Genomic DNA, 461,373 nt, shown 5'->3' with positions numbered 1-461,373 from the left:
TGGTAGTTTGTAATTTTAGTATGAATCACCACCAAATCGACCTCTCTTACTGGGGGGAAATGGAACTTTTGCTAGCTAATTATGAGGATTGCCCTGAGGTGTCCCTTATTGATTTACGTCCATATGAAACGAGGGTTTATCGTTATTAATTTGTAAATCACTTCTATGGACTTGATTGGAAATTAGCTTAAAACCTATGTAGTTAGTCGTCTGACTTCTTGATCGCCAATAGACATGCCATTTTTTTAGAAGCTGATCATACATCAGCTTCTTTTTGAATTTTAAAACAGAGATGAAAAAAACGGAAAAGTGAGTATTTTCTGAAAAATTGAACAAACATAAAAAAAAGTATGGATATAACTATTGAACTGAGTGTATTATGAATACATACAAAATGTATAAATATAAAACGAATATTAAAGAAGTGTTTATTGGTATTCACCTTGCATTAAATGAAGTCAATAAAGGCTAAGAAGGGAGAGGGGAAATGCATGGCCATAACAATAAAAGATGTGGCACAGTTAGCGAATGTTGCTCCTTCAACAGTTTCTCGAGTGATTGCAAACAATCCTCGGATAAGTGAAAAAACAAAGGTACGGGTACGTAAGGCGATGAGTAAATTAGGATACCATCCAAACTTCATTGCACGTAGTCTTGCCAATCAATCGACCAGGATCATAGGCTTGGTAATGCCAAGTTCGTCAAATGATTATTATCAAAATCCGTTTTTTCCGACGATCCTTCAGGGTCTAAGTGAGGGAGCTCAGGAAAATCATTATTCCCTGTTGCTAAGCACGGGAAAAACAGAAGATGAAATCTACGAAGGAGTAGTGAATATGGTGCAGGGGGGGATGGTTGATGGAATAATCCTGATGTATTCAAGGATGAACGATCACATTCTGACCTATTTGAGAGCAAGGGCTTTTCCATTTGTGATCATTGGGAAACCCTATGATTTTATCGAGGAGATAACATATGTTGATAATGATAATGTCTTGGCTGCCGAACAGGCAACGGATTACCTCATACAGCTAGGACATGAAAGGATTGGATTCATCGGAGGTGACGTAACCCTTGTGATGACCCTTGATCGCTTGTCAGGATACGAACGGGCATTGAAGAGGGCTGGAATCGATCGAAGGGGGGAATATACCCTGCATGAAGATTTTTTGCATGAAGGGGGACAAGCAGCTGCCAAAAGGTTACTATCCATCGATGAGCCACCAACCGCTTTGGTGGTCAGTGATGATCTTATGGCACTTGGCATCGTGCATTCACTTCGCGAGATGGGCGTGCGCACTCCTGAAGAAATTTCAATCGTCAGTTTCAATAACGTTCTTTTCTCTGAACTGTCATTACCAGCCCTGACTTCCGTAGATATCAATATTTTTGATTTGGGATATCAGGCCGCTAAGGGCATCATTCAAATGCTGCAGACTGGGGATGCTCCTGCTGGGACCATCATTCCACATCATTTCGTGGAAAGGCATTCCTGCAGATCGATCAAGCAAGGTGCAATGGCCATGACTTATTGAACGAAAAGGGCATTGCATAAAAGCAATGCTTTTTTTCCTAGAAATGTACACTGAAACTTTTGAATGCATGTATACCGGTTCCATGTCTGACCAAATTATTCTCTTTAAGGTATTGAATGGCTTCAAGTACTTCCTCAAAGATCCTTGGTTCGAGGCCGAGTTGGTTGTGTCCGCCATAAATTTTGGATACTGCCTTGATTTTTGCGATTTTTTCTAACGAATTCACAAGGTCTTCAGGGCTTGTCGAGGGATAAAATGCATAAACTGGAGTATCTGAATAAAGCAGGTCGCCAGTAAATAAATAACCTTTTTCATTATCCAAAATTGAAATGTGGCCAGGTGAATGCCCAGGTGTGTGATAAATGCCTAAACTGCGGTTCCCAAGATCAATCGTGTCCCCATCCGCTAAGAGCCTATCAGGTGACCCCTGGTATGGCTTGTATGTAAAAGGATTGAATGATTCGGGTATGGGGACAGTGATATCCCGGGCCATGTTCTTTCTTATTTGTTCCAAGGACAAACCTTCAATGCCGTTGATCAACCAATTGGCATCATCACGATGAACATAAATTGTATCATAATCCCCATGACTGCCAATATGATCCGCATGAACGTGTGTCGTCAGGACGATAATCGGAAGGTCGGTAAGCTGGTCTGTAATCCGCTTAATCGAACAGATGCCTAATCCTGTATCGATTAACGCAGCTCGGGTCTCCCCAAGTAATAAAAAGGAATGAACTTTCTCCCCATGACCATATTCACTGATTGCAAACGTTTCTGAGTCCAATTCCTGAACGGTGAACCATGGATCTACAATATTTTTCAAAAATGACTCCACTCCTTCCCATTCATATATTCCGCTTTAACCGGAAATATCCTGCTTGAAAGAGTAAAAGCAGTGGATTTTTGAAATCCACTGCTTTTGAAAGGGTAAGGCTTATCCGTTTACCACGGTCCCGCCGTTTACGTGGATGACTTGTCCGCTGACATAGGATGAATCATCACTTGCCAAATATACATAAGCTGGTGCTAATTCCTCTGGCTGCCCTGCGCGGCCCATAGGAGTATCCTGTCCGAATTTGGCGACATCCTCTTCTCCGAATGAGGCAGGAATCAGCGGTGTCCAGATCGGACCTGGCGCAACGCCGTTCACTCTGATGCCATCTTTTGAAATGGAGTTCGACAGGGCCCTTGTAAATGCCAGTATTGCACCTTTTGTTGAAGAGTAATCGATTAGTTTTGGGTTGCCTTGATAGGCTGTGATAGAGGTTGTATTAATGATACTGCTACCTTTTTTTAGGTGATTCAATGCAGATTTAGTTAAGTGGAACATCGAGAAAATATTCGTGCGGAACGTTTTTTCCAATTGTTCAGCTGAAATGTCAAGGATACTTGTCTGCACATGCTGTTCACCGGCGTTGTTGACTAGAATGTCCAAACCGCCAAATTCTTCAACCGTTTTATTGACGACATCCTGGCAGAAGGCTTCATCACCGATATCTCCGGAAATGAGTAAACATTTCTGACCTTCTTTTTCGATCAATTCTTTTGTCGCTTTGGCATCCTCGTGTTCATCCAAGTATGCAACTGTCACATTCGCTCCTTCTTTGGCGTAATAAATGGCAACCGATTTACCGATTCCGCTGTCTCCTCCTGTTATGATTGCCGTTTTACCTTTTAGTTTGCCGCTTCCTTTGTAGGCAGCTTTAACTGAATCGGGGTTCGGTTCCATTTTTGTTTCCAATCCAGGTTGATGCTGTTGATGTTGAGGTGGAAATCCTTGTTTGTTCTGATTTTGGTTTTGGGTAGTCAAGATTAAAACGCCTCCTGTTTAATGATCTATGCTTTTCTATTCCTTTTTTAGAAAAAAGAAAACATGGAAAAAACAACCAAATAATTCATGGGTAATTATACTAAGCGAACATGACTAGTCTTTCCATGTTACATGAAGGAGATTCATTTGAAGAAAAAGGGGGATCACGGCTATTGAGGCAATGATGCAAATAAAAAAAGACCCACCCAAAGGTGAGGCCTTCATATTTAGCGGTAATTTAAGAATTGCACATCAATGGAAAGATCAGCGCCCCGGATTGCGGAAATGATTCCTTGCAAATCGTCACGGTTCTTACCGGTAACACGGATTTGATCATCTTGGATTTGGCTTTTCACTTTAAGACCGCTATTTTTAATGATGGTATTGATTTTTTTTGCCTGTTCCTTATCGATGCCTTGAATCAACTTAGCCCGTTGACGAACGGTTCCGCCAGAAGCTCCTTCTAATTTGCCATAGTCCAGGTTCTTGACTGGTACGTCACGTTTAATGAGTTTACTAATGAGAACATCCTTCAGCTGTTCGAGCTTATATTCATCGTCAGACACTAAAACAAGGTCTTCTTTTTCAATGGTGATGCTGCTTATACTCCCTTTAAAATCATAGCGTGTTTGTATTTCCTTCATAGCCATGGTAACTGCATTCGTTACCTCTGAAAAGTCTACTTTCGAAACAATATCAAATGAATTTTCCTTTGCCATCACTTACCTCCAGCAGGTTTTATTTCCTTTATTATAGAGAAAGTGTGATAGGAAGACAACTATCTAGACCATATTAAAAAAGCAAGGGGACAAGCCCCTCGCGTCATTTATGGTCTGTTTTCTTCGAATAGGAGTGCTTACCCGCAGCAAGGTTTTCCTGATAGGCGACATTTTTTTCAGCATTTCTCGCTTGGTTATCTTTTGGCCTTTTATTGTCATCGGTTGTTTTTGACATAGAGAAAACTCCCTTCCATTATCTGATCAATATATATTGTTCACAATTATGGAAGGGAGTATGTATGTTTATGATTTCTCAGGGGTATCGTTTAAGAAGAAGAGGGCGATTGTACCAGGACCGGCATGTGCGCCGATGACGGAGCCGATTGTATGGATCTTGAAATCGGTTGTCCCGAATTCATTCTGAATGGCTTCCTTCCATTCCAGGGCCGTCGCTTCATCATCACCATGACTGATGGCAATCGTTTGGTTTTTTAAATTTTTTCCTCTTTCGTGCATTAATTCGATTACACGTTTAATCAATTTCTTTTTGCCGCGTAACTTTTCAAGCGGAACAAGCTTCCCATCTTCTACATGCAATAACGGTTTAATGTTTAATAAACCGCCAACAAGGGCAGATGTCTTGGAGATGCGGCCGCCACGGGCCAAATACTCAAGGTTATCTACAGTGAATAGATGCTCCATATGCCGGGTTTGGAATTCTATGTCAGCTAGGATTTCTTCTTTAGTGGCACCGTTTGCTGCTAGATCGGCTGCTTTCTTTACAATTAAACCGACGCCCATCGAAGCGCATTTCGTATTGACGATTTCAATGTCAAGGTCAGGGTACTCTTCCTTCACCTGATTAAGAATCATCACTGCCGTTTGATATGTGCCTGATAACTCAGAGGAAAAGGCTATATAAATCCCTTGTTTTTTCTCTTTGGCAAACTGTGTGAAAAGTTCTATAAAGTATTCTGGGGAAGCTTGCGATGTTTTCGGGGCTTTTCCCTCAATCATCGCCTGATAGACTTCGTGAGAATTAATGGTAAGTAAATCTTCATAATTTTTCCCGTCAAGATGGACTTGTAAAGGAATTAATGAAACATTGTTTTCCTTATAGAAAGACAACGGCAAATCACATGCACTATCTGCAAGAATTGTGATAGCCATAATACACCTGCTTTCTTTTTACAATTTTTAGAAAATGAGTGATCACTCTACATTTTAGTGTAGCACGTAACGGTAAAAATTCAATCTCTACATAAATAGAATAATTAATTAAGGGTAAAAAGATAATAGAATAAGGGTGAAATGGAGGTTATTAGGATGTACAGTGGTGAAATGAAGAAAATTATCATAGTTGTGGTCGGAGCATTACTGAATGCCATCGCAATGAACTTTTTTCTAATACCGGCAAACGTATATGCAAGCGGCTTTACAGGAGTGGCCCAGCTTCTCTCGAGGATGATTGGTTCTTTTGCTCCTTTTAATGTATCGACAGGTATTCTATTGTTTTTATTGAACATCCCAGTAACGATCATTGCTTGGCGAAAGGTTGGAAAATCTTTCACTTTTTATAGTTTCCTTAGTGTTGTCTTGATGTCCTTCTTTATGGAAATCATTCCGATTACACGCTGGTCACCTGACATATTATTAAATGCGGTATTTGGCGGCGTCATAGCTGCAGTAGGTGTGGGAATCACCTTGAAATACGGTGCATCGACTGGCGGAATGGATATTATCGCCATGCTTCTGTCACGGAAGAAGGACAAGCCCGTGGGCACTTATTTATTTCTGTTGAATGGCGTGATCATTGTAACGGCAGGTGCTGTTTATGGACCGGAAAAAGCTTTGTACACACTTGTTACCCTTTATACATCGACCCGTGTCGTTGACGCGATTCATACACGTCATGAAAAGCTTACGGCCATGATCATTACAAAGAAAAGCGAAGAACTTAAACAGGCAATCCATGCTAAGTTAGTTCGCGGAATCACAAGGGTTCCTGCAAAGGGGGCATTCACCAACGAAACTAAGGAAATGTTATTGATTGTCATTACAAGGTATGAACTGTATGACCTTGAAAGGATCATCAAGGAAGTGGACCCACATGCTTTCACAAACATCATAGAAACTTCAGGCATAGTTGGAACTTTCCGCAGGGAATGATATTAACAAAAGATTAAGGCCATTACACTTCTATTACAAAAGGAAGTATTTAGGCGTTTTAAGTTTATTGCCTGTATGAAACGGCAAATTCTTATAAAGAAACGCCAATTTAAAACTTTATGAAGGAGTGATAAAAATGGCTAACGACGAAAAAATGAGCAGACAGGAAGCAGGTCGTAAAGGCGGGGAAGCCACTTCTAAAAATCACGACAAGGATTTTTACCGGGAAATTGGGCAAAAGGGCGGAGAAGCCACTGCTGATTCCCATGGTAAAGACTTTTATAAAGAAATCGGTGAAAAAGGCGGTAAGGCACGAAATGACAATTGATGAAAACAACGCGAAAGCCTCCAGGAATCCTGGAGGCTTTCACGTTATTTAGAGTGGTTTTCCAGTTCTTCCTGAAGTTCTCGCAGTTGTTCTTTTTCGGCCTCGGTCGTATTGGCAAAGGCTGAAGAAAGAGCGTTTCTAGCGATTTCCTCTGTCTTGCGCTGGTCACCGCCATGCTCAGAGTGAAGAGCATTTTTAGCGATTTCCTCTGTCTTATTCTGGTCACCGTCATGCTCAGAGTGGAGAGCTTCTTCAACAAATTCCCTTGCCTTCTGGAATAGATTGTTTCCCATTAGAAGCCACCATAGCTTTGTTCTGACATAATTCTTAACCTGTCTTTTTCAGCCTCTTCAAACGTAGTGTGATAAGGGATTTTTTCGGCATGCCTGGCAACACTTTCTTTGCCTTGCTGTACAAATCGTTTAGATTTACTGCTTTTACCCATTCTTATCTCCTCCGATTCTGAGCGTTGTCGACAACGGAGTGGATCTGTTGTCCATATTAGTTTGGCTTGAAAGAGAAATATTATGAAGGTAAAAAATGACGTATTAGGCTTTTATATTGAATTTTTCTTCGAGGAAGACCGCTATACCATCTTCTTCATTTGTCAATGTAGTCGTATTTGCTACCGTTTTCACGGGCGAAATCGCATTTCCCATGGCCACCCCGGTTCCCGCGTAATCGAGCATTTCCAAATCATTATCTTCATCACCGAAAGCGATTATCCTGTTTTGAGGAATTTCCAGATAGTTGGATACACGTTTTAAACCTACGGCTTTACTTAACCCGCTTTTTATTATTTCGATGATATGAAAAGGCTCTGCCCAGCGGCGATGATCGACCAATTCGGCATGGACATCGGATAAATGCTGGCGAATCTGTCCTACGAATTCACTATCTGTGTGAATTAGCATCGAAGTTGGGGAATCCTGAAGGTAATTGCGCAAGTCACCTGTCTTCATGATCGGATTTCCTACATTGAACATGTTCATCAGCTTTTCATCATGATAATGAACATACACTTCATCCCGGACTTCTGCGATGATGTTATGATATTTAAACTGATCACACGCTTCAACAATATCTTTCGCTACACTTATATCCAGTGGAGAGTGGTATACCCCCCAGCTTGTATGTAATGGGTGATGGACGAAAGCGCCATTGAAATTAACAATTGGTGTAGTCAACCCCAATTCCCGGTAATAAAGTTCACTTGAGCGAAAGGGACGTCCGGTAGCAATCATAACTTCGTGTCCATCTTCTTTTAGTTTTAGGAGTGTTTTTTTAGTCCTTGAAGAAATTGTTTTGTTATCTGTAAGTAAAGTACCATCAAGATCCAATACGATTAAATGTTTCTCAGCCATGTACACACCTTCTGTTCTTTTTGATTTCATTATATGCAAATATTGTTAAGCCTATTTTATAGTAAATGTAAATCTTTTTCATTCTTTATGCATTCCTGTATGATATTACTATATCCAAGATTATGATGATTAAAGCGAAGCTCAGGTTTAAAGAGTGGAATGATGAATGCCAATGCCATTTTGATAATGGTATTGACCGGAACAAATTATTCGGAGGGGTTAACTTGATAATAATTGAAAAAGAACTAATTGGACATATTCCTGTATTGCACCTAGGTGAAGAAACCACTTTCAATCAGGAATTGCCGATTATTATTTTTATACATGGTTTTCAAAGTGCAAAAGAACATAATCTTCATTATGCTTATTTATTGGCAGAAAAGGGTTTTCGTGTACTTCTTCCCGATGTGATTCATCATGGGGAAAGGGAAGCTGGTTTAAGTGATTCTCAAATGATGCCCCGTTTTTGGGAAATGGTTTTGCAGACAATCCAGGATTTATCTTTGTTGAAGGATGATTTATTATCCCGAAAATTAATTGATCCTGAAAGAATTGGCGTAGCTGGTACCTCAATGGGGGGAATAGTGACTAATGGAGCATTGGCTGCTTATGAATGGATATCCGCCGGAGTCAGTTTAATGGGAAACCCATCATATGTCGCGTATGCAGAGCTCCAAATGGCGGAGATTAAGAAAAGGAAAGTTAATTTCCCAGCTACCGATGAGGAAGTTGCCAAGATGATTGAACAGCTCAAGCCATTTGATTTGAGTCTGAATCAGGATAAGCTTACCAACCGTCCGCTTCTTTTTTGGCATGGTGCCAAAGATCCGGTTGTGCCTTATCAACATGCATATCGTTTTTATGAAGCTGTCAAAGCAGGGTATAATGAGGCAGATGAAAAAATTGATTTTATCCTTGATCCTAATGCTGGACATAAAGTGAGTAGGGAAGGCGTGCTTATGACTGCAGACTGGTTCTCGAAACATTTACTGTCAACTGTGCAAAAAGCTTAAGTACTCACTCAAAATCTGTTATGATTCTAATACGGAAGTAAAATATAGTCTAAAATGGACATAAAGATGCAACCGACAATCTAAAATGAAGAGATTTACCTTAAAGGAGTGATCGAAGTGGATCAAGATACAAAAGACATTATATTGGGAGCTTTGGAGCAGGTCATTGACCCTGAGCTTGGCATAGATATCGTTAATTTAGGCTTGGTATATGATGTGGATATGGATGAGGAAGGTTTGACTACCGTGACGATGACATTGACTTCCATGGGCTGTCCGCTAGCTGGGACGATCGTCGATCAAGTTAAATTGGTTCTGGAAGATATCCCCGAGGTAAAGGAAACGGATGTGAAGATTGTCTGGAGTCCGCCATGGACGAAAGATAAAATGTCCAGATATGCTAAAATTGCATTAGGAATCAAATAATAACTCTATATAGAAATGAAAAGCCAGTCAAAAAACAGTGAATCCATTCAATTGAATCACTTTTTATGGTCTGGTTTTTTCTAATACTTTCGGCTAGGAGTGGTTAATTGAACAGTCAAATTAAAGATTCATTGGACAGGCCACTAAGGGATTTAAGGATTTCAGTCATAGATCGCTGTAACTTTCGCTGCCAGTATTGCATGCCTGCTGAAATTTTTCATGAGAATTTTCAGTTCCTGCCTAAAAGTGAGCTATTATCTTATGAGGAAATTGTAAGGCTTTCTAAAATATTTGCAAGCTTAGGGGTAAAAAAACTAAGGTTGACAGGCGGGGAACCATTACTCCGGAGAGATCTCACCACTCTGATTTCATATCTAGTTAAAATTGAAGGTATTGAAGATATTGGACTGACTACGAATGGAGTCTTCTTGAAAAAACATGCCGTGAATTTGAGGGAAGCTGGTTTGCAGAGGGTGAATATCAGCTTAGACAGCCTCGATGATGAACTTTTCAAGAAGATGAACGGCAGGGATATCGGCATAAAGCCTGTTATGGAAGGCATCGCCGCTGCCAAAGAAGCAGGGCTTGGCGTTAAAGTGAATATGGTAGTGAAAAAAGAAACCAATGAATCTCAAATCCTGCCGATGGCCCGATTTTGTAAAGCTGAGGGCATTCAATTACGCTATATAGAATTCATGGATGTCGGACATACAAATGGCTGGCAGTTGAAGAATGTCATTACGAAAAAAGAACTGCTTGCGATGCTCCAAACCGAATTCGATCTAGAACCGGTTGAAGAAGATTATTTTGGAGAGGTGGCAAAACGCTTCCGTTATAAGGGCACTACTGCAGAAGTGGGCTTCATAACCTCCGTATCCGAGTCTTTTTGTTCAAGTTGTACACGTGCACGTCTTTCTGCTAATGGAAGTTTATATACATGCCTGTTTAATGGAAAGGGACATGACTTGAAGTCATTGCTCCGTTCCGGCATGACAGATGAAGAATTGACAGGATTCATCATTTCGCTTTGGAATCGTAGGGACGACCGCTATTCGGATGAGCGGGCAGCGGGAACGGCCAAGAAACAGGAAAAAATCGAAATGTCATTCATTGGCGGGTAATATTCAAATACTCCTTCCGAATGAATAAAAAATGAAGGGATGGCGATTATGCCGTCCCTTCATTTTTTATATAGTTATTAGGAACTTCTGATGCCAGTCAATGGACGAAATCGATTTTTATACTTTTTTTATGCATATTTATATTTTTTTATAGGAACCATGGAAAGGAAAATAATAAAATGGTCCTAGGGGAAATTCAGCCTGAAAATAAACGCCAATCATATTAAGGTCCGTAAGGCATTATGTATTTACTTATTTTTTTATGTGGGATTTAATCGATGGTACAGATTTCTATCGGACAGTTTTCACAGTCGATTTCCTGTTTCAAATAGTCAAAGTCAAGAATCGTAATGCGTCCCTTTTTAATGGTGATGACATTGTTTTTCCTTAATTGAGCGAGCATTCGATTGACTACCTCGCGGGATGTGCCGCAAAAATTGGCGAGTTCTTGGTTTGTAAAGGGAAGATTGATAACTTTACCGTCTTCTGCTTCAGTGCCATAACTGTTTGATAAACGGATAAGGGTGGAGTAAAATGCACCTTTCTTGCCGTGCAGGAGCATATCGCGGAATTTAGCCTGATTTTTACGGTTTTGAGCCGATAACCATGTCATCATCTCGACTGCAAGATGGCTATCGGAGGCGATTTTCTCTTCTAATGCTTCTTTGGAAATTATCGCAACAGTTCCATCTTCCATCATCTTTGCATTCATCATATATTTAGGATTTGGAGAAAATAAGACTGTTTCCCCAACCAAATCATTCTCCGAACTAATGCGTATAGTTAATTCCCGACCGTCAGGAACAACCTTACTCACTTCTACTTTTCCTTTTAAAATGTAATACAAATCACTTGCTGGGGTGCTCTCCTGAAAAAGGTAGCGCCCTTTTTCCATATGCTTAACTTGCTGATTATTATCTAAAATTGAATGCATCCGATTAGATAACGATAATTCACTCATGCAAATGACCACCTTTCCAAATACAGTTAAAACTCAATCACTACCTTTGATTTAAACGGAAAAAACACTAGCAGTCAACAACTTTGGATAATTCTAGGAGTTTAGGTGGATAATTTTTCATTTGAAATATTAGTTTAGAATTTTATAAAAATACATTTGATTTTATTTTTATTCAGTCTTATAATAATAGAATCAAAGAATGACAGGGACCTGAAATTATAGGAGATGGTTTTATGAACGTATCAATAGTAGGTGCAACGGGTTATGGAGGAATGGAACTAATAAGATTTTTGAATAATCATCCGCAATTTAAAATAAAATCATTGCATACTTCTTCCCAATTTGGCCGAAGTTTATCTGAAGAAAATGCACATTTCATGCATATGAAAGACAAATTAGAAGAAATTGACCCGGAAGCGATTGCAAAAAAATCCGATATTGTATTTCTTGCAACTCCTTCTGGTGTTTCCTCGCAACTGATTTCGGAATTTTCTGACCTTGACATTAAAGTGATCGACCTATCAGGAGACCTCAGGCTTCAAACTCCAGGTGAATATGAACACTGGTATAAAAAACCAGCAGCGCCTCAGCACATTATTGAGGAAGCCGTATACGGATTGACTGAATGGAATGCCGAAGCAATAAAAAAAGCAACGATTATTGCAAATCCAGGGTGCTACCCAACCGCATCACTCTTAGGTCTTGCCCCTTTATTCACTGGAGGATTGGCTGGAGCAGCTGCTGATGTGATCATCGATGCAAAATCCGGGGTTTCAGGGGCGGGTAAATCACTTTCGGCAGTCACCCATTATAGTGAAATGAATGAGAACTTTAAGATATATAAGGTAAATCAACATCAACACATACCGGAAATCGAACAACAGCTTGGGAGATGGTCATCAGGTTTAGAGCCTATTACCTTCAATACCCATCTTGTTCCAATGACACGAGGGATTATGGCAACGATGTATATAAAGGTGAATCGGGAAACCTCAAATGTCGAATTAAAGGATTTATACGAAACCGTATACGAAAACCACCCATTTGTCCGGGTACAGCCCCTTGATCGCTTTCCATCTACAAAACAAGTATATGGATCGAACTTTTGCGACATAGGCGTTGATTATGATGAAAGAACAGGTAAGGTAACGGTGGTTTCAGTTATTGATAATTTAGTGAAGGGTGCTGCAGGGCAGGCCATTCAAAATGCAAATATATTAATGGGACTAGAAGAAACGGCAGGACTATGGAACAGTCCGCTATATCCGTAAACTTTGGAGGAAAAAAATGAAAACATTACAGCCAGTTGAAGAAATCAAACAAATTCAAGAAGGAAACATTTTAATGCCCCAAGGGTTCAAAGCGTCAGGTGTACATGCAGGATTACGTTATTCCAAAAAGGACGTTGGCATCATTTTTACCGATGTCCCAGCATCAGCCGCGGCGGTTTATACACAAAATGTTGTTCAAGCCGCTCCAATCAATGTAACGAAAGACAGTATAGCCGTAAATGGAAAACTTCACGGCATTGTAGTGAATAGTGCGTGTGCGAATGCTTGTACAGGTGAACAGGGTTTAAAAGATGCAAATGAAATGAGGAAGCTTGCAGCTCAAAAGTTCGGTTTGGAGGACCATTCATTTGCAGTGGCTTCAACGGGAGTCATTGGGGAATTCATGGAAATGGAAAAAGTAAAAAAAGGCATAGAGTCATTGCAACCAGAAAATACAACTGAAGCTGCTGAAGCTTTTGGTACAGCCATTTTAACAACGGATATTGTAACGAAGAGCTGTGGTTATGAAACGATTATTGACGGAAAAACCGTGAAAATGGGCGGTGCTGCGAAAGGTTCGGGAATGATTCATCCAAACATGGCCACAATGCTTGGTTTCATTACGACGGATGCTGTAATTGAACCGGATGATTTACAGCAAGCACTTTCCTCCATTACAAATGATACATTCAATCAAATCACGGTTGATGGTGACTGTTCAACGAACGACATGGTGTTAGTGCTCGCGAATGGAGAAGCGAACAATGAACCTTTGACACCTGAGCATCCTGAATGGTCCATTTTCCTGGAATTATTAAAACAAACTTCCGAAAATCTCGCCAAACAAATTGCGAAAGACGGAGAAGGTGCCACAAAACTGATAGAAGTGAATGTTCATGGCATGCCTGCGAAGCAAGATTCACAGATGATGGCGAAGACGATCGTTGGGTCAAATCTAGTGAAAACGGCAGCTTTTGGAGCGGATGCAAACTGGGGACGAATCATTGCTGCAATGGGAAGAAGCGGAGTGGAATTCAATCCGGATCAAACAACAATCGTTTTTGGAGATATCGTCGTACTTAATGATGGTGAGCCGGTAATGTTTTCTGAGGAAGAAGCCAAAGCATACTTGGAAAATGAAAGTATCATCATTAATGTTTATTTGAAAGATGGTAATGAATCAGGAACGGCATGGGGCTGCGATTTAACCTATGATTATGTGAAAATAAACGGGAGCTATCGTTCGTAAGAGGTGAAAAGTATGGATATATTAGTCGTAAAGTGTGGCGGCAGCATCATTAATGAGTTATCGGAGTCGTTTTTCAGTAGTGTTAAAGAGTTACAAAACCGTGGGTACCATATTGTCTTTGTGCATGGAGGCGGACCTGATATAAATTCAATGCTTGAAAAATTTGAAATTGAACCAGTATTTGAAGATGGTTTAAGAAAAACGACTACAGAAGTGCTGGAAATTGTGGAACTTATGCTGGCAGGCAAATCGAACCGCAGCCTCGTTCATAAATTGGAATCACATGGCATCAAGGCAATCGGTTTAAATGGCTCTGACGGTGGAATTCTTACAGGTGATTATATCGATGAACAGAAACTTGGAGCTGTTGGTGAGATACAACAAGTCAATACGGAATTATTCGGACTTTTATTCGAAAAAGGTTATTGTCCGGTATTGACGCCCATTTCAACTACCGAAGAAGGCACTAAATTAAATGTGAATGCCGATATGGCTGCAGGGTCTGTAGCGAAGGCATTATCGGCTGCTATGTGTTTATTTGTGACCGATGTTAAAGGGGTCTTGAAAAATGGGCAGATCATTGAGAGATTGAATGAAACGGAAACGAAGAACTTAATAAATGATGGAAGCATCCATGGGGGAATGATCCCGAAAGTCACTACAGCGCTGTCGGTGCTGAATAAAGGGATTGAAGAAGTGATGATCGTTAGTGGGAAAGATCATTTTTATCAAGACGGACAATTCATCGGTACGAAATTTCTTCAGGAAGAAGGGGTATTTCAATGAGTAATTTATTTCCAACATATGCAAGGTGGAACATTGAGCCAAAAACAGCGTCAGGATTGAAGATTACGAGTACAGCAGGTAAAGAGTATCTTGATTTCACATCCGGAATCGGGGTTTTGAATCTTGGACATTGTCATGAGTTGGTAAAATCGGCCATCACGGAACAGCTTAATAAATATTGGCATGTATCGAACATGTTTCAAAGTTCCCTACAGGAACAGACGGCAAAAATGCTGGCTGATGCCTCTGGTTTAAATCAGGTGTTCTTTGCCAACAGCGGTGCCGAGGCGAATGAGGCAGCTATCAAACTAGCCCGTAAAGCTACCGGGAAAAGCAAAATTGTCACATGTCAGCAGTCTTTCCACGGCCGTACGTTTGCAACGATGGCTGCAACGGGGCAAGAAAAAATCAAGACTGGTTTCGGACCGATGCTAGCTTCGTTCGAATATGTTCCTTTTAATGATAATGATGCAATGACAGCGGCCATCGATGAAAATACGGCAGCTGTAATGATTGAAATTGTTCAAGGAGAAGGCGGTATCCATGTTGTACAGCAATCATATCTGGATACGATTCAAACTAAATGCCAAGAACAAGGAGCTCTCCTTATCATAGATGAAATTCAGACTGGAATAGGGCGTACAGGGAAACCATTTGCATTCCAACATTTCAATATCCAACCGGACATCATCACTTCAGCAAAGGGGCTGGGAAATGGCTTGCCAATCGGGGCGATGATTGGGAAGGAAGCGCTGTCTGAGTTCTTTAACCCTGGGAGTCATGGATCCACTTTTGGAGGTAATCCCGTTAGTGTCTCAGCGGCCGAAGCCGTGTTAAAGGAAATTTTCCAATCAGGGTTTTTACAAGAAACCGTTAAAAAGGCTGAATACCTTGAGAGCGAATTGGCAAAAGCATTGAAGGACATGGAAGAAGTGAAAGAGATCCGCGGTCTGGGAATGATGGTCGGAATTGAATGTAAACAAGATGTCCAGGTGTTTTTAATGGAACTGCAAGAAGAGGGCTTACTTGTATTGAGTGCCGGTCCTAAAGTGCTTCGTTTACTCCCATCCCTGACGGTCACCGAATCGGAGATCGATATGGCGATAAACAAAATTAAAAAAGTATTGGCAATAAAACAAACTATCTAAATTTATTGAATTTTTATGGAACAAAATGAATAATTATGCTATCGTATATATAAATATACATCATCTAAAGAGGTGAAGATCATGAAAAGCTATCTATATTTAGAGAATGGTTCCGTCTTTGAAGGGGAACTGCTGACTAAATCGACTGAAAAAACAATCACTGGAGAGATTGTCTTTTTCACAGGAATGACCGGATATCAAGAAGTGTTGACAGATCCTTCATATAAGGACCAGATTGTCATCTTCACATACCCGCTGATCGGAAATTATGGAATCAATGAACATGATTTTGAAAGTAAGAAGCCGCATGTTGCAGGTGTGATTGTATATGAAGGAAATATGAGCCATTCCCATTATCAAGCTAAATATTCACTTGGTGAATATTTAGACAAGTGGAACATTCCTCTTTTAAGCCATGTTGACACAAGAGCGGTCGTTAAGAATATAAGACAGGAAGGTTCCATGCAGGCAGTCATCACAGCGGAAGAAAAATACAATGTCGTACCCGGCCTGAATGGTTTATCAGCCCACGTTGCTGAGGTATCCACAAAGGTTATCGAGTGTTTTGGGGAAGGCGACAAGCACGTGGTGATGATGGATTTCGGCTATAAAAAATCCATATTGGATTCATTGGTCGAACAAGGCTGCCGAGTCTCTGTCGTACCATTCGATACTGAATTCGAACAAATCAGGGACTTGAAGCCAGATGGAATTTTGCTTTCAAATGGGCCTGGGGATCCAAAACAGCTTGAATACCTTTTAGGAAACATTAAAAAGATCATTACGAATTTTCCAACGATGGGCATTTGCCTCGGTCATCAATTAACGGCCCTTGCCTTAGGCGGAAATACCAAAAAAATGCTGTTTGGGCATCGCGGTGCGAATCAGCCCGTGGTCGATTTGAAAACGAAAAGGGTGTATATGAGTTCGCAGAACCATAGTTATGAGGTTGATGAACCGAGCTTACAAGGAACATCGCTGCAAGTGAGATTCAGAAACGTGAATGATAACACGGTTGAGGGGCTCATGCATGAAGACTTGCCAATCTTCACTACGCAGTACCACCCAGAGGCAAATCCAGGACCTATCGAGAGTTCATTACTATTCAACGACTTTTTACAAATGATAAATGATTATAGCGGGAGAGAAAAAGCTTATGCCTAAGGACGACACGATACAGACCATTTTAGTGATTGGTTCGGGGCCGATTGTCATCGGGCAGGCCGCCGAATTCGATTATGCAGGTACACAGGCCTGCCTTGCTTTAAAGGAAGAAGGATATAAAGTCATACTGGTCAACAACAATCCTGCAACGATCATGACTGATGATATGAATGCGGATGCTGTCTATTTCGAACCTCTAACAGTTGATGTACTTGAAAAAATCATTTCCAAAGAAAAGCCGGATGGCCTGCTCGCTACATTAGGCGGTCAAACAGGATTGAATCTTGCTTATCAATTGGATGATGCGGGGGTACTTGAAAAATATAAAGTCAAATTATTGGGAACTCCGATCGACTCCATCAAAAAAGGGGAGGATCGTGAACTGTTCCGTGAATTGATGTTTGAAATAGGTGAACCTGTTCCCGACAGTACAATTGTCCATACACTTGAAGAAGCGTTGGCATTTGCCGACAAAATCGGTTTCCCCATCATCGTTCGTCCCGCTTATACACTCGGCGGAACTGGCGGTGGGATTGCTGATTCACTTGACACCTTTAAGGAACTTGTACGGGGCGGACTGCAAGAAAGCCCGATAACACAATGCTTGATTGAAAGAAGCATAGCTGGTTATAAGGAAGTAGAATATGAAGTTATGCGAGATGGCAACAATACGTGCATCACCATCTGTAATATGGAAAATATCGATCCGGTTGGGATTCATACAGGTGATTCGATCGTCGTGGCACCATCACAGACTTTATCGGACGATGAGTTTCAGATGCTGCGTGCCGCTTCCATTAAAATCATTTCCGCTTTAGGTATCATTGGCGGCTGTAACATTCAATTTGCACTTGATCCGAACAGCAAGCAATATTATTTAATAGAAGTAAACCCGCGCGTCAGCCGTTCATCGGCACTAGCTTCCAAAGCAACAGGTTATCCCATAGCCCGCATAGCTGCAAAGCTCGCTGTCGGCTACAATTTATCGGAGCTCATCAATCCAGTAACGAAAAGCACATATTCAAGCTTCGAGCCTGCTCTTGACTATGTAGCTGTAAAGTTCCCGCGGTGGCCATTCGATAAATTCACGACCGCCAACCGCAAATTGGGAACACAGATGAAGGCGACTGGTGAAGTGATGGCTTTACACCGCAGCTTTGAGGGGGGAGTCCAAAAGGCCGTCGATTCTTTGGAATTGAAAACGATTGGGCTGCAGCTCTCATCTCTGAAAAATAAAACAGTTCCTGAACTTTGGGGAAAGCTTGCCGAAAAATCTGATGAACGCATCTTTGTCATTTTTGAAATGCTTAGAAAAGGTGTGACGATTGAAGAAATCCATGAAGCAACAGCCATAGATTATTTCTTCCTTAAATCCTTTGCTTCATTGATCCAAAACGAATTGGAAATTGAAGCTAAGGAAATCGATCAGGTAACAAGGGAAGATCTTCAATCTTACAAGGAAAAGGGGTTTTCAGATCGCTATCTTGCTTCCGTATGGAAAGTAAATGAAATGGAAGTGAGAGCACACAGGAAATCACTGGGCGTAACTGCTGCCTACAAAACGGTCGATACATGTGCAGCCGAGTTCGAATCACATACGAACTATCACTATTCAACATATTTTGGTGAGAACGAACAGAAAAAAACGGCCAAAAAGAAAGTGTTGATGATTGGCAGCGGTCCGATCCGCATCGGACAGGGAATAGAATTTGATTACTGTTCGGTTCACGGTGTTTATGCACTCCAGGATGAAAATGTCGAAACGATCATGATCAATAATAACCCAGAAACGGTAAGCACGGATTTTGCGACGGCAGACCGCCTATATTTCGAACCTTTAACTCTTGAATATGTTCTGAATGTAATAGAAGCGGAAGATATTGATGATGTTATCGTCCAATTCGGTGGGCAGACTGCGATAAACCTGGCAAAAGGCCTGGAAGAATACGGTGTCAATTTGTTGGGTACTTCATTCGATACACTTGATCAATTAGAAGACCGTGATCGTTTTTATCAGCTCCTTCAAAAACTGGATATCCCCCATGTACCGGGTTCAATGGCTAATGGTGAAGAACAATTAATTGCCAGTGCAGAGGCAATCGGTTTTCCAGTGCTCTTACGCCCATCCTATGTAATTGGCGGCCAGGGAATGGAAATCATCCGCTCCAAGGAAAGCTTATTGAATAGAATCGCAAATGGGGCGGCACTAGTGTATCCCGTATTGATCGATTCCTATATTCCAGGGAAGGAAGCCGAAATCGATTTGATTGCGGATGGAAACGATGTATACATTCCCATCATTGCAGAACATATAGAGAAAGCAGGCGTCCATTCCGGGGATAGCATGGCATTATTGCCAGCTCAATCCTTAACGGATGATATCAAAGATAAAATGACCCTTTATGCTAAAAAACTAGTTAGGGAACTTGGTTATAAAGGACTCATGAACATCCAATTCGTGATTGAGGGAAATAGTGTATATGTATTGGAAGTGAATCCTCGTGCCAGCCGGACAATTCCCATCATCAGTAAAGTGACCGATGTATCCTTGGTGCAAATAGCGACAAAAATATTGCTCGGGAAATATTCATTGTCGAATGTTTTCGAAAAAACTGGCTTAATGGAAGAAATTCCATATGCAGTCGTCAAATATCCGGTATTCTCTACATTTGCACTAAGCGGACTTGATTCGAAGGTAGGCCCGGAAATGAAATCAACTGGTGAAGGAATCGCCATCGGAGAAACGGTAAATGAAGCGTTGTCAAAAGTATTCCATGCTCAAAAAGCTAAACATACTTCAGGTGTTTATCAATCAGGATCAGTCCAATTAAGTGAAGATTTGTTAATGCAAATCAAAGAAGCGGGTTTGACATTGGGGAATTCGGATTTTGATAAATGGTTAAATGAAGGAAATGCGGCAGTCGTTTTGGCATATGGAACAACGGAAGAAGATAAGAAGCTAAGGTTACTTGCAGCGAAATACCGACTGCTTGCATTTACGGAAGAAGAGACTTTCAAAGCCTATTTACAATCTGTAGAAAATGTTGATCCAGGGGTTACCTCGCTTCAGGAATGGCTTGTACCATATTCGAAAGGAGTGTCACACGTATGAGTTCAATGACGGCACCGACACAAGCGAAGATTTTAAATGGAAAAGATTTTTTGACCATGAAAGAGGCTGCACCAACTGCAATTGCAGATTTGTTAAAGCTAGCGCAGACCATTAAAGGCAAATTGCAAGCTGGTGAAGAATATACGCCTTTAAAAGGGAAAACGCTGGGGATGATCTTTGAAAAATCGTCTACCCGTACCCGTGTTTCTTTTGAAGTAGGCATGATGCAGCTTGGCGGACATGCTTTGTTCCTAAGTGGCAATGACTTGCAAATTGGACGTGGTGAAACTATTTCCGATACTGCAAAAGTCCTTTCTGAATACATTGATGGCATCATGATTCGTACCTTCGAGCATGAAAAAATCCTGGAATTGTCAGAAAATGCTTCTATCCCAGTCATCAATGGGTTGACAGATCTTGCACATCCTTGTCAGGTGCTTGCTGACTTCTTGACGATCATCGAATTAAAAGGGCAGCTAAAAGGCTTGAAGATGAGTTATATCGGTGATGGCAATAATGTTGCCAATTCATTGATGGTAGGCTGTGCAAAAATGGGAATGGATTTTTCCATCGGGTGTCCTGAGGCCTATAAACCTGATGAAAAGGTCGTCGCCTATGCCCAAAAAGTGGCAGAAGAGACTGGCAGTGAAATTGTGGTGACAACCTCAGCTTCGGAAGCCATAAAAGATGCGGATATCGTCTATTCCGATGTATGGACCTCCATGGGGCAGGAAATTGAGAATAGTATCCGCTTAGAGGCTTTTAAAGATTATCAAATCAATGGTGAACTTGTGAAATTTGCCAAAGAAGATTATTTATTCATGCATTGCCTGCCTGCCCACAGGGAAGAAGAGGTAACGGCTGAAGTCATCGATGGACCTAATTCCGTCGTTTTCCACCAAGCCGGAAATCGTCTGCATGCCCAAAAGGCGGTTCTGGTGGATTTAATGTCATAACAAAAAACGTCTGCTCCCTGAGCAGGCGCTTTTTGATTCAAGCCGCTTTCATGCATGTTCTTAATTTTTCTGACATGAATGTAAGGATACTGGTAATAATAATGGGGAAAGCATGTAAAAGGGGTGAAATCTATGGGGCAAAATCGCCAATTTAAGCCAGGTCAGAAGGCACCTAATAATGGGACCTACGTAGAAATCGGTGAAACGGGCAGCACGGTAGTGAATCCGAAAATGGTAAAGCTTGATGCAGGGGATTCTTTTCCTGAAACGTCCAATCATAACCGGATTTGGACATATAAGCGGAAGCCATGAAACAACTAAAAGCAGGAAAAAGGAATGATCGCCATCCTTTTTCCTGCTTTTTTCTATTCAGCGGAATAACCGAATATTTTCGAGATTTCCAAACAGCTCTTTCTTAAATAGCCGCTTAAGGGATCTGCATAATGATCTGGAATGCTTTCGGTGAACCCAACGGCAGTGATCGCTCCCAACAATTCTGAATTATAATTAAAAACCGGAATGGACATGGAGGAAACAGAAGGTACAAGAGGCTCTTTGGCAAAAGCTATTTTGTATTTCCGAATTTCATGATATTCATCTGTGTCTTTAAGGAACGAGCCTGTAACATTACGATCTTTCTCAATCCACTCGGCTGTCAAGGAAGGATCCTGAAAAACAGTGAATACCTTACCGGACGAGGATGATGGCGGAAGCCGCGTACCTAACTGTGCCCCGATGTTTAAGTTTTGGTTGGAATTCCAAATTTTCGCCGTGATTGGTCCATCGTATGTCCAAACGGAAAAAAGGACTGTGCAAGAAGTATGGTGGCTGATTTCCTGTAAATAAGGAGTTATTCTGCTCGTGACATCCTCATTTCCTATCGCTGCCATGCCGTATTGAATCAGTTTGCTCCCAAGGTGATACATACCGGTTGTCTTATCGCGATATAGCAACTCAAGCTGAGTCAAAGTATTCAAATACTTATAGAGGTTACTTTTCGTTATTTCCGTTAATTCCTGAATATCAGAGAATCTTAAAGGAGTTCTTTGGGAAGCAAGTAAATCTATGATGCTCATCCCTATTTGTAATGATTGGATCGTCGAACCGGATTTTACGATTTCCATAAGTCAATCTCCCTAATCTGTTTTAATTTAGGTCTAGTATATCAGAATCTGTAAAATATAAATGAAATTTAGCAAAAACCGCCGGCTGCTTGAAGCAATCAATATACTTTCCTATTAAATAAATGAATTTAGCGGATTTTAAAATTGATTCCGAAGTACTCATAATGGTGTAGATGATAACATTTGCACAAAAATTTGCAATACTTTCTTGACAATATTCCGAAAATTAAGTTATTATTTATATAAATAGTGAACAACGTTAACTATAAGTAAAATCGATAAGGTGTATTGCCTTTCAAATTCTGGTTGGTGAAATGAATCCAGCAGAACTAGGATGGTGGCAATTAAAAATTGATTTTAAAAAATCGAGATTAATAAAGGAGAATGAAAATATGAAATTAGTAACTTTCAGCAGTCAAGGATTTAAACGTATTGGTGCAATTTATCCGAATGATGGAATCGTTGACTTGAACTATGCCTATCAAGCGCTTCTTGAAAGCGAAGGGAAACTTCGCAGTGAACAAATCGCTGAAGCTTATGTCCCTGCAACAATGGAGGCGTTTTTACAGGGAGGGAATGAAAGCCTTTCCATCGCGAAAAAGGCTGCGGACTACGCTATTAACAATCGTGATTCCTTCAGACATAAATTGGTGCATGAAATTGAAAATATCAAGCTTGAGGCACCTGTCCAAAAGCCAGGCAAAATTATTTGTGTAGGACATAACTACCGTGAGCACATTGCTGAAATGGGTCGTGAACTGCCGCCATTCCCTGTGGTATTCGCAAAGTTCGCCAATACAGTAATCGGTCCCCAGGATGATATACCGTTTTTCCCAATCTCTGAACAACTAGATTATGAAGCGGAATTCGCTTTTGTAGTCGGACAAAGGGCACGTAATGTATCCAAAGAAGATGCTCTTGATTATGTGGCAGGTTATACAATTGCGAATGATGTAACGTACCGTGATATCCAACGGCGTACACTTGAGTGGCTTCAAGGGAAAACGGTTGAAGGAAGTGCTCCGATGGGGCCTTGGTTAGTCACTTCCGATGAACTATCCGATCCATCTGGCTTAAATGTCCGATTATCGGTAAATGGTGAAGAACGCCAAAAAACGAATACATCCAACTTCGTATTCGATGTGAAGTATTTAGTTGAATTTTTATCGAATTTAATGACTCTTGAACCAGGTGACATCGTACTCACAGGAACACCTGGCGGGGTAGGAGTAGCCCGTGACCCACAAGTGTTCTTAAAAGATGGTGACGTTGTCAAAATCGAAATCGACAAAATAGGTTATCTTGAAAACCGTGTGCGACGTGTCGGGGAGGGAAAATAAAATGGCTTATCAGGAAATCGGGACATCAATCCAATCGGTTCAACAATCAATCGACCACATTCTTGAGACGGTGGCAAACCTATCGGAAGAAACGATCAGATTTAAGCCGTCAGATGATGAATGGTCGATCATGCAGATACTTTCCCATTTAGCTGAGGCCATTCCTTACTGGTTAGGTGAAGTGGAAACTGTAATAGCGATGCCTGGGGCCAAATGGGGGCGTGGATTGCAAGATCCAGCCCGATTGGCAGCAGTTACCGATACTGACAAAATCGCTGTTGATGATGTCATGAAGCAAGTGGAGGAGCTTAAATATAAAGTGGAGAGCAGTCTCGGGAATCTTGATGAAGAAACACTATCCAAAGAATCGCCACACCGGAATTTCGCTAAATTCGGAAACAAACCAGTTTCTTATATTGTCGATCACTTCATCGATGAGCATGTTTCAGGACACTATGATCAAATTAAGCGAAATCTTTCTAAAATCCAGTGAGGAAAGATAAAAAAGAAAGTAGGGATTAATATGGCTGAAAAATCGGAATACATGAACAGTACAATCGTAAAAGATTTTACAAAGGATATTCAGCAGTATAACCTTGGGCCACTGTGGGAAGCCATTCCCGCTTTGATGGACCATGAACCTAAACCTCATGCACATGCTTATTTATGGAAAGAAGAGCTTTTGACAAAAAAATTGATGGAAGCAGCTGAAATCTTCACACCTGACCGAGGTGGGGAGCGCAGGGCCATTTATTTTCAAAACCCTGGCCTTACTTATCGCCAGCCTTGGGGATGGGCTTCGACGACACAAACGCTTTATGCAGCAGTTCAGCTATTGTTGCCAGGTGAAGTGGCCCCTTCCCACCGTCACTCCCAAAGTGCACTTCGTTTCATTACGAATGGTGAAGGTGCCTACTCCATCGTACAGGGAGAAAGGATATTCATGGAAGAAGGAGATTTCTTGATCACGCCTAAAAACCTATGGCATGGTCATGGACATGTTGGCGAAAAACCGATGATTTGGATGGATGCCCTTGATATCCCGACCATCTATTCCATAGGTGGCACTTTCTTTGAACCATATCCAGATCGGATTGAAACGCCTAAACGTCCGGATAATTTTTCAGAGCTCCGTTATCAAGGCGGAATGGTTCGCCCAGTATCCGACCGTTATTCACAAGTGGCTCCGCTTGCCAATTACAAGTGGAAAGGCACAAAAGCAGCTATAGAAGGATTAATGAATTTCGAACCGGACCCATATGAAGGGTTCGCCGTGGAATATATCAATCCATCAAATGGCCAAACTGCCAATCCGACGATGGGGGCATGGATGCAGAAACTTCCTAAAGGTTTCCATACGAAAGCGCATCGCCATACCCATTCCACAATTTATCAAGTGCATCAAGGATCAGGCTATACGGTTATTAATGGAGTGCGTTTTGATTGGTCCAAGGGAGATTATTTCGTCGTTCCGAATTGGGCATGGCATGAGCACGTTGCAGAAGCGGATTCTTACTTATTCTCGGTAAACGACCTACCAATAATGGAGAGATTCGAGTTGGAACAGCAACAGTCATTAGACACAAACAATGGTTACCAAAAGATTGAAAGTGAATTCAAGCCTGTTTTGGTTTAAAAGTAATCTGTTAGAACTTTCAGCTTGATCCTGATGAATATATGGAATGCCAGCCGAATGAAAACGCTTACTGTGGCATTGGTCCGCATCTTTGGCTAAAAGCAACTAACTTTAGGGGGAATTGATGATGAGCACAGAAAAAAAACCATTCATAGTTATCGGTGGGGGAATTGGCGGTTTGGCAACTGCTTTAGGAATCGCAGAAACTAAACAGTATGTAAAGGTCCTAGAACAAGCTCCCGAATTTGGAGAAATTGGTGCAGGGATTCAGCTTGCAGCAAATGCCACCAATGTATTGCAGCGTTTAGGCGTCATGGATAAAATCAATGAAATTGCCGTATTTCCAAAAAGGTTGGTGCTGATGGATGCCTTTTCCGGCAAAGAGCTTTCCGCCTTGGATTTAGGTGATGTTTATAAAGAAAGATATGGAGCGCCGTATGTTGTCTTGCATCGTTCCGATTTGCATAAAGTACTGGCTGAAGCCTGTGAAAATAACCCGTATATTGAACTGGTTACGAACCAAACCATTATTGAAACAGTAGAAAATGAAGGTGAAGTTACGGTTACTGCTGCCAACGGGTCTAAACATTCAGGAACTGCTGTCATTGGAGCCGATGGATTATGGTCCAAGGCACGGAAACTTTTTGTGGAAGATCAACCGATCTGCTCTCAATATGTTGCATACAGGGGAGCGATTCCGATGGAAGAGGTTACGAGCCATGGAGATTTAGATGATGTATATATGTGGATTGGGCCAAACCTTCATCTTGTTCAATACCCGGTTAGAAGGGGGGAACTTTACAACCAAGTAGTGGTGTTCAAAAGTTCTCAATACACGGAAGAAAACGAAAAAACTGATCAATGGGGAACCCCGGAAGAAATGGACAGTGTATTTGCCGGAACATGTGAGCTTGTTCAGAATGCGATTTCATTCATTCAAAGGCAACGCCGCTGGCCGATGTATGACCGGTTACCAATTGATAATTGGACTAAAGGAAGGGTTACGCTTACGGGCGATGCGGCACATCCAATGCTTCAATACTTGGCACAAGGGGCTTGCCAGGCTTTAGAAGATGCAGCTTATTTGTCGGATATGCTTCATAAGCATGGAAATGACATTGAACAGGCATTTTTGGAATATCAAGAGGAACGCATTCCGCGTACAGCTAATGTTCAAACGAGTGCAAGAATGTGGGGGGAAATCATCCACAATACGACCGATGCAGGCATTCTGCTCAGGGATACGATCCTTGCAGGTCGCACGGATAAAGATTTCCAATTCGTCGATGAATTTCATGGTTATAATAAAACGGCCGTAAAAGCATAAGCCGTTTTGTTTCATCCAAATCAGGGATTTTATGCATTTTACAAATGGGTCTGCCTTTCTTCTTTTTGAAGAAAGGTTTTTTTCGTTTATCCTCCATACCTCCTGCATTTTTTATAACTTTCCTTTACATGGGGAAAATTAGAAGTATAATAAAAATATAAAGGTCAAAATTGGTCAAACCGAGTGGTAATTCGTTCATGATGTAGATGAATGGGAGGTTATAAGATGGATATTAATAAAATGACGGAGAGAGCCCAACAGGCGTTCATTGGCGGCCAGGAACTAGCCAAAGATAGAGGGAATCCCGAGTTGACGGAGCTGCATTTATTAAAGGTCTTAATGGAACAGGATGAAAGTTTATTAATCAGGATTTTATCGGAATCTGGTAAACCGATGAATCTATTTGATATAGAGCTAAATAAGGAACTGAATCGATTACCGGAAGTGAGCGGGAGTGTTTCCCAGGTTTACATGTCAACCTCCCTACAGCAAATTTTGTCGGCTGCCGAAAAGGAAATGCAAATGTGGGAGGATGAATATTTATCTGTCGAACATATACTGCTTGCGTCGTTGCAGGTCAATAAAACAGTTGTAAATAGGCTTTTTTCAACATATGGAATTGATTATGATAAAGCAAAACGGGTTATAAACGATATAAGGGGGAATCAGCGAGTGACTAGTCAAAATCCTGAAAGCACTTATGAAGTACTGAAAAAATACGGCAGAGATCTCGTTGCTGAGGTTAAGTCGGGGAAGGTCGATCCAGTAATCGGCCGAGATACGGAAATCCGTAACGTCATCCGAATCCTTTCACGTAAAACGAAAAATAATCCTGTATTAATTGGAGAACCTGGAGTAGGTAAAACAGCGATTGTCGAGGGGTTGGCACAAAGGATCGTCAGGAAGGATGTGCCGGAAGGTTTAAAGGATAAGACCGTATTTTCGCTAGATATGAGCGCACTTGTCGCAGGGGCCAAATTCCGCGGTGAATTTGAGGAACGCCTAAAAGCGGTGTTGAGTGAGATCAAGAAGAGTGACGGTAAAATTCTTTTATTCATTGATGAATTACACACAATAGTCGGTGCAGGAAGAACGGATGGCGCTCTTGATGCCGGAAATATGTTAAAGCCGATGCTTGCGCGCGGTGAGCTGCATTGTATCGGTGCAACGACCCTTGATGAATATCGGCAATATATTGAAAAGGATCCGGCTCTTGAACGCCGTTTCCAACAGGTTCTGGTTCCCGAACCGGATGTGGAAGATACAATTTCAATTCTGCGGGGATTAAAGGAACGGTTTGAAATTCACCATGGCGTCAGGATACATGATCGGGCGATCGTTGCGGCCTCCGTCCTTTCGAACCGATATATAACGGAGCGATTTTTACCGGATAAAGCGATAGATCTTGTGGATGAAGCATGTGCGATGATCCGAATGGAAATCGACTCAATGCCATCCGAGCTGGATGAAATCACGAGAAAAGTCATGCAACTTGAAATTGAAGAAGCGGCCTTGAAAAATGAGGAGGACCCACAAAGCAAGGCAAGGCTGGAAGTGCTTCAAAAAGAACTATCAGAACTTCAGGATCAAGCGAATAGCATGAAATCCAAGTGGCAAATGGAGAAATCAGCACTTCAAAAGGTGCAGGACAAACGTGAAGAGCTTGAGAAACTGCGTCATGAACTGGAACAGGCAGAGAATGACTATGACCTTAACCGGGCAGCCGAACTTCGGCATGGAAGGATTCCGCAGCTTCAAAAAGAATTGGAAACAATGGAAGACGAATTGGAAAAGGAAAAACAGGAATCACGATTGCTTCGCCAGGAAGTGACGGAGGAGGAAATTGCCTCGATTGTTGCAAGGTGGACCGGAATACCGATAAGCAAGCTGGTGGAAAGTGAAAGGGAGAAACTGCTTCGACTATCTGATATCCTGCATGAACGCGTAATAGGTCAAGGAGAAGCGGTGGAACTCGTATCCGATGCCGTTTTAAGAGCAAGGGCGGGAATTAAAGATCCAAATAGACCAATCGGTTCATTCATTTTTCTTGGGCCGACTGGTGTTGGTAAAACCGAATTGGTAAAAGCTTTGGCAGAAACGTTATTCGATAGCGAGGAACATATGATTCGAATCGATATGTCGGAATATATGGAGAAACATTCAGTGTCCCGCCTTGTTGGTGCACCTCCTGGATATGTTGGATTTGAGGAAGGAGGCCAACTTACGGAGGCTGTTAGGAGAAACCCATACTCAGTCATATTATTAGACGAAATTGAAAAGGCACATCCGGAAGTCTTCAATATTTTGCTGCAAATGCTAGATGATGGGAGGATAACGGACTCCCAAGGCAGAACAATCAACTGTAAAAATACGGTGATCATCATGACCTCCAATATCGGTTCCCATTTCTTATTGCAGTCGAACCGGGAGGATGGTGGCATTGAAGAAGAAATAAAAGATCAGGTCTTTAAGGAATTAAGAGGCCATTTCCGTCCCGAATTTTTAAATCGCGTTGATGACATTGTTTTATTCAAACCTCTGACGAAACAAGAAATCGTTGAAATCGTGGATAAAATGGTTCATCAATTACAGGTAAGGTTAACTGAACAAAATATAGTTTTGAACGTCACAGAAGCGGCTAAGGAATTCATTGCGGACCAGGGATATGACCCGGTATATGGAGCAAGACCGCTGAAGCGATTCATCCAAAAGCATCTGGAAACGAAAATCGCCCGTAAAATCATAGCTGGGACTGTTGAGCTTAAAGAAGAAATAACGATCGATCATATTCATGATGAATTGGTCCTCATATAAAAACGTTGAAATGTAGTTTACACGTAAGCAAAGTACGGTATAACAAAAAGGACATCCTAAAAAGGATGTCCTCTTTTGCTTCTTAATGTTGATGAGAGTCTTTAGCTGGCCCGGCAGGCAAGATAGCAGGGATGATACAAATCAGGATAGCAGCAGCTAATCCTAAAATAGTTCCCTGCGCAGCATCGTATGAAACTCCGATCATGGAAGAAACAACATATACAGTCATATGCACTAATAAGAATGTCCAAAAAATTGCCCAAGCATAACGCATCGAATTTCACCTCATTCCACTACATTCATTTTTATCTTACCATAATTAATATACAGTTAAAACGTGTTTTTAATAATAACCTTTAAATAATCTAATACATTAAATCATAAGAGAACTTTTTCTGGCAGACAAGTTGGTTCCAAACTTCAAATGGGAATTCAAAGGGGAAAATAAAAACAAAAATCGTCCATGCTTGGTTAATTTAGGATAAGAAGTTAGGCGTTTCCACTGACCCTTTCTATATTTCTTCATAAATTAATATAGTAGTAGTAATATTCCTTAAAGGAGTTTGAACGATGGAACAGCGAACTTTTCAAATTGATGACCAATGGAATATCATCTATTATCCAGAGCGGCCCAGTGGTTTTTCCGTAATGGTAATTGGAGACCGTAGTCATTTTGTCGAAAAAGACAGCAGCTTTTGGCTGCAGCATCCTGGCAGGCTGCAGATATTGGAATATTTAAAGGAATACGGATACACGCTATTTTCATCCAATTTTCACGGAGCCAACTGGGGCAGTCCTAAAGCACTGGATCTTTCCCTTAACCTATATATTCTTTTCATAAAAAAAGAAATAGTCAATCAAAGGGTTCATATATTGGCAGAGGGGACAGGCGCACTACTTGCCCTAAAGCTAATGAATGAACTTGGAAATAAAATTCGGTCTGTCGTATTGATTGATCCGGTTTTTTCATTGAAAGCACAACTGGAGAAGGAAAAGGAAAACAAGTTCTTCTATAAAAAGTGGCTGTCAGAGGTTGCTGCTGCATATGAGCTCGATCCGGCAGAATGTGAACAGCATATCCTGGGCACTGAGGATTCAGTTATCGCAGAGAATATCCCCATGAAAGTGATTCAGGTTTTTGGAAGCTTACGGAAAGAGCAAGCCTCCCTTTATCGGCAAATCCAGCTGGCTAGAAAAACAGATTTGCAACTGACGTATATATTGCCCGAAAAACGTTATAAAATCCCCTATCAAATACAAAAGTTTTTCAATGAGAATGAAGAGATTTTATGAGAAGTGATATATTTTTACAATAGTTTGCATACGATACAGCATCTAAAAAAACCAGACGTGCCGGGTGAAGTGGGCTTGATGGCATACGAGGAGGCTGTATTTATGCAAACGAACATTGTCATTGGCACTTATCGATTTGTAGGATTCTATGTGACCCAATATTTGTTGAACCAAGGTAAAGAAGTAATCGGAATCGATTGGGCCGATTCAGAAGCAAGTCAATATATTATGGAAGAAAAGGAACTTGAAATAGGCAGGAATTCAAATTATATATACTTTCCGATAAATAAACTTAAATTATTGGATATTTCACAGCAGGACACGGTGTTCATATCTCTTTACGATATTCAAAGCGGAAAATTGGACAAAATCGATTTTCTGATAGGCGAAATCGTTTCCTTCATTGAGAAATTCAAAAATGGCAAGGATGAAACACCAAATTTCGTTCTTTTCATGCCCATTGAAAAAGATGTCAGTATATTTCAGTCCATATTAAGCTCGATTCGTGAAATAGATTCTGCGAAAATCATATTTTTACCGACGATTTATGGACCTTGGCAATCGGAAGGTATGAGCTTTGAAGCTGGCATCAACCAGCTTGGACAGTCTGATATCCATGCCGCAATTACTGCCGAATATACCGGAGATGCTCTCTATATCACAGATTTTGTTAACGCTATGGAAGCAGTGCTTACCTCCTCTTCCGATAGGGACATCCAATTGTGCAGCAGTATAGAAGACCATTGGAATAAATGTGCCAAGTTAATATTTGGTGAAAGTATGGATTCATTCACTTCCCAAACAACAACTAAAATCAATAAAGGAACAATATTTGAAGTGCAATGTAAAATGGAACCAGAAGAAGGCATTGCTTTACAAAGAAAACATAATAAACGATTAAACTTACTTAAAAAGTGGAGAAAGCGAGACTAACTTGGGTGAGTAACCAAATATGAAGGCGAAGCGCATGATCGGGAAAATATGAAATTGACAGCTTTCGATATTAGGAAAGGGCAAAACTGGATATTTGCCTCTAATCTATATGTCTTGTACTATAAAATGGTCAAGGATAGGAATTAACATCAAAAGCTATTCATGATTTTATATGTGCGCCCTTTACGAAAGGGTCTTGTGGAATTATGATAATAATGATGAATATTCATTAGATAGGGGGAAACGCGAATGAGTTCAGATAAAACTCTTGAATTTATGGGAATAGCCATGAAGTACTTCCCAGAGGCTAAAGCGAAGCTTGAAGCAAGCGGGATTCCATTCACAATGGAGATGGCAGAGCCGTTCATGGAGCTTTTTAAAAGCGTAATGCAAGAAGCTTATGAGCTTGGTAAACAAGATGCTCAGCGTTAATTAAAGGCAGGCTGTCCGGTTAAAGGGCAGCCTTGATTTTTTTATTCTTTTTTCAAGAACTTGGCGATCAATGGGTCCAGGTTGATTTTATCAATGGTCGGTTTGTATTGACTGTATAAGCCCATCAAAGTTTCAACGCTCGCCATCAATTGGATGTAATCTACCTTCGCTTCCTCTTGCTCCGGTTCAGTTTTCCTGCCAAACATCAAATTCGAAAAATGATCATCCGGGTTTCTCTCCCTGTTGCGATTGAAGATGTCCACAATGAATTCCTCCTATTCTCCTTTTATTAATAATGTATGTCCCCAATTTCCCCTGGCATGGGCGCTTGTCCGATTTCTGAAAGAGATTTCTTTAGCTTTCAAACTGTTAACTCTTGCAAGGAAGTCTTTTTTTATATAAAATTAGTACCAGGTAATAATAGATGATTATAATAACTCATTAAAATATAAGGGGATGGCAAGATGAATGCTGGGATATTAGGGCTTGGCCGCTACTTACCCGACAAAATAGTTACAAATGCGGATTTAGAAAAAATTATGGACACTTCCGACGAGTGGATCCGGACTAGGACGGGTATTGAGGAAAGAAGAATTGCAAATGATGATATTGATACATCAGATATGGCTTATGAAGCCGCAAAAGCTGCATTGAAAAATGCGGAAATTTCTGCTGAAGAGATAGATTTAATTCTTGTAGCTACTGTTACACCTGATCAGTCGTTTCCTTCTGTCGCTTGCATGATTCAAGAGAAATTGGGAGCGATGAAGGCAGCTGCAATGGATGTAAGTGCTGCATGTGCCGGTTTTATGTATGCAATGATCACGGCACAGCAATTTATTAAAACAGGTGCATATAAGCATGTGTTGATTGTCGGTGTTGAAAAACTTTCGAAAGTAACCAATTGGGAAGACCGTAACACTGCTGTACTTTTTGGTGACGGAGCGGGTGCAGTTGTACTTGGACCTGTATCTGAAGGCAAAGGAGTCCTTTCCTTTGAATTAGGCGCAGATGGAACCGGTGGGAAGCACTTATTACAGGAAGGAGATTTCATTCATATGAATGGACGTGAAGTATTTAAATTTGCTGTCCGTCAGATGGGTGAATCCAGCCTGGGTGTATTGGACAAAGCTGGTTTGACGAAAGAAGATGTGGATCTGCTTGTCCCGCATCAAGCAAACATACGAATTATGGAAGCCTCAAGGGAACGCTTGGATCTCCCGCTTGAAAAAATGACAAAAACGATTCATAAATATGGAAATACTTCTTCAGCGTCCATTCCAATGGCTCTTGTGGAAGAAATGGAAGCAGGAAGAATCAAGGACAATGACTTGATTGTCATGGTCGGTTTTGGTGGTGGCCTTACATGGGGAGCGATCGCTCTTAGGTGGGGTAAATAAAAGAAGAAGTAAAACGTAACAGCTTTAAAAATAGGAAGGAGCCATTTTTAAATGACTAATCGCCGTGTAGTTGTAACAGGTATTGGAGCAATCTCTCCAGTTGGTAATGATGCAGAAACTGGATGGAAGAATATAATCGAGGGGAAATCTGGGATAGGGCCTTTAACTCGTTTGAATGCTGAAGAATATCCCGTTAAAGTGGCTGCTGAAATCAAGGATTTTGATATAGAAACATATATAAATCGTAAAGAAGCACGTAAAATGGACCGATTTACCCATTATGCAATTGCAGCTTCCGTTATGGCTTATAATGATAGCAAGCTGGAAATAACCGATGAAAATGCTGCACGTGTCGGGGTCTGGATCGGTTCGGGTATCGGCGGGCTGGAGACACTTGAGACACAGCATGAAAACTTTTTAAACAGAGGGTATAAACGGGTGAGCCCATTTTTCGTACCAATGATGATTCCGGACATGGCAGCTGGCCAGGTTTCTATCTTACTTGGTGCAAAAGGAATCAATTCATGTACGGTAACAGCCTGTGCAACAGGAACTAATTCAATTGGTGATGCGTTTAAAGCCATTCAACGGGGCGATGCCGATGTGATGATCACAGGCGGGGCCGAAGCGCCAATCACAAAAATGTCGGTTGCAGGCTTCTGTGCAAATACGGCTTTATCGACCAACCCTGATCCACAAACGGCTAGCCGTCCTTTTGATCTTAATCGTGATGGTTTCGTTATTGGAGAAGGAGCTGGAATCATCGTTCTGGAAGATCTTGAACATGCATTGAATAGGGGAGCCAAGATTTATGCTGAAATCGCTGGTTATGGCTCAACTGGAGATGCCTTCCATATTACCGCTCCGGCACCAGGTGGAGAAGGCGGGGCAAGAGCGATGAAAATTGCAATTGAGGATGCAGGTTTGAATCCGGAAGACATCCAATATGTGAATGCCCACGGAACGAGTACGCCTTACAATGATAAATACGAAACGATGGCAGTCAAAGAAGTCTTTGGCGACCATGCTAATAAACTTGCAATAAGTTCCACTAAATCGATGACAGGCCATATGTTAGGGGCAGCAGGCGGTGTGGAAGCGATATTCACGATTCAGGCAATTAGGGACAGCATTTTGCCTCCAACCATCAATATTGAAACACCAGACCCTGAGTGTGATTTGGACTATGTTCCGAATCAAGCAAGGAAGGGCGAAATCAATGCAGCCATCAGCAATTCACTTGGATTCGGTGGACATAACGCAACCATTCTTTTCAAGAAATATCAATAAGTTATAAAAAGGAAGGGCAGATCTTTTGGGATCTGCTCTTTTTTTTTGAAGGAAAAAATGCAAATGCAAGGGAGATAAAATGTGTCAACCGCCTTCTTGAAATCATACGATAGTCAATAGAAGCGGAGGTGTATGGGAGATGGGAGTCATTTCAACCGATGAATGGCTGGTGAAGGATTTTAACCGCCCGTTGCAGATGATGGAAAGACTTAAAAGTACATTCAACAATAACATTGATGTGGACATGATTTATCATCATTTATTAAAGCATGGCATGTATTCGCCGAATCAAAAAACAAAACTCACATGGGAAGACTTAAAGGATAATAATGCATGGGAAAAAACACAAAGCTTGTTTACGGCTTATAAGAAGCTTTGGGGAGGTCCTGATGTTCCCATATATATTTTTCCGCTCATGTCTTCAGGGATATGGAATAAAAAAGTTGAAACGAAGTCAGGGTTGGCATTTAAAGATAAACTATTCCTTTTTTACGGCAAGGGGATGGCCGAAAAGGAGATGGAGGCCCTGTTGATTCATGAATATCATCATGTTTGCCGCCTGCATCATTTGAAAAAGGACCAAAAAGAATACACTCTCCTGGATACGATGATCATGGAAGGACTGGCGGAACGAACGGTGGGAAAATATTTAGGAACAAAATTATTAGCGAAATGGACTAAGTTATATCAGGAAGATAAACTACGGGAATTTTGGAATAAGCATTTAGAGGATAAGCACATGATAAAACGAACAGATCCTCTTCATGATGTGCTCCTCCTTGGGGCGAAAGGATATCCATATATGCTTGGATACTGTAGTGGCTATTACCTGGTGAAAAATTTTGAAAAACTCTCTGTGAAAAAATCATTCACTATCCAATCTGAAGAATTCTTATCAAAAAAGAGTTAAGATATACGTTCTTTTTTTCTTAATCTGTTTTCTAGAATAGGAATAAATTGTATGGTTCCTGCCTATACTGATTGACAAACAGAAATTTGTTTAAGTGAGGGATGAATGATGCTATATCTTCATGATGTATGGGTTAACTGGTTTGAAGGAGAAGAAAACGGCTATAATATTTGTCATTTTCATGAATGGAGGAAGGATGACGGGATCGAACTACTAGATCAAGTTCCTTTGTTGAAAGTGTCATCAACATTGTTCCACTACATAGAGAACGACTTGTCAGAATTACCTAAGCCATTGCTCAATGATGTTTATCAAAAAGCATATGCAAGGAAAAATCATGAAAGAATTCAGCTTGACTATTGTTTTATCGTGACTGACGGAAATGGGATTTTAGCTGTTGATACGATAGGTTATCATATTCCGATTAGGAAAAGCAGAATAATTCCCCGGCAGGAACAAATTGTTTATGACATGATAGAAAATCATGATGAGATGGATTACACCTTTACTGAAAAACCTACATCTGAGAAAGAATATCATATTTTGTCGCCGTCTCCCTTATTCATGAACGGTTTGACAAGAAAAGAAAGACAGCTTAAGCAATTGCTATTCATGGCCATGGACCAACTATTCACTGCGAAAAACACAGCTGAAATCCGCTATTGGTATACAGAATGGGCCCCTGAGAAATATGAAAGCATTCAAGAAATGGATTTTCAGATAGCTTGGCTTGAGTTATATGAAGAAATGAAGGAAGGCTGGTCAGAGAAGCACCTTCAACTTTGTGAAAACCTTGTGAAGGGGCAGCCCTTTTTTGAAAAGCTTTGGCAAGTGGAGGCTGGCGATAGCCCATCGATATTATGAAAAAAAGACGATCCAATGAGGATCGTCTTTTTTCTATCTCTTTCTGCCAAGTCCCATGCCATTATACATTTTTCTGATCATTTTATTGGCTTCAACATTCGCCTTTTCTGCACCGCGGTCCAGAATCTCATCCAATTCAGGTGAATCGATCAATTCATTAAAGCGTTCCTGGATTGGTAGGATTTCTCCAAGAACCACCTCAGCCAAATCACTCTTAAAGTCACCATAACCTTTACCTTCATACATCTCTTCAATTTCTGAATAGGATTTTCCACTGAAGATGGAGTATATGGACATCAGGTTGGAAACACCCGCTTTGTTTTCCTTATCATAACGGACAATTCCTTCCGAATCGGTAACTGCGCTTTTGATGTTTTTTTCGATTTGCTTCGGATCATCCAATAAGGCAATCGTCGCCTTTTTATTAGGGTCAGATTTGCTCATTTTCTTGGTTGGTTCCTGAAGGGACATGATACGGGCCCCTTCTGTAGGGAGGCTGATTTCCGGAATTTTAAAAATGTCATTATGCCTTTTATTGAACCGTTCAGCCAAATCGCGTGTCAATTCAAGATGCTGTCTTTGATCTTCCCCGACAGGAACCACATCTGTACTATAAAGGAGAATATCGGCAGCCATCAGCGGCGGGTATGTAAGCAGTGCTGCGGATACCCCTTCTTTGCCAGCGGATTTGTCTTTAAATTGCGTCATTCTCTCAAGTTCCCCAATATAGGATATACTTTGTAAAATCCAGCCTGCCTGAGCATGCGCAGGTACTTCTGATTGAATGAAGATGGTATTCTTTTCAGGATCCAGACCAATGGCCAAATATAAAGCGGCCAATGTTTTAATGTTTTTCCTTAACTTAATGCGATCTTGTGGAACAGTAATTGCATGCTGGTCAACAATACAAAAGAAACATTCATATTCATTTTGTAAGTTAACGAATTGTTTCATGGCTCCGATGTAATTTCCTAAAGTAACGGAACCGGATGGCTGAATGCCGGAGAAAATCCTTTTCAACTTCTAGTCACTCCTCTAAATGCGTTTATTGATAAATGGATATTCGCTCTTCATTATTGTAAGGATAAATATAAAATGAATCCACTTTCTTTGAAAGAAATGTGCGTGCTCCTGTGATGGGGAAAAACGCTCATTTAAATCTTGTGGAGGGCCGTTTTGTCCTGTATCGATGCCATTCTGAGAATACGAAATGTCCACTATACTGTATTTTAGCATTTATTCATATTAAATGTATAATCGAAACGGCAATCAAGCCGATAGAACGGATTTTCCGTTTCTTTTTTTTGACATGGAAGAAATGATGGGTTCAAGGAAAATCAAACCGTTTAACATATATCACAATGAGCGGACCATTTTAGGGAAGGATACTCACAAGGGAATACAGGATTATGAACGTATTCTTAAGGTTGAAACTTTGTAAGGCATTTTTTTTAATTATTTAAAAGATATAGGAGTAAAGTTAATTGTTTGTGGTATTAAAGAAAGGGGTTTATTATATTTGTTGAATATTGATGATTGATGGCGAATGGGGTGGAGAAAATGAAACCAATGTGTAAGTGGTTGATGACAGGTATGTGCATATTCCTGATTCAACAGCCAGTTCATGCGCAAGGCATGAACGAAACCAGGCAGGTAGCATTAGAAAATAAAGAATTGCCTGCGAGCGTACCGCGTTTTGTTTTTGATTCGGGGTTGAAATTCGACTATCCGGATGCTGTGCGCGGAATATATGTGACAGCACCTGCAGCGGGTGGCAATAAATTGAATGAACTTATTAAATATGTAGATGAAACCGATTTGAATGCTATGGTCATTGACATTAAGGATGACAGGGGGAACGTTACGTATAAAACTGAAGATCCCGATTCTCCATATGCTGGGATTGGTAAAGACTACATAAAAAACCCTAGGGCAATGTTGAAAAAATTTGAGGATAAAAAGATTTATCCGATTGCAAGGGTAGTCGTCTTTAAAGACTCCCTTTTGGCTAAAGAGAAGCCTGAATGGTCTTTTTTAGATGGCGAAAAGGTATGGAAGAATGGTCGAGGGGAAGCCTTCGTTAACCCATTCTTAAAAGAGGTATGGGATTATAATGTCGGTATTGCGATTGAAGCGGCAAAAATGGGATTTAAAGAAATTCAATTTGACTATGTCCGTTTTCCCGAAGGATTCGAAAATAAAGAAGATGATTTGAAATATGATGTCGGTGAATATGATGAAGCGAAAGTTAGTCATACAGCCAAAAGGGTTCAGGCAGTGACAGATTTCGTAAGCTATGCGAGGAAACAACTGGAGCCATATGGAGTGGAAGTGTCAGTGGACATTTTTGGATATGCGGCTACATTGCCTGAAGCTCCCGGAATTGGGCAAAACTTCACAAAAATCTCTGAGAATGTTGATGTAATCTCCTCGATGATCTATCCGAGTCACTGGACATCTTATTTTGGTATCGATAAGCCTGATTTGGAGCCTTATAATCTCGTTAAGGAATATGCGAAATTGGAGAACGGGAAGCTGAAGGAATTAAAAACACCACCTACTTCAAGACCTTGGCTACAAGATTTTACTGCCTCATATTTAGGTGAGGGGAATTACCAAAGGTATAGCAAGGAAGAAGTGGAAGCCCAAATAAAAGCATTGAATGATAATGGTATTGATGAATACTTATTATGGAATGCAGCAAATCGATATACAAAAGGAGTAGACTATACCCCATGAAAAAAAGGATGACCTTGGAATATTCTTCCGGTCATCCATATTCTCTCTGAATTACCGCTTTTTATTCCCGCCAACTTGACTCCACCCTGACTGAATTCGTTTCGATTGATCGAAAATATGAGAGTGACGTTTCCCGCCAAACCATTTTTCGCCGATGCCATTCGTCACAACGCCATTCACAGCTGTAATGCCAATAACGCAAGCAGCGACTAAAAAAAAGTCCAAAAAGTAACTGATCATCAAAACCCTCCTAATATTTTCAAACTATTCAAGTTCCATTGTAGTGGATAAGAAAAAATCTGGAAAGTATAAACTAGCAAAAGAGGAGATTAAATTATGAATTGGTATGAAAAGCTAAACCAGTATTTCCCTATAGAAGAGATGAAATCCAAAGAACATATAGAAGTTCTTTTAGAAGATAAGCAGGAAATATATAAAAAGGATGAAGGTCCTGACCATGTTTTATTGTATGTGGAAGGGGAAGAGTTTATATTCGTTGATTACCTTTTTGTATCAAAGAAATCAAGAGGGCAGGGACTAGGAAGGAAATTGATTCAAAAATTGCAACAAAAGCAGAAAACGATCTTGCTGGAAGTGGAACCAGTACAAGAAAATGATGATGATACATTTAAAAGGCTGAAATTTTATAAAAGGGAAGGATTCCAGCATGCCTCTTCAATTTCCTACAGCAGAAAATCGCTTGCCACCAAGGAGAATACACCTATGGAAATCCTATATTGGCCGGCAAATCCATCTGTTGATGAAGAAGACGTTTTTGACTTCATGAAAGAGATTTATTCAGAAATCCATACTTACAAAGATGATGATCTTTATGGGAAATCCTATCAAGATGTTGAGGATGTGCTAAGCTTGAATGCAGGTCAGGAAACGGATATTTTTAAAGAGGTGCAAATTTGAGAAAAAGGGCCGGTTGTTTCACCGGCCCTTTTTAATTTGACAAAAACGTGTTCCAAGAAAACAACCGGAACATTTTTTGAAAATTGAGGAAACCTGTCTTTTCTTGGAGTTTGTCGATAAAAGGAGTCTCTGAACCCCGAACCATGATTTTAAATGAAGATTTGGTTACCCCTCATGTTTAATATAGGATGAAACCCACAATAAGTTGAAGAAATTTGCGACACTCTTGGTGCCCCACAGACGCTTGCTTTGATGAAGCTTGGCAGACAGTCGGCGGAAATAGAGCGGATTTCTGAAAGCAACTGGATTGTTTACTGTAGGCAATCTGTCTTTTCTTATTGTGCATATTTTGCGGTAAGATGAATATCTATAACTTCTTGGGTGGTAGATTGCTCCCTTATCGCTGATTCATTAGAATTATCTTTTTACTTTTGGAAATATATGTGCTAAAAGAATGGTTTTTAATGTAAAAGGAGGAATTTGCATTTGATTAAAGAAAATATATTAACATGATCTTGTTTATTGAAAAAGATTGGGGGTAAATAAAAGTAACGGGTTATTTAAAAATCATGAAAGCCGTATTGAGAGTTAAATGAGAATGGTAGGTAGGTATTTTCAATTAGAAAAAGCGGTTTTAATGTATTACATAAAAAACAGAAAAAGCTATAGTACAGGCTAAACTAGAAGTTTAAAAGGATTTTTCCAAATATCAAAAAGGGTATTCATTTTAAATAAATTAGTGTATAATAAAGAAAATGAAATACTTATTTAAAATTATTTCAAATTAGAGTGGTACTTATGAATACTAATAGTAGATTTCCCCTCATAGATCACCGATTCTATATTTAGGGAGTGTGAGTAAACATGGTAACATTATATACATCACCTAGTTGTACTTCATGCAGAAAAGCAAAAGCATGGTTAGAGGAACATGAGATTGGATATAAAGAAAGAAACATTTTTTCAGAACCGTTAACGATTGATGAGATTAAAGAAATTCTTCGAATGACAGAAGACGGAACCGATGAAATCATTTCAACACGGTCAAAAACTTTCCAAAAGTTAAACGTAAATTTAGAGAGCCTGCCTCTTCAAGAATTATATAAATTGATCAAGGAGAATCCAGGTCTGTTGAGACGTCCAATTATTCTTGACGAGAAACGGCTTCAAGTTGGTTATAATGAAGATGAGATAAGACGCTTTTTACCACGTAAAGTCCGTACCTTCCAGTTACGGGAAGCACAACGTATGGTCAACTAATAAGGTCTTTCAAGCTCTGCCAGGAAATGTGCAGGGCTTTTTCTTTATACATAACGATTTTTCACTGATTTTTTTATCTTGATGAAGGGAAACATAAAAGAATCCTTAGGCGACCGCAGACGACGTTTCCGCTTGGCAGCAGGTCCCTTGAATCGGTCATCATTTAGAGAATAAATAAAGGATGCAGCTTATCATGCTGTGTATATAATAAGGCATTAATGGCAGTAAGATTAAAATTGAATCAAGCATTATGATGGTTGCATCAGGATGAATTATTTTATAGAATGAATGGAATATTAGGCAAACAATTGTTTTTTAGATAAGTAATGTTTTTTATTTCCCTTCTTCAAGGTTTTGTCATAAAATGATGTAAAATAGTCTGTTTTATTGACTATCATGATTTACAGTATTCACTTACGGGTAAAGAGCTTTTAAGAGCAATTTTCGCTTGGGGGTTATTATCCCTTCAAAATGAGAAAGGAAGGGAGAGGGGAATCATGGAAATCGAACGCATTAATGACGATACAGTTAAATTTTATATTTCCTATATAGATATTGAGGAAAGAGGCTTTGATCGCGAGGAAATTTGGTACAGCCGCGAGCGAAGTGAGGAACTTTTTTGGGAAATGATGGATGAAGTGCATCAAGAAGAAGAATTCATGATTGAAGGACCCTTATGGATTCAAGTTCAAGCCCTTGAAAAAGGCTTGGAAGTTTTGGTCACAAAAGCCCAGCTTGCCAAAGATGGTCAGAAACTCGAGCTGCCTCTTTCAGATGAAAAGTTAAGGGATTTGAATGTATCAGACAAGATGGATACGCTTCTTGATCAACATTTTCATGGTAAAGATGAAGAAAGCGGCATGACATTTGAAGATGGTATGATTGAATTCATCACGACTTTCGAGGATTTTGAAGATGTCATTTCATTAAGCAAGCGTCATGGCTTGGATGAATGGACGACAAAACTTTATGTTTATCAGAATAAATATTATCTTTATATCGAATTTTCCGAGGCGGAGATTGATGAGGAAGAAATCGATAATGTTTTAAGTCTTTTATTGGAATATAGTCAAGAGTCTCCTATAACGGTGCACATGCTTGAAGAGTACGGGAAAATAGTCATCGAAAATGATGTATTCACAACGGTCGATAAATATTTCGCATAGACTGTTGAGGCCGATTTCAGTAGAAATCGGCCTTTTCGTCCAAGAATAAATGTTTTTTGCCTTAGTATGGAGGTTTTATAAATATGCCTGTGTTTGTTAATTGGAGGTAGTCTAGGTGAAGAATATAGTTGGCGTCGGTCTGCTTATTCTCTTGTTGGTCAGTACTTGGCATTTTCTAATAAATGGCGTCGATGGCGGGCTGTTTTTTTATTCTAGCCTTATATTGACCCTTTTCTTGGTGATAGTTGGATTCAACATTTTTATGGAAAACCGAGATCCCATCCAGACTATAACATGGCTTGTTATTTTTGGAGCTTTCCCATTCATCGGTTTCATTTTTTACTTTTTGTTTGGCCGTAATTTTCGGAAAGAGAGAATATTTCGCAAGAAGTACTTTTTGGACAAACAGAGGTTCGTGAAAATAAGCGTCGAATCGGATTATAATGAACGAATTAAGGCAATGGGCGAGAACCCTCAGCAGTTAATCACTCTTGCAAATAGGCTAGGGAATAGCCCTATTTCATTTCAGACTGAAACGCGGGTTTTAAGGAATGGTGAAGAGACATTTTCCAATATCATCGAAGAATTAAAAAAAGCCAGACATCATATTCATTTAGAATATTATATTGTTAGGGATGACCGCATTGGCGGACTGTTAAAAGACATCTTGATACAAAAAGTAAAAGAAGGGGTAGAGGTCCGATTTCTCTATGATGCGGTTGGTTCTTGGAAATTAGCGCGCTCTTATATCGATGAACTGAAGGATGCGGGAGCCGAAATGGTGGCCTTTGGTCCGTTGCATCTCCCTTTATTAAATAATAAATTCAACTTTCGTAACCATCGTAAAATAATTGTGATAGATGGCTCTGTCGGTTTCATCGGCGGTCTCAATATTGGGGATGAATATTTGGGACAAGATCGGAAGTTCGGTTCTTGGCGGGATACGCACCTTATCATAAAGGGGGAAGCGGTCAGGACTTTACAGCTCATATTTTTGCAGGATTGGTATTATAGCACCAATAATAGTTTTTTAAGTGATGAATATCTCATGGCCGGACTGCCGAATCATCACGGGCATGGCGGAATTCAATTGATTGGCGGCGGGCCTGATAGTGAGTGGGCGATCATAAAAAGCATTTTTTTTAAGATGATCACTTCAGCAGAAAAGTCCGTCTGGATAGCTTCCCCGTATTTCATTCCTGATGACGATATCTTACAAGCATTGAAGGTGGCCGCTTTAAGTGGTTTGGATGTCAGGCTGCTCGTCCCGAAGAACCCCGATAAACGTATCGTATTTCATGCTTCGAGAACTTATTTTCCCGAATTGCTTGCTTCCGGAGCTCGTATATTCCAATATAATGAAGGCTTCATGCATAGTAAAATCATCATCGTGGATGACCAACTGGCATCAATTGGGACAACCAATATGGATATGAGAAGCTTTCACCTGAATTTCGAAGTCAATGCTTTTCTCTACCGGACGGAAAGTACTCAGCAGCTGGTGAATGATTTTTTGGAAGATATAAAGGTATCCCAAGAAGTGGAGATTGATGCGTTTTCCAAACGGAATTTCGGTTTGAAAGTTTTGGAGTCCACTTGCCGATTGCTTTCGCCCCTTCTTTAGGTACTTTCTCTTATGCCGATCAGGCATTTTTTTTTTACGGATTAAAAGGAATCCTAAGCGAAGCAGGCGAATGTAGTGGATGAGGAGGAGATGTATGCTAACTGCGATAAAGAAGGATGGGACATGGATTACCCTCCCTGAAAAGATGTCGGCAAACGTGATTGATGAATGGAGAAAGTCAGCAGAATATTACTGTCCATGCTGCAAGGTGGAAATGACCATCAAAGCGGGAAAAGTCAGGATCCCGCATTTCGCCCATAAAAATAGTTCGTCATGCCGTGCTTCTTCAGAACCGGAATCCGCCTATCATTTAATGGGAAAAAGAAAATTGTTTCAGTGGTTTTTATCACATGGTTTTCAAGTGGATCTAGAAGCCTACCTTCCCGAAATTAAGAAAAGGGCTGATATTTTAGCTGTGATAGGAGGTAATCGCTACGCAATAGAATTCCAATGCTCAGTTATTACCGAGGTTGAATTCATGGAAAGGACAAAAGCCTATCAAAGCATAGGCATCAAGCCAATTTGGATACTCGCTGCAAAAAGCTTGAAAAGGAAAAGTTTGTATGAATTCAGTTTATCCCGCTTCCACTGGCTCTTCGTCACCGGCAGCTTCCATCATCCTTTCCTTTGGATGTATTGCCCGGAAACCGATCATTTATCAGTATTGAAGAACCTCACTCCTTTTACCCCCAGAACCGTCTTTGCCGAATTGACAACAGCTTCTTTAAAGCTCCTTCCCCCTAGTCGGGCATTGCCCCAAAACTGCTTTCGATTCCCTTTTCTGCCTGTATGGAGATATAAACGAAATGGCTGGTCCCTCCATCGAGTGAAAACAGCACGGAGATGCGACCCTTTTTTCGAAGGGCTATATTTACATCATATTTCACCTGCGACACTTCCAATTGAAGTGGGTGTTCCGGTCAGGGGGATGCTGTTGATCGAAACTGCCCCGATCGAATGGCAGGCATGGTTATACATGGATGTGTTTCATGAGAAAAGAACAGGGGAAAAGATTTCTATCGCTGATATTGTCCATGTTTTTAGAAAGCGTTCAAAAAAAGGGGAAATAAAGTTCAGACCGTTGCCATTGCTTCATGAAAAACCCATCGAGTATCCTGTAGGTCAATATATCATGCTTTTGGAGCAATTTGGTTATCTATCAAAGCTGAAAGAAGGGGTTTTTATAGTTGAAAGGGAATTTACCCTTCCCTTCACCAGTGATCAAGCTCAAATTTTGGAAAAAAGTTTCTATGATAAGCATAAATTGATGATGGAAAAGAGGAATATCCAGTATAATCAGTGATAACATCTCTATTTATCTTGAATTCAGATGAAAGGGCAGGATTATTTTTGTTAATGGAGAAATAGTAATAAGAACTGGGAATTAAGAAAACTTTAAGAAAGAATGAACGCCGAATGAAGTATTGCAGCGTTCGATCCGGTTTAACGAGTCAGCCCGATGGCAAGTTTCTATAAGATGGGGAGGAATTTTTTTATGGCACAGGAAACAAAAGCGAATACATTACCTTCAAGAAGTGAAATAGCTCCTGAAGATACTTGGAGACTGGAAGATATCTTCGCAACCGAGGAAGATTGGGAAGCTGCCTTCAAAGCGGTAAAAGAAGACCTCAAGAAAGCGGAGGCACATAAAGGGACGTTGGGAGAAAGCGCAGAAAGATTATTTGCGGCCCTTCAACTCCAAGATGAGGTATTCGAGAAGCTAGGGAAAGTTTATTCTTATTCACATATGCGCAATGATCAAGATACAACCAATCCTTTTTATCAAGGGATGGAGGATCGGGCAAAAGCTTTATACGCCCAGGCAGCGGCTGCGTTTTCATATATGGTTCCTGAACTATTGAGTATTGATGAAAACAAAGTGGAAGGGTTTTTGGAAGAAAAAGAAGATCTGAAATTATACAAACATTCTTTAGAGGAAATTAATCTTCAGAGACCCCATATCTTATCTGCAGAGCAGGAAGAATTATTGGCGCAAGCATCAGAGGTACTTGATGCATCGGGCAATACTTTCGGTATGCTTAACAATGCCGATTTGAAATTCCCGACAATCAAGGATGAAGAGGGAAATGAAGTGGAAATTACTCACGGAAGGTATATCAGTTTTCTTGAGAGTGAAGATCGCCGTGTACGTGAGGAGGCATTTAAAGGGGTATACAGCAAGTATGGAGAGTTCCGTAATACATTTGCTTCAACCCTGTCAGGTGAAGTGAAAAACCACAACTTCAATGCCACGGTTAGAAAATATGATTCAGCACGCCAAGCGGCGTTAAGTAATAATAACATTCCGGAGACCGTATATGATAATCTCGTTAAAACGGTCAATGACAACTTGCCATTACTGCACCGTTATCTTGATTTACGTAAAAAAGTACTGCAATTAGATGAACTTCATATGTATGATCTATTCACCCCTCTTGTTAAAGAAGTGAAGATGGAAGTGACATATGACCAGGCCAAGGATTATGTCCTTAAAGGTCTTGCTCCGCTTGGGGAGGACTATTTGAACGTTTTGAAAGAGGGATTTGAAAACCGTTGGGTCGATGTGCATGAAAACAAAGGGAAACGAAGCGGTGCCTATTCTTCTGGTACATATGGGACGAATCCTTATATTTTAATGAACTGGCAAAATAACGTCAATAACTTATTCACGCTCGTTCATGAGTTTGGGCATTCGGTCCATAGCTACTATACACGTAAATATCAGCCATATCCATACGGAAATTATTCCATATTTGTAGCGGAAGTTGCATCGACTTGTAATGAAAACCTGTTGAACGATTATTTACTGAATTCAATCAAAGATGAAAAGAAACGCATCTATTTATTGAATCATTACCTGGAAGGTTTCCGCGGCACATTGTTCCGGCAAACGATGTTTGCAGAGTTTGAACATACGATTCATTTAAAAGCTCAAAATGGGGAAGCGTTGACAGCGGATATGCTTACTAAGGAATATTATGAGCTGAACAAGAAATACTTTGGAGAGAACGTGACCATTGATGAAGAAATCGGTTTGGAATGGGCGCGTATTCCACACTTCTACTATAATTACTATGTTTATCAATATGCAACAGGAATCAGTGCAGCAACTGCATTGAGCAAGCAAATCCTTGAAGAAGGAGAGCCTGCTGTCAAAAGGTATCTGGAGTTCTTGAAGTCAGGAAGTTCCGATTATCCGATTGAAGTGCTCAAAAAGGCTGGCGTCGATATGACAAAAGCCGAACCTGTACAAGAAGCCATGAATGTATTCGAAGAAAAATTAAATGAGTTGGAAGAGCTTTTGAATAAATAGGATGTGAAAAGGACCCGAGCATTTCGGGTCCTTTTTAACTTATATGAATGTCCGTCATAATCCTTTAAAACGATTTCTCTGATTTAAGCTATGAAGAATTATGAAGAAAACAAAAAATAAAATAGGGGAGGTAAAATACAGAGGAATGAGGTTCATGATACCGAGCAGCTGGACAAATAGCGACCCTATCAAGAGTATGAGTAGAATAAAGCCTTTCAATTTGGTCACCTCCAACCTGGCAGCAGTAAAAGCTCTTCTGCGCTTTATTAGATAGTATGTTTTAAAATAAGCAGTATTCTAAGAATATGACAATAATGTGAAGTTGCGCACAAAGTTCTTGCAATTAAGGCATATAATCTGCTATAGTACAGATATAGAAGTTATCACATCCCAAACATATACCCCTTTGTTTGTTCGTCGTGAAATTTCTCCTATCCCCTTATTCGTATAAATAGATGAAAACCCCAGCAAATTTCGTGATTTGACGGGGTTTTTCATTTGCATGAAAAGTAAAAGGAACAAAATGATGCCGGTTGTAACAAAGGTTGTACGAAAGATTAGGAAATAAAAATAAATGATTTAATATTTTTTGTGATACATTTCACAATTAGATTCTTTCCCATGCTTATCAGATTTCAAAAACACTTATGGATTTAAATAAAAAGGTGCTCTTATTTAGCTATATATACCAGAAACGTAAGCGAAAAATGAAAAATATATATTGTGAACAATTTGTGAAATGTTACACATATAGTTGAAACATAACTAGGTTATCTGTTATATTATTTATTGTGAAGTGAATCACAAACAAACTTATACCCCTTTGTTTGATCGTGAAAAATTTCTCCCATCCCCTTATTTTCTTATAAAAAAAACCATGCTATCTTTTGATTTGCATGGTTTTTCCTTTTCATATATAACAAAAAAGCAGTCAAATTCATGACTGCTTCTTTGTATATCTCCAAAACGTTCCGTATTTAGCAGGAATTTTCTCTGCCAACTGTTTTAAAACAAGCTTTTTCATTTCCAACTCGACGTTATTCTTATTCATATTATAAACCGTTTCAATTTCCTTTGTGGCCACTAGTTTGAAACAGCGTAAAAATTCTTCGAGAGAGGGGGGTTTTGCAGGGGCAGGAAGACCATTGAGCATATCTTCTAAAATTTGAACATATACCTCGTAAGAATAGACACCTGAAACTTTTATTCCCTCTTCTTCAATATTTTGATTGAAAAAGACAAGGGAAGGTATTTCAGTCACTTCCATTTCGCTTGTGATTTTCATGTCACATTGAAAGCCTTTGGCTGCACTGGAAGAATTGATGTCATAAAGGAATTCCTCCACATCCAATCCAACCATTTTGGCACATTCGGTCAAGACATCGATATTGGATATATCCTTTTTTCCTATAAATACATATTCTTGAAGCTGCCTTAAAAAGCGAATGGCCAATTTACGCCCCTGCAATTCAGCTGCTTTTATTGCGATGGAAGCTGTATATGGAGAAGAGATTGGGTTTTCAGACCAAAGGCTCCCGTCGCAGGACATTCCCGAGCGGCTGGCTGTCTTTTCCCAAACTTGAGCAATGTTTTCATAATTTTTATTTTTCCCCATATTAAGAGAATCGATCTTACCGCTTAAAACATGGCGTAAACTGAACAATTGGCCATATTCCATCTGTAATTTCCTAATAATTGGTTCTAAGCCCCAACATTCGGGACAAAGCGGATCAACAAAAACATAAATTTCAATTGGCTTTTTTCCTATATCATAGCAATGCTGCGTCTTGATCCAATCGGAAATATTGAAAACTGGTTTTTGTGCGCTCAACTGTCTTCTCCTTTCCCGTCAGTTCCGGATGTATTGATCATATGCTGTGCCGTCAAATAGAGGCGGTGATAGAAAAACTCCCTAATCTCACCCTCAAGGCCAACTTCGTCCATAGCTAGATACATGCATGAGAGCCATGCTTTCGCACGTTCTGGTGTAATTTCAAAAGGTATATGTCGAGCCCGCAACATAGGATGGCCATGCTCTTCGGTATATAAAGAGGGACCGCCTAAATATTGAGTCATAAATTGTTTTTGCTTACGGACCGTTTCAGTTAAATCGTCAGGGAATATTGGCTTCAGATCCGGGTGCTGACTAACGTTGGAGTAAAACACATCAATTAATTTGTGTAATTGCCCTTCTCCAATCAATTCATATGGTGTAGGGTTCCCTTGCATCATGTTGATTACTCCTTTTAAAGAAAGATGGTTGATATTTATTCATATTTTATCAATGACGTACTGATATAACAAATATATAGCTTAAAGAAAATTTTACATCTGTAGTATGACACAGGGGAATGAGCGGAAATTACACCTTTGGGGGGGCTTTCCCATTTGTTTCTTGGGTTCGTGGAAGAAGCATATGTATACATGCAAAAAAAACTGACCCGTCACAAATAAACAGGGTCAGCTTGCATTAACTTGAAAATGTGCCATAAACTTTTTGGACATAATTCTGAGTTTCTTTAAAGGGCGGAATGCCGTTATATTTATCGACGTTTCCTGGCCCTGCATTATAAGCAGCAAGGGCAACCTGGATGTCCCCGTCATATCGTGCCATCATTTGACTTAAATATTTACTCCCGCCCATGATGTTTTGTTCTGGATCGGTTGCATCATCCACCCCAAGGCTTTTTGCAGTTGCTGGCATTAACTGCATAAGGCCAGTAGCACCCGCATAACTGGTGGTTTCAGGGTTGAAGTTCGATTCTTGTTTAATGACAGACTTAATCAGTTTTTCCGGGAGATTATATAAACTGGCCGCCTGGCTGATGATGTGATCATAGTTTTTGGCGGTTTCGCTGCTGCTTTGATTGTTAGCATGGGCAGTGGATATCGGGTTGATGTTCATGGATGTTAGGCCGCCGGGTTGAAGAAAGGATTTCGTTTCCGCTTCAACATTGGATAATAAGGAACCCAATGTCTGCGAAGTGCTTTCAAGAGCATCACCCGAAACCAGTTCCGAGAGCATGTCCTGGAAAACGGATCGAGATGAATTTGTACTTGTGATGCTGCCATTTGTGAATTGCTGGATTGCCTGCAATTCCATAAATGTTTTGAAATCTTGGATTTTCAAACTCTCCACCTCCGAATGGATTCAAACAAGATTATTCCTGGAATTTGGCGCGATAAAACCTCTTAACCTTATTTTCGGTTTCCCTTACCGGAATTTGAAGGGTTTCAAGGAGGGTCAGGAAGTTTTTTTTCCCGGCCTTTGCATCCGTCACTTCATATTCAAGCTCAAAGTCTTCCTGATTCAAATACGAACTATGATCTAAAACAAGTAACCCCTCTTTGTAAGGAAATTCAAGACGGTCTGTCTTTAGTGTCCCAAAGCAGGTAAAATCTTTTGGATCAATGCCGCATTCGAGGATAAGATGTTGGATCTCGCCATCAGGGAATGTGTTATGATTCAGAAATGCATATGCGGTTTCTTCAGGAATAGCTTGATTCGTTTCCAATAATCCTTCTGTCGCGGGCTGTTTTAAAGTCAGCTCGAAACGCCCGTTTTTCTCCCGGATCCTAAGCGCAGAATCTTGATTTTTCAAAGTGAATCCGAGTGTATCGAAGTAATGATTTTTCTGTGTTTTAAAGTTCGATGCCCCGAGATGAAAGTATTCGATCAGTTGACGAAATTCTTTTTCGCTTAAAAGGTTTTTAAATTCAATTTCAATATGCTGGTTCATGTGTTCCATCCTTTCTGGCTGATTCTTAGGTTAATCATATAAGAACCATTCCAGCTGTCAAATTGAATTCAATAATTTTTTGCTATTGTACTTGAATATTTAGGAATCAATTGCAGGATATGATAAAATATAAACGTTGAGCACGAAAATGGATTATCGTATATATAGAAATTTAATACATACTTATGCTAGAAAAAGATTTAATAGGATCCAGTGGTGAAATGGCTTAAAGTCATGTGACTGCTGGATTTAGGAGAGCGTTCTGCCCATACCAGAGTTGAACAGGCGCTTTTTAGATAGATATAGGTGGTGTGGCAATGGAGAGTTGGGACGATTTCTTGGCGCCTTATACTCAGGCTGTCGAAGAATTAAAGGTTAAGCTAAAGGGATTAAGGAAACAGTTTGAGAGAGAGAATATTCACTCGCCGATCGAATTTGTAACAGGCAGGGTAAAGCCGATTGTCAGCATTTTGGATAAGGCGAGCCTGAAGGATATCCCCATTGATAAATTGGGAACTGAAATTCAGGATATTGCAGGGCTTCGCATGATGTGCCAGTTCGTGGATGATATCGAACAGGTAGTTGAACTATTACGAGGTCGCAATGACTTCGAGATAGTCGAGGAGAGGAATTATATTTCCCATAAAAAGGCAAGCGGCTATCGTTCTTATCATGTTGTAATCCGCTATCCGGTCCAGACGATCCATGGCGAAAAGAATATTCTGGCCGAAATACAAATCAGGACTCTTGCGATGAATTTTTGGGCGACGATTGAACATTCTTTAAATTATAAATATAAAGGCATTTTCCCGGAAGATATCCAACTGCGACTCAAACGTGCAGCGGAAGCGGCCTTCCTGCTTGATGCAGAGATGTCGCAAATCCGTACGGAAATCCAGGAAGCACAGCGTCTTTTTTCCAGGAAGAAAGATTCTTGAACGCATAAATGGGCAAACGAAAAGAAATCTAATTTGTGAGGTGGGATTACATGAAATTTGCGATTACGTCAAAAGGAGATGCGAAATCGAATACTTTAATGCAAAGGATGCGAACATATCTTCAGGACTTTCATTTGGAATATGACGAAGATCAGCCGGATATTGTCATTTCTGTCGGTGGTGATGGCACTTTATTATATGCTTTTCACCGTTATAAGAATCGATTGGATAAAACCGCCTTTGTCGGTGTACATACAGGACATCTTGGTTTTTATGCAGATTGGACCCCTGATGAAATTGAAAAATTGGTGATAGCATTAGCGAAAACCCCATTTCAAATAGTGGAATATCCACTGCTCGAAACGATTGTCCGTTATCAGCATGGAGGACGGGAAGCCAGATTTTTGGCTTTGAATGAATCGACGGTCAAAAGTGTGGAAGGGACGCTCGTCATGGACGTTGAAATACGCGGCCAGCATTTCGAGACATTCCGTGGAGATGGTTTATGCATTGCGACGCCATCTGGAAGCACGGCGTATAATAAGGCGCTTGGCGGGGCCATCGTCCATCCATCAATCGATGCCATCCAGATCACCGAATTGGCATCCATTAATAACCGGGTGTTTAGGACGGTAGGATCTCCACTTTTGCTGCCGGCACATCATACGTGTATGTTCAGACCGGTCAATGCGGTCAATTTTCAAATTACGGTCGACCATTTGTCCTTGCTTCAGGAGAATGTAAAGTCGATACAGTGCCGAGTGGCAGATGAGAAGATCCGATTTGCCAGGTTCCGCCCTTTTCCTTTCTGGAAAAGAGTGCATGATTCATTTATTGCTAATTAAGGAGATAGATTCACCTCATGTCAAATCAAAACTTTTCTTTGACCTGGTCGGTTTTCGAAGAGGATTCTGGCTCTTTATTGCGAGAGTTTCTCAGCAAATGCGATATTTCAAAACGAGCATTAACGGATATTAAGTTTAAAGGTGGATATATCCAGTTGAATGGCGAAGAAGTAACAGTAAGGGAGCGGATTGAAACGGGTGACATCGTCACCGTCATATTTCCGCCGGAACAGGCAAGCGAAGGCCTTTTGCCGGAACCCATCCCCCTGAACGTCAGATATGAAGATGAGTTTGTATTGGTGGTGGCCAAGCCCCCTTCCATGAATACCATTCCGTCCCGCGAGCATCCCAACGGCAGTCTGGCGAATGGCTTGGCGGGTTATTATAGGAAGACGGGAATACAGGCGACGATCCATATAGTTACACGTCTTGACCGTGACACATCAGGTTTGGTTTTAATTGCCAAGCACCGGCATATCCATCACCTTTTAAGTGAACAGCAAAAATCAGGACAGGTTAAACGGAGATACCAAGCCGTAGCTGAAGGAATCGTTGAAGGACCTGAAGGAGAGATTGTGGCGCCAATCGGACGAAAGTCGACTAGCATCATTGAACGGGAAGTCAGGGAGGATGGCCGGTATGCCTGTACCCTATTTAAGGTATTGGCACAGACAGAGTCCCACACATTCCTTAATTTGGAACTCCGAACAGGGCGTACACATCAAATCAGGGTCCATATGGCGCATATTGGTCACCCGCTGGCTGGTGATGATTTATATGGAGGGAATAGGAGAGGTATCCCTCGCCAAGCCCTTCATTGTTTTGAATTGAAATTTTTACATCCTCTCACCAAGAAAATGATGTTGTTTCAAGAAGAGTTGCCGGAGGATATGACCCGTTTGCTCGAGGCAAGTAAAGGATGGGATTCCTGACTTTATATCCGGTCTGCATTAAAACGAATTCAAGATTATGAAAAAATCGATAGACGCAAAAAAACTCACCAAGATGGCGAGTTTTTTTGGTTAATCAAAAGATGTCCTGAACTTTTCCGCTATATAAGGCATGGAAGAAGGCACCTCTTGAAGATCCATTTCGGGATAACGGACAGCCGTCAATTTTCCACCGAAGACGCAGCCTGTATCAATATTGTATGTATGATTGACTCGTCTAGCTTCAGGGACTGGTGTATGTCCATATACGATCCATGTTTCCCCCTTGTATGATTTTGCCCAGTCTTTCCTGACCGGAGACCCATCGGGATGTTTGGAGCCATTGATATCACCATAGAGGACAAAGGTTTTTACCTTATTGCTATATTGACCAATATAGTCACTGCGAATTCCTGCATGGGCAATGATCAATCGCCCTTCATCAATGAGTTGATAAAGCGGGGAACGTTCATACAGATCCATGAATTTTTTTCGGATCTTCTTCTGCTCCCGAATGTTCAGTGATTCATATTCTGCTACAGTAGTCTCTAAACCGTGTGAAATTTGAACTTTATTGCCTGAAAAATAACGATACAATTTATTGCAGTGGTTACCTGGCGCATACCTCGCTATATTTTGGTTAATGACTAATTCATGGACAACCTCTATTACTTTAAGGGAATTTGGTCCCCGATCGGTTAAATCCCCTACAAAGCCGAGAATCCTTCCAGAGGGATGTACAGGAAACCCAGTCTCCCATGTATAGCCCATTTTTTCGGTCAGCTGCCTGAATTCAGCGAAACATCCATGAATGTCCCCTATGATATCGATGTTCATTTGACACACCCTTTGTTTGTTTTGTATATGTTTATGGTATTAGTATAGTATTATTTAAAAAAATAAAATATAAACGAGGAAATGAAAAAATATGTTTTAGGAGGTGTATGGTTATGGAGGAGATGAAGGACCGGGGGCGGGAGAGCAGTCAAATGAATAACGAGTTTTTGCTTGAAGCGCTTAAAACGGAAAGTCTAGATCAGTTTCGTACGGAGTTCCTTGAAATGCATCCATATGATCAGGCTCAATTTTATACAAGCTTGTCAGATGAATTCAGATCCGTCGTTTACACATATTTGTCACCGGAAGAAATGGCGGACCTGTTTGAAAATATAGAAATAGATGAAGAAAATTACGAAAGCCTTTTGGCTGAAATGAATCCTTCTTACGCAGCCGATATGCTTTCCCATATGTATGCGGACGATGCGGCTGACGTCCTGAATGAAATCAATGATGAGCAGGCCGTCAGCTATTTGACCATCATGGATGATGAAGCGGCAAGTGAAATCCAGGAGCTTCTGAACTATGAGGAATCTACGGCAGGAAGTATCATGACGACAGAATTCATTGCCATTGAAGCAAATGAAACCGCTCGATCAGCCATGCAGATCTTAAAAAGGGAAGCTCCGGAAGCGGAAACGATATATTATGTGTTCGTTACCGATCAGGATAAGAAGCTGCTTGGTGTTTTATCGCTCAGGACATTGATCATTGCTGATGAAGATGCTTTAATCGGTGATTTAATGGATGACAGGGTAGTTTCCGTACCTGTATCTGAAGACCAGGAAGAGGTGGCACGAAAAATCAGGGACTATAACTTCCTTGCCGTGCCCGTCGTCGATTTCCAAAACCATTTGTTAGGGATTATCACCGTTGATGATATCATTGATGTCATGGATGAAGAGGCATCAGATGATTATTCTAAATTGGCAGGTATATCTGATCTTGATCATGTTGATAAGAGTCCATTTTCCGCTGCAAAAAAACGGCTGCCTTGGTTGGTCATCCTCTTGTTCTTAGGATTGCTGACTGCAAGTTTGATCGGCCGATTCGAAGAGACACTAAGCCAAAAAGCGATTCTGGCTGTATTTATTCCATTGATTGGCGGCATGGCTGGGAATACAGGAACCCAAGCATTGGCAGTAGCGGTCAGAGGAATCGCAACAGGTGAATTAGAACAGGATAGCAAGTGGAAACTAGTCCTAAGAGAGGCTGGAACTGGGCTTATTATTGGCCTGACATGCGGAATTGCCATCACTTTTATTGTCTATTTTTGGCAAAGTGATTTAATGCTGGGATTATTAGTCGGTATTTCGATTTTCATAACTCTGATCGTTGCCACACTTGCCGGTTCAATCGTCCCGCTTCTCATGCATAAAATGAAAATCGATCCAGCAGTAGCTTCAGGTCCTTTCATTACAACTATAAATGACCTTATCAGTATTCTTATTTATTTCGGATTAGCAACATTATTAATGGGCTATTTACTATAAGCCAAAGGAGGCCCTCTTGAAGGGCTATTCCCACAGGACTTTAGAAAACGGTGTTTTTATCAAAGGAAATTTGATATACTGTCATTAGTAGCAGGTACTAATAACTTGTATTAAAAATAGGAGGTCACATACGATGACTTTTTCATTAGAAGGAAAAACGTTTGTCATAATGGGTGTTGCGAATAAAAGAAGTATTGCATGGGGAGTTGCCCGTTCCTTACATAAAGCAGGTGCAAAGCTGATCTTCACTTACGGAAAAGACCGTACGGAAAAAAGCGTTAAGGAACTATCTTCCACATTGGAAGGGGAGTCTTCCATTATTTTGCAATGTGATGTAACGAAGGATGAAAGCATTGATAAATGTTTTGCGACGATTAAAGAAGAAACAAGTATCATTCATGGCGTGGTACACAGTGTCGCATTCGCTAACAAGGAAGAGCTGGACGGTGAGTTCGTCAACACGAGCCGTGAAGGGTTCTTGCTTGCCCATAATATCAGTTCATTTTCTTTAACGGCTGTAGCTAAAGCGGCGAAGGAAATCATGCCGGAAGGTGGCAGCATCGTCACAATGACGTATCTTGGCGGTGAACGGGTCATGCCAAATTATAATGTAATGGGAGTGGCCAAGGCCTCACTTGAAGCCAATGTCCGTTACCTTTCAAGTGATCTTGGCAAAGATAACATTCGAGTGAATGCAATTTCAGCAGGACCTATCCGGACCTTATCCGCTAAAGGTGTTCGTGACTTCAATACAATTTTAAAGAAGATTGAAGAAGAAGCACCGCTTCGTCGTACAACGACTCCTGAAGAAGTAGGGGATACGGCAGTATTTTTATTAAGTGACATGTCCCGCGGAATTACCGGGGAAAATATCCATGTGGATTCCGGTTACCATGTAATCGGATGACAGTAAATGAGGGGGGCCGATATCGGTCCCCTTTTTTTGTTGATTGTCAACTATGCATGTATGAACTGATACATCCTCAATTGAAACCTTTCCACTTTTTTTCATCTCCGGAGCTCCTTTAACAGCCATTATTTATTAGTTTTCTCCACCAATCCCCAACATATCCAAGATTGGTTAATGTCCTTTTTGGGGGGAGTGGCACATCTCCAGCATAAAGAAAGGCGAATCTCATATAAATGATACATAGAGCTGATATTCATTGTTTGCGAGAGTCGGCAAAAACCTGCTTTCAACCCTATTCGTGAAAAAGAAGGAGGGGAATCATGGACGTGAAGAAAGTTGGTCTGCCTTGTGCTGCTGGAAAACAAACCATACACAATCCGCTGAAGAGACATATTAATTTGAATGAAAAAAATATCAGCACTTCATATACTGCCGAGGAATTGGTGGAGCTATTGTCCCGGCTTCCAGCCTTTGCACCTAAACCTGTTTGTAAGTTCATCATCAATGACCGTACACTGTTTGGAAAATTGGAGCAAAAAAAAGAATCCAGTTTGTTCATAAGGCATAAATTCGGGAAAAAAGTTGTCCAATACCATATGGAGCAGCTGCAGTCTGTGGATATCCTGAGATATTAAGGAGGGTTTTCATGTCAGAGAAAAATGGCGATAAGGAATCCAAACCGCTATTATATGTCGATCAAGCAAAAATATCAGATCAGCGTGGGAATATGCAAAGTGATTTTCGAACGAAAAAAGCTACACCTAAAGACAGCGTTGAGCCTGAACCCGAACTACAGGAAGCCGGACAAAAAGAAGAAAAAATCGAAGAAGTCAAACGGGAATTCGGTGTTTATGATGCTATGAAGGAAATTGAAAAAGAGATAACGGGATTAAGGAAAATCACTGAACAATATGTCCCTGAGCAATCTCCGGTTGAACAAATGGAACATCCTGAACAAATAGAACAAGAAAACGAAAAACCAGTTAAGAGAAAAAGGAAAAAGGTGGAGAAGAAAGAATCTTCCCGCGACATCATTTCCCGTCTATCCAATCATCAAGGTTTTCCAAAGCCATTATGTGAGGCTATTGTTAACGGAAAAACGATTCGGTTTCATGTGTTGGGAATGAAGGGGGAATCTGTGAAGATTAAAAGAGGAAACCATATTCGTTTCGTGGGCATGCCGGATATCATCGATGCCAAAATAATTGAAAAATCTAAGTGAAGGAGCAATATTAAATGTTTCCCCCACAAAATGAATTCACCTTATTTATAATATTAGGCTTGGCTTCCTTCAGGCTGACACGTTTGATCGTTTTCGATAAAATCATGGAGCCGCTCCGCCGCCCCTTTTTTAAAGAGATAGAGGAAAAAAATGATGAAGGGGATGTGGAGATATTTTTAATGCCCAAGGAGAAGGGCTTGCTTGGCTGGATTGGACAATTGCTAAGCTGTTATTGGTGCGTGGGTGTCTGGGTAAGCCTTTTTCTGGTTTTCCTTTATATCCAACATTGGTTTATTGGCGATGTATTGATATTAATCCTTGCCGTAGCAGCATTAGGCGCAATGATTGAGGTCATAATCAGCAAAATTATGGACATTTGATTGGAAACAACTTGTCTCTTTGTTCATATAGTATGGTATAGAAGATATTAAAGGAGGAGTCATAAATTGAATCAGAAACAGAATCCATGGGCTTATGCAAAACCGATTAAAAAAGATCAACCGGTCAAAATCAAGAAAGACTGTGGCTGTAATAATAACAATAAAAATAAAGGCTATTGAGTGAAAAAACCTTTCCATTTCGGAAGGGTTTTTTTATTTCCTAATCCTACCATTCATAAAAAAACAGTTAAACAAGAAAATAACAATAGAACAATAAATTAGGATGTGAATCTATGTTCAGACAAGGAAGATATTTTAAGGGCAGCTTGCTGGTTTTTATGGTTATTTTGTGTGTGCTTACTGGGTGCAGCAATAAGAATGATGGAAAAACGGAAAATTTAGCAATGATTAAACGTACGAATCCTGAACCGATGGATATCATTAATGGAATGGATGGGAAGGATGAAAAGGGACTGATCTCAAAGGTCAAGGAAACAGTTGCTAATGAAGACACCATCTATGACGTGATCGTCGTGAAAAACGAAAAAAAGATTATCGTCGCTTATAAAGTTAAGCACCTGCAACGTTTTCATATGAAGAAAATTGAAAAGACTGTGACTGAAAATCTGGAAGAGAAGTTTCCCGATAATGATTTTATCGTATCAAGTGATTATAAAATCTTTTTGGAATCTGTAAGATTGAACGAGTTACTCAAAGAAAAAGATGTACCCGAGAAAAAGGCAATTAAGAAGTTCAAGGAAATCGAAGAACTTCAAAAAGAATTAATTTAGAAGAGAGGTTCAGCTATGAGCGGCAAGGAGAAAACGACCCCACAGCAGAATGCGTATCAAGAGCTCCAAGGGAAGCATGAAATTAAAAGACCAATAGTGAAGAATTGTTTGAAAGCCTTTTTAGTAGGTGGCATTTTCTGCATGGTGGGACAAGCCATTTCCTACTTCTATATTTACTTTTTCAACTTTACGGAACAGACATCTGGAGGTCCTACAACTGCCACCATGGTGTTCCTGGCTCTTTTGATGACCGGTTTCGGATTTTATGACCGTATTGGCCAGTTTGCTGGGGCAGGAAGTGCCGTCCCTGTTACAGGATTCGGTAACGCAGTCATTTCGGCAGCAATCGAACATCGGACGGAAGGTTTTGTACTTGGTGTTGGATCCAATATGTTTAAATTGGCCGGATCGGTCATTTTATTTGGAGTGTTTTCAGCCTTTGTCGTGGCGTTGATAAAAACAATTTATCAAATGTTTGGGGGCTAAGCGGTGTTAAAGGGAGAACAAACATGGATGTTTACCAATAAACCGGTCATCTTGGAAACAGGGGTAACAGGCGGGCCATTTGAAGCAAATGGAGAAATCGCGGGTGATTTCGATATCCTATACGACGATTTGTGGATGGAGCAGGATTCATATGAGAAGGCACATCGACATTTGATGGAAAAAGCGGTTGAGCTTGCATTGGAAAAAGGTAAGATCAACAAGGAACAGGTGCAATTTTTTTTGGCGGGTGATTTAATCAATCAGGTTACACCTACAAGCTTTGCAGCCAGAACGAATGGGATTCCATATTTCGGCTTGTTTGGAGCCTGTTCCACTTCAATGGAAGGGCTTGCCCTAGCTGCCTTCATCACTAATTATGGCGGGGCAAACTATGTGTTGACAGGCGCCTCGAGCCACAATGCAGCTGTTGAAAAACAATTTCGCTATCCAACTGAATATGGAGGGCAAAAACCACCTACAGCTCAATGGACGATAACAGGAGCGGGGGTGGCGCTGGTTGCTCCCGATGGAAGCAAGCAAGGGGAATTTCCCCATATTGTCTCGGCCACTATCGGAAAGGTCATTGACATGGGATTGAAAGATCCTTTCAATATGGGGGGAGCGATGGCACCGGCGGCCGTCGATACGATACTTGCCCATTTCAAAGATACGGATTTGACCCCGGATGATTATGATTACATCATTACTGGTGATTTAGGTCAAATAGGGAGGAAGGCAGCCATTGACTTATTAAAGCAAAAGGGCTGTGACATCAATCAGGAAAAATTCAAGGATTGCGGGTTGATGATTTTTAAAAAGGATCAGCCTGTTTTGGCTGGTGGGAGCGGTGCGGGTTGTTCGGCAGTGGTTTTATACGGTCATATATTAAACGAGATGATTTCTGGTAAATATAAAAAAATCCTGCTTGTCGCAACAGGGGCATTATTGTCACCACTTTCCGTCCAGCAAAAAGACACGATTCCGTGCATTGCACATGCGGTGGCCATTGAATATGGGATGAATTCATGAAAAAGGAGAGATTTCGATGTTAGCAATGTTTTTTTGGGCCTTTGTCATCGGTGGCTTGATCTGTGTTGTTGGCCAGCTTCTTTTCGATGTTGCTAAGCTGACACCAGCTCATACGTTAAGCTTGTTCGTTGTAATAGGAGCTGTTCTTGGCGGATTTGATTTATATGAGCCACTTGTTGACTTTGCCGGTGCTGGAGCAACCGTACCGATCGTTTCGTTTGGGAACTCGCTGGTGAACGGTGCGATGATGGAATCGGAAAAACATGGGCTCGTTGGCGTACTGACAGGTATGTTTGAAATTACGAGTTCCGGTATCTCTGCAGCAATCGTCTTTGGGTTCATCGGAGCTTTGGTTTTCAGACCAAAAGGGTGAAATTAGCGGAAATAGGCAGCCTGGACTAGGACATGGCCTATACATATTTGTCCAGACCTACATATGTTATCAGTAAGCTTTAGCGAGAGCGAGGTGATATGTATGTTTGGTTTTGGTGGCTACGGTTGTTGTAACGTCAGCGGTTATGGATACGGCGGCGGTTATGGCGGAGGATGCGGTGGCGGTTCCACTTTTGCGATAATCGTTGTATTGTTTATCCTATTGATCATTGTAGGGGCTTCTTTCTGCTAAGGTAAATGGAATGGGCAGAAGAAGCCTATTCCTTTTTTTTTTGTTTGGGCCAAGCACCATTTTTCTGATAATGCCATAGGATAGGTACAGAAAAGGGAGGGGCTTAGGTATGGATAATAACTTTTTTAAAAACATAGAAGGTAAAACGGGCGTAAATATGAAAGATGTATTAGAATTGGCAAACTCGCTGCAAGGAGCCAATTTCAAAGATGAAACAACTGTTAGAAATGTCATTAAACGTGTTTCAAAAATAGCGAACAAACCAGTCAATAAAGAGACGGAAGATAAAATCGTCCATTCCATCGTAGCAGAAGGGAATAAACTGGATTTCGGTACTATTTCTAATATGATAAATAAAAAATGAAAAAAGGCCTGCTATCATGCAGGCCTTCAGACTGTAGACAACTCTAAGAAGATATCGAGTTTGCCTGCAGTTTTTTTAAAAAAAGTTGTAGTTGATTCCATAGATATGCCGACTGCCTGCCAATCCTACTCGCCGAAAGCATCTAACGTGTCCCGGAAAGCCAGTTTTTCGGCAGGAGTGTCGAAATTTTAAATATAAACTAGTCTTAAACATGGTTCGGGATGAGACCAGTCCGAACCCATCTTTTTTTTCTTCCATTTCCTAAAATGGATAGCATGCTTTGGTCAAAGCTTCAGAAAACGCGATGGATGGGCGGTACGTCCGCGTCTAGTTTGCAGGATGGAAAGGTAAAGGTCCTTTTTAGCCCTGGTTGCCGCTACATAGAGCAATCGTCTTTCCTCTTCAAGAGGGGAAAGTTCCCCTTTCCGGTAAGATTCAAGTGCGAAATCATGAGGAATGCTGCCATCGACAGCAGCAAGAACATATACGGTGTTATATTCAAGCCCTTTGGAACGGTGTATGGTGGTAAGCTGTATGGCATCCTTAAAATGTTTCGAGAGCTGTTTAATCTCCTGGACCATCGCTGTCATATGATCGACATGTTCAAGGAAAGCGGCGACGGTGGGAAATCGATTTGCTGCCACCTTTAAGTCACGGATGTCATCGGACCCTTTTTCCAGATTCGCATCATTTCCGCGTTTTTTTACATATTCCTGGTATCCTAAATCTTTCTCGATGATTTCTAAAGCTACGAGTGGCGACATAATTTTTAAAGAGCGGATCTGTCCTGGAATCGTTTTTAATTTTCGTTCTTGAAAAGCATGTCCTGTCTTAACAAAAGCAAATGCATCGATAAAATCACAATCCTGCAATATTGTCATTGCTTTTAACTCCTGTAATATACTTTGCTTTAAGAATAAGGAGGAAAGGACATCAGATGCTGCCTTGCTGTCATGAGGAAACAAACTCAAGCGCATAAAGGCAAGCATGCCGCGGATGACCTTGCGCTGATAAAACGAATCCGCATCCTTTTCAATGACGAAAGGCAGGTTGGAAGCTGCTAGCCGTTCAAAAATGGCCCTGGACATCGTGTGTGTCCTGTACAAAACTGCAAAGTCCCCAGGGTTTGCTCCCTTGGATATTTTCTCTTGGATATCGGATACGATCATCGTTGCTTCCAATTCCTCATCATAAGGATAAAATAAAACAGGGGGATTTCCTGAATCATGCTGTGCCCTCATCTTTTTCTCCATCCGGTTCTGGTTGCGCTTGATCAATCGGTTCGCTGTAGCGACAATTTCATGGGAAGAGCGGTAATTCTCCGTCAGCTTCACAACTTGGGATCGAGGGAAATCATGATTGAAATTCAAAATATACTTCGGATCGCTTCCCCGGAATGAATAGATGGATTGATCATCATCTCCAACTGCACATACATTTTTTGATTCAGCAGAGAGGAGTTTTATCAATTCATATTGAACTTTATTGATATCCTGAAACTCATCTACCAAAAAATAGTTAAACCTTTGTTGATATTTCTTTAAAAAATCCGGGTGATTCTTTAAAAATACATAACAGCCTACAAGCATATCATCAAAATCATACTTCCCTGTTTGCTGTTTATATTCCTCATATTTCTTATATAAAAATAAACACGATTTCTCCCAATCGTCCTTAGGGTGAATATCTTCTGGAAAGGCCAAAGAGTTTTTCCAAAGCCCGATTTGTTGAAGGGCTTGATCATATGCAAATTCCTTATCATCAAGTTCCAATTCCCTGCCAGCCTGTTTCAATATCTTTTCCTTTTCCCACTCCCATTTCAATAGGAAATCGCGCTGCCATTTGGCTGGTTCATGGAAAATCAGGATTTTATAAAAGATGCTATGGAAGGTCCCGCTAACGATTTGAGAAACAAGGGAAGGCTTCATATAAGGATAGCCGAGCAGACGCTGCTGCATTTCCTTTGCGGATTTAGCCGTAAATGTTACAAGCATGATACTTTTTGGATCAATTTTTTTCACTGTAAGCATATAGGCAGTACGTACCGTCAATACGCGGGTTTTCCCGCTTCCTGCTCCTGATAGGACGAGAATTGGACCATCGATCGTCATTACCGCCTTGAGTTGCTCTGCATCGAGTACAACCCCTGATGAGGATAATTCTTGAAAGTATGGTTCCTCTGATTGTGCCAGACCATATGGTTTATCTGAATATTTCGGATTGCCGGTTATGGGCCTGCTTTTAAGGAAAGGTTCTGTAATGGTTTTTGTTTCCGTAATGGTTCGTGATGTTGGAATCCTAAATCCATTCTGTTCCATATATTCTAGTGGCTTGTCCTCGTTCATCGGTTCTGAAATTGGCATTTCACAGGGTCCTTGCGATGGGTCACTATGATAAAAATAAGGTGTCTCATGGATGCCAATAAATAATTTCACTGGTTTATGACAAATGATACAAGAAAGCTGATCACGTTTTCCTTTTTCAAAAAGTGTCTGCAGCTCACCAGCTGAAACGGTATGTAAATGTACGATTTCATTGCCAGATTTTGCTTGATTCATATAAATGGATACCTCTAATCTATTAAAAATATCGGCAATACTCATCATACCAGAAGATTAGGAAAAAAGAATGCAGAAATCATGTTTAAATTATTGTTCCGGATGGGTAATTAAATGACAGCATAACTATTTAATTAAAAGGAGGGGTTACTATGGGATACATAGCACCTGTCACACAATTTGATTATATTCAATATGCCAACAGGACGGTCGAAGCTGCAGAGAAAGTAAGAATTGTTAAAGGAACGACACCCATTCAACCTATCCGTTTTGATCAGGTGTTGGAAAGGGAACGGGAAAGCATTGGAGGATTACTTCAAATACGAGATAATGATCGGGTAAGTACATATGGAGCAGGCACATATAAATATCAAATGGGCATGAGGGTCAGTGAAGATTTAGCGGATGGAATGACAGGAAAAGGAAGGTTTATCAACAAAATTGTCTAGTTTCTCCATGAAAGACAAAAGAGGACACGTGAAGTGTCCTTTTTGTGTTGATTTTTTTAAAGAATGTCAATTTCCACGATTAGAGCTAACAATAGTTGCAGTAATAGTTGGATGTTTAGAGCGATTTGTGCATCAGTTGTTGTAATGTCGATATCACGGCTGTTTTCAACAATTGTTTTTTGGCGCGTGATTTGTTTAATATTAGAAGATTGGATTAATTCTTGAGTGATCTTTTCAGCATTATCAGCATCTGCAATGGAAATGCTTACGATGACCGCAATAGCAGCTTGTAGGGCAGCTTGTAGAGAAAGGGCCGCTTTAACATCCGTTGAAGTGATATTTACATTACAAGAATCTTTAATGTAAATAAGTTCTTCAGAAAGCTGTACTTGATTATTATCCTGTCTTGCCTCTTGGCTAATCTTTGTGTCATCGTCGTTACAGAATCCTGACAGGGGATGTCTGGAAGCGGAATCTAGAGCCGACCATGATCTTTCAGAATCGTCATGTGTGTTACAATTGCTACGATATACATTTTGGTTCATGTTGTTTTTTCCTCCTTAGGTTTTATTCCCTATTAAAATATGCTTTGATGATTAATCGGGTTGGACGAATAAATCAGTTAATTCGTCTATTTTTTTAATACTTAGAGAAAGTATTAGTGTGCGGGGGATGAATAATAAAGAAGCTGGAGCTTTAGGAATGAAATGTAAGTGCTGCTATGTCTCGGTTTACTTATTTCTCGCCAGCAAGTAGGGTGATTAGGTGATATGGTGCGTCATTTATCTTTGGAATCCTTGAATTTGTTGTGAATGGAATTTGTAACTGGATTAACATCATGTTCCGTGATGTTCTTTTCTTGGTTTATGATTTTTTGTGATTGCTCTTGTAAATAACGAATGGTTTCTTTAAGGTTGTTTTTCTCTCTTTCAGTTAGATCGACTTTTTCCTTTTTGAAACCATGTTTTCTCATAGTCCTCGAAACCAGCAGTTCCATCAGTCTTTTTTGAGACTCCTCCAGGTTAAATTCATTGTTACCCATAAAATTTTCCCTCCTTCTTGCTTTCTATATATAGACTATGTATTTTTGGGGAGTTTGCCATTGAACGCAAATGGTTTTTTTTATAAAACGATATTTAAGTCCATGAACGAACAAAAAAGCTGTCCAATCAGAAGACTGAAAGGACAGCTTTTTATATCATAAAATGGTTTTCTTCATCGTTTTATGAGGAATGCCAGCATCCATGAATTCGTCGGAAACGATCTCATACCCTAATTTTGAATAAAAAGGGATAGCATGCACCTGGGAATCAAGCTTCAATTGAGGCACTTCCTGCTGGATTGCGAATTCCTCGATAGCATTCATGATCATGGCGCCGGCACCTTTCTTACGACCCGATGTAAGTACACAAATGCGCTGGACTTTACCGATGTTGTCAATGACTCTGAAGCGGCCGGCACCGATTGGCTGATGCTGCTCATCATATAAAACGAAATGTGTGGACTCGTTTTCATATTCATCGATCTCTTCTTCAAGAGGGACGTTTTGTTCTTGGACGAACACTTTTTTTCGAATCATATATGCATTTTCAAGCTCTTGGCTGTTCTCTGCGATTTTTACAAACACGAAATCATTCAGCTCCTAATCTAAATGTTTCATAAACGGTCCATGCCCCGTCTTCAAGTTGATACAGCAAGTGAACTCGTTTAACTTCTTCTTCATGGCTGATGTCAAGCATGCTTAATTGGCCTAAAACATCAGAATGTTCATTATCGGATAAATCTTGAGCGATGGTAATATGCGGGACAAATGCATGTTCACTTTCACTTTTCATGAAGTCCTCATTGTTAAGTGCATCATGAAGCTCTTGAAGCCCTTCGGATAATTCCACTTTGAAATAAATGGTATTGCTTACGGGTTGGAAAGACTTCGTTTTCGTTACGCTCATCGTGAAAGGCCTGCACTTTTGAGCAATGCCTTTTAATTGCTCCGCGATTGTTGAAATTTCCATATCCGTCGCTTCGAACGTTGGTTTAAGCGTCAGATGCGGTGGAATGAAAGCATATTTCGTATCATACCGTTTGCGATAGGAGTTAGCTAAATCTTGAAGTTTTTTTGAAGGGAAAATTGCAACACCATATTTCATGAATAAAACCTCCTGATAATTTTTTATTGTTGTATTATAGTTGGACATGTTTTTACTTGAAACCATAACAAAGAGATGATTTCGAGTAAATTAAAACATTTCCAATAGTGCTCGTTTTAAATCTGCCTGCCAATATTTCCAGGTATGATTACCTTCAAATTCTTCATAGAAGCAAGGAAATCCTTTTTGGTTTATTAATTTATGCAATTCCCTATTTGGTTCTATGAAATTTGCCTTGTTGCCATCCGTCGTCGGAACATCTGTTTCTCCAGTCCCGATCACATGATAAAGTTCGAGGAGATGCGGATCCTCAAAATTACGTACAGCATCCATTACTGCTTCATTGGCAAGTGGCGACTGCATGATGCATTTCCCGAATGTATGCGGGTACTGCAGAGCGGCCAATAAAGAAACTGTACCGCCAAGAGAATCACCTATCAAAGTTCGACCATGTCCCATTTGATAGGTTGGGAATTCATCATCTAAAAACGGGACAAGTTCATGGGCAAGAAAACGTATGTATGCTTTGTGCTGTTCCCCGTCCGGATGATATTTGCGCCTGCGGTCAAAGCGGTCTTTATAGGGAATGCCGACAATGATGATATTCTCGATCTCATCGTTCCCTAACAGTTCATCTGCTACCCGACCAATTCGTCCCATTTGAAAATAATCACGGCCATCCTGAGCAATCACAAGCGAATATTTATACAATGGCGAAAAATTAGCAGGCAAGTAAACAAGTAGTTCCAATTCTTCTGCTAAAGCTTCGCTTTTAAACATGTACTCTTTAATTGTGCCTTTGCGTAAACTCATTCTCCCGCACCTCAATGATAAATAATAATGAAAAACAACTTACTTGATTATTTTAGCATAGCCTTGCGACTTTTTCCCGTGACAAGAATTTGGAATATAAAATTTTCGTTATATTTTCTAAAAATTTAAATTATAAGATGCTATAATACAAGGATATAGAAAAATAATACAAAAAAGGTGGCGAATAAAATGGCAGATGTACACGTACACAGCAGGGAAGTAACAAAGGCGGCTAAACGAACATTATTAGAGCGTGGTGTCAGTGTGGAGGCTATTGCAAAAATCGTTTATGAATTGCAATTCCCGTACAAAGCTGACCTTAAGCTGGATGAATGCATCCACAGCGTTGAGCGTGTCCTGTTGAAAAGGGAAATTCAACATGCCATTTTAGTCGGTGTGGAGCTGGATAAACTGGCAGAGCAAAAAAAGCTATCAGAACCCCTGCAATCGATTGTTGAGTCTGATGAAGGGCTATTCGGAGTGGATGAAACGATTGCCTTTGGTGCAGTACTCGGTTACGGTAGCATTGCTGTAACGACCTTTGGCCATTTGGATAAAAATAAAATAGGCGTCATACACGACCTTGATAAGAAGCAAGAAGGAATCGTGCATACCTTCCTGGATGATATCGTTGCAAGCATTGCCGCGAGTGCCGCCTCAAGGTTAGCTCATCGTCTGAGGGATGAAGAAGAATCATTAACTGAACAGGAAAAGGACATCCAGGAAGAAGAAGAGTTAATAGGTTGAACCTTGATTAACAATCGTCATCCAGACCTGTCAAACCTGGCCTTAATGAGGCGGGCAGAAAGGATATTCGCCACTTTAAATGTCCGTTTTGTCTGCCTTAGAAAACAGAATGCGTGAATATGGCCTGGATAAATCTCAAGCACCTGAATTTTCCGCTGCGTAATCTTACCTTGTTCGGAGAGATAAATTATCTCCAATGGAGCATTTTCTTCCATATGTTTACGAAGTATATATTTCATTCCCTGTCACTCCTTTGCTGACTTGCTTGCTATCATTATATGCGAACGTACGTTTTATATGCAAGTGGAAAGGGAATGTTTGTTCGTTTGTTGTGGTGAGATAATCCTTTTTTAATATATTGCGTTGAATTTATAACAAAAAATATGTACTAATGTTTTGTAACATCTTCTTTAAGCTCTTCAACTTCACCTTCTGACCTTTCTTCTAACGATCCTCGCAGAAGTACAATAGCTGCTTCTTCATCAATCATAACTGAAGTGCATGATACCTCATCTCATTGTCAGATGGAGATGAGAGAATCTGTTTCCACGATTAACATCCACAAAAATCCCTTCCCTATTATTAGTTTCTTAGAATAAATTTCTGCCCATCAGGTAACGAAAGGAAGTTTAGCGTATCCATTTTTATAAATACATTGAGCGGATTTTTGAACAAATAAAAGAGAACACTTTTTGTGTTCTTCTTTAGTGTTTTTTTATGAACTAGCTTACCTGATAGTTGATGTTTGAAAAAAGTTAAGAAGTTAATTTGCTAATATAACTTCATCCCTGTTTGTTAACAATCAACCTTCTTAAGAACGGTATATAAACCAGTGGATTTTTGCTGTTTGAGTTTGATTTATTTTTACTTTTGTACCATATTGTACAAACACCTTTTCTTTTAATGAATAAAATAACCAGAAAATAAAAAAGAAAAAGGTGATTATAATTAAATATCATTTTCCTATTTCACATTGTAATTCCTTTGTAGACACCACATATCTTAATAAGAAATGTATTCTAAAGAAACCGGATGACTGTCATTCTTGTCACAAGAAACACAATGACTGTATTTGTATTCAAAAGAAACCGGATGACTGTCATTCTTGTCACAAGAAACACAATGACTGTATTTGTATTCAAAAGAAACCGGATGATTGTCATTCTTGTCATAAGAAGCACAATGACTGTATTTGCATTCAAAGGAAACCGGACGATTGTCATTCTTGTCACAAGAAACACAATGACTGTATTTGTATCCAAAAGAAACCGGATGATTGCCATTGTTGTCATAAAAAGCACAATGATTGTATTTGTATTCAAAAGAAACCGGATGATTGCCATTGTTGTCATAAGAAGCACAGTGACTGTATATGTGATCAAAAGAAACCGGATGATTGTCATTGTTGTCATAAGACACACAATGACTGTATATGCGATCCATGTCATTGCTGCCATAAGAAGCACAATGACTGTATATGTGATCAAAAGAAAACCGATGTCTGTCATTTGTGCCAGAAGAAACATAATGACTGTCACTGTGATAATAAGAAACATAATCTAGTGAGGGCATCTGCGTTTAGGGCTAATAAGAACACACCACAACTTTACAAAGCAGCGGTTACGCCCTCTGTAAAAGTTTTATACCAAACTGAACAATTTGATTTAGCGAATGAATATAATCCGCATATATCAACATTTATTCCAACTGAGAATGGAATTTATGAGATAACAGCAAAAGTCTCATTTTGTCCGTCAAAAAGAAAAAGAGATAATTCCCCAAAAACCCAAAAAGATAATTGCAAATGTGATTATTGCAAAAGAAATAGTTGCAATTGTGATTATTGCAAAAAAAGTCATTCTTCAAAAGAGAAAAAAAGGCATTCTTCAAAAGAAGGATTTGCCGCATCCATTTCAATTAACGTCAACGGAGATGATTTAGATACTGTTAATGACTTCTTTGGAAAATCAAGACCTATTGGACTATCGGTAACTACAATCCTTCAGTTAAAAGCAGGAGATCGGGTACAAGTAATATTTAGCGCAGGTGTAAATGGAGAGATTTTAGCAGATGCACCTTTAACTAACTTTCAAGCTGCTAGATTCCCCTCTCCAATGTAAAGATCTTTTTGCTTAGCTTAAGTCTTAGATTGAGCACATAGACATCATATTTTGTTAATTAAAGTTGAGAAAATCTTATGTGTAGGAGCCTAGGTTTCTCCTCATAAATGGTTAGTTGGATTCTAGTCTGAAAAATTTTGGGTGGGTCAGATCCTGCTGGCTTCTTTTGTTCTTTGACTTTATTCAAAAAAACGGTTATCGGGAAAAAAGAGTAAACTCTATTGAACAAGTTCTTAAAAACAATGACCATACTCAGTGTCAGCTACCAGTGGTATGACTAAAATAAAGACGACAACAGTATCGGACTACAAAGAAAAGATACCTTCTCAATTGGGCTGCTTTACGAAGATCTAGAGATAACGGATTTAGGGAATTCATTTAGATGTAATAGTTTAAATATTGAATGATTCTTACAAGCTTGCAACTTTCAAGGATTAATTTCCCAGGCCACTTACGATAAAAACTTTTTTAACAAAACTACTTGTTTTATTTTGAATACCACTATATAATAAATCTTGTCCAGTAAAGAAGTCATTAACTAAGCAAGGTTTAAAACCAAGCTCTAAAGAGCTTGATTTACATACGACTTGTTAGCTCAGTGGGAGAGCACTTCCTTGACAGGGAAGGGGTCGTGGGTTCGAATCCCTCACAGGTCATCAACTAACAAAGGCTCAAATCTTTGAAATAACAAGGGTTTGGGCCTTTTTTTATTTTGTCTTACTAGATGAATTTTGATCACCGATAGTGATTTGCTCACATTTTGCTAACGGGACTTCTGAAGGGTGTTGTGGAAAATATCAGCCACTTCATCATCTTGGTTCTGCTCCTTATTTTTAACTTTAAATTTTACTTGTTTATAATCTTCAAAAGCAAGTAAAGCATACTTTCTGTCCTCATCAATGTCGTTGTCTACTGAGGCAACAACTGACACTTCATTGTCGGTACTATTAAGTGAACTTCCTTCATCGATAACTTTACCTTTCAAATTTTCCAACCCATATCCAATCGAAACATAATCAGCCGCATTCGTTACTTCTCTATGTTGTTCAATATCAACCATATCAGAAGTGCGTAATTCTTTAGGTGAAGATGAAGAATAAAACCAGTAAAAAACTCCAAGCAATAACAACACTGATAACGCAACAATGTAGTATTTTTTCATATACCAATCTTCTCCTAATTAAAAGAGATATGCAATAAAACAGCCTAAAAAGCGGCTGTAAACGGTGCCTTCTAACTAAAAAAAGGTGTATTGGAATGTAGTTAATTGTCGAAATAATCTAATATCATCGGTGAGTGCTATAGGTTATTATTAAATAATATCGTAATTTATCGCATATAAAATGGGCGTCCGTTTAAACAACAAGGCTCAACTGAATGCAGCCGGTGGAGGGATTTTTGTGAGTATAGCTATCGAAGAAAAACCGTCATTCCTATGTGCTAATTTTGAAGATGGAGTATTAATAGAAAAGGTCCGGCAAGGAAATATGGAGGCACTAGAAGTTCTGATGAAGAAATATCAATCTTTTGTAAAGATTAAGGCTAACAGATACTTCTTAATTGGGGCAGATAGAGAAGATATTATCCAAGAGGGGATGATAGGATTGTTTAAAGCCATCAGGGATTTTAATGGCGAGAAACAATCTTATTTTAAAGCGTTTGCAGAACTATGTATCACCAGACAGATTATTACAGCCATCAAGGCAGCTACTCGTCAAAAACATACTCCGTTAAATTCTTCTATTTCGCTTGATATGCCTATATATGAAGAAAATCCGGATCATACTCTTATGGAAGTAATGACAGACACCGTTATTTCTGATCCCGTTGCGATATTGATAGATAAAGAATCTGCTGATGACTTGGAATTAAAATTATCTGAGGTTCTAAGTCCGTTAGAAAAGAAGGTTTTGGCTTTTTACTTAGAGGACCTTACTTATATAGAAATATCTGATAAATTAAATACTCACGCAAAGTCTATAGATAATGCGTTGCAGAGAGTGAAGAGAAAATTGGAGAGTTTATTAGAACTTAGAAATAAACACGCAATGGAAGGTCACCTTCAATAGATAAAAGAGTCGTTTACTAGTAAGTTGATCTTTTGGCCAAAGGGTTATAAAACCCTTTGGCTTTATGTGTTTGATAAACCTTAATAGTATTTATAGTGAAATTATAGCAGACCACCTGCTCACACATTTGCTAACATAATTATTTTTTTGAGCTTTATTTATTTTACTGAACTGATATCAAGACCTTATAAAACCTTGAGGAATCAACCTTCTTTACACTTATTTAATGCAGTTAAACCAGTTTGATTATAGGAAACAAAATTGACAGGGAAGGGGTCGTGGGTTCGAATCCCTTACAGGTCATTAACTAACAAAGGCTCAAATCCTTGATATCACAGGGGGTTGGGTCTTTTTTTGTTTTTAAGATATAATTCATTATGTATTATTTACTTAATTGGTGGCGGATTGAGAAGGATTTAAACACAGGTCAATTATTTGAGGAAGAAGAATTAATCTACTACTATAATGAAGTAAGTCTTTAAAGGGAAGTGATAGTTAAATGCTTTATATAAGCGATATCGAAAAGATAATTAAAAACACATTAAATGAGCATAATTTGGATATTATTCATGAATTTGACAATAATCTAAATGCACCTATGAGTTATAACGTATCGACCAATACTATAAAATTCAATTACCTTCAAGTTAACGGTTATAAAGGGAAAATTAGAATTAAAGAGACAGAGGAAGACTTTGTTAAAATTATTCTTTATCGTATGATTGGTTATTATTTAGATTTTAAGAAAAATAAACATGATTTAAGGATTTTAATGTATGGTCACGAAGAAGAAAAAGAAAAGCTAAAATCTGAAATAGAAACTAATGCTTGGGATTATGGGAGAACATTAATACCTGAACAATTATTGGAGTCATATGATAAAGTTCGTGAATTAGATAAAATGCTAATAAATTAATGTACTCTAAGAAAATGGAGACTCGACTTTAATCTAAAGGCTGTTTTCGCATACTTTGTTGCTATTTACCAAGTAGTGCGGTGTGGTTGATTTCCCCTCCAGATGCTCGCTTTCCGCGGGGCGGGCGGTGAGCCTCCTCGGCGTAAACGTCTGTGGGGCCTCACCTGTCCCGTTGCTCCCGCAGGAGTCTCGCACTTCCGCTCCAATCAACCTTAAATCGTTTCGTTTTAAAAACAACAATTTTTACCAAAGAGCCAATCTAAAACAAGAAAAAGAAGCCTCCTTGGAGAATCTCTCTGGAGCTGACTTTTGAGTGAGGAATTAAACTGGTATCCAATAAGACAAGACCTAGAGAAAAAGGAGTTGTCTTAGAAAGCTTGATGAATAAACAAAATATCTATACAAGTAAAGCCTGGTGGGTATCCTACCGGGCTTTTGTGTTTTCTTTTGAAGGAGGGGAGGACTTTATGTAAAAGGCTTATGTAAAAATCAAATACACAGTACAACAAGCACCAAATAATCATATAAACTATGAAAAATAATTTAATCACGCTTTAACCAAATTGGATAATTATGTTAATATTAACTTGGGAATTCTGAACGATCGAAACATAGTAGTAATAAATTATTGAAATTCAAGAATGTTGACAAATTTATAAAAGGGGTAAGTGATGAGAAAAAAAACTGAAGAACAAAGTAAAATACAAAAACCTTCCCTGGATAGAGCCGGTCAAAGAGCGTTTATGGGAAATCCTGAGGAATTTAAACTTTCTTTTTATGGAATCTTTATGGCCCTCATTCCCATCATCATTTTAGGAATTATCGTTTGGTTAAATTGGTAATGAACCAACACTAATTTAATATGGTATTTGAATGGACGAAAATTGGAAGCAACGTATAAAAGGCCTTTTTGTATACTCGCTAACAACGTACCTTTTTATTGAATAAGAGGAAAGTAGTGTGGTAAATCCTCGGAATTCGGTATTCTATAAACGAGTCGCCGAAGAAATTGATTTTACCCCCTACAATAAATAATTGCGTCTCCATTTTAGCAGATAGCTTTAATCAAGGGTTTCACAGTTTGTTTTGTCGACTCTCTTCTTCATCTATGGGTGCCGTAGCTGATAATTGGAGGTGTTTAAGGCAGCTCTTTCTTTATGCTACTATAAGGCAGTATAGTTGAAGAAGAAAACGAATGAATTAAATACCCTAACTTTAGTTTTTATAATGTAACTGCCGTGCAGGAACAAATATTTAGATAGTGGTCGGAATATATTGAATAAGAAAAAAGAGTCGGCAAAGCGACCCTCCTCTACGATTCTCGGTGTTTAACTTAATAAGTATTTATTCAATGCTTGTTGTAAAGTTCCTAATGTTTGGGCTTTTTCATTTAATCTCATTCCTAAGTTTATCATATTTCTAACCACTTCAGCTCTTAACCCGGTAATCACAGTGGTGCATCCCATTAATGAAGTGCCGTCAATAATCTTCATTAAATGATCAATTACTTCAGGCTCCATTTCCATAATTCCAGATAAGTCCATAATCAATGTTTGAATACGTAATTTTCCAATCTCTATTAAAACTTTTTCCTCGAGGATATTCGTTCGGTAAAGATCAACCGCACCAATTAGAGGCAAAATGCATATAGAGGGTGTTATTGGTATTATAGGCACCGAAAGATTTTCAACCAATTCTTTTTGAGCCATTATCAACGAATCTTTGTATTGAGAATATGTGATAAAAAAAACATTTAAAAATCTGTCTACTTGATTATTAACTTGTTTTTCTACCGAAAAAAATTCTTCAGTAATAACCTTATTCTTTACCTCATTAAATTCTTGTAGGAACCTCCACAAGGTTCTTCGAATGGCTTGCACCCACTCTAATTTGAAAGATAATGGTATTTCGTGTGTCGCCCAAGCTATACCTTCTTGCTTAGCGAATGATTGAAGTTCTTGTTCTCTAGCCTCAATAATGTATTGAACCAGCTTATGGGCATTATTTATCAGGTCAATATTACCGACCGTTAAAATTTCTTCAATTTTGTCTTTCACATTAAATGCTTCATTTAATAATGAATCTTCAAAATCCGCTTTATTTTCTTGGATGAATTCCAGTAATTTATATGTATCTAGTGACCCCTTCATAATTTATTCCCCCTATTTTTTATATGCCAAAACTACTATTACCCTGATATTATAATGACTAAACCAATTTACACTATAAGCTTCTAATTTAAAGGAAATGGTTGTATTTCTGTTAAGTAATATTGTAAAGATTTCCACTTAAACTAGCGGATGCTTTACTTCAATAAAAACCACAACTATGTTAATAACTTTGTTTTCTGTTCATAAGATGAATTTTGGAGGTACCGCCTTTTAGCTTAAACAAGAGAAAACCGAAATTACAGATGTTTTCGGTTCATGAACTTTATTTAAATAAGGTTGATGAAGATGACGCAGCCAAAAGATGTTTGAAAATAAGAGGATTTGGTTATTTTTAACTATTTTAATTATTAGTTTATTCTGATACTATAAAATGGATAAAGATTGGAGGAGGAAATAACATAAAAAGCTTATTTTTAATCTTAAGTACCTTTGTGTTAGTTCTGGTAGGTGGAATGGTATTAAGTACTTCTTCTGCTCAAGCAAGTGTTCCTCAGTATTCTTTTCAAACAGAAGATGGAAAATGGGATGGTGAAATTGGAAATCCTAACAAAGGTAGTGACTTAGAGGTAGAACTAGTTTCCCCAATCTATTTAAAGACCTCTTCTAAAAGTATGTTATTGACTAATTATAGTAACTTATGGGCTCGTCTCTGCAATGCAAGTACTGGAAAGTGCACAGGCTATCATAGTTTAGCAGGTGGAAATACATTATTCACAGGTATGAAAATAGGGAAATTTTATGTTGATGTGAAAGATGGATATTCCTCTGGCAAAGTATATGGAAAACTACAAATTATTTTCAAATAACTCGTATTACTTGCTACTCATTCTCAATGGGTAGCATTTTATTTGAAAAGTTTCGAAAATAAAAATATAAATATTTTTGTATAATTTACTATCATTGATTTTTACAACTGCCCTTCCAGGGAAGAAGGGAAGTATACTAACATAACTAGCACGTTCACCAACGCTACAAAGGATACGAGCCACATACTACAAGATACAGGAAATGTTGTTTGTGTGACATGAAATATTGTTTGTTACTTTGTTATTGAACTAACGGGTGCTTTACTTCAAAAAGGGAGGTTGCTGCGGCAGCCTTTTCTTATGGAACAAACGGGGCAGGTTAGTGAAAGAAGGAATTCGCTATCAAAACTAGAATTTAAATTAATAACTAAGAGTTAGGAAGGGGATTCTTATGATAATAAAGGGTTTTGGAGGAATCTTTTGGAGGACTAAAAATCTAGAGGATATAAAAAAGTGGTACAGTCAAGTCCTGAAAATTGAAATAGAAAATTGGAATGGTACCATTATTACACCACAACCAGGCAATGAAACTATCTTTTCCTTCTTTTCTGAAAATGACCGCTATTTTCCAACAGAACAACAAGTGATGTTAAACTTTCAAGTTGAAAATTTGGATGACAGTATCAAACATCTGGAAAAAATGGGTGTTCCCCTTGTTATGGAAAAGACGATTAATGAATTTGGAAAGTTTATTTGGATTGAAGATCCAGAGGGAAGACGTATAGAGCTTTGGGAGAAGTAATAGGATAATAATAAATTTTGTTGTTGAATTAATGGGTGTGTTAGTTCAGTAAGCCTACAAACTATGGCCGTTTATTTCGATCTGTTCTTAGGCACTGTTCATGATTAAGTCCTTATTTTAAACCAAAGGAAAAAGCTCTCCGGAACCGGACAGCTTTTTTGTTTTATCAAGTATCAACATATACCACAGTGACTTAAGACTAATTCGATAGAGTGACTTAGCCAACAGATAACGAATAGACTAATAAGCCTTTTTAATATGGCTCCACCCTTCTTGTAAAGACTTCCCGTCGATCCTGGATTGTTCTAATAATTCATCTGCTGAATCAAACGACTGTTGCGTATCTGTTTCGTAGTCAGCTAGATGCCATTGATTGGAATCTTCAATAACGTGATAAAGTTTTTCTTGAAAAGCAAGACTGACCCTTTCGCCGTTATAGACATCCTCTTTAAGTTGTTCGAAGGAATAGTTCACTTTTTCAAGAATAAGTTCGGCAAACATTCGAACTTCACTATCGACATCATTCTTAAAATTTTCTATCAATGAATGTAGAATTTCCTCATCTAATCTATGTGTAAGAGAATTCCAAACACTGTTAGCAACCCAACTTCTCACATTTCGGTCGTGATAATTACTTAAAGTTAAAAGTTGATTTCCAAACCACTTCAAATCCACATCGCTTTGTGCTAGGTCCGATATAGCATATATTAATTCATCTACATTATCTTCTTGTATAAACGTTTCAAATTCTTGTTTACTGTATACCTTTACCTCCATTCCCTCAAAATCAAATTCCTCATTTTCAAGGTAAAGGTTTTTTAGAAATTCTTCAAAGCTGTCTGCGATTTGTATGGTTTGTTCCAAATCAACGTCTACATAAACAATGGGTGGATCAGAGGTGGCATTGCGGTAATCAAAAGCGAGCCAAGTATGACCGTCTCCATTGAATAAAATAAGTCCTTCCGGCAGTTCCCACTCTTTTATGTAATAATCATTTCCAAGAATGCCATTGCCGGCACCAATCCCTTTAATGTGTTCCACTATAACAAAAGATTCACCCCAGACGGTAGGAACAGGAGACGGATGAGCATTACAGATGGGTTGTCCCCCATTTTGTTGCTTAAGAATAGCAATGTAGGAGTCTGGTAACTTTACATTAAATAACTCTTCTGCTTTTTTTACGATTTCGTCTGTTAATGGTTGTAACATATACTCGTCATTACTTACTTCCCATATACTTATTACCAAAAAATTCACCTCATGAATGTTTAATTATTATTTGATCTGCCGGCTTTTACATGTACAAACTTTCCTATGTAGTTGAAAAACAATTATTGCAACAATCTTATCTTTACGAAAGGCTGTTTTCGCATACTTTGTTGCTATTTACCAAGTAAAGCGGTGTGGTTGATTTCCCCTTCAGATGCTCGCTTTCCGCGGGGCGGGCGGTGAGCCTCCTCGGCGTAAACACCTGTGGGGTCTCACCTGTCCCGCTGCTCCCGCAGGAGTCTCGCACTTGCGCTCCAATCAACCTTAAATCGTTTCGTTTTAAAAACAACAATCTTTACGAAAAAAGCCTTCATTAACAAGGCTAAACTCATAACTCTCTCTTCTATACATTAGCTGTATACTGTGTGAAATTGGCGTAAGTTTATGATGAAACCAAAATAATATCCCAAATTGCCAAAAAAAACTTGTTGATGAATCTTTATAATAACACTTTAACAAAGGGTTGTTGCGGTAACCTTTTTCTTATTCAGAAAACTGGGCATGTTAGTTGAAGATTATTTTCAAGCAAATGACATATATAAGCCATTTCCATACAAAGATGTTGTAATATTAAAGGACAAGTAGGAGGTTGAGAAGATGAAAACTTTTGAATTAAAATCAGGAACAAAAGTAATAATAGATGAAAGTAGAATAGTAATAGAAAGAACAGGTGGAAATAGTGCAATGAAGGGTTTGTTTGCGGGGCGAGCAATGGGGCAAATGACCATAAAAACGTCAGCAGTGACTGGTTTAATTCACTTTGCTGACTATTTAATGATATGTGCTTCTGGACTCCCTACTCCCAATGATTTTAAATTATCCAGCGTGGCAGAGATAAAACAATACCCTAACTGTATTGTGGCAAAAGAAAGCGAATTAGAAGAGTTATATCAATTTCTCAATGGATTTATCAAGTAATGATTCCACAGAAGCCTTAACCTTTAAGGCATGCCTTTTTGTTTTGAGGTTTCGATATAGAAAATAAAATACAACTGCTTTTAGTTTTAGAAAAGGTAATTTACGTTATAGTGGTTGTCATTTGAGCAATTATTAAAATCGAAGCTACTGTTCCCTAACTGGACTGTGGAAGAAAATGAAACGATTAGTCACAATGATAATTGTAGCAGACCATCTGCTCACCATCTTGCTCACACTAACCCCTCACAGGTCATCAACTGCCAAAGGCTCAAATCCTTGATATAATCGGGGATTGGGTCTTTTTTATTGGCTGTTTTCACATACTTTGTTGCTATTTACCAAGTAAAGCGGTGTGGTTGATTTTCCCTCCAGATGCTCGCTTTCCGCGGGGCGGGCGGTGAGCCTCCTCGGCGTAAACGCCTGTGGGGTCTCACCTGTCCCGCTGCTCCCGCAGGAGTCTCGCACTTGCGCTCCAATCAACCTTAAATCGTTTAGTTTTTAAAAACAACAATCTTTACGAAAAGAGCCTTTTTATTTTTCATTTATTATTCCTGTGTGTTAATGCATTGCACAAAGTTGCACGTGACGGTGAATCGTTCGTTGCATGACATTACCCGCTTTGGTACACTATGCAGAAGTGCATTTCACTTTGATAGCTAGGATTTACTTCGAGTGGCATAGATAAGATGCATGATTATTACATAAATCATTATCATACAAAACCTTAACGACTTAACAATTTAAATGTGTTTCTAAGAAAAGGCCATCTGTTCCCTCATACAGCAGGAGTTGTATGGGGGCTTGTATTTTATCAAGAATTTTCTGTTTAGATGACTATACAGTAATAAAATAAGGAGGAAGCGATGAACAATTATAAATTGACCATTCAATATGATGGCGGGCGCTATAAAGGCTGGCAACGACTCGGTAATAGTGATGATACGATTCAAGGAAAAATAGAAAATGTATTAACGGAAATGGTGGGGGAAAAAATCGAGATCATCGGATGCAGCAGAACGGATGCCGGTGTACATGCCCTTGCTCAAATCGCCAATTTTAAGATTGGTGAAAATCTGACTGAAGCTGAAATCATGAATTATTTGAATAGGTATTTACCAAGAGATATCAGCATTGTCGAGGTTAGGCTAGTTCCTGAGCGTTTCCATGCCCGTTATAATGCTAAGGATAAAACCTATTTGTATAAGATCTGGAACGAGCCATATACAAATCCTTTCATGCGAAAATACAGTATGCATGTAGAGAAAAAGCTGGATATCACAAGAATGAAAAAGGCATGTCAACATTTTATAGGTGAACATGATTTCACGGCATATTCAAATGCAAAGTCCAAGAAAAAATCCATGGTGCGTGAAATATATTCCATTGATATTGAAGAAAATGCCGGATTCATCCAAATTACAGTACGTGGCGATGGATTTCTTTATAATATGGTTAGAAAGATTGTCGGGACGTTGATAGAAGTTGGGTTGGGGGAAATAGATGCTGAAAATATACCAAGCATTTTAGAGTCAAAAGAAAGAATCCAAACGGGCCGTATGGCGGAGGCAGCTGGGTTGTACTTGGTGAAGGTTGATTTTTAGAATATTGATGCATCGGTTAACGCATGTAAGTGTACAGGCAGTAGATAAAGGGAAGTAATAGGGAAGAATGGTAAAGGGGAATAGAACGAAAAAGGAGAGATTTTCATGAGATTAGCAGGAAAGAAAATAATCAGTCTTGTGCACCATGATTTTGAAGATTTAGAGCTCTGGTATCCGATTTTACGATTAAAAGAAGAAGGAGCGATTGTTCACCTCGCGGGAGAAAAGGCGAATGAATCATACATTGGAAAATATGGTGTACCAGCTATATCTGATTATGAGTATGGCAGTATTAAAGCTGAAGAATATGATGCCATTCTTGTACCGGGGGGATGGGCACCTGACAAAATTCGCCGGTTTCCCGAAGTGATATCACTTATCCAAAGCATGGAAGAAAATAAAAAACCCATCGGGCAAATTTGTCATGCTGGTTGGGTGTTGATCTCCGCTAAAATTTTAAAAGGGAAGAATGTGACAAGTACACCGGGCATTAAAGATGATATGGAAAATGCAGGGGCGACTTGGATAGATAAGCCCGTTGTCGTTGATGGTAACCTTGTATCAAGCAGGCGTCCGCCTGATCTGCCGGATTATTTAAGGGAATTGATAAACGTGATTGAAAAAAGTTAATTCATAATAGGCTGAAAAAGTGGTTTTTTCTTCTGGAAAAACCACTTTTATTTTTTGTTGCCATCCAATTATTCAATGCGATATTAACAAAATTGATTAGATATTTTTAAATCTTGTTTATGATTCTCGCTGAAATGCTAAGGATTATTCCCTTGAGTAATCCTTAATCAAATCAATATACAAATTTCCTTTTGTCCCTACGACAGCATACGAGATATTAAAAACAGCAAGATTTCTTTTTTTGAGTTCAGAGATTAACCACTCGTCATCGTAGGTGTGTTTGGATAAGTTTTCATATAAGATCTTCCCGTCATAGACCAGTTCAATCGGTACAGTTCCTGCTGATGGCAGTAAAGGTAAATCCTGCTTGGTCGCATTTTGGTATTGTTCTTTTTTTAATACAGAAAGGGAACCATTGATCTCTAAAATGGCACATTCCACTTCATCTATGTAGAAGATATCTTTTCCACGCAAAGCCTGTTTAAGAGAATCCAGTGAATACCCCATTCGTTCCATTGACTCTTCGAGAATTTTCCCTTTTTGAATTACGGTAACAGGTTCTCCGGCGATCCATTTCCCGAAGCGCGGATTTCGAACCGCTAGAAGATTCAGCATAAAAACGACGGTACCCATAATAATGATTGCTATGATAAAATACAGGAATTTAATTTTAATATTGAATGCTAGATTACCTGCAATTGTCCCCAACGTAATTGAAGCGATATAAAGGTGGTAAGTCCTCTGGGCAATCGTCTGTTTACCGAGGAGATGGACAAATATCCATAATAAAATAAAAGAGGTAATGGTTCGAAAGATGATTTCAACAGCTTCTGACATGACTATATCTCCCTTACAAAACTCCCTGCAGTTAGTTTGTGATAGTATGTTCTTGCACTTTGCCGTTTATTCTGTAACTAAAAATCAGTCTTTGAATTTGAATCCCATCTTGCATGAATCGATAGATTGATTCAATGGGTGCGATAGATCATGAATATTTGTTTCAATAAATCCATGGATATGTTTACTTAGTATCGATTAAGAAATTTCTTCGAATAATAGTATCAAAATACATTTGCACGGGGGTATGTTTTGAGAAATATTCGGGAAATTTTCATTGACGATTTAAAAAGCATTTATAAAAATTTCTTTGTTTGTATCGTAGTAGTTTTTCTCATGTTCATCCCTTCCATTTATGCGTGGTTTAATATTGTCGCATCTTGGGACCCGTATGCAAATACGGAGGGAATTCTTGTCGGTGTTGCCAATAATGATAAAGGTGCGGAGTTAAATGGCGAAGCCGTGAACATAGGCAAGGAAGTCATAGAGGGGTTAAAGGAGAATAAGGATTTAGGCTGGAGATTCACTTCGGAAAAAGAGGCAAAAGCTAAGGTGGAAAAGGGGGATTTTTATGCATCCATAATCATTCCGGAGAACTTTTCCGAACATATTGCGACAATCATGACCGATGACCCTAAAAAGGCGGAGATTGATTACTATGTGAATGAAAAAATAAATTCCATTGCTCCTAAAATTACGGCAGCGGGTGCAAACAGCATTGTGGACAATGTGAGCAAAACCTTTATCAAATCGGCCAGTGGGAGTATCCTTGCAATCTTTAATGAACTGGGAATCACATTGCAAAACGAGTTGCCGACAATTCAAAAAATGAAGAATATGGTGTATTTATTAGAGGGTCAACTGCCTGAGCTTGAACAAAATATCAAAACCGTTCAAACACATGTTAAAAAGGCTGAAGATATCATTAAGAAGGTCAATGATGGATTGGATTCAATAGAAGGAATAACGTTGCAGAAGGACAAATTGGTATCGGACGTTTCTAGTTATGTAGATTCAACAAGGCAGGCATTCGAAGGAATCAATTCCATCTTGAAAAATGATATCGCGAACATCAGGAGCGATAATGAATCCGTTTTAGTCCTGGCAAACAGGTTAACGGGTCAGGATTTGCCTGACAATGAGTCGAATCAGCTAGTGGAACAAGGGGTAACGAGGCTAAATAAAGAGTTGTACCTTTTGGACAGTATGTATAATTTATTGGTGAGAGTCAATCAATTTAATGAGAAAAACTTGCTTCAGCCAGAAATACAGCTGGTTGATGAATTAAGGGATAATACTTCGAACCAACTTCAAGCGCTGAATAACCGAGCCTTCGGCAATCTTATCGAACTTGGCGGGAACAATGATCAAGTTTTGGCAAGCTTCCAGGAAAGTTATTCAAAGGAAACAGGGCCAAAATTCAATGAAATCTGGAACGAAACGGAATCAATATTGAATAATGTCCAGGTCACGATGGCGGAGGGAACCAAGGTTCTTCCTGAGGTGAGGATGCTGTTGAATGAGACCAATCGAACATTGGAAACACGTACAGGGGATATCGATAAGTTAATGAATAAGTTTCCGGAAATCGAAACGAAAATAAAGGCACTAGCTTCTAAAATGAGGGAAATCGATAAGACTTATGATTTGGAAGAAGTGATCGATTTCCTAAGGAATGATATTGAACAAGAAAGTGAATTTTTTTCAGAGCCAGTGCTGCTCAATAAACACAGTCTCTTTCCGATTCCGAACTATGGATCCGCCATGTCCCCTTTCTTTACGGCACTTTCCCTTTGGGTTGGCGGTACAATATTGATTTCCATGCTTAGCGTGGGCGTTTCTCAAAAAGTCTACAGCCCGTATCAAATTTATATCGGGAGATATCTTATATTTTTCATCATTGGGGTAATGCAGGCTCTTAGTGTTTCTATTGGGAATATCATCCTTATCGGTGTTTATGTAGCGGATAAATTTGAGTACATCCTGTTTTCAGTTCTGATAAGTACAGTATTTACACTCATTGTCTACACCTTCGTTTCCGTTCTTGGAAATGTTGGAAAAGGGATAAGCGTCGTCTTGATGGTCCTTCAAATATCAAGTTCAGGCGGCACTTTCCCCATTCAAGTCACACCGCCCTTTTTTCAACATATTAACCCTTTCTTGCCATTCACCTATGCTGTGGGATTACTTCGTGAATCTGTTGGGGGAATAACATGGAGCGTAGCTGGCAAGGACATTTTTATCTTGATTCTCTTTTTAATAATCACGCTCATATTAGGTATCATTTTGAAAAAGCCACTGCATGCAAGGACACAAAAAATGAAGGATAAATTGTATGGAAGCAGGATTTTTTAAGGGTATAAAAATGGATATTAAAATTAGCCTGAACCCTTACAAGGGCTCAGGTTTTTTATTTGCTGAATGGAATTTTCCCGTATGCATTTTTATGTAAGTTTGGAATATTTATCAATACAATGACAGTTGAATGGAAAGATACCGATAAATTAGAATTTTTGCATTTTTATAGTTGACAAAAACCATTGGATTAATCATTATTAAGAAATAATGTTTAGTAAATCGATGCGATATAAAAGTGGGGTGACTTTATGTATTTAACAATAGATGGCATTGAAAAAAGTTTTAAGAATGAAAAGAAAGAAAGCATAAAGGTGCTCGATAAGATAAACATAGAGGTCGAGAAAGGAAGCTTCGTTTCGATCGTCGGCCCTTCTGGATGTGGTAAATCCACACTCCTTTATCTGATTGCCGGCCTTGATAAGGCAGATGCAGGTGAAATACGTGTAGCTGGGAAAAAAGTGATGAAGCCAGGTCCGGAACGGGTCGTAGTATTTCAAGAGGCGGGGTTATTTCCTTGGTTGACGGTACTTGAAAATGTTACATACGGATTGAAGTTAAAGAAAATTCCCAATGAAGAGGCTAAAGCCAAAGCATTGGACATTTTAAAAATGGTTCACCTCAGCCGATATGTTGACTCCTATCCACATCAACTATCAGGGGGCATGAAACAGAGGGTAGCCATCGCAAGAGCGTTGGTGATGGAACCGGATATCCTGTTGATGGATGAGCCATTCTCTGCGCTGGATGAGCAAACGAGGATGGTCTTGCATAAAGAACTGCTCGAGATCTGGAGAAAAACTAAAGTGACAATCTTTTTCGTTACCCATAACATTCGTGAGGCTGTTCAGCTTTCCGAAAAAATTATCGTCTTTGCAACCCGTCCCGGGAAAATTAAAGAGACGATTTCCGTCCCTTCCATGAAAGATGGAGTTATGCCGGATAGTGTAACTTTGCATACAGAACAAAGGGTTCTATCGATTTTACAGGAGGAAATTGAAAAAGTGCTGAAGGAGGAAATGGGGAATGATTACAGCTTTAAGACGAATCATATTCATCGCGATGATAGCGGGGATATGGGAAGTCACATCTAGACTTTCCAGTCTTCCGGAATTCATGTTCCCAAGCCTGACCCAGGTTTTGGAAACATTGTTTAATGGACTGATGAGCGGACAAATAACTGAAGCCATCGGAAAAAGCCTTGGCCGTATCCTGATCGGCTTTACGATTGCCATTATAGTAGGTCTTATATTAGGATATTTCATTTGGCGCTTTAAATTGGTTGAAGACACTTTAGGATTCGTCGTGACGGCATTACAGTCCATCCCGAGTATCGTGTGGTTCCCTTTAGCAATCATTTGGTTTGGATTGAATGATTTTTCGATTCTCTTTATTGTCACCATCGGCGCGACTTGGACGATGACGGTTAATGCAACAAGTGGTTTCCGGAATGTCCCCCAGTTGTATCAGAGGGTTGCCAAAACATATGGATCGACCGGGTTTCATTTTCTTCGCACCGTGATTTTACCAGCATCCGTCCCGCAAATAATATCCGGTCTCAGAATTGCATGGGCCTTTTCCTGGCGTGCACTGATGGCAGGTGAATTACTTGGCGGGGGAGGCGGTCTTGGACAATTGCTGGAAATGGGCAGATCACTGGGACAAATGGATTTGGTCATTTCCGTGATGATCATCATCGCCATCATCGGAACAATCGTGGATAATGTCGTCTTCTCCCGCCTTGAACGTAATGTTCAACTGAAATGGGGAGTGAAGTAACGGTAGTTTAATAAAATAATAGTCCAAAAGGAGAGAAAAATATGCTGAAAAAATCATTTTTTGCCCTTATTTTGTCTGTGTTGTTAATCGGAATAGTAAGCGGATGCACTCAATCCAGCAGCAATGATGAAGAAGGAGAAGGTTCGGGGGGGAAATCCGTGAAAATTGGATATTTTCCTAACTTAACCCACAGTGCAACGATCATTGCACTCGAAAAGGGCTTTTTCGAAGAAGAGTTCGGTAAAGATGTTAAGATTGAAACCAAGACAGTGGCCAATGGCGGATTATTCATGGAAGCAATGGCTACAAACGCCATTGATGTCGGAACGGTCGGGCCTGGTCCATTGCTTAACTTTTACGTAAAAAACCCTGAATACCACTTGATCTCCGGGGCTGTTAATGGAGGTGCCGTACTTGTGGCTAGCGAGGGCAGCAAAGTTACGGATTTAAAAGATTTGGGCGGTAAAAAGGTAGCGATTCCCGTCATTGGAAGCACACAGGATGTCATGCTTAGGAAGGCCCTTCAAGATGTTGACTTAAAACCGACTACGAATGGGGGGACAGTCGAGCTGTATGCAGCAGCACCTGCTGACACAACCGCACTTTTTGTCCAAAAATCTGTCGATGCAGCAGCAACCCAGGAACCATGGGGTTATGTATTGGAAAACCAGGCAAAAGGAAAGTTATTGCTTGACTGGGATCAATTTGCATGGGGGAAAGATTCACCTAACACGGTAGTGGCTGCAAGCCAGAAGTTCTTGGATAAAAAGGGGCTCGCTGCTTCTTATTTGAAGGCGCATGAAAAAGCGGTGAAGTTTATACAAGACAACCCTGAAGAAAGCCAAGAGCTGGTTATTAAGCATCTGAAGGAACTGACTGGAAAAGAATTAAGTAAAGAAGAAGTGGCTTCAGCATTTTCACGCCTTGAAGTGACAACTGAAGTTAATGAGCAAGTCATTCAGGAAATGGCAGACATAAGCAAAGAAGCTGGTTATATCCCTAGCAATGATATAAAAGGCATGATCGATTTATCAATTCTTGAAGAAGTGTCCAAATAAGTTGAAACAAGCAAGCGCCTCAGCCATCCTGGCTTTGGCGCTTTTTTTGTAATCAGGTCAAGGCTGAAATTCCATCGTATTGCGCCTGGGATCATAATCATACATATAACCACGGCAGGTCATGAATTCCTCGTTATGGGCAGACTTGATCCAATGCTTGGATAACATGATCAACCTCATCCCAGGAATGGATGGTAGCGCCTGAAGCCAGTGAATGTCCTCCACCATTGAATTGACGTGCGACTGAAGCGATGGGAATATTCCGTGAACGTATCCTGACACGGATTTCAGAAGGATATTCGATGAAGAAAGCCCAGATTTTATTGCTCCTGACATTCGATAGTGTATTAACTAAATTCGAGGCTTCTATTCGATCCACGCCATACATATTTAACAGATCCTCCGTAATAATGAAGTAAGCTACCCCTTTATCGGTTACATTGAAGCTCATGAGGATGTCCGTTTTTAGTCTTGACGCGTTTTTAGTCTTTATATTAAGGCTGTTATGGATTCTTTCTGGATGAATATTATAAGTTCTTAAGTGCGAAACCATTTTTAATGTCCTGGAAGTTGTATTCCCATTCATGAAATTACCTGTATCACTAAGTATTCCTGCATAAAATGATTTAGCCGCTTCTTTATTCATGATAAAGCCTTCTGGAAATTCCAAGAATAAATCAACAAGCATTTCACTGGCAGAGCTATAAGAAGGGTCGACCCAAGAAAGATCACCAAATTGCTCATAATCGGGATGGTGGTCAATTTTGATTAGCATGTCCCCGTGGTCATATCGGGTATCACTGATCCGAGAAATGTTGGCAGTATCACAAACAATCACTAAGGCACCTTTGTATTTCTTATCGGAAATGACATCCATATCACCAATGAATAGAAGCTTATCCACTTCCTCGCCTACCGCATAGACTTCTTTAGAAGGATTGGAATGCTTCAATAGCTTCTTTAAACCGATTTGTGATCCCAATGCATCCGGATCCGGATGAACATGGCGATGAATGATAATAGTGTGGTATTTCTTAATCGCTTCGATTATTTCCGCTTTTTTATTGTCCATATCGCCATCTCCTTTTAATCTTTCCTAGTCTGTCGAGCGGTAATCGATAGTATGAAAAATTCTTATATTGACAACTATGCATATTCAATCATCCCATGCCTCACGAATAAAGGCAATTTCCGATTACCCCGGATTGAGGGATGTATTTTTATATTAAACGGGAAGTATGTTAAAGCGTATTTCAGTGGAAGTAATGAAAACACCCGAACAAAATTATTGCAAAATTCAAAAAATAAGACTATACTTAATTTACCAAACCGATGACAGCAAGTTACCTTGCTGCATGGCCGGCTTGTCATAAAACTGGAATCCATAAAAATTGACTTGGTTCACTTGATCTTCCTTTGCAGGAAGACAGTTCGTGGATAAGGGTCAGTGAAACATTCAATGTAATGACATTGTTGGTTTTACTGGCTCTTTTTTGTGTATCCCGACAGTTTGAAAGGGGTGATGATATGAATGGAGCTTTGGAAGGAGTCAGGATTATCGATGTATCCCGTGTTTTGGCGGGGCCGTATTGTTCAATGATTCTCGGTGATTTGGGTGCCGATGTTATTAAAATCGAGCATCATGAGGCAGGGGATGAAACGAGAGGATGGGGTCCGCCATTCGCCCAAGGAGAAAGCGCTTACTATTTATGTGCCAATCGAAATAAGCAAAGCATGACCTTGAATTTAAAGTCGGAACAAGGGAAAGAGATCTTCCGGAAGTTGGTGTCTTCAGGGGATATCGTGATTCAAAATTTCAAGACAGGCACGTTGGATAAAATGGGGTTGGGTTATGAGGATTTAAAGGAATGCAACCCCAAACTGATCATGGCCTCGATTACGGGATTTGGTTTAACCGGACCTTATAAAGATTTGCCTGGCTATGATTATATCATTCAAGCGATGAGTGGTTTGATGAGCATCACAGGGGAAAAAGATGGAAGCCCGGTGAAGGTCGGGGTGGCCATAGCTGACATATTGACTGGCTTGTATACATGCATTGGCATTTTATCCGCATTGCATCATAGGGATAAAGCGGGGGAAGGACAGGAAATTGATATTTCGTTAATGGATTGCCAGGTTTCTTCATTGGTGAATGTCGCCAGCAACTATTTATTCAGTGGCCAGACCCCTGCACGAATGGGAAACCAACATCCCAATATCGTCCCATACCAAACGTTCCGGACAAGTGATGGGGAGCTTGTTGTGGCTGTAGGAAATGATGATCAGTTCAGGAGGTTTTCAGCTGTTATAGGCAGACCTGATTTAGCAGAGCAGGAACAGTTTAAGCATAATGAAAAACGTTTGCTGAACAAGGAAGGATTAATACCGATAATAGAGGATTTGTTGAAAGGAAAGACAAAGAAAGAATGGAAAAGGCTATTTGATGATGCAGGGATACCCAATGGCCCGATTAATGATATCGCAGAGATGTTCGATGACCCGCAAATTATCGCAAGGGGCATGTTGGTGAACATGGAACATCCCACAATCGAAGATCTTAGAGTGACGGGATCGCCACTGAACCTTTCAAGAACGCCGGTTACGATGAGAAAGCATCCGCCACTGTATGGTGAGCATACCGGTTCCATTTTGGCTGAAATTGGATATAGTCCAGACCAAATAAGCAAATTCAAGGAAAATAAAATTATTTAGGAGGAATATTAATGATGAATTTCGAATTAACAGAAGAGCAGCAAAGTGTGAAGAAAGTGGTAAGGAAATTTGTGGATAAGGAAATCATCCCATACATTCAAGAGTGGGATAGGCAAGGTCAATTCCAGCCGCATATTTTAAAAAGGTTAGCGGAATTGCAGTTGATGGGCGTTTGTATACCTGAAGAGTATGGTGGAGTCGGAATGGATTATAATACCCTTGCCATCGTTTGTGAAGAGCTGGAACGAGGCGATACGGCTTACCGAACTGCAGTTTCTGTACATACAGGGTTAAATAGCATGACCTTGCTGCAATGGGGGACGGAAGAACAAAAACAGAAATATTTAGTACCGCAGGCAAAAGGGATCAAAATTGGCGCTTTTGGGCTGACTGAACCGAATGCAGGGTCTGATGTTGCGGCAATGAAATCAACGGCAAAACGTGTTGGGGGCCATTATATCTTGAACGGTTCAAAAACATGGATTTCGCTCTGTGATTATGCAGATCATTTCCTCATTTTCGCCAAGACGGATCATGATGCCGGTTCAAGGGGAATCACTGCTTTTATTGTGGAACGGACTTTCGAGGGAGTGGAGTCGAAAGCCATCAAAGGTAAATTAGGAATTCGTGCAGGGAATACAGGCGAAATCTTTTTAACGGATGTAAAAGTTCCGGTGGAGAATAGGCTTGGTGAAGAAGGTGAGGGCTTTAAAATTTCCATGTCGGCATTGGACAGCGGCCGGTTTACAGTGGCCGCAGGTGCTGTAGGGTTAATAGAAGCAAGCCTGGAAGCAAGCTTGAAGTATTGCCATGAACGAAGTACATTCGGAAAAGAGATTGGCAGGCATCAGCTCGTTCAACAGATGATTGCCAAGATGACCGCAAATTTAGAGATTTCCAGATTGCTGGTCTTTAAAGCGGGTACCTTGAAAAATCAAGGAAAAAGGAATACGAAGGAAACATCACTTGCAAAGTGGATATCATGTAATGCTGCTAACGAAGCGGCCAATGATGCTGTTCAAATTCATGGTGCCTACGGCTACTCGGATGAATATCCAGTGGAACGTTTTCTGCGGAATTCAAAAGCCCCGGTCATTTACGAAGGAACCCGTGAGATTCATACTGTAATGCAGGGCGAATACGCACTTGGCTACAGACAAGATAAAGAGCTTCGTAAGCAATTGCCTGCATGGCCCTTCGAGCAAGTTTCCGTCCATTAACTATAGATAGAGGAGATCAGATGATGAACACATACTTCATTGCAGGGCATGCAAAACTTCCACAAGGGATGGCAGCGAGAAATATATATGATTCCATCACGATCACGGTAGAGCTTGACTTTAAATATGGTGTAATAGTCGAGGCTTCCTGTACACTTGCTACAGAACATGGCAGGGAATTCATTCGTCAACTGCTGCGCGGTTATTGCCTGAAAGATGGTCTCGAAGAATTGATTGATCGTGTACAAATGCATTATCGTGGGAAGGCTGGTCAAGCCATTCAAGCAGGGCTGAAGGATGTGTATGCACAGTTCGAATTGGTCTCCGTTAAATAAGAGAAACTGGAAGGATCCTACCGTATGTAAAAAGGGTAGGATCCTTTTTTATAGGTTCAGGTACATGGCAAATAAGTCCACTATCATTATAAATGACAGTGTTTTTTATTTTTTAGGAACTGGACATTTGAATGGATATATCGATCGTTGTTTTTAAAACGAAACGATTTAAGGTTGATTGGAGCGGAAGTGCGAGACTCCTGCGGGAGCAGCGGGACAGGTGAGACCCCACAGGCGTTTACGCCGAGGAGGCTCACCGCCCGCCCCGCGGAAAGCGAGCATCTGGAGGGGAAATCAACCACACCGCTTTACTTGGTAAATAGCAACAAAGTATGCGAAAACAGCCTTTTAAAAACACAAAACTCGCCCAATTTACGACGAGTTTGTGTTTTTTTATAGAAATTGGACTTTAAAGTGAAGCTTACTATCCAGTAAAAAATATTAGTTGTACATTAAAACGGAACCATGAAACTAGAAGCACCGTCTCCGTCTATTGCGAAAGTTATTGCCGCAAAGCCAACTGCAGTGGTTTCTGTTGGAGCGCCTTCGTCTGCTGCAAGTGGACCTCCTCCTGCTGGTGCGCCTTTGTCTACGGCAAGTGGACCTCCTCCTGCTAGTGCGCCTTTGCGTGCGGCAAGTGGACCTCCTCCTGCTAGTGCGCCTTTGCGTGCGGCAAGTGGACCTCCTCCTGCTAGTGCGCCTTTGCGTACAGAAAGTGGACCTTCTCCTGCTAGTGCGTCTTTGCGTGTTGCGAGTGGACCTCCTCCTGCTAGTGCGACGTTTAGTGCTTCTGCGGCGGGAAGTTCGCCTATTATTGTTGTTTTTACGTGAAGAACGGCCTTTTGAACATGGGTCATTATGCATAAAATCGCCTAACCCGAAGGAATTGGCTCTATCCACCGCAACTTGTATATTTCGAATGATGTCAGACATATTTATTTATCCCCCTTTCTATACGTTAAACTATGCGCTTGTACGTAATATGCCAGAGATAATAGCACAATTTTTAATAAATTTTTTTTGGGGTGACACTCCTCGCTTCTTTACATAATTTAATATGAAAGTGAACGTGAAAGGGAAGGGTTATATGAATTCTGACAAGAAGCTGCCTGTGTACCAGCTTTTTATTCCACCAGTTAATTTAATGGAACTTCGCAGAGATATATGGTGCAATGATCCTTTACCGGCAAAGTTAACACTTAACAGAAAAAAACTTGATATTGATATTGTTTACCGTGGCTCACATATCCGCGGTTTTCGCAAAAAATCCTATAATGTAGTCTTTTATAAACCTAATACTTTTAGGAATGCCAAGGAAGTTCATTTAAATGCCGAATATAAAGATAAATCTTTACTAAGAAATAAATTATCTTTAGACTTTTTTGCGGATATAGGCACCTTATCACCGAACTCCCAGTTCGTTTTCCTGAATCTGAACGGAAAGGACGAAGGGATCTACCTAGAATTGGAATCGGTGGATGAATATTATTTGAAGACAAGGGGGCTGCCCAAGGGTGCCATTTTCTATGCAGTGGATGGTGATGCCAATTTCTCATTGATGAGCGATTTGGATAAAGGAATCAAAAAATCATTGGAGATGGGCTATCAAAAAAAATGCGGGACAGAAAAGGATGAATTATATTTACAAGAGTTGATCCTCCAAATCAATACAATTTCAAGAGTGGATTTTGAAAAGGAAATCGTAAAATATGTTGATGTGGAAAAGTACCTGCGCTGGCTGGCCGGTGTCATATTCACGCAAAACTTTGATGGGTTCGTTCATAACTATGCCTTGTATCGAAATGGAGATACTGGACTCTTTGAAATGATTCCATGGGATTATGATGCGACATGGGGAAGGGATGTTAACGGGAAAGTGATGGAAGAGGATTATGTGGGAATCGAGGGATTCAATACATTGACTGCTAGAATCCTTGATGTAAGGGGATTTCGTGTCCGGTACAAAGAACTTCTAAAGGAGATTTTGATCAATCATTTTAACGTGGGCTATATGGAACCTATCATTCACGAAATGCATGATCAAATAAGACCTTATGTTTCAAAAGATCCATATATCAAGGATAATATTGTGGAATTTGATAATGAGCCCGCATTCATCCTGAAATTCATTGAGGCCCGTGCAACGTATATAAATAGCCGTCTGCATAAATTGGATTGATAATTCCTTTCCTTTAGTGATGGAACAATGAAAAATATGACAGCAGGAGTGTTGAAAGAAAAGCATTCCTGCTTTTTTCTATACGATTCCATTTGCTTTTCTATACTATTACAGCTATGTTTGATAGAAAGATATAATCTAAAGTAATGAAGGATGGGAATGGATTGACTATTCATAGCCACAAACCGGCATATATATATACGTTTACATGCAGCCCTGACGAACGCTCATTATCTAAAATGGAGATGCGCTCGTTCTTTGGCTTTGAGACTTCGGGAAATATTTTGAAAAGTGATATAGCAATTGAACCGAGCAGAAGCCCTTTTATAAAAGGGCGGGTCGACGTCATGTTTGAAGGGGAAAGCATATCCGAAATCGTTGAGCAAGTAAAAGGTATTCATTTGCCTGATTCGACTTTCAAAGTATTATTCGTAAAAATTAATGATTTGAATAAAGAAGCAAAAATAGATTATGATGGACAGCGAGAAATTGAACGGGAGATTGGCTGGCATATTCAGGGGGATGCAGATGTGCGTAATCCTGATCAGGTATTTGGAATCGTGACCCTTGGCGGACGTTGGTATTTTGGAAAATATGTCAAACCTGAAGCGGTTTGGTTAAAACATATGAAGAAGCCCCGTGAATATTCAACAGCGCTTAGCACAAGAGTGGCGAGGGCCATTGCCAACATAGCCGTTCCGCATCCGGATGGAGTGAAGGCAATTGATCCATGCTGCGGAATTGGAACGGTATTGGTAGAAGCCCTGTCGATGGGGATCAATATTGATGGCCGGGATATCAACCCGCTTGTTACCGACGGTTCCAGGGAGAACATTGCCTATTTCGGACTAGAAGGTGATGTAACTACAGGTCCAATTTCGGAGGTCACCAGTAAATATGATGTAGCGATTATCGATATGCCGTACAATTTATATACACATGCGACGCCGGAAGATCAGCTAGCTATCCTTAAACATGCCAGAGGTTTTGCTGACAAGGTCGTCGTCGTAACGATCGACACGATGGATCATATGATTGAAGAAGCAGGATTTGAAATTGCCGATCGCTGTGTAGCGAGGAAAGGCATTTTTTCCAGAGAGGTTGTAGTGTGCGTCTAGACTCCGTCTACAAGAAAAGGCTGAAATCTTTAATGATTCCAGCCTTTTTTGATGTCATTTAGCTTGATAATGTACTACATTTTCAACGAGTTGTTTCGTGATCTTCCCCTGATATTCTAAATAATCCAAATGGCCAATTATTTCTGACATGACGAGCGGGAATTCCGCTATATACTTTTGTTTGTAAAACTCCTTTGCCAGTTCATTGCCGGTAGAAATTCCGGATTCTATCAAGTTCAGGATTTTTTGTGATTTTCTCTCTATGCTGTTGAGTCTTTTTTCAATCAGATGACCAGGTTGTTCAATGATGTTACCATGACCAGGAAAGAGGAGATTCACCTGTAATGCTAAACATCGTTTTAATGAATCGATATGATCTACAAGAGTCAGCATTCTATTACCGTTTTCATCAGGTTCGATCAAGGCATTGCTTGATATATGTTCAATCAATAAATCACCGGCAAGAAGCCGTTTCCCTTCCTGGTCAAGGAAAGCAATTTGATCCGGGGCATGCCCGGGAAATTCGATCACTTCAAAATTCAGCCATTGTTTTTCCGTGATTGCGATGATGTCACCATTCAATTTTTGATCTTTATTATTATCGATCGCGTTGAATAGGTAAGCCACTTGTTTATCTCCCAGTTCACCACAGCCCATCTCAATGTAAAGCTGCTTATAGAATTCAATTCTCATACTTAAGAAGTCAGGGTCCCTTTTTAAACGGGGAATGGATTTAGAATGGGCATAAACGGGAATCGGATGGAGTTCGGTAATCCGGTTGACCAAACCAACATGGTCTCCATGGTGATGGGTTAATAAAATTTCCGTGATATCTCCAACGGTAAATCCATTTTCGTTTAATGTTTGCTGAAGGGCATTCCAGCAGACGTCATCATTCATGCCTGCATCGACTAATGTTAAAGATTCATCCTGTTTAACTAAATAAAAGTTTATACTTTTTAAAGATAAAGCGCTTGGAGCTATGATTGGATAAATTTTAAATGTTGTATTCGTTTTCATGAACGTCCCATATCCTCCTAAATCGAGATAAACTTCATCTTGAAAATTGCTGCATTACTAATGACCGAATAGATTTAAAGGGTTATTATTCTATGATTAGTTGAATGAATTGAACCTGTCAAGCTGAAGCCTCCTTGTAATCGAGAAAATTAATAGTAGAATGATTGGAAATGGATGGTCTATTTATCTAGTTTATTTTAAAATTGAATAAACAAGCTAGTAATTTAGCCAATATTCTTATAATTAATTGTTGGGTAATGAAAACTGAAGGTGAAAAATGGTGCAAGAATACGTTACATGGAATGAAATGTTATAGGAGGGTTATGGTTTGAAGCCAAAAATTTATATTACAAGGAAATTACCGGAACAAATCATCGAAGGTCTTAGTCGGAATTATGATGTCAGGATGTGGGATCAAGAGGATATACCGGTCCCTAGAGAAGTCCTTGAAAAAGAAATAAAAGAAGTCGAGGGGCTGCTTTGCTTATTGACGGAACAAATCGATGAGTCACTGATTGAACGGGCGCCTAACCTGAAAATCATCGCGAATATGGCAGTGGGCCATAATAATATTGATCTTCGAAGTGCAGCAAAACGGGGCATCATGGTCACGAACACACCGGGGGTTTTAACGGAAACGACAGCTGATTTAACCTTTGGCTTACTGCTTGCAACGGCAAGAAGGATGATGGAGGCAGAAGATTATTTAAGGAGCGGAAGGTGGGAAACATGGTCGCCGATGCAGCTGACCGGACAAGATGTACACGGCGCAACGCTTGGTATAATCGGATTAGGCAGGATTGGGGAAGCCCTTGCAAAAAGAGCTAAGGGATTTGATATGAACTTGGTTTATTTTAATCGAAGCCGTAAATATGAACAGGAAAAAGAATTAGGAATTGAATATCAGCCCCTTGAAAAATTGCTCCAAATATCCGATTTCGTTTGTGTCATGCTGCCGCTCACACCGGAAACCACTTATATGATTGGCAAGGAGCAACTGGAATCAATGAAACGGACGGCTGTGCTCATAAATACCGCAAGAGGCGGGATTATCGATGAAAAGGCGTTGTACCAGGCGCTGGAAAACGGAGAGATTTGGGCGGCTGGATTGGATGTATTCGAAGAAGAGCCCGTCCCTGTGGATCACCCGCTGCTAACATTGCCCAATGTCGTTACGCTGCCGCATATCGGGAGTGCCAGCATTGCCACAAGATTGAAGATGGCAGCTCTTGCGGTACAAAACTTGATGGATGGATTATCTGGTGATACTCCGCGTAATTTAGTATTGTTGAATAAAACAAAATGACCCTGAAATGGGGTTCGGAATGTCCTCATCCCGAATCCCCTACACGATTTTAAAACAGGACTGCCTTAATAAATTGTAGAAATTTACGACACTCCTGCCAAATAACTGGCTAGCCGATACCCCCCCATGCGCTTGCTTTGATGAGGCTTGGCAAACGGTCGGTGGAAGGGAGCGGATTTCTGAAAACAACTGGCACATTTTTTAAAGAAAAAAACTGTAGGTAAACTGGCTTTTCTTCTAGTTTGTCTACAGTCTGAAATGACTCCAAAATGGGGTCATTTTTTATGGGGAATTGTTTGGAACTTTTATAGCCTTACTTTGGTTCGCAGTATCCTCAAATATATTTCCTGATATATGATTTGTCCTTTTAAGAAGGATTCAGGGTTTTGATGCATGTGCTTAATTGAGTGCTGGAGGGAAGAATCCAATTCAAGGGAAGCAAGCAAACTTATCGTAAATTGTCCGGATCTTTTGTAAAATAAAGAGAATCGAGTTTTATTCAGGAAAAACAAATAGTTGAAAGGGATAGGGTTTACAATGATTGAAGTGAAGGAAACGATATCATCAGGCAACGAAATGACTAAATCCAAAAGGCTGTTGATGGCTCTTATGCTGGGGTCTTTTGCAGCAATTGGACCACTGTCACTTGATATGTATTTACCGGGTCTCCCTACACTGGCGGAGGATCTGGAAAGCAGTACGTCTTTAGCTCAGCTGAGTTTGACGGCCTGCTTGTTAGGGTTGGCTTTAGGGCAAATTTATTTAGGGCCGCTAAGTGATGCAAAAGGAAGGCGGACACCGTTAATCATATCTTTATCCATTTATTGCATTTCCTCTCTGTTATGCGCTTTTGCTCCCACCATTGAATTGCTTTTATTATTACGTTTTATCCAAGGTATTGCGGGAGCGGGAGGCATTGTCATTTCAAGGGCCATAGTTCGTGACCTTTTTTCAGGATCGGATTTGACCAAGTTCTTCTCCATGTTAATGCTGGTGAATGGGGCGGCGCCGATATTGGCTCCGGTTTTTGGCGGTCAACTTTTGCAGTTCACGTCTTGGCGGGGAGTCTTCGTTGTCATTTCAGTATTAAGTATCATTATGGTTGCGGCCGCATTTTTTGGGATAAAGGAAACTTTAACGCCTAATCTCAGAAGTGCAGGTGGGGTAAATGATACTATCAGGACATTTGGGAACTTATTGAGAGATCGTGTTTTTATGGGCTATGCTTTTTCACAAGGATTCATAAGTGCCGCTATGTTCGCTTATATTTCCGGATCGCCTTTTGTTCTCCAGAACATTTATGGGGTTTCCCCACAGGTCTTCAGTCTGATTTTTGCAATAAACGGAATTGGGATCATCATCGCTTCACAAGTTGCCGGAAAGCTGGCAGGGAAGGTTAAAGAAGAAAAACTGCTACAAATGGGACTATGTCTAGCTTTGTTTGGGGGAATATTACTTCTTGCCTCAGTCCTTCTCGAAATTGGGTTGGCAGGAATCCTGGTCGCTTTATTCCTCTCCGTCTCCAGCGTCGGTATAGTCGGTACAACGAGTTTTTCTTTAGCGATGCAAAATCAGAAAAAAACAGCAGGCAGTGCTTCGGCTTTAATTGGCCTGCTTCCCTTCATATTAGGATCACTAATGGCTCCCTTGGTGGGACTAGGTTCAGGTGAGTCACCCTTGCCGATGGGAATTGTGATGGTAAGTTGTCATGTCATCGCCATGTGCGCTTATTTACTCCTTGCCCGCCGCGGGTTAAGGCGAGTTGCTTAAAAAGGAAAAGCTGAGATCCTGATGTGGATTTCAGCTTTTCCTTTTTGAATCATAATAGTGATTCTGCTCCATCGATATAAACTTCCGTGCCCGTAATATGGGAAGACATGTCTGATGCTAGAAATAATACGAGATCACCAGCTTGTTCGGTAGTCCCCGCTTTCTTCGCCAGGGGCTGAGAGCCTTCCGGATATTCAATGGGAATCGTGATTTTTTTTAAGTTTTCATCTTCCGGGAATGTATTATCGTGAATATTCGTATCGATGGAGCCGGGACAAATGGTATTTACTCGGATTTTATATCTTGCCAATTCGAGTGCAGCCATTTTACCGAAAGCGACTTGACCGGCTTTGGATGAACTATAAGCGGAAAAACCAAAATTCTTGAAAAATCGGTTTCCATTGATGGAGCTGTTGATTACGATGCTGCCTCCCGTTTCCTTCATGTAGGGAATGGCGTATTTAATGGTGAGAAAGGTGCCTTTGAGGTTGATGGTATGTGTCTGATCCCAATCTTCTGGCTTTATATCTTCTATAGGGGCAATCACTCCGTTAATGCCTGCGTTTGCAAATACAAAATCAATTTTCCCAAAATGTTCATGGGCTGTCTTGTAGGCATGTTCAACTTGCTCAGCCTTGGAAACATCCGTTTTAATGATTAAAGCCTCTCGACCAAGGTTTTCCACTTCTTCCTTCACTTTTTCGGCATTTTCGACTGTACGGTCAAAAAAGATGATGTTCGCGCCGTTTTCAGCTAGTTTCAGTGCGGCACCCCGGCCAATTCCCGATCCTCCACCGGTAATGATGGCAACTTTGTTTTTCATTAATTCTGTCATACACTTCACACGCTCCTTTTAAGTTTGCTTTCCCGTTAGGGAGTATGTAGAAACATCATGGCAGTGGTATTATAGAAAAATTATAAACGAACATTGCCTAAAAAATCCAATTTAAACAGTTACGAGTGTTCATTATACTTTGTTTTTCAGTGAAATGTCTGTATATTGAGGACATGATTACGTTAGCTTGAAAGGGGATAGAATGTTGATAAGATTAGGGATAATAGGTACAAATTGGATCACGGAACGATTTTTGGAGGCTGCAAAGCATGTAGAGGATTTATCGTTAACTGCCGTGTACTCACGTACAGAAGAGAAAGCCAAGGAATTTGCCAATAAATACGAAGTACATACGACTTTTACGAATTTAGAAGCCATGGCCGCCAGTGATGAAATCGACGCAGTATACATAGCAAGCCCTAATTCTCATCATTGCAGGCAAGCCGTGTTGTTTTTACAAAATAAAAAACATGTATTATGTGAAAAACCAATGGCTTCAAATGCGGAAGAAGTAAGGGAAATGATTGAGGCTGCAAAACAAAATGATGTTCTATTGATGGAAGCGATGAAATCGACCATCATGCCGAATTTTGAAAGTATAAAGGGAAATCTGGATAAAATCGGGAAGGTACGGCGTTTCTCGGGAAGCTTTTGTCAATATTCATCTCGATATGATTCGTATAAACAAGGCACTGTGCTGAATGCATTCAATCCTGAATTCTCCAGTGGCTCTTTAATGGATCTTGGTATTTACGTACTCTATCCGCTTGTTGTTCTGTTCGGTAAACCAAATAAGGTACAGGCATCAGGAACGATGCTTGAATCAGGAGTCGATGGGCAGGGTACGATTCTGCTTTCCTATGATGAAATGGAGGCAGTCGTCATGTTCTCCAAGATTACTGAATCCAATTTGCCTTCGGAAATTCAAGGTGAAGATGGAAGCATCATCATTCAGAAAATTTCAGGACCGCAAGCGGTTGATATTCAGTATCGGGATGGAACCACTGAAAATATTTCGGTTAAACAGGATATGCCTACAATGTATTATGAAGCGAAAGAGTTTGTTGAATTGATACAGCAGGGGAAAACGGAGTCCGATATAAATTCATATTCGAATTCACTATTGACTATGGAAATCATGGATGAAGCAAGAAAGCAAATCGGCATCGTCTTTCCTTCAGACCGCTTATAAGCATTTGAGTGGACATGGCCAATAAGGAAGGGTAAAAATGGATGTTACTGATAACCCGTAATTGGGTAGAATTCAGTACAGGGATAATTTTATTGTTGGAGGAATGGACATGAAATGCAAAATTAATCGTAATGCAGCAAAGGTCTTACAAAAAATGCTGAGCACTGAAGAAGCTGAAGGGAAAATGATTCGTGTATATATCACCCATATGCATGGCGATCATGCCCATTATGACATGAAACTAGATATACCGGCAGAACATGATGAAATCGTCAAAACAGGTAAAGATATCGATATTTTACTTGATTCACGTGAAGAATTTCTGGATGGTGTCTGGATTAAATATTTTTATGTACCTGAAGAAGGCTTTGAAATCACGAACCCTTCTAAAGAACCGCACGGACATCATCACCACTAAGAGTAAAGGGGGAGGATTGGCATGAATCAAAAATACGAAAAGATCTTTCAACCATATAAATTTCCATCTGGGGTAGAAGTGAAAAATCGTATCATGATGGCTCCTATGACCACTTATTCTTCGGATGATCAAGGCGTTGTAACCGATGATGAACTGGCCTATTACGCTGAGCGCTCGGCTGGTGTAGGTGCGGTGGTCACGGCATGTGCCTATGTATCTGCTGGAGGGAAGGGATTCCCGGGCCAGCTTAGTGCAGATGACGATTCCTTTATCCCATCCTTGAGAAAACTAGCCGAAACGATCCAATCCAATGGTTCCAAAGCGATTCTGCAAATATATCATGGAGGCCGTCAAAGTCCGCCGGAATTATTGCCTGATAACCAACCTGTTTCTGCAAGTGCCATTGCATCCAACGAGGAAGCACCTGTACCGCGGGAAATGAGTGAAGACGAGATACAATACGTCATTAAGGCATTTGGCGAAGCAACAAGAAGGGCCATCGAAGCAGGGTTTGATGGTGTGGAAATCCATGGTGCCAATACGTACTTGCTTCAACAATTCTTCTCGCCACACTCGAACCGTCGTACGGATAACTGGGGTGGAACACTGGGACAACGATTGATTTTCCCGCTTACCATTGTGAATGAAGTCGAGAAAACGGTTGCCGAGCATGCGAAAAAGCCGTTTATCATCGGCTACCGCCTTTCTCCTGAAGAAGGCAGCAATCCTGGAATCACTTTAGATGATACAATCCAATTCGTTGACAGACTAGCCAATCAAAACCTGGATTATCTACATATATCTGTAGGTCACTTCTGGAATGGCTCATTCCGTGAGAGTGATAGGACAAAGTCGCGCATCGTTAAAATTTACGATAAAGTAGGTAATCGTATCCCTGTGGTCGGTGTAGGGTCACTGCATACACCTGATGAAGTTGCGGAAGCAATGGAAACGGGTGTCCCTTTTATCGCCCTTGGCCGTGAGCTTCTTATGGAACCGCATTGGATTGAAAAAATCAGGTCTGGAAAAGAAGCGGAAATACGGACTACCCTCTCAAAAAAAGATCAGGATGAACTGGTCATTCCAGATCCGCTTTGGGAAAAGTTGATCGGGATAAAAGGTTGGCTCCCGGTTGCGGAGTGATTGTTAATGTCTTTAATAATATGTTACCCGTCCTCCAAAGGAGGACGGGTTTTGTATGTGTTCATATGAAACTAACAACTGGATGTAAGCCATTCATCTTTTGCTAAAAAAGTGAGATTGGTTCTGCAGAATCGATTTCATTTATTTTCGTATGTAATTGATTCTGGATTTATTCATTCTTCATAGTAAATACTATCTTTAATGCAAAGTTAATGTAGTCAAATATGAATGAAAGTAATATAATCATATTATTATTTGTACCAATGAATAAAATATATTATTATCAATTACATAAGTAGGCATGAAAATGGAGGGTTTGCAATGAAATTTCCACACGATTTTTTATTCGGAGCAGCTTCTGCTTCTTTTCAAATAGAAGGAGCATGGGATGAAGATGGTAAAGGTATAACGAATTGGGATGTCTTTTCAAAGATTCCAGGGAAAACATATGAAGGTACAAACGGAGATGTAGCGATAGACCATTATCATCGTTACAAAGAAGATATAAAATTAATGGCGGAGATGGGACTTGAATCGTACCGGTTTTCCATTTCATGGGCACGCATTTTGCCGACAGGTGACGGGGAAGTAAACGAAAAAGGCGTGGAATTTTATAATAATGTTATTGATGAATGCTTAAAATATGGGATTGTTCCATTTGTTACGCTGTATCATTGGGATTTGCCTTTGACGCTTGAACAAGATGGGGGATGGACGAATAAGCGAACAGCTGAAGCATTCGTCAAGTATGCGGAAATTTGCTTTCGTGCATTCGGAGACCGCATCAAACATTGGATCACGTTTAATGAAACGGTTATGTTTTGCGGTCTGGGCTATTTAAAAGGAGCGCATCCGCCTGGAATCCAAAACGATGAAAATAAATATTTTCAAGCGACACATTATGTTTTTTATGCACATGCAAAAACAGTAGAGGTATACAAGTCATTGAAGCATTACGGTGAAATTGGGATTACCCATGTTTTCCTGCCTGCTTACAGTATAAATGACAAACATGAGAATGTATTGGCTGCCCGGCATGCCAATGAATATGAAACTTTTTGGTATTATGACCCTATTTTAAAAGGTGAATATCCGGCTTATGTGGTTGAGCAATTAAAGGAAAAAGGCTGGACGCCAAGTTGGAGCGAAGAAGAACTGGATACGCTAAAAAGAAATGCGGAGAAAAATGATTTTATTGGACTCAATTATTACCAGCCCATTCGCGTGGAAAAAAATCGGGAAGCCGTTTCAAACATGGAGCATTCAAGAGAAACATCTACTCTAGCTCCAGGGAGCCCGTCTTTTGATGGCTTTTATCGGACCGTAAAAATGGATGATAAAACATATACAAAATGGGGCTGGGAAATCTCACCTCAAGGGTTTTTAGATGGGCTGCATATGTTAAAAGAACGTTATGGTGATATTAAAATGTATGTTACAGAGAACGGACTTGGTGATGAGGATCCGATTATCGATGGTGAAATAGTCGATGTTCCCCGTATTAAATATATTGAGGAACATTTAAAAGTGATTAAACGTGCAATTAATGAAGGCATCCATTTAAAAGGATATTACGCATGGTCTGTCATTGATCTATTAAGTTGGTTAAATGGGTATAAGAAGCAATACGGATTTATTTACGTGGATCATCATAATCAGTTAAACCGGAAAAAGAAGCTGTCGTTTCATTGGTATAAGCATATTATCGAGACGAGAGGAGAAGAGCTGTAAACTAAAAAGAAAACCTCTTGATTTTAATCAAGAGGTTTTTGTGTATATGTAGAGCCTGAGCCGAAATATGAAATTAGGTTTATAGAGCATGGTTTCCGGTATGGGGAATTAGTCCAAAGTTCAAACCTCCTGATTCGTAGTCTGAATCTCCGGCTTCAAATTAACTAGACTGGAAGTATGGTCCCGGATTGTAATGCAAATGTAAAAAAATGCAAAAAGTTGTAAACAAATGTTAACGTTACTAACAATGTACAGTTCTACGTTTTACTGTATAATGTTGAAGCGTGGTCGAGACCATGTCAAATAACTTAACAAAGGAGATTACATATGCCGATTAATTCTTAATTATGAAAAGTCCCCCGCATGGTTTGTCCCGTTGAAAAAACTACAATAGTTAGATTAATTTCGATCAAGCAACTCCCTCAAAAATGAAAGAACGTCATTTTTCCTGATGATGGTAGATTCCAATTTTAAAAAACGACTAAGGATGTGAGTTTGAAAAGGATGATAAAAGATTCTAGATTTCAAGGATATAATATAAAGGGTTTTCAAAAGGACGTAACGGCAGGATTGGTTGTAGGTGTTGTAGCCATTCCTTTAGGATTGGCTTTTGCAATTGCTTCAGGCGTCGAACCGATATATGGGTTATATACGACCATCATCGCTGGAATCCTCATATCGATTTTGGGTGGCTCCAAGTATCAAATTGGAGGACCAACCGGGGCGTTTGTTCCTTTATTATTTGGAATCGTTATGCAATACGGGTATGAAAGTCTGCTTATTGCCGGGTTTTTAGCGGGGATGATATTGGTCTTGATGGGTCTTCTTAAGTTGGGCAATTTGATGAAGTTCATTCCCCGTCCAGTCATCATTGGATTTACAACAGGAATTGCGATAATAATCTTTTCAGGGCAAATTGCCAACTTCTTTGGCATGAAAGTGGAAAAACATGAAGCGTTCATGGATAACATGAAGGAACTGGTGATTAAAGCAGACACGATCAATATATATAGTGTGATTGTTGCAATTATATGTTTTGTCGTCATACTGCTGGCACCTAGACTTCTGCCCCGAGTGCCGGGACCGCTTCTGGGTCTGCTAATATCAACAATGGCAGCCTACTTTTTATTTCCCGATAAGGTGGCTACGATTGGTTCCACGTATGGAGCGATTCCGAAAGGATTTCCGGAATTCCAAGTGCCGGAGCTATCAGTGGAAGTCATTATCACACTCCTTCCCGTTGCATTTACAATTGCCTTGTTAGGCGGTGTCGAGTCATTGTTATCCGCTACCGTGGCCGATAACATGGGGGGAACCAAGCATGATAGCAATAAGGAATTGGTTGGGCAAGGAATCGCGAACATCGCAACCCCATTCTTCGGCGGGATACCTGCAACAGGTGCTATTGCCAGGACAGCTACCAATATAAAAAGCGGGGCAGTCTCCCCGATGTCCGGAGTCATTCATGGTATCGTCGTTTTACTAGTGTTGCTGGTGCTTTCTCCATATGCAGCACATATACCTTTGGCTAGCATGGCGCCCATATTGATGTTTGTTGCCTGGAATATGAGTGAAAGAAAGGAATTCGCTCATGTATTGAAAACGAAGACGTCGGATTCTGCGGTTTTGCTGGTCACCTTCCTCGTCACTGTCTTCACTGATTTAATCATGGGAGTAGGAATCGGCTTATTGATTGCATTCATCACCTTCATTGCAAAAATGAGCCACACGTTAAAGGTTAGGGAAAGAAGTAATGAGATTACTGAGATTGTTCCAATTGATAATTCGGATTCAAAGATCAATGTATATAACTTGGAAGGTCCCCTCTTCTTTGGGTCGATAGACGTCCTGGAGTCATCGATATTGGAGAACTTGGATAATAAGACGAAAGTGTTGGTATTAAGCATGCGCCGGGTAACATATATGGACACTTCAGCAGAGGCTGCACTATTGGCTATTGTTAATCGCATCGGTAAATATAAGGGGAAATTAATCATTTCCGGAATACAGCAGCAACCAAAGGAATTGTTACTCAGCACAGGTTTGTATCATAAGATAGAAAAACAGCACTTTTTTAAATCGAAGGAAGATGCCCTGTATTTTGCCAAGAAGCAGTTGAAGGGCAATTCGGATAAAGTAGTCTAATAGATTCATCCTCGAAGTCACCTTTTAGGCTAGTTATGTTATAGTATCGTTAACAGTAGATTTTAAAAGAAGGTGACTATCTGGGTGAATGTATATCGGATTGGCCAGCTTGCTGAACTTGCGAATGTTTCGCGAAGAACCATTGACTATTACACACAATTAGGAATGCTGAACTATGAACAAACTGGATCAAGATATCGATATTACACAGAAGATGCTTTAAATCGTCTTCAAATGATTAATCGGTATAAGGAACAGAATATGCCGTTGACTGAAATCAAGGAACGGTTACAAGTCTTGTCTGAAACCACAGTTGAGTCCGAGCAAGTACTCTTGATGGTGGACAAGTTATCTACAGATCTTAAAGGCCTGGAGAATGAATTGCTTGAATTAAAGCCGTTACTGGAACAGCTCGATGAGCAGCAATTAACATATGCTGCACAACAGCTTTCCGTTCGGGGGAGCTCTTTATTGAGCATCATTGCCATGCTCACCTAAGCTAATTGCCGAGTTCAACAAAAAGGACCTGATTGGGTCTTTTTTTGTTGAACTGGCTATTTGAAAATCTATATCCAAACTCATAACCTGAGCTTTATACGATAGCAGTACTTTTTTTTGGCTGAATTGACTCTATAGATCTTTTTTCGATAAAGATGAAGGATATAAGGGAATGGAAAAAGAAGAACTTAAATATCTACTACTATATGAAGAGGTGAAAGGGAATGATTGGATCAATAGTTACGACGGTAAAAGGACATCTTCAAGGCACCATGGAAAACGATATATGCGTATGGCGTGGAGTCAGGTATGCGAAAGCTCCGATTGATGGTCTGCGTTTCCGCTCACCGGAACCAGTTGATAAGTGGAGCGGCGTCATGGATGCAGTGGATTTTGGTCCCGTTCCCCCGCAGCCGATGGATCGGGCGGTAAGAACAGGAATGGCTGGAAATGAAAAAATGGATGAGGATTGTTTGTTCCTGAATATTTGGTCACCTAGAGCTGATGATAAAAAACGCCCGGTCATGGTCTGGATTCCTGGAGGAGCATATATAACGGGAGCTGGATCCATTGATATGTACAATGGACATTTACTGGCTAAAAATGGGGATGTAGTCGTAGTGAGCATCAACTATAGGCTGGGGGCACTGGGATATCTGGATTTTACCGAGTTGGCAGGTGATGGGGAAATATTTGAAACCAATTTAGGTTTACGTGATCAAGTTGCGTCTCTTAAATGGGTTAAAGAGAATATAGAAGCGTTTGGCGGCGATCCTGATAATGTTACAATATTTGGTGAATCAGCGGGAGGCAATGCGGTTACGACTTTACTTACTGTTCCATCAGCGAGAGGTCTTTTTAAACAGGCCATTGCAGAAAGTCCCGCTCCGACATCTGTTTATGGAAAAGGATTTGCGCGCCAATTCAGTGAAAGGTTTCTTGAGATATTGGGCATTGGAAAGAATGAAATCCATCGGTTAAAAACACTTCCAGTTCAAGAGATTGTCGCGGCCTCCTACCAACTCTTACGGGAAAACTCACAAGCCATGCCAGGCTCACTATCATTTGGACCTGTCGTAGATGGTGACTTCCTGCCCGATTATCCACTAGATTCGATTCGATCCGGAAAAGCAAAGGGAATATCCTTGCTTATAGGAACAAATAGGGACGAAGCGACATTATTCGACCAGATGGATCCCCCATTAATCCCAACTAATGCGGCAATGATTCATAAAATGTTCGAAAATACAGATCCAGAGGCGAAAGGCCGAATTACGAATGCTTATATAAACTACCCAGAAAAGAAAGCTGTGCTTGGCATTGGCCGTGATGCGACTTTCCATATTCCCTCGGTTTGGTATGCGGAGGCATACAGCCGCTTTGAAAAAACTTGGATGTACCGTTTTGATTATAAAACGGCGGCAATGCGCATAAGTAAATTAGGGGCGACGCATGGTATGGAAATCCCTTTTGCCTTCCAGACTTTCGACTCGGCATTTGGAAAACGGATTACTTCATATGGTTCAAGGTCAGCTGCACTAAAGGTTTCCCATAGAATGCAGGAACATTGGGTCAACTTTGCGAAATATGGAAACCCCAATCCTCCGGAAGGTGAAATTTGGCCGAAATATGATGAAACCAACCACTACACCATGATATTTGATAAGAAGGATTATATTGAAAAAGATCCTGACAGAATGATAAGGTTGGCATGGGAAGGGGTAGGGATTTACAAGTGAAAAAAACTGGATGGGAGGAAAGCGGGGAGAACATGGATATCAATAATTTCATGTCGACGAAAGATTATGCGAAAACTTTGGATAAGGAAGATCCATTAGTTTCTTACAGAGAGGAGTTCTATTTGAACCAAGGGATGATTTATATGGATGGCAACTCATTGGGACTTTTATCGAAGCGGGCTGAGAAAAGTTTAATGAAGTCATTGGAAGATTGGAAAAGGTATGGAATAGACGGCTGGACGGAAGGGGCCGAGCCCTGGTTTTACTTTTCTGAGAGATTGGGTGAATTGAGTGCCCCATTGGTGGGGGCTTTAGAGGATGAAGTGATAATGGGAGGATCTACTACAGCTAATCTGCACCAGCTTGCGGCCACTTTTTTTGAACCGAGAGCTGGCAGGAATAAGATCCTGGCGGATGAACTAACATTTCCGAGTGATATCTATGCACTTCAAAGCCAACTCCAATTGCATGGGCTCGATCCCTCGGAACATTTAGTTCAGGTAAAAAGCCGAGATGGTAGATTTCTCGAAGAAGATGACATCATTGCAATGATGACCGAGGAAATCGCGTTGATTGTCCTTCCGACGGTTTTATATCGCAGCGGTCAGATACTTGATATGGAGAGGTTAACGATGGAAGCGCATGCGCGTGGAATCATGATAGGTTTCGATGCCTGTCATTCCGTGGGTGCTGTTCCGCATTGGTTTGACCACTGGGAAGTGGATTTCGCGTTTTGGTGTAATTATAAGCATTTGAATGGCGGGCCAGGTTGTGTAGCGGGGTTATATGTGAACCGTAAACATTTTGCAAGGCAGCCCGGGTTGGCTGGATGGTTCGGCTCTAGGAAAGATAAGCAGTTCGATATGGAACATACCTTTACCAAGGCAAATACGGCAGGTGCCTTCCAGATTGGAACTCCCCATATATTAAGCATGGCCCCCCTTTTAGGCTCGCTTGAAATGTTTGCGGAAGCGGGGATAGAACAAGTCCGGAAGAAATCCTTGAGGCTGACCCAATATCTTATGGATTTAATACAATCGGAGTTAACGGGATATGGATTTGAAATCGGGAGCCCAATTCATGAAGCAAAAAGGGGCGGACATATCATCCTTGAACATCCAGAAGCTGCAAGAATATGTAAAGCATTGAAACAAGAGGCCATCATCCCCGATTATCGTGAACCGAATATGATTCGCTTAGCACCAGTTGCCCTTTACACCTCTTTCCAGGAAGTCTATGAAACGGTACAGGTACTTAAAAAGATCATGGACGGCAGATTATATGAAAACTATGAAAATAAAAGGGGAATCATTGCCTAGAATGGGAGCAACATATGGAGAAAAATAAGCTGCATCGTGAATTATCATCGAGTCAAATCACAATGATTGCAATGGGGTGTGCGATTGGCACCGGATTATTTTTGGGGAGCGGCCTTGCAATTTCTACGGCAGGTCCAAGTGTACTCATCAGCTATGCAATTGGTGCATTCATTGTCCTTCTGCTGATGGGCTGTTTGGCGGAAATGACTGTAGCCCATCCAACTTCGGGATCTTTTGGAACCATTGCTGAAAAATATATAAGTCCATTTGCGGGTTTTGTTGTGAGATATTCATATTGGATAGCGAATGTCCTTGCCATAGGTGTTGAAGTGAGTGCCATCGCTGTTTATATGAAATATTGGTTCCCGGATGTACCTGGGAGCGTTTGGATCTTCCTTTTTGCTGCACTGCTAATCTATGTAAATGCGACGAGTGTCAATACATTCGGGAATTTTGAATATGTATTTTCCATGATCAAAATCAGTGCCATTGTCATTTTCATACTACTGGGCGCCTACGTGGTGATTGGCGCCGAACCTTCAAGCGGGATTGGTGTAGAGAACTTTGCCAAAGATGGCGGTTTTATGCCTTTCGGTTTTTGGGGGCTCTGGGTCGCCATATTCATTTCTCTCTTCAGCTTTTTAGGAACTGAGTTAATTGCCGTGACGGCGGGGGAAGCAAAGGATCCGGATATTGCCGTCCCTAAAGCATTGAAGGCGACTGTCTTCAGGCTTGCCACTTTTTATGTACTGACAATCGGGATCATGTTAATGATTGTTCCCTGGCAATCGGCCGGTATTGATAAAAGCCCATTTGTTAGGGTAATGGAAATCCTGAATGTTCCCGGGGCATCGGGGATCATGAATTTCATTATTTTAACCGCTGCAATATCTGCAATGAACAGTCAATTATATGCCTCCACCAGAATGATATTTTCATTATCCGAGCAGAAGCAGGCTCCAGCCCTATTTCAAAAAGTGAGCAATAAAGGAGTCCCTGTAAGAGCCCTTCTCATATCCACTTTGGGCATATTTCTTGCTGCAGGAGTAAAGGTCCTGCTTCCTGATACTTCATATGCATTCATGATGGGCATATCGATGTTTGGAGCCATTTTTACCTGGTTCATGGTGTTCATTTCCCACTTGTTTTTCAGAAAAAGGTGGGAGAAATCAGGTGGGCGCAAATTACCAGTTAAAATGTATGGATTTCCATATCTAACGATTCTTGGTGCATTTCTTTTGTTTGCTTTGACGGTATCCACCTGGTTCACTGGCCCGTTTAAAATTGTACTCCAGTTCGGTGTACCATGGCTGATCTTTCTTTGCATCGTATACGTATTGATGTCGAAAATCAAAAGAATGTAAAGGGAAAGAGGGATAGTATGGATAAGGGTCCAAGAGATGAACACCGTTTGGAAGAAAGTATGGTAACTGATTTTGAAAAAGATATGTCCTATGGGGACTACCTTCATTTAAACCAAATATTATCAAGTCAGCATCGGCTTTCCGGTCATCACGATGAAATGTTGTTCATCATCATTCACCAGACAAGTGAATTATGGATGAAATTGGTCCTCCATGAATTGACTGCAGCAACAGCTCTTATTGAGGCAGGACGATTGGAGCCTTCCTTTAAGATGCTATCCCGAGTGGCCAGGATCCAGCAGCAACTTGTTCAATCCTGGAATGTGCTTTCGACCTTGACGCCATCCGATTACATGGAATTCCGGGAGAAACTAGGAAACTCTTCAGGGTTTCAATCATTTCAGAACAGGTTGATAGAATTTGCAATGGGTCAAAAGAATTCACAAATATTGGCCGTTTTCCGTCATAAAACAGAGCTTTATGAGTCGATGATGGCAGCCTTGAATAAACCTAGTATTTATGATGCGGCCATAGGGGCTTTGGCTGCAAGAGGGCTTCCCATTGATCAATCGGTACGAAACAGGGATTGGTCTGTAATTTATCAGGAAAATGCAAGTGTTGAAAACGCGTGGCTGACAGTTTACCGTGATGTGCATAAATACTGGGATTTGTATGAGTTGGCCGAAAAGCTCGTTGATATTGGAAGTCAACAACAATTCTGGAGATTCAATCATATGAGCACCGTTGAACGGATCATCGGTAATAAAAAGGGAACTGGCGGATCGTCCGGTGTAAGTTATCTGAAGAAAGTGGTCGAACAGCCATTTTTTCCTGAGCTTTGGACATTAAGGACCAAACTGTAAGCTTGGACTTGCGGGAGAAATACATGAATCAACGGTTAGATATTTTCAGTGCCGAATGAAAATACAGCATATTGGCCAGGAGATACGCAATAATCATATCGGCTGAATTCATCATTGGCTGAAGGGGCAACTGTCAATGTAGGGGAAATCCGGATGAGTGGACATTAGGAACTCAAATTGATGCCCCCTTTCATTTTGATGGAAATGGGAAGAAATCATATTTATATATTGGCACTGCTACTGTAGTAAAGGTGGATGCAGCTGAAAGTATTGGCATTAAAGATTTTGAAGGTATCGAATTGACAGGGGACCGGCGGTTGTTGCTGGCAACAGGTCAATGGAAGGACTTCAGCCGTTTGCCTGAATGGATTCACCGGTTGAACCATATTTAGCCCCTTCCTTGCAAATAAAGGAATGGTTGGGCTCGATTTGCCTTCCGTTGACTGTCTCGTCAGCAAAAAGTTGCCTGCCCGCAATAAATTGTAAGGATGTGGGATTCATATCCTCGAAGGGCTGGTCCTTGACGGTCTGGAGCCTGGACTGTACGATTTGTCTGCATTGCCGCTTGCATTAGAAGCAGGGGACGGATGTCCGGTCAGGCCGTGTGAAAAAGAAAGGCAGATGGGGGGAGATAAGGATGGGCAAAATTGGAGTTTATGGATCTTCCTTCGATCCGGTCACGAATGTGCATTTATGGACAGCATCGACCATTGCGCATCGTGCTAAGCTAGACAAGGTGATTTTTTTGCCTTGTGCAAATGGCCGTATCGATAAACAGATGAAAACGAGCAATGAACATCGTTGGGAAATGCTAAATTTGGCAATAGGGGGCAATCCGCTATTCGAAGTTAGTGATTATGAAATCAATGAACGCGCCGGAACGAGTAAACAATATACCTGGTATACGATGGAATATTTTAAATCGCGATTTCCAAAGGACGAAGTTTATTTCATAATGGGTGCAGATTTACTTGAAGATATTGATAATCAAGATTTACCGGTACACTTACGATGGAAATTCAGGGAGAAATTGATTGCCAATCATAAATTCATCGTCATGGCAAGGGATGGGATCGATATGCTGAAAATCATATCCAAAAGTCCATTGCTAAGAAATTATGATGATGGGAATACATTTCACCTTATAGATAAAGGTCTTTCCATGGAAATCAGTTCTACATATATAAGGGATGAATTCGCGATGGGCGGGGAACCAAGATATTTACTGCCTGATCAGTGTTATCAGTATATCGTGGATAATAAGCTGTATCATAAAGCATCTAATTCATAAGTGCTCGCCAGGTATTAAAGGGCTCGTTCTCAGGAACGAGTCCTTTTCGTTTGGGAAGTTCTTTAACTTTCTATACGTAAATAAATTTATATAAAAGGACATGTAATACCTAGTTGACAACTATGTAAACTTTGTTTTATGGTAAGGATATACAAAAATCAGAATATTTGCTGATCAGAGAACTGAAGGCATACTATCTCCTAAATTAATGAATGAATGGAAATAGCATGCCTTTTTTGTTGTATAAAAAGGGGGAAGCTCATGAAAAAGTTGATGTTATTGACAAGTTTGATTTTATCCTTCGGTGTACTTGCTGGATGCAACTCGGAAAAAACGGAAGGGGAAGGGACATCAAAGTCAGTCGAGCTTTTGAATGTTTCATATGATCCGACACGGGAATTGTACCAGGAATTCAATGAAGCGTTCGTGAAGCATTGGAAAGAAGAATCCGGTCAGGATGTAACGATTCAACAATCACATGGCGGATCTGGTAAACAGGGCAGGGCCGTTATTGATGGATTGGAGGCGGATGTCGTTACATTGGCATTGGCTTATGATATTGATGCCATTTATGAAGCTAGTAACCTATTAGCGAAGGATTGGCAAAAACGTTTACCGGAAAACTCGACACCATACACATCAACGATTGTGTTTTTGGTGAAAAAAGATAACCCTAAAGGCATTAAAGATTGGGATGATCTTATTAAAAAGGATGTATCCGTCATAACACCAAATCCGAAGACAAGCGGGGGGGCAAGGTGGAATTATCTGGCTGCCTGGGCTTATGCGGAGAAGAATTTCGATAATGACGAAACAAAAGTGAAGGATTTCATGAAAAAACTTTATCAGAATGTTGAAGTCCTGGATTCAGGAGCCCGCGGTGCAACCACCACTTTTGTAGAAAGGGGAATTGGTGACGTACTTATCGCTTGGGAGAATGAAGCCTATTTAACACTGGAAGAATTCGGTGATGACAAATATGAAATCGTCAATCCTTCAATCAGTATATTAGCAGAGCCACCGGTAGCTGTTGTTGATGAAGTCGTCGAGAAAAAAGGAACAAAGGAAGTGGCTGAAGCTTACTTGAAATACCTATATACGGAGACCGGTCAGGAAATTGCCGCGAAAAACTTCTATCGTCCAAGGGATGAGAAGGTTCTAGCTGAATACGAAGACCAATTTGCAAAAATCGATATGGTGACTGTTGAAGATACATTTGGCGGTTGGAAAAAGGCCCAGGAAACACATTTTAATGATGGCGGTACATTTGACGAGATTTATCAACAGTAATAAGCATGAAGGGGGAGAGGGCTTTATCACCTTCTCCTTCATAAATCGGAAAAAGAGCTGAGGCGAAGCTATGAATATAGTGACAGAAGGTAAACAGACGAAAAAGAGGACCATACCCGGTTTTGGATTAACGATGGGTTTTACGTTGCTGTATCTCTCCATCATCGTTTTGATCCCGTTGTCCATGGTTTTTCTAAACACATTTTCAATGGGGCTTCACGACTTTTGGGCGACCATCACTGAGCCGAGGGTTGTTGCTTCGTATAAATTGAGTTTCATGACAGCGCTAACTGCGGCCTTTGTGAACGCAGTTTTTGGTGTGTTAATTGCCTGGGTGCTTACTCGTTATGAGTTTCCCGGCAAACGGATCATCGATGGACTGGTGGATTTGCCTTTTGCCCTCCCGACTGCCGTGGCAGGAATTACTTTGACCACCTTGTACTCACCGAACGGATGGATCGGGCAATTTTTCGGATTTAAAATCGCTTTCACTCCTGCCGGGATCATCATCGCCCTAATATTCATCGGTCTTCCATTCGTGGTGCGGATGGTCCAACCGGTGCTTGAAAATGTCGAAAAAGGGATGGAAGAAGCTTCTGCTTCTTTAGGGGCGAACCGAATGCAGACATTCATTAAAATTATCTTCCCGGAATTGATTCCAGCGATATTGACGGGTTTTGCACTTTCGTTTGCGAGGGCACTTGGAGAGTATGGATCCGTTGTCTTCATTGCCGGAAATATGCCGTTTAAAACAGAGATTTCCCCGCTGATCATCATGACAAAGCTTGAACAATATGATTATGAAGGGGCAACAGCTGTTGCGGCCGTCATGCTCATGATTACATTTATAATTTTGTTCACCATCAATATCTTGCAATGGTGGACCGGCAAAAGATATTCAGGGAAGTAGGAGGGGATATGATGGAACATGGTAATTCAGTGGTTGCTAAAACGAAGCACCCAGTCAGCATTACGAGAAACGCAACAAAAGAGCCTAAATCGATACAATGGGTCCTTATTTCCATTGTATTGCTATTTTTGACTTTGTTTTTAGTTGTCCCATTATTCGCAATCTTTGTAAAAGCTTTTGAAAAAGGTGCAGAAGCTTATTTTGCCGCCATTGCCGATCCTGATTCCTTGGCTGCGATTAAGTTAACATTGATCGTTGTCCTCATCACCTTGCCACTTAATGCCATATTCGGGGTTGTGGCTGCGTGGACCATAACAAAATATGATTTCAAGGGAAAAAACTTCTTAATAACACTGATAGATTTGCCTTTTTCCGTATCACCCGTCATTGCCGGGCTGATATTCGTCCTTCTGTTTGGCTTACATGGAACATTTGGTCCACTGCTGCAATCCTTTGACATTAAAGTGATTTTTTCAATACCAGGGATTGTCATCGCCTCCATTTTCATCACCTTCCCATTCATTGCACGCGAATTGATCCCGCTCATGCAAAGTCAGGGGACGTCTGAAGAAGAGGCTTCGCTCACGCTGGGTGCTGGAGGGTTTAAGACATTTTGGTATGTGACGCTTCCCAATATAAAATGGGGGCTACTATATGGAGTCATCCTTTGTAATGCAAGGACAATCGGGGAGTTTGGAGCTGTATCGGTCGTATCGGGCCATATTCGGGGCATGACAAACACGATGCCGCTTCATATTGAAATCTTATACAATGAATATCAATTTTCGGCTGCTTTTGCCGTGGCATCCCTGATGTCCATCTTTGCAATCATTACCTTGATCATTAAAAGTTTCATTGAATGGAAAACGGACTTTAAATCGACCAAAGCTAGTTAGGAGGAATGAAATGAGTATCATCATTGAAAATGTTACAAAATATTACGGGTCCTATCAAGCACTTCAAAACATCAATTTGGAGATAAAGAGCGGTGAACTCGTAGCCCTCCTCGGCCCTTCCGGATCGGGAAAAACGTCATTACTGCGTATCATCGCCGGTCTTGAACAAGCAGAAAACGGGAAGATTCTCTTTAATGAAGAGAATTATACGCATAAACATGTAAAAGATCGAAATGTGGGTTTCGTCTTTCAGCATTATGCCCTTTTTCGTAATATGACGATTTTTGATAATATCGCCTATGGATTAAAGGTCCGCCCTAGAAAATTAAGGCCCAGTAAAAACGTTATTGAACAAAAGGTCACCGAATTGCTTCAGCTTGTCAAGTTGGAAGGATATAAAGATCGTTATCCATCCCAATTATCAGGCGGCCAGCGCCAGCGTGTCGCATTGGCAAGGGCACTTGCGGTTGAACCGAATATCCTTTTGCTTGATGAACCATTCGGGGCATTGGATGCCAAGGTTCGCAAAGAACTTCGGCGTTGGCTAAGAAGGCTTCACGATGAATTCAATGTTACAAGTGTGTTCGTGACGCATGATCAAGAAGAGGCGATGGATGTTGCCGATCGGGTCGTAATCATGAATGAAGGGAAAATTGAACAGATTGGAACTCCGGAAGAAGTATATGATCACCCTGAAAATCCCTTTGTTTATGATTTTCTTGGCAGTGTCAATTTATTGAAGGGCAACGTCCATAAAGGGAAATTGGTAACTGGGAATGTGGAAATGAATGCCCCGGACATTGAAGATGGAATGGGCACTGGTTATGTAAGGAATCATAACTTTATCATAGAAAGAGAACCATCGGAAAGGGACTCGATTGCATCCATCATTGACCATATCCATACAATTGGCCCCATCGTCCGGATTGAAGTCATTCGTCAGGATACAAACGAACCGCTGGAAATCGAACTGACGAAAGAACAATATTTGAATCTGGGAATAAGCAAAGGGGAAAGGGTATATGTCCGTCCAAAAGAATTGAGAGTTTTTGTCGATTTTATGGCTGGGATTTAAGAATGGGTCGAATATTGACGGAAAAACCGCTTAGAGCGGTTTTTTTGTTTTTTTAATGGTGCTGACAGCAGGATTTTCCTGTACGAAAGGTAAATATGCTTCAAATTGTTGCAAAAGGGCTTCCGTGCATTAGGGAATGGTGAGTTTTTACCCGTCAATAGTCTATGGTCACATGGAGCTAAACACTAGATAAAAAGTCTTGCATCAAAATTAGAAGAACTTTATGTAAGATATTGGATGTTTTATCACGAGAAAAAGTCGAATTTTTATGGTTAATGTTAAAATTGAAATATAATTGTAATATTGTTATTACGCATTTGACAAAATCTGATGATATACTACGACTTAGATGAAAACATAGTAGAGTTTAAGAAATGTATTTAATATAATCACAACCTTGAAGATTACATAAAGAGTAAAAAAAATAGAGAAGAGTTCCCAGCAATTTATTTTGACTAATCATTTTTCATAGAGAAAAAGAAGTGGGTCGATGGAAATGCAAGGGGAGGAAAGCAGGGGAAATGAGTTTGAAGAAAAAACTTATCGTATTGAACACGACAATTATGCTTGGCTTAGGAAGCGCTTTTGCCATACCATCTGTAAAAGCTGAATCCATCTCGGATATTCAATCACAACGCACTGGAATACAATCAGATATTTCAGAGGCAGAACAAGTTATTCAGGAATTAAAAAAAGAACAAACGAAGATGAATGCCCAAATTGCCCAGATAGAATCGGCAATGAAAGAAAATGACCAAAAAATCAAAGATACTAAACAAGAAATTAAAGACACCGAAAAAGACATAGATTCTTTAAAGAAAGAAATTAAAGCTTTGGAAGAAAGAATCGCAAAACGCGAGGAAGTCTTGAAAGAGCGCGCGCGTTCTTTCCAAGAGAGCGGCGGGGATGTTGAGTACCTCGAAGTTGTTTTAGGTTCTAAAAGCTTTGGTGAATTCGTTAATCGTGTTGGAGCGGTAGCCACTATCGTGGAAGCTGACCAACAGATTCTTAGCGAACAGGAAGCGGATAAAGCTGACTTAGAAAAAAAACAAGCGACTGTTGAGAAAAAATTGCAAAGCCTAAAGGATATGGAAGTAGAGCTTAAAGGCATGCAATCTCAAATTAAAGATCAAAAAGCTGAAACTGTCAATATGAAGGCTAAGATTGAAGAGAAAGAATCGGAAACAGAGGCCGTAAAACAAGCTTTAGAGAATAAAGATGCCGGTTTAGAAGCACAAATTGCCTCCATCCGTGAAAATATCAAAAAAGAGGAAGAGCGTAAAGCATCAGAAAAAGCAGATCTTGACCGTGCTGCTGAAGAAGTGAATTCTTCAAAGGCTTCTAGTGAAGGATCATCAAGTTCTTCTAGTAAAGAATCATCAAGTTCTTCTAAAGCTGAATCGTCAGCATCTAGTTCGTCTAAAGGTGAATCATCATCAAATTCATCTGAAAACAGTTCTGCTGATAAACCTGCAGCAGCTAGTAAGCCTGCAGCCAGTAAAACTGAAACATCAAGCAAGCCTAGCAGTGCAAATACAGGCTCTGCAATTACAGCAGGTTATAAATATATCGGTAACTCCACATATAAATTTGGTGGCGGTAGAACGGCATCCGATATCGCTAACGGTCTTTTCGATTGTTCAGGATTCGTTGCATGGGCTTATAAACAAGCTGGTGTGAACCTTCCAGCCAGTACGGATGCATTGAAAAGTGCAGGACGTCAAGTATCTAGTAGTCAAAAACAACCTGGAGATTTAGTGTTCTTCAATACCTACAAAACTGATGGTCATGTCGGTATTTATGTCGGCGGCGGCAAATTTATCGGTTCCCAAAGTTCAACAGGTGTTGCGATCGCCAATATGGCAAGCGGATATTGGGCAGATAAATTCAACGGCCGTGTCGTTCGTGTAAACTAATCGTTCTTTAAGTAAGCAGGGGGAAAAATGCCCCTGCTTATTTTTTTTTAAAAAAAATCGAAAAAAAATGAAACTTATTTTGAAATTAAACGTAAATACTATAAGATTAAACAAGGATAGGTGATGTGGACTTTCAGTAATCTGGGTATAGATATAATGAAACAACATTCCATACTATTAAACGGAGGCAAAAAACATGATGAAAAAATTAATGGCTGCATTACTTACGATTACACTAGCATTCTCGCCAGTCGGCACTTATGTATTCCAAGACCATACGGAGTCAGTCGATGCAAGGGGTTACAAGTCCGGAAAAAGAAGCTTTAACAGCAACAACAATAATAATTCGAATTTCCAAAATAAACAAACGAAGAAATCCGATGCTACTACTGCCAATAAAGCCAAGACTGGAAACACATTCGCAAAAGGCGGCTTAATGAAAGGACTTATGCTAGGTGGACTGGCAGGTTTGCTTTTTGGTAGCCTATTCGCTAATATGGGAATGCTTGGTTCTATACTTGGTCTATTAATCAACGTGTTAGCGGTCGTTGTATTGATCGTTGTAATCCGTAAAATATTCACATATTTCAAAGATAAGAAGAAGAAAGAGGATACAAACCCATGGAGAGGCTAAAGATTTCCGAACAAGATATCATTAATGCGGTTTGTGTTTACATTGCCCGTAAAAAGCAGGTACAACCCAATGAGGTAGAAGTGGAGTTAATGTATGATGATGATTATGGCTTTTCGGCGGAAGCGTTCGTCGATGGCCGGAAACAAGTGTTAATTACCATCAACTTGATAGAAGCGCTTCGCTTATGGCTGGATGAATATATGAATAAAGATCCATACTCGGGTATTGAACTTGTATTGGATGATGAAGAAGGCATAGTGGCTTTAGTAAGTGAAAGTAATAGATAAGTAAAAAAGGATGCCGTAAACGGCATCCTTTTTATATTTAATATGGCACAATTCGATTCTTTGCGGAGGAAAAGGATAAAAGAGATAGAAAAGTAGTGAAGCGAACAAAGTAAAATCCAGATTACCAACACTTATTTCAGACTCTGAAATATATATTTTCCATTTGTTGCAAAAAATGGTCCGTGGAAGTAGGATGGATATATGTTCAAGTCAAAGGAGGAGAAAAAGTGAAAGGTTATATTGAAGATATCACTTTTTTAAATGAAAAGGCCATAAAGTTCGGCAATGAAAAAGTGGAAGCGATACTTGCGCCATCTTTAGGAAGCAATCTGCTTTCGTTGAAGTACAAGCATAAGGATATTGAGCTGCTGCGCACTCCGGAAAGTGTGGAAGAGTATAATAAAGCCCCCATTTTGTATGGAATGCCAATCCTGTTTCCTCCTAATCGAATTGAAGATGGTCAATTTACATATAAGGGGACTGAGTATAAGTTTCCAATCAATGAAATGAAAAAATCCAATCATATTCATGGTTTTTTGCATGACAAGCCGTGGCAGGTCTGCAAAAAGGAGGTGAACGGGAATGCAATCATCATTAATACTGAATTTTCAAGCAGCGATTTTGATCTAAAAGGTAGCTTTCCGCAAGATATCACTGTGAATATGTCTTTCTCTTTAAAGGCAGAAATATTGGAAATACAATTGGAAATCACCAACAAGGGCATTGAACCCTTTCCGTGGGGAGCAGGTTATCACACTGTATTCAATTTTCCATTTGGACCAGGGAGTAAATTGGAGGATTGCAGAATATCTCTTCCTGTCAATAAACATTGGGAATTGAATGAAAGGTCATTGCCCACTGGTGCAATTCATGAAACGGCCAATCCATTGGAAATTCAAAACGGTATTAGCTTGGATGGCAGGCTATTTGATGACCTATTTGGCTATGATGAGGAAAGAGCGCTGGAGAACGAGTGCATACTCACTGACCAAGAAGCTGGCGTACAGGTCATCTATCATGGCGATCAACATTTTAAGTTTTGGGTATTGTTCAACCAGGAAGGGTTCGTCTGTCCTGAACCATATACATGGGTAACGAATGCCCCTAATTTGGATTTGTCTGCAAAAATGACTGGATTGAGGGAGTTATGCTCAGGGGAAACGGTTCAGCTGAAAACTACATTGATTATGAAAGATATATAAAAAAACACCTTGGCACTTATGGATGCCAAGGTGTTTAAGGTTATGCTTTTTTTCTCATCCATAGTGGGTATAGGACGATTCCGAATACATATAAGGCTATGCCAAGTATGAATGTATTCATATCAGCCGTACCGGTCTTGATGACCCAGATCGAGTAAATTAACGCCAGGATGGTGATGATGCCATCACGTACCCTTGAGCCTTTCATGATGTCATAGGTTTCCCCCGTCATGACTAATTTCAATTGATACAGAACCGAAGCAAGATACGGGATCAAGTAAGCGAGTGTAGCGACGATCATCGAGAATTTATAAGCTTCCAAGATCGTACCCGAAATAGTGGAGAATAAGAATATCTGTGTCATGATATTTGTTATTGTCATAGAACGGACGGGTGTGCCATTTTTGTTCGCTTTTGCAAAATAGGCAGGAAACAGATCCGATTTTGCTGCCTGGTATGGAACCTCTGATGCAACGACAATCCATCCGATTGTAGATCCCAATAAGGAAATGACGGCAAGAGCAGCCATTAAATACGTGCCGCTTGAACCAACTACTGCTTGAAGTGCGTCAACAAGCGGTTTTTGTGATATTTTCAAATCGTCTTGTGATATGGCACCCATCGTCAATAAAGTAATGCCGATATAAATGGCAACAGCGATAAGTAAACCAAGAATCGTCGCTTTCTTTACATCATTTTGTGACTTGGCCCGGTTTGAAAGCATGACGGCCGCTTCAATACCGATGAAGGCCCATAATGTTGATATTGCAGCAGCATTCACTTGATCACCTAAAGAGACAGCAGATCCCGCCTTATCATAAAATTCAGCTCCGTTCCCTAGATTGGAAGTATCGAAGATGAATATTGTGATAATGATGAAAAATAAGAATCCAAGCACTTTGGTCACCGTAGCAAAAAGATTCATTTTCCCAGCACTGTTAAAACTTCTTACCAAGATTGCCTGAATCCCCCACAGGGCAACGGAACATACCGCAAACGTTAATGCTTTACCTAGTTCAAGTTGAAACGAACCAGCTGTATAAATCACTTTCGCACTATGCATCACCGGGAAAAACGTTGATAGGTAACCAGCAAATGAAATGATGACAGAAGCTGTCGCAGCCCAATTCGCAGCCCAATAGCCCCAAGCCATGCTATACCCAGAAACCCTTCCTTTAGAAGGGGATTTAAATAATGATTGAGCATAACTTTGCGGTCCAGCCTTCAAATCCGGTTTCCGGACTGCCAGGTTCCCAAACACCAAAGCTATTAGAAAAACTCCCAGTCCAGTAACGATCCATGCCAATGTGGCCCCTAATGGACTGGATACCTGTGCTAATTGAGCAGGGAGCATGAAAATTCCGCCGCCGACCATATTCCCAATAACGAATGTGGTCAAAATCAATAAACCCCATTTTTTATTTACCATTTATATCGAACCTTTCTTAAATACAGTGTGTGTTTATACCGACAACTTATACTAAAATAGTATATCTCAAATAGTTTAGTTTGGTAAAGTGGTAAATAAGTAAAATGTAAAACGCAGACTAATCAGAAAATTATAATTCATATTGACAAAACAAAGAAATTGGATTATATTAGTAAATACCAAGTTAATTGGTAAGAATAATGCGGTTTTGTTTTGAATCGTATTTTTCTATAATGTATGCAACTCCCGAATATTGCCGATTAGTCAACTAAAGGCACCCTTACATCTAATTCTGTTAGATGGTGGGTGCCTTTTATTTTTTATAGTGAGGGGAGGGGAATGTGGAGTTCCTATTAACTGGTTATTCTTATATGGAAATTAATGATGAGGATATGATAGGTAAACCAAGTTCCTCAAGAAAACATGGAAAGCGGGAAGCATACGTTTGCTTTTCGTGCGAACGCTTTAAACATTTGGCATGAAACGAAGCTTTATTACCAGTAGTAAAGGGGAGATATTATGGAAAAGAAAGAAGAATTGAAAATCAGGCATATCATTTCAAGCTTGTAAGATTTGCAATATGGATCCGTGATAATAACCATACATGATGGTGAAATCACACAGGTGGATACAACCGAGAAGAAACGATTCCCATTAGTGAAGGGCAGGGCAATTAAATCTAGATGAATAATAGTTATTAACGGAGCTTTCGATATGAAGGCTCTTTTTTATGCAAAAAATTATTCAATTGGAATTTAGAAGAAGATTGTACTGCTTTTAACATGGTAGAATAAGTTAGGGAATAAGGGTGTTTTTTATAGGGGTTTAAATGATATCTAAGGAGGAACGGGGAATAGATGACCTTACAAACTATAGAACATGATATCTTGGCATTAATTGAATCATTTAAAGGGAAAATCGCATATAAAATTGAAAATGGTCATGGGGACATGATTGGATACCGCGAGAATGAATCTTTTCAATCAGCGAGTCTTATCAAAATACCGATGATCATCGAAGGTTATCGTCAAAGTGAACAAAAGAAAATCTATTTGAATCAACCAGTGACCATCCCGCCTAATGAAGTGACAGGAGGATCTGGAGTCCTGCATGTCCTATCGAATAAGGTATTTTTAACTGTAGAGGATTTATTGACATTGATGATAACTGTTTCTGACAATACATCCACAAATATGATGATGAACCTGCTGGGATTTGAGGAAATTAATCAATGCATCAAGCAACTCGGGTTGAAAAATACTATCCTTGAACGAAAAATGCAGGATTTTAAGGCATTAAAAGAAGGGCTCGACAATACCATATCGGCGGAAGATACGATTACCTGCTTGAAAGCGATACATACAGGAAACTTTTTAACGAAAGAAAGCCAGGAAAAAATATTGCGTGTATTTGACAATCAGCAACTAAGGGATAAACTTCCATCACTGATGGGCAAAGGGGTCAAAGTCGCCAGCAAAACGGGCGGAATTCGTGGAGTTTCCCATGATTGTGCAATCATTCGTTCAGAAACACAAACTGTTTATGCTGCAGTTCTTACTGAAGGTATGAAATCAGAGGAAGAAAGCCGTCAAGTAATCAGTAAAATTGGAAAATTGATATATGATGATATTGTCGCAGAATAAAATGTCGTTTGAATATTTTTGGAAGAGCGGGAAGTCTTTTATGATTTCGCGCTCTTCGATCTTGGCCAAAGAGGAGCCGGTGGGGAATAATGTTAAATGAAAGGAAAATGAAGCGGGGAAAAACCTTGAAAAGGGCGATGAAATTAGTGGTAATGAGTGTTGTTATATTACTGGGGTATTTTGGTTTTTTACACATGAAAATTCAAGAAAGCATTCACCAGCAAGTTCCGGAAAATGCCGATTACCTCATTATTCTTGGAGCAAGGGTCAAAGGTTCGGTTCCATCATTATCCTTACAATACCGGATTGATAAAGCTGCAGAATATTTAACGGCCAATAAACATACAGTGGTCATTGTATCTGGCGGCAAAGGACCGGGGGAAGACATTTCGGAAGCGAAAGCAATGCAGCAGGGGCTAATCGCCCAGGGAATTGAAGAAGCGCGCATCATGATGGAAGACAAATCTACAACAACTCACGAAAATATTGTATTCTCAAAAGAACTCATTCCTGATACAGCAGCTTCAGGGTTGATCGTAAGCAATGACTTTCATATCTACCGGGCAGTTGAAATAGCAAGAAAAGAAGGCTTGGACATGAAGGGAATGCCGGCTAAAACACCAAAAGTGTCACTGGTGAAATCATATTCCCGTGAATATCTTGCCATTACCAAATACTATTTGACAGAGTTGATTGAGAGATAACATCCAGTGGCTATAGATGGGGAGGTTGCTTTCTTTATTCAACTTCCACGACAACATTAGGAACTTCCCAAAAATCTTTCTCTTGATACAGTTCTTTAAGTGTCTTAAAAACGGGAAAACCCGTATAGGAAATCTCGACTTGTTCATCAGCATCCACTTCTACCACATCTATATCATCAACAAAACCAAGTTGATCATTGCTTTCCATTAAATAAAATCCGAGTGCCTCATACCCGCTATAGGCTACAATAACCTTACTGTCAAAACCGCTATTGGATACCTTGTAATATTTCATTGATTGACCTCCTTGTTGATCATTCTTGGTACTGTTTCTTATTACTCTGATATACCCATTAATTGATATCTGAATCATTAAATTGGATAAATAAAGGAGATGGGAAGGCAAAAGGAATGTGAAGCCTGACTTTATAAATATCACTGCATAATTTGCTATCTTCATCAATTCATGTTAATCTAATAAAGAATTGTTTTTGATTGTGGAAGAGGATAGTAATTATTTTCCAAATGATTAAAAATAGTAATACAATGTGTGTTATGCACTAGGAGGCAACAACAATGGAACAAGGTACAGTTAAATGGTTTAATGCAGAAAAAGGTTTTGGATTTATCGAACGTGAAAACGGAGACGACGTATTCGTACATTTCTCAGCTATCCAAAGCGAAGGCTTCAAATCTTTAGACGAAGGTCAAAAAGTAACTTTCGACGTTGAGCAAGGTGCTCGTGGAGCTCAAGCTGCTAACGTTCAAAAAGCTTAATTTTCAAATTAAATCGTAACCGATATGAACAGACTTCCTCGATGGGAGTCTGTTTTTTATTGTGCTAAGAAATGAAAACGAAAAAAATCCCACTCTGAAATGAGTAGGGTTTTAGTGACTTGTCATTAAGCTTTTTTTAATTCTTCTTCAAAGAAAAAAGTAGTTGGATGTTCTTTGACAGTATAAGAATATCTCTTCATATTCTTTACATATGCCCATTTATTAATGGTTACTGATTCATTAGTATCCTGAATGGTTACTGTTTCACCAGTATTATACTTATTGCTTCTCAATTTAGCCACCCTCTTTATTAATAGTATAACATATTTGCGAATGAAAGATGTGTTCAAGACATTCCAATGGTATATTAGGTTAAAAAATCAGGCTATGTATACGGAACTAGCCCAATTATTTTGGCTGTACAAGCTAAAAGCCTGATGGTGATTTTAACTGTGCATAAAAACAGCCACATGTTCCTAAGGAATCACGTGGCTATAATCAGTAAGTTTTCAAAAATGTCAGTTATTTAAAACGCCCAGTCCCCATTACGGAAGACAGGTTCCGAAGTGCCGTCCTGTTTGATGCCGTCGATGTTGAGTGAAAACGTTGATATATAAGGGTTTTGTGGATTTTGAAAGAAAGGATAAAAATGGATAATGGCTAGAAAAAACGCTTTTTTGTGACCACTGCGTGACCAGAGAAAGAATATTTAAAATTCATCCTAAACAGTAAATTTAGTTCCTTACAATAAACCTTCCTAATTACAAAGGCAGGCTTAATTGTATCCTAAAAACAATTAGGACTGGTTAAGGGTAAGAAGGATGAATTTGTGTTTTTACATGAGAATGAGGTTAATTACCATGAGGAAAGAAAAAAGGTTGAAGTAGAAAATGCAGAGAAGGAAGAAGAAAATCTCCTTAAACCAAGAGTGAATAAATTGAAATCTAAATTTGGCGGTCAAACCAAAAATACAGAACCAACTAGAAGCGATTACGTTTATGATGAAGATTATTATGCTTTGTATTTTGACAGGTTATATGCCCGACGAATCAAGGAACTTCAAGAATTTTATGGACATAACTTTCAAAAATGGTTACCTCTCATCAACAGGCAAAAAATTATGTATTGGAACTTATCAACTTTGAAGAGAAAACACTTGATGAACTTATTGATATATACCATTTTCTTTGTGATAAGGAAACAAAAGAACTTTCCAAGAAAATTAGGTGATTATGTCTACCGTCTTCATATCGCCTTAATAGGCTTATTCAGTTGGTTACAGTGTAATAAATGTCTAAGATAAACTTATTCATTTATTACACTTTAATTTTTTATGTCAAAGATAAAAGATGATTTTAGTAATATAGATAATCGTTATTTTCATATTTTTCTCAATTTTTGGTAAAAATAGATTACTTATACACTTAAAGATAGTTATAAAATTTATATGTAACCATTTTTAAAAAAAGAGGAGTGAATTTTATGAGAAGACTTATGAGGAATAGCGTATTATTAAGCACCATTCTTGTTTTTCTGATTCCAATTAGTGCAAATGCTTATAATACATTTAAAGGGCATAAAATGTCTTCAGGAATTGGAAACTATGGTAAAAGTACAAAGTTTTATTGGGTGGATTCATCTGCAAGTACTTACTCTACAAAAATAGCAAATTCATTTGACAGGTGGATATATTCTTCCAAATATGCAGGAATATTAACCCCAACATCTTATAGAAAGACAACAACAAAGAGTGCTAGTACAATTGATCTTTATCGCGTAAACTCTCTTTCAAATCTTGGAAAAGGTGTTGCAGGAGTAACTTATTTTTATGTTAACCAAACAAAGGTTCTTCCGCAAAATCAAAACTGGTACTGGTCAAAGATCCAATTAGCCAAAGATGTACTAACTAGCTATCCCAAATACCAACAAGTAACTATTAGTCATGAAATTGGGCATGCTTTTGGTTTAGCTCATACGAATAATCAGCTGATGCATCCAAACGTAAATGCTGCCTATGATTTAGGAATTCAATATCCTAGGAAAGATGAGTATAACGGCATAAACTATCTTTATTAATAGGAGTGAAGGAAAATGAAGAAGAAATTTGTATTTTTTTGTTTGTTATCATTTTTCGCTTTAACAGCGTGTAGTAGTACAAATGATGAATCTCAAAATAAGGAACAAGATGAATCTAAACTTACAGCTGAAAACGATAAACCAAGAGATTCTACTAAAGAAGAAGTTGTTACAGATAGTGAAGAAGCTTCTGTGGATATGGATAACGTAACCGTTGCAGATGCTCAACTTTCTTTTATTTACAGTTATGATGATGTAGAACATTTAATGAGAGATTCAGGACTTTCCGTTGAAGGGGAAGTTGTAGCCACTGAAAACTACGTACTTATGGATGAAGAAGTTGGATTTGGTAGTCCATTTACAAAGCTAACTTTTAAAGTTAACCAAGTTTTAAGTGGTGACTCAAGTTTAGAAGGAAAAGAAATAACAATATTAGAAGGAGGTGGGTATATTACAGCTGAGCAAGATGGTATGAAAGATAAATTTCCAGATTTAACAGAAGAGGAATTAAAGGAAACATCTTTTGTATTATATAATGGGCATAGACCGTCTAAAAAAGGTGATATATTGGTTGCCTTTCTAGCGAAAGGTAGCTCTGAAACTGGATTTAAATATTACTCATTTACGGGAGCATATCAATCTAAATTTGAATATAATGAAAATAGTAAAAAATATGTGAGACCATCTGAGAATTATGATGAATGGGTAACGGGAGTGAAAACAAGAGCGGAAAGGAGTGATATTGAAGAACTCATACAAATAGAAGAAGATATTAATGCTGAGGTGACTAAATTAGTAGAAGAAGCAGAATAAACATAATATTGCTTATAGAGAAATTTACTTGATGAACAATGGTTCCATATCAATCCCAGACTAGGTCATTTTAGAATACAAAAAATTGAACCTTTGATAGTCCAAAGATATATTTATGATTTGGTAGAAGAAACTGCTTTAAGTCCTAATACGATTAAGAAAATTATTGATATGTTGAAGGTTGTTTTTAGAAAGGCTGTTAGTTTAAAGCTAGTAAATGAAAATCCAGTTTTGAATGTGACATTGCCTAAGAGGAATAATCTTGAAATGACCGCTTGGGATACTGAACAGGTGGAATACTTCATACAGCACTCTAAAAAGCATCGGTTTTATACGGTCTTTTTAATTGCTCTATAACGGGTATGAGAAAAGGTGAAATAACTGGATTGCGTTGGAAGGATATTGATTTTGAACAAAAAATCATTTATATCAGACAAATCTATGATATAAACGCGAAGCAGTTCAAAGTTGGGGCTAAAACGAGTGCTGGTGTCCGTTCGATTCATATCCCTGACGTGTTGATAGAACAACTGAAAAAGGAGAGATTCGTTGTTGTTGGACATAAGTTGAAGCAAGGTCAAAGCTTCAATGATTATGATTTAGTGGTTTGTACACGCTACGGTAATCCGCTCGATTCTGCAACTCTTTCCAAACGACTTAAAGCCCAATCGATAAAGCTAGGGTTACCTACAATCCGCTTTCATGATTTAAGACATACACATGTAACGATGCTAATTAAACAAAATGGGAATGTAAAGGTCATTTCGGAAAGGTTGGGACATACATCCATTCAAATTACTTTAGACAAGTATAGCCACGTGCCTCCTAGTATGCAGAAACACGTGGCTGATGAACTTGATAATTTGTTTAAAGTAAAAGAAATGTGACCAATTTTGTGACCGCTCAAGGTTTTAGCCCTTCAAAACCCCTCTATATCAACACTTTAATTAAAACGCCCAATCCCCATTACGGAAGACAGGTTCCGAAGTGCCGTCCTGTTTGATGCCGTCGATGTTCATTTTCTCTGATCCAATCATGAAATCGACATGTGTAAGGCTTTCATTCAGTCCGTTTTCTGCAAGCTCTTCTGGACTCATGTTTTTTCCGCCTTCAATACAGAAAGCATAGGAGCTGCCGATAGCGAGATGGTTTGATGCATTTTCATCGAATAATGTGTTGAAGAATAAAACATTCGATTGGGAAATCGGCGAGTTGAATGGAACAAGTGCCACTTCTCCAAGATAGTGTGAACCTTCATCCGTTTCAACCAATTGTTTTAGAATTTCTTCCCCTTCTTCCGCTTTTACTTCAATGATCCGTCCTTCCTTAAAGGTCACGGAAAAATTATTAATGATGTTGCCGCCGTAACTAAGGGGTTTCGTGCTGGAAACCGTACCGTTAACACCCGTTTTCAATGGAACCGTAAACACTTCTTCGGTAGGCATGTTAGCCATGAATTCATGACCCTGTACGTTGACGCTTCCTGCTCCGACCCATAGGTGTTTGTCGGGTAACTCGATAGTCAGGTCGGTTCCAGGAGCCGTGTAATGCAATTTTTGGTAATGCTTGTCATTTAGATAATCAACCTTTTCATGCAGGGTATCATCGTGTTTTTTCCAGGCCTCCACAGGATCCTTCACATCAACACGAACTGCTTTGAAAATGGCTTCCCATAGCAGATCAATACGTTTTCCTTCTGCCTCTTCAGGGAATACTTTATCAGCCCAAGCCTTTGAAGGGACGGCAACGATGGACCAGCTTACTTTATCGGATTGCATATACTGACGCCACTTCTTCAGTGCAGTCCCGGATGCTTTTTGGAAGTTAGCAATCCTTTCTGGCTTTACACCTTTTAATAAGTCAGGGCTGGAGGAGATGACGGATAGATAGGCAGCTCCATTTTCTGCAAGTTCGATCGTTTCTTCCGCTCGCCACTTTGGATACTCGTGGAAGACCTCATCCGGAGCCAGTTCATATTTGGTACGTGAAACGATATCGTCATTCCAATTAACGATGACATTACGCGCACCGTTCTCATAAGCCTTTTTTACAATGAGACGCACAAGGTCAGCACCCTCTAATGTCGTGTTTACGACGAGGGTTTGATCTTGTTGGATGTTTACGCCGACTTTTACGGCAAGTTCTGCATATTTTTCTAAATTCGTTTGAAAATCACTCATCATTTCAAAACTCCTTTTCCATTTTCTACATTTATAATTGTACTTAATTGTCATATAAAAAAGAAACTTTTTACATCGTCTGAGAAAAATTATCGTTAAGAGGCGAAGGAGGTCATTATAACCGGCAAGGAGCTGAAATCAGTTAAGGTTCATTCACTTTAGCACAAACCCCGGCATCATTATCGGATGAACCCAGCTCGAGCAGTCTATCTTGCATTCTACCAAAATAATAGAAGGAAAGACTATTGAAAAGGTTTGAATAGTTAAATAATTTAATTATTTGGGACAGAGGACAATGGACTGAAAGAAAGAGGGCCTCTTTGAGACCCTCTTTCTTAATAGTCAAAAAATCACTTACCCAAATTGATCCAGACACTTTTCACTTCAGAATAGTTGTCGAGTGCATAAGATCCCATTTCACGTCCGATTCCGGATTGTTTGTAACCGCCGAAAGGGGAAGCTGCGTCGAACGCGTTATAACAGTTCACCCATACAGTACCGGCACGGAGTTTCCCTGCAACATAATGGGCATTGGCTATATCGCTAGTCCATAAGCCGGCAGCCAATCCATATTCACTGGCATTTGCACGGTTAATGACATCATCTAAATCCTCGAATGGCATTGCCGCTATGACTGGCCCGAAAATCTCTTCTTTGGCTATCGTCATATCCTCTTCGACACCAGCAAATATAGTAGGGGAAACAAAGTAGCCTTGTTCACCCGGTTTATTTCCGCCGACAAGAACTTCCGCACCCTCATTTTTCCCTTTTTCAATATAGCCCATTACCCGATTTTGCTGCTCCTCGGAAACAAGCGGTCCAATTTGTGTACTTGGATCTAAACCTACCCCTTGTTTGATGTTTTTTGCATGGCTTGCCATATCGGCAACAACATTATCATAATGTTTCTTTTGGATATAAACCCTGGAACCGGCACAGCATACCTGACCTTGGTTAAACATGACCCCATTCAAAGCTCCAGGGATGGCTTTTGAGAAATCCGCATCAGGTAGGATGATGTTTGGCGATTTCCCTCCAAGTTCCAATGTGACCCGTTTCAATGAATATGAAGCGGAGCGCATGATCAGTTTTCCAACTTCGGTCGAACCGGTAAATGCAATTTTATTTACTTGCGGATGGTCGACAAGTGCTTGTCCAGCGGTTTCACCAAAACCGGGAACGATATTGACGACCCCATCCGGGAATCCGGCTTCAGCCAATAATTCAGCCAGGTAAAGAGCGGAAAGCGGTGTTTGCTCAGCAGGCTTTAATACAACCGTACAGCCTGTAGCAAGTGCCGCTCCCAGTTTCCACATCGCCATAAGAAGCGGAAAGTTCCATGGGATGATTTGGCCGACAACACCAACAGCCTCGTGTTTAGTGTAGTTAAAATAATTTCCGCTTACTGGAATGGTCTGTCCGACAATCTTGGTGGACCAGCCAGCAAAATATCTCATATGTTCTATAGCTAAAGGAATGTCGGCATTGGTAGTTTCACTGATTGGTTTACCATTATCCAACGTTTCCAATTGAGCAAGTTCAGTTTTATTTTCTTCCATTAAATCAGCAAGTTTATACATTAGCCTACTGCGTGAAGCTGCGCTCATTCTTGACCAAGGCCCTTCATCGAATGCTTTGCGTGCAGCTTTGACGGCTAAGTCGATATCTTCTTTATCAGCTTCATAAACATCGGCAAGTTTTTGTCCTGTGGCAGGATTAGGTGTGGAGAAGGTTTTTTTTGAAGCACTTTCTACAAACTGACCATTAATATAGAGCTTTTTTGGTCCTGTTAAAAATTTTTGCAGCTTTCCACTTACTTCTAACGTTAGATTTGTCATAATTACCCTCCTGAATAAAATGTTTATCTTGGGCAAAACATGATGACTTATTGTTAACGCTATGATTTATGCCAATTTTTATGATAAATGAAAAAAAGGGAATATTCAATCTATATCATTCGACAGAATATTCAAGATTTCTTCATCATAAAAAAAAATGAAGTATTATTTTGTCATGACATGTGTAAATACTATAGCAAAAATGAAAGTTAATAGTTAAAATGAATAAGGATAAAATAACAAGAAGGTCTAAAGTTCTTCAGGAGGAATATATGGGAAATGATGCGAAAATGATATCGCAACGTAAGATACTGGGTGTTGCGGGTCTTGGATGGATGTTCGATGCACTTGATGTCGGTATGCTTTCTTTCATTATTGTTGCTTTGAAACAGGACTGGAACTTAACCAGTGAGCAGGTTGGCTGGATTGGGAGCATAAACTCAATAGGAATGGCTGTTGGAGCCGTATTCTTTGGTGCGATGGCTGACAGGGTCGGACGGAAGAATGTCTTTATCATTACATTATTAATGTTTTCAATCGCAAGTGGTCTGTCTGCAGCAGTCAGTACACTCAGCTTGTTCTTGATATTGCGATTTTTGATTGGAATGGGACTTGGAGGAGAACTTCCGGTTGCCTCGACATTGGTCTCTGAAAGTGTTGAAGCAAGTAAAAGGGGAAGGGTTGTCGTCCTTCTTGAAAGTTTTTGGGCGGTTGGCTGGATTTTGGCAGCACTCATCTCCTATTTCATCATTCCGGCTTATGGTTGGCGCGTTGCATTGTTATTGAGCGCAGTTCCAGCTTTATATGCGCTGTATCTGCGCTTGAAACTGCCGGATTCACCCAAGTATACGGAACTAGAAAAAAAGCAGAGGCCATCTGTATTAAGCAATATGAAAAGTGTCTGGAAAAAGGAATACTCCCGTCAGACCCTTGTATTGTGGATTCTATGGTTTTGCGTGGTATTTTCTTATTATGGGATGTTTTTATGGCTGCCAAGTGTGATGGTCCTAAAAGGCTTCAGCATGATTCAAAGCTTTGAATATGTTTTGATCATGACGCTTGCACAGCTTCCGGGCTATTTTTCAGCAGCATGGCTGATAGAGAAGATGGGACGTAAATTCGTTTTGATCACATACTTAATTGGAACGGCCGTCAGTGCCTTTTTCTTTGGATCATCAGAGGGGCTGGCACTGCTGATAGTTTCCGGGATGTTCCTATCATTCTTCAACCTAGGGGCGTGGGGTGCACTATATGCATATACACCTGAGCAGTATCCAACAGCAGTTCGTGGTACAGGTGCTGGGTTAGCTGCAGGGATCGGGAGGATTGGCGGTGTCCTCGGACCGTTGCTTGTAGGATATCTAGTTGCCGCAGACACCCCGATTTCATCGGTTTTCACCATTTTTACAATCGCTATTCTAGTGGGTGCGATTGCCGTTGCTTTTGGGAAGGAAACAAAGAATACCGTTTTGAGATAAACAAAAGGAAGGGGACTGTAATCAGTCCCCTCTTTTCCTTAAGTAAAGTCTTTTATGATTTTTAAGAGGGATTCAGAGGCGCTCTTCGGACTTTCTGCATTCATGATCGCCGATACGACAGCGGTACCGGATAGCCCGCTATCAGAAAGAGCGGAAATGTTATCTGCAGTGATGCCCCCGATGGCTACGGCGGGAATGGACACGCTGCTGCAAATTTCCTCCAAATCCCCAATGGCCATCAGTGTTGCATCTTGTTTGGTCTTTGTAGGGAAAACGGAACCCACTCCAATATAGTCTGCTCCATTTCGTTCGGCTTCGAGAGCTTCTTCAAGAGTGGAGACAGATACACCGACAATCATGTCTTCAGGAACCATTTGTTTGACGACACTCAGTGGTAGGTCATCTTGCCCAATATGAATTCCGTCCGCGGCAACCGCAAGTGCTATATCCACCCGGTCGTTGATGATAAGGGGAATGGACAGCTCATTCAATAACTGTTTTAATGCAGAAGCTTTTTTATAAAAGGAAAGGGAGGAATTGTTTTTCTCTCTAAGTTGTACGATCGAGACGCCTCCTGAAACTGATTCTGCAATGATTTTGGTCAATTCTTCTAATGCTATGGACTCTTCCGTAACTAAATACAGGCTTAAATCAATTTGGGACTTCTTCATATATTTTCACCTCATGCATCCAGATTTCCTTATCCATTCTTGATATCGCATCGATTAATCGCATACGAAACGTTCCTGTTCCTTCATCTTTTTGAAGGTTTGCGGCAGCTAGTTCCCCTGAAATGCTCATGGTTGAGATACCGGCAATTGCCGCAGAATAGAAATCGTCGGTGACTCCGGAAAAAGTGCCGATAAGAGCGGTGGACATGCAACCGGTACCTGTAACATTAGTTAATAGGATGTTCCCATTGTCGATGATGGACGTATGTTTTCCATCGCTGATTGCATCCTTGGCTCCGCTGACCACGACGATACTATTCAATTTATTGGCTGCTCGTGCAGCCAGCTCTGCATTGCTAATCGCTAGTTCCCCCGAATCCACCCCGCGTGTAACGGTATCCCCACCCATCAATGAAAGGACCTCACTCGCATTCCCGCGAATGATTTGGAAAGTAACCTTACTTAGGAGCTCTTTGGCCTGCTCTGTACGATAGGGGGTGGCACCAACTCCCACCGGGTCTAAAATGACCGGGATATCCATGGTATTTGCCGTCTTACCGGCTATCTCCATCGCTTCCAAGGCTTTATCATCGATCGTACCGAAATTCAGGACCAATGCATCTGCTAATTTGACCATATCCGCCACTTCTCTTGGGCTCGATGTCATTACTGGTGAACCCCCGATGGCAAGGGTGGCATTTGCACAGTCGTTGACCGTAACGAAGTTTGTGATTTGGTGAATGAGTGGTTTTCTTTCTTTTACCTTCACGAATAAATCGGCTGCAGAAACCTTCATATTAATTCACTCCGTTCTTTTTTTGAAAATGAATGAAAATGATGGACAGGCCCATGACCTTTACCGATGGAAAAGCTATTGCGTATCGCTTCAGAAATATAGGTCTTGGCCTGTTCGATCGACGCTTGCAATGGCAGCCCATTTGCCAGGTTTGATGTAATGGCGGATGATAGGGTACAGCCCGTGCCATGTGTGTTTTTTGTATGAATCCGCTCTCCCTCGATCCAATGGAAGTCAGTCCCATCATAAAAAAGATCATTTGGATTTCCTGCTGCATGGCCTCCTTTAAGTAAAACGGCTTTGGGACCCATTTCTTTTATTGAAATGCATGCCTTGTAGAAATCTTGTTCCGTTCGAATCGACAAGCCAGTAAGTACTTCCGCTTCCGGTACATTTGGGGTTACAAGTGTTGCAAGCGGAAGCAAATCCATTTTTAAGGCAGAGACAGCCTTTTCGTCGAGCAAATGGTGGCCGCTTTTGGATATCATGACAGGGTCAAGGATAACGATGGCAGGCATGAAGGTTTTAAGGGACGCAGAAACTGTTTCCACGATTTCTTTTGATCCAAGCATGCCTATTTTTACTGCATCGACAGTAATATCTTCAAAGATAGCTGCAATTTGATCTGATATGATAGCTGTTTCAATTGGCTGTACTGAACGGACTTCCATTGTATTTTGTGCGGTTACGGCTGTGATGGCAGACATGCCAAAGACACCATGTGCAGAAAATGTTTTTAAATCCGCTTGGATTCCAGCCCCGCCCCCTGAGTCAGAGCCTGCGATGGTTAATGCTGTTTTCATAAAAAAACCCCTTCATATAAGTATTTTTTAGAAGTATTTTAAGTAATATGAAAGCTAAAATCGCACCAGCGAATGAACTGAGCATAAAAGCCGGTAAAAAACCAAAAAGAGCAGCTTTTTCTCCCAATAGGAGGATGGCAAGTGGATAACAGGCCAGGGAACCGATAATGCCGGTCCCGATCACTTCCCCTAAACAAGCGAATTTTAAGCTTTGTGTTTTTTGATAAAGGATTGCGGCCAAAAGTGCACCGATCATGCTCCCGGGAAAGGCGAAAATTGAACCGGTCCCAGACATGTTTCTAATGATGGAAACTAAAAAAGCTTGTGTCACAGCATAAGCTGGCCCCAAAAGAACGGCCGTCAGGACATTTGCCAGATGCTGAATAGGAAAGACCTTTGCAAATCCTGCAGGTATGAAAATAAATGAACTGGTCAGCGTCGTAATAGCCGTGATCATGGCAGTCAACGTCAGTTTCTTGATGGGATTCATCATCATGTCAACGCCCTACAGCGGCCAATCCTGCTCATTATGAACCATATCCCAGAATAAATATTCATATCGGGAAGTAACCAAAAAGTGCTTTTCCAATCTAAGAAGTTCCGTTTCTGGCATGCCTTCCGTCAATTCTTCCAACAAAGCGATCAGCCATTTGTGTGCTTCCCCGAATTCAGGAGATGAATAGGACCTTATCCAATCTGCGTAGCGATTGTTTTCCAATGCTGCTCCATTTTGTTCTTTTAAAAGCAAACCGATTTCATAATAATCCCAGGCGCAGGGCAGGAGACAGGCGATCAAGTCTGCCAAAGTCCCATGCTGAGCAGCATTTAGCATGTATCCTGTATAGGCTAGAGTGGTTGGAGTAGGTTCTGTATCTTCCAATTCCTTGGAACTGATACCGAATTCGGAAGCATAATGCCGATGAATATCCATTTCCACTTGAAGGGTTTCATTTAAAATACTCGCAAACTTTGCCATCGTTTCGATGTTATGAGCTTTGATGACACCTAAAGCAAAGAGCTTGGAATAATCCATGAGGTAGATATAATCCTGCTTCAGGTAATAGGCAAATTTCTTTTCAGGAAGCGTACCATTTCCAATTGCCTGGACAAAGGGATGTGAATGGTTCTTTTTCCAAATCTCCTTTGACCGTGCATGTAGTCTATCACTGAATGATTCTAATTTAACATTCTCCATTGTTCATCCTCCTTTAGAATGGATCCCCTTGTTAATGAAAAAACCCGTTCCTGAATTCGGAACGGGGTAGATGGATATAGTCTGTAAATGGACGATATCATCCACTTCCCTCCGCCGGTATGAGCCGGTTCAGGTTCAAAGGGTCCGGAACTAATTCCATCTCAGTCTAAAAAAGACTCCCCTAGTGGTGTGAATTGTATGTAATTACTGACATCATATCAGAAAGACAAGAAAATGCAACCCGTATTTGAAAGAGGGACCATTTTATGTCCAGGAAAAAAGGGAGAACCAGGTAATTGACTTTTGATGTTTATTAGGATAAAATCATTTCTACATCATTTATATATCGATTTCTTATCCAGAGAGGTGGAGGGACTTGGCCCAAAGAAACCTCGGCAGCGGACCCGTTTTGGGAACTGTGCTAAATCCAACAAGCATATGCTTGGAAGATAAGAAGAGCCGTACGGACACTGTCAGCCTCTTCTTGAATTAGAAGGGGCTTTTATTTTTTGGAAATAACGTTTAGTGACATAATAGAAAAGGTATATATAATTTGGTGAAAATCAAACAAGTTGTTAAAGTTTAGCTAACTAGAAGCAGGCTCTAGGATGACTAGGAAAGGAGCCAATTACATGGCAGAATTATTTAAGAGGATTGAACAGAGGAAGGCAAAGCTTATTGAAGAGTTATTGGCCAATGGAGTATACAAAACCTCTGATGAAAGGCACCTTTATGATGCCCCATTAAAAGTTCTTGAAGATGAATATAAGATTGTTATAAATAGACCCAATACCGAGTCACCTTCTGAATGGATGACATAGTAAACGATAAACGATGGGCTAGAGTTGGGGATTTTGGATAAGGGATATGATGTAAGCATTCGCAGTCTACACTAGTGGATGCTTTTTTTGCGTTTGCTAGAAAATGACACAAAATATACATAATTATAGAATTAATAGTCATTTTGTCACATTTGACCTGTAAAATAACACATTTAATTTCTGAAAAATAGTTGATTTTAACTAGTAGTTTCATTATGGTGAAAGTGTTAAAAAATTGAATAAATGGGAGGCGGTTATATAATGCCCTGCCGTAAGATAACTATAGAAAAAGTAGAAGAAAAGAGAAAAGAAATGATCAACTTGGCAGCAATTTACGGCTTATCAAGTCTGTTAACTGTTCAAGCCAGTCAAGAATTGGATACGCTATTAAATGCGTTAACAAGTAAAAGAGATTCTGAACATTATCCCCTCCGTAAAGCATATAGGTATTTTTAAATTAGCCAATTCGGCCTCGATTAATATGAAAAAGCTACTGCTCAAGGCAATAGCTCTAAAGAATGATATTACATATCGACACGTTTACCAAGTATGACCAAATCCCGCTCAATGCCATCGAGCTCGGCAACTTGAGGTAAATGTGCCCATTCTTCAAACCCGAATTTGGAAAAAAGCTTAAGGCTAGGTGTATTGTGGGCAAAAATGAAACCCAATAGAGTCTTAACACCTAATTTTGGACTCAATTCAATTGCCTTTTGAATCGAAATTTGTCCGATTCCTTTTCCCCGGAAATAATCATCAATATAAATGCTGATTTCGGCAGTGGAATTATATGCCGGTCGGCCATAGAAGGATTGAAAGCTCATCCACCCAGCAGTTTTCCCTTCTATAGTAATGATAAATAGCGGTCTACTTTCTGAATGATGTTCCTCAAACCATTTCACCCGCGATTGGACGGATACAGGTTCCGTATCTGCCGTGACCATTCTTGAAGCAATTGTCGAATTATATATTTCAACAATTCTGGGTAGATCAGATAGTTCTGCCTCTCTAAACTCTATGTGCTCTTCCATGATGTAAACTCCTAACTATCATTTTATTCAATCTCCAGAATGAAGGGTAATCCCGTTTTTTGTTTAAGAGACGGTGAATGACACCCAATCCATTGAAAGTTTTTTATTATCATACACTCTTTACTCTTTATCTGACAATTTTTTTATGTTAAGACTGCAGATTTTTTGGGTATGTAAAAGATTAAATACTTCTAGTAAAGAGACAAAAGGAGAACGAAATGAAAAAATTGGCAGGTTTATTGATTATTGTATTGGTTATATGTTTTGCTGCATATGAATTTCAGGCCTCGGAGTCGGAAGATGTGCAAAGGGTGATGGCTTTTGGAGATTCATTAACCTATGGAAAAGGGGATAAGGACGGGGAAGGATATATAGAAGGCCTTGAGGATGAATTGAATAATCCGCAATCGGAACAAAAAGTGAGTTTTTGGAATTACGGTATAAAAGGCCAGGAAACGGATGGGGTGATGAAACAGCTTGATGATTACCGCATTAAAACGAAACTTGATGAAGCCGATACTTTCATCGTTTATATTGGAACGAATGACTTGATCAATAGTAACGGTGGGAACTTGGAGAAAATAAGTGACCGAGAAATCATTGAAGGTAAACGGGAGTATATCAGCCATCTGAAAAAGATTACATCAACATTGATAGAGGCAAACGATAAAGCGGATATTCTGGTAGTAGGACTATATAACCCAATTAAAGACAATCAAAAACTTGAAAAGCACATTCGCGATTATAACCTGTCAATAAAGGGAATAGCGGATAAAGATAAAAGGATGTTATTCATTCCTACAAATGATCTTTTTGAAGGTAAAAAGAAAACAGAGTATTTCAGTGATAAGTTACATCCGAATGAAAAAGGGTATCAGCTCATTGCGAATCGAGTTTTGGAAAGTTATGATTTCAAATGAGCAAAAATGCACAGGAAGGCTTTCTGTGCATTTTTGCCAGCTAAGTAGCTAGGAGTTTGATATCGCTTTTAGTTGAGGGAACTGCAAGTCATGGAGTTGCTTGTATCTGCCGTTGTTTTGCAGTAACTGTTCATGTGTTCCTTGTTCATGAACCTGCCCTTTTTCCAGAACGAAAATTTGATCGGCATCATGAATGGTTGATAAACGATGTGCTATTACTATTGAAGTCCGGTTCTTCATTAAACGTGATAATGCTTGCTGGATCAAATGTTCGGATTCTGTATCCAAGGCGGCCGTTGCTTCATCGAGAATGATGATTTGCGGATTTTTCAAAAGTGCCCTGGCGATGGCAATGCGCTGTTTTTGTCCGCCTGAAAGCTTGACTCCGCGCTCTCCAATCTGAGAACCATAACCATCAGGAAAGGCACTTATAAAGTCATGGGCATTTGCCGCTTTGGCGGATTCGATGATTTCAGCATCTGTAGCATCAAGTTTGCCATACACGATGTTATCACGGATGGAACCATTGAATAAAATGATATCCTGAGAAACAATTCCCATTTGTCCCCGTAATGATTTCAATGACACTTCTTTGATATCATGACCATCCATTTTAATCGTGCCATCTTGCGGATCATAAAATCGGATCAAAAGGCTCGTGATGGTAGATTTTCCAGCGCCAGAGGAGCCGACCAGAGCAGTTGCTTGACCAGCTTTCATGGTCAGGTTTAAATTGCTGAGTACAGGTACACTCTCATCATAAGCAAAATCGACACATTGAAATTCTATTTGCTTTTTTATGGCAGGGAGTTCAATGGCATTTCCCTTGTCACTTATTTCAGGTTGGGTTTCCAATATTTCAGTTATCCGCTCAAAGGCGGCTGCTGATTGCTGGACAATGCTGATGACCCGGCTGAAATTGCGAACCGGACTCTGCAGTAACCTCAAATAGGCGAGAAAGGCCACGATTAACCCAATTGTGAATTCACCTTCCATCACTTGCCAAGCACCGAACACAATGACTGCTACAAGACCGATATTGTTCAATAAATCAATAATCGGACCGAACATGGAACGCAGCCGAACGGACTTAAGGTTTGCAGCCATATTTTCCTGATTACGCTCCCCAAACCTCCTTGATTCGAATTCTTCATTTGTAAAAGATTGAATGAGCCGCATTCCTGAAATGGAATCCTGTAACTGGTTGCTGACATCTCCTGCGGAACTTTGCACAGACCTAAATGACATCCTGATGCGTTTCCCGAATGCCCTTGTGATATAGAACATGAAAGGGAATGTAAAAAGAAGGACAATGGTCAGCTTCCAGTTAATGAAAAGCATATATACCGCCACGGCAATGAAAGTCACCGTGTCAGTCAAGACCTGGAGCATGCTCGAAGAGATGAGCTGCTGCAGTAAATTGACATCATTGGTCAACCGCGACATTAAGTCACCAGTACGGTTTTTGTCAAAGAATTTCATATCCAGTGTTTGAATATGGTCATACATGCTATTCCGTATATCCATAATAGCCTTTTGACCGACCTTGGAAACGATATAGCTGTTAAAGTAGTTCAGTAAAGCCAATAAAATGGCAGCACAAAGAATTCCTGCGCCAATCCAGATTAACGAGTCATATCTTTTTTCGGGAATGATTGTATCAATCGTATACTGCGTCAACTGGGGGATGGAGAACTCAAGCAATGAAATGAAAAGCATGATACATAAAACCAAAGAGCAAAACTTCCACTTCGATGGTACCCGATTGAACATTTGCTGGAGCATCAACCAAATGCTTCCTTTTGAGGGTATTGCATGCATGGTACTGCGGCCTTTGTGGCTGAATGGAATATGTCCTCCACTCATAGCGATCACTCCTATTTTGACTATCCTTGATGTTTTGAAAGTCATTTGAATTAGATGGTTTTTGCCTTTATGACTATCATAGAGCTTTTCAAAAATTAGACAACATTTAAGCCGTTCGTTTCAGTCAAAAAGTATTATTATTTTACACTTTCCTATAGGACATGGAATAATTAAAGGAGATTAGCGAGGCTGATAAGAGGAGATGCTATAAGTGAATGAAAATGAAAAAGTCAGGGAAGAACTTTTAAATGCGGTCATCGGACTAACGGATGAACAGCTGAACACCCATCCTGAACGAGGACGATGGAGCATCATGCAGGTTTTGGATCATTTATATTTAATGGAGAGGGCCATAACAAAGGGCATTTCCGATAAATTGAAAAGCGATGATAGCATTCCTGCTGTGGACAAACCGATCGAGCTTACTTTAAATCGTGAAATGAAGGTCCAGGCCCCGCCATTTGTCATTCCGTCAGGATCATACCAAACTTTGAGTGAGATTAAGGAAAAGTTGTCCGAATCCCGAAAAGCTTTTGTACAGGTCGTTGACCATGCAAAGAAAACTGACCTCGAACAAAAGTCTTTTCCACATCCTTTGTTTAAAGATTTAAGCTTGAAGCAATGGATCCCATTCGTGGGACTGCATGAAAAACGGCATTTATTGCAAATTGAAGAATTGAAAGCAAAGTTATAATAGAAGAAAAACTCATCCGTCTTTGGCTGAGTTTTTCACTTTCAGACAGATATTCGTAAAGGAAGGATTTTTCAGTGAAAGCCACTTGGGTAAGGACATGTTTGGTAATGGGCTTTTTCGGATTAATGCTGGGGCTCTTGTTCAAGTATATGCTTCCGCCTGATCTAGATGAAATCGAACTGACTGACGAGCTAAATCCGATCGTCGCCGAAAAAAAAGACGAGCTCATTCAACAGGCTAATGACAAAGGCATCCCGGTTATCATTACGGCGGGGTTCCGGTCTTTAGCCGAGCAAAATGAACTCTATGAAAAAGGCAGATCAGGCCCGGGCAACATCGTAACGAATGCAAGAGGCGGCGAGTCGCTGCATAATTTCGGTTTGGCGATAGATTTTGCCCTACTTAACAAACAAGGCGAGGCCATTTGGGATATGAGTTATGACGGCAACGATAATGGAAAGTCGGATTGGATGGAAGTTGTAACCATCGCTAAAGGGTTAGGTTTTGATTGGGGAGGGGATTGGGCAGGGTTCAAGGATTATCCGCATTTACAAATGACATTTGGCTTGAGCCTGCGTGAGCTGCAACAAGCCAAGCAGCCAAAAGGGCAGTGATAGGGGTGGCTTCATAATACCGCATAAATTTTGACTAAAAGCAGGAAAATAAGCATGTGAATTGCTTTACAGGTAAGAATTCGATAAAGTGGAATAGTGAGAAATCAGACATAAAGGAGTGCAGTCACCATGGAAGAAACAAAACATTGCCGGGACTCTTTGGTCATAAAAACTAGCCTTGTCCTCCCGCCGGATACAAATAATATTGGTACGATGTTCGGAGGCAAATTAATGGCATACATTGATGATGTAGCGGCTATATCAGCCATGCGTCATGCGCGAAGCAACGTCGTTACGGCATCAACTGATTCTGTCGATTTCCTGCACCCTATTCATGAAGGAAATGCTGTTTGCCTTGAAAGCTTCGTGACTTATACGGGCAGAACATCAATGGAAATCATCGTAAAGGTGATTGCAGAGGATTTAGTTACAGGAGATCGGAATTTATGCGTCATTTCTTTCTTGACATTTGTTGCCATTAATGAGGAAGGTAAACCAATTCCAGTCCCGCGTTTGGTTCCTGAAACAGAGATGGAAATGAATTTAAATGAATCAGCAAAACAACGGGCCCAAATAAGGAAAAAAAGAAGGGAAGATACACAGTTCATTGCAAGTACTTTCGGTGTGAAACTGCCATGGACCGATCAATCGAAGCCAGGATTATATAAATAAGATACGCATCTCTTTAGTCTTCTTATTGATGATTGAGACCGAATTCATTGTGATTTGGTCTTTTATTTATCGCCATTGGTTTTGGGAAAATCAGTACGCTCATCTTTCAGCATGTTATTATCCGTATGGGAAAGTAACGTGAAAAGACGCTTGGATATGTCCAAGCGTCTTTTTTATGTTAACTTGTTAGGTTTGATCATATTCGCTTTTCAGTCATCGCTTGCTAAAATACCAAAGAAGCGCAAGATGTTAATGAATAGGTTAATGAAATCAAGATATAGATTCAAGGCCATGAGCGGTACTTCTTCGGCTGTTACCCCGTAATGCTTCATTCGATTGAAATCATATAAAATATAACCACTGAAAACTAAAATCCCAATAAAGGAAAAGACCAGCATGGCCGTAGAGCTTAATGGAGAGAAAATGTTGAAAATGCTAATGACCACTAAAGCTAGCAAGGCCGCGAATAACATTCCTCCCAAGAAAGAAAGGTCCCTTTTGGTGGTTGTGGCATAAACCGCCAGTCCACCAAATACGACTGTCGTCGTAACACCTGCCAGGATCACCACATTTGCCCCTGCAGCGGCTAGGTAGTGTGCAATGATCGGATATGTCGTAATTCCTGAAATCAATGTGAAACTATACAAAAATGTGTAACCGATGGCTTTTTTCCTCCGCATTATGAATGCTCCAATCAACATCACGATCTCAAGTATCGCTAAGGGAAGAAACAAGGATGGCGGAACAAAAGTGCCGAGAGCCATCCCTAAGACGGAAACGGCAAGTGATAAAGCGAACGTCCGCATGACGGACGGCATATATGTTTGTACAGTTTGTGAATACATTCAATCACCTCATCATTTATTTTCTACCGTTTTCTACGAATCTGTTTTAAAAAGGTTTCATGGCATTTAATGAAAATAAAGTGTTTTTTTAAAAGTATTGAAATATATATGAAATAAATACCTATTTTATGATATTCTTACAAATATACTAACTTTTCTGAAATATCAAAAAAATTAAAACGGAAGCATTCTTCGGTATGTAAAACGACAAGGTCAATAAATAGGTATGAACGTTAAAATAGTTATCTTAGAATAATAAATTTAAAATGATTGGTTCTTTACATTTAATCGGACTTCAAAACTTTACTGTATAACCGTTATAAAGGAAACGATTTTTTATTGCAGAAAATTATTCCTAAAGTTATAAAATATGAAAAAAATGTGATTATTTTCTATAAAAACTATTGTATAATTGTAAAAAATTGATTAAAATTTTAAATAATTATCAGAAGATTAATTATTTTCCCGATAAAATAGTTTAGGGGGAGCAAGGATGAAGAAAGCTATTCTGCAAATAGAGAACCTAACTACCTCATTTCGAATCGGCAACAAATATCATGCAGCGGTGGATGATGTTTCGTTTACGGTGAATGAAAATGAAATTGTAGCAGTTGTTGGAGAATCAGGTTGTGGAAAGAGTGCATTGGCCTTATCCATCATTCAATTACATAATAAGCAGAGAACGAAATCCGAAGGAAACATCAATTATAAAGGTCAAAATCTACTAAAGTTGAATGATGTACAAATGAATAAAGTCCGGGGGAAGGAATTGGGTATGATATTCCAGGAACCTTTAACGGCTTTGAACCCACTCATGACCATCGGAAAACAGATCGAGGAGAATCTTGATTACCATACTGAACTCTCCAGTGCTGAAAAAAAGAACAGAACGATCGAACTTTTGACACAAGTGGGAATTCCATACCCAGAACGGACGTACAAGCAATATCCGCATGAGCTCTCGGGCGGAATGCGCCAAAGGGCCATGATCTCGATTGCCATTGCATGCAACCCTGCACTGGTCATAGCCGATGAACCCACGACGGCACTGGATGTTACGATTCAAGCACAAATACTTGATCTGCTGAAAGATATCCAGAGCAGGACAAAAATGGGGATCATCTTAATTACACATGACCTGAGCGTCGTAGCAGAGGTCGCCGACAGGATCGTTGTCATGTATGCAGGCCAGGTAGTGGAAACGGGAAGTGTTAAAGAGATATTCAACAATCCGCTGCATCCATATACGAGGTCTTTATTAAATTCGATTCCTTCTGTTGCAAACGAGAAAAATCGTTTGCACGTTATCGAAGGAATCGTTCCATCGATAGCGAAAATGGATCGGATAGGATGTCGCTTCCAAGATAGGATTCCTTGGATACCTAAACATGCGCATGAAGAGACACCCCGGCTTCACGATGTGGGCAACGATCATCTTGTGCGCTGTACCTGCTATAAAGAATTTTATTTTAAAGCTGAAGGAGATGCATCGGCTCATGACATTACTCAAATTAGATAATCTCAAAGTGCATTTTCCGATAAGGGGCGGTTTTTTTCGAAGGGTGGTCGATCACGTAAAGGCCGTGGACGGTGTTTCCTTTGAGTTGCAGCAAGGGGAAACATATGGTTTGGTCGGTGAGTCCGGAAGCGGCAAGTCCACGACAGGCAAGGCAGTGGTCAAACTGAATGAGGTGACATCCGGACAAATCCTGTTTGAAGGCAGGGATTTAGCATCTTTAAGTAGAAGAGAAATTAAACCATTCAGAAAAGATATCCAAATGATTTTCCAAGATCCGTATTCATCATTGAATCCGAAGAAGAGGGTACAGGACATCATTGCCGAACCGCTGAGGAACTTCGAACGGTTATCCCCTTCAGAGGAAAAGAAAATCGTACAGGACTTCTTGGACAAAGTCGGACTGAGCCCCGAATCGATTCACAAGTATCCTCATGAATTTTCAGGGGGACAGCGGCAGCGGATTGGGATCGCCCGATCATTGACATTGAAACCTAAACTGATCATTGCGGATGAACCGGTGTCAGCATTGGATGTTTCCGTTCAGGCACAGGTATTGAATTTTCTTCAGGATCTCCAACAAGAGTTCAATTTGACTTATTTATTTGTCGGGCATGATTTAGGCGTAATCCGGCATATGTGTGACCGGATGGGTGTCATGTATCGCGGTAGATTGGTAGAGGAAGGCAAAAGCGAGGAAATCTATGAAAATCCCCAACATATATACACGAAGCGCCTGATTGCCGCCATTCCGGATTTAGAGCCGGAAGTTCGCGAAGATAAAGTGCAGCTTAGAAAAAAACTCACCTCAGAATATGAGTCTACCTACTCAAAATATTTCGATGAGAATGGACGTGCTTACGATTTGAAGCCAATCTCAGCTACGCATAGAGTCGCATTACAATAAGGAGGTGGAAGGAATATGTGGAAGTTTATCCTAAGACGATTATTAGTAATGATCCCGCAGCTTTTTTTATTGAGCATCATCGTTTTCATGATGGCAAAAGCAATGCCGGGAGATGCACTGTCTGGCCAGGAAATCAACCCAAGGGCCAATCCTGCCGAGCTTGATAGGATCAGGGAAGAACTGGGTTTGAATGACCCTTGGTACCAACAATATTTAAGGTGGGCATCCAATGCAGTACAGGGGGATTTCGGTATTTCCTATACACATAAGACGCCAGTTATGGATGTGATCGAAGATAGGCTTTGGAACACGGTTTTCCTAGCGTTGGTCACGCTGATCTTTACATATATGTTTGCTATTCCATTAGGCATACTTAGCGGAAGGTATAACGATACCTGGGTGGATAAAACCGTTACGGGTTATAGCTATGTAGGGTTTGGCACACCGATTTTCATTTTTGCTTTAATCATGTTATTCGTTTTCGGATTTGCCCTGGATTGGTTCCCTTCTGGGGGCAGTGTCGATTCAAAAGTGGATGAAGGAACTTTCGCCTATGTTGTAAGCAAGATCAATCATTTGATTTTACCAGCTTTAAGTACAGCTTTAATTGCAACGACAAGTACGATCCAGTATTTGCGAAATGAAATCATCGATAATAAAATCAAGGATTTCGTAAGGACAGCGCGTTCAAAGGGAGTGCCTGAATCAAAAGTATATTCACGTCATATCCTGAGAAATTCCTTTTTACCGATAGCAGCATTCTTAGGTTATGAAATTACTGGATTGATCGGCGGCGCGGTCATAATCGAGACCATTTTCAGTTATCCGGGACTTGGGCAGCTTTTCCTTAGTTCAGTCAGTCTGCGGGATTTCAGCGTTGTCACGGCCATCGTCATGATGACGGGATTTGCCACTCTGCTTGGCACCCTGCTTTCGGACATCATACTTAGTGCGGTCGATCCGCGCATACGGATAGAATAGGAGCGGGGTGAGTCGTATGGAAATGAAAGTGGAAACCGGAAAGAACATACAAGTTAATGATGTGAGCCCTTCAGGAATCAAGATCATCTGGCAGGAAATCAAAAAGGATAAACTTGCCATGGGCTCATTGATTTTATTGGCAGCCATATTGCTTTTTGTTTACGGTGCGTCGTTTTTCATGGACGCCAAGGAAATAGCCAAGGTCGATTTTCTCTCCATTTATTTGGAACCATCTTCAGACTATTGGCTTGGAACCGATTATGGTGGCCGGGATGTATTCGGCCAACTGATAATAGGTACCAGAAATTCATTCACGATCAGTTTATTCATTACATTATTCACGGCTATCATCGGTTTATCATTAGGGCTTCTCGCGGGCTACTTCGGCGGGGCAACCGATAATGTCATCATGCGTATTATCGATTTCGTGATTGCCCTGCCGCAAATGATGTTCATCATCGTTGTAGTCACGATTGTGCCGATCTTCAATGTATATGTTTTCATTTTAATCATGACGATGTTTTTATGGACAGGAAAGGCCCGGCTGATTCGTTCAAAGGCTTTGTCCGAGCGTGAGCTGGATTATATCCACGCCTCACAGACACTGGGGACACCACATTGGAAAATCATCCTGTTTCAGCTTCTGCCCAATGTCAGTTCATTGATCATCGTCAACTTCATTTTGAACCTTGCAGGCAATATTGGCTTAGAATCCAGTTTGACTTTCTTAGGGTTCGGTCTTCCGGAGAGCACACCGAGTCTTGGTACGCTCATCAGTTATGCTCGAAATCCAGATGTTCTGGAAAACAAGTGGTGGATATGGGTACCCGCATCACTCATGATTCTAGTGTTGATGCTGAGTATAAATTTCGTTGGTCAAGCGTTAAAACGCGCCGCCGATGCAAGACAAAGAAGAGGATAAAAAAAGGGGAGTGTAGGATATGAAAATCAAAAGCTACAGTAAGGTATTAAGTGCATTGGCCATTTCGTCTCTACTGCTTGCTGCATGTTCGAATGATACGGAGAAATCGTCAACGAAAGAGAAAAAAGGGAAAGAAGTCGAACAGGTCGATACCTCTAAATTCCCGACAAAGACGACAAATCAAGGAGAGCCGATTAAAGGCGGCCATTTGACATATGGTTTGGTATCCGATACTCCGTTTGAAGGGATATTAAACAAAGTTTTCTATCAAGGCGAACCCGATAATCAAGTTATCACATTCTTTGATGAAGATTTACTGGATACAGATGAAAACTATGTATATACGAATGAAGGTGCCGCTTCCTATGAGATTTCAGACGATCATAAAACGGTTACGCTGACGATTAAGGATAATGTAAATTGGCAAGACGGAAAACCAGTGCTAGGTGCCGATTTAGAATATGCATATCTTGTCATGGGAAGCAAAGATTACAAAGGTGTACGCTATGATGAACAAATGGCTTTAATCGAGGGTATGGAAGAGTATCATGAAGGGAAAGCGGATAAGATTTCAGGCATTAAAGTCGACGGCAAGAAAATCACTTTCACATTCAAAAAGGCGAATCCTTCCGTCACGACTGGATTATGGACATACCCGCTTCATAAAGAATACTTAAAAGATGTTCCGATTGCAGAGTTGGAATCTTCGGATAAAATCCGTAAAAACCCGATTGGTTTTGGACCATTCAAAGTGAAGAAAATCGTTCAAGGGGAAGCGGTCGAATTTGAAGCGAATAAAGATTATTACCGCGGTGAACCTAAATTGGACAGTATCACATTGAAAGTCGTGAATCCGTCCGTCGTCGTCAAGTCACTTGAAAATGGTGACCTCGATGTAGCGGAGGTCTTGGCTGAGCAATATGATCAAGCCAAGGAATTGGATAATGTCGAATTATTGGGGAAAGTTGAATTGGCTTATTCCTATATTGGTTTCAATTTCGGCTACTATGATAAAGAAAAAGAAGAAAATATTATGGATGAGAATCCTAAATTCGGAGACAAACGCCTTCGTCAGGCGATGGCATATGCCATCAATAATGAAGAAGTTGGCGAAAAGATGTACAAGGGCCTTCGCTTCCCTGCCAACTCTGTCATTACACCGAACTTTAAATATAATAATAAAGATGTAAAACCTTATGAATACAATCCTGAAAAAGCAAAAAAACTTTTGGATGAAGCAGGATTTGTAGATACGAATAAGGATGGCATTCGTGAAGATGCAGATGGAAAAGAGTTCAAAATCAATTTTGCTTCCATGAGCGGTTCCGATGTTTCCGAGCCTCTTGCAAGGTATTATATCCAACAATGGGAACAAGTAGGTTTGGACGTTGAATTGCAGGATGGTAGGCTGCATGAGTTCAATTCATTCTATGACCTATTGAAAAAGGATAATGATCAAGTTGATGTTTATTCAGCTGCATGGGGAGTCGCTTCCGATCCAGATCCATCTGGTCTATGGGCAAGATCTGCGGAATTTAACTATACCCGCTGGGTGAATGAAAAAAATGATGAGCTTCTTGCTAAAGGGATTTCAGAGGAAGCCTTTGATGATCAATATCGGATCGATACGTATAATGAGTGGCAAGAATTGATCAATGAAGAGGTTCCGGTCATTCCGACATTATTCCGTTATCAATTGGCAGGAGTGAATGAACGAGTTACAGGTTATGATTATCTCGCAGGCCGCCAATATCAGTGGCATAATGTAGGTGTAACGAAATAATTTAATGATGACTGTCGACCGCCTTTATGGGCGGTCGGTTTTTTTGCGTTTCAATGAAGTGAATAAAGGCTATATAGATAATAGTAAGTAATTGGAAGGGTGATATTGATGGAAGTGAGAAATCCTAATGAAACAAAGAGAGAGTTAGAAATATTGTTTACTGAATCGGTTGGCCGTTTACTGAAACCTCTTGAAGAGGAAATCATTTCAGACATTGTAGCCTATCCAGAAGAAAAGAGAATTGCCTTCTTGGAATATATAAAGGAAATGTCCAACAAACAAAGACAGTTGAAGTAAGTTGAACTTTCATCATGAAGGAGGTCTTTTTATGAGGAACGAAGATATGAGCAGGTACAAAGTATGGCGTGATAAGTGGAAAAGAAAAGTAAATATGGAGAATATAGCGTTATATGGCATTTCATCATTAGTTATGGCCATCTTGCCAGTTCTGGCCCATATGGGTTAAATCGATTAAAGGACCGTCTTTTTGACGGTCTTTTAATATGTTAAAAGTTGCCATGAAAAGATATAATGAACAAGAGGAAAGGAGAGATTTGCATGAGTGTGATCGAAGAAAAAGAAATCCTATCTTACATAAAAGAATTGGTGTCCATACCCAGCCCCTCCGGTTATACAGAGCAAGCCATTAAATACGCGTCCGATTTCATGGAGCAAAGGAACGTTCCTTACAAGATCACGAATAAAGGGGCATTGCTTGCTTCATTAAAAGGCGAAGATGATGGCAAACATCGATTGCTGACTGCCCATGTCGATACCCTGGGAGCCATGGTAAAGGAAATCAAGGCAAATGGCCGCCTTAAATTGACGATGATTGGCGGTTTTCGCTGGAACTCAGTGGAAGGGGAGTATTGTAAAATCCATACAGCTGACGGAGCAATTATCACCGGGACCATTTTAATCAATCAGACCTCTGTCCACGTATATAAAAATGCCGGGGATGCCAAGCGTGATGATGAGACAATTGAGATCCGGATAGATGCTGTCGTGAAAACTAAAGCGGAAACCGAAGCCATTGGCATTTCTGTTGGAGATTTTGTCTCCTTTGAACCGAGAGTGGAAGTTACGGAAACAGGCTTTTTGAAATCAAGGCATTTGGATGATAAAGCAAGCGTCGGCATCCTGCTTCATATCATTGACCTCATTTCTGCAGGAAAGATAAAATTGGCTTATACGACTCATTTCCTGATTTCAAACAATGAAGAAATCGGCTATGGCGGTAATTCCAATATTCCTGAGAAAACAGTGGAATATCTAGCTGTCGATATGGGAGCGATCGGTGATGGACAATCGACGGATGAATTCAGCGTTTCCATTTGTGCAAAAGACTCCTCGGGTCCTTATCATTATAAATTACGTCAGCATCTAGTCGCCCTTGCTAAAGCAAATGCTGTCGACTACTGCGTCGATATTTATCCATATTATGGTTCGGACGCTTCCGCTGCGATCCGGGCAGGATATGATGTCGTACATGGTCTAATCGGACCGGGGATAGATGCTTCACATGCCTTCGAGCGGACGCATGTTTCTTCATTAAAGCATACAGCCAATCTGATTTTGCATTATATCCAATCAGAGTTGGCTTAATCGTGAAAAAAGCCCGCACTTATATCAAATAAGTGCGGGCTTTTACTGTTTTTTAGCGAAATTTTCATTATACTCGTGAATTTCGGTGTTTTACTCGTGAGTTTGGGCGAAATACTCGTGAGTTTCGTTGTTTTACTCGTGAATTACGCTCAAATACTCGTGAATGACAAATTATAATGATAATTCTTGTGGAGGTTCACCATTGTTGTTCATCAACCGAATGCTTTCAGGCTTAATTTGAAGGATCAAATAATTGGGATCTTTCGGACCTTCGAACCAATCTTCAAATGATTCATTCCATAATTTATCCTTCAGTTCCTGTGAATCGTTTATTTTCGAGGTACCTGAGATTTCCAGGTAGGAATCGCCTAATCCTTCATTATCATAGCCGATCAGAATATGAACATTGGGATTCTTTTCAATTTCATCAATTTTTTCCGTCTTTCCACTCGTTGGTGTGTATAAAGTTAATTCATCGTTAAAAAATGTCATATAGCGTGAATGTGGTTTGTTGTTTTCAACTGAAGATAAAACTCCTATTTTATGATCACGAATGATGTTCAATACTTTATCTTTTAATTGGTTTTGGCTCATTTTTGCACACTCCTTTTATTTTTTTACTCTATTACTTTTCCTCTTTTTCCATTAAGTTAAACAAAATTATGCAGTTTGCCATTTTTATGAATGAAGACTGAAAGAAGTTGCCATACTAGTCATTATGTGTTCTGTTTCATGATGTTAATCCATTTGTAAAGGTGAGTATGATGAATGAATTGTGGTGAATTACTTATCATTGGCGGGGCAGAGGATAAGTGCCTTGAAGGTGAAGTATTAAATAAATTTGTCGAGCTTGCAACCCATAGCGACGGCGGAATAGGAATATTGCCTACAGCAAGTGAAATTCCTGAGGAAGTGAGTGCAGAGTATACCAAGATCTTCAGGGATTTAGGCGTGAACAGGGTGGAAGTGATCAAGCTGGATTCAAGGCAGGATGCAGACGATCCTGCAATTTGTGAACAGCTGACTTCCTTTTCTGCTATCTTCATTTCAGGGGGCAACCAAAGCCGATTGTCTGAACTGATTGGAAAGACCAAGTTCCACGATGCCCTTTCTAAAGCCTGGCATAAAGGAATGGTGATAGCAGGGACAAGTGCTGGCGCTTCGATTTTAGGTAAGTGCATGATTGTCGCTGCTGACACGATGTTGAATGACAATAAGTTAAAGGTTGAAATTGGGGTAGGCTTCGGCTTCCTTGACGGCCTGATAATCGATCAACATTTTTCCCAGCGTGGCCGCTTTGACCGTCTGTTAAGTGCGATAGCGGGGAATAAGGAAATTATGGGTATTGGCATTGATGAAAATACAGCAATTTTAGTGAAAGACGGTCATTTTGAAGTAGTTGGCCAACATCAAGTATTGATTCTTGATGGCAGCACCAGTGATTATATCAATATCACATCTTCTGAAAATGGCAGTGAAGAGTTGACTCTTTCGGGATTTAACCTTCATACCCTAACAAGGGGTTACCGTTTTAACCTGCTTACCAGGAAATTGTTGATGAAAAAGGGGATCCAACAATGATGATCAATCGAGTCCGTTATTTAAAAGGACCTAATTATTTTGCTTATACACCTACGATTTGCATTGAATTGGATATAAGGGAACTTGAACAGAAACCATCTGATTCAATACCTGGATTCAATGAAAAATTGTTAAAGGCGCTCCCGAACTTGGGAAGCCATACATGTTCAAAAGGGTATCGAGGCGGCTTCGCCGAAAGGCTGAGAAAAGGAACATGGATGGGACATATATTGGAGCATATGACGATTGAGCTTCAAAACTTGGCAGGAATCGAAGCCATTCGTGGAAAAACGATAATGATGGAAAAGAAGGGTGTTTATTATGTTACCTTTGACTATCAGGAGCCTCACTCAGGACTTCAAGCTTTTTTAGCAGCAAAAGATATCGTGGAAGCCATCCTGAATGGTGAAAAACTTATAAATGTACAATCTTATGTAAAACAAATAGAGGAGTTATATTATAAAAATAAACTAGGGCCAAGTACCGAAGCTATTTTTATAGCTGCGCAGGCAAAAGATATCCCTGTCGAGCGAATGGGTGATGAAAGCTTACTACGTTTAGGAACCGGTACAAGGCAGAAGTATGTCCAGGCGACAATATCTAGCCAAACTTCGAATATTGCTGTTGAGAATTCATGTGACAAATCTTTGACTAAATCAATTTTAAGAGGGTGTGGACTCCCTGTACCTGAAGGGGAAGTTGCCCATTCCATTGAAGATATCTTTGCCTCGGCGGACAGGCTGGGTTTTCCACTGGTCATAAAACCGTATAATGGGAGACAGGGGCAGGGTGTCATCACTCATATCAAAAATAAGGATGAACTATTCAATGTAATTAATTGTTTGGAGTTGCATGTGGAGAAGTACATTGTCGAACGGCATATTGAAGGACATGATTATCGGTTATTGATAGTTAACGGAGAACTTATCGCCGCTAGTTTGAGGCTTCCTCCCTATGTTATTGGCAACGGTAAGGAAACGATAAGCAGTTTGATAGAAAAGGAAAATTGTAATGAGTTGCGGGGAGAAGGTCATGAAAAGCCGATGTCAAAAATCCCACTTACACATACCGTGACGTGTTACTTGGAAAAATCGAATCGGACGCTCGATACCATTCCGAATCAAGGGGAATTGGTTCAAGTTGTCGGCAATGCAAATCTTTCGACTGGTGGAAAGGCAATCGATGTAACGGACCAGGTTCATCCCACTATTAAAAATATGGCTGTTGCCGCCGCGAAAGCGATCGGCCTGGATATCGCCGGAATAGATTTTATTTGTGAGGATATATCAAAACCAATCGAACATTCAAGCACTGCAATTATTGAAGTGAATGCTGCACCGGGAATTCGAATGCATCATTATCCGAGTGAAGGGAAAAAAAGGGATGTAGGCAAAGCCATTGTCGATTACTTATTTCCGACTAGGGAAGAGGCGGCTATACCGATCATCGCAGTGACAGGAACAAATGGAAAGACGACAACAACCCGATTAATTCATTATTTTCTTACTAATGAAAAAACAAAGGTGGGCATGACAAATTCTGATGGAGTATATATCGGTGATGAGGTATTGGATCACGGTGACTGCAGTGGCCCTGTCAGTGCAAGAATGGTATTATCCCATCCTGAAGTTGATATTGCCGTATTGGAAACGGCCCGGGGCGGGATTCTGCGTGAAGGTCTGGCTTTTCGTAAATGTGATGTGGGGATCATCACCAATGTAAGTGAGGATCACCTCGGCCATGATGGAATCGATACATTGGAGGATCTCATTAAATTAAAGAGGCTGGTAGCCGAAGTCGTAATGAAAACAGGCTATTGTGTACTGAATGCAGATGATCCGAATGTAGCTGCCATGAACGCCTATACAGATGGGGAGGTCATTTACACCTCTACTGATGCCACCCAGCCTCACGTGAAGGCTGCGATAAATAAGGGAGGTAAAGTTTGGTACGTCAATGAACAAGGCGTGATTTGTCATTCAGCTGATGGTGTCATCCATCAATTTATGGATTGCACCAGGGTTCCAGTAACGATTTCCGGCATGGCACGTCATAATATCGCCAATTTACTTCAGGCGTTAGCCGCAGCCGAAACACAAGGCGTTTCAATGGAAGAACTAAGAAGGAAGGCTGCCACATTTATGCCTGATACGAATTTGTCCAAAGGACGCTTCAATTTAAAAAAGTTGAAAGAGCGCACGATCATCATCGACTATGCCCATAATGAAGCAGGATTGAAGGCCATATTCGAAACGGTCAGTGCCTATAGCAAAAATCGTCTTATCACTGTTTTGGCAGGACCGGGGGACCGTATTGATGAAGAGCTTATCAGGCTCTCCAAGGTGGCGGCCATGAATACTGATCTGTTCATCATTAAAGAAGACGATGATTTGCGGGGAAGGGAGCCGTTCGAAGTAGCCGGGCTGCTTCAGGAAGCTGCCATAGAAGCGGGGTTACATAAAGATCGGACATTCATCGAACCTAATGAATTGGACGCATTCGTAAAAGCCTGGGAAACATCACAACCGGGTGATCTATTATTGTTCTTTTACACGGATTTCGAATATGTTGAGAGGTTTTTCGAAAAGGTTTCAACAAATCCTGTGCCGAAGAAATAAAACAAAGTGTTTTTCGCCGAAAATCCCTTCACTGTCCATCAAGGCAAGCTTGAGGAGTTTCAGTGAAGGGAAAGTGACTGATATGAAAAAAGCTAATCCAAGTGGATTAGCTTTTTTTAATAACCGTTTCATTTGCAGCCGGGACAGCGGCATGGTCTTTTTTATATATTCGCTGAAGCACGATTGACTGAACAATCATGAATATACCTCCGATCGACCAATACAGCGGCAATGCAGCAGGAGCAGAGAAAGAAATGAATAAAATCATTGCTGGTGAAAGCAAGCTCATCATCTTCATTTGTTTCTGCTGTTCTTCCGGCATTTGTCTCATGGAAATGACCGATTGGAAGTAATAAATGACACCAGCAATAATCGCCATGGCAATATTCGGCTGGCCTAGGCTGTACCAAAGGAAACTATGGGTAGCAATTTCATGGGAACCTTGAATCGCATAATAAAAGCCCATTAGGATCGGCATTTGAATTAAGAGCGGCAGACAGCCCATGTTTAAAGGGTTGACTCCATGTTTTTGGTAAAGCTGCATCATTTCCTGTTGAAGGGCCTTTTGTTTAGCTGGATCTTTCGTTTCTTTTATTTTCTGCTGGATTGCTGTCATTTCCGGTTTAAGCCCATTCATCTTCGTTTTCATGGTAAGCTGTGTTTTATATTGCTTGGCAGTCAGTGGAAGCAAGACAAGTCGAATCAAAAATGTCATCATGATGATGCTTAAACCATAGTTGCCATTAAATATATCAGCATTAAATTCTAGCATTTTTGTCATGGGGTTAACCAATGCAGTATGAAATGGACCGCTCGTTGCTGCTGAGCAACCTGTCAAAAGGGTCGTTGCCAAAAATAGGACGGCAATTAAAAACATGTTTTTCTTCTTCAATATAATTTCCTCCTCGAATTGTTAATGTTTTAAACAATGAGAAGGAGGCTTGGCTCATCGGAATCATCTGGTGAATCCTTTTGCCGAATAAATGTGAAAAAGCGCTGTGCGCCGCGCCAGTCAAAAGTGCTGCCTTTCTGAACAGGGGATTTACTTTTATCTGTATGAACGGAAGCTTGATATTTGTCGTTCAAGAGCGATTGCTTTTTATTTAAGAAGTAAAACGCAGCCAGTGGAAAGACAAAGGTAAATAAGTAACCTGCCCATACCGCATGGCGAACCGTTTGATAATCGAATTCTAATAATAATTCCCACATAGGAATCCCTCGTTTTTTCTAAGATAACAAAATTTAGTTCGGTTTGTCCCCAAAAACGATTTAGGGACTGGCATAATTTTAAATCATTAAGAACACTATATCAAATTTTAGTGCAAGTAAGCCAAAAAATATAGGGATTTTTTCAAAAAATAAACAGGGAATATTTTCTTGTTATCCAATTTCTGGTTAAAGGTCATGTAGAACCAAGATTCGAATATGGATAAAAGGAAGTTCAATTCTTTCGATAAACAGAACCACCATAACTGTACTGAAAATAATTTATATCAAGATGCACATCCCCGAAACATGGATAATCCATTAAAAAATCAAATAATGGCTGTAAGGACTCCGCCTTTATTCATTCCAGAACTTCACGAGGGAATGTATAAGGCAATGGACGCTTGTTCACTGTAATGGTGCTTATACCAACGTACTTATGCATGGCTTAAGAATGGCCGCTCATTTTGGTTTTACCCCACTTGTCGGTTAAATTCCGTTGGCAGGTTATCGATGGCGACGAGGCAACAGCGATGGGCCTATTCTGTTAAGGACGCATGAGAAACAACCATTTCATGTTATTAAAAAAACAATCCGCATTTGCGGATTGTTCGGTTTGTCGGCAAAGGGGGAGTTCGAAATGGTCTCACCCCGAACCATGAATATAAAAGAAGGCTTGAAATGAAACCTTGACTGGATTTAAGGAATTTGCGACACCCCTACCGAATAACTGGCTAGCTAAGATCCCGCTATATGCTGTGAAATCAACTGGAACGTTATTAAAGCAAACACATATAAAGTTTCAATCCAAGAAATAATCTGGAAAATCAGAAATGATACCATCTAACTGCATCTTTTTGAACATGCGCATTTGTTTTTTATTGTTGACGGTCCATGTATATACTTTCATCCCGTGCTTTTGGATTCGCATTTGCAGCTTCGTATTTAAAATCGTTTGCTTTGGATTCAAAAATGATGCAAACTCGGCAATCTCTTTTAATTTTTGGTCATTAATTCGCCGTTTTATCAAAACGCCCACTTGTATGTCCGGCATTAATTGATGGAACCTTTTCATGGATTCCATATCGAACGAATGTATCATTATCCTATTTTTACTTGTTGAATATTCTTGGAATTTCTCTAATTCTTCTGCAAGTTTCTGTTCAATGCCAGGATAAGCAGATGGATGTTTTATTTCGATTAAGATACCAACTTCTGGCCCGAAATTCTCCAATACCTCACTCAGTAAAGGAATCCTTTCGTTTTTATAGCGAGAATGATACCAGCTTCCTGCATCAAGTTCCTTTAATTCGGCTGCCGTGTAATCACGGATGTTCCCTTTGCCGTTTGTGGTTCGATCCAGTGTGGGATCATGATGAACCACAAGTACATCATCTTTACTAAGATGGATATCCACTTCCAGGAAATCAGCTCCCATTTCAATTGCTTTAATATAAGATGCCATTGTATTCTCGGGGCAATATCCAGATGCACCGCGATGTCCAATTTTAAGGGGGGAATGCTGCATTATGAAGCTTTCAGGGAAATCACTCTTTGATCTTTTAGCGTAGATAGCGAACAGGACAAGTATGGTTAACAAGATAATAAGAATAATTGCAATCATCCTTCACACTCCTATTAGGCACATTATTTTAAATTACCCAGGACAGCCTCATTTCATAATTTTACATGTTAGGCAGGAAAAAATCATGTTTTACACAATGTTATAATCCAGACTTAAAGGATTTATTGGAAAGGTATGGAATACATATAATTTAAGCATCTATAAAGGAGGGAAAGCGGATGGAATTGCAGGTGAAACCGAAGTCTAAAAAATGGAAGGGGAATTTTGGTTTATATTTTTCCCTGCCCATTCTCTCTTGGGCGTTTTACGATTTTGCCAATACGATTTTTTCTTCTAATATCAATACGATTTTCTTTCCATTCTTCCTCCAGGAACAGATTGGGGAAAATGCCGTTCTTGATCAGATTGCAAGTACCTTCATCTCATACGCTAATGCGATTGCCAGTTTGTTTCTTGTTTTGTTTTCCCCGCTGTTCGGTGTCATGATCGATCGAACGGGAAAAATGAAAAAATATATTATAATTTTTACAATCATTTCTGTTGTATGTACATTTTTAATGGGTGTATTTGGAGGGGCTTCGTTCGATGGAAAGCTTCTGGGCATTCCAATTTCCTTAGCGATCGTCATTCTTTTATTTGTGATAGCAAAGTTTTTCTATCATTCGAGTCTTGTTTTCTATGATACGATGATGAGTGATTTAGGCACGAAACAGCAATTGCCGCTTATATCAGGATTTGGAGTGGCGGTAGGCTATCTTGGGACGTTAGTGGGACTGACGATCTATCCATTCATCAGTAAAGGGAGTTCACATGAAGCTTTTATTCCCACGGCCATTTTATTTCTGTTTTTTTCCCTTCCTTTATTCTTTTTTTTAAAAGAGACTCCAAAACAGCAAAAAGCGAAACAACCTTTTTTATCCGGTTATAAGGAAATTAAATCAACATTTAAAGAGATGCAATCCTATCGATCGGTTTTTACATTCATGATTGCTTATTTCTTTTTAAATGATGCAATTGCGACCACTATCGGAATGATGGCCGTATATGCCAAGACTGTTGTTGGATTTTCCTCAAGCGGATTCATTTTGCTTTACTTGGTATCGACAGTATCGAGTATTGCCGGATCGTTTCTGTTTGGATATATCACGCAGTCGAAGGGACCGCGGCTGGCTGTGACATATGTGGGAGTTCTGCTTTTGGTCGCTTTATTTATAGCGGTCTTCGCACAAACGGCTCTTTGGTTCTGGATTGCTGGGAGTATGTTCGGCATTTCTCTAGGTTCGATGTGGGTGACATCACGGACATATATCATTGAATTGACCCCGGTAGAGAAGAGGGGGCAATTTTTTGGACTATTTGCATTTTCCGGAAAAGTTTCTTCCATAATCGGTCCGTTTTTATATGGAACGATAACGTTGGTATTCCATGACCTCGGTACATTGGCGAGCCGGATGGCATTAGGGTCACTGATCATCATGGCAGTAATAGGTCTGGGCTTTCTTTTGAAGCTGAAGGGTTTGGAAGAAGTGAAATAGTAAAAAGGGAATGGAACCGGCCTTAATGCCGTATCCATTCCCTTGCATATTCTTATACTAAAATCAAGGTGACATCGACGTTCCCGCGAGTCGCTTTTGAATAAGGGCAGGTCATGTGAGCTTTTTTGGCAAAGTCTTCGGCTTCTTCCCTGCTTAGGTCGGGGATTGAAACATCCAACCTTACAGCCAATTTAAAACCGCCGTCTTCCTCATCTTTACCGATCGTGACATTTGCCGTCACGGAAGTATCGACTTTTTTCTTTTCTTTTTGCAGAACAAGATTCAAGGCACTGTCAAAACAAGCTGCATAGCCGGCTGCAAATAACTGTTCAGGATTTGTAGCGCGCTCACCGGAACCACCTAATTCCTTCGGTGACCTTACATCGAAATCCAGAATCCCGTCCTCTGATTTAACATGTCCCTCACGACCACCGTGTACGGTAACTGTAGCTGTATATAATGGTTTCAATGAAAACAACTCCTTTGTTTATTCTTACTATCTTTAGTTCCCTACTGTAGGCCTTGTTAAACAAAATGAAAGCAAATGTCTGGATAGTAATGTTTGAAATTGGTTTAAAATTGGAAGATATTGTTTTATAATGTACTGTATTAGGAGATGTAATACACCCATTTGCTAGGAGGGGTTGATGATGTTTGAGTTGGATGTCGCGAGTGGAAAGCCAATATATGAGCAATTGATTGATAAGTTTAAGGAACTAATGATCAATGAAGTTTTACAGGAACATAATCAGCTCCCCTCGATACGAATATTGGCTCAGGAATTGACCATCAATCCAAATACGATCCAGAAAGCGTACAAGCAGCTTGAATCTGAAGGGTTTATATATACATTGCCAGGCAAAGGGAATTTCGTGGCACCTCCTAAATCTTTAAAAAACTCCTTAAAAGAAGAAAAGATCAGAAACCAGCTTTCAAAGGTGCTCGCTGAAGCTCTGTATATCGGAATCGATAAACATGAAATTTATAGATTAATAAAGGAAATCAGTCCATTGGCAAAGGGGGGAGAATCATGATTGAAATGAAACAGGTGAGTAAATTATATGAAGGAAAAGAAGCGGTCAAAAACGTCACCTTTGTCATACAAAAAGGCTCCATATTCGGGTTATTAGGTTCAAATGGGGCAGGGAAAACGACTTTATTAAAAATGCTATCAGGCAATCTGATACAGGACGCAGGTGAAGTTCTGATTGATCGATCATATGTGTTTGAAAACCGAGAAGTGAAAAATCGTTGTTTCTTCCTTCCTGATATGCCTTATTTCCTGGCTAACTATACGATCATGCAAATGGCAGGTTTTTATAGTCATATTTATAGTGAGTGGAATCAAGAACGTTTCTATCAATTACAGGAAGTTTTCCAGATCCCCATCCAATCTAAAATACATAAACTCTCGAAGGGGATGCAGAGACAGGTTGCTTTTTGGCTCGCGCTCTCGACGATGCCGGAAGTTCTCATCCTGGATGAACCGTTTGATGGATTAGATCCGGTCATGCGTAAAAATGTGAGACAGTTGTTGATTCAGGATGTATCGGAAAGGGATATGACGATTTTACTATCGTCCCATAATCTGCGGGAAATTGAAGATTTAGCCGATCATGTAGGGATTTTGCACAAGGGTGAACTTGTTATCCAAAAGGATTTGAATGACTTGAAAGCGGACGTACACAAAGTGCAAATTGCCTTTAAACATAAAATTCCCCACGGTTTATACCGCGGAATTCAAATTCTTAACAAGGAAAGACGCGGCAGCGTGATCGTTTGCATCGTTAAAGGTAAAGAACCCATGATTAAATCGCACTTTAATCAGTTCCAGCCAGAAATATTAGATATTCTTCCACTTACTCTAGAGGAGATATTCATTTATGAAATGGGGGATATCGGTTATGTCATCCAGAATAACCTGGTTTAATAGAGAACTGATTATCTATATTTTCAGAAGCACTGGCTGGATTGGTTTCCTGTATCTCGTAGGCCTCATATTTGCACTGCCTCTGAAATTGTTAGCGATTATCTTGAATGAGAACAATGAATATGTGGAATTCGAAAACCTTTTTTCCTGTCAGCAGATGATACAGTTTGTCTTGGTCATCGTTATTCCAGTATTGCTTGCCATCTTCCTTTTTCGATTCTTGCAAATGAAACAAGCTTCAGACTTCATTCATAGTTTACCGATTACTAGACGCACCATCTACATTCATATGGTTGGGACGGGAATTGGCTTCATAGGTTTGCCGATTTTACTTACAGGTTCAATATTGATATTATTTCACTCGGCAATTGATATAGAAAGGCTATATACCATGACGGATATTTGGTCTTGGATGGGGATTACATTTATTTTGGAAGCCTTGATCTTTTCTGTTGCCGTTTTAATGGGAATGGTGACGGGATTATCAGCATTTCAAGGATTGCTGACCTATATTTTTCTTGCTTTGCCAGTGGGACTGTTTGTTTTGTTTGCGGCCAATGTGAAGTTTTTGATAGCAGGATTTTCAGCAGATTATTATCTAGGTGCCGATATGAATGGCATCTCCCCCTTATTAGCAGCAACAGAGATGGAAAAAATCACTTTTTTCTCTATTAATACATTTATTTATAGTATATTAACCTTTCTATTTCTGATCAGCTCTCTTTTTCTCTATGAGAGGAGAAAGCTGGAGCATGTGTCGCAGGCATTTGTTTACCCGAAGATTAAGCCATTATTTAAATTCGGACTGACATTATGCATGATGCTGTTTACAGGGCTTTATTTTAGCGAAACGACAGGTGAACCTGAGTGGATTTTCTTCGGATATGCCGTCGGTTCGTTGCTTGGATATTATTTAGGGGAAATCTTCCTGCAAAAGACTTGGCGTATACGGGTCAACCTTAAAGGTTATGTAGCATTTATAGTGGCTATCATTGTGCTGGCACTCATAATAAAAATAGATCCCCTTCAGTATAGGGCCAAGATTCCAGATGAAAAGATGATTAGCCAAATTTATATTGGCGATTCTCCTTTATTTTTTGAAGATGATGTCGCGTCGAATAAAGCTTTCAATTATCTTAAAGAGAAGGAGAATATAGAAGCGATCAGGTTATTGCATCAGGAAATTATCGATAAGGGTAAAAAGGTTTCCATTGGTGAAGTGAATGATGGACAAACCGTATTTCTGATGTATGAACTCAAGAATGGAAAACGGATAGCAAGAGAGTATCATTTGCAAAATTTTGACTCTTATCTACCACTGTTGGCGAAAATTTATGAGTCGAATGAATATAAAAAAATGGTTAATGAGCTATTGAATGTATCCGCTGTAGACGTTTCTAAAATCAAGATAACGGCGAGCGGACAAGTGGACAAATCAATAACGATCACGGACGGTCAAGAGCTGGAAGCTGCTGTAAAGTCATTGTCGGAGGATCTGAATAATCAATCGTTCGCCCAAATGACATCTTCTTTTGGTGATTATGCCTCCATCGAAATTCTTTTGAATAATAACAAAACCATTTATATGAATTGGGACTCTTCATATACTCAGTTTTCAAAATGGATGGAAAGTACCGGACAATCTGCAAAAGCGCGGTTAATGGCTGATGATATATCTTATATCCTGGTTGCGAAGACCGATTCGAAATTTTATCATTCGAATTCTGAAAGTGAACTTGCACAGCAGATTGAACAACAGCCAAATCGCATGAAACTCAAGACGGCTTTGGAAATCGAGACGGCCATTGATAATGCTCAAATCGATTGGGGCGGAGAGTATTCAGCTGCCTTTTATTATAAAGAAAGCAGAGATGTGGATATCAAGAGTTTTTCTGGCGAACATGTTCCTGGCTTCATTTTGGATCATTTTAATGAAAGATAATGTGAATATTTCGCTTGTACATATATAGGAAAGGAGGCCGCCCAATATGGCGGCCTCCTTCTGCAATGCCTATAAAATATGTTTGTGTATCTATGCTTTAGAGTTTTACGACGTTTTTAGCTTGAGGTCCACGGTTTCCTTCTTCGATCTCAAATTCAACCTCTTGACCTTCATCAAGGCTCTTGAAACCTTCTCCTTGAATGGCGGAAAAATGAACGAAAACATCATCTTCGTTTGGTACTTCAATGAATCCAAATCCTTTGTCACTATTGAACCATTTCACTTTACCTGTTACTGTCATTCGATGAATCCTCCTAAAAAGTTAAAAAATATTAATGGTGATGATTTTACCTGGATGGAAAAATTAATTTCACACATTAGCCAGCACCCTCAATCAAGTTAATGTTATCATACGAAGATGATTGATAATATGTGAAAGCCCAAAGGAAAAATTAATCCACTAACCTCTGGATTAATTTCCAGTTTTTTAGTATATACCCACCTTTATAAAGGATAAAACAAATGAAAGCAAATTATACATTCCCTTTTGGGGAAAATAATTTTAGGAAGGTTTAATAATGGAAGCATAACGGTATTGTCGCGCAGGATTTTCCTCGATTGAAATTAGACTGGGGTGCCATGACCAACAGCAAAAGCCTTTATGGATGAAATTAGGAAAACTATTTGTCAATAAGTTTTTTACGAAAATAATCGGGTATAGGTTAAGAAAGAAAGGACTGATGGAAAATGAAGAAATTATTAAAAAGGGCCCTCATTTTTGCTGCTCCCATCATATTCAAGGAAGTAAAAAAACGCTGGAAGAACAAGCGGAATCAAAAAGCGATTAAAACTGCACGGTAAATGTTAAATCATGAATAAATGAACGATAACCATATGGATTAAGATAAGGGGCGCTAATTTAGCGTCTTTTGTTTTGCCATCTGAACAAATCCTCTAATGGTGTTTCATTCACCTCTACATCTTTCCTTCATATCGTGTTAAAATAGAAAGGTTGATTGACATGAATGCAGAGTAGCCAAGGCTTATGCCTTATGATATATTTTTTCTTACATATATTGTGTAGGATCAGGATTTTTGCATACAAAGAAAGGTTGCCATACCAATGTAAAAAATACAGTAAACCTCCTATAAATTTTTTTTGATGACTCCAATTATGAAAGGAACATTTTATGACTACATTAAAAGACGAGGTTCAATCCCGACGGACCTTCGCAATCATCTCTCACCCGGATGCCGGGAAAACGACTTTGACAGAAAAATTATTGCTGTTTGGCGGCGCGATCCGTGATGCCGGAACAGTCAAAGCTAGAAAAACAGGGAAGTATGCAACAAGTGACTGGATGGAGATTGAAAAGCAACGGGGAATTTCCGTTACATCTTCAGTCATGCAATTCGATTATGATGATTTCCGAGTCAATATTCTCGATACACCAGGCCACCAAGATTTCAGTGAAGACACATATCGTACACTGATGGCTGTTGATAGCGCCGTGATGATCATCGATTCGGCAAAGGGTATCGAGGATCAGACAGTTAAATTATTCAAAGTATGCCGGATGAGGGGCATCCCGATTTTCACTTTTATCAATAAAATGGACCGACAAGGTAAAACGCCGCTTGAATTGCTTGCCGAACTCGAAGAGGTATTAGGCATAGAAACATATCCAATGAACTGGCCGATTGGAATGGGAAAAGACTTCGTGGGCATTTACGACAGGTTCAATAACCGGATTGAACAGTTCAAAACTGAAGGGGAAGAGCGTTTCCTTCCGTTGAATGACGAAGGTGAACTCGAAGTGGATCATAAACTTAAGGATTCCCAGTTATATGAGCAAACTTTGGAAGAAATCATGCTGTTGACGGAAGCGGGTAACCAATTCTCTGAAGAAAACATTGCGAATGGAAAACTTAGTCCCGTATTTTTCGGAAGTGCTTTAACGACATTCGGTGTTCAGACGTTTTTGGATGCTTATTTGAAATTTGCACCAGCTCCACAAGCACGGATGACAACGTCTGGTGAAATGGACCCTGTCAGTAATGATTTTTCAGGCTTCATTTTCAAGATCCAAGCGAATATGAACCCGAAACACCGTGACCGGATCGCTTTCCTTCGTATCTGCTCCGGTAAATTCGAGCGCGGAATGAGCGTAAACTTGAGCAGGACAGGAAAACCGATTAACCTGTCTTCTTCTACCCAATTCATGGCTGATGATCGGAACACCGTAAATGAAGCGGTAAGCGGAGATATCATCGGTTTATATGATACCGGTAACTACCAGATTGGAGATACGATCACAACCAGCAAAGACATGTTCCAGTTTGAAAGGCTGCCTCAGTTTACACCGGAACTATTCATGAGGGTAACAGCTAAAAACGTCATGAAACAGAAACATTTCCATAAAGGAATTAACCAACTTGTACAAGAAGGGGCAATTCAGCTCTTCAAAACCGTTCGGATGGAAGAATATCTGCTTGGTGCGGTTGGTCAACTTCAATTCGAAGTATTCGAGCATCGAATGAGGAACGAGTACAATGTTGAAGTCGTGATGGAGCGCATGGGCAGTAAGATTACACGTTGGGCTGAAGATGAAAAGCTTGATGAAAACCTTCATAGCTCAAGAAGCATCCTTGTTAAAGACCGGTTTGATAAATATGCATTCTTATTTGAAAATGAGTTTGCACTTCGTTGGTTCCAAGATAAAAATCCTGACGTGGAATTATATAATCCAATGGATTTGAAGTAATGGAGAAGCCCGTGTAATATACACGGGCTTTTTTCATGATCTGGGAGCATTGTTTAAATATCGAAAGGTTTTTTGATAGTACCTTAAACATGTTTCCGTTGTGTATATTTACCTGTTATTATATGAAATTACCTAATTACCTATAGAGCAATTTATGGAGGAACTTCATAATCCATAATTAATATATCGCGTGAAAACTGATATTCGATTTTTCTGGGAAAGGTTCTTGGTATCAGGTGAGCCTATATTGAATGGAAATGGTTGGTGAAGGTACCATATATCATTTTAATCAATAGTTTAACTGGAAAACTTCGGATAGGAGGTTGTTCAGCTTGTAGAATAAGGTCCCTTTTAGGGTCTAAATCTGCAAGCTTTTTTTTGTGGAATCCCCAAAAAACAGATTCCAGATAAAAGTAATGTAAACAATAAAGACTGATGTTATAAATACACTAAGTAGGATTTGCATGCATTTTCGATTTATAGGTTTCAATTGCCCCTTCTACATCCGCACTGATGTCTGCAATTACTAATCTTTTTTCAAAATCATTAACATATCTCTAGTAATTAAATGATCTTTTCTATGTCTAGGCCATTTTACACATTTGCTGACTAAGTCTAAACCTTGAGTACTGTCTAAATACATTGTTGATTTGAAATCTGTTGAGAATGCGGGTATTTTAATCATTATCCCCTGTTTTAAACATGTCGACTTTAGATAAACGGAAACAGGGAGATAGAAGATGTTAGACAGCTGTATTTTTGAAAATTAAATAGTAACTAATTGGAAAGGTTAAATAAGAAAATCGTAGTAACTTAGCATGGTAAGAATTGCTAGGATATTCCGCGAAACTTCTTAATGAACTGCATAATACTAATAGAAAAGTTATGGCTTTAACCCTGGTGCAGGAGGAGTATAGCAAAAATAACTTCGGTTTTATCATTGAAAAATATTGCAGATGAATCCGTATTTTTAAGGATACCATTGGCAAATGGTTAGGTTATATCATATCACAATTGATTTAAATCACTTGGCCACATTTTTGGAACTTGATAAAGTACCGAATGATTGTGTGATGTAAGCAAAATGAACATACTTAACATAAAAAGTATCTTCCTTAAAGTAAATAGAGTTTTTAGACCAAAGAGGTGTGTAGCAGTGAAAAAAGGGAAATGGAGTCTACAGTTTACTATTATGATACTGGTGTGTGGGGTAGTAGCCCTATCATTATTTATTACAGATATTCTTATTAGCCAAACGGTTGCGGATACAATAGAGAAGAGCCAGACTGAAAAGGCAGTAAACGTAGCACGCATGGCAGCACAAACACCGCTAGTAATCGAAGCGTTAAGTGGAAGTGAGAACAATCAGGAAGTTCAGCAATTTACCAATAGGATAAAAAAATCGACAGATGTAGAATTTGTAGTAATAATCGATAATAATGGAATCCGGAAAACTCACCCCGATCCAAGTAAAATAGGAAAAAAATTTGTTGGAGGGGATGAGAAAGATGTATTACGAGGTAGAGAGCACATATCGATTTCCAAAGGAACTTTAGGCAGGTCTTTGCGTTCTTTCACCCCTGTTTATGATTCAGAGGATAATCAAATTGGCGCCGTGGTGGTCGGTATTTCTCTTCAAAAAGTTAATGATGCTGTTTTAAAAAGCCGTTTTAATATTTATGTAGGAACCGTTTTTGGAATATTAACCGGAATTGCGGGCGCAATACTTTTGGCAAGGTATATTAAGAAAATATTATTTGGGCTGGAACCTTTTGCTATTGCGAAGGTTTTAAAAGAGCGAAGTGCCATTTTACAATCAGTTCGGGAGGGAATTATAGCGGTAGATCAGAGTTCAACCATTACTCTCGTAAACAAAGCAGCTTTAAAGATATTTAAAAAAGCGGGTATTAATGAAAATCCAACGGGTAAAAAGCTAACTAGTTACATGCCTGACTCAAACCTGGATAGAATCCTGGAGACCGGCGAGGTCGAATTAGATAAAGAGCAGGATTTAAAAGATAGTGTCTTACTAGTGAATAGGGTACCAGTATTTGTGAAGGATGAAATCGTAGGTGCCGTGGCAACATTTCGTGATAAAACAGAAATACATCTGCTGGCGGAACAGCTGACTGGAGTCCGTTTATATGCTGAATCGTTAAGGGCCCAGTCGCACGAATTCATGAACAAACTCCATGTAATACTTGGTATGGTGCATATGCATTATTATGATCAGCTTGCAGCATATATTAGTGATCTTGTTGACCACAGAGAAAACGAGATTGGATTTATTACCAAAACCGTTAAAGATCCAGTACTAGCCGGTTTTTTAATTGGAAAACTCAGTTATGCAAGGGAAGCAGGTGCTAAGCTGGCATTATCCTCTGACTTTCAATTGCCAGAACCAGAAAATGCATCTATTACTCATGAGCTAATTACGATAATAGGAAATTTGATTGACAATGCTATAGAAGCAGTGGAAAAAAGTCCCGTTAAACGAATTGAATTAAAGTTTGATTATGCAGATGATATTTTAACCATTGAAGTTCATGATACTGGACAGGGAATATCTGATGCCAATCTTCATCATATCCTTCTAAAAGGATTTACAACAAAAGGAGGGGACAGGGGGATTGGTTTATATTTGGTTAAGGCAAGCCTGGATAAGCTAGGTGGAGATCTCAATATTAGTTCAAAAGAAGGTCAAGAAACAACGTTTGTGGTTTATATACCATACAAAGCAAGGATGATGTAGGATGATTAAGGTAATGATCGTAGAAGATGACCCGATGGTTGCAGAGTTCAATAAGCGCTATTTGAATCAAGTCGATGGCTACGAATTAGCTGCTGTCTGTTCCTCGGTGGATCAAGCTCTGAATGTATTGGAAAATCAAAGAATAGGGTTAGTTCTATTAGACATTTTCATGCCTGGGAAAAATGGACTCGATTTACTCTCACAAATTCGAGAAAGTGAAAAAGAGATAGATGTTATTGTCATTTCTGCGGCGTCGGACATTGAGAGGATTCAGAAAGCATTAAGACTAGGTGCTGTTGATTATTTAATTAAGCCGTTTGAATTTGAACGTTTTAACGCGGCCTTATCAGCATATCGGAACAAATCAGATTTTATTCAAGATAAAAATATGCTAAATCAAGAAGAATTAGATTATCGAATATTGCATCAAGAAGAAATTCATTTACCAGAGGAATTACCGAAAGGATTGTCTCAAGATACCTTAAAGATTATATGGAATGTGATACTGGTATTTAAAAATGCTCCCTTTTCAACAGAGGAAGTCGTAAATGTGGCGGGTATATCCAGGGTATCAGTAAGGAAATATTTAAAATTCATGAAGGATATCGGTGTCCTTGATGTTAAGGTAATCTATGGAACGGTAGGCCGACCAGTCTCCCAACACAAATTTAATGATGACAAGAGCCATATTATTCAACGTTATCTGTAAGTAGCCAATGGCTGCTTACTTTTTTTAATTACATAATACTAAAATTAGTTAAATAAGCTAGTGTCCCCCGTAAATGACTACTAAGATATAGACTGGCGATTGAGTTATTTATAAATTTTTCACAAGATTGAACAGATAAGCAGTAATGAGGAAATATTTAAGTTTTTACGTGCAGTATATTTATTTTCCTTTTTACAGTTTTCTTTTAGTAAATACACTTCCCCAGGGAAGAATATACTCTATTGTCTGGTAATGATCATTTTTAAATATACATTTTTAGGAAGAGGGAACGTCTATGACAGCTTATGAAAAGACAAAAAAGGGCTTGGGAACAACTTTAAGAGGAAAAGGTATCCTTTCAAACCCTTTTATTAATAAAGGGGTTGCTTTCACTAAGGAAGAAAGAAATGAACTAGGATTGGTAGGATTGCTACCATCCCAGGTGCTTACTCTTGAGGAACAAGTAAAAAGAGCTTATGAACAATTCTCCACTCAACCTAGCAATATTCGGAAGAATGGAATGTTATATGATTTATTTAATAGGAATGTGGTACTGTTTTACCGCCTGCTTAAAGACCATCTAAGTGAAATACTGCCGATCATTTACACACCTACTGTAGGAGAGGCCATTCAACAGTACTCCCAAGAATATCACCGTCCAGGAGGCCTATACCTATCTATTGATAATATGGAGGGAATGGAAGATGCATTTAAAAACCTGGACCTTTCATCTGATGATATCGATTTAATAGTTGTTACAGATTCTGAAAGTATTCTTGGAATCGGAGATCAGGGAGTTGGTGGAATTAACATAGCCATTGGCAAATTGGCAGTCTACACTGCAGCTGCGGGAATTGATCCAAGCAGGGTGCTTCCTATTGTCCTGGATGTTGGGACTGACAATGAAAGTCTGATTAGTGATCCACTGTATATTGGTAACAGGTTTGGGCGTGTTCGCGGTGATGAATACACCGAATTCATTGATTTATTTGTTAAAAATTCTCAAGCCTTCTTCCCAAGGGCATTACTTCACTGGGAAGACTTTGGAAATATAAATGCTCGAAATATAATCGATAATTATGGCGAAAAGATTCTCACTTTTAATGATGATATACAAGGTACAGGTGCGGTAACACTAGCCGCCGTAAAGTCTGCATTACAAGTAACTGGTGTTCCTTTAAAGGAACAAAGAGTTGTTGTTTTTGGTCCAGGTGCAGCAGGAATCGGTAATGCTGATCAAATGGTTGAAGCCATGATCCTTGATGGCATTTCCAGTGAAGAGGCATATGGTAACTTTTGGGCCGTCGATTATCGTGGATTGTTGATAGAGGACATTCCGGATGTTTTGAAATTCCAAAAGCCGTATTGCCGGAAAGCTGAAGAAGTCGAGGAATGGGCTCGGAATGAAGTCGGAATTATCCCATTATTGGAGGTAATAAAAAAGGTTAAACCAACCATCTTAATCGGCACTTCTGGTCAAACAGGGGCTTTCTCAGAAGAAGTTGTAAAAGAAATGGCAAAGCACGTGGAACATCCAATTATTATGCCGATGTCAAATCCGACTCCCTTAGCGGAAGCTGTTCCTGAAGACCTTATAAAGTGGACTCAAGGTAAAGCCTTAATAGCGACAGGAAGCCCGTTTGATGATGTTGACTATAATGGTGTGATTTATACAATCGGACAATCTAATAATGCATATATTTTCCCAGGACTTGGACTTGGTGCAATTGTCGCAGAAGCAACAAAAATCTCTAAGGGCATGCTTGCAGCAGCCTCATCTGCTGTTTCAAGATTATCGGATAGCAGTAAGCATGGTGCTTCTTTACTCCCTTCAATCAAACAATTGCAAGAGGTTTCTAAATCTGTAGCCATTGAAGTGGCAAAGACAGCCATTGAAGAAGGAGTTGCGAAAGCGGATATAACAGATATTGAAAAAGCAATTGCAGAATCCATGTGGAAGCCAGAGTACAAAACTATTCATGGGAAATAAATCCAGATTACTTTGTTGTCTCAAAAGAAAGGGGATCCGTTTTAGGGGACTCTCCGTATAAGTCAGTCAAAGTAGAACCTTTTAAATAGGACAATTTTTTGGAAAGAGAAGTGCATCTCGAGTGAATATTGGGAATATATTTTTAACATTAATACCAATCTTTTTTACAATTATTATTGGTTATTTGGGTGGCTATTTTAAAGTTTTTAATGCAGAATCATCCAAAGGGCTTAATACGTTAGTTACAAAATTTGCTTTACCTGCACACTTATTCATTGGGATCACAACAACCTCAAAACAAACCTTAATTAATCAATGGTCATTTTTCTTAACTATGACCATAGGTGTTATTGGCTTTTACATTATCCTTTTAATAGTGGCTCGTTTGGTGTTTAAATACGATTTAACTGCAGCATCTATGTTTTCATTAAACGCAACACAGCCAGCCTTTGCTTTTATGGGGATATCTGTATTAGGCAGTTTGTTCGGGGCGCAAGAGATAGCTATACCTATTGCGATTACCGGTATTGTGGTGAATGCCCTTCTGGATCCGTTAGCAACAATAGTTGGTACGGTCGGACAATCCAGATTGGGTAAATCAAAAGATGAAAAAACAAACATTCTGGGTATCGTTTTGCATGGTCTTAGCGAACCGCTTGCATGTATTCCCTTACTTGCTGTTGTATTAACACTTTCAGGGTTCCAGGCACCGGATATCATAAAAAATGCGCTCGATCAAATTGGGTCAGTGACATCTGGGGTTGCATTATTTGCTGTTGGTGTAACCGTGGGTATCCGTAAGATTAGCTTACGACCAATTGCTTTTGGTATTTCCATTTTAAAAGTTGTGGCTATTCCATTATATATGATTCTGGTTGCTCATCTAATTGGCCTTGATCATGCAGATACAATTAAAGCTATTTTGCTAGTATCATTTCCGGGATCTGCTGTAGCGGCAATGATTTCAACTAGATTTGATTCGTTATCAACTGAAACAGCATCTTCATTTGTAATTAGTACCATTCTATCTTTAATTACATTACCTATCTATATATCGTTGTTAATGTAGCATACTAAGTATCCATACTTCTTGGATGGATACTTTTCACCGGAAGTTTGTGAAACACTTAACAAACTTATTGTATAACATTAACCTTTTTTTGAAAAGAGGAGATGTTGGCTATTTTTATTTAAGGGGATGGCATTTCATTAAGGGTGTAAGCCCAGGAAAATGCGTCGCAAATAGTATCGATTGTAAAAATTCTCCATTAATCAAAATAAGATTATAATAAAAGGATTTGTGTAATTACATACTCGAATGCAGCAGTTGATGAAATCTAAAATATAAGTCTTTGGTGTACAGGAATCATTTTTTTACTTACAAAACGTGGTTTGTACACAATAATAATTTTTATTAATTGGTAAGTTAAAAAGATGATCAGGAACGGTTTGCAGTTCATTTAGGTGGGACTGCGACATAACTGAAAGAATTGCAGGGACATCGGTTTTGGATTAAGATAGGGCCTTATTTGGGGGCTAAGCAAAGAAGAGGACTTATATCTTAGGGTATATTAGGCTGAACCTATACGAAGCGAAGTATGGGTTTTTGTTTTGTGATAAAAAGGAATGAAGAATCAAATTCTACTAAAATAGATTATTATTCCTTTGACAATATCCTGAAACTCCTTTATATTTATCTAGTACTTTAGTGCTTAAAAGCGTTTCAGTATTTATGAGGAGTGAAAAGGTCCGATCCTTACCTCAGAGAATATACAACATGAAAGCGGGGAAATACATCATGCGTCTTGAAGATGCAAAGCTAAAACTTTCCTTACCTGAAGCAATTGGGGTTTTGGCCGTTCTATTCTTAATTATTGCAACTGGTATCATACATTATGGACTTGCACCCCATATTCCAATTATAGCGGCAATCCTATTTCTATTTGTTTATGGAAAGATCAAAAAGCTGCCATTTTCAATTATGGAGGCGGCTATAGTCAAAGGTGCAGTTACTGGTATGGGAGCCATTTATATATTCTTTTTCATTGGAATGCTGATTTCCATCTGGATGGCAAGTGGGACGATCCCTACCATCATGTACTATGGGTTTGACTGGATTTCTGGTGAATATTTCTATGCGATCACATTTCTGGTGTGTTCGCTAATTGGGCTTTGTATCGGGAGTTCACTTACAACATCAGCCACAATCGGCGTTGCTTTAATTGGTATGGCGGCGGCGATGGATTTATCGTTGGCGATTACAGCCGGTGCAATCATTTCCGGTGCATTTCTTGGGGATAAAATGTCTCCATTATCCGACTCTACCAATCTTGCATCGGGAACGGTTGGAGCACCATTATTTGAACATATTAATAATATGCTTTGGACTACGATTCCAGGTTTTTTAATATCGCTTATCAGCTTTTACTTCCTTTCACCGAATGTCAAAGTTGCTCGTGTTGAGGAAATCGAAGCCATGACCAAAGCCCTGGAAATGGAAACGAATATAAGCATATGGAGTATGATTCCGTTTGTCATCGTTCTAGTCATGGCTTTGAAAAAGGTTTCGGCGATTCCGACATTGTCAGCAGGAATCATTTCGGCGGCTGTGATTGCTTTCATACAAACGCCAAATTTGACCGTTGCAAAACTAGCGGATATCTTATATGGGGGTTTTGTACTGAAGAGTGGAATGGATCAACTTGACTCAATCCTATCGCGGGGCGGCATAGAAAGTATGATGTTCTCCGTTTCGATGGTGTTGTTGGCATTGGCCATGGGCGGACTATTGTTCGAATTGGGAGTCATCCCTTCTATTTTAAAAGCGGTCCAGGATTCATTGACGAGTGTAGCGAAAGTGATTTCCGCAACTGTATTTGCAGGAATCAGCGTGAATTTCCTGGTGGGTGAACAGTATTTGTCAGTTATACTGCCTGGGAAAGCCTTTCAGCAGAAATATGAAGAATTAGGCTTGCAGCCCAAAACGCTTGCAAGGGTACTTGAAGATGCGGGAACAGTTGTGAATCCTCTGGTTCCTTGGGGTGTCTGCGGTGTTTTCCTGACACAGGTATTGGGTGTTTCAACCCTTGAATATGCCCCATTTGCATTCTTCTGTTTACTTTGTCCTTTGCTCAGTCTGATTTCTGGCTTTACGAAAATCGGTATCCATTATAAATGAAAAAACAGGCGGTCGGTTTCGACTGCCTGTTTTTTATATGAACTTCAATAGGGAACCCCCCTGACATGAACAGAAATGTCAGGGGGGTATTTGATCGATTATTTTGAAGACGCAATCTCATCTTTTGGGATGGACACGACCTTTTCTTTCTGTTCAAGTAAATTCATTCGCATGACGACATTTTGGAATATGCCCATTGATAGCATGAGCAGCAGTAAGGAAGATCCTCCATAACTGATGAATGGAAGGGTGATTCCTGTAATTGGGATAAGACCAGTCACTCCGCCGACGTTAATTCCTACTTGAATGCCGATCATGGATGAGATGCCGATCAATAAAAGACTTCCAAATGGATCGTTGCATTTTGCTGAAAGTACAAATCCCCTCAGGACGATAAAACCTAGTGTCAATAGAACGAATCCCACTCCGAATATCCCGAGCTCTTCTGCAATGACGGCCATGATGAAATCAGTATGTGATTCAGGCAGGTACCCGTATTTTTGTACACTGTCACCAAGTCCCACTCCAGTAAGGCCGCCGGATCCTATCGCGAATAAGGAATTCACGAGTTGATACCCGCTTTCTCCTGCCTTTCCGAAAGGGTCTGCAAACCCGGTAAAACGAGACACCTTATTTTCAGAGAGGACGGATGAGAAATTACCTGTCACGAGTACTCCTAATGCGAATATCGCAACAAATATCGCAGTAATCAAAGAGAGTTTGAATATACTCTTAAAAGACATCCCGGATGAAATGATCATGGTACTTGAAATCAGGAAAATGACTGCTGCCGTTCCATAGTCAGGCTGTATTCCGATTAAAAAACAGATGAATACCAGAAAGAAAATCGGGGGAATGACGGCTTTATCAATACTATTGATACGATCCTGCCTTTTTCCGTAAATGGCTGCCAGATAAATGATCATCGCCAATTTGGAAAATTCGGCGGGTTGTATCGATGCTGTCCCTAACTTGAACCAGCTTGTGGCATTTCCTGCTGTATGGCCGAAGATAAATAGCAGCAAAAGAATACCGGCCATTCCAAACATCATAGACATCAGAAACATTTTGTTTTTGTACATCTTATAAGGAAGAATCATCGTGACGATCATTGCCAGGAATGAAATGAGAAAGGCCGTTTTTTGTTTCTCAAAGAAGAAATCCATGGGCTTGCCGTATCGAGCAACAGCAGTAATCATGCTCGAACTGTAAATCATGACTAAACCAAACAAACAGAGTAATACGACAGCGATGAAAATAGGGAAGTCGTATGCTTTAATTATTCTTTTCACTTGTGCGCTCACCTCAAATATGTATGCGCGAAAAAATCGCCTTCTTATATAGTAACGGAAAATCGGTTATATAGATAATAATTTTTATTCGATAATATGAATTTATCCTCTATTACCAAATATTAAACACTAAAACCGATAAACTAGTCTCCCAGATTTCCTTTTTGCTTATAGTTTGGATGCCTATACATTACCTTCGATAGCAAACGTGAATACTCCTTTTAAAATCGGAATTTTTTTACTATATATTCCATTTTCGTGGTGCTATAGAGATTACTATTCAAGGTTATCGATGAATGGGCTGTAGTTCATGTGTTTCACCAAATGAGTTGTAACACGTGATGTGATGTCGCGGATACTGTAATCGGATTTTTAAATAAAATGACTCATCTTAAGAGGTATACTTATTTTAGCTCCAATTATGTTGCAGGGAATCGGACGGGAATTTTATGGAGAGAGGGTAACGGTTGTGAACTTGATTTCAATCGATTATATTATACAGGCTGCTGCGTCTCTGTCATTATATAAGAGGGTTCAGGAAAAACCTCATACGTTTAGTAAAGTTCATGGAACGTTTCTCTCATGAACTGTTCAAGAAAAGCGGTCAAGCGCTCTTATCAATCCGTCCTGGCATATTAAGAAGTGGAATAGAGTCGCTCCTTTAATGTCACTTGGAAAGGGCGTTTTGACAGCACTTCAGCCGAGAAGTTTTGCTGCATTTCAAGGAAGGGGAGTAGTTATGGAAGAAATACATGACAAGTTGGAAGTGTTTTCTCCGGCAACAGGTGAGAAGATTGCGGAAATCGTCCCAACGTCATTGAAGTCGATTCCTCATATATATAAGAAATCAAGACATGCGTTCCAATCATGGTCGAATCTTCCCATCAAGGAACGGCTGCACTATTTAAAACGGCTTCGTTTATTGATGGTTGAAAAAATGGATGAAATAGCTGAAGTCGTTTCAAAAGATACGGGAAAAGTGAAAATTGAAGCGCTGGTTGCTGACATCATGCCAACGATTGATGCAATCAAGCATATCGAGAAACATGCAGTGAAGGCTCTTTCCGGACGGAAGGTCACCACTCCACTCATGTTAATTGGTAAAAAATCTTATATCCATTATATGCCCCGAGGAACGATTCTCGTCATTTCACCATGGAATTATCCGCTGCAGCTTTCCATGGTACCGATTCTTAATGCTTTAGCAGCGGGAAATACAGTCATCGCCAAGCCATCTGAGGTAACTCCTTTAGTTGGGGTGTGCATCGAAAATCTGTTTATTGAAGCTGGTTTCCCGGAGGGGACTATACAGTTTGCCCATGGAGGGAAAGAATTGGGTGCGGCATTAACTGAGCAAAAACCAGATTATATATTTTTTACTGGATCTGTAAGGACTGGAAAAGTGATTGGTGAGGTCGCAGCAAGACACCTGATCCCAACGACTCTGGAGCTTGGCGGTAAGGATCCGATGATCGTCCTGCGTGATGCTAACTTGGAGCGGGCTGTGAATGGGGCTCTATGGGGGGCTTTCACAAATAGTGGTCAGGTGTGCATGAGTGTTGAAAGGGTTTATGTGGAACGTCCTGTTTATAAGGAGTTCCTAATGCTTATTAAAGAAAAAACGAAGTCCATGAGGCAGGGAGTGCAATCGAACGATGATATCGGTTCAATGACTTTCCCGGCACAAGTTGATATTGTGGCTGGACACCTGGAGGATGCACTGGATAAGGGGGCCGTACTTGAGGCCGGAACACCTCCGAAAGAGTGGAAAATGGGACAGACCCATTTCATTCCGCCGACAATTCTGTCCAATGTCGATCATTCCATGAAAATCATGAAAGAAGAAACGTTCGGACCCGTTTTGCCTGTTATACCTTTCGATACGGAGGAAGAAGTGATCGCCCTGGCAAATGAAAGTGAATATGGACTCAATTCCAGCGTTTGGACCATGGATAGGGAAAAAGCAAGCAGGATTGCTTCACGGTTAGTAACCGGTGCGGTGACGATCAATGATGTGCTAATAACGGTTGCTAATCATCATTTACCCTTTGGCGGTGCCAAACAAAGTGGGGTTGGCCGCTATCATGGCGAGCATGGATTGAAGATTTTCTGCCATGAAAAAGCGATCATGATCGATAATGGTAAAAACAATACAGAAATACAATGGTATCCATATGAGGGGAAATACACGAGTTTTTTATCGTTGTTTCAGAACTACTTTTCTGCCAAACCGAACTGGATTCGTTTCGGCAAAGAATATTTGCGATTGATTAAATTATCCAAAGGAAATCGAAAATGAGATCCATTTATAAAAAAGATTGTTATTTTCATAACTCGCGCGTATACTATTAATATACTTAATAACTGATTTTCCTTTTCAAAGGGGAGTAGCGTTAGGGTTCGCCCTAAAACAAAGTCGTCATTACGTGGATGTTAAACATTCATCGGCTTTGTTGACATGATTTCATGTTCAGCAAGACCTTTGCCTATATGGCAGAGGTCTTTTTATTTTGCCAATGCCAATAGGAAGGAAATACTAACTATTGGAGGTTGAATGGATGGAAGCATCAATATTATTGGAATATGGCTGGGTCCTTCTCATCTTGGTTGGATTGGAAGGGATACTTGCTGCGGATAATGCAGTTGTCATGGCTGTCATGGTTAAGCATTTGCCAAAAGAGCAACAGCGAAAAGCCTTGTTTTATGGTCTGATGGGAGCTTTTGTTTTCCGCTTTGCAAGTTTATTCCTTATTTCCTTTCTTGTCGACGTGTGGCAAGTTCAAGCAATCGGTGCGATTTATTTACTTTTCATTGCTTTTCAGAACATTTACAAAAAATACGCGGGTAAAAGTGAGAAGGAAATCACGAAACCCAAAAAGCAATCTGGCTTCTGGATGACCGTGGTAAAGGTTGAAGCGGCTGATATAGCCTTCGCAATCGATTCCATGTTGGCTGCCGTCGCACTGGCTGTTACACTTCCTGCAACAGGCTGGATGAAAGTCGGCGGTATTGACGGAGGGCAATTCGCTGTCATGTTCCTCGGAGGTTTGATTGGATTGGTCATTATGCGATTTGCAGCAAATGGATTCGTGAAGTTGCTTCATCAGCGTCCTTCACTTGAAATGGCAGCATTTTTGATTGTGGGATGGGTTGGAGTGAAATTGGCGGTACACACACTCGCACACCCTTCATTGGCTGTCATCGATCATCATTTCCCTGAATCAACTCTTTGGAAATCGATTTTCTGGACCGTTTTGATTGGAATTGCAGCAGGTGCATGGATCATTTCAAGCAAGAAAGAAAAAAAAGAAAAAGAAGAGAAAAAAATACAGGAAGCTTAAAAAAAAGGCGTGCTGGTCGCGCCTTTTTTTTGCTTCTTAATGTATTTATGGAGATGACCCTCAAAAGCGCAGGGATGTTTACGTATGATATGTTAAAAGATGTGAATATTAAATTCCGGTTATAAAAATGACAATTGTCCCATTGAATTGGACGAAAATCCGGAAAAAGTTATTTTACTGTAATTGCACTGTAATAAACGAGAAAAAACTAAGTATTTTATCATGTTGATATATTATGTGATTTCATTTAAATCGCAAAAATAGTTCTTTTGGTACTGTCTTTTAGACTCCCTCCGCTTAAGATAAGTATGTTGATGCGTATTTTATGTTCAACAGGAGCGAGGTGAGCAAATGCTTGGATTGTTGTTTACAGCATTCAAAAAAAAGCGTTCTTTAGAAGAAACCGTATTGAAAATTCAACAAGGCGATATTAGCCTTCGTAATGATACAATAGAGTCATTCAAACCTTTTATTGCGAAAACCGTCTCATCGGTTTGCAAACGTTACATATACGAATCGGATGATGAATTCAGTATTGGTATGATTGCTTTTAACGAGGCAATCGATAAATATTCCCCGGAAAAAGGCCGTTCTTTATTGGCATTTGCCGAAACTCTCGTTAAACGAAGGGTTATAGATTATTTAAGAAGCCAGTCCAAACAAAAAGAAGTACTATTGGATTTATCACTGAATGATGATAATGATCAAAGCCATATATATATCGATAATGAAAATTCCATCAATGAATACGAGAAGCAAAAGGAATCGGAAAGAAGAAAAGAAGAAATTCAACTTTATATAAGCCATCTACAGGATTTTGGTCTGTCATTTGAGGATTTAGTTGAAAACTCTCCCAAACATGCAGATGCAAGGAAGGGAGCTATCATGATCGCTAAATTGTTAATGGAAGATGACGAACTGAAAGAAACCCTGTTTGCAAAAAAGCGGCTGCCCGTAAAACAGCTTGAGGGAAAAGTGGAAGTAAGCAGAAAAACGATTGAACGGAACAGAAAATACATCATTGCTGTGGCAATCATAATAAACGGAGATTTTTTGTATTTGAATGATTATATAAAAGGGGCTATCGATGGATGAAAAAAGGAGTTATTCTTTCAGTTAATAAGCGATATGTGACCCTATTGACCCCCGAGGGTGAATTTCTGAAAACCAAAAGGCAGGAACGTGTATATGAAGTGGGTGAGGAAATCACTTTTTCACCTGCTGAACAAAAGTTCACTTTAGCTTTTTCCAATTTTCATTCATCTTTCAAAAAAACGGCCGTGCTAAGCATTGCCTCTACTTTCTTGATACTCTTTTCGATTCTTCCTTCTTATTTCTCTGGTCCCGTGTCGGCATATATGACGATAGATGTGAATCCAAGCATTGAATTGGAGCTTGACGATGATTTAGAAGTTCTCAAACTTACCGGTTTAAATGAAGACGGCAAGCTTGTGATTGATCATCTGAAGGACTGGAAAGGCAAGAATATAAGGACTGTTACAAACCGAATCGTTGAAACGACGAAGCAACTTGGTTATTTGAAAGGAAATAAACAAATAGTCGTTTCCACAACGTTATTGGAAAAAAATAAAGAACTGGATAAGAATTTAAAAGAAGAGATAAAAGAAATATCAGAGCAGGATAATGTTTCTGATACAAGAATGAAAGTGATCCAGGCAACAAAAAGCGATCGGAAGCAAGCAAGGAAACAAGGCATTTCCACGGGTAGGTATCTTGATAAGAAGTTGAATGAAGATAAAGGAAAGGTAAAAGTCAATAAGAGGGAGCCTGCTCCAGCGCCAGATAAAAAAGTCGAGGAAAAGGTTATTATTCCGAAAGAGAAGGGCGTAACGCTGAGAACGGATAATCCGGATGGGGAAAAGAAAAAAGAGAATGATGAAATTGAAATAAAACAAAAGGCGGACAATGAAGCAAAACCGACTGAACGGAAAAGCCCGGGAATTGAAGTTACCAAAATTAAGGAACAAACTGAACGGGAAGATACAATTGGAAAACGGAATGCGATAAATGGATATAAGGATAAACACAACGAGTCAAAAGGGAAATCGGATAGCTATCATACCAACCAATCAAAGAACAAGCAGAAAAATGAACAGAATGGTAAAAAGTTCAATGTGAAAAAAGTTTCATCAGCCAAAGAAAATAATAATGATGATTCTATAAAGCACGAAAAAAAAAATGAACAAGCTAGACAGAATAAGCAAACTAAACAGAATAAGCAAGCTAAACAAGTGAAGCAAGTTAAAGAGAATAAGCAAAATAAACAAGATAAGAAAGATTGGGATAAGTCGAAATGGGGTAAAGGCAATAGTGGAAACGGAAATGGACATAATGATTAAAAAGAGTCCAGCATGCAGCTGGACTCTTAGCCATGGATATTTAATTGTAATAAGATTATTGACCTTTAAGTTGAGATTGTGCTTGTTGTACAAGACGTTTCGTGATTTCTCCGCCAACTGAACCATTGGCACGTGCTGAAGTATCGGAACCTAATTGTACACCGAATTCGGATGCAATTTCATATTTGATTTGTTCTAATGCTTGTTCGATTCCAGGAACAAGAAGATTGTTACTGCTGTTAGCCATTTGAATCTCCCCTTTACTTTTTCAACGGCTTTTGCCGCTGTAATGATAGTATAAGTAGAATGCGGAGTTTTACTTATATGAGCGGCATCAAAGTTATTGGTAAACCTGCCTTTTTGTTGTAAGTAAGTCAGTTTTAAAAGAGAATGGAAAAAAGAATGAAAAAAGGGTAAACTAGATTTTTAATGGTTATGTGATTCGCATAACCATAAAGGAGTAAGAAAGGAAACTCTTTATGTTTGCTATCAAAAAAATATTATCAAAGTTAACACCCGCTCAGCTTATCGTCGGTTATTACTTTTTGGCCGTAAGTATCTCGACCATACTGTTGAGTCTGCCTGTTGCTCTTAAGCCAGGCGTGGAATTTAAATTCATGGATGCATTATTCACAGCCGTAAGTGCAGTTAGTGTGACAGGTCTAACAGTTGTTAGTTTACCTGAAGTGTATAATGAGGTAGGCTATTTCATTCTAATGTTTGTTCTCCAATTTGGCGGTATTGGCATTATGACACTTGGAACGTTTTTCTGGTTGATTTTAGGTAAGAAAATCGGTTTGAAGGAAAGACAATTGATCATGACCGATCAGAACCAATCGAATCTTTCGGGGCTTGTTAAATTATTGATTCAAATCATTCAGATATTTGTCGTAATTGAAATGATTGGCGCTCTAGTTTTAGGCATTTACTTTCTGAATTATTTTCCAAGCTGGCAAGAAGCCTTTTTAAATGGCTTGTTTTTAGCCATAAGTGCCACCACGAATGCAGGTTTTGATATCACCGGCATTTCAATGATTCCATTTAAAGACGATTATTTTGTACAGTTCATCACGATCATCCTGCTTACCCTTGGAGCTATCGGGTTTCCTGTCTTGATTGAGTTGAAAGAGTTTTTATCCAATAAAGCCCGTACTTATAAGTTTCATTTTTCTTTGTTCACGAAGCTGACATCAGTCACTTTCTTTTCCCTAATCATTGGGGGAACGATCCTGATTTACTTGCTGGAAATGAATGGGTTTTTTAAAGGTAAGAGCTGGCATGAATCTTTTTTTTATTCTTTATTTATGTCATCGAATACGAGAAGTGGTGGCCTTGCAACGATGAATGTGGGCGATTTCTCGGAACCGACCCTTTTATTGCTGAGCATTTTGATGTTCATTGGAGCATCCCCAAGTTCAGTCGGGGGAGGGATACGGACAACGACTCTTGCCATCATGATTCTATTTTTATGGAATTTCATGAGGGGAAGGCGTTCCATTAAAGTGTTCAAGCGGGAGATTCATCCCGATGATATTCGAAAGGCGACGGCAGTTATGATCATGGGATCGCTCCTTTGCATAATCGCTGTTTTCATTTTATCGATTACTGAGAATTTTACTTTGATGCAAATCATTTTTGAAGTATGTTCAGCTTTCGGTTCAGTCGGTCTTTCGATGGGAATTACGCCTGAACTCAGCAATACCGGTAAAATTGTCATTATGATCATTATGTTCATCGGCCGTGTCGGGATAACTTCCCTCTTGTATATCATAGGCCATAAAGAAGTTACGGAAAATTTCCATTATCCTAAAGAACGCGTCATCATTGGGTAAATGATTTAAGCAGAACAGTAACCTTTCCATCGAGGAAAGGTTTTTTGTTTTGTTTGCAGGAATCATGAACAAAATGTTGAAATTTACCTATAAGTGAGTATTCCACCACTTTTATATACAAAAATTGCTTGATTTGACCCCTTACTTCGAATTCAATCAAATGAAGTATAAATCATTTTGGTAAGGAGGTGGAAGAAGTGAAGAAATATACTGGAAGGATCATTGTCCCTGCCCTTTTCTTCATATTGATATTACCCTATTTAGGGTGGCTGGGGCATGAAGAACGAAGGTTTTTCGCATTTGCAGTAATATATGTAATCGTAATTTTAACCATTGCCTGGTGTTTGGGTGCCATCTTCGATCATAATCGAAAAACGATTGCTTTGTTGCAGGATAGCGAAGGGCGTTATCGCATTATCTCCAATTACTCTAAAGAATTGATCAATAGCTTCAATGAAGTCGTTTTCCAAACGGATGAAAAAGGGAAATGGTTGTATTTAAACCCGGCATGGAAATCGATGAGCGGTGCAACCGTGAATGAATCCCTGGGGCTTCACTTTTCAAAACATATGGATAACGCTTCTTATCAAGAGGTATTGAAGACCTTTGCGGACTCCTTTCATCGAGGGGATAAATATTTTCGTGCGGACATTAAACTAAATGCAAAAAAGGGAACAAGTTGGGTTGAAGCATTCGTTAAACTAATTTACGATGACGCTGGGAAATTCATCGGGACGGTGGGCATATTATCGGAAATCAATGAACGGAAACATGCGGAGGAAAAGCTTGTTAGCCTAAACGAACACCTGGCAATAACATCAAGCAAATTATCAACGGCTGCCCAACTTGCGGCAGGGATTGCACATGAGGTCAGGAATCCGATGACAGCGATAATGGGATTCGTGAAGTTGATTAAAGATGGCGGTTCTGAAAAGCAGGAATACTATGATATTATTTTTTCAGAAATAAATCGAATCGAGCAGGTGCTGAATGAACTCTTGCTGCTATCGAAACCTGCTGAGGCGGTTTTTCTCGAGAAGGATTTAAAGGAAAGCTGCAACCATGTCGTAACGCTGTTGGAGACCAACGCCGTACTGAACAATATCCAAATTCATAAAAATTATGATTCAGAACCTATTTTTATGTACTTTGATGAAAACCAAATCAAGCAAGTATTAATAAACATGATAAAAAATTCCATAGAATCGATGCCGAATGGCGGAAATATTTTTGTGAGCATAAATGAAAAAAATGGGGAAGTTTTTTTGGGCATTTTGGATGAAGGTGAAGGTATCCCGGAAAACTCCCTTCAAAAGGTAGGAGAACCATTTTTCACTACAAAAACATCAGGAACGGGATTGGGTCTTTCCGTTTGTTTTAGAATCATCGAAAAGCACGGCGGAAAAGTTTTCATCACAAGTGAACTGAAAAAAGGTACGAAAATCGTTTGTATATTTCCAACCGTCCAACAAAGGGAATGTAGTGAGAACGAAAAGGTCCGGATGCAAGGCCGCGAATGACTAGAAAATAATGATTTAATCGTTGAAAAAATCTGAATATTATGTATATAATTTAAAGGTAATAACATACTAACCGGTTAGTAAGTTTAAAAGGAGGAATTCAATTTGAACTTTGAACATACTCAAAAGGTGAAAGATCTGGAAAAGAAGTTAACGGAATTCATGGAAAAGCATGTTTACCCAAATGAATCAATATACAAAAAGCAGCTCGAAGCACAGAAGAGCCGCTGGAGTGAAATACCCCCGATAATATCTGAATTGACGGCAAAAGCAAAAGAAGAAGGATTATGGAATTTATTTTTACCTGATAGCGGTTATGGCGGAGGTTTAACAAATCTAGAGTATGCCCCGCTTTGTGAAATCATGGGTAGATCGACGATAGGGCCTGAAATCTTCAACTGTAATGCGCCGGATACTGGTAATATGGAAGTGTTGGTGAGATACGGTTCAGATGAACATAAAGAACGCTGGCTGAAGCCCTTGCTTGCTGGGGAAATCCGCTCATGCTTCTCGATGACAGAACCGGAAGTGGCGTCTTCCGATGCGACCAATATCGAATGCAGGATTGAAAAGACGGGTAATGAGTATGTCATAAACGGCCGAAAATGGTGGTCTTCAGGAGCAGGCGATCCCCGATGCAAGATTGCCATCGTCATGGGTAAGACAGATCCTGAGGCGTCCAAGCATGAACAACAGTCAATGATTCTTGTACCGCTGGATACACCGGGTGTCAAAATTGAGAGAATGCTCCCTGTGTTTGGTTATGATCATGCCCCGCATGGCCATGCCGAAATCACTTTTGAAAATGTGAGGGTCCCGGCAACGAATATTCTATGGGGTGAAGGCAAAGGATTTGCTATTGCCCAAGGAAGGCTCGGACCCGGGAGGATACATCATTGCATGAGGCTGATCGGCGCTGCTGAAAGAGCTCTTGAAGAATTATGTAAGCGCATACAAAAACGTGTCGCTTTTGGTAAAACATTGGCGAGACAAGGTGTGATCATGGAGTGGGTTGCTGATTCACGCATTGAAATCGAACAAGCAAGACTTCTGACCTTAAAAGCTGCTTATATGATGGATACTGTCGGGAACAAGGAAGCGAAAGCGGAGATTGCCATGATTAAAGTGGTGGCACCAAATATGGCATTGAATGTGCTGGACAGGGCCATCCAAGGCTTTGGAGCTGCTGGGATTTCCGATGATTTCCCTTTTGCTGCACATTGGGCCAATGCAAGGACTTTAAGGCTTGCTGATGGTCCCGATGAAGTTCACCGCTCACAAGTTGCTAAGATAGAACTTCGAAAATACCAACAAAAGCATGAGGTGAAAATATGAAAGTTACCGACTTATTCGATTTAACTGGAAAGACGGCGATCATAACCGGTGGAGGGAGAGGATTGGGAGCGCAAATTGCGACCGGCTTTGCCGAAGCTGGTGCAAATGTCGTTCTTTGTTCAAGGAAGAAGGAGGCATGCGACGAAGTTGCTTCACAAATCGAAAAGCTTGGAGTCAAGGCGCTTTCCCTGAAGTGTGATATCACCAATCCGTCAGATGTACAGGAAGTTGTTAACGAAACTTACCGTGAATTCGGTGCCATCGACATTTTGGTGAACAATAGCGGGGCATCCTGGGGGGCACCGGCCGTCGACATGCCCCTTGAAGCATGGCAGAAGGTGATGAATGTCAATGTAACCGGAACCTTTATCATGAGCCAGACAACAGGCAGGGTCATGATTGAGCAGGGACATGGGAAAATCATAAACATCGCTTCCGTTGCCGGATTAGGGGGGACCGACCCGAGGGTGCTCGATACTGTCGGATATAATGCGAGTAAAGGGGCGGTCATTACTTTAACGAAGGATTTAGCTGTTAAATGGGGTCAGCATAATATCAATGTTAATGCAATCGCACCCGGATTCTTTCCGACAAAAATGACGAAAGGGGTTCTTGAGCAAGGAAAGAATCCTATCTTGGATTCGACTCCGCTAAAAAGATTAGGGAGTGATGATGATTTGAAAGGGGCAGCGGTTTTCCTGGCTTCAAAGGCATCCGATTTTGTGACTGGAAATATCCTGATTGTCGATGGGGGTTCACATGCAAAGTAATGAAAGGTAAGTAAATATGGCTGGAGGGTATGAAATGATAAATGAAAAAAAATGGCTTTCCGTTTATCCTGATTCAATTTCAAAGGAAATAAAAGTCCCTGAGTTTCCGATGCAAGAAATCCTTCAAAATGCATGTCAGTCCTACCCAAACAATACAGCTATTACTTTCTATGACCGAAAGATATCCTATCAGGAACTTTTTCATGCGTCGCAAGCCTTTGCTTCAGCCCTGCAAAAAAAAGGTGTTCAAAAAGGCGATCGTGTCGCCATCATGCTACCTAACTGTCCGCAATACGTTATCGCTTATTATGGATCGTTGGCAACAGGAGCCATTATCACCCAAATCAACCCAATGCTGGTTGAAAGGGAGCTGCAGCATATTTTACAGGACTCCGGTGCTGAAACGATCGTTGTATTGGATGGATTATACCCGAAAGTGAAAAGTGTGCAGCAACATGCAAATCTGAAAAATATCATCGCCGTAAGCCTTCAGTCTTCGGATGCAGATTTCCAGCCTGATGCTTCTTTTGACCAATTCATGAAGACAGGGGACGGCAAAATCAATCACGTATCAATCGATCCGGAAAATGATATAGCCGTTCTTCAGTATACAGGAGGAACGACCGGCCGTTCAAAAGGGGCGATGCTGACTCACAGCAATATCCTGGCCAATGTCGTTCAATCGTATGAGTTCTTCAAGCATGAATTAAAAATGGGCTCTGAAAGAACGCTGTCGGTCATCCCGCTTTTTCATGTTTTTGGAATGACGTCCGCAATGAATTTATCCGTGTATATCGCGGGTGATTCCATCATGCTGCCACGATTTGAAATAGAAGAAGTGCTGGAAACGATTAAACGTGAACAGCCGACCACTTTTCCTGGTGTACCGACCATGTATGTAGCGTTGACGAATCATCCAAAGGCAGAAGAATATGGAATGGGCTCAATTCGGGTCTGTAACAGCGGAAGTGCACCGATGCCCGTGGAACTGCTGCGTGAGTTCGAACGAAAATCAGGTGCGAAGATATTGGAAGGCTACGGTCTAACGGAAGCTTCGCCAACAACGCATTGTAACCCGGCATTTGCAAAAAGGAAGCCTGGGAGCGTCGGGATTGGTTTCCCTTCTACTGAATATAAAGTGATGGACCTGGGGGACGGGACAAAAGAAATGTCCCATGGAGAATTGGGGGAATTGGTCGTCAAAGGACCTCAAGTGATGAAAGGTTACTGGAATATGCCGGAGGAAACGGCGGTGACCCTTAGGAATGGTTGGCTTTATACGGGTGATATCGCCAAAGTTGATGAAGACGGGTATCTCTATATTGTCGACAGGAAAAAAGATTTGATCATCGCAAGTGGCTATAATATATATCCGCGAGATGTGGAGGAAGTTCTCTATGAACATCCTGCTGTTCAGGAAGCGGTTGTCATCGGAGTTCCAGATGCTTACCGAGGGGAGTCGGTAAAAGCTGTGCTCGTACTTAAACAAAATAAAACGGCAAATGAACGGGAAATCATCGATTACTGCCGAGCTAACCTATCGGCTTATAAAGTTCCGCATTTCGTTGAATTTCGTGATGAGTTACCGAAAACAAATGTCGGAAAGATTTTAAGGCGGGCTTTAAGAGAAGAACTTTCCAGGAAATAAGAGGGCTTTGATAGTACGAACGCGTATGATATCAATTCAGCTGAAATTTTAACAGATTGCGAGGATGCAAACATGAAAGAAAAAATGACAGAACATAGCATACGCTTATTTGAAAAGAAGGGCTTTAGTGAAACGTCGATATCCGATATCGTCGAATCGGTCGGGGTTACGAAGGGAACGTTTTATTATTACTTTACGAGCAAAGAGCAGTTGCTTATGGATATTCATCTAGCTTATATAGACGAGTTGCTTAGTGAGCAGGAAATAATTATGTTGGATCCTGGGAAAAGCTGTAAGGATAAGCTTTTCGATATGGTATTGATGCTTTTAAAAAGCATCAAAACCAAAAAATCCAGCGCAACGGTCTTTTTCCGTGAAATGAAAAATCTAAGTGACGAAAAACTTGCACAAATCCTTCCTAAGCGTGATGAGTTCCGTAATAAAATCGAGCAAGTGCTGATTAGCGGCATCGAGAGCGGAGAACTACGTTCCAATCTCGATGCATCCATCATCTCTTTTGCTATTTTGGGTGTGGCCAATTGGAGCTATCATTGGTTCGACCCGGAAGGTGAAAAAACCGAAAAGGAAGTTGCAGCCATTTTTATGGGGATGATTCTGCAGGGAATCGAAGCGTGACCAGGTTACATACTAACCAGTTAGTAGAAGGGAGATAGAAGGCATGACCAACAAGCAAATTCAATCAATAACCGTAATTGGGGCTGGGCAGATGGGGCATCAAATTGCGATGCTTGCTGCACTTGGAGGTTACGAAACGATTCTTCAGGATGTTCAAGAAAACGCGTTGAATACAGCCCAAGAAAAATTGGATGTCATTTTGACTAAATGGGTTCAAAAAGGAAAATTGTCTGAAGATCGTAAGTTGGCTGCTTTTAGCCGTCTTCAATATACTACCGATCTTGAGAAAGCGGCCAGTGGAGCTGATTTGATCATTGAAGCGGTCATTGAAAAGCTTGATGTGAAACAGGAAGTTTTCGCTAAACTTGAGGAATTGGCCCCAGCAGAAACCATCTTTGCAACGAATAGTTCAACGATTGTCAATAGCCTGATTGCGAGTGTGACGAATCGTCCGGATAAGTTCATTAATATGCATTTCTTTTTCCCGCCTCTAGTAATGGATTGTGTTGAGGTTGTGATGAGTGACCAAACATCTGAGGAAACAGCGAAGCTTGCGATGGAAGTAACAGAGAATATGAATAGGACAGGAGTTTTGTTGAGGAAAGAGATATCGGGATTCGTAGCCAACCGAATTTTGGGAGCGTTGCAGCGTGAGGCCTTATATTTGTATGAAGAAGGAATTGTTGACTATAAGGAAATCGATTTGATTTGCAGGAAAGCTCTCGGCCATCCCATTGGTCCTTTTGAACTGATGGATCTATCAGGTATTGATGTGGGGTATTTTGTCATGCAGCAGCGTTACAATGAAACGGGAAATCCAGAAGACAAGCCAAATGCTTGTATAGAAGAAAAGGTGAATAAAGGACAATTAGGCAGGAAAACAGGAAAAGGCTGGTATGATTATCCAAACCAAGGAGTGAAGAATTGATGACAAAATTACTTAAAGTGGTTAAGGAAAATAAACTTGCGGTCATCACGATCGATAATCCCCCATTAAACGTAATCAGTAAACAAGTATTCAGGGAATTGGGAGAAACATTCGATGAACTTTCAAAAGATATTGATACTGTTGCGGTACTCATAACCGGTGCAGGCAATATCGCATTTGCGGCTGGTGCTGATATAAAAGAATTCCCTGAAATGATGGGGAACCCGAAAATGAAAGAAATCGTAAAGGAAGGTCATGCCGTCCTAACCAAAATTGACCAGTTTCCTAAACCTACGATAGCTGTATTAAACGGCCTGACTTTGGGGGGCGGATGCGAACTGGCTCTGGCCTGTGATTTGCGAGTGGCAGAAACACAGGTTCAAATTGGTCTGCCGGAAGTGAAATTAGGTTTATTTCCTGGAGCTGGCGGTACACAGCGTTTGTCCAGACTTGTCGGAAACGCAAAAGCAAAAGAGATTATATTCACCGGTGATCCGCTTGGTGCCATAGAAGCGGAAAAGATCGGGCTTGTCAATAAAGTCGTCGAGCAAGGCTGCGGCTTAACGGAAGCGAAAATCTTAGCCTCACGAATGACAAGGCACTCACTTCAGGCACTTTCGAGAATCAAGAAGGCAATTAATGAAGGAAGTGAAGCCACGCTTGAACAAGGTCTAGAGATTGAAACGGATCTTTTTGAAGAAATCTTCCAAACTGAGGATGTTAAAGAAGGGGTTTCCGCTTTCTTGGATAAACGTAAACCTGCTTTTGTACATCGTTAATCAAGGAGGGATTTTATGCATGAATTCGAAGTCAACGTTCGTTTTTCCGAAACGGATGCTTTGGGCCACATCAATAACACAAGCTATTTCATTTACCTCGAAGAAGCACGCATGAAATTTTTTGAAGCTTTGGGCCTAGCGACGAATGTTGAATCATGGAACTTTTTGTTAGCTTCCACGAAATGCGACTTTATTGCTCAGGGATATTTCAATCAACTCTTGACCATTCGTTCAGCTATAAAAAAGATAGGTACGAAAAGTTGTGAAATGGTCCATGATATTCTCTGTTCACAAACTGGGGAAGTGGTTGCTAAGGGTAGTGCTGTTTTAGTCTGTTTTAATTTTTTGAATCAAAAAAGTGAGCCTATCCCTGAAATGATTAAAGAAAAGCTCATTTCACATCTTGTTCAAAATTAGAATGACAAAAGTCTAAAGGAGTGGAAGAAATTGGTTGACGATACGATTCCTGTTCGGCCCGGCGAGGAACTGAATGTTGGTGCATTAGAAGGTTTCCTAAGAAAAAATATATTGGACCTTCCAAATGAACCGTTAGAATTGCAACAGTTTTCAACGGGCTATTCCAATTTGACCTATCAGCTGAAAATGGGCGAATGGGAGGCTGTTCTCAGAAGGCCCCCGCTTGGTCCTGTTGCTCCAAAGGCACATGATATGAAGCGCGAACATCATATCCTTTCCTCTATCCACCCATATTTCCAAGCGGCTCCCGAGCCTATTCTGTTCTCGGATGACGAATCGATTGCGGGGGCTCCTTTTTTCCTAATGGAAAGGAAACATGGAATTGTAATAGATACCGAATTTCCAAAGGATATCGAGCCAACGGTGGAAAAGTGCCGACAGCTTTCATATGTCATGGTCAATCGGCTTGCTGATCTTCACTCGATTCCTTATGAGAAAACCCGGTTGGTGGAAATTTCCAAACCTGAAGGGTTCATTGAAAGACAAGTGCAAGGATGGATTTCTCGCTATGAGAGAGCAAAAACTGATGAAATCAAGGAAATTCGACCGCTTATCGATTATTTTCAACAGAATATCCCGAAACATAGCCAGACTTCCATTATCCATTATGATTATAAGATCAATAATGCCATGTTTAACCTGGACCTTACAGAGATGGTTGGTTTATTCGATTGGGAAATGTCCACCGTTGGTGATCCGTTAGCCGATCTAGGAGTGGCTTTAAGCTACTGGACGGAAAGCGGTGATCCGGAACTTATCAAAATCGGTGTGGGTCAAGCGTCCATCACGACTTTAAACGGTTTCCTGACACGAAGGGAATTCATCGAGATGTATGCAGCAAGAAGCGGAAATGATGTTTCCAACGTCGATTTTTATTTAACATTTGGTTACTTTAAGTTGGCCGTCATTCTTCAGCAAATCTATTATCGATATAAAAAAGGCCAGACTAATGATCCCCGTTTTTCCAATCTCGGAAAAACGGTTAAAAGCTTACTCACTCATGCTGCATGTGTAGCTGCGAAGGAAGTTTAATTATATGGAATATATACAAAACATTCATTTACTACTAAAAAAAGAAGAGATAGATGGGGAAAAGCTCAAAGAGGGGGAGAAAGTTGCGGTCGTACTTGATGTGTTATTAGCGACCACTACGATTATTTCAGCACTTAATGAGGGAGCGCGCCAGGTGATACCCGTCATGGATCCAGTGGATGCCTTGGTGAAAAGCCAGGAATTGGACCATGGGGATTTTGTAGTGGCAGGGGAACTAAAAGCTAAGCCGGTTGAGGGTTTGATGTATCCAAGTCCGACGCTATTGAGTAAGTTGGTACCTGGCAAAACTTTAATACTGTCCACGACTAATGGAACGGTTGCGCTGAGGAATTCAGCAGCTGCCAAAAAGGTTTATATCGCATCTTTATTAAATAATCCGTCTGTTGCTGAGAAAATAAAAAAACATCATAAAACGGAAACGATCATCATCGTTTGTTCGGGAAACTCAGGTGAATTCAGTCTGGAAGACTTTTATGGTGCAGGTCATTTGATAGATTGCCTGATTGCTGGATCACAAGGTACGTTCATACTCAACGATGCCGCAAAGGCTGCAAAAGCGTTTTATCGAACGAATAGCGAAAATGCCTTTGATATCCTGAAATCATCATATGTCGGACAGTTATTTGACAAACACAGCTTGATCACAGATTTGGAATTGGCGGCGCAAAAAGGTTCGATTGATATTGTCCCAGAGTTGGTGGATGGAAATATCGAAGCTGAATTGAAAAGGCAGGAAACGTAGTTCAAAACCTGGATAAGGAGTGAAGGGCATGAGGTTTTCACAATCAATAGCGGTGGTGACGGGTGCAGGTTCCGGTATTGGGAAGGCTACAGCGATGCGCCTGTCGGACGAAGGGGCAAAAGTGTTGTTGGTAGGGAGGACGAAAGGGAAGCTGGAGGAAGCAGCTGCAGAAATCAATGCCAGGCACACGATTCCCATGGCTGACATTTTCGCTGCAGATGTTACCATCGAGGAAGAGGTAAAGAAGCTGGCCATGTATGTGAAGGAACAATATCGTGACCTTCACATTTTGATCAATAACGCAGGTGGGTCAAAGTCCTCGAAGCTTTTGGATACATCTGCAGCTGATTGGGACATGATTCAACAAGTCAATTTGAAAAGTGTCTTTCTTGTTTCCAAGTACTTGGGGAAAGTGATGGAAGAAAAAGCGGGCAGCGGAAATGAAGCCACCAATCGGGCAATCGTGAATGTGGCTTCACTGTCAGGACATCAGGCAGGGGCATTCATCCCGCATTACAGCTCTGCTAAAGCAGGGGTCATCAGTTTAACGAAATCATTGGCATTGGAACTCGCCGCAGCCGGCATTCGGGTCAATTCCGTATCACCGGGATTCATTGAAACGCCATTAACGGAGGATAAATTGCAGAATGAAAAATTCGTAAAGTCGATCCGACGGAACACAGCACTGGAAAGAGTGGGGAAGGCGGAGGAAATAAGTAATGTCATTACCTTTGCCGCTTCCCCGGAGGCTTCCTATATGACTGGGACGGATTTATTGGTGGATGGCGGCTGGTTGATCAAATAGAAAAGGGGATGGGTAAATGTTAAAAGAACACTTATTGACAGAAGTAATCGATAATGTAATGATCCTGACTTTGAATCGTCCTGAAAGCTTAAATGCGTTTAGTCCGGATATGATCGCAAGCTTGACGAAAGCGATCAAGGATGTAAAACATACACCACATATAAGGGCCGTCATCATCAAAGGGGCGGGAAGGTCGTTCACTGCAGGAGGAGACGTAAAGTCGATGGGGAAGGCCTCTGCAGGTCAATTGTATGATCATGTCGGCAGAATGAACGAATGCATTTTGGCTCTGGATGCTTCTGAGGTTCCCATAATCGCAGCCGTCCATGGATTTGCTGCAGGGGCAGGATTCAATTTGGCACTCGCTTGTGATTTGATCGTAGCTTCCGATGATAGTCAATTTGCCATGAGTTTTTCACAGGTAGGCCTAATTTCTGATGGAGGGGGTTCTTATTTCTTACCTAAATTAGTGGGGCCCCACCTTGCAAAGCAGCTCTTCTTTTCTGCAGAACCGATTTCTGCGGAGCGCTTAAACCAGTTAGGTGTCATTAATTATATTTATCCACTCAATCAACTGGAAGAAGAATCATTGAAACTTGCGGAAAAGCTGGCAAATGGACCGACTAAAGCTTATGGAATGATGAAAAAGCTCGTTAGCCATTCATTTACGGCTACACTTGATGAAATACTCGAACAGGAGCGCATCACGCAAACCTTGATGGCTTCCACAGAAGATCATCTGGAGGGAGTTGCAGCATTCAAAGAGAAGAGAAAACCGGAATTCACAGGAAATTAATAAGGGAGGGATAAAGATGAGAGCCATTCATTTTGAAGAATACGGCGGACCGGAAGTACTGAAATTGACTGAAATGGAAAGACCCGTGCCAACTGGACATGAAGTTCTGATTGAAATCGATTGTGTCGGCGTCAATTATGCAGATACAGCCAGAAGGGAGGGGCAATATGTGGTACCTACGCCGCTTCCATTCATTCCAGGTGCGGAAGTGGCTGGCGTTGTGGTGGAAGTTGGCGGAAAGGTGACTAAAATCAAACCTGGTACAAGGGTCGTGAGTTTAATTGAATCAGGTGGATATTCAGAATATGCCCTATCTGATGAATTCTCTGCCATTCCGCTTCCTGATGCCATTCAGTTCCATGAAGCTGTTGCCCTGCCACTTCAAGGTCTTAGCGCCTATCATATTTTAAAGACAATGGGACGCATGCAACAGGGGGATACGGTTTTGGTCCATGCTGCTGCAGGCGGTGTGGGAACGATTGCAGTCCAGCTAGCCAAAATCTTCGGGGCAGGAAAAGTGATTGCAACCGCCAGTACAGTGGAAAAGTTGGAACTGGCTAAAGAGATGGGGGCAGATGAACTCATCGATTACACGAAAGAAGGATGGGAAATGGAAGTCCGTGAGGTCACGTCCGGCAAGGGAGTCGACGTGGCGTTGGAGATGGCTGGAGGGGATATTTTCAATAAAACATTGAAATGTTTGGCACCATTTGGACGTCTTGTTGTGTTTGGTAATGCCAGTCGTAAGCCTTATACGATGAACCCGCAGCAATTAATGAGGCGCAATCAATCCATCGTAGGTTTTTTCCTGCCACAGATCATGAAGCACCCAGATTTACTGTTGCCTAGCATTCAAGAACTTTTTGCATACGTCGCGTCCGGGGAACTTAAGCTAACCATCGGCGGCATCTATCCAATTGAAAAGGCCGCAGCCGTCCATGAGGTAATGAACGCCCGTCAAACGAAAGGGAAGTTGATTTTGCAGGTTAAATGAGAAGAAGGGGTGTGATGCACCCCTTTTATGATAATGGGATTTTTGACCTTCTAGAGAGACTCAATCCGCATCAGTGCTAACATCTTTATCGGGATGCATGAAAGGTGGCTGCGGCGCTTTTTTGGACTCTAACAGTTCACGGTTTTCAGTTGAATTCCAGCCTATATCATTGGTGGGGTGTATCCATTCGTCCCCAGCCATGATTTCCGGGTCTGTATCTTCACTCCAATTTTCGAGTGGTGAGTTTTCAGAAGAATATTTACTGTCGCCGATGACGACTCCATAATCATTGACGAATGGAGCTTGTGGTTTTATGCCGGTTCCTTTAAAGCTTGGTGCGTTAATTTGGTGAGGCTGTGTATCGTCGACAATTGGTGAATCCAATTTCTTTTTCATGTAGTGTCTCCCTTTCCGTTTTACGGTTATTTTTCTCGTCTGTCCCTATATTATCCCTGAATAATTTCACGCATTTTTACCCCATTCTAAAATGTAAACTATATGAAAAGGGTGGATGAAAATGAAACGGAAAGCCAATGTGGATGGAGCTGTCAAAGCAAGTAAAACGCCAAAAAGAAACCAAGCTGAAAATGAATTTTCCAATGAGTTCGCATTGGAGGAAAACGCAATGAAAGGTGCCAACCGTAATTCAAAGCAAGGCAGAAAAGGCAGAAGTTAATGGATAAAGAAAAACAGAACAGCCAGGAAAAGTTGGAAAAGCATGTACGAACTGAATTTGGAATCGAATTCAGCGGCGATATGAACGCAACTAAAATTTATGAAATTTTGGCAAAAGAAAATAAAAAACGAGATAGTGATAAGTAAATAAGGACGGACCCAATTCTTGGGTCCGTCCTTATTCTTAAAAAATGATGCTTCCAGATTTTTTGAGAGGGAATATTGTTGAGCCCTTACCACTCGGATCAAAATAGGCAAGCATGAACGATGGTTTCTCGACGATTATTCCCTCAGCTAAATATGTTTCCAAATCAAAGGGAAGTGCCTCGAGCAATGTGTGTTTGTGTATTTCTTTTTCATTAAGTGACAAAGCTGTGAAAGAGGAACCAAGCTGTTCAGGCTTATTCAGAATCTCTTCATATATCTCTTTCCGACCATTTTTATCTAATGAAGCTTCCCACCAAGGTTTACGTGGTTTATATTTTTGATTCATGAAATAATCCAACTTCATGAGTCCGATAATGTTTTTCAGTTCAGCAGATTCCCGGGAAGCCAAAAACTGCTGTAAACGTCTGAACAAGTCTTCAAGCTGATGTCCGATTCGTGACCATCCTTGTTCATCCCAATAGGTACCGAAATCTTGAAAGAAGTCGAATGGTGATTGAAACACCGTTTTGACAAGATATTCCGTGGTATGATCCATTCTATGGTCATTCCAGTATTTTTCAAGGACATCTTCAACCTGTTTAATGCGGACAATGTCATCAAAGGATAAAACATTATTTCCCAGGATTTCATAGGGAGCATGTTCGCTGTATATATATTGGTGTTCAGCGGCACGTATCCGTAAGCCAGTTCCACGAAGCATCTTTAAGAAACCAAGTTGCATCTCTTCGGGTCTGAGCTCGAAAACATCATTGAAAGTTTTTCTGAAAGAATGATAATCTTCTTCTGGTAAACCGGCAATAAGGTCTAAATGTTGATCAATTTTCTGCCCTTCTTTTACCATGGTTACGGTCCTGGTCAATTTTTCGAAGTTCTGCCTTCTCATGACTAAATCATTCGTATGATCATTCGTCGATTGTACCCCTATTTCAAAGCGGAACAGGCCTGAAGGGGCATTATCGTTCAAGAACTGGATAACCTCCGGACGCATGATGTCAGCCGTGATCTCGAACTGGAAAACCACACCGGGAAGATGTTCATCGATTAAGAATTGAAACATCTCCATTGCATAGCTTCGGCTAATGTTGAAGGTTCGGTCAACGAACTTAATGGTCTTGGCACCATTAGCCATAAGGTATCTGATATCTTCTTTAATCTTTTCACGATCAAAATACCTGACACCCACTTCAATCGAAGAAAGGCAAAATTGGCAGCTGAACGGGCACCCTCGGCTAGTTTCGATATAGGTGACACGTTTAGATAGGTCGCCGCGGTCTTCCTCCAAACGATATGGAGAAGGAAGGGATTTCAAATCAACCTTGCCGTTCTGAGGCTGGATGATTTTTTTTCCATCCTGTCGATAAGCAATGCCGCCGACCTTCTTATAGTCATTCGAACCTTCAATTTCAGATAAAAGGGCCTTGAAGGTGACTTCACCTTCGCCAATTACGATGAAATCAGCCCCGGGAATCTGCTCAAGCCATTCCCCAACATCATAGGTGACTTCAGGTCCGCCGAGAATGATAACCAATTCTGGATTGATCTTCTTCAGCATGGCTACGACTTTCATCGTTTCCTCGATGTTCCAAATATAGCAGCTGAACCCTATGACATCAGGTTTTTTGGAATGAAGGTCACCAACTATGTTCATAATTGGATCTTTTATCGTATATTCTGCCAGCTGTACATCATAATCGGGCTGGGCATAAGCTTTTAAATATCGGATGGATAGCGATGTATGGATATATTTTGCGTTAAGAGTACTGATTATTATATTCATGTTAAAGGGCGTCAAAGAAACGCCTGGCTCCTTTCGTGTACATGTCTTTTTAAGCCAACAAGCACTAACGAGTAATTTTACCATAGCGTGCTCCATTTGAAAAATGGGTTATGGTATTGAAGGGGAATCTTTCAGCTTGAAAGTCGAAATGAAATGGACTTTGAAAAAACGGATAAAGCATAGAATGCTTCATCCGTTTTATTTAAAAAGCTTGTTTAATATACTCTTTCGTTTTAGTCATGAGTCGTTTTGTTTTGGTCGCTTTCAATTCGATGATCGGCTGCGCCATCGTAGCGATCATTTGACTTGATAGTAACACGGTAATCAAGAAAGCGAGGCCAGCGAGCATGATAAAGCTCTCTGTATTGCTGAAGTATTCCTGTATGGAGCTTTCACGGAAAAACCGAATGAAGAAACCATGCAGCAGATAGACATAAAGGGTTTGTTTCCCCCAGTTCGTAAAGAAGTATTGTCCGCGTGGAATGAACGAAAGGAAGCTGAACACTGAAATTATGCTCAATCCATAAAATCCCAGGCGTTTAAACATGGACACGATCGTCGCATCTTCAAGTTCGGCATATGGTTTCGAACCGAGCAGCCATTTATAATTGATATCGGCATTTAAATAAAAACCGATAAAAATCACTAACATTACACTAAGTGAAGCCAAACGAACTTTGGGAGTGAATAGTTTTTTTAAATGTTCCTTGCTTAAATGGTATCCGATCAAAAACATCGGGAAAAAAACGAATGTCCTGGAGAGACTAAGGTAATTGGAGATAATATCAATATATCCAATCAATAATGCGATTAAAAAAGATAAACCTATGCCTACTGATGGCTTTAGCTTTGAGAAACCAAGGAGCATGATGTTCCAACAGAATAAACTGATCAGGAACCATAGCGACCATTGGGGGTCAAGCAGGTCTATAGTGATGGCAGAACGTTCATATAAGAAATAGTAGTAAACGGTATATATCAATTGGAAAATGATATAGGGCAAAATCAGTTTTTTAGTAATTTTACCTAAATACCCTTTTTGATAAAAACCTTTCGCAAAGAACCCTGAAACAAGGATAAAGGCAGGCATGTGAAAGGAATAAATGGTTTTATATAAAGCATTTATCGTTTCACTGTCATGTATATACGTATTCAGCAAATGTCCAAAGACGACAAAAGCCATGAGAATGAACTTGGCGTTATCGAAGAAAAAATCACGTTGTTTCATCGTTGCCTCCATTTAATAAATTTTTAAGGTAGCTAGAAAGCATTGTTATTTCTTATACCCTAAATACCTTGTACTAAATCAATATTTATTAAATTTATTATAAAAACCTTAAATTAAGCTTAACGCTAAGTTTTATCGTATTCAATATACTATAATTTGATATACAGGATAATTTTGGAATTATTTGATTGCGCCGATTTTCGAAAAATACCGAGGAAAATCAAGATGGATGTCGAATAAAGTTGGTAAGTATGGGTTTTGATGAGGGGGGTTAATATGAAAATCGGTTATGGGAATGAAACGGAATATAAACAGGAAATTTTAAAATTGAATAAACAGATCGAAGGGTTTTTGAACATTTTCAATTCGATGTCAGAGCCTTATATTAGGGTTGATGAGGAACTGCGTCTCACTTATGCCAATGATGCTGCTTGTGCCCTGCTTGAAACCGGGAAAGAGCAGCTGGAGTCAATGAAGATAACTGATTTTCTCGATGTCATCCCTTTAAATAACCATGAAGTGTCAAGTTCCCTAAAAACCTCGAATGAAAGTGAAAGGCAAATTATCCAGCTACATACCGGAGCCCTTAAGCAAATAGAGTTTATACGTATAGGCTCACTTTCAGAAGGACAGCAGTTCTACCGTTTGGTGGATGTGACATTGGATGTTTCTTCGTCAAGGGAAACAGGGATGTCAAGGCAGATGTTTTTGGACATTTTCGATACAGCAATAGAAAGCATCGTTCTATTCGACAGTTCAGGAATAATAATGGAAGTGAACCATGCCTTTATTTATGTCTTGGGCATCCCGAAAAAAGAGATTGTCGGTAAGAATATGAGGGACCTCATATCCCCAGATTATAGGGAGTATTGGGATGAGAGCATACAAAGAGCCTTTGATGAGTCGAACTTCAAAGGAGAGGTAGAGATAAAGGTTGGGGAAGAACTGCATCATTTCACTTTCTCGATGAGTTCAACGGTAGGAAATGAATTATATATGTCGGTGCTTCGAAAAATAACAGAATCAAATATAATAGAAAAAAAGTTAGAGACTAGCGAACGGATTTTTGCGGAATTATTCGACCAGTCCATGGACGCGATCATATTCTGGAATGATGACGGGATCATTTTTCGGGTCAATCATTCAGCATGTAAAATATTCGAATCCAGCAGAGAGGATTTGATAGGCAGTCATATCTGGAAATACGTATACAGCAATAACCACCATTTTGATCAGATGATGGAAACGTTTGAAAGAGACACCCAGGTGCGGGGTGAGCTGATTTATAAAATGCCTAATAACCAAATTAAATTGCTTGAATTGACTGCCAAAAAACATGAAGGAGACGGATATAACGTAACGATCTTTCGAAATGTCAGTGAGCGCTGGCTGATTGAGAAGGAATTAAGGGATAGTGAAAAGAAGTTCAGGAAGATTTTTGAGGGAACATTAGACGGCTTGATTTTATGGAATCATGAAGGGTTCACCGACATTAATGAAGCGGGTCAGAAAATATTGGAGATTTCGAAGCGCAAACTGCTTTCTTTATCTGTAAAGGGATTCATCGAAAAAATTCCTGAAAATGCTCCTGTCTTAAACGCTCACATTGAAAATGTGTATAAGCATGAGGTCTACTCTTCCATCATTCCGATAACATTCGAAGATGGAAGGGTTAAGCATATTGAATTTTTGACGAGGAAAAATTTATATTCGAACCTGAATTTAAGCATTTTCCGTGATGTGAGTAAAAATCTCGAAATGCAGGAACAAATCCGAAAATCGGATACTTTGAATGTCGTTGGTGAACTGGCGGCAGGAATTGCTCACGAAATCAGGAATCCAATGACAGCCTTAAAAGGTTTTATCCAGTTGCTTGAGGATGGTGTGAAAGGGGAGTTTTCCACATATTTTCATGTGATTACATCCGAAATTAAGCGAATCGAAACCATTATCACGGAATTTTTGGTATTGGCAAAGCCGCAGGCGCTGAAAATTTTCAAGCAGGATGTTCATACCATATTGAGAGAGACACTGGAATTAATGGCCGCTCAGGCACTGTTGGAAAATATTCAATTCGAGAAAGAATTTGAAGAAGATGAATTTAAGGTTTTATGCGAAGCGAACCAGTTAAAGCAAGTGTTCATTAACATCATCAAGAATGCATTGGAAGTCATGCCGGATGGCGGATCTGTTCACATTAGAACTAGCCGATTTTCAGAGAAATACGTTTGCATTTCAATTACCGACAAAGGCATGGGGATTTCAACGGAAATGCTAAAAAAATTGGGTGAACCTTTTTATACGACGAAGGATAGGGGAACCGGGCTTGGGCTCATGGTCAGCTATAAAATCATTGAAGAGCACAATGGCTATATAGAAGTGGAAAGCGAAGTGGGAAAAGGGACGAGCTTTCATATTTATTTGCCATTCGAGTAGTGTAGAAGGGAATGTTCTAAGCCTTTTTAAGTTAACGGAAATTATATGAAATTTTCATTAGTTAATGGGGAATCCTTTATTGGATTCCTTTTTTGTTCCATCATTCATTATCTTGGAATCACAATTGAGGGTTGTAATCATGAAAAAAGTTACCAAAGGGTGTAAGCGGAAATAATGATGGCATCCAAACTGGGGAACTTTCGAATCGATTTTCGGAGCTGGATTCATTTGAAATCTTCCTAATCGATATAAGTGTTTTTATGCTTAGAGATTTCCGTCATATCCTGTCTGCTGGTGGGTAAAGCATTATCGCAATTTAAGAAGTTTTGTCTTTTTTTGCGAATCTATTTACATATAAGGCATATTTTGTAATACTTCTTTATTATAATGTAACTTTAAAAAGGCAGGAGTAGTGAATGTAGTTATGAATTCTAGGTGTGCAATGGAGATTTGTTCTGAGATTCGAATGAAGCGTTGGGAAATGATGGAGCTGGCCAAAATGTATGGACTAGGTCATGAGTATACCCTTCGCCAAAGTGAGCAGCTTGACAAACTTATAAATGAGTATTTGATCCTTCAACATCATTCATCAGTGGAAGTGAGAAATAAGCGGGAAGAGATGGTTGTTATTGTGCAGCAGCCGTTTAATGATGACATTACCTTTTAGAGGGAACCTGAATGCATGACTTTTTGAATTAGCAGGCAAGGAGAAAAGCGCCTTTGTGTGACTTTTGGTGAAATGAACCATTAAAACATTTCATGAAAACAATTAAAGAAAGACTTATATAAACAGGACAATATATCTTTTGATTTTCCTAGGGATTTGGGGTATATATCGAGGGGAGGCCACCAGAAGGTGTCCTTCATGCATCGGGATTGGTTTAGAAGTCTTGATTCTTCTGAATGGATTACACTGATAAATAAAAAGTAAGAGCTGACTCACTCGATGGAGCCAGCCATGGAAGTTCGGCAATTACAAAACTTCCAATAATATGACCATGAACAAAAGGCCGACAATGAAGGAATAGGTAGATGTGCGTTCATTACCATCCCCATGGCTTTCAGGAATCAATTCCTTATAAACGATGAAAAGCATGGCCCCGGCGGCGAAAGCTAGGCCGTATGGAACCAGGAACCCAATGTAAGAAGTTAAATAATAACCCAGTAAGCCTGTAATTATTTCGATGGTACCGGTTAGGGTCGCTATCAGGAACGCTGTGAGTTTACCGATTTTTTGATTAATTAAAAACAAGGCGACTAGTAAGCCTTCCGGAGCATTTTGCAAGCCGATGGCAAAAGCGATCAAGTTACCAGTATCAGCTGAATCAGAGGCGTAACTGACCCCAACAGAAAGACCCTCAGGAATATTATGGAGTGTAATGGCAGTGATGATGAGCAAAGCCTTTTCATCGAACTGAATGCCACTTTTCGTATGGCTGAGATCAATATGAGGAATGTTTTTTTCCATGATCGTTAATGTCATTACCCCGAGAAAAACCCCAATGACTAGCTGCATATACCCTCCGGTGGCCAGAGACTCCGGGATCAGGCTCAATAACGAAGCAGCCATCATAATTCCAGCTGTAAATGCCAGAAGCGTGTCTCTGAATCGATGTGTGATTGAACCTTGAATGAACAAGATTGGTAACGCACCAAACCCTGTAGACATAGCAGATAGGATGCTGCCTAATAAAACTCCACTCATAAATTTCTCCTTTTTGTATGGAACTTATCGTTACTCATTAGTGAATTTTTGGGTGGAACAATAATTTATTGTATTTAGGCATAAAGAAAATGTTCCAGGAAAAAAACCATTTTGCAGTCATTCTTCTGTATACCATTTTTTCAATGTCAGATCAGTCGGCAGCAATATGCTGATGATCCCCAGTAATGGCAGGAATCCCACTAGCTTAATCATGGATTCGATTCCAATTATATCTGCAATGGCTCCCAATGAAACGGATCCAATGGCACCCATTCCAAAGGCTAACCCCACTGTCAAGCCTGCCATCGTTCCGACTTTTCCCGGGACCAATTCCTGTGCGTATATTACAGTGACGGAAAAACTGCTCATTATAATGAATCCCGCCATCAATAATAAAACAAAAGCGGCTGTAGGGGGTACGAATGGTAAAAGTGCGGTTATTGGCATGCTGGCAGCGAAAGAAAAGAAAATGACATTTTTACGCCCGAATCTATCAGCAAGCGGACCTCCGAAAAATGTACCTACAGCACCGGCGGCCAAAAAGGCAAATAGGAAAAATTGTGCGGATTTTATCGTGAACGAATACTGCTCGATCAAATAAAAACTGTAAAAGTTCGTCATGCACGATACATACCAGGAACGGGCAAAGATTATGAATAATATCAATACCAGGGCCTTGGCCACTTTATGGGACCGCTCTTTATTGATTATTTTTGCAGCAAGCTTTTTAGGCTGGAAGTGAACTAATTTTTGGGAATACCACTTGGCAATATACAGCAATAGGATAACGGCCATTAAGGCCACCAGGGCAAACCAGAGTGCGCCTTTTTGACCAAAAGGAACAAGTACGATGGCTGTGATGAGTGGGGCAAGTGCCTGCCCGCTATTCCCGCCGACCTGATAAATTGATTGTGCCAGGCCTCTCTTTGGTCCGCCTGCCATATAGGCTACCCTGGAGCCTTCCGGATGGAATATGGCCGACCCTAAGCCCATCAAGAGGACTGCACCAAGGATAATGGTATAGTTTGGGGCAATTGCCAGAATGATGACCCCGATTAAAGTACTGGTCAACCCAATGGGCAAAGCATAAGGAATTGGCTTTTTATCCGTATAGAATCCTACTGCCGGTTGCAGGAGCGATGAGACGATATTCAGGCAGAATGCAATCATTCCCAGCTGTGTATATGTTAGCGACATTGATTTTTCGAGGATTGGGAACATGGCCGGTACGACGGCCTGAAGAGAATCATTCATTAAATGGCATATGCCAATGATGATCATGATTTTCAGAGTCATATCTTGTTTTTGCGGTTTTGTTTTAATGGCAGCGATACTTCCCATCTGTATACTTCCTTCTTCCTGATTAAGTTTTTTACCTATTCCATAAATAGATTCAAGAAGCATGCACCGTATGCATGACACCTTTAAATAAATCGGAATCGTTACTGGTCTTCATAAAAAAAAATGAAACTCTCAAAGTATTGCTAATGGTGGTCTTTTATCAGCGGTAAGCTGATTGTTACGGTTGTACCGTTCAGAGGTTTACTTGAAAACTCGATGGTGCCGTTAAAAGATTCAATTATTCGTTTACACACAAATAGCCCTAATCCCGTTCCTTCCTTTTTTGATGTATAGAAGGGATCGAACACTTTACCTATTTCCTTTTCATTCAGTCCTTGCCCAGTGTCGATGATCATGATTTTAGCCCATTCATTTTCATGGTGAATTCGAATCCTTAACTTTTTCCCAACTTCCATGGCCTCGAAACCGTTTTTGGCAATGTTGAGTATGACTTGTTTGAGTTGGTCATTTGTACAATGAACCAGGATCGGCTCCTTTATGATATTCCATTCCACTTCAATATTGAAGTGACGTGCTTCTGATTCTATTATTGGTCTCAATTCTGCAATGATACTGCGAATATCATATAAGGATAAAGCTTGGGCCATCGGCTTCCCTAAAATCAAAAATTCGCTGACGATACTATTGATCCGTTCAATTTCCTTCATGATGACAGAGTAATAGAACTGATCTTGTTCTTCCGGGTGTTTTTCAACCAATAACTGCACTAGCCCCTTTATGCCGGTAAGTGGGTTTTTTATTTCATGTGCAGTACTGGCAGCCAATGTACCGACAAAATCTATTTTTTTCCTTTCGTTTAGTAACCTTTGGTTTCTGGTATTCCTGCGAACGATCAGCTCCTCCACGATGGTATAAATCATGTGAGTAAAAAAGAAGGTGAAAAAGACAAGCATCAAAAATGTATTCATGCTATTTGTGTTAATCTTGTCTGGCACTTTGACGGACAATTTCCAATCTACTTCGGTCAAAGGAACATCCACCCATTTAGAACGTCCAGTGAATCCGTCGGCATTTATATCCAAAATTCGGGTTTTGTTCTTTGTTTCCAATATAAAGGTATGACCAGGGCTGAGAATCTTTAATATATTTTCCATATGATCCAGCCTGATATGTGCCAATAAAAACCCTTGCACTTTTTTATCATGATCCAGAATGGGAGCAAAAATGGAAAAATAATTGTAATCAGGATTGTATAGTTCCTTTGTTCCTACAACAACGGCTTTTTGGGTTTTTACTGCAAGTTCTATATCATTCTGTTCAATTAAATAGTAATGATTGAAATCCTTATTCGTCCCTGAAATGGAGACACCGTCGCGATTTAGCCAATAGATTCCGGCATACTTGGAATCTGTATCTTTGATCCATTTCATAAGAAGTTCGGTTTTTTTGTTATCCATATAAAGCACGGAACTGCTAAGGCTAAGCAGCTCAAGGTTTTCCTTCGTTTCTCTGATAACTTGATCTATGTATTCTTGATAAACCGTTCCCGCCCATTCAGCTTGTTCCTGCCTTTCTTTTTGAATGGAACGTTCTAAATGCATCCAATAAATGATTGAGAGAATAATTAATGGTAAAATAACAATAAGTAGATATGTGGTGAATTTATGCCTTGTTTTCATGAATGTCACTACTTTAGCTTTTTTTTCAAGTATATCAAAATGAATGATTAAACAATAGTGCATACTAACAGGGTAGATTGACAAAAAAGTCTTTATGCCATATAATAACTTTTAATTCAAGATATTTTAATTAAAAATTTTTAAGGTTGTGAAGTTATGGAGAATAATAACATCCAACAGTCTTTGAAACTGTTCATTGTGATGTCTAGAGCCCATCGATCAATTAATGATGTGGTAAATAAACATATAGCTGAAGAGGGTTTGAATCCAACTGAGTTTGCAGTACTGGAATTACTTTACCATAAAGGGGATCAGCCCCTTCAGCAAATAGGCGGAAAAATCCTGCTAGCTAGCGGCAGCATTACCTATGTTGTGGATAAACTTGAACAGAAGGAATATCTACAGCGAATAGCATGTAAAGAGGATCGCCGTGTAACCTTTGCAAAAATAACGGATAAAGGAAAGGCCTTTATTGAAGGAGTATTTCCTGAGCATGAAAAAAGAATCGATGATATCATGAGTGTACTTACGCACGATGAAAAGGCCACCGTTATCGAATTGCTTAAAAAGATTGGGTATTCCGCTCAAAATTAGTTAAAGAACCAGCACCCGGATTTGACTCTACAGGTGCTGGTTTTTTATGTCTGATAAAATCTGAATTTGTTTTGAGGGCATAAAGGTTTTTAATAATGCTGTGGCGAATTAAATTATATTACGATAACCGCAAAATGTTACTCAGGTTGAAAAAATGTTTTTATATCATGAAAAGGAGCGTACATATGAAATTTAATGAGTATGAATATAAACGTCCTGAAATGGATGAAATTAAAACCCGATTCATGAAAGCTTTGGAAAAGTTTATTGACGCTGCTAATGCTGATGCGCAAATAAAAGCCATGGAAGAAATAAATGAGATCCGAAATTATGTAGGTACGATGATTAATTTGGTCTATATACGGCATTCCATTGATACCAATGATGATTTTTATAAAGCTGAGAATGATTATTTAGATGACTTCTCCCCTGAAATGGAAGAGTTAACCACAAAATTTTACAATGAACTCGTTCGCTCGAAATATCGTAAAGAGCTTGAGAGTAAATGGGGAACTCAACTATTCGACCTTGCAGAGGCCCAACTCAAAACTTTTTCGCCCGAAATCATACCACAGCTGCAAAAAGAAAATAAGTTATCAAGTGAATATTCACAATTGATTGCCTCTGCAAAAATTCACTTTGATGGAAAAGAATTAACACTTGCGCAACTTCAGCCTTTTATGGAGTCCCCGGACCGTGAGTTAAGGAAAAATGCAAGTGAAGCTTATTACGGTTTCTTTGAAGAAAAACAGGAGGAATTGGATCGTATATTCGATGATCTTGTCAAGGTGAGGCATGGGATTTCGACAGCGCTGGGTTATGGGAATTTCGTGGAACTTGGGTATTATCGAATGACCCGGACTGATTATGATGCTGAAATGGTTGCTGCATTCCGCAAGCAGGTGAAAGAGGAAGTTGTACCGCTTGTCACCCGGCTGAAGGGACGTCAGCGCAAACGTCTTGGATTGGAGAAACTGAACTATTATGATGAGAATTTTCATTTCAGAACGGGTAATGCCATTCCAAAAGGCGATGCTGAGTGGATCATCGAAAATGGGAAAAAGATGTACCAGGAGCTTTCGCCTGAAACTAATCAGTTTTTTAACTATATGATTGATAATAACCTAATGGACCTTGTGGCGAAGAAAGGAAAAGAAAGCGGTGGCTATTGTACTTTTATAGAAGACTATAAAGCTCCATTCATTTTTTCTAATTTCAACGGCACTTCCGGGGATATAGATGTTTTGACGCATGAGGCAGGTCATGCATTCCAAGTGTATCGCAGCCGTGAACTTGACATTCCTGAGTATTATTGGCCTACATATGAAGCGTGTGAAATCCATTCGATGAGCATGGAATTTTTAACTTGGCCATGGATGGAGCTGTTTTTCAAGGAAGATACGGAAAAGTATAAGTTTTCCCATTTAAGCGGGGCCCTCATATTCCTCCCGTATGGGGTAGCTGTTGATGAATTTCAGCATTTTGTCTATGAAAATCCCGATGCCTCCCCCGCTGAAAGAAAGCAGGCTTGGCGTAGAATCGAGATGGAATATTTGCCACATCGCGATTATGAAGGAAATGAATTCTTGGAGAATGGCGGGTATTGGCAGCGGCAAAGCCACATTTATCAATCACCTTTCTATTATATCGACTATACATTGGCCCAGATTTGTGCTTTCCAATTCTGGAAAAGGTCGAATGAAAAAGATGAAACGGCTTGGAAGGATTATTTGAATCTGTGCCAACTTGGAGGCAGCAAGTCCTTCCTTGGTCTCGTTGAATCTGCGAATCTGAAATCCCCATTTGATGACGGTACAGTACAGTCCGTTGTAAAGGTGATAGACGAATGGCTCTCCACTGTAGATGATAAGGCATTATGACATATTAGGCTGTATGAAACGAACGCTTGGAGATTATTCCAAGCGTTTTTTTAAACCTTTCATACGCTAGGAATGTTGGCATGAAAAGTGCTGATTTAGCTCCACAGAGAAGTGCATAGGGAGTTTCTGACTTCACAAATGAGAGAATGTTAGCACAGGAAAAAACAGCCGACGAAAGGAATATTGCTCGGCTTGTCTTAAATCTCTCTTCCTTACATATAAATGTAGGGAGGAGGGGAGAGCATGCTGTCAAGGTGGTCAGGGAGTTTTCAGATTGCAGCAGTTTATGTAGGCACAGTCGTCGGTGCAGGATTTGCAACTGGAAAAGAGATTGTCGAGTTTTTTACCCGTTATGGCTTTTATGGCTTTATCGGGATTTTAATAGCAGGTTATATTTTCATTTTCACTGGGACGAAAATCATGCTCATTTCCACAAGGATAAGAGCATCTTCTTATGAGGAGTTCAATCAATTTCTTTTTGGGAGGAAAGTAGCGGGAATCATCAACTTCTTTTTCCTTATCATGCTGCTAGGGGTGACGGCTGTCATGATTTCGGGTTCAGGAGCCGTTTTTGAAGAACAACTTGGCGTGCCCAAAAGTATAGGAAGCTGGTCTACGATCATACTGGCATCCTTGGTCCTGATGATGGGCATGCGCGGTGTTTTCACTGTGAACTCTTTTGTTGTACCAATCATGATCTGCTTTAGTTTGATCCTTTTTTTCTCGACTTTGGATAATGGGGATTTCCTTAAGACACTTACAAAAGTTCCAGATGAAGTGATCACCGTGAAAATGATTTTGTCACCATTTGCCTATACAGCCTTTAACCTTGCTTTGGCACAGGCTGTGCTGGTTCCGGTTGCGTATGAAGTTCGAGATGAGAAGGTCATTAAACATGGTGCAATTCTTGGTGGGATATTCCTGACGATCATTTTATTGACGGGGCATTTTTCGCTGATGACACTTCCTGACGTGAATAGATATGAAATTCCTTCAGCGGTTATTATGAGAACGGCAGCCAGTCAGTTATATTGGATGTTCATTTTGGTGATTTACGGGGAGATATTCACTTCGGTCATCGGAAACATATATGGTTTACAGAGGCAAATCAGCAATTATATTAAATTGCCAAGCATGTTGATCATAGCGGTGATTTTTTTAATAGCTTTGATCATCAGTGAATTCGGATATGGAAGGTTACTAGGATATATTTATCCGGTTTTTGGATACATAAGCCTCCTTTTTTTAATATTGGTCTGGAAAAGCAAGGCGGGGAAGGAGTGAAGAACGGAGGGACTGCCCTTTGCCCTCCGTATCCGGGTATAATGAATGTTCACCTTTTCATCAGCGTCTTAGCCATCTCTAGAAAAGCATCCCGGTAATCTCTATCTTTTTTCGTGAATATAGTTAAGCGGAAGGGTGATTTTTCATCCTTGAGCAATATGGAAGTGATCACATCATCGCTTTTTTTCACTTCAAAGCCTGTTCCGCCCTCGACATCAAGTGAAGGATCGTTAATTGTTTCCGAAATGCTCTTCAGCTGGGCTTGAACATTTTTTTCCACCTCATCCCAATTGACATCCGCCTTCAACAATTCGATTCTCATATAAATGGAGTCATCTTCAGTCAGGAACACAATATCCTTTCCTGGTTCTTCGGCACTTAACCTGAATTGTTGCAAAACATAAAGGCTGAACGGTTGATTATCACTTTTTTTTAGGAAAGCTGTTTTTTCTTTTGCTTCCCCGTTAATTGTATACTGCAGGTTTTGCTCCATCAGTCTTACTTTGTTATCATTTCGGTCTTTGTGATTATCTCCTTGAGAAGTATTGCCTTCGTTCCCCTCTTTTACTGAGTCTTCCTGTGGCTTATCTGCATTTTCGTCTGTGGTCGTACCGCAGCCAGTCAGAAGAAAAGCGGCGAATGTAACACAGCCAATATAACGTGTCCAACTAGTCATGTTTTCCCTCATCTTTCTGATTGAAATTCCAATCTGAATTTGGATATACCTGCATCACATACAGGTGTGTTGCCCTTTAATGAATTAGACGGAATGAAGTGGAAATGGTTACAAAAAGCGGGAGAATCAATTCGCAAGTTTGCGATAAAGTGAAAAACGGGATGGTCATCTAGTAACCATCCCGTTTGAGTACATTGAATTATCCTATGATTTTATAATTTTTATGGTTGACGACGGTTTTCTGTTCAAGTTCCAAATCACGATAATTTTCCATATACGTGACGTCCACGATTACTGAGTTCTCGTTCACTTTCTCGACGATTCCTTTTAAGCCTTCTCTAAATTCAATGATATTTCCAACTTCCGCTTTCTTCATGGTAATCATCCTTTCCCATTTTGTTTCCAATGATCAAAAAGTAACTATGGAGTAATTGGATTATTCGAACATCTTGCGGTTTAGATTTTGACGTGGGAAGTGCTAGTAAGAGAAAAAGTTATCTCTTATGTCGGTACAGTAAGCTAAACTTTTAAAGGAAGGTACGATTTCTTGTAATGGAGCAGCTGTAATGATATGGCTTAATTTGGTAAATGTTGCGAACGCAGTTATACGTACCAGTATGTAATTCTATGTACAATAAATGCCAATCATTTTACAGTATGATATTTTACTATACAGTTTGCACTATTTTAAAGCATTCGTAAAGAAATATGTAGCAGTGGACATCAAAAAGTTCTGGAATTATATTAAGTGGCAAGCTTATGTTAAAATAAAAACGGAATTTCTCCTGTAGAAATGATAGAACATTTGATAATTAAGGAGGATAATCTTATGAATCCAGAAGAAGCAAAAGATGTACTCGATAAACTGGCAAATCGGGAAATGGATGAATTCAGGATAACAAAAGAAGAATTTTTACCTTTTCGTGAGGTTCTTGTTAAAAGGGAAGACTTTAAACATTTTCGGGGGAATGCTCAACATAACGGTGTGATAATTTATACGTATTTAGAAGAAGCGAGAAGTTAATGTATATTTTTGGGGGGTGGCTCATGATTGAGCCACCCTTATTCATTATCGAAAAATCAATTGTTTCCTTAATTTATTTAAAGCGGACCTTCTCCATGATTTGACGGCTGCGGTAGTAACTTGATATACCTCAGCAATTTCAGTCACCGTTTTATTCTCCAAGTACGTCTGTAAAAGCCAGCGTTGCTGATTCAGTGTCAATCCATCCGTGTAGGTTAAGATATTATCGATGGCAAAGGCCTCATCGTGTATTGAAAGTGGATCTTTAATGTCTAGTATGAAGGAATCAAATGGTTCGGTGTGGGCTTCATATTTATGGTGGTGCTTTAATTCGTTCAGAATTTTGCCTTTGATTACCGTAAAGGCATAGTTGGAGAACTGACCGTATTCCTCATCGAATTTCCCATATGACTCCCATAAAGCAATCAATCCTATTTGAAAATATTCTTCCTTATTTTTATAGATGGAAAGTGAGCGGATGATATGATGGATCATCGGCGTGAATTCAGACGTTAGTGCTGAGAAATCTTCCATTAAGCAAGCAACCTTTAGAAAGTGCACTTTCCTGTATTCCCGGGTGCTTCTAACATAAATAAATCGTTCGGCTAAAGCCAATTGGCATAACGGGTAAATGGAAGGAATAAAAAGTGGGTTTTAACGGGATTAACGACGAACTTATTAAAAGGAAAAGGAAGATTCAATTGAACTTAAAAGAGGGAGGGCCAAATGAAAAACACATCCTTAGATTGGATGTGCCAAAACCATTCAATACTTCTTCATTTAATGTAAATCCATATATCATGGGGAGGTATTCAGTTTGTCGACAAAAGGGATTTCTGTAATCATTTAAACGATTATTTGAGGGTTTGTAAAAGGAACGTTGATTTCCACTCCAGGCACTCGCTTTCGGCGGGCGGTCCGGGAGCCTCCTCGGCGCTTTTTCGCCTGTGGGGTCTCCCTTGGACGCGCTTTTCCCGCAGGAGTCTCGTACCATCCGTTCCAATCAACTGGACTCATCACAAACCAAGTTTGAGACCAGCTTATCTTCAATGGTTTTTCTGTGATCAAGCCGGAGCTTTTTAAATACAAACGGATCTCTTTTAAGTTCCCATATACGTTCTTAATTGCGATTTCCGAAGCGGGCATACTATGTAAACATTGTATTTGTTAACTTTGCGATTTTCGGAATCCAGCATCCTGTGCGTCTTGTTCGGTACAAAACATTTCTTCCGGTTTGGTTATTTCGTAATATTGGCCCGAAGGAATGTGATATATTTTGTTGCCTTTAGAGTTTATATTCCCTTTAATTTGCGGGTTACTGCATGATGCAGTTGGCATTTCCACTGAAGCTTCCATGGACTTCGAATCATCAAACCCCTTTGAGGTTGCATAGTTTTCAATTGACCAAATACCGATTTCGTCTTTTTGGGCTTGTTTCTGAATACTTTCCAATTCATCTAGATATTTCGTGTTCGGTGCATAAACATAGGCTACCCTGGCCAGTCCTTTTTCAAGCAGGAGTTTATTCACCATTTTACCGTCAACATAAAAATAGGCCAGCAGCCTGCCATACTTATCTCTTTCACCTATGCCGGTTTCTACTTCCACTTCAGAACCCGCTGGCATTAGTTCCTTGGTGAATTTACTTGCTTCAGGTCCAAAGGGCTGAACTGGCTTGGATGGGTGGACGGTTTCTGGAGTATCTACCAAAAGGAGCCTGACCGTTTCTTCATTTCCATTAGCCATTTTGATTTTTACTGTATCTCCGTCTACAACTTTAATGATCTCGGCTGTGAATGTCTTGCCTTTTTCTTCATTTGAAGAACCCGCACTGGATCGGATGTCTTCGTTGGAAATTGACTCTTCCTGTTTGGATTGATTAATTAGGTTATCTGATGCAACTTGGCAGCCAGACAACGTGATCAGGCAAAGTGCAGTCAGGAGAAAAACATTCAGATAAGATTGTATTAAGGAATTTCCGTTCATGATAAGTCCCTCCATTTATTTAGGTGTTTTCCACGTCCGTCATGGATATATTCGGCAGGAATAATACTAACCGATAAAAAAGGGAAAGAAAATGAAAATCATTGAAATTTTTTCATGCATCGCTACCTCATATCGTGATAGTTTCTTATAATGATATGGTGGAGCAAGGGAGGCAGGCGTGTAAAATGATATTTAGGCTTGAAAATATTAGGTATAAAGGGATTTTGAAAATTGATGATTTGAGAATATCTGCTTGTATGGTTACTTGCTTGACCGGGGAAAGCGGTGCAGGGAAAACCTCACTGCTCCGATTATTGAACAGGATGGATGACCCGGATAGCGGTTCGATCTATTATCAGGATCAGTTGCTGGATGAATTCAACCCGATAGAGCTCCGGCGTAAAGTCACAATGCTTTCTCAGTCACCGTTCACTTTACCGGGTACGATTGAAGAAAACCTTCAGATTGGCCTGGAATTGACAGAACGGAAAAAAAAGGATAAAGCCGAATTGGTTAAAGCACTTGAAACCGTCCAGTTGCAGAAGCCTTTAGACGAAGGGGCGGAGAATCTTTCGGGCGGGGAGAAACAGAGGCTGGCACTGGCGAGGTTACTTTTATTGAAACCTGAGGTGTATTTACTGGATGAGCCGACTTCAGCTCTTGATGAAGAAGCCGAGCTGACGGTCATGAGCCGTTTTTTAGAAGAAGTGAAGCGGGAAAAAGGAACAGTCATCATGATAACCCATTCAAAACAACTTGCGGAAATATGTGCTGAAAAGAGGATCGTTCTGAAAAAGGCAAAGGAGGGTGACTATTAATGGAAGCGAATGGGATAATAGATATTGAGTTCTGGCGTCTCTGTGCAGCCTACGTCTTTGTAGTAATTCTGCTCATAATCGTGAAATGGCGGGGGATTTCACGGGAAAAGCAAATCATGCTCGCTACGGTACGGATGACGGTGCAGCTCATTCTCGCCGGATATGTTCTGACATATATCTTTGAAAATCCCCACCCTTTACTTTCTTTAGGATTTTTATGTGCGATGGCCCTGTTTTCCATCCATAATATTTTTAAGCAAGTGCCTTATACAATTAATAAGAAAATCAAAAGGATGGTTATCCTAAGTATGTTGTCAGGACCCATGGCGGCCTTGTTTTATTTTAATGTGGTTGTCATCCATTTCACGCCGTGGTATGAGCCGAGGTATTTCATTCCAATTGCAGGGATGATCGTTGGGAATGCCATGACTGGAGTGACATTGGCGCTTAAAAACCTTCATGATGGGATTAGCAGTAATCGTGAAAAGGTGGAAGCGATGTTGATGCTTGGAGCGACTCCAGCGAGAGCTGTGAAGAAATATGTGGATGCTGCATTCGACTCCGCAGTGCTCCCGACTTTGAACAATATGCTCGGGATGGGGATTATCTTCCTTCCAGGAATGATGACAGGGCAAATCCTGTCGGGGATTAGCCCGCTCATCGCTATTGAATACCAGATTGCGATAATAATCGGGATTCTCGGAAGTGTTTCATTAACGGTGGTACTTTTCATTATGCTGAGTTTCAGGGCATTTTTTACCAAAAATGCACAGTTATCCATTTAATCATTGAAGAATCTGAAAAGTAATAGTTGCAGTTCCATCTATATTTTTGTACTATTTTGTAGGTACCAATAGTTTTGGTTTGTTTGTTGGGAATGATAATGCTATCCTGATAAGGAAAAGGGTATTTCTTTTTTCATTTCTTTTCTGAGTGGATGGAGACCCCCCTTACATAACCTATTTTTGTTAATTTATCTTAAAGGAGATTGATTTATATGGTAGAAAAAACATTTACAGTAACTGCAGAAACAGGAATTCACGCTCGTCCGGCTACATTGCTTGTACAAGCTGCAGGAAAATTTGATTCAGAAATAAACCTTTCTTATAAAGAGAAAAAAGTGAACCTTAAGTCCATTATGGGTGTAATGTCACTGGGTATTGGCCAAGGTGCGGAAATTACGATTTCTGCTGAAGGAAGCGATGAAAATGATGCACTAAATACACTTGCTGAAACGTTGAACAGAGAAGGATTAGCAGAATAATGTCCACTTTGATTAGTGGAATAGCAGCTTCAAACGGAATAGCCATCGCTAAAGCCTATCGACTGACAGAGCCAGATTTATCGATTGAAAAAAGAAGCATAGAAGATGTCGGGGCGGAAATATCCCGTTTTAAGGAAGCTATTCAAAAGTCAACAAATGAATTGGAGATTATCAGGGATAAAGCCGAAAAGGATTTAGGGGCCGATAAAGCCGCTATCTTTGACGCACACCTTCTTGTTTTGGCTGATCCGGAACTTATAACTCCCGTTCAGGATAAAATTCAATCAGAAAGCGTCAACGCTGAGTTTTCCTTAAATGAAACCGCAAGCATGTTCATTACGATGTTTGAACAAATGGATAATGAATACATGAAGGAACGGGCAGCGGATATCCGTGACGTGACGAAACGGGTGCTGTCGCATCTTTTAGGTGTTCATATTCCAAATCCAAGCATGATTGCTGAAGAAGTGATCATCATTGCGGAGGATTTGACTCCATCCGATACAGCACAGTTGAATCCGGCATACGTCAAAGGATTTACGACCGATATCGGTGGACGGACATCCCATTCAGCCATAATGGCACGTTCATTGGAAATTCCAGCAGTCGTTGGAGCAAAATCAGTGACCTCGTCCATTGAAAATGGTGACTTGGTCATTATTGACGGGCTAAAAGGTGAAGTGCACATAAATCCTACTCCTGAACTCGTGAAACGCTACGAAGAGGAGCAGGAAGCCTATGCCATGCAAAAGGCTGAGTGGGCTAAACTGGTTCATGAACAAACTGTTACAAATGATGGCCATCATGTGGAATTGGCTGCAAATATTGGTACTCCAAAAGATCTGGATGGCGTTCATCAAAATGGCGGAGAAGGCATCGGGTTATATCGTACGGAATTTCTTTATATGGGCAGAAATGACTTTCCAAGTGAAGAAGAGCAGTTCGAGGCATACAAAGCGGTGCTGGAAGGCATGTCAGGTAAGCCTGTAGTCGTCAGAACGCTTGATATTGGCGGAGACAAGGAGTTGCCTTATTTAGAGCTTCCTAAGGAAATGAATCCTTTTCTTGGATACCGTGCGATTCGCCTTTGCTTAAATGAGCAGGAGATTTTCCGGACTCAGCTCCGTGCCCTGCTTCGCGCAAGCATTTATGGGGATTTGAAAATCATGTTCCCGATGATCGCCACACTAGCTGAATTCCGCGAGGCTAAAGCCGTCTTGGCTGAAGTTAGGCAGGAATTGCTTGATAATGGCATTCAAGTTGCCGAAAAAATTGAAGTCGGAATTATGGTTGAAATCCCTTCAACTGCAGTGATGGCTGATATATTTGCTAAGGAAGTCGATTTCTTCAGCATAGGCACTAACGACTTGATTCAGTATACGATGGCCGCTGACCGAATGAATGAGAGAGTATCTTATTTATATCAACCATATAACCCAGCGATTTTACGCCTGGTTAAAATGGTCATAGATGCCGCTCATAAAGAAGGGAAATGGGCCGGGATGTGCGGGGAAATGGCTGGAGATGAAATTGCCATACCGATTTTGATCGGATTGGGTCTTGATGAATTCTCAATGAGTGCCACTTCGATTTTAAAAGCACGTTCTTTAATTAGCCAACTTTCGCTTGAAGAGATGAAAAAACTATCTCAGGAAGTTTTAGAGTTGGATACGAATGATAATGTGAAAGAAGCGGTAATTAACGCTTTGAAGAAATAGAAAAAATGAGGAAAAACGGCACCCCATCCACAGAATCTCCGGATGGGGTGCTTTCCTGTAATTTTTGCTTGGACATTCAAGAAAAAATGTTTATTGCACCAAAATCGGGGTAAATAAAAAGCAAGCACAGTTGTTTAGCTCTATTAGGGCAGCTGACATTCTCATTTCCCCCTTTGATGCCGGTTGGGTTATCCAACCGGCAATTTTTTTTTGTGACCGCAAGATATAAAAAATCACAAGAATGATTATTCAGATTTTTCACTTTTCGAATATGGCGATATAATGGAATTATAGATTAGAGAATATGGAGGTCATGATAAAATATGGAATTACATTTGGAAAAGAAAAATGCTTTGATCTTAGCCTCAAGTCAAGGTTTGGGGAAGGCCATGGCAGCTGAATTGGTTAAAGAAGGCGCAAATGTCATGCTAGCCAGCCGTGATGGAGAAAAGCTTGCCGCCGTGCAAAGGGAAATATCACAGCTTGGGGCGGGTAAAGTTGCTTATATGGTAACGGATATAACAAAAGCTGAAGATATTAAAAGCTTGGTTAGGCAAACTGCTGAAGAGTTCGGAGGTATCGATATTCTTATTAATAACGCCGGAGGTCCTCCAGGGGGTTCATTTACAGATTTCAATGACGAAGAATGGCAACAATCTTTCGAACTTAATTTACTAAGCTTCATAAGGACGATCCGCGAGAGCTTGCCACATTTAAAAAAACAGGGCGGGAAAATCGTTAATATCGCTTCTTCATCCATTAAGGAACCGATTCCGGGATTGATCCTATCGAATACATTCCGGACTGCAATCGTTGGATTGTCAAAGACGTTAGCTTCAGAATTAGCACCAGACCGGATATTGATCAATACAGTTGGACCAGGAAGAATCGCAACGGACCGTGTTCAGCACCTTGATAAATTGAATGCAGAGAAACAAGGCGTCACTCCTGAGGAGATGACTGAACAATCCATTAACAAAATCCCTCTTGGCCGTTATGGGGAACCCGAGGAATTTGCAAAGTTCGTTACTTTCCTTGTTTCAGGTGCCAATACATATTTAACGGGGCAGTCCTACTTAGTTGACGGAGGAATGATAAAGTCCATTTAAGGATTTTTGAAACAAAATGATTGGGAGGAATCTGAAGTGATGCAATCGAACAAAGTGATCGGCTTCATAGGTTTAGGAGTTATGGGAAAAAGTATGGCCGCAAATCTCCTTAAGGCGGGATATGAGGTATTTGTTTATACAAGGACGAAAGATAAGGCAAGTGAACTGCTCTCACAGGGCGCGAAGTGGGCATCTGCACCAAAGGAAATTGCTCAGAAAGCTAATGTGATCATTTCCATGGTAGGATACCCTAGTGATGTGGAAGAAATCTATCTTGGGGAAAATGGGCTTATCGAGAACGGGAAACAAGGAACCCATTTAATCGATATGACGACCTCCACTCCGACTTTGGCAGTGAAAATAGCGGAGGAAGCCAAGAAAAGAGGCATGGAATCATTGGATGCACCGGTTTCCGGAGGAGATATCGGTGCCCGTGATGCAAAGCTTACGATCATGGTCGGCGGTTCTAGTGAGGCATTTGAAGCGGTCAGGCCCATTTTTGATATCATTGGCAGCAATGTTGTCCATCAAGGCCCGGCTGGTTCGGGACAGCATACGAAAATGTGCAATCAAATCGCCATTGCATCTAATATGATCGGAGTGACTGAAGCGATTTCCTATGCCCAAAAGGCGGGGTTGGATCCGGAACGGGTATTAAGAAGCATATCATCGGGTTCTGCCGGAAGCTGGTCACTGTCCAATCTTGTGCCGCGGATGGTTGAAGGGGATTTTGAACCTGGTTTTTATATCAAGCATTTTATCAAGGATATGAAGATTGCACTTGATGAAGCGGAAAGAATGGGAATGGACGCTCCTGGATTAAGCCTAAGCAAATCCCTATATGAGGGGCTGGCAGAAGCTGGCGAGGAAAATAGCGGTACACAGGCGTTATATAAACATTATAATTAAGTGCTAGCATTTCTTTACCATGAATAAGCTGATAGCGACAGCCTTTACAAAAAGGAGTGAAAGCTATGGGCGAATTCGATGATATCAATATGAAGTTTCAGGAATTAGAAGATGGTCGATATATTGTAAGGATTGAAGGCTTTAAACGAGAAAAAACCATTCATCAAACAAAGCCCATTCGTTGGGATCTGAAATTAATGAATGAAAGTCCGCTAATCTTGCCGGTGAAATTCAGTCATATCGAAACGAATGCCGGTTTTCAGATCCTGATGCGCGAATTGAAGAGTTTAGGTTTTTCAAAGCCGCGCTCCGCAAAGGAATTTGAAGAAGTGATGGCTGATTTGCTTGGGTCCATCGTTGAAGTGAGCCTTACCACGACAAATAAGGAAGAAGGATATCGGGAAATTCGTTTTTTACGGAGATTGTATTAGTTGACTGGCTTGGTGAAAAACCTCCGGTAGCCTGACATCTTTGAAAAATAGGAAAGTGGCCTTCAATTGAAGGCCACTTTTTTTCGGTTACTTTTTAGCTAAAAAAGCTTCAATACGGTCCAAAGCCTTTTCAAGGGTTTCCATGGAATAGGCATAAGATATCCTGAAGTACCCTTCGCCAAGGGGAGAGAAGGCATCTCCAGGGACCACTGCCACTTTTTCCTGTTGAACAAGCTTGAGGCAAAAATCAAGGGAAGAGTCATAGCCCTCAGGCAGCTTTATAAAGAAGTAAAAGGCGCCATTCGGTTTGACTATTTCCAGTTCCATCGCTTGTAAGCGACTGAATACGTATTCCCGTCTCCGTGCATACTCAGTCTTCATGGGAATGGCATCATCCCTGCCTGCCGTCAATGCTGCCAAGGCAGCCCTCTGCGATACGGAGGCGGCACAAGTTACATTGTATTGATGAACCTTCAGGATATGCTGAGAGATGGCTGCAGGCGCAAACAGAAGGCCAATCCTCCACCCGGTCATGGAATGGGACTTGGACAATCCGTTCAGGACGATGGTTTGTTCTTTTAAGAAAGTGGCAATCGAAACATGCTCCTGATCGAATACCAGTTCACTGTATATCTCATCAGCCAATATGAATATGTCCTTGCCCCTTACAAGTTCGGCAATATCCAATAATTCTTCGGCAGATAATGTAACCCCGGTCGGATTCGATGGATAGGGCAGAACGATGCACCGTGTTTGATCAGTTATGTACTTTTCAATTATATCTGCAGTCAAACGAAATCCATTTTTTGTTGTATCGGCATAAACAGGAGTTGCACCGCACATCTTAATGATGGGTTCATATCCCGGATATACGGGACCCGGTAATATGACTTCGTTCCCTGGGATGAGAATCGTCCGAAAGGTAATGTCTATGCCTTCGCTGGCACCAGAAGTCACTAGGACTTCATTGGCTGGATCATAGCTAAGCTTGTATTTATCCTTGACATATTTTGAAGCGGCTTCCCTTAATTCCAGATAGCCGGCATTGTGAGTATAAACGGTATAGTCATTATCGATGGCTTGTTTTGCCGCTTCTTTAATATGCATTGGAGTTGGAAAGTCAGGCTGTCCTATCGTTAAGGAAATGGTGCCTTCGATATCAGCCACCATATTGTAGAATTTACGGATTCCTGATATTTGAACGTCTTTTACTAGAGGGTTTATTAAATGTTCCACTATGAATATCCTCCCTTTTCTAACTACATGAATTATGTACTATGTTTGACTCATTCATTCTATTTTATCATTTAGTTTGGATGGGGGAGAAAACTTTTTGAGATTGATGAATTAAAGGTATAATGTATGATAAGAAAATTTTGAGGGTTGATATATTTGATAAGGACTTGTTCAATTACTTCTAATCAAGAAATCAGTTTTGATTTACCGCTTACGGAAATGAATAATCCGGATATCGAGTGGTTCTGGGTGGATTTTTCCAACCCCACAAACAAGGAAATCGAACTTTTATCCAATCATTTTCACTTTCACCCGCTGGCAATTGAAGACTGCCTGGATGATTTTAATCAACGTCCCAAAATGGATTTTTATGAGGGCTACCAATTTCTTGTGATACATGCTCTAAGGGAGAAGGTATTTAAGGCAGTGGAATTGGATATGTTTGTTGGTGAAAAATGGATAGTCAGTTTTCATAAGGAAGAGATGCTTGAACTGGAAAAGGTACGGGAAGAAATTGCTGGTAATAAAATGTTGAAGCAAAGTCCCTTTTTCTTGATGCATAGGATAATTGACAGGATCGTCGATGAATTCTTCCCACCGGTTTATAAAATTGAAAGCGAATTGGGTAGCATTGAGGAAAATACTGAAAATGACACGATTAACGAATTGATGGATCAGCTTTTCGATTTACGTACAGATATGTCCAGGCTCCGTCGGACCATATTGCCGATGCGTGATTTATTGTACAGAATGATTTCATCGGAGCGACTGAATTACTTGAAAGATCAGCATCTTTATTTTAATGATGTGTACGATCATCTTCTTAAATTGACTGAAATGCTTGAATCCTATCGAGATTTTTCGTCCGATATCCGAGATAGTTATTTGTCTGTGAACTCTAATAATATGAATTCAACGATGATGACATTGACTGTCATCACTACCATTTTCATGCCGCTGACCTTCATAGTTGGCGTATATGGGATGAATTTTGAATATATGCCGGAATTAAATTGGCATTATGGCTATTTCCTCATTCTTGGAATGATGGGCGGAATTGCCTTGATGATGTTTCTATTCTTTGTTAAAAAAGGTTGGCTCAATCCTAAGAATAGGTCGCGAAAGAGATGAAATGAACCAACTGGCCGAGACAGGCCCTTTACGATCGATATGATGGGCGGAATGGCAGTGGTTAAAAATGAACTTGGAAAAAGGGGGGACTCTGATGGGTCCCTTTTTAGTTTGGCTTCAATAGATAATCACTTCTTGATCCTTTTTTTATCTGTGCTCTAAACAAAAGAAATATTTAACCGAATTATTAGGTATGAGTTCATTGATAAAACCATGAAATTTTTCGTGGGAATTATGAAATGAAAAAGTAAGAGAAGGGCGAGATGACACATTGGAAGCAAATAAAGGAATATTACTGGAAAGTGGCACGAATGAGCTTGAGATAGTTGAATTCGGTCTCGGAAAGAATAAATTCGGCATTAACGTAATCAAGGTGAAGGAAATCATTAATCCTGTCCCCATCACGCTTGTCCCTCATTCCCATCCAAATGTGGAGGGGATCATCGAGCTTCGCGGAGAAGTCCTGCCAGTTGTGAATGTCGCGGATGCTTTAGGGTTTCCGCCATCTGAAACTCCTGAGCAGGATAAATACATAGTGGCTGAATTCAATCAGCAAAAAGTGGTTTTCCATGTCCATACCGTAACACAGATTCACCGTATTTCCTGGTCCCAAATCGAAAAGCCTTCGGATATGTATCAAGGCCTGGAAAGTCAGATTATCGGAGTAATAAAATTAAATAGTGAAATGTTACTATTACTCGATTTTGAAAAGATAGTGGTCGAAATCAATCCAGAATCGGGAATAAACATCCAACAGGTTAAAAAGCTTGGTACCCGGCAAAATTCAGACAAGAGGATCCTGATTGCAGAAGATTCTCCATTACTGAGAAAGCTGCTGTTTGATACATTGTCAGAAGCTGGATTCAAGTACTTGGAGTTTTATGAAAATGGACTTGATGCATTTAATTATCTGGAGAATTTAATCGAATCGGGAAAAGTGGTTGAAGATGAAGTGCAACTGGTGATTACCGATATTGAGATGCCTCAGATGGATGGACATCATTTGACTAGAAGAATAAAGGAAAACGGGGAACTCGCTGGGGTGCCGGTGATTATTTTCTCTTCTTTGATTACTGACAGCCTGCGTCATAAAGGTCAGGTCGTAGGGGCCGACGCACAAATCAGCAAGCCTGAAATTGCAGAGCTTATAAAGTTGATAGACAGAATGGTATTATGAATGTGAAAACGGGCCGATGAGGCGTTACCTCACGGCCCGTTTGGTTTATCAATGATTAATACTTGGAACCTTTTCCTAAAAAGGAGGATGGGAAAGGATTGTGAAAAGGTTGCTTGACCGACCCGCGCCCGTGAGCCCTTTTCTCGGTGTTGGTTGTGTTCGGTTGTTTTTCTCCTGCTTGTCCAACGTAAGATTGCAGGATCTGTTTTGCCTTGGATAATGACAACGCGGCTTTAGGGTTCCGTATGGAGGCTGCCCGGCTGCCGAGGTGGGGTAGTTTTTTCAAATCTTCCTTAGTGGGAGGTAAATGAAAAACATATGATCCGCATTCGACAATGACGTCGGATTGTTGTGCTGCAAAGCGAGGGTTATCAGAGAAATGAAGTCCAATCTTCTTCGCTTTTCCTTCTTGCATAAGCTTGCTTAATGCGAGCCGTTTTAAATTATATAAATTCTTTGGCTCCAATGCAGTCTTTGCATGTTTATTGACAATAAACACGGCTTGGGCAAGGGAGTTTATCGAAAACTCATCCCTTTCAGAATGTCCTTTCGTTTGGTTCATTAGTGGAAACTCCTTTTCTTAATAAGGTTAGAAGGACGTTACAAACAGACTTCCTTCAGTAAAAACCTGTTTTATATATTGGTTGAAATGGAGACGTGTTTGCAACCAGGCAGATAATAGTGAAAAAATAAGGCATGTACATCTCTAAGGGTATGACCATCATTTCCCAACACTTTACCATCTATTCATTTTCATATTATACCACTTCAAAATATATAGGGAAGTAAAATTCAATCGGACTCCCTTTTGGACCAAGAAAAAGAAGGCGTTTATGTCGCCTTCTGTCCAACTCTTATTGTGTGTATATATTGATATTTTCAGATACCGCAGCCTGTGCGCCGAATTGTTGTTGCTGATAACCCTGAAAGCCTTGATAAGGAGGGTACGCTGGATAAGCAGGGTAAGGAGGGTAAGCGGGCGGGTATGGAGGAGGGTATGGATAGACAGGTGGACGGTTATTGAATAGCAACGGTCCAATTGCCAATCCTGCAACAAAAGCTACAGGCGCCAAAAGCGGAAAGAAAGGAAAGAAGCGCTCGTCATTCCAATATTCAGGTCCATATTCATTCCCATATGCATTTCTGTAATCGTTCTGTAGCATAATGGTATGTGGATAGTGGTAGTAAGGAAAATACTGTGTTTGCATAATTTGCCTCCTTTTCTCAAATTCTTTACATAGTATGGATTTTTTTAAGAAAAGAGCCTGTTTCATCTTAATCTGTTATAATGAATCTACTTATGAGAAAAATTTGGGGGGACCTTAATGGATCGGTTTAAAAGCATTTTTGCAGTCGGTTTTGGAGGAGCGGCTGGAGCGATATTGCGATATTGCGTAATCTTGACTGCTGGCCATTCCTTCTTCCCGTTTGGAACCCTCTTAATAAATATAGTAGGCAGCTTTTTACTTGGAATGATCAATGGCTATTTCGCCTCGAAAAAGAAATCGCTTGTTTTTTTAGCGCTGGGCAGCGGGTTTTGTGGCGGTTTCACCACGATGTCCACATTTTCCCAAGAAGTGGTGAATCTACTGCAGGCTTCTCTGGCATTGGCGGGACTGTATATTGGTGCCACGCTTTTTTTGGGTTTGGTTGCTGGTTTCTTCGGACTGGGCCTTTTTGATAGACGGAGAGGTGAGTCCCTTTGATTGAGGTTCTTTCAGTTTTTATAGGGGGCTTTTTTGGAGCGGCCTCAAGATATGTCTTGCAGATTATTTTTAATAGGCTATTGCCAGCCGTCGCAATACCCATTAGCATTTTACTGATTAACCTTATAGGTTCCTTTGGGCTCGGAATGGCGTTGCCACAGAAAGAAAGCTGGTCTTTGTCTTTCCAGGTTTTTCTGACAATAGGTTTCCTGGGGGCTTTTACGACCTTTTCAACATTCAGTATGGAAACACTTGAACTTATTAGGAAACACCGTTATATAGATAGCCTTATCTATATAACGGTGTCTGTTTTAGGGTGTATCGGAACTTTCCTGTGCGGCTATTTAAGCATGGTATAACCTTTATGGCAACTACCATTTGGTACTGGTAAAAAAAACCTGGTTTTCTCAGATATACTTCTAATGCTATAATTCATAGGAGTCCATTACACATGATTTATGGCAACAAGTCGTTTTATTCGCACAGATTTTGTTAAAAAGTCTGGCGGTTTTCCCCTGTATTCTTTTCCAATCATTTTTCGGATTGGAATTCGTAAACAGTCAACTCCGGACGTGAAAGGAAACGATATGGGAGACGGGTTGTGCCAAGCCCTCTATTGACATGTAACGTTAATGAATCGATTTCATACGTGCCTTCACGGTACTTTTCAGCGTATGGGGGAGTTACAAGGGCACCGGCAAAGGGGATTTGTACTTGTCCTCCGTGACTGTGACCGCTTATTTGATACTGGATGTCATAATTCCTAGATGTGTCGGCAAGGTCAGGGGCATGCGAAAGCATAATGGTGAACACTTCTTCAGGGATGCCAGCTAGTGCTTTTTCAAAATCAGGTTTTCCTAGCATTGCATCATCAACCCCGGCAATGACTATTTTTTCAGCGGTTAATAAGGTAATCTTAGTTGAGGTATTTTGCAACATGGTAAATTGGGATTTTTCCATGATATCGCTGTAAATTTCAGAGCCATATCCCCCATGATCATGGTTACCGTAGATGCTGAATTTTCCAAGTGGCGCTTTGAGTTGATTTAAAACTAGAGGTATTTTCTGGAAATCCTTGTATTTATTAGGCTGGTCCATCAAATCTCCGGTAAATAAAATAACATCAGGGTCCAGTTGGTTTATCTTATTGACAATTGCTTGTAAATCTTTAAGCTGAAATTGAAAGCCTAAATGCGTATCACTGAATTGGACCATCTTCATGCCATGAAAACCTTTTGGGATAAGCGGATGGCTGATGATTTTATGCTTGATTTCTAACCATCTGGGTTCCAAATTATGGGCATAAAAGTTTCCGCCAATACCTAAACCGGTTAAGGTAGCCAATGTACCAAGACTTTTCTTTAAGAATGTTCTTCTGGTTATGGTTTTATTCAAATTAATCAACCTATCTAATATAAAAATGTTACTTCCTCATACTAACAAACAATATACATAAAATGAAGAAAATATCTTCTATGAGCATATGAAAAACATGTAAACTGGGGTTTGATGAAACCGTATCCGGTTTGAAATTGAACATCTATACGGAGGTAACATGATGACCGAACCAATGTTTATTACACTGATTATACTTCTTTGCGCGATTGCGCTTTTTATACAAGGGAAATTTCGAGCAGATTTAATTGCACTTAGTGCACTATCCATTCTGGGTTTACTGGGGATTCTTACATTGGATGAGCTAGTGGCCGGTTTTGCGAATCAAGTGGTCATCATGCTGGCTGGGCTATTCATAGTCGGTGCCGGCCTGTTAAATACAGGAATCGTGGAAAAGGCAGGAAATAAGTTGTTGGGTTTATGTGGGGGCAGTGAATGGAAATCGCTGCTTATCGTCATGCTGACAGCAGGAATATTAAGTGCCTTTTTAAGCGGAACAGGGATTGTTTCCATACTGCTTCCGCTCGTTATGAGCATGGCCTTAAAACAAAAAACAAGTCCGACAAGGTATTTATTGCCACTTGCCTATGCAAGCAGTATTGGAGGGCTATTAACACTGACAGGTACTCCCTCAAATATGATCGTTGCTGATGTATTACGACAAAACGGAATAGGGACGTTAGAGTTTTTTGACTTTACACCCGTGGGCTTGATCGCCTTTGCAGCAGGGTTATTCTTCATGTTGACACTCGGACGCCTGTTGCTTCCCGAGAAGACGATTGCCGCGAACAATAGTGTCAAGGGACTGTCGGCAGGGGAGCTTGCAGGCATGTACAAAGTATATGACAGATTGCATTATCTGCATATACCCGCAACTTCCGATATTGTTGGAGAAAGGCTGTCTGACCTCCAGCTTCCTATTCAGTATGAATTGACTTTGATTGAAATACAGCGGAAGCCAAAGGATAAGCAATTACCGCTGTTGCAAAGACAGCTGACGATTTCAGCAAGGGCGGATGAGGTTCTTCATCCTGAAGATATCATTTTGGTGTTTGGAGAAGAAGAAGCAGTTGAGAGATTGGCACTTAACTATGAACTGGAGTTTAAACATTTCAATACCGAACAAATAAAGAAACATTTTCTTAGCAGTAGATTTGGATTGACAGAAATATTGATCGTCCCGAACTCGGATTATGAAAATCAAACCTTGATAGATGTGCATTTTCGTGAGAAATACCAATGTAATGTGCTTGCAATCAATCGGAATGGCGAATATATTCAAGCCGATGTCGGAACGGAACGCCTTAAACCGGGGGATGCAATCCTGATACATGGAGAATGGGAGAACATTGAGAGGATTTCCTCGGATTTACAGGATGTCATCGTTATTGGAAGTACCTCGGAAGATGGCTCTCCGGTCAACTCCAAGGGCAAAGCATGGATTGCCTTGGGAATCACTGCATTGATGATCATTCTATTATCGATGGAGTCCGTCCCTGCCGTACTATCGGTATTGACGGCCGCATTGTTGATGGTGATCACTGGCTGTGTCCGTTCGATGGAGGATGCTTACCAAAAGATTAACTGGGAACCTGTTCTTTTGATTGCCGCCATGTTCGGAATAACGGCTGCATTGGATAATACGGGCGGAGTGAGGATGATAAGTGATTGGCTGGCGGTTTTATTCAGTAATATCGGGGCACACGGCATATTAGCGGTCTTTTACCTCCTGACACTGATCCTGAGCCAATTCATCCCGTATGGAGCCGCGGCGGTAATCATGGCCCCCATTGCACTGACATCTGCGGTGAATCAAGGCATCGACCCCCTTCCTGTGTTTATATGCCTCGCCGTTGCCGGCAGTTTGGCGTTATCGACTCCGAGGGTTGCCACTACCAACGCGCTTGTCATGACGGCGGGTGATTACAAGCATAAAGATTTTATCATGATCGGGATATCCATACAGATCTTCATTGGCGTTATCATGGTGATCACAATCCCATGGTTCTTCCCTTTTTGATAAGACATAAGGCATTGTTCCATTCATGGACAATGCTTTTTCAATGTGTTTCTTTTCAAATGGATTGGATGAATGGGTTCTGAAAAAAGAGTTATGCAGTAGGAATTAAAATTATTTATTATCAATGCAAGAAACTAATGGTATAATTTTGGCATATTGGTGTTTTCGTAATTAGGGGGAAGATGCATCATGGATACAGAAAAGATATTAAAGAATTTAGACAGGGTGACACCATTCTTTCAACCGATTTTCAGTGCAGATCAACATCAGGTAATCGGGTATGAAATTCTGGGGCGCTATGAGGAACAATCGGAATATAAAAGCCTTGGACCTTTTTTTCACGATTCTGCAGTGCCGGAAGAGTATAGGGTGGAAGTGGATAATTACGTACTTGAAATTGCTTTGGAGAGAATAAAAGACTATGGTGAAGATTTTCTTATCTTTATCAACAGAGATCCTAATTTGCTTATGTTGGATCATGGCGAAGAATTCATGGAGATTTTACATCGTCATTTTCAACCGGAGGAAATGCACCGGATCGTGCTGGAATTATCAGACACGATCAGTCCGGATAACTTGGATCCTTTGCAGCATGTGCTTGCTTACTTTAGAACATATGGGATTAAGATAGCTTTAGATCATTTAGGACAAGATACACAATTGGACCGAATCGCACAGATTTCTCCGAATATTTTAAAAGTTAACCTGGACCAGCTTCGCATTTCAGGTGGAGATGCCTATCAGGTCATCCTGTTTTCTCTAAGCATGCTTGCACGAAAAATCGGCGCCAATTTACTATTTGAGAACATTGAATCCGAATACCAGCTTCGTTTTGCATGGAAGAATGGGGGACGATATTATCAAGGGTATTTTTTGGCGAAACCGGAAGGCGAATTCATTAATAAAGATTTACTTCGTGAAAAATTCCATCAAGAATGTCAGTCCTTCATTTCTTTAGAGACCAAGAAGCTTGAAGCCGTTTATCAAAAGACTTTGCAATTCAACGAGAATATGCAAAATTTCTTAAAACAGCAAAAGCGGAACGGCTCCCATGAAGAGTTTCTCGGTATTTTGGCGAAAAAGATGGATTCCGTATGTTTTCGGCTTTATATTTGTGATGAAGAGGGGTATCAAAAATCCCCCAATATCCTACATAAGGATGGGCAATGGTTAGTCCAACCCAGTTATATGAATAAAAATTGGAGCTGGAGACCTTATTTTCTCGAAAATATCGTAAAGATGCGCAATGAGAAAAAAGGAAGACTATCCGATTTATACAGTGATATCGAAACGGGGGAAACGATACGGACCTTTTCATATCCCCTGAATAATAAGGAATACATTTTCTGTGATCTTTCTTATAGTTATTTATATGAAAATGAAGCACTATTATAAAAAACGATTCATGAATATAATCGCTTTAAATGTGTAACGATAAGCAGAAATGATGCGCTTGGAGGAGACATATTTTGAGCACGTACATCTGGATTCTAATCATAATCGTTACAATCATGGCATTATATCTGCTCTTTTATACTTATTCTGTAGCAAGGGCACAGAAAGTGAAGGCCAGATATGATTCGACTCTCGATGATTCAGTTAAAGAACATCCTTATTTAAAGAACCCGGTATTCGTTTCCCTTTTCGTCGGGACGATTTTGGTTGCCGGTTTTATTTTTTACTATGCTTTTCGATAATTCTGAGAAGGAGATTTCAATATCATGAAATCTCCTTTTTTATTGTGAAAAATGGGTAATGGTATCAAGATATCCCGGAGAAATTGATTTTGTAGTTTGGCTTTGATTTTGACGGGTATTGAAAGGCATAGGCAAAAATCAGAACCATTAGGAGAAATTCTATAACAAGGAGATGATTGTAATGAAGAAATATCTAGTTGCATGTCTTGCCAGTATCCTTTTATTTTTAAGTGGAGGGTTCACTGCTTCAGCGGAGGGTTTACATAGAGATGAAGTGCTATCTTTAGTGAAGGATGCCATGGAGAACCAGGGTTCGATCAGTGAGGAAGTACGTACTAAGGAAGCGATTGAAGGGAAGTTGGGTAAACATTTCACGGGTGATTTCATCAAGAAGTTTGTCCAAGCGAATGTAGTGAAAGTCGATGGCGGTTATACCGCTTTTGGATCGGATTTCGCTCCGTATTATATCCCTTTTTTCAGTTACGACAAGAATACGGAAATTGTATATGGGAAAAACGGTGATGTCATTTATGTTCAGGAGGAATTCGGGGACACTGGGGACGGACCGGTATCGATGGAAAAACATGTTGAATCAGTTACTTTGAAAAAGGAAAATGACGTTTGGAAGGTAACGGATGTAAAGTATGAAAGTGATAAAATGAAATAAGGCAAATTTTTCAAAGTTGAAAAATATGGAGCTGAATGAAGAAGTCTAGAGGAGGCCACTGCCTTCTCTAGACTTCTTTTATATATTCAGTTCTTTTTTTATTTCGTCCAATTCAAAACCAACAATGGCTTTCCCATCGATGACGACCGTTGGTGTGGAATAGGCGCCGTATTTATTAGTTAATTCTTTTCGGGCTTGTCCATCTGCTTTAATATCCTTTTCTTTGTAAACGACATTATTATCGTCAAAGAACATTTTCATGATTTTGCAGGGAGGGCAATCAGGTTGGGTATATAGCGTAACGTCTTTCATTTCAATCCTCCATATGCTTTTGGTAAGTTTTATTTTTCATTATAGAGGATGCCAGGACATTTGAATAGGAAAACACCCCAGTACCCGTTCTACTTCGCTTTTTCCTGTTTTACCAGATAGTCAATCAATCCCATGGAACAAACGTTCAGGTCCATGGCGATGATTTCAAAAACAGGATGATCTGTGGTGATTCCTTTTTCGCCTAAATGAAAGGCGACTTCCGTGAAAATATTTTTACTGGTCGCTGCCACTCGTTCCTCAAAGCTCTTATATTCCCTGTATGCCGATTTGGCAGTCGCAACAAATTTAGGCAGCCAGTAATGAAGTTGTTTAAATACCTCGTTAGGGTTTTCAGAAACCCCATAATGGCCAAAATATATACGTTCTACGCCGATGCTCTCATACAAATCCGCTGCTGCAAGCATCGCTTCGGGGTTAAATTGGTTTGGCGATGTGGAAGGTAAGTGAAATTCCAGACCTTCTTCATCGAGTTCACGATAATAGATGCCTACGGTGTCACCTGAAAACATCCCTTTTGATACCGAATCGAATATGCTTAAATGATGGTTTGCGTGTCCGGGAGTGTCATAAAAGGTCAACTTTGAATTATCACTTGTTTGCAGGGATTCCCGATCATGTTTAATCTGCATTCTTTCAAACGGAATAGGTAAAATCGGATCGAAAAGCTTGTTGAATTCTTCACCATAGACTGCTTTGGCCCCAGCAATCAAACGTGTTGGATCTTCTAGATGACGTGCACCTTTTGGATGGACGATCACTTTGGCGTTCGGGCAATGCTGTAAAAAAAGTCCAGCTCCACCTGCATGGTCCAAATGAATATGGGTAAGAATGATATATGTAATATCTTCGAGGGCGATTCCCAAATGTTCGAGCCCCTTCATTAAGTGGGGGATGGAAGGGCTGGCGGAAGTTTCGACTAATGTGATGTCTTCATCGGCAATTACATATGTACCTGTACGATTTCTTCTATCCAAATCAAAACCATCAATCAATGAAATGCGATAACCAAGTTCACTAATGTTTTGCAACAGAATCTACCCCCAAGAAATTTTTCATGTACAAAATCCATTCCTTATTTTATTCTGTTAATAGTGCCATGTAAAGAATGAAGTTTTAAATTATTCTGAATTTATTTCAGCGTGGCTACTGGATAGAAAAGTATGGTATAGTGAAACCTATCGAAAAGGTTTTATTCAGAAAGGAGAGGGAGTATGTCTCAATTACAGGGCATCCTTACCAGATTGAAAAGTCTTCAAGAGCAAGCGAAGGAATCTGAATCTGCTCAACGTTTTTTTGAAATAGATGGTGTGAAAAAGTGCCAGGTTACATATTTCAGCAAAACAGAAATGTTCGAGCTTGAAGTATACAGTGATAAAGGGAAATCATCCAAATATCAATTCGATAATATTGATATGATTACCATTGAAATCTTTGATCTTCTTCAATCTTAAAAAAATCACGAAAAGCCGCCCTCCTTTGGAAGCGGCTTTTTTATTGTGAATGAAGCAGTGAAATTTACACATCTTATTAATTGGAGGGATGTAAAAATGAAAAATCCAATGGTAATATGCCCAGCATGCGGTGAGGAAAGGGAAATGGATAATGTATTAACGGCACAATCCAACCAAAATGTGATTTATCAATGCCCGGAATGCGGTTTTAAACAGGTTAACATCAAAACTAGTAAAGGCTAAAGATCTCTTGTGGAAATCCCGCCGTTTGGGATTTTATTGGTCTAGGAATGAGCCTTTTCTGCTTACATATGTTAAACTATAGAAAGAGCTGTATATAAAAACATATGGTAAGGGGTTTTAACATGATCGGTACTCATGATGGGGATTTATTGGAATCCAGCGTTAAAGACTTAATGATTTCTTCTGAACGCGTGGCCCACGTGCAGGTAACCAATAATTTAGAACATGCACTATTGGTATTAACAAAGAGCGGTTATACGGCCATTCCTGTGTTAGATCCGATGTATAAACTGCATGGTTTAATTAGCACACCAGTCATTCTTGATTCAATCTTGGGACTGGAACGAATTGAATTTGATAATCTTGAGAATAAAAAAGTTTCCGAAATAATGAATATAGAAATACCTCGCCTGCATATTGAAGATACATTGACCAAGGGAGTGGAATTGTTGATTGATCATCCTTTTGTCTGTGTGGAGAATGACGAACATGTATTTGAAGGTATCTTAACGAGAAGAGCAATCCTAAAAAAGGTATTTAAACAAAATACACCCGATAAATAAGTAAGGCATAAAATGATGGTTAACCTCAAGACTCGCCAGTTGGCGAGTTTTCTTGTTTTTACATATTTGATCCAGTTAGTGGTAAAGTCTATAAACAGTAAGGGTCTATTAGGGGAGGATGCTGAAATTGGGCCAAGAAGTGAATAGTGCAAAGGTGCAGAATAAAAAATTGAGACGTCCCTTCATATTAGCCGCCATCATGTTGGCTATGTTTATGAACGCTATAGAAGGAACGATCGTTTCGACGGCAATGCCAGCCATTGTAAGTGATTTAGGCGGTTTTTCACTTTACAGCTGGGTGTTTTCAGGTTATTTGCTAATGAACGCGGTAACAGTCTTGATATATGGAAAGCTATCGGATATTCTCGGGAGAAAACCTGTTTTATTATTTGGAATCATTGTCTTTTTAATTGGCTCCCTTCTTTGCGGCTTTGCAGATTCCATGACGGAACTCATCATATATCGCTTTATACAAGGTTTTGGGGCGGGGGCTGTAGCTCCTGTAGCTTCGACAATTGTTGGTGATATTTATAAAAATGAAGAGAGGGCACGCGTTCAAGGGTATCTATCGAGCGTGTGGGGCATTTCGGCTGTCATGGGGCCAGCTTTGGGCGGCTTGCTTGTTGAATCCCTGACTTGGAAGCTTGTCTTCTGGGTAAATATACCTTTGGGCTTATTGTCTTTTATTGGGATTTGGTTTTTCCTTCATGAAAATATCGAAAAGAAAAAACGTGATATCGATTACCTAGGTGCAACGCTATTGACGTTATCCATATCCACTCTAATGGTGATACTCGTAGAAGGAGGAGTGAAATGGTCATGGGCTTCAGCTCCGGTCATTTCCTTGGCATCAGTGGCCATCATCACCTTCATCTTATTCATTCTTCAGGAAAAGAAAGCGGCCGAACCAATGATGCCATTTGAAATTTGGCAGGAGCGTTCCATTCTGATTGCCAATCTCGTATCCCTGACGACAGGGGTGATGATGATCGGATTATCAAGTTTCCTCCCTACATTCGTTCAGGGCGTGATGGAGCGCTCGCCTACGGTAGCTGGTTTTACATTGACAGCCATGTCTATTGGCTGGCCGATCGCATCAATGGTCTCTGGCAGGTTATTGATGAAAATAGGATTCAAATCAACCTCCCTCCTTGGAGGGTGTTCATTGATTGTTGGGAGCTTGATCCTAGTGTGGATGAAGCCGGAAGCTGGGCCCATCATTGCTGCCATGGGATCCTTCTTTGTCGGTGTAGGCATGGGCTTGACTTCTACCTCATTCATTGTCGTCATTCAAAAAACCGTCAGCTGGGAACGAAGGGGCATTGCGACAGCTTCCAATATGTTCATGCGTAATTTAGGAAATACTGTAGGTGCTGCATTACTTGGAGGAATCATGAATATGAGGCTTCAAGCCTACTTGAACGAGCATGCGCCGGCTGGCTCGGGAGTGACGATAGATACGGCAAATAAACTGTTGAACAGTGAAGAACGCATGTCGCTTCCTGAAAATGTGGTGCATGTATTACAGGAAGGACTTACATTGTCATTACAGACGATTTATCTCATTGTTCTAGTCTTCTCTGTAATCAGCTTCCTGTTACTTACGAGACTAAGAAAGAATAAGAAGGCATAGGGAAAAAAGGCAGACTCTTTAAATGGAGTTTGCCTTTGTATTTAAGGGAACGCGACCCTGATGACCAATTGAATCAACAATGCGACCGTAACCGAATGTAAAATGAATTTCAATTGTCGAGTCGAGATTTTTTGCGCCACACGCAAGGCCAGCTGTGATCCGATAAGGGAACCGATCGTGTAATAAATGGCAATCCCCCATGCAATGTTACCCGCAATGAAATAGGTAATGAATGCAGCTGTACAGCTAATGAAAGTTTGGAATCTAGTAAAGGCTAGGGATTGAAGGTAGGTGGCACCATTTCTTAAAAAGGTATACATGAGCATGGTTGCCTGTCCGGGTCCGAACATTCCATCATAGACACTGATTCCGAATAAGGATGGATACACTTTTTTTGGGAGATGCCAATCCGATTCATCGGAAGGTTTCGGTTTTTTTATGAAATTCATGATCAAAGCGACAGTCAAGAGACAGATGGCTAACAAATTCATTGCCTTCTCAGAGAATGAATTAGCAAGCAGGCCACCACATAAGCCACCGAAAAGGGCGAATGGGATTAACTGGAGGGCATCTTTCAACTTTAGCTGTTTTTTCTTGAATAAAATATAAAAGCTAGAAAAAGAAGAAAACATATTGGAAAATTTGACTGAACCAATAACCTGGTGTATGGGTAAACCTATCAAAAGAAGGGATGGCATTCCGATAAGGCCGCCGCTCCCTGCCAATGTGCCGACAAAGGATGCCGCAAAACCGATGACAAGCAGTAAAATGATCGTCAAAGCATATTCACCCCGTTTCTTTTCTCTTGTATTATAAGCCGACTTTGTTGATAATAAAATTTAAATAAATTAAATCATCATGATAAGAATTAATTATCAAGAGGTTGGTGTGTATGTCATTTTCAGAATTTCATTTATTATCCGTGCTTGCTCAGGAAATGAATATGAGAAAAGCAGCTGAGCGGTTGTTCGTTTCCCAGCCGGCTTTATCACAGCGTTTACAATCCATAGAAAAGGATTGGGGCTCGAAACTGTTTGTGCGTTCACAAAAAGGGCTGTCACTGACGCCTGCAGGTGAAGCGGTAATTCGACTGGCCAATGAGGTTATCGAAAAAGAAGAAAAGGTCAGGGAAAGTATTCAAGCTATGGACCATGAAGTATATGGGACTTTGAAAATAGCCTGTGCTTCAATTGTCGGTCAAAATTGGCTGCCGCAAGTATTGAAAAAGTTCGTTCAAAAATATCCGTATGCCAAAATTTCCTTAATCACTGGCTGGAGCAGTGAAATTTTAAAGTCTTTGTATGAAGGACAGGTGCATATTGGCATCATAAGGGGAGCTCCGGATTGGAAAGGGGTAAAACAGCATTTATTTACGGATATGCTTTATTTGGTGGATACTGAAATGAAGGAACTGAATCAAGTGTTCGAAACGGACCGGCCATTCATTCAGTTTAAAAGCGATTCGAATTATTATCAGGAAATCCAGGACTGGTGGCATCGGCAATTTAAAACGACACCAAAAAACACCATTGTCGTGGATCAAATCGAAACATGCAAACAAATGGTGTTCAATGGCATAGGATATGCAATCCTGCCAGCCATCACTTTACATGATAAAGATACGAATGTTTTTAAAATACCTCTACTGGATGGGCATAACCACTCAATCGAACGAGATACATGGCTTTGCGGCTATGAATCTGCCTTCCAGTTAAAGCAAGTGCAAGCATTCACGGAAGTGGTGAAAGAGCATATTCGTGACCAAGGAATGTTATAGGTCCGCTGACAAAAATGTCAATAGCGGAGAATAATATATAAGAGTGACATTCAACTTGTTTTGCCGGCAGTTGTCTGGTAAATTTAAAACGAGTAATGATACATATTTAGGAGGTTTACCAGGAATGAATAAAATGGATGCAAACGAAATTATTTCTTTTATCTCAAATAGTAAAAAAGCTACACCTGTAAAGGTATATGTCAAAGGCAATTTAGAAGGCATGGATTTTGGTCCAGCTTCTAAAACTTTCATAACAGGAAATACAGGTGTCGTATTCGGTGAGTGGTCTGAAGTCGAAGAAGCAATCAAGGCAGCAGGAACAAAAATCGAGGATTATGTAGTTGAAAATGATCGCCGTAACTCTGCCATTCCTTTATTGGACCTAAAAGGCATCAAAGCCCGTATCGAGCCTGGCGCAATAATCCGTGACCAAGTATCCATTGGAGACAACGCAGTCATCATGATGGGTGCATCAATCAATATTGGTTCTGTCATCGGTGAAGGCACAATGATCGACATGAACGCAATACTGGGCGGTCGTGCAACAGTGGGTAAAAACTGTCACGTAGGTGCAGGTGCCGTTTTAGCAGGTGTCATCGAGCCGCCTTCCGCACAACCGGTCATTTTGGAAGATGATGTTTTAATCGGAGCCAATGCGGTCGTATTAGAAGGTGTGAAAATCGGTCAAGGTTCAGTTGTGGCGGCTGGTGCAGTTGTAACAAAAGACGTTCCTCCTTACTCCGTGGCTGCTGGTATCCCGGCGAGGGTCATTAAACAAATTGACGAAAAAACAAAATCAAAAACAGAAATCATGCAAGAACTTCGTCAACTTTAATTCTTTAGTGAATATTGCCTGAAGCGTGGATAAATATATCCACGCTTTCTGTATAGGAGGAAATAATGTGAAAATAAATCCTTTTGCCGAGATCCGGCGTGATTTGCATCAAATACCGGAGATAGGATTCAAAGAATTCAAGACGCAGCAATACCTATTGAATTACATAACGAAACTGGCCCAGGAGCGAATGGAAATAGAAACTTGGCGGACTGGGATATTCGTGAAAGTGAAGGGAATGAACCCGCGAAAAACAATTGGCTACCGGGCTGATATTGACGGATTGCCGATAAAAGAGGAAACCGGATTGCCGTTCGCATCCAACCACGAGGAATATATGCATGCCTGCGGTCATGATTTTCATATGAGCATAGGTTTGGGATTATTGACATATTTCACCGAAAATCCGATCGATGATGACTTGCTATTCATCTTCCAGCCTGCGGAAGAGGGTCCTGGCGGAGCTGAGCCAATGCTTAAATCGGAAACGATGAAAAAATGGAAGCCGGATATGATTCTTGCTTTACATATTGCCCCAGAGTACCCAGTTGGGACGATTGCCGTTAAAGAAGGGCTTCTATTTGCCAATACATCTGAATTATTCATCGATTTGAGGGGGAAAGGAGGGCATGCAGCCTATCCGCATGAAACAAATGACATGGTCATTGCGGCATGTTCGCTAGTAGGGCAGCTGCAAACCATCGTTTCTAGGAATGTCAATCCACTTGATTCAGCAGTCATTACAGTTGGAAAGATCACTGGAGGCACAGTTCAAAATATTATTGCGGAAACAGCGCGGTTAGAAGGCACAATACGCACCCTTAACCCCGAATCGATGGTAAAGGTCAAGTCAAGAATAAAAGCGCTTGTGGATGGCCTACAAGTGGGATATGAGTGCTTGGCTGAAATCGACTATGGCGCGATGTATCACCAGGTGTATAATGAAGAACGGTTGACCAGGGAATTCATGGAATTTACAGAGAAGTCAACTGATGTTCATTTGCATCGCTGTACGGAAGCGATGACTGGTGAAGATTTTGGTTATATGTTAAAGGAAATTCCAGGATTCATGTTCTGGCTGGGGGTTTCATCGGATTACGGATTGCACCACGCTAAGTTAAGTCCGGATGAAACTGCGATAGAACTCGCGATCAATCACTTAACGGACTATATAACGTTTAAAGGAAGCGAAGCGTGAACATGCTCTAAAGAGAGAACGAATGACGTTGGAGGGCTTATTGTGAAAAAAGAATTTGCGGTGATTGGACTTGGCCGTTTTGGCGGCAGCATAGTCAAGACATTAGCTGAAGAAGGATTAGGGGTTCTGGCTATCGATGCTGACGAAGATCGAGTGAATGAATTTGCCAGAATAGCTTCACATGCCGTAGTAGGGGATACGACAGATGAAAATGTACTGAGGAACATAGGGATTCGGAATTTTGATCACGTCATTGTAGCGATTGGCGAGAATATTCAAGCGAGTATATTGACGACTCTCATGCTTAAGGAATTGGGTGTCGGGAATGTTACAGTTAAAGCGCAAAATGATTATCATGAGAAGGTTCTTCGTAAAATCGGGGCTGACTATGTCGTTCACCCCGAACGGGATATGGGGAGAAGGATTGCCCATAATATCGTCTCCAATAATATTCTCGATTATTTGGAGCTTTCTGATGAACACTCCATCGTCGAAATTGTTGCAAGCCAAAAGATGAATGGAAACTCGATATTTGACCTTGATATCCGTGCTCATTATGGGCTGAATATAGTCGCGATCAAAAGAGGGAACGAAATAAATGTCTCCCCACAAGCGAGCGATTTAATTCATAAAGGTGATATTTTGATCGTCATCGGCGCGGATTCGGACATCAATCGCTTTGAAAAAAAAATTGTGGAATAAGCAAGGCTTGCTCAATTTCGGGCAGCGCGCACTTTTTATCCACACAAAAAAGCCCAGCCATCAATGGCTGGGCTTTTAATATTATTGGACTTCCATGATGATCGGCAGGATCATTGGACGGCGTTTAGTTTTTTCATATAGGAATGGAGATAAAGTGTCTGTAATTTCATTTTTAATTTCAGACCATTGTGTAGTTTTGCGATCCATCACCTTATTTAAATGCTTAGTTATCAAGGATTGAGCATCGCTGATAAGGTCTCCTGATTCTCTCATATAAACAAATCCGCGTGAGATGATGTCAGGTCCGGATGCAATTTTGAATTCCTTCATATTGATGCTGACAACGACAACGACAAGGCCTTCCTCGGAAAGGATCCGACGATCACGGAGAACGATATTACCGATATCCCCGATGCCGCTTCCATCGATATAAACCGAACCTGAAGGGATTTTACCAGCGATTTGTGCTGTGTTTTCACTTAAGGAAAGTACTTCACCATTATCCATGATAAAGCAATTTTCTTCCGGAACTCCGCAATCGACTGCATGGCGGGCATGTAGTTTTTGCATACGGTATTCACCATGGATGGGCATGAAGAATTTTGGTTTTATCAAACGAAGCATCAGCTTTTGTTCCTGCTGTCCTCCATGTCCTGATGTATGAATGTCATTCAAAGGACCGGAAATGACGTCTGCTCCTGCACGATATAATTGATTGATCGTTCTGGAAACACTGATTGTGTTGCCTGGGATAGGTGAAGATGAAAATACTACAGTATCACCAGGAATGATTTGAATCTGACGGTGAGTGCCATTCGCTATGCGCGATAGAGCTGCCATCGGTTCACCTTGACTGCCTGTACAAAGGATGGTTACTTTATTCGCCGGCATACGATTCAATTGCTGTACATCGATAAATGTATCTTTAGGCGCTACGATATAACCAAGATCTTGTCCGATTGATATGGCTGAATCCATGCTTCGGCCAAAAACGGCTATTTTACGGCCGTTAGCCACGGCTGCTTCAACAACTTGCTGAAGGCGATGGATGTTCGATGCAAACGTTGCAAAAATAATCCGGCCGTCAACCTTACGGAAAATGTCTTGAATGGTATCGCCGACACGGCTTTCGGACATAGTAAAGCTCTGCACTTCACTATTTGTGCTATCCGAGAGTAAGCACAATACACCTTCTTTACCGATTTCAGCCATCTTGGTCAAGTTTGCAGGTTCGCCCACTGGTGTGAAGTCGAATTTAAAATCACCAGTATGGACAATTTGTCCAGGTGGTGTTTTTACAACGATTCCATAAGAATCAGGGATACTGTGAGTTGTGCGGAAGAATGAGACGGACGTTTTCCGGAACTTGATCACTTCATCTTCACTGATTTCTATCATGGTTGTCTGACGTAAAAGGCCGTGTTCTTCCAATTTATTACGAAGCAGTCCAAGTGCCAGTTTCCCGCCGTACACAGGGACATTTACTTTTCTAAGTAAATAAGGAATCCCGCCAATATGGTCTTCATGGCCATGGGTGATGAAAACACCTTTAATTTTATCTACATTTTTCTCTAAATAGCTGTAATCTGGAATCACATAATCAATACCGAGAAGCTCATCTTCAGGAAATTTAATTCCAGCATCGATGATGATGATTTCATCTTGAAACTGAACAGCATATGTGTTCTTACCGATTTCGCCTAAACCGCCCAGGGCGAATACAGCTGTTTGATCGTTTTTTACGAATTTCATAAATTATAGCTCCAATACTTTGTAATCTTCATTTTGTTTTTCGTATTCTAAATATGCTCCGGTTACGGGTAATACGATTTCTACGTTATAAGGTTCCTTTTTTAATTTTAAACGAACGTCACGAACGGATTCACCTTCGACAAACATTGTTTTAGTATTCTCCCTGATGGGAACCTCTGATATGGTTACTTGATAGTATACCTTAAAAACCATTTTAATCTCTCCTCACTTGTTTGCATTGCTTTTTTCATTATATATAAAAACAACAATTTTTTCATGTTTTTCAACATCATGTAAAAATAAACCCAGCTCCGCCATAAAAACGGAAGGGGTTTGATGAATTAAATATACCAATGTATAAAAGTATATAAAAAAATAGAAAATAGATGGCCAATTCTGGTATCAATCCAATTGTGTCTTCCTCTATCTTATATCCTATCCGTTTTTGCCATGTGTAAAACTTAAATCATGGGATCTTTTTTTTTCGTAAACGATTTCTTTCTAATTAATGCCGTACGACTGTGTACAGCGTTTCATGAAAACACAACGACTCATATCTTTATTGAAATATGTATTCACCTGACTATATAAAAGCCAAGATAGAAAGAATGCTTAACAAGAACTTTACAACAAGGAAGAAGCCCTCCGCAAGTTTTTGAAGGGCTGTCCGAAAAAAATTCGCATATGGATGACGGCCAAGACAGGAATGAGTGGCAAATCATGCGATAGATTTTTTTCTTAAAAGATCATTCCACTGTTTAGCAAGCTTTTTACGAAGCTTTTTTAACATGGTGATCACGCTCCCTTAATTATTATTGTATAGGATTATTCAATAATGTAAATACGTCTTTACAGGTACTTGGCCCATTTTTGAAAAAAAAGGCTCATACAAACAAGCAGTTGGGATTATGGAGGCAAGAAGGATGGAGAAAGTATTCTAAGGAAGCCTGAGTTGTTTCTATTAAGCATAGTATATGCCCATTCATGAATAAAAAACGTGAAATGAGTGGAATCCGGTTGTGTTACTTGACTTATCTTGATGACAATTATTAAATGGGTACATATTAAAAAAGGAAAAAATGAATGAATTGGAAGTGAATCGTTAGTGAAAATCGTATTCTTTGATATTGACGGAACATTGCTTGATCATGAAAAAAAGTTACCTGCTTCAACAAAAAAAGCCATTAAGCAACTGCAGGATAGCGGGGTTTTTGTAGCGATTGCCACTGGAAGGGCTCCGTTTATGTTCGAATCTTTAAGGGAAGAGCTTGGCATCGATACATTCGTAAGTTTCAATGGACAATACGTTGTTTTTGAAGGGAAAGTCGTTTATAAAAACCCTTTGAGCATACCTGAGATAAAGAGGCTTCACGAACATGCTGAAAAAAATGAAATACCGATCGTTTTCATGAATGAGGAGACGATGAAATCGAGTGTTCCACATCATAGCAGAATTGAAGAAGCATTGAGCAGCCTGAAGTTTCCCCACCCTGAACATGTGGCAGATTTTTATGAGGACCATGATATATACCAAGCCTTATTATTCTGTTCGGAAGATGAAGAAGGGAACTTTGTTGGGAAATATGATGACTTTCATTTCATCAGATGGCATGAGTATTCAACGGATGTACTTCCATTCGGGGGTTCAAAAGCTGAAGGCATTAAAATATTAATGGAAAAAGTCGGTTTTGCTCTGGAGGATGTTTACGCCTTTGGAGATGGCCTAAATGATATAGAGATGTTAAAAGTAGCGGGATATGGCGTGGCAATGGGGAATGCCGGTCAACTTGTGAAGCAAGAGGCCGACTTTGTAACGAAGGATGTCGATGATGATGGCATACTTTTTGGTTTGAAGGAACTTGAACTGATATAAAAAGCAAAACCCCCGTCAGCCAACAGACGGGGGTTTTGCTTATTACGTTACCTTTCCACCGCAATTGAATTTTCCGGAATGGCATAGGGGTCTTCCGGATTGATATGATCATAAAACATGATTCCATTAAGGTGATCAATTTCATGTTGAAAGCAAATGGCTGCGATGCCTTTCAGGCGGAGTTGAACCGATTTTCCTTCCAGGTCCGTACCCACAACCGTTATTCGAGCATAACGGGGCACATAACCGGAAACGGGACGATTTACGGAAAGGCAGCCTTCTCCGGATGTCAAATATGCTTTTTCCACTGAATGGCTGATCAGTTTAGGGTTGAAAAGTGCATAGCTATACAGTTGACCATCGTTTTCTTTCAAATGAACCGCGATCATCCTTTTTGAAACATTCACCTGTGGTGCAGCCAAGCCAATTCCTGCCCTTAACCCGTATAGTGCAGCAATATCGGGCTTCTGGCTGTTTTGGACATATTCCATCAAGCTGACTAAAAGTTGCTTATCTTCATTTGATGCCGGAAGCGGAACCTCTACCGCGACTTGCCTTAAGATTGGATCGTCTTCATTAACAAAATCATCCATGGTAAGCATAATCTTTCACCCCACAAAAATTCTTATAATATGTATAGGATTATTTTAACAAAAAAAATACTGAAAGTTAATGGATGAACTAATGAAAGAAAAATGGAAGGGATGGAATCAAGTCATTAATTCCTATCCCGGCCATTATATTATTTGCGTGTTGAGGTCTATTTTAAAAAAATAAATCATTTTTTGTGAATCAGGGTAGATAGTTAACATTTTCGGGTAAAGGTAATAGTAATTATCTGGTTAGCACAAGCACGCTCCGACAATGATTAACAGAATGAACAGGACAATGATTATGGCGAAGCCGCTTCCAAAGCCTCCACAACATTGATCACCATAACCATAGCTGGGTGCAACGGAAACCGGATAACAACATTCCTGGTTGTAACCTCCATACATAAATTTCATACCTCCGTTTTTGTATTATTAAAATGCTGACCATTCTGATTTGAAACGGTCCCTACAGCCTATGCAGTAAGGTTTAAAGGGTGTAGGCTAGAGCCCAGTAATGAAAAAAACCTGTTCGGAATATGATTGTAACAAGTGTCTGCGGCTAATAAGTTAATTTAGAGAATATGAATCTTCGAAGTACTATCAGAAGGAGCTGTCTATGTTGAATCGTTTTGGTCCATATGTTATTTTACTTCTTTCTTTAGTGATCTTGACTGGTTGTTTTAATGGTTCACCGGAAGAAAGAATCCACAAAATCCTAGAGAAAACTGCAGAAAAGGAAAGTGATTTCACTGAGCATCAAGAGCCTCTTAATGATTTGGAGAAAAAAGAAAAAGAAAAATATGAGAAAATCATTAAACTTGGTTTGGATGATTATGAACAGATCGTCGAGCTTTCAGATGAAGCCGCCAAGAATATCGACCAAAGGGAAAAAATAATTGAAAAGGAACAAAGCAGTATGCAATCCTCAAAAGAACAATTCAATCAGATAGATGAACAAATCGGGAAAATAGAGGATAAAAAAATAAAAAAAGAAGCGACTGAAATGAAAAAAGTCATGAGTGAGCGCTATAGCACCTACGATAATTTATATGATGCATATCAACAAAGTCTTGCTTATGATCGTGAATTATATGAACTATTTAAAAAAGAGGATTTGAAAATGGATGAATTACAAGTGCAAATCGAGAAAATAAATACCTCTTATACAAAAGTATTGAAAGCGAATGAGGAATTTAATGCATTAACGGAAAAATCAAATCAAAAAAAAGAAAGTTTTTATGATAGTTCCGGCATAGAAATGGCTGATTCAACAAAATAATATAAATAATGATGGGCTGTGATTCTCACTCACAGCCCATATTTTGTTCAATCCAGTTCAATTATGGACTGAAAAAATCTAGAATGGTCTTTTTTTGTGCAACCAGCTTGATGCGGAATTTTCATACCTGTACTAAAAAAAAACGATAATCAAAATTCTAACAGCAGACTTAAATGAAAGCGTTTGAGTACTTTTTTGGAATATTATTCCGAAGGCTCAAATGCCTATAGTTAAAGCGGTTTTGGAATCGTTCAGATATGCTGGGGGATTTAAATGTTATCCCTCGCCGTCCTTAAATTGAAAATTAGGGGAAATTTAATAGTACAGTTATAAAGTGAAAACTGATACAGAGAAGAAGAGTGAGTATTAGAATTTCTATTAAATCAAAATTATAAGGAACTCCAAGTGATTGACTTGATGTTAATTCATCTTGTAAACTTAATCTATAAAAATTCTTGTATCATTTTCCTTGATTTTTTTTATGGTACAGAATAAGATTGAGACATATTAAGCATATCCACGTTTGAGGATTGGTCTTAAGGGAAAAATAAAAGAATGAATTGTTGAAGAAACTAAAAAGCAAACTATTTTTGCTTTATAGAATAATAATAGCAAACCTTTTTAATGAAAGGATGAGGTGCCAAATGGCTCAAAAAACTAAACAAGCTAAAATTAATGTTCAGGATCAGCTTAAGAAAGTAGAAGAACAATTTGAAACTTTTCAAATTTTAAATGAAGAGGGAGAAGTCGTTAATGAAGCGGCAATGCCTGATTTAAGTGATGAACAATTGCAAGAATTAATGCGTCGTATGGTTTATACACGCATCTTGGATCAACGTTCCATATCACTGAACCGCCAAGGAAGATTAGGTTTCTATGCACCGACTGCCGGTCAAGAAGCATCTCAGATCGCTTCACAGTATGCTTTGGAAAAAGAAGATTTCATTCTGCCTGGCTACCGTGATGTTCCGCAAATCGTTTGGCATGGCCTTCCGCTTTGGCAAGCATTCTTATTCTCCCGGGGACATTTTAAGGGAAATCAAATTCCTGAAGACGTCAATGTTATTTCCCCTCAAATCATTATCGGTGCTCAATATGTCCAAGCTGCAGGAGTTGCTCTTGGGTTGAAGAAACGCGGAAAAAAAGCTGTAGCCATCACATATACGGGTGACGGCGGAACCTCACAAGGTGACTTCTATGAGGGAATTAACTTTGCAGGTGCATATAAAGCGCCGGCTATCTTCATCGTGCAAAATAACCGTTTCGCAATCTCGACGCCGGTTGATTTGCAATCAGCAGCGAAAACATTGGCCCAGAAGGGTGTGGCTGCAGGTATCCCTGGCATCCAAGTGGATGGTATGGATGCGTTGGCCGTTTATACAGCTGTTAAAGAAGCGCGTGAACGTGCAATTAATGGTGAAGGCCCTACATTGATTGAAACATTAACTTACCGTTATGGTCCGCATACGATGGCTGGGGATGACCCGACACGTTACCGTACTTCCGAAATGGATAACGAGTGGGAACTGAAAGATCCATTGGTTCGTTTCCGCAAGTTCTTGGAAAACAAAAAACTTTGGAATGAAGAATTAGAGAACGAAACGATAGAAAAAGCAAAAGACGACATTAAAGAAGCAATCAAATTGGCAGATGCAGAACCTAAGCAAAAGGTTACAGACCTTATTGAAATCATGTATGAAGAAATGCCTTATAACTTAAAAGAACAATATGAAATTTATAAAGAGAAGGAGTCGAAGTAAGCCATGGCTCAATTGACGATGATTCAAGCAATTACAGAAGCATTACGTACAGAACTTAAGAATGACGAGAATGTACTCGTTTTTGGGGAAGATGTTGGTGTTAATGGAGGAGTTTTCCGTGCAACGGAAAATCTTCAAAAAGAATTCGGTGAAGATCGTGTATTCGATACACCTCTTGCTGAATCTGGAATCGGTGGATTAGCGGTCGGTCTTTCTTTACAAGGTTTCCGTCCTGTTCCTGAAATTCAATTCTTCGGGTTTGTATATGAAGTAATGGATTCCGTAAGCGGTCAGCTTGCTCGTATGCGCTACCGTTCAGGCGGACGTTACAGTGCACCGGTTACAATTCGCTCACCTTTTGGGGGCGGAGTGCATACTCCGGAAATGCACGCTGATAGCTTGGAAGGTTTAATGGCTCAGCAACCAGGGTTAAAGGTAGTTATCCCTTCCACTCCTTACGATGCAAAAGGCTTATTGATTTCAGCTATTCGTGATAATGACCCTGTCATTTTCCTTGAGCACATGAAATTGTACCGCTCTTTCCGTCAGGAAGTTCCTGAAGAAGAATATACAATTCCATTAGGAAAAGCCGATGTGAAAAGAGAAGGAACGGATTTATCCATCATTACGTATGGTGCGATGGTACAGGAATCCATCAAGGCAGCTGAGGAATTGGCTAAGGAAGGTCATTCCGTCGAAGTGGTCGACTTACGGACTGTATCTCCATTGGATATCGATACAATCATTGCTTCTGTAGAAAAAACTGGACGCGCTATCGTTGTTCAAGAAGCACAAAAGCAAGCTGGTATTGCAGCGAATGTCGTAGCGGAAATTAACGAACGTGCCATTTTGAGCTTGGATGCTCCAGTACTGCGAGTGGCGGCGGCTGATACGGTATTCCCGTTTTCACAAGCTGAAACAGTATGGCTCCCTAATTATAAAGACATTATTGAAACGGCGACTAAAGTCTTGAAGTTTTAACAATCTTAAGTAATGGGAATGAATGTCCTACTTGGGAAAGTAATATCGCATTAACGGTAATGCAAGATAAAGGACTTTATTCAAAGCACTAAGTATGATTTAATATAGGAGGTTGAACTCAGTGGCATTCCAATTTAGACTCCCTGATATCGGAGAAGGTATACACGAAGGTGAAATAGTGAAATGGTTTGTAAAACCAGGAGATAAGATTCAAGAAGATGACGTGCTTTGCGAGGTTCAGAACGATAAGGCCGTTGTTGAAATCCCATCACCGGTGGAAGGTACCGTTGAAGAAATCCTTGTTCAAGAAGGAACGGTTGCCGTTGTTGGCGATGTACTTGTAACATTCGATGCTCCAGGTTATGAAAATCTTCAGTTTAAAGGGGATCATGGAGAAGAAGCGAAGGCAGAAGGTGAGAAGAATACGGAGGCCCAGGTTCAAGCGACTGCTGAAGCTGGACAGGAAGTCAAGAAAGAGGCTGCTCCGGTTCAAGAAAATAATGGTGTAACGGGCGCGGGATCACAACCACAAGTTGAGGCAGATCCTTCACGACGTATCATCGCCATGCCTTCTGTTAGGAAATATGCACGCGAACAAGGGGTAAATATTCGTGAGATTTCTGGTTCTGGGGATAACGGCCGCATCATGAAAGATGACATAGATGCTTTCAAAAACGGCAAAACTGCTCCACAGCAACCGGCAGCTCAAAGTGAAGCTTCACAACAAAATGATACGGAAACAACCGAAAAACAAAAAGTTTCAATTCCAGAAGGGCAATATCCTGAAACTCGCGAAAAAATGAGCGGCATGAGAAAAGCGATCGCCAAAGCTATGGTAAAATCCAAACAGACAGCTCCGCATGTTACATTAATGGATGAAGTCGATGTGACGCTATTGGTTGCTCATCGTAAGAAATTCAAGGAAATTGCTGCACAAAAAGGAATCAAGCTTACATTCCTACCTTATGTTGTTAAAGCGTTAACAAGTGCATTGCGTGAATTCCCTATGCTTAACACATCATTTGATGATGAGGCTAGTGAGATTATCCATAAACACTATTACAATATCGGAATTGCGGCAGACACAGACAAAGGATTGCTCGTTCCAGTTGTAAAAGATGCAGATCGTAAATCAACTTTTGCTATTTCACAAGAAATTAATGAATTAGCGACGAAAGCCCGTGACGGCAAATTGGCTCCTAACGAAATGAAAGGTGCTTCTTGCTCCATTACGAATATCGGTTCCGCAGGCGGTCAATGGTTCACACCTGTAATCAATCATCCAGAAGTTGCCATTCTAGGGATTGGACGCATTGCCGAAAAAGCAATTGTACGCGACGGGGAAATTATCGCCGCTCCAGTTCTGGCATTATCACTGAGCTTTGATCACCGCATGATTGATGGAGCAACAGCTCAACATGCATTGAATCATATCAAAAAGTTATTGAACGACCCAGAATTATTGTTAATGGAGGCGTAAACAATGGTAGTAGGAGATTTTCCAATCGAAACAGATACTTTAGTGATCGGTTCAGGCCCAGGGGGATATGTTGCCGCAATTCGCGCAGCACAGCTTGGACAGAAAGTAACGGTCGTTGAAAAAGGAACAATCGGCGGAGTTTGTTTGAATGTAGGCTGTATCCCATCAAAAGCTTTAATTTCGGCTGGACACCGTTTCCATGAAGCTCAGCATTCAGAAGATATGGGTATCTTTGCAGAAAAAGTTTCTGTTGATTTTTCTAAAGTACAAGCTTGGAAAGGTTCTGTTGTTAAAAAATTAACAGGCGGTGTAAGCAGCCTATTAAAAGGTAATAATGTTGATGTTGTAACTGGAGAAGCTTATTTCGTTGATGAAAACAGCATTCGTGTTATGAATGAAGACTCAGCCCAAACATATACATTTAAAAACGCAATCATCGCCACTGGTTCATCGCCAATCGAGATTCCGTCATTTAAATATACGAAACGTGTACTTAATTCCACTGGTGCTCTTGCTTTGGAAGAAGTTCCAGGTTCAATCGTGGTAATCGGCGGAGGTTACATTGGAACTGAGCTTGGCGGAGCATTCGCAAGCTTCGGCACTAAAGTGACCATCCTTGAAGGCACGGAAGAAATCCTTTCTGCAGGCTTTGAAAAACAAATGGCAGCACTTGTTAAGCGTAACCTTAAAAACAAGGGTGCTGAAATTGTTACTAAAGCAAATGCTAAAGGCGTGGAAGAAACTGAAACAGGTGTAACCGTTACTTATGAAGTAAAAGGCGAAGAGAAGAAAGTTGAAGCCGATTATGTTTTAGTAACAGTTGGACGTCGTCCAAATACGGCAGAGATCGGCCTGGAGCAAGTCGGCATCAAGATGACTGACCGTGGTTTGATCGAAACGGATAAACAATGCCGTACAAGCGTGAAAAACATTTACGCAATCGGTGATATCGTTTCTGGACCTCAGTTGGCTCATAAAGCTTCTTATGAAGGTAAAATTGCAGCTGAAGCCATTGCAGGACATTCATCTGAAATCGACTATCTTGCTATTCCGGCTGTTGTATTCTCTGAACCGGAACTTGCTTCTGTCGGTTATAATGAAAAAGAAGCGAAGGAAGCTGGAATCGAAGCGCTTGCTTCTAAATTCCCATTCGCTGCAAATGGACGTGCTCTTTCTTTAAATAATACGGACGGATTTGTGAAGCTTATCACTCGCAAAGAAGACGGATTGGTTATAGGAGCACAAATTGCAGGACCAAACGCTTCTGATATGATTGCAGAACTTGGTTTGGCTATCGAAGCAGGAATGACTGCCGAAGATATCGCAATGACAATCCATGCACATCCAACTTTAGGGGAAATCACAATGGAAGCAGCTGAAGTTGCCCTTGGAACTCCTATTCACATCATCAAGTAATTGATTTTTATAAAAAAGCGTACTGCCTACTGCAGTACGCTTTTTTGTTTGGCCAGATATACAAATATGAAGGATGGCTCCCAGTCATCATTTTCTTCACGCTAGTTAAATGAAAAGGGCAAAAAGGGCATAAGCTATAAAAAGGACTTCTTACTTTTTTCCTTGAAAGGGTTTGAGAAAGGTAATTAAGGATAAAAAATAAGATGAGTGATGTTAAAGGAATATTTTTTGCCAATAAAAGATCTCGGCTGATATATTCATATTAAAATGGGGTGGATCACTTGAAAAACTATCTGGTAATCCTCTTTCAACTAATCGTTTGGAGTGGGTATACATTAGTTGAATGGCTGTCTGTTAACGATCGATTCGTTTTCAAAGTATTCATGTTTCTGGTCTTTTCCTATCTAGCCATATACATTGGTAAAATGATTTTAAAATCCAATAGGCGAACAATGCTTGTTACCGTGATAAGTCTATTATGCTACGGTATTTTGCAAATCCTTTTGGAAACGCTAGTACCAGTTTATTGAATTTTAAGCAAGCCGCAATGACACAAGAAACCACGGAGGAACCATGATTAACAAAGGAACAGCATTATTTACATTAGTATCATTTTTATTGATGGCGTGTAATGGTCCGAGTGCCGGTCCAAAAGAAAATGATAATCAAAAAAGTGTGGAAACGACAACAACGGTCCAAGATGAAAGCCAGCAAGAGAAAGAGCTGAAAAACGAAACGTCAAAAAAGAATGTAGATGGGAATGTAAAGGCAGAATATCGGGTGGACGAAGAGAATTGGTCATTTAAATCAATCGGGGATGCAAATCCGAAAGTTGTGTTGTTAACATTTGATGATGCACCTGATAAATATTCTCTGAAAATCGCCCAGACCCTGAAGCGCCTTGAAGTACCTGCTATTTTTTTCGTGAACGGTCACTTTCTTGAAAATGATGAAAATAAAGCGATGCTAAAAGAAATTCATGAAATGGGTTTTTCTATCGGTAATCATACTTATTCCCATGTGAATTTAAAACAGTTGACCGAAAAGGAACAAGAGCGGGAAATCGTAAAATTGAACAATTTGGTAGAAGGCATTACAGGGGTACCCCCTAAGTACTTCAGGGCGCCGTTTGGATCGAATACCGAGCATTCAAAAAAAGTCGCCAAGAAAGAAAAAATGTTGGTCATGAATTGGACATATGGATATGACTGGGAAAAAGAGTATCAGGATAAAAAAGCTTTAACGGAGATCATGTTGAACAGCCCTTATTTAGGAAATGGTGCCAACTTACTGATGCATGACCGGAAATGGACGAGTGAAGCCATTGAGGATGTCGTGAAAGGTTTTCAAAAGAAAGGTTATGAGATCCTTGATCCAAAGTTAATTGAAACGCCTGCATGAGCCAATTCCGGCTTCGGCAGGTTTTTTTATTTCCTTGGATAATAATACATCACCCGTTTATTGAAGAGATGTAGCTGCGCCCGTAATTTCTTTGCAAGGAACTTGCACAGTTCATTAGCTTTTCCCTTATCACCGAAAGTTGCTGTTTCAGGGAGGGTGAATTGGATATAGGATTGAATCCTCTCTGATCCATCTTCATCCTTAACGACTTCTTGGTCAACGCCTATCAATATCATGTGATATCGATCTTCCTTGGATTGGAGAAATATGGCCTTATCTTTCATCTTTTCTGGTTCTTTCATTTCATAAGGAAAGGCTTTCTTATCATAGTCCCAATCCAGCTGCTTTCCAGTTTTCGCTGTGATCATTTGATAATAGTTCAGCAGTTCCTTCACGTCTTCGATGGTTACAGTCCCTTTCACGGACTCAGGAACAAGTTTGATATAGGCATTTTCAGTCATGTGGATCCCCCTTAAATCGATAGGATGTAAGAATATATTAACATTTTATGGATGTATTATATACATATCTATATGTAAATTAAAAGACGAAATTCCTTTTTCACCTTGCGATGCAAAAGCAAGGGGTGTGATGAAATGAGCTCCAGGGCCAAAAATGAATCAGTCTAACGAACGATTGGAATCAATTTCTTTTAACATGAGGGTTCATTAAATGGGGAAAAAGTATATATGTTATACTTTTTGGCTTGAAATTATAAATGTGTTATATTATAATTCATGTAAAGCGGTTACATTACGTAATTGATGCATACAATATAGAGGAAGGGGTTGTAAAAATGGGAACTATCGTATGTCAAACTTGCAATAGCACGATTGAACATTTTGAAGATGAAAAAGTAAGTGTACTATATACACACAATCACAACTGCCAAAGCTGTGATACAGCTGCCTCTGATAAATAAATCGAAATAGGATTTTAAGATTAATAGAATTTAAGGGTGTTTCAGGATTGTAACCTGGAGCACCCTTTTTATAGAAGTTAATGAAGCGAAATTCGTCAGTTTATCGGGAACTACTTGTATAAAAGGGGCAAAAAAACCAGAGCAGCAGTTTGCTCTGGTTTGATGGGATCAATCAATTTTTAATGATACGTAAATTTTTTATTTCTGGGTCCTCAGGGCCTTGAACAGGAAGGCCAGCCTCGATGTTTTTCCGGATGTAATTGATATTATCTTCTGTAATCAATTCACCTGGTATGAAGATCGGGATTCCAGGAGGGTAAACCATGATGAACTCAGCGCTAATTTTGCCGACAGATTCCTCAATGGGAACCACTTCGGTTTCCGCATAAAATGCCTCCCTGGGTGATAAAGCCAGTGGTGGTGTATCAGGAAGCAGGACTTCGATCTTTTCATGTTCAGCAGCCATTTCCTTAAACTCATCCGCCAGGTCTCTAAGGGCAGCAATCAGAAGGTTCGCTTCTGTTTTTGAGTCTCCAGGTGTTATCAGGCAAAGGATATTGTACAAGTCAGAAAGCTCCACTTCGATATTATGCTTTTCACGAAGCCATTTCTCAACGTCGTATCCAGTAATATTCAATTCCTTGATGGATATGATCAATTTAGTCGGGTCATAACTAAAGGCTGCCTCACTCTCGAGAATTTCGCTGCCGACACAGTAAAGATAAGGAATCTCATTAACGGCCTCACGGATATACCCTGCGAGTTTGATTGCTTCATCAATCATTTCCCTGCCTACCGTCGCAAGTTGTCTTCTGGCCGTATCCAGGGAAGCCAGAAGGATATAGGAGGTTGAGGTGGTTGTGAGCATGCTCAATATGGCTTGAACACGATTTGCGGAAACCAATCCATTCTTAACATTTAATATGGAACTTCCCGTTAGTGAACCGCCCAGTTTATGAACACTCGTTGCAGCCATATCCGCTCCAGCTTGCATGGCTGACATCGGCAAGTCTTCATGGAAGTGTATATGGACACCATGTGCTTCATCTACCAGTACTGGGATTTGGTGGGAATGAGCAACTTCCACTATTTTTTGCAAATCAGCCGAAATGCCAAAATAGGTTGGATTGATGACAAGCAATCCTTTTGCATCGCTATGTTCCCTTAAAGTTTTTTCGACGGCATCGACGGTGATTCCGTGTGAGATACCCAAATCTTTGTCTATTTCAGGATTGATGAAAATGGGAACAGCTCCGGAAAATACAATGGCAGACATTACGGATTTATGTACATTCCTTGGGACGATGATTTTGTCCCCAGGTCCGCAGACTGTCATGACCATCGTCATGATCGCTCCACTTGTTCCTTGAACTGAAAAGAATGTGTGATCTGCCCCAAAAGCCTCAGCGGCAAGATCCTGAGCTTGTTTAATGATCCCCTTTGGCTGATGTAGATCATCGAGCGGAGCGATATTGATTAAATCTATGGATAATGCATTTTCTCCAATGAAATTACGGAAATCAGCATCCATTCCTTTTCCTTTTTTATGACCTGGAATATGAAACTGAACGGGATTTTTTTTTGCATGCTGCAATAAGGCAGTGTATAAGGGTGTTTCATTCTGTGACAATTCTTTGTGGCCCCTTTTCAATAAAATAGGTACGTAATATTTGGGAGTATATACTCCCTTTCTATTAATGATCGTATGTTTCTCCGATTCCATCGTATGGTTAGTAAGCTTGTGGATAGACATAAAACATATGAATTATAGCACGTCTTATAATAAATGCCTAGAGTGACTTTAATGTCCTGACTTAAACAATTTATATATGTCTTTGTTGTTAAGGGGCTCAATAAAATTATCAGCAGATTATAAATGTCCATTTTCCTAGTATTTACTGGATTTACTCAAGAATTCTTCTTTTATTAATATTGTAGGTGAGTTTAAAAATTGAACGGTTAAACAATATTTGCCATAATGAAGCTAATGATTTTTGAATTCTGCTGCATAAAACAAACCACATAAAATGAAAAGGGAGCTGAGGAGTTTGAAGTGGAAAACGCGTGTGACCGATTTGTTAGGTATTCAATACCCAATCGTACAAGGGGGATTGGCCCATTTAGCATATGCAGACCTGGCTGCGGCAGTTTCGAATGCAGGAGGGCTGGGGCAAGTAACGGCCATGTCCTTGGACAACCCGGAGCAACTGACAGATGAAATTAGAAAAACCAAATCATTGACGGATAAACCGTTTGGTGTGAACTTTGCAATCGGTCAGCATGGTAGACCATATGAACACATGCTGGAAGCAGCCTTGAAAGAGGATATAGCAGCTGTTTCCGTAACCGGCGGCAACCCTGCACCATTTCTTGATTACCTCAAAGGCACCCAAGTGAAAAAACTAGTGCTCGTTGCAGCAAGAAGGCAGGCAATGAAGGCTGAACAGCTTGGGGCAGATGCGGTGATGGTAGTTGGTCAGGAGGGTGGAGGACATTTAGGCCGTGATGATATTGGAACTTCCGTGTTAATTCCTCAAGTTGTGGACTCCGTTAATATTCCAGTCATCGCCTCGGGTGGTTTTGGCGATGGACGCGGTTTGATGGCAGCATTGGCACTTGGTGCCGAAGGAATCGAGATGGGAACACGATTCATAGCAGTCAAGGAATGTGTTCATGCACATGAATTATATAAAAATTCCTTGGTTTCCGGCACAGAAAATGATACCGTTGTCATCAAGCGTTCCATTGGTGCACCAGCCAGGGTAATTGCAAATGGCTGGACCGATAAGATCCTTGAAATAGAAAAAGAAAACGGCGGATATGAACAATTGAAGGATTACATAAGCGGAAAAGCGAATCAGCGTTATATCCATGACGGTGTCGAAGGTGAAGGCTTTGCTTGGGCCGGACAAGTGATGGGGCTGATTCATGATGTACCATCGACTGCTGAACTATTCAGTCGGATCATCGACCAGGCGGAAGCAATTCGTTCAAAATGGGCAGACTGATGATGCATGGTCTGCCGGACAGCATGAAAAACTATCTAGAAGGAGCGTGTTCAGGGTATGGATTATCAATATCCAATGGATCTTGATTGGTCTACTGAAGAAATCGTAGATGTAATCAAATTCTTTGAAGCTGTAGAAAAGGCTTATGAAAATAAAATACAAAAGGAAGAATTTATGAAGGCTTACCGAAGATTCAAGGAAATAGTCCCCGGAAAGGCGGATGAAAAAAAGTATACCGATGAGTTTGAGTCAGTCAGCACTTATTCAGCCTATCTTGCTATTAAGAAGGCAAAAGGAATCGATGACGGGGAATGGATAAAAATGAAAAATTAAAAATATTTTTAGAAAACTCCATTGACTTACTGAAAAGATTGTTTTAACATAATAAGCAAGAAAATGATAAAGGCAGTGACGAAGAAGAGTACCTTAATGATGTTCTGCAGAGAGCCAGTGGTAGCTGAAAACTGGTGAACGAATTTAAGCGAATGGACTTCCGAGCCCCAAACCGAAACGAATGAACGGAGTAGGCTTTGGCGATTATCTCATCGTTAGTGGAGATAGGCATGTTAATGCCGTAAAGTGAGCTAATTTAGCTAATTAAGGTGGTACCACGGGTTCCTCGTCCTTTGGATGAGGGGCCTTTTTGCGTTTTTATGGAAACGATAATTAAATCTATGAATGAGAGTAGTAATCTTTTTAGATGCGTAACAGAGAGCCGGGATAGGTGGAAACCGGTACGATATAAAAAGATGAATGGACTTATGAGTGGTTTCTTGAAATAAGTAGGGAAACTCGGCCGCCACCGTTAAAGGGTAATCGCAAGAATTCTTCATTTCTTGCTTGAGAGGGAAAAATGATGCATTTTTCCAACTTGAGGTGGCACCGCGGTTTACCGTCCTCTGCAGACACATATTTGTGTTTGCGGGGGATTTTTTTATTGGTGAATATATATACCTTTGAGAAAAAATCAAAAACCAGAGGAAATGAAAACTCCGGCACTTGGCCAAAAGGGTTTTCCCTTCTAGGGGTTAATAAGAGCGAATAAGAATCGGGAGGGAATTGAGAGATGAATAATTTGGATGAAAAAAAAATACTCCGTTTCAAAATGGACACAATTGAAGGGGATATCCACACACCCATTGCCATATTTCAGAAATTAGATGGTTACCAGAAGTTTTTATTAGAAAGCTCGAATTCGCATCATGACAACGGCCGCTACTCCTATCTAGGTTCAAAACCTTATCTGGAGGTGACTTCACTTGCTGGCCAAGTAAATGTGAAAGATACTGAAACAGGTGATCAAATTGTAAAGAACATCAATATCATCGAGTTTCTAAAAAATGAGTTATTAGTGGAGATAGGAGAGGCTCCCATACATCTTCCGCCATTTAACGGTGGTGCAATCGGATATATGGGCTATGACATCATTCGTTTGTATGAAAATATAGGTCCTGTGCCTCCTGATTCTCTGCAAATGCCTGATGCTCATTTTCTCTTTTATAAAGAACTGTATATATTCGATCATGTTCTGCAGAAGATCCATCTTTTGACTGCGGAAGAAGATAGTGAAAAAAGTTTATTGGGGATGAAGGAAAAAATCAATCAGGCAAGCAAACCGTCAAAGGAAATATCGTCGGAATATTTGGAATTCAAATCGAATTTCAGTCAGGATGAATTTGAGAAAATGGTCCTTGAAGTTAAATCAGCGATTATAGCTGGTGAAGTGTTCCAAGTTGTTTTATCACAAAGGTTCAAAGCGGACTTCGATGGGGAGCCTTTCGATGCCTACCGTCGTTTGCGTTTAGCCAACCCCTCTCCTTATATGTTCTATATAGAATTTGGTGACTATACAATTATTGGGTCGTCTCCTGAAAGTTTGATCAGTGTTTCATCAGGATTGGTTCATGTTAATCCCATTGCCGGTACAAGACCGAGAGGGAAAACGGATGAAGAAGATAAAGGCTTCGAAAAAAGCCTGCTGATGGATGAAAAGGAACTTGCCGAGCATAAGATGCTTGTTGATTTGGGTAGGAATGATCTTGGCAGGGTTTGCGAAATCGGTTCAATCCACCTTACCGAGGAAATGGAAATTCAAAGATATCAGCATGTCATGCATATTGCTTCTAAGGTTAGCGGAAAGCTTAGGGAAGGGTTCACGAGTTTAGATGCGTTGACGGTCTGCCTCCCTGCCGGAACAGTCTCAGGTGCTCCTAAAATCAGGGCAATGGAGCTGATCAATCAACTTGAAAATTGTAAAAGGGGGATGTATTCGGGCTCGATAGGGTTCATAGGTTTTGGAGGGGATCTTGATATGGCTTTAGCCATTAGGACGATGATCATTAAAGAGGGCAAGGCCTATGTCCAGGCAGGGGCAGGAATAGTATATGATTCAGATCCAAAAACGGAATTTGAAGAAACACAAAATAAAGCACGCGCTTTAATGGAGGTTCACACAAAATGATTCTATTAATTGATAACTATGACTCGTTCACTTATAACCTTTATCAATATTTAGGAGAAGTGGAAAAAGAAATCATAGTAAAAAGGAATGACGAAATCACCCTTGCGGAAATTGAGGAACTGAATCCCATGGCAATCGTCATTTCCCCGGGACCAGGCAGGCCGGAAGATGCTGGTATCAGTATGGAAATCATCCGTAATTTTTATGAAAAAGTTCCGCTATTAGGCATTTGTTTGGGGCATCAGGCCATTGGGGCAGTTTTTGGTGCGAATGTGGTTGGGGCGAAACAAATCATGCATGGGAAAACATCGATTATCGAACATGATGGAACAGGTGTATTTGCCAAACAGGACTTACAATTCCCGGTAATGCGTTACCATTCCCTTGTAGTTGAAAGGGCGAGCTTGCCAAATGAACTGAATGTAACGGCAGTAGCACTGGATGATGGGGAAATCATGGCCCTGAAACATCAAGACTTCCCGCTTTACGGTTTACAGTTCCACCCTGAATCAATAGGGACGAAAATCGGCAAGGAATTATTACATCAATTTTATGAGATTGCGGGAACATTCCAATCTGAGAAGGAACAATCCATCTTATAAAACAATAAACGACTGGGGGAGTTAGCGGTGAAGGAGTATTTAGCGAAGTTAGCAGAGCGTCAAACATTGACGGAAGAAGAGATGAGCAGAGCAGCCCAAGCGTTATTTTCTAAAGATATCACCGAAAGCGAGATGGCAGCTTTCATTATTGCCCTTAAATCCAAAGGGGAAACGGCAGGTGAAATAGCAAGCCTTGTCAGGGTCATGAGAAAAGAAGCAAGAAGTGTACGAACAAGTTCGCTTAATGTTATGGATAATTGCGGAACGGGGGGAGATGGGTCGCAAAGCTTCAATATAAGTACAGCATCAGCCTTCGTGCTTGCCGGGGCTGGTGTCAAGGTTGCCAAACATGGAAACCGCAGCATCTCAAGCAAAACGGGCAGTGCGGATGTATTGGAAGAATTAGGTGTTAATTTATACTTGGAGCCTGACATGTTAAAAGAACTATTGGAGGAAAATGGGATCACATTCTTATTTGCCCCATCGGTCCACCCCAATATTGCACGGATAATGAAAGTGAGAAAAGAACTGAAAATCCCGACGATATTTAATCTAATCGGTCCTCTGACAAATCCAGTCCAACTCGACACGCAATTAATGGGAATTAATCGACGTGATATGCTCGAGCTTTTTGCGGAAGTCCTACATAAATTAGGCAGGAAACGCGCGGTCGTGATAAATGGTGCAGGGTTTATGGATGAAGCGAGCCTACAGGGTGAAAATTCACTCGTGCTTTTGGAGCAGGGGGATATTATCCCATTTACGCTGCACCCTGAAGAAGTGGATCTTCCGGTTTACGGAAATGATGCCATCCGCGGCGGTGACGCAAAACAAAATGCCGATATCATGCTTAGGCTTCTCAAAGGGGAAAAAGGGGCTTATCGTGATACCGTTTTATTGAATGCTGGATTGGGATTATACGCACATGGTACGGCAGCAACGATCAAAAAAGGAATCTCCATGGCCAAAGAAAGCATTGATAGCGGATCGGCACTTGCAAAGTTAGAAAATCTGATTGCTTATGGCAATAGAAATAAGGTGGTCATGTAATGGAAAATATCTTAACGAAAATCATCGAACAGAAAAAGGTGGAAGTCACAAAATTAAAAGAAATGGGCTTAGATGATTCGGTAATGATCAACATAGTCAGACCATCTTTGGTGGAAAATTTGAAAACGGCGAAATCAATGGCGGTTATCGCGGAAATAAAACGGGCTTCCCCTTCAAAAGGGGACATTAAAATCAATGTAGATCCGATCGAGCAGGCCCTTTCATATGAAAGTGGCGGAGCGGCAGCGATATCCGTATTGACGGATGAGGTTTTCTTTAAAGGATCAATTGCAGATTTGAGAATCGTAAGCGAGGCCATACGGATTCCCAGGTTGTGCAAAGATTTCATCATCGATGAGGTCCAAATCGATCGCGCCCATCAAGCTGGTGCCACTATCATTCTATTGATTGTGGCAGCACTTTCTAAAGAACGCCTTCATGAATTATATCAATATGCAAAAAGAAAAGGGCTTGAAGTATTGACGGAAGTCCATGATGAAGCCGAATTGGAACGGGCTCTAGAGCTGAATGCAGAGCTAATAGGGATTAACAATCGGAATTTAAAGACCTTCAAAGTGGATTTGTCTGTAACGGAACGACTGGCGAAGTTACTTGATCCAAAACGCCATATCATTATCAGTGAAAGTGGAATCAAAACAAAAGAAGACGTGATGCGTGTGAAGGAAGCTGGTGCAAAAGCGATTTTAGTCGGTGAGACACTGATGACTGCATCAAATCTTCCTCACAAGATGGCCGAACTGCAAATGAGTATATAAGGAGATTAATATGTTAGTGAAAATCTGTGGGATAAAGACATTGGCAGCCGCTCAGACTGCCGTTAGTTCCGGGGCAGACTTCATTGGTTTCATTTTTGCCGAGAGTAGCAGGAAGGTTGAGCCAGAGATAGTAGGAGAAATCGGTGCGAATCTGGCTGGACAGGTTAAAAAAGTTGGAGTGTTTGCCAATCAAACTGAACAAGAAGTGATAAAAAGTGCTGAAATTGCAGGGTTGGATTATATCCAGCTTCATGGAAACGAGTCTGCCGGCTTTGCCCGCAGAATGCCCCTACCGGTGATCAAGGCCGTTGCCGTCAGTTCAGAGAAAGACCTTGAAAACCTTCATGAATACCCAGCAGATTATCTATTAGTAGATCTTCCTAAGAGTTCATCCGGAAAGGGATTGACTTTGGATTGGGATATGATCGGAAAGGCGGATCTGCCACCGGGGAAAGTGATTCTAGCGGGTGGGCTGACTCCGGAAAATGTGGGAAAAGCGATTGATGCCGTTTCACCATTCGCAGTTGACGTAGCCAGCGGCGTTGAAACAAACGGATTAAAAGATGCCGTAAAAATAAAGGCATTTATTAATGAGGCAAAATATACAGCCGGAAAAGAGGAATGAATTGATGAACACTTATACACAGCCTGATAAAACTGGACATTTTGGAGCGTATGGAGGCCGTTTCGTTCCGGAAACTTTAATGGCGGCGATTACGGAGCTTGAAGAAGTATATGATCAATCTAAAAATGATCCTGAATTCCAAAGGCAGCTAAATTATTACCTGAAACAATATATCGGTCGGGAAACACCACTTTATTTTGCGGAGAACTTGACGAGACTTGCTGGTGGTGCAGATATTTATCTGAAGCGGGAAGACTTGAATCATACCGGAGCACACAAAATAAATAATACGATCGGTCAGGCTTTGCTGACTCTGAAAATGGGCAAGAAAAAGGTGATTGCTGAAACGGGTGCAGGACAGCATGGGGTTGCAACGGCGACTGTGTGTGCTTTGCTGAAGTTGGAATGCATCATCTTTATGGGAGAAGAAGATATCAGGAGACAGAAATTGAATGTATTCAGGATGGAGCTTCTGGGAGCCAAGGTCATATCTGTATCACAAGGAAGCGGAACACTGAAGGATGCAGTGAATGAGGCGTTACGATATTGGGTGGCGAATGTGGATGACACCCATTATATAATGGGATCAGTTCTTGGTCCGCATCCATTCCCCGTCATTGTACGTGATTTTCAAAGCGTGATAGGGAATGAAACAAAGCGTCAATATTCAGAGGCGGTTCATTCCCTACCGGATGCAGTGGTCGCTTGCATAGGCGGAGGAAGTAATGCAATGGGAATGTTTTATCCCTTCATTGAGGATGAAACGGTAAAATTATACGGAGTGGAAGCGGCAGGGCATGGACTTGAAACACCATTACATGCTTCAAGTTTGACGAAGGGGAAACCAGGGGTGCTCCACGGGGCATTCATGTATGTATTGCAGAACGAGGACGGTCAGATCCAGGAGGCACATTCAATTTCAGCAGGGTTGGATTATCCAGGGGTAGGGCCTGAACATAGTTACTTAAAAGATACAAATCGGGTGGAATATACTTCTGTAACCGATGATGAAGCCTTGGAAGCTCTAGCGATGCTTTCTAGGGAGGAAGGGATCATCCCTGCGTTAGAAAGTTCACATGCCATTTCCTACGGTTTAAAGCTTGCTAAAGAAATGGAGAAAGGAACAGGGCTGGTCATTTGCCTGTCCGGCCGTGGTGATAAGGATGTTGAAACGGTCCAATCATTGATGGGGGGTAGTGAACATGAATAAATTAACAAATGCGCTTGAAGAATGTCAAACAAAGAAGGAAAAAGCATTCATCCCTTATATTATGGCAGGGGATGGAGGGCTTGAACGGTTAAAGAGCCAGCTTCTTTTCCTTGAAAAAAGCGGTGCGACTGCCGTTGAACTAGGCATACCATTCTCTGACCCTGTTGCTGATGGACCGGTTATCCAACAAGCCGGCATCAGATCTTTGGAAAATGGAACAACTTTAAAAGATGTCCTGAAAAAAGTAATGGAGATCAAAAATGAAGTGACCATCCCGATTATTTTGATGGGATATACGAATTCAATCCTGGCATATGGACTTAAAGAGTTTACGAATGATTGTCTCAATGCAGGGATTTCCGGGTGCATCATCCCCGATTTACCGATTGAGGAAGAAGCCATCTTTTCATCAATCAAAACTGCAGGGATCGTTCTTATCCGACTTGTGACACTCACGTCTTCGAAAGAACGTATCACTGAGATTACTGCAGGGGCGGAGGGATTCATCTACGCAGTTACAGTCAAAGGCATTACGGGTGCCCGTGACGCCTTTGGGGAAGAACTTGGAGGCTATTTAAAGAAGGTAAAAGAGATAAGTCCGGTTCCCGTTCTTGCTGGTTTCGGCATATCGACGCCAAATCATGTCCGTGATGCAATACAATACTGCGATGGTGTCATTGTCGGCAGCAAGATCATCGAATGCTTCGAGACAGGTAAGGAAGATCAAATTGGTGATTTGATACAAGCAAGCAAAGGAGTCGTGCAAAAATAGGAAAGGAGAGCCGTCAAGGCTCTCCTTTTTTCTAATTGAAAGCATCCGATATTCAATCCGAATACGAAGCAACTGTGTTTAATTCAATTGATATAAGGGTAAAAGATGTTCAAACCCATCTTGAATGGTTTGAATGAAATCATCATCTTTTAACTTAATGGCGTCATCACGGGAAATTTTTATACCGCAAAGGATTTCGGCTTTTTTTACAGTTTGCAAGCGGGTGAACATTGAATTCAAATCATCTACTCCAAGATTACCATGGGTGATGACATCAGGTTTTGTATGGTCCATTGACCATACATAATGGGAGGGAATGCTATTCACTAATTTGGCTGCCTGCTGCTCCAGTCGCTTTCCGATTTCCGTTTTATTAGGGGCTTCATAAATCACGGCATACCAGATGAACATATGCGTTTCCCATAACCCGATTTGGAAATGCGGCATCATTTTATAACCTCTGCTATTGGCAGCGAAAGCAACCCAAGTATCTTTAGGAGGATTCACTGACCGTCTGGCATGCTTTGCAACGTGAGGGTGCATATCATCGCCGGTCATAACTGACAGTTTTTGAGAAAAGTGTTCTCCAAGTGCTTGTAATTTGGGCTGGATCCGTTCTTTTAAAGCATCCATGCGCGGTTCCAATCCATCAATTTTAAAAACATCAAAATCATCTGCTGTAAAACTTGCTATATTCATTTTCATCTCTCCTACCGTAATATCTGCACATATTGTAGCATAAGTAAAAGTAAAATTTAAAAAATACGATTTGGGTTGGCAATGTAAATTTTCCGTATAGGTTATAACACAAATTAGTTGCTATTTGAGGTAGGAAGTCATATGATAAGATAAATTCAGAAAATTACGTTAATTGATGAAGGGAGAATGTTAATTATGAAACAAGTCATGAACCAAGCATTAAAAGCTAAAGAAGTTGAAAGACATAGAGCTGCAGTGTTAAGGATGGAAATGGACTATGAATTAGCAACCCTTTTTGAAGCAATCGGTGAAGAGAATGACCAAAAGAGGTCACAATGCAAGCAAAGGCTAGAACGCATCCGCTTGGAATTGTTGAAACTGAAAGCCTTGTAATATGATTGGCTGCAGAGATCTTGAAGGAGAATGAATAAAGGAAATGAATCAATTTCAATACAAGGAATTTTATTATAGATGAACGGACACATTATTTTATTAAAAAATAATGTGTCCGTTTTTCATTAAATGCCCAATATATAAGTAGTATTTTATTTTGGCGGGTCCTTTTAATAAGGAAGGGAAACGTTAAGTCAAAGTGATAATGTTAAAAAAAATGGAAAAATTAAGATGTTAAAAACTTGAAGGCAAGCTATATTTGCTTTAATCTTTAGAAGAGGATCATTTTAATGTAGTTTCTGATCATAAAGGACGGGGATATTATAATGGCATCGGTCAAGGAAATGGATACATATGCGAAGTTATGGATGAAAGAAGCGGGAACTAGGCTAAGGGCGTCCTTTAAAACCAAGTTGAATATTGAAATGAAAACGAATCCGAATGATTTGGTTACTAATATGGATAAGGGGATAGAAAAGTTTTTTTGCGAAAAAATCGGCGAAGTTTTTCCTGAACACCGCATATTCGGGGAAGAGGGAATGGGCAATGATATTAAAGACCTAAAAGGTACTGTGTGGATCATCGATCCAATTGATGGAACGTTGAATTTCATTCATCAACAGAGGAATTTTGCAATATCCCTTGGGGTTTATGTGGATGGCATCGGAAAGATCGGCATGGTTTACGATGTATTTAGTGATGAACTATATCATGCGATTAAGGGGCAAGGAGCATTTCTGAATGATCAAAGGCTGCCATCTCTTGAAGCGACATCAGTAAGCAAAGCGATAATTTCAATTAATGCAAGCTGGGTAACGGAAAACCGTAGGATCGATCCGAGACTCTTGGCACCGCTAGTTCGGGATGCAAGAGGGACACGTTCTTATGGCTCGGCAGCATTGGAACTTGCTTTCGTCGCAGCTGGAAGGATTGATGCATACATAACCATGAGACTCATGCCCTGGGACTTTGCCGGAGGAGTTTTACTGGTTGAGGAAGTGGGCGGGGAAGTTAGTAATATTAAAGGTGACGAATTGGACTTTTTAAAAGGTGACTCACTTTTCGTATCTAAACCAGGGCTCCATAAAGAAGTATTCGATAAATACTTAACAGGAAATTCCAGTAATTAGTATTAAGGTCTAATTATAAAATGCTAATTTTGAAATAATTAACAAAAAAACTCGCTGTCTGTCAGCGAGTTTTTATATTATAACTTTCCGGCTTCGCGTAATTTCTTCTTCTGAGTGAAACCGAACCCCATGATTCCGCAAAGAATGACGATTGCAGCTAATATTCCAATCAAGCTCTTTTCAGCAATGAAGATGCCAATGGAGCCAATGCTGGCTGTTGCCAATACCGCTAATATTAAGAAATTCCATTTAATGTTCATTAATATCACCCCTAATATATCTATTGTACATAATTTCTGTATTTGTTTCTAGTATGTTTGTGATATAATATGTAAGCTAATACTAGTGATACGTTATACACAAACTTTTTTAGGAGTGAATTTTTTGAAATTAAGAGAAAATATTCGTAATATAGCCATCATTGCCCACGTTGACCATGGTAAAACGACGTTAGTGGATCAGTTGCTTAAGCAATCTGGTACTTTCCGTGAAAATGAACATGTGGAAGAACGTGCGATGGATTCTAATGCGATTGAAAAAGAACGCGGAATCACGATTCTTGCGAAAAATACAGCAGTTCAATACCAAGATACAAGAATCAATATTTTGGATACACCTGGTCATGCCGACTTTGGAGGTGAAGTGGAACGGATCATGAAAATGGTTGATGGCGTTCTTCTTGTTGTTGATGCATATGAAGGCTGTATGCCGCAAACTCGCTTTGTGTTGAAAAAAGCATTGGAACAAAAGATTACACCAATCGTTGTCGTGAACAAAATCGATAAAGATTCTGCACGTCCGAATGAAGTGGTCGATGAAGTAATTGACTTATTCATCGAACTAGGAGCTGAAGAAGAACAGTTAGAATTCCCAGTAGTCTTCACTTCAGGTATTGCAGGTACTGCAAGCTTGGATTCAGATCCTACTAAACAAGAAAAAGACATGACCCCACTTTTCGAAACAATCGTCGAAACGATCCCAGCACCAATTGATAACTCAGATGAACCGCTTCAATTCCAAGTGGCTTTACTTGACTATAATGATTATGTAGGACGTATCGGGGTTGGCCGTGTATTCCGCGGTAAAATGCATGTTGGTCAACAAGTTTCATTAATGAAACTTGATGGGACGGTTAAACAATTCCGTGTAACGAAAATCTTTGGTTATATTGGCTTGAAGAAAGTTGAAATCCAAGAAGCCGTTGCCGGTGATTTAATTGCCGTTTCTGGTATGGAGGATATTAACGTAGGTGAAACGGTTTGTCCGACTGAACACCCTGATGCACTACCTATCCTGCGTATTGACGAGCCAACATTACAGATGACTTTCCTTGTAAATAACAGCCCATTCGCAGGCCGTGAAGGAAAATTTGTTACAGCTCGTAAAATTGAAGAGCGTTTGAGAAACCAATTACAGACGGATGTCAGCTTAAGAGTCGAAAATACCGATTCTCCGGATGTCTGGGTTGTTTCAGGCCGTGGGGAGCTTCACCTTTCCATCCTGATCGAAAACATGAGACGTGAAGGCTATGAACTGCAGGTTTCTAAACCGGAAGTTATCGTTCGTTTGATTGATGGCGTCCGTTGTGAGCCTGTTGAACGTGTACAAATCGACGTACCTGAGGAGCACACTGGTTCTATCATGGAATCAATGGGAGCCCGTAAAGGTGAATTATTGGACATGATCAATAGCGGAAGCGGTCAAGTTCGTTTACTGTTCACGGTTCCAGCTCGCGGACTTATTGGATATTCCACTGAGTTCTTAACGATTACACGTGGATATGGTATCATGAACCACTCATTTGACAGCTACCAACCAATGGCACAAGGTCAAGTCGGCGGAAGACGTCAAGGTGTACTGGTTTCCATGGAATCAGGAAAAACTACACAATATGGTATTATGCAAGTAGAAGACCGCGGGGTTATTTTCGTTGAGCCAGGTACGGATATTTATGAAGGCATGATCGTCGGGGAGCATAACCGTGATAGCGATTTGACCGTCAATATCGTTAAAGCGAAACAAATGACAAATATGCGTTCAGCAAATAAAGACCAAACTTCTTCCATGAAAAAACCAAGAATCATGTCCCTTGAAGAAGCTCTAGAATATTTGAACGATGACGAGTACTGTGAAGTAACTCCGGATTCAATCCGTCTTCGTAAAAAAATTCTTGATAAAAACGAACGTGAAAGAGCAGCTAAAAGAAAGAAAGTTGCCCTTGAAGAAAAATAAATAGCAAGAGGAGGAGAAAAGATTGGATATCCAAGAGCGATTATCATTTTTTGCAGCATTGTACAGAGTGGATGAAAATCCTGAAGCGGGAATGTGGTATTTATATTTGACGGTCTTTGGATTATGCATCCTAGTCTATCAGTTAGGTTTTGCCAAAAAGTTACCTTTGCTAAAAAATGTGGTCATTTATGTGGTAATGGCACTTGGATGTACCCTTCTTTCTTTCTTTGCGGTGTTTCTTCCTATGGGGGAAGCATTAGTCATCGCTTCGCTTGTTCTTGGGATTTATCGAATCCGTCTTCATAATTCGAGAAAAGAAGAACAGGCTTAAGATGATGAAATCATTACAGGATGCTTTATACAATTGGTTGACGATCAAAGTTGTCTGTGATGCAAGGCCTGATGATACAGCAGCACGTGATACAGAAATGTTTTTCATGCAGATGCTGAAAGATGATCATCAGGTGATAATCGATTCGGTTTCAAAAACAGAACCTTTTTATTTCGTCGAGTATCTTTTGGGGGACGAAATGAAAAAGCAACGTTATCCGATTGAATTGATTGATATCATGTTAGACCAAATACAGTTGGAGCCAGATAAGTATAAAAATATCGAGTAATGATAAAAAGAACCGTGCGATATACGCACGGTTCTTTTTATATTGCTCTGGGGAGGAAAAGTCCGTAAAAAAGATGTAAGATTGTCCACAAAAAGAAAGCTGTCAAATCAGAAGGAAGGACAGCTTCTGTTTTCGACAGCGCCGATAATGGGAAGTAAAGCATGATTGCTGGAATGATCGTGAAAAAAGCAAGTGTGTAGTTGTTCCAATTCCTGAAAATCTTCAAAGGACGAAGAATATAAACGTAACAAAACGTAATTGCCAGTGAGAAAAGGAGATGGAAAAAGAACAATGTTGCCTCACTCCAGGAAACAGCTCCGATTACAGGAAGGAAATCCACATTCAATAGGAGCTTATAAACTGGTTTACCGGAAAACATTTCGACCAACTTCATTATCAATCCAAGCAGAATTCCATTGATGAGACCGATCAGGGAAACTTTATAATTTATTCTACCATTCATCTTCATTTTTGATTGTCCGGTAAAGACGGAAGTTTCCGGTTGCAATCCGTTCGTTCGTACGCTCCTCTATGCGTTGGTTGCATGTATTGCACATATAGGTATGTATAGGGCGGTTACGAAGTTTCTTAGCTTCTGGGCTATCATCAGGTATAGATTCAATTTGATCGCATATTACACATTTAACCTTCATATTAGTTGAACCTCACTTCAATTTGAATATGGTTTTAAGTATACCAATATTTTTATGGTAAAACGAGGATAAAGTGAAACTAACATATGAACGTTTACGTTACTGGGTTCATGACGGATAAAGAAAAAAACCCGAAGATTGACTCCGGGTTAGGCATATTCATTCTTTAAAGTGATTGGATTGATCATTTTGCTCTTTATCGAGTTCTTTTCTTTCCGATTCATCATCAAGTTTATTTTTTTCATTTTCAATGTTCTTGGACGGCGTTGGGGTTAAAATGTCGCCAGGAACCTCAGGAATGACACGACTTGTGATGTCAGCCAGTTCATTTAGTATCCCGGTTACCGGTTTACCGTCTTTAATGTCTCTGGCCACCTCCCTGATCCGCTCATTTATATCCGGGTCAGCGACGATGAGGGCATTTGCGCCTTCAGGATCATGTTTTAAAGTTTCTCCAACTGAATACTTTATCGTTCCGACCTGTGAACGCTCAATATCTTGGTCGATATCTATTCCGACGATGGCATATTTGCCAAGTACGACTGCGGTGGCATCGTTTACCTCAGGAATGGATTTAGCCAAACCAGTGAGTCTTTCCGATGTTTGCTGACCTGTATTTCTGTCTGCCTCCTTAATGGTCGAGTTATTGACTTTCGTTAAATTGTTTTTCGCATTATTTTCAGACACTTCATTTTTATTATCCATTGTGCAACCTGTCATCAACAGAACAGCAGCGAGCGACAAAATGTATTTTTTCAATGTGCAGCCTCCTTAATGTTTTTTGTTGGTTCCAGCCTGTCCACCAATGACCAAGTCTGATTCATGTAAGTAAAAATGCGGCCAAACATGTTGTCATCAATGCTGGGGATAGCATTTTTGCTGGAAGTTTTCTTTATAGTCTGTAAATGTTCTTCTATCTTTATGCAAATGAACATATATTTTATCAACAGTCTCGTCCGCTACATAACTTCTGAGTGTAGTAAATGGTAAGGCATATCCTAAAGAGCAGGCAGGAGGCGTCATATTGGGGAAAAAAATCTATGTTTTAGATACGAATGTCCTGTTGCAGGATCCGTACTCGATTTATTCATTCGAAGATAATGAAGTTGTCATTCCGGCAGTCGTATTAGAAGAATTGGATTCGAAAAAACGGTATATGGATGAAATCGGAAGGAATGCCAGGCAAGTATCGAAATTGATTGATAGCTTCCGTGAAAAAGGGAAGCTTCATCAGAGCGTTCCGCTTCATAATGGAGGCAGCATAAGGATTGAACTCAACCACCGTTCATTTCATAAGCTTCAGGAAATTTTTGTGGAGAAAACGAATGATAACAGGATATTGGCAGTTGCGAAAAATTTATCTTTGGAGGAAGAGACGAAGGAAGATGGAAAAACGGTCATTTTGGTAAGCAAAGATACTCTCGTCAGGGTTAAAGCCGATGCCATCGGACTTGAGGCAGAGGACTTTTTAAATGATCGTGTCGTAGAACTGGACCATATATACGCTGGGCACAAAGAAGTGTTTGTATCGATTGATAATCTGAATAAGTTTTATGAAAAAAGTTTTCTGTCACTGGAGGAACTGACAAAAGATTCATATTATCCAAATCAATTCCTGTTGATGAAGGACACGCTGGGCAGTTCAGCATCTGCGATTGGGATAGTGGATGAGAACTGCAGGCTAGTTAAGAAATTGATGTATGAAGGGGAACATATTTGGGGAATTAAACCGAGAAATGTCCAGCAGACTATGGCCCTTGATTTATTGCTTCGTTCGGATATCCAGCTTGTGACGCTCATTGGTAAGGCAGGGACAGGCAAGACTTTATTGGCATTGGCTACAGGATTGATGCAAACTGAAGATTTGTCACAATATAAGAAACTTCTCGTTGCCAGGCCGATTGTTCCTGTTGGTAAAGATATTGGTTATCTGCCAGGGGAAAAAGAAGAAAAATTAAGACCTTGGATGCAGCCTATTTTCGATAATCTCCAATTTTTGTTCAATACGAAAAAACCTGGGGAATTGGATGCCATTCTAGCTGGCATGAGTTCGATTGAAGTGGAAGCCTTGACCTATATCAGGGGAAGGAGCATCCCGGATCAGTTCATCATCATCGATGAAGCGCAGAACTTAACAAAACATGAGGTCAAGACCATCTTGACGAGAGTCGGGGAGCGGAGCAAAATTGTATTAATGGGGGATCCAGAGCAAATAGATCATCCTTATTTAGATGAATATAATAATGGTTTGACCTATGTGGTGGAAAAATTCAAGACAGAGCGCATTGCCGGCCATGTTAAATTGATAAAAGGGGAAAGATCTGGATTGGCCCAACTCGCAGCTACGCTTTTATAATCCAATCGGCAAGGGATGTCCCTTGCCGATTGCTCTAAAGTTTTCGGGAAGAATGGACTATGTCTTATTTAACAGTGAAAGACCGTACATTTTTTATCGGATCATTGATGTTGGAAGCGTCTCCGAAATAAATTTCCATAGGGCCGCCTTCAGATATTTTAAGCGGCTTTCCATCCTTGGAAAAGCCCAGGAAAAATTCAAGTGCCGTTTCCAACGGGAATGTAAGCTCCTCATCATCGGTTGTAACGATGACTTCAGTTACCCCATTTTCAGGTTCGGCATTTTTTAAAAAAGGTTCAAAAGGGATGCCGAAAGTCCCTTCCAGCAATCTTTGCTTCTCGAACTTTCTTTCCGTTTTTATTGTGGGCGGCATTATTGCGCCTTCCTGTATTTCTTTTTGCCAATGTTTGGAAGCGGCAATCGTATATTCTTCTAATTCATTGACTTGGACTCTTTCAGCGTGGAAATATGTATCGATTTCAACTTTACGGTCATCAAAAATCCATACTCCAGGATCTAGCGTAATTGGATATTTCACTTTCCCATTTATAAATACGATAGGTTCCAAATATCTCATTCCTTTCTGTTGCTCTTTAATGATTATAATCAATTATAATTGAAATGTCACATCTACAAGATGGTGAACAATTTTCATTGCTGGATATATTCATTTGAGAGGTGGCAGTGATATCCCAATGGCAAATTGTTTGTCAATGTCCTTGCTTTTTCACAAAACTAAAGGTAGAATTTAGAGATAAGATTTAATCGCTCTGAGCGGGGGGATTTAACATGGCATCTGATATGCTTGTCAATCATCGAGAAAAAGCTTATGCTTTATTAAAAGCAGATGCTGACAAGATTCTAAAACTGATAAAAGTTCAAATGGAAAATCTCACTATGCCTCAATGTCCTTTGTATGAAGAGGTACTTGATACGCAAATGTTCGGCCTATCACGAGAAATTGATTTTGCCGTACGCTTAGGTTTGGTAGAGGAAACCGAGGGTAAATCCCTTTTGGAGACGCTTGAACAGGAATTGTCAGTTTTGCATGAAGCATCATTAAAAAAATAATAGATAAAACATACTAACTCAAACAAATCTCGATGATTGTTTGAGTTTTTTATTTATATACATAATTAATCGATAGTGTTATACTATATTCAATAATGACATACTAATTAATCCAAACAAGCTCAATTGTGTTTAATTATTATTTTGTTTTTTTATTTTTTTGAATTTTCGATGTAATGTTTAATGGTTATCTTCACATTTCAAATTTCTCTATCAATCATGAAATATGTGGGATTTTTCAATCGAATCCCTTTGATTAACAATGGGACGTTAGTCGGAAAGCCGGAGCTAATTCCTTGTTTTTATATACGAATATATGTAATTTTTTATTTTTTTATTGTATTCAGTTAATTTTAGTATTATGGTTATATTAATTGAATGTTAAATCAAATTGATAATATATTATTATAGCTAAATTTTCATTTGCTATTGGTGTAAGGCACTTTTTAGTCTTGAACGGATGTAAAAAACGAGAATATAAAATATATCGAAATAATTACATCTGCAATAAAATGAGCTTGATCAGAATGGTCTCCTTGGTTGGGATATAAATTCTTGAATAAAAAGTGGTGAAAGTCTTTCACGCTTTTTTTCTATATATTCAATAAAAATACATATTGATTAGGGTGGTAGCAATGGGGAAACGTATAGAAAAAGTACTTGCGGCAAATCGTGGAGAAATAGCGATACGGATTTTTCGGGCATGTACGGAATTAGACATTCACACAGTTGCAATCTATTCAAAGGAAGATTATGGTTCTTATCACCGATATAAAGCGGATGAGGCATATTTGGTTGGGGAAGGCAAAAAGCCGATTGATGCATACCTGGATATTGAAGGCATCATTGCAATCGCCAAAATGAGCGGAGTCGATGCGATTCATCCCGGTTATGGTTTCCTTTCAGAAAATATTGAATTTGCGAAACGTTGTGAGGAAGAGGGCATAATCTTCATCGGACCAGAATCAAGACACCTAGATATGTTTGGTGACAAAGTAAAAGCCAGAACACAAGCTGAACTGGCTGATATTCCGGTTATCCCTGGTAGCGATGGACCGGTGACCAGTGTTGAAGAAGTAAAGAAATTTGGTGAACAACATGGTTTTCCAATTATCATAAAAGCCTCTTTAGGCGGCGGCGGACGTGGAATGCGGATTGTCGAAAAAATTGAAGAAGTTGAAGAGGCTTATGATCGCGCAAAATCAGAAGCTAAAGCGGCTTTTGGTAATGATGAAGTCTATGTAGAGAGATTCATTCAAAATCCGAAGCATATCGAAGTTCAGATTTTGGCTGATACTCATGGGAATATCGTCCATTTATATGAGCGTGACTGTTCCGTTCAGAGACGGCATCAAAAAGTTGTGGAAGTGGCACCTTCCGTTTCCCTTTCCGAGGATTTAAGGGAAAGGATTTGTGAGGCAGCAGTCAAGTTGGCAAAAAATATTGATTATGTAAACGCCGGTACGGTCGAATTCCTTGTCGCAAATGGCGAATTTTACTTTATTGAAGTCAATCCACGGGTTCAGGTTGAGCATACCATTACTGAAATGATTACGGGCATTGATATCGTTCAATCCCAAATCATGGTAGCGGAAGGGCATGAACTCCATGGCAAAAAGATTGGTATTCCCGAACAGTCAGGAATCAAAACACATGGATATGCGATTCAATCACGGGTGACGACTGAGGACCCATTGAATAATTTCATGCCTGATACCGGGAAAATGATGGTTTACCGTTCCGGTGGGGGATTCGGTGTTCGTCTGGACGCTGGGAATGGATTCCAAGGTGCGGTCATCACACCATATTATGATTCCCTTCTCGTTAAACTTTCCACTCATGCGCTTTCATTTGAACAGGCAGCTTCCAAAATGGTTCGTAACCTTAAGGAGTTCAGGATTCGTGGAATTAAAACAAATATTCCCTTCCTTGAAAATGTTGTAAAACATGAAAAATTCATAAATGGGGAATATGATACATCATTCATTGATTCAACACCGGAATTATTCAGCTTCCCAATTAGAAAAGACCGTGGAACAAAAATGCTTTCATATATCGGAAATGTGACCGTGAATGGATTCCCGGGAGTCGAGAAAAAGAAAAAACCTGTTTTTGATCCAGCTCCAATTCCGAATGTTGGTGGCCTGCCGCTAATCTCGGGTACAAAAAATATACTTGAAGAGCAAGGTGCAGAGGGACTGGTCAATTGGATCAAAGAACAGAAAGAGGTATTGATCACCGATACGACTTTCCGCGATGCACATCAATCTTTACTGGCAACGAGAATCAGGTCGAAAGATATCCTTGATATCGCTGAGCCTACAGCAAAACTACTTCCTGATTTGTTTTCAATGGAAATGTGGGGCGGGGCAACTTTCGATGTTGCCTATCGATTCTTGAAAGAAGATCCATGGGACAGGCTGATAAGTTTCAGGAAAAAAGCACCTAATGTCCTATTGCAAATGCTTTTAAGGGCTTCAAATGCAGTTGGTTATAAAAACTACCCTGATAATGTCATTCGTGAATTCGTAGAGAAATCAGCGAATACAGGCATTGATGTTTTCAGGATCTTCGACAGCTTAAACTGGGTAAAAGGGATGGAACTGGCTATTGATGCAGTCCGTCAATCCGGTAAAATTGCGGAAGCGGCCATCTGTTATACCGGGGATTTGAATGATCCATCACGCAGCAAGTATAATATCGACTACTATAAAAATATGGCTGTGGAATTAGAACATGCCGGTGCCCATATTTTAGCGATCAAGGATATGGCAGGCCTCTTGAAACCTGATGCTGCTTACCGCCTTGTATCGGAACTGAAAGAAGCGACATCACTTCCGATCCATCTGCATACTCATGATACAAGCGGAAATGGTATTTTCATGTACTCGAAAGCGATCGAAGCTGGTGTGGATATCGTTGATACGGCGATTGGTTCTTTAGCTGGACTGACTTCGCAGCCAAGTGTACAAACACTTCATTATGCGTTGGAGGGGTCAAACAGACAGCCTAAGTTGGAAGTCGATTCACTAGAGCGTTTAGGAGAATACTGGGGAGAGGTCAGGAAATTCTATCACGACTTCGAAAGCGGAATGAATGCACCTCATACTGAAGTGTACAAACACGAAATGCCGGGCGGTCAATATAGCAATCTGCAGCAGCAAGCCAAAGCAGTGGGGCTGGGTGACCGCTGGCATGAAGTTAAAGAAATGTACCAGCGTGTCAATGTAATGTTCGGCGATATCGTTAAAGTAACTCCTTCATCCAAAGTTGTTGGGGATATGGCTTTATTCATGGTACAAAATAACCTGTCTGAAGAAGATGTTCTGACAAAAGGCAAATCCATCGATTTCCCTGATTCAGTCATAGAGTTATTCGAAGGCTATCTAGGTCAGCCGGTTGGGGGATTCCCTAAAGAGCTTCAGGAAGTTATCCTGAAAGGGAAGAAACCTATAACAGTAAGACCGGGTGAATTATTGGAAGAAGTGGATTTTGCAGCTCTTAAAGAAGAATTATTCAAGGAATTGGGACGGGCAGTCACTGATTTCGATGTGCTTGCATATGCTTTATATCCAAAAGTATTCCTGGACTACAATAAAACGATTGAGCTGTTTGGTGATGTTTCCAACCTTGATACCGCAACTTTCTTATATGGCATGAGGCTAGGGGAAGAGATCGAAGTAGAAATTGAAAAGGGTAAAACGCTCATCGTAAAATTGGTTTCAATCGGTCAGCCATTGGCTGATGGAACAAGGGTTGTGTATTTTGAGTTGAATGGTCAATCACGTGAAGTGATTATCAAGGATGAAAACATTAAATCTTCCGTTGTATCAAAAATGAAAGCTGACCCTAAAAATAAAGAACAACTGGGTGCGACAATGCCAGGTACGGTTATTCGTGTAGTGGTCGAGAAAGGCGATCAGGTCAAGCAGGGTGATCACCTGATCATTACGGAAGCGATGAAAATGGAAACTACCGTGCAAGCACCATTCTCCGGGACAATTAAGGATATTTATGTAAAAGATGGAGAAGCGATCAGTACTGGGGACTTATTGATTGAAATAACTAAGTAATATCGCTGACTGTGACCTTGTGAATGATTTGGGGTATATGTGGCAGGCTTGAGGTTTTAAGCTGCCCTATACCCTCTTTTTAGGCAATGTACGGTCATTGAACTCCCCATTAGATAAAACAAAACCACCATTCCCGGGAATGGTGGTTTTGTTTATCTTAATTTCATTATTGATTGAACAATCAGACATTAACGGGCGGGTACCGTTGGCGTTATATCCTGTTCATCCTGTCCTTTGACAGAGTGAACGGAGTTCTTTTTTTGCTTGGCAAGGGCATTTTTTTTGCTTCTTGATGTCAATAGCATCAAATAGCTCATTACACCAAAAAAGCAGGCAATGAATAGTGCGTGAGTTAGTGCGATATATAGGTTTTGCCTTGAGAAAATGATAAAGGCACCAGCGGTAACTTGTAAAAATACGAGAATGAATGCAGCAATCCAGCCGCCATATAGCACTTTTTGATTTCTATAATGTTTTTTTGCGATATAAGCCACATAGGATACCCAAATGAAAATAGCGCCTGCCATTGCACGGTGCCCCATCTGAATCCATTCATAAAGGTTGGAGGGGAGTGCAAGACTATCATTTACGCATAAAGGCCAATCCTTACAGATAAGACTTGATTCTGTATGCCTTACAAGAGCACCTGTATAGACGACCACGAGACAAAAAATCAATACGCCAATAATATGGAATTTCATTCGTTTGTCAACGATAAGTTTTTCTGCTTCGAACTTCTTGTCCACTTCAAAAATCAACAGTGTCAGTAAAAAGACGGCAGCAAAGGAAATGAGCGATATGCCAAAATGAAGGGCAAGGACGAAATCGGATTGTGACCAAATGACGGCAGCGGCTCCGATCAACCCTTGCAGTAACAGAAAACCAAAAGAAAGGACGGATAAGAAACGCGCTTCACGGATATGGCCGATTTTTTTCCAAGACATATACGATAATAATAAAACAAGGAAACCTCCAGCACCTGAAACGAGCCGATGGGAAAGCTCAATGACCAATTCAATCGTGATTTTGTCCGGGATCAATTGGCCATTGCACAATGGCCAGGACCTGCCGCATCCCATGCCGGAATCCGTCTTCGTGACTAAAGCTCCACCAAGTAAGATGAAAAGCATTACAACCGTAGTTAAAACAGCAAACCATTTAAGAGACGATTTCACTAGTAGCCCCACCTTTTTCTCTGTAGCAAATTAGGGTTGTTCCATAAAATTAATAATAGCATAAGGTTTTCATAATATTTGTCGAACTTCCTCGATATTACACAAAATAGAATGATTTTACAAGTTCAGTTAATATTATAACTATTAATTAAAATGCCTGAAATAGTTGAAAGTTACTAAAGACTTTGATAGAAATAAAGGGAGTGTAAACCTTCAAGTAGGAGCAAAATAGGGAATAAGCCTAGGGGATGATGATGATAGCATATTATTCATGTTCTTGATGAACATCATACAAGAGATAAGTAAATTATTGAGACACAAATTGGTCAAAAAATACCCGAAAAATTTTCACAAAAGCTTCCAAAAATGTGTTTTAATATATTGAAGAAATGATTTTACTAAATTTTACTGTTTTTAAGCATGATATTAAGAATGAAAGCTCTCGATGGATTCCATTGACAACGGTCATTGGTAAATAATTTACTTTTTGTTTACGCTTCCTTGGTTACAAATATCAAAAAGTATGAAATAATGTTCTATAGCATATGTAAGTTTTTTTTGCATTTGCGTCTGTTTTGAATGATTTAAAGGAGGAAAACAAATGTCAGAAACAAGGGGTTTGTCAGAAGCTGTCATGGAGGACAGTAAAGCCGCCCTTCAATCGGATATACCTGAAACAACAGCTTGGAAGGATTTTCTCGCACTTATAAAAGTGGGGATTGTCAATTCAAATATAATTACAGCTTTTACCGGCGTGTGGTTAGCTCTTCATTTTTCGGGGCTTAGCTTCTTAAACAATCTAGATGTAGTGTTTTATACACTTGCAGGTTCGGCGCTCATAATGGCGGGATCTTGCAGTTTCAATAATTATTATGACCGTGATATCGATCATTTAATGGAAAGAACGAAAAACCGTCCAACGGTAACTGGGAAAGTGCAGCCTTCAAAGGTATTGGCATTAAGTTTCGGTTTAATTGCTGCAGGGCTGATTTTACTTGCATTGACTAATATGACAACTGCCATACTAGGAGCATTCGGTGTCTTCGCCTATGTTGTTTTATATACCATGGTTTTCAAACGTAGATTTGTCTCGAATACGATTATAGGCAGTATATCCGGAGCGGTGCCTCCACTTATCGGGTGGGCTGCAGTCGATCCGGGCCTTGATAAGATCGCCTGGGTCCTGTTCGCGATCATGTTCTTGTGGCAGCCTCCTCATTTTTATGCACTTGCAATGAGGCGTGTCGAAGAATATCGTGCAGCTGGGGTACCCATGCTTCCGGTAGTGAAAGGGTTCAAGGCGGCAAAAAGATCGATTATGCTATGGATCGTCGGTTTAATGTTCGTTCCTTTCTTTTTAACTCCATTAGGAACTCCGCTAGTTATTCTTGCTGCATTATTGAGCACGGGTTGGCTTATTTTGGGGATTAAGGGGTATAAAAAGAAAGATGATGTTAAATGGGCAACATCCATGTTTGTATATTCCTTAAATTATATGACCATTTTATTTGTAGCGATGGTTATTGTCACTCTCATCTAGTTGTGGTTTAAATAAGCTGGCGGCCTGTTCTTTTGCAGGCTCCAGCTTACTGATAAATAAAGCACTGACCGCCATTCATACATATTAAAGGAACCAACGGGGCCATACATAAGAGCGGTTACATGAATCATCTTAATAATTCCTTAGATTAGGGATTCTTTCTTTTTTAGAAATTGACATAGAGAGAATATTCGCAATTGCGCCCATTTTTAATTTTGTGAGAAAATTTTGACGAAAGAGGGGTTTCTGAAGCTATGAAAAAAAGGCTGCACAAATGGCGCCTGATTGCTCTGCTGGGTATTGTAGGACTTGTCCTTTCGGGCTGCGGCGAACCATTTCTATCCGCGCTGAAGCCAGCTGGCGATGTTGCGCAATCTCAGTATGACTTACTGATATTGAGTACACTAATCATGGTACTGGTTATTATTGTTGTGATTATTTTGTTCGTTGTAGTTTTACTACGCTTCCGTCGAAAGAAAGGCGACGAAACAATACCAAAACAAATTGAAGGAAGTCATAAACTCGAAATTATCTGGACTGTTATTCCTATCCTTCTTTTAATTGTTCTGGCTGTTCCGACCGTCGTCACGACTTTCGACTTAGCCGACACAAAGGCAATGGATAAGAAAGATAAGGATGGAAAAACGAAGGATGCACTTGTCGTGAATGTTAGGGCAAACCTTTATTGGTGGGAGTTTGAATATCCAGACCTCGGCGTTGTAACAAGTCAGGATTTGGTAGTGCCAACAGATCAAAAAGTGTACTTCAATTTAACTGCTTCAGATGTTAAGCATTCATTCTGGGTACCTTCTGTCGGAGGAAAGATGGATACAAATACAGAAGGGGTCAATCAGTTTTTCTTAGAATTCGATAGTAAAAAGGCAGAAGATTCGAACAACTTGTTCTACGGAAAATGTGCTGAACTTTGCGGTCCTTCACATGCTTTGATGGATTTTAAGGTCGTACCGAAGTCTAAAAGCGATTTTGAAGCGTGGACTAAAGATATGAAAGCCGCGAAGGAACCTGTCGTTGAAGGTGATCTAGCCAAACAGGGTGAAGATGTCTTTAATCAAAGCTGTATAGGCTGCCATGCGGTTACACCAAATGACAGCAGGCCTGAGGCAGCTCGTCAGGCTCCGAATCTTGCTACATTCGGTGAGCGTCAAAAAGTAGCTGGCGTATTGGATCATACGGAAGAGAATGTAAAAAAATGGATCAAGGATCCAGAGAAGTATAAACCGGGCAACACGATGACCGGTACTTACGGCGAACTTTCAGATTCAGATATTAATGCACTGGCAGCTTATCTAATGGAGCTTAAAGTGGAAGACAAATAGAACATTAATTAAGGAGGTTAAATCGTGAGTACGTACGCTAATAAAAAAGGATTTGGCGCTACGGTTTGGGATTATCTGACGACGGTAGACCATAAGAAGATCGCCATTTTATATCTTATCTCTGGCGGGCTATTCTTTGTAATCGGCGGTTTGGAAGCGATGTTTATCCGTATCCAGCTGGCAATCCCAAACAATGATTTCGTAAGTGCCGGATTTTATAATGAAATTTTGACCATGCACGGTACGACTATGATATTTCTGGCGGCCATGCCGTTAGTGTTTGCTGTAATGAATGCGGTTGTACCATTACAGATAGGGGCACGTGATGTTGCGTTCCCATTTTTGAACTCGTTAGGTTTTTGGTTGTTTTTCTTTGGCGGAATCTTTCTGAATCTTTCATGGTTTTTAGGGGGGGCTCCAGATGCAGGCTGGACATCGTATGCATCACTTTCCCTTCACTCCGAAGGTCATGGCATTGATTTTTACGTCCTCGGATTACAAATATCAGGTTTTGGAACACTAATTGCAGGGATCAATTTCCTTGTAACCATTATTAATATGCGTACACCTGGTATGACATATATGCGTATGCCGCTGTTTACCTGGTCAACTTTCGTCGTTTCTGCATTGATATTATTCGCTTTTCCTCCGCTTACCGTGGGATTGGTGTTAATGATGTTCGATCGGATGTTTGGCGCGAATTTCTTTGATGTAGCGGCAGGGGGAAATACGATTATTTGGGAGCATTTGTTCTGGATATTCGGTCACCCGGAAGTTTATATCCTAATTCTTCCGGCGTTCGGTATTTTTTCCGAAATTTTCGCTACATTCTCCAGAAAAAGATTGTTTGGTTATTCATCGATGGTATTTGCAACCGTTTTAATCGGTTTCTTAGGTTTCATGGTTTGGGCGCATCATATGTTTACCACTGGCCTAGGTCCGATCGCAAATGCAATCTTTGCCGTGGCTACCATGGCTATCGCTGTACCGACAGGTATTAAGATATTCAACTGGATTTTTACGATGTGGGGAGGAAGCGTCAAGTTCACGGTTCCTATGCTTTATGCAGTTGCCTTTATCCCTACATTTACAATGGGTGGCGTGACAGGTATCATGCTCGCATCTGCACCTGCTGATTATCAATACCATGATAGTTATTTCGTTGTTGCTCATTTCCACTATGTAATCGTTGGTGGGGTCGTATTAGGTTTACTGGCTGGAATCAATTTCTATTGGCCGAAGATGTTTGGAACGATGTTAAGCGAAAAATTGGGGCAAATCACATTTTGGACTTTCTTGATTGGTTTCCATTTAACATTCTTCATTCAACATTTCTTAGGTTTGATGGGGATGCCTCGTCGCGTATTTACATTCTTGGACGATCAAGGTTTCAATACAGGTAATATGATTAGTACTGTTGGAGCCTTTTTGATGGCGTTTGGTGTCTTGGTTATGGTCATCAATATCATCATTACATCTGTGAAGAATGAAAAAGTCGGCAATGATCCTTGGGGAGATGGCCGCACGCTGGAATGGGCCATTCCATCACCACCGCCTTTTTATAATTTTAAACAACTGCCGCTAGTTCGGGGGTTAGATCCTTACTGGGTTGAAAAAATGGAAGGGAAAAAGGAAATGACTCCTGCAGAACCACTTGGGGATATCCATATGCCGAATTCATCCATTCTTCCTTTAACGATTGCTTCCGGTTTATTTATCGCCGCATTCGGTGCTTTATACCATATGGATGATAAGACATGGACCCTGCCTATTATGGTAGCAGGACTTTTGGTAACATTTGGTTCAATGTTTATCCGTTCCGTTAAAGACGATCATGGGTACCATATTCATAAAGAAGACCTTATGGACGATAAAGACAAGGGAGGTAAGGCATAATGCAGACAGATGAAAGATTCACGGATGCTACCTGGCCTGCTTCTCCCGAGAAAGCGACTTTAGAAGGTAAAAATAAGTATTTGGGATTCTGGTTGTTTCTTGGTGGAGAGACGGTATTATTCGCCTCATTATTTGCAACTTACCTAGCATTGAAGGATAAAGTTCCAAATGGTGATGCAGCCCTAGCTAAAGATTTATTCGAATTACCTCTTACTTTTGTGGCAACCATGCTGTTATTGACCAGTTCATTGACTAGTGTGTATGCGATGTACCATATGAAAAATAATCACTTTAAACAAATGCAGGCTTGGCTTGTGATTACGGTTGCACTCGGTTTAGGTTTTCTTGGACTCGAGATTTATGAATTTAATCACTATGTTCATGAATTCCATCATACATTTACGAGCAGTGCCTTCGGATCCGCGTTTTATACGTTAGTTGGTTTTCACGGAGGACACGTTGCATTCGGTTTGGTTTGGATCATTTGTCTTATGGTGCGTAATGCAGGAAGGGGCTTGAATTTGTATAACGCTCCTAAATTTTTTGTTGCGAGTCTTTATTGGCATTTCATTGACGTAGTCTGGGTGTTTATCTTTACTGTCGTATACTTAATGGGAATGGTGGGATAACTGATGGCGAATGAACAATCAAATTCAGCGAACCCGAATGTCGATTTAAAATATCGCCGTAAGAAAAATGCTGAAGAGATGAAACACCAAGTGATATCATTTACACTTATGATTTTCTTTACATTACTTGCTTTTGCTGCAGTAGGAATTGAGGGTTTTTCACATTGGTTCATTAAACCAGTCATTTTGCTGCTGGCAGTTGTACAAGTGATTTTCCAATTGTATTATTTCATGCATATGAAGCATAAAGGGCATGGCACCATTGCATTGTTCTTATTTTCCGGCCTTGCAGTCGGCTTGATAACTGTCCTTGTGTTCACAACGATTGTTTGGTTATAAACCATAAAGAAAATCGGCTATTGAATGATAGCCGGTTTTTCTTTATGTGGTGATTTTTCAGAAAAATAATCCAAGTTTATCTATATTTGTTACAATGTTTCATTTTAGGTATAATGAAAGTAAGAAAAAGTTTATGAACGAGGTGATTTTTTTGTCTATTGATATTTTCGGATTTCGCGCTTTGTGGAGTCCTTATTATTTTGCCGCCCTCGTACTTATAACCGTAGGATATTTTTGGCTGGTGACAAAAAAAAGGGGGAAGTTTCCGGGCAGTTCATCGCTTTCCGTTAAACAGGCAACTTATTTTTTGATAGCCATGTTCCTCCTTTATGTGGTAAAAGGATCCCCACTTGATTTATTGAGCCATATCATGTTCAGTGCACACATGTTTCAAATGGCACTGCTCTATCTCGTGATTCCGCCTTTATTTATCATTGCGATTCCAGATTGGTTTATGAGAACTTTCATAAACTCAAGGGGAGTAAAGACGTTATTTCAATTTTTTACAAGACCACTTGTCGCCCTTTTACTATTTAATGTTCTTTTCTCGCTGTACCATATCCCGTTAGTGTTCGATTATATCAAAACGGGGATGTGGATTCATGCCGGCTACACGATCCTTTTATTTACGACAGCTGTTTTGATGTGGTTCCCGCTTGTCAATCAGGTGCCCGAACGTGAAAGTCTATCAGGTGTGAAAAAAGTAGCTTATATATTCGGCAGTGGCATTCTAATGACCCCTGCCTGCGCTTTAATCATTTTTGCTAATGATCCGATGTATGATACATTCACTAATGCGGAATCTTGGGCCAGTGCCATGGAACTTTGCGTTCCGGCTTCAGCACTTTCCGGTTTAACGCTCAGTGGCCCAGAAATGTTCAATGGACTGCCATTGCTTGAGGACCAACAGCTTGGTGGGGTTTTGATGAAGGTGATTCAAGAAATCGTTTTAGGTTATGTATTGGGTGTCATTTTCTTTGCTTGGTTCAAAAAGGAGAATGGCGGCCAAAATGATATAGATCCGATACCTTCGGATTTTCAGACTGTAGAATAAATGTACGATAAAAGACTTGTCTTGGGCGGACAAGTCTTTTATCCGCCTTTACCTGATTTTCGATTTAAACCAAATAGCCAGTGATTTGACTTGCCTATTCTATAAAAGTGAGCATTCTGTTAATAATCCTTGATTTTATTGAATTTTATGAGTGCCTCTTATAAAATGGTAGTTGATTAATAAATATAGAGAGGACTACAATTCATATGTCTTTACCAATCCTTCCAACGATAAGTACAGCCTTCATTGTATTAAGTGCCATCACTGTTGCAATAGGCTGGTATCAAATTAAACAACGCAAAATCGAGACCCATAAAAAAACCATGATGGCAGCTGCGGTTTTTGCGGTAATCTTTTTCGCTATATATCTTTCCAGGACGGTCTTCATTGGTAGTACGTCATTTGGCGGACCCGCTGACATTAAAATTTATTATACGATTTTTTTGATTTTCCATATAACGCTTGCAACAACTGGAGCTGTTTTGGGGATTGTCATGCTTACCACTGGGTTTAAAGGTAAATTTGCCATTCATAAAAAAATTGGGCCTGCGACAAGCATTATTTGGTTTTTCACTGGGATTACTGGAGTAGCTGTTTACATCCTGCTTTATGTCATTTATCATGGCGGCGAAACAACATCTTTAATAAAGGCGATTCTAGGATTTTAAAATAACGAAAAAGCCTGGTGCAAAAAAGCATCAGGCTTTTGTAATGGATATAAAAAAGAGAGCATCACACATGATCCTCTCTCTTTGTGCTTACTTTTCACTAACGGTTTTTACAGACCGTTGAATTGTGTAAGTTCTTCTTTGATTTGAGCGAGGATTTTTTCACTTTGTTTAACTAGTGATGCAGGGAAATCCTCTCCTTCACCATATTCAACTCCGTGCGGATAATAGTGTTTTCCTAATAGAGGAACCATTAGTTTGATGACGGCCCTGTGAGCGCCTACATCCCCCTCTGTAGCATAGCCAAGTATTCTCAGGTAAAACGTGCCTTCTTTTAAGTCGAACTTACGATCGTAACTGACTCTTTCGTAATCCCATTGTTCTGCACGTATTAAACCATATTGCGGCATTAGGTCATCTAATCGGTTTAAGTCGGCTGTAATGTTTTCGATTCCAAAGCTTTCAAATTTCACGAGTAGTACCTCCTATGTTTACTATTGAGAATTAAAATGACATACCGGGAAAATATTATGTACATGAATATATTAAAAATCTCCAAGTATGTTTATAATATACCATTTTATCCTATATTTTATAATAGTACGAAATGGTGGAAGTTGCAATGAACTCAACCATGGTATTTTAATCATTCGCAAAAGTTCCATTTTTTAAATAAAATTTATTGAAGGGACAGTCTATCGTAAATTAGAAAATTATGATTGAACAGTGATATAATCAGGAAAGAAAGGTTTTTGCATTGGATACATAAATTAGATAGAGAGAGGGAGTGTTCCTCTGCGCGGTTTAGGTAAGGTGTTGGTGTTAATTATTATTTTTTTCGTAATCGGTATTTATCTTAATATCGGCGATGAAGATGAAGGAAACCCTCTTATTGATGGTAACAAAGGTGTTAACCCCAATGAACATATAAATGAAAAAAGCACTTCCTCTGAAAAGGAAGGGGTTACTGAATTGACAGAAGGTCTGGCGGTAACAATCGGGAAAAATGCAAAAGAGATAGAAAAGGAATATGGTAAGCCAGATCGAATTGATATGTCCGCCTATGGATATGAATGGTGGGTTTATAAAAAGGACTATGATAATTATTTCCAATTAGCCGTTGAAAATGAAAAAGTGGTATCTGCTTATGGAATCGGTGATGATGTCAATGTCGCTCCTTTTAAAATTGGACAATCGATTGATGCCATCTATTCCAGCTTATATGTGGAACCCACTGTTGATATTGAAGTTGGTCACAGTTCCTATCGTTTTGAATTGTCGGAGGAAGATATGAACATGAGGCCGTTGATTGATTTAGGGAATATTAATGTTCAGCTATATTTGGATAAATTCACCGGGACTGTTTCAAGCATCCGATTTTTGAATGATTCCGCTTTATTGAAACAACAGCCGTATGAGCTGACCTATCATGGTGAACTTGTGACAGTTAAGGACCTTTCTGATGAAGACTTGGCGAAAGTGGACGAGGGCAATGAGCAGCAAATATTCGATATTACGAATATAATGCGCAGCAGGTTTGATTTGAAGCCTTTAGAATGGGATGCGCCAACTGCAGAGGTTGCTTACCTTCATAGCCGGGAAATGACGGATGCACCTGAAGGAACCCATGTTTCTGAAACAAAGGGTGATTTGGAAAAGCGTCTCGATGCAGGCCATGTAAAATACAGGGCGGCAGGTGAAAATATAGCGGCTAATTATGTTGACGCAGCTGCAGTCATGGAAGGTTGGCTAAATAGCAAAGGGCATCGGGATGCGATGCTGAATGAGGAATTTACAGGTCTGGGCGTCGGGGTATATAAAAAGTACTACACCCAGAATTTCATAAAGAGATAAAAGAACGGATCCGATTTGGGTCCGTTTTCTTGTTCTGGATTATATTTTGAAAATGAAAAAGGCCCCTATCGATATACCGCAAGTTCCCCATCATCACGTTGACCTTTCCCTCGATGATTTTATCATATGACTATGTATTAATTTGCACGGAATCGAGCGCGCCAATGCAGGGTTTTACATAACTAACTTGGATATCCGCAGTCACGGCAGCATACACTTTTGGAACTATAAGGGCCCTCATCCCCAAATCATCCATTTGCATTTTAAAAGGAATGTTATGCACTTTTTATTTACCTTTAGCATATGGTGCAATAGGCGATGTCTAAGTGTGAGGTGAGAGTAATGGCAAAAAGAAAGCGGCCCTCCGTGGATAAATTTCGGGAGTTTGTAAAGGAACATCCTCATATAGTGAATGAAGTGAGAAGCAAACAAGCAACATGGCAGGAACTTTTTGAAGAGTGGTATTTACTCGGAGAAGATCATCCACGCTGGCAGGCTGACGGCAGTGTGGGCGAGTCCAAAGTGAATACAGGATCCCCATCACAGCCGGTTGAAAAGGGAGACCAAAGCACTGAGTTGATCGGTTCGTTAATGAGTGCAGTTAAAAATATGGATATGGGGCAGATTCAACAATATATTACGAATGCCAATCAGGCCATCGGTGCAATCCAAGGAGTGCTATCTGCTTTCCAAGGGAATAAATCAAGTGATACCAGTCCTCCCCCAAAAGAAAAAGAGCAGAGAGCTAACCCTTTTTTATTCACCAAAGATTAAGGAGGGTTTTTCATGCGTCAGAATATATATGAATTCATTCAAACAAACGAAGATATGCGTAATTACTTGAGGATTCAACCTGCATGGTACAAAAGGTTAATGCGCAATCCCCATGAAGTGGATGTGTTTGAAACCGAAGCGAAATATTACTTTGAAAAATCGATTCCACATCGGGTCTCTAAATTTTCGGAGAGCGTTCAGGTTGCCTCAATGATGCTTCATATGTTTCAAGCGATGAATGCTTCAGGTGAATGAAGAAAATAAGAGTAAATTACTCCTTTTGGCGAACAATAAAGGCAAAAGGGGGACGATGGAATGAGAAAGTTGATTTTGGCTCTCACAGTGTTGATGGCAGCGTCGGGTTGTGGAAAGAAAATACCGGAACCTGAAAATTCAGGAGTAGCTTTGCAAGGTGTTTCTACACTTAAAGCTGCCACCACTGTATCGGGCATCCGAAACTCAGATGAGGACTTTCGGGTAAAAACTTTTGTAAAAGGCAACTCCGTCTATGTCGAGTGCTACTTGAAAAACTATGGTTTTTCAGAATCAAATCCTGAACAATTGGCAACTGTGTCCGTATTTATTGATAATCAAAAGAAAGTCGATATGAAAACGGCAGCATTTATCTTAAAGGATGTCCCAAATGGCATGCATAAAATTAAGCTGGAAGTCTTGAATGGTTCAGGTGAAAAAACAGGGTTGCAAAAAGAGATTGAGGTACATATCACTTCCTCGATTTAATCAAACCATTAGCATCTATAAGGGAGAAATGGTAAAATGGTTGTGGAGGTGAGCTTGTTAATGCTTGCTACTATGGAAATCATCGACATTTTACAACAGGCTGATGGATTAGCTGAAATGATCCTTCATTCTGAAATAGGGGAAGAATACCTCCTTAGTTTATATAAATTACAAGGCGACAAAGAGGCACAGCAAAAAATTTCCAAGTTTACTTCGCTAAAGGATCTATTTGAAGATGTTCAAAGGTTCGGTAAATATCATCCGGATTATAAGCGCATCAATTTAGAAACCAGGCAAGCTAAACGAGACATGGATATGCATCCTGCCGTAGCAAGGTTTAAGCGGGCTGAGACCGAATTGCAATCCGTTCTTGATGAAATAAGCGGAAAAATTGGCCTAGCCGTTTCTGAACAGGTCAAAACCCCAGCGGGGAATCCATTTTTTGTTTCATCAGGTGGATGTTCAACAGGAAGCTGCGGAACCGGGGGAAGTTGTGGATGCTCTGCTTAAGGTAATGGCAAGAATCGTCATTCAGGCCGGTATATAAGAACATGCAGCCATCGAAATTCGACGTTGTTACGGAGTTCGGTGGCTGTGTCATGTAAGGAACCTTCGTCTGGACAGCGGGTCAACCGGATACGTTACAAAGCGATTAACTGCGATATAAGATACAATCCGGACAAAGGTTGCCACAGCAAAACATCTTTTGCTGTGGTACATAAAAACGATGCCGGAAAACATATAAATGTTCTTCCTGCCGTACGAAAATGGTTTCACAATGAAGCTGCTTGCCACGCATTGAAAGGCTTGCGGCTTTTTTTATTAATAAAGAAAGCTTACTATTACCATTTTGTGCCGGATGATAATGGATATATATAAATGGTATACCTGTGAACTTTTTTATCGAAGCTTGGGTAATTTCATCATTATCTAATAGATGATCAATAAATTGATGCCAAATTTGGTTTAAATCCATCGTTGTTTGGCTCCCTTCACAGTATATATATTCACAATAGTGAGAGAATTTTGTTTATAATCTTTTTTCTTGGTTGAAAGTAAAGATTCTGCTATGCTACACTTAGTTAAAACCTTTATAAAAGGGAGTTATTGATATGCTTGGAGCGAGACAGGGAATCATCGTCTATTTACATACATTAAAACAAGCCAAAATGCTTAGGAAATTTGGAAATATCCATTATGTTTCAAAAAAGCTGAAATATGTAGTGCTTTATACGAATATGGATGAAGTGGAACCACTAGTGGAAAAGCTGAATAATTATTCGTTCGTTAAAAAAGTGGACCTTTCTTACAAGCCTTTTTTGAAGGTAGAGTTCGAAAACTCCAAACCGGATAAAGCGAAAGAATATGATTATAAAATGGGGATTTGAAAAAAGCTGACTCATGCGGAGTCAGCCTTTTTCAATTTCTGGCATCGGCATCTTTCAACCTAATGGGGGCAGATATCTATTCATTCGCAAAATGCCGATTAAGTGTTGGTAGTACAACTCGACTTCTGCAAATAGCACCGAAGGTTTCACGTCGATTTCAATAATTGGTCTATCCAGTTCCTCCGCCAAGTTCTCAAAAAGCTCATAGCGTTTGTTTTTGGTGGCATGAGGGTTCGGTATGCCTTCACGGCAAATGTAAAGTGGCTGGAATTTCCCAGGATCCGTGGGCTGCATGACGATAACCAATGAAGTTACCTTTTTATCATCAATGGTAGTATGCATGGCCAAAAGCCTCGCAACTCGATGTTTCTGATTGCGGCCCACTTCCAGCAACTCATATATATCGGAATATCCTTGTCCAATTTCAATAAAACGTTGAATCAATTAAACCTCTCCTAACTAACTTATTATTCATTACTTTATCATTATCCCTCATAAAAGAGAAGGACAAGTTCATTGACGAATCATGACAAAGAAAATTAGATATCAGAGGTTTATCAAAAAAAAAAGCCCTGCAAAAATATGCAGGGTCCTTCTATGTCTAACTAAGGACCAGAAGGCAAAGGGAGAGGAGAAACCGGAGGAAGAACTTATGGGGAAACGTAAGCCTTCTCCGCGGTTGGCAACAACACCTAAAAAGGAATGTTGTTATTCACATTATTGCCAAAACCCACTTTATTATTCAAAATGTAAAAGATTTATAAAAAGAATGGTTATCTTCCTTTCATGGTTCGAAATGATAAGTCGATTTTCATCTTGGAAGTGAAGCCAAATCGCTTTAAATATTGGCTAGCTTTTTCTAATATGTTAGGATAGGAAAGTAACAGAAATTTGTCATAAAATGTGGTGAGGATAATGAGGGTCGTTTCCGGAATTTGCAAAGGAAGACCACTTAAGGCTGTACCGGGTACAGGAACCCGGCCGACTACTGATAAAGTCAAGGAATCCATTTTCAACATGATTGGTCCTTATTTCGAAGGAGGGCTGGTCCTCGACTTGTTTGCAGGTAGCGGTGGACTGGGAATTGAAGCGTTAAGCAGAGGCATGGATAAAGCCATATTTGTCGACCGGGATTTTAAAGCAAATCAAACGGTTAAGGCCAATTTGGAACTATGCAAGTTTTCAGACCGTGCAGAAGTTTATAAAAATGATTCAGAGCGTGCACTGAAGGCTTTGGTGAAAAGGGAAATGACTTTTGAATTGATTTTTCTTGATCCACCTTATAAGAAACAAAAGCTTGTCGAAATTCTTGAAGAAATACATAAATACCGCTTGCTGAACGATATGGGATACATTGTTTGTGAGCATGGCCATGATGTTACATTGCCAGAAAAAGTTGGTGACTTTACCGTTAAGAGAAAAGAAGTTTATGGCGTCATTGCCGTTACGATTTATCAATGGGGAAACGTACACGAACAGGGGGAACTATGAATGTCCAAAATAGCGATTTGTCCGGGGAGTTTTGATCCAATAACATTTGGTCATCTTGATATCATTCAAAGGGGAGCGAATGTTTTTGATGAGGTATATGTGGTCATCGTGAACAATTCAGCGAAAAATTCACTTTTTACTGTGGAGGAGAGACTGGAATTGATTACTGAAGCGACTGCCCATATGCCCAATGTTAAAGTGGATTTCTATCAAGGATTGACGGTCGACTATGCTGAAAGCGTTTCCGCGAATGCCATCATCAGGGGATTGAGGGCCACTTCCGACTTTGAATATGAAATGCAGGGAACTTCGATGAACCGATTCCTAAACAATAAAATAGAGTCATTCTTTATCATGACGAAAAATCAATATTCTTTCTTGAGTTCAAGTATCGTGAAAGAGGTTGCGAAGTATGGCGGGGATATCTCCGAACTAGTGCCAACCGTCGTCGAGAAAGCTCTGGCCAAAAAATACGAGGAACTGAAAGGATAGAAAAAAGAGATAGCAAACGCGCAACGCTCTGAGTTTGTAGACAAAAGGAATTCCATCTGCAATTTTAAATAAAGTTGATTGGAACAAGGGTACGAGACTCCTGCTTAGAAAATGGCGTCCATGGGAGACCCCACAGGCGCCAAGAGCGCCGAGGAGGCTTCCGGATCGCCCGTGGAAGGCGAGTGCCTGGAGTGGAAATCTACTTTCATATTACACTTCCTCAAAAAAAATGTAGCCAATCATTAATAGTATCGAGTTTGTCTACAGTCTGAGAGCATTGCAAACGCGCAATGCTCTTTTTTCGGTTTACGAAAGGCCTTTGAATAGCCTTTTGGTGAATATGATGATGTATAGGATCAAAAATACGAGTGTTAGAATGGGGCCGAAATCAAGCATGTTCTGATATAGGGAATTCGCATGTTCACCGGAACCGCTGACTGGGAATGCATTTATCGGGCTGCCGCTGTACATATTGCCTTTATATAATGGTTCCCAAAGTAAGATGGTAATAATGGATGCCAGTAGGCCATGTGCTATCCTTGCCAGAAAAAAGGGAGTGAAACGAATGTCTGTTGCGGCAATGATGCTGGCAACTTGCGCTTGAATGCTGAAACCGTTGAAAGCTAAGATGAAACTTGTCATCACAGTTTGCTGGAAAAGTGTCGCATCTTCGACAGTACTGGTTAATTTTGAACCAAGAGTCATTTCAAACATGCCTGATATGAAGGGGAGGCTTAAGGCATCGGGGAATTTGAAAATATGTAATATCCCTCCTACCCCCGATGCCAGCAATCCGGTAATGTTCATATGAAATAAAAGCTTGTTCACCACCGAAAAGAGAATGATGAACCCCCCGATCATTAATAGGGTTTGAATGGATGAGAGTACCGCATCTCCAAGTAAACTGCCGAATGGTCTTGTTTCTTTTATTCTGGTTCGATGCATTTGGCTAAAGGCTTGTCTAATGGAGGGGAGCTTGGCCATTACATTTGTATGTGATTTTTCTTCTTTCCAACGGTAAAAACGCATGATGATGCCTACACAAAAATTTCCTAGGTAGTGGGAAAGTGCAAGGATGATACCTAAATGAGGATTGTGGAAAAACCCAACGGCAACGGCAACGAACAGGAACAATGGATTGGATGAATTAGTAAAACAAACGAGTCTTTCAGCTTCAATGCGGGTCAATTGTTCTTCCTGACGAAGCCTTACAGTGAATTTCGCTCCAGCTGGAAAACCTGATGCAAGTCCCATCGCCCAAACGAAACCGCCCACTCCGGGTACACGGAATAAGGGACGCATAAATGGTTCGAGCATGACGCCAATGAACCTGACAACACCAAAACTGATTAATAACTCCGAGAGAATCAGGAAAGGTAGAAGCGAAGGGAAAACAATTGTCCACCAAATATTCAGTCCGCCTTTGGAAGCTTCAAAGGATTCTTGGGGGAAGATGATCAAGCCAACTGCCATCATCGTGACGGAGGTAGCTAACAGTACTGTTTTAGATTTTGATTTTAGCAAAATTCAGCCTCCTCTTGAAGGTTTCTAAATAAGGGCAGTTCGTTTCGTATATAATAAAATATGAACTTCCTTTTCTCGAAAAGTAAGCGCATGATGGAATTTGGATTGTACCGACATGTATAAATGAGGATGATCCGCTCAATGGAATTTTCAATGAAGTCCTCACTTTATTGGCTACATAGGTTATATCCGCCATGCTTGTTTCACTGTCAATATAAATAATATGCTTCTATAAATCCGTTTAAGACCATAACTTTGAATGAGTGTTATTTCAATATTTTGAACTAGTTACAGCGGGAGGGATATCTTTGTCGAAACCAAAGGTCGGGCTTGCACTTGGGTCAGGAGGAGCTAGGGGGTTTGCACATATTGGCGTGATAAAGGTATTACAGCAAGAAGGCATTCCGATAGATATGATTGCAGGAAGCAGCATGGGGGCTATGGTTGCTGCCTTTTATGGAGCGGGTTCGGATATCGAGAGGCTGTATAAGTTGTCCCGTGCATTTAAGCGAAAGTATTATTTAGACTTCACCATACCTAAAATGGGCTTCATTTCGGGTAAACGGACAAAGGATTTAATCAGGGTATTTACATATGGCAAGAAATTTGAAGAACTTGATATTCCTGTGGCGGTGGTCGCCACTGATATAAAAACGGGGGAAAAAGTCATTTTTCAGGAAGGTCCCATAGCACCAGCTGTAAGGGCAAGCATCTCCATTCCCGGCATTTTCACTCCCGAAAAAATCGGAAACAGACTGCTTGTTGATGGAGGCGTTGTTGACAGGGTTCCTGTTTCAGTCGTGAAGGATATGGGAGCAGACATCATAATTGGTGTGGATGTAGCCCACGTGAAACAGGATATGGAGATAAACTCCATCTATGACGTCATCATGCAAAGCCTCGATATCCTGCAAATGGAGCTGGTTAAGAGCAGGGAGTTTGCTTCAGACGTCATGATACGCCCCAGGGTGGAGAAATACAGCTCGAAATCATTTACAAACGTACAGGAAATAATTAGTATTGGAGAAGAAGCTGCAAGAGGAAAGATAGATCAAATTAAGCAGAGTATTGTTACTTGGAAGGAGTCCTTTGAAGATGAGCCGTAAAATGTATGTACGCACTTTCCTGGTGGTGGCTATACTTCTCATAGCATCAGCCCTTTATTCCCTACCTTTTTATGTATCAAAACCAGGAATGGCTAAAGAATTGGAGCCGATCATTGAGGTATCCGGAGGAGATGAAGCAAAAGGAAGCTTTATGTTAACCACTGTAAGGATGGGCCGGGCGAATGTATATTCCTACATGCTGGCGAAGTGGAGCAAATATCAGGAACTCTATCCGGAAACCTCCATTCGAAGCGAAGATGAAACAGATGAAGAATATAATATCAGGCAGCTGCACCTAATGGATGGTTCTAAAAATAATGCCATTCAGATCGCATATGAAAAAGCAGGAAAAGAAGTCGAATACGAGTACCTGGGTGTATATGTTTTGGACGTGCTAAAAGGAATGCCGGCAGCTAAAGAGCTGAAAGCGGGCGATCAAATCATCCAGGTCGATGATGTTAAATTCAAATCTGCACAGGAGTTCATGAACTATATTAACGGAAAGAAGGCTGGTGATGAAGTTAAAATAGTGTATAAGCGGGAAGAGACGGAGAAAACGGCCATTCTTTCTTTGCAGCCTTTTAAAAATGACCCAAATAGGGTAGGAATAGGCATTTCGCTGGATGATAATCGAAAAGTGACCACAAAACCGGCGATTTCCATAGATTCAGAACAAATAGGCGGTCCTTCGGCTGGTTTAATGTTTTCATTGGAAATTTATAATCAATTAACAAAGGGCGATCTAACAAATGGATATGACATAGCGGGTACAGGAACGATGTCCGACGATGGGACAGTCGGTCCAATTGGAGGAATTCAACAGAAAATAGTTGCAGCCGATAAGTCTGGAGCCGAAATATTCTTTGCCCCTAATGAAAACGGAGCAGCAGGTTCGAATTATGAAGATGCACTTATTGCAGCAAAGGATATCGACACGGACATGAAGATCGTGCCGGTGGACAACTTTGATGATGCAATAGACTATTTAACGAAGCTAAAAGGAAAGGAAAAATGAAAAAAAGCGCAGGCAGTCATCTACTGTTTGCGCTTTTTTTTGATTATTGATTTTTAATCTTATCTTAAGGATGGTTGGGCCAAGCTTGAACCATTCTTCATTTGAAAATGATGGGAGATTCATATTCCCGTTTCATCAATGCAGCTTGATATGGTTCGGACAAACCCAATGCATATACCTGTGCCGCTCGCAAGTCCGTATCGATGTCCTGTTTGTGATAGGACGAAAGTTTAGAGATGAGCGGGAGCGGTAAGCCTTTTTTTACAGTGCGAAGATATTCTTGTCCCCGGCCATTCATGCCAAGAAGTCTAATATAGGCTGGTTGGTCATTGTGAATCACCTGTTCCTTTAATGTATGAGTCATTATATGGACACACATCCGTTGTAGTCGTGTCCATGTGTAGCGTTTTGTCTTCAGGGCTGCCATGAAGACAGAAAAGCTCGAAGATTGTTTGGCCATCTCCTTTATCCGGTGTTCAATACCTTCCTCAATTTCGTATATTCCTGCCAATTCGGTTAAAGAGGAAGAAAGGATTCGGTATTTCAACATGGGCCAATACATTTCCCAGTCATGCAAGGCATGGTAGTGCGTTAAATATTTCTCAAGACCATTCATCGTCGGTTGAGGAATATAATTGGAAACAGCATTTAACTCCTTGTGTTCATGGATGGCTTTACGTATCCCCGTTGCACTGGCAATAGGGTCTTTGGACAACTTTGTTTCATGGTATCCGGCAGCGACCCTTTGAATCGTATAAGGGCGAATGGAGTAGCCGTTTGAAAGTGCAGCACTTACGTATTCCTTTCCAAGAATATTATTTGGCTTTGTCAAATCCAATCCGGCATCACCATTGATGATAGATCGATAAGCCTGGGCAGCACTGGCCGGATAACTATTACCGTCATCCATGGCCGATTTGATTGCGGCATCGAATGCAGCGGAATTATCCGAAAGAATTCTGTGGGCGGTGATGAATGGTTCAATTCTGCCATCCTCGCTTCCAAAACAAAAGGAGTCACAGCCAAGGGATTCCAAAAGGGAAATAGATCCTTTGGCAAATATTTCCGCCTTCTGTGTCGCGAAAGCGTAAGGCAGCTCAATGACAAGATCTATGCCGCCGTTCAAGGCCATTTCGGCACGTGTCCACTTGCTGACGATAGCGGGCTCGCCACGCTGTAAGAAGGGTCCGCTCATAACAGCGACCACAACATCCGCACCTGTTTTTTCTCTACTTTCTCTTGCATGTAAAACATGTCCATTGTGAAAAGGGTTATATTCGACTACTAAACCGCAAGCTTTCATTCGTTCACCTCAGAGAAAAACTTTGTATTTTATCAACTTAGTGCTAAAATAGTATTTCAAGTAAAATTACTATAAGTAATCGTCCGGATTCTTTGTTTGAAATGATTCTTAAACTTAGACAATCAGTTAGGATGACTACATTATAGTGTAAAGAAAAAATATTGACAAACTTATAATTGAAAGCTATAATTATTTTTGTTGCCTTGAGGTGATTTCAATTGAAATGGACGATTAGTCAACTTCAAAAAATTCGGGACAAAGATTTACGGTTTGATGAACTGGTGGATGTCTTGGACATTAGAGAAAGAGACCCGCAAATTCGCGATGTTTCTCCGATCAGAGTAGCAGGAAGGGCTGATATCAGCTCGACCGAGATTACTTTTCACTTGCATCTTTCAGGTGAATTAACATTACCTTGCTCCCGTACACTGGTAGACGTTAAATATCCGATTGATATTGATACAAAGGAAACCTTTCTTTTAAAAGCAGATGGCACTGATTTCTACGGAGATGATGTCACTGTTGTGGAAGGTGAAGTTGTAGACCTAATACCGGTAATTAAAGAAAATTTATTGCTAGAAATTCCGATGCAGGTTTTTTGTGAGGATGTCGATTCGAACGAAGCTGCTCCTCAATCCGGGAAAGACTGGGCCGTTATTTCTGAAGAGGAAAATGAGCATAAGGTTGATCCGAGATTTGCAAAGCTTGCCGACTTTTTTGACAACAATAAAGAATCTTGATTGGAACGAAAAATCGTTAATCCGATTTTTCCAGCTTTTTTATATTTTTTAAGGAGGTGGGAATAATGGCTGTACCTTTTAGAAGAACGTCGAAAACTGTAAAAAGAAAACGTCGTACGCACTTCAAGCTTCAAGTACCTGGTATGGTAGAATGCCCGAGCTGTGGTGGAATGACTCTTTCACATCACGTTTGTAAAGAATGTGGAACATATAAAGGAAAAGAAGTTGTCGCAAAATAATTTCTTGACCTACTTGAAAGCTTTGCTTTCTTGATGCAACACGCTAATCAAAGCGCAGGGATTTTTCTCTGTGCTTTTTTTACAAATATATTTGGCAGAATATTTTGAATCATCTATGTTTACCGATGATTTTGGAGAAGGTGTTTACATGGATCAGGTGATTGAAATTGAAAAGGATAAACGCGGTTTCATGAAGCTCCTATTTAATAGACCGGAGAAAAGGAATGCCGTGAATTATCAATTGATGGACGAACTTGAGTCGATATTGTCAGAGGCTGCATACGATGATGAAGTTAAGTTGCTAGTCCTGACAGGGGCGGGCTCCGAGGCATTCTGTTCAGGCGGGGATCTAAGGGAATTTCAGGATTTGCACACAGAAGAAGAGGCCTTTGCTATGTTATCGAAAATGGGTGAAATTCTGTATAAACTAGCAGTTTTCCCAAAACCAACAATAGCGCTCATCAATGGAAGTGCTTTCGGCGGTGGATGCGAAATAGCGACAGCTTGTGATTTCAGAATAGCAAAGAGCGAAGTCAAGCTAGGGTTTGTGCAAGGTACACTGGGAATAACGACAGGCTGGGGCGGAGCTTCACTTTTACTTGAAAAAATACCAGAACAAAAAGCGCTAAAGCTATTATTGGATGCAAAAATACATAAAGCTGAGGAAGCAAAGGAATTTGGTTTCGTAGATGAGATAGTCGGAGAAGGTACGGATGGATGGGAAAGGTTCGCAGAAGATTTTCTCCGCCATGAGACAGGGGTATTGATGGCCTATAAACGATTGCTGGTCCATAAATGGCAGGGTAGCGGGCTTAAAGAAAGAATGGATGCGGAAATCCGGGAATGTTCCAAACTGTGGGCGAGTGATGAGCATCATGCTGCGGTCGATCGTTTTTTAAATAAGAAAAAATAAATATTACACGCTCTATATATCTTCTATCTTTCCTAGCATGTGCATATTATGAATTAAAACTTGCTGGGAGGTAGAGAGATGACGATTGCGAGACAAGATGCATGGACTCATGATGAGGATTTGCTGTTGGCTGAAGTGGTACTGAGGCATATACGAGAAGGCAGTACACAATTAAAGGCGTTTGAAGAAGTGGGGAAACAGTTATCGAGGACATCTGCTGCTTGTGGGTTCCGTTGGAATTCATTTGTAAGGAAGCAATATAAGTCAGGGATAGAGCTGGCGAAAAAACAAAGGAAAGAACAGGTAGTCAATAATCCTGAAATGGAAAGGGATTCGGTTGCAGCGGCGGAGAATGTCGCGATTGAAGAAAAAACGCCCGAGCCCGAGCATGAAGATAAAGAATCTATTACCCTTCAGGAAGTTATATTATATTTAACCAAAATGGATGAATTCTTTCAGCTTGATAATAAGGAAAAAGAACGGATTTCTGAGCGGTCCCTATTTCTTGAACGGGAAAATGTCCGATTATTGGAAGAGAATGTATTGCTTAAAGAAAACCTGAAAGCTGTTGAGGAAGATTACCGTGCGTTAATGCAGATAATGGAGCGCGCAAGAAAACTTAGTGTACAAGAGGACGAAAAGACTAATCCGAAGGTGAGCTTCCAAATGGATAAGAATGGTAATTTAGAGAGGGTCAATAAATAAAAAATGCGGGTGGGAAAATCCGCCCGCATTTTCTTGATGCTTCCTTATTCTTGTGTATCTATTTCTTTATTATCTTGTATGTCAAATGGGCTCCAAATCAGCGGGTTTTCTCCGAGGTCCCTGTCCAAATCATAGGAAACAGCAGAAAAACCCATCTTTTTCCAAAAGTCTTGTGAATGAACTCTTGGATTGGTTTTGATAGGCATGTTCAGGCTTTTGGCGAATTCGACCAAAGCTCTTCCATAACCTTTTTTCTGATAGTTAGGCAGGACTTCAAGTTTCCAAAGAACAAGGAAGTCCCTAGACTTGTCAAAATACTGGTCGAATTTAGCGCTTCTTTTATACAGGCTCATGCGGGCTACAAGTTTGTCGCCATAAAAGACTCCGTAAAAAGGTGATTGGCTGTCATTTTCGATGATGTTACCCTCTAAATCATCTAGCATTGACAATTCCTGTATTCCGTATTCTTTGAATTTTTTGAATTCCTCAAGCGTTTTAAAATTTACAAGTAATCGTTCCACCTTGTATTCCATAAAAAAGCTCCCCCTTAATTCTGATAAACCTCTTCCGATAGTACCCTTTGAAAGTCATCCACTGATCTTCACCATGTGGAATTCCAGCTTAGGTCAAATCTAGTATGAATCATCGACTTATCCTAGCTGTCTAAATGCTTAAAGCCTTTTATCCCCCGCCCTTTTCCCTTCAATTTCTCGTGGGTTGAGTTTGGAGTTATCTTTTGTTCCTAAAAGTATTCAAAATGGCTAAGCTTTTCGTATCTAATATACCATTAAATTAAGGTTTAAAGAAGAAAATATATCTTCAATGGCTTATTAATAATGCTTTCCATCGGTTTTTTTTAACGAGCCATTGTTATGGCAGTTCAATTTCCAACTATGGGAAAATTGATGCAGGATAAAAAAGATAATGTGATAAAATAGTGAATATATTTCAAAAAGTAAGGAAGGGTATTATGAGAATTGGAATCATTGGGGGAGGGGCCATAGGGCTGCTGTTTGCGTCTCATTTAAGTGAAAAACATGGTGTGACACTCTATACACATACTGCGGATCAGGCGTCCATCATCCAACGCAATGGAATTCGTCTTATTGCTGATGGTGAAAGCAGGCAGCTGACAGGCATCATTTCCAAGGGCCTGGATGATGGGATATCGGATGTGGATCTTCTAATATTGGCCGTCAAGCAATATCACTTGCCGCAGATATTGCCTAGGATCAAAAATATTCAGGTTCCATTGCTTTTCTTGCAGAATGGCTATGGACATATTTCTTATTTAAAGCAGCTTCAATCCCCGACCATATATGTGGGGGTAGTGGAGCATGGGGCATTGAAACATGACGGGAATACCGTGGAGCATACAGGGCACGGCATTACAAGGGTCGCTTCATTTAAAGGGGAACTTGAGCAACTATCGTTAGTGAATGAAAGGATCGATCATTTTCCTTTTGCGAAGAGTGAGGATTTTCACTCGATGTTGATCGATAAGCTTATCGTTAATGCAGTGATAAACCCATTAACGGCGATACTTGATGTGGAAAATGGCGGTTTGATCACCAATTCCTTATACTACCAATTATTTCAAGATCTTTTTGAAGAAATCTCCGGTATCTTGGAAGTTCAAAATAAGGATGAGTCATTTGAACATGTGAAATCCGTTTGTATGGCAACTGCAGAAAATCGATCGTCAATGCTAAAAGATATAGAAAATGGCCGTAAAACGGAAATTGATGCTATTTTGGGTCATATCCTCTCGGAGGCAAAGAGTAAAGGGAAAAGTGATTGCCTGACATCTTCTCTATATAAGATGGTCAAAGGAAAAGAGTCTCAGGGGGGATGAGAATGTGCCGTACGTAGTTTCAAACCTTGCCGCGATATTTATTACCTTGCCTTTTGTAGGGTATTTACTTTTTTTTATCAGTGCAAAACAATTCACTGGAAACCATAGGCGCTCCGTTCAATTTGCAATGGACATGAGTACGCTGCTGTTCATATTATCCGTCCATTATTTGATCATTACGATTTGGGATAAGCAAATTCTTTGGGTGATCATGCTGATCATGATCATCAACGCATTCGTGGTGGTCCTTGTCCATTACAAGGTAAAAGAAGAAATCATTTTCCATAAGGTATTAAAGGGTTTTTGGAGAGTGAACTTCGCCTTCTTTTTTGCGGCTTACCTTCTATTATTTTCCATTGGAATAATTACAAGTATTACGAAGATATTGACTACATAACATAGAACATCGCATCAATTTTCTGCTGCTGGGCAACTTCTTTTGTTTTCTTAAACCGGAATGTTATACTCTAAAAAGAATTGTAGTTGCAGAGAAAGGGAGAACAGAAATGGAGATGAAAGATCTCGCGTTACCATCTTTAAACCGTTTTGCATCGGACTATTTACAAAACCGTCTTGAAACGGAGGATTATTTTCACTATGACTTGTCTAAGCCTGAGATTTATCTCAATAGATATAATGAATTGATGAACCGCTCTTTTTTACGTGATGAATTGTCGGATTACATACAACAATACATGTCTCGTTTTTCAATCAGTGAGGCAGTTAAGGGGAATATTGAAAGGTTGCGCAGGGGTGATTCCGTGGTTGTGATTGGAGGACAGCAGGCTGGGTTATTATCAGGGCCGCTGTATACCATTCATAAAGTGATTTCGATCATTAAGCTTGCGGAAGAACAGGAAAAAGAACTGGGGCAGCCAGTCATTCCAGTTTTTTGGATAGCTGGAGAAGATCATGATTTGGCTGAAGTCAATCATGTTTATGTTATGAAAAACGGTAAACCCGATAAAAAAACCTATCCTTCCTATCAGCCGTATAAAACAATGGTTTCTGATGTAGAGCTGGAAACGGATAAGGCTGAGAAGTGGCTTGAGGAAATCATTGAAACTTATGGCGAAACGGCCTTTACGAATAAACTCCTGATTGATATGAAGGAAACCATAAAGCAATCGAATACTTTCGTCGATTTCTTCGCCAGACTGATTCATGAATGGTTCAAAGAATATGGCCTTTTACTGGTCGATGCCGGAGATCCGGAATTAAGGCGAATTGAGAAGGCATACTTTGAATCGATGGTCAATGAAAGTGGACGGATTGCTGAAATGGTCGAAGAACAGCAATCATTCATGCATGCGAAAGGGTATGCAAAAATGATTGAAATGGATAAACGGGCAGCTAATTTATTTTATTATGATCCAGAAAAAAAAGATCGATGTTTACTCGAACGTGTAGAAGGCGGTTTCAGCGGAAAAAACGGTGAGGTATCATTTACCGGGGAGGAACTCTTGCAGATTGCCAAAAATCATCCTGAACGATTAAGCAACAATGTCATTACACGCCCGCTCATGCAGGAAATGCTTTTCCCTGTATTGGCTTTCGTATCTGGACCTGGGGAAATTGCTTATTGGGCAGAATTGAAAAAGGCATTTGAGTTGTTTTCCATGAAGATGCCGCCTATCATTCCTAGATTGAACATCACGCTGGTAGAGCGCAGTATCCATAGCGACCTTGAAGAAATGGAACTCAGTTTGGAAACTGTTCTGACTGAAGGAACCGCTAATGCTGTGAAAAGTTACCTTGATTCGGTGAAAGATGAGACGATTGAAACCCTGTTCGGGACACTGAAATCACAGCTTGAAGAGAACCATGAAAAGCTATTTGCCCACGCTGTTTCTTTAGATAGAGGACTTGAGCCGATGTTGAACAAAAACATTGAATTCATTCAAAAGCAATTGAATTTCATGTATGGCAAAATCGGTGACCGTACAAAGGAACGGCATTCGGTCATATTGAAAAAATATGAACGGATCGCAAATTCACTGTACCCTCTTGGATCACCCCAGGAGAGGATTTGGAATGTGTTTTATTACTTGAATCAATACGGGCCAGAGTTCGTACGGGATATGATGAAACTGGAATACCGGTTCAATAATCAGCATAAATTGATTTTCATTTAGAAAAAACATCCGTTTTGGGGAAAAGTGGCGGACACATCATTTTGAATAGGATAAAAAGACAGGTGCTAACGCCTGTCTTTTTTTCTGTTTCCTCGGCTCTTGTCAGGTAGTGCTTCGACAGTAATGGTGGGACTGCGTCTTAGTCTGAGTCCATTCGAGGAAATTGCACGTTTCTGTGAATAATTTGGCTAAATAAACTTAAGTAGAAAAGAAGGGAATTTTTACTTGGAAGGAGAAAGTAAAAACAAGTGGAGAAAGGTGGGGGAATGTGGTACATTGAGATTAGAATGTGGGGGTATTGGGTATGTTCATGGGAGAGTACCATCATAACATCGATATAAAGGGCCGTTTGATAGTCCCAGTGAAATTCAGGGAAAATCTCGGGGAGCAATTTGTCCTTACCCGCGGACTCGATCAATGTTTATTTGGTTACCCTATGGAAGAGTGGAAGCTGCTTGAAGAAAAGCTGAAAGCCCTGCCTTTAACAAAAAAAGATGCCCGAGCCTTTACCCGTTTTTTCTTTTCTGCAGCTACAGAATGCGAAATTGATAAACAAGGGCGAATTAATATCCCCACGCCGCTTACTTCATATGGCCAATTGGAAAAAGAATGTGTAATTCTTGGTGTTACCAATCGTATTGAGATTTGGAGCAAATCCCTTTGGGAAAACTATTTTTCAGCTTCTGAGGATTCTTTCGCTGAGATAGCAGAAAATATGATTGGCTTTGATATTTAAGGCTGCCCCCAGAAATAGGGTCACTCAATAACCGATTGGAAGGATGTCTAGCATGTTTCAACATACAACAGTGTTATTAAAAGAGACGGTTGATGGATTAAACATCAAACCTGATGGAATTTATGTGGATTGTACTTTAGGAGGAGCCGGTCACAGCGAATACTTACTTTCACAGCTCTCTGACAAGGGTAGGCTTTATGCTTTTGATCAGGACGAAACGGCGATTCGGAATGCTAAGGAAAAATTGGAAAGCTATGGCGAACGTATTGTTCTTGTTCCCAATAATTTTAAATACTTAAAAGAAGAGTTGAATGCCCGGGGAATCGAGAAAGTGGACGGGATCCTTTATGATTTAGGTGTGTCATCCCCACAATTGGATACACCAGAGCGTGGTTTCAGCTATAACCATGATGCACCTTTGGATATGAGGATGGACCAAAGTGCTGCCATTTCTGCCTATGATGTCGTGAATACTTGGTCATTCCATGATTTGCTTAGAATTTTCTTCCAATATGGCGAAGAAAAGTTTTCGAAACAAATTGCGAGGAAAATTGAAGCGGCTCGTGAAATAAAACCGATTGAAACGACGTTCGAGCTTGTGGAGTTAATTAAGGATGGGATACCGGCCCCGGCAAGACGTAAAGGCGGACACCCTGCGAAACGAGTGTTCCAAGCAATAAGAATCGCTGTGAATGACGAACTTGGTGTCTTTGAAGATTCCTTGGAGCAAGCCATATCGCTTTTGGATAAAGAAGGAAGAATATCTGTCATTACATTCCATTCACTAGAAGATAGAATTTGTAAAACGGTATTTAAAAAAGCCAGTAGCATGCCGGACCTTCCGCCTGGACTTCCAGTTATCCCGGATGAATTCAAACCAACCATGAAAATAATTACGAGAAAACCGATTTTGCCATCAGAAGAAGAATTGGAAGGGAATAATCGTTCCCGGTCGGCTAAGCTAAGAATCGCCGAAAAGCAATAATCACAGAAAAAAAACAGTAGAGGGGGAACATGAATGAGTTCCATAGCCAAAAAAATACAAGAACAGCAATATGAGGACCAACAGCAGCAACAGACGCATCAAACAGTGGTCATCCGTAAAGCGAAGATATCCATTGGTGAAGTTTTCTTACTATGTGCCCTTGCTATCATGGTTACCTTTATGGGAGTGAAGATAGTCTCCAATCAAGCGGCCATTTATGAAACGAATAAAGAGATCCAGCTAGTGGAAACGTCGATTGAAAAACAGGGTAAAGTGAATGAAGATTTGAAAGTGCAGGTTGCTGAACTTAGTACATACGAAAGAATTTGGAAAAAAGCTGCAGCGCTAGGGTTCAAGTTAAATGAGAATAATGTGAAGGGTGTGCAGTGATAATGCAGAAACAAAAAAATATGAAGCATGGGGCAGCCGGATTATTCTTCTTATTCGGCCTGCTCTTTTTTGTGTTAGTCTGCCGCTTTTTGTATATTCAGGTGACAGGTACAGCAGGCGGGGAGGTACTGGCTTCAAAAATCGACAAGAAATATGAAAAAGAACAGGTCATAGAAGCAAAAAGGGGGAGCATACTCGATACAAAAGGTGAAGTCATCGCCGAGGATACTTCCTCCTATATCTTAAGGGCGGTACTCAGTGAAAAGGAGCCGGAGCATGTCAAGGATCCGGAGATGACCGCGAATAAGCTTGCTAAATATATCGACATGGATGAACAGGACATCTATGAAAGACTTACGAAAAAAAAGGCATACCAGGTGGAGTTCGGCAGTGCCGGCAAGGATTTGACTCAGGTCGTCAAACAGAAAATAGAAAATTTGGAACTGCCGGGAATTACATTCGGAAGGACCAATAAACGTTTTTATCCTAATGGAATTTTCGCTTCCCATCTGATTGGCTATGTAGAAAAGGATGAAGAAACGGGAGAAATGGCTGGTAAGTTCGGCATCGAAAGGTACCTCAATAAAGAATTGCAGGAAACGGATGGGAAGCTGACATATGACAGTGACTCATGGGGCTTCCTCTTACCGGATAAGGAGGAAAAGGTTGTTGCTCCGGATAATGGCAATGATGTCATGCTTACCATCGACAAGAAAATACAAACATTCCTGGAAGATTCGATGAGCAAAGTGCAGGAAAAATACGATCCTGAACAAATCATAGCGATTGTCTCCAATCCGAAAACGGGGGAGATCGTGGCGATGGGGCAAAGGCCTACCTTTCATCCGACAACGAAAGTCGGTCTTACGGATACATGGCGTAACCTGGCTATTGAAGAAAGCTTCGAACCGGGATCAACCATGAAAACATTCACCCTTGCCGCGGCTGTTGAGGAAGGGGTCTTTAATCCGAATGAAAGCTTTGTCGCTGGAACCTACAAAGCCGGATCGGGGAAAATCGGAGATCATAGCGGAATCGAAAGAGGGAAGAGCATGACCTTTCTTGAAGGGGTTCAACGTTCCTCCAACGTCGCTTTTGCTACTCTTGCAATGGATAAGATAGGCGAGGATACTTTCCGTGAGTATTTGACTAAGTTCGGATTTGATGAAAAAACGGGAATTGACCTGCCGAACGAGATAACAGGAAAAATTCAATACAAGTATAAGCTTGAAAAAGTTACTACTTCCTTTGGACAGGGTTCGACCGTTACACCGATTCAACAAATCCAAGCCGCATCCGCAATAGCCAATGACGGAAAAATGATGCGGCCGTACGTGATAAAAAGCATTTCGGATCAAGGTACCGGAAAAATTTTGAAAACGACAAAGCCGAAAGTGGCAGGGCAACCGATTTCGGCAGAAACTGCAAAACAAGTACGTGATTATTTGGAAACGGTAATTTCCGCGAAAAAAGGAACAGGGAAAAAATATGCCATTGATGGATATGAAGTAGCGGGGAAAACCGGTACTGCACAAATTCCTGGTCCGACAGGTAGGTATTTAGAAGGGAAAAATAACTATGTATTCTCCTTTTTAGGCATGGCTCCAAAGGATGATCCGCAGTTGGTCATGTATGTGGCGGTCAAGCAGCCGAAGTTAGGTGTATCTTATGTTGGGGCTGATCCATTGTCAGAGATATTTAATCCTGTCATGCAAAATAGCCTGCAATATTTAAACATAAAGCCTTCTGAAGTTAAAAAACAAAAGGCAAATAAAATCGTTGACTATGCGAATCAAACCGAGAGTTCAGCTGTCAAAGAACTGAAGGAACTTGGCTATGATGTAAGTACGATCGGAAGTGGGCGTAAGGTGCTCGATCAATCCCCAAAAGCGGGGAGCATACTCTTACAGGGTGAAAAGATAATCCTGAGGACGGAAGGCGAAATGAAAGTTCCTGACATGAAGGGATGGTCCCTGCGCGATGTTATGAAATTGGCTAAGGTTGCAAAACTGGATCTAAAAACTGAAGGTACTGGATATGTGAGTAAACAAAGTCTTGAGGCCGGGAAAAAAGTAAAGGAAGGAGAGACATTCAATATTGAATTATCCCAGCCTGAAGGGGCTACTGAAGATATTCCGACAAAAGGGAAAACAGAGTGAAGATAAAGAGGGGATCCAAATGGATCCCCTCTTTAATTCTTTCAAAGTTTGTAGTCTAGCATCGAGTAGACAAGCATATATTGAAGCATGTATGAAATGGAGGTGCCTGTTTTTGCGTGTTTCGAATGTTACTGTCCGAAAACGGCTGGCAATCGCATTGGCGATCGGTATCGTTGTTTTTTTTATCATTGATATCCGATTGGGAATTGTACAGTTTTATCTAGGGGATAAGTTGACGGGGCTGGCTAAAGATTCCTGGAGCAGGAATATTCCTTTTGAAGCTAAACGAGGAGAAATTCTGGATCGGAATGGTGTTGAGCTGGCAACGAATATATCTGCGCCAACAGTCTATGTCATCCCAAGACAGATTGAGAATCCTGGGGAGACGGCGGAACAGCTTGCTTCAATATTGGATATGACAAAGGAAAAGGCTTATCAATGGTTAACGAAACAGGCGATGAGCGTCAGAATTCCGGAAGGCAGAAAGATATCTCATGAAAAGGCGAAGGAAATTAAAGCATTAGGGATAAAGGGCGTTTATATCGCTGAAGATTCTAAGCGCCATTACCCATTTGGTGAATACCTTTCGCATGTTCTTGGCTTTACAGGCTCTGACAATCAAGGGTTGATGGGTATTGAATTGTCATATGATAAGGAACTAAGCGGGGAAAAAGGATTCGTTAAATTTTACTCAGATGCTAAAGGGAAAAGACTTGAAAATATGGCCGATGACTATAAGCCCCCTGTTGATGGTGATAACTTGAAGCTAACCATCGATAGCAAAATCCAGACAATTGTGGAGAGGGAGCTCGATAATGCGGAGGCGACATATGATCCCGATGGTATAATTGCCATTGCGATGGACCCGAATACAGGGGAAATATTGGCAATGTCAAGCAGGCCAACCTTCGATCCGGCTAATTTCCAAAATGTACCTTCAGAAGTGTATAATCGCAATTTACCAGTTTGGAGTGTATATGAACCAGGTTCGACTTTTAAAATCATCACGCTTGCTGCGGCACTTGAGGAAGGGAAGGTCGACTTACAAAAGGAACATTTTTATGATTCCGGACATGTGGAAGTGTCAGGGTCTACACTGCATTGCTGGAAAAGAGGAGGACATGGGGACCAAACTTTTCTTGAAGTTGTCGAGAACTCATGTAACCCTGGTTTTGTAGAATTAGGGAACCGGCTTGGTAAAGACAAGCTGTTTAAATATATAAATGATTTTGGGTTTGGGCAAAAGACGGGGATTGATTTAACTGGCGAAGGAAAAGGAATCATGTTCAACATGGATCAAGTGGGTCCGGTTGAGCAGGCAACGACAGCGTTTGGACAAGGTGTAGCCGTAACGCCCATTCAGCAGGTGACAGCGGTATCGGCGGCTGTGAATGGCGGAACTTTGTATACACCTTATATCGCGAAGGAACTTGTGAATCCAAAAAATGGGGAAGTGCTGATGCGAAAGACCCCGCAGGCGAAGAAAAAAGTGATTTCGGAAGCAACCTCTAAGAAAGTCCGTGAAGCACTTGAATCCGTTGTCGCACAAGGTAGCGGTAAAGGAGCATTCGTGGAGTCGTACCGAGTCGGCGGTAAAACGGGTACAGCCCAAAAAGCTGAAAATGGCAGATACCTTGAAAATAATTATATTCTCTCATTCATTGGGGTCGCTCCAGCGGATGATCCGCAAATCGTCGTTTATATAGCAGTGGATAACCCTAAAGGAACGGTACAGTTCGGCGGGGTCGTTGCCGCACCGATCGTTGGGAATATCATGGAGGATTCGCTTAGGGCCATGGGGGTCAAGCCAAGGAAAAACCAGATCGAGAAGGAAACGGTCTGGACGGATCCAGTCATGGTCGAGGTACCTGACGTTGTTGGTCTCAGCAAAAAAGAGTTGCAAACCCAGCTCATCGACCTTAAGGTGGATATTGCCGGCAATGGGGATAAAGTCATAAATCAAGCCCCGGATCCAGGTGTTAAATTAAAACAAGGCTCCACCATAAGAATTTATCTTGGCGAAAATACAGAATAAGTATAATATAATATATGAATAGTTAAAGCGGCTGAAGAATCATCAGCCGCTTTGTTTACGGAGTCGGGATAACCCCGTATAATTGAAATTGGTTTCTCGACAAGCCAAGGCTAATCACATATAATGAATCCTCAAATTAAGTTGAGAGGGATGGAAAAATGAAGCTTCACAAATTACTATCTTATTTACACTCCTTATTTACGTATGAAGGAGAAAATCCTGAAATCACCTCCATTGAAAATGATAACCGTAAAGTCATAGACGGAAGTTTATTTGTTTGTATAAAAGGTTATACAGTCGATGGTCATGATTTTGCCCAACTTGCTGTAGAACATGGAGCTGCAGCAGTCATTGCCGAAAGGCCGCTTGACCTCGATGTTCCCGTGATCGTGGTCAGGGATTCGAGCAGGGCGATGGCGGTGCTTGCCGATGCATTCTATGGCCATCCGACTCAAAAGATGCGCTTGATCGGAATTACAGGTACGAATGGAAAGACGACGACCAGTCACTTATTGGAAAAGATTTTCGAGGATCGACAAGAAAAAACAGGCTTGATTGGCACGATGTATACAAAAATTGCCGATACGGTGTATGAAACTAAGAATACGACGCCAGATAGCGTTACGCTGCAGAAGGCTTTTCATGAAATGGTCGAAGCATCCGTTACCACTGCCATTATGGAAGTTTCATCGCATGCACTTGAGCTTGGACGCGTCCATGGCTGTGATTATGATATTGCCGTCTTTACGAATCTCACACAAGATCATTTGGATTTTCATAAAACCATGGACAGATACAGGCAAGCAAAATCCTTGTTTTTCTCACAGCTCGGCAATGCTTACATAGAAAATCGTCCTAAATATGCTGTGCTTAATGCTGATGATGAGGCAACAGCTGATTTCATTAAAGCGACTGCTGCTACAGTCGTGACATACGGCATAGACAAAGAAGCAGATATCAGGGCCAAGGATATACAAATTGATGCAAATGGCACATCGTTCACCTTGACAGCAGGTAAAGAAGAGCGTTACATTCAGCTGAAGCTAATTGGTAAATTCAGTGTTTATAATGTTCTCTCTGCCATCTCTGCTGCTTTGTGCGCCGGTAACGATCTAGATGAGACAATTAGATCCATCGAGGATATAAAAGGTGTTGCAGGCCGTTTTGAGCTCATTACAGCGAATCAGGACTTCCCTGTCATTGTTGACTATGCCCATACTCCGGACAGTTTAGAAAATGTTCTAAAGACTGTTGGTGAGTTTGCCAGAAAGAAAATTTTCGTGATAGTGGGCTGCGGCGGGGACCGAGACAAGACAAAGCGTCCCATCATGGCCGAAATTGCATGCAGCTTGGCGACTGACCCGATCTTCACTTCGGATAATCCGCGCAGTGAAGATGCTGCCCAGATCCTCCGGGATATGGAAGCTGGTGTAGTGGGCAAGGAATATACGGTTATTGAAGACCGCAGGCAGGCGATAGCTTACGCTGTTTCCAAGGCGGAAGAGGGCGACGTTATATTAATAGCCGGAAAAGGTCATGAAACCTATCAATTGGTCGGTGGCGAAGTGCTTCACTTCGATGACCGTGAAGAAGCGGAAAAGGCGATTCAAAGTCGTTTGGGTTCAGTTTGAACCAAAGCTGAAATTGCCATGGAACAATTAAGAAAAGACATCAAGCAGATTTTATATTTGAATTGTGTTAGGAATGAGGGAGTAAGGAATGTTGGAACAAGTGATTTTTTATACGATTTTGGTGGCGTTTTTAGTAACCGTTCTTCTTTCGCCGATTTTCATCCCGTTTTTAAGAAGATTGAAATTCGGGCAAAGTATTAGGGAAGAAGGCCCACAATCGCATCTGAAGAAAACAGGAACACCCACCATGGGCGGTTTGGTCATATTATTATCCGTCACCATCGCTACACTAGTCATGACTTTGAAATTTTCGGCACCTTCAACCGAAACGTATTTATTATTATTCGTTACGTTAGGTTTTGGTTTATTAGGTTTCCTGGATGATTTCATCAAAGTGGTCATGAAGCGAAACCTAGGATTGACTTCCAAGCAAAAACTGCTTGGACAAATTGTGATTTCTGTCATCTTTTACTTCGTCTTTAAGCAGACAGACCGTTTTAATCCTGAATTGACGATTCCAGGTACTGATTTTGCTTTTGATTTTGGCTGGTTTTATCTGTTTATCGTTATTTTCTGGCTCGTAGGTTTTTCGAATGCCGTCAATTTGACGGATGGGCTTGATGGACTTGTCTCAGGAACATCTGCCATTGCTTTTGGTGCTTTTGCCATTTTGGCCTGGAGTCAGTCACAATATGATGTCGCTATTTTTTCGGTGGCGGTTGTCGGTGCGGTACTCGGGTTTTTGGTATTCAATGCACATCCGGCAAAGGTTTTCATGGGGGATACGGGTTCCTTGGCCCTTGGGGGAGCGATCGCAACCATCGCCTTGTTAACGAAGCTTGAAATCCTCCTGGTGATCATCGGCGGAGTCTTCGTGATTGAGACGCTCTCGGTCATCCTGCAGGTAGGGTCTTTTAAAACGACTGGTAAACGTATTTTTAAAATGAGTCCGCTTCACCACCATTATGAGCTTTCCGGCTGGTCGGAATGGCGCGTCGTCGTGACTTTCTGGACAGTGGGGCTGCTGTGTGCGGTACTCGGAATCTATTTAGAGGTGTGGATATAATTGAAAGAGACTGCAAAGTATTCAGAGAAAAAGATATTAGTATTGGGTTTGGCAAAAAGCGGAGTGATCGCAGCTTCGCTTCTACATAAATTAGGTGCTTTCGTGACGGTTAATGACATGAAGCCATTATCGGAAAATCCTGAGGCTCAAGGACTTCTTGAACAGGGAATCAAAGTCATCTGCGGCAGTCATCCGATCGAGCTTCTTGATGAGGGTTTCGAGCTAATCGTGAAAAACCCGGGAATCCCCTATCGGAACCCAATCGTAAAAGGGGCATTGGAAAAAGGGATCCCTGTTATCACGGAAGTTGAACTGGCCTATCAGATAAGTGAAGCACCTTTCCTAGGGATCACTGGTACAAATGGGAAAACGACCACGACAACATTGATATACGAAATGTTGAAGGCCGGTGAAAAATCCCCGCTGATTGCCGGTAATATCGGGACAGTGGCCTCTGGAGTTGCTGAAAATGCAAAACCCGATGACTCGATCGTCATTGAATTATCATCATTTCAGCTAATGGGAATAGACGAATTTCGACCTGAAATCTCAATCGTGACGAATTTGTATGATGCACATTTGGATTATCACAGTTCCAAACAGGAATATGTCGAAGCGAAAGCAGCCATTACGAAAAATCAAATAGCCTCAGATTTCATGATTTATAATGCAGATCAAGATCTTGTTTTGTCCATGGCGAAAAAGACCAAGGCTGAACTTGTTCCTTTTTCAGCTGAAGTGAAACATGAGAATGGAGCCTATGTGGAAGATGGTGCCGCCAGTTTCCGAGGAGAAAAAATCATTGCAGTTTCAGAGATAGCCCTTCCTGGGAAGCATAATTTGGAAAATGTGCTCGCGGCCATCTCAGCGGCCAAACTGAAGGGTGTAGCTAATGAAGCCATTCAGACTGTACTGAAAACTTTTTATGGTGTGGAGCACCGTCTGCAGTTTGTGGCAACGATCGATAACCGTAAATTTTATAATGATTCGAAAGCGACGAACATTCTTGCAGCATCCAAAGCGCTAACTTCCTTTACGGAACCTGTCATCTTATTGGCGGGCGGTTTGGATCGCGGAAATGAATTTGATGAGTTGAAACCGGCGATGAAAAATGTCAAAGCCGTGATAACTTTTGGTGAAACGGCAGAAAAAATTGAACGGGTAGCCAAAGAATTAGGAATAGCGAATATAAAACGTGTCGATAATGTAGAAAAGGCCGTGCCGGCTGCATTTGAATTATCAGATGAAGGCGACTGCATTCTTCTCTCCCCTGCTTGTGCAAGCTGGGATCAATATAAAACTTTTGAGCAAAGAGGAGACATGTTTATGGAGGCCGTGCATAAACTTAAGTAAGAGCTTTCGCAGAGAGAAGTGAACATGCTTCTACGTTGACACCATGGAAAAAAGCGATAATGAGCCGTTATCGCTTTTTTTTTGACTAAAGTGCTGACAAGCAATCAGCACTGATGTTTATATTCGCAGGCTCGAAAAACTTCCTAGAGGTGGATGTCCGTGCCATTAAAAAAATCGAATCCTGATCTCATTCTCATTATCGTCACCTTAAGTCTTTTGACTGTCGGATTAATCATGGTTTACAGCGCGAGTGCCATTTGGGCAACATATAAATTTGATGATTCGTTTTATTTTGCTAAAAGGCAGTTGCTGTTTGCCTGCGTTGGTGTCATAGCCATGTTTTTCATCATGAATGTAGATTACTGGACATGGCGGACATGGGCCAAAATCCTTATCATCATTTGTTTCATTATGTTACTGGCTGTGCTTGTACCAGGTATAGGGATGGCGAGAAATGGTTCGAGGAGCTGGATTGGTGTAGGTGCCTTTTCGGTGCAACCCTCTGAGTTCATGAAGTTGGCGATGATCGCTTTTTTAGCTAAGTTTTTATCAGAACGGCAAAAGCTGATCACCTCCTTTAAAAAAGGGATGCTTCCATCCTTGGGTATAGTGTTTTTGGCATTTGGATTGATCATGTTACAGCCGGACCTTGGAACGGGAACGGTGATGGTTGGAACGTGCATCGTTATGATTTTTATATCCGGGGCAAAAATCAGTCATTTTGTCGGCTTGGGGCTAATCGGGGTAGCAGGTTTTATCGGTCTGATTTTGTCAGCGCCCTACCGGATAAAAAGGATCACGTCTTTTCTGGATCCTTGGGAAGACCCTTTGGGCAGTGGATTTCAAATGATTCAATCGTTTTATGCAATCGGACCCGGGGGATTGTTCGGATTGGGACTCGGGCAAAGCCGCCAAAAGTTTTTCTATTTACCAGAACCGCAGACTGATTTCATCTTTGCCATACTTTCCGAGGAACTTGGGTTCATCGGGGGTTCCCTGGTCATTTTATTATTTGCGCTCATGCTTTGGCGGGGCATTCGGATCGCACTCGGTGCCCCTGATTTATATGGGAGCCTTGTAGCGGTGGGAATCATTGCAATGGTCGCCATTCAAGTGATGATCAATATAGGTGTGGTAACGGGTTTGATGCCAGTTACGGGTATCACCTTGCCCCTCTTAAGTTATGGCGGTTCATCACTGACGCTCATGTTGATGGCGATTGGGGTGCTCCTGAATATTAGCCGTTATTCAAGGTTCTGAAAATAAGTGAAATATATGGTTTGGCAAAAGGGAAGTTCTGTTAAATGCAGGGCTTCCTTTTTTTACGTTGAAAACCCTTGCAGGAATACGATTTTGGATGGCGCCATGCCGGAATTTAGAAATAAATGAAATGTCGCTTAAATATTACCAGGTATGAATGTTGAGGAATCCACAATAAATATTGGCAATACGTCTTTGTTTAGACTATAGTATAAGAGGGTTAGGCCGTACTGGGGCTTGCTTCTGTTCATTTTTCTGCTAAAAAGGCGTTATTAATCTTGTAATATAAGTGACCTCATGGAAGAGGAAATGAAAATTATAACTTGGAATTTTTGGAACAACAAGGAGGTTTATCATGGATAATGTGATAAAGCAATTAACTGAAATGAAAATCGGCAAAGTTCTTGAACAGGAACCGCTTGCAAATCATACAACTATGAAAATTGGGGGGCCGGCTGATTTATTCATCGTGCCGTCATCCATTGAAAATATAGAAAAAACAATGAAGGTCATCAAAGAAAATGGGATTCCATGGACGGTGATCGGCAGGGGCTCGAACCTACTTGTCAGTGATGGCGGAATTGAAGGTGCCGTGCTTAAATTGGGTAAAGGACTTGATCATCTCGAGATAAATGGCCCGGAGATAAAAGCAGGAGCTGGGGTATCACTTGTCAGCCTGTCCGTACAAATCAGTAAAAAAGGATATGCAGGATTGGAATTTGCCAGTGGGATTCCTGGTTCCGTCGGCGGAGCAGTCTATATGAACGCTGGTGCACACGGTTCCGATATGAGTGAAATTCTCAAAGAGGCACATGTTCTTTTTGAAGATGGAACTCTAGCTTGGCTTTCAAAAGAAGAAATGGAGTTTTCTTATCGAACTTCTCTGCTTCAGAAGAAAAGACCAGGTATCGTACTCGAAGCAATTTTTCAATTGACAGAGGGTGATAGAACCGAAATCGTTGAAAGAATGCAGAATAACAAGAATTATCGTAAAGAAACCCAGCCGTATAATCTTCCATGTGCCGGGAGCATATTCAGGAATCCACTTCCACACCATGCTGGTAAATTGGTCGAGAATGCAGGCCTGAAGGGACATTCTATTGGCGGAGCTCAGATTTCACCGATGCACGGAAACTTTATCGTTAACACAGGTAATGGAAGTGCAGCGGATGTTCAAGCTTTGATACAGCATGTTAAGGATACTGTGTATGATAAATTTGAAGTTGAAATGGAAACAGAAGTGGAAATTATCGGCAGAAAATAATGGGATTCATTATATCCAAATATTGTGATATAATGTGTTACCTTTTAAAGTTTGCTAATAACCAAATATAGAGTTTCTCTTGATTCGCACTGTCAAGAACCATCCATTTTTTCAGGAAGAGGTGAAGGGGATGGAAAAGGGGAAAATCGTTTCCATTGAGGACCGCATCCCGAAATTAAAACAATTAAGAAAAAGCAAAGCAAACAGGCGGCTTGTTCTTTTGCTTTCCCTTTTCTTCATTCTGGTTGCTTGTGTGCTTTATTTCTTATCCCCGTTAAGCTATGTGAAATCCGTGCAGGTAGAGGGGAATCGTTATATTACTTCCAAACAGATCATTAAATTGAGTAAGGTGAAGAAGGATCGAAGCATCTGGAAGGTTGATACAGGGGAAGCTGCAGCCAATATCAAAAAAAATCAAGAAATAAAAAGCGTTAAGGTGACACCGATATTTCCTAATTCGATAAAAATTACGGTTTCGGAACATAATAGGATGGCATATCTGTCCAATAATGGGAAGTTTGCACCCATTTTGGAAAACGGGTCCGTTTTAGAGGAGTTGGCAACAGGCGAAATTCCAGTATTTGCCCCTGTTTTAATTGGTTTCAAAGAGGGTAAAGCATTAAAGTTGCTTTTAGAAGAGCTGGACAAGCTTCCTGTCGAGATTCAGAATGCCATTTCAGAAATTCATTACTCTCCAACCAAAACTGATGTCTACCATATCGTCATGTTTATGAACGATGGGTTTGAAGTAAGTGCGACAAGCCGGACTTTATACGAGAAAATGATTCACTATCCATCAATTGTCAGCCAGTTGGATCCGAATGTAAAGGGAGTCATCGATCTGGAAGTGGGTTCTTATTTTAAGGCATATGAAGACGCTGAACAAAAGGAAGACACTAATGAGGAAAATTAATGGCAAGCGGGTGGTTTTGCCCCTGGTTTGCGTGGTGCTCGGATTCATGATTGCCTTCTCTTACAATCTGACCAAAAAACGTGAAGGTGCAGGGAAGGACAAAGCCTGGGATCAGGAATATGAGCTCAGGCAGCAGCTGATCGAACAGGAGAAGCAGAACCGGGAACTTCAGAAGGAACTCCTTCAGAAGCAAGAAAATGTATCCAAAATTGAAAAAGACCTAGCGCAGGAAAAGCAGCTTTTTTTCAATTTGGCAAAGGATACGGAAAAATACCGTATGTTTCTCGGGAAAGTGAAAGTAAAAGGCTCTGGCCTGCAGGTGACTCTTGAAGATGGTACGGATATGGATTCAGAAGCCAATGTTAATAATTACCTCGTCCATGAACAGCATGTCTTCAAAGTCGTCAATGAACTATACATATCAGGTGCAGAGGCTGTTGCGATTAACGGTCAAAGGTTAAATCATGATTCATACATAATCTGTAATGGGCCTGTGATTACAATCGATGGCCATCAGCATCCTGCTCCCTTCATCATATCTGCGATTGGGGACCCGGATGTCCTGGGTGCTTCACTGGACTTACCCGGTGGCATCAAGGAACAACTGGTTAATGAGAATATTATCTTTACAGTGGAAAAGCAAAAGAATATCATTTTTGATCCAATTATTGGAGGGTGATCAGACCGCCGTATTCGATGAAAGATTGGTGAGAAACTGGAAATGAAAAAAAAGCTTTCTTTTAGTTTGGTTACGTTGATTGCTGGCTTCATGCTCGCTATTCAATTCAATTTGGTGAATCAGCCTGTCGTTTCCGATACAAGGGATATGTGGGAGCTGAAAAATGATTTATTGAAAGAACAGCAGACCCAGGCGGATTTAATAGAGGGTATCAGAAAGCTTGAGGGAAAAATAGCATCCTATGAAACAAAGAAAAATGAGAGTAAAGAAGAAGTATTGCGTGACACCCTGACCGAATTAAAGACAGACGCAGGTTTGACCGAAATTAAAGGTAAGGGGGTCATCGTATCTATACAGCCTATCAAAGCAGATATCCTTCTTGGTGAGAGGGTCGAGTATATTTCACCTGTTTTGATCATTCGGCTCATTAATGAAATGTATAGGTATGGAGCTGACGAAATTTCCATTTCAGGACAAAGGTATATATCAACATCGGTTATCCGTGATATTAATGGGCAGCCGAAAATGGACGGGTATCCTCTTGTTCATTACCCGGTCGAAATACGGGCAATAACCGTTAATCCAAAGAAACTGAAGCAACGCATTGAAGGTTCCGAACTTATGGATGATTTCTTTATAGATAATTTTGAAGTGCAGATCAAAGTGCCTTCCGGTGAGTTGACATTGCCGGCCTACCAAAATGCTATTAATGTGGAACATATGGAACCCGTTATGGATGGGGGGGGATCGTAATGTGGCTTCCAGTTTTTGGACTGTTGATTGGAATCACCCTTGGTTTTTTGGTGGATTTTGATATTCCCCATGAATATTCAAATTATCTTTCCATTGCCGTGCTTGCTGCTTTTGATACCTTATTTGGGGGCATACGGGCTCATTTGCAAAATCTTTATGATGAAGTTGTATTTGTAACAGGATTCTTCTTTAATATTATTTTAGCCGCAGGTTTGGCTTTTCTAGGTGTACATCTTGGTGTAGACTTATATTTAGCCGCAATCTTTGTGTTCGGTGTAAGGCTCTTTCAAAATATCGCCCTGATTAGAAGGATCCTAATTGAAAAATGGTCCATTTCCCGGAAAAAGCAGAAAAAAAATCTATAATTTTAAAGGGAATTAAGTTATAAATGACGAATAGTTTATGGCAGTATCTAGTTTATTGAGTAGATCAGTCTCGTTGAGAAGCGAACAATAAGCACCATAAAGTGTGAAATCTACGAGTTTTGTTCGGGAAATACAAAATGAACCGCTTATCTATGAAATTCACGAGTTGTTGTAATCAGTTCTGTTATTCTATAATGTATAAGACTTCGATATAAAAAATGTTATTCTACTAATACATGTATAAAACTGAAGGAGGTGCCATGGAATGAACAGCAACGAAATATACGTAAGTCTTGACATCGGTACATCCAGTGTAAAAGTTATCATTGGGGAAATGGTCAATGACACATTAAATATAATCGGCGTAGGAAATGTTAAATCAGAAGGGCTCAAAAAGGGTTCGATCGTCGGTATTGATGAAACCGTCCAATCCATTCAAAAGGCTATAGAGCAAGCAGAACGGATGATAGGGATGGAGATAAAAAAGGTAATCGTCGGCATAAGCGGAAATCACGTGACGCTTCAGCCATGTCATGGGGTAGTAGCGGTATCCAGTGACAATAAAGAGATTACCGAGCATGACGTTTTCCGTGTTAGGGAAGCAGCGGAGTTAATAACGATACCATCCGACAGGGAAATCATCGACGTGGTGCCGATTCACTACAAAGTTGATGAACTTGATGAAATCAGTGATCCAAGGGGCATGATAGGTGTCCGGTTGGAAATGAGAGGGATTTTAATCACAGGTCTTCGGACAATTTTACATAACACACTGCGCTGTGTGGAAAAGGCAGGGTTGGAAATAACCGATATCGCCCTTCAGCCGTTAGCCGCAGGTTCCCTTGTTTTATCCAAGGATGAAAAAGAACTTGGTGTGGCACTTGTCGATATTGGCGGTGGTTCCACGACTCTGGCAATTTTCGAACAAGGCTATTTACAATATACGTCTGTGATACCTATAGGCGGGGAAACACTTACGAAGGACCTCTCCATCGTTCTAAGGACAACGATGGAGGAAGCTGAGAAAATAAAAGTAAAGCATGGACATGCCTTTTATGATGACGCGTCTGAAGATGAAATATTCCAAATACCGATCATCGGCAGCGATCAGCAGCAGACCTGCAACCAGTTAATGCTTTCGGATATCATTGAGGCGCGGGTGACCGAAATATTCGAGTTGATTCAAGATGATTTGAAGAGACTTGGATTCCAGGATATACCAGGTGGTTTCGTGTTGACCGGGGGCGTCGTCAAGATGCCGGGAGTCCTTGAGCTAGCTCAATATGTGTTCCAAAACCGAGTAAGGACAGCTGAACCGAATTACATCGGTGTCAGGGAACCCCAATACACGACAGCTGTTGGTTTGATTAAACACGCATGCAAGAAAGAGAGAATGCAAAAAAACACCGCTAATAAAACTCCTGTAGCAGCTGGACAAGCTCAAGAAGATAACGACCAGCGCAGCCAGAAGGTTTCTCAGAAAAGCAAAGAGAACACGGCTAAAAAACAAGGTGAAAAAGGTGAATCTAAATTCAAAAAAATCCTGGGTTACTTTTTTGAATAACAATCATTAAGAATCGGGAATTTCGTCAAAATAGGAGGATTGTCATGTTGGAGTTTGATTCTAATCTAGAACAATTAGCAACGATAAAAGTAATAGGTGTTGGCGGCGGCGGAAACAATGCGGTAAACAGAATGATCGAGCATGGTGTACAGGGTGTTGAGTTTATTTCTGTCAATACTGACGCACAGGCTCTTAATCTATCAAAAGCAGAAATCAAAATGCAAATCGGTGGGAAGCTTACACGTGGTTTGGGAGCAGGTGCCAATCCCGAGGTAGGAAAAAAAGCTGCTGAAGAAAGCAAAGAGCAGATTGAAGAGGCGCTTAAAGGTGCCGATATGGTTTTCGTAACGGCTGGAATGGGCGGCGGTACGGGAACAGGGGCTGCTCCTGTAATAGCGGGCATTGCTAAAGATCTAGGGGCTCTTACAGTGGGTGTAGTTACACGTCCATTTACTTTCGAAGGCCGAAAACGTGCAACACAGGCTCAAGGCGGCATTTCATCCATGAAGGAATCGGTTGACACACTGATCGTCATTCCGAACGACCGCCTCCTTGAAATCGTCGATAAAAGCACGCCGATGCTTGAAGCATTCCGTGAAGCCGATAATGTACTTCGCCAAGGTGTACAAGGGATTTCAGATTTGATTGCTGTTCCAGGTCTTATTAACTTGGACTTTGCCGATGTGAAGACGATCATGTCCAACAAAGGTTCCGCACTTATGGGAATCGGGATTTCCTCAGGGGAAAACCGTGCGGCGGAAGCGGCGAAAAAAGCCATTTCCAGTCCGTTGCTTGAAACATCGATTGATGGTGCCCAAGGCGTACTGATGAATATTACAGGTGGCACGAACCTAAGTCTTTTTGAAGTCCAGGAAGCGGCCGATATCGTGGCTACTGCATCCGATCAAGACGTCAACATGATTTTTGGTTCGGTCATCAATGAAAACCTTAAAGATGAAATCGTCGTTACGGTAATTGCAACAGGCTTTAACGAGGTTGAAGCTTCAATACGTCCTACTGGACGTCCAACACTCGGACAACAACAGCAATCAAGACCTCAGACACAACAAACGCCACAGCCAAGCGTGAAGCGTGAAGTGAAGAGAGAAGAAGTCAATGAACAGCCTGCACGTAATGCCAATCAAGGTGATGAGGCCCTGGATATTCCAACCTTCCTCCGTAACCGTAATAGACGCCGTTAATACCGACGTGATATGCCGTTCCCATTTGGGGACGGTTTTTTGTCGTTAATAAAATGAATACTTAAAAGCAATTGTGTCAATTGACCTTATAATAATGGGTGTTTCTCGAGCTTTATCACTCGATTCTAAGTGATAAATGAAATCTGCGTTATTGGATCCAGGATTGTCTGAATGTCCTGTGAGCTGGAAGACGGAATTGTGCTGGATGGAGTGTCTTGTCAGAAGGGAGTCCCCATCATTTGTTCACTTTCATTCATTAATGTAAAAAGAAGAGAGAGCAATTAATTATTAAACTTTTATAACATAAATCGACAGAAGTAAAAGGGAGCAGGATAGTCTCTAAGACAGTATTGAAAATATCAATGGCTGTTTTTCTACAAAAAGTGTAAAAATGACTGAAAAACTCTTAAGTTTTCAGTACAAAAAGTGACACACTTTCTAAGGGCAGGTACGCTATACTTTTTGCTAGTGGAAGGTTTGTTAATAAAAGGAGGGGAGGGTGTTTGACTTTATATTTAGATGTGATCTGGTTGTTGAATTGGTTATTTGACTGCCTCCTTTTATATTGGACCGCAATCATTCTCAAACGAAGGGTAGCTCTTTGGCGGGTATGCATCGGCGGGTTGATTGGTTCCTTCATTATCGTATTGGCATTCACTCCTTTTTATGCAATTGCCGACCGGGTGTACATGAAGATTTTAGTATCCCTTGTCATGGTGCTGGCAACCTTTGGGTTTAATAGGTTGAAACTTTTCATGAAATCGGTGGCCACTTTATATTTCGTGACGTTTTTATCGGGAGGAATCCTTCTGGGACTTCACTACTTATTTGAATTCCAAATCGTGTCCAAGGACCCTGGTCAATATGCAGGAATCAACCGTTTTGGCGATCCTGTCAGCTGGATATTCGTAATGATCGGGTTCCCGCTCGCATGGCAATTTTCCAAACGAACACTTGAAGGGATGGAGATGACCAAGCTTACACATGAACAAATGGTTTCGGTCTCGGTTAAAATTTCTGACTTTGAAGGGAAATTTCATGGATTGGTGGATAGCGGCAATCAATTATATGATCCGATTACACGTTCCCCAGTAATGATCATCTCTCTTTCAGGAGGGGAAGCAGGAATACCGGACGATATGCTAGAGCTCTTTAAAAACCCTGATAACCTGATTAGTCAGGAAATGCAGCCCGAATATTCATGGACAGGAAGAATGCGTGTCATCCCTTATAAAGTCGTGGGTCATGAACATCAGCTTTTAACCGCAATCAAACCGGATTACATTAAAATCGTTCAAGGAGAAAAAGAATTTCATGTCAAGCAGGGTCTCGTTTCGTTTACCTTCCAGCAACTCTCTCCCGACAATAGCTATCAATCTATCGTTCACCCGAAAATGTTAACCGGGATACCGGTGCAAAATGCCTCCTGAACCATCAATTCACTCTTTAATTTGACCCATAATCCGTTTATTAGAAGGGAGAATTATTTTGAAGAAATTCATTCTTCGGCTCACTTATTTGTGGTACAAACTATTGTTCAAGCTCGGATTGAAAACGGACGAAATATTTTATATAGGAGGGAGTGAGGCACTGCCGCCGCCCCTTTCGAAGGAAGAAGAGGCAATACTGATCAATAAATTACCCAATGGTGATGAAGCTGCACGTTCGATCTTGATTGAACGTAATTTAAGGCTGGTGGTATATATTGCCAGGAAATTCGAAAATACTGGCATCAATATTGAGGATTTAATCAGCATTGGTACCATAGGTTTGATCAAAGCTGTGAATACATTCAATCCTGAGAAGAAAATAAAACTGGCTACATATGCTTCGAGATGCATCGAGAATGAAATATTAATGTATTTACGAAGAAATAACAAAATCCGTTCTGAAGTTTCTTTTGATGAACCTCTGAATATTGATTGGGATGGAAATGAACTTCTGTTATCCGATGTACTTGGAACGGACGATGACATTATCACGAAAGACCTTGAGGCAAACGTTGACCGGAAGCTGCTGACAAAAGCACTTACACAGTTATCCGAACGTGAAAAACAGATAATGGAACTCCGTTTTGGGCTTGCAGGCGGAGAAGAAAAAACCCAAAAGGATGTTGCCGACATGCTAGGGATTTCCCAATCTTACATTTCACGTTTGGAAAAAAGGATTATTAAGAGGCTTCGTAAAGAATTTAATAAAATGGTGTAAAAAAATAAAGTGCTTAAATGTCAATCAAATCAATACTTTTGTGGCTATATTGAAAAATAATGGGGATTTTCCCTTCTAGCCATGTGCATATTTTTTCCTCCCGCGGAAATACTGTTTTTTGTACAGCGCTCCTGTGAGGAGGGAATAATTTTGTCTCGTAATAAGGTTGAAATCTGCGGTGTGGATACATCAAAATTACCGGTTTTAAAGAATGAAGAAATGAGAAAACTCTTTAAAGAACTGCAAGATGGCGATATTTCAGCAAGAGAGAAACTGGTAAACGGGAATCTTCGACTCGTTCTAAGCGTCATTCAACGCTTCAACAATCGGGGAGAGTATGTAGATGATCTATTTCAGGTAGGCTGTATAGGGTTGATGAAGTCGATAGATAACTTTGACCTAGGTCAAAATGTTAAGTTTTCAACGTATGCTGTTCCGATGATTATTGGAGAAATCAGAAGATATCTTCGTGACAATAATCCGATTCGGGTATCCCGTTCTTTAAGAGACATCGCTTATAAAGCTTTGCAAGTAAAAGAAAAGCTCATAAGCCAAACCCTTCGTGAGCCGACAGCTGAAGAAATCGCCAAGGTGTTGGAAGTACCTCATGAAGAAATTGTTTTTGCACTAGATGCTATACAAGATCCAGTTTCACTTTTTGAACCGATTTATAATGATGGCGGGGATCCGATTTATGTACTCGACCAACTGAGTGATGAAAAAAATAAAGATAGTACCTGGATTGATGAAATAGCTATAAATGAAGGCATGAGACGGTTGAATGACCGGGAAAAAATGATCCTTCGCAAACGGTTTTTCCAAGGGAAGACGCAAATGGAGGTAGCCGAGGAAATCGGCATTTCACAAGCACAGGTCTCCCGATTGGAAAAAGCGGCAATCAAACAAATGAATAAAAATATCCAACAGTAGAAGCTGAGCATGAGAAAAAGTTAGCTGAAGCGGGTAGGGCAAAAATGTCAATACCCGCTTAACGGCTACTTATCCATAGCGGCTTTTTTATTTTGTTGAAAATCCCTTCCGGAAGGGATCGTGATCGAATGGACGTTTATTTATCGTATTCTTCATCCTTTAGCGCATTATGTCATATACATAGGAATAGGACCTTCATCTATGATGAAATTTTGAGGAGCTGAGTGATGTGACCAGGATTTCCGAATTTCAAATTAAGGATATCGTCAATATAGCGGATGGTAAGAAATTAGGTAATATGTCAGATCTTGAAATAAATACGGCCACGGGGAAAATAGAGGCCATCATCGTTTCAAATGGAACTAGATTGATGGGTTTTTTTGGAAGGGAACAGGATATTGTGATCCCATGGCGTAAAATAAAAAAAATCGGTGCGGATGTCATACTTGTTGAGCATCAGACTGTTTTTCAAGCAGAAGTGAAAGATGAACGGTTTTAAGGGTGCTTGGCGCAAATATATGATACACTAGACTAAAAATAAAGAGGTTTATAGCATGAAAGAGCCATTTGTTTTAATAAAAGACCAATATATGCTCATTGACAGCTGGAGACAAAAAAATCTCCAGCTCGTAGCGGGCTTCACCACAAAAAACGGGGGAGTTAGTACAGGTGATTTTCAAACATTGAATACCGGTTTTCATGTCGGTGATAAACTTGAAGACGTCCAGGGAAACCGCAGGATCATAGCTGATAAGCTGATGTTTCCGCTTAATGAATGGATAGGTGCCGAGCAGACACATGAAACGAAGATCCATAAAGTTACCAGCCGCGATGGCGGAAGAGGTGCCACGGATTATGATTCAGCCTTTAAAGCGACTGATGGATTCTATACGAAGGACCCAGATGTTCTATTGACCCTTTGCTACGCAGACTGCGTGCCCTTATACTTTCTTGCTCCGGCACATGGTATGATTGGTGTGGCACATGCTGGCTGGAAGGGTACGGTTAATGGAATTGCACGAAAAATGGTTGAGGCATGGCGGAGTGAGGGTATAAAAGCAAGTGAGATATTTGCTGTTATTGGACCGTCGATTTGTTCGAAATGCTATGTAGTTGATGATTATGTCATGGATTTAGTGCATAATTTGCTGGTAGATATTGACGAAAAGCCCTATAATTTAATCAGTGAAGGACAATATCAGTTAGACCTTAAGCAACTTAATGCATTGATTCTTCAAAAATCAGGAATTCCAAAAAGTCAGATCGAAGTTACATCATACTGTACAAGCTGTGATCATGAATTGTTTTTTTCACATCGCCGTGATAACGGGAAGACAGGCAGGTTGATGAGTTTTATCGGTTGGAAGGAGGATTTAGAGTAACAGTGAAAGTAGTGGACAATTTAAAAAACATCGAAGAAAAAATAAATAGAGCATGTGAGAATAGTGGAAGGGACCGTGAAGGGATAAAGTTGATCGCAGTGACGAAATATGTTTCGGTCGGGAGAGCGAATGAAGCATTGGAAGCGGGAATACTTGATTTGGGTGAAAACCGTGACGAAGGGCTTTTGACTAAATATGAAGTGCTGAAGGACAAGCCCAACTGGCATTATATCGGTTCCATGCAAACACGCAAAGTAAAGAATGTCATCGATAAAATTTCGTATATCCACTCATTGGATCGCATTTCTTTGGCAGAAGAAATTCAAAAACGTGCAAATGAGCCGATAAACTGTTTAGTGCAGGTGAATGTTTCTGGTGAGGAATCAAAACATGGCCTAGGTCCTGAGGAGACGATGGATTTCATCAAAGGATTATCCAAGTTTGATAAGGTGAATGTTGCAGGATTGATGACGATGGCTCCACTGACCGATGAAGAACAGGTTTTGCGGGAATGCTTCCGAAAATTGAAAGGCATCCAGGTTGAAATACAAAATTTAGAGTTAGAGCATGCCCCCTGTACGGAGTTGTCCATGGGGATGTCCAATGATTTCATGATTGCCATTGAGGAAGGCGCTACAATGATCAGGATTGGTACAGCACTTGTAGGCGAATAATTTTAAGGAGGTACCCTATAGATGTCGTTCGTATCAAAATTTAAATCTTATTTCGCGCTGGATGATGAGTATGAGTACAAGGATGAAGTGATGGAAGAAGAGGAGGCTGAACCAAAAGTCGTGAAGTCAGCTAAACAGCATCAGTCCGCTTCTGCAGGGAATCATGCCAATCAGAATATCGTAAGTTTGCAAAGCGTACAGAAATCTTCTAAAGTAGTATTATTGGAGCCTCGTGCTTATGCAGAAGCCCAGGAGGTAGCTGACCATTTAAAAAACAGGCGCGCTGTAGTCGTGAACCTTCAACGAATCCAGCATGACCAAGGGAAGCGAATCATTGATTTTCTAAGTGGGACTGTTTATGCAATCAGCGGGGATATCCAAAAAATCGGAACAGATATATTCTTATGTACCCCGGACAACGTCGATGTTTCCGGTAATATTACCGGCTTCGCCGCCGAAGAGGAGTACGAAGAAGCGAGGTGGTAATGGTTAATGGGTTTAGTGCTTCAGGGTTTATATTATTTAATTGAAATTTATTCAATGGCATTAATCGGTTACATATTGATGTCATGGTTCCCCAATGCAAGGGAGACATCGATTGGTCAATTTCTGGAAAAGATTTGCGAACCGTATTTAGAACCGTTCAGAAAGTTCATCCCGCCGCTAGGCATGATCGATCTTTCGCCTCTTGTGGCTTTGCTGGTACTTAATTTTGCCAGCGGTTATGGAATCTATTACTTACAGACTTTAATAGGATGATCAACAACTAACCTGACATGATCTTACTACACAGTCGGAAGATTCTCCGCTGTGTAGTAGCAACGCAGAGCCGTTTAATCAATTCCTTATGATCGTCCATTATTTGATAACTAAGGAGCATTCATTCAATCATGAGTATTTATCAGCATTTCAGGCCGGAGGAAAAGGATTTTATTGACCAGGCCATGAATTGGATCGATCAGGTTAAAAATTCCTACGCTCCGAAACTATCTGATTTTCTTGATCCGCGTCAGCAGGAAATTCTTACTTCCCTATTGGGGAATGATCCGGATGCGAAACTGCAATTTAATGGCGGGGGCGATTTCGTAGAGCGAAAGCGTGTACTCATTTACCCTGATTATTACTCTCCTGAACCATCGGATTTCAATATCTCCTTATACGATATCTCCTATCCAAAAAAGTTTGTTACGCTTGAACATAGGCAAATACTTGGAACCTTGATGTCACTAGGGGTAAAACGTGAAAAATTTGGTGATATAATAGTGACGGAGGAGCATACTCAATTTATAGCTGCCGAGGAGATGGATTCATATCTCACAGGGAATCTTGAGAAAATGGGTAATGCTTCTGTTTCCATCAGACGGCTTCCGATCGAGGAAATCGTCCAAGTTAAAGAAAAATGGGAAGAGCAAGTAACCACCGTCAGTTCCCTTAGGCTTGACAGTGTGCTATCATCCGTCCTGAACATGTCCCGTCAAAAAACGCAGGCCTTGATAACGTCAGGAAAAGTAAAGGTGAATTTCAAGCAAACGGAAAACGTCTCGGAAGAATGCCGCGAAGGTGATACACTTTCCATCAGAGGTTTTGGCAGATGTAAAATAGCTTCAATCGATGGGAAAACCAAGAAGGATAAGTGGAGAATCTCGTTAGGCAGACAAAAATAATTCGATAAAAAGCAGGATTTATAAATTTATTGTCGAATATAGAGTTTTAACATACTAGAGTAGAAACCGTTCTGGAGGTGCCGTAATGCCCTTAACCCCGATAGATATACATAACAAGGAATTTAACAAAGTATTTCGTGGGTATGATGAAGATGAAGTAAATGAATTTCTCGACCAGGTCATTAAAGATTATGAACTGATTTTGAGGGAGAAGAAGGAACTTGAAGATAAACTGAACGAGACTTTTGATCGTTTGGGACATTTTACGACAATTGAGGGTACACTTAACAAGTCGATTATTGTCGCTCAGGAAGCAGCTGAAGAATTAAGGCGCAATGCCCAAAAAGAAGCGAAACTGATCATAAAGGAAGCAGAGAAAAACGCGGACAGGATCGTCAATGAGTCACTCGTTAAAGCAAGGAAAATAGCGATGGATATTGAGGATTTGAAAAAGCAATCCAAAGTATTCCGGACGCGTTTCAAAATGCTTGTCGGTGCACAGCTCGATTTACTGGACAATGACGATTGGGATCATCTTCTGGATTATGAAGTGGATGCGACTGAAATAGAATTAAATGAGAGAGTGGAAGAGGAAATTTAAACGATTCCTTGACTTTGAACACTTTTTTCGCATATAATTTTTTAACAATACTATTCATTATGAAATTAGACGATGACAGGGAAAGTAAATTCTTCACACACTTATTTTTAGCGAACCGGGGATGGTGAAAGCCCGGAATAAGCGAAGATATTGAAGATCACCCTTGAGTTCTGAGTTGAACCTGCTTTTGCAGTAAGTAAATGAAGCGTTTCATTCACGTTACGAATGCTCGAGAGGTTGGATTCACTTTGTGGATCTTTCTAGCCAGGGTGGTACCGCGGGAAGCTAAGCTTTCTCGTCCCTTTTTTAGGGATGAGAAGGCTTTTTATTTTGGCCGGATATCAAGTCATCGGTTCGAATGAATTTATGTAAAGACGGATGGAGGATTTTATGATGGAATACAAAGATACCTTATTGATGCCTAAAACTGAATTTCCAATGCGAGGGAATTTGCCGAAACGTGAACCGGAAATCCAAGAAAAATGGAAAGAAATGAACATTTATAAAAAAGTGCAAGAACAAACGGAAGGACGTCCTTTATTCATTTTGCATGATGGACCTCCATATGCCAACGGCGATATCCATATGGGCCATGCAATGAATAAGGTTTTAAAGGATTTCATTGTCCGATTTAAATCAATGAGCGGTTTTCAAGCACCGTATGTACCTGGCTGGGATACGCATGGACTTCCAATCGAAACGGCATTGACAAAAAAAGGCGTGAAACGGAAAGAAATGAGCGTTGCCGAATTCAGAAAGCTTTGTGAAGAGTATGCTTATGGTCAGATTAACAATCAACGTGAGCAGTTTAAGAGAATAGGGGTCCGTGGTGATTGGGATAATCCTTATATCACATTAAAGCCTGAATATGAAGCCCAGCAAATCAAGGTGTTCGGTGAAATGGCGAAAAAAGGCTATATTTATAAAGGGAAAAAACCTGTTTACTGGTCCCCGTCAAGTGAATCAGCTCTTGCCGAAGCAGAAATTGAATATCAAGACAAACGTTCTGCGTCCATTTATGTTGCTTTTGAAGTCACAGATGGCAAAGGTGTAATCGAAGAAGGCGTCAAAATCATCATCTGGACGACAACTCCATGGACGATTCCGGCTAATCTTGGTATTTCATTGCATCCGCAATTAAATTACGTGGTAGTGGCTGTCGAAAATGAAAAATTCTTACTTGCTGAGGCACTGCTTGAGTCTGTTACGGAAACATTAGGCTGGGAAAACCCGTCTATCCTGAAAACAGTAAAAGGAAGCGAGTTGGACCGTGCCGTTGCCAAACATCCTCTTTATGACCGCGAATCTTTAGTGATGTTAGGTGAGCACGTAACGACTGAAGCTGGAACGGGTTGCGTTCATACTGCGCCTGGCCATGGTGAAGATGACTTTATCGTTGGGCAAAAATACGGCTTGGACGTACTTTGTCCAGTGGATGAAAAAGGTGTCATGACGGAAGAGGCAGGGGAATTTGCCGGATTATTTTATGATCAAGCGAATAAACCTATTACCGAAAAATTAACTGAAGCAGGTGCGTTATTGAACTTGACGTTCATTACGCATTCTTACCCGCATGACTGGCGGACGAAGAAGCCAACGATCTTCCGTGCAACAGCACAATGGTTCGCGTCAATCAAAGACTTCCGCAGTGAACTTCTGGAAGCGATTGAAGAAACGAAGTGGGTACCGGCTTGGGGCGAAACGCGCCTATTCAATATGGTCCGTGACCGCGGGGATTGGTGCATTTCCCGCCAACGTGCATGGGGAGTGCCAATTCCAGTGTTTTATGCAGAAAATGGCGAGCCGATCATTACGGATGAAACAATCAACCATATTTCAAATCTATTCCGTGAACACGGTTCAAACATCTGGTTTGAGCGTGAAGCGAAAGATCTTCTGCCTGATGGCTATACACATGAAGGCAGCCCGAACGGTATCTTCACGAAAGAAACGGATATCATGGACGTTTGGTTCGATTCCGGTTCCTCTCATCAAGCGGTACTTGAAGAAAGAGACGACTTGCAACGGCCTGCAGACCTTTATTTAGAAGGGTCAGATCAATATCGCGGCTGGTTTAACTCATCGCTTTCAACAAGTGTTGCAGTTACAGGCAAAGCACCATATAAAGGTGTACTTAGCCACGGTTTCGCATTGGATGGCGAAGGCCGTAAAATGAGTAAGTCGATCGGGAACGTTGTACTGCCATCCAAGGTCATGAACCAACTTGGTGCAGATATCTTACGCCTTTGGGTAGCTTCGGTGGATTACCAATCGGATGTCAGGGTTTCCGATCCTATTTTAAAACAAGTTTCGGAAGTTTACCGTAAAATCCGTAATACATTCCGCTTCCTGTTAGGGAACTTGGATGGATTCAATCCAAAAACCGATAAAGTGGCAGTTCAAGAATTGCCTGAAGTCGATCGATACATGCTCGTTAAATTGAATAAACTGATCAAACAGTCGAAGCTAAGTTATGAAAATTATGAGTTTGCTACAATTTATAATATGGTCAATAATTTCTGTACACAGGATTTAAGTTCGTTCTACCTTGATTATGCAAAAGACATTCTTTATTGTGAAGCTCCAAATGGTAAAGAGCGTTTGGCGATTCAAACGGTCCTTTACGAATCATTGGTCAGCTTAACCAAATTGGTGTCACCGATCCTCTCTCATACAGCTGATGAAGTATGGGCGTTCATTCCGGGTGTAAACGAAGAAAGTGTACAGTTGACATTGATGCCTGAAGAAATTTCCATTGATGATGCTGAAGTCATTGAAGAAAAATGGACGGCGTTCATGGATGTCCGTGATAATGTTCTGAAAGCATTAGAAGAAGCCCGTAACCAGAAGATCATCGGAAAATCACTGAACGCTAAAGTGATGGTATATGTTAATGAAGAAACGAAGAACCTGCTTGATGGCATCAAGGAAAGCTTTGAACAGCTATTCATCGTTTCCGAATTCGAAATCGCTGGAGATGTGGCAAGTGCCCCAGCAGATGCGGTTAAACTTGAGGATATAGCGATCCTTGTTACAAAAGCAGAAGGTGAAACGTGTGAACGTTGCTGGAATGTTTCGAAGGAAGTAGGTCAAGTGGAAGAACATCCAACACTTTGCCCGCGTTGTGCTACTGTTGTGAAAGAGCATTACGTGAATCAATAATTCCCACAAGAAAAGCCGGTCCCTTTAAAAAGGGCCGGCTTTTTGTGGGAATGAAAGATAAACGCCGATAGGTAATTTTACCTTTATCCAATCTTACCGATATTCTTTAAATACAGTTAGCAGACTTATGCTTTTCGGATTAGTCATTATTTCTAGTTTATGCTACAATTCAAAAGTGAAGATTTGATTAGTTTGGGGGAAAAAATGTGTTTTATTATTTGATTGCCCTTTTGGTCATAGCTCTCGATCAGCTGACAAAATGGATGATTGTGAAAAAAATGGAGTACGGAGAAAGCATTGAAATTATTGAAAACCTTCTATATATCACCTCGCATCGTAATCGTGGGGCAGCATGGGGAATTCTACAAGGTCAAATGTGGTTTTTCTACATCATCACCATCGCTGTCATTATTGGACTTGTCTATTATATTCAGAAAATGGCGAAGGAAAGCATTTTGCTTGGAGTTGCACTTGCTCTCATGCTAGGCGGTGCGATTGGTAATTTCATCGATCGTGTTGCTCGTCAGGAAGTAGTGGATTTCGTTCATACCTATATTTTCAGCTACAGTTTCCCGGTATTTAATGTTGCTGATGCTTCGCTTTCAATTGGTGTCGGACTGCTCGTGATTCATATGTTTTTAGAAGAAAAAAACGCTAAGGAGAAAGATAATGGATAAAAGGTTATACAGCATCGATGAAACACTAAAAGGAGTTAGGATTGATAAGGCTCTTTCCACTTTGAATGAGGAATGGTCACGTACTCAGGTCCAGCAATGGATTAAGGATGATCATGTTTTGGTAAATGGAACGGCGATAAAGACGAATTACAAAGCTATTCCTGGCGATACAATCGAAGTGACGATACCTGATCTTGAGGAATTGGATGCGGTAGCAGAGGAAATGGATTTGGATATCTATTATGAAGATAAAGATGTACTAGTTGTTAATAAACCAAGCGGCATGGTCGTCCATCCGGCACCGGGACATGTATCTGGCACGCTTGTAAATGGATTGATGGCTCACTGCAAGGATCTTTCTGGAATTAACGGAGTCATGCGGCCTGGAATCGTCCATCGGATCGATAAAGATACATCAGGTTTATTGATGGTTGCTAAAAATGATATGGCACATGAGAAACTGGTACAGCAGCTTGTTGACAAAACGGTTACCCGTAAGTATCAAGCTGTAGTTCATGGTGTGATCCCCCATGACTTCGGAACGATCGATGCACCGATCGGCCGCGATAAAAAAGATCGCCAAAGCATGACTGTCACAGATTCGAATTCCAAAAATGCTGTCACGCATTTCCGTGTCATCGAACGATTCAAAGCTTTCACTTTGGTGGAATGCCAGCTTGAAACAGGAAGAACACATCAAATCCGTGTTCACATGAAATACATTGGTTTCCCACTGGCTGGAGATCCGAAATATGGTCCGAAAAAGACACTGAAATTAGATGGACAAGCGTTGCACGCGGGTCTTCTAGGTTTCATTCATCCACGTACAAATGAGTATATGGAATTCGAAGCTCCGATCCCGGAAGAGTTTGAAAATCTAATTAATCAATTGCGTAGAAGTAAGGATTGACAAATTCGTTTTTCTGATATATTATAATAACAACAACTTAACAAGAACCTTTAACACAGTACAGAGAGACTGAGAAGGAAACGGATACGCAAAGTGGGATAACCATGCCCATGGCGATAAAATCCTCATGCCTTCTTGGCATGAGGATTTTTTGTTGAAATTGACCTATCAGAAAAAAGGAATCGGGGTGGCCGACGTGTTGAATGAGAAAGCCATAGTACTTGATGAGAAGGCCATTAGCAGAGCCTTGACGAGAATTGCCCATGAAATTATTGAGAAAAATAAGGGTATTGAGGATTGCGTCTTAATCGGGATACGCACTCGCGGGATTTTCCTCGCTGACCGACTTGCAAAGCGCATCAATCAAATAGAAGGCAAGGAAATAGAACTTGGTGAACTGGATATTACACTTTATCGCGATGACCTTTCGAAAAAGACCAATGATGGAGAACCCATCGTAAAAGGCTCAGACATTCCGGTCAACATCACTGACAAGAAAGTGATTTTAGTGGATGATGTTCTTTTCACAGGCAGAACCGTTAGAGCGGCAATGGATGCTCTGGTGGATTTGGGAAGACCTTCGCAGATCCAGCTCGCCGTATTAGTAGATAGGGGACATAGGGAATTGCCGATTCGCGCGGATTTTGTCGGGAAAAACGTCCCGACTTCCCAATCTGAAAAAATTACAGTTACTTTAACAGAAGTAGATCAATTAGATCAAGTTACTATATTAGAAAACTAAACAACATGAAAATTTCATATTACCCTTTTAAAGACAGTCCAGAGAGGCTGGCAAAGGGGAGTCAATCGGGAGAGCTCTGCCTACGCATAGGCATTCGCCTTCTGAGAAACCCTCTTTGTATATTGCAAAGAGGGTTTTTGCAGTTTTGATGGAATTTTCATGAGGGGGATACGGAAATGGAAGAAACTAAAAGGGACATCGTACTGGATGTCGAGGACGTGCCAAAGGCTGGGCAGTGGATTACGTTAAGCATCCAGCATTTGTTCGCCATGTTCGGTGCAACGGTACTGGTGCCATTCTTGGTAGGATTAAGCCCGGCGGTTGCACTGGTTTCAAGCGGATTGGGCACACTTTCATACTTATTGATAACCAAAGGTAAGATACCAGCTTATCTCGGTTCATCTTTCGCTTTCATTACGCCAATCATCGCGGCTAAGGCTCTAGGAGGTCCGGAAGCGGCCATGATCGGCTGTTTTGCAGCAGGGTTCATATATGGGATAGTAGCTTTGATTATCCAAAAAGTCGGATTGAGCTGGTTGATGAACATACTTCCTCCGGTTGTGGTGGGTCCGGTGATTATCGTAATCGGATTAAGCCTTGCCGGAACGGCCGTGGACATGGCAATGTATGATCCACAAGATAAATACAGCGTCACATATATAGTGATAGCGCTGATCACTTTAGCGGTAACCATCATCTGTAACGTGTTCTTTAAGGGATTCATTAACTTGATCCCCATTTTAATCGGAATCATAGTCGGCTACGGCTGTTCGGCTGTTGCAGGAATAATCGATTATGAACCGATCAAGTCAGCACAATGGTGGGAAATGCCTGAATTCATGTTTCCATATGTAACCTATACACCGTCCTTCTCATGGGAAGTCATTGCCATCATGGTACCGGTCGCCATCGTAACTTTATCAGAACATATCGGACACCAGATGGTACTGAGCAAAGTAGTCGGCAGAAATTTTTTGGAAAATCCCGGTTTGCATCGCTCGATTTTAGGAGATGGAGCAGGAATCATGATTGGTTCCTTAATCGGTGGGCCGCCGCTGACATCATATGGCGAGAATATTGGGGTCCTGACTATGACAAAGGCGTACAGTGTGTATATCATCGGTGGGGCCGCATTGACAGCAATCATCTTTGGCTTTAACGGTAAGATTTCAGCAGTCATCAGCTCGATACCTACAGCTGTGATGGGCGGCATTTCCATCTTGCTCTTCGGTATCATCGCATCAAGTGGATTGAGGATGCTGATTGATAATAAGGTCGATTTTGACAAGAAAAGGAACCTGATGATAGCTTCAGTCATCCTAGTGTTAGGAATCGGAGGAGCGTTCGTACAACTATCGGAAACGGTATCGCTTTCCGGAATGGCACTTTCAGCCATCGTCGGAATCCTTCTTAACTTGATTCTTCCGGACCGTGAAAAAATATCCGGAGATATATTTGAAAAATAAGATACTGCATCAAAACAATAAATCACCTTTTAAAAGAAGTCCAGAGAGGCTTAAAAGGGTGTTGCTGTAAAGAATGAGAACGGGGTAAAGTGTTAACCATTCCGTATCCTCACACTCTTTATGACCTACACCCTGTCCTTAATGGCGGGGTATTTTTTATGCCCCGCATCACAAATGTGAAAGGAGCAGGATCGATGAAAAAATTATTGACCATGAATGAATTGACTTTAACTGATATTGAAAGAATTTTACATGAGGCAGAGTGTTTTGCCAACGGATCTAGCTGGAATCCAAAGCAGCAGACCACAGTTGCCAACCTCTTCTTTGAACCAAGTACACGTACAAAATCAAGCTTTGAAATGGCTGAAAGAAAATTGGGGCTTGAGGTCATTCCTTTTGATGCGGGTACATCATCCGTATTGAAAGGTGAAACCTTATATGACACTGTTAAAACGTTAGAAGCAATAGGTGTAAATGCCTTGATCATCCGTCATGAACAGGATAATTATTTCGACGAATTGAATGAGAAGATCGGGATTCCAATAATCAATGCAGGGGATGGCTGCGGAAATCATCCAACCCAATCATTACTGGACTTATTGACGATAAAACAAGAGTTTAAAAGCTTCAAAGGTCTGAAGATTGCCATAATCGGTGATGTGAGGCATAGCCGGGTTGCGAAATCGAATGCAGAAGCATTAACACGTTTAGGGGCGAATGTCGTATTTTCGGGTCCTCCTGAATGGTTCGACAGATCAAACAGTTTAGGAAGGTACGAAGACATCGACCATGCGGTAGCTACCTCGGATGTGGTCATGCTGCTCAGAATACAGCATGAAAGGCATATTGAAAAATACGATCAGGCAAATGGAGATTATCTGGAAAGTTTCGGCCTGACCAAACAACGTGAAAAAAATATGAAACCGGATGCGATCATCATGCATCCTGCACCAATAAACCGCGGTGTTGAAATAGACAGTGATTTAGTCGAATGCAGCCGCTCAAGAATTTTCAAACAAATGGAGAATGGCGTGTTCATCAGAATGGCCGTATTAAAAAATGTGCTTGAACAATCCGAAGGGGGAAACATTCATGAAAACAATAATCAAAAATGGAGTATTGCTAGATAATCAAAACTCATTCAAAAAAGCGGACATTGAAATGGAAGGCAAGGTCATCACAAAGATCGGCGAGAACTTGGCAACGGAAAATTGTAAAGTAGTTGACGCTGAAGGGTTACTTATTACTTCAGGCTTCGTTGACCTGCATGTCCATTTACGCGAACCGGGCGGTGAACATAAAGAAACAATCGCAAGTGGAACGCTTGCAGCGGCAAGAGGCGGTTTCACTACGGTAGCGGCGATGCCCAATACAAGGCCAGTTCCCGATACAGTGGAAAACCTTGAAGCGCTTAACAGGAAAATTGAAGAAACGGCTCATGTCAGGGTACTCCCATATGCATCCATTACGATTAGGGAAGCAGGCAAGGAGTTGACCGACTTTTCTTCATTAAAACAAACGGGTGCTTTCGCCTTTACGGACGATGGCGTGGGAATTCAAGAAGCCGGGATGATGCTGGAAGCGATGAAACGGGCAGCCGCTCAAGATATGGCCATAGTTGCTCATTGTGAAGACAATAGCTTAATCAATAAAGGCTCCGTCCATGAAGGTAGATTCTCAAAAGAACAGGGAATCAATGGAATTCCGTCCGTATGTGAAGCTGTACATATTGCTCGGGATATCCTCCTTGCTGAAGCGGCGGATTGCCATTATCACGTTTGCCATATATCCACGAAGGAATCGGTAAGGACGGTAAGGGATGCCAAACGCGCCGGTATCCGCGTCACAGCCGAAGTTACACCGCATCACTTATTATTGTGTGAAGATGATATACCGGGACTTGATACGAATTATAAAATGAACCCACCATTAAGGGGCCGTGAAGATCGGGATGCATTGATAGAAGGATTGCTTGACGGAACCATCGATTTTATAGCAACAGACCATGCCCCGCATGCGGCAGAGGAAAAAGCGCAGGGAATGCAGCTGGCTCCTTTCGGAATAGTGGGATTGGAAACGGCCTTCCCGCTGCTTTACACCGAATTGGTTAAAAAGGGCGTCATTACATTAAAGCAATTGATTGATTTCATGACAATCAAACCATCTGAAAGTTTCTCCCTTCCTTATGGAGAGCTAAAGGAAGGTGCCATTGCAGATATCGTGCTCATCGATTTGGAAACTGAAAAAGAAATTAATGCTGAAGAGTTTGCTTCAAAAGGAAAAAATACACCTTTTAATGAAAAGAAATGTTATGGCTGGCCAGTCATGACGATTGCAGAAGGAAAAATAGCTTGGGAAAAAGGACGTGTTCAAGGATGAAAAGACAGCTAATTTTAGAAGACGGGACAGTATTCCTTGGGGAAGCATTCGGAGGGGACGTAGAAAAAATAGGTGAAGTCGTTTTTAACACAGGAATGACGGGGTACCAGGAGATTCTATCCGATCCATCATATTGCGGTCAAATCGTTACACTTACGTATCCATTAATCGGGAACTACGGGATAAACCGGGATGACTTTGAATCCATCAATCCAGCGATCTCAGGATTCGTCGTTAAGGAAACGGCAGAATTTCCTTCCAACTGGCGAAACCAATTATCACTTGATGAATATCTGAAAATGAAGAACATACCTGGAATAAGCGGAATCGATACGAGAAAGCTGACAAGAATCATCAGGAAATCAGGTGCACTTAAAGGGGCGCTCTGCAATATCAATAAAGATGCAAAAGAAGTGGTTTCCCAGTTGAAAGCAACTGTGATTCCTTCCAATCAAGTGAAACAGGTTTCAACAAAAGCACCTTATTCCAGCCCGGGCAGAGGCCCGCGGGTAGTTCTTGTGGACTATGGAATGAAGCATGGGATTTTGCGTGAGCTGACGAAGCGCGGCTGTGATGTCGTGGTTGTGCCTTATAATGTCACGGCCGAAGAAGTGATGCAATATCATCCGGATGGCGTGATGCTTTCAAATGGCCCTGGAGATCCGAAAAGTGTTCATGAGACGCTTGAAATGATCCGTACAATCCAAACTCAAGTGCCATTATTCGGAATCTGTTTAGGACATCAATTATTCGCACTTGCAAACGGGGCGGATACGGAAAAATTAAAATTCGGCCATCGAGGTTCTAATCATCCGGTTAGGGACCTTCGGACCGGAAAGGTATCCATCACATCTCAAAATCACGGATATACAGTAGAAGAGCTTTCCATTGAAAATACAGAACTTATTGTGACACATACAGCATTGAATGATGATACGATTGAAGGTCTGCGCCATAAAAAGTATCCGGCTTTCACCGTACAATATCACCCGGAAGCATCACCAGGGCCGGAAGATGCCAACTACTTATTCAATGAATTTTTACAAATGATTGAAGCTGCAACCAACAAGGGGGAAAAAACATGCCAAAACGCACTGATATAAAAAGCATCCTAGTAATTGGTTCCGGTCCGATCGTCATCGGACAGGCCGCCGAGTTCGATTATGCAGGAACCCAAGCGTGTATAGCCTTAAAAGAAGAAGGTTATCGAGTGATCCTGATTAACTCTAACCCTGCTACAATCATGACAGACAGTGAAATGGCTGACGCCGTTTATATCGAACCGATCACATTGGAATTTGTCAGCAAAATCATTCGTAAAGAGCGCCCGGATGCACTGTTACCTACCTTGGGCGGACAGACTGGCTTGAACATGGCAGTCGAGCTTGCCGAATCAGGAATCCTGGAAGAATGCAATGTACAGATTCTTGGGACCAAACTTTCAGCTATCCAACAAGCGGAAGACCGTGACCTTTTCCGTACGCTAATGAACGATCTAGGGGAACCAGTACCTGATAGCGACATCATTCATAACTTGGAAGAGGCTTATACATTCGTTGAACGGGTCGGCTACCCAGTCATTGTTCGTCCTGCCTTCACGCTTGGCGGAACAGGCGGTGGGATTTGTGATAACGAAGAGCAACTTATCGAGATTGTTGAGGGTGGCCTGAAAAGCAGCCCGGTACACCAATGTCTGCTTGAGAAGAGCATTGCCGGTTTCAAAGAAGTGGAATATGAAGTGATGCGTGATTCAAATGATAATGCGATAGTCGTTTGTAATATGGAAAACTTCGATCCTGTCGGTGTCCATACAGGCGATTCAATTGTTGCCGCACCAAGCCAAACATTAAGTGACAGAGAGTACCAAATGCTTCGAAATACGTCATTGAAGATTATCCGTGCCTTGAAGATTGAGGGCGGGTGTAATGTTCAGCTGGCGCTAGATCCAGACAGCTATCAATATTATGTCATTGAAGTGAACCCAAGGGTCAGCCGTTCGTCGGCACTTGCTTCAAAAGCAACAGGATATCCAATTGCAAAGCTTGCAGCAAAGATAGCCGTTGGTTTGACACTCGATGAAATGATGAACCCTGTCACTGGCAAAACCTATGCCAGCTTTGAACCGGCACTGGACTATGTCGTTACGAAAATTCCGCGCTGGCCATTCGATAAGTTCGAAAGCGCCAACCGTAGGCTTGGAACCCAAATGAAGGCGACCGGAGAAGTCATGGCAATCGGCCGTACATTCGAGGAATCGATCTTAAAAGCTGTCCGTTCCCTTGAGGCGGGCATATACCATCTTAATTTGAATGACGAGTTTGAAGATGGGAAAATAGAGAAGCGGATCCGAAAAGCGGGAGATGAACGGTTATTCTATATCGGTGAAGCGTTAAGAAGGGGAATAACGATCGAAACAATACACGAATGGAGCCAGATCGATTTATTCTTCTTGCATAAGTTGGAAAAGATAATCGTCTTTGAAAAACAGCTTAAAGAACATTCTTTTGATTGTGAAGTATTGCAAAAGGCTAAAGAACTAGGGTTTTCTGACAAAACCATTGCAGAAATATGGGGAGTTCCCGAAATTGACGTCTATGAGTTCCGGAAACAGCAAGGAATCATCCCTGTTTACAAAATGGTCGATACATGTGCTGCGGAATTCGAATCGGAAACACCGTACTTTTATGGGACATACGAAGATGAGAATGAATCCATCGTTACTGACAAGAAAAGTGTCATTGTTCTGGGATCAGGCCCAATTAGGATAGGGCAAGGAGTAGAGTTTGATTATGCGACCGTACATTCGGTATGGGCCATTAAAGAAGCGGGATATGAAGCGATCATCATTAACAACAATCCTGAAACAGTTTCGACGGATTTCAGTATCTCCGACAAACTTTATTTCGAACCATTGACTATTGAAGATGTCATGCATGTCATCGATTTGGAAAAACCGGAAGGGGTCATCGTCCAGTTTGGTGGACAGACGGCAATCAACCTTGCAGATGGTCTTGTTGAAAGAGGAGTGAAGATCCTTGGTACTTCACTTGAAGACCTGGATAGGGCGGAAAATCGCAATAAATTCGAAAGAGCACTTAAGGATTTAGGCATTCCGCAGCCAAAGGGTAAAACCGCAACATCGGTTGATGAAGCGATCGTCATCGCTGAAGATATTGGATATCCGGTTTTAGTAAGGCCATCGTATGTTCTCGGAGGAAGAGCGATGGAAATCGTCTATAAACAAGAAGAATTGCTGCATTACATGAAAAACGCCGTGAAAATAAATCCGGATCATCCTGTCCTGATAGACCGCTACTTAACGGGTAAGGAAATCGAAGTCGATGGAATTTCCGATGGGGAAACGGTCGTTATCCCTGGAATCATGGAGCATATCGAACGTGCAGGCGTCCATTCAGGTGATTCGATTGCAGTCTATCCGCCTCAAAATTTAACGGAAAAACAAAAAGAAGTAATCATCGATTATACGACCCGATTGGCAAAAGGTTTGAATATAATTGGTCTCTTGAACATTCAATATGTCATCAGCAATGAAGAAGTTTATGTGATTGAAGTAAATCCACGTTCAAGCCGCACCGTTCCATTCTTAAGTAAAATTACGAACGTGCCGATGGCTAACTTAGCCACGAAGGTCATCTTGGGCCACACACTTGAAAGCCAAGGTTACAAATCGGGGTTAGTGCCAGAACAAACTGGGGTCTATGTGAAAGTGCCAGTCTTCTCTTTTGCAAAATTAAGAGGTGTGGACATCTCACTCGGACCTGAAATGAAATCGACTGGTGAAGTAATGGGGAAAGATAGCACCCTTGAAAAGGCTTTATACAAAGGGCTGGTCGCTTCCGGTTTCAAAATAAAGGGGCATGGTTCGGTGTTATTGACGATATCTGATAAAGATAAGCAAGAAGCGCTACTTTTAGCTAGACGTTTCCATAATATCGGTTTCAAGCTGATAGCCACCAGTGGAACCGCTGCCTTATTGAAACAATCCGGCATCCCTACTGCGATTGTCGGTAAAATTGGCGAAGAAGGTACGAACCTTCTGGATGTTATCCGGAACGGGGAAGCACAATTTGTCATAAATACTTTGACAAAAGGTAAGCAGCCGGCTCGAGATGGTTTCAGAATCCGACGTGAATCGGTTGAAAATGGAGTGACATGCCTAACATCACTTGATACGGCAGAAGCAATTTTAAGAGTGATAGAATCCATGACTTTCTCGGCAGAAGCAATGGGAAAAACGGAAAAAAGTCGTGAGGTGAGCTATATATGATCAAGAAGGAAAGAATGAAGGTGTTAAATCATAAGGAACTGGCCCCATCCATTTTTGAACTTACACTGCAAGGTGAATTGGTTTCAGAGATGAATCAGCCTGGCCAGTTTGTCCAAGTCAAGACAACAGATGGCACTGAGCCATTGTTAAGACGCCCGATTTCAATTTCTTCTTACAACAACAGTGAAAAACAGTTCACGATGATATACCGGGCTGAAGGTAAAGGTACGACGCTGTTATCACAGCGTAAAGAGGCGGAAGCGGTCGATATCCTTGGACCCCTTGGCAACGGATTTCCCGTTCATGAGGCCAAAAAGGGCGAAACGGCATTATTGGTTGGTGGCGGGATTGGGGTCCCGCCCCTGTATCAATTATCACGGATGTTGGTTGCGAAAGGTGTTAAGGTAATCCATGTATTGGGCTTCCAGACCAAGTCAGCCATCTTTTACGAAAAAGAATTCAGTGAATTAGGTGATACCCATATTGCTACGGTGGATGGTTCATATGGGACAAAAGGTTTTGTTACGACTGTAATAGACAACTTGGAGCAAGAGTTTGCAACGATCTTTTCATGCGGGCCTACACCAATGTTAAGAGCGTTGGAGGCGGGCTATCGTGAGAAAAAGCTTTACCTGTCCCTTGAGGAAAGGATGGGATGCGGCATCGGTGCATGCTTTGCTTGCGTGTGTCATACAGGGGATGATCCAACTGGTTTCAGTTATAAAAAGGTATGCAGTGACGGACCCGTATTCCGGGCAGGAGAGGTGGTATTATGAGCAGGCTTTCAGTTGAATTACCAGGATTAAACTTGAAAAACCCGGTCATGCCAGCATCTGGATGCTTTGGATTCGGCCGTGAATACAGTCAATTTTTCGACTTGGATATTCTTGGGGCGATCATGATCAAAGCGACCACTCCTGAGCCGAGGTTCGGTAACCCGACTCCGCGTGTTGCGGAAACCTCTTCGGGAATGCTGAACGCCATCGGTCTGCAGAATCCAGGTTTAGAAAAGGTCATCAGTGAAGAATTGGCCTGGTTAGGTGGGTATGATGTTCCCATCATCGCCAACGTTGCTGGTTCGCAAATAGATGACTATGTAAAGGTTGCCAGTGATATAAGTAAGGTGGGAAATGTAAAGGCACTTGAATTGAATATCTCCTGCCCGAATGTAAAAGAAGGTGGCATTGCTTTCGGTACGGTGCCGGAAGTTGCCAAAGAGGTAACCAAGGCGGTCAAGGAAGTGTCTACCGTGCCTGTATATGTGAAGCTTTCACCGAATGTCAGTAATATTGTGGAAATGGCCAAAGCCGTAGAAGAAGGCGGGGCCGACGGTTTGACAATGATAAATACATTAGTCGGCATGCGATTGGATTTAAAAACTGGCAGACCGATCCTTTCTAACAGGACGGGTGGGTTATCTGGTCCTGCAATTAAACCTGTTGCGCTACGGATGATTTATGAGGTAAGCCAGCAAGTGTCTATTCCGATCATCGGAATGGGCGGCATCGCTACAGCGGAAGACGTCATTGAATTTTTCTATGCGGGTGCGAGTGCTGTTGCGGTGGGAACCGCTAACTTCGTGGATCCCTTTGTATGCCCGACCATCATTGAAGAATTACCGAAATTGTTGGATGAGTTAGGATTTGACCATATTTCAGAATGTACCGGAAGGAGCTGGAAGCAGAATGAAACAGTCGCTAATTATCGCTCTTGATTTCCCTGACCTCATTCAAACGGAAGAATTCCTAAAACAGTTCCGTTCGGAAAAACTGGCTGTAAAAGTGGGGATGGAATTATTTTATCAGAATGGACCATCAATAATTTCTTTCGTAAAAGAGCAAGGCCACGATGTGTTCTTGGACTTGAAGCTTCATGATATTCCGAATACGGTCAAAATGGCCATGACAGGATTAGCAACTTTAGGGGCTGACATGGTCAATGTACATGCGGCGGGTGGACAAAAGATGATGGAAGCAGCCTTGGAAGGTTTAGATAAGGGAACGTCCGCTGGTAAAAAACGTCCATTATGCATAGGGGTTACCCAACTGACGAGCACATCACAAGAACAGATGAATGTTGAGCAAAACATTGCCGGATCTTTGGAGGATTCGGTCCTTCATTATGCAAAACTTACTAGACAGGCAGGATTGGATGGCGTCGTTTGTTCCACCCATGAAGTAAAGAACATACATGAACGCATCGGTCACGAATTCTTAACGGTCACACCTGGAATCCGAAGTGCAGGTGGCCAGGCGCATGATCAAAAGAGAATTGCCACGCCTGAACAGGCTAGGGATTTTGGAGCGGATGCCATCGTTGTAGGGAGAGCCATAACGGCGGCGGCAGATCCATTAAGGGCGTATTTGGATATGAAAGCAGCTTGGGAGGGAATATCATGTTAAATAATAAGATAGCTGAACATCTATTGGAAATAAAAGCAGTGTACCTACAGCCGAATGACCCTTTTACTTGGGCATCTGGAATTCAATCACCCATTTATTGTGACAACCGCTTAACCCTTTCATACCCAGAGGTTCGCAATGAAATAGCGGAAGGATTGAAAGGATTGATTGAACAGAATTTCCCTGAGGCTGAACTGATTGCAGGCACAGCAACTGCAGGCATTCCGCATGCAGCTTGGGTGAGTGAAAAATTAAATGCACCGATGTGCTATGTACGATCAAAAGCCAAGGAGCACGGAAAGGGCAATCAAATCGAAGGCCGTGCTGTTCCAGGACAAAAAGTGGTGGTTGTCGAAGACTTGATTTCAACCGGTGGAAGTGTGATTACTGCTGTTAACGCGCTGAAAGAAGCTGGCTGCGATGTTCTAGGAGTCGTTTCGATCTTCACTTACGAATTGGAAAAAGGAAAAGAAAAATTCGATGCTGAGGGCATTATTAACCATTCATTGAGTGACTACTCGACTTTGATAAAAGTCGCTAATGAAAAAGGGTACATCACAGCAGAAGAATTGGAAAAGCTAAAAAAATGGCGTGAGAATCCGGCAGATACGGCTTGGATTACTGCATGAAAATAGAGGTGGCCCAATCGCGAAGGATTGGGCCACCTCTATTTTTTTACCTTTCAATCCTTTACCGCTTCCTTTAAGCGTATGACAGTATCGGCATCAGGTGTAATATATACGGTCTGCTGCTGGTCGTAGATCACGAACCCGGGTTTGGAGCCTTTCGGTTTCTTAACATGGCGAACTTGTGTGAAGTCAACGGGCACTGAGCTCGATTGCTGTGCTTTACTGAAAAAAGCTGCTAATACGGCTGCCTCTTTTATCGTTTTTTCACTTGGCGATTCATTTCGAATCACAACATGCGAGCCAGGTATATCTTTGCTATGAAGCCAGATTTCATCACGGCGTGCAAATTTATTCGTTAGATAATCATTTTGTTTATTATTCTTCCCGACAAAAATGAGATCTCCATCCGTAGCATAATATGTTTCAAGCTGCGGTTTTGCATTTGCAGGCTTTTTCATGCCTTTTTTCTTTTTTTGCCTAATGTATCCTTCTTCCTGAAGTTCTTCGCGAATCTCCTCTATATCTCTGGGTGAAGCTGATTGGAGCTGCTGATGCAAGGCTTCAAAGTAGGCCAATTCCAATTTTGTTTTTTCGATTTGTTCTTGGACTACTCCGACTGCATTTTTGGACTTTTGGTATCTGGAGAAGTACTTTTGTGCATTATCTGATGGATTTTTTAATGGGTCAAGCGGGATGGTGACCATACTTTGTTCTTCATCATAATAATTGACGACTTCTATTTCCTTCATGCCTTTTTTCATTTGATATAGATTAGCAGTAAGCAGCTCACCGAATAACTGATACTGTTCTCCGCGTTCCGTATCTTTTAATGTACGTTCAAGCTTCCCGATTTTTTTTGAATTCTTTTCTATTTCATTAGTAATGAAACGTTCTACATCCTGGCTCTTTTGCTTAACTCGATCTCTTTCTGCCTTTCCGAAGTAATAGCGGTCGAGCATCTCGCTCAATGAAGAAAACGTACGTTGATTCCCAGTCAGATGCTCTAGTGAAAGCATATAAAAAACTTCTTTATTACCATCTTGTTTGATCATCGCTGTGTAGTTTTGCTCCGAGATTTCTTGGATAATCTTTAAAAAAGCTGATGGAAGGGTCGTGCTGTTGGCAAGTCCAGCCCGGTAAACGGCTTCCTTTGCAACCAATGGTGAAACTCCAGAAAAATGGGCAACAAGCTGTCGATCCAGCTTTCCTGCATTGAAGTCAATATTCTTCCTTATATCATCCTCGGTAGCCTCGAAGGGATTCTTCTTTTCTTGTGCGGGCGGGGCCAAATATTCCTGGCCGGGCAATATCGCACGATAACTGTTAACGGCATGTGAAACATGCTTAATACTGTCCAAAATCATATTTCGTTCTTTATCGACTAAAACAATGTTGCTGTGACGTCCCATGATTTCGATGATTAACTGTTTTTGAGAGACATCACCAAGCTCATTGCGGCCCTTCACTTCAAAAATGATCATCCTATCAAGTTCATATTGATAAATATTTTCTATCGTATAGCCTTCGAGGTGCTTCCTAAGAAGCATACAGAACATGGGAGCCTCTTTGGGATTTTCATAACCCTCTTCGGTCATTTGCACCCTCGAATAACTTGGGTGGGCTGATAATAAGAGCTTATGGTTCTTACCTCCAGCACGAACAACCAGTATTACTTCATTTTTATAAGGCTGATGTACCTTATTGATTCGTCCACCTTTTAATAAAGAAGCGATTTCTTCCGTCATCGCTTTCGTGAATAATCCATCAAATGACATTCTATTTTTACTTCCTTTACATAAGATTTTCTAAGAACTCATTTTTGCCAGGGAGATATCGCTTTTTTTGGTTCCTGAGATTAATAGCAAATTTGGTCCATTCATCATGAATAGCGGTCGTTCATTCATTAAATTATCCCGATCGTTCTTCTTTCCGCAATTCTGTTTAATTATAGCATTATTTTGGACGAGTCTGAATAATCATGGAAGAAGAGCAGGTTGTTTTATGTATCGGTAAGCAGGCAGGTGTTGGATGAGTTAAGCAAAAAGCGCCTGTTGAGATGTATACAGGAGCCTATTTCATTCTATTCAAAGGGATGTGTGATACTTGATGGAGTTCAAGGAAATGAATAATCAAGAAATGGAGAAAGCGCTTCAAACAAACGTTACACACGGTTTGGAAGATGATGAAGTAAAGGACAGGCTGCGAAAGCATGGCTTTAACGAATTGAAGGAAGGAGAAAAACAGTCAGCCATTCTTTTATTTTTCGCCCAATTCAAAGATTTCATGGTCATAGTTTTACTTGCCGCAACCTTAGTCTCCGGGATTTTGGGTGAATATATCGATGCGATTGCCATCATGGCGATTGTTTTTTTGAATGGATTACTTGGATTTTTCCAAGAACGGAAGGCTGAGAAATCCTTGGATGCCCTTAAGGAAATGGCTGCGCCGCAAGTTAACGTACTTCGGGATGGTCAGTGGCTGAAAATCCCATCGCGAGAAGTCGTAGTAGGGGATATCCTGAAGTTTTCGAGTGGTGACCGAATTGGTGCCGATTTACGGATCATCGAGCATTCAAGCCTTGAAATAGAAGAGTCTGCTCTTACCGGCGAGTCACTCCCGTCCGTTAAATGTTCTGATCCATTGATGAATGAGGTTGAAGGTATCGGTGACCAGGAAAATATGGCATTTATGGGGACGATGGTAACAAGAGGAAATGGGGCCGGAATCGTAATCGCTACAGGAATGAATACGGCGATGGGCAAAATTGCGGACCTCCTGCAGACTGCAGAAACAAAAGAAACACCGCTTCAACGGCGGTTGGAGCAGCTAGGCAAAATTTTGATCATCACGGCTTTAATATTAACTGTAATCGTGGTCCTGACTGGCGTCATTCAAGGGCATGACCTCTATACGATGTTCTTGGCCGGGGTTTCTTTGGCTGTTGCGGCGATTCCCGAGGGCTTGCCAGCCATTGTGACTGTAGCATTGTCTTTGGGCGTTCAGCGTATGATCAAACAAAAAGCGATTGTCCGCAAGCTTCCTGCCGTAGAAACACTTGGCTGCGCAACGGTAATTTGCTCAGATAAGACAGGAACGCTGACACAAAACAAAATGACGGTGACGAAGGTCTGGAGTGGAGGGAAAACTTGGGATGTCGGCGGTACTGGTTATAATCCTGTCGGAGAGTTTTCTTTAGAGGGAGTTTCAGTTGCCCCGAAAAACCATAATGCCTTGCTTCAAATGATTACATTCGGCATGCTCTGTAATAAAGCCGAGTTAAAGGAGAATGATAAACGATACATTTTAGACGGTGATCCGACAGAAGGGGCGATGTTGGTCGCGGCAATGAAAGCGGGTTTGACGAGGGAACACTTGTCTAAGAGATTTACGATAGTCAAGGAGTTTCCATTTGACTCGAGCCGCAAAATGATGAGTGTCATCGTGAAGGATGATAAAGATAATCATTTCGTCATCGTTAAAGGGGCCCCTGATGTATTGATCGCCCAGTCCGACACGATCCTTTGGGAAGGAAAGTCGGAAATATTGAATCAGAGGAGTAAGGAAAGGGTGCAACAGGACATGAATGAGCTTGCCTCTCAGGCACTTCGAATGATTGCTGTTGGTTATAAACCCCTTTCAAAGGGAACGATTTTACTTCATGAAACCGAAGCAGAGCGCAATTTGACTTTCATGGGACTGCAGGGCATGATCGATCCCCCACGTCCGGAAGTGAAGCAGGCAGTTAAGGAATGCAGGGATGCCGGGATCAAAACTGTCATGATTACTGGCGACCATGTAATAACTGCAAAGGCAATAGCTAAAGAACTTGGTATTTTAAAAGGAAAAGACCGTGTTCTGGAAGGACGGCAATTGGCCGACATGGAAGTCGGGGAACTTGAGGAAGTTGTTGAAACTGTTTCGGTATTTGCCCGCGTTTCCCCGGAACATAAGTTGAAAATCGTTAAAGCCTTGCAAAATAAAGGACATGTCGTTGCAATGACAGGGGATGGTGTCAATGATGCCCCTGCGATAAAATCAGCGGATATTGGTATATCCATGGGTATCACAGGTACTGATGTCGCTAAGGAAGCTTCTTCCTTGATATTGGTTGACGACAATTTCGCCACTATTAAATCGGCCATCAATGAAGGCAGGAATATTTACGAGAACATCAGGAAGTTCATCCGTTATCTGCTTGCTTCCAATGTTGGGGAGATTTTGGTCATGTTTTTTGCGATGCTATGTGCCTTGCCGTTACCTTTGATACCAATCCAGATCTTATTCGTGAACCTTGTTACCGACGGACTGCCTGCGATGGCGTTGGGACTGGATTCCGCAGAAGAAGATGTAATGAAGAGAAATCCAAGAAATGCTAATGAAGGTGTTTTTGGAAGAGGGCTTGGCTGGAAGATCATCTCTCGTGGTTTTCTGATCGGGATTTCTACCTTGATCGCATTTTATGTGGTATATCGTGCAAATCCGGATAATCTTGCCTATGCACAAACGATTGCGTTCGCTACCTTGGTACTAGCTCAGCTAATACATGTATTCGATTGCCGAAGCGAACGTTCGATCTTCTCGAGAAATCCATTCGGTAACCTTTATCTAGTGGGGGCGGTACTGTCCTCCCTATTATTGATGGTAGCCGTCATGTATGTGCAGTCTTTACAAACGATCTTTCATACTGTACCGATTTCGGGAAGGGATTGGCTATTGGTTATAGGGATGGCATCCATTCCAACTTTTTTACTGGCTGGAACCTTTTTAGCAAGAAAAGCACAATAATATATGATATAATCTTTAAGGTGGTAGAGTCATGCTCTATTGCCTTTTTATTTTTGTAGTATTTTATTTGTGAGCTAAAGTTTTCGTGACGTAGCTAATATATAATGAAAGTTAAAGGCCAAATTACTACATTATGTTTGATAGGATGTGGAACCATGGTTACCAGTATGACGGGCTATGGAAGAGAAGAAGCGGAAAACAAACAGGTCAAGGTCTTTGCCGAAATTAAGACCGTGAACCATCGTTTTTGTGAATATACGATTCGGATGCCGCGCCAGCTTTTGGTTTTGGAAGAAAAAGTGAAGAAGAAGGCGAATCAATACATAAGAAGGGGACGGGTGGAAATCTTCATCACAGTGGAAGGTGAGAGCCTGGTTTCCAAAAAGGTGAAGATCGATTGGGATCTTGCGGATCAGTATGTTGGATTGATGGACGAAGTCAAGGGAAAATACAACCTGGAAAGTTCCATTACATTACAGGATATGCTGCAACTTGAATCGGTTTTCATAACGGAAGAAGTACCTGCGGTTCCTGCCGATTTGGAATCCCTATTATTGAATGCCGTCACTGGGGCATTGGAAAATCTGAAAAAAATGCGGAATCTGGAAGGTCAGGAACTGGCCTTGGACATGAATCGCCAGCTGAAAAAGTTTGGTGAGATTGTAGCAGGGGTCAAAATGCATGCACCTTCAGTCGTCGAGAAATATAAAGCCCGGTTGGAAATCAAACTTGCCGAGTTGACTGAAGGATTGATTGAAGATAGCCGTATTGTGACAGAAGCGGCCATTTTTGCCGATAAATGTGATATTAATGAAGAACTGACCAGACTCGATAGCCATGTACAGCAATTTTCAAGGACGCTTACCCACAGTGAACCAATTGGAAGGAAACTTGACTTCCTTGTCCAGGAAATGAACAGGGAAGTCAATACGATTGGATCAAAGGCAAATGATTCGTCCATTACCAAAGAAGTGGTGGAAATGAAAAGTCTTCTTGAAAAATTAAAGGAACAGGTTCAAAATATCGAGTAGTCGGTTTATGATGAACCTAACAAGGTGACAATAGATATGAATGGGGGACAAAAATGTCAATTAAGCTCATTAATATTGGTTTTGGGAATATCGTTTCCGCAAACCGGATCGTATCCATCGTGAGCCCTGAATCGGCTCCGATCAAAAGGATCATCCAAGACGCCCGTGACCGCGGATCCTTAATAGATGCTACATATGGTAGAAGAACCAGGGCCGTAATAATTACAGACAGCGACCATGTTATCTTATCTGCCGTTCAACCGGAAACGGTTGCTGCACGGCTCCAAGACAGAGATGACAGCGTAGAAGAGGGGTAACTGAAACAATATGAGAGAAAAAGGTTTATTAATCGTTTTGTCCGGTCCATCCGGTGTTGGTAAAGGAACTGTAAGGAAGGCGATTTTTTCTCAGCCAGGAACGGCATTCGAATATTCAATTTCGATGACGACACGGCTGCCTCGCCATGGTGAAGTGGACGGAGTGGACTATTTCTTCAAAAAACGCGAGGAATTCGAAGCACTTATCAAAGAAGGAAAATTGCTGGAATATGCTGAGTTCGTCGGTAATTATTATGGAACACCCGTGGATTATGTCCGTGAAACAATCGATTCCGGAAAAGATGTATTTCTGGAAATAGAAGTTCAAGGAGCTAAACAGGTCCGGGAGAAATTCCCTGAAGGACTTTTCATTTTCCTTGCTCCTCCGAGTTTGACTGAACTCGAAAGCCGCATCGTTACTCGCGGAACCGAGACGGAGGAAGCGATAAAAGGACGGATGAAGGTGGCTAAGGAAGAAATAGAACTTATGGATCTATACGATTATGTTGTAGAAAATGATCATGTGGATGCCGCATGTGCGCGAATTAATGCAATTGTAATTGCCGAGCATTGCCGTCGGGAAAGAGTTGCTGTTTTATATAAAAAAATGTTGGAGGCGGAATAAATTATGTTATATCCATCAATTGATTCTCTATTACTTAAAATCGATTCTAAATACTCACTTGTATCAGTGGCGGCTAAGCGCGCCAGGGAAATGCAAATTAAAGATAATTGCCTCGTAAAACCGGTTTCCCATAAAGCGGTAGGTCGTGCCCTTGAAGAAATTCATTCCGGTAAATTGACTTATGATAATTCTTACGAGGAAAACTAAGAGAACACATAGCTTGACCTATCGGGCCTGACACCCTAAAGCAAACAGGAGCGTTACATTTGGAAAGTGCTTCCTTCCTGCGGCCAAGGTGTCAGGCCTGTTTGTTTTGATTTTTTTAGGAGTTACCAAAGTCAATGAGTAAACAAGAAAAGATGGAATGTCTGGGGGAATCCATATGTTATTGCGCATTTCAAATGAAATTTCTTCGGTTTTCCGTCATAATTAGAAAAAATAGAATGTATAGTTAGGGGAAATTTGCATGCTTATCGATAAAAAAGTACTTCTTTGTGTCACCGGCGGGATTGCTGTATATAAGGCTGCTGCCCTGACAAGTAAATTAACTCAGGAAGGTGCGCATGTAAAAGTGATCATGAGTGAATCGGCACGTAAGTTCGTGACGCCGCTCACCTTTCAGGCACTTTCGAGAAATGATGTTTATACAGATACTTTTGATGAGAAGGATTCTTCAGTCATTGCCCACATCGATTTGGCTGATTGGGCTGATATCATCCTGTTAGTCCCAGCTACAGCCAATGTCATTGGCAAGGTAGCCAATGGAATCGCGGATGATATGATCACGACCACGCTACTGGCAACGGAAGCCCCTGTTTGGGTTGCACCGGCAATGAACGTGCACATGTACGGTCATCCAGCGGTTCAGAAAAATATGGAGACACTTCGGTCGTTTGGATATCAATTCATTGAACCGGGTGAAGGGTATTTGGCCTGCGGTTATGTCGGAAAAGGGCGATTGGAGGAACCGGAAACAATCGTAGAACACCTTAATCGATATTTCGGTGAACGCAAATCACAGAAACAACAGCCTCTTAAAGGAAAGAAATATTTGATAACGGCAGGACCGACTCGTGAAGCGATTGATCCGGTGCGTTACGTGACGAATCATTCCAGCGGCAAAATGGGCTATGCCCTAGCTGAAGAGGCAATTGAAATGGGTGCTGAAGTGACATTGATCACTGGCCCCGTGAACTTGACGCCACCTTTCAAGGCTAGAATAATACCAGTTGAATCTGCAGCGGATATGTATGATGCGGTATTCGAACAGTTCGATTCCAGTGACGTCGTAATCATGACGGCTGCAGTTGCGGACTATAAACCAAAGATTTATCATGCTCAAAAGATGAAAAAGCAGCCAGGGGAAAATGTGATTGAATTTGAACGTACAAAGGATATCCTCAAGGAACTCGGTGAAAATAAAACTCATCAGATCTTGGTAGGTTTTGCGGCTGAAACGAACAACGTTGAAGAATACGCAAGAGGAAAATTGGTCAAAAAGAATGCAGATATGATCGTTGCCAATAATGTTACCGTCGCAGGGGCAGGATTTGGAACGGATACGAACATCGTGACCATTTACGATAAAGATGGAAGTGCGACCGAACTTCCAAAAATGAGTAAAGCGGATATAGCTAAAAGCATCCTGGCAGAAGTATCCCGCATGCAAAAGGAATGATGTCTTATGGATATAGCATCCGTCATCGTGGATGTACCTGCTAAACAAACGGATCGAGAATTCGACTATCGGATACCTGAAAAGTGGAACCAAGTCATCAAGCCCGGAATGCGAGTCATCGTCCCATTCGGTCCAAGAATGGTACAGGGATTCGTCACAGGCTTAAAAGCTAAAAGCGAATTTGCGAAATTACGCAATATAAAGGAACCGATGGATTTGGAGCCCATCCTTAATGATGAATTGCTGCAGCTTGGTGACTGGTTGACCAAAGAGGCGATGTGTTTTAAAATTTCAGCGCTGCAGGCCATGCTTCCGGCAGCGATGAAAGCAAAGTATGAAAAAGTTATTAAAGTCGTTGAAGATAAAAAGGATCAGCTTCCTCTCTTCATTCAAAACTTTTTTGGGAAAAATGATTCAATATCTTGGAAAGACGTGATTGAAGGGGAGAACGCCTCCCTCTTTCAAAAGGAAATGCAGAATGGCAATCTTGAGCTTGTATATAATGTGAAAAACCGACTAAATAAGAAGACGGTCCGTGTCATTAAATCTTTGCTTTCCCCTAAGGAACTGAAAGAAATGGCATCAGCCATGTCCAGCCATGCAAAAAAACAACAGGAACTCCTTCAATACTTTATTGAACATCAAGAAACCATTCCGTTAAAGGAATTGCTTGAATTGATAAACACATCAAGCGGTACTGTCAAATCCCTAGTGTCGAAAGGGGCTTTGGCCGAAATAGATCAAGAAATATACCGTAATCCGTATGAAAACCGTGTGTTCGAAAAATCCACACCCTTTACACTAACAGCTGAACAAACAGCTGCCTTGAAGCCCATCAACGAGAAGATACATCATGATGAACATGATGTCTTTCTTTTATATGGTGTAACCGGCAGCGGGAAGACGGAAGTGTATCTACAGGCAATTGCCTCTGTCATTGAAAAAGGAAAGGAAGCCATCATGCTTGTACCTGAAATCTCCTTAACGCCACAGACGGTGAAGCGGTTTAAGGAACGATTTGGTGAGCAGGTAGCTGTGATGCATAGCGGTTTATCCGTAGGTGAAAAATATGATGAATGGCGGAAAATTCATCGTAAGGAAGTTAAAGTGGTGGTGGGGGCGCGTTCAGCCGTGTTTGCTCCTTTTGAAAACCTGGGGCTGGTCATCATTGATGAAGAACATGAATCCAGTTATAAGCAAGAAGAAACACCAAGGTACCACGCCAGGGATGTTGCCATTGAAAGAGCAAAATCATATAGGTGTCCGGTAATTCTTGGAAGCGCCACACCTACACTTGAATCTTTTGCGCGTGCCAAGAAAAACGTCTATAAATTATTGACCCTTAGCCAGAGGATGAATGAAAATGCGTTGCCAGCAGTGGATATTGTAGATATGAGGGAAGAACTAAGAACGGGAAATCGTTCCATGTTTTCGGAGCTGCTCTTTACCAAGCTGAAAGACCGGCTTGAGAAGGGGGAGCAAACAGTCCTGATGCTAAATAAAAGGGGACATTCTTCCTTTGTGATGTGCCGAAGCTGCGGATTGGTCATCAACTGCCCTAATTGTGACATTTCACTCACTTATCATCGCTTTAATGATATAATGAAATGCCATTATTGTGGGTTTGAAGAGGGAATGCCTTCCGTTTGCCCTGAATGTGAAAGTGAGCATATAAGGTTCTTCGGTACAGGCACTCAAAAGGTTGAAGAAGAGCTAGCAAAAATCCTCCCTGAAGCACGGGTCATACGAATGGATGTTGACACGACGAGCAAGAAAGGTTCACATGAGCGGTTGCTGAATGCCTTTGGTGAAGGGAAGGCAGATATATTGCTAGGAACCCAAATGATAGCCAAGGGCCTTGATTTTCCTAATATCACTCTTGTTGGAGTCCTATCAGCTGATACGATGCTACATCTGCCTGATTTCCGTTCTTCTGAAAAGACATTCCAGCTGCTGACACAGGTAAGCGGAAGGGCGGGACGTCATCAGCTTCCTGGAGAAGTGGTCATCCAAACCTATACGCCTGAGCACTACAGCATCGAGCTTTCTGCCTTACAGGATTTTGATGCTTTTTATGAACGGGAGATGCATCTAAGGAGGCAAAGTCATTACCCTCCCTATTATTATGTTGTCCTTATAACCGTTTCACATGAAGACTTAATGAAGACGGTCAGTGTTACTGAAAAAATCACCAATTATTTAGGCTCACGATTGAATCGGGATTCTATCGTACTAGGTCCGGTTGCTTCGCCCATTAGTCGAATCAACAATAGATATCGCTATCAATGTCTGATAAAATACAAACGAGAGCCGGACCTTAGTCAGCATTTACGCACACTTTTGGAGCATTACCAAAAAGAAACCGCTCAAAATCATCTGCAGATTTCAATAGATTTAAATCCACAGATCATGATGTAATTGTTTGAGAGATGGATGATTACCGCGAGCTGTTACAGCTTGCGTTTTTATATAATGAAGTGTTGTTTTTCATATCTAGGAGGGTACCTTTAATTTTGGCTATTTTACCGATTGTCTTGTTTCCTGAAAAAATTTTACAACAAAAATGCGATAAAGTAACAAGTTTTGATAAAAAGTTGGCAAAGCTGTTAAATAATATGTATGAAACGATGGTGGAGGCGGATGGCGTTGGACTTGCAGCACCTCAGGTAGGCGTGAAAAAGCAAGTGGCCGTCGTTGAAATAGAGGAAGGATCAGGTGCTATCGAACTGATTAATCCGGAAGTGCTGGAAATGGAAGGCGAACAGACAGGTGTTGAAGGATGCTTGAGCTTCCCGAGTTTATATGGCGAAGTATCGCGTCCATACCGTGTCAAAGTCCGGGCACAAGACCGAAATGGATCTTTTTTCGAGATAGAAGCGGAGGATTTCCTCGCGAGGGCCCTTCAGCACGAAATTGATCATCTGCAAGGAGTTTTATTTACAAGTAAGGTTTCCCGGTATATTACGGAAGAAGAGTTAGAAAGGTTTGGGGAAGAATGACAAAAATTATATTTATGGGTACTCCGGACTTTTCAGTGCCGGTATTGAGAAGAATCATTGATGAAGGGTATGATGTGATCGCTGTGGTCACACAGCCCGATCGTCCAGTAGGCCGCAAAAAGGTGCTGACACCGCCGCCAGTTAAGGTCGAAGCCGAAAAGCAGGGGATTCCCGTTTATCAGCCCGAAAAGATCCGTGAAAAAGAAGAACTTGAAAAAATCATAGCATTGAATCCTGACTTAGTGGTGACGGCGGCTTTCGGTCAAATCCTTCCGAATGAATTGCTGGATGCCCCTAGGTACGGATGTATTAATGTACATGCCTCCCTGCTCCCTGAACTGCGTGGAGGGGCGCCAATTCATTATTCCATTTTACAAGGGAAAGAAAAGACGGGAATAACCATCATGTATATGGCGGAAAAATTGGATGCCGGTGATATATTGACTCAGGCGGAAGTTATTATAGAAGAAGAAGACAATGTAGGTACACTGCATGATAAATTAAGCAAGATAGGGTCGGATTTACTTGCAGAGACGCTTCCGAAACTTATAAATCAGGAGTTACAGGCGATCAAGCAGGATGAGGCAAAAGCGTCTTTTGCGCCAAACATAAAACGGTCTGAGGAAAAAATCGACTGGTCGAAATCAGGGGAAGACATCTATAACCATGTACGTGGCCTGAATCCCTGGCCTGTTGCTTATACAACCTTAGACGGGGCCATTTTGAAAATTTGGCAGGTAAAGAAACTTGAAGATGGCAATCAGGCAGTGCCGGGCACGGTCATTGATGTACAAAGTGATGGTTTCATCGTTTCGACAGGCAATGAGACGGCAATACTAGTTACAGAACTGCAGCCTTCAGGGAAGAAAAAAATGCCGGCGAAAGATTATTTGCGCGGAGCCGGATCGTTCATTAAAGCAGACATGAAGTTAGGAGAACAGAATGAAGCAAACTAAAAAGGGAGTACGTGAAATCACTCTCGATATCTTGGAATCTGTAGAGAAAAACCAATCCTACAGTAACCTATTATTGAACAATTTGATTAAAAAGCACCAGTTATCCGCCGTGGATAGCGGGCTGCTTACAGAAATAAGCTACGGTACCATACAGCGGAAGATGACTTTGGATTATTATTTGAACCCATATATTAAACAACCGAAAAAAACGCAAAGCTGGGTCATCAATTTACTTAGACTTTCCGTTTACCAAATGGTCTATTTGGATAAGGTGCCTGATCATGCAATCATTTTCGAGGCCGTCGAAATTTCCAAAAAGCGCGGGCATAAAGGTACATCTTCGATGGTAAATGGTGTACTTCGTAATATTCAAAGAAATGGTGTTCCTTCTTTAGGTGATATTAAAGATGATCTGGAACGGCTTTCCATAGAAGTAAGTCATCCAATTTGGTTGGTCAAGCGTTGGGTGGAGCAATTTGGTTATGAAAAGACCAAGGAAATGTGTGAAATCAACTTAACTGCGCCTTTACAGACGGGACGGGTTAATTTAAAGAAGATTTCACGCCGTGAACTGATCAGCATTTTAACGGAAGAAGGATATGAAGTTGAAGCAAGTGAAGTCGTTCCCGAAGCAATCGTCAGCTATAAAGGGAATCTTGCTCATTCAGAAAGCTACAAATTAGGGTATTTATCGATTCAGGACGAGAGCTCAATGCTTGTAGCCCATGCATTAGGTGCTAATGAAAATGATGCTGTACTCGATTGCTGTGCTGCACCTGGAGGGAAAACGACACATATCGCAGAAGGCTTGACCACTGGACAAGTATATGCGCTCGACCTTCATGAGCATAAGGTCAAGCTCATAAAAGAGCAGGCTGAGCGACTAAAACTCAGAAACAATATTAAGACAATGGCCCTTGATAGCAGGAAAGTGCAAGAACACTTTAATAAGGAAGGGTTTGACAGGGTGCTGATCGATGCACCATGTTCCGGGTTGGGAGTCATGCGCCGGAAGCCTGATGTAAAGTACACTAAAACAAAAGATGATATAATGAAACTCTCAAGTATACAAAAACAATTATTGGAATCGGCTGCCCCGCTTGTCAAGCAAGGCGGACGGTTAGTATATAGTACCTGTACGGTGGATAAAGAAGAAAATGACAAAGTCGCTGCAGCATTTTTGGAAAGCCATCCGGATTTTGAAAGCGATGCAACCTTGTTCACAAGAATGCCTGAAAGCGTTCAGCCATTTATTGAGGGTCATACGCTGCAAGTTTTTCCGCAATATTTTAGCAGTGACGGATTCTTTATTGCGAGTTTTAGAAAGAAGGTGCTGTAATGGCAGAAATCACCAAATCATCTAGAGTAAGAAAAGACACGACACCAGAAAAACCATCGATCTATTCATTAGAGCTTCACCAAATTAAAGAATGGCTTGTTCAAAATGGAGAGAAGGCATTCCGGGCCGATCAAGTATATGACTGGCTTTATAAAAAGCGTGTCTCCAGTTTTGAAGATATGTCCAACCTTTCGAAAACATTAAGGGATAAGTTGGAATCACAATTCACCTTCACGACATTGAAAACTTTGATTCAGCAAACGTCAAATGACGGAACGATAAAGTTTTTATTTGAACTCCATGATGGATATTCGATTGAAACGGTGTTGATGCGCCATGAATACGGAAACTCCATTTGCGTGACAACGCAGGTAGGATGTAGAATTGGCTGTACATTCTGTGCATCGACATTAGGCGGTTTAAAGCGTAATCTTGAATCAGGGGAAATTGTTGCCCAGGTCGTTAAAGTTCAGCAAGCACTTGACGAATCGGAGGAACGTGTTAGTTCCGTAGTTATCATGGGAATCGGTGAACCGTTTGATAACTACGATAATATGATGTCATTCTTGAAGAATATAAACCATGAAAAGGGCTTGAACATCGGCGCACGTCATATTACCGTTTCCACAAGTGGGATCATTCCTAAAATCTATAAGTTTGCCGAAGAAAGCATGCAAATAAACTTTGCTGTTTCCCTTCATGCACCGAATACGGAATTGAGAAGTAAATTGATGCCGATCAATAAGGCCTACAAACTTCCAGACTTGATTGAAGCCATCAAATACTATACAGAAAAAACAGGTCGCCGTGTAAGTTTTGAATATGGTCTATTCGGTGGCGAAAATGATACAGTGGAGCACGCAGAAGAATTAGCAAGTTTAATAAAAGGGATAAAATGCCATGTTAACTTAATACCGGTTAACTATGTACCTGAACGCAACTATGTACGTACACCTCGTGACCAAATTTTTGAGTTTGAAAAAACATTGAAGAAGCGCGGTATTAATGTAACGATCCGAAGGGAACAAGGCAGTGATATTGACGCAGCCTGCGGCCAGCTTCGGGCCAAGGAGCGCAAAGAAGAGACGAGGTGACCCTATGAGGGCAATATTTAAGACAGACCGTGGAAAAGTCCGCCAGCATAATGAAGATAATGGCGGAATCTTTAAGAACTCGGAAGGCGTTCGCCTTGCCATCGTTGCAGATGGCATGGGCGGCCACCGTGCCGGGGATGTAGCCAGTGCAATGACGATAGACCTTCTGAAAAAGGGCTGGGAATCATCTACAGGTATCGAAACGGCAAACGATGCCGAGGGTTGGCTTAAGCAGCAAATCGTCTTGGTCAATCAGTTGCTTTTTGAACATGCAGAAGCGAATACGGAATGTAAGGGCATGGGGACCACCATTGTGGCAGCCATTTGCACCGACAAGTTTGCTACCATTGCCAACATCGGGGACAGCCGATGTTATTTGTATAATGAGAGCGGTTTTAAGCAGGTCACGGAAGATCATTCACTTGTTAATGAATTGGTCCGTTCCGGGCAGATTTCAAAGGAAGATGCCGAAAACCACCCACGGAAAAATGTTTTATTACGAGCCTTGGGGACAGAAATGCAAGTGGAAATGGATATTATGACTGTCATCTTCGAAGAAAATGATTTACTATTGCTTTGTTCGGATGGATTGACGAATAAAGTGAGTGAACAGGAACTGGAAGAAACCATAACCAATGGACAGTCACTTGAAGAAAAGGCGAATTCATTAATAGATAAGGCCAATCACTACGGTGGGGAAGATAATATCACCCTTGTGCTTATTCAATTTACTGAAGAAAGTGAAAGCAGGTGAATTGAATGTTGATTGGTAGAAGAATCAACGGCCGTTATAAACTGATCGAGATGGTCGGCGGCGGCGGTATGGCGAATGTTTACCTTGCAAGGGATATGATCTTAGATAGGGATGTTGCATTGAAAATCCTTCGCATGGATTTTAATAATGACGAAGAGTTCATCAAGCGCTTCAATCGGGAAGCCCAATCGGCAACCAGTTTGGCCCATCCCAATATCGTAAGCATTTATGATGTTGGTGAAGAAGATTCAATCTATTATATTGTAATGGAGTACGTGGACGGTTTTACACTAAAGCAATACATACAAAAATATTATCCGATTCCAGTCGATGAAGCCCTGGATATCATGAAGCAAATCACGGCAGCGATTTCCCATGCCCATCATAATGGGATCATCCATCGTGACATCAAGCCACAGAACATATTGATTGATAAAGAAGGAACCGTCAAGATTACGGATTTTGGCATTGCATTGGCCCTAAGCGCAACAAACATAACACAGACCAACGCAGTCTTGGGCTCGGTTCATTACTTATCTCCTGAACAGGCCAGAGGCGGTATGGCCAATAAGAAATCGGACATTTATTCACTTGGTATCGTCATGTTTGAATTGTTGACGGGGAGATTGCCTTTTTCGGGTGAATCAGCCGTTTCGATAGCTCTTAAACATTTACAATCGGAAACTCCTTCGCCAAAACGCTGGAACTCTGAAATACCTCAGAGTGTGGAAAATATTATCCTGAAAGCAACAGCCAAAGATTCATATTACCGCTATGATAGCGTGGACTCAATGGAAGATGACATGCGGACTTCGCTTAATCCTGAGCGTTCAAATGAACTGCCTTTTGCCATTCCTGAAGATCATGATGCAACAAAAGCCATCCCCGTCATAACGGATGATCAGATTTCAAGCGTCGATGAGACAATCATAAGAGGTCCGGAAAAAAATACATTGGTCTATGCGGACGATGAAGAAAGTGAATCAGAAGCAGAGAGTAAAGCGAAAAAGAAACCGAAAAAACAAAAGAAACAGAAAAAACAAAAAATCAAGTCGGAACATAAAGGTAAAAAACGAAAGAACATGTCAGCGATCTTGGTGACCACCTTTTTAGTTCTCGCCCTGCTTGCTGTTTTATCTGTCACTGTTGTACCTCCCCTCCTTGTTTCAAAGGAAGTGACGATCCCTGACCTTAAAGGGGAAGAATTGGATGATGCCATTACTGAATTGCTTGATATGGATTTGGAAATAGGAGAAACGATCGAGATTGAAGATGAAGAAGTCGAAGCTGGTCTTGTGATCAAAACCAACCCTAAGGAAGGCAAGACGGTCAAGGAAGGTGCAGTGATCGATATTTATCAAAGCATTGGTAAAGAGACGATTTCATTGTCCAGTTATGAAGGTCGAGACTATTCTGATGTTAAATCCCTGCTTGAAAAAATGGGATTCAAAAACATAAGCGTGACCGAAAAATATGATGACAGTGCTGCCGGCACGATCATAGATCAATCGCCCTCGGGTGCCACTGAGGTCGTACCATCCGAAACGGAGCTTGAGCTAACGGTCAGTAAAGGGGCAGATCTGCTGAGCTTGAAGAACCTAACGGGGTTCAATCAAGCTGGCCTTGATGATTATTCCAATGAGAGTGGAATAAAGATCGATGTCGAAGAAGAAATCTATGATGATTCCGTAGCAGAAGGGCTTGTCATTTCCCAATCACCCGAACCTGCTACGAAGGTGGAAAAGGGCAGTACTGTGAAAGTGGTCATTTCAAAAGGGAAAGAAGAGATTCCTCCCAAGAGTGTAACGGAGGAAATCAAAATCGAGTATGATCCCGTTGAGCCAGGCAAAACGCAAAAAATACAAATTTTCATCGAGGATATCGACAATAGCATGACGGAGCCCCAAGAAACATTCTTTATTTTGGAAGATGCCAAAAGAACGATCGAATTAATGGTATCCCCGGATAAGAAAGCAGGATATAAAGTCATGCGGGACAACCAGGTCATCATTGACGAATCCGTCTCATATCCAGAATAAATTTAATAATTAGGAGTGTGGTTATGCCCGAAGGAAAAATTATCAAAGCATTAAGTGGATTTTATTATGTCCTTGATGGTGAAGAGGTCTATCAATGCCGCGGACGGGGCGTATTCAGGAAGAATAAGGTAACGCCGCTCGTGGGTGATTATGTAGTTTTTGAAGCGGAAAATAAAACGGACGGGACCGTGACCGAAATAAAACCGCGAAAGAATGAATTGATTCGTCCGCAAATCTCGAATGTAGATCAGGCAATCCTTGTCTTTTCAGCAGTAGAGCCCGATTTCAGTCCGGCATTGCTTGATCGATTCCTCGTACTGATCGAAGATAACGAAATCGAACCTATTATCGTCGTGACGAAACTTGACTTGGTTACAGCAGAAAACCAAAAGAAATTGTCTCAGTATATCAAGGACTATCAGAAACTTGGTTATACTGTACTGGAAACATCTTCAGTTACTGCTGGCGGAATTGAAGGACTTGTGCCTTATTTAGAAGGAAAAACCAGTGTATTTGCCGGTCAATCCGGCGTTGGGAAATCGTCTTTGCTGAATGCGATCAATCCTGACTTGGCCTTAAAGACGGATGATATCTCATCACACCTGGGACGCGGGAAGCATACCACCCGCCACGTTGAATTGATTCATATAGGCTCTGGGCTTGTCGCAGATACTCCTGGGTTCAGTTCACTTGAATTCATGGAAATGGAAGCTGAACGGTTATCTTATTGCTTCCCGGAAATGCATAAGCATGGGGAAGACTGTAAATTCCGTGCCTGCCTGCACGATAAAGAACCGAAGTGTGCAGTGAAGGAAGCGGTTGATGCCGGGGAAATTCCACGTTATCGATATGAACATTATATGCAATTCTTAGAAGAAATCAGAGATAGAAAGCCGAGGTATTAAAATGGTTAAAATCGCACCATCCATTTTATCAGCTGACTTTGCAAAATTGGGAGAAGAAATTCTAGATGTGGAAAGGGGCGGAGCGGATTTAATCCATGTGGATGTCATGGATGGGCATTTCGTGCCGAATATAACGATAGGCTCACTAATTGTTGATGCTATCCGCCCGGTGACAAAACTTCCGCTTGATGTTCATTTAATGATCGAACAACCTGATCGTTATATCGAGGCCTTTGCGAAAGCGGGAGCCGATTATATAACTGTACATGTAGAGGTATGCACTCATTTGCATCGGACGATACAATTGATTAAATCTTTTGGTGTAAAGGCAGGCGTGGTGCTTAATCCAGCCACTCCGGCGTCCTTGATCAAACCTATAATCGAGGATATTGACATGGTATTATTGATGACGGTCAATCCGGGTTTTGGCGGGCAAAAGTTCATTAAATCCGTTCTGCCCAAAATTGCTGAAGTGAAGGCGATGGCAGAAATGTATAATCATAATCTCGAAATAGAGATTGATGGTGGAGTGAATGAAGAAACGGCTAAACTATGTATTGAACAAGGGGCGACAGTCCTGGTGGCCGGGTCGGCAATATATAATCAAGAAGATCGACAAGCAGCGATTCAAAAGATTCGGGGAAAGTGATATAAGCCGACACTATCATATTCGTATGATGGTGGTCGGCTTTTTTTATCAATTAAACAAAGGCACCTGGGATATGATTAGATATAGAAAAGGATGATTTCTATGATTATTAGTATAATGGCTGGAGGTCCGGAATGTTTTTGGCCGGATCTGACATGGTATGAGGAGAAGACTGATCTTTGGGTCGGGGTTGACAGGGGAGTATGGTCCTTGCTTGAAAAAGGTATCGAACCTAAGTACGGTTTCGGGGATTTTGATTCAGTTTCGGAAGGCGAATACAAGAAGATTGAGCAAAGGCTGGAACAAATCAATCTATATTCATCGGAAAAGGATGAAACGGATTTAGAGATCGCATTTAAATGGGCAATAGGGCAAAAGCCAAGTGAAATTCATATCCTGGGCGCTACAGGGGGAAGAATGGACCATTTTCTTGGAAATATCCAGCTGCTCCAAAAAGAAAGTGTCCTCCCTTATCATGGCGATATAGAAATATACATAGTCGATCGGCAAAATATATTCACAGTTAAGACAGCGGGTTCATATGAGGTCACTGCTTTGAAAGATAAGAAATACTTGTCATTGCTCCCTGTAACAGCGGAAGTCACCGGCATTACACTTTCGGGTTTCAAATACCCACTGAATGATGCAAGCGTGGAAATAGGTTCGACGCTTTGCATCAGCAATGAACTAATTTCCGAATCTGGGAATGTTTCATTTGAGAAAGGCATATTAATGGTGATAAGAAGCAGTGATTAAAATTCATGCTTAGAGCAGATTCGGATATAATTACGATCATCCTATATCCGCTTAAAAGCTTATGTTGTAATAGAAAAATTCCACTTCATCTTTAATTGTGGGATGCAAAGAGGAGGGGCATGATGAAATTTTATACGATTAAATTGCCAAAAGTTCTGGGCAGTTTGGTAAGGGCTATGCTCGGAGCGTTTAAAAAAGGCTGATACTTATCTCCATGACACCTCTCAAATTCTGGGGGGTGTTATTTTTCGGTAAAAAAGGGGGGAAGGCTTTCTTCTTTGATGCAGACCAGCCTTGATCAACGATTTAAACCATCCCCATTAATACCGGCCATTATAAGTAAAAAGGCATCCTAAGAGGATGCCGTAACATTATACGCGTTCTACTTTGCCCGATTTAAGAGCTCTTGCAGAAACGTATACACGTTTAGGTTTACCGTCAACTAAAATACGTACTTTTTGAAGGTTAGCGCCCCATGTACGCTTGCTAGCGTTCATTGCGTGAGAGCGGCTGTTACCAGAACGAGTTCTTCTTCCAGTGATTACACATTTACGTGCCATGTTAAATTCCCTCCTAACTACAACAAGCTTAAGTTTTTCGCAGTCGTCTTAAGTCTTTGTAAAATACTTTAATAATTTATCATACCTACCGTTAGAATGCAATACTTCAGTTAATTACTTTCAAGAAAAATACCTTGACATACATACTTCAAAATTGAATTATATATAGTACCGTATGACATTTACTTTTAAAACCATAGACATTATAGTAAAATGTCTTTAGTTGATTTGATTTTTTGGGAGGGAAAAGAAAATGTCTATCGAATTACAAACGAAGTATGGACAAATTGACATCTCTAATGATGTTATCGCAACTGTAGCAGGCGGAGCAGCCGTGGATTGCTACGGAATTATAGGAATGGCTTCCAAAAAACAATTTAAAGACGGCATTGCCGAAATTTTAAGAAAAGAAAACTTTACTAAGGGTGTAATAGTCCGTCAAGAAGAGGAAGAAGTTCATATCGATATGTATATCATCGTAAGTTATGGAACGAAAATCTCGGAAGTTGCACATAATGTGCAATCAAAGGTAAAGTATACTCTGGACAAAACTGTAGGATTAGCTGTTGATTCCGTCAACATTTTTGTACAGGGAGTTCGTGTGACGAACCCTTAAGTATAGGAGGAAAGTTTTGTGTCAATTACAAGTTTAAACGGAAAGCGCTTTGCAGAAATGATCATTCAAGGTGCCAACCATTTAGCGGCTAATGCCCAAATGGTTGATGCGTTGAATGTTTTCCCTGTTCCAGATGGAGATACAGGAACGAATATGAATTTATCGATGACTTCGGGAGCGAAGGAAGTGCAAAATAACGTCCAGGAACACATCGGGAAAGTGGGTACGTCCCTTTCAAGAGGACTGCTGATGGGCGCACGCGGCAACTCAGGAGTAATCCTTTCGCAACTGTTCCGCGGTTTTGCTAAAGCGATTGAACATAAATCGGAAATCAATAGTGAAGAATTTGCCCAAGCTTTTGAAGCAGGGGTTCATACAGCTTATAAAGCTGTAATGAAACCTGTTGAAGGAACCATTTTAACGGTTGCAAAAGATGCAGCCAAGCAAGCGGTTTCATCAGCAGCAAGGCACCAAGACCTTATTCAAGTAATGGAAGAAATCGTTACGGAGGCCAATGCCTCATTAAAACGCACACCGGATCTTCTTCCAGTCTTAAAAGAAGTGGGAGTCGTTGATAGCGGTGGGCAAGGATTGGTGTTCGTTTATGAAGGTTTCCTTGCTGAGCTGAAAGGTGAAGCCCTTCCAGTCCGATCTTCAAATGGTCCAAGCATGGACGACATGATCAGTGCCGAACATCACATGAATGTACAAGGTCATATGAATACGGAAGATATCGTGTATGGCTATTGCACGGAATTCATGGTCCGAATGGAAAGTGAAAAACTTGCCAATAAACCATTTGATGAAGAAAAATTCAGAAATGATTTGAGTGAATACGGAGATTCTATATTAGTCATCTCAGATGATGAAGTCGTCAAAGTACATATTCACTCTGAACAGCCTGGAACGTGCCTGAATTATGGACAGCAATATGGTAGTTTAATAAAAATGAAAATCGATAATATGCGTGAACAGCATACTGCGATTGTCGGTGAGACGAATACACCGCTTCAAACTAAACCGTCCACCAAAGAGAAGTACGCTGTAGTGTCAGTGGCGATGGGTGCTGGCATCAGCGAATTATTCAAAAGCATCGGCGCTAAGTCCATCATCGAAGGCGGACAGACGATGAATCCTAGCACGGAAGATATCGTTAAAGCTGTCGAAGAGGCAAATGCAGATCATGTAATCATCTTGCCTAATAATAAAAATATCATCATGGCGGCCAATCAGGCTGCAGATGTGCTTGGGGATTATGTGACTGTCATCCCAACGAAAACAGTGCCACAGGGAATGGCTGCATTGTTGGCGTTCAACCCTACACTTGATGCTGAAGAGAATAAAAAAGCGATGATCGAAGCCCTTTCGCATGTGAAAACGGGCCAGATTACTTATGCTGTCCGGGATACAAACATTGACGGTCTGACAATCGAGACCGGGGACTTCATGGGAATTGCTGAAGGCACCATCAAAGTGAAGGATAAAGACATGATTCAGGCGGCAAAAGATCTTCTCTCCGATATGATTGACGAAGATTCGGAAATCCTTACCGTTTTATATGGGGAAGATGCCACTGCCGAAGAGGTCGAAAGTCTTGTTGCGTTTTGTAATGAGAATTTCGAAGACGTCGAAGTTGAAGTCCATAATGGGAAACAACCTTTATATTCTTTTATTTTTTCAATTGAATAAGAAGAGGATCATGAAGATAAGGGAGACTTATTCGTCATAATTTTTGGCGGATCCTGAAAAAAATAAAAGGCAATAAACTGCATATGTCATTAGGCTATGCAGTTTTATTTTTTTAAAAAGAAGGATTACGGACAGCGTGATTGTAATTACAATATATCAAGCTTTATTATTTAACTACTCCCAGTGTAAAGAAGGAGGAGCAAATCATGAAATTTAGAAGTGTATTCGATATAATTGGTCCTGTTATGATCGGCCCCTCTAGTTCCCATACAGCAGGAGCTGCAAGGCTCGGGAGGGTTGCCAGGAATTTATTCGATCGGGAACCAAAATGGGCCCATATTTCTTTTTACGGATCGTTTGCCAAAACCTATAAAGGCCATGGAACGGATGTAGCCATTGTAGGGGGCTTACTTGATTTTGATACATTTGATGAGAGAATTAAAGAATCGCTGGAACTAGCCCGTAAAAAGAAAATGAAAGTTACTTTTCGGGAAGAAGAAGCAGTACCTGAACATCCCAATACTGCAAAAATAACAGTTGGAGATGATGATGGTGAACTGGAACTTGTCGGAATATCGATTGGCGGGGGAAAGATCGAAATCGTCGAACTGAATGGGTTTAAATTGAGGCTCTCCGGGCACAACCCTGCCATACTTGTCGTTCATGATGATCGATTTGGTGCTATCGCCAATGTGTCAAACATATTGGCCAAGCATCAAATCAATATTGGCCAGATGGAAGTCTCCCGAAAAGAGAAAGGGAAGATGGCCCTGATGACGATTGAAGTGGACCATAACCTGGAGGATCACGTCATCGCTGAAATTACGGCACTCCCCAACATCACTCAAGTAGCAAGGATTGTGGATTGACAGGGCAATCGTTTCCACTTAGGAAGGAGAAGAAATCATGTTTCGAAATGTAGCGGAATTAGTAGAATTAGCTGAATCAAAGCAGAAAAGAATTTCAACGCTGATGATAGAGCAGGAAATGGAAGTAACGGGAAAAAACCGTGAAGAAATCATCCGCCAGATGGGAGTCAACCTGGATGTAATGGAACAGGCAGTGGAAAAAGGACTTCAAGGTGTACGGTCCGTTTCCGGCTTGACGGGAGGGGATGCAGTTCTTCTTCAGAATTACATTAAATCCGGAAATTCCTTATCCGGTGAACTGCTGTTGGATGCGGTAAGCAAAGCCGTGGCAACAAACGAAGTGAACGCAGCAATGGGAACGATTTGTGCGACACCGACTGCCGGATCTGCTGGTGTTGTGCCTGGAACACTTTTTGCTTTGCAAAATAAATTAAAACCGACTCGGGAACAAAAAATTGAGTTCCTTTTTACAGCAGGGGCTTTTGGTTTTGTTGTTGCGAATAATGCTTCAATCTCTGGAGCCGCAGGGGGCTGTCAGGCGGAGGTCGGTTCTGCCTCGGGCATGGCAGCGGCAGCCATCGTTGAAATGGCAGGTGGGACACCAGCACAAAGTGCAGAAGCGATGGCAATCACATTAAAGAACATGCTTGGTCTTGTATGTGACCCTGTTGCTGGGCTTGTGGAAGTGCCTTGTGTGAAGCGGAATGCCATGGGTGCAGCCAATGCTATGGTTGCCGCAGATATGGCGTTAGCGGGGATCACAAGCCGCATACCGTGTGATGAAGTGATAGATGCGATGTATAAAATCGGGCAAACGATGCCATCGGCACTTAGGGAAACTGCACAAGGAGGTTTAGCGGCTACACCGACTGGACGGGAGTTGGAAGCGAAGATCTTTGGCTTACCGCTGAATAAGAAGTGAAACCAACTTTACAGGAATCCATAACAGCGGTAAAAGGAATTGGGGCCGAAACGGCTGCAGCGTTGGGGGAAATGGGGATCCATACCGTCGCGGATCTCCTTGAACATCTCCCATATCGCTATGAGGATTACCGATTGAGGGATTTGGAAACGGTCGAGCATGATGAGCGGGTTACCGTGGAAGGCAATGTTCATACGGTGCCCACGTTAGGATACTTCGGAAAGAAAAAATCCAGGCTCACGATTAAAGTATTGACTGGGAGATATTTAATAAATGTCATTTTTTTTAACCAGCCATACCTGAAGCCCAAGCTAGCAATAGGTGAAACTGTAACCGTTACAGGAAAGTGGGATCGTCATCGCCAAACCATTACAGGGTCGGAATGCCACGTTGGTGATCGTAGCCGGGAGAAAGAGTTCGAACCGGTGTACTCAGTGAAAGGCAGCATCACTGTCAAGGGTCTCCGCCGCTTTATTTCCAATGCATTTTCTGAATATGGGGCAATGATAGAAGAGAATCTGCCCCCGCAATTACTGGCGGCCTACAAACTGATGCCACGTAATGATGCTCTTCGTACAATGCATTTCCCTCTATCGGCCAATGAGGTGAAAAAGGCTCGACGCCGTTTTGTGTATGAAGAGTTTTTACTGTTTCAACTTAAAATGCAGGCACTTCGTAAAGTGCAGAGGGAACAGTCAAAAGGGATAGGACAGGAGTTTGACATGGAGCAGCTGGAAGCCTTCATTGGAACTCTCCCTTTTCCTTTGACGAACGCTCAAAATAGGGTCGTCGAGGAAATAATGAATGACATGAAATCTCCTTACCGGATGAATCGTCTACTTCAAGGGGATGTCGGGTCTGGAAAAACGGTGGTTGCCGCCATATGCCTGAAGGCGACGATTACAGCAGGTTTCCAAGGTGCACTTATGGTCCCGACGGAAATTTTGGCTGAGCAGCATGCTCAATCCCTTAAGGCAATGTTGGAACCGAGTGGAGTAAAGGTCGCATTGTTGACAAGTTCGGTAAAAGGAAAAAAACGCAAGGAACTATTGCAAATGCTGGAATCCGGGGAACTAGATCTTTTGATAGGAACTCATGCATTGATACAGGATGAAGTGAATTTTCGGAACCTAGGTCTTGTCATAACGGATGAACAACATCGTTTCGGAGTGGAACAGCGACGCATCCTACGTGAAAAAGGTACCAATCCAGATGTCCTTTTCATGACGGCTACACCGATTCCGCGAACGCTTGCAATTACAGTGTTTGGGGAAATGGACGTCTCCACGATCGATGAAATGCCTGCCGGGCGAAAAGCGATAGAAACCTATTGGGCGAAACACCAAATGCTTGACCGGATCTTAACCTTTGTCGAAAAGGAACTAAAGAAAGGTAGACAAGCTTACGTAATTTGTCCATTGATTGAGGAGTCTGAGAAACTCGATTCTTTACAGAATGTTCTCGATGTTCATGCAATGCTGACACAATACTTTGCGAACAGGTACAAAGTGGGTCTTATGCATGGAAGGCTGCCCGCTGATGAAAAAGACGAGGTGATGCAGCAGTTTAGTGCCAATGAAGCACAAATCCTTGTTTCCACGACGGTTGTCGAAGTTGGGGTGAATGTTCCGAATGCAACGGTAATGGTCATTTATGATGCGGAGCGGTTTGGGCTTTCACAGTTGCATCAGTTACGCGGAAGGGTTGGAAGGGGAAGTGATCAGTCCTTTTGCATACTGCTGGCCGATCCGAAAACGGAAGTAGGCAAAGAACGGATGAAAATCATGACAGAGACAAACGATGGTTTTGCCCTTTCCGAAAAAGATTTAGAACTTCGTGGCCCCGGGGACTTCTTCGGTAAAAAACAAAGCGGCCTTCCCGAGTTCAAGGTAGCCGATATGGTCCATGATTACAGGACCCTGGAAGTGGCAAGAACGGATGCAGCAAAATTGATTGCCTCCCAAAGCTTTTGGCATTCCCCGGAGTATGATCCGCTTCGGAACTATTTAGAGGGGACGGGCGTATTCACGGGAGAAAAGCTGGACTGAACTGAATGAAAAACCAATAGCAGATTGTGAGATTTTACGCAATATCTTGCAATCTGTTTTTAAAATATATATACTACTATTAGTACCTAGTCATAATACTACGGATGGTGACCTTCAAATGCGAAGAAATAAGAAGGAACGCCAGCAATTATTAATCGAAACGATTAAACAGAATCCTTTTGTAACGGATGAGGAGCTGGCTGAAAAATATTCGGTGAGTGTCCAGACCATTAGGCTTGACCGTCTTGAATTATCGATACCGGAACTGCGTGAGCGCATTAAAAGCGTGGCCGAGAAAAAATTCAGTGACGAAATCAGGGCATTGCCTTTGGATGAAATCATCGGGGAAGTAATTGACCTTAATTTAGATGATAATGCAATTTCGATTTTGGATATAAATAAAGAGCATGTCTTTAAGCGGAATGGAATTGCAAGGGGACATCACCTGTTTGCCCAAGCGAATTCATTGGCTGTAGCAGTCATAAATGATGAACTTGCATTAACTGCAAAAGCATCCATTTTATTTACTCGTTCTGTAAAGGAAAATGAAAGAGTGGTAGCTAAAGCGAGGGTTAAACGCGTGGACCACACCAACGATCGTTCCGTGGTGGAAGTCAGAAGCTACGTGGGTAATGAACTGGTTTTTAAAGGCGAGTTCGAAATGTATCGCTCTTAACTTTCTAGTAAAGGATGAAAGAAAATGAAGATTACGATAGATGCCATGGGTGGCGATAATGCTCCCGAGGCACAGGTTTTGGGAGCGATGAAAGCTGTCGAGAATTTTTCCGATGTGGAAATCACCCTGATAGGCAATCAAGCTGAAATTAACCAATACTTAGCGAAACATGACCGTATAAGGGTTATACATACTGATGAAAAAATATTGAGTACCGATGAACCGGTTCGTGCGGTCCGGCGCAAGAAAAGCGCCTCGATGGTGTTGGCTGCACAGCAAGTGGCTGACGGAGAAGCCGATGCATGCATTTCCTCAGGCAATACGGGGGCTTTAATGGCTGCGGGCTTATTTGTGGTCGGAAGGATAGAAGGAATTGAACGTCCGGCATTGGCTCCCACCCTTCCGACAATCGATGGTAAAGGTTTTGTGCTACTGGATGTAGGTGCGAACTCCGATGCGAAACCGGAGCATCTCCTTCAATTTGCCATAATGGGGTCTGTTTATGCCCAAAAAGTGCGGGGAATCGAAAAGCCCCGTGTCGGATTACTTAATATTGGCACGGAAGAAAAAAAAGGGAATGAACTGACAAAGCATGCCTTTACATTACTGCAGCAATCATCGGAGATATCCTTTATAGGTAACGTAGAGGCACGGGACCTCCTGAGCGGGCCGGCAGATGTTGTCGTAACGGACGGCTTCACGGGAAATATGGTATTAAAGACGCTTGAAGGTACTGCTATGAGCGTATTCAAAATGGTGAAAACGGCATTGATGAGCAATCTCAAGAGTAAGTTGGCCGCAGCAATGGTAAAGCCTGAACTAAAAGGCATAAAAAATAAAATGGATTACTCGGAGTATGGCGGTGCCGGCCTATTCGGTTTGAAGGCCCCTGTCATTAAGGCTCATGGTTCTTCAGATGCGAATGCGGTCTATAATGCAATACGCCAGACTCGCGATATGGTTGGAAATGACGTCATATCGACAATTGCGGAGACAATAGAAAAACAATAATAAATCATAGAGGCAGGGGAGTAACAGATGGGTAAAATTGCTTTTGTCTTTCCAGGACAAGGTTCACAATCAATAGGAATGGGGCATGGCTTATATCAGGAAAACGAGCGTGCTCAGCAAATTTTTCGTTCAGCTGATGAAAAACTTGATTTTCCACTTTCCGAATTGATCTTTAATGGCACACAACAAGAATTAACGGTGACTTATAATGCACAGCCCGCTTTATTGACCACGAGTTATGCTTTTGTCAAGGAGTTGGAAGAAGCGGGGATCAAACCCGATTTTACAGCCGGGCACAGTTTAGGTGAATATACGGCATTAGTGGCATCTGGTGCAATTTCTTTTGAGGATGCCGTATATACAGTGCGTAAGCGTGGTGAATTCATGGAAGCTGCGGTACCGAATGGTCAAGGCTCAATGGCTGCGATTTTGGGAATGGACCGGGAAGCTCTATCTGAAGTCACTTCTGAAATTACGGCCACAGGGGAATCCGTTCAATTGGCCAATATTAATTGTCCAGGGCAAATCGTTATTTCAGGCACCTCGGAAGGGGTTAAACTTGCGAGTGCAAAAGCCAAGGAAAATGGCGCTAAACGGGCTCTTCCTCTTGAAGTTAGCGGACCGTTCCATTCGGAATTGATGAAACCGGCAGCAGAAAAGTTACAGGGTGTCCTTGATGAAGTAAGCTTCAAACAGGCAGAAATTCCTGTTATTTCAAACGTAACGGCTAAGCCCATTACAGCACCTGCCGAAATAAAAGAAAAATTAATCGAACAGCTGTATTCACCGGTCCTTTGGGAGGACAGTGTGAAAAACCTGCTTGAATTGGGCGTGGATACGTTCATCGAGGTGGGCCCTGGGAAAGTATTGGGCGGATTGATAAAGAAAATTGATCGTTCCGTTCAAATTCACTCGGTATCCGATATAGATACTCTAACTAAAACAATTGAAACATTGAAGGGGGCACAAGCATGATCCTCGAAGGAAAAAAAGCACTTGTAACGGGAGCTTCACGAGGTATTGGCAGGGAAGTTGCATTAGAACTTGCCCGTCAGGGAGCAGATGTTGCCATCAACTATTCTGGCAGTGAAGCTAAAGCGAATGAAGTGGTTGACGAAATCAAGGCATTGGGCCGTAAAGCATTCGCCATACAATGCGATGTTGCAAATAGTGAATCGGTGACAAGCATGATCAAAGAGGTCGTCGAACAATTTGGCAGAGTGGATATCCTAGTCAATAATGCTGGCATCACACGTGATAACCTATTGATGCGTATGAAAGAAGATGAATGGGATTCAGTGATCAATACGAATCTTAAAGGCGTGTTCCTATGCACCAAAGCGGTTACAAGGCAAATGATGAAACAGCGTAGCGGCAGGATCATCAATATGGCATCTATCGTCGGCGTCAGCGGAAATGCAGGGCAGGCTAATTATGTAGCGGCTAAAGCTGGTGTGATCGGCCTGACTAAAACCACGGCAAAGGAACTTGCATCAAGAGGCATTACGGTCAATGCGATTGCCCCAGGTTTCATCTCAACGGATATGACTGGTGAATTGCCTGAAGACGTACAAAAAGCCATGCTGGACCAAATTCCGCTTGCGCGGTTCGGTGACCCTAAAGATATTGCTGCTGTGGCGTCTTTCCTCGCTTCTGAGGCCAGCAAATATATGACTGGGCAAACTCTTCATGTAGATGGCGGAATGGTCATGTAAGTTTTCTTTGATTTTTTTCGAAATTAATTTATAATGTTTTGAGGGGAGGTGAACACATTGGCAGATGTATTAGAAAGAGTAACTAAAATCGTTGTAGATCGTTTGAACGTAGAAGAATCAGAGGTAAAACTTGAAGCTTCTTTCAAAGAAGATCTTGGTGCCGATTCCCTTGATGTAGTCGAACTAGTCATGGAATTCGAAGACGAGTTTGATATGGAAATTTCGGACGATGACGCTGAAAAAATCGCCACAGTAGGTGATGCTGTGAATTACATACAAAGCACTATGTAATGAATTGTCATTTGACTAAAAGCTCCGTTTTTTAACGGGGCTTTCTCTTATTGCTTAAAGAAGTTTGATGCAGCGGCAGATAAGGAAATGAGCATGTACAATGTAAGTTCCGCCTGCGTGGCAGTGGTCTTTTGCCATTAGTTTTCTTTAAGGGGATAATAATGTATGATGGTACATAGGAAAGCTTGACAGGGATTCCTGCCAGGTTTCTTTTTATATATTGGAAAAATATGCTTTTTGAACCGTTGTGGAGGGTTTTGTGTGATGCGTAGGAACGGAAATAATCGTAAACCATCAATCAAGGATAATAAATTTAAACAGTTGCAAGAAAATCTGGGTTTTCATTTTAAAGATGAAAATCTATTAAAACAAGCTTTTACGCATTCATCTTATGTGAATGAGCATCGCCGCAAGCCTTATGAAGATAATGAAAGGCTTGAATTCTTAGGAGACGCTGTATTAGAATTGACCATCTCTAAATACTTATATCAAAAATATCCGATGATGAGCGAAGGTGAACTTACCAAACTAAGGGCAGCCATTGTGTGTGAGCCTTCACTTGTTGCTTTTGCCAATAGCCTTTCTTACGGGGAATATGTATTACTCGGAAAAGGGGAAGAAATGACAGGTGGAAGAGAACGCCCTGCCATGCTTGCGGATGTATTCGAAGCCTACATTGGTGCTTTGTACCTTGATCAAGGATTAGAGCCGGTTGTTCAGTTTTTGACGAATGTCGTGTTTCCGAAGATAGACGAGGGTGCTTTTTCTCATGTGATGGATTATAAGAGCCAGCTTCAGGAGCTGATCCAGCGGGATGCCATCGGTGTCCTGCAATATAAGATCTTGCAGGAAAAAGGACCGGCTCATAATCGGGAGTTTGTTTCGACCGTCTCCCTTAATGGGGAAGAGCTGGGCTCTGGAATAGGAAAGTCCAAAAAAGAAGCGGAGCAGCATGCTGCCGAGCATGCATTGATCGTTTTAAAAGATAAAAAAACAACAAGATAGTTGAACAGTAGAGGGGGAAAGGTCATGTTCCTCAAACGTTTGGACGTTGTAGGATTTAAATCTTTCGCAGAGAAAATTTCGATTGATTTTGTACCTGGTGTCACGGCAGTGGTTGGACCAAACGGAAGCGGTAAAAGTAATGTGACCGATGCAGTCCGATGGGTACTTGGAGAGCAGTCCGCGAAATCACTGCGTGGAGCGAAAATGGAAGATATCATCTTTTCGGGAAGTGACACGAGGAAAGCGTTGAATTTTGCGGAAGTATCATTGACCCTTGATAACGAGACCAATTCCCTACCGATCGACTTTCATGAAGTCAGTGTGACAAGACGTGTATATCGATCGGGAGAAAGTGAATTTTTCATTAATAATCAAGGTTGCCGTCTGAAAGACATCATAGACCTTTTCATGGATTCTGGTCTTGGGAGAGAAGCATTTTCCATCATCAGCCAAGGGAAAGTGGAAGAAATCCTAAGCAGTAAGGCTGAAGAAAGACGAGTGATCTTTGAAGAGGCAGCGGGTGTCCTGAAGTATAAAACTAGAAAACGAAAAGCGGAATCGAAGCTGACGGAAACACAGGATAACTTAAACCGGGTCCATGATATCCTCCATGAATTGGAGGGGCAGGTGGAGCCGTTAAAAATTCAGTCTTCCCTCGCCAAGGAATTTTTGGCGAAGAAAGAAGAGCTTGAGCAAATAGAAGTGGCTTTAACCGTTTTTGAAATAGAAGAGTTATATGAAAAATGGGAAAAACTGTCACAAGAACTTGAAAAACATAATGAAATGGAACAGCAAATGGCAGGACAGCTTCATGACAGGGAAGCGCATCTCAAAAAACTAAGGGATAGTCTTGCGATGCTTGAGACATCGATCAATGGACTTCAGGAAATTCTCCTGAATGCCAGTGAAGAACTTGAAAAGCTTGAAGGCCGTAAAGAGGTTTTGAAAGAACGGAAAAAAAATGCTGCCCAAAACAAGTCACAGCTAGAAAAAGCGATTGTGGAAGGTGAGGCTGCCGTCGAGCGTTTGTCTTTGCAAAAGGAAAGAGAAACGGAAATCCTGCATGCACTGAACTTGGAAGTGAAGGGGATTTCTGAAACCTTACATGAAAAACAAAAAAGCCTAGGCCTTTTCAATAGTGATATTGAAGCGATGATCGAAGCGAAAAAGAGTGACTATATCGAGTGGTTGAACAAGCAGGCATCGGCAAAAAACGAAAAACAATACTTGCTCCAGCAATTAACGCAGCAGGAACATAAAAATGCTAAACTTGATATGGAAAATGAAAAGTTCTTAACCGAAAGAATGGATATCACTGCTAAAAAAATGGAATATTCACAGCTGATGGAAAATATGACTAAGCAGCTTGAAGAGCATGTCACTTATTTCCGAAATCAGCAGAATAAATTGAATGCTGCAAAAGATACGTATCAAAAACAAGAAACAACCCTTTATAAGGCCTATCAATTCCTTCAACAGGCAAAATCTCGTAAAGAACTTCTTGAAGAAATGGAAGATGATTATGCAGGCTTTTTCCAGGGTGTAAAAGAGGTTTTGAAAGCGAAAGAAACCCTTCGAGGCATTGAAGGGGCAGTAGCGGAATTGATAAAGGTTCCTAAGGAATATGAAACGGCCATCGAAACGGCTCTGGGCGGAGCGATGCAGCATGTTGTCGTGGAACGCGAGGAGCATGCACGGGAAGCCATTTCCTTCTTGAAGAAAAATAGGTATGGGCGTACGACGTTCTTGCCTTTATCAGTCATAAAGGCAAGAGAGGTATCAGCTAACCAACTATCGATGCTGAAGAGTCATCCAGCTTTTGTGGGGACAGGTTCCTCGTTGATCCAATATGATGATAGGCATGCAGCGATTGCTGAAAATCTATTAGGAACGGTGATAATCACCACTGATTTAAAAGGTGCAAATGACCTGGCGAAAATGATGCAGCACCGTTTCCGCTTTGTAACACTTGAAGGGGATATCGTCAATCCGGGTGGCTCAATGACTGGTGGAGCCTTAAAGCAAAAAACGACCTCCCTGCTTTCAAGGAAAACGGAATTGGAAGAGCTCCATCAAAAACTTGCTGCAATGGAAGCTAAAACGAATCAGCTAGAAAAGCAAGTCAAACAGCTCAAAGTGGATTTGGGTGTTCAAGAGCAAACGCTTGAACAAACCAGAAAAACAGGAGAGAGACTTCGATTACAAGAACAAACCCTTAAGGGCGAGCTCCGTGAAGTGGAGCTGCAAGAAAGAAATGTGAATGAACGGCTGCATCTTTATGATTTGGATAAGAATTCATATTTAGAAGAACAACAGCAAAAAACAGCAAGACTTGAAGAGCTGGAAGAACTTTTGGAATCATGTAAAACTGAGATTGAAGGGCTGGACCGGTTGATTTCCGAAATGACCGAACAAAAGCAATCTCAGCAATCCTCAAAAGAGAACCTTGCTGAAGAAACGAATGAACTGAGGGTAATGCTTGCCTCTAAGCGCGGCCAGCTGCAAAACCAAAAAGAGAAGATGGAACGCATTGAATCGGATCTTTCAAAGGAAACAAGCAGGCTTGCCGAAAACAAAGATGATTTAGGGCTCCTGACCAATGAAATGACAGACAGTTCAAGCGGGGAAGAGTCCCTGGAAGATATGGCTCAGCAGAAATTGCTCGATAAAAATGGAGCAATTGAAGGAATCGCCATGAAAAAACAGGAAAAAAACGAGCTTCTAACGCAAGTTGAAACGCTTGAACTGTCCTTGAAAGAAGAAAATCGACTTTATAGAGGCATTGTCGAAGTGATAAAGGATGAAGAAGTGAAATTAACTCGTCTGGATGTCGAACTGGAAAATCGCCTCGACCACTTGAGAGAAGAATATACCCTTTCCTTTGAAGGTGCTAAAGAACAGTATCCATTGATGATGCCTGCAGAAGAGGCTCAAAAAAGGGTGAAGCTAATCAAGCTTGCAATCGAGGAACTGGGGACGGTGAATCTAGGTGCAATTGATGAATACGCACGTGTAGCTGAACGCTATGAATTCCTTCTTAGTCAAAAGGAAGATCTTCAACAGGCGAAAGATACATTATTCCAAGTCATCGATGAAATGGATGATGAAATGAAGCGGCGCTTTGCCGAAACCTTCTATTCGATCCGTGAAGAATTCGAACAAGTCTTCAAAGCTTTATTCGGCGGAGGCAGAGCGGAGCTGAAGCTGACAAATCCGGATGATTTACTAAATACAGGAGTAGACATCATTGCACAGCCTCCCGGGAAAAAACTGCAAAATTTGAGCCTCTTATCTGGGGGAGAACGAGCATTGACAGCCATAGCCCTTTTATTCTCCATTCTAAAAGTGCGTCCGGTGCCTTTCTGTATCCTTGATGAGGTCGAGGCAGCGCTTGATGAGGCGAATGTCGTCCGGTTCAGTCAATTTTTAAGGAAGTTCAGCAGGGAAACGCAGTTCATCGTGATCACTCACCGCAAAGGCACGATGGAAGAGGCGGATGTCCTATATGGCATTACGATGCAGGAGTCAGGTGTCTCCAAACTTGTTTCCGTCCGGATGGAAGAATCAGAAAACTTTATGGAAGTTTAAAATTCATGAATTAGAGGAAGTGGGACAATGAGTTTTTTCAAAAAGCTAAAAGAGAAATTTACGACCCAGGAAGAAAAAGAAAAATCAGTTGAAGCAGAAATATCCATAGGAGAAAAATTCAAACAAGGTTTGACAAAGACGAGGAATTCCTTTACGGGAAGGGTTAATGAACTTGTTGCCCGTTATCGGAAAGTGGATGAGGACTTTTTTGAAGAACTTGAAGAAATCCTGATACAGGCAGATGTAGGCTTTGATACTGTGATGGAACTGATTGATCAATTAAAAATGGAAGTCAAGCTTCGCAATATCTCTGATACGAGGGAAGTGCAGTCCGTTATCTCCGAAAAGCTTGTTGAAATCTACCAAGGTGATGATGAAGCGACTTCAAGCCTCAATATACAAGAAGAAGGTTTGACGGTCATTTTGTTTGTAGGGGTTAATGGGGTAGGTAAAACGACGACCATTGGTAAACTCGCCCATAAATTCAAAACAGAAGGTAAATCTGTCGTATTGGCTGCCGGGGATACCTTCCGTGCCGGTGCGATCGAACAGCTTGAGGTTTGGGGAGAGCGTGTCGGTGTCAGTGTAATCAAACAGGGTGAAGGCTCTGACCCTGCAGCGGTCATGTTCGACGCCATTCAGGCCGCCAAGGCACGAAAAGCGGATATACTGATCTGCGACACGGCCGGCCGCTTACAGAATAAAGTTAATTTAATGAAGGAATTGGAAAAGGTGAAACGTGTAATTGAACGTGAAGTACCAGGTGCACCACACGAGGTGTTGCTTGCCCTTGATGCTACAACCGGGCAAAATGCCCTTATTCAGGCCAAGACATTCAAGGAAGCGACCAATGTTTCCGGTATTGTTTTAACAAAGCTTGATGGCACCGCAAAAGGTGGGATTGTTTTGGCAATTCGCAATGAATTGGCCATTCCCGTTAAATTTGTCGGGCTAGGTGAAAAAATGGACGATCTGCAGGAATTCGATGCTGAGAAATATGTTTATGGCCTTTTCGCTGATATCATCGATAAAGAAGAGGTTTAGAAAAATTGTAAGCCGGAAGAGATAATTCTCTTCTGGTTTTTTTGTTCACAGTGTTTATTTGGAGGAACAATTGCAGAAAGGTCTAAAAAAGCGGCGGAAAAAAGAAAAAAATAATGCTTTGCAATCAAGTGGTAAGGAGTTTAACTTGACATCAAATAAACAAGGCTTTACAATATAAACTTGTAAAGGGTTTTCACTTAACAGCAGGGAGGCTTGCTAAGATGCTTGAAAAGACAACGCGGATTAATTATTTGTATGACTTTTACCAATCGTTGTTAACGGAGAAGCAGCAGAGCTATATGTCCCTCTACTATCTGGATGATTACTCTCTTGGGGAGATTGCCGAAGAATACGAAGTCAGTAGGCAGGCAGTCTATGATAATATAAAAAGAACGGAAGCGATGCTTGAGGAATATGAAGCAAAGCTTTTGTTATTTCAAAAATTTCAAGAGCGTAACCAGTGGATTGCGAATATGAAGGGACTCATAGAAAAGGATTCCTTTTCAAAAGAGGAGCTGCTTGACGCAATCACAACGCTTGAGAAGTTGGATTAGGAGGCGGCAATATGGCATTTGAAGGATTGGCCGACCGACTGCAAAGCACGATGCAAAAAATTCGCGGAAAAGGGAAGGTCAACGAAGCGGACGTAAAAGAAATGATGCGTGAAGTCCGATTGGCCCTGCTTGAAGCGGATGTTAACTTTAAAGTCGTGAAGGATTTTGTAAAACGTGTCAGTGAACGTTCGGTAGGTCAGGAAGTGCTGAAAAGCTTAACCCCCGGTCAACAGGTAATTAAAGTAGTTAAGGAAGAATTGACGGAGCTGATGGGCGGCGAACAAAGCAAGATTGCCGTTGCCTCGAAACCGCCGACTGTCATTATGATGGTTGGGCTTCAGGGTGCTGGTAAAACGACGACCACCGGAAAGCTTGCCAATCTTCTTAGAAAAAAATACAACCGCAAGCCATTGCTCGTTGCGGCTGATATTTACCGTCCGGCGGCGATTAAGCAGCTTGAAACACTTGGCAAACAATTAAGCATGCCTGTTTTCTCCCTTGGGGACCAGGTCAGCCCTGTTGAAATTGCCAAACAGGCAATTGAAAAAGCTAAGGAAGAACATCATGATTATGTGTTGATTGATACCGCAGGCCGCCTTCATGTTGATGAAAACTTGATGGGCGAACTGAAGGATATCAAAGAGTTGACAAAACCTGATGAAATCTTCCTGGTTGTCGATGCGATGACAGGTCAGGATGCGGTCAATGTAGCCCAAAGCTTCAATGAACAGCTAGGCCTGACTGGAGTCGTCTTAACGAAACTTGATGGGGATACACGTGGTGGTGCGGCACTTTCAATTCGTTCAGTCACCGACACGCCGATTAAATTCGTCGGTATGGGGGAAAAATTGGATGCACTTGAAGCGTTCCATCCAGAACGGATGGCGTCAAGGATTCTCGGCATGGGTGATGTATTGACCCTTATCGAAAAAGCACAGGCCAATGTAGATGAAGAAAAAGCGAAAGAATTAGAGAAAAAGATGCGTACAGCCACTTTTACCTTTGATGATTTCCTTGATCAGCTTGGTCAGGTGCGGAATATGGGACCGCTTGATGATATTCTGAAAATGATTCCCGGTGCGAATAAAATGAAAGGGATGGACAACCTTCAGATCGATGAGAAACAGATCGGTCATGTGGAAGCTATCATCCGTTCAATGACTACGCATGAAAAGGAACATCCGGAAACCATGAATGCATCCCGCAAGAAACGGATTGCCAAGGGAAGCGGCAGATCGATTCAAGAAGTGAACCGTCTACTGAAGCAATTCGAAGAAATGAAAAAGATGATGAAACAGGTTACGAACATGCAAAAAGGAAAGAAAAAGGGATTCAAATTCCCGTTCATGTAAGGTTTATTTTAGGTTGAAACTGAAGCGGAATACAGGTCAAATCCATGTATTTCAACACTTTTTTTACCTGTTAAGAAAAAAACCTTTACAAACATGCAAGACATTTGATATTATACTATCTTGTGTGAAACTATTCGGAGGTGCTTATTTAAAATGGCAGTAAAAATTCGCTTAAAACGTATGGGAGCTAAAAAATCTCCTTTCTATCGTATTGTAGTTGCAGATTCTCGTTCACCACGTGACGGACGTTACATTGAAGTGGTAGGAACTTATAACCCGGTGTCTCAACCAGCTAAAGTTGAAATCAACGAAGAGCTTGCTCTTAAATGGTTACAAGATGGAGCTAAACCATCTGATACAGTTCGTAACTTATTCTCTACACAAGGCATCATGGAAAAATTCCATGTTGCAAAAAACAGCAAGTAATCGACGGTAGTTGATGAAAGCACTGATTGAAACGATTGTTTCAGCACTTGTGGATTATCCGGAAGAGGTCATCGTGAGCTCCAAGGAAGAGTCCGACCGGATTGTTTATACCCTCTCCGTTCATAAAGAGGACATGGGCAAGGTGATCGGTAAACAAGGGCGTGTTGCTAAGGCGATTCGGACTGTGGTATATGCAGCAGGATCTTCACAGCAGAAGAAAATCTATTTGGAGATTTCCGAATAAGGAGGGTTAATACCCCTCCTTTTTTTGTACTTCAAGAAAGTGAAATTCCGACTTGGATCCTAATTGAATAGACCAGGACTTTAAACTTTACGCCTTTTTAAGACGCATCTTTTACCGATTTACGTTATACTTAAGAGAATGCCCCCCATTTCAAAAAGATTACCCCATCATACATATTTTTTGAAGGAAATAAGAAATCATAGATAATAGGAGGTGCTGGAATGAAAATTCTCCAAAATGTAATCGTTAACCAAGTATTAACGGAATCCAGCAAGAATCAGCTCCTCGAGAAATACAAGTCAAAACGCCTTCAGCTTCAAAAAGAGAGTGAACAGCTTCGCTTTGAACTGAAAAAACTTGAAAAAACAAGAACTCTCCAACCTGCTAGTCTCCGTGCTCATTTTGAAAAAGAAATAAACCAGAGGCAAGAAAAAATTAAACTGCTTGAATTTCAAATGGAGCAGTTGGAGATCCTTCCCGCAGGTAGTGAATTGAAGGAACGGGAAGTTCAAAGTATCATTGATGTGGAAATTGGGGCAGATTGGGACGAAATTATGGCAACGAAGACCATTGTCATTAAAGATGGAATCGTCTCGGAAATTCGTTAGAGGTGAAAGAATGGAAAAATGGTTTAATGTAGGTAAAATTGTCAACACACATGGTCTTTTAGGAGAGATCCGTGTTATTTCTTCAACAGACTTTCCAGAAAAACGATACAAAGTGGGGAATACTCTGTATTTGTTTAGGGACACGGAGAAAAAACCTTTGCCGCTTATCGTCAGATCGCATCGCACCCATAAAAACTTTAACCTGTTGACGTTCGAGAACTATTATAACGTCGGACAGGTAGAAGCTTTTAAAAACGGGGTCCTGAAAGTCAAGGAAGCACAGCTTGGTAAATTGGACGAAGGTGAGTTCTACTTCCATGAAATCATCGGCTGTTCGGTATTTACGGATGAAGGCATGGAAGTTGGGGAAATCATTGAGGTTCTTACTCCTGGTGCCAATGATGTTTGGGTCATTAAGAAAGCTGGCAGTAAGGACATCCTGATCCCGTATATTGAACAAATTGTAAAAGAAGTGGATATTTCCGCTAAAAAGGTCATCATTACACCGATGGAAGGACTTTTGGACTGATGAAAATCGATGTGCTTTCGCTTTTTCCAGAAATGTTCGAAGGGGTATTTGGTTCGTCAATCTTAAAAAAGGCTGCGGAAAAGCAGGCTGTCAGCTACAAGGTGACCAACTTTCGAGATTATGCAGATAATAAACATTCGACGGTAGACGATTATCCGTATGGCGGCGGTGCCGGAATGGTATTGAAGGCACAACCGATCTTTGATGCTTTGGAGGCTCTAAAAGGGCAAGGTGAGCTTACCCCAAGGGTAGTCCTGCTTTGTCCCCAGGGAGAGCGTTACACGCAGAAAAAAGCCGAAGAGCTTGCTGGAGAGGAACATCTCATTTTCATTTGCGGGCATTATGAAGGGTATGATGAGCGCATCCGGGAGCATGTCGTCACTGATGAAATATCGATTGGTGACTTTGTGCTTACAGGAGGGGAATTGGGTGCAATGGTCATTATTGACAGCGTTGTGCGCTTGCTTCCTGGCGTTCTGGGAAATGTTGACTCCCCGATTCTTGATTCCTATTCTTCTGGTTTGTTAGAGCATCCCCATTATACTAGGCCTGCAGATTTCCGGGGAATGAAAGTTCCCGATCCGCTAATATCCGGGAATCATAAAAAAATCGATGAATGGCGGATGAAGGAATCTCTGCGCAGAACTTGGATTCGACGTCCCGATTTGCTCGATAGTTATGAACTATCGGAAGTTGAAAAAAAATTATTATCCGAGATTAAAAAAGAAGACTGATGGCTATTGCATCGACGTTTATAGTATGATAGGATATAACTTGTGACTTGGGCAAAATGCTCAGTCTTATAACGATGTTCCGCTGCAAACAATGAGTATTTGCAAGAGCGTCCAGGAGGAGTTGAAATCGATGCAAAATCTTATTAACGAAATCACAAAAGAACAACTTCGCTCAGATCTTCCATCATTCAGACCTGGTGACACAGTACGTGTACACGTAAAGGTTATTGAAGGAACTCGCGAACGTATCCAGTTGTTTGAAGGCGTTGTAATCAAACGTCGTGGCGGCGGAGTTAGTGAAACTTTCACAGTGCGTAAGATCTCTTACGGCGTTGGAGTAGAACGTGCTTTCCCTGTTCACACACCAAAAATTGCGAAACTAGAAGTTATCCGTCACGGTAAAGTACGTCGTGCGAAACTTTATTACCTACGCGAACTTCGTGGTAAAAAAGCACGTATTAAAGAAATTCGTCGTTAATTCTTCGAATATCTTCATGCGGGTTTACCATGATCCACATAAGGTGAATAACCAAACAGTATCATGCAAAAAAAGGGAGCTTGTTTATCAGGCTCCCTTTTTGCACTTTAAGAAACGATGAATACACATACGGTGAGTACTATATAGAATCCTGCTCGCTATAGCGTCCGCAACATGTTAAAATAATTGTTGATATGCTTCAAAAAGGGTGGGTAAGGATGGCGAAAAAGAAAAATGAATTGTGGGAATGGACGAAGGCGGTCATAATCGCGGTTATAGCAGCGACGCTGATTCGTTATTTCCTCCTGGCTCCTATTGTTGTGGACGGCAATTCCATGATGCCGACATTAAAGGATACGGACCGCATGATCGTTAATAAAATCTCCTATTCGATCGGCGAACCGAAAAGATTCGACATTATCGTTTTCGAAGCTCCAGAAGGCAAAGATTACATAAAGCGGGTCATCGGATTGCCAGGGGAAAAAGTGGAATATAGAGATGATACTCTTTACGTGAATGGAAAAGCTTATGATGAGCCATACTTGGATGAATATAAAGAACAATTGATTGATGGCGGGGATTTGACGGAGCCTTTTACATTGAGCGATGTCATAGAACAAGGAACGGTACCTGAAGACACCCTATTCGTCCTAGGGGATAATCGCCGTTTTAGTAAGGATAGCCGGCATATTGGCGTGGGTGTCGTTCCTTACGATAAAGTGTTAGGAAAAACTAAATTAGTTTATTGGCCAATTGAAGACTTTCGGTTGGCGGAATAGTAGGAAGGTGGATTCCATTGACAATACAGTGGTTCCCTGGCCATATGGCCAAAGCAAGACGGGAAGTAACAGAGAAATTAAAACTGATCGACATCATCTTTGAACTTGTGGATGCCCGGATTCCGGCGTCTTCACGAAATCCGATGATCGATGAAATCATACAGCATAAACCGAGGGTTATCCTTTTGAATAAAGCTGATATGGCCGATCCGGTAAAAACCAATATGTGGCTTGAGCATTATAAATCGCAGGGGAAAACGGCGATTGCCATTAATTCGCAGGCAGGAAACGGTTTAAACCAGATTACGGCCGCTGCCAAAAAACTTTTAAAAGAGAAGTATGAGCGGATGGAATCAAGAGGAATAAAGCCGAGAGCGATCCGTGCCATGATAGTCGGCATTCCGAACGTGGGGAAATCGACACTGATCAATCGACTTGCCAAAAAGAACATTGCCAAGACAGGGAATACTCCTGGCGTCACGAAAGCGCAGCAATGGATAAAAGTTGGTAAGGAATTGGAATTGCTGGATACGCCGGGGATTCTCTGGCCGAAATTCGAGGATCAAGAAGTTGGTTTGAAGCTTGCATTGACAGGTGCGATCAAGGATACGATTTTAAACTTGCACGAAGTCTCTTTATACGGTCTCCGCTTTTTGGAAAAAGAATATCCGGATAGGATGAAATCCCGTTATAACCTGGATGTAATTCCGCAGGAAACGCTCGAATTGTTCGATGCGGTCGGAAAGTTCAGGGGCTGTTTGGCTTCTGGGGGCTTCATCGATTATGATAAAACCGCAGAGTTGGTCGTACGTGAAATCCGTTCTGAAAAGATGGGCCCGCTTACGTTTGAGGTCCCGTTGGATTATGAAGAGGTTGATATCCCCGATTAACATGAAGTGATACGGAGCTGGAGTTGGATGTCGAAAAGTATTTCTTTTTGATGTCTCTTTTCCGCTCCGTATTTTTGTCTGAACTGAAGAAAGGAAGCAGTACTGCCGATAATTAATATGATGGGTGATAAAAGATGATAACTGCAATGAGCATTAAGGAAATCTCCTTAAAGTTAATGACAATAAGAGAGCCCGGAGATTCATTTTTACAAGAATGCCGGGAGGACGGAAGAAAGGGTGTAACCGACTTAGTAAGCAAATGGCAAAGAGCTTATGAAAAAGAACAACAGGTAAGGGATGCTTTCACGGAAATGACGGAGTTTGAACGGCAATTGCGAAAACAGGGTTTTTCCATTCTGGCGGGTATCGATGAAGTGGGAAGAGGACCGCTCGCAGGACCAGTTGTGACGAGTGCAGTCATCTTGCCTGAATCTTTTTACTTACCAGGTCTTAATGATTCTAAAAAAATTCCAGAGTCAAAAAGGGAACGGTTTTATGAGATGATTTTTAAGGAAGCACTATCCATAGGTGTGGGTGTTGTACATAGCGAAGTTATTGATGAAATCAATATATATCAAGCCACGAAAAAGGCAATGGTGGCCGCAGTGAACGATTTGTCAGAACTTCCTGATCATTTGTTGATCGATGCGATGGAACTGGATGTGCCGATTCCCCAGCTTTCACTCATAAAGGGGGACGCAAGAAGCATTAGCATCTCTGCGGCCTCCATAATAGCAAAAGTGACCCGTGATAGGATGATGAAGGAATATGGTGAAAAATATCCGGAATATGGTTTCGAAAAGCACATGGGCTACGGTACTAGCCAACATTTAGAAGCACTCCGCACATACGGGCTGACACCTTGGCATAGAAGAAGTTTTGCACCAGTTAAGGAAATCGCTGCACGAACGAAGGGCTAAGGGGGGATGAGTGGTGCAATCCATAACAAGCGGGCAACCCGTTTCTTCACCTATTGAAGTAAAAGGATCTTTGAGTTTGAAAAACGGGCAAATCCTTATCGGGAAGGTTAATAAGGTTTATCCTGATCAAACGGCCGAGGTACAGATTGGCCATCAAAAAATGATTGCCAATCTCGAAATCCCGCTACGGACAGGAGAAAGGTACTGGTTTCAAGTGAAGCACCCTATAGAAGGGGGGGTGGTGTTAAAAGCTTTAAAATCCCCCGATTTGAACCTTTCCGGCTTAAAGGGAACGGCTGCGCAATTGATCGCTCATCTTGGCATGACGCCTGAACCGGCCGCAACGAAGCTTGCCGAATACCTCCTGACAAATCGGCTTCCGATAACAAAGGAAACCTTTCAGTCCGCTTTGCAATGGTTAAAAGCTGCGGATGCTGCAGAAACTGGTCTGCCTATAATAAAATCGATGTTCAATCAGCAACTGCCATTTGTAAAAGATGTATTTGATGCATTATTTACACAGTCCAAAGGTGAACCTTTCCACAAACTACTCAGTGCCTTCAAGCAACAGCTGCAAGATGTCGGGGCAGTAACGAGGACGTCCGTCAAGCTTATGGAGGTATTGGACTCATTACATGTTGTAAAACGGAACCAGCTTCAACAAAATGGTTTGCAAAACCTAGTGACCACTTGGCTGGATCCCGATTCAACGCCAGAAATGAAATCCGGTGCATATTCCCTACTTCAAAAGACGGGTTTAATTCCAAAGGGAATTACAGAACCTGTCTTTCTGGAAAACTTAATGGATGGAGCTGAGGCAAGGTCCGGTATGGCCAAGAATTCAGTGATAGATAAATTACACCAAGGATTTCAGTTACTTTCCGGGGCAAAAAGCGGTGCATTTGCAAAAGTTGAAGAGATCGAAACGGCCATTAATCGCTTATTTAACGGTCATGATCATGAGGGTGCAAACCTGCCATCTGGTAGCCACTCGATACAGAGAAAAAACATTTTTGCAGAAAAACTTTCCCCTCTTGCCTTTCATTTACTCCAGAGTGCTTTTACCGAAGCAACAGCTAAAAAGGCAATAGGCGGAAAAAAAGAAGTGAATGATCTTATAGGCTACTTGAATATGGATACAGAGCAAATAGAGGAGTCGAAGGGTAAGGTAGCTGAATTACTGTTCCAATCGCTTAATAAGCTTCCTGAGGCCCGGTACGTTGGGATTAATGAGAAGCTTGTCCTTTCACATGTACTGGAAACTGAATTTCAAACAATCGATTTCACCAAGGGGCCTTCCATTGCACACCAACTAAAAGAAATGACCAAGGTCCTTGGCCTTCAGCTGGAGCATGCACTCATTACTCTTTCTGGTGATGATATGAATGAGATCCCGAATGACTTAGAAACACTTAAGCCGCTGCTGCTTAAATTGCTGAAGGAGCAAATTCCGGCATCTATCAAGGGGATGGCAGAACAAATCCTGAATCGGATTACTGCGCAACAGATCCTTTCGCAGGAAAATGGGCCGATACAGAATTTGCTCCTGACACTTCCGCTTAATTTGGGATCGATTCAAACGGACCTAACTTTACAATGGAGCGGAAGGAAAACAATAGATGGCAAAATAGACCCGGATTACTGCCGAGTACTATTTTATTTAGAATTGGAACGTCTTAAAGAAACGGTCATCGACATGCATGTTCAAAACCGAATCATAAAAGTGACGGTCATCAATGGGCATGGTGCGGTCCTTGAAGAGGCAGCCGGTCGATATCTTGACATCCTAAGAGAAAATCTTGGAAAAATGGATTACAGATTATCAGGGGTTTCATTTGTAAAACCCGTGAATGAAAAAGAGCGGGACCTAAGGGTGAAACCGATTCCTTACTCAGAAGCCGGTTCATATAGCGAAGTGGATATTCGAATATGATAAATGATCAACGAAAAGAAGCGATTGCCTTAAAGTATGATCAAAGAACATCCAAAGCGCCCGTCATATTGGCGAAGGGGAAAGGTAAAACGGCTGAAAATATTCTGGAAAAGGCCATGAAACTCGATATACCGGTCCAGAGGGACGAATCGCTTGCTGCACTTTTAGGTCATTTGGATATAAATCAAACGATTCCGGAAGAATTATATGGAGCAGTTGCAGAGGTGTTTGCATTCATTTATAAAGTTGATAAGGACATGAATCGGTAGGTTCCTAGTTATCCATGTGATTTCACCAAATGGAGTTCTGTTGGTTTATGTAGAATATTAGGGAAATCACTAGCGTATTTTCATTATATTAAAAAAATACTAAACTATTTACAAAAGGACAAGGCAATGGCTTTGTCCTTTTGCTTTTATTTAGGGTCAGACAAAGGACATCCGTAATTTCTCATGAAAAGGTCTCTGAGTCAATATAATGAAAAGGCTTTCACGGCAGTGTTTTAACTAGATTTATAACTGTAATGCCCCTTTTTTTGTAATCGAATTTCAAAGCAAAAATAAATGATTTTAATAAGAAAAAAACCAACGGCAAAGAAGGCTTACACACGGGTATGGAAGTATATTATAATAATATTTTAAAAATTTTGTGAAAGAAAATTATGCACGAAGGAGAATTTTGTTGTAATATGGTAGAGAAAACACGCATTAAATTTCGAAGTTGTTTTTTAGTAGATAAGGAGGATGGGAAATGAATATCCATGAGTATCAGGGGAAAGAGATATTGCGACAATACGGGGTATCCGTTCCAAATGGCCGGGTTGCCTTTACTGTTGATGAAGCAGTGGAAGCAGCGAAGGAGTTAGGTACGGAAGTTGTTGTCGTAAAAGCTCAAATTCATGCGGGCGGCCGCGGGAAAGCCGGCGGAGTCAAGGTAGCGAAGAATCTTGATGAAGCACGTACATATGCAGAAGAGATTCTTGGCAAGACGTTGGTGACCCATCAAACAGGACCTGCAGGCAAGGAAGTTAAGCGTTTACTTATTGAAGAGGGCTGCGACATTACGAAAGAGTATTACATCGGGCTGGTCCTTGACCGTGCTACGAACAGTGTCGTGTTGATGGCTTCCGAAGAAGGCGGAACGGAAATTGAGGAAGTGGCAGAAAAGACGCCAGAGAAAATTTTCAAAGAAGTAATCGATCCGGTTGTCGGCCTGACTGGCTTCCAAGCACGGAGAATTGCTTTTAATATAAATATTCCGGCTTCACTAATAAATAAAGCTTCCAAGCTGATGGTTAACTTATATACTGCTTTCGTTGAAAAAGATTGCTCTATCGCAGAAATCAACCCATTAGTGGTTACGGGCGACGGCAATGTAATGGCACTTGATGCTAAGTTGAATTTTGATGATAATGCGATTTACCGCCAAAAAGACATCGCGGAATTCCGTGATTTGGATGAAGAGGATGCAAAAGAGATTGAAGCATCGAAACATGGCCTTAGTTACATATCGCTTGACGGAAATATCGGATGCATGGTAAATGGTGCCGGGCTTGCTATGGCAACGATGGACATCATTAAACATTATATGGGTGATCCGGCTAACTTCCTTGACGTTGGTGGCGGCGCCACTGAGGAAAAAGTGAAAGAAGCTTTCAAAATCATCCTTTCCGATAAAAATGTTAAAGGCATCTTCGTTAATATCTTCGGAGGAATCATGAAATGTGACATCATCGCAACAGGCGTCGTGGCTGCTGCTAAAGAGCTTGGTCTTGATGTCCCTCTTGTTGTTCGTCTTGAAGGAACGAATGTGGACCTTGGCAAAAAGATTCTAAAAGAGTCAGGTTTAAATATTACGGCTGCTGAATCAATGGCTGATGGAGCGCAAAAAATAGTATCACTTGTAGGATAATAGGCAGGGGGGAACATAATGAGCGTTTATATTAATAAAGATACGAAAGTGATCGTTCAGGGAATCACTGGTGCAACAGCATTATTTCATACAAAACAAATGTTGGAATACGGCACGAAAATCGTTGGAGGAGTCACTCCGGGTAAAGGTGGGACAGAAGCGGAAGGGGTACCTGTATTCAATACAGTTTCCGAAGCTGTCACTGAAACCGGAGCGAATGCTTCCGTTATCTATGTACCGGCTCCATTTGCTGCCGATGCAATTCTGGAAGCCGTAGACGCAGAACTTGATCTTGTCATTTGTATCACGGAACATATTCCTGTCCTGGATATGGTCAAAGTTAAGCGGTACATGGAAGGCAAAAAAACTCGCTTGATCGGACCGAACTGCCCAGGTGTCATTACTCCTGAAGAGTGTAAGATTGGTATCATGCCAGGGTATATCCACAAAAAAGGCCATGTAGGTGTAGTTTCACGTTCTGGAACTTTAACGTACGAGGCCGTTCACCAATTATCGCAAGCAGGCATCGGGCAATCGTCGGCTGTCGGTATCGGTGGGGATCCAGTTAACGGAACGGATTTCATTGACGTATTGAAGGCATTCAATGATGATCCTGAAACACATGCTGTGATCATGATCGGGGAAATCGGCGGAACGGCAGAAGAAGAAGCAGCAATCTGGGTGAAGGAAAACATGACCAAGCCAGTTGTTGGTTTCATTGGTGGCCGTACGGCTCCTGCCGGTAAACGCATGGGACATGCTGGTGCCATTATCTCAGGAGGAAAAGGGACTGCTGACGAGAAAATACGCGTCATGAACGAATGTGGAATTAAAGTTGCCGAAACTCCATCCGTAATGGGTGAAACATTGATTTCCGTTTTGAAAGAAAAAGAGATTTACGAACCTTGTAAAACTCATTAATTTAAGCTGGGCCGACCTTTCTTTGGGTCGGTCTTCTTTTCCCTCCAATTTCCTCGGGAGACACCGAGTACATCACTATCAACCTACCTTTAAAAATTTCCGTTTAGGGGCGTTTCAAATTGAATAAAAAAGAAAAGTTAATCCATCTCCATCATTGCCGCGGGGCAGGATGGAAATCAATCCAAACAATCATGTCCATAGACCCATCATTATCTTCCCTGTTCACCACGGATTACGCTGAGTGGGCAAAAATGCTCCCTATCCCTTCAAATAAGCTTAACCTCTTTTTCAAAGATTTACATTCACTCAATACCATCGATAAACTTAAAAATTACGAAGATAGCCAAATCCATTGTTTGACGATCTTCGATGATGGATATCCTTTTTTGCTGAAGCAAATATTCGATCCTCCGTGGGTTCTTTATTATAAAGGTGATAAGAAGCTTTTAACAAGGAAGAATACGCTAGGTGTTGTTGGAACGCGTAAGCCAACCTCGTATGGTCTGGAGGCCTTAAAATCGATTCTATTACCGCTTGTAAAGAAAAAGTTCGTGATCATAAGCGGAGTGGCGGCTGGAATCGATGCAGAGTCACATAAGATCACATTAAGCGAAGGCGGAGATACGATTGGGGTTTTAGGAGGGGGGGTCATGCAAATATATCCGAAATCCAATGTTACCCTTGCTGAAGAAATCACCAATAACGGCCTGCTAATATCTGAGACTCCACCGGAAATGAAGGCGGAACCTTGGATGTTTCCGCTTAGGAATCGAATCATCAGTGGATTATCACAGGGAGTATTCGTGGTCGAGGCAAAAGAAAGAAGCGGTTCCCTTATTACGGCACAAGCAGCTTTGGAACACGGCAGGGAGGTATTTGCGCTTCCTGGCAATGTTACGAGCCCTGAATCATTGGGCACCAATCAATTGATTTCCGATGGTGCCAAACTTGTTTTGAGTTCCAGGCAGATCGAGGAAGAGTTTTGAACAATATAATATAGAAGATAGACGGAGAATCAAACGGGAAAATAGAAAAAAAGGTGCTTTTTTGGAAGGATGGGTTGAATTATTAGACAAAAAGGTTGAAAATATTGTAAAACTGTTATAAGTTTTGCAAATGGCACCTCTTGTCAAAATACCTATTAATAAATGAATCAGCATGGTTTGAAAAGTAAAGAGGTGTTGACAAATGATTTTTGAATGATTAATAATAGTGAAGATTTATATTACCTCTTTGAGGAGGATTTATTGGATGTCAGAATACTTAGTGATTGTGGAATCGCCCGCAAAGGCGAAAACAATAGAACGTTACTTGGGAAAAAAATATAAAGTAAAGGCTTCCATGGGGCATGTTCGAGATTTGCCTAAAAGTCAAATGGGTGTCGATGTTGAACGTGAATATGAACCTAAATATATAACTATCCGCGGCAAAGGCCCGGTTTTAAAAGAATTGAAAACCGCTGCGAAAAAAGCGAAAAAAATCTATCTCGCGGCTGACCCCGACAGGGAAGGGGAAGCCATTGCCTGGCATTTGGCCCACAGTCTTGATGTTGACGTTAACTCGGATTGCCGAGTGGTATTCAACGAGATCACGAAAGAGGCTATCAAAGAATCATTTAAATCGCCGAGGCCAATAAATATGAAATTGGTTGATGCCCAGCAGGCAAGAAGGGTCTTGGATCGTTTAGTCGGATACAATATAAGCCCGCTTTTGTGGAAAAAGGTGAAAAAAGGCTTAAGCGCGGGACGGGTCCAATCGGTTGCTGTACGGATGATCATTGACCGGGAGAAAGAGATCAAAGATTTTATCCCGGAAGAGTATTGGACAATCAAGGCTGATTTTGTAAAAGGAAAAGAACAGTTTGAAGGTTCCTTCTTCAGTCTAGGCGGCGAGAAGAAGGAATTAAATACCGAAGAGGACGTCAAAAAAGTCCTCGCTTCTTTAAATGGCGGCGAATTTACGATAGGAGCCGTGGCTAAAAAGGAAAGAAGGCGCAATCCAGCTGCCCCTTTTACAACTTCTTCCCTGCAACAGGAAGCGGCACGTAAATTGAATTTCCGTGCAAAGAAAACGATGATGCTTGCTCAGCAGCTTTATGAAGGAATCGAGCTCGGCAAGGAAGGTACAGTCGGGTTAATCACTTATATGAGAACCGATTCAACCCGGATTTCCGATGTTGCGAAAGAGGAAGTCCATACCTTCATTCAAAATAATTATGGTAAAGATTATGTACAGGCTGAACAGCGCAAGGAGAAAAAACAAACTAATGCCCAGGATGCCCATGAAGCAGTCAGACCAACAAGCACATTACGTGAACCGGGTGTAGTCAAGGAGTTCTTATCCAGAGATCAATTCCGTCTTTATAAATTGATATGGGAACGATTCGTTTCTAGTCAAATGTCTTCGGCGGTCATGGATACGATGAGCATCGACCTCCATAACGGGGATGTCATCTTCAGGGCAACTGGTTCAAAAATTAAATTTCCGGGTTTCATGAAGGTATATGTTGAAGGGTCCGATGACTCGGTGGAAGAAAAGGAAAATGCACTTCCGGATGTAAAAGAAGGAGATCAATTCTTTTCAAAAGATATCGAGCCGAAGCAGCATTTCACACAGCCTCCGCCCCGATATACTGAAGCCCGTCTTGTCAAAACTCTAGAGGAACTGGGAATAGGCCGTCCTTCTACATATGCGCCTACCTTGGATACGATTCAAAAACGTGGCTATGTTACCTTGGATAATAAACGGTTCATCCCGACAGAGCTTGGTGAGATCGTTCTTGAATTGATTCGCGAATTCTTCCCGGATATTCTTGATGCAGAGTTCACTGCCAAGATGGAACAGGAATTCGACAGCGTCGAGGAAGGCAGTATCGAATGGATAAAGGTCATTGATGAATTTTATAAAGAATTTGCAGTTCATCTGGCCAAAGCCGAAGTCGAGATGGAAAAAATTGAAATCAAAGATGAACCTGCTGGTGAAGATTGTGTGGAATGCGGACATGGGATGGTCTTTAAGATGGGGCGTTATGGAAAGTTCATGGCATGCAGTAATTTCCCGGATTGCCGTAACACAAAGCCAATCGTTAAAGAGATCGGTGTCAAATGCCCAAAATGTAAAGAAGGAAACATCATTGAAAGGAAAAGTAAAAAACGCCGCCTATTTTACGGATGCGATACCTATCCTGGATGTGACTTCATATCCTGGGATAAACCGCTGCCGCGGAGTTGTCCAAAATGTGAAGGTACACTTGTTGAGAAAAAACTCAAAAAAGGCGTCCAGGTCCAGTGCATGGAATGTGATTTCAAAGAAATGCCCCAGGCATAGAAAAAACGATGAAATCGTTTACTTTTCCTGTGAATTATCGAAAAACCCTAAATATAAATTGACTCGGCATCTGCCGGGTTTCTTTATGTTCAGGAAAGTATGATATCATGATAATATGTGGATTCGCTTCCAAGAAGAAAATGGATAAAGCTTGAAACTTTTTTATTTAGGCCATGTGATGTAAAATTCAGTGGACAAGTACATTCTTTTAAAGATATAATTCCTATTTGTGTCCGTTACCCTTTTAGAAAAGACGGATTGCAGGAAAATGCCGGCTTTGAGGCATAAGCTTTAAAATTTTCGTTAGCAGGAATGAGTATTTCGGGTATAAATACATAGATATCGTTAAAAATGAAACTTTTATGAAAGCAGTTTTAATGATAAATGATCCTGTCTTATCATATCTATACATGGAGGTTCGAAAAATGAAAGAAACAAAAGTAAGTGTAATCGGTGCTGGGCTTGCTGGAAGTGAAGCGGCGTGGCAGTTAGCTAAAAGAGGAATTAAAGTCGATCTATATGAAATGCGCCCCGTAAAACAAACGCCAGCCCATCATACCGATAAATTCGCTGAACTTGTTTGTTCCAATTCACTTCGGGCAAATACTTTAACAAATGCAGTTGGTGTATTAAAAGAAGAAATGCGTATATTGGATTCGGTCATCATGTCCGCAGCAGATGCTTGTGCTGTTCCGGCTGGCGGTGCATTAGCTGTTGATCGTCATGAATTTGCCGGTCTTGTTACGGAAAGGGTCAAAAATCATCCAAATGTTACGGTCATTAATGAAGAAGTGACGGAAATTCCGGAAGGGCCTACCGTCATTGCAACCGGTCCGCTTACAAGTCAGTCACTATCTGACAGCTTAAAGCAAATCATGGATGAAGAATACTTGTACTTCTATGATGCCGCAGCGCCAATTCTTGAAAAAGACAGCATCAACATGGATAAAGTATATTTGAAATCCCGTTATGATAAAGGGGAAGCAGCTTATTTAAACTGTCCGATGACGGAAGAAGAGTTTGACCGCTTTTATGAAGCATTGATCGCTGCTGAAACAGTACCACTTAAAGAATTCGAAAAGGAAATCTTTTTTGAAGGCTGCATGCCCATTGAAGTGATGGCATCACGTGGGAAGAAAACGATGTTATTTGGTCCATTGAAGCCAGTTGGCTTAGAAGATCCAAAAACGGGAAAACGTCCTTTTGCTGTAGTTCAATTACGTCAAGATGATGCGGCAGGAACACTTTACAATATTGTTGGTTTTCAGACACATTTGAAGTGGGGGCCACAAAAAGAAGTATTGCAGCTCATACCTGGATTGGAAAATGCGGAAATTGTGCGTTATGGAGTCATGCATCGAAACACTTTCATAAACTCACCTAATGTATTGAAGCCTACGTACCAATTCAAGAATCGGGATGATTTATTCTTTGCTGGTCAGATGACTGGTGTCGAAGGGTATGTAGAGTCTGCTGCATCAGGACTTGTTGCAGGTATCAATGCTGCAAGGATCGTCCAAGGATTGGAGCCAATCATATTCCCTGCGGAGACGACGATGGGCAGCATGGCAAGGTACATAACGTCGACGAATGGTAAGAGCTTCCAACCGATGAATGCCAATTTTGGATTGCTTCCAGACCTGGAAGTGAGAATCAAATCCAAAAAAGAGCGGAACGAAACGCATGCTAAACGCGCTTTGGACACAATTCAGAACTTTGTGAAAAATTTGTAAAATATTTGCCTGCTGTTTTAAAGTATGATACTATTTATTAGCCTTTGCGAGGTGTTTCCATGATTAATCAAAAAAAGGCATTATCATCCTACATCGAATATTTACAAATTGAAAAAAACAGTTCACAATACACCATTGAAAATTACAAACGTGATATTCACGAATTTTTTCTGTTCCTTAATGAACAGGGCATTGAGGATATCACGTCCGTTGAATATTTTGATGTCCGGTTATATTTAACGAATTTATATGAGAAAAACCTTTCTAAGCGCACTGTGGCAAGAAAAACTTCTTGCTTGCGGAGCCTTTATAGATTTTTACTGCGTGAAGGTGATGTGAAGGATAACCCTTTTTCTTTGGCTTCTTTACCTAAAAAGGATCAAAGATTGCCACGTTTTCTTTATGAGAAGGAAATGAATCAGTTGTTTTCTACTTTAAAGAAAGATTCACCGATAGGAATAAGGAACAATGCCTTACTGGAATTATTATATGCAACAGGAATTCGTGTAAGTGAATGTTGTGAGATTAAACTGCAGGATATCGATCTTTCCTTAGGGACAGTACTGATCCATGGAAAAGGAAAAAAGGATCGCTACGTTCCGGTTGGTAGTTATGCACAGGAAGCGATAGATTTATACATACGTACAGCCAGGATGGAATTGACTTCGTCTGACGCCAAGGCGCATGTTTATTTATTTGTTAATTTTCGTGGAGACCCTCTGACACCTAGGGGAGTTCGCTATATATTGAATGAATTGATTAAAAAGTCAGCCGCAGATGGAAGTCTTCATCCCCATATGCTAAGGCATTCTTTTGCTACACACCTATTGAATAATGGGGCGGACATTCGCACGGTTCAGGAATTGCTTGGTCATTCTAAAATTTCATCAACGCAAGTGTATACGCATGTTACAAAAGACCAATTGAAAAAAGTCTACAATGCATCACATCCGCGGCCTTAAATGTTGAAAGGGGACACTTTATGACAACGATATTTGCAGTGCATCATAAAGGTGAATGTGCCATGTCCGGTGATGGGCAGGTTACTTTAGGAAATTCAGTAGTGATGAAGCATACGGCGAGGAAAGTGAGAAAAATCTTTAATGGTAATGTCCTTGCAGGTTTTGCAGGTTCCGTTGCAGATGCATTCACTTTATTTGAGATGTTCGAAGCTAAACTTGAAGAGTATAATGGCAATCTTCAGCGCGCTGCCGTCGAAATGGCAAAGCAATGGAGAAGTGACAATGTATTGAGAAAGCTGGAAGCCATGTTAGTAGTGATGGATAAGAACCATTTGCTGCTCGTTTCTGGCACCGGGGAAGTAATTGAACCGGATGATGGGATTCTCGCCATAGGATCGGGCGGAAATTATGCACTGGCTGCCGGCAGGGCATTAATGCGGTTTTCCAGTGACCATTTATCGGCAAAGGAAATCGCTCAATCATCTTTACAAATTGCAGCGGAAATTTGTGTATTTACGAATACGAATATAATCGTGGAAGAGTTGTAAGGAGGAGCGCAAATGTCAAAAAAAGCTAATTTAACACCGAGGCAAATCGTTGAAAAACTGGATCAGTATATCGTAGGGCAGCGTGAGGCAAAACGGGCAGTGGCAGTGGCTCTTCGGAATCGCTACCGACGTTCCCTTCTCTCGGATCAACTTCGTGATGAAGTCGTTCCGAAGAATATATTAATGATTGGACCGACAGGCGTTGGGAAAACAGAAATTGCTCGGAGAATGGCTAAATTGGTAGGTGCTCCTTTTGTAAAAGTTGAAGCAACGAAATTTACGGAAGTCGGGTATGTCGGCCGGGATGTAGAGTCGATGGTCCGTGATTTGGTGGAGACTTCCGTCCGCCTCGTGAAGGAAGAAAAGATGGCCAGCGTAAAAGAGCGGGCAGAAGAAAATGCAAATCGCCGCTTAATAGAACTTTTAGTGCCATCCACAAAAAAACAGAGTAATTTCAAGAATCCTCTTGAAGTCTTTTTTGGAGGCAATAACAATCAAGACGAACAGGATTCGGAAGAAAATTCCGAAGATTTAAGTTTGCAGGAAAAAAGAAAAATCGTCGCTGAAAAGCTGGCTAATGGTGAGTTAGAAAGTGAAATGATAACGGTCGAAGTGGAAGAGCAGGCCGCTTCGATGTTTGATATGCTCCAAGGTTCGGGAATGGAACAAATGGGGATGAACATGCAGGACGCTTTAGGAAGCTTGATGCCGAAAAAAAGCAAGAAGCGCAAATTGAAAGTAAGTGAAGCAAGAACCGTTTTAACAAATGAGGAAGCAGCAAAATTGATTGATATGGATGAAGTCACTTCCGATGCAGTATACGGGGCTGAGCAAAATGGGATTATCTTCATCGATGAAATAGATAAAATTGCCAGTAAGCAATCTGGAAGTTCATCAGCGGATGTATCAAGGGAGGGTGTCCAAAGGGATATCCTGCCAATTGTTGAAGGTTCAACAGTAGTGACTAAATATGGTTCAGTTAAAACGGATCATGTCTTATTCATTGCTGCAGGGGCTTTTCATATGGCTAAGCCATCCGATCTTATCCCTGAATTACAAGGTAGATTCCCAATCCGTGTAGAATTGAACAAACTGACTGTAGATGACTTTGTACGGATTCTTCATGAACCGGATAATGCCTTGTTAAAACAATATGTTGCTTTATTAGAAACTGAAGGTATAGAAATTGAATTTTCTGACGATGCTGTTCGTAAGATAGCTGAAGTGGCCTTCGAAGTAAATCAAAACACAGACAATATTGGTGCAAGAAGACTTCATACCATTTTGGAACGGTTGCTTGAGGACTTATCTTTTGAAGCTCCGGAAATAACGATGGAGAAGATTACAATTACGCCCCAATATGTCGAAGGTAAGCTTGGTTCTATCGCACGGAACAAAGATTTAAGCCAGTTTATCCTTTAATTAAGAAACAATTTTGGCAATGATTTGCCTAAGCAATGAACATAAAATTACGGAAATACAACTTCATAGTTATTGTGAACCATGGTATTTTTAGGAGGAACAAATCAAATGAACTTATTAGCAAAAACAAGAAAAATCAATGCAATGCTCCAAAAAGCAGCAGGTAAAGCAGTTAACTTCAAGGAAATGGCTGAAAGTTTAAGTGAAGTTATCGAAGCGAATGTATTCGTCGTCAGCCGCCGCGGGAAATTACTTGGCATAGCGGTAAGTCAGCAAATTGAAAACGAACGCATGTACAAAATGCTGGAAGATAAACAATTCCCTGAAGAGTACACAAAAAACCTGTTCAATATTCCTGAAACCTCTTCGAATCTTGATATTGAAAGCGAATATACTGCTTTCCCAGTCGAAAACAAAGAGCTTTTCGCAACTGGATTAACAACGATCGTACCAATTATGGGTGGAGGAGAACGTTTAGGAACATTGGTTCTTGCGCGACTACAAGAAAAATTTCACGATGATGATTTAATTTTGGCTGAATATGGTGCGACTGTAGTCGGTATGGAAATTCTACGTGAAAAATCAGAAGAGATAGAAGAAGAAGCTCGTAGTAAAGCTGTCGTTCAAATGGCAATTTCCTCGTTATCTTACAGCGAATTGGAAGCAATTGAACACATTTTTGAGGAGCTTAAAGGTAATGAAGGTCTGCTTGTAGCATCCAAAATTGCAGACCGTGTTGGCATCACCCGTTCCGTTATCGTAAATGCACTAAGGAAACTGGAAAGTGCCGGAGTCATTGAATCCCGCTCATTAGGAATGAAAGGTACTTATATCAAAGTATTGAACGATAAATTCCTTCTTGAATTAGAAAAGCTTAAAAATAATTAACATACAAAAAAAGGCAGTCCTTTAAAAAGGGCTGCTTTTTTTTGTGGTATTTGGATCTGTTGCTTTCTGGGACTAATAAGCAAGCGGGTGAACGTCAGGGGAGAGCAAGGAAAAAGAGGTAATTCGAATTAAATGGAAATGTGATATAAGCATGTTTTCTATTAGAATTGAAAAAATAGTTAAATTTTTCTTTAAAAGGGTAATTATATTATTATAACTGTTGTAATAGTGAAAATGAACGTTGCTGTAACTTTTTGATTTTTAAAACCCTATGGATAACGGATTTCAGTCAATAGGGAATTTTGTCGAATGAATCAGCGTATTGAAAAAAACGTTTTTTTTCAAAAAAAGAAAAATGGCAGTAATCCTTTGTTTTCTTATGAATCCTTTATTTTAAAGGGTTAAATCAACTAAATTGAAATAATTAATTGAAAGTAAATGAGAAAATTAGTTCTAAAGTATCAGGTATATAGATTTGTTTTTCGATATGATATAAAAGCTAATGGAAGGAAAATTTGGTTAATATGTAGATAATCATATTAAAATGTAATATTACGTATTATTAATCCTGTAATCATACTAAGAAAAACGACAAAATTAAGCAGTTTATGACAATTTTCGACGATAATAGGTCTAAAGTCTATGTGTTGTTTATGGACATAGTTATAATGTTTCTTTAAAATTAAAACGTAAATGCACTGGGTTAATTTATTGATAATGTAATTAAATGTTAGTTATAGAAAGAGGTGATCGGCGTGGAATTATTTTCAAATACTTTTCAATCACTAGAAAATGCCCTTAATTATTCTAATGTAAAACAAAAAGTCATTTCACAGAACATAGCCAATTCGGATACGCCTAATTATAAAGCTAAAGAAGTCGACAAAACACAATCCTTTAAGGCAGAGCTGGAATCTTCCCTGGATCCATATCGTACCGATGAACGACATTTCACCTTCAAATCAGAGGGGAGTCATGCTTCTCAGTTCGTGACGCAGAAAAATGTCCGATATAACAATAATGGAAATAGCGTGGACGTTGATAAGGAAATGACGGAGCTTGCTGCCAATCAGATTTATTATAATGCAGTAACCGACAGGCTTTCAGGTAAGTTTCAATCATTGCAGAATGTAATTAGAGGAGGCAAGTGATGGGAATCTTCCAAAGTATAAACATGACCGGATCCAGCCTGACGAGTCAAAGGGTAAGGATGGATGTAATCTCTGCTAATATGGCTAATGCCGATACGACCAGGGCGGAATATGACGCCGAATCTAAAACATGGAAGCCGTACACAAGAAAATCGGTTGTACTGCAAAGTAAGGAAAACGGTTTTTCAAGTTTCTTAAACGCAGCATCAGGTAAAACGAGCGAGGTAGGGAATGGTGTGAAGGTGACTGGAATAGTTAAAGATAAAACACCTTTTGAACTGGATTATAATCCAGAGCATCCTGATGCCAATGAAGATGGTTATGTTGAAATGCCAAATGTCGACCCCCTTCGGGAAATGGTTGACTTAATGAGTGTCACACGTTCATACGAAGCAAATGTGACTGTTTTAAATGCATCAAAGGGAATGATGATGAAAGCTTTGGAAATTGGAAAATAAAAGTTGAAAGGGGATTGTTGATATGGAGGGGATTTCTCTTTCTGCAGTGAACAATGCAAGCAATGTACAGAAAAAAGGACAAAGCAATACTAATACACCATACGAAGCACAGCAAAATTTTGCGTCGGTATTAAAAGAATCAATGAATAAAGTCAACGAAACACAAGTGGCATCTGATGATCTTACAACCAAATTGGCTAATGGAGAGGATGTTGAGCTTCACTCGGTGATGATAGCTTCACAAAAAGCCAGCGTTACAATGCAGGCTACGTTAGAGGTTCGGAATAAGGTTGTGGAAGCCTACCAGGAAATGATGAGAATGAGTATATAGCATTCATTTTTTAACCTCATTATATAGAGAAAAATGACCAGGGGGGAATCCCCCAATCAAGAATTCATAGACTGACCGGGGGATTTAAATGAATGAAGTACCAGTGAATTTCAAAAACAAAATAACTGCTTATTGGACGGGCCGCAGTAAAAAACAAAAATTCATGATGATTGGTTCAGCAGCATTAATTATCATCATCATTACGGCAGTTTCAATTTTAACCACGCGTACGACGCTGGTGCCCTTATATTCCAACTTAACTCCATCGGAAACGGGTAGCATTAAAGAAAATTTAGACAGTAAAGGGATTATGAATGAAGTTTCTGAAAATGGAACGACCATAAAAGTTCCTGAAGAAAAACTGGATTCACTTAAAGTGGAACTGGCAGCTGAAGGAATTCCGGAATCAGGCAGTATCGACTATTCCTTTTTTAGTCAAAGTGCTGGTATCGGAATGACTGAAAATGAATTCAATGTCATTAAACTGGACTCGATGCAAACGGAATTGGCCAGTTTAATAAAAAAGATTGATGGAGTAGAAGATGCCAGTGTAATGATCACTCTTCCTGATAAAGGAGTTTTTGTCAGTGATTCAGCTGGGGAAGCGTCAGCATCCATTGTATTGAATACGAAGCCAGGCTATAAATTTGCAGAGAGTCAAATCAATTCCCTTTATCATCTGGTTTCAAAAAGTGTTCCGAATCTCCCTACAGATAATATCGTCATTATGAACCAAGAGTTTGAGTACTTCGATCTTGAAAATGAAAATTCTTCTTTCGCGTCCGCATTTGCCACCCAAAATGAAATAAAAAAAGAAATAGAACGTGATATTCAAAGACAGGTGCAAAATATGCTTGGTACGTTAATGGGGAGAGATAAAGTGGTTGTTTCAGTCACGACAGACATTGATTTCACTCAAGAAAATCGGGAAGAGAATTTAGTTGAGCCGGTCGATGAAGAAAATATGGCTGGAATTGAGATTTCTGCGCAAAGGATCAATGAATCGTATAGTGGGGACGCAGCAGGTGCAGGAGGCGTTCCGCAAAGTGAGGATTCCTCAGATTCATTGGGATCCAGTTACGTTGATGGCACAAACGGATCCGGTGATTATGAAAAAGTGGATGAAACGATAAATAGTGAAGTGAACCGAATCAAGAAGGAAATAGTCGAAAGCCCATATAAAGTTAAAGATTTAGGTATTCAGGTCATGGTCGAACCGCCCACCGCTGACGATCCGAATTCTTTATCTCAACAGAGTGTGGAGGATATTACACAAATCCTTGGTACGATAATACGCACAACAATCGAGAAAAAAGCTGAAGGGGAAGAACTGACGGACGAGGAGCTTAATAATAAAATTGCGATTTCCGTTCAACCATTTAACGGAAAAATGACGTTGCAAAAAGATGAAACGGAGCCTTCGTTACCAATTTGGGCATACATCGTAGGCGGAGTGCTTTTACTTGCCATTATCATTCTTTTAATCTTATTCCTCCGATCCCGAAAGCAGGCTGAAATGGAAGAGGAATACGTGGTTGAGGAGGAAGAAGCCGTATTCGATGTTCCAGATTTGAACAAAGAGAAGGAAACGGAAGCATCTTTAAAAAGAAAACAACTGGAGAAGCTTGCAAAAGAAAAGCCGGATGAATTTGCAAAATTATTAAGAAGCTGGATAGCGGAAGACTAGGAGGCTTTAGAAAGTGACAGATAGAAAAAAAAAGGCCGGGTTGACTGGCAAACAGAAAGCTGCCATCCTCCTTATTTCCTTAGGCCCGGATGTTTCTGCATCCGTATATAAGCATCTTTCTGAAGAGGAAATTGAGAGATTGACCCTTGAAATTTCGGGAGTGAGAAAAGTGGACTCCCATGATAAAGAAGAAATCCTGGAAGAATTCCATAATATTGCTTTAGCACAGGATTACATCTCGCAGGGCGGGATAGGATATGCGAAGCAGGTACTTGAAAAGGCATTAGGCACTGATCAGGCAACCGCCATCATTAACCGATTAACGTCATCCTTGCAGGTTCGGCCATTTGACTTTGCACGAAAGGCAGATCCTGGACAGATCCTGAATTTCATCCAGAACGAGCATCCGCAGACCATTGCATTGATCTTGTCTTATCTTGATCCCACACAGGCTGGACAAATATTGTCTGAACTTCCGCAAGAGGTGCAGGCAGACATTGCAAGAAGGATTGCATTAATGGATAGCACTTCTCCGGAAATCATCAATGAAGTGGAGCAAATACTCGAAAGGAAACTTTCTGCGACTGTAACCCAAGATTATACACAGACAGGTGGAGTGGAAGCTGTTGTAGATGTATTGAATGGTGTTGACCGCTCAACGGAAAGAACGATTTTGGATGCACTTGAAATCCAAGATCCGGAGCTTGCTGAGGAAATCAAGAAACGAATGTTTGTTTTTGAAGATATCGTGACCCTTGATGGCAGAGCGATTCAGCGAGTAGTGAGGGAATCTGATAACGAAGATCTTAAACTTTCTCTTAAAGTGGCTAGTGATGAAGTGAAGGAAATCGTTTTTCGAAACATGTCAAAACGTATGGTTGAAACCTTCCAGGAAGAAATGGAATATATGGGGCCAGTAAGATTGCGTGATGTAGAAGAAGCACAATCAAGAATTGTTGCCGTCGTTCGTATACTGGAAGAAACCGGAGATATCGTGATTGCCCGCGGCGGAGGGGATGATATCATTGTCTAGGATTATCAAATCCCAGCAGGCTAACGAGGAGAAAAGCAAAAAGATTGCAATAAAAATCCGCCCTTTCAACTTTCTTAAAAATGATGATGCAGATGAGCGGAAAAACCTTCATTATATTCAATCAGATGAATTTCTCAATGATGCTAAACAGGAAGCGGAAACGTTATTGCTCGAAGCTGAACAAAAAGCCCAAACAATTGCTGCTGAAATCCAGTTAGACCGAGAACAATGGGAGAATCAAGAAAAAGCAATGTATATTGAACAAGCCCAAAAAGAAGGGTATCAGCAGGGAGTCGAAGATGGGATCCAAAAGGGTTATAACGAGATTGCAGCGGAAATAGCCTTCGCAAAAGAAGTGGTAGAGTCCTCTAAAAAAGATTATCGGCACAATATCGAATCATCTGAAACCGTTATTCTGAACCTTGCCTTGAAGGTGGCAGGGAAAATTATCGGGAAACAGCTTGAAAAAGATGAAGAGTCTTTTTTATACATAGTCAAAAGAGCCATCAAAGAGGTGAGGGATTACCGCGAAGTGCAATTGCATATCCATCCGATCCAATATCAATCGATTCTTTCCCATAAAGATGAGTTGCTGGCAATCTTTCCGAAAGATACTGAATTGTATATCTTTCCGGATGATGAGCTTGAAGTTGGCAGCTGTATCATAGAATCCGAAAACGGAAGGATGGACGCCAGTGTCGACAGTCAGCTGCAGGAAATAAAAGTGAAACTAACTGAATTGCTGGAAGGGGAGTAAAGATGAAAACTAGAGACCTATTGCCCTTAGTTGATGAAGTTGATCAATTCAAACATTATGGACGGGTCAAACGTGTCGTGGGGTTAATGATAGAATCTCAAGGCCCTGAAAGCTCTGTAGGTGATGTTTGTTATATCTATACAGGTATACAAAAAAAGAAAAATCGAATCTTAGCTGAAGTTGTCGGTTTCCGTGATGAAATGGTTATTTTAATGCCATTTACAGCAGTTAGTGATATTGCACCGGGATGTATCGTGGAAGGGAGCGGACGGAGCCTTGAGATAAAGGTGGGAAGCGGGCTAATTGGCAAAGTGGTCGATCCATTGGGACATCCCATTGATGACTCACTGCTTCCAAAAGGCCTCGCGACAATTTCTGTGGATCAAGATCCGCCGAATCCGATGAAACGACCTCCCATTAATGAACCGATAGATGTAGGAGTTCGGGTGATTGATAGTTTATTAACAGTTGGAACAGGACAGCGTGTTGGTATCTTTGCAGGAAGCGGTGTCGGGAAAAGCACGTTGCTTGGTATGGTAGCAAGGAATACGACGGCTGACTTAAACGTAATCGGTCTTATAGGTGAACGTGGCCGTGAAGTTCGGGAATTCATTGAGAAAGATCTTGGACCAGAAGGGCTGGCGCGATCAATCGTTGTAGTGGCGACATCTGACCAGCCAGCGTTGATGAGGATTAAGGGTGCTTTGACGGCAACTGCCATTGCGGAATATTTTCGTGATAAGGGATTGAACGTGATGCTGATGATGGATTCGGTCACGAGGGTTGCGATGGCCCAGAGGGAAATTGGGCTTGCTATCGGGGAACCGCCGACGACCAAAGGATATACTCCATCCGTTTTTGCCATCCTTCCAAGGTTACTCGAAAGAACGGGAACAAATCAGCTGGGGACCATTACAGCATTTTATACGGTACTAGTCGACGGTGATGATATGAATGAACCGATTGCTGATGCTGTCAGGGGAATTTTGGATGGTCACTTCATACTAGACCGTAACTTGGCCAATAAAGGACAGTTTCCAGCGCTGAATGTATTAAAGAGCATTAGTCGTGTCATGAACAATATTGTTGGTGACAAGCATAAAAACGCCGCAGAAAAATTGCGGGCAAGTTTATCAACCTATATGGAGTCGGAAGATTTGATTAATATAGGGGCTTATAAGAAGGGTTCTTCCAAACAAATTGATAACTCGATTACACGCTATCCGGAAATCATTTCATTTTTGAAGCAAGGAACCCATGAAAAAGCTTCCAAAGATTATAGTATCAACGCCCTTGTCGAATTGATGGAGAAAGGTGATTAATAATGATTTATCAATATAAATTCGAGAAGATCCTGACCATCAAAGAAAAAGAAAAGACCGATGCACTAGCTAAATATAATGCTGCTTTAAAAAAATTTGAAGAAGTGGCAGAAAAGTTATATAAGCTTTTAAAGAAAAAAGAAGAGTTGCTTGAGTTTCAACAGGAAAAGCTGCGAACTGGATTATCCGTTCAGGAAATTCGTCATCATCAGTTATTTATGGACAACTTGGAAAAGCTCTTAAGCCACTTTCAACAGGAAGTCATTGAAGCGCGATACAAGATGAATAATCAACGGGATATATTACTGGAAAGAAATATCGAGGTTAAAAAGTACGAGAAAATGAAAGAAAATGGATTTCTTAAATTCCTCGATGTCATTAAGGAAGCTGAGAACAAACAAATGGATGAAATATCTATCCGGCAATTCTTAAGCAAAGGCGTAAGGTGATGGAATGCGTAATAAAAGTGAATCTAATGGATTGGAAGAATTGGAAGATAGTAAGATAAGTAAATTTCAATGGTTTCTTGTCATCTTCATTCCATTAATCTTTGCGGTAACTGTGGCGTTGATCGTTTTTACAGTTGCAGGGGTAAATGTAGTGGAAAAGGCAAAGGAAATGTCTGCGAAAATACCCTTCATTGAATCGGATCAAAAGGATGAAGAGAAGGGTAAACCAGCCAGGAATGATGAGAAAGTTTCCATGAAACTCGAAAAATTAGAAACCGAGATTGAAAACAAGGAAAAAGAGATAGAAAAGCTTGAGGGCATCATTGATACACGTGACAAGGCCATTGCAAAGGCAGAAGCGGAAAAACAGCAGCTTCAAACAGAAATGAATCAACTTAGGGATAGTCAGAATAATAGTAAACAAGCCTTTAAAGATATAATCCGTACTTATGAAACGATGGCTCCCAAGAAGGCTGCACCTATCATTATGGAAATGAATGATGAAGATGCAGTGAAGATTCTCTCAAGTATGAAAGCATCCACTTTAGCTAAGGTTTTGGAGCAAATGACAACGGCTGATGCTGCAAGGTTAACGAAGAAACTAACGGAACAAAGTTCTTAAGTGGAAAGAGTGAGGGGGTGAATATATGAATTCAGCAATTAATTCTTTACTTCCCTTGGCTTCATTAGGCCTAAAGGTACCAGTTAAGCCAAATCAGCAAACTGGTTCAAGGTTTGGCTCAGTCCTTCAATCAGCCATTGGGGCAGAACCTCCCATTCCATCGGATATATGTGCCATCACTGAAGGACGAATGTCTGTAATAAAGGATTTGCTTGGTTTTTTGAAACTTGAAAGTCTAGGTGAAACAGGGGTAGAGAGAGTTGCCGAAGCCCCTTCATTAAACCAACAAGACAATAACCTTATTTTACAGGTCCTAAAAAATGTAGCCGGAGATGATGAGGGTGCACTTGATGATTTCTTTGGCAGCATCGAGGATTTGGATTTAGAACAAGAAGTGGTTGACTTCAGCCTGAATCCACAAAGTTTGATATCAGCCAATGTCTTGGATTTGTATACCATCCTGAAAAAAATTACTGTATTGAGCGAAGAAAAATGGCATGATCCCACATTATCCAGTGTGGTGAATCTATTGAAACTGGTGAAAACTCATGATCTTCTCTCGGAAAATAAGGATATGACCCAAGATGAAGCGTCCATCCAGAAACAAATGAAACACCTGCTTGAAGGGTTAACGGGAAAGTTGGAGAGATGGCTGTCCAATCAGTCAAAATCAAAAGCAGAACCTGATCGATCCAACACTTTGGAGAAAGGGCAAACTAAAACAATAGAAACATTGAAAAGTGCATTCTCGCAATTATCCGGGAGTGCCAAGGTTAATAAAGACGGGACAGTCAGCAGCGGTGTTACTTTGCAAAGTCAGGATAATGGTAAACATCAAGGGCCTGGAATGCCTTTTCTCATGACAAAGCTGGAGCAATTCGTCTTGGCAGCTCCCAAAGGAGAGCAAACTGTCAGTCAAGAAGAGTTTGTTAAACAATTTGAAAATATTTTGAGTAAGTCGAACTTTAGCGGAACTAACGGTGTAAATAAACTGTTGATCAGATTGACTCCTGAACATTTAGGGTCCCTAAGGATCGAGTTGATTCAAAAGCATGGTATGCTGTCGGCCAAAATTATGGCTTCTACTGCTCAGGCCAAAGATATGCTGGAGAATCAGATTCATGGCTTGAAACAAGTCTTTAGCGGACAAAACATTCACATCGAAAGAATTGAAATATCACAGGCCTTCAATGCTTTTAACTCAGAGAAATTCAGCCATAAAGATGCGGATGAACATAATGAACAACAGGAGAGTAAGGAAGAAAGCAATGATGAAACGGAAAGCGAGTTTACGGGATCCCTTGCCGATGCTCTGTTAAATATGGAAGTGTAGGTGAAAAAATGACGACCATTGATACGTCACTATTATTATCAAAATCTCAAACTGAAAACAGAAAAACCGGGGATGCATTGGGAAAGGATGATTTCTTGAAATTGTTGCTTACCCAGCTTCAAAATCAGGATCCGTCAAGTCCGATGGACAATACGGAATTCATCGCCCAAATGGCCACTTTTTCTTCTCTGGAACAGATGATGAATATGGGAGCCCAAATGGAAGAAATAATCGGGATCAATCAACAAAATAGTTTAATGAACTATAACTCTTTTGTCGGTAAGGAAGTCACTTGGCACAAGTTGGATGAAGGCGATGATGACCTTGCGATAGAAGAAGGGACAGGCATCGTTAAATCGATCCAATATAAGGGTGATGGTGTTTATTTTCTTTTAGAAGATGGCACAAAGCTTGAACCCGCAAATATTTCAGCAATGAAACAACCAAGTTCTCCGTCGAATAGCTTGATGGCGGCAAGTGAATTAATAGGCAAGCGTGTTTCCTGGATGGACGATAAAAATGGTGAGTCGTCTGCTGTCGTAATCTCGGTATCCATGAGTAAAGGCAAGCTGGAAATTGAAGTGGATGATGAAAACAACACCAAGTTATCATCAGAGCAATTGATAAAAATCTCTGAAGCTTAAGGGGCGGGAATATGAATGAACCTGGTTTTCAAGCAAATCCCGCTCAGTTTTGCCACAAACAAAATTACCGTTAAGGCAAAGGCAGATGATCCAACAAGGCTTTCAACAGCATTTTCACGTTGCTGTCTCCAAAATGAAAAATTGACCATTAGTAAACATGCTCAATTGCGGATGACGGAATATAGAAATCGCACCAAAAACTTGGGACAAAATAGCTGATAAAGCTAATGAGGCCAAAAAGATGGGTGTAACTGAATCTCAAATCATTATTGATAATGCGTTACTCATAGTAAGCACGAAAAACAACAAGGTCATCACGGTCATGGACAGGGATGAAACAACATCACAAATCTACACGAACATCAATGGAACCATAATTTTAGATAAATAGACTGGACCTGGAATAGGAAGCCCAGACTGTGGAATGACGGAAGCAGTCGTTATATGAAAGGGGAGCTTTTACATGCTTCGTTCAATGTATTCGGGAATAAGCGGATTAAAAAACTTACAAACAAAATTGGATGTTATCGGTAATAACGTCGCCAATGTCAATACATATGGTTTCAAAAAAAGCCGTGTGACATTCAGTGATGCTATGAACCAAACGGTATCTGGTGCAAGCGCAGCAACAGCCAATAAAGGCGGAACCAATTCTAAACAAATTGGATTAGGCTCCACGATCGCTACAATCGATACGATCCATACACAGTCAAGCCTTCAAACCACCGGCCGCGATCTTGATTTAGGAATATCTGGTGATGGCTATTTCGTCGTCAAGCAAGGCGATTCTCTTTCATATACACGTGCAGGAAACTTTTATCTGGATGATAACGGTACACTTGTCAACGCAAATGGTTTGAAAGTACAGGCTTACAAGGTTGATGAAAACGGTAAACGATCAAAAACGATTGGCGACGTTGCTGTTAACGTCAATGCGATTTTACCTGCCATTGCCACTACTAAAATATCAGTAAGTGGAAATCTAGCTGCTGACGCAATTGATGGTACCGTATTTAGCCAGCAAATGAAAGTTGTGGATGAAAACGGTAAAGAACAAACGGCAACTATCAATTTCCAAAAAAACGGTGATGATAAATGGGAACTTTTTGATGAAGAACCTGCTGCTTTGGGGGATACATCAACAACTAAACCAAAACCGTTCACTTCGGTGAATTTCGATGCAAATGGTCAGATAGTGGCAGCTGATAAAACCCAGGCAGGTCAAACCATTAACATTTCAAGCGGCAAAGAGGATGACTCGGATACAGCAGTTGATGAAAGCGTTCAAAAGGTTAATTTGGATTTGGATTTCTCGAACCTTACTCAAGTTAAAGGTTCCACTACTGCTCTTGTCAATCCGGATGGTAATAAAGAAGGAAAACTGGAAAGCTTTAATATTGGTGCATCAGGTGAAATAAATGGCGTTTATTCCAACGGTCTGATCACAACCTTAGGCCAACTGGCCGTTGCCAAGTTCTCCAATGCATCAGGCTTGACGAAAACGGGTGGTAACACTTTTCAGGAATCAATCAATTCAGGTACTGCAAACATCAACATAGCAGGTGAGGGGCGCGGTGTGATTGCATCAGGTTCATTGGAAATGTCCAATGTGGATTTATCCGAAGAGTTTACCGAAATGATCGTTGCACAACGTGGTTTCCAGTCGAATTCCAGAATTATCACGACGTCGGATGAGATTTTACAGGAATTGGTTAACTTAAAACGATAGGTTAAGGGAGGGAGGAGCCAGGTGCTTTTGCTCTGGCTCCTAAATATCATAATCAAAGTAACAAGGCTCAATGGAAAATGCTTTCATATCAATGCATTGTACATAGACACAGTCGAGTCATTGCCAGATACGACCATTACTTTTACAAATGGTAAGAAAATCGTTGTGCTAGAGAAGGAAGAGGAATTGGTTGGAGCTATTATACAATTTTACCGTACCGTTAATATTCTCGGTTTTCGTAAGGATGTGGAGGAAAGTTCATGAAAAAAAAACTAATGACTATTATGTTGATTATACTCGTGGCTATAACGCTTGTAGGTGTCATAGCGGTCGTGATTGTGACAAAGTTATCTGATCCCACATCTGCCGAAGATAAACCTAGCATTGACGAAATTGTCAAATCATCAGTTGAGATTCCTGAAATTACTACGAATCTTGCCGGCAATGATTATATCAAAATCTCATTTATGGTCCAAACAGAAAATAAAAAAGCGAAAGAAGAGTTGGAAAAAAGAAATTTCCAAGTGAAAAATATAATTATTACCGAACTATCCGAAATGAAAGCGGAAGAGTTAACCGGTAAAAAAGGCAAGGAAAAGCTTCAAGAAGCTTTAAAGGCCAGAACGAATGAATTAATGGAAGAAGGAAAAGTTGAAAAGGTTTATATAACTTCCTCGATTCTGCAATAAGAACATCCTTGCTTCATTAAATAAGAAGGGGAAGCTTTGGAGGTGAGTGTTAATGTCCGGGGAAATATTATCGCAAAATGAAATAGATGCATTGTTATCGGCCATTTCCACAGGAGAAATGGATGCAGATGATTTAAAAAAAGAAGAAGTAGAAAAAAGAGTGAAAGTTTACGACTTTAAAAGGGCGCTTCGGTTTTCAAAGGATCAAATTCGCAGTTTGACTAGAATACACGAGAACTTTGCGAGGCTGCTGACAACATACTTTTCTGCTCAGCTTAGAACCTATGTCCAAATAACCGTTGCTTCGGCGGATCAAATACCATACGAAGAGTTTATCCGATCGATTCCGAAAATGACCATCATGAATGTTTTTGAGGTACCGCCCTTGGATGGTCGAATCATTCTTGAGGTCAACCCGAATATCGCCTATTCCATGATGGATCGTGTTTTGGGCGGGCGGGGCATAAGCGTGAATAAGGTAGATAGTTTAACGGAAATAGAAACGAAAATCATGTCGAATTTATTCGAGAAGGCTTTTGAAAATTTACAGGAGGCTTGGGGAACGATTGTTGAAATCGAACCGGTGATGACAGAGTTCGAGGTGAATCCACAATTTCTGCAACTGGTTTCCCCAAACGATACTGTTGTGGTCATTTCCTTGAATACACAAATCGGCGAAACGAGCGGAATGATTAATGTTTGCATTCCTCACGTCGTATTGGAACCGATCATACCAAAGTTATCTGCCCATTATTGGATGGAAAATTCCCAAAAGGAAAAAATTCCAGAGGAAATCATGATTTTGGAAAAGCATATCCGAAACGCAGATCTTCCCATTATTTCCGAACTTGGTTCTACGGATATCACCATCCAGGACTTTTTGCAGCTTGATGTTGGCGATGTCATCGATTTGAATAAGGCAATCGATGAACCTTTGACGATTACTATTGGGGGAATCCCAAAATACAGCGGGCAGCCAGGAAAAGTAGGAAAAAAACATGCTATCCAGATTCTTGATATTTTGAAAGGGGGAGACGAAGATGGTAAGTGATGAAATGCTTTCACAAGACGAGATAGATGCCCTTTTAAAAGGTACAAGTGATATAGAAGATGAGGTGATCCCTCTCTCGATTGACGATTATTTATCAATGATGGAACTCGACGCACTCGGTGAAATTGGTAATATCTCCTTCGGGAGTTCGGCCACTGCCCTATCCACTTTGTTGAATCAGAAAGTGGATATCACCACCCCGACGGTTACTGTAATTGAAAGGGGACAGATCGTGGAAGAATTCCCGCATCCGTATGTAGCGATCCAAGTGAAATATACAGAAGGTTTTTCAGGTATAAATATGCTGGTCATCAAGCAGAGCGATGCTGCTATCATTGCAGATTTGATGCTTGGCGGAGATGGGGAGAATCCTTCTGACCTGCTTGGGGAAATTCAATTGAGTGCTGTTCAGGAAGCCATGAACCAAATGATGGGTTCTGCTGCGACATCCATGTCGACCATTTTCAGTAAAAAAGTGGATATTTCTCCACCTAGCATAGATTTACTTAACTTTTTAAATGGTGTAGGTGAAAATGCGATACCTGACGAGGATTTATTTGCAAAAATATCGTTCCGCCTCCGTGTCGGCAACTTAATTGATTCCAGTATTATGCAATTGTTGCCGTTAGAGTTTGCTAAAGGGTTAGTTTCTGAGTTATTAAATGGGACGAGCGAAAGCGAACCTAGCGATATGAAAACGCAAAAAGCACTAAGTGATCCAATAACAAGCTTTCCAACTCAGGAGCCGGCACCATTCCAGGAAACCCGGTCTGATCGATCGGCAAATGAAACTTATGGACAAGGCGGTCACCAAACCCAACCTACGAACCAAATACCGAATGTACCACAACATTTTGGAGTTCCATCCGTACCAACAGGACAGCCGGTAAAGGTTCAGCCTGCCAGTTTCACTAGTTTTCAGCCTTATCAGCTTCAGGAGACTGAAACGAAAAATCTCAGTATGCTGATGGATATCCCTTTGCAAGTAACTGTGGAGCTCGGAAGAACGAAACGCTCCGTCAAGGATATTTTGGAGCTGTCCTCCGGATCGATCATCGAATTGGATAAATTAGCAGGAGAGCCAGTGGATATCCTGGTAAACAGCCGCTTGATAGCAAAAGGCGAGGTAGTGGTGATTGATGAGAACTTTGGGGTACGTGTTACGGATATCATGAGTCAAAGTGAACGATTAAATAAAATAAGATAATTCGGGGGACGAAAATAATGGCTAATAGAATTTTAATTGTGGACGATGCAGCATTTATGAGAATGATGATTAAGGATATCCTTTCTAAAAATGGTTTTGAAATAGTCGGGGAAGCAGCAGATGGCGCCCAAGCAGTGGAAAAATATAAAGAAACCCATCCGGACCTTGTAACGATGGATATTACCATGCCCGAAATGGATGGAATTACAGCGTTAAAGGAAATTAAAAAGATAAATCCTCAAGCTAGGGTCATTATGTGTTCAGCGATGGGGCAGCAAGCCATGGTCATTGATGCGATCCAGGCGGGCGCAAAAGACTTCATCGTGAAGCCATTCCAGGCAGACCGGGTATTGGAAGCCATAAATAAAGCATTAAGTTAAGAGGGTGTCTTAATATTGTTTTTAATTAATAAATGGCTTCAGGTCTCACTGATGATAGCAGTATTCTTCTCTGGGGCCATACAAGCCCATGCGGAAGATCTTGAAAAAACAGTGAAGGATGTTTATGAGCGGCCAGATGATTTAAAGGTGGATAAAGATAAATCAATAGACTCGAAAACTACCGAACAGGCTTCGAATCCTGACAAAGTGGGGATAACCGTTTGGGAGTTTCTGAGGATGATTTTCGCTACTATTTTTGTTGTGTCCCTTCTATATATCCTATTGAAATTCATCAATAAAAAAAGTAAATCGTATCAAAAAGCAAATTCAGTGGAGAATTTAGGCGGTACGGGCCTTGGTGCAAATCGTTCAGTCCAGCTTGTTAAAGTCGGCGGGCGAATATTGGTGATCGGGGTTGGCGAGAATATTCAGCTCTTGAAAGAAATAGATGATCCCGAGGAATATGAACAGCTTTTGAAAGATCACAACGATAAGATCGATCAGATGATCCAGCCTGGGGAATTTGCGATGAAGTTGAAAAATAAGTGGTTGAAGAAAAGCGAATCAGAAACCGCCAGTTTCTCTGCAGAGTTCAAAAATCAACTTGATCAAATGTCTGATAGCAGGAAAAGGCTGTTAAATGAGCTAGGTAGGAAAGGAAGAGACAATGAATGAATGAGTTCATGGAGTTTTTTAATAACAGTGATCCCACTAATGTCTCTACTTCCGTAAAACTTGTTCTTTTGATGACTGTCTTATCGCTGGCTCCAAGCATATTGGTCTTGATGACCTGTTTTACAAGAATCATCATTGTCCTGAGTTTTGTGAGAACATCGCTAGCTACACAGCAGATGCCGCCGAACCAGGTGCTGGTCGGCCTGGCACTTTTCATGACATTTTTCATAATGGCACCGACCTTTCAGGAAGTGAATGATAAGGCATTAACCCCGTTATTTAATGAAGAGATAGATTTAGAAGAGGCATATGTACAGGCCTCGGTACCATTTAAGGAATTCATGAGTGCCCATACTAGGCAAAAGGATCTGGCGTTATTCTTGGAATATGCCAAGGTGGATAAGCCGGAAACGATACAGGACATACCCTTGACTGCCTTTGTACCAGCTTTTGCTATAAGTGAAATCAAAACGGCATTTCAAATAGGATTCATGATTTTCATTCCATTTTTGGTTATCGATATGGTCGTTGCAAGTGTCCTGATGTCGATGGGGATGATGATGTTGCCGCCAGTCATGATTTCACTGCCATTTAAAATCCTCCTTTTCATTCTTGTAGACGGATGGTATTTAGTAGTGAAGTCTTTATTACAGAGTTTTTAAGCAGGTGAGAAAATATGAGTGCAGAGTTTGTTATTGATATAGCAGAAAAAGGAATTTATATGGTATTGATCATCGCTGGTCCATTGATGGTAATCGCCCTTATTGTAGGACTACTAGTAAGCATCTTTCAGGCGACTACACAGATTCAGGAACAAACCTTGGCATTTGTTCCAAAAATCGTCGCAGTCTTATTGGGACTGATTTTATTGGCTCCATGGATGCTGAGCCACCTATTATCATATGCAAATGAAATATTCGGTAATCTGAATCGATTTGTAGGGTAGCATGGAGGAACTATTTCCGCACTTTCCCGCCTTTTTATTAATTGTGGTACGGGTCACTACGTTTTTCGTGGCCATGCCGATTTTTTCGTACCGTTCAATACCGGTACAGCATCGGGTAGGGCTTGGGATCTTCTTTGCCTGGATCATGTACTACACCATCGATGCTCCGGTTCTGGAATTGGATGTCACATTTTATTTATTGATCATGAAGGAAGCGCTGGTTGGGCTTTTCATCGGGTTTGCAGCTTATATGATTTTATCGGCCGTTCAAATCGCTGGTGGATTGATTGATTTTCAAATGGGTTTTTCCATTGCGAATGTGATTGATCCCCAAACGGGGGCACAAAGCCCGCTGCTGGGACAATACCTTTATACAATCGCTTTATTATTCCTATTAAGTACCAACGGCCACCATTTGCTTTTGGATGGAATTTTTTATAGTTATCAGTTCATTCCGATTGACCAATTATTTGTACCATTCGGAAATCATACACTGATAGAATACTTGGCCAAAGCTTTCAGCAAAGCTTTCATGATTGCTTTTCAAATGTCGATCCCTGTAGTGGGAAGCATTTTTTTAGTGGATGTCACGTTAGGGATCCTTGCCAGGACGGTCCCTCAATTAAATGTGTTCGTTGTCGGGATTCCAGTGAAAATCATTGCCGGCTTAGCGGTAATCATACTGGTAATGGGAATGATGATGACAGTTGTAACACAACTCTTCAATTTCTTGCTTTTGACCATGCGTCAACTAATGCAGTTGATTGGAGGCGTTTGATATGGAGAGTTTTCAGCTGGATTTACAGTTTTTCGCTGGAGAGAAGACCGAAAAGGCGACTCCAAAAAAACGTCAGGATTCGAAGAAAAAAGGTCAGGTGGCAAAAAGTCAGGATGTAAATACCTCTGTGAATTTAATTGCGGTGTTTTCTGTGCTATTGCTTATGGGACCATACATGTATAATCATCTGCTCGGACTCATGAAAGAATACCTGCAACATTTTACCTTCACTGGATTCAGCGAGGAGAATATGCAAATTATCATGATTGAGGTTTTAAAGGAGATGGGCCTTATCCTGGGACCCGTTTTCGCAGCAGCGATAGTGGCTGGGATATTGGCTAATGTCATGCAAATCGGGTTTTTGTTTTCGACTGAATCGATTCAGTTCAAACTTGATAAATTGGATCCCATTAAAGGATTCAAACGGATTTTTTCAATGAGGGCCATTGTTGAATTATTGAAATCCATTCTTAAAATATCATTTGTTGGTTTTGTTGCCTTTTATGTACTATGGCAGCGCATGGACGAGATTATGATTTTATCACAGATTTCTGTGGAAGAAGCGATGGCAACATTGGCGGATATTACGATTAAAGTGGGATTTTATGCTGCCGTGGCTTTATTGTTCATTGCTCTATTAGACTATTTGTACCAAAAATATGACTTTGAAAAAAACATCCGGATGTCCAAACAGGATATTAAGGATGAGTATAAAAATTCCGAAGGGGACCCGCTCATCAAATCCAAGATAAAGCAAAAGCAAAGGCAGATGGCCGCTCAAAGAATGATGCAGGAAATTCCGAATGCGGATGTCGTCATCACTAACCCGACGCATTTTGCTATTGCTTTAAAATATGATGAAGAAAAAGCTGAGGCTCCGTATGTAGTGGCAAAGGGCGTGGATTTTGTTGCTCAGAAAATTAAATTCATTGCTAAAGAAAACGATGTGATCATGGTGGAAAATCGGCCTTTGGCCAGGTCTTTATATGATCAAACTGAATTAGGCCAGGCGATACCTGAAGATTTCTTTAAGGCGGTCGCTGAAATACTGGCCTTTGTATATAAAACCAAAGGTAAACTGTAAAGAAGTAATAGGGTAACCCGCTAGTTAGGAGAGAAAAAGCATGCGAGCAAGGGATTTAGTTGTTATATCGAGTGTCATCATGATCGTTACCATGTTGGTCATTCCATTGCCAACATGGTTGTTAAGTATTTTACTTCTTTTAAATATCTCTCTTGCGTTGCTGGTTCTATTGACTACGATGAATATGAAGGAACCACTCGAATTTTCAATCTTTCCTTCCTTGCTCCTTTTACTGACATTGTTCAGGCTGGGGTTGAATGTTTCGACGACTCGTGCCATTTTGACCTATGGTGATGCTGGAGGAGTTGTAGAAACCTTTGGGTCGTTTGTAGTCGGCGGTAACGTGCTTGTAGGATTAGTTGTATTCATCATATTGGTCATCATCAATTTCATCGTCATCACGAAAGGTTCCGAACGGGTATCGGAGGTTGCGGCAAGGTTTACGCTGGATGCGATGCCAGGGAAACAGATGGCCATAGATGCAGATTTGAATGCTGGGATGATCTCCGAAAACGAAGCACGTGCCAGAAGGGAGAAAATCAGTAACGAAGCAGACTTTTATGGATCCATGGATGGAGCGAGTAAGTTTGTTAAAGGGGACGCCATAGCGGGCATCATCATTGTCATCATCAACTTGATTTTCGGTATGATTATTGGCGTCATGCAATTGGACATGAGCTTTGGAGAATCAGCCGTCCATTTTTCCATGTTATCGGTTGGTGACGGTATCGTGAGTCAGGTACCTGCTTTATTGATTTCTACAGCTACGGGAATAGTCGTAACCCGGGCAGCCTCGAATGGAAACCTCGGAGCGGATATTGTTGAACAGTTATTTCAATTTCCCAAAATGCTTTACCTGACAGCAACAACCATTTTCCTTTTAGGGTTATTCACTCCCATTTCCGACTTATTCACCATTCCGATCGCTGCTTTATTAGTCGTTGGAGGGTATACAATTTCAAGGATACCAAAGCAGGATGATAGTGAAATACAAGAAATGGAAGAAGTGCTGGAAACCGATGAAATGAAAAGTCCAGAAAGCGTCGTTAACCTTTTAAGTGTCGACCCGATTGAATTTGAGTTTGGATATGGATTGATTCCTCTTGCGGATGCCAATCAAGGGGGAGACCTGCTGGACCGGGTCGTCATGATCCGCAGGCAGCTTGCAATTGAATTGGGGCTTGTGATCCCTGTCGTGAGAATACGGGATAACATTCAGTTGAATCCCAATGAGTATCGGCTAAAGATTAAAGGAAGTGTCATGGCCAAGGGCGAATTGCTCCTTAATCATTTCTTGGCCATGAGTCCAGGGATCGAGGATGATTCAATAGAAGGAATCGATACGATTGAACCGTCTTTCGGTTTACCGGCCAAGTGGATCACGGATGATATGAAAGAACATGCCGAGATGTTGGGTTATACAGTTGTGGACCCGCCAAGTGTTGTATCCACTCACTTGACGGAAGTCATAAAGGCCAATGCGCATGAATTATTGGGCAGGCAGGAAACGAAACAATTGATCGATCATCTCCACGAATCGGCACCTATACTAGTAGAGGAAGTCACTCCGAATCCATTGTCCATAGGAGATGTACAAAAGGTATTGGCAAAATTATTGAAGGAAAAAGTTTCAATAAGGAACTTACCTATCATTTTCGAAACACTTGCTGATTATGGCAAGTTATCGACTGACACAGATTTGCTTACTGAATATGTAAGGCAGAATTTAGCCAGACAAATAACGAATTCTATTATTTCGGATGAAGATAGAATCAAAGTCATAACATTATCGGGGAAAGTGGAAAAGACTATCGCGGATGGTGTACAGCAAACAGAACATGGTAATTTTTTATCATTGGATCCAACTATATCGCAATCCATATTGGAGGCAATTGCAGCCAAATTGGAAGAGCTGACCCTAATGGATCACCAACCGATCTTACTCTGCTCTCCAGCAGTAAGGATGTATGCCCGGCAATTAACTGAACGTTATTTTCCCAATGTACCAATTCTTTCATACAATGAACTCGAATCGAATGTAGAAGTACAAAGTGTAGGGGTGGTGAATTTCGATTGAAGGTAAAGAAATATTTGGCACCATCAATGAACGAGGCAATGAAGCGAATAAGAGAGGAACTAGGCAGTGATGCGGTAATCTTAAGTTCAAAGGCTGTATATACTGGTGGTTTCTTAGGATTATTCAAAAAGAGGAATATTGAAGTCATTGCAGCCATAGACCCCGTGTCCCAGCCTGTCCAAACCGTAACCAAACAAAAATCGAAGAAGTTGCCATCAAAGCTGGAAGTGATAAATCATGCCTCTGAACATAATGAAGGCAATAAGGAAAGTGCTGACTTAGTAAAAGAAATCGAAGGTTTAAAAGATATGATAAAGGGTTTGCAAATCCATTCACCTGATAGAAAATATCCGGGGAAACTGCAGAAAATCCATGAATACCTAACCGAGCAGGAAGTGGATATATCACTTCGGTACCAAATCATGGATGAACTGCTTGAAAAATGGTTCGTTTTTAAACAGCAATCCACTGATGAAGAGGTTCAAGTTTGGTTGGAAGAAGCTCTGTTCGCGATTTTGGAAAAGGTCGAAAATGGAAAGAACGGGCTGCAAAAAAAGTATATTACTATTGTTGGCCCAACAGGTGTGGGAAAGACAACGACCCTGGCAAAAATAGCTGCGGAAACCATGTTGAAGCATGATAAAAAGGTGGCTTTCATTACGACGGATACGTACAGGATCGCTGCAATAGATCAAATTAAGACATATGCCAAGATTCTAAACGTTCCCATTGAAGTCGCTTATAACCTGGAAGACTTCAAAAGGGCGGCTGAACGTTTCTCCCATTATGATTTTGTTTTTATTGATACGGCAGGAAGGAATTTCCGTAACCCGCAATATGTTAAGGACCTTAATGAAATCATCCATTTTACAGATGAGATGGAAACCTATCTAGTGTTGTCATTGACTTCTAAACAAAAGGATATGGAAGATATTTATCGACAGTTTGCTACCATACCGATTAAACAGATCATTTTTACAAAAGCGGACGAAACCTCTACTTTCGGGCCGATATTCAATTTTATACACACTCATAAATTGGGAGCGGCCTATATAACGGATGGACAGAATGTGCCAGACGATATTGAAATAGCTACATCATCACAGCTATTGAAGATGGCTTTCGAGGCTAAAAAATATGAAAGATCAAGCTGAGAGTTTACGAAAAAGATTGGAAGCCCGCAAAAATAAATCAATGGCCAAAACGATTGCCGTTTTAAGCGGTAAAGGTGGAGTGGGAAAATCAAACTTTACTTTGAATTTTTCCATTGCCTTATCCCAAAGAGGCAAAAAGATACTGTTGTTCGACATGGATATCGGTATGGGGAATATTGATATTTTGATAGGGGAACACTCTCCCTGCAGTATTATTGATTTTTTTGAAAAAGATTGTAGTTTGAAGGATATCATCATGTCAGGACCGGGAAATATTTCAATCATTACAGGTGGAACAGGGTTGACGGATCTCTTTTCACTTGATGAAGATAAGTATACCCGTTTTCATGAAGAATTCAGTTTATTGTTGGCGAATTACGATTATATATTATTTGATATGGGGGCAGGCATCACTAAGGAGTCCATGAAATTCCTGTTGTGTGTGGATGAATTAGTCGTTATCACGACGCCTGAACCTACTTCAATTATGGATGCATATTCCGCTATGAAATATATCCATTCAGTAAATAAAGAGATTCCATTGTTCCTGGTTTGCAATCGGGTTTTCACGAGTAAGGACGGCAAAGAAACGATTAAGCGGCTCCAAAATGCACTAGTGAAATTTTTGGGACTGGAAACTGTAGCTCTAGGATACTTGCCAGATGATAGAACCGTACCCAAATCTGTTACCAAACAAATGCCCTTTCTCCTTTTTGATTCTGAATCCGATGTATCCAAAGCCATTGTGGACATTGCTTCGAGATATGCAAATCATTCATTTGGGGAAGAATTGACTTTGCAAAAAAGCCATTTCCTCCAAAATATGAAGAGATATTTTTTTGGAAAGTAGGTCTCCTTATATGGGTAAAGTAAAAGTGCTGATAGTGGACGATTCTGCGTTTATGAGAAAGTTAATTTCAGAGTTTTTAGCAGAAGATAGCAGGGTGGAAGTCATCGGGACTGCCAGGAATGGAAGAGATGCCATTGACAAAATAAAGGCTTTAAAACCCGATGTCGTGACTTTGGATGTGGAAATGCCGATTATGGACGGATTGGAAGCATTAAACCGGATAATGAATGAATGTCCAACCGCTGTAGTCATGTTATCAAGCACCACGAAAAAAGGAACAGAAAATACATTTGCCGCCATGAACAGTGGAGCCTTTGACTTTGTGGCTAAACCTTCGGGAGCCATTTCATTGGATTTACATAAAATCAAGAAAGAACTCCATGAAAAAGTTATGGCGGCCAGCAGGGCAAATGTTCACAAACTAGAAAAAAATGCGAAAAATATTGAAAGAAGCCCATCGGTCTGGGGAGAATATAGTAAAATAGATTCAGTTAAATTGACGGAAAATGAAAAAAACATCAAAGAATGGTCCTATGGATACAATAAGGTAATAGTCATCGGTACATCAACAGGAGGCCCGAGAGCTTTGCAGACTGTCTTGACAGGACTCCCAGAAGAAATTGATGCTCCCATACTCATTGTCCAGCATATGCCCCCCGATTTCACAAAATCCTTGGCAACACGCCTGAATTCATTATGCAAGATTAAAGTGAAGGAAGCTGAAGAGGGAGAACTGATTCAAAAAGGTGTCGCCTACATCGCACCTGGAGGTTTTCACTTGAAAGTGAGGAAGGTCGGGATGAGCTGGGCAATCCTTTTGGATCAATCCGAAGTGCGTCATGGACATCGCCCTTCGGTTGATGTTCTGTTTGAATCGGTAAGTGAAATGAATGATTCTGCGAAAATAGCCGTTATCATGACAGGAATGGGGATGGACGGATCGAGGGGGCTTACCAATCTTAAACAAAATGGTCCTTTAAAAGCGATAGCCGAATCACAGGAGACATCAATCGTTTTTGGTATGCCTAAGGCGGCAATCAATACCAAGATAATAGATAGCGTAGAGGATGTAGAAAAAATAGCTAAAGTGATAATAAGCTATTGTTAACAAGTGGAGGTGTGAGGTTGTATGGATATGAATCAATATTTAGAGGTATTTATAGAAGAAAGTAAAGAACATCTTCAAACGTGCAGCGAACAGTTGCTGGTACTCGAAAAGAACCCGGAAGACCTCTCGATAGTAAATGAAATCTTTCGTTCCGCCCATACCTTGAAAGGGATGTCAGCAACTATGGGGTATGAGGATCTAGCCAATTTAACTCATAAAATGGAGAATGTGCTGGATGCGATCCGAAACAGCCAAATCGCCCTTTCGCCTGAATTGTTTGATGTGATATTTTTAGCGGTTGATGATTTAGAAGCAATGGTCATGTCCATTTCTGAAGGTGGAGATGGAAAAAGAAATGTGAAGGATGTTGTCCATCAGCTGGAAATGATTGAAAAAGGGGAGTCGCCCTTTTCTTCCACCATTGCAGAAATTGCAGCAGCTTCTGCCGTCCTAGAAAAGAAGGAAATAAATGCGGGAGAGTACGATGAATTTGAATGGACAGTACTTCAACAGTCCAAAGATCAAGGCTTCAACAGCTTCGAAATTTCGATAGAGTTGCATGAGGACTGTCTTTTAAAAGCTGCCCGTGTGTTTATGGTTTTCGAAGTGCTTGAAAAGTCGGGTGAAGTAATCAAGTCACACCCTCCCGTCGAACTTTTGGAAGAAGAGCAATTCGATCAGCAATTTACGGTCACGATGGTAACAACAGAATCGGGTGAAGAGATAAAGAAAAAAATCATGAAGGTTTCCGAAGTGGATCAAGTTGTTGTAAATGCACTTGATCTAGAAGGCATGCGGCATGCAGCCAATTTTAACGAGGATAAAGTTACTAAAATTCTAAAACAAGAATCAAAGAATGCTTCGCTTCCAACTGATGATACCGATGATAAGAAAAAACAGGCACCCGTTAAGCCGGCATCAAGCAAGACCATTCGGGTGAACATTGAGCGGCTTGATATATTAATGAACTTATTCGAGGAACTAGTAATCGATAGAGGCAGACTTGATCAAATTTCCAGTAATTTGGATAATCAAGAATTGAATGAAACAGTAGAAAGAATGTCCCGTATAACAAGTGATTTACAAACAATCGTATTGAATATGCGGATGGTGCCCGTGGAAACTGTATTCAATCGTTTTCCTAAAATGGTTCGTCAATTGGCAAGGGATTTAAACAAGAAGGTCAAATTGGAAATCAACGGTGCCGAAACGGAACTTGATCGTACAGTCATTGATGAAATCGGTGATCCACTCGTCCATTTAATAAGAAACGCCATGGATCATGGAATTGAAACAACTGAAGAACGTTTGGCGAAAGGAAAGAATGAAGAAGGTAAAATCCTGTTAAAAGCATATCACAGCGGTAATCATGTTTTCATTGAAATCGAGGATGACGGAGCAGGCATCAATAAAGATCGAGTATTGAACAAGGCCTTATCCAATGGGATATTAACTAAGGAAACTGCCGCCACTCTGACGGATAAGCAAATTTATGAATTGATATTCGCTTCTGGTTTTTCAACAGCGGAAACCATTTCAGATGTATCGGGACGGGGTGTGGGGCTGGATGTGGTTAAAAATACTATTGAGTCCCTCGGTGGATCTGTCACGATCGATTCCAAAGAGAATGAAGGATCCATCTTCCTTATTCAACTTCCGCTTACATTGTCGATTATTTCTGTCATGCTGGTTGCAATCCAAAACGAAAAATATGCCATACCGCTTTCCTCCATTATTGAAACAGCAATCATAAAGAAAGCGGATATCATGAATGCCCATAATCAACAAGTTATTGACTACAGGGGGAAGGTCCTACCGCTTCTGTTCTTGAAAGATATATTCGAAGTGCCTATCAGTCAGGAAGAAAAAGAGTCCCTCTCTGTGGTCATTGTAAGAAAAGGCGATAAATTAGCAGGATTAGTCGTTGATTCATTTATCGGGCAGCTGGAAATCGTTCTGAAGTCACTGGGTAATTATTTAACTAGTGCATTTGCAATATCGGGGGCAACGATACTTGGTGATGGCCAAGTTGCTTTAATCATAGATTGCAATACATTGATTCATTGAATGATTGATAAATGGGACGTTGGTTCGACCGTGTCGATCCGTATTTCGTCAAGGCTTCACAATCATCATGAGCTTTTTAAAAAGGAGGGGAATAGATGTCGGAGGATATGAAAGTAATCGTATTTCAAATTAAGGATAAAGAATATGCAATTCCAGTGGATAAGGTCAGTGGTATCGAAAAACTTATGCATATTACCAGAGTTCCAAAGGCAGTAAAATTTGTAAAGGGAGTCATAAATTTAAGGGGTGTAATTACTCCAATTATTGATTTAAGGAATCGTTTTGGTTTCGAAGAGGTTGAATGCGATGAATCAACGAGGATTATCGTCGTCATTCTGGATGATATCGAAGTGGGGCTAATAGTGGACTCTGCTAATGATGTTTTGGATATTCCAGTAGAGAGTATCGAACCCCAGCCTGAAGTCGTGGGACATTTGACTTCAGAATACATTAGCGGAGTGGCTAAAATTGAGAAGCGACTGCTCGTCCTAATTAATTTGGAGAAGGCCTTAAGTATGGAAATGACTGAAAATATGTTAAGAGAAGGTTAATCATATGTCATTCATTGAGAAAATCAACCCTCTTCAACTCGATATTTTGAAGGAAATCGGTAATATAGGTGCAGGGAACGCAGCAACCGCGCTTTCTGCCATCCTGAATAGGAAAATTGATATGAATGTTCCTAATGTCCGAATCGTTTCCTTTGATGAAATGATGGAAATGGCTGGCGGGGCCGATCACGTCGTTGCCAGTGTTTTCCTTAGAATGGAAGGTGATGCTTCAGGGAGTATGTTTTTTATCCTTTCGCTACCTGTAGCTGAATACTTGATTCGTAAAATGACTGGTGATGTGACCTTTTTGATAGATTCAGCACCTTATACTGAATTGGCACTCTCTTGCCTTCAGGAATTAGGGAACATTTTATCTGGATCCTATCTCTCTTCCCTTTCTGATTTCACCCGATTGAATATTCATCCATCCGTTCCATCCTTGAGCATCGATATGGTAGGGGCAACGATCAGTTATGGATTATTGGAATTATCTCAAGTAAGTGACGCAGCCATCGTCATTGATACAGTATTTGATAAAGACCAGCTTTTTCCTGACTCCATTAATGGTCATTTCTTTCTATTACCTGATCCCGATTTTTTTGATATCATTTTTTCCGCTTTAGGAGTGCCGCCTAATGACTGAATTGTTAAAGGCCCAGGTTGTTAAGGTTGGAATAGCGGGTATGAATATAATAAAACCTCCCAATACGATTCGTACTTCCGGGTTGGGGTCGTGTGTTGGTGTCGTGATTTATGATGAAAAAAAAGAAATTGCAGGTTTGGCCCATATCATGCTGCCTGACTCTTCACTCGCAAAATCTGGACAGATCAACATTGCCAAATTTGCAGATACGGCGATAAAGGAATTGGTACAGATCTTAGTAAAAGAAGGCGCAAGAATGCCATTTCTAAAAGCGAAGTTGGCTGGCGGGGCGCAAATGTTTCAATTTGCCTCCGGAGTGGATTTAATGAGAATAGGGCCCCGGAATGTGGAAGCTGTCCGGAAAGAGTTATCTGACTTACGGATTAGAGTCGTTGCCGAAGATGTTGGCGGGAATAGCGGAAGAACGGTCGAATTCAATTTAAATGATTGTTTGCTAAATATCCGGTCCGTAACTAAAGGGACTAAAAACATATAGAATCGGAATTGGTTTTTGAAAAGCCAAAAATATGACAGGTACACTTGTTACTGAATTATTATTGCATTTATGGCTTTAGGGGCCGTTTTGATCACAAATCGTATAACAATGTTAGGAGGATGTCCAATGTCTAATCTGACCATCGAAGAAGAGCAGTTATGTTGGAAAAATTGGGTGGATTGCAGAGATCCGCTAGCCGGGGACATTTTGGTAAAGAAATACATACCTCTCGTATCGTATCATGTTCAACGTATTGCAGTAAGTCTTCCTAAAAATGTGAGCCGGGATGATATAAGGAGTTTAGGGATGATGGGGTTATTCGATGCCCTGGAACGCTTTGATACGAAGCGTGACCTGAAGTTTGATACATATGCGTCGTTTAGAATTCGTGGTGCTATTTTAGATGGATTAAGGAAAGAGGATTGGCTTCCACGGAGTGCAAGAGATAAAGCCAAGAAAATTGAATCTGCAATAGAAAAGCTGGAGCAGCAATACATGAGGAACCTTTCGCCAAATGAGATTGCCGGTGAATTGAATATTCCGGAAGATGAAGTATATGCTGCATTAAATGAGAATTTCTTTGCCAATGTACTGTCAATTGATGAAAATCCCCAAGAGGACGATAAAGAAAGCGCGAATTTTCATATTAAAGATGAAAAGGCGGATTTACCTGAGGAACATGTATTAAGGGAAGAACTGTATGTGGAATTAGCCAAAGTCATAGAAACGCTTAATGAAAAAGAACAGTTGGTTTTACAGCTTTTTTATAAGGAAGAACTAACATTAACCGAAATCGGACATGTGATGAGCCTATCTACGTCCCGGATATCCCAAATACACTCGAAAGCGATATATAAATTAAGAAACACGATGCAAGGTCTAAATATTTAATCACGATATTTTGATTGAAGAGGGCTATGGAGTCTGGGGAATTTCCAATTGAACGAAGAAAGCCCCTATATGTCAACTTGGAAATATTCTTACGGGTACCCGCATCAATAAATGTTTCGAAATCACAGAATGTTCGAACTGTGCTTTGTCATGAAAGCAAGGGAAAAGTAATCAGGGCAAAACAACAGTGAAAAAAGATCCCCATCCTTATTAAGGTAACAGGATTGACTATTCCGGTTAATTAGGAGGCAACATGTCAGCGTTTTTTATATTTCTGTTGTTTGTATTAAACATATTCACCATTTTTGCCATCATCGTTTTATATCTTCGCCAAAATCGTTTAAGTAAGTTGGAAAAAGACCAAAAAGCCATCATTGGGGAAATGGAACAACTTTTGTCTGGTTATTTAATGGAAATGAAAGAGGACAACGAGACATTGGTAAAGGCATTCACCAATTCGCTTGCAATGAATCACGATGGACAAAAAGGACAAGAACATGGTTCAATCAAAGAAACAAAGGAAGATAAACAAGAACAACAAGAACAAAATATGCTGATTGGGTATGAAGAGGGAAGTCGTGCCGCAGCTAAAATGCAGGCGATTAACGCTTATAATATAATGCCTGAAGAAAATGAGGCCAATGCTTTACCCGTAAAAGTCGAGGACAAATTGGAACTTTCATCGGCGGAGGCTTTCCCTCAAAACGAGGGGAAGCCGGCTGGCATGGAATTTTCGGACGTGCTGCAGTCTTCGTTAAATGAACGGTCATTAAATGAAAAAGTGGATATGTTAGCGGATCAAGGGAATTCAATAGAGGAAATCGCCAAAAAGTTAGGTCGCGGTCAAACGGAGATAGAGCTATTATTAAAGTTTCGCAAGAATAGATAAAGTTATCTCTTGATTGTACAGAGCCATTATGATATATTATGAAATGGTGTTAATACACACGCCCCGTGATTCTTGCAGATGGTGCTGTTACGACAGTTTCTGTATGAAAATGATCGGTGCGGAGGAAAAACAAAACCATTTAGGAGGAACTAAAATGTCAGTCATTTCTATGAAACAATTGCTTGAAGCTGGTGTACATTTCGGACACCAAACACGTCGCTGGAACCCGAAAATGAAGAAATATATCTTCACTGAGCGTAACGGCATCTACATCATCGACCTTCAAAAAACAGTTAAAAAGGTTGAAGAAGCTTATAACTTCGTGAAAGAACTAGCTGCTAACGGTGGTACTGTTCTTTTCGTCGGAACTAAAAAACAAGCTCAAGAATCTGTTAAAGAAGAAGCTATCCGTTCTGGTATGTACTATGTAAACCAACGTTGGTTAGGTGGAACTTTAACAAACTTTGAAACAATCCAAAAACGTATCGCTCGTCTTAAAGATATCGAAAAAATGGAAGAAAACGGAACTTTCGAAGTCCTTCCTAAAAAAGAAGTTATCCAACTTAAAAAAGAATGGGATCGCTTAGAAAAATTCTTAGGCGGCATTAAAGATATGAAGACTCTTCCAGATGCGATCTTCGTTATCGACCCTCGCAAAGAGCGTATTGCTGTTGCGGAAGCACACAAATTACACATTCCACTTGTTGGTATCGTTGATACAAACTGTGATCCGGATGAAATCGATGTAGTTATTCCTGCGAATGACGATGCAATCCGTGCTGTTAAATTATTAACAGGTAAAATGGCAGATGCTATCTTAGAAGCTAAACAAGGCGAAGAAACAGCAACTGAAACAACTACTGCTTAATAAGTAAAAAAGGTTGCTTATTCAGTAAGAAAAAAGGTGATAAGAGGATAATGCCTTTTATCCCTTTTTTTTGCACTAAATAAACATACATAAAATCACTGTACGGAATGTCTTTTTTAAAAGGTATGGGCGATTTTTGAGAGATGAAAATCATCAACTGGTTTAGTTCCGTCAAATTGACTGAAAAAGTTGATGATTTTTCAGAAAAATTGTCAAGACTCGTTATTTTCTTTGATGATAACAAGTATTTTTGGCAATAATGGGTAAAGATTGAATAAACTGCATTTAATTTGAGGAGGATATATATTATGGCAATCACTGCACAATTAGTCAAAGAATTGCGTGAAAAAACTGGTGCCGGTATGATGGACTGTAAAAAGGCACTTGTACAAACAGAAGGCGATATGGAAAAGGCAATCGATTTCCTACGTGAAAAAGGGATTGCAAAAGCTGCTAACAAAGGCGACCGTATTGCTGCTGAAGGTTTAACTTCAATCGTTGTAGAAGGAAACCAAGCGGTTATTCTTGAAGTGAACTCAGAAACTGATTTCGTTGCTAAAAATGAAGGCTTCCAAATTCTTGTTAAAGAATTGGCTTCATTCCTTCTTGCTAACAAACCTGAAAGCGTTGAAGCAGCTCTTGAGCAAACAATGGAAAATGGAGCAAAAGTTGCAGATCATATCAATGCTGCTGTAGCAAAAATCGGGGAAAAATTAACTCTTCGCCGTTTCCAAGTCGTTTCTAAAACAGATAACGACGCATTTGGTGCATACCTTCACATGGGTGGACGCATCAGCGTACTATCAGTTCTTGAAGGTACAACAGACGAAGAGGCAGCTAAAGGCGTTTCAATGCATATCGCTGCAATTAACCCTAAATATATCTCTCGTGACCAAGTAGATGCCAGCGAACTAGAACGCGAACGCGAAGTTCTTACTCAGCAAGCTCTTAATGAAGGAAAACCTGAAAAAATCGTTGCGAAAATGGTTGAAGGACGTATCAATAAATTCTACGAAGAAATCTGTGTTAACGAACAAGCTTTCGTTAAGAACCCTGATCAAAAAGTGGGACAATTCGTTGAATCAAAAGGCGGAAAAATCCAATCATTCGTTCGCTATGAAGTAGGGGAAGGTCTTGAAAAACGTCAAGAAAACTTTGCTGAAGAGGTAATGAATCAAGTTAAAAAAGACTAATTGTCAGATAATTAATAATAGGGAACACTCTTGTGTTCCCTATTTTTTGAAATGTCATGAATTTTTGGTAGTATTGCAAGAAAGCATGATGAACGAATGAAAAGATTACATAGTTGGAGGTTCTCATGAGTAACGCTAAATATAAACGTGTCGTTCTAAAACTAAGTGGTGAAGCATTAGCCGGTGAAGAAGGGTTTGGAATTAACCCTGCAGTAATTAAATCCATTGCTGAACAAGTCAAGGAAGTGGCTGAGCTTGATGTGGAAGTGGCTGTTGTCGTCGGCGGCGGAAACATTTGGCGCGGAAAAATAGGCAGTGAAATGGGCATGGATCGTGCTAATGCCGATTATATGGGGATGCTGGCTACAGTCATGAACTCATTGGCATTACAAGACAGCCTTGATCAGCTTGGAATTGAAACGCGCGTGCAAACTTCCATTGAGATGAGACAAGTCGCAGAACCATACATTAGACGCCGTGCAATCAGGCACCTAGAGAAAAAGAGAGTGGTGATTTTTGCAGCTGGTACAGGTAATCCATACTTCTCAACGGATACCACTGCCGCCCTGCGTGCTGCTGAAATTGAAGCTGATGTCATCTTGATGGCGAAGAATAATGTGGATGGCGTATACAATGCAGATCCGGTTAAGGACAAAAATGCAGTGAAGTATGATAAACTTTCCTATCTTGATGTGATTAAAGAAGGGTTAGAAGTAATGGATTCAACTGCGTCCTCACTATGCATGGACAATGATATTCCATTGATCGTCTTCTCGATTATGGAAAAGGGCAATATTAAACGGGCCGTTTTAGGCGAAACGCTTGGAACTATCGTAAGGGGGAAATAAAAGATGCCGAAACAAGTTATTTCGAATGCGAAAACGAAAATGGAAAAAGCCATTGGAGCGTACACACGTGAATTAGCAAGCATCCGTGCCGGAAGGGCAAATGCCTCATTGCTTGATAGAATCTCGATTGATTATTATGGTTCGCCGACACCAGTTAATCAAGTGGCTGGCATTTCTGTCCCGGAAGCTAGATTATTAGTCATTCAACCATATGATAAAACGGTATTGGGTGAAATCGAAAAGGCTATTTTAAAATCAGACTTAGGCTTAAATCCTTCTAATGATGGATCGGTCATAAGGATAGCCATTCCGGCGTTAACTGAAGAGCGCAGAAAAGAGCTTGTGAAAGTTGTGAAAAAAGAAGCGGAAGAAGCGAAAATAGCTGTCCGTAATGTGCGTCGAGATGCTAATGATGATTTGAAAAAGCTTGAAAAAAGCGGTGAAATCACTGAAGATGATTTACGTGGCTATGCTGAGGACATCCAAAAGATGACAGATGGCAATATCACGAAAATCGATGAAATTACAAAAGATAAAGAAAAAGAAATTTTGGAAGTATAATTTCCGTTGAAGAATTGATTAAATAAAGAGGGCCGAATCCATACCGGGTCATGTCTTGGTTCTAACATATAGGTGTGCTTAAAGGAGAAAACTGTTATAATAAGGTTTCTCCGATAATGATTACTCCTTGAGTTAGTATGTTGCATGCAAACGTTGGAGGTGGTCCTTTTTTTGCATTTTTCATGGTGATCATAACCGGTTTTACAAAAAAAGAAGTAATGATTTCTCCCTTTCTAGCTTCTAATGAAGAAATAATTTTCATAATAATAATATGAGAACCAGTTTTTTTTTGATATTATAATATAGATTCTTTTTAAGCGGCAGAAAGCTCGCTATACATAGTGCACGAAAACTTTGCCTTTGTAGAGAGATAAGTACAACCTGATGGGGGACTAACATATGTATTCACTTTGGAAGCGTTTCGTTAAAAAAGATGCTTCTTCCGATGTAACAAATAGGATTCAGCATATTAAACAGTTTGATGTTCCTCAGCATATCGCCATCATCATGGATGGGAACGGCCGTTGGGCCAAAAAGCGTGCATTGCCACGTGTGGCGGGTCATCATGAAGGTATGAAAACCGTTCGTAGAATTACGAAAGTTGCCAATAAATTAGGGGTCAAAACTTTGACAGTCTATGCGTTTTCCACTGAAAATTGGAAACGTCCGAAAAGTGAAGTCGACTTTTTGATGAAGCTTCCACAGGAATTTCTTGGGACATTTTTACCCGAGCTCATTTCTGAAAATGTAAGAGTTGAAATGATAGGGGACTTGTCTCTCATTCCGTCACATACTCAAAGTGCCGTTAAACGGGCAATGGAAGACACCAAAGGCAATGATGGGATGATTCTGAATTTTGCCCTGAATTATGGAAGCCGCGGGGAGATTGTATCTGCAGTGAATAACATCATTCAAGATGCTAAGAATGGTATAATAATGGAAAATGTAACTGAGGAAATGCTATCCAGTTACCTGATGACCAAACATTTATCGGATCCTGATTTACTGATCCGTACAAGCGGTGAAATCCGTTTAAGTAATTTCATGCTTTGGCAGGCGGCTTATACTGAAATGTGGTTTACTGAGGTTCTATGGCCGGATTTTAGTGAAGAGCATTTATTGCAGGCAGTTGAGGAGTATCAAAAGCGTTCACGAAGATTCGGTGGCGTTTAATGTAGAAGGCGAGGAAAATGGAATAATGAAACAACGAATTATTACGGCGGTCGTAGTTGCCGCTATCTTCATTCCACTAGTCATTTTAGGGGGCACTCCCTTTTTACTGACGGTTTATCTGTTAGGGTCAATTGGTTTGTATGAACTGATGAAAATGAAAAAGTTACGTGTACTGTCTTTTGAAGCATTTCTTTCACACATATTATTGTGGGTGCTTTTATTGCCTAAAGAGCATACCGCTTTTTTAGCGGAAATAAATTACGATAAAGTTCAAGTCTTCTTAATCGGGGTTTTGCTGCTGTTACTTTATACAGTCGTTTCAAAAAACCGTTTTACATTTGATGACGCAGGCTTTCTAGTGATTTCAATCCTATACTTGGGGATAGGTTTCTACTACCTATTTGAAACACGTGACTCTTTGGGGTTGGGGCTGATCTATATCCTGCTTACCCTATTTACGATCTGGGCAACCGATTCCGGAGCCTACTTCATTGGTAAATCACTTGGTAAAAGAAAGCTTTGGCCAGAAATAAGTCCAAACAAGACGGTGGAAGGATTTATCGGCGGGTTATTTTCCGCTATGATAGTGGGTGTTCTATTTTACGCCTTCTCCAACCTTGACTACACGTTATTCCAATTATTATTGATTTCATTAATCATTGGTGTATTCGGGCAATTGGGTGATCTTGTCCAATCGGCGTATAAACGTCATTATGGCGTAAAAGATTCAGGGAAGCTTCTTCCGGGACATGGAGGAATTTTGGACAGGCTTGATAGCGTGATATTCATTTTACCGATTTTGCATTTATTGCATGTTTTATAATATAAATATAGGCAAGCGTTATTGAATTAGGAGATGAACAATTTGAAAAATATCAGCCTTTTGGGCGCGACAGGATCGATTGGTCAACAAACAGCGGATGTAGTTAGGTCCCATCCAGATCAATTCAAGATCGTGGCGCTTTCTGCTGGAAAGAATATAGAATTGGTCAGGACTTATATACAAGAGTTTGAACCGAAACTGGTTTCAGTCCAGACGGAAGAAGATTATCATGTTTTGAAAAGTGAATTCTCCAGCCGCAAAGATATCGAGTTCATGTATGGAGATGAGGGATTGACTGCTGTTGCTGTTTATGGTCAGGCGACGATATTGGTCAATGCTGTCATCGGAAGCGTGGGTCTTTATCCGACCCTTCAAGCAATAAAGGCTAAAAAAGATATTGCTATCGCCAACAAGGAGACATTGGTGACAGCAGGTCATTTGGTCTTAAGTGAAGCAAAAAAAGCGGGGGTCAGATTGCTGCCGGTTGACAGTGAGCATTCCGCTATTTTTCAGGCATTGCAAGGTGAAAAGGAAAAAAATATAGAACGTCTGGTCATTACCGCTTCGGGAGGCAGTTTTCGAGATCGGACCAGGGAAGAATTGAAGGATGTAACGGTGGAAGAGGCACTGAACCATCCGAACTGGTCAATGGGAGCTAAAATCACGATCGATTCAGCATCAATGATGAATAAAGGATTGGAAGTTATTGAGGCCCACTGGCTATTCGATCTTCCCTACGATAAAATTGATGTATTGCTACATAAGGAGAGCATCATCCATTCCATGGTTGAGTTTCATGACTCCAGCGTGATAGCACAACTGGGTACGCCGGATATGCGGGTGCCGATACAATATGCACTTACATATCCAGACCGTATTCCGCTTGCAGGTCGCAAACGACTTAATCTTGCTGAAGCAGGCAAACTGCATTTTAGCGATATGGATTTCACCAGATATCCTTGTTTGCAATTCGCATATAAAGCAGGTAAAATGGGCGGAACGATGACTACTGTGTTGAATGCCGCCAATGAAGCCGCAGTCTCTGCATTCTTATCTGGAAAGGTAACCTTCCTTGAGATTGAAACGTTAATTGAAAAAGCGCTGAATCAGCATTCCGTCATAGCCCTTCCAGATTTAGAAACGATTCAGGAAGTAGATAATATGACAAGGCAGTATATAGAATCTTTAGTGAAAGATAGGTGACCGGAACATGCAGACTTTAGAAACGATTATAGCGTTCATCATCATTTTTGGAGCTTTAGTATTTTTCCATGAGCTTGGGCACTTAGTGTTTGCAAAGCGAGCAGGAATTTTATGCCGTGAGTTCGCAATCGGTTTCGGGCCAAAAGTATTCACATATAAAAAGAAGGAAACCGTATATACCATTCGATTGCTCCCTCTTGGCGGGTACGTGCGTATGGCTGGTGAAGACGCTGAGAATATAGAATTGAAGCCCGGCTATCGGGTGGGATTGATGTTTGATAATGAAGAGCATGTTACCAAAATCATTTTGAACAATAAAGATAAATATCCTGATATTCGTCTTGTGGAAGTTGAAGTGATCGATCTTGATCATAAACTGATCCTTACTGGTTATGAGGAGGGCGAGGAAGATACACTTAAAACGTTTGCCATTCATAAAGAAGCGGTGATCGTTGAAAATGGTGTAGAGAACCAGATTGCTCCTTTTGACCGGCAATTTGCCTCAAAGTCGCTTGGTCATCGTTTCCTGACGATTGTAGCTGGACCGGCAATGAATTTCGTTTTGGCTTTTGTCATTTTTGTGTTGATCGGCCTGTTTCAAGGAGTCGTGGTGGATGAAGCGAAACTTGGTGAGTTGACTCCAGATGGTTCGGCTGTAAATGCCGGTTTAAAATCGGGAGATGTCATTCAATCCATAGAAGGTACGGAGGTCTCCACTTGGGGAGATGTTCAGGAAAGCATTCAAAAGAACCCCGGGCAAGAGATCGAGTTCGTCGTTGACAGGGACGGGAAAACATTAGAAGTTCCGGTTGTTCCACAAGAAGTGGAGAGGGAAGGGAAGAAAATCGGCATTATTGGTGTTTACCCTCCGGTTGAAAAAGCACCGATTAAAGCTATACAATATGGTTTTACAGAAACGTATTTTTGGACAAAACAAATCTTCATCATTCTTGGTGACCTCGTAACTGGTGGATTTACGATCGACAGTTTATCAGGTCCTGTAGGAATATATAAATCAACTGAGGAAGTAGCGAAACAAGGTATATTCACGTTAATGAAATGGGCAGGGCTGCTCAGCATTAACCTGGGTATCATGAACCTGCTTCCGCTACCGGCATTGGATGGGGGAAGACTGTTATTCTTTGTGGTCGAATTCTTAAGAGGGAAACCAATTGACCGTCAAAAAGAAGGAATGGTCCACTTCATCGGCTTTGCTTTGCTGATGTTATTGATGATTGTCGTTACATGGAATGATATCCAGCGATTCTTCCTGTAAGACATGTTGGATAATGCAAAACAGGCCAGCAGATTTATCTGTTGGCCGTTTTCTTATCTGAAGGATTTCCTAGTTTTTTAACCGTTTTAGGAAAATTGTTTGTTTTCTAGGGAAATCGTAAGTATAATCGAGAATGAGTATATTAAATTAGCTTTTCTGAATAACGCGGAAAGTCTTTTTTGTATGAAATGACCGTATTTAAGTTGCGGTATGAATTTTACCGTAGCCGCAAGTAATTTATAGGAAATATTGAAGAGGTGCAGATATGAAACAAAGTATGACGTTGATCCCTACATTGAGAGAAGTGCCTGCAGATGCTGAAATCAAAAGTCATCAGCTGCTATTACGTGCAGGATTTATGAGACAAAACTCCAGCGGGGTTTATAGCTTTATGCCGCTTGGAAAGAAGGTGCTTCAAAAGGTTGAGGCGATCGTTCGGGAAGAGATGGAAAATGCTGGTGCGGTAGAACTGTTGATGCCGGCTCTACAGCAAGCCGAATTCTGGCAGGAATCTGGACGCTGGTATACCTATGGTCCAGAGTTGATGCGGTTGAAGGATCGCAACAACCGTGAATTTGCGCTTGGTGCCACACATGAAGAAGTGATAACCAGCTTAGTTCGTGATGAAGTGAAATCCTATAAGCGTCTTCCATTAACGGTTTACCAGATCCAAACCAAATTCCGTGATGAAAAAAGACCGCGTTTCGGATTGTTGCGTGGACGTGAGTTCATCATGAAGGATGCGTATTCTTTCCATGCTAATCAAGAAAGCCTGGATGCTGTTTATAAAAATTTATATGCGGCATATTCGAATATATTCAGCCGTTGTGGGTTGAACTTCCGTGCCGTCATTGCCGATTCCGGGGCAATGGGTGGTAAGGATACACATGAATTCATGGTCCTGTCTGATATTGGGGAGGATACCATCGCATATTCTGATACTTCCGATTATGCAGCTAATATTGAAATGGCACCTGTGAGCGTAAAATACGAAAAAAGCTCCGAAGAACAAATTGCACTTGAAAAAATTCATACACCAGGTCAAAAAACGATTGAAGAAGTTGCTTCATTCTTGAAAACGGGTGCAGAGAAACTAATAAAATCGTTATTGTTTAAAGTAGATGAAAAGTATGTGCTTGTTTTGGTACGGGGAGATCATGAGGTCAATGATATCAAGCTGAAGAATTTCTATAACGCTTCAATCGTTGAATTGGTCGATCCAAATGAGACGAAAGAAGTCTTAGGATGTACAATTGGATCTCTTGGACCAATCAATGTCACTTCTGAAGTCGAAGTGATTGCGGATGTTGCCGTCGAGGTCATGGTTAATGGAATTTGTGGTGCAAATGAGGAAGACTACCATTATGTGAACGTAAATCCCGCTTCTGACTTTAACGTGGCCAATTATATAGATCTTCGTTTCATCCAAGAGGGTGACCTATCACCGGACGGAAATGGAAATATTAAATTTGCCAAAGGGATTGAGGTAGGCCACGTATTCAAACTGGGAACTAAATATTCTGAAGCCATGAATGCGACATTCCTGGATGAGAATGGACGGACGCAGCCTATGATCATGGGCTGTTACGGCATTGGTGTTTCCCGTACACTTGCCGCTGTTGCTGAACAATTCAACGATGAAAAAGGATTGGTTTGGCCAGCGAATTTAGCGCCATACCAGGTCCACTTGATTCCAATCAATATGAAGGATGAGGCTCAGGCTGCCCTGGCAGAAGATTTATATAATGATCTAAAGGCACAAGGCATGGAAGTTCTTATGGATGATCGTCAAGAACGTGCGGGCGTAAAATTCGCAGACTCTGACTTGATGGGTCTTCCTGTAAGGGTGACTGTTGGTAAAAAGGCATCCGAGGGAATCGTCGAAGTGAAAATCCGTAAAACGGGTGAGGTTCTTGAAATTGAAAAAGCTGAACTGACTCAAAAGCTTCACGAAATAATGGCATAATTTAAAAATAGGGAATTAGGCATCATTCAATTGGATGATGCCTTTCCTTTTCATGGATTTGGATACTAGTGAAACATTCATGATATGTTATAATAGCCTCTGGTATCAAAAGAAAATGATAGTGAAAAATAAAAGATAGTAGATAGGGGAGAGAGGGAATGGATCAAAATCCAAATAGCGGTAGAGAGAGATTTCAACTCTTGCTCCAGCAAATGGGCTTGACTGAGGATGCCTTTGTGAATTATTTCATAGGTGCCGAAATTGATAAACTCTCAATCGAGAGGGAGTCCAAAACATGGCATTTTGCCTTTAATATACCTGCATTAATTCCCTGCAGTGTTCATACAAGACTTGCTACTCATCTAGCAAGTACGTTTTCCCATATTGCGAAGGTCACATTCAATTTGAATGTGGCCAATCCGCAAGTGACGGAACAATTGGTGAAGGAGTATTGGAAAAACTGCATTGGCGAGCTTGAAGGCATGTCTCCTGCACTGTTATCACTTCTAAATGAACAAGTGCCGACGGTGAATGGATATAAGCTTATCGTTAGCGCCCGGAATGATGCGGAGGCTGGTCAGTTGAAACGAAAATACTCCGGCATCATTTCGAATATCTACCAAACATTCGGTTTTCCTCCGTTGACACTTGATGCGGAAGTGAAGGAAACGGTTTCGAATCCTGATTACCAGAAGTTCTTAGAAGAGAAACAAAAGGAAGACGCCGAAAAGGGACTTGCCGCCCTAGTGGAAATGCAGAAAAAAGAATCGGAAAAAGGCGGCGACGATGCCGTATACGACGGACCGGTTAAAATTGGCTATACGATTAAAGAAGATGCGGATTTCCGCAGAATCGAACAAATTATCGATGAAGAGCGCAGGATTGCTATCGAAGGCTTCGTATTTGATGCAGAAGTGCGTGAGTTACGCAGCGGACGAAGCCTGTTGACTTTTAAAGTCACTGATTATACGAGCTCGATATTGGTCAAAATGTTTTCGCGTGATAAAGAAGATGCTGCCATACTTGCCAGAGTGAAAAAAGGGATGTGGGTACGTGCCCAAGGCAGCATCCAAAATGATACATTCGTACGTGACCTTGTAATGATCGCAAATGATATAAACGAAATTTCCAAACAAGGACGGCAGGATAAGGCTCCAGAAGGGGAAAAGCGTGTAGAACTGCATATGCATACCCCAATGAGCCAGATGGATGCAGTGACACCTACTTCTGCGCTTGTTGCCCAGGCTGCAAAGTGGGGGCATAAGGCTGTGGCCATTACAGATCATGCGGGAGCACAATCATTCCCTGAAGCATATAGTGCCGGGAAAAAGAATGGTATCAAAATCCTTTATGGTGTCGAAGTGAATCTTGTAGATGATGGTGTACCCATTGTTTATAATGAGGCGCATATCGCTTTGGCAGATGCCACCTATGTTGTGTTTGACGTAGAGACGACAGGCCTGTCAGCCGTGTATGATACAATCATTGAATTTGCTGCAGTGAAAATTCATGACGGTGACATCATTGATCGATTCGAGTCATTTGCTAATCCGCATCACCCACTATCCAATACGACGATAGAATTGACAGGAATCACTGATGATCTTGTAGAAAATGCTCCGGAAGTATCGGAAGTACTTGAAAAGTTCAAGGAATGGGCGGGGGATGCGATTCTGGTTGCCCACAACGCAGCCTTCGATATGGGGTTTTTGAATATAGGCTATAAAAACTTGGGTTATCCCAAAGCTTCCAATCCTGTACTTGATACATTGGAACTTGCCCGTTTCTTATATCCAGAGTTTAAAAATCACCGGTTAAATACATTATGTAAAAAGTTCGATATTGATTTGACCCAGCATCATAGGGCCATTTATGACGCCGAAGCTACAGGTTACCTTATGCTGAAGATGCTAAAGGATGCAATGGAAAAGGAGATTACCCATCATGATCAACTTAATGACAATATGGGTAAAGGAAATGCTTATCAGCGTTCCCGGCCGTCCCATTGTACGCTGATTGCACAAACACAGGCTGGCTTAAAAAACCTTTTCAAATTAATTTCAATATCACACATCGATTATTTCTATCGTGTGCCCCGACTGCCACGCTCACAACTTAAAAAGTATCGTGAAGGAATCTTGGTCGGATCGGGATGCGATAAAGGGGAAGTTTTTGAAGGGATGATGCAGAAGGGTTTTGAGGAAGTCGTCGATATTGCCGAATTCTACGATTATCTTGAAATCCATCCGAAGGAAGTGTATCAGCATCTGATTGAGCTTGAATATGTACGGGATGATAAATCATTGGAAACGATCATCTCCAATATCGTCAAGCTTGGTGAAAAATTGGATAAGCCAGTAGTAGCCACGGGAAATGTGCATTATTTGGATCCGAATGATAAAATTTACCGTAAAATCCTTGTGAATTCACAAGGTGGCGCAAATCCGCTGAATCGTCATAAGCTTCCTGACGTACATTTTCGGACAACAGATGAAATGCTACGGGAATTCTCCTTCCTCGGTTCTGAGAAAGCCAAAGAGGTCGTGGTAACCAACACGAATAAAATCGCTGATATGATTGAAGAAATCAAGCCAATCAAGGATGAGTTATACACACCTAAAATTGAAGGTGCAGATGAAGAGATGCGTCAAATGAGTTATGGCATGGCAAGGAAGATTTATGGAGAGAACCTGCCGGAAATCGTGGAAGCCCGTCTTGAGAAAGAATTGAAAAGCATCATTGGCCACGGTTTTGCCGTAATTTATTTAATTTCTCACAAGCTTGTTAAAAAATCCTTGAATGATGGTTATCTAGTTGGCTCAAGGGGATCGGTTGGGTCATCTTTCGTTGCCACCATGACTGAAATTACAGAGGTGAATCCGCTTCCGCCGCATTATGTATGTCCGGAGTGCAAGAAATCCGAATTCTTCAATGATGGTTCTGTAGGTTCCGGGTTTGACCTGCCAGATAAAGACTGTCCAGATTGTGGCATTGCTTATACAAAAGACGGGCATGATATCCCGTTTGAAACTTTCCTTGGATTTAAAGGGGATAAGGTTCCCGATATTGACTTGAACTTCTCCGGTGAATATCAGCCGAAGGCCCATAACTATACGAAGGTCTTATTCGGTGAAGAATATGTATATCGTGCCGGAACGATTGGTACGGTTGCTGAAAAAACGGCGTATGGATATGTAAAAGGGTATTCCTCTGATAATAACATCCATATGCGTGGAGCAGAGACCGATCGCCTTGTTGCCGGTTGTACTGGTGTGAAAAGGACGACTGGACAGCACCCGGGCGGAATTATCGTTGTTCCGGATTATATGGATATCTATGATTTCACACCAATTCAGTTCCCGGCAGATGACAGGAATTCCGAGTGGAAAACAACTCACTTTGATTTCCATTCCATTCACGATAATATTTTGAAACTTGATATACTTGGTCACGATGATCCGACTGTAATCCGGATGCTTCAAGATTTAAGTGGCATCGACCCAAAGACCGTTCCTACCGATGATCCAGAAGTAATGAAAATATTCAGCAGTACTGAATCTTTAGGAGTTACCGAAGAACAGATCATGTGTAAAACGGGTACGCTTGGCATCCCGGAATTTGGTACGCGTTTTGTCCGGCAGATGCTTGAAGATACGAAACCTACGACATTTTCCGAGCTTGTTCAGATTTCAGGGCTTTCCCACGGTACGGATGTATGGTTGAGCAATGCACAGGAACTGATCCACAACCGCATATGTACACTAAGTGAGGTTATCGGCTGCCGGGATGATATTATGGTTTATCTGATATACCAAGGTCTAGATCCTTCCCTAGCGTTTAAAATCATGGAATCTGTACGTAAAGGGAAAGGGCTCTCGGAGGAATTCGAAGAGGAAATGAGGAAAAATGAGGTGCCGGAATGGTATATCGATTCATGTAAGAAGATTAAATACATGTTCCCGAAAGCCCATGCCGCAGCTTACGTCTTAATGGCTGTCCGGATTGCCTATTTTAAAGTGCATCTGCCTTTATTGTATTATGCAGCCTATTTCACAGTACGTGCCGATGATTTTGAAATCGACGCCATGACACGGGGATCGCAAGCAATCAAATCAAAAATGGAAGAAATCATGGTAAAGGGATTGGATGCATCCACAAAGGAAAAGAATACATTGACGGTTCTTGAACTTGCTTTGGAAATGTGTGAACGCGGATTTTCATTCGCTAAAGTGGACTTGTACAAATCCAGTGCAGATCAATTCTTAATTGAAGGAAATACTTTGATACCGCCTTTCAATTCGATACCTGGTCTTGGAACGAATGCGGCGATCAATATCGTCAACGCGCGGGAAAATGGTGAATTCCTTTCCAAAGAAGACCTTCAACAACGGGGGAAGGTTTCGAAGACCATCCTTGAATACCTTGATAAACAAGGCTGTCTGGAGTCATTGCCTGAACAAAATCAGTTATCTTTATTTTAAAGAGGAAACGGATTCCAAAAAGGAAGAAACAGACATCAGATTTGCATAAATATCTTGATTATGGTATATTTTTATTGGAAATACTAAGAGGAACCAATGGCAAGAGTGGGGAAACCCACTCTTTCGTGTTGTATTGACCATTTAATTTTGAATCCGAAACCAAGCGCATACAACGCACGTATGGAGGAAACAAATGAGTAAAAAGGTAACGGAAGTCGTAGAGGAATTAGCATTACCAATTCTTGAAGAATTGCAGCTTGAATTAGTCGAAGTGGAGTATGTGAAGGAAGGTAAAAGCTGGTTCCTTCGAGTGTACATTGATAAAGAAACAGGCGTAGATATTGATGATTGCGGAAATGTGAGTGAAAAACTCAGTGAAAAGCTTGATGAGATTGATCCGATTCCACAAAATTATTTTCTCGAAGTTTCATCACCCGGAGCTGAAAGGCCTCTGAAAAAAGAGAAGGATTTCCTTAATGCTATCGGTAAAAATGTTTACATAAAAACATACGAGCCCATTTTAGATGAAAAAGAATTCGAAGGAATCTTAACCAGTTTCGATGGTGCAGAAGTGACACTCGAAGTCAGAATCAAGACAAGAAAGAAAACGATCGTCATACCATTCGAAAAGGTAGCCAAAGCGAGATTGGCGATTACCTTCTCTTAAGTCAAGCAAATCATTAATTTAAATATCCGTAAGGGGGATCACCATGGGCAATGAGTTATTGGATGCTCTCTATATTTTAGAAAACGAAAAAGGAATTTCCAGGGAGGTTTTGATCGACGCGATTGAATCTGCCCTTATATCGGCATATCGCCGTAACTTTAACCAAGCACAAAATGTACGTATCGACTTGAATCTTGGTAAAGGAACTATGCGTGTATTTGCCAGAAAAGACGTTGTTGACGAAGTGTTCGATTCACGTCTGGAAATTTCTGTTGAAGAAGCAAGAGCAATTGATCCCAACTATCAGTTAGAGGATATTGTCGAAATGGAAGTAACACCTAAGGATTTCGGCCGTATTGCTGCACAAACAGCAAAACAGGTCGTCACTCAAAGAGTGCGTGAAGCTGAACGAGGCATCATTTATGCCGAATTCATCGATCGTGAAGAGGATATCATGACTGGCATCGTTCAACGCCAGGATTCCCGATTCATTTATGTGAGCCTAGGTAAAATCGAAGCTTTGCTCCCGGTGAATGAGCAAATGCCGAATGAACAGTATAAACCTCATGACCGCATTAAAGTTTTCATCACTAAAGTTGAAAAAACTTCCAAGGGTCCGCAAATTTTTGTATCCCGTTCACACCCTGGCCTTTTAAAACGTTTATTCGAAATCGAAGTGCCTGAAATTTTTGATGGAACAGTAGAAATTAAGTCAGTTGCCCGCGAAGCAGGCGACCGTTCAAAAATCTCCGTGCACTCCGATAACGAAGAAGTCGATCCTGTCGGTTCTTGTGTAGGCCAAAAAGGACAGCGTGTTCAGGCCATCGTCAATGAATTGAAAGGTGAAAAAATCGATATCGTTAAATGGTCGGAGAATCCGGTCATTTTCGTTGCGAATGCTTTAAGCCCTTCAAAAGTACTTGAAGTTATTGTTAAAGAAGAGGAAAAGGCGACGACTGTAATCGTTCCGGATTATCAACTTTCCCTGGCAATTGGTAAGCGTGGACAAAATGCCCGTTTAGCTGCCAAGCTTACAGGCTGGAAAATTGATATCAAGAGTGAAACGGAAGCCCGCGAAGCTGGTATTTATCCTGTGGAAGAACAGGAATTCCTTTTGAGCAGAGATAGTTATGTTACTGAAGAGGAAACAGATTTCGAAGAGGATAACGAGTAATTCGAGGTGAAAAAGATGAATAGCCGAAAAAAAATCCCGATGCGTAAATGTGTGGCAACAGGCGAAATGAAGCCGAAGAAAGAACTCATTCGCATCGTTCGATCTAAAGAAGGGGAAGTCAGCCTTGATCCGACCGGAAAAAAATCGGGAAGGGGAGCTTATTTGACTCTTGATCGGGATGTTATCGAGCTGGCCAAAAAGAAAAATGTGCTGGCTAATCACCTTAGTACCCAAATCGATTCTTCCCTTTATGAACAATTGCTTGAATTAGTGAATAAGGAGAACAACTAACAACATGACCCAACAACAACAATGGATGTCTCTATTAGGTTTGGCCAATCGAGCACGCAAGCTAATTTCGGGTGAAGAATTAGTGGTTAAAGAGATTAGAAGCGGTAATGCCAAAGTTGTTATTTTATCCGCGGACGCTTCAAAAAACACTGAAAAAAAAATATCTGATAAGTGCGCATTTTATCAGGTTCCTTTAAAAAGAGTCGAAAGCAGGTCAATGCTCGGCCATGCGATAGGTAAGGATGCTAGAGTTGCCGTCGCAGTTCTGGATGAAGGTTTTGCACAAAAACTCCGAACGCTGCTCGATTAAATTTTACGGGGGTGAACGTATGACAAAATTGCGTGTATATGAATATGCAAAACAAAAGAACGTTTCAAGCAAGGATGTAATAAATAAACTTAAAGAAATGAATATAGAGGTAACAAACCATATGACAGCATTAGACGATTCAACTGTAAATAAATTAAACGATTCAATCAAACCTAAAAACGAAGATAAAAGCCAAGCTGCTGAACCAAAAGCTAACGCTACGGTCGCGAAGTACGAAGCTGAAGCGGATGAAAAGAGCACAGTCAATAAAGAAAAACTGAAGAAGAAACCACCAGTTAAACCTGTAGGTACGAAAAAACCAACAGGTGGTCAGTTCAACAAGGGTCGCAATAACAAGAATAAAAATAATAAACAAAGGCAACAAGCGCCTCAGGCACCTGTTACTAAACGTAAAGAAAGAGAACTTCCAGAGAAAATTACGTTTTATGAGTCTTTGACGGTTATGGAACTTGGAAAAAAACTTCACCGTGAACCTTCTGAAATCATTAAAAAGCTCTTTATGCTTGGCGTAATGGCAACAATCAACCAAACTTTGGATAAAGATGCAATTGAATTGATTTGTGCAGAATACGGTGTAGTGGCAGAAGAAGAGATTCGTGTCGACCTAACAGATCTTGAATCACTTGTCACTGAGGACGCTTCTGAAGATTTGATTGAACGTCCGGCTGTCGTGACGATCATGGGACACGTTGACCATGGTAAAACGACATTGCTTGATTCTATCCGCCATACAAAAGTTACTGAAGGCGAAGCTGGCGGAATCACTCAGCATATCGGTGCATATCAAGTTAAAGTTAACGATAAGAAAATAACTTTCTTGGATACACCAGGTCATGCCGCGTTTACAACAATGCGTGCCCGCGGTGCACAAGTTACCGATATCACCATTCTTGTCGTCGCTGCGGATGATGGCGTTATGCCTCAAACGATTGAAGCGATCAACCATGCCAAAGCGGCAGAAGTTCCAATTATCGTCGCTGTCAATAAGATGGATAAAGAGGCTGCCAATCCGGACCGTGTCATGCAAGAATTGACAGAACATGGTTTAGTTTCTGAAGCATGGGGCGGAGACACGATTTTCGTACCAATTTCAGCTAAAAACGGTGAGGGTATCGATAGCTTGCTTGAAATGATTCTTCTTGTCAGTGAAGTGGAGGAGTATAAAGCGAATCCATCTCGTAAAGCAAATGGAACGGTTATCGAAGCACGTTTGGATAAAGGGCGCGGATCGGTTGCCACATTGCTTGTTCAAAACGGAACGTTGAAAATCGGTGATCCGATTGTTATCGGTAATACATTCGGCCGTGTTCGTGCTATGGTCAACGATCTTGGACGCCGTGTTAAGGATGCAGGTCCTTCAACACCGGTTGAAATCACAGGATTGAACGAAGTGCCACAGGCCGGGGATCGTTTCATCGTCTTTGAAGATGAGAAAACGGCCCGTCAAGTTGGGGAAGTGCGTGCACAGAGACAACTTGCTTCTCAACGTAATGAGAAATCCCGTGTAACCCTGGATACATTATTCGAACAAATGAAAGAAGGGGAAATTAAAGAATTGAACATCATTCTAAAAGCTGATGTTCAAGGTTCTGCGGAAGCAGTAGCCGCTTCCCTGAATAAAATAGAAGTGGAAGGCGCTAAAGTGAAAATCATACACATTGGCGTCGGCGCAATTACAGAGTCTGACATCATCTTAGCTACAGCTTCGAATGCAATCGTCATCGGATTTAACGTCCGTCCTGACGTGAATGCGAAACGTGCAGCTGAATCAGAAAATGTTGATGTCCGTCTTCACCGCATCATCTATAAAGCGATCGAAGAGATCGAGTCGGCTATGAAAGGGATGCTTGATCCTGAATTCGAAGAAAAAATCATCGGTCAGGCTGAAGTCCGTACGACTTTCAAAGTATCCAAAGTTGGTACGATTGCCGGTTCTTACGTTACAGAAGGAAAAATTACACGTGATAGCGGAATTCGCTTAATTCGTCAAGGTGTCGTCATTTACGAAGGGGAAATTGATGCATTGAAACGTTTTAAAGATGATGTAAAAGAAGTGGCAACGAACTATGAGTGCGGTATTACGATTAAAAATTACAACGACCTTAAAGAAGGCGATGTAATTGAAGCGTTTGTAATGGAAGAGATCGAACGTAAATGATCGTTGGCTCTGTCCAATGTGAATGCATCATCCATGACACCCATTCTTTGAAAGAAAAAAGGGCCGTGCTTCAGCGTGTCATGACACGGCTTAAGCAGAAGTTCAATATTTCTGTAGCAGAGACCGATTTTCAGGATTTATGGCAGCGGACAAAGATTACTATCGTAACCGTAACATCCTCAAGGAAGGCTACTGAACGGGAACTTCAGAATGCCCTTAAATTTCTAGATTCTTTTCCGGAACTAGAGCGAACAATAACAGATATAGACTGGCTTTAGGCTATCGAGGTGATATTATGAGCCTTCGTTCAAATCGTGTTGGCGAACAAATGAAAAAAGAGCTGAGTGAAATTATCGGCCGAAAAATTAAAGATCCAAGAATCGGATTTGTAACAGTGACGGATGTCGCGGTTACAGGCGATTTACAACAGGCAACAGTTTATATTTCCGTTTTGGGTGACCAGGAACAAAGGGAGAAAACCCTGCAAGGTCTTGCTAAGGCGAAAGGATTCATGCGTTCAGAAATTGGGCAGAGAATCCGCCTGCGCAAAACCCCTGAGCTGTTTTTTGAATTTGATGAATCGGTCGATTATGGTAATCGTATCGAGTCGTTGATTTCCCAAATCAATTCAGAGGATAAACCGGCTGAAAAAGACGAGGAATAAGCAAGCAGTAAAAGGAGGCCGACTCAATAAGTGCTTTGCACTTCTTGAAGTCGGTCTCTTTTTTTTGAAAAAGGAAAAACACCTTTCGGAATTGGAATTCATTTTGCTTTATGATAGTTGTTTAGGGTGTTTTATAAATGATGAGGTGAAAGTGTGAACGGTATTCTTCCATTATGGAAACCCAAGGGATTGACATCCCATGATTGTGTTTTTAAATTAAGAAAGATTTTAAAGACAAAAAAGGTTGGGCATACAGGTACTTTAGATCCTGAGGTAACAGGGGTATTGCCTATTTGCATTGGCAGGGCAACTAAGATAGCCGAATATTTGACAGAAGCCGGTAAAGCGTATGAAGGGGAAGTGACCCTTGGTTTTTCAACGACAACTGAAGACGCTAGCGGTGAAAAAGTGGAAGAGAAGAAGATTGATCAAGTGATTCAGCGTAAACGGATTCTTGAAGTACTGGAAACATTGACTGGGAAAATTGAACAGACGCCGCCGATGTTTTCAGCGGTAAAAGTAAACGGGAAGAAGTTATATGAATATGCCCGTGCAGGGATAGAAGTGGAGAGGCCGACAAGGGAGGTGTCCATCTATGAAATCACCCTTCTCGATGATCGTTCTGAATTTAAAGGGGAAACCATTTCTTTTCGTTTTCGGGTCAAATGCAGCAAAGGAACGTATATTCGGACTCTTGCAGTCATGATGGGTGAAGAACTGGGTTTTCCTGCCCACATGTCAGACTTGACACGTATTGAATCAGCAGGTTTTAAGCAGGAGGACTGTTTCACATTTGCTGAAGTGGAAGATTTCATGGAAAGTGGACAAACGGATGAATTTCTGTTGCCTTTGGAGCGGGGATTATTTCATTTGCCCAAATTTCAGATTAGTGATAAAGTAGCAAAGAAAGTACTTAACGGTGCGGTATTGGAACAAACAAAGGATGTTGTTGTTGAAAAAGGGAAGCCTTTTGTGATGGTCGATCCAGCAGATAAGGCCATTGCCATTTATCAAATACATCCGACAAAAGTGGGATTAATTAAACCTGTAAAAGTATTGGCACAAGAATTATAGACCGTTTTACCGCCGGAAAGAGGAGATTGAAAGGTGAAAGTGATCGCAATAGAGCATCCTCATCAATTTAATTCGGATGATTTTCCCGAGCTTGTAATGGCGCTTGGATTTTTTGATGGTATACATAAAGGTCATCAGATTGTCATTCAAACCGCCAAGAAAAAAGCCGATGAAATGAATCTTAAGTCAGCAGTCATGACATTTGACCCGCATCCTTCTGCAGTACTGGGTAGGAAAACGGAAAATATCCGCTATATCACTCCACTTGAAGATAAGGTGGATATCATAGAGTCGATGGAGATCGATTATTTATTCATTGTCCATTTCAGCAAGGAATTTGCTTCGGTACTGCCGGAACGGTTCGTTGACGAATACATTGCCGGGCTGAATGTCCGTCACGTAGTTGCTGGCTTTGATTATTCATACGGTCGCTATGGTCAAGGAACGATGGAAGATTTGCCTGTTTATGCACAGGGAAGGTTCTCGCAGACAGTCGTTGAAAAACAGACACTTGAGGATGAAAAGGTTAGCTCGACGAGAATCAGGGAAACTCTCGGTAATGGCAACTTTTCCGACTTTTATCATTTGGCTGGCCGCCGCTATTTAACGAAAGGTCATGTCGTACACGGTGAAAAGCGGGGCAGGAAGTTGGGTTTCCCCACCGCTAATATTGAAGTAAGTGACGATTATATCTTCCCGGCTGCAGGCGTATATGCCGTCAGGATCAAAATAAGCGGTAAATGGTATAATGGTGTTTGCAATGTCGGGTACAAACCTACGTTCCACGAAGAAAAGCCTAAGTATCCCACTGTAGAGGTTCATGTATTGGAGTTCTCGGGAGATATTTATGGCAACCAGGTATCGGTGGAATGGCATACAAGACTTCGGAGTGAACAAAAATTTTCCGGACTTGAAGCATTGGTCGCACAGATCGAAACGGATAAGCAAAATGCAATAGCCTATTTTGCAAAGCTTGGAGCATAAAAGACAAGACTTGCAATTTTAATGAAAAACATGTATTCTATTGTATGTATGAAAATAACCATTGCTTGGCTAGTCGAGACTCCGACGCTGGCTCGGTAATAGGTGATTTTACAGAATTTTAGGAGGAATAATAACATGGCAATTACACAAGTACGCAAAAACGAACTTATCGCTGAGTTCAGAACTCACGATACTGACACTGGATCTCCAGAAGTTCAAATCGCAGTATTAACAGAAGAAATCAACAACTTGAACGGTCACTTACGCACACACAAAAAAGACCACCATTCACGTCGCGGTCTTCTAAAAATGGTAGGTAAACGTCGTAATCTTTTAACTTACCTACGTAACAAAGACGTTACTCGTTACCGTACACTAATTAACAAATTAGGTCTACGTAGATAATTTTTTCAGGAAGGCGGGAAATTTCCCGCTTTTTTGATGTTAATCAAATGATTTGGACGTGTTCTACTTAAGGCTGGGCCTTCGTCCTTGGGACTCGGCAGGAGCCGGGTCCTTTTCCATTTATAAATGATCAGGATATACATAATCAAATGAATGAAATTTTTATTCATTTTACTGTTAATGCTTGTTTTTTTCGTGCATAATAGGAATAGTTTGGTTTTAACTCGAGTTCAGTTACTTTCACATATAAATGATTTAATCCAATACAGGTTTAGGTAAACTAAGCCTCTAAGTGAAGATCCAGAGAGGGGTTTAATAAATGGGACAGGAAAAACATACGTATTCATTTGACTGGGCCGGCCGTAATGTAACGGTAGAGATAGGGCAATTAGCCAAACAAGCGAACGGGGCAGTTTTAGTCCGTTATGGAGAAACTGCTGTATTAAGTACTGCGACAGCGTCAAAGGAACCTAGAAATGTCGACTTCTTCCCTTTGACAGTAAACTATGAAGAAAGACTTTATGCAGTCGGTAAAATTCCGGGAGGCTTCATCAAACGTGAAGGACGACCAAGTGAAAGGGCAATTCTTGCAAGCCGTTTAATCGATCGTCCAATCCGTCCGCTTTTCGCCGATGGTTTCAGGAACGATGTTCAGATCATCAGCATGGTCATGAGTGTCGATCAAGATTGCTCTACGGAAATGGCAGCTATGCTAGGTTCTTCCCTTGCACTTTCAGTTTCCGATATTCCGTTCGAAGGTCCAATTGCTGGAGTTGTGGTGGGGAGAATCAATAATGAATTCATTATTAACCCTACTGTTGACCAACTGGCCAAAAGTGACATCAATCTGACGGTTGCCGGCACTAAAGATGCTATCAACATGGTTGAAGCCGGAGCAAATGAAGTACCAGAGGAAACCATGCTTGAAGCAATCATGTTTGGACATGATGAAATCAAGAAGATCATTGCATTCCAAGAGAAAATCGTTGCTGAAATCGGCAAGGAAAAAATGCAGGTCACTTTATATCAAGTGAATGCTGAACTGGAAGCAGAAGTGAAAGGCCTATGTGAAGCAGACTTGAACAAAGCTGTACAAGTTCAGGAAAAACATGCTCGTGAAGACGCGATCAAAGCAGTAAAAGATCGTGTGTTGGTTCATTATGAAGAAGAAACTGATGAAGAAAAATTAAAGCAAATCAAGGAAATCCTGAATAAATTGGTCAAATCCGAAGTCCGCCGTTTAATCACGGAAGAAAAAGTGCGTCCGGATGGCCGTAATCCTGACGAAATCAGACCATTATCATCGGAAGTTACCATTCTGCCCCGTACACATGGTTCCGGATTGTTCACGCGCGGACAAACTCAAGCGCTATCCATCTGTACATTAGGTGCTCTCGGTGATGTGCAGATTCTGGACGGACTTGGAACCGAAGAGTCAAAACGTTTTATGCACCACTATAATTTCCCGCATTTCAGTGTTGGTGAAACTGGCCCTATCCGTGGGGCAGGACGCCGTGAAATCGGTCATGGTGCACTTGGTGAAAGAGCATTGGAGCCTGTCATTCCAAACGATAAAGACTTCCCGTATACAATCAGACTTGTTTCTGAAGTCCTTGAATCAAACGGTTCAACTTCACAAGCAAGTATCTGTGCAAGCACTTTGGCAATGATGGATGCCGGTGTTCCATTGAAAGCTCCAGTTGCCGGTATTGCTATGGGTCTTGTCAAAACAGGTGAGCACTATACAATCTTAACGGATATTCAAGGTATGGAAGATCATCTGGGAGACATGGACTTTAAAGTCGCAGGGACTTCAAAAGGTGTTACTGCCCTACAAATGGATATTAAGATTGAGGGTCTTTCAAGAGAGATTCTTGAAGAAGCTTTACTACAAGCCAAACATGGCCGGATGCATATTTTGGAATCAATGATGTCAACAATCAATCAACCGCGTGAGCAGTTATCCAAATATGCTCCAAAAATCGTTACAATGTCCATAAATCCGGATAAGATCCGTGATGTAATTGGACCGAGCGGAAAACATATCAACAAAATCATTGAAGAAACTGGTGTGAAAATCGACATCGAACAGGATGGAACGGTATTCATTTCTTCTACTGATGAACCAATGATTCAAAAAGCGAAGAAAATCATTGAGGATATCGTACGTGAAGTCGTAGTGGGCGAACTATACTTAGGTAAAGTTAAACGTATCGAAAAGTTCGGTGCCTTCGTTGAAATCTTCAATGGTAAAGACGGTTTGGTACATATTTCTGAACTGGCTGAAGAAAGAGTCGGAAAAGTGGAAGATGTCGTTTCACTTGGCGATGAATTATTGGTCAAAGTTACTGAGATCGATAAGCAAGGAAGGGTGAACCTTTCCCGTAAAGCGGTCTTGAAAGAGCAAAAAGAGGCAGCCAACCCTTCTCAATCGTAATGGAAAATGAAAATCCGGCATGCGATTCCTTGTGAATCTGCATGCTTTTTTTGTTTGAAAGTATTGGAATATCCATTATGCGAATGGCGTTATAAGCATGTCATGTTCTACCTTGTCCGTTTTCTTCATACATTTTGGTATGAAGGGGGCGTAAAAAATGAATAATAAATGGAAGCAGATAGTTGCGATAAGTGCCATTGCAGGTATATCATGGTTATTAGTGCAAAATCCATATACACAAGTTTATTTGACCCAATTAACCAATGATTCAGTTGCTTCAATGAAGCAAGAAGACGAGCTTCTTTTACAAATAAAAGAATCAACAAAAAAATATGAGATTGCACCACAGGATGCACGAATAGATTCTGTTTGGAAAACCGTTCCTGCATATAACGGCCTGAAGGTAAATATTGATGAATCGTATAAAGCCATGAAGAAGGAGGGC

465 protein-coding genes, 1 tRNA gene, 1 pseudogene, 2 riboswitches and 2 other annotated features (2 of these 471 running past the window's edge) are annotated in these 461,373 nt (G+C 40.9%); of the genes and pseudogenes, 373 read left to right on the top strand and 94 right to left on the bottom strand.

Annotated elements, in window-relative coordinates; translation table 11 throughout:
* Both BW986_RS09100 and BW986_RS09095 read left to right on the top strand, forming a co-directional pair.
* A protein-coding gene (locus tag BW986_RS09100) for a glycoside hydrolase family 13 protein (RefSeq protein ID WP_076367193.1) crosses the window boundary here: on the top strand, positions 1-149 show its 3' end. The gene continues 1,501 nt to the left of window position 1, outside the view; 149 of the gene's 1,650 nt are visible here — the last part of the coding sequence; the start codon falls outside the window, past its left edge; the stop codon is at positions 147-149.
* A 342-nt stretch (positions 150-491) separates the two neighbouring features.
* Complete coding sequence (locus tag BW986_RS09095; protein WP_076367191.1) at positions 492-1,535, top strand: LacI family DNA-binding transcriptional regulator; 1,044 nt, start codon at positions 492-494, stop codon at positions 1,533-1,535.
* A gap of 37 nt (positions 1,536-1,572) precedes the next feature.
* Here the strand turns inward: BW986_RS09095 and BW986_RS09090 are convergent, their stop codons facing one another.
* The 5 genes from BW986_RS09090 to BW986_RS09070 all read right to left on the bottom strand — a co-directional run bounded on the left by BW986_RS09090 (position 1,573) and on the right by BW986_RS09070 (position 5,237).
* Positions 1,573-2,352: an MBL fold metallo-hydrolase gene (locus BW986_RS09090; RefSeq protein WP_260320830.1), complete on the bottom strand. Its 780-nt coding sequence runs from the start codon at positions 2,350-2,352 to the stop codon at positions 1,573-1,575.
* Positions 2,353-2,472: 120 nt separating this feature from the next.
* The gene (locus tag BW986_RS09085) at positions 2,473-3,348 is read right to left on the bottom strand and encodes an SDR family oxidoreductase (RefSeq protein ID WP_076367187.1); all 876 of its coding nucleotides are present in this window, start codon (positions 3,346-3,348) and stop codon (positions 2,473-2,475) included.
* A gap of 227 nt (positions 3,349-3,575) precedes the next feature.
* Entirely contained in the window at positions 3,576-4,067 is a 492-nt protein-coding gene (locus BW986_RS09080) for a YajQ family cyclic di-GMP-binding protein (protein ID WP_063232211.1), read from the bottom strand.
* 103 nt (positions 4,068-4,170) lie between these two features.
* Positions 4,171-4,302, bottom strand: a complete 132-nt coding sequence (locus tag BW986_RS09075; RefSeq protein WP_076367185.1) for a DUF3941 domain-containing protein — start codon at positions 4,300-4,302, stop codon at positions 4,171-4,173.
* 68 nt (positions 4,303-4,370) lie between these two features.
* Positions 4,371-5,237: a DegV family protein gene (locus BW986_RS09070; protein WP_076367183.1), complete on the bottom strand. Its 867-nt coding sequence runs from the start codon at positions 5,235-5,237 to the stop codon at positions 4,371-4,373.
* A gap of 156 nt (positions 5,238-5,393) precedes the next feature.
* Between BW986_RS09070 and BW986_RS09065 the strand changes: the two genes are divergently transcribed.
* Positions 5,394-6,236, top strand: coding sequence for a YitT family protein (locus BW986_RS09065; RefSeq protein ID WP_076367181.1), 843 nt, complete (start codon positions 5,394-5,396; stop codon positions 6,234-6,236).
* Positions 6,237-6,372: 136 nt separating this feature from the next.
* Positions 6,373-6,561, top strand: a pseudogene (locus tag BW986_RS09060) (KGG domain-containing protein); the annotation flags it as partial.
* 47 nt (positions 6,562-6,608) lie between these two features.
* Here the strand turns inward: BW986_RS09060 and BW986_RS09055 are convergent.
* From BW986_RS09055 to BW986_RS09050, 3 genes are all read right to left on the bottom strand, one after another.
* Complete coding sequence (locus tag BW986_RS09055; RefSeq protein ID WP_076367177.1) at positions 6,609-6,857, bottom strand: DUF3813 domain-containing protein; 249 nt, start codon at positions 6,855-6,857, stop codon at positions 6,609-6,611.
* Positions 6,857-7,009 (bottom strand): hypothetical protein, encoded by a 153-nt coding sequence (locus BW986_RS30110; protein ID WP_164468789.1) that lies wholly within the window; start codon positions 7,007-7,009, stop codon positions 6,857-6,859. The genes BW986_RS09055 and BW986_RS30110 overlap by 1 nt, the downstream gene beginning before the upstream one ends.
* Positions 7,010-7,112: 103 nt before the next feature.
* Complete coding sequence (locus BW986_RS09050; RefSeq protein WP_076367175.1) at positions 7,113-7,928, bottom strand: Cof-type HAD-IIB family hydrolase; 816 nt, start codon at positions 7,926-7,928, stop codon at positions 7,113-7,115.
* 224 nt (positions 7,929-8,152) lie between these two features.
* Between BW986_RS09050 and BW986_RS09045 the strand changes: the two genes are divergently transcribed.
* The 3 genes from BW986_RS09045 to moaA all read left to right on the top strand — a co-directional run bounded on the left by BW986_RS09045 (position 8,153) and on the right by moaA (position 10,488).
* The gene (locus tag BW986_RS09045) at positions 8,153-8,941 is read left to right on the top strand and encodes an alpha/beta fold hydrolase (protein ID WP_076367173.1); all 789 of its coding nucleotides are present in this window, start codon (positions 8,153-8,155) and stop codon (positions 8,939-8,941) included.
* A 117-nt stretch (positions 8,942-9,058) separates the two neighbouring features.
* A complete protein-coding gene (locus tag BW986_RS09040) occupies positions 9,059-9,367 on the top strand; it encodes a metal-sulfur cluster assembly factor (protein WP_076367171.1) in 309 nt (102 codons plus the stop codon).
* Between the two features lie 107 nt (positions 9,368-9,474).
* Positions 9,475-10,488 carry a GTP 3',8-cyclase MoaA gene (gene moaA / locus BW986_RS09035; RefSeq protein ID WP_076367169.1) on the top strand — a complete coding sequence of 338 codons (1,014 nt, stop codon included), beginning with the start codon at positions 9,475-9,477 and terminating at the stop codon, positions 10,486-10,488.
* A 271-nt stretch (positions 10,489-10,759) separates the two neighbouring features.
* On the opposite strand, the gene BW986_RS09030 is transcribed toward moaA, so the two are convergent.
* On the bottom strand, positions 10,760-11,449 hold the full coding sequence (locus tag BW986_RS09030) for a Crp/Fnr family transcriptional regulator (protein ID WP_076367167.1): 690 nt from the start codon (positions 11,447-11,449) through the stop codon (positions 10,760-10,762).
* Positions 11,450-11,682: 233 nt separating this feature from the next.
* Between BW986_RS09030 and argC the strand changes: the two genes are divergently transcribed.
* The 8 genes from argC to BW986_RS08990 all read left to right on the top strand — a co-directional run bounded on the left by argC (position 11,683) and on the right by BW986_RS08990 (position 21,447).
* A complete protein-coding gene (gene argC, locus BW986_RS09025) occupies positions 11,683-12,720 on the top strand; it encodes an N-acetyl-gamma-glutamyl-phosphate reductase (RefSeq protein WP_076367165.1) in 1,038 nt (345 codons plus the stop codon).
* 16 nt (positions 12,721-12,736) lie between these two features.
* A complete protein-coding gene (argJ, locus tag BW986_RS09020; RefSeq protein WP_076367163.1) occupies positions 12,737-13,969 on the top strand; it encodes a bifunctional ornithine acetyltransferase/N-acetylglutamate synthase in 1,233 nt (410 codons plus the stop codon).
* Between the two features lie 12 nt (positions 13,970-13,981).
* On the top strand, positions 13,982-14,755 hold the full coding sequence (gene argB / locus BW986_RS09015; protein ID WP_076367161.1) for an acetylglutamate kinase: 774 nt from the start codon (positions 13,982-13,984) through the stop codon (positions 14,753-14,755).
* A complete protein-coding gene (locus BW986_RS09010) occupies positions 14,752-15,903 on the top strand; it encodes an acetylornithine transaminase (RefSeq protein WP_076367159.1) in 1,152 nt (383 codons plus the stop codon). The genes argB and BW986_RS09010 overlap by 4 nt, the downstream gene beginning before the upstream one ends.
* Before the next feature lie 81 nt (positions 15,904-15,984).
* On the top strand, positions 15,985-17,067 hold the full coding sequence (locus BW986_RS09005; protein ID WP_076367157.1) for a carbamoyl phosphate synthase small subunit: 1,083 nt from the start codon (positions 15,985-15,987) through the stop codon (positions 17,065-17,067).
* A complete protein-coding gene (locus BW986_RS09000) occupies positions 17,060-20,179 on the top strand; it encodes a carbamoyl-phosphate synthase (glutamine-hydrolyzing) large subunit (RefSeq protein WP_076367155.1) in 3,120 nt (1,039 codons plus the stop codon). Before BW986_RS09005 ends, BW986_RS09000 begins: the two co-directional genes overlap by 8 nt.
* A complete protein-coding gene (argF, locus tag BW986_RS08995; RefSeq protein ID WP_076367153.1) occupies positions 20,176-21,135 on the top strand; it encodes an ornithine carbamoyltransferase in 960 nt (319 codons plus the stop codon). Before BW986_RS09000 ends, argF begins: the two co-directional genes overlap by 4 nt.
* A 132-nt stretch (positions 21,136-21,267) precedes the next feature.
* Positions 21,268-21,447 (top strand): YjzC family protein, encoded by a 180-nt coding sequence (locus tag BW986_RS08990; protein ID WP_034314546.1) that lies wholly within the window; start codon positions 21,268-21,270, stop codon positions 21,445-21,447.
* A 53-nt stretch (positions 21,448-21,500) separates the two neighbouring features.
* Here the strand turns inward: BW986_RS08990 and BW986_RS08985 are convergent, their stop codons facing one another.
* Complete coding sequence (locus BW986_RS08985; protein WP_076367151.1) at positions 21,501-22,259, bottom strand: IclR family transcriptional regulator; 759 nt, start codon at positions 22,257-22,259, stop codon at positions 21,501-21,503.
* 392 nt (positions 22,260-22,651) lie between these two features.
* On the opposite strand from BW986_RS08985, the gene BW986_RS08980 reads away from it, so the two are divergent.
* The 5 genes from BW986_RS08980 (at position 22,652) to clpB (ending at position 29,376) form a co-directional block, all read left to right on the top strand.
* Positions 22,652-23,599 carry a fumarylacetoacetate hydrolase family protein gene (locus BW986_RS08980; protein WP_076367149.1) on the top strand — a complete coding sequence of 316 codons (948 nt, stop codon included), beginning with the start codon at positions 22,652-22,654 and terminating at the stop codon, positions 23,597-23,599.
* A 1-nt stretch (position 23,600) separates the two neighbouring features.
* Positions 23,601-24,092, top strand: a complete 492-nt coding sequence (locus BW986_RS08975; RefSeq protein WP_076367148.1) for a DinB family protein — start codon at positions 23,601-23,603, stop codon at positions 24,090-24,092.
* A 30-nt stretch (positions 24,093-24,122) separates the two neighbouring features.
* The gene (locus tag BW986_RS08970) at positions 24,123-25,235 is read left to right on the top strand and encodes a cupin domain-containing protein (RefSeq protein WP_076367146.1); all 1,113 of its coding nucleotides are present in this window, start codon (positions 24,123-24,125) and stop codon (positions 25,233-25,235) included.
* 124 nt (positions 25,236-25,359) lie between these two features.
* Positions 25,360-26,562 carry an FAD-dependent monooxygenase gene (locus BW986_RS08965; protein ID WP_311316536.1) on the top strand — a complete coding sequence of 401 codons (1,203 nt, stop codon included), beginning with the start codon at positions 25,360-25,362 and terminating at the stop codon, positions 26,560-26,562.
* Between the two features lie 225 nt (positions 26,563-26,787).
* Positions 26,788-29,376, top strand: coding sequence for an ATP-dependent chaperone ClpB (clpB, locus tag BW986_RS08960; protein ID WP_076367142.1), 2,589 nt, complete (start codon positions 26,788-26,790; stop codon positions 29,374-29,376).
* 82 nt (positions 29,377-29,458) lie between these two features.
* Here the strand turns inward: clpB and BW986_RS08955 are convergent, their stop codons facing one another.
* Complete coding sequence (locus BW986_RS08955) at positions 29,459-29,650, bottom strand: YjzD family protein (protein ID WP_076367140.1); 192 nt, start codon at positions 29,648-29,650, stop codon at positions 29,459-29,461.
* 296 nt (positions 29,651-29,946) lie between these two features.
* On the opposite strand from BW986_RS08955, the gene BW986_RS08950 reads away from it, so the two are divergent.
* The 3 genes from BW986_RS08950 (at position 29,947) to BW986_RS08940 (ending at position 32,034) form a co-directional block, all read left to right on the top strand.
* Positions 29,947-30,669 (top strand): alpha/beta fold hydrolase, encoded by a 723-nt coding sequence (locus tag BW986_RS08950; RefSeq protein ID WP_076367138.1) that lies wholly within the window; start codon positions 29,947-29,949, stop codon positions 30,667-30,669.
* Positions 30,670-30,771: 102 nt separating this feature from the next.
* Positions 30,772-31,602 carry a Rossmann-fold NAD(P)-binding domain-containing protein gene (locus tag BW986_RS08945; RefSeq protein WP_076367136.1) on the top strand — a complete coding sequence of 277 codons (831 nt, stop codon included), beginning with the start codon at positions 30,772-30,774 and terminating at the stop codon, positions 31,600-31,602.
* 249 nt (positions 31,603-31,851) lie between these two features.
* Positions 31,852-32,034 carry a ComZ family protein gene (locus BW986_RS08940; protein ID WP_076367134.1) on the top strand — a complete coding sequence of 61 codons (183 nt, stop codon included), beginning with the start codon at positions 31,852-31,854 and terminating at the stop codon, positions 32,032-32,034.
* Between the two features lie 41 nt (positions 32,035-32,075).
* Here the strand turns inward: BW986_RS08940 and BW986_RS08935 are convergent, their stop codons facing one another.
* Complete coding sequence (locus tag BW986_RS08935) at positions 32,076-32,297, bottom strand: hypothetical protein (protein ID WP_076367132.1); 222 nt, start codon at positions 32,295-32,297, stop codon at positions 32,076-32,078.
* Between the two features lie 201 nt (positions 32,298-32,498).
* Between BW986_RS08935 and BW986_RS08930 the strand changes: the two genes are divergently transcribed.
* The 4 genes from BW986_RS08930 to BW986_RS08915 all read left to right on the top strand — a co-directional run bounded on the left by BW986_RS08930 (position 32,499) and on the right by BW986_RS08915 (position 36,498).
* A complete protein-coding gene (locus tag BW986_RS08930; RefSeq protein WP_076367130.1) occupies positions 32,499-33,434 on the top strand; it encodes a beta-ketoacyl-ACP synthase III in 936 nt (311 codons plus the stop codon).
* 51 nt (positions 33,435-33,485) lie between these two features.
* Entirely contained in the window at positions 33,486-34,724 is a 1,239-nt protein-coding gene (fabF, locus tag BW986_RS08925) for a beta-ketoacyl-ACP synthase II (RefSeq protein WP_048686925.1), read from the top strand.
* A gap of 139 nt (positions 34,725-34,863) precedes the next feature.
* On the top strand, positions 34,864-35,634 hold the full coding sequence (locus BW986_RS08920) for a DUF2268 domain-containing putative Zn-dependent protease (RefSeq protein ID WP_076367128.1): 771 nt from the start codon (positions 34,864-34,866) through the stop codon (positions 35,632-35,634).
* Between the two features lie 108 nt (positions 35,635-35,742).
* On the top strand, positions 35,743-36,498 hold the full coding sequence (locus BW986_RS08915; RefSeq protein ID WP_034314514.1) for a YjbA family protein: 756 nt from the start codon (positions 35,743-35,745) through the stop codon (positions 36,496-36,498).
* A 33-nt stretch (positions 36,499-36,531) separates the two neighbouring features.
* Here the strand turns inward: BW986_RS08915 and trpS are convergent, their stop codons facing one another.
* Positions 36,532-37,518, bottom strand: coding sequence for a tryptophan--tRNA ligase (gene trpS, locus BW986_RS08910; RefSeq protein WP_076367126.1), 987 nt, complete (start codon positions 37,516-37,518; stop codon positions 36,532-36,534).
* Between the two features lie 573 nt (positions 37,519-38,091).
* Between trpS and BW986_RS08905 the strand changes: the two genes are divergently transcribed.
* Entirely contained in the window at positions 38,092-39,237 is a 1,146-nt protein-coding gene (locus BW986_RS08905; RefSeq protein ID WP_076367963.1) for a putative glycoside hydrolase, read from the top strand.
* Between the two features lie 51 nt (positions 39,238-39,288).
* Here the strand turns inward: BW986_RS08905 and BW986_RS08900 are convergent, their stop codons facing one another.
* Positions 39,289-39,477: a hypothetical protein gene (locus tag BW986_RS08900; protein ID WP_034314508.1), complete on the bottom strand. Its 189-nt coding sequence runs from the start codon at positions 39,475-39,477 to the stop codon at positions 39,289-39,291.
* Between the two features lie 96 nt (positions 39,478-39,573).
* Between BW986_RS08900 and BW986_RS08895 the strand changes: the two genes are divergently transcribed.
* The 6 genes from BW986_RS08895 (at position 39,574) to pepF (ending at position 47,518) form a co-directional block, all read left to right on the top strand.
* Entirely contained in the window at positions 39,574-40,155 is a 582-nt protein-coding gene (locus tag BW986_RS08895) for a GNAT family N-acetyltransferase (protein WP_076367124.1), read from the top strand.
* A gap of 864 nt (positions 40,156-41,019) precedes the next feature.
* Complete coding sequence (gene spxA / locus BW986_RS08890; protein ID WP_034314502.1) at positions 41,020-41,415, top strand: transcriptional regulator SpxA; 396 nt, start codon at positions 41,020-41,022, stop codon at positions 41,413-41,415.
* A 497-nt stretch (positions 41,416-41,912) separates the two neighbouring features.
* Complete coding sequence (gene mecA / locus BW986_RS08885) at positions 41,913-42,581, top strand: adaptor protein MecA (RefSeq protein WP_076367122.1); 669 nt, start codon at positions 41,913-41,915, stop codon at positions 42,579-42,581.
* A 115-nt stretch (positions 42,582-42,696) separates the two neighbouring features.
* A complete protein-coding gene (gene cls / locus BW986_RS08880; protein WP_076367120.1) occupies positions 42,697-44,205 on the top strand; it encodes a cardiolipin synthase in 1,509 nt (502 codons plus the stop codon).
* A 94-nt stretch (positions 44,206-44,299) separates the two neighbouring features.
* A complete protein-coding gene (locus BW986_RS08875) occupies positions 44,300-45,508 on the top strand; it encodes a competence protein CoiA (protein ID WP_076367118.1) in 1,209 nt (402 codons plus the stop codon).
* Between the two features lie 192 nt (positions 45,509-45,700).
* Positions 45,701-47,518: an oligoendopeptidase F gene (gene pepF, locus BW986_RS08870; RefSeq protein WP_076367116.1), complete on the top strand. Its 1,818-nt coding sequence runs from the start codon at positions 45,701-45,703 to the stop codon at positions 47,516-47,518.
* A 937-nt stretch (positions 47,519-48,455) separates the two neighbouring features.
* On the opposite strand, the gene BW986_RS08860 is transcribed toward pepF, so the two are convergent.
* The 4 genes from BW986_RS08860 to BW986_RS08845 all read right to left on the bottom strand — a co-directional run bounded on the left by BW986_RS08860 (position 48,456) and on the right by BW986_RS08845 (position 51,258).
* Positions 48,456-49,349 (bottom strand): ClpXP adapter SpxH family protein, encoded by an 894-nt coding sequence (locus BW986_RS08860; RefSeq protein WP_076367111.1) that lies wholly within the window; start codon positions 49,347-49,349, stop codon positions 48,456-48,458.
* Positions 49,346-49,750: a globin domain-containing protein gene (locus tag BW986_RS08855; protein ID WP_076367109.1), complete on the bottom strand. Its 405-nt coding sequence runs from the start codon at positions 49,748-49,750 to the stop codon at positions 49,346-49,348. The genes BW986_RS08860 and BW986_RS08855 overlap by 4 nt, the downstream gene beginning before the upstream one ends.
* A 238-nt stretch (positions 49,751-49,988) precedes the next feature.
* Positions 49,989-50,657, bottom strand: a complete 669-nt coding sequence (locus BW986_RS08850; protein WP_311316535.1) for a lytic transglycosylase domain-containing protein — start codon at positions 50,655-50,657, stop codon at positions 49,989-49,991.
* 22 nt (positions 50,658-50,679) lie between these two features.
* Positions 50,680-51,258 (bottom strand): CYTH domain-containing protein, encoded by a 579-nt coding sequence (locus BW986_RS08845; protein ID WP_076367107.1) that lies wholly within the window; start codon positions 51,256-51,258, stop codon positions 50,680-50,682.
* Positions 51,259-51,575: 317 nt separating this feature from the next.
* Between BW986_RS08845 and yjbM the strand changes: the two genes are divergently transcribed.
* From yjbM to BW986_RS08830, 3 genes are read left to right on the top strand one after another with little or no spacing between them, the layout of a single operon-like run.
* Positions 51,576-52,196: a GTP diphosphokinase gene (yjbM, locus tag BW986_RS08840; RefSeq protein ID WP_034314484.1), complete on the top strand. Its 621-nt coding sequence runs from the start codon at positions 51,576-51,578 to the stop codon at positions 52,194-52,196.
* Positions 52,197-52,246: 50 nt separating this feature from the next.
* Complete coding sequence (locus BW986_RS08835) at positions 52,247-53,041, top strand: NAD kinase (protein WP_053534153.1); 795 nt, start codon at positions 52,247-52,249, stop codon at positions 53,039-53,041.
* 17 nt (positions 53,042-53,058) lie between these two features.
* Positions 53,059-53,973, top strand: a complete 915-nt coding sequence (locus BW986_RS08830) for an RluA family pseudouridine synthase (RefSeq protein WP_076367105.1) — start codon at positions 53,059-53,061, stop codon at positions 53,971-53,973.
* A gap of 90 nt (positions 53,974-54,063) precedes the next feature.
* On the opposite strand, the gene prpE is transcribed toward BW986_RS08830, so the two are convergent.
* On the bottom strand, positions 54,064-54,807 hold the full coding sequence (gene prpE / locus BW986_RS08825; protein WP_076367103.1) for a bis(5'-nucleosyl)-tetraphosphatase PrpE: 744 nt from the start codon (positions 54,805-54,807) through the stop codon (positions 54,064-54,066).
* A gap of 122 nt (positions 54,808-54,929) precedes the next feature.
* Between prpE and mgtE the strand changes: the two genes are divergently transcribed.
* The 11 genes from mgtE (at position 54,930) to spoVIF (ending at position 62,107) form a co-directional block, all read left to right on the top strand.
* Positions 54,930-56,300, top strand: a complete 1,371-nt coding sequence (mgtE, locus tag BW986_RS08820; protein WP_076367959.1) for a magnesium transporter — start codon at positions 54,930-54,932, stop codon at positions 56,298-56,300.
* Between the two features lie 133 nt (positions 56,301-56,433).
* Positions 56,434-57,207, top strand: a complete 774-nt coding sequence (fabI, locus tag BW986_RS08815) for an enoyl-ACP reductase FabI (RefSeq protein ID WP_076367101.1) — start codon at positions 56,434-56,436, stop codon at positions 57,205-57,207.
* A gap of 323 nt (positions 57,208-57,530) precedes the next feature.
* Positions 57,531-57,845 (top strand): hypothetical protein, encoded by a 315-nt coding sequence (locus BW986_RS08810; protein ID WP_076367099.1) that lies wholly within the window; start codon positions 57,531-57,533, stop codon positions 57,843-57,845.
* 11 nt (positions 57,846-57,856) lie between these two features.
* A complete protein-coding gene (locus BW986_RS08805) occupies positions 57,857-58,432 on the top strand; it encodes a hypothetical protein (protein ID WP_076367097.1) in 576 nt (191 codons plus the stop codon).
* 14 nt (positions 58,433-58,446) lie between these two features.
* The gene (locus tag BW986_RS08800) at positions 58,447-58,812 is read left to right on the top strand and encodes a DUF1360 domain-containing protein (protein WP_076367095.1); all 366 of its coding nucleotides are present in this window, start codon (positions 58,447-58,449) and stop codon (positions 58,810-58,812) included.
* 293 nt (positions 58,813-59,105) lie between these two features.
* A complete protein-coding gene (locus BW986_RS08795) occupies positions 59,106-59,603 on the top strand; it encodes a YhcN/YlaJ family sporulation lipoprotein (RefSeq protein WP_076367093.1) in 498 nt (165 codons plus the stop codon).
* Between the two features lie 15 nt (positions 59,604-59,618).
* On the top strand, positions 59,619-60,089 hold the full coding sequence (gene spoVAC, locus BW986_RS08790; protein ID WP_076367091.1) for a stage V sporulation protein AC: 471 nt from the start codon (positions 59,619-59,621) through the stop codon (positions 60,087-60,089).
* A gap of 3 nt (positions 60,090-60,092) precedes the next feature.
* Positions 60,093-61,118: a stage V sporulation protein AD gene (gene spoVAD, locus BW986_RS08785; RefSeq protein WP_076367089.1), complete on the top strand. Its 1,026-nt coding sequence runs from the start codon at positions 60,093-60,095 to the stop codon at positions 61,116-61,118.
* A 16-nt stretch (positions 61,119-61,134) separates the two neighbouring features.
* Positions 61,135-61,491: a stage V sporulation protein AE gene (spoVAE, locus tag BW986_RS08780; RefSeq protein ID WP_076367087.1), complete on the top strand. Its 357-nt coding sequence runs from the start codon at positions 61,135-61,137 to the stop codon at positions 61,489-61,491.
* Positions 61,492-61,593: 102 nt separating this feature from the next.
* Complete coding sequence (locus tag BW986_RS08775) at positions 61,594-61,743, top strand: YjcZ family sporulation protein (RefSeq protein WP_076367085.1); 150 nt, start codon at positions 61,594-61,596, stop codon at positions 61,741-61,743.
* A gap of 109 nt (positions 61,744-61,852) precedes the next feature.
* A complete protein-coding gene (gene spoVIF, locus BW986_RS08770) occupies positions 61,853-62,107 on the top strand; it encodes a sporulation-specific transcription regulator SpoVIF (RefSeq protein ID WP_034314458.1) in 255 nt (84 codons plus the stop codon).
* Between the two features lie 284 nt (positions 62,108-62,391).
* On the opposite strand, the gene BW986_RS08765 is transcribed toward spoVIF, so the two are convergent.
* The gene (locus BW986_RS08765; RefSeq protein WP_076367083.1) at positions 62,392-64,665 is read right to left on the bottom strand and encodes an ATP-dependent helicase; all 2,274 of its coding nucleotides are present in this window, start codon (positions 64,663-64,665) and stop codon (positions 62,392-62,394) included.
* Positions 64,666-64,817: 152 nt separating this feature from the next.
* Here BW986_RS08765 and BW986_RS08760 point away from each other — a divergent pair, with 152 nt between their 5' ends.
* Positions 64,818-65,114: a hypothetical protein gene (locus tag BW986_RS08760; RefSeq protein WP_076367081.1), complete on the top strand. Its 297-nt coding sequence runs from the start codon at positions 64,818-64,820 to the stop codon at positions 65,112-65,114.
* Positions 65,115-65,170: 56 nt separating this feature from the next.
* Here the strand turns inward: BW986_RS08760 and BW986_RS08755 are convergent, their stop codons facing one another.
* From BW986_RS08755 to BW986_RS08735, 5 genes are all read right to left on the bottom strand, one after another.
* Positions 65,171-65,659, bottom strand: coding sequence for a spore coat protein (locus BW986_RS08755; RefSeq protein WP_076367079.1), 489 nt, complete (start codon positions 65,657-65,659; stop codon positions 65,171-65,173).
* Positions 65,660-65,892: 233 nt separating this feature from the next.
* Positions 65,893-66,156: a hypothetical protein gene (locus BW986_RS08750; protein WP_076367077.1), complete on the bottom strand. Its 264-nt coding sequence runs from the start codon at positions 66,154-66,156 to the stop codon at positions 65,893-65,895.
* Positions 66,157-66,312: 156 nt separating this feature from the next.
* On the bottom strand, positions 66,313-66,741 hold the full coding sequence (locus BW986_RS08745; RefSeq protein WP_076367075.1) for a GNAT family N-acetyltransferase: 429 nt from the start codon (positions 66,739-66,741) through the stop codon (positions 66,313-66,315).
* Positions 66,742-66,745: 4 nt separating this feature from the next.
* Positions 66,746-67,261, bottom strand: a complete 516-nt coding sequence (locus BW986_RS08740; RefSeq protein WP_076367073.1) for a YjcG family protein — start codon at positions 67,259-67,261, stop codon at positions 66,746-66,748.
* 90 nt (positions 67,262-67,351) lie between these two features.
* Entirely contained in the window at positions 67,352-68,074 is a 723-nt protein-coding gene (locus BW986_RS08735) for an alpha/beta hydrolase (protein ID WP_076367071.1), read from the bottom strand.
* Positions 68,075-68,263: 189 nt separating this feature from the next.
* Between BW986_RS08735 and BW986_RS08730 the strand changes: the two genes are divergently transcribed.
* A complete protein-coding gene (locus tag BW986_RS08730; protein ID WP_142244557.1) occupies positions 68,264-68,821 on the top strand; it encodes a phosphatidylglycerophosphatase A family protein in 558 nt (185 codons plus the stop codon).
* 17 nt (positions 68,822-68,838) lie between these two features.
* On the opposite strand, the gene BW986_RS08725 is transcribed toward BW986_RS08730, so the two are convergent.
* Positions 68,839-69,060 carry a hypothetical protein gene (locus tag BW986_RS08725; RefSeq protein ID WP_076367067.1) on the bottom strand — a complete coding sequence of 74 codons (222 nt, stop codon included), beginning with the start codon at positions 69,058-69,060 and terminating at the stop codon, positions 68,839-68,841.
* 823 nt (positions 69,061-69,883) lie between these two features.
* Between BW986_RS08725 and BW986_RS29535 the strand changes: the two genes are divergently transcribed.
* The 3 genes from BW986_RS29535 (at position 69,884) to BW986_RS08710 (ending at position 71,597) form a co-directional block, all read left to right on the top strand.
* Positions 69,884-70,384, top strand: a complete 501-nt coding sequence (locus BW986_RS29535; RefSeq protein WP_142244556.1) for a hypothetical protein — start codon at positions 69,884-69,886, stop codon at positions 70,382-70,384.
* Positions 70,384-70,941: a hypothetical protein gene (locus BW986_RS08715; RefSeq protein ID WP_076367063.1), complete on the top strand. Its 558-nt coding sequence runs from the start codon at positions 70,384-70,386 to the stop codon at positions 70,939-70,941. The genes BW986_RS29535 and BW986_RS08715 overlap by 1 nt, the downstream gene beginning before the upstream one ends.
* Before the next feature lie 584 nt (positions 70,942-71,525).
* Positions 71,526-71,597: transfer RNA gene (locus BW986_RS08710), tRNA-Val, on the top strand.
* A 107-nt stretch (positions 71,598-71,704) separates the two neighbouring features.
* Here the strand turns inward: BW986_RS08710 and BW986_RS08705 are convergent.
* On the bottom strand, positions 71,705-72,103 hold the full coding sequence (locus BW986_RS08705; protein ID WP_076367061.1) for a hypothetical protein: 399 nt from the start codon (positions 72,101-72,103) through the stop codon (positions 71,705-71,707).
* Between the two features lie 181 nt (positions 72,104-72,284).
* On the opposite strand from BW986_RS08705, the gene sigH reads away from it, so the two are divergent.
* The 3 genes from sigH (at position 72,285) to BW986_RS30105 (ending at position 74,768) form a co-directional block, all read left to right on the top strand.
* The gene (gene sigH, locus BW986_RS08700; protein WP_081395550.1) at positions 72,285-73,010 is read left to right on the top strand and encodes an RNA polymerase sporulation sigma factor SigH; all 726 of its coding nucleotides are present in this window, start codon (positions 72,285-72,287) and stop codon (positions 73,008-73,010) included.
* A 499-nt stretch (positions 73,011-73,509) separates the two neighbouring features.
* Positions 73,510-73,926, top strand: coding sequence for a hypothetical protein (locus BW986_RS08695; protein ID WP_076367057.1), 417 nt, complete (start codon positions 73,510-73,512; stop codon positions 73,924-73,926).
* Positions 73,927-74,594: 668 nt separating this feature from the next.
* Positions 74,595-74,768, top strand: coding sequence for a hypothetical protein (locus BW986_RS30105; RefSeq protein ID WP_221408317.1), 174 nt, complete (start codon positions 74,595-74,597; stop codon positions 74,766-74,768).
* Between the two features lie 486 nt (positions 74,769-75,254).
* Here BW986_RS30105 and BW986_RS08685 read toward each other — a convergent pair whose 3' ends face one another.
* The gene (locus BW986_RS08685; protein ID WP_076367053.1) at positions 75,255-76,076 is read right to left on the bottom strand and encodes an STAS domain-containing protein; all 822 of its coding nucleotides are present in this window, start codon (positions 76,074-76,076) and stop codon (positions 75,255-75,257) included.
* Between the two features lie 473 nt (positions 76,077-76,549).
* Here BW986_RS08685 and BW986_RS08680 point away from each other — a divergent pair, with 473 nt between their 5' ends.
* Together BW986_RS08680 and BW986_RS08675 are read left to right on the top strand one after the other, a co-directional pair.
* Positions 76,550-76,903, top strand: a complete 354-nt coding sequence (locus tag BW986_RS08680) for a hypothetical protein (protein ID WP_260320799.1) — start codon at positions 76,550-76,552, stop codon at positions 76,901-76,903.
* 394 nt (positions 76,904-77,297) lie between these two features.
* Entirely contained in the window at positions 77,298-77,645 is a 348-nt protein-coding gene (locus BW986_RS08675; RefSeq protein WP_076367957.1) for a VOC family protein, read from the top strand.
* Between the two features lie 240 nt (positions 77,646-77,885).
* Here the strand turns inward: BW986_RS08675 and BW986_RS08670 are convergent, their stop codons facing one another.
* The gene (locus BW986_RS08670; RefSeq protein WP_076367049.1) at positions 77,886-78,893 is read right to left on the bottom strand and encodes an SMI1/KNR4 family protein; all 1,008 of its coding nucleotides are present in this window, start codon (positions 78,891-78,893) and stop codon (positions 77,886-77,888) included.
* 618 nt (positions 78,894-79,511) lie between these two features.
* Between BW986_RS08670 and BW986_RS08660 the strand changes: the two genes are divergently transcribed.
* The 3 genes from BW986_RS08660 (at position 79,512) to BW986_RS08650 (ending at position 82,063) form a co-directional block, all read left to right on the top strand.
* Entirely contained in the window at positions 79,512-79,832 is a 321-nt protein-coding gene (locus BW986_RS08660) for a hypothetical protein (protein WP_076367045.1), read from the top strand.
* Between the two features lie 863 nt (positions 79,833-80,695).
* A complete protein-coding gene (gene truA, locus BW986_RS08655) occupies positions 80,696-81,433 on the top strand; it encodes a tRNA pseudouridine(38-40) synthase TruA (protein ID WP_076367043.1) in 738 nt (245 codons plus the stop codon).
* A 105-nt stretch (positions 81,434-81,538) separates the two neighbouring features.
* Complete coding sequence (locus BW986_RS08650) at positions 81,539-82,063, top strand: type 1 glutamine amidotransferase domain-containing protein (RefSeq protein WP_076367041.1); 525 nt, start codon at positions 81,539-81,541, stop codon at positions 82,061-82,063.
* Between the two features lie 144 nt (positions 82,064-82,207).
* Here the strand turns inward: BW986_RS08650 and BW986_RS08645 are convergent, their stop codons facing one another.
* Positions 82,208-82,900, bottom strand: a complete 693-nt coding sequence (locus tag BW986_RS08645; protein ID WP_076367039.1) for a DUF421 domain-containing protein — start codon at positions 82,898-82,900, stop codon at positions 82,208-82,210.
* Positions 82,901-83,152: 252 nt separating this feature from the next.
* Here BW986_RS08645 and BW986_RS08640 point away from each other — a divergent pair, with 252 nt between their 5' ends.
* The 4 genes from BW986_RS08640 (at position 83,153) to BW986_RS08625 (ending at position 88,092) form a co-directional block, all read left to right on the top strand.
* Complete coding sequence (locus BW986_RS08640; RefSeq protein ID WP_076367037.1) at positions 83,153-85,255, top strand: YhgE/Pip domain-containing protein; 2,103 nt, start codon at positions 83,153-83,155, stop codon at positions 85,253-85,255.
* A gap of 251 nt (positions 85,256-85,506) precedes the next feature.
* Complete coding sequence (locus tag BW986_RS08635; protein WP_076367035.1) at positions 85,507-86,349, top strand: ABC transporter ATP-binding protein; 843 nt, start codon at positions 85,507-85,509, stop codon at positions 86,347-86,349.
* The gene (locus BW986_RS08630) at positions 86,282-87,034 is read left to right on the top strand and encodes an ABC transporter permease (protein ID WP_076367033.1); all 753 of its coding nucleotides are present in this window, start codon (positions 86,282-86,284) and stop codon (positions 87,032-87,034) included. The genes BW986_RS08635 and BW986_RS08630 overlap by 68 nt, the downstream gene beginning before the upstream one ends.
* Before the next feature lie 41 nt (positions 87,035-87,075).
* The gene (locus tag BW986_RS08625) at positions 87,076-88,092 is read left to right on the top strand and encodes an aliphatic sulfonate ABC transporter substrate-binding protein (protein ID WP_076367031.1); all 1,017 of its coding nucleotides are present in this window, start codon (positions 87,076-87,078) and stop codon (positions 88,090-88,092) included.
* Positions 88,093-88,225: 133 nt separating this feature from the next.
* Here the strand turns inward: BW986_RS08625 and BW986_RS08620 are convergent, their stop codons facing one another.
* Positions 88,226-89,164 (bottom strand): DHH family phosphoesterase, encoded by a 939-nt coding sequence (locus tag BW986_RS08620; RefSeq protein ID WP_076367029.1) that lies wholly within the window; start codon positions 89,162-89,164, stop codon positions 88,226-88,228.
* 455 nt (positions 89,165-89,619) lie between these two features.
* Here BW986_RS08620 and BW986_RS08615 point away from each other — a divergent pair, with 455 nt between their 5' ends.
* The 3 genes from BW986_RS08615 to BW986_RS08605 are packed head-to-tail and all read left to right on the top strand — an operon-like array spanning position 89,620 to position 92,362.
* The gene (locus BW986_RS08615; RefSeq protein WP_076367027.1) at positions 89,620-90,807 is read left to right on the top strand and encodes a CaiB/BaiF CoA transferase family protein; all 1,188 of its coding nucleotides are present in this window, start codon (positions 89,620-89,622) and stop codon (positions 90,805-90,807) included.
* A gap of 14 nt (positions 90,808-90,821) precedes the next feature.
* A complete protein-coding gene (locus BW986_RS08610) occupies positions 90,822-92,027 on the top strand; it encodes an acyl-CoA dehydrogenase family protein (protein WP_076367955.1) in 1,206 nt (401 codons plus the stop codon).
* 23 nt (positions 92,028-92,050) lie between these two features.
* Positions 92,051-92,362 carry a DUF3870 domain-containing protein gene (locus BW986_RS08605; protein WP_076367025.1) on the top strand — a complete coding sequence of 104 codons (312 nt, stop codon included), beginning with the start codon at positions 92,051-92,053 and terminating at the stop codon, positions 92,360-92,362.
* Positions 92,363-92,814: 452 nt separating this feature from the next.
* Here the strand turns inward: BW986_RS08605 and BW986_RS08595 are convergent, their stop codons facing one another.
* On the bottom strand, positions 92,815-93,219 hold the full coding sequence (locus tag BW986_RS08595) for a hypothetical protein (RefSeq protein ID WP_076367021.1): 405 nt from the start codon (positions 93,217-93,219) through the stop codon (positions 92,815-92,817).
* Between the two features lie 230 nt (positions 93,220-93,449).
* Here BW986_RS08595 and BW986_RS08590 point away from each other — a divergent pair, with 230 nt between their 5' ends.
* Positions 93,450-94,541, top strand: coding sequence for a CotH kinase family protein (locus BW986_RS08590; RefSeq protein WP_076367953.1), 1,092 nt, complete (start codon positions 93,450-93,452; stop codon positions 94,539-94,541).
* A gap of 146 nt (positions 94,542-94,687) precedes the next feature.
* Complete coding sequence (locus BW986_RS08585) at positions 94,688-95,659, top strand: TRM11 family SAM-dependent methyltransferase (protein WP_076367019.1); 972 nt, start codon at positions 94,688-94,690, stop codon at positions 95,657-95,659.
* Positions 95,660-95,713: 54 nt separating this feature from the next.
* Here BW986_RS08585 and BW986_RS08580 read toward each other — a convergent pair whose 3' ends face one another.
* Positions 95,714-96,679, bottom strand: coding sequence for an MBL fold metallo-hydrolase (locus tag BW986_RS08580; RefSeq protein WP_076367017.1), 966 nt, complete (start codon positions 96,677-96,679; stop codon positions 95,714-95,716).
* 328 nt (positions 96,680-97,007) lie between these two features.
* On the opposite strand from BW986_RS08580, the gene BW986_RS08575 reads away from it, so the two are divergent.
* Together BW986_RS08575 and BW986_RS08570 are read left to right on the top strand one after the other, a co-directional pair.
* Positions 97,008-97,985 (top strand): 2-hydroxyacid dehydrogenase, encoded by a 978-nt coding sequence (locus BW986_RS08575; RefSeq protein ID WP_076367015.1) that lies wholly within the window; start codon positions 97,008-97,010, stop codon positions 97,983-97,985.
* Positions 97,986-98,522: 537 nt separating this feature from the next.
* Positions 98,523-99,755: a multidrug effflux MFS transporter gene (locus tag BW986_RS08570; protein ID WP_076367951.1), complete on the top strand. Its 1,233-nt coding sequence runs from the start codon at positions 98,523-98,525 to the stop codon at positions 99,753-99,755.
* 49 nt (positions 99,756-99,804) lie between these two features.
* Here BW986_RS08570 and BW986_RS08565 read toward each other — a convergent pair whose 3' ends face one another.
* On the bottom strand, positions 99,805-100,590 hold the full coding sequence (locus tag BW986_RS08565) for an SDR family oxidoreductase (protein ID WP_076367013.1): 786 nt from the start codon (positions 100,588-100,590) through the stop codon (positions 99,805-99,807).
* A 205-nt stretch (positions 100,591-100,795) separates the two neighbouring features.
* Between BW986_RS08565 and BW986_RS08560 the strand changes: the two genes are divergently transcribed.
* The 10 genes from BW986_RS08560 (at position 100,796) to kynA (ending at position 113,002) form a co-directional block, all read left to right on the top strand.
* Positions 100,796-101,782 carry a Gfo/Idh/MocA family protein gene (locus BW986_RS08560; RefSeq protein WP_076367949.1) on the top strand — a complete coding sequence of 329 codons (987 nt, stop codon included), beginning with the start codon at positions 100,796-100,798 and terminating at the stop codon, positions 101,780-101,782.
* A 109-nt stretch (positions 101,783-101,891) separates the two neighbouring features.
* Positions 101,892-102,200: an iron-sulfur cluster assembly accessory protein gene (locus BW986_RS08555; protein WP_076367011.1), complete on the top strand. Its 309-nt coding sequence runs from the start codon at positions 101,892-101,894 to the stop codon at positions 102,198-102,200.
* 21 nt (positions 102,201-102,221) lie between these two features.
* Entirely contained in the window at positions 102,222-103,343 is a 1,122-nt protein-coding gene (locus BW986_RS08550; protein ID WP_076367009.1) for an NADH-dependent flavin oxidoreductase, read from the top strand.
* Between the two features lie 321 nt (positions 103,344-103,664).
* The gene (locus tag BW986_RS08545; protein WP_076367007.1) at positions 103,665-105,074 is read left to right on the top strand and encodes a GH1 family beta-glucosidase; all 1,410 of its coding nucleotides are present in this window, start codon (positions 103,665-103,667) and stop codon (positions 105,072-105,074) included.
* A gap of 504 nt (positions 105,075-105,578) precedes the next feature.
* Entirely contained in the window at positions 105,579-107,219 is a 1,641-nt protein-coding gene (locus BW986_RS08540) for a SulP family inorganic anion transporter (RefSeq protein WP_076367947.1), read from the top strand.
* Between the two features lie 84 nt (positions 107,220-107,303).
* Positions 107,304-107,717, top strand: a complete 414-nt coding sequence (locus BW986_RS08535) for a MerR family transcriptional regulator (protein ID WP_179086030.1) — start codon at positions 107,304-107,306, stop codon at positions 107,715-107,717.
* 224 nt (positions 107,718-107,941) lie between these two features.
* Positions 107,942-109,456, top strand: coding sequence for a carboxylesterase/lipase family protein (locus BW986_RS08530; RefSeq protein WP_076367003.1), 1,515 nt, complete (start codon positions 107,942-107,944; stop codon positions 109,454-109,456).
* 32 nt (positions 109,457-109,488) lie between these two features.
* Entirely contained in the window at positions 109,489-110,775 is a 1,287-nt protein-coding gene (gene kynU, locus BW986_RS08525) for a kynureninase (RefSeq protein ID WP_076367945.1), read from the top strand.
* Between the two features lie 14 nt (positions 110,776-110,789).
* On the top strand, positions 110,790-112,139 hold the full coding sequence (locus tag BW986_RS08520) for an amino acid permease (RefSeq protein ID WP_076367001.1): 1,350 nt from the start codon (positions 110,790-110,792) through the stop codon (positions 112,137-112,139).
* Positions 112,140-112,156: 17 nt separating this feature from the next.
* The gene (gene kynA, locus BW986_RS08515) at positions 112,157-113,002 is read left to right on the top strand and encodes a tryptophan 2,3-dioxygenase (protein ID WP_076366999.1); all 846 of its coding nucleotides are present in this window, start codon (positions 112,157-112,159) and stop codon (positions 113,000-113,002) included.
* A 221-nt stretch (positions 113,003-113,223) separates the two neighbouring features.
* On the opposite strand, the gene BW986_RS31090 is transcribed toward kynA, so the two are convergent.
* Entirely contained in the window at positions 113,224-113,460 is a 237-nt protein-coding gene (locus tag BW986_RS31090) for a hypothetical protein (RefSeq protein ID WP_179086029.1), read from the bottom strand.
* A gap of 179 nt (positions 113,461-113,639) precedes the next feature.
* On the opposite strand from BW986_RS31090, the gene nadD reads away from it, so the two are divergent.
* From nadD to BW986_RS08470, 9 genes are all read left to right on the top strand, one after another.
* On the top strand, positions 113,640-114,293 hold the full coding sequence (gene nadD, locus BW986_RS08510) for a nicotinate (nicotinamide) nucleotide adenylyltransferase (protein ID WP_076366997.1): 654 nt from the start codon (positions 113,640-113,642) through the stop codon (positions 114,291-114,293).
* Between the two features lie 261 nt (positions 114,294-114,554).
* On the top strand, positions 114,555-115,583 hold the full coding sequence (locus BW986_RS08505) for a sulfate ABC transporter substrate-binding protein (RefSeq protein WP_081395549.1): 1,029 nt from the start codon (positions 114,555-114,557) through the stop codon (positions 115,581-115,583).
* Positions 115,584-115,653: 70 nt separating this feature from the next.
* Positions 115,654-116,493 carry a sulfate ABC transporter permease subunit CysT gene (gene cysT, locus BW986_RS08500; RefSeq protein ID WP_076366993.1) on the top strand — a complete coding sequence of 280 codons (840 nt, stop codon included), beginning with the start codon at positions 115,654-115,656 and terminating at the stop codon, positions 116,491-116,493.
* Positions 116,494-116,504: 11 nt separating this feature from the next.
* On the top strand, positions 116,505-117,389 hold the full coding sequence (gene cysW / locus BW986_RS08495; RefSeq protein ID WP_142244573.1) for a sulfate ABC transporter permease subunit CysW: 885 nt from the start codon (positions 116,505-116,507) through the stop codon (positions 117,387-117,389).
* A gap of 10 nt (positions 117,390-117,399) precedes the next feature.
* Positions 117,400-118,464 (top strand): sulfate/molybdate ABC transporter ATP-binding protein, encoded by a 1,065-nt coding sequence (locus BW986_RS08490; protein ID WP_076366989.1) that lies wholly within the window; start codon positions 117,400-117,402, stop codon positions 118,462-118,464.
* Between the two features lie 521 nt (positions 118,465-118,985).
* Entirely contained in the window at positions 118,986-120,380 is a 1,395-nt protein-coding gene (locus BW986_RS08485; RefSeq protein WP_311316534.1) for a C40 family peptidase, read from the top strand.
* 199 nt (positions 120,381-120,579) lie between these two features.
* Positions 120,580-121,014: a hypothetical protein gene (locus BW986_RS08480; protein ID WP_076367941.1), complete on the top strand. Its 435-nt coding sequence runs from the start codon at positions 120,580-120,582 to the stop codon at positions 121,012-121,014.
* Positions 121,002-121,301, top strand: coding sequence for a YxcD family protein (locus BW986_RS08475; RefSeq protein ID WP_076366987.1), 300 nt, complete (start codon positions 121,002-121,004; stop codon positions 121,299-121,301). Before BW986_RS08480 ends, BW986_RS08475 begins: the two co-directional genes overlap by 13 nt.
* Before the next feature lie 227 nt (positions 121,302-121,528).
* A complete protein-coding gene (locus tag BW986_RS08470; RefSeq protein ID WP_076366985.1) occupies positions 121,529-122,503 on the top strand; it encodes an aldose 1-epimerase in 975 nt (324 codons plus the stop codon).
* Between the two features lie 40 nt (positions 122,504-122,543).
* Here the strand turns inward: BW986_RS08470 and BW986_RS08465 are convergent, their stop codons facing one another.
* The gene (locus BW986_RS08465; RefSeq protein ID WP_076366983.1) at positions 122,544-123,932 is read right to left on the bottom strand and encodes an amino acid permease; all 1,389 of its coding nucleotides are present in this window, start codon (positions 123,930-123,932) and stop codon (positions 122,544-122,546) included.
* Between the two features lie 573 nt (positions 123,933-124,505).
* On the opposite strand from BW986_RS08465, the gene BW986_RS08460 reads away from it, so the two are divergent.
* The 3 genes from BW986_RS08460 (at position 124,506) to BW986_RS08450 (ending at position 126,279) form a co-directional block, all read left to right on the top strand.
* Positions 124,506-124,619, top strand: coding sequence for a YezD family protein (locus tag BW986_RS08460; RefSeq protein WP_260320798.1), 114 nt, complete (start codon positions 124,506-124,508; stop codon positions 124,617-124,619).
* Positions 124,620-124,789: 170 nt separating this feature from the next.
* Complete coding sequence (locus BW986_RS08455; protein WP_076366981.1) at positions 124,790-125,575, top strand: serine hydrolase; 786 nt, start codon at positions 124,790-124,792, stop codon at positions 125,573-125,575.
* 89 nt (positions 125,576-125,664) lie between these two features.
* The gene (locus BW986_RS08450) at positions 125,665-126,279 is read left to right on the top strand and encodes a YdcF family protein (RefSeq protein WP_076366979.1); all 615 of its coding nucleotides are present in this window, start codon (positions 125,665-125,667) and stop codon (positions 126,277-126,279) included.
* A 34-nt stretch (positions 126,280-126,313) separates the two neighbouring features.
* On the opposite strand, the gene BW986_RS08445 is transcribed toward BW986_RS08450, so the two are convergent.
* On the bottom strand, positions 126,314-126,574 hold the full coding sequence (locus tag BW986_RS08445; RefSeq protein WP_076366977.1) for a hypothetical protein: 261 nt from the start codon (positions 126,572-126,574) through the stop codon (positions 126,314-126,316).
* Between the two features lie 281 nt (positions 126,575-126,855).
* Here BW986_RS08445 and cspC point away from each other — a divergent pair, with 281 nt between their 5' ends.
* The gene (cspC, locus tag BW986_RS08440; RefSeq protein ID WP_010331195.1) at positions 126,856-127,056 is read left to right on the top strand and encodes a cold shock protein CspC; all 201 of its coding nucleotides are present in this window, start codon (positions 126,856-126,858) and stop codon (positions 127,054-127,056) included.
* A gap of 125 nt (positions 127,057-127,181) precedes the next feature.
* On the opposite strand, the gene BW986_RS30095 is transcribed toward cspC, so the two are convergent.
* A complete protein-coding gene (locus BW986_RS30095) occupies positions 127,182-127,349 on the bottom strand; it encodes a hypothetical protein (protein ID WP_179086028.1) in 168 nt (55 codons plus the stop codon).
* Between the two features lie 536 nt (positions 127,350-127,885).
* Here BW986_RS30095 and BW986_RS08435 point away from each other — a divergent pair.
* The 5 genes from BW986_RS08435 (at position 127,886) to BW986_RS30615 (ending at position 130,832) form a co-directional block, all read left to right on the top strand.
* Complete coding sequence (locus BW986_RS08435) at positions 127,886-128,359, top strand: hypothetical protein (protein WP_076366975.1); 474 nt, start codon at positions 127,886-127,888, stop codon at positions 128,357-128,359.
* A 179-nt stretch (positions 128,360-128,538) separates the two neighbouring features.
* A complete protein-coding gene (locus BW986_RS08430; RefSeq protein WP_076366973.1) occupies positions 128,539-129,132 on the top strand; it encodes a matrixin family metalloprotease in 594 nt (197 codons plus the stop codon).
* Between the two features lie 15 nt (positions 129,133-129,147).
* Positions 129,148-129,945 carry a hypothetical protein gene (locus BW986_RS08425; RefSeq protein ID WP_076366971.1) on the top strand — a complete coding sequence of 266 codons (798 nt, stop codon included), beginning with the start codon at positions 129,148-129,150 and terminating at the stop codon, positions 129,943-129,945.
* A gap of 120 nt (positions 129,946-130,065) precedes the next feature.
* Positions 130,066-130,302, top strand: a complete 237-nt coding sequence (locus tag BW986_RS30620; RefSeq protein ID WP_260320797.1) for a hypothetical protein — start codon at positions 130,066-130,068, stop codon at positions 130,300-130,302.
* Positions 130,303-130,331: 29 nt separating this feature from the next.
* A complete protein-coding gene (locus tag BW986_RS30615; RefSeq protein WP_260320796.1) occupies positions 130,332-130,832 on the top strand; it encodes a site-specific integrase in 501 nt (166 codons plus the stop codon).
* 60 nt (positions 130,833-130,892) lie between these two features.
* Here BW986_RS30615 and BW986_RS08415 read toward each other — a convergent pair whose 3' ends face one another.
* Both BW986_RS08415 and BW986_RS08410 read right to left on the bottom strand, forming a co-directional pair.
* Positions 130,893-132,125 (bottom strand): aminopeptidase, encoded by a 1,233-nt coding sequence (locus BW986_RS08415; RefSeq protein WP_076366969.1) that lies wholly within the window; start codon positions 132,123-132,125, stop codon positions 130,893-130,895.
* Positions 132,126-132,475: 350 nt separating this feature from the next.
* Positions 132,476-133,963: an aldehyde dehydrogenase family protein gene (locus BW986_RS08410; protein WP_076366967.1), complete on the bottom strand. Its 1,488-nt coding sequence runs from the start codon at positions 133,961-133,963 to the stop codon at positions 132,476-132,478.
* A 272-nt stretch (positions 133,964-134,235) separates the two neighbouring features.
* Between BW986_RS08410 and BW986_RS08405 the strand changes: the two genes are divergently transcribed.
* Positions 134,236-135,441 carry an MFS transporter gene (locus BW986_RS08405; RefSeq protein WP_076366965.1) on the top strand — a complete coding sequence of 402 codons (1,206 nt, stop codon included), beginning with the start codon at positions 134,236-134,238 and terminating at the stop codon, positions 135,439-135,441.
* 38 nt (positions 135,442-135,479) lie between these two features.
* On the opposite strand, the gene thiE is transcribed toward BW986_RS08405, so the two are convergent.
* The 5 genes from thiE to tenA are packed head-to-tail and all read right to left on the bottom strand — an operon-like array spanning position 135,480 to position 138,906.
* Positions 135,480-136,112 carry a thiamine phosphate synthase gene (gene thiE, locus BW986_RS08400; protein WP_076366963.1) on the bottom strand — a complete coding sequence of 211 codons (633 nt, stop codon included), beginning with the start codon at positions 136,110-136,112 and terminating at the stop codon, positions 135,480-135,482.
* The gene (gene thiM, locus BW986_RS08395) at positions 136,093-136,908 is read right to left on the bottom strand and encodes a hydroxyethylthiazole kinase (protein ID WP_076366961.1); all 816 of its coding nucleotides are present in this window, start codon (positions 136,906-136,908) and stop codon (positions 136,093-136,095) included. The genes thiE and thiM overlap by 20 nt, the downstream gene beginning before the upstream one ends.
* The gene (gene thiD, locus BW986_RS08390; RefSeq protein WP_076366959.1) at positions 136,905-137,711 is read right to left on the bottom strand and encodes a bifunctional hydroxymethylpyrimidine kinase/phosphomethylpyrimidine kinase; all 807 of its coding nucleotides are present in this window, start codon (positions 137,709-137,711) and stop codon (positions 136,905-136,907) included. The genes thiM and thiD overlap by 4 nt, the downstream gene beginning before the upstream one ends.
* Positions 137,680-138,201 carry an energy coupling factor transporter S component ThiW gene (gene thiW / locus BW986_RS08385; protein ID WP_076367939.1) on the bottom strand — a complete coding sequence of 174 codons (522 nt, stop codon included), beginning with the start codon at positions 138,199-138,201 and terminating at the stop codon, positions 137,680-137,682. Before thiW ends, thiD begins: the two co-directional genes overlap by 32 nt.
* Positions 138,202-138,216: 15 nt before the next feature.
* A complete protein-coding gene (gene tenA / locus BW986_RS08380; RefSeq protein ID WP_076366957.1) occupies positions 138,217-138,906 on the bottom strand; it encodes a thiaminase II in 690 nt (229 codons plus the stop codon).
* Between the two features lie 89 nt (positions 138,907-138,995).
* A riboswitch (TPP riboswitch) is annotated at positions 138,996-139,099 on the bottom strand.
* 158 nt (positions 139,100-139,257) lie between these two features.
* A riboswitch (SAM riboswitch) is annotated at positions 139,258-139,362 on the top strand.
* A gap of 176 nt (positions 139,363-139,538) precedes the next feature.
* On the opposite strand from tenA, the gene BW986_RS08375 reads away from it, so the two are divergent.
* Together BW986_RS08375 and BW986_RS08370 are read left to right on the top strand one after the other, a co-directional pair.
* Entirely contained in the window at positions 139,539-139,727 is a 189-nt protein-coding gene (locus tag BW986_RS08375) for a Fur-regulated basic protein FbpA (RefSeq protein WP_076366955.1), read from the top strand.
* Between the two features lie 261 nt (positions 139,728-139,988).
* Complete coding sequence (locus BW986_RS08370) at positions 139,989-140,183, top strand: aspartyl-phosphate phosphatase Spo0E family protein (RefSeq protein WP_142244554.1); 195 nt, start codon at positions 139,989-139,991, stop codon at positions 140,181-140,183.
* A 68-nt stretch (positions 140,184-140,251) separates the two neighbouring features.
* Here BW986_RS08370 and BW986_RS08365 read toward each other — a convergent pair whose 3' ends face one another.
* Entirely contained in the window at positions 140,252-140,758 is a 507-nt protein-coding gene (locus BW986_RS08365) for a GNAT family N-acetyltransferase (protein ID WP_076366951.1), read from the bottom strand.
* Positions 140,759-140,976: 218 nt separating this feature from the next.
* Here BW986_RS08365 and BW986_RS08360 point away from each other — a divergent pair, with 218 nt between their 5' ends.
* Positions 140,977-141,678 carry a GDSL-type esterase/lipase family protein gene (locus BW986_RS08360; RefSeq protein WP_081395546.1) on the top strand — a complete coding sequence of 234 codons (702 nt, stop codon included), beginning with the start codon at positions 140,977-140,979 and terminating at the stop codon, positions 141,676-141,678.
* A gap of 48 nt (positions 141,679-141,726) precedes the next feature.
* Here the strand turns inward: BW986_RS08360 and BW986_RS08355 are convergent, their stop codons facing one another.
* Positions 141,727-143,544: an ABC transporter ATP-binding protein gene (locus BW986_RS08355; protein WP_081395545.1), complete on the bottom strand. Its 1,818-nt coding sequence runs from the start codon at positions 143,542-143,544 to the stop codon at positions 141,727-141,729.
* A gap of 211 nt (positions 143,545-143,755) precedes the next feature.
* Between BW986_RS08355 and BW986_RS08350 the strand changes: the two genes are divergently transcribed.
* From BW986_RS08350 to BW986_RS08340, 3 genes are all read left to right on the top strand, one after another.
* Positions 143,756-144,238, top strand: a complete 483-nt coding sequence (locus BW986_RS08350) for a DinB family protein (protein ID WP_076366947.1) — start codon at positions 143,756-143,758, stop codon at positions 144,236-144,238.
* A gap of 107 nt (positions 144,239-144,345) precedes the next feature.
* Positions 144,346-144,852: a M15 family metallopeptidase gene (locus BW986_RS08345; RefSeq protein ID WP_076367935.1), complete on the top strand. Its 507-nt coding sequence runs from the start codon at positions 144,346-144,348 to the stop codon at positions 144,850-144,852.
* 129 nt (positions 144,853-144,981) lie between these two features.
* Positions 144,982-145,524 (top strand): acyl-CoA thioesterase, encoded by a 543-nt coding sequence (locus BW986_RS08340; RefSeq protein WP_076366945.1) that lies wholly within the window; start codon positions 144,982-144,984, stop codon positions 145,522-145,524.
* A 209-nt stretch (positions 145,525-145,733) separates the two neighbouring features.
* On the opposite strand, the gene BW986_RS08335 is transcribed toward BW986_RS08340, so the two are convergent.
* The gene (locus tag BW986_RS08335; RefSeq protein WP_076366943.1) at positions 145,734-146,369 is read right to left on the bottom strand and encodes a Bax inhibitor-1/YccA family protein; all 636 of its coding nucleotides are present in this window, start codon (positions 146,367-146,369) and stop codon (positions 145,734-145,736) included.
* A gap of 493 nt (positions 146,370-146,862) precedes the next feature.
* Between BW986_RS08335 and BW986_RS08330 the strand changes: the two genes are divergently transcribed.
* The 8 genes from BW986_RS08330 to BW986_RS08300 all read left to right on the top strand — a co-directional run bounded on the left by BW986_RS08330 (position 146,863) and on the right by BW986_RS08300 (position 154,083).
* On the top strand, positions 146,863-147,888 hold the full coding sequence (locus BW986_RS08330) for an ABC transporter ATP-binding protein (RefSeq protein ID WP_076366941.1): 1,026 nt from the start codon (positions 146,863-146,865) through the stop codon (positions 147,886-147,888).
* Entirely contained in the window at positions 147,866-148,792 is a 927-nt protein-coding gene (locus BW986_RS08325; RefSeq protein ID WP_076366939.1) for an ABC transporter ATP-binding protein, read from the top strand. Before BW986_RS08330 ends, BW986_RS08325 begins: the two co-directional genes overlap by 23 nt.
* Before the next feature lie 15 nt (positions 148,793-148,807).
* Positions 148,808-149,773 carry an oligopeptide ABC transporter permease gene (gene opp4B / locus BW986_RS08320; RefSeq protein ID WP_076366937.1) on the top strand — a complete coding sequence of 322 codons (966 nt, stop codon included), beginning with the start codon at positions 148,808-148,810 and terminating at the stop codon, positions 149,771-149,773.
* A 22-nt stretch (positions 149,774-149,795) separates the two neighbouring features.
* Positions 149,796-150,695 (top strand): ABC transporter permease, encoded by a 900-nt coding sequence (locus tag BW986_RS08315; RefSeq protein ID WP_076367933.1) that lies wholly within the window; start codon positions 149,796-149,798, stop codon positions 150,693-150,695.
* Between the two features lie 19 nt (positions 150,696-150,714).
* Complete coding sequence (opp4A, locus tag BW986_RS08310) at positions 150,715-152,478, top strand: oligopeptide ABC transporter substrate-binding protein (RefSeq protein ID WP_076366935.1); 1,764 nt, start codon at positions 150,715-150,717, stop codon at positions 152,476-152,478.
* A gap of 108 nt (positions 152,479-152,586) precedes the next feature.
* Positions 152,587-152,775, top strand: a complete 189-nt coding sequence (locus BW986_RS08305) for a hypothetical protein (protein WP_076366933.1) — start codon at positions 152,587-152,589, stop codon at positions 152,773-152,775.
* 31 nt (positions 152,776-152,806) lie between these two features.
* A complete protein-coding gene (locus tag BW986_RS30090; protein ID WP_179086027.1) occupies positions 152,807-152,944 on the top strand; it encodes a hypothetical protein in 138 nt (45 codons plus the stop codon).
* Between the two features lie 92 nt (positions 152,945-153,036).
* Entirely contained in the window at positions 153,037-154,083 is a 1,047-nt protein-coding gene (locus tag BW986_RS08300) for a M42 family metallopeptidase (protein WP_076366931.1), read from the top strand.
* Positions 154,084-154,254: 171 nt separating this feature from the next.
* On the opposite strand, the gene BW986_RS08295 is transcribed toward BW986_RS08300, so the two are convergent.
* On the bottom strand, positions 154,255-154,677 hold the full coding sequence (locus BW986_RS08295; protein WP_076366929.1) for a pyridoxamine 5'-phosphate oxidase family protein: 423 nt from the start codon (positions 154,675-154,677) through the stop codon (positions 154,255-154,257).
* 174 nt (positions 154,678-154,851) lie between these two features.
* Between BW986_RS08295 and BW986_RS08290 the strand changes: the two genes are divergently transcribed.
* Both BW986_RS08290 and cphA read left to right on the top strand, forming a co-directional pair.
* Positions 154,852-155,664 carry a cyanophycinase gene (locus BW986_RS08290; protein WP_076366927.1) on the top strand — a complete coding sequence of 271 codons (813 nt, stop codon included), beginning with the start codon at positions 154,852-154,854 and terminating at the stop codon, positions 155,662-155,664.
* On the top strand, positions 155,661-158,282 hold the full coding sequence (gene cphA, locus BW986_RS08285; protein ID WP_076366925.1) for a cyanophycin synthetase: 2,622 nt from the start codon (positions 155,661-155,663) through the stop codon (positions 158,280-158,282). The genes BW986_RS08290 and cphA overlap by 4 nt, the downstream gene beginning before the upstream one ends.
* Positions 158,283-158,388: 106 nt before the next feature.
* On the opposite strand, the gene yidC is transcribed toward cphA, so the two are convergent.
* From yidC to BW986_RS08270, 3 genes are all read right to left on the bottom strand, one after another.
* Positions 158,389-159,174, bottom strand: a complete 786-nt coding sequence (gene yidC / locus BW986_RS08280) for a membrane protein insertase YidC (protein ID WP_260320793.1) — start codon at positions 159,172-159,174, stop codon at positions 158,389-158,391.
* Positions 159,175-159,203: 29 nt separating this feature from the next.
* Positions 159,204-159,491 (bottom strand): hypothetical protein, encoded by a 288-nt coding sequence (locus BW986_RS08275; protein WP_076366923.1) that lies wholly within the window; start codon positions 159,489-159,491, stop codon positions 159,204-159,206.
* Positions 159,492-160,290: 799 nt separating this feature from the next.
* On the bottom strand, positions 160,291-161,112 hold the full coding sequence (locus BW986_RS08270) for a glycerophosphodiester phosphodiesterase (RefSeq protein WP_081395544.1): 822 nt from the start codon (positions 161,110-161,112) through the stop codon (positions 160,291-160,293).
* Between the two features lie 179 nt (positions 161,113-161,291).
* On the opposite strand from BW986_RS08270, the gene BW986_RS08265 reads away from it, so the two are divergent.
* On the top strand, positions 161,292-162,608 hold the full coding sequence (locus BW986_RS08265; RefSeq protein WP_076366921.1) for an MFS transporter: 1,317 nt from the start codon (positions 161,292-161,294) through the stop codon (positions 162,606-162,608).
* Between the two features lie 52 nt (positions 162,609-162,660).
* Here BW986_RS08265 and BW986_RS08260 read toward each other — a convergent pair whose 3' ends face one another.
* The gene (locus BW986_RS08260; protein WP_076366919.1) at positions 162,661-163,077 is read right to left on the bottom strand and encodes an organic hydroperoxide resistance protein; all 417 of its coding nucleotides are present in this window, start codon (positions 163,075-163,077) and stop codon (positions 162,661-162,663) included.
* 181 nt (positions 163,078-163,258) lie between these two features.
* Between BW986_RS08260 and BW986_RS08255 the strand changes: the two genes are divergently transcribed.
* The 3 genes from BW986_RS08255 to BW986_RS08245 are packed head-to-tail and all read left to right on the top strand — an operon-like array spanning position 163,259 to position 166,480.
* Positions 163,259-163,642, top strand: a complete 384-nt coding sequence (locus tag BW986_RS08255; RefSeq protein ID WP_076366917.1) for a GntR family transcriptional regulator — start codon at positions 163,259-163,261, stop codon at positions 163,640-163,642.
* Positions 163,639-164,538: an ABC transporter ATP-binding protein gene (locus BW986_RS08250; RefSeq protein ID WP_076366915.1), complete on the top strand. Its 900-nt coding sequence runs from the start codon at positions 163,639-163,641 to the stop codon at positions 164,536-164,538. The genes BW986_RS08255 and BW986_RS08250 overlap by 4 nt, the downstream gene beginning before the upstream one ends.
* Positions 164,513-166,480 carry a DUF6449 domain-containing protein gene (locus BW986_RS08245; protein WP_076366913.1) on the top strand — a complete coding sequence of 656 codons (1,968 nt, stop codon included), beginning with the start codon at positions 164,513-164,515 and terminating at the stop codon, positions 166,478-166,480. The genes BW986_RS08250 and BW986_RS08245 overlap by 26 nt, the downstream gene beginning before the upstream one ends.
* A 97-nt stretch (positions 166,481-166,577) precedes the next feature.
* On the opposite strand, the gene BW986_RS08240 is transcribed toward BW986_RS08245, so the two are convergent.
* Positions 166,578-166,781 carry a cold-shock protein gene (locus tag BW986_RS08240; RefSeq protein WP_061462203.1) on the bottom strand — a complete coding sequence of 68 codons (204 nt, stop codon included), beginning with the start codon at positions 166,779-166,781 and terminating at the stop codon, positions 166,578-166,580.
* Positions 166,782-167,670: 889 nt separating this feature from the next.
* On the opposite strand from BW986_RS08240, the gene BW986_RS08230 reads away from it, so the two are divergent.
* From BW986_RS08230 to nhaC, 6 genes are all read left to right on the top strand, one after another.
* Positions 167,671-169,245: a peptide chain release factor 3 gene (locus BW986_RS08230; protein ID WP_076366909.1), complete on the top strand. Its 1,575-nt coding sequence runs from the start codon at positions 167,671-167,673 to the stop codon at positions 169,243-169,245.
* A gap of 1,156 nt (positions 169,246-170,401) precedes the next feature.
* The gene (gene dcuS, locus BW986_RS08225; protein ID WP_076366907.1) at positions 170,402-171,997 is read left to right on the top strand and encodes a DcuS/MalK family sensor histidine kinase; all 1,596 of its coding nucleotides are present in this window, start codon (positions 170,402-170,404) and stop codon (positions 171,995-171,997) included.
* A gap of 1 nt (position 171,998) precedes the next feature.
* Positions 171,999-172,706: a response regulator gene (locus tag BW986_RS08220; RefSeq protein WP_076366905.1), complete on the top strand. Its 708-nt coding sequence runs from the start codon at positions 171,999-172,001 to the stop codon at positions 172,704-172,706.
* 295 nt (positions 172,707-173,001) lie between these two features.
* Positions 173,002-174,696, top strand: a complete 1,695-nt coding sequence (locus BW986_RS08215; protein ID WP_076366903.1) for an NAD-dependent malic enzyme — start codon at positions 173,002-173,004, stop codon at positions 174,694-174,696.
* 121 nt (positions 174,697-174,817) lie between these two features.
* Positions 174,818-175,765: an AEC family transporter gene (locus BW986_RS08210; protein WP_076366901.1), complete on the top strand. Its 948-nt coding sequence runs from the start codon at positions 174,818-174,820 to the stop codon at positions 175,763-175,765.
* Positions 175,766-176,494: 729 nt separating this feature from the next.
* A complete protein-coding gene (gene nhaC / locus BW986_RS08205; RefSeq protein ID WP_076367927.1) occupies positions 176,495-177,874 on the top strand; it encodes a Na+/H+ antiporter NhaC in 1,380 nt (459 codons plus the stop codon).
* A 98-nt stretch (positions 177,875-177,972) separates the two neighbouring features.
* On the opposite strand, the gene BW986_RS08200 is transcribed toward nhaC, so the two are convergent.
* Positions 177,973-179,166: an FtsW/RodA/SpoVE family cell cycle protein gene (locus BW986_RS08200; RefSeq protein WP_076366899.1), complete on the bottom strand. Its 1,194-nt coding sequence runs from the start codon at positions 179,164-179,166 to the stop codon at positions 177,973-177,975.
* Between the two features lie 739 nt (positions 179,167-179,905).
* Between BW986_RS08200 and BW986_RS08195 the strand changes: the two genes are divergently transcribed.
* The 4 genes from BW986_RS08195 to BW986_RS08180 all read left to right on the top strand — a co-directional run bounded on the left by BW986_RS08195 (position 179,906) and on the right by BW986_RS08180 (position 184,867).
* Positions 179,906-181,465 carry an aldehyde dehydrogenase family protein gene (locus BW986_RS08195; protein ID WP_076367925.1) on the top strand — a complete coding sequence of 520 codons (1,560 nt, stop codon included), beginning with the start codon at positions 179,906-179,908 and terminating at the stop codon, positions 181,463-181,465.
* 259 nt (positions 181,466-181,724) lie between these two features.
* Positions 181,725-182,507 (top strand): TerC family protein, encoded by a 783-nt coding sequence (locus tag BW986_RS08190; protein WP_076366897.1) that lies wholly within the window; start codon positions 181,725-181,727, stop codon positions 182,505-182,507.
* A gap of 351 nt (positions 182,508-182,858) precedes the next feature.
* On the top strand, positions 182,859-183,602 hold the full coding sequence (gene sigI / locus BW986_RS08185; RefSeq protein WP_076366895.1) for an RNA polymerase sigma factor SigI: 744 nt from the start codon (positions 182,859-182,861) through the stop codon (positions 183,600-183,602).
* Positions 183,599-184,867 (top strand): anti-sigma factor domain-containing protein, encoded by a 1,269-nt coding sequence (locus BW986_RS08180; RefSeq protein ID WP_076366893.1) that lies wholly within the window; start codon positions 183,599-183,601, stop codon positions 184,865-184,867. Before sigI ends, BW986_RS08180 begins: the two co-directional genes overlap by 4 nt.
* A 55-nt stretch (positions 184,868-184,922) precedes the next feature.
* On the opposite strand, the gene BW986_RS08175 is transcribed toward BW986_RS08180, so the two are convergent.
* Positions 184,923-185,114: an alpha/beta-type small acid-soluble spore protein gene (locus tag BW986_RS08175; protein WP_034314196.1), complete on the bottom strand. Its 192-nt coding sequence runs from the start codon at positions 185,112-185,114 to the stop codon at positions 184,923-184,925.
* A gap of 232 nt (positions 185,115-185,346) precedes the next feature.
* On the opposite strand from BW986_RS08175, the gene BW986_RS08170 reads away from it, so the two are divergent.
* From BW986_RS08170 to BW986_RS08105, 14 genes are all read left to right on the top strand, one after another.
* Positions 185,347-186,699, top strand: coding sequence for a TrkH family potassium uptake protein (locus tag BW986_RS08170; RefSeq protein WP_076366891.1), 1,353 nt, complete (start codon positions 185,347-185,349; stop codon positions 186,697-186,699).
* Between the two features lie 197 nt (positions 186,700-186,896).
* A complete protein-coding gene (locus BW986_RS08165) occupies positions 186,897-188,219 on the top strand; it encodes an ATP-binding protein (RefSeq protein WP_076366889.1) in 1,323 nt (440 codons plus the stop codon).
* Between the two features lie 105 nt (positions 188,220-188,324).
* Entirely contained in the window at positions 188,325-189,554 is a 1,230-nt protein-coding gene (locus BW986_RS08160) for an acyl-CoA dehydrogenase family protein (protein WP_076366887.1), read from the top strand.
* On the top strand, positions 189,551-190,324 hold the full coding sequence (locus BW986_RS08155) for an SDR family oxidoreductase (protein ID WP_076366885.1): 774 nt from the start codon (positions 189,551-189,553) through the stop codon (positions 190,322-190,324). Before BW986_RS08160 ends, BW986_RS08155 begins: the two co-directional genes overlap by 4 nt.
* Before the next feature lie 34 nt (positions 190,325-190,358).
* The gene (locus BW986_RS08150) at positions 190,359-191,972 is read left to right on the top strand and encodes a long-chain-fatty-acid--CoA ligase (RefSeq protein WP_076366883.1); all 1,614 of its coding nucleotides are present in this window, start codon (positions 190,359-190,361) and stop codon (positions 191,970-191,972) included.
* Between the two features lie 72 nt (positions 191,973-192,044).
* Entirely contained in the window at positions 192,045-192,608 is a 564-nt protein-coding gene (locus tag BW986_RS08145; RefSeq protein WP_076366881.1) for a TetR/AcrR family transcriptional regulator, read from the top strand.
* A gap of 43 nt (positions 192,609-192,651) precedes the next feature.
* Entirely contained in the window at positions 192,652-193,536 is an 885-nt protein-coding gene (locus tag BW986_RS08140) for a 3-hydroxyacyl-CoA dehydrogenase family protein (RefSeq protein WP_076366879.1), read from the top strand.
* Entirely contained in the window at positions 193,536-194,315 is a 780-nt protein-coding gene (locus BW986_RS08135) for an enoyl-CoA hydratase (protein ID WP_076366877.1), read from the top strand. Before BW986_RS08140 ends, BW986_RS08135 begins: the two co-directional genes overlap by 1 nt.
* A gap of 15 nt (positions 194,316-194,330) precedes the next feature.
* Positions 194,331-194,732, top strand: coding sequence for an acyl-CoA thioesterase (locus BW986_RS08130; protein ID WP_076366875.1), 402 nt, complete (start codon positions 194,331-194,333; stop codon positions 194,730-194,732).
* A 30-nt stretch (positions 194,733-194,762) separates the two neighbouring features.
* Positions 194,763-195,824 carry a phosphotransferase family protein gene (locus BW986_RS08125; protein WP_076366874.1) on the top strand — a complete coding sequence of 354 codons (1,062 nt, stop codon included), beginning with the start codon at positions 194,763-194,765 and terminating at the stop codon, positions 195,822-195,824.
* 4 nt (positions 195,825-195,828) lie between these two features.
* A complete protein-coding gene (locus BW986_RS08120; protein ID WP_260320787.1) occupies positions 195,829-196,587 on the top strand; it encodes a 2-phosphosulfolactate phosphatase in 759 nt (252 codons plus the stop codon).
* A 28-nt stretch (positions 196,588-196,615) separates the two neighbouring features.
* On the top strand, positions 196,616-197,392 hold the full coding sequence (locus tag BW986_RS08115) for an SDR family NAD(P)-dependent oxidoreductase (protein WP_076366872.1): 777 nt from the start codon (positions 196,616-196,618) through the stop codon (positions 197,390-197,392).
* Between the two features lie 16 nt (positions 197,393-197,408).
* On the top strand, positions 197,409-198,188 hold the full coding sequence (locus BW986_RS08110) for an enoyl-CoA hydratase/isomerase family protein (RefSeq protein WP_076366870.1): 780 nt from the start codon (positions 197,409-197,411) through the stop codon (positions 198,186-198,188).
* 16 nt (positions 198,189-198,204) lie between these two features.
* Complete coding sequence (locus BW986_RS08105; protein ID WP_076366868.1) at positions 198,205-199,182, top strand: quinone oxidoreductase family protein; 978 nt, start codon at positions 198,205-198,207, stop codon at positions 199,180-199,182.
* 60 nt (positions 199,183-199,242) lie between these two features.
* Here the strand turns inward: BW986_RS08105 and BW986_RS08100 are convergent, their stop codons facing one another.
* Positions 199,243-199,578, bottom strand: a complete 336-nt coding sequence (locus BW986_RS08100; protein ID WP_076366866.1) for a DUF3905 domain-containing protein — start codon at positions 199,576-199,578, stop codon at positions 199,243-199,245.
* A gap of 121 nt (positions 199,579-199,699) precedes the next feature.
* Here BW986_RS08100 and BW986_RS30085 point away from each other — a divergent pair, with 121 nt between their 5' ends.
* Both BW986_RS30085 and BW986_RS30080 read left to right on the top strand, forming a co-directional pair.
* Positions 199,700-199,858, top strand: a complete 159-nt coding sequence (locus BW986_RS30085) for a hypothetical protein (protein WP_098371175.1) — start codon at positions 199,700-199,702, stop codon at positions 199,856-199,858.
* On the top strand, positions 199,858-200,004 hold the full coding sequence (locus BW986_RS30080) for a hypothetical protein (RefSeq protein ID WP_179086026.1): 147 nt from the start codon (positions 199,858-199,860) through the stop codon (positions 200,002-200,004). Before BW986_RS30085 ends, BW986_RS30080 begins: the two co-directional genes overlap by 1 nt.
* 37 nt (positions 200,005-200,041) lie before the next feature.
* Here the strand turns inward: BW986_RS30080 and BW986_RS08095 are convergent, their stop codons facing one another.
* Both BW986_RS08095 and BW986_RS08090 read right to left on the bottom strand, forming a co-directional pair.
* The gene (locus BW986_RS08095) at positions 200,042-201,802 is read right to left on the bottom strand and encodes a B12-binding domain-containing radical SAM protein (RefSeq protein WP_076366864.1); all 1,761 of its coding nucleotides are present in this window, start codon (positions 201,800-201,802) and stop codon (positions 200,042-200,044) included.
* 202 nt (positions 201,803-202,004) lie between these two features.
* Positions 202,005-203,030: an acyltransferase family protein gene (locus tag BW986_RS08090; RefSeq protein ID WP_076366862.1), complete on the bottom strand. Its 1,026-nt coding sequence runs from the start codon at positions 203,028-203,030 to the stop codon at positions 202,005-202,007.
* Between the two features lie 276 nt (positions 203,031-203,306).
* Between BW986_RS08090 and BW986_RS08085 the strand changes: the two genes are divergently transcribed.
* A complete protein-coding gene (locus tag BW986_RS08085; protein WP_076366860.1) occupies positions 203,307-205,466 on the top strand; it encodes a PAS domain-containing sensor histidine kinase in 2,160 nt (719 codons plus the stop codon).
* Between the two features lie 424 nt (positions 205,467-205,890).
* Positions 205,891-206,133 carry an aspartyl-phosphate phosphatase Spo0E family protein gene (locus BW986_RS08080; protein WP_076366858.1) on the top strand — a complete coding sequence of 81 codons (243 nt, stop codon included), beginning with the start codon at positions 205,891-205,893 and terminating at the stop codon, positions 206,131-206,133.
* A gap of 306 nt (positions 206,134-206,439) precedes the next feature.
* Here BW986_RS08080 and BW986_RS08075 read toward each other — a convergent pair whose 3' ends face one another.
* The 3 genes from BW986_RS08075 to BW986_RS08065 all read right to left on the bottom strand — a co-directional run bounded on the left by BW986_RS08075 (position 206,440) and on the right by BW986_RS08065 (position 210,152).
* Positions 206,440-207,171: a ZIP family metal transporter gene (locus tag BW986_RS08075; protein ID WP_076366856.1), complete on the bottom strand. Its 732-nt coding sequence runs from the start codon at positions 207,169-207,171 to the stop codon at positions 206,440-206,442.
* A 117-nt stretch (positions 207,172-207,288) separates the two neighbouring features.
* Complete coding sequence (locus BW986_RS08070) at positions 207,289-208,512, bottom strand: MFS transporter (RefSeq protein ID WP_076367921.1); 1,224 nt, start codon at positions 208,510-208,512, stop codon at positions 207,289-207,291.
* A gap of 143 nt (positions 208,513-208,655) precedes the next feature.
* On the bottom strand, positions 208,656-210,152 hold the full coding sequence (locus tag BW986_RS08065) for a sensor histidine kinase (RefSeq protein ID WP_076366854.1): 1,497 nt from the start codon (positions 210,150-210,152) through the stop codon (positions 208,656-208,658).
* Between the two features lie 156 nt (positions 210,153-210,308).
* Between BW986_RS08065 and BW986_RS08060 the strand changes: the two genes are divergently transcribed.
* The 3 genes from BW986_RS08060 to BW986_RS08050 all read left to right on the top strand — a co-directional run bounded on the left by BW986_RS08060 (position 210,309) and on the right by BW986_RS08050 (position 213,910).
* Entirely contained in the window at positions 210,309-210,746 is a 438-nt protein-coding gene (locus BW986_RS08060) for a MarR family winged helix-turn-helix transcriptional regulator (protein ID WP_076366852.1), read from the top strand.
* Between the two features lie 185 nt (positions 210,747-210,931).
* Positions 210,932-212,626, top strand: coding sequence for a M3 family oligoendopeptidase (locus tag BW986_RS08055; protein ID WP_076366850.1), 1,695 nt, complete (start codon positions 210,932-210,934; stop codon positions 212,624-212,626).
* Positions 212,627-212,869: 243 nt separating this feature from the next.
* Positions 212,870-213,910: a YkvI family membrane protein gene (locus tag BW986_RS08050; RefSeq protein ID WP_076366848.1), complete on the top strand. Its 1,041-nt coding sequence runs from the start codon at positions 212,870-212,872 to the stop codon at positions 213,908-213,910.
* A 49-nt stretch (positions 213,911-213,959) separates the two neighbouring features.
* On the opposite strand, the gene BW986_RS08045 is transcribed toward BW986_RS08050, so the two are convergent.
* Complete coding sequence (locus tag BW986_RS08045) at positions 213,960-214,586, bottom strand: hypothetical protein (protein ID WP_076366846.1); 627 nt, start codon at positions 214,584-214,586, stop codon at positions 213,960-213,962.
* A 199-nt stretch (positions 214,587-214,785) separates the two neighbouring features.
* Entirely contained in the window at positions 214,786-214,962 is a 177-nt protein-coding gene (locus tag BW986_RS08040; RefSeq protein ID WP_064505160.1) for a YkvS family protein, read from the bottom strand.
* 453 nt (positions 214,963-215,415) lie between these two features.
* On the opposite strand from BW986_RS08040, the gene BW986_RS08035 reads away from it, so the two are divergent.
* Entirely contained in the window at positions 215,416-215,610 is a 195-nt protein-coding gene (locus tag BW986_RS08035; RefSeq protein ID WP_076366844.1) for a hypothetical protein, read from the top strand.
* Between the two features lie 45 nt (positions 215,611-215,655).
* Here the strand turns inward: BW986_RS08035 and BW986_RS08030 are convergent, their stop codons facing one another.
* Both BW986_RS08030 and BW986_RS08020 read right to left on the bottom strand, forming a co-directional pair.
* Positions 215,656-216,144: a sigma-70 family RNA polymerase sigma factor gene (locus BW986_RS08030; protein ID WP_076366842.1), complete on the bottom strand. Its 489-nt coding sequence runs from the start codon at positions 216,142-216,144 to the stop codon at positions 215,656-215,658.
* 633 nt (positions 216,145-216,777) lie between these two features.
* Positions 216,778-217,596: a thermonuclease family protein gene (locus BW986_RS08020; protein WP_142244551.1), complete on the bottom strand. Its 819-nt coding sequence runs from the start codon at positions 217,594-217,596 to the stop codon at positions 216,778-216,780.
* 188 nt (positions 217,597-217,784) lie between these two features.
* Between BW986_RS08020 and BW986_RS08015 the strand changes: the two genes are divergently transcribed.
* The 7 genes from BW986_RS08015 (at position 217,785) to BW986_RS07985 (ending at position 223,845) form a co-directional block, all read left to right on the top strand.
* Complete coding sequence (locus tag BW986_RS08015; protein ID WP_076367917.1) at positions 217,785-218,414, top strand: ABC transporter ATP-binding protein; 630 nt, start codon at positions 217,785-217,787, stop codon at positions 218,412-218,414.
* Positions 218,414-219,199, top strand: coding sequence for an ABC transporter permease (locus BW986_RS08010; protein ID WP_076366838.1), 786 nt, complete (start codon positions 218,414-218,416; stop codon positions 219,197-219,199). Before BW986_RS08015 ends, BW986_RS08010 begins: the two co-directional genes overlap by 1 nt.
* Before the next feature lie 212 nt (positions 219,200-219,411).
* Positions 219,412-219,678, top strand: a complete 267-nt coding sequence (locus BW986_RS08005) for a phosphocarrier protein HPr (protein ID WP_076366836.1) — start codon at positions 219,412-219,414, stop codon at positions 219,676-219,678.
* Complete coding sequence (gene ptsP / locus BW986_RS08000; RefSeq protein WP_076366834.1) at positions 219,678-221,396, top strand: phosphoenolpyruvate--protein phosphotransferase; 1,719 nt, start codon at positions 219,678-219,680, stop codon at positions 221,394-221,396. Before BW986_RS08005 ends, ptsP begins: the two co-directional genes overlap by 1 nt.
* Positions 221,397-221,719: 323 nt before the next feature.
* Positions 221,720-222,505 (top strand): SDR family oxidoreductase, encoded by a 786-nt coding sequence (locus BW986_RS07995; protein ID WP_076366832.1) that lies wholly within the window; start codon positions 221,720-221,722, stop codon positions 222,503-222,505.
* A 6-nt stretch (positions 222,506-222,511) separates the two neighbouring features.
* Positions 222,512-223,414, top strand: a complete 903-nt coding sequence (locus tag BW986_RS07990; protein WP_260320785.1) for an NAD(P)-dependent oxidoreductase — start codon at positions 222,512-222,514, stop codon at positions 223,412-223,414.
* A 65-nt stretch (positions 223,415-223,479) separates the two neighbouring features.
* Positions 223,480-223,845, top strand: coding sequence for a hypothetical protein (locus BW986_RS07985; protein WP_034314117.1), 366 nt, complete (start codon positions 223,480-223,482; stop codon positions 223,843-223,845).
* An 87-nt stretch (positions 223,846-223,932) separates the two neighbouring features.
* Here the strand turns inward: BW986_RS07985 and BW986_RS07980 are convergent, their stop codons facing one another.
* On the bottom strand, positions 223,933-225,081 hold the full coding sequence (locus tag BW986_RS07980) for an aminotransferase A (protein WP_076366828.1): 1,149 nt from the start codon (positions 225,079-225,081) through the stop codon (positions 223,933-223,935).
* A 147-nt stretch (positions 225,082-225,228) separates the two neighbouring features.
* Here BW986_RS07980 and corA point away from each other — a divergent pair, with 147 nt between their 5' ends.
* Both corA and BW986_RS07970 read left to right on the top strand, forming a co-directional pair.
* Positions 225,229-226,212 carry a magnesium/cobalt transporter CorA gene (corA, locus tag BW986_RS07975; protein ID WP_179086025.1) on the top strand — a complete coding sequence of 328 codons (984 nt, stop codon included), beginning with the start codon at positions 225,229-225,231 and terminating at the stop codon, positions 226,210-226,212.
* Between the two features lie 271 nt (positions 226,213-226,483).
* Positions 226,484-227,389 carry a chemotaxis protein gene (locus BW986_RS07970; RefSeq protein WP_076366826.1) on the top strand — a complete coding sequence of 302 codons (906 nt, stop codon included), beginning with the start codon at positions 226,484-226,486 and terminating at the stop codon, positions 227,387-227,389.
* A gap of 55 nt (positions 227,390-227,444) precedes the next feature.
* Here BW986_RS07970 and BW986_RS07965 read toward each other — a convergent pair whose 3' ends face one another.
* On the bottom strand, positions 227,445-227,951 hold the full coding sequence (locus BW986_RS07965) for a YkyB family protein (protein WP_076366824.1): 507 nt from the start codon (positions 227,949-227,951) through the stop codon (positions 227,445-227,447).
* A gap of 292 nt (positions 227,952-228,243) precedes the next feature.
* Complete coding sequence (locus BW986_RS30075; RefSeq protein WP_076366822.1) at positions 228,244-228,597, bottom strand: hypothetical protein; 354 nt, start codon at positions 228,595-228,597, stop codon at positions 228,244-228,246.
* Between the two features lie 117 nt (positions 228,598-228,714).
* Here BW986_RS30075 and BW986_RS07955 point away from each other — a divergent pair, with 117 nt between their 5' ends.
* Positions 228,715-229,095: a fluoride efflux transporter FluC gene (locus BW986_RS07955; protein WP_076366820.1), complete on the top strand. Its 381-nt coding sequence runs from the start codon at positions 228,715-228,717 to the stop codon at positions 229,093-229,095.
* Positions 229,092-229,454, top strand: coding sequence for a fluoride efflux transporter CrcB (gene crcB / locus BW986_RS31200; RefSeq protein ID WP_081395540.1), 363 nt, complete (start codon positions 229,092-229,094; stop codon positions 229,452-229,454). Before BW986_RS07955 ends, crcB begins: the two co-directional genes overlap by 4 nt.
* A gap of 172 nt (positions 229,455-229,626) precedes the next feature.
* On the opposite strand, the gene BW986_RS07945 is transcribed toward crcB, so the two are convergent.
* Complete coding sequence (locus BW986_RS07945; protein ID WP_076366818.1) at positions 229,627-230,490, bottom strand: metallophosphoesterase; 864 nt, start codon at positions 230,488-230,490, stop codon at positions 229,627-229,629.
* A gap of 160 nt (positions 230,491-230,650) precedes the next feature.
* Here BW986_RS07945 and BW986_RS07940 point away from each other — a divergent pair, with 160 nt between their 5' ends.
* From BW986_RS07940 to BW986_RS07925, 4 genes are all read left to right on the top strand, one after another.
* Positions 230,651-232,510 (top strand): SLC13 family permease, encoded by a 1,860-nt coding sequence (locus BW986_RS07940; RefSeq protein ID WP_081395539.1) that lies wholly within the window; start codon positions 230,651-230,653, stop codon positions 232,508-232,510.
* A gap of 189 nt (positions 232,511-232,699) precedes the next feature.
* On the top strand, positions 232,700-233,905 hold the full coding sequence (locus tag BW986_RS07935) for an EAL domain-containing protein (protein WP_076366814.1): 1,206 nt from the start codon (positions 232,700-232,702) through the stop codon (positions 233,903-233,905).
* A gap of 74 nt (positions 233,906-233,979) precedes the next feature.
* Complete coding sequence (locus tag BW986_RS07930) at positions 233,980-234,207, top strand: hypothetical protein (protein WP_076366812.1); 228 nt, start codon at positions 233,980-233,982, stop codon at positions 234,205-234,207.
* A 181-nt stretch (positions 234,208-234,388) separates the two neighbouring features.
* Entirely contained in the window at positions 234,389-234,874 is a 486-nt protein-coding gene (locus BW986_RS07925) for a DUF3993 domain-containing protein (protein ID WP_076366810.1), read from the top strand.
* 78 nt (positions 234,875-234,952) lie between these two features.
* Here the strand turns inward: BW986_RS07925 and BW986_RS07920 are convergent, their stop codons facing one another.
* Complete coding sequence (locus BW986_RS07920) at positions 234,953-235,186, bottom strand: glutaredoxin family protein (protein ID WP_076366808.1); 234 nt, start codon at positions 235,184-235,186, stop codon at positions 234,953-234,955.
* A gap of 89 nt (positions 235,187-235,275) precedes the next feature.
* Complete coding sequence (locus BW986_RS07915; RefSeq protein WP_076366806.1) at positions 235,276-236,235, bottom strand: MBL fold metallo-hydrolase; 960 nt, start codon at positions 236,233-236,235, stop codon at positions 235,276-235,278.
* A 183-nt stretch (positions 236,236-236,418) separates the two neighbouring features.
* Between BW986_RS07915 and BW986_RS07910 the strand changes: the two genes are divergently transcribed.
* The 4 genes from BW986_RS07910 to BW986_RS07900 all read left to right on the top strand — a co-directional run bounded on the left by BW986_RS07910 (position 236,419) and on the right by BW986_RS07900 (position 239,097).
* Complete coding sequence (locus tag BW986_RS07910) at positions 236,419-236,658, top strand: YkuJ family protein (RefSeq protein ID WP_034314086.1); 240 nt, start codon at positions 236,419-236,421, stop codon at positions 236,656-236,658.
* Between the two features lie 96 nt (positions 236,659-236,754).
* On the top strand, positions 236,755-236,901 hold the full coding sequence (locus tag BW986_RS30070; RefSeq protein ID WP_098371146.1) for a hypothetical protein: 147 nt from the start codon (positions 236,755-236,757) through the stop codon (positions 236,899-236,901).
* Between the two features lie 122 nt (positions 236,902-237,023).
* The gene (gene cbpB / locus BW986_RS07905; protein ID WP_063232001.1) at positions 237,024-237,464 is read left to right on the top strand and encodes a cyclic-di-AMP-binding protein CbpB; all 441 of its coding nucleotides are present in this window, start codon (positions 237,024-237,026) and stop codon (positions 237,462-237,464) included.
* A 127-nt stretch (positions 237,465-237,591) separates the two neighbouring features.
* Positions 237,592-239,097, top strand: coding sequence for an MDR family MFS transporter (locus BW986_RS07900; protein ID WP_260320783.1), 1,506 nt, complete (start codon positions 237,592-237,594; stop codon positions 239,095-239,097).
* 41 nt (positions 239,098-239,138) lie between these two features.
* On the opposite strand, the gene BW986_RS07895 is transcribed toward BW986_RS07900, so the two are convergent.
* Complete coding sequence (locus BW986_RS07895; RefSeq protein ID WP_076366802.1) at positions 239,139-239,876, bottom strand: sulfite exporter TauE/SafE family protein; 738 nt, start codon at positions 239,874-239,876, stop codon at positions 239,139-239,141.
* 113 nt (positions 239,877-239,989) lie between these two features.
* Between BW986_RS07895 and BW986_RS07890 the strand changes: the two genes are divergently transcribed.
* The 4 genes from BW986_RS07890 to BW986_RS07875 all read left to right on the top strand — a co-directional run bounded on the left by BW986_RS07890 (position 239,990) and on the right by BW986_RS07875 (position 243,609).
* Entirely contained in the window at positions 239,990-240,874 is an 885-nt protein-coding gene (locus tag BW986_RS07890) for a transcriptional regulator CcpC (RefSeq protein ID WP_076366800.1), read from the top strand.
* A 124-nt stretch (positions 240,875-240,998) separates the two neighbouring features.
* Positions 240,999-241,709: a 2,3,4,5-tetrahydropyridine-2,6-dicarboxylate N-acetyltransferase gene (gene dapD / locus BW986_RS07885; RefSeq protein ID WP_076366798.1), complete on the top strand. Its 711-nt coding sequence runs from the start codon at positions 240,999-241,001 to the stop codon at positions 241,707-241,709.
* A gap of 73 nt (positions 241,710-241,782) precedes the next feature.
* The gene (locus tag BW986_RS07880; RefSeq protein ID WP_081395579.1) at positions 241,783-242,907 is read left to right on the top strand and encodes an N-acetyldiaminopimelate deacetylase; all 1,125 of its coding nucleotides are present in this window, start codon (positions 241,783-241,785) and stop codon (positions 242,905-242,907) included.
* Positions 242,908-242,949: 42 nt separating this feature from the next.
* A complete protein-coding gene (locus BW986_RS07875) occupies positions 242,950-243,609 on the top strand; it encodes a potassium channel family protein (protein ID WP_081395537.1) in 660 nt (219 codons plus the stop codon).
* Positions 243,610-243,690: 81 nt separating this feature from the next.
* On the opposite strand, the gene rnjA is transcribed toward BW986_RS07875, so the two are convergent.
* Positions 243,691-245,361, bottom strand: a complete 1,671-nt coding sequence (rnjA, locus tag BW986_RS07870) for a ribonuclease J1 (RefSeq protein WP_076366792.1) — start codon at positions 245,359-245,361, stop codon at positions 243,691-243,693.
* A 3-nt stretch (positions 245,362-245,364) separates the two neighbouring features.
* Positions 245,365-245,574, bottom strand: coding sequence for a DNA-dependent RNA polymerase subunit epsilon (locus BW986_RS07865; protein WP_034314070.1), 210 nt, complete (start codon positions 245,572-245,574; stop codon positions 245,365-245,367).
* An 892-nt stretch (positions 245,575-246,466) separates the two neighbouring features.
* On the opposite strand from BW986_RS07865, the gene BW986_RS07860 reads away from it, so the two are divergent.
* Complete coding sequence (locus BW986_RS07860) at positions 246,467-247,234, top strand: Cof-type HAD-IIB family hydrolase (RefSeq protein WP_260284149.1); 768 nt, start codon at positions 246,467-246,469, stop codon at positions 247,232-247,234.
* Positions 247,235-247,281: 47 nt separating this feature from the next.
* Here BW986_RS07860 and def (BW986_RS07855) read toward each other — a convergent pair whose 3' ends face one another.
* On the bottom strand, positions 247,282-247,836 hold the full coding sequence (gene def, locus BW986_RS07855) for a peptide deformylase (RefSeq protein WP_076366788.1): 555 nt from the start codon (positions 247,834-247,836) through the stop codon (positions 247,282-247,284).
* Between the two features lie 240 nt (positions 247,837-248,076).
* A complete protein-coding gene (locus tag BW986_RS07850) occupies positions 248,077-248,232 on the bottom strand; it encodes a YjcZ family sporulation protein (RefSeq protein WP_076366786.1) in 156 nt (51 codons plus the stop codon).
* A gap of 211 nt (positions 248,233-248,443) precedes the next feature.
* Between BW986_RS07850 and BW986_RS07845 the strand changes: the two genes are divergently transcribed.
* The 7 genes from BW986_RS07845 to BW986_RS07815 all read left to right on the top strand — a co-directional run bounded on the left by BW986_RS07845 (position 248,444) and on the right by BW986_RS07815 (position 256,144).
* A complete protein-coding gene (locus BW986_RS07845) occupies positions 248,444-249,106 on the top strand; it encodes a YkyA family protein (RefSeq protein ID WP_076366784.1) in 663 nt (220 codons plus the stop codon).
* A gap of 644 nt (positions 249,107-249,750) precedes the next feature.
* The gene (pdhA, locus tag BW986_RS07840; RefSeq protein ID WP_076366782.1) at positions 249,751-250,866 is read left to right on the top strand and encodes a pyruvate dehydrogenase (acetyl-transferring) E1 component subunit alpha; all 1,116 of its coding nucleotides are present in this window, start codon (positions 249,751-249,753) and stop codon (positions 250,864-250,866) included.
* A 3-nt stretch (positions 250,867-250,869) separates the two neighbouring features.
* Entirely contained in the window at positions 250,870-251,847 is a 978-nt protein-coding gene (locus BW986_RS07835; RefSeq protein WP_076366780.1) for an alpha-ketoacid dehydrogenase subunit beta, read from the top strand.
* A gap of 121 nt (positions 251,848-251,968) precedes the next feature.
* The gene (locus BW986_RS07830) at positions 251,969-253,327 is read left to right on the top strand and encodes a dihydrolipoamide acetyltransferase family protein (RefSeq protein ID WP_076366778.1); all 1,359 of its coding nucleotides are present in this window, start codon (positions 251,969-251,971) and stop codon (positions 253,325-253,327) included.
* Between the two features lie 3 nt (positions 253,328-253,330).
* Positions 253,331-254,743, top strand: a complete 1,413-nt coding sequence (gene lpdA / locus BW986_RS07825) for a dihydrolipoyl dehydrogenase (RefSeq protein ID WP_076366776.1) — start codon at positions 253,331-253,333, stop codon at positions 254,741-254,743.
* Between the two features lie 272 nt (positions 254,744-255,015).
* Entirely contained in the window at positions 255,016-255,273 is a 258-nt protein-coding gene (locus BW986_RS07820) for a hypothetical protein (RefSeq protein ID WP_306804763.1), read from the top strand.
* 43 nt (positions 255,274-255,316) lie between these two features.
* A complete protein-coding gene (locus tag BW986_RS07815; RefSeq protein ID WP_076366774.1) occupies positions 255,317-256,144 on the top strand; it encodes a polysaccharide deacetylase family protein in 828 nt (275 codons plus the stop codon).
* A 26-nt stretch (positions 256,145-256,170) separates the two neighbouring features.
* Here BW986_RS07815 and BW986_RS07810 read toward each other — a convergent pair whose 3' ends face one another.
* Positions 256,171-256,605 carry a DUF1885 family protein gene (locus BW986_RS07810; RefSeq protein WP_076366772.1) on the bottom strand — a complete coding sequence of 145 codons (435 nt, stop codon included), beginning with the start codon at positions 256,603-256,605 and terminating at the stop codon, positions 256,171-256,173.
* A gap of 335 nt (positions 256,606-256,940) precedes the next feature.
* Here BW986_RS07810 and BW986_RS07805 point away from each other — a divergent pair, with 335 nt between their 5' ends.
* Complete coding sequence (locus tag BW986_RS07805) at positions 256,941-257,066, top strand: GapA-binding peptide SR1P (protein WP_076366770.1); 126 nt, start codon at positions 256,941-256,943, stop codon at positions 257,064-257,066.
* A 172-nt stretch (positions 257,067-257,238) separates the two neighbouring features.
* Here BW986_RS07805 and BW986_RS07800 read toward each other — a convergent pair whose 3' ends face one another.
* On the bottom strand, positions 257,239-258,696 hold the full coding sequence (locus BW986_RS07800) for an aminotransferase class I/II-fold pyridoxal phosphate-dependent enzyme (RefSeq protein WP_076366768.1): 1,458 nt from the start codon (positions 258,694-258,696) through the stop codon (positions 257,239-257,241).
* Between the two features lie 397 nt (positions 258,697-259,093).
* Between BW986_RS07800 and BW986_RS07795 the strand changes: the two genes are divergently transcribed.
* From BW986_RS07795 to trpA, 9 genes are all read left to right on the top strand, one after another.
* Positions 259,094-260,074 carry an NAD(P)H-dependent flavin oxidoreductase gene (locus BW986_RS07795; protein WP_076366766.1) on the top strand — a complete coding sequence of 327 codons (981 nt, stop codon included), beginning with the start codon at positions 259,094-259,096 and terminating at the stop codon, positions 260,072-260,074.
* Positions 260,075-260,131: 57 nt separating this feature from the next.
* Positions 260,132-260,407, top strand: a complete 276-nt coding sequence (locus tag BW986_RS07790; RefSeq protein ID WP_076366764.1) for a UPF0223 family protein — start codon at positions 260,132-260,134, stop codon at positions 260,405-260,407.
* A 66-nt stretch (positions 260,408-260,473) separates the two neighbouring features.
* Positions 260,474-260,704, top strand: a binding site (T-box leader).
* A 35-nt stretch (positions 260,705-260,739) separates the two neighbouring features.
* Positions 260,740-260,977, top strand: a binding site (T-box leader).
* 163 nt (positions 260,978-261,140) lie between these two features.
* Entirely contained in the window at positions 261,141-262,535 is a 1,395-nt protein-coding gene (trpE, locus tag BW986_RS07785) for an anthranilate synthase component I (RefSeq protein WP_076366762.1), read from the top strand.
* A complete protein-coding gene (locus BW986_RS30065) occupies positions 262,532-263,137 on the top strand; it encodes an anthranilate synthase component II (protein ID WP_179086024.1) in 606 nt (201 codons plus the stop codon). The genes trpE and BW986_RS30065 overlap by 4 nt, the downstream gene beginning before the upstream one ends.
* A 27-nt stretch (positions 263,138-263,164) precedes the next feature.
* Positions 263,165-264,187: an anthranilate phosphoribosyltransferase gene (gene trpD, locus BW986_RS30060; protein WP_179086023.1), complete on the top strand. Its 1,023-nt coding sequence runs from the start codon at positions 263,165-263,167 to the stop codon at positions 264,185-264,187.
* Positions 264,187-264,963 (top strand): indole-3-glycerol phosphate synthase TrpC, encoded by a 777-nt coding sequence (gene trpC / locus BW986_RS29530; RefSeq protein WP_076366760.1) that lies wholly within the window; start codon positions 264,187-264,189, stop codon positions 264,961-264,963. Before trpD ends, trpC begins: the two co-directional genes overlap by 1 nt.
* Positions 264,964-264,973: 10 nt before the next feature.
* On the top strand, positions 264,974-265,588 hold the full coding sequence (locus tag BW986_RS29525; RefSeq protein ID WP_076366758.1) for a phosphoribosylanthranilate isomerase: 615 nt from the start codon (positions 264,974-264,976) through the stop codon (positions 265,586-265,588).
* Between the two features lie 4 nt (positions 265,589-265,592).
* Positions 265,593-266,798 carry a tryptophan synthase subunit beta gene (trpB, locus tag BW986_RS07765; RefSeq protein ID WP_076366756.1) on the top strand — a complete coding sequence of 402 codons (1,206 nt, stop codon included), beginning with the start codon at positions 265,593-265,595 and terminating at the stop codon, positions 266,796-266,798.
* Complete coding sequence (gene trpA / locus BW986_RS07760) at positions 266,791-267,570, top strand: tryptophan synthase subunit alpha (RefSeq protein WP_076366754.1); 780 nt, start codon at positions 266,791-266,793, stop codon at positions 267,568-267,570. The genes trpB and trpA overlap by 8 nt, the downstream gene beginning before the upstream one ends.
* A 78-nt stretch (positions 267,571-267,648) precedes the next feature.
* On the opposite strand, the gene BW986_RS07755 is transcribed toward trpA, so the two are convergent.
* Entirely contained in the window at positions 267,649-268,269 is a 621-nt protein-coding gene (locus BW986_RS07755) for a YktB family protein (RefSeq protein ID WP_076366752.1), read from the bottom strand.
* 195 nt (positions 268,270-268,464) lie between these two features.
* Here BW986_RS07755 and BW986_RS07750 point away from each other — a divergent pair, with 195 nt between their 5' ends.
* Together BW986_RS07750 and BW986_RS07745 are read left to right on the top strand one after the other, a co-directional pair.
* Positions 268,465-268,662, top strand: coding sequence for a hypothetical protein (locus tag BW986_RS07750; protein WP_034314018.1), 198 nt, complete (start codon positions 268,465-268,467; stop codon positions 268,660-268,662).
* Positions 268,663-268,988: 326 nt separating this feature from the next.
* Positions 268,989-269,792 carry an inositol monophosphatase family protein gene (locus BW986_RS07745; protein WP_076366750.1) on the top strand — a complete coding sequence of 268 codons (804 nt, stop codon included), beginning with the start codon at positions 268,989-268,991 and terminating at the stop codon, positions 269,790-269,792.
* A 77-nt stretch (positions 269,793-269,869) separates the two neighbouring features.
* Here BW986_RS07745 and BW986_RS07740 read toward each other — a convergent pair whose 3' ends face one another.
* Positions 269,870-270,052, bottom strand: a complete 183-nt coding sequence (locus BW986_RS07740) for a YlaF family protein (RefSeq protein ID WP_076366748.1) — start codon at positions 270,050-270,052, stop codon at positions 269,870-269,872.
* A 124-nt stretch (positions 270,053-270,176) separates the two neighbouring features.
* Between BW986_RS07740 and typA the strand changes: the two genes are divergently transcribed.
* From typA to BW986_RS07725, 3 genes are read left to right on the top strand one after another with little or no spacing between them, the layout of a single operon-like run.
* Complete coding sequence (gene typA, locus BW986_RS07735; RefSeq protein ID WP_076366746.1) at positions 270,177-272,024, top strand: translational GTPase TypA; 1,848 nt, start codon at positions 270,177-270,179, stop codon at positions 272,022-272,024.
* A gap of 22 nt (positions 272,025-272,046) precedes the next feature.
* Positions 272,047-272,355: a YlaH-like family protein gene (locus tag BW986_RS07730; protein WP_034314008.1), complete on the top strand. Its 309-nt coding sequence runs from the start codon at positions 272,047-272,049 to the stop codon at positions 272,353-272,355.
* A 4-nt stretch (positions 272,356-272,359) separates the two neighbouring features.
* Positions 272,360-272,644, top strand: a complete 285-nt coding sequence (locus BW986_RS07725) for a hypothetical protein (RefSeq protein WP_076367911.1) — start codon at positions 272,360-272,362, stop codon at positions 272,642-272,644.
* Positions 272,645-272,681: 37 nt separating this feature from the next.
* Here BW986_RS07725 and BW986_RS07720 read toward each other — a convergent pair whose 3' ends face one another.
* The 3 genes from BW986_RS07720 to BW986_RS07710 form a co-directional block, all read right to left on the bottom strand.
* Positions 272,682-273,113: a hypothetical protein gene (locus tag BW986_RS07720; RefSeq protein WP_081395536.1), complete on the bottom strand. Its 432-nt coding sequence runs from the start codon at positions 273,111-273,113 to the stop codon at positions 272,682-272,684.
* Positions 273,097-273,297: a YlaI family protein gene (locus tag BW986_RS07715; RefSeq protein ID WP_072272690.1), complete on the bottom strand. Its 201-nt coding sequence runs from the start codon at positions 273,295-273,297 to the stop codon at positions 273,097-273,099. The genes BW986_RS07720 and BW986_RS07715 overlap by 17 nt, the downstream gene beginning before the upstream one ends.
* 159 nt (positions 273,298-273,456) lie before the next feature.
* Positions 273,457-274,056 carry a YhcN/YlaJ family sporulation lipoprotein gene (locus tag BW986_RS07710; protein WP_076366744.1) on the bottom strand — a complete coding sequence of 200 codons (600 nt, stop codon included), beginning with the start codon at positions 274,054-274,056 and terminating at the stop codon, positions 273,457-273,459.
* 265 nt (positions 274,057-274,321) lie between these two features.
* Between BW986_RS07710 and BW986_RS07700 the strand changes: the two genes are divergently transcribed.
* Positions 274,322-275,653 carry a PhoH family protein gene (locus tag BW986_RS07700; protein ID WP_076366740.1) on the top strand — a complete coding sequence of 444 codons (1,332 nt, stop codon included), beginning with the start codon at positions 274,322-274,324 and terminating at the stop codon, positions 275,651-275,653.
* A gap of 64 nt (positions 275,654-275,717) precedes the next feature.
* On the opposite strand, the gene BW986_RS07695 is transcribed toward BW986_RS07700, so the two are convergent.
* Positions 275,718-276,221, bottom strand: coding sequence for a hypothetical protein (locus BW986_RS07695; protein ID WP_076366738.1), 504 nt, complete (start codon positions 276,219-276,221; stop codon positions 275,718-275,720).
* 221 nt (positions 276,222-276,442) lie between these two features.
* On the opposite strand from BW986_RS07695, the gene BW986_RS07690 reads away from it, so the two are divergent.
* Together BW986_RS07690 and pyc are read left to right on the top strand one after the other, a co-directional pair.
* A complete protein-coding gene (locus BW986_RS07690) occupies positions 276,443-276,724 on the top strand; it encodes an Fpa/YlaN family protein (protein ID WP_034313996.1) in 282 nt (93 codons plus the stop codon).
* A gap of 635 nt (positions 276,725-277,359) precedes the next feature.
* Positions 277,360-280,797, top strand: coding sequence for a pyruvate carboxylase (gene pyc / locus BW986_RS07685; protein WP_076366736.1), 3,438 nt, complete (start codon positions 277,360-277,362; stop codon positions 280,795-280,797).
* A gap of 188 nt (positions 280,798-280,985) precedes the next feature.
* On the opposite strand, the gene BW986_RS07680 is transcribed toward pyc, so the two are convergent.
* A complete protein-coding gene (locus BW986_RS07680) occupies positions 280,986-281,972 on the bottom strand; it encodes a COX15/CtaA family protein (RefSeq protein ID WP_076366734.1) in 987 nt (328 codons plus the stop codon).
* Between the two features lie 601 nt (positions 281,973-282,573).
* Between BW986_RS07680 and cyoE the strand changes: the two genes are divergently transcribed.
* From cyoE to BW986_RS07645, 7 genes are all read left to right on the top strand, one after another.
* On the top strand, positions 282,574-283,512 hold the full coding sequence (gene cyoE, locus BW986_RS07675; protein WP_076366732.1) for a heme o synthase: 939 nt from the start codon (positions 282,574-282,576) through the stop codon (positions 283,510-283,512).
* A 254-nt stretch (positions 283,513-283,766) separates the two neighbouring features.
* Entirely contained in the window at positions 283,767-284,849 is a 1,083-nt protein-coding gene (coxB, locus tag BW986_RS07670; protein WP_076366730.1) for a cytochrome c oxidase subunit II, read from the top strand.
* Between the two features lie 24 nt (positions 284,850-284,873).
* Complete coding sequence (gene ctaD / locus BW986_RS07665) at positions 284,874-286,745, top strand: cytochrome c oxidase subunit I (protein WP_076366728.1); 1,872 nt, start codon at positions 284,874-284,876, stop codon at positions 286,743-286,745.
* A complete protein-coding gene (locus tag BW986_RS07660; protein ID WP_076366726.1) occupies positions 286,745-287,374 on the top strand; it encodes a cytochrome (ubi)quinol oxidase subunit III in 630 nt (209 codons plus the stop codon). The genes ctaD and BW986_RS07660 overlap by 1 nt, the downstream gene beginning before the upstream one ends.
* A 3-nt stretch (positions 287,375-287,377) precedes the next feature.
* On the top strand, positions 287,378-287,713 hold the full coding sequence (gene ctaF, locus BW986_RS07655) for a cytochrome c oxidase subunit IVB (RefSeq protein ID WP_048684534.1): 336 nt from the start codon (positions 287,378-287,380) through the stop codon (positions 287,711-287,713).
* A gap of 151 nt (positions 287,714-287,864) precedes the next feature.
* Complete coding sequence (gene ctaG, locus BW986_RS07650) at positions 287,865-288,767, top strand: cytochrome c oxidase assembly factor CtaG (RefSeq protein ID WP_076366724.1); 903 nt, start codon at positions 287,865-287,867, stop codon at positions 288,765-288,767.
* A 206-nt stretch (positions 288,768-288,973) separates the two neighbouring features.
* On the top strand, positions 288,974-289,435 hold the full coding sequence (locus tag BW986_RS07645; RefSeq protein ID WP_076366722.1) for a DUF420 domain-containing protein: 462 nt from the start codon (positions 288,974-288,976) through the stop codon (positions 289,433-289,435).
* Between the two features lie 110 nt (positions 289,436-289,545).
* On the opposite strand, the gene BW986_RS07640 is transcribed toward BW986_RS07645, so the two are convergent.
* Positions 289,546-289,908: a YugN family protein gene (locus BW986_RS07640; RefSeq protein WP_076366720.1), complete on the bottom strand. Its 363-nt coding sequence runs from the start codon at positions 289,906-289,908 to the stop codon at positions 289,546-289,548.
* 346 nt (positions 289,909-290,254) lie between these two features.
* Between BW986_RS07640 and BW986_RS07635 the strand changes: the two genes are divergently transcribed.
* From BW986_RS07635 to BW986_RS07615, 5 genes are all read left to right on the top strand, one after another.
* Entirely contained in the window at positions 290,255-291,289 is a 1,035-nt protein-coding gene (locus BW986_RS07635) for a CAP domain-containing protein (protein ID WP_260320782.1), read from the top strand.
* A gap of 342 nt (positions 291,290-291,631) precedes the next feature.
* On the top strand, positions 291,632-292,063 hold the full coding sequence (locus BW986_RS07630) for a YlbD family protein (RefSeq protein ID WP_076366716.1): 432 nt from the start codon (positions 291,632-291,634) through the stop codon (positions 292,061-292,063).
* A gap of 12 nt (positions 292,064-292,075) precedes the next feature.
* Positions 292,076-292,318, top strand: a complete 243-nt coding sequence (locus tag BW986_RS07625; protein ID WP_076366714.1) for a YlbE-like family protein — start codon at positions 292,076-292,078, stop codon at positions 292,316-292,318.
* Between the two features lie 60 nt (positions 292,319-292,378).
* Positions 292,379-292,804 carry a hypothetical protein gene (locus BW986_RS07620; protein ID WP_076366712.1) on the top strand — a complete coding sequence of 142 codons (426 nt, stop codon included), beginning with the start codon at positions 292,379-292,381 and terminating at the stop codon, positions 292,802-292,804.
* 60 nt (positions 292,805-292,864) lie between these two features.
* A complete protein-coding gene (locus BW986_RS07615; RefSeq protein ID WP_076367907.1) occupies positions 292,865-293,314 on the top strand; it encodes a YlbF/YmcA family competence regulator in 450 nt (149 codons plus the stop codon).
* 142 nt (positions 293,315-293,456) lie between these two features.
* On the opposite strand, the gene BW986_RS07610 is transcribed toward BW986_RS07615, so the two are convergent.
* On the bottom strand, positions 293,457-293,780 hold the full coding sequence (locus tag BW986_RS07610) for a hypothetical protein (protein WP_076366710.1): 324 nt from the start codon (positions 293,778-293,780) through the stop codon (positions 293,457-293,459).
* Positions 293,781-293,916: 136 nt separating this feature from the next.
* Between BW986_RS07610 and BW986_RS07605 the strand changes: the two genes are divergently transcribed.
* Positions 293,917-294,192: a YlbG family protein gene (locus BW986_RS07605; RefSeq protein WP_048684554.1), complete on the top strand. Its 276-nt coding sequence runs from the start codon at positions 293,917-293,919 to the stop codon at positions 294,190-294,192.
* A gap of 54 nt (positions 294,193-294,246) precedes the next feature.
* Here the strand turns inward: BW986_RS07605 and BW986_RS07600 are convergent, their stop codons facing one another.
* On the bottom strand, positions 294,247-294,636 hold the full coding sequence (locus tag BW986_RS07600) for a DUF7147 family protein (RefSeq protein ID WP_076366708.1): 390 nt from the start codon (positions 294,634-294,636) through the stop codon (positions 294,247-294,249).
* Positions 294,637-295,107: 471 nt separating this feature from the next.
* Here BW986_RS07600 and rsmD point away from each other — a divergent pair, with 471 nt between their 5' ends.
* Positions 295,108-295,683 carry a 16S rRNA (guanine(966)-N(2))-methyltransferase RsmD gene (rsmD, locus tag BW986_RS07590; RefSeq protein WP_034313946.1) on the top strand — a complete coding sequence of 192 codons (576 nt, stop codon included), beginning with the start codon at positions 295,108-295,110 and terminating at the stop codon, positions 295,681-295,683.
* The gene (gene coaD / locus BW986_RS07585) at positions 295,684-296,175 is read left to right on the top strand and encodes a pantetheine-phosphate adenylyltransferase (protein WP_076366704.1); all 492 of its coding nucleotides are present in this window, start codon (positions 295,684-295,686) and stop codon (positions 296,173-296,175) included.
* Between the two features lie 306 nt (positions 296,176-296,481).
* Here the strand turns inward: coaD and ylbJ are convergent, their stop codons facing one another.
* On the bottom strand, positions 296,482-297,699 hold the full coding sequence (gene ylbJ, locus BW986_RS07580) for a sporulation integral membrane protein YlbJ (RefSeq protein WP_076366702.1): 1,218 nt from the start codon (positions 297,697-297,699) through the stop codon (positions 296,482-296,484).
* Positions 297,700-298,007: 308 nt separating this feature from the next.
* Here ylbJ and BW986_RS07575 point away from each other — a divergent pair, with 308 nt between their 5' ends.
* Together BW986_RS07575 and BW986_RS07570 are read left to right on the top strand one after the other, a co-directional pair.
* On the top strand, positions 298,008-298,805 hold the full coding sequence (locus BW986_RS07575; RefSeq protein ID WP_076366700.1) for a patatin-like phospholipase family protein: 798 nt from the start codon (positions 298,008-298,010) through the stop codon (positions 298,803-298,805).
* Positions 298,795-299,820 (top strand): SepM family pheromone-processing serine protease, encoded by a 1,026-nt coding sequence (locus BW986_RS07570; RefSeq protein WP_076366698.1) that lies wholly within the window; start codon positions 298,795-298,797, stop codon positions 299,818-299,820. The genes BW986_RS07575 and BW986_RS07570 overlap by 11 nt, the downstream gene beginning before the upstream one ends.
* A 97-nt stretch (positions 299,821-299,917) precedes the next feature.
* Here BW986_RS07570 and BW986_RS07565 read toward each other — a convergent pair whose 3' ends face one another.
* Positions 299,918-301,123: a nucleotidyltransferase gene (locus tag BW986_RS07565; protein WP_076366696.1), complete on the bottom strand. Its 1,206-nt coding sequence runs from the start codon at positions 301,121-301,123 to the stop codon at positions 299,918-299,920.
* 218 nt (positions 301,124-301,341) lie between these two features.
* Here BW986_RS07565 and BW986_RS07560 point away from each other — a divergent pair, with 218 nt between their 5' ends.
* The 4 genes from BW986_RS07560 to BW986_RS07545 all read left to right on the top strand — a co-directional run bounded on the left by BW986_RS07560 (position 301,342) and on the right by BW986_RS07545 (position 303,720).
* The gene (locus BW986_RS07560) at positions 301,342-301,863 is read left to right on the top strand and encodes a YceD family protein (protein WP_076366694.1); all 522 of its coding nucleotides are present in this window, start codon (positions 301,342-301,344) and stop codon (positions 301,861-301,863) included.
* A gap of 65 nt (positions 301,864-301,928) precedes the next feature.
* Complete coding sequence (gene rpmF, locus BW986_RS07555) at positions 301,929-302,102, top strand: 50S ribosomal protein L32 (protein ID WP_034313929.1); 174 nt, start codon at positions 301,929-301,931, stop codon at positions 302,100-302,102.
* Between the two features lie 148 nt (positions 302,103-302,250).
* Complete coding sequence (locus BW986_RS07550) at positions 302,251-303,015, top strand: enoyl-CoA hydratase/isomerase family protein (protein ID WP_076367905.1); 765 nt, start codon at positions 302,251-302,253, stop codon at positions 303,013-303,015.
* A gap of 78 nt (positions 303,016-303,093) precedes the next feature.
* On the top strand, positions 303,094-303,720 hold the full coding sequence (locus tag BW986_RS07545) for an RsfA family transcriptional regulator (RefSeq protein ID WP_076366692.1): 627 nt from the start codon (positions 303,094-303,096) through the stop codon (positions 303,718-303,720).
* A gap of 44 nt (positions 303,721-303,764) precedes the next feature.
* Here BW986_RS07545 and BW986_RS07540 read toward each other — a convergent pair whose 3' ends face one another.
* Positions 303,765-304,253, bottom strand: a complete 489-nt coding sequence (locus BW986_RS07540; RefSeq protein WP_076366690.1) for an N-acetyltransferase — start codon at positions 304,251-304,253, stop codon at positions 303,765-303,767.
* 437 nt (positions 304,254-304,690) lie between these two features.
* Here BW986_RS07540 and BW986_RS07535 point away from each other — a divergent pair, with 437 nt between their 5' ends.
* From BW986_RS07535 to pyrE, 42 genes are all read left to right on the top strand, one after another.
* On the top strand, positions 304,691-305,575 hold the full coding sequence (locus tag BW986_RS07535; protein WP_076366688.1) for a 2-dehydropantoate 2-reductase: 885 nt from the start codon (positions 304,691-304,693) through the stop codon (positions 305,573-305,575).
* A gap of 4 nt (positions 305,576-305,579) precedes the next feature.
* Positions 305,580-305,972: a DUF3397 domain-containing protein gene (locus BW986_RS07530; protein WP_076366686.1), complete on the top strand. Its 393-nt coding sequence runs from the start codon at positions 305,580-305,582 to the stop codon at positions 305,970-305,972.
* A 109-nt stretch (positions 305,973-306,081) separates the two neighbouring features.
* On the top strand, positions 306,082-307,710 hold the full coding sequence (gene bshC / locus BW986_RS07525; RefSeq protein WP_076366684.1) for a bacillithiol biosynthesis cysteine-adding enzyme BshC: 1,629 nt from the start codon (positions 306,082-306,084) through the stop codon (positions 307,708-307,710).
* Between the two features lie 304 nt (positions 307,711-308,014).
* The gene (gene mraZ, locus BW986_RS07520; RefSeq protein ID WP_034313914.1) at positions 308,015-308,446 is read left to right on the top strand and encodes a division/cell wall cluster transcriptional repressor MraZ; all 432 of its coding nucleotides are present in this window, start codon (positions 308,015-308,017) and stop codon (positions 308,444-308,446) included.
* 52 nt (positions 308,447-308,498) lie between these two features.
* Positions 308,499-309,431, top strand: a complete 933-nt coding sequence (gene rsmH / locus BW986_RS07515; protein WP_034313911.1) for a 16S rRNA (cytosine(1402)-N(4))-methyltransferase RsmH — start codon at positions 308,499-308,501, stop codon at positions 309,429-309,431.
* 33 nt (positions 309,432-309,464) lie between these two features.
* Positions 309,465-309,821 (top strand): cell division protein FtsL, encoded by a 357-nt coding sequence (gene ftsL / locus BW986_RS07510; protein ID WP_076366682.1) that lies wholly within the window; start codon positions 309,465-309,467, stop codon positions 309,819-309,821.
* A 2-nt stretch (positions 309,822-309,823) separates the two neighbouring features.
* Positions 309,824-311,980, top strand: a complete 2,157-nt coding sequence (locus tag BW986_RS07505) for a penicillin-binding protein (protein WP_076366680.1) — start codon at positions 309,824-309,826, stop codon at positions 311,978-311,980.
* Positions 311,981-312,092: 112 nt separating this feature from the next.
* A complete protein-coding gene (locus BW986_RS07500) occupies positions 312,093-314,015 on the top strand; it encodes a stage V sporulation protein D (protein WP_076366678.1) in 1,923 nt (640 codons plus the stop codon).
* Positions 314,016-314,173: 158 nt separating this feature from the next.
* Positions 314,174-315,646: a UDP-N-acetylmuramoyl-L-alanyl-D-glutamate--2,6-diaminopimelate ligase gene (locus BW986_RS07495; protein WP_076366676.1), complete on the top strand. Its 1,473-nt coding sequence runs from the start codon at positions 314,174-314,176 to the stop codon at positions 315,644-315,646.
* A gap of 88 nt (positions 315,647-315,734) precedes the next feature.
* Positions 315,735-316,712 (top strand): phospho-N-acetylmuramoyl-pentapeptide-transferase, encoded by a 978-nt coding sequence (gene mraY / locus BW986_RS07490; protein WP_034313901.1) that lies wholly within the window; start codon positions 315,735-315,737, stop codon positions 316,710-316,712.
* Positions 316,713-318,065, top strand: coding sequence for a UDP-N-acetylmuramoyl-L-alanine--D-glutamate ligase (gene murD, locus BW986_RS07485; protein WP_076366674.1), 1,353 nt, complete (start codon positions 316,713-316,715; stop codon positions 318,063-318,065).
* Between the two features lie 159 nt (positions 318,066-318,224).
* A complete protein-coding gene (gene spoVE / locus BW986_RS07480; protein ID WP_142244549.1) occupies positions 318,225-319,325 on the top strand; it encodes a stage V sporulation protein E in 1,101 nt (366 codons plus the stop codon).
* A gap of 355 nt (positions 319,326-319,680) precedes the next feature.
* Positions 319,681-320,589, top strand: a complete 909-nt coding sequence (gene murB, locus BW986_RS07475; RefSeq protein ID WP_076366670.1) for a UDP-N-acetylmuramate dehydrogenase — start codon at positions 319,681-319,683, stop codon at positions 320,587-320,589.
* A 130-nt stretch (positions 320,590-320,719) separates the two neighbouring features.
* Positions 320,720-321,502 (top strand): cell division protein FtsQ/DivIB, encoded by a 783-nt coding sequence (locus BW986_RS07470; RefSeq protein ID WP_076366668.1) that lies wholly within the window; start codon positions 320,720-320,722, stop codon positions 321,500-321,502.
* The gene (locus BW986_RS07465; RefSeq protein ID WP_081395535.1) at positions 321,489-322,181 is read left to right on the top strand and encodes a DUF881 domain-containing protein; all 693 of its coding nucleotides are present in this window, start codon (positions 321,489-321,491) and stop codon (positions 322,179-322,181) included. Before BW986_RS07470 ends, BW986_RS07465 begins: the two co-directional genes overlap by 14 nt.
* A gap of 42 nt (positions 322,182-322,223) precedes the next feature.
* Positions 322,224-322,934: a DUF881 domain-containing protein gene (locus BW986_RS07460; protein WP_081395534.1), complete on the top strand. Its 711-nt coding sequence runs from the start codon at positions 322,224-322,226 to the stop codon at positions 322,932-322,934.
* Positions 322,934-323,299: a small basic family protein gene (locus tag BW986_RS07455; RefSeq protein ID WP_076366662.1), complete on the top strand. Its 366-nt coding sequence runs from the start codon at positions 322,934-322,936 to the stop codon at positions 323,297-323,299. Before BW986_RS07460 ends, BW986_RS07455 begins: the two co-directional genes overlap by 1 nt.
* 265 nt (positions 323,300-323,564) lie before the next feature.
* Complete coding sequence (gene ftsA / locus BW986_RS07450; protein WP_076366660.1) at positions 323,565-324,863, top strand: cell division protein FtsA; 1,299 nt, start codon at positions 323,565-323,567, stop codon at positions 324,861-324,863.
* A gap of 44 nt (positions 324,864-324,907) precedes the next feature.
* Positions 324,908-326,065 carry a cell division protein FtsZ gene (gene ftsZ, locus BW986_RS07445; RefSeq protein WP_076366658.1) on the top strand — a complete coding sequence of 386 codons (1,158 nt, stop codon included), beginning with the start codon at positions 324,908-324,910 and terminating at the stop codon, positions 326,063-326,065.
* Between the two features lie 503 nt (positions 326,066-326,568).
* Positions 326,569-327,495: a sigma-E processing peptidase SpoIIGA gene (spoIIGA, locus tag BW986_RS07440; RefSeq protein WP_076366656.1), complete on the top strand. Its 927-nt coding sequence runs from the start codon at positions 326,569-326,571 to the stop codon at positions 327,493-327,495.
* 58 nt (positions 327,496-327,553) lie between these two features.
* Positions 327,554-328,273: an RNA polymerase sporulation sigma factor SigE gene (gene sigE / locus BW986_RS07435; RefSeq protein WP_076366655.1), complete on the top strand. Its 720-nt coding sequence runs from the start codon at positions 327,554-327,556 to the stop codon at positions 328,271-328,273.
* A gap of 150 nt (positions 328,274-328,423) precedes the next feature.
* The gene (gene sigG / locus BW986_RS07430) at positions 328,424-329,203 is read left to right on the top strand and encodes an RNA polymerase sporulation sigma factor SigG (protein WP_034313871.1); all 780 of its coding nucleotides are present in this window, start codon (positions 328,424-328,426) and stop codon (positions 329,201-329,203) included.
* 229 nt (positions 329,204-329,432) lie between these two features.
* Positions 329,433-329,702: a YlmC/YmxH family sporulation protein gene (locus BW986_RS07425; RefSeq protein ID WP_076366653.1), complete on the top strand. Its 270-nt coding sequence runs from the start codon at positions 329,433-329,435 to the stop codon at positions 329,700-329,702.
* 55 nt (positions 329,703-329,757) lie between these two features.
* Positions 329,758-330,585 (top strand): peptidoglycan editing factor PgeF, encoded by an 828-nt coding sequence (pgeF, locus tag BW986_RS07420; RefSeq protein WP_076366651.1) that lies wholly within the window; start codon positions 329,758-329,760, stop codon positions 330,583-330,585.
* Between the two features lie 2 nt (positions 330,586-330,587).
* Complete coding sequence (locus tag BW986_RS07415) at positions 330,588-331,259, top strand: YggS family pyridoxal phosphate-dependent enzyme (protein ID WP_076366649.1); 672 nt, start codon at positions 330,588-330,590, stop codon at positions 331,257-331,259.
* Between the two features lie 21 nt (positions 331,260-331,280).
* On the top strand, positions 331,281-331,745 hold the full coding sequence (locus BW986_RS07410; RefSeq protein WP_076366647.1) for a cell division protein SepF: 465 nt from the start codon (positions 331,281-331,283) through the stop codon (positions 331,743-331,745).
* Positions 331,746-331,751: 6 nt separating this feature from the next.
* On the top strand, positions 331,752-332,018 hold the full coding sequence (locus BW986_RS07405; protein WP_053345253.1) for a YggT family protein: 267 nt from the start codon (positions 331,752-331,754) through the stop codon (positions 332,016-332,018).
* A gap of 131 nt (positions 332,019-332,149) precedes the next feature.
* Positions 332,150-332,923, top strand: a complete 774-nt coding sequence (locus BW986_RS07400; protein ID WP_076366645.1) for a YlmH family RNA-binding protein — start codon at positions 332,150-332,152, stop codon at positions 332,921-332,923.
* Between the two features lie 85 nt (positions 332,924-333,008).
* Positions 333,009-333,524 (top strand): DivIVA domain-containing protein, encoded by a 516-nt coding sequence (locus BW986_RS07395; RefSeq protein WP_034313857.1) that lies wholly within the window; start codon positions 333,009-333,011, stop codon positions 333,522-333,524.
* 393 nt (positions 333,525-333,917) lie between these two features.
* On the top strand, positions 333,918-336,686 hold the full coding sequence (gene ileS / locus BW986_RS07390) for an isoleucine--tRNA ligase (RefSeq protein WP_076366643.1): 2,769 nt from the start codon (positions 333,918-333,920) through the stop codon (positions 336,684-336,686).
* Positions 336,687-336,892: 206 nt separating this feature from the next.
* Positions 336,893-337,363 (top strand): signal peptidase II, encoded by a 471-nt coding sequence (gene lspA / locus BW986_RS07385; RefSeq protein ID WP_076366641.1) that lies wholly within the window; start codon positions 336,893-336,895, stop codon positions 337,361-337,363.
* Complete coding sequence (locus tag BW986_RS07380; protein ID WP_076366639.1) at positions 337,356-338,273, top strand: RluA family pseudouridine synthase; 918 nt, start codon at positions 337,356-337,358, stop codon at positions 338,271-338,273. Before lspA ends, BW986_RS07380 begins: the two co-directional genes overlap by 8 nt.
* A gap of 199 nt (positions 338,274-338,472) precedes the next feature.
* The gene (gene pyrR, locus BW986_RS07375) at positions 338,473-339,015 is read left to right on the top strand and encodes a bifunctional pyr operon transcriptional regulator/uracil phosphoribosyltransferase PyrR (protein ID WP_076367903.1); all 543 of its coding nucleotides are present in this window, start codon (positions 338,473-338,475) and stop codon (positions 339,013-339,015) included.
* Between the two features lie 176 nt (positions 339,016-339,191).
* Positions 339,192-340,481, top strand: coding sequence for a solute carrier family 23 protein (locus tag BW986_RS07370; protein ID WP_076366637.1), 1,290 nt, complete (start codon positions 339,192-339,194; stop codon positions 340,479-340,481).
* Positions 340,482-340,675: 194 nt separating this feature from the next.
* Positions 340,676-341,611 carry an aspartate carbamoyltransferase catalytic subunit gene (locus BW986_RS07365; protein ID WP_076367901.1) on the top strand — a complete coding sequence of 312 codons (936 nt, stop codon included), beginning with the start codon at positions 340,676-340,678 and terminating at the stop codon, positions 341,609-341,611.
* On the top strand, positions 341,574-342,860 hold the full coding sequence (locus BW986_RS07360) for a dihydroorotase (RefSeq protein ID WP_076366635.1): 1,287 nt from the start codon (positions 341,574-341,576) through the stop codon (positions 342,858-342,860). The genes BW986_RS07365 and BW986_RS07360 overlap by 38 nt, the downstream gene beginning before the upstream one ends.
* Positions 342,857-343,963: a carbamoyl phosphate synthase small subunit gene (locus BW986_RS07355; RefSeq protein WP_076366633.1), complete on the top strand. Its 1,107-nt coding sequence runs from the start codon at positions 342,857-342,859 to the stop codon at positions 343,961-343,963. The genes BW986_RS07360 and BW986_RS07355 overlap by 4 nt, the downstream gene beginning before the upstream one ends.
* Entirely contained in the window at positions 343,942-347,148 is a 3,207-nt protein-coding gene (carB, locus tag BW986_RS07350) for a carbamoyl-phosphate synthase large subunit (RefSeq protein ID WP_076366631.1), read from the top strand. The genes BW986_RS07355 and carB overlap by 22 nt, the downstream gene beginning before the upstream one ends.
* Positions 347,145-347,924 (top strand): dihydroorotate dehydrogenase electron transfer subunit, encoded by a 780-nt coding sequence (locus BW986_RS07345; protein ID WP_076366629.1) that lies wholly within the window; start codon positions 347,145-347,147, stop codon positions 347,922-347,924. Before carB ends, BW986_RS07345 begins: the two co-directional genes overlap by 4 nt.
* Positions 347,921-348,862: a dihydroorotate dehydrogenase gene (locus tag BW986_RS07340; protein ID WP_076366627.1), complete on the top strand. Its 942-nt coding sequence runs from the start codon at positions 347,921-347,923 to the stop codon at positions 348,860-348,862. The genes BW986_RS07345 and BW986_RS07340 overlap by 4 nt, the downstream gene beginning before the upstream one ends.
* Complete coding sequence (pyrF, locus tag BW986_RS07335; protein ID WP_076366625.1) at positions 348,834-349,550, top strand: orotidine-5'-phosphate decarboxylase; 717 nt, start codon at positions 348,834-348,836, stop codon at positions 349,548-349,550. The genes BW986_RS07340 and pyrF overlap by 29 nt, the downstream gene beginning before the upstream one ends.
* On the top strand, positions 349,544-350,179 hold the full coding sequence (gene pyrE / locus BW986_RS07330; RefSeq protein WP_076366623.1) for an orotate phosphoribosyltransferase: 636 nt from the start codon (positions 349,544-349,546) through the stop codon (positions 350,177-350,179). The genes pyrF and pyrE overlap by 7 nt, the downstream gene beginning before the upstream one ends.
* A 53-nt stretch (positions 350,180-350,232) precedes the next feature.
* On the opposite strand, the gene BW986_RS07325 is transcribed toward pyrE, so the two are convergent.
* On the bottom strand, positions 350,233-351,954 hold the full coding sequence (locus tag BW986_RS07325) for an Rqc2 family fibronectin-binding protein (RefSeq protein ID WP_076366621.1): 1,722 nt from the start codon (positions 351,952-351,954) through the stop codon (positions 350,233-350,235).
* 331 nt (positions 351,955-352,285) lie between these two features.
* On the opposite strand from BW986_RS07325, the gene BW986_RS07320 reads away from it, so the two are divergent.
* The 17 genes from BW986_RS07320 to spoVM all read left to right on the top strand — a co-directional run bounded on the left by BW986_RS07320 (position 352,286) and on the right by spoVM (position 370,309).
* Positions 352,286-354,964 (top strand): calcium-translocating P-type ATPase, SERCA-type, encoded by a 2,679-nt coding sequence (locus BW986_RS07320; RefSeq protein WP_076367899.1) that lies wholly within the window; start codon positions 352,286-352,288, stop codon positions 354,962-354,964.
* A gap of 155 nt (positions 354,965-355,119) precedes the next feature.
* Positions 355,120-355,995, top strand: coding sequence for a YicC/YloC family endoribonuclease (locus BW986_RS07315; protein WP_076366619.1), 876 nt, complete (start codon positions 355,120-355,122; stop codon positions 355,993-355,995).
* A 53-nt stretch (positions 355,996-356,048) separates the two neighbouring features.
* On the top strand, positions 356,049-356,312 hold the full coding sequence (gene remA / locus BW986_RS07310; protein ID WP_034313813.1) for an extracellular matrix/biofilm regulator RemA: 264 nt from the start codon (positions 356,049-356,051) through the stop codon (positions 356,310-356,312).
* A 10-nt stretch (positions 356,313-356,322) separates the two neighbouring features.
* Complete coding sequence (gmk, locus tag BW986_RS07305) at positions 356,323-356,937, top strand: guanylate kinase (protein WP_076366617.1); 615 nt, start codon at positions 356,323-356,325, stop codon at positions 356,935-356,937.
* A gap of 3 nt (positions 356,938-356,940) precedes the next feature.
* Positions 356,941-357,144, top strand: a complete 204-nt coding sequence (gene rpoZ / locus BW986_RS07300) for a DNA-directed RNA polymerase subunit omega (RefSeq protein ID WP_076366615.1) — start codon at positions 356,941-356,943, stop codon at positions 357,142-357,144.
* Positions 357,145-357,403: 259 nt separating this feature from the next.
* Positions 357,404-358,615, top strand: coding sequence for a bifunctional phosphopantothenoylcysteine decarboxylase/phosphopantothenate--cysteine ligase CoaBC (gene coaBC / locus BW986_RS07295; RefSeq protein WP_076366613.1), 1,212 nt, complete (start codon positions 357,404-357,406; stop codon positions 358,613-358,615).
* Between the two features lie 6 nt (positions 358,616-358,621).
* Positions 358,622-361,033, top strand: a complete 2,412-nt coding sequence (gene priA / locus BW986_RS07290) for a primosomal protein N' (protein WP_076366611.1) — start codon at positions 358,622-358,624, stop codon at positions 361,031-361,033.
* Positions 361,034-361,128: 95 nt separating this feature from the next.
* A complete protein-coding gene (def, locus tag BW986_RS07285) occupies positions 361,129-361,614 on the top strand; it encodes a peptide deformylase (protein ID WP_076366609.1) in 486 nt (161 codons plus the stop codon).
* Positions 361,611-362,570, top strand: coding sequence for a methionyl-tRNA formyltransferase (gene fmt / locus BW986_RS07280; RefSeq protein WP_076366607.1), 960 nt, complete (start codon positions 361,611-361,613; stop codon positions 362,568-362,570). The genes def (BW986_RS07285) and fmt overlap by 4 nt, the downstream gene beginning before the upstream one ends.
* Entirely contained in the window at positions 362,557-363,909 is a 1,353-nt protein-coding gene (gene rsmB, locus BW986_RS07275; RefSeq protein ID WP_076366605.1) for a 16S rRNA (cytosine(967)-C(5))-methyltransferase RsmB, read from the top strand. The genes fmt and rsmB overlap by 14 nt, the downstream gene beginning before the upstream one ends.
* Positions 363,909-365,003, top strand: coding sequence for a dual-specificity RNA methyltransferase RlmN (rlmN, locus tag BW986_RS07270; protein ID WP_076366603.1), 1,095 nt, complete (start codon positions 363,909-363,911; stop codon positions 365,001-365,003). The genes rsmB and rlmN overlap by 1 nt, the downstream gene beginning before the upstream one ends.
* 4 nt (positions 365,004-365,007) lie before the next feature.
* The gene (locus BW986_RS07265) at positions 365,008-365,757 is read left to right on the top strand and encodes a Stp1/IreP family PP2C-type Ser/Thr phosphatase (protein ID WP_076366601.1); all 750 of its coding nucleotides are present in this window, start codon (positions 365,008-365,010) and stop codon (positions 365,755-365,757) included.
* A gap of 5 nt (positions 365,758-365,762) precedes the next feature.
* Positions 365,763-367,796 carry a Stk1 family PASTA domain-containing Ser/Thr kinase gene (gene pknB / locus BW986_RS07260; protein ID WP_076366599.1) on the top strand — a complete coding sequence of 678 codons (2,034 nt, stop codon included), beginning with the start codon at positions 365,763-365,765 and terminating at the stop codon, positions 367,794-367,796.
* Positions 367,797-367,819: 23 nt separating this feature from the next.
* A complete protein-coding gene (gene rsgA, locus BW986_RS07255; protein ID WP_076366597.1) occupies positions 367,820-368,701 on the top strand; it encodes a ribosome small subunit-dependent GTPase A in 882 nt (293 codons plus the stop codon).
* A 1-nt stretch (position 368,702) separates the two neighbouring features.
* Positions 368,703-369,350, top strand: a complete 648-nt coding sequence (gene rpe / locus BW986_RS07250; RefSeq protein ID WP_076366595.1) for a ribulose-phosphate 3-epimerase — start codon at positions 368,703-368,705, stop codon at positions 369,348-369,350.
* 102 nt (positions 369,351-369,452) lie between these two features.
* Positions 369,453-370,106 (top strand): thiamine diphosphokinase, encoded by a 654-nt coding sequence (locus BW986_RS07245; protein ID WP_076366593.1) that lies wholly within the window; start codon positions 369,453-369,455, stop codon positions 370,104-370,106.
* 122 nt (positions 370,107-370,228) lie between these two features.
* Positions 370,229-370,309 carry a stage V sporulation protein SpoVM gene (gene spoVM, locus BW986_RS07240; RefSeq protein WP_034313769.1) on the top strand — a complete coding sequence of 27 codons (81 nt, stop codon included), beginning with the start codon at positions 370,229-370,231 and terminating at the stop codon, positions 370,307-370,309.
* Positions 370,310-370,477: 168 nt separating this feature from the next.
* Here spoVM and rpmB read toward each other — a convergent pair whose 3' ends face one another.
* A complete protein-coding gene (gene rpmB / locus BW986_RS07235; RefSeq protein WP_034313767.1) occupies positions 370,478-370,666 on the bottom strand; it encodes a 50S ribosomal protein L28 in 189 nt (62 codons plus the stop codon).
* A 253-nt stretch (positions 370,667-370,919) separates the two neighbouring features.
* On the opposite strand from rpmB, the gene BW986_RS07230 reads away from it, so the two are divergent.
* The 91 genes from BW986_RS07230 to BW986_RS06785 all read left to right on the top strand — a co-directional run.
* On the top strand, positions 370,920-371,282 hold the full coding sequence (locus tag BW986_RS07230) for an Asp23/Gls24 family envelope stress response protein (protein ID WP_048684651.1): 363 nt from the start codon (positions 370,920-370,922) through the stop codon (positions 371,280-371,282).
* A gap of 18 nt (positions 371,283-371,300) precedes the next feature.
* Positions 371,301-372,971: a DAK2 domain-containing protein gene (locus BW986_RS07225; RefSeq protein ID WP_076366591.1), complete on the top strand. Its 1,671-nt coding sequence runs from the start codon at positions 371,301-371,303 to the stop codon at positions 372,969-372,971.
* A gap of 206 nt (positions 372,972-373,177) precedes the next feature.
* Entirely contained in the window at positions 373,178-373,840 is a 663-nt protein-coding gene (gene sdaAB, locus BW986_RS07220) for an L-serine ammonia-lyase, iron-sulfur-dependent subunit beta (protein WP_076366589.1), read from the top strand.
* A gap of 37 nt (positions 373,841-373,877) precedes the next feature.
* The gene (gene sdaAA / locus BW986_RS07215; RefSeq protein WP_076366587.1) at positions 373,878-374,762 is read left to right on the top strand and encodes an L-serine ammonia-lyase, iron-sulfur-dependent, subunit alpha; all 885 of its coding nucleotides are present in this window, start codon (positions 373,878-373,880) and stop codon (positions 374,760-374,762) included.
* A complete protein-coding gene (gene recG / locus BW986_RS07210) occupies positions 374,759-376,810 on the top strand; it encodes an ATP-dependent DNA helicase RecG (RefSeq protein WP_076366585.1) in 2,052 nt (683 codons plus the stop codon). The genes sdaAA and recG overlap by 4 nt, the downstream gene beginning before the upstream one ends.
* Positions 376,811-376,928: 118 nt before the next feature.
* Positions 376,929-377,486, top strand: a complete 558-nt coding sequence (fapR, locus tag BW986_RS07205; protein WP_076366583.1) for a transcription factor FapR — start codon at positions 376,929-376,931, stop codon at positions 377,484-377,486.
* A gap of 24 nt (positions 377,487-377,510) precedes the next feature.
* Positions 377,511-378,497 (top strand): phosphate acyltransferase PlsX, encoded by a 987-nt coding sequence (gene plsX / locus BW986_RS07200; protein ID WP_076366581.1) that lies wholly within the window; start codon positions 377,511-377,513, stop codon positions 378,495-378,497.
* A 27-nt stretch (positions 378,498-378,524) separates the two neighbouring features.
* A complete protein-coding gene (fabD, locus tag BW986_RS07195) occupies positions 378,525-379,472 on the top strand; it encodes an ACP S-malonyltransferase (protein ID WP_076366579.1) in 948 nt (315 codons plus the stop codon).
* The gene (fabG, locus tag BW986_RS07190; protein WP_063231889.1) at positions 379,469-380,212 is read left to right on the top strand and encodes a 3-oxoacyl-[acyl-carrier-protein] reductase; all 744 of its coding nucleotides are present in this window, start codon (positions 379,469-379,471) and stop codon (positions 380,210-380,212) included. Before fabD ends, fabG begins: the two co-directional genes overlap by 4 nt.
* A gap of 57 nt (positions 380,213-380,269) precedes the next feature.
* Entirely contained in the window at positions 380,270-380,503 is a 234-nt protein-coding gene (locus tag BW986_RS07185) for an acyl carrier protein (RefSeq protein ID WP_034313729.1), read from the top strand.
* A 264-nt stretch (positions 380,504-380,767) separates the two neighbouring features.
* A complete protein-coding gene (rnc, locus tag BW986_RS07180; RefSeq protein ID WP_076366577.1) occupies positions 380,768-381,508 on the top strand; it encodes a ribonuclease III in 741 nt (246 codons plus the stop codon).
* Positions 381,509-381,532: 24 nt separating this feature from the next.
* Positions 381,533-385,096, top strand: coding sequence for a chromosome segregation protein SMC (gene smc / locus BW986_RS07175; protein ID WP_076366575.1), 3,564 nt, complete (start codon positions 381,533-381,535; stop codon positions 385,094-385,096).
* Between the two features lie 27 nt (positions 385,097-385,123).
* Positions 385,124-386,140: a signal recognition particle-docking protein FtsY gene (gene ftsY / locus BW986_RS07170; protein ID WP_076366573.1), complete on the top strand. Its 1,017-nt coding sequence runs from the start codon at positions 385,124-385,126 to the stop codon at positions 386,138-386,140.
* A 221-nt stretch (positions 386,141-386,361) separates the two neighbouring features.
* Positions 386,362-386,694: a putative DNA-binding protein gene (locus tag BW986_RS07165; RefSeq protein ID WP_076366571.1), complete on the top strand. Its 333-nt coding sequence runs from the start codon at positions 386,362-386,364 to the stop codon at positions 386,692-386,694.
* Positions 386,695-386,705: 11 nt separating this feature from the next.
* Positions 386,706-388,046, top strand: a complete 1,341-nt coding sequence (ffh, locus tag BW986_RS07160; RefSeq protein WP_034313716.1) for a signal recognition particle protein — start codon at positions 386,706-386,708, stop codon at positions 388,044-388,046.
* A 153-nt stretch (positions 388,047-388,199) separates the two neighbouring features.
* Positions 388,200-388,472 (top strand): 30S ribosomal protein S16, encoded by a 273-nt coding sequence (rpsP, locus tag BW986_RS07155; protein ID WP_076366569.1) that lies wholly within the window; start codon positions 388,200-388,202, stop codon positions 388,470-388,472.
* A gap of 13 nt (positions 388,473-388,485) precedes the next feature.
* Positions 388,486-388,716: a KH domain-containing protein gene (locus BW986_RS07150; RefSeq protein ID WP_076366567.1), complete on the top strand. Its 231-nt coding sequence runs from the start codon at positions 388,486-388,488 to the stop codon at positions 388,714-388,716.
* Positions 388,717-388,937: 221 nt separating this feature from the next.
* Positions 388,938-389,324, top strand: a complete 387-nt coding sequence (locus tag BW986_RS07145) for a YlqD family protein (protein ID WP_034313711.1) — start codon at positions 388,938-388,940, stop codon at positions 389,322-389,324.
* A 10-nt stretch (positions 389,325-389,334) separates the two neighbouring features.
* A complete protein-coding gene (gene rimM / locus BW986_RS07140) occupies positions 389,335-389,853 on the top strand; it encodes a ribosome maturation factor RimM (RefSeq protein WP_076366565.1) in 519 nt (172 codons plus the stop codon).
* Entirely contained in the window at positions 389,853-390,587 is a 735-nt protein-coding gene (gene trmD, locus BW986_RS07135; protein ID WP_076366563.1) for a tRNA (guanosine(37)-N1)-methyltransferase TrmD, read from the top strand. Before rimM ends, trmD begins: the two co-directional genes overlap by 1 nt.
* A 130-nt stretch (positions 390,588-390,717) precedes the next feature.
* Positions 390,718-391,065: a 50S ribosomal protein L19 gene (rplS, locus tag BW986_RS07130; protein ID WP_034313702.1), complete on the top strand. Its 348-nt coding sequence runs from the start codon at positions 390,718-390,720 to the stop codon at positions 391,063-391,065.
* Positions 391,066-391,283: 218 nt separating this feature from the next.
* A complete protein-coding gene (gene lepB / locus BW986_RS07125) occupies positions 391,284-391,844 on the top strand; it encodes a signal peptidase I (RefSeq protein WP_076366561.1) in 561 nt (186 codons plus the stop codon).
* 17 nt (positions 391,845-391,861) lie between these two features.
* Entirely contained in the window at positions 391,862-392,734 is an 873-nt protein-coding gene (ylqF, locus tag BW986_RS07120) for a ribosome biogenesis GTPase YlqF (RefSeq protein ID WP_076366559.1), read from the top strand.
* A gap of 137 nt (positions 392,735-392,871) precedes the next feature.
* On the top strand, positions 392,872-393,654 hold the full coding sequence (locus BW986_RS07115; protein ID WP_260320826.1) for a ribonuclease HII: 783 nt from the start codon (positions 392,872-392,874) through the stop codon (positions 393,652-393,654).
* Positions 393,655-393,667: 13 nt separating this feature from the next.
* Positions 393,668-395,587: a hypothetical protein gene (locus tag BW986_RS07110; protein WP_076366557.1), complete on the top strand. Its 1,920-nt coding sequence runs from the start codon at positions 393,668-393,670 to the stop codon at positions 395,585-395,587.
* Entirely contained in the window at positions 395,584-395,856 is a 273-nt protein-coding gene (locus BW986_RS07105) for an EscU/YscU/HrcU family type III secretion system export apparatus switch protein (RefSeq protein WP_076366555.1), read from the top strand. The genes BW986_RS07110 and BW986_RS07105 overlap by 4 nt, the downstream gene beginning before the upstream one ends.
* Before the next feature lie 481 nt (positions 395,857-396,337).
* Positions 396,338-397,498 carry an ADP-forming succinate--CoA ligase subunit beta gene (sucC, locus tag BW986_RS07100; RefSeq protein ID WP_076366553.1) on the top strand — a complete coding sequence of 387 codons (1,161 nt, stop codon included), beginning with the start codon at positions 396,338-396,340 and terminating at the stop codon, positions 397,496-397,498.
* 18 nt (positions 397,499-397,516) lie between these two features.
* Positions 397,517-398,419 (top strand): succinate--CoA ligase subunit alpha, encoded by a 903-nt coding sequence (gene sucD, locus BW986_RS07095; RefSeq protein WP_076366551.1) that lies wholly within the window; start codon positions 397,517-397,519, stop codon positions 398,417-398,419.
* A 119-nt stretch (positions 398,420-398,538) separates the two neighbouring features.
* A complete protein-coding gene (gene dprA, locus BW986_RS07090) occupies positions 398,539-399,405 on the top strand; it encodes a DNA-processing protein DprA (protein WP_076366549.1) in 867 nt (288 codons plus the stop codon).
* 265 nt (positions 399,406-399,670) lie between these two features.
* Positions 399,671-401,746, top strand: a complete 2,076-nt coding sequence (gene topA / locus BW986_RS07085) for a type I DNA topoisomerase (protein ID WP_076366547.1) — start codon at positions 399,671-399,673, stop codon at positions 401,744-401,746.
* A 425-nt stretch (positions 401,747-402,171) separates the two neighbouring features.
* Positions 402,172-403,479 (top strand): FADH(2)-oxidizing methylenetetrahydrofolate--tRNA-(uracil(54)-C(5))-methyltransferase TrmFO, encoded by a 1,308-nt coding sequence (trmFO, locus tag BW986_RS07080; RefSeq protein ID WP_063231875.1) that lies wholly within the window; start codon positions 402,172-402,174, stop codon positions 403,477-403,479.
* Positions 403,480-403,538: 59 nt separating this feature from the next.
* Positions 403,539-404,441 (top strand): tyrosine recombinase XerC, encoded by a 903-nt coding sequence (gene xerC, locus BW986_RS07075; RefSeq protein WP_076366545.1) that lies wholly within the window; start codon positions 403,539-403,541, stop codon positions 404,439-404,441.
* Between the two features lie 20 nt (positions 404,442-404,461).
* Positions 404,462-404,989 carry an HslVU peptidase proteolytic subunit gene (hslV, locus tag BW986_RS07070; RefSeq protein WP_048684874.1) on the top strand — a complete coding sequence of 176 codons (528 nt, stop codon included), beginning with the start codon at positions 404,462-404,464 and terminating at the stop codon, positions 404,987-404,989.
* A gap of 12 nt (positions 404,990-405,001) precedes the next feature.
* A complete protein-coding gene (gene hslU / locus BW986_RS07065) occupies positions 405,002-406,411 on the top strand; it encodes an ATP-dependent protease ATPase subunit HslU (protein ID WP_076366543.1) in 1,410 nt (469 codons plus the stop codon).
* 108 nt (positions 406,412-406,519) lie between these two features.
* Positions 406,520-407,299: a GTP-sensing pleiotropic transcriptional regulator CodY gene (codY, locus tag BW986_RS07060; RefSeq protein WP_057278408.1), complete on the top strand. Its 780-nt coding sequence runs from the start codon at positions 406,520-406,522 to the stop codon at positions 407,297-407,299.
* Between the two features lie 755 nt (positions 407,300-408,054).
* Positions 408,055-408,450 (top strand): flagellar basal body rod protein FlgB, encoded by a 396-nt coding sequence (gene flgB / locus BW986_RS07055; protein ID WP_076366540.1) that lies wholly within the window; start codon positions 408,055-408,057, stop codon positions 408,448-408,450.
* Positions 408,450-408,908, top strand: coding sequence for a flagellar basal body rod protein FlgC (gene flgC / locus BW986_RS07050; protein ID WP_076366538.1), 459 nt, complete (start codon positions 408,450-408,452; stop codon positions 408,906-408,908). Before flgB ends, flgC begins: the two co-directional genes overlap by 1 nt.
* A gap of 22 nt (positions 408,909-408,930) precedes the next feature.
* Positions 408,931-409,239, top strand: a complete 309-nt coding sequence (fliE, locus tag BW986_RS07045; protein ID WP_076366536.1) for a flagellar hook-basal body complex protein FliE — start codon at positions 408,931-408,933, stop codon at positions 409,237-409,239.
* 88 nt (positions 409,240-409,327) lie between these two features.
* Positions 409,328-410,926 (top strand): flagellar basal-body MS-ring/collar protein FliF, encoded by a 1,599-nt coding sequence (fliF, locus tag BW986_RS07040; protein WP_076366534.1) that lies wholly within the window; start codon positions 409,328-409,330, stop codon positions 410,924-410,926.
* Between the two features lie 13 nt (positions 410,927-410,939).
* Entirely contained in the window at positions 410,940-411,959 is a 1,020-nt protein-coding gene (fliG, locus tag BW986_RS07035; protein ID WP_076366532.1) for a flagellar motor switch protein FliG, read from the top strand.
* Positions 411,952-412,716 carry a flagellar assembly protein FliH gene (fliH, locus tag BW986_RS07030; RefSeq protein ID WP_076366530.1) on the top strand — a complete coding sequence of 255 codons (765 nt, stop codon included), beginning with the start codon at positions 411,952-411,954 and terminating at the stop codon, positions 412,714-412,716. The genes fliG and fliH overlap by 8 nt, the downstream gene beginning before the upstream one ends.
* Before the next feature lie 2 nt (positions 412,717-412,718).
* Positions 412,719-414,038 (top strand): flagellar protein export ATPase FliI, encoded by a 1,320-nt coding sequence (gene fliI / locus BW986_RS07025; RefSeq protein ID WP_076366528.1) that lies wholly within the window; start codon positions 412,719-412,721, stop codon positions 414,036-414,038.
* Between the two features lie 2 nt (positions 414,039-414,040).
* Positions 414,041-414,487, top strand: a complete 447-nt coding sequence (gene fliJ, locus BW986_RS07020; RefSeq protein WP_076366526.1) for a flagellar export protein FliJ — start codon at positions 414,041-414,043, stop codon at positions 414,485-414,487.
* 4 nt (positions 414,488-414,491) lie between these two features.
* Positions 414,492-415,109: a MotE family protein gene (locus BW986_RS07015; RefSeq protein WP_076366524.1), complete on the top strand. Its 618-nt coding sequence runs from the start codon at positions 414,492-414,494 to the stop codon at positions 415,107-415,109.
* Between the two features lie 25 nt (positions 415,110-415,134).
* Entirely contained in the window at positions 415,135-416,442 is a 1,308-nt protein-coding gene (locus BW986_RS07010) for a flagellar hook-length control protein FliK (protein ID WP_076366522.1), read from the top strand.
* A gap of 8 nt (positions 416,443-416,450) precedes the next feature.
* Complete coding sequence (gene flgD / locus BW986_RS07005; protein WP_076366520.1) at positions 416,451-417,086, top strand: flagellar hook assembly protein FlgD; 636 nt, start codon at positions 416,451-416,453, stop codon at positions 417,084-417,086.
* Positions 417,087-417,101: 15 nt separating this feature from the next.
* Positions 417,102-417,305, top strand: a complete 204-nt coding sequence (locus tag BW986_RS29245) for a hypothetical protein (RefSeq protein ID WP_081395531.1) — start codon at positions 417,102-417,104, stop codon at positions 417,303-417,305.
* Between the two features lie 22 nt (positions 417,306-417,327).
* Positions 417,328-417,477: a hypothetical protein gene (locus BW986_RS29240; RefSeq protein WP_081395530.1), complete on the top strand. Its 150-nt coding sequence runs from the start codon at positions 417,328-417,330 to the stop codon at positions 417,475-417,477.
* A gap of 72 nt (positions 417,478-417,549) precedes the next feature.
* Positions 417,550-418,815: a flagellar hook protein FlgE gene (locus BW986_RS06995; RefSeq protein ID WP_076366518.1), complete on the top strand. Its 1,266-nt coding sequence runs from the start codon at positions 417,550-417,552 to the stop codon at positions 418,813-418,815.
* 48 nt (positions 418,816-418,863) lie between these two features.
* The gene (locus tag BW986_RS06990) at positions 418,864-419,079 is read left to right on the top strand and encodes a flagellar FlbD family protein (protein ID WP_076367895.1); all 216 of its coding nucleotides are present in this window, start codon (positions 418,864-418,866) and stop codon (positions 419,077-419,079) included.
* Positions 419,076-419,504, top strand: a complete 429-nt coding sequence (gene fliL / locus BW986_RS06985; protein ID WP_076366516.1) for a flagellar basal body-associated protein FliL — start codon at positions 419,076-419,078, stop codon at positions 419,502-419,504. The genes BW986_RS06990 and fliL overlap by 4 nt, the downstream gene beginning before the upstream one ends.
* 52 nt (positions 419,505-419,556) lie before the next feature.
* Positions 419,557-420,555, top strand: coding sequence for a flagellar motor switch protein FliM (fliM, locus tag BW986_RS06980; RefSeq protein ID WP_076366514.1), 999 nt, complete (start codon positions 419,557-419,559; stop codon positions 420,553-420,555).
* On the top strand, positions 420,545-421,762 hold the full coding sequence (fliY, locus tag BW986_RS06975; protein ID WP_076366512.1) for a flagellar motor switch phosphatase FliY: 1,218 nt from the start codon (positions 420,545-420,547) through the stop codon (positions 421,760-421,762). The genes fliM and fliY overlap by 11 nt, the downstream gene beginning before the upstream one ends.
* A gap of 17 nt (positions 421,763-421,779) precedes the next feature.
* Positions 421,780-422,142 (top strand): chemotaxis protein CheY, encoded by a 363-nt coding sequence (locus BW986_RS06970; protein WP_076366510.1) that lies wholly within the window; start codon positions 421,780-421,782, stop codon positions 422,140-422,142.
* A 15-nt stretch (positions 422,143-422,157) separates the two neighbouring features.
* Positions 422,158-422,817 (top strand): flagellar biosynthetic protein FliO, encoded by a 660-nt coding sequence (locus BW986_RS06965; RefSeq protein WP_081395529.1) that lies wholly within the window; start codon positions 422,158-422,160, stop codon positions 422,815-422,817.
* A complete protein-coding gene (gene fliP / locus BW986_RS06960) occupies positions 422,814-423,479 on the top strand; it encodes a flagellar type III secretion system pore protein FliP (protein WP_076366506.1) in 666 nt (221 codons plus the stop codon). The genes BW986_RS06965 and fliP overlap by 4 nt, the downstream gene beginning before the upstream one ends.
* Positions 423,480-423,493: 14 nt before the next feature.
* Positions 423,494-423,763 (top strand): flagellar biosynthesis protein FliQ, encoded by a 270-nt coding sequence (gene fliQ / locus BW986_RS06955; RefSeq protein ID WP_076366504.1) that lies wholly within the window; start codon positions 423,494-423,496, stop codon positions 423,761-423,763.
* Between the two features lies 1 nt (position 423,764).
* Entirely contained in the window at positions 423,765-424,541 is a 777-nt protein-coding gene (fliR, locus tag BW986_RS06950) for a flagellar biosynthetic protein FliR (RefSeq protein WP_076366502.1), read from the top strand.
* A gap of 1 nt (position 424,542) precedes the next feature.
* Positions 424,543-425,625: a flagellar biosynthesis protein FlhB gene (flhB, locus tag BW986_RS06945; RefSeq protein ID WP_076366500.1), complete on the top strand. Its 1,083-nt coding sequence runs from the start codon at positions 424,543-424,545 to the stop codon at positions 425,623-425,625.
* 40 nt (positions 425,626-425,665) lie between these two features.
* Entirely contained in the window at positions 425,666-427,702 is a 2,037-nt protein-coding gene (gene flhA, locus BW986_RS06940) for a flagellar biosynthesis protein FlhA (protein WP_076366498.1), read from the top strand.
* Positions 427,699-428,856, top strand: a complete 1,158-nt coding sequence (flhF, locus tag BW986_RS06935) for a flagellar biosynthesis GTPase FlhF (RefSeq protein ID WP_076366495.1) — start codon at positions 427,699-427,701, stop codon at positions 428,854-428,856. The genes flhA and flhF overlap by 4 nt, the downstream gene beginning before the upstream one ends.
* The gene (locus BW986_RS06930) at positions 428,840-429,706 is read left to right on the top strand and encodes a MinD/ParA family protein (RefSeq protein WP_076366493.1); all 867 of its coding nucleotides are present in this window, start codon (positions 428,840-428,842) and stop codon (positions 429,704-429,706) included. Before flhF ends, BW986_RS06930 begins: the two co-directional genes overlap by 17 nt.
* Before the next feature lie 10 nt (positions 429,707-429,716).
* Positions 429,717-430,814 carry a protein-glutamate methylesterase/protein-glutamine glutaminase gene (locus BW986_RS06925; protein ID WP_076367893.1) on the top strand — a complete coding sequence of 366 codons (1,098 nt, stop codon included), beginning with the start codon at positions 429,717-429,719 and terminating at the stop codon, positions 430,812-430,814.
* Between the two features lie 21 nt (positions 430,815-430,835).
* Positions 430,836-432,881: a chemotaxis protein CheA gene (locus BW986_RS06920; protein WP_076366491.1), complete on the top strand. Its 2,046-nt coding sequence runs from the start codon at positions 430,836-430,838 to the stop codon at positions 432,879-432,881.
* 95 nt (positions 432,882-432,976) lie between these two features.
* On the top strand, positions 432,977-433,432 hold the full coding sequence (locus tag BW986_RS06915) for a chemotaxis protein CheW (protein WP_076366489.1): 456 nt from the start codon (positions 432,977-432,979) through the stop codon (positions 433,430-433,432).
* A 4-nt stretch (positions 433,433-433,436) separates the two neighbouring features.
* The gene (locus BW986_RS06910) at positions 433,437-434,075 is read left to right on the top strand and encodes a chemotaxis protein CheC (protein ID WP_076366487.1); all 639 of its coding nucleotides are present in this window, start codon (positions 433,437-433,439) and stop codon (positions 434,073-434,075) included.
* Positions 434,068-434,571, top strand: coding sequence for a chemotaxis protein CheD (locus BW986_RS06905; RefSeq protein ID WP_076366485.1), 504 nt, complete (start codon positions 434,068-434,070; stop codon positions 434,569-434,571). The genes BW986_RS06910 and BW986_RS06905 overlap by 8 nt, the downstream gene beginning before the upstream one ends.
* 126 nt (positions 434,572-434,697) lie before the next feature.
* Positions 434,698-435,462 (top strand): FliA/WhiG family RNA polymerase sigma factor, encoded by a 765-nt coding sequence (locus BW986_RS06900; RefSeq protein ID WP_076366483.1) that lies wholly within the window; start codon positions 434,698-434,700, stop codon positions 435,460-435,462.
* Positions 435,463-435,715: 253 nt separating this feature from the next.
* Positions 435,716-436,351, top strand: coding sequence for a hypothetical protein (locus BW986_RS06895; protein WP_076366481.1), 636 nt, complete (start codon positions 435,716-435,718; stop codon positions 436,349-436,351).
* Between the two features lie 154 nt (positions 436,352-436,505).
* Positions 436,506-437,219 carry a 30S ribosomal protein S2 gene (gene rpsB, locus BW986_RS06890; RefSeq protein WP_034313644.1) on the top strand — a complete coding sequence of 238 codons (714 nt, stop codon included), beginning with the start codon at positions 436,506-436,508 and terminating at the stop codon, positions 437,217-437,219.
* A gap of 308 nt (positions 437,220-437,527) precedes the next feature.
* Positions 437,528-438,412 carry a translation elongation factor Ts gene (tsf, locus tag BW986_RS06885; RefSeq protein ID WP_076366479.1) on the top strand — a complete coding sequence of 295 codons (885 nt, stop codon included), beginning with the start codon at positions 437,528-437,530 and terminating at the stop codon, positions 438,410-438,412.
* 125 nt (positions 438,413-438,537) lie between these two features.
* Complete coding sequence (pyrH, locus tag BW986_RS06880; RefSeq protein WP_034313639.1) at positions 438,538-439,260, top strand: UMP kinase; 723 nt, start codon at positions 438,538-438,540, stop codon at positions 439,258-439,260.
* 3 nt (positions 439,261-439,263) lie between these two features.
* On the top strand, positions 439,264-439,821 hold the full coding sequence (gene frr / locus BW986_RS06875) for a ribosome recycling factor (RefSeq protein WP_076366477.1): 558 nt from the start codon (positions 439,264-439,266) through the stop codon (positions 439,819-439,821).
* A 399-nt stretch (positions 439,822-440,220) separates the two neighbouring features.
* Positions 440,221-440,994 carry an undecaprenyl pyrophosphate synthase gene (locus BW986_RS06870; protein WP_076366475.1) on the top strand — a complete coding sequence of 258 codons (774 nt, stop codon included), beginning with the start codon at positions 440,221-440,223 and terminating at the stop codon, positions 440,992-440,994.
* A gap of 25 nt (positions 440,995-441,019) precedes the next feature.
* The gene (locus BW986_RS06865; RefSeq protein WP_076367891.1) at positions 441,020-441,817 is read left to right on the top strand and encodes a phosphatidate cytidylyltransferase; all 798 of its coding nucleotides are present in this window, start codon (positions 441,020-441,022) and stop codon (positions 441,815-441,817) included.
* A gap of 42 nt (positions 441,818-441,859) precedes the next feature.
* Entirely contained in the window at positions 441,860-443,020 is a 1,161-nt protein-coding gene (gene dxr, locus BW986_RS06860) for a 1-deoxy-D-xylulose-5-phosphate reductoisomerase (protein WP_076366473.1), read from the top strand.
* 7 nt (positions 443,021-443,027) lie between these two features.
* A complete protein-coding gene (gene rseP / locus BW986_RS06855) occupies positions 443,028-444,296 on the top strand; it encodes an RIP metalloprotease RseP (protein ID WP_076366471.1) in 1,269 nt (422 codons plus the stop codon).
* Between the two features lie 265 nt (positions 444,297-444,561).
* Positions 444,562-446,262, top strand: a complete 1,701-nt coding sequence (locus BW986_RS06850) for a proline--tRNA ligase (protein ID WP_076366469.1) — start codon at positions 444,562-444,564, stop codon at positions 446,260-446,262.
* 158 nt (positions 446,263-446,420) lie between these two features.
* Entirely contained in the window at positions 446,421-450,743 is a 4,323-nt protein-coding gene (locus BW986_RS06845) for a PolC-type DNA polymerase III (protein ID WP_076366467.1), read from the top strand.
* A 193-nt stretch (positions 450,744-450,936) separates the two neighbouring features.
* Complete coding sequence (gene rimP / locus BW986_RS06840; RefSeq protein WP_076366465.1) at positions 450,937-451,410, top strand: ribosome maturation factor RimP; 474 nt, start codon at positions 450,937-450,939, stop codon at positions 451,408-451,410.
* Between the two features lie 43 nt (positions 451,411-451,453).
* Positions 451,454-452,584, top strand: coding sequence for a transcription termination factor NusA (gene nusA / locus BW986_RS06835; protein WP_076366463.1), 1,131 nt, complete (start codon positions 451,454-451,456; stop codon positions 452,582-452,584).
* Positions 452,585-452,599: 15 nt separating this feature from the next.
* Positions 452,600-452,875, top strand: a complete 276-nt coding sequence (rnpM, locus tag BW986_RS06830; protein WP_076366461.1) for an RNase P modulator RnpM — start codon at positions 452,600-452,602, stop codon at positions 452,873-452,875.
* A 4-nt stretch (positions 452,876-452,879) separates the two neighbouring features.
* Positions 452,880-453,185 carry a YlxQ family RNA-binding protein gene (locus tag BW986_RS06825; protein ID WP_061144653.1) on the top strand — a complete coding sequence of 102 codons (306 nt, stop codon included), beginning with the start codon at positions 452,880-452,882 and terminating at the stop codon, positions 453,183-453,185.
* Positions 453,186-453,204: 19 nt separating this feature from the next.
* Positions 453,205-455,364, top strand: coding sequence for a translation initiation factor IF-2 (infB, locus tag BW986_RS06820; RefSeq protein ID WP_076366459.1), 2,160 nt, complete (start codon positions 453,205-453,207; stop codon positions 455,362-455,364).
* Positions 455,361-455,642 (top strand): DUF503 domain-containing protein, encoded by a 282-nt coding sequence (locus BW986_RS06815; RefSeq protein WP_057913375.1) that lies wholly within the window; start codon positions 455,361-455,363, stop codon positions 455,640-455,642. The genes infB and BW986_RS06815 overlap by 4 nt, the downstream gene beginning before the upstream one ends.
* 17 nt (positions 455,643-455,659) lie before the next feature.
* On the top strand, positions 455,660-456,028 hold the full coding sequence (rbfA, locus tag BW986_RS06810) for a 30S ribosome-binding factor RbfA (protein WP_034313607.1): 369 nt from the start codon (positions 455,660-455,662) through the stop codon (positions 456,026-456,028).
* 153 nt (positions 456,029-456,181) lie between these two features.
* Positions 456,182-457,102 (top strand): tRNA pseudouridine(55) synthase TruB, encoded by a 921-nt coding sequence (gene truB, locus BW986_RS06805; RefSeq protein WP_076366457.1) that lies wholly within the window; start codon positions 456,182-456,184, stop codon positions 457,100-457,102.
* Positions 457,103-457,135: 33 nt separating this feature from the next.
* Positions 457,136-458,086, top strand: a complete 951-nt coding sequence (gene ribF / locus BW986_RS06800; RefSeq protein WP_076366455.1) for a bifunctional riboflavin kinase/FAD synthetase — start codon at positions 457,136-457,138, stop codon at positions 458,084-458,086.
* A gap of 135 nt (positions 458,087-458,221) precedes the next feature.
* Positions 458,222-458,491: a 30S ribosomal protein S15 gene (gene rpsO / locus BW986_RS06795; RefSeq protein WP_053345367.1), complete on the top strand. Its 270-nt coding sequence runs from the start codon at positions 458,222-458,224 to the stop codon at positions 458,489-458,491.
* A 319-nt stretch (positions 458,492-458,810) separates the two neighbouring features.
* Complete coding sequence (pnp, locus tag BW986_RS06790) at positions 458,811-460,928, top strand: polyribonucleotide nucleotidyltransferase (protein ID WP_076366453.1); 2,118 nt, start codon at positions 458,811-458,813, stop codon at positions 460,926-460,928.
* 157 nt (positions 460,929-461,085) lie between these two features.
* Positions 461,086-461,373: the beginning of a polysaccharide deacetylase family protein gene (locus tag BW986_RS06785; protein WP_076366451.1), read on the top strand. 672 nt of this gene lie beyond the right edge of the window; 288 of the gene's 960 nt are visible here — the first part of the coding sequence; its start codon is at positions 461,086-461,088; its stop codon lies off the right edge, out of view.

Source organism: Peribacillus simplex, from assembly GCF_900156045.1.
Taxonomy (GTDB): domain Bacteria; phylum Bacillota; class Bacilli; order Bacillales; family DSM-1321; genus Peribacillus; species Peribacillus simplex_D.
This window is presented reverse-complemented; position numbering and strand designations above follow the sequence as displayed.

Excerpts from the sequence above, each read along its gene's own strand:
- rnjA (WP_076366792.1), bottom strand. The coding sequence starts at position 245,361 with ATGAAATTCGTAAAAAACGATCAAACAGCTGTATTCGCCCTGGGCGGT.
- hslV (WP_048684874.1), top strand. The coding sequence starts at position 404,462 with ATGACAACGATATTTGCAGTGCATCATAAAGGTGAATGTGCCATGTCC.
- BW986_RS08135 (WP_076366877.1), top strand. The coding sequence starts at position 193,536 with ATGACAAAATTACTTAAAGTGGTTAAGGAAAATAAACTTGCGGTCATC.
- argF (WP_076367153.1), top strand. The coding sequence starts at position 20,176 with ATGAGTTCAATGACGGCACCGACACAAGCGAAGATTTTAAATGGAAAA.
- BW986_RS06895 (WP_076366481.1), top strand. The coding sequence starts at position 435,716 with ATGTCAGCGTTTTTTATATTTCTGTTGTTTGTATTAAACATATTCACC.
- BW986_RS07265 (WP_076366601.1), top strand. The coding sequence starts at position 365,008 with ATGAGGGCAATATTTAAGACAGACCGTGGAAAAGTCCGCCAGCATAAT.
- BW986_RS07410 (WP_076366647.1), top strand. The coding sequence starts at position 331,281 with ATGTCGTTCGTATCAAAATTTAAATCTTATTTCGCGCTGGATGATGAG.
- BW986_RS08705 (WP_076367061.1), bottom strand. The coding sequence starts at position 72,103 with ATGAAAAAATACTACATTGTTGCGTTATCAGTGTTGTTATTGCTTGGA.
- BW986_RS09010 (WP_076367159.1), top strand. The coding sequence starts at position 14,752 with ATGAGTAATTTATTTCCAACATATGCAAGGTGGAACATTGAGCCAAAA.
- BW986_RS08270 (WP_081395544.1), bottom strand. The coding sequence starts at position 161,112 with ATGATTGCAATTATTCTTATTATCTTGTTAACCATACTTGTCCTGTTC.
- BW986_RS07910 (WP_034314086.1), top strand. The coding sequence starts at position 236,419 with ATGTCTCAATTACAGGGCATCCTTACCAGATTGAAAAGTCTTCAAGAG.
- BW986_RS29245 (WP_081395531.1), top strand. The coding sequence starts at position 417,102 with ATGAACCTGGTTTTCAAGCAAATCCCGCTCAGTTTTGCCACAAACAAA.
- BW986_RS07955 (WP_076366820.1), top strand. The coding sequence starts at position 228,715 with ATGGATCGGTTTAAAAGCATTTTTGCAGTCGGTTTTGGAGGAGCGGCT.
- BW986_RS07320 (WP_076367899.1), top strand. The coding sequence starts at position 352,286 with ATGGAGTTCAAGGAAATGAATAATCAAGAAATGGAGAAAGCGCTTCAA.
- BW986_RS08605 (WP_076367025.1), top strand. The coding sequence starts at position 92,051 with ATGAACACATACTTCATTGCAGGGCATGCAAAACTTCCACAAGGGATG.
- BW986_RS07920 (WP_076366808.1), bottom strand. The coding sequence starts at position 235,186 with ATGAAAGACGTTACGCTATATACCCAACCTGATTGCCCTCCCTGCAAA.
- BW986_RS08625 (WP_076367031.1), top strand. The coding sequence starts at position 87,076 with ATGCTGAAAAAATCATTTTTTGCCCTTATTTTGTCTGTGTTGTTAATC.
- pyrF (WP_076366625.1), top strand. The coding sequence starts at position 348,834 with ATGAAACAGTCGCTAATTATCGCTCTTGATTTCCCTGACCTCATTCAA.
- BW986_RS08955 (WP_076367140.1), bottom strand. The coding sequence starts at position 29,650 with ATGCGTTATGCTTGGGCAATTTTTTGGACATTCTTATTAGTGCATATG.
- coaBC (WP_076366613.1), top strand. The coding sequence starts at position 357,404 with ATGCTTATCGATAAAAAAGTACTTCTTTGTGTCACCGGCGGGATTGCT.
- BW986_RS08540 (WP_076367947.1), top strand. The coding sequence starts at position 105,579 with ATGATAAAAGATTCTAGATTTCAAGGATATAATATAAAGGGTTTTCAA.
- sdaAB (WP_076366589.1), top strand. The coding sequence starts at position 373,178 with ATGAAATTTAGAAGTGTATTCGATATAATTGGTCCTGTTATGATCGGC.
- thiW (WP_076367939.1), bottom strand. The coding sequence starts at position 138,201 with ATGAATCCCATCAAGAAACTGACGTTGACTGCCATGATCACGGCTATT.
- rsmD (WP_034313946.1), top strand. The coding sequence starts at position 295,108 with ATGAGGGTCGTTTCCGGAATTTGCAAAGGAAGACCACTTAAGGCTGTA.
- BW986_RS06900 (WP_076366483.1), top strand. The coding sequence starts at position 434,698 with ATGTCTAATCTGACCATCGAAGAAGAGCAGTTATGTTGGAAAAATTGG.
- BW986_RS06845 (WP_076366467.1), top strand. The coding sequence starts at position 446,421 with ATGGATCAAAATCCAAATAGCGGTAGAGAGAGATTTCAACTCTTGCTC.
- BW986_RS08735 (WP_076367071.1), bottom strand. The coding sequence starts at position 68,074 with ATGAGTTTACGCAAAGGCACAATTAAAGAGTACATGTTTAAAAGCGAA.
- BW986_RS07725 (WP_076367911.1), top strand. The coding sequence starts at position 272,360 with ATGAAATCATTACAGGATGCTTTATACAATTGGTTGACGATCAAAGTT.
- BW986_RS08685 (WP_076367053.1), bottom strand. The coding sequence starts at position 76,076 with ATGAAGGGGTCACTAGATACATATAAATTACTGGAATTCATCCAAGAA.
- BW986_RS07660 (WP_076366726.1), top strand. The coding sequence starts at position 286,745 with ATGCAGACAGATGAAAGATTCACGGATGCTACCTGGCCTGCTTCTCCC.
- BW986_RS08915 (WP_034314514.1), top strand. The coding sequence starts at position 35,743 with ATGCTATATCTTCATGATGTATGGGTTAACTGGTTTGAAGGAGAAGAA.
- BW986_RS07365 (WP_076367901.1), top strand. The coding sequence starts at position 340,676 with ATGAAAAAATTATTGACCATGAATGAATTGACTTTAACTGATATTGAA.
- opp4B (WP_076366937.1), top strand. The coding sequence starts at position 148,808 with ATGTGGAAGTTTATCCTAAGACGATTATTAGTAATGATCCCGCAGCTT.
- BW986_RS07455 (WP_076366662.1), top strand. The coding sequence starts at position 322,934 with ATGTGGCTTCCAGTTTTTGGACTGTTGATTGGAATCACCCTTGGTTTT.
- BW986_RS07165 (WP_076366571.1), top strand. The coding sequence starts at position 386,362 with ATGCTTGAAAAGACAACGCGGATTAATTATTTGTATGACTTTTACCAA.
- BW986_RS07105 (WP_076366555.1), top strand. The coding sequence starts at position 395,584 with ATGATAAATGATCAACGAAAAGAAGCGATTGCCTTAAAGTATGATCAA.
- pyc (WP_076366736.1), top strand. The coding sequence starts at position 277,360 with ATGGGGAAACGTATAGAAAAAGTACTTGCGGCAAATCGTGGAGAAATA.
- BW986_RS08375 (WP_076366955.1), top strand. The coding sequence starts at position 139,539 with ATGGCAGAATTATTTAAGAGGATTGAACAGAGGAAGGCAAAGCTTATT.
- BW986_RS08220 (WP_076366905.1), top strand. The coding sequence starts at position 171,999 with ATGATTAAGGTAATGATCGTAGAAGATGACCCGATGGTTGCAGAGTTC.
- BW986_RS08610 (WP_076367955.1), top strand. The coding sequence starts at position 90,822 with ATGAATTTCGAATTAACAGAAGAGCAGCAAAGTGTGAAGAAAGTGGTA.
- BW986_RS07835 (WP_076366780.1), top strand. The coding sequence starts at position 250,870 with ATGGCTCAATTGACGATGATTCAAGCAATTACAGAAGCATTACGTACA.
- fliE (WP_076366536.1), top strand. The coding sequence starts at position 408,931 with ATGGAGGGGATTTCTCTTTCTGCAGTGAACAATGCAAGCAATGTACAG.
- BW986_RS07315 (WP_076366619.1), top strand. The coding sequence starts at position 355,120 with ATGGTTACCAGTATGACGGGCTATGGAAGAGAAGAAGCGGAAAACAAA.
- BW986_RS08755 (WP_076367079.1), bottom strand. The coding sequence starts at position 65,659 with ATGAACCAAAATGTATATCGTAGCAATTGTAACACACATGACGATTCT.
- BW986_RS08800 (WP_076367095.1), top strand. The coding sequence starts at position 58,447 with ATGTTTCCCCCACAAAATGAATTCACCTTATTTATAATATTAGGCTTG.
- BW986_RS09070 (WP_076367183.1), bottom strand. The coding sequence starts at position 5,237 with ATGGCTATCACAATTCTTGCAGATAGTGCATGTGATTTGCCGTTGTCT.
- BW986_RS07605 (WP_048684554.1), top strand. The coding sequence starts at position 293,917 with ATGCTTGGAGCGAGACAGGGAATCATCGTCTATTTACATACATTAAAA.
- BW986_RS07405 (WP_053345253.1), top strand. The coding sequence starts at position 331,752 with ATGGGTTTAGTGCTTCAGGGTTTATATTATTTAATTGAAATTTATTCA.
- BW986_RS08795 (WP_076367093.1), top strand. The coding sequence starts at position 59,106 with ATGTTCAGACAAGGAAGATATTTTAAGGGCAGCTTGCTGGTTTTTATG.
- sigH (WP_081395550.1), top strand. The coding sequence starts at position 72,285 with ATGGGCGTCCGTTTAAACAACAAGGCTCAACTGAATGCAGCCGGTGGA.
- spoVAE (WP_076367087.1), top strand. The coding sequence starts at position 61,135 with ATGTTAGCAATGTTTTTTTGGGCCTTTGTCATCGGTGGCTTGATCTGT.
- argC (WP_076367165.1), top strand. The coding sequence starts at position 11,683 with ATGAACGTATCAATAGTAGGTGCAACGGGTTATGGAGGAATGGAACTA.
- BW986_RS08030 (WP_076366842.1), bottom strand. The coding sequence starts at position 216,144 with ATGGAAGATTTCTCAGCACTAACGTCTGAATTCACGCCGATGATCCAT.
- BW986_RS08080 (WP_076366858.1), top strand. The coding sequence starts at position 205,891 with ATGAATTCTAGGTGTGCAATGGAGATTTGTTCTGAGATTCGAATGAAG.
- codY (WP_057278408.1), top strand. The coding sequence starts at position 406,520 with ATGAACTTATTAGCAAAAACAAGAAAAATCAATGCAATGCTCCAAAAA.
- frr (WP_076366477.1), top strand. The coding sequence starts at position 439,264 with ATGCCGAAACAAGTTATTTCGAATGCGAAAACGAAAATGGAAAAAGCC.
- BW986_RS07805 (WP_076366770.1), top strand. The coding sequence starts at position 256,941 with ATGGGAACTATCGTATGTCAAACTTGCAATAGCACGATTGAACATTTT.
- fliL (WP_076366516.1), top strand. The coding sequence starts at position 419,076 with ATGAAAAAAAAACTAATGACTATTATGTTGATTATACTCGTGGCTATA.
- BW986_RS30110 (WP_164468789.1), bottom strand. The coding sequence starts at position 7,009 with ATGGGTAAAAGCAGTAAATCTAAACGATTTGTACAGCAAGGCAAAGAA.
- BW986_RS09055 (WP_076367177.1), bottom strand. The coding sequence starts at position 6,857 with ATGGGAAACAATCTATTCCAGAAGGCAAGGGAATTTGTTGAAGAAGCT.
- BW986_RS07230 (WP_048684651.1), top strand. The coding sequence starts at position 370,920 with ATGTCTATCGAATTACAAACGAAGTATGGACAAATTGACATCTCTAAT.
- fliR (WP_076366502.1), top strand. The coding sequence starts at position 423,765 with ATGGAGGAACTATTTCCGCACTTTCCCGCCTTTTTATTAATTGTGGTA.
- xerC (WP_076366545.1), top strand. The coding sequence starts at position 403,539 with ATGATTAATCAAAAAAAGGCATTATCATCCTACATCGAATATTTACAA.
- BW986_RS08620 (WP_076367029.1), bottom strand. The coding sequence starts at position 89,164 with ATGGACAATAAAAAAGCGGAAATAATCGAAGCGATTAAGAAATACCAC.
- BW986_RS06930 (WP_076366493.1), top strand. The coding sequence starts at position 428,840 with ATGAAAGATCAAGCTGAGAGTTTACGAAAAAGATTGGAAGCCCGCAAA.
- BW986_RS08760 (WP_076367081.1), top strand. The coding sequence starts at position 64,818 with ATGGGATACATAGCACCTGTCACACAATTTGATTATATTCAATATGCC.
- rpsP (WP_076366569.1), top strand. The coding sequence starts at position 388,200 with ATGGCAGTAAAAATTCGCTTAAAACGTATGGGAGCTAAAAAATCTCCT.
- trpC (WP_076366760.1), top strand. The coding sequence starts at position 264,187 with ATGGAAAATATCTTAACGAAAATCATCGAACAGAAAAAGGTGGAAGTC.
- BW986_RS06905 (WP_076366485.1), top strand. The coding sequence starts at position 434,068 with ATGACTGAATTGTTAAAGGCCCAGGTTGTTAAGGTTGGAATAGCGGGT.
- remA (WP_034313813.1), top strand. The coding sequence starts at position 356,049 with ATGTCAATTAAGCTCATTAATATTGGTTTTGGGAATATCGTTTCCGCA.
- BW986_RS08415 (WP_076366969.1), bottom strand. The coding sequence starts at position 132,125 with ATGAGTGATTTTCAAACGAATTTAGAAAAATATGCAGAACTTGCCGTA.
- BW986_RS29535 (WP_142244556.1), top strand. The coding sequence starts at position 69,884 with ATGACTGTATTTGTATTCAAAAGAAACCGGATGACTGTCATTCTTGTC.
- mecA (WP_076367122.1), top strand. The coding sequence starts at position 41,913 with ATGGAAATCGAACGCATTAATGACGATACAGTTAAATTTTATATTTCC.
- BW986_RS07630 (WP_076366716.1), top strand. The coding sequence starts at position 291,632 with ATGGCAAAAAGAAAGCGGCCCTCCGTGGATAAATTTCGGGAGTTTGTA.
- BW986_RS07645 (WP_076366722.1), top strand. The coding sequence starts at position 288,974 with ATGTCTTTACCAATCCTTCCAACGATAAGTACAGCCTTCATTGTATTA.
- BW986_RS07535 (WP_076366688.1), top strand. The coding sequence starts at position 304,691 with ATGAGAATTGGAATCATTGGGGGAGGGGCCATAGGGCTGCTGTTTGCG.
- BW986_RS07245 (WP_076366593.1), top strand. The coding sequence starts at position 369,453 with ATGATTATTAGTATAATGGCTGGAGGTCCGGAATGTTTTTGGCCGGAT.
- mgtE (WP_076367959.1), top strand. The coding sequence starts at position 54,930 with ATGAAGGACCGGGGGCGGGAGAGCAGTCAAATGAATAACGAGTTTTTG.
- BW986_RS07325 (WP_076366621.1), bottom strand. The coding sequence starts at position 351,954 with ATGTCATTTGATGGATTATTCACGAAAGCGATGACGGAAGAAATCGCT.
- BW986_RS07615 (WP_076367907.1), top strand. The coding sequence starts at position 292,865 with ATGCTTGCTACTATGGAAATCATCGACATTTTACAACAGGCTGATGGA.
- BW986_RS08100 (WP_076366866.1), bottom strand. The coding sequence starts at position 199,578 with ATGAAAAAGAAATTGGATTCACCAATTGTCGACGATACACAGCCTCAC.
- mraZ (WP_034313914.1), top strand. The coding sequence starts at position 308,015 with ATGTTCATGGGAGAGTACCATCATAACATCGATATAAAGGGCCGTTTG.
- BW986_RS07340 (WP_076366627.1), top strand. The coding sequence starts at position 347,921 with ATGAGCAGGCTTTCAGTTGAATTACCAGGATTAAACTTGAAAAACCCG.
- BW986_RS08255 (WP_076366917.1), top strand. The coding sequence starts at position 163,259 with ATGTTTGAGTTGGATGTCGCGAGTGGAAAGCCAATATATGAGCAATTG.
- BW986_RS08920 (WP_076367128.1), top strand. The coding sequence starts at position 34,864 with ATGGGAGTCATTTCAACCGATGAATGGCTGGTGAAGGATTTTAACCGC.
- murB (WP_076366670.1), top strand. The coding sequence starts at position 319,681 with ATGGATAATGTGATAAAGCAATTAACTGAAATGAAAATCGGCAAAGTT.
- ftsZ (WP_076366658.1), top strand. The coding sequence starts at position 324,908 with ATGTTGGAGTTTGATTCTAATCTAGAACAATTAGCAACGATAAAAGTA.
- truA (WP_076367043.1), top strand. The coding sequence starts at position 80,696 with ATGAACAATTATAAATTGACCATTCAATATGATGGCGGGCGCTATAAA.
- thiM (WP_076366961.1), bottom strand. The coding sequence starts at position 136,908 with ATGAAGGTTTCTGCAGCCGATTTATTCGTGAAGGTAAAAGAAAGAAAA.
- fapR (WP_076366583.1), top strand. The coding sequence starts at position 376,929 with ATGCGAAGAAATAAGAAGGAACGCCAGCAATTATTAATCGAAACGATT.
- BW986_RS09005 (WP_076367157.1), top strand. The coding sequence starts at position 15,985 with ATGAAAAGCTATCTATATTTAGAGAATGGTTCCGTCTTTGAAGGGGAA.
- BW986_RS08650 (WP_076367041.1), top strand. The coding sequence starts at position 81,539 with ATGAGATTAGCAGGAAAGAAAATAATCAGTCTTGTGCACCATGATTTT.
- BW986_RS07460 (WP_081395534.1), top strand. The coding sequence starts at position 322,224 with ATGAAAAAAAAGCTTTCTTTTAGTTTGGTTACGTTGATTGCTGGCTTC.
- BW986_RS08680 (WP_260320799.1), top strand. The coding sequence starts at position 76,550 with ATGGTATTAAGTACTTCTTCTGCTCAAGCAAGTGTTCCTCAGTATTCT.
- fabD (WP_076366579.1), top strand. The coding sequence starts at position 378,525 with ATGGGTAAAATTGCTTTTGTCTTTCCAGGACAAGGTTCACAATCAATA.
- BW986_RS07715 (WP_072272690.1), bottom strand. The coding sequence starts at position 273,297 with ATGAAGGTTAAATGTGTAATATGCGATCAAATTGAATCTATACCTGAT.
- cphA (WP_076366925.1), top strand. The coding sequence starts at position 155,661 with ATGATGATCAATCGAGTCCGTTATTTAAAAGGACCTAATTATTTTGCT.
- BW986_RS07400 (WP_076366645.1), top strand. The coding sequence starts at position 332,150 with ATGAGTATTTATCAGCATTTCAGGCCGGAGGAAAAGGATTTTATTGAC.
- BW986_RS07935 (WP_076366814.1), top strand. The coding sequence starts at position 232,700 with ATGGATACAGAAAAGATATTAAAGAATTTAGACAGGGTGACACCATTC.
- rimM (WP_076366565.1), top strand. The coding sequence starts at position 389,335 with ATGGAAAAATGGTTTAATGTAGGTAAAATTGTCAACACACATGGTCTT.
- trpA (WP_076366754.1), top strand. The coding sequence starts at position 266,791 with ATGAATAAATTAACAAATGCGCTTGAAGAATGTCAAACAAAGAAGGAA.
- mraY (WP_034313901.1), top strand. The coding sequence starts at position 315,735 with ATGTTGGAACAAGTGATTTTTTATACGATTTTGGTGGCGTTTTTAGTA.
- BW986_RS07540 (WP_076366690.1), bottom strand. The coding sequence starts at position 304,253 with ATGGAATACAAGGTGGAACGATTACTTGTAAATTTTAAAACGCTTGAG.
- BW986_RS08465 (WP_076366983.1), bottom strand. The coding sequence starts at position 123,932 with ATGGTAAATAAAAAATGGGGTTTATTGATTTTGACCACATTCGTTATT.
- carB (WP_076366631.1), top strand. The coding sequence starts at position 343,942 with ATGCCAAAACGCACTGATATAAAAAGCATCCTAGTAATTGGTTCCGGT.
- pnp (WP_076366453.1), top strand. The coding sequence starts at position 458,811 with ATGGGACAGGAAAAACATACGTATTCATTTGACTGGGCCGGCCGTAAT.
- rsmH (WP_034313911.1), top strand. The coding sequence starts at position 308,499 with ATGTTTCAACATACAACAGTGTTATTAAAAGAGACGGTTGATGGATTA.
- BW986_RS08175 (WP_034314196.1), bottom strand. The coding sequence starts at position 185,114 with ATGGCTAACAGCAGTAACAATCTTCTTGTTCCTGGAATCGAACAAGCA.
- rpmB (WP_034313767.1), bottom strand. The coding sequence starts at position 370,666 with ATGGCACGTAAATGTGTAATCACTGGAAGAAGAACTCGTTCTGGTAAC.
- fmt (WP_076366607.1), top strand. The coding sequence starts at position 361,611 with ATGACAAAAATTATATTTATGGGTACTCCGGACTTTTCAGTGCCGGTA.
- BW986_RS08445 (WP_076366977.1), bottom strand. The coding sequence starts at position 126,574 with ATGAAATATTACAAGGTATCCAATAGCGGTTTTGACAGTAAGGTTATT.
- BW986_RS07755 (WP_076366752.1), bottom strand. The coding sequence starts at position 268,269 with ATGAATATAGCAAGTTTTACAGCAGATGATTTTGATGTTTTTAAAATT.
- fliY (WP_076366512.1), top strand. The coding sequence starts at position 420,545 with ATGGTAAGTGATGAAATGCTTTCACAAGACGAGATAGATGCCCTTTTA.
- BW986_RS06995 (WP_076366518.1), top strand. The coding sequence starts at position 417,550 with ATGCTTCGTTCAATGTATTCGGGAATAAGCGGATTAAAAAACTTACAA.
- pyrE (WP_076366623.1), top strand. The coding sequence starts at position 349,544 with ATGTTAAATAATAAGATAGCTGAACATCTATTGGAAATAAAAGCAGTG.
- sucD (WP_076366551.1), top strand. The coding sequence starts at position 397,517 with ATGAGCGTTTATATTAATAAAGATACGAAAGTGATCGTTCAGGGAATC.
- BW986_RS08985 (WP_076367151.1), bottom strand. The coding sequence starts at position 22,259 with ATGGAAATCGTAAAATCCGGTTCGACGATCCAATCATTACAAATAGGG.
- BW986_RS08455 (WP_076366981.1), top strand. The coding sequence starts at position 124,790 with ATGACCTTACAAACTATAGAACATGATATCTTGGCATTAATTGAATCA.
- cyoE (WP_076366732.1), top strand. The coding sequence starts at position 282,574 with ATGTCAGAAACAAGGGGTTTGTCAGAAGCTGTCATGGAGGACAGTAAA.
- kynA (WP_076366999.1), top strand. The coding sequence starts at position 112,157 with ATGGATAAGGGTCCAAGAGATGAACACCGTTTGGAAGAAAGTATGGTA.
- BW986_RS06970 (WP_076366510.1), top strand. The coding sequence starts at position 421,780 with ATGGCTAATAGAATTTTAATTGTGGACGATGCAGCATTTATGAGAATG.
- BW986_RS08345 (WP_076367935.1), top strand. The coding sequence starts at position 144,346 with ATGGGCTTTTTCGGATTAATGCTGGGGCTCTTGTTCAAGTATATGCTT.
- BW986_RS07150 (WP_076366567.1), top strand. The coding sequence starts at position 388,486 with ATGAAAGCACTGATTGAAACGATTGTTTCAGCACTTGTGGATTATCCG.
- BW986_RS08630 (WP_076367033.1), top strand. The coding sequence starts at position 86,282 with ATGATTACAGCTTTAAGACGAATCATATTCATCGCGATGATAGCGGGG.
- rpoZ (WP_076366615.1), top strand. The coding sequence starts at position 356,941 with ATGTTATATCCATCAATTGATTCTCTATTACTTAAAATCGATTCTAAA.
- BW986_RS08430 (WP_076366973.1), top strand. The coding sequence starts at position 128,539 with ATGAGAAGACTTATGAGGAATAGCGTATTATTAAGCACCATTCTTGTT.
- BW986_RS06915 (WP_076366489.1), top strand. The coding sequence starts at position 432,977 with ATGTCGGAGGATATGAAAGTAATCGTATTTCAAATTAAGGATAAAGAA.
- kynU (WP_076367945.1), top strand. The coding sequence starts at position 109,489 with ATGGATATCAATAATTTCATGTCGACGAAAGATTATGCGAAAACTTTG.
- BW986_RS30070 (WP_098371146.1), top strand. The coding sequence starts at position 236,755 with ATGAAAAATCCAATGGTAATATGCCCAGCATGCGGTGAGGAAAGGGAA.
- BW986_RS08900 (WP_034314508.1), bottom strand. The coding sequence starts at position 39,477 with ATGATCAGTTACTTTTTGGACTTTTTTTTAGTCGCTGCTTGCGTTATT.
- BW986_RS08590 (WP_076367953.1), top strand. The coding sequence starts at position 93,450 with ATGAATTCTGACAAGAAGCTGCCTGTGTACCAGCTTTTTATTCCACCA.
- BW986_RS08265 (WP_076366921.1), top strand. The coding sequence starts at position 161,292 with ATGGAATTGCAGGTGAAACCGAAGTCTAAAAAATGGAAGGGGAATTTT.
- BW986_RS30085 (WP_098371175.1), top strand. The coding sequence starts at position 199,700 with ATGAAACGGAAAGCCAATGTGGATGGAGCTGTCAAAGCAAGTAAAACG.
- BW986_RS09075 (WP_076367185.1), bottom strand. The coding sequence starts at position 4,302 with ATGTCAAAAACAACCGATGACAATAAAAGGCCAAAAGATAACCAAGCG.
- BW986_RS07495 (WP_076366676.1), top strand. The coding sequence starts at position 314,174 with ATGAAGCTTCACAAATTACTATCTTATTTACACTCCTTATTTACGTAT.
- ftsA (WP_076366660.1), top strand. The coding sequence starts at position 323,565 with ATGAACAGCAACGAAATATACGTAAGTCTTGACATCGGTACATCCAGT.
- lepB (WP_076366561.1), top strand. The coding sequence starts at position 391,284 with ATGGCGAAAAAGAAAAATGAATTGTGGGAATGGACGAAGGCGGTCATA.
- bshC (WP_076366684.1), top strand. The coding sequence starts at position 306,082 with ATGGAGATGAAAGATCTCGCGTTACCATCTTTAAACCGTTTTGCATCG.
- gmk (WP_076366617.1), top strand. The coding sequence starts at position 356,323 with ATGAGAGAAAAAGGTTTATTAATCGTTTTGTCCGGTCCATCCGGTGTT.
- BW986_RS07360 (WP_076366635.1), top strand. The coding sequence starts at position 341,574 with ATGAAAACAATAATCAAAAATGGAGTATTGCTAGATAATCAAAACTCA.
- cysW (WP_142244573.1), top strand. The coding sequence starts at position 116,505 with ATGGAACATGGTAATTCAGTGGTTGCTAAAACGAAGCACCCAGTCAGC.
- sdaAA (WP_076366587.1), top strand. The coding sequence starts at position 373,878 with ATGTTTCGAAATGTAGCGGAATTAGTAGAATTAGCTGAATCAAAGCAG.
- BW986_RS07815 (WP_076366774.1), top strand. The coding sequence starts at position 255,317 with ATGATTAACAAAGGAACAGCATTATTTACATTAGTATCATTTTTATTG.
- plsX (WP_076366581.1), top strand. The coding sequence starts at position 377,511 with ATGAAGATTACGATAGATGCCATGGGTGGCGATAATGCTCCCGAGGCA.
- rnc (WP_076366577.1), top strand. The coding sequence starts at position 380,768 with ATGCGTAGGAACGGAAATAATCGTAAACCATCAATCAAGGATAATAAA.
- rsgA (WP_076366597.1), top strand. The coding sequence starts at position 367,820 with ATGCCCGAAGGAAAAATTATCAAAGCATTAAGTGGATTTTATTATGTC.
- BW986_RS08155 (WP_076366885.1), top strand. The coding sequence starts at position 189,551 with ATGAAAGTTACCGACTTATTCGATTTAACTGGAAAGACGGCGATCATA.
- fliM (WP_076366514.1), top strand. The coding sequence starts at position 419,557 with ATGTCCGGGGAAATATTATCGCAAAATGAAATAGATGCATTGTTATCG.
- thiD (WP_076366959.1), bottom strand. The coding sequence starts at position 137,711 with ATGAAAACAGCATTAACCATCGCAGGCTCTGACTCAGGGGGCGGGGCT.
- BW986_RS08115 (WP_076366872.1), top strand. The coding sequence starts at position 196,616 with ATGAGGTTTTCACAATCAATAGCGGTGGTGACGGGTGCAGGTTCCGGT.
- BW986_RS08945 (WP_076367136.1), top strand. The coding sequence starts at position 30,772 with ATGCAAACGAACATTGTCATTGGCACTTATCGATTTGTAGGATTCTAT.
- rbfA (WP_034313607.1), top strand. The coding sequence starts at position 455,660 with ATGAGCCTTCGTTCAAATCGTGTTGGCGAACAAATGAAAAAAGAGCTG.
- BW986_RS08215 (WP_076366903.1), top strand. The coding sequence starts at position 173,002 with ATGACAGCTTATGAAAAGACAAAAAAGGGCTTGGGAACAACTTTAAGA.
- spxA (WP_034314502.1), top strand. The coding sequence starts at position 41,020 with ATGGTAACATTATATACATCACCTAGTTGTACTTCATGCAGAAAAGCA.
- BW986_RS08855 (WP_076367109.1), bottom strand. The coding sequence starts at position 49,750 with ATGATGCAAGGGAACCCTACACCATATGAATTGATTGGAGAAGGGCAA.
- BW986_RS08580 (WP_076367017.1), bottom strand. The coding sequence starts at position 96,679 with ATGAAAACGAATACAACATTTAAAATTTATCCAATCATAGCTCCAAGC.
- BW986_RS07620 (WP_076366712.1), top strand. The coding sequence starts at position 292,379 with ATGAGAAAGTTGATTTTGGCTCTCACAGTGTTGATGGCAGCGTCGGGT.
- flhB (WP_076366500.1), top strand. The coding sequence starts at position 424,543 with ATGGAGAGTTTTCAGCTGGATTTACAGTTTTTCGCTGGAGAGAAGACC.
- rseP (WP_076366471.1), top strand. The coding sequence starts at position 443,028 with ATGCAGACTTTAGAAACGATTATAGCGTTCATCATCATTTTTGGAGCT.
- ftsY (WP_076366573.1), top strand. The coding sequence starts at position 385,124 with ATGAGTTTTTTCAAAAAGCTAAAAGAGAAATTTACGACCCAGGAAGAA.
- trmFO (WP_063231875.1), top strand. The coding sequence starts at position 402,172 with ATGAAAGAAACAAAAGTAAGTGTAATCGGTGCTGGGCTTGCTGGAAGT.
- BW986_RS07750 (WP_034314018.1), top strand. The coding sequence starts at position 268,465 with ATGAAACAAGTCATGAACCAAGCATTAAAAGCTAAAGAAGTTGAAAGA.
- BW986_RS07470 (WP_076366668.1), top strand. The coding sequence starts at position 320,720 with ATGGAAAAGGGGAAAATCGTTTCCATTGAGGACCGCATCCCGAAATTA.
- BW986_RS08505 (WP_081395549.1), top strand. The coding sequence starts at position 114,555 with ATGAAAAAGTTGATGTTATTGACAAGTTTGATTTTATCCTTCGGTGTA.
- trmD (WP_076366563.1), top strand. The coding sequence starts at position 389,853 with ATGAAAATCGATGTGCTTTCGCTTTTTCCAGAAATGTTCGAAGGGGTA.
- priA (WP_076366611.1), top strand. The coding sequence starts at position 358,622 with ATGGATATAGCATCCGTCATCGTGGATGTACCTGCTAAACAAACGGAT.
- ftsL (WP_076366682.1), top strand. The coding sequence starts at position 309,465 with ATGAGTTCCATAGCCAAAAAAATACAAGAACAGCAATATGAGGACCAA.
- BW986_RS08170 (WP_076366891.1), top strand. The coding sequence starts at position 185,347 with ATGTTTGCTATCAAAAAAATATTATCAAAGTTAACACCCGCTCAGCTT.
- BW986_RS07965 (WP_076366824.1), bottom strand. The coding sequence starts at position 227,951 with ATGAACCAAACGAAAGGACATTCTGAAAGGGATGAGTTTTCGATAAAC.
- pgeF (WP_076366651.1), top strand. The coding sequence starts at position 329,758 with ATGAAAGAGCCATTTGTTTTAATAAAAGACCAATATATGCTCATTGAC.
- fliQ (WP_076366504.1), top strand. The coding sequence starts at position 423,494 with ATGAGTGCAGAGTTTGTTATTGATATAGCAGAAAAAGGAATTTATATG.
- BW986_RS07985 (WP_034314117.1), top strand. The coding sequence starts at position 223,480 with ATGGGCGAATTCGATGATATCAATATGAAGTTTCAGGAATTAGAAGAT.
- BW986_RS30090 (WP_179086027.1), top strand. The coding sequence starts at position 152,807 with ATGAGGAACGAAGATATGAGCAGGTACAAAGTATGGCGTGATAAGTGG.
- BW986_RS08275 (WP_076366923.1), bottom strand. The coding sequence starts at position 159,491 with ATGTGGGAATTATTATTAGAATTCGATTATCAAACGGTTCGCCATGCG.
- BW986_RS09000 (WP_076367155.1), top strand. The coding sequence starts at position 17,060 with ATGCCTAAGGACGACACGATACAGACCATTTTAGTGATTGGTTCGGGG.
- BW986_RS08150 (WP_076366883.1), top strand. The coding sequence starts at position 190,359 with ATGATAAATGAAAAAAAATGGCTTTCCGTTTATCCTGATTCAATTTCA.
- BW986_RS07865 (WP_034314070.1), bottom strand. The coding sequence starts at position 245,574 with ATGGTTTTTAAGGTATACTATCAAGTAACCATATCAGAGGTTCCCATC.
- coaD (WP_076366704.1), top strand. The coding sequence starts at position 295,684 with ATGTCCAAAATAGCGATTTGTCCGGGGAGTTTTGATCCAATAACATTT.
- spoVIF (WP_034314458.1), top strand. The coding sequence starts at position 61,853 with ATGGATAATAACTTTTTTAAAAACATAGAAGGTAAAACGGGCGTAAAT.
- spoVM (WP_034313769.1), top strand. The coding sequence starts at position 370,229 with ATGAAATTTTATACGATTAAATTGCCAAAAGTTCTGGGCAGTTTGGTA.
- trpB (WP_076366756.1), top strand. The coding sequence starts at position 265,593 with ATGAACACTTATACACAGCCTGATAAAACTGGACATTTTGGAGCGTAT.
- BW986_RS08555 (WP_076367011.1), top strand. The coding sequence starts at position 101,892 with ATGAAATGCAAAATTAATCGTAATGCAGCAAAGGTCTTACAAAAAATG.
- BW986_RS08645 (WP_076367039.1), bottom strand. The coding sequence starts at position 82,900 with ATGTCAGAAGCTGTTGAAATCATCTTTCGAACCATTACCTCTTTTATT.
- BW986_RS08585 (WP_076367019.1), top strand. The coding sequence starts at position 94,688 with ATGAAGGATGGGAATGGATTGACTATTCATAGCCACAAACCGGCATAT.
- BW986_RS08110 (WP_076366870.1), top strand. The coding sequence starts at position 197,409 with ATGTTAAAAGAACACTTATTGACAGAAGTAATCGATAATGTAATGATC.
- dapD (WP_076366798.1), top strand. The coding sequence starts at position 240,999 with ATGAATAAAATGGATGCAAACGAAATTATTTCTTTTATCTCAAATAGT.
- BW986_RS07740 (WP_076366748.1), bottom strand. The coding sequence starts at position 270,052 with ATGAACATTAAATGGAATTTCTTAATATTAGCGGTATTGGCAACAGCC.
- BW986_RS07370 (WP_076366637.1), top strand. The coding sequence starts at position 339,192 with ATGGAAGAAACTAAAAGGGACATCGTACTGGATGTCGAGGACGTGCCA.
- ileS (WP_076366643.1), top strand. The coding sequence starts at position 333,918 with ATGGAATACAAAGATACCTTATTGATGCCTAAAACTGAATTTCCAATG.
- BW986_RS07395 (WP_034313857.1), top strand. The coding sequence starts at position 333,009 with ATGCCCTTAACCCCGATAGATATACATAACAAGGAATTTAACAAAGTA.
- BW986_RS08095 (WP_076366864.1), bottom strand. The coding sequence starts at position 201,802 with ATGAATATAATAATCAGTACTCTTAACGCAAAATATATCCATACATCG.
- fabI (WP_076367101.1), top strand. The coding sequence starts at position 56,434 with ATGACTTTTTCATTAGAAGGAAAAACGTTTGTCATAATGGGTGTTGCG.
- tenA (WP_076366957.1), bottom strand. The coding sequence starts at position 138,906 with ATGGAGAATGTTAAATTAGAATCATTCAGTGATAGACTACATGCACGG.
- BW986_RS07940 (WP_081395539.1), top strand. The coding sequence starts at position 230,651 with ATGATGACCGAACCAATGTTTATTACACTGATTATACTTCTTTGCGCG.
- BW986_RS08775 (WP_076367085.1), top strand. The coding sequence starts at position 61,594 with ATGTTTGGTTTTGGTGGCTACGGTTGTTGTAACGTCAGCGGTTATGGA.
- BW986_RS08750 (WP_076367077.1), bottom strand. The coding sequence starts at position 66,156 with ATGGGTAACAATGAATTTAACCTGGAGGAGTCTCAAAAAAGACTGATG.
- BW986_RS08190 (WP_076366897.1), top strand. The coding sequence starts at position 181,725 with ATGGAAGCATCAATATTATTGGAATATGGCTGGGTCCTTCTCATCTTG.
- sucC (WP_076366553.1), top strand. The coding sequence starts at position 396,338 with ATGAATATCCATGAGTATCAGGGGAAAGAGATATTGCGACAATACGGG.
- BW986_RS07690 (WP_034313996.1), top strand. The coding sequence starts at position 276,443 with ATGGCATCTGATATGCTTGTCAATCATCGAGAAAAAGCTTATGCTTTA.
- BW986_RS09095 (WP_076367191.1), top strand. The coding sequence starts at position 492 with ATGGCCATAACAATAAAAGATGTGGCACAGTTAGCGAATGTTGCTCCT.
- BW986_RS06865 (WP_076367891.1), top strand. The coding sequence starts at position 441,020 with ATGAAACAACGAATTATTACGGCGGTCGTAGTTGCCGCTATCTTCATT.
- nadD (WP_076366997.1), top strand. The coding sequence starts at position 113,640 with ATGGGCAAAATTGGAGTTTATGGATCTTCCTTCGATCCGGTCACGAAT.
- prpE (WP_076367103.1), bottom strand. The coding sequence starts at position 54,807 with ATGAACATCGATATCATAGGGGACATTCATGGATGTTTCGCTGAATTC.
- hslU (WP_076366543.1), top strand. The coding sequence starts at position 405,002 with ATGTCAAAAAAAGCTAATTTAACACCGAGGCAAATCGTTGAAAAACTG.
- rimP (WP_076366465.1), top strand. The coding sequence starts at position 450,937 with ATGAGTAAAAAGGTAACGGAAGTCGTAGAGGAATTAGCATTACCAATT.
- BW986_RS08195 (WP_076367925.1), top strand. The coding sequence starts at position 179,906 with ATGGAAGAAATACATGACAAGTTGGAAGTGTTTTCTCCGGCAACAGGT.
- BW986_RS07345 (WP_076366629.1), top strand. The coding sequence starts at position 347,145 with ATGATCAAGAAGGAAAGAATGAAGGTGTTAAATCATAAGGAACTGGCC.
- smc (WP_076366575.1), top strand. The coding sequence starts at position 381,533 with ATGTTCCTCAAACGTTTGGACGTTGTAGGATTTAAATCTTTCGCAGAG.
- rnpM (WP_076366461.1), top strand. The coding sequence starts at position 452,600 with ATGAATAGCCGAAAAAAAATCCCGATGCGTAAATGTGTGGCAACAGGC.
- BW986_RS08120 (WP_260320787.1), top strand. The coding sequence starts at position 195,829 with ATGGAATATATACAAAACATTCATTTACTACTAAAAAAAGAAGAGATA.
- BW986_RS09050 (WP_076367175.1), bottom strand. The coding sequence starts at position 7,928 with ATGGCTGAGAAACATTTAATCGTATTGGATCTTGATGGTACTTTACTT.
- BW986_RS08250 (WP_076366915.1), top strand. The coding sequence starts at position 163,639 with ATGATTGAAATGAAACAGGTGAGTAAATTATATGAAGGAAAAGAAGCG.
- BW986_RS08975 (WP_076367148.1), top strand. The coding sequence starts at position 23,601 with ATGGCTTATCAGGAAATCGGGACATCAATCCAATCGGTTCAACAATCA.
- BW986_RS08055 (WP_076366850.1), top strand. The coding sequence starts at position 210,932 with ATGAAATTTAATGAGTATGAATATAAACGTCCTGAAATGGATGAAATT.
- BW986_RS07010 (WP_076366522.1), top strand. The coding sequence starts at position 415,135 with ATGAATTCAGCAATTAATTCTTTACTTCCCTTGGCTTCATTAGGCCTA.
- spoVAC (WP_076367091.1), top strand. The coding sequence starts at position 59,619 with ATGAGCGGCAAGGAGAAAACGACCCCACAGCAGAATGCGTATCAAGAG.
- rpe (WP_076366595.1), top strand. The coding sequence starts at position 368,703 with ATGGTTAAAATCGCACCATCCATTTTATCAGCTGACTTTGCAAAATTG.
- BW986_RS08570 (WP_076367951.1), top strand. The coding sequence starts at position 98,523 with ATGATTGAAGTGAAGGAAACGATATCATCAGGCAACGAAATGACTAAA.
- BW986_RS07720 (WP_081395536.1), bottom strand. The coding sequence starts at position 273,113 with ATGAAGATGAATGGTAGAATAAATTATAAAGTTTCCCTGATCGGTCTC.
- BW986_RS08130 (WP_076366875.1), top strand. The coding sequence starts at position 194,331 with ATGCATGAATTCGAAGTCAACGTTCGTTTTTCCGAAACGGATGCTTTG.
- BW986_RS08405 (WP_076366965.1), top strand. The coding sequence starts at position 134,236 with ATGGGAAATGATGCGAAAATGATATCGCAACGTAAGATACTGGGTGTT.
- BW986_RS08370 (WP_142244554.1), top strand. The coding sequence starts at position 139,989 with ATGCCCTGCCGTAAGATAACTATAGAAAAAGTAGAAGAAAAGAGAAAA.
- BW986_RS08070 (WP_076367921.1), bottom strand. The coding sequence starts at position 208,512 with ATGGGAAGTATCGCTGCCATTAAAACAAAACCGCAAAAACAAGATATG.
- BW986_RS08520 (WP_076367001.1), top strand. The coding sequence starts at position 110,790 with ATGGAGAAAAATAAGCTGCATCGTGAATTATCATCGAGTCAAATCACA.
- BW986_RS09065 (WP_076367181.1), top strand. The coding sequence starts at position 5,394 with ATGTACAGTGGTGAAATGAAGAAAATTATCATAGTTGTGGTCGGAGCA.
- BW986_RS08635 (WP_076367035.1), top strand. The coding sequence starts at position 85,507 with ATGTATTTAACAATAGATGGCATTGAAAAAAGTTTTAAGAATGAAAAG.
- ctaF (WP_048684534.1), top strand. The coding sequence starts at position 287,378 with ATGGCGAATGAACAATCAAATTCAGCGAACCCGAATGTCGATTTAAAA.
- nusA (WP_076366463.1), top strand. The coding sequence starts at position 451,454 with ATGGGCAATGAGTTATTGGATGCTCTCTATATTTTAGAAAACGAAAAA.
- ffh (WP_034313716.1), top strand. The coding sequence starts at position 386,706 with ATGGCATTTGAAGGATTGGCCGACCGACTGCAAAGCACGATGCAAAAA.
- BW986_RS08875 (WP_076367118.1), top strand. The coding sequence starts at position 44,300 with ATGCTAACTGCGATAAAGAAGGATGGGACATGGATTACCCTCCCTGAA.
- BW986_RS30075 (WP_076366822.1), bottom strand. The coding sequence starts at position 228,597 with ATGCAAACACAGTATTTTCCTTACTACCACTATCCACATACCATTATG.
- BW986_RS08245 (WP_076366913.1), top strand. The coding sequence starts at position 164,513 with ATGTCATCCAGAATAACCTGGTTTAATAGAGAACTGATTATCTATATT.
- BW986_RS07845 (WP_076366784.1), top strand. The coding sequence starts at position 248,444 with ATGTTGAATCGTTTTGGTCCATATGTTATTTTACTTCTTTCTTTAGTG.
- BW986_RS08940 (WP_076367134.1), top strand. The coding sequence starts at position 31,852 with ATGAGTTCAGATAAAACTCTTGAATTTATGGGAATAGCCATGAAGTAC.
- BW986_RS07790 (WP_076366764.1), top strand. The coding sequence starts at position 260,132 with ATGGATTATCAATATCCAATGGATCTTGATTGGTCTACTGAAGAAATC.
- BW986_RS08660 (WP_076367045.1), top strand. The coding sequence starts at position 79,512 with ATGAAAACTTTTGAATTAAAATCAGGAACAAAAGTAATAATAGATGAA.
- ptsP (WP_076366834.1), top strand. The coding sequence starts at position 219,678 with ATGTCCACTTTGATTAGTGGAATAGCAGCTTCAAACGGAATAGCCATC.
- BW986_RS08035 (WP_076366844.1), top strand. The coding sequence starts at position 215,416 with ATGAATCCAGAAGAAGCAAAAGATGTACTCGATAAACTGGCAAATCGG.
- BW986_RS08730 (WP_142244557.1), top strand. The coding sequence starts at position 68,264 with ATGGCAGATGTACACGTACACAGCAGGGAAGTAACAAAGGCGGCTAAA.
- BW986_RS07890 (WP_076366800.1), top strand. The coding sequence starts at position 239,990 with ATGTCATTTTCAGAATTTCATTTATTATCCGTGCTTGCTCAGGAAATG.
- BW986_RS08305 (WP_076366933.1), top strand. The coding sequence starts at position 152,587 with ATGGAAGTGAGAAATCCTAATGAAACAAAGAGAGAGTTAGAAATATTG.
- BW986_RS08695 (WP_076367057.1), top strand. The coding sequence starts at position 73,510 with ATGCTTTATATAAGCGATATCGAAAAGATAATTAAAAACACATTAAAT.
- BW986_RS08970 (WP_076367146.1), top strand. The coding sequence starts at position 24,123 with ATGGCTGAAAAATCGGAATACATGAACAGTACAATCGTAAAAGATTTT.
- rplS (WP_034313702.1), top strand. The coding sequence starts at position 390,718 with ATGCAAAATCTTATTAACGAAATCACAAAAGAACAACTTCGCTCAGAT.
- BW986_RS08765 (WP_076367083.1), bottom strand. The coding sequence starts at position 64,665 with ATGAATCAAGCAAAATCTGGCAATGAAATCGTACATTTACATACCGTT.
- BW986_RS08145 (WP_076366881.1), top strand. The coding sequence starts at position 192,045 with ATGAAAGAAAAAATGACAGAACATAGCATACGCTTATTTGAAAAGAAG.
- sigI (WP_076366895.1), top strand. The coding sequence starts at position 182,859 with ATGCTTGGATTGTTGTTTACAGCATTCAAAAAAAAGCGTTCTTTAGAA.
- rpsB (WP_034313644.1), top strand. The coding sequence starts at position 436,506 with ATGTCAGTCATTTCTATGAAACAATTGCTTGAAGCTGGTGTACATTTC.
- opp4A (WP_076366935.1), top strand. The coding sequence starts at position 150,715 with ATGAAAATCAAAAGCTACAGTAAGGTATTAAGTGCATTGGCCATTTCG.
- infB (WP_076366459.1), top strand. The coding sequence starts at position 453,205 with ATGACAAAATTGCGTGTATATGAATATGCAAAACAAAAGAACGTTTCA.
- argB (WP_076367161.1), top strand. The coding sequence starts at position 13,982 with ATGGATATATTAGTCGTAAAGTGTGGCGGCAGCATCATTAATGAGTTA.
- BW986_RS08040 (WP_064505160.1), bottom strand. The coding sequence starts at position 214,962 with ATGAAGAAAGCGGAAGTTGGAAATATCATTGAATTTAGAGAAGGCTTA.
- BW986_RS07465 (WP_081395535.1), top strand. The coding sequence starts at position 321,489 with ATGAGGAAAATTAATGGCAAGCGGGTGGTTTTGCCCCTGGTTTGCGTG.
- BW986_RS08485 (WP_311316534.1), top strand. The coding sequence starts at position 118,986 with ATGAGTTTGAAGAAAAAACTTATCGTATTGAACACGACAATTATGCTT.
- BW986_RS08845 (WP_076367107.1), bottom strand. The coding sequence starts at position 51,258 with ATGAACCAGCATATTGAAATTGAATTTAAAAACCTTTTAAGCGAAAAA.
- BW986_RS08475 (WP_076366987.1), top strand. The coding sequence starts at position 121,002 with ATGGAGAGGCTAAAGATTTCCGAACAAGATATCATTAATGCGGTTTGT.
- BW986_RS08550 (WP_076367009.1), top strand. The coding sequence starts at position 102,222 with ATGAATCAAAAATACGAAAAGATCTTTCAACCATATAAATTTCCATCT.
- BW986_RS08740 (WP_076367073.1), bottom strand. The coding sequence starts at position 67,261 with ATGAAATATGGTGTTGCAATTTTCCCTTCAAAAAAACTTCAAGATTTA.
- nhaC (WP_076367927.1), top strand. The coding sequence starts at position 176,495 with ATGCGTCTTGAAGATGCAAAGCTAAAACTTTCCTTACCTGAAGCAATT.
- BW986_RS08240 (WP_061462203.1), bottom strand. The coding sequence starts at position 166,781 with ATGACAGTAACAGGTAAAGTGAAATGGTTCAATAGTGACAAAGGATTT.
- BW986_RS08335 (WP_076366943.1), bottom strand. The coding sequence starts at position 146,369 with ATGTATTCACAAACTGTACAAACATATATGCCGTCCGTCATGCGGACG.
- BW986_RS08315 (WP_076367933.1), top strand. The coding sequence starts at position 149,796 with ATGAAAGTGGAAACCGGAAAGAACATACAAGTTAATGATGTGAGCCCT.
- BW986_RS08810 (WP_076367099.1), top strand. The coding sequence starts at position 57,531 with ATGGACGTGAAGAAAGTTGGTCTGCCTTGTGCTGCTGGAAAACAAACC.
- BW986_RS07355 (WP_076366633.1), top strand. The coding sequence starts at position 342,857 with ATGAAAAGACAGCTAATTTTAGAAGACGGGACAGTATTCCTTGGGGAA.
- clpB (WP_076367142.1), top strand. The coding sequence starts at position 26,788 with ATGGATATTAATAAAATGACGGAGAGAGCCCAACAGGCGTTCATTGGC.
- rlmN (WP_076366603.1), top strand. The coding sequence starts at position 363,909 with ATGGCAGAAATCACCAAATCATCTAGAGTAAGAAAAGACACGACACCA.
- BW986_RS08075 (WP_076366856.1), bottom strand. The coding sequence starts at position 207,171 with ATGAGTGGAGTTTTATTAGGCAGCATCCTATCTGCTATGTCTACAGGG.
- BW986_RS08905 (WP_076367963.1), top strand. The coding sequence starts at position 38,092 with ATGTGCATATTCCTGATTCAACAGCCAGTTCATGCGCAAGGCATGAAC.
- BW986_RS07610 (WP_076366710.1), bottom strand. The coding sequence starts at position 293,780 with ATGGATTTAAACCAAATTTGGCATCAATTTATTGATCATCTATTAGAT.
- BW986_RS08805 (WP_076367097.1), top strand. The coding sequence starts at position 57,857 with ATGTCAGAGAAAAATGGCGATAAGGAATCCAAACCGCTATTATATGTC.
- BW986_RS07810 (WP_076366772.1), bottom strand. The coding sequence starts at position 256,605 with ATGACTGAAAATGCCTATATCAAACTTGTTCCTGAGTCCGTGAAAGGG.
- BW986_RS08290 (WP_076366927.1), top strand. The coding sequence starts at position 154,852 with ATGAATTGTGGTGAATTACTTATCATTGGCGGGGCAGAGGATAAGTGC.
- cbpB (WP_063232001.1), top strand. The coding sequence starts at position 237,024 with ATGATCGGTACTCATGATGGGGATTTATTGGAATCCAGCGTTAAAGAC.
- argJ (WP_076367163.1), top strand. The coding sequence starts at position 12,737 with ATGAAAACATTACAGCCAGTTGAAGAAATCAAACAAATTCAAGAAGGA.
- BW986_RS06920 (WP_076366491.1), top strand. The coding sequence starts at position 430,836 with ATGGATATGAATCAATATTTAGAGGTATTTATAGAAGAAAGTAAAGAA.
- BW986_RS29525 (WP_076366758.1), top strand. The coding sequence starts at position 264,974 with ATGTTAGTGAAAATCTGTGGGATAAAGACATTGGCAGCCGCTCAGACT.
- BW986_RS06825 (WP_061144653.1), top strand. The coding sequence starts at position 452,880 with ATGACCCAACAACAACAATGGATGTCTCTATTAGGTTTGGCCAATCGA.
- BW986_RS09080 (WP_063232211.1), bottom strand. The coding sequence starts at position 4,067 with ATGGCAAAGGAAAATTCATTTGATATTGTTTCGAAAGTAGACTTTTCA.
- cspC (WP_010331195.1), top strand. The coding sequence starts at position 126,856 with ATGGAACAAGGTACAGTTAAATGGTTTAATGCAGAAAAAGGTTTTGGA.
- BW986_RS08355 (WP_081395545.1), bottom strand. The coding sequence starts at position 143,544 with ATGAGTGGAGGACATATTCCATTCAGCCACAAAGGCCGCAGTACCATG.
- fliJ (WP_076366526.1), top strand. The coding sequence starts at position 414,041 with ATGATTTATCAATATAAATTCGAGAAGATCCTGACCATCAAAGAAAAA.
- rpsO (WP_053345367.1), top strand. The coding sequence starts at position 458,222 with ATGGCAATTACACAAGTACGCAAAAACGAACTTATCGCTGAGTTCAGA.
- BW986_RS08480 (WP_076367941.1), top strand. The coding sequence starts at position 120,580 with ATGAAAAAATTAATGGCTGCATTACTTACGATTACACTAGCATTCTCG.
- rpmF (WP_034313929.1), top strand. The coding sequence starts at position 301,929 with ATGGCTGTACCTTTTAGAAGAACGTCGAAAACTGTAAAAAGAAAACGT.
- rsmB (WP_076366605.1), top strand. The coding sequence starts at position 362,557 with ATGAAGCAAACTAAAAAGGGAGTACGTGAAATCACTCTCGATATCTTG.
- BW986_RS08020 (WP_142244551.1), bottom strand. The coding sequence starts at position 217,596 with ATGAACGGAAATTCCTTAATACAATCTTATCTGAATGTTTTTCTCCTG.
- BW986_RS08300 (WP_076366931.1), top strand. The coding sequence starts at position 153,037 with ATGAGTGTGATCGAAGAAAAAGAAATCCTATCTTACATAAAAGAATTG.
- BW986_RS08090 (WP_076366862.1), bottom strand. The coding sequence starts at position 203,030 with ATGAAACAACGTGATTTTTTCTTCGATAACGCCAAGTTCATTCTCATG.
- BW986_RS30080 (WP_179086026.1), top strand. The coding sequence starts at position 199,858 with ATGGATAAAGAAAAACAGAACAGCCAGGAAAAGTTGGAAAAGCATGTA.
- BW986_RS08450 (WP_076366979.1), top strand. The coding sequence starts at position 125,665 with ATGTTAAATGAAAGGAAAATGAAGCGGGGAAAAACCTTGAAAAGGGCG.
- flhA (WP_076366498.1), top strand. The coding sequence starts at position 425,666 with ATGCGAGCAAGGGATTTAGTTGTTATATCGAGTGTCATCATGATCGTT.
- lpdA (WP_076366776.1), top strand. The coding sequence starts at position 253,331 with ATGGTAGTAGGAGATTTTCCAATCGAAACAGATACTTTAGTGATCGGT.
- fliP (WP_076366506.1), top strand. The coding sequence starts at position 422,814 with ATGAATGAGTTCATGGAGTTTTTTAATAACAGTGATCCCACTAATGTC.
- yjbM (WP_034314484.1), top strand. The coding sequence starts at position 51,576 with ATGGAGAGTTGGGACGATTTCTTGGCGCCTTATACTCAGGCTGTCGAA.
- BW986_RS06815 (WP_057913375.1), top strand. The coding sequence starts at position 455,361 with ATGATCGTTGGCTCTGTCCAATGTGAATGCATCATCCATGACACCCAT.
- BW986_RS06870 (WP_076366475.1), top strand. The coding sequence starts at position 440,221 with ATGTATTCACTTTGGAAGCGTTTCGTTAAAAAAGATGCTTCTTCCGAT.
- BW986_RS08725 (WP_076367067.1), bottom strand. The coding sequence starts at position 69,060 with ATGAAATATATACTTCGTAAACATATGGAAGAAAATGCTCCATTGGAG.
- BW986_RS08545 (WP_076367007.1), top strand. The coding sequence starts at position 103,665 with ATGAAATTTCCACACGATTTTTTATTCGGAGCAGCTTCTGCTTCTTTT.
- BW986_RS08950 (WP_076367138.1), top strand. The coding sequence starts at position 29,947 with ATGGAACAGCGAACTTTTCAAATTGATGACCAATGGAATATCATCTAT.
- BW986_RS08105 (WP_076366868.1), top strand. The coding sequence starts at position 198,205 with ATGAGAGCCATTCATTTTGAAGAATACGGCGGACCGGAAGTACTGAAA.
- coxB (WP_076366730.1), top strand. The coding sequence starts at position 283,767 with ATGAAAAAAAGGCTGCACAAATGGCGCCTGATTGCTCTGCTGGGTATT.
- BW986_RS07925 (WP_076366810.1), top strand. The coding sequence starts at position 234,389 with ATGAAGAAATATCTAGTTGCATGTCTTGCCAGTATCCTTTTATTTTTA.
- BW986_RS08530 (WP_076367003.1), top strand. The coding sequence starts at position 107,942 with ATGATTGGATCAATAGTTACGACGGTAAAAGGACATCTTCAAGGCACC.
- BW986_RS07625 (WP_076366714.1), top strand. The coding sequence starts at position 292,076 with ATGCGTCAGAATATATATGAATTCATTCAAACAAACGAAGATATGCGT.
- BW986_RS07795 (WP_076366766.1), top strand. The coding sequence starts at position 259,094 with ATGAAAAGGGAGCTGAGGAGTTTGAAGTGGAAAACGCGTGTGACCGAT.
- BW986_RS08340 (WP_076366945.1), top strand. The coding sequence starts at position 144,982 with ATGGAAGAAACAAAACATTGCCGGGACTCTTTGGTCATAAAAACTAGC.
- BW986_RS09030 (WP_076367167.1), bottom strand. The coding sequence starts at position 11,449 with ATGAGTGAATTATCGTTATCTAATCGGATGCATTCAATTTTAGATAAT.
- BW986_RS07505 (WP_076366680.1), top strand. The coding sequence starts at position 309,824 with ATGCAGAAACAAAAAAATATGAAGCATGGGGCAGCCGGATTATTCTTC.
- pyrH (WP_034313639.1), top strand. The coding sequence starts at position 438,538 with ATGAGTAACGCTAAATATAAACGTGTCGTTCTAAAACTAAGTGGTGAA.
- BW986_RS07995 (WP_076366832.1), top strand. The coding sequence starts at position 221,720 with ATGGAATTACATTTGGAAAAGAAAAATGCTTTGATCTTAGCCTCAAGT.
- BW986_RS08595 (WP_076367021.1), bottom strand. The coding sequence starts at position 93,219 with ATGACCCATGTTCAAAAGGCCGTTCTTCACGTAAAAACAACAATAATA.
- BW986_RS07550 (WP_076367905.1), top strand. The coding sequence starts at position 302,251 with ATGGATCAGGTGATTGAAATTGAAAAGGATAAACGCGGTTTCATGAAG.
- BW986_RS08425 (WP_076366971.1), top strand. The coding sequence starts at position 129,148 with ATGAAGAAGAAATTTGTATTTTTTTGTTTGTTATCATTTTTCGCTTTA.
- pdhA (WP_076366782.1), top strand. The coding sequence starts at position 249,751 with ATGGCTCAAAAAACTAAACAAGCTAAAATTAATGTTCAGGATCAGCTT.
- BW986_RS08010 (WP_076366838.1), top strand. The coding sequence starts at position 218,414 with ATGGAAGCGAATGGGATAATAGATATTGAGTTCTGGCGTCTCTGTGCA.
- fabG (WP_063231889.1), top strand. The coding sequence starts at position 379,469 with ATGATCCTCGAAGGAAAAAAAGCACTTGTAACGGGAGCTTCACGAGGT.
- BW986_RS08325 (WP_076366939.1), top strand. The coding sequence starts at position 147,866 with ATGACATTACTCAAATTAGATAATCTCAAAGTGCATTTTCCGATAAGG.
- BW986_RS08930 (WP_076367130.1), top strand. The coding sequence starts at position 32,499 with ATGAATGCTGGGATATTAGGGCTTGGCCGCTACTTACCCGACAAAATA.
- BW986_RS08410 (WP_076366967.1), bottom strand. The coding sequence starts at position 133,963 with ATGACAAATCTAACGTTAGAAGTAAGTGGAAAGCTGCAAAAATTTTTA.
- BW986_RS08050 (WP_076366848.1), top strand. The coding sequence starts at position 212,870 with ATGCTGTCAAGGTGGTCAGGGAGTTTTCAGATTGCAGCAGTTTATGTA.
- thiE (WP_076366963.1), bottom strand. The coding sequence starts at position 136,112 with ATGAAGAAGTCCCAAATTGATTTAAGCCTGTATTTAGTTACGGAAGAG.
- cysT (WP_076366993.1), top strand. The coding sequence starts at position 115,654 with ATGAATATAGTGACAGAAGGTAAACAGACGAAAAAGAGGACCATACCC.
- pknB (WP_076366599.1), top strand. The coding sequence starts at position 365,763 with ATGTTGATTGGTAGAAGAATCAACGGCCGTTATAAACTGATCGAGATG.
- BW986_RS08895 (WP_076367124.1), top strand. The coding sequence starts at position 39,574 with ATGAATTGGTATGAAAAGCTAAACCAGTATTTCCCTATAGAAGAGATG.
- BW986_RS07545 (WP_076366692.1), top strand. The coding sequence starts at position 303,094 with ATGACGATTGCGAGACAAGATGCATGGACTCATGATGAGGATTTGCTG.
- trpE (WP_076366762.1), top strand. The coding sequence starts at position 261,141 with ATGAATAATTTGGATGAAAAAAAAATACTCCGTTTCAAAATGGACACA.
- tsf (WP_076366479.1), top strand. The coding sequence starts at position 437,528 with ATGGCAATCACTGCACAATTAGTCAAAGAATTGCGTGAAAAAACTGGT.
- fliF (WP_076366534.1), top strand. The coding sequence starts at position 409,328 with ATGAATGAAGTACCAGTGAATTTCAAAAACAAAATAACTGCTTATTGG.
- BW986_RS07570 (WP_076366698.1), top strand. The coding sequence starts at position 298,795 with ATGAGCCGTAAAATGTATGTACGCACTTTCCTGGTGGTGGCTATACTT.
- fliI (WP_076366528.1), top strand. The coding sequence starts at position 412,719 with ATGAAAACTAGAGACCTATTGCCCTTAGTTGATGAAGTTGATCAATTC.
- BW986_RS07565 (WP_076366696.1), bottom strand. The coding sequence starts at position 301,123 with ATGAAAGCTTGCGGTTTAGTAGTCGAATATAACCCTTTTCACAATGGA.
- BW986_RS06850 (WP_076366469.1), top strand. The coding sequence starts at position 444,562 with ATGAAACAAAGTATGACGTTGATCCCTACATTGAGAGAAGTGCCTGCA.
- fabF (WP_048686925.1), top strand. The coding sequence starts at position 33,486 with ATGACTAATCGCCGTGTAGTTGTAACAGGTATTGGAGCAATCTCTCCA.
- flgD (WP_076366520.1), top strand. The coding sequence starts at position 416,451 with ATGACGACCATTGATACGTCACTATTATTATCAAAATCTCAAACTGAA.
- BW986_RS08140 (WP_076366879.1), top strand. The coding sequence starts at position 192,652 with ATGACCAACAAGCAAATTCAATCAATAACCGTAATTGGGGCTGGGCAG.
- BW986_RS07015 (WP_076366524.1), top strand. The coding sequence starts at position 414,492 with ATGCGTAATAAAAGTGAATCTAATGGATTGGAAGAATTGGAAGATAGT.
- flgC (WP_076366538.1), top strand. The coding sequence starts at position 408,450 with ATGGGAATCTTCCAAAGTATAAACATGACCGGATCCAGCCTGACGAGT.
- topA (WP_076366547.1), top strand. The coding sequence starts at position 399,671 with ATGTCAGAATACTTAGTGATTGTGGAATCGCCCGCAAAGGCGAAAACA.
- BW986_RS08615 (WP_076367027.1), top strand. The coding sequence starts at position 89,620 with ATGAATGGAGCTTTGGAAGGAGTCAGGATTATCGATGTATCCCGTGTT.
- BW986_RS08065 (WP_076366854.1), bottom strand. The coding sequence starts at position 210,152 with ATGAAAACAAGGCATAAATTCACCACATATCTACTTATTGTTATTTTA.
- BW986_RS08365 (WP_076366951.1), bottom strand. The coding sequence starts at position 140,758 with ATGGAAGAGCACATAGAGTTTAGAGAGGCAGAACTATCTGATCTACCC.
- BW986_RS06910 (WP_076366487.1), top strand. The coding sequence starts at position 433,437 with ATGTCATTCATTGAGAAAATCAACCCTCTTCAACTCGATATTTTGAAG.
- BW986_RS06925 (WP_076367893.1), top strand. The coding sequence starts at position 429,717 with ATGGGTAAAGTAAAAGTGCTGATAGTGGACGATTCTGCGTTTATGAGA.
- BW986_RS08835 (WP_053534153.1), top strand. The coding sequence starts at position 52,247 with ATGAAATTTGCGATTACGTCAAAAGGAGATGCGAAATCGAATACTTTA.
- BW986_RS08490 (WP_076366989.1), top strand. The coding sequence starts at position 117,400 with ATGAGTATCATCATTGAAAATGTTACAAAATATTACGGGTCCTATCAA.
- BW986_RS08565 (WP_076367013.1), bottom strand. The coding sequence starts at position 100,590 with ATGACAGAATTAATGAAAAACAAAGTTGCCATCATTACCGGTGGAGGA.
- BW986_RS08230 (WP_076366909.1), top strand. The coding sequence starts at position 167,671 with ATGACTACATTAAAAGACGAGGTTCAATCCCGACGGACCTTCGCAATC.
- BW986_RS08005 (WP_076366836.1), top strand. The coding sequence starts at position 219,412 with ATGGTAGAAAAAACATTTACAGTAACTGCAGAAACAGGAATTCACGCT.
- BW986_RS07145 (WP_034313711.1), top strand. The coding sequence starts at position 388,938 with ATGAAAATTCTCCAAAATGTAATCGTTAACCAAGTATTAACGGAATCC.
- def (WP_076366788.1), bottom strand. The coding sequence starts at position 247,836 with ATGCTTACCATGGATGATTTTGTTAATGAAGACGATCCAATCTTAAGG.
- BW986_RS07745 (WP_076366750.1), top strand. The coding sequence starts at position 268,989 with ATGGCATCGGTCAAGGAAATGGATACATATGCGAAGTTATGGATGAAA.
- BW986_RS29240 (WP_081395530.1), top strand. The coding sequence starts at position 417,328 with ATGGGTGTAACTGAATCTCAAATCATTATTGATAATGCGTTACTCATA.
- BW986_RS07850 (WP_076366786.1), bottom strand. The coding sequence starts at position 248,232 with ATGTATGGAGGTTACAACCAGGAATGTTGTTATCCGGTTTCCGTTGCA.
- BW986_RS08360 (WP_081395546.1), top strand. The coding sequence starts at position 140,977 with ATGAAAAAATTGGCAGGTTTATTGATTATTGTATTGGTTATATGTTTT.
- BW986_RS07380 (WP_076366639.1), top strand. The coding sequence starts at position 337,356 with ATGGATAAAAGGTTATACAGCATCGATGAAACACTAAAAGGAGTTAGG.
- BW986_RS08330 (WP_076366941.1), top strand. The coding sequence starts at position 146,863 with ATGAAGAAAGCTATTCTGCAAATAGAGAACCTAACTACCTCATTTCGA.
- BW986_RS08180 (WP_076366893.1), top strand. The coding sequence starts at position 183,599 with ATGAAAAAAGGAGTTATTCTTTCAGTTAATAAGCGATATGTGACCCTA.
- BW986_RS08060 (WP_076366852.1), top strand. The coding sequence starts at position 210,309 with ATGGAGAATAATAACATCCAACAGTCTTTGAAACTGTTCATTGTGATG.
- BW986_RS30065 (WP_179086024.1), top strand. The coding sequence starts at position 262,532 with ATGATTCTATTAATTGATAACTATGACTCGTTCACTTATAACCTTTAT.
- BW986_RS08990 (WP_034314546.1), top strand. The coding sequence starts at position 21,268 with ATGGGGCAAAATCGCCAATTTAAGCCAGGTCAGAAGGCACCTAATAAT.
- BW986_RS08045 (WP_076366846.1), bottom strand. The coding sequence starts at position 214,586 with ATGACTAGTTGGACACGTTATATTGGCTGTGTTACATTCGCCGCTTTT.
- BW986_RS08085 (WP_076366860.1), top strand. The coding sequence starts at position 203,307 with ATGAAAATCGGTTATGGGAATGAAACGGAATATAAACAGGAAATTTTA.
- BW986_RS08295 (WP_076366929.1), bottom strand. The coding sequence starts at position 154,677 with ATGAGCCAAAACCAATTAAAAGATAAAGTATTGAACATCATTCGTGAT.
- BW986_RS08980 (WP_076367149.1), top strand. The coding sequence starts at position 22,652 with ATGAAATTAGTAACTTTCAGCAGTCAAGGATTTAAACGTATTGGTGCA.
- BW986_RS08965 (WP_311316536.1), top strand. The coding sequence starts at position 25,360 with ATGATGAGCACAGAAAAAAAACCATTCATAGTTATCGGTGGGGGAATT.
- BW986_RS08830 (WP_076367105.1), top strand. The coding sequence starts at position 53,059 with ATGTCAAATCAAAACTTTTCTTTGACCTGGTCGGTTTTCGAAGAGGAT.
- pepF (WP_076367116.1), top strand. The coding sequence starts at position 45,701 with ATGGCACAGGAAACAAAAGCGAATACATTACCTTCAAGAAGTGAAATA.